Raw genomic sequence first — 461373 nt, 5'->3', positions numbered from 1 at the left:
GCTGCTGATAGAGCTTGCGGCAATCGACTTCAAAATGTACTGAATCTTCGATTACCGGCAGTTTGCCGTTTTCCTGAACATAATCATCAATCGCTCCCTGCACCTGATCCAGATGGTATGGAATATGGCGTTCTTCTTCTTCGAAGATCTCGAAAGTCTCCCGTGACAGATAAAATTTCTGATCACTTCGACCTCCCAGGTAACGGGTCAGTCTTGACAAATCCAGACTTCTATCCTCCTGCATCAATGCAGTGCGGTTGATCCCGCTCATTTCTCTCTCATATTGTAAGACGGCTGTACGAAGTTCGTTCATTGTTACATGAACCGAAGGCATGTTCGATGTCTTGCTTTTTGTCTTGAACCTTTCCAGAATAGACATAATCGTCTCTCCTTCCCTACAAATGGGATATCAGGGACAGTGTCAGAAACCGTTTACAATGAAGCTCCGAAGAAAGCTGCTAACTTTTTTCCTCTTACTATAACTATACCGCATTTTACAAAAAATGATTCACTTTTTTACAAAATAATGATATTTCACGATAAATTAGTTCTGCTCACCCACAGCAAGCTAGAATTTAGATGCAGTTTGCAGTAGGATGGTATATGGTCCTATTTTATCGGTTGAATGCTGACAGTACAGCATCTTTGATTTCCCCATATTGTGCATTCATTGCACAAACATGTATTGCTCTAATCCTATACAGAGCAGGATATGTATTCAGAAAGGAGTCTGATCGTAATATGCAAGATGTCATTATTGTAGGTGCCGGACCTTGCGGACTATCCGCTGCTATTGAGTGCGAACGCCTCGGTCTGAACACGCTTATTATCGAAAAATATAATGTGGTTCATTCGATCTATCTGTATCCGACCAATATGCAGTTTTTTAGTACAGCCGAGCTGCTGGAAATTGGTAACCTGCCTTTCCCTTCTCCTAATGAAAAGCCGTTTCGCCATGAGGCACTAGCCTATTATCGCCGGGCAGCAGAGCATTACAATATCAAAGTACAGCCGTATACAGAAGCTACCGGCATTCAGAGACATGAAGATGGTACCTTTACTCTGCAAACCGTGAATCGTCAGGGCGAAGAGCATACCCCTCAGGCTCGTCGTGTCATTATTGCTACCGGTTATTTTGATCATCCGAACTATCTGGGGATTCCCGGAGAAGATCTGGACAAAGTCACCCATTATTTCCGTGAAGCTCATCCGTACACCGGCATGCAGGTAGCTATTATCGGCGGCAGCAATTCGGCTGTGGATGCTGCCCTGGAAATTGTACGTGTTGGTGCCAAGGTCGATATGGTATATCGCGGCAGTGATCTGTCGGCCAATATCAAATCATGGGTTCGTCCAATCTTCGAAAGTCTCGTGACCAAAGGGAAAATCAATCTGCATCTGAATTCCTGCGTCACTCATATCACCGAGACCGAAGTTCAGATCACCAATACCGAAGATGGCCATACCGAGATGCTGGATAATGACTTTGTTCTCGCAATGACCGGATTCCGCCCGGACCGTAAGCTTATTACCTCTATGGGTGTGACCATGAGTGAAGATATGGACAAGCCACGCTTTGATCCCGAGACAATGGAGACCAATATCCCGGGATTGTATGTAGCCGGAGTGATTGCTTCCGGGCGTAATGCCAACGAAGTCTTTATCGAGACCGGGCGCCGTCATGGTGCCATGATTGCCAGACATATCGCTGATGCTTTCACGCATATATCCGGATAATTTTTTACGTATATGGCATCTGTTAAATTGCATTTGCGCTGTATATCTCGGTTTTGCATATGTCCGCTGGATTCCGGCGGACATTTTTGCTTCATTGAGAAATATTTCTAAAGAGGAGTGATTATTATGGGCGCTATCGATATGCCTTCCCTGATTCTGCTCGTGATGGCAGGACTCGGAATTGTCGGGAAAAACACCACCGTCACGATCGCTATGCTCGTGCTGCTGCTGATTCGTGTACTTGGATGGAATCAGGCTTTTCCGTGGCTGGAAAAATACGGATTGACGATTGGTATTATTATTCTGACTATCGGGGTGATGACTCCGCTTGCCAGCGGTAAAATTTCGATGGAGACGATTCTGGCTTCCTTTGTAAGCTGGAAATCGCTTGTGGCTATTGGTATCGGGCTATTTGTTGCCTATCTCGGTGGACGCGGCACGATCCTTATGACCAACCAGCCGACTATCGTAGCCGGTCTTTTGATCGGAACGCTGATTGGGGTTGCCTTTTTCAAAGGAGTGCCGGTTGGACCGTTAATTGCTGCTGGTCTGCTCTCCTTATTAATCGGAAAATCCTAAACTCTCCTCGTGAGGTGTATCCATGAAACAACTGACTGCTGCAGCCAAAAAAAGATCCAGCTCGATTGGCAGACTGTACTTTCTACCTATAAGCTGTACCGCTCGCTGCATTTTATTAAACGCCACGGCCCTATTTTGTCAGGGATATATCTGAAGGCTGTATATGGAGGAGAAGGGTATGTCCCGGTATTTCATACGCATTCCCTGATGACTCCCTTCCCGGTCGTGTCGCTGACTGCTCCGGTAGCTCTGACCAATTCCAAAGGCGCTGAGGATTCGATCCGTTTTGTACGGCATACCAATGAGCTGAATACGATTATCTCCAATTTTCGTATACAGTGTCCGGCTGCTTTTACGCAGCCACTGACTTGCACTATTGTTGAACAGCTGTATAACAGCACAATTGCCAATGCTATCGATTATCCGGTTCAGACAATGACCGATGCTGTTCTATTATCCTTGTGGTGTAACAAAAAGGAACAGGCTGAAGCGCAAATACAATCCTATCGATCCATTATTGCCAGCTGGCCTGCGGCTGCCCAAAAACGCTGTGGTGGCGCAGATAGATGGGAAGCCGATATACGATCGCAGTGGAATCGGGAACAAATAACTAATACGATTCAGACAGAATTGACCCGATTCAAGCTGGATCATCTGCAGGATATGCTGCTCGCTTGTGAGTGATCGCTGTTGTTGTATTGCTTATCCGGAATTCTGTCTATTGACCATCAGGGTCTGCGTAATTGTATTTGATGATCAAGATCAGCTGGCAGTGTTGCGAGATTTTTGTAAGTTCGCATTTATTGTACCGGGCAGGATATGGTATACTGCCAATACAGCTTTGACATTCAAGGCTGACAACCATGTGTACACGTATGCATCGCCAGGAGGATTATATCTATGCCCCAAGCTTTTGTCATAGAAGCGATTATGATCGCAATCTACGGTCAATTACTTCATCCGGATAAGCCGGTCAACTATATTGTTCCCTACACATCCATTATGGAACTGTATGAATTTGCAGAGAGTCAGGAACCGCTGATGAATGATTCGGTGGAAGAACGAGAAGTCCGCGAGCGCATCAAAGCGCTAATTGATTATTTGGAAGAACCACTGAACAAGAAAAAGATCCAGCGCTGTCTGCAGATGCCATGGGCGGTCAGCTCTTCTATTCTGTTTACAGATCATGTACAGCTATCGGTGGTCAATGCCATGGATAATGCCTATTACGGCGAATCCTTTGATCCGATTGAGACTGAGCTGATCCTGTCTGCACTTCGCAAGGAAGTTCCTCTTTTAACCGATCAATTTGAGATGATTCACCGGATGATCGAAGCCAAAGTACCTGTTCAGGTATATGATATCGAAGATTTCTCTTATGCACTGGAAGGTACCTCTACGGTATAACTGGCAAAAAGCCCATGTTATCTCTACGATAACATGGGCTTTTTATCATATGCTTTTTTGTGATATGAAGGATATTCAGGATTCCGGAACATAGGCATATCGGATATCATCTTCATTATCCATATATTCCACATTCAGCTTATATCCGTTCAAGTACCATAGATCCTGGGCTTCCATGTAAAACTGGATTCCTTCAGCTTCTTGCTCTAGTCCCGGACTGATCGGAGGCTCCACCGAAATGCCGAGCGAGAATCCGGGATGGATATCGCTGTTACTGCTATAGCGGGCATAAAAACGCAGCGCGTCTCCCTCTTTTAAATCCAATTCTTTTTTATACCAGCGTGCGGCTTCATCCGATACGGCGATACTCATTATTTATTCCACCTTTCGTTCAAGTTAGCGTAAATAAATCTTTTATCCTGTAAACCCTATTCAAAGTAATCGATATTCCAGCCCGACTGCTGCCTCATTATTATTACCCTGACTCTTTCCGTATTATAACATGTTACACGTATTGCGGTTATCGGCTGAATAGAAATCATTGCGAACTTGAGTCTCTTTACTGGCTTTTGTTTTCTTTTTATATACTTATGTAAACTTTGTTGACTTTATTCAACAAGAAAACATTCATATTCAGCAGATTTTTAAGCAAATTGCAAGTTTTACGTTGACATGCTCAAAAATGCAGTGATACAATCGTACACAGGCGAAGGATAATTAGAATTTATTACCATCTGCTATTACATTATGAAGAAAGGGTGAATTCCATGCGTCAACTCATGATTGTACATAACCAGGGCTATGCAAGCGATCTGACTACACAACTGAAAACGTGGAACAACCCGGCAGGTGGGCACCTTTTAAGGTAATGAATGTCTATCCATTACACTTGAGAAGTATCCATAACAATTATCATTACTGCACCGGTTGTTCACAGCCGTGCGTCATATGACATTTACAAGGAGACATGTTATGTGCATTTGCACATACGTGTCTCTTTTTTGTGGCTTCTTCTCTGATTCAGACAACATGAGCGTTATATTTCGCTGTAGATTTTTATTTATACAGGCTTGACCCTATTATGCATACAAGTTATGCATCGGAAAGGTAGTGATTGCATGTTCGCTGTTTTAAAAAATCTGGGCTGGTTTTTCCACCGGGAGCGTAAGCGTTATATTATCGGTATTCTGATGCTTGCTGGCGTCGGAGTATTGGAACTGGTCCCTCCCAAACTGCTGGGAGATGCTATTGATCGGATTTCCAGTGGCTCGATTACCTATCAGTCATTGATTTACTATTCATCGGCTATTGTAGCTACATTGATTGTCATTTATGGAGTCACTTATGTATGGATGCATAGTTTGTTCGGCGGCTCGAATCTGGTCGAGCGACTGCTGCGTACCCGTTTTATGGCCCATCTGCTGCGCATGACTCCGCCTTTTTTTGAAAGGAGCCGTACGGGTGACCTGATGGCTCGGGCGACCAATGATCTACGATCGGTCGCGATGACGGTCGGTTTTGGTATGCTGACATTGACCGACTCTACCGTTTATCTGCTGACTGTACTGCTGGCGATGGGATTTTTGATTAGCTGGAAGCTGACCCTTGCTGCTATTTTACCACTTCCATTTATTGCGATTGCCATGGCTATTTACGGTAAAGTCGTACATGCCCGCTATACACTGGCGCAGGATGCTTTTGGCGATATGAATGATCAGGTGCTGGAATCGATTGCCGGTGTGCGTGTTATCCGTGCTTATGTGCAGGAACGCCAGGATGAGAAGCGATTTGAGCATATTACCAATGATGTGTATCGCAAGAATCTTGCTGTCGCGATGGTGGATGGATTATTCGAGCCGACGATTCGTCTGTTTGTCGGGCTGAGTTATATTATCGGTCTTGGCTTCGGTATCTATCTGGTGTTCCACAATGAGCTGACACTGGGTGATCTGGTTTCCTTTAATATTTACCTGGGAATGATGATCTGGCCGATGTTTGCCATCGGTGAATTGATTAATATTATGCAGCGTGGTAATGCTTCTCTCGACCGGGTGAACGAGACGCTGGCTGTCCAGCCGGATGTTCAGGATATTCCTTCCCCCGTAGTCGTCGATTATCCGCAGATGATTGAATTCAATGATATTACATTCCGCTACCCTACCTCCACTGTCGATAATCTTCAGCATGTATCGCTCAAGATTCGTGCCGGAGAGACACTTGGCGTAGTTGGACGTACCGGCAGCGGCAAATCTACCCTGCTCAAGCAGCTGCTACATGAATATCCTGCTGGCAGCGGCGAGCTGACAATCAGTGGTGTACCGATTCAAAATATTGCCAAGGATCAGCTGCACAGCTGGCTTGGTTATGTGCCGCAGGAGCAGATTCTGTTTTCCCGAAGTGTGCGCAATAATATTCGCTTTGGTAAATCGGATGCAAATGACGAAGAAATTATGAATGCTATTCACACTGCAGCTTTTGATACGGATCTGCATACGTTCCCTGACGGCTTGGAGACTATTGTCGGCGAACGTGGTGTAGCCCTGTCCGGTGGTCAGAAGCAGCGTGTATCACTTGCTCGTGCCTTTATTGCCGAACCAGAGATTCTGATTCTGGATGATGCACTTTCTGCTGTCGATGCACGTACCGAAGCACGTATTATAGAAAATATCCGTACCAAACGTTCAGGCAAAACGACTCTGATCGCGACACATCGCCTGTCTGCTATCGAGCATGCAGATCATATTGTCGTCCTGGATCGGGGCAAAATTATTGAAGAGGGAACCCATGCCGAGCTTCTCGAAGCCGGTGGCTGGTACCGTGAACAGTACGAACGGCAGCAGGTGGCGAATTCCCTCGATGGGGAGGTGTCTTAATTGGAGACACAGGATTACGAACAGCCCATGACGAGGCTGGATAACAAGACGATTACCAAACGACTGTATCGCTATGCACTGCGAGCCAAAAAGACGTTTGTTATCGCACTGATCATGCTGGTAATCGGCGTTGGCGCAGAACTGGCCGGGCCGTTTATCGCCAAAAATATTATTGATAACCATATGTTCGCAATTGAACAGCCTTTTTATGAGACGACTGCCGGTGAACATACCGCCGAATATAATGGAAAATACTACAAACGCGAAGGTTTCTGGAATGTCGGAGAATCCCGTGGTACTGAAGCTCATGTCGTACAAAGTGGACCTACCTTTTACTTTATTCAAGGTCCGATGGACAATACTGCTGGCGAAAAGAGTTATGCCGACGGTACACTAACCGTACGTAATGCGCAGGGCCAGGAAGCCTTTTATCCGGCGGTTCCGCTGTCACCCACAGAGCTCTTCGGGTTCTATCAGCCGGAGCTGCCGAGTATTTACAAATTGATCGGCCTGTACTTTATTTTCCTGCTGATTACCATCATTACAGAATTCGGCAAGACGTACTGGCTGCAATCATCCGCCAATAAGGTCATTCAGGAGCTGCGTCTGGATCTGTATGCACATATTCAGCGACTGCCTGTACCTTTTTTTGATAATCTGCCTGCGGGTAAAGTGGTTTCTCGTGTAACCAATGATACGGAAGCAGTCAAAGATCTGTTTGTAGCTGTACTATCCAACTTCAGCTCAGGTGCAGTGTATATGTTAGGGGTCTATGTAGCCATGTTCATTCTGGACTTCCGTCTCGGTCTGATCTGTCTGTTCCTGGTGCCGCTACTGATCGGCTGGATCTATCTGTATCGCCGGGTAGCGACCAAATATAATACTGTAATTCGCTCCAGACTGAGCGAGATCAACGCGATTATTAATGAATCAATTCAGGGAATGTCGATTATTCGTATTTTCCGCAAGCAAAAGCAGACCCAGGAAGAGTTTGAGCAGCTGAATAATGATTATCTATCGTATCAGAACAAAATGCTGCGTCTCAACTCGCTCACTTCGCACAATCTGGTTAATGTACTCCGTAACCTGACATTTGCTCTGGTACTTTGGTATTTTGGCTCGGCAGCACTTGGCGGCTTTGACAGTGCTATCTCGCTGGGCGTACTGTATGCCTTTGTCGATGTACTGGGTCGCCTGTTCCAACCGATGACCGGTATCGTTAATCAGCTGGCCTCTCTGGATCTGTCCATGGTATCTGCCGGACGCGTGTTCGAACTGATGGATGAGGAAGGCGAACAGGTAACCGATGGTTCCATGCCGCGTTACAAAGGAAATGTACAATTCAAAAATGTAACCTTTGCCTATAAGGTGAATCCGGTTCTGAAAGATATTAATTTTGAAGCCAAACAGGGTCAGACGATTGCTCTTGTCGGTCATACCGGTTCGGGTAAAAGTTCGATTATCAATCTGCTGTTCCGATTCTATGATCCCCAGCAAGGGACGATTACGATTGATGGACAAAATGTCCGTGAGCTGCCCAAGCAGTGGATACGCCAGCATATGGGTATCGTTCTGCAGGACCCTTATCTGTTCACCGGTACGATCGCTTCCAACGTCAGTCTGGATAATGAGAAGATCAGTCGTGAACGTGTAGAACGTGCACTGCGGGAAGTCGGTGCCGACAAGATTCTGTCTGATCTGCCCAAAGGATTCGATGAGCCTGTCGTAGAAAAAGGAAGCACATTGTCTGCCGGACAGCGTCAGTTGATTTCCTTTGCCCGTGCCTTGGCATATGATCCGGCGATTCTGATTCTCGATGAAGCTACCGCCAATATTGATACCGAGACCGAAGCGCTGATTCAGTCCGCGCTGGAAGTTCTCAAAAAAGGACGTACCACCTTTATCGTCGCCCATCGCCTGTCTACGATTCGCAGTGCCGACCAGATTCTGGTACTGCACCGCGGAGAAATTGTGGAACGTGGTTCGCATGATGAACTAATGGAGATTGATGGACGATACCGCCAGATGTATCGTATGCAGACTGGCAACAGCTCAAGCGCTCTTCCGGAGAATGGATTAAATCCTGATACTGCTGACCAAGCTCCTGTTCCTGCCGGATTGATCGGTCGTACGATCTAATCTCACACACTATAGGACAACGATAGAAAGCAATTAAAGCCCCGATATACAAGTTCTATTGTACGCAACAGACGGGCAATACTTTACTTGATTTAAACGAAAAGATATATCAAAAAGACCTGAGTCCCTTTGAGGGATTTCAGGTCTTTTTGCTGCATACCAACACCAACACCAACACCAACACCAACACCAACACCAACCAAATGTTACTATAGATCCATCTATCATAAAAATTGGATTGTATACATTAGCAGGCTGACTTGATTGGGAGCATCAGGCTGTAAATACTTTGGTCTTTTGCAGTAAGCGATTTGTCATTGTACTGAGTTCTTCCGAGGAAGAAGAGATTTCCTCCATAATGGCTGTTTCTTCATGAGTAGCTGTAGAGATCTGCTTGGCTCTTTCATAGAAACGATCCGCCATTTCCCGGATCATATTGACGTTTTGGTAGGTTAATTCAACCCGATCGGTCTGTTTGGAAATGGAACCTTCCATCTGCTGAACCTCGGACATCAACTCATCGACCACTCCTGCAAATTGCTGAAGCGTTTCTTCTACCTGCATCGTATGCGTAGATTCGCGGCGTACAAGCTCATTTTGACTATGAATGAGCTGCACGGTTTCATGGATCTGTGTCTGTACAGCACCGATCAGAGAGTGAATACGCTGAGCGGAATCATTACTTTGTTCGGCGAGTTTGCGAATTTCGGTAGCTACAACGGCAAAACCTGCTCCATGTTCTCCGGCATGTGCAGCTTCAATTGAAGCATTAAGCGCCAGCAGATGCGTCTGTTCTGCCAATCCTTTGACCGTGCCAGTAACCGCTCCGATATCGGAAGCCTGGTTATCGAGCAAGCGGATTGTATTTTCTGCTTTGGCCTGGGATTCGGACAATGTGCTCATGCCTTCTTTAAGCGAGGCAAAAATATGCTGGGTGGAATGCACCGACTTTTCCATTGTTCCCGACAGATTCATCATATGAGAAGACTTATCGCGCATCTCCTGAAAAGAACCGAGCATCTGCTCTGCGGTCTGCATGGAAGTCTCGGTCGATTTGCGCTGTTGCTGAACGCCTTTGTAAATTTCGTCTGCGATTGTCGATAACGATTCGATTTGCTGGGTGGCTTCATTGATCGAGCCTGTCAGATAATCGGCATTTTGTGAAGTAGTATTGGTGCTATGAGCAATATCGTTAATAATATCCTTGATATTCGTTACCATGATACGGAAAGCATCGTTGAGCACTTTGATCTCGTCTTCTTCGCGGCGTTCTGGAATATCGACGGTTAGATCACCTGCAGACACACGCTCTGCAGCACGCGACAGATTGACGATCGGACGGGTCAGCAGACGAGAAATTACATAACCAAGTATGCCGCTCCAGGTAATCCCGAGCAGCAGAACAATCGATACATAGAGCCAGTCGCTCATACTTGCTGCCAAAAATGATTTCAGATAAAAAATAAAGAAAGCGCTTGTACCATAGGTAATAATCGATACTGCAATAAAGCTTGCGACCAGTTTGGAACCCAGTGATAATTTCATGCTGCACCTCATAGCTTCAGAATTTGAGTAATTATAGGTTGGAATACATGCTGAAGGAACGGAAATGTATCCTTTTTGTAATTATTTCCATATTCATTAAATACTTATTAATTCAAATTTTAGCAAAAAGATAAATTAGTTGTTATGATAAAAGTTATAGACTTATACATTTATAAAGGTCTAAAGAACTACTTTCTTTATGCATCTACTTCTTTATTGCTCCGTATATACCCTAATCGGATCTATCCATCATATGCCTGCTTGCTCTCTTCCTTCACGGAAGCTATGCTAAGTATTGTACCAATCCAGATCATCTATACAGGAATTCAAGTTAAAGGGGATGAAATTGTACATGGAACGCACCAGAGTCTGGAGCGAGCGATTCAAATTATTTTTTCTGAATAATCGCTTTGTTATCTTTTTATTTGTACTACTGCTTATTTCACTGAATATTTTTGTACTGTCCAAAATCCCTTATGTGTTTACACCGCTTATTGTACTGGTGAAGACAGTCATTCTGCCTATTATTCTCAGCGGCATCTTGTTTTATTTACTGAATCCTATTGTGAATCTGCTAGAAAAATACAAAGTAAAACGCATTTATTCCATTATTATGCTTTACATTCTTATTATCGGCATTCTGGTGCTGATTGTTAGTCTTGTAATCCCTGTGATCCAGAAGCAGATCCAGGAACTTATTATCAATATTCCAATGCTCTACGACAAAACAGTATATCAAATTCAGTATTGGCTGGGTGGAGATGTATTCCAGCAGCTGCAGCAGTCCACCAATATTAATCCGGCTGAACTGGCGCAGTCCCTGTCGGAACGCTGGACGGCTATTGCTGGCAGTGGCGTAAGCGGATTTATCCACACGTTCTCGGGCATTGGCGGCTTCTTGGGTACACTGACAGAAGTCATTGTTTCTATCGTAACAGTGCCGTTTATCCTGTTCTACCTGCTCAAAGACGGGCATAATCTGCCTCATTATATTTTAAAGTTTATCCCGGTAAGACTGCGTGATCAGACTTCCAAAGTCATGTCGGAAATGAATCATCAGATCAGCTCCTATATTCGGGGACAGATTATTGTCAGTTTCTGTATCGGTATTCTGCTGTATATCGGCTACAATATTATCGGTCTGGATTACGCATTGATCCTTGCAGTGATTGCTTCCTTTACCAGTATTGTTCCTTATCTTGGTCCAGCGATCGCGATTACACCGGCATTGATTGTTGCTCTGGTCACTTCACCGGTTATGCTGCTCAAAATGGTCGCTGTGTGGACGATTGTACAGTTAGTTGAAGGCAAACTGATTTCTCCGCAAATTATGGGCAAATCACTTAAAATCCATCCAATTACGATCATTTTTGTTATTCTGACATCCGGTAATCTGTTTGGCGTAATTGGTATCCTGCTGGCTGTACCGGGCTATGCAATACTTAAAGTTCTGATTACGCATCTGTTCGATTGGCTCAAAGTAAGTTCCAACCTGTACGAGACGGACAAAGTGACCGAGCCATCTGTAGAAGTTGATGTGAAAAAGTAATATTCGTTCGTCAGCAGCCTTTTATTGCTTTATATCGTTGTGACTTTCACTACGTCTGTCACTACATTTGTCACAACACCATCAATAGCCGAAATAACAATATTTAAGAACTACTCTTTCAATTGGCAAAGTAAACAGACCAAAAAAACCTTGAAGAGCTATTGCGCTCCTCAAGGTTTTTTGGTTGTACTTCTAATGATTACACGGTGTATTTCCTGTAATGTGCTTTGTAATCGATATTATTTCAGGATACAGGTAAAAGGATATATACCGTGCTCATCATTTCTTGTATCTGTCGACTGCTTAATTATTTAACCAGCTCTGGTGTATAGCCTGCCGGAATAATCGTTGCAGCCGTACCTTCGGTAATCACCTGCGGATACATCATACCCGGCTCTGGCTGCTGCAGGGAATAGCTGATAATCGCCCGCTTGTCGTCAGTCAATTTCACATTATCAATCTTTAGATTGTAACCGGGATTTGGCAGTTCTACATGCAGCGTAACTTTTTGCTTGCCGTCTGCTGTGCTGCTGATGCTCATTTCAGGAGTATTGGCCATTTGCTCACCTTCCGATGGTTGTGGTGAAGTGCTGGTATCGTCACCTGCTTGCGGCTGGTTATGGCGTTCTACCATTTCAACTGCACTGTAGACCCATTTAGCAGCATCCAAGCGTGTAATAGCCTCTTTAGGCTTAAATTCCTGACCGACCGAGCTGCGCGGGATTACATTCATATTGGCCAGATCCTGGATCGCATTGGAAGCTTCTTTGCTGATGCTGCTCTGATCTTTGAAAATGATCATCATTTTGGTAGTTGGGTACTGTCCGGTTGTATTAATCGCCTGATGCAGCCAGATCGCGAATTGCTCGCGTGTAACCGGCGCGGAAGCCTTCAAATTGGCCGGAATAGACAGCTCATTGGCACGAGCAGCTGCTACGGCTTCTGTATACCATGCTTGTCCGGAAGCTGTCTCGGGACCTTTCATATCAAATGCGTTAACCAGCATCTGGATCGCCTGTGGCTGGGTCAACTGCTGATTCGGTTTGAACTGAGTAGCGGTCACCCCGTTAATAATTCCTTTTTCCTGCAAAGAACTGACAATTGACTGGTTATTGGAACCTTGCACATCAGAGAATGCTGCTGCGGCAGCTACTCCGCCGCCTGCAAGTGCACAGGATAATGCTAACAGCGCTGCTGTTTTCTTTTTCGAATTCCACATATTATTCCCTCCATCATATAGATAATCAGGTTAGTTTTCTGTACACCGGCAAATCACACTTCCCGGTGAACCTTCACTATCACAGACGCAAGGCAACGCCAAATGGTTGCGGATATCCTGTAGAGTTACATTTGCTGTGGTGCTTTCATACCCAGCAGTTCCATTAAACGAGCCAGATATTCACCCGTCTGACGGCTTAGTTCCAGACGTTGTTCACGCCAGACAGGCGAACTGTCCAGAATACGATTATGACTGTAAAATTGATTGAACAATCTGGCCGTCTGCAGTGCATATCTCGCCATAATCGAAGGCTCATGCAGCCGAACCGCCCGTTCCAGTTCGCTGTCATAGCCGGCCAGATGGCAGAGCAGCTCCCAGGCACTATCCGTCCAACCTGAGGGTTCTTCTACTGTAGCTGCAGGATCAGACTGATCCTGCGTGGAATGCTGTTCAATACCCGCCGGCAATTCATTAGCTGCCGTATGCTGCGCAGCACGCCGCAGAATACTTTGAATCCGGGCATAAGCGTACTGTACATAAGGGCCGGTCTCTCCTTCAAAGCTTACCGCTTCCTCCAGCGAGAAATCGATCTCATTTTGACGATTATTTTTGAGATCATTAAAAATGATGGCGCCTACGCCGACCTGCCGAGCCACCTCTTCTTTGTTTGGCAATTCCGGATTTTTTTCTTCGATAATGCGGGCTGCCTGCTGCACTGCCTCATCCAGTACTTCTTCCAGAAATACAACTTTCCCTTTGCGTGTAGACATTTTTTTGCCATTTACTTTCATCAGACCAAAAGGCACATGTATGCAATCTTCTGCCCAATCCAAACCCATTTTGCGCAGTACGGCAAATACCTGACGGAAATGTAGCGTCTGTTCACCACCCACTACATAGACGAGACGGTCGCCCTCCATCACTTCCTTGCGATAAATAGCTGTTGCTAGATCGCGGGTCGGATAGATGGTGGTACCATCAGATTTGATAATCAGACATGGAGGCATATCCTGTTCATCCAGGCGAACGACCAGAGCTCCATCGCTTTCCTCCAGCAGATTCAGCTCACGCAGACGATCTACAACCGCAGGCATTTTATCATTATAAAAGCTCTCACCCAGTACCGCATCGAATTCCACACCCAGGCGCTCATACATCCGATCCAGTGACGCCATGCTCACATCTACAAAGTAACGCCACAATTCCAGTGCCTGGGCATCTCCATTTTCCAGCTTGCGAAACCAGTCACGTGCTTCATCCTCCAGCTCTGGATGCTCTGCTGCTTCATCATGAAATTTGATATATACACGAAGGGCTTCTCCGATCGGATTCTGCTCCATTTGTACAGGATCACTCCACCGCAGATGTGCAGTGATCTGCTTGCCAAACTGGGTACCCCAATCACCGATATGATTGACACGTACAGGGTCATATCCAGCAGCACGATATAAACGATACAATGCTGCGCCAATTACAGTAGAGCGCAGATGTCCGACTCCAAACGGCTTGGCAATATTAGGCGAAGACATATCGATAATAATACGTTGTCCTTGACCTGTGTGCAGTTGATAATGCTGCTCTTGGCTAATCTGTTCCAGTAGAGACTTACTGCATGCTGTCCGATCCCAGTGCATATTTACGTATGCGCCGGCAGCAGATACCTGAATATGTGCATAGTCCGGCTGCTCGCTGATCCGGCTGCACAGCTCGGCAGCAATCTGCTGCGGAGCACGGCGCCAGGATTTGGCCAGCGTAAAGCATGGAAAAGCCAGATCCCCCATCGCTACTGATGGCGGTGTCTCCAGCAGCCGGGTCAGCTCAGCCGTATCGATATCGGTCACTTTTTGCAGCATTTCTGCTGCTTCTTTAACAAATAATCCTACTGTACTCATCATGTATACGCTCCTTTTATTTTTACATATCAAAAAACTCCCGTCCCTCAAGCCAAAGCTTAAGAGACGAGAGCATCGATTACTGTTCCCGCGGTACCACTCTTGGTACAACCAGCATCTTACGGATAAAGTTCCTTGAGCTGCCGGATTGTCACTCGAATACGATAACGGTGTCGGACCGGATTCGCCTATGCACATTAGCTGCTCTACGGCATACTGCTGCTTTGGACGAATCATCTCACAGGTGCGCTTCGGCGAAGGCATTCTACCGGCTCCCACCATCCCGGCTCGCTTGAAGAATGGAGACTGTACCTACTCTCCTGTTCATAGATTTTTTATGTAATTGGATAAAATAACAATCTGGAAGAGTCATATGCAAGTTAGCAGTATTATATCGGGCAACCTGCAGACAGGCAACCTTTTTTTGAAATTCGCTTTTCCCTTTTTATTCACATTGATTTTCTTGTCATATAAAAAAGCTGCCATCAATAAAGATAGCAGCTTTCAATAATCAATGCGCTGTCCCGCAGGAAAGGCACACTCCTATGTAGACAGCCCTGCTTTTTTATACAGGAACTTTCATTTCCATCAGTTCTCTGCACATTTGGGCGCAGCGGCGGCATGCCTCTACACATTCCTGGCAATGCGTTTGCGGATGCTTCTGGCATTCATCAATACAAGCTTCGCAGGCTTTGGCGCACACTTCGGCGATTTCGGCAGCGAAGATGCTTCCCTGGCTCAATGCCTGTGCTGTAAAGGAGCAAATCTCTGCACAATCCCGGTTGATACGAATGCAATCGCACAACTTCTCCAGATCATATTCCTTGAGGTTGGAAATATAAGAAATATTGCAGGCATTCATTGCTTCTACACATGCCTCGATATACGAATGATATTGTTGTGGTGTTGACATGATAACAGCCTCCCGAGTCGTTCAATTTTGGTCAATCTGGTGTCAGCCAGTTTGTTTCTGCGCCGTTGTCCGGCCTCAGCGTTTGGTTATTGAACTATTACCCCGGGACAGGCAAAATTGAAACGAAGACGTGATCAGGATTCTGTCGCTTGACGCTCCAGTGTCAGCAATTGTTCCTGGATCTGTCGTTTATCAAAATATTCTCCAATAAATACAGCGACATCCGGAACCGGTTTTTGAGGTATCGTTTTCATAAAATCCATCTGCCGGTAGGCATACTGGAACAGGAAGCGGCTTGACGTATCACTGAACGTCAGGATACCTTTGGCACGGTACACTTCTGCAGGCAGCTTGGCAATGATTTTTTCGAATTCTTCGCTGTTAACCGGCTGCTGAAAATAATGCGTATACACCATCACGTGTTCATGCGAATGGTGCATATGCCGGTGTCCAGCATGTTCTGCTATCGTCTCATCATGTACCGGTTCTGCCGAGTCTGAAGTACTGCATATTGCGCAGCTTTGTACATCATGTTCTGCCGTGGTGCTCGAATTTTGTTCGCTACTGAGCGAAGCGCCCTCCTGCTCGTATTGCGAACGATCCACATTACATCGCACTGCAATATGAACCGGAGCATAGGCATTCCAGCCACGCACAATACTCTGCACCTGCTCCAGCTGCTCGGGACTGACCAGATCACTTTTGTTAAGAACAAGCAGGGATGCCGATCGAATCTGCTCCTGCATGAGCCGATAGGTCTTGCCCTGCTGTTCTTTATACAGCTGCCATAGATGCGCAGTATCCACTACCGTAATCAAATTGCGCAGCTCGAGGGGATTATACAGAGCAATCTCGGTGACCGCATCGAGAATTTCGATGGGATTGGCAACGCCAGATGCTTCGATTACGATCATGTCGGGTTGTTCATTTTGCATCAGATTGTACAGTTCAAGCCCCAGATCGACCCGATTCGAACAGCAAATGCACCCACTTAGCAGCTCAGCCATCGCTACATCCTGATCCAGCATCATACCATCCAGATTGACATCACCGATCTCATTCATAATAACGGCTGGTGTTTTGCCTTCATCGCGCCAGCTTTGCAGCATTTGCTGCAGTAGTGTTGTTTTCCCGCTTCCCAGAAATCCGGATAAAATATATACAGGCGTTGTCATTGTCAACCTCCATTAATTTTGTAATAGGCCTATCATCATTATCTGTCGTATGCCTTGTTCAGCAAGTATACGGCAGTTGATACTTTCTTTATCGCGTACTGCGTACTGTATAACAGTATCTTTTAAATTATCCTGTACTACAGACTTATTTATAAACAGCTGATAAATAGTATAAAGCAAACAGACAGTAATTGAATACATCTCCCTATTTTATATCCAGAATAGGATGACTGGAAAACTCTATTCATTATGGATATTGGCCAAAACTGTACAAGTCTATCTCCGTCCGGTGAATTTTACAACCATGCAGTCAACAGGCTGGATGTGCTAAAATAAAAGAACTGTTTTGCAGATTGTGTTCCGTACCTATCTATCCGCATATCCATTTCTCATAAATATGTTATATGATCCAATAAAGGAGCTGATTCACTTATGCGATCTGTAGATGAACACCGGGCAGAAGCCCCTGATACTGTGAAATGTATGGTTATTACCGTCTCCGATACACGCACTCCCGAGACAGATACAGGCGGTCAGCTGCTCCAGACTTTGCTGACCGAACATGGTTACCAGGTTGTCGATTACCGGATCGTCCAGGACGATTACCAGGAGATTCGCGAACTGCTGCACAATAATGCCGAGCGTGAAGACGTGGAAGCCATTCTACTGACCGGAGGTACCGGTATCGCGCCACGCGATGTTACCTACGAAGCGGTACAGAGTCTGCTAACCAAAGAGCTGCCGGGATTCGGCGAGATTTTCCGCTATTTGAGTTTTGCCGAAGATATTGGCTCCGCTGCTATTCTGAGTCGGGCGATTGCCGGAACGCTGGGCCGTACGGCTGTCTTTTCCATGCCAGGTTCACGCGGTGCAGTCAAGCTCGCTATGGAGCGAATCATTTTGCCGGAACTGGGTCATGTGATGCGGGAAATTTACAAAAAGTAGATTGGGTATTGCCAGCAACCAACAAGACTCCATCATAAAAACAGATAGGAAAGCATGTACTCGCTACTCTGTTGTCGGAATATTAATCACTTTATACCGATGACAGGGCAGCTGCACAGCTACCTATCTGTTTTGTTATGCTTATTCACCGTATCAATAGGATAGGAATTATCCAATCATGAATGCTCATGCATCTTCAAAACCCGATTTCCCTTCATACAGCTATTTATCAGCAATAAATACGATTTGCTCTCATCATTATTCTGTATTTTCTGTAGCCTGCGCGATCAAGCTTCCGGCTGACTATGGATACGGATCAACTGTCTGCCTACTGCCTGGCCTGCCAATACGGTTGCCAGTGCCTGGGGAATCTCTTCCATGTCGTATACCGTGATTCCCTGCTGCAGCGCTGTTTCGGGCTTCCAGTCCGCTGCCAGCTGATTCCAGATACGCTGACGGATATCTACCGGACAAAATACCGAATCAATTCCAATTAATTGTACGCCGCGCAGGATAAAAGGAAATACACTGCTCTCAAACTTTACTCCTGCTGTATTGCCGGATACCGCAACAACACCGCGATACTTGACTGTCTTGAGCCGTTCACCAAGCGCAGCTCCACCAGTAGGATCAATAATGCCTGCCCACGCTGTTTTGCCGAGTGCTCCCTTAACAGGTTGTTCAGTCTCCTGTCTGGCTACTACTTGACTGGCACCCAGCTCTTGCAGCCATTCGCTCTGCTCCGCCTTGCCGCTGGAAGCATGTACCTCATAGCCTAACCGGCTCAAGATAGATACAGCCATTGTACCCACGCCACCGGTTGCGCCGGTTACGAGTACCGGACCATCATGCGGCTGTACGCCTCCTTGTACGAGTGCATCTACAGATAAAGCAGCTGTAAAGCCTGCTGTACCGATCATCATGGCTTCTTGTGCACTCAGACCGGATGGCAGCTTCACCAGCCATTCTGCAGGGACCCTGGCGTATTCACTGTAACCGCCATAGTGGCTTACTCCCAGCTTGTAGCCGGTACAGAGTACTTGGTCTCCGGGTTGAAATGCACTGTCTTCAGATTTTACTACTTCACCGGATAGATCAATGCCCGGTACAAATGGATATTCATTCACCACTTTGCCATCTGTCCGGCTGGCAAGTCCATCTTTATAATTAACATCCGAGTAGGATACTTTTACAGTTACTGTACCTTCAGGCAGTTGATCAGCGCTTAACTGCTGGATCGAGCCTGTGACTTCTTCACCTTGTTTCTCCAATACATATGCACGAAATGTCTGTTCCATCCTGATCCACCCTCTCTGTTGTCTTTGAGTCTATCAAGCAGTGTAGTCTATTTGCTACTATACGCCTATAATCTTTCTCATACACCGTAGTAAATTATCTGCTGTACTGCACCTATCCAATCAGCTCATCGGCAAACCCTTTTATTACATTAACCAAAAATAGTATGCCAGCAGAACATACACTTTGATTCATTTCTATTCCCTTTGATTAAGGCAGTGATTCAATCAGAAAAACCTGCTCCTCTTTCGAGAAACAGGTTTTGTAAATAGCTATGATACCTGATTGGAACGCTGGCAAGAATTGGCTATAAGCAAGAACTGGCTTATAGCCTGGACAATGATGACCATCCTGCATTCTTTTTCGATACCATTCATGCAAATATCTAGACTTTATCATCTATGCTGCCAAAGAAACGAGGCGAGTTCTGCTCAGGCTTCTTCCGGCGGCAGATGTTCGGCGATCAGTTTTTGCTTCATTTCCCAGGCTTTGGGACTGATATTCACACGATAAATTTCCGGGTTCAGCTTGCGCAGATACTCTGGCCAGAACTGCTCCAGCTGGGAGCGATGATACGCTCTGATTTCATCCAGGGATGGCAGTTCATAGACTTGCTTACCCTCGACAAACACAGGCTCCAGCATAGCGATTGCCTGATAATCCGACACATATTTGCGGATATACGGATGCAGCGGGTTAAACAGCTTGAGTCGTTTGCCTTCACGCGGCTCGTCCTCATTCGGGAAGCAGATATAATCGGCAATTGCCTTGCCGCTGCCGGTACTGATAATCCGGTATACATCTTTGCTGCCTGGAGTCGTTACTTTCTCCGGATTGGCAGAGATTTTGATAACTGGCTGCATGGTACCGTCAATATCGCATTCTACCAGCTTGTACACGCCGCCAAGAGACGGCTGATCCGAAGCGGTAATCAGCTGGGTACCTACGCCCCATGTATCAATCTGGGCACCCTGAGCCTTGAGATCGAGAATGGTATTCTCGTCGAGATCATTGGAAGCGACGATTTTCACATAGGACAGTCCTGCATCATCCAGCATTTTACGCGCCTGGATCGACAGATAGGACAGGTCACCACTGTCCAGACGAATCGCACTCATTTTTTTGCCGCGCGCTTCCAGCTCTTTGGCTGTTTTGATGGCATGAGGTACTCCGCTGCCCAGTGTATCAAATGTATCCACCAATAGCGTTACGCCATCCGGCAGCGCTGCCGCATAACGGTCAAACGCTTCCTGCTCATTACCAAAGCTCTGTACCCAGGAGTGTGCATGTGTGCCTTTGGCAGGAATACCGAACTTGGCACCGGCCAGCACATTGGATGTACCATGGAACCCGGCGATATATGCTGCTCTCGCGCCCCAGATTGCCGCGTCTGCTTCCTGCGCGCGTCGTGTACCAAACTCCAGCAGGATATCATCTCCGGCCACCTGCTTGATGCGGGAAGCCTTGGTCGCGATTAACGTCTGATAATTCATAAAGTTCAACAGTGCCGTCTCGACAAGCTGGGCTTCCAGAATAGTGCCTTCCACCCGGATAAGCGGCTCATCCGCAAACACAATAGCGCCTTCCTTCATTGCAGATATGCTGCCGTAAAAACGGAACTGACGCAATTCATCCAGAAAACGGGAATCATATTCTTCTTCCTGTTCCGCCAGAAAAGCAATTTCGTCTTCGTGGAAAGTCAGATTGTTGATATAGTTAACGATCCGCTCCAGACCGGCAAATACGGCATAGCCGTTGCCAAACGGAAGCTTGCGGAAATAGGCTTCGAATACCGCCTTTTTCTGATGCGTTCCATTAATCCAGTGCGCATACATCATATTGATCTGATATTTATCCGTATGTAAAGCAAGTCCCAGCTGTTTCATCAGTTCATTCACCTCGTTTTTGTTATACCTGCCTTATCGCCTAATGTGTGAATAGTTGCACATAATAGGCGATAATCAGCATGATTAACTTTTAACCACATTTGCACCAAGCGTACCTTTAAAATGTTTAAGTGCCCATTCATGACCCGCAGCATTGAAGCTCGCAACCGCATCTTCATGCACGGTAACGGTGAATCCCTTATTGTAAGCATCTACTGCCGTATGCAGTACGCAAATATCCGTGCATACCCCAATCAGATGCAAATCGGTAATATTCCGCTGACGCAGCTGCATCTCCAGATCGGTACCTGCAAATGCACTATAACGCGTTTTATCCATCCAATAAATCTGCTGCTGATGCTGCTCATAGACCTGCTTGAGACGGCCATACAGTTCACGCCCTGTTGTCCCGCGTATATTATGTGGTGGAAACAGGGACGATTCAGGATGGTATTGATCATTCTTGTCATGCAGATCCACTGCCATGACTACCCATTCTCCAGCCTGGACAAACTGCTCGGTGAGCTCTACGATCCTTGGTTCAATCTCAATACCCGGCTGCCCTACAGGCAGCTTGCCATCCACAAAATCATTGGTGTAATCAATTACAATCAAGGCTTTCATCCGATAGGCCTCCTCTGGAATTCAAATGGCTTATTGACAGACCTGCGCTCAGGAATAAATGGATAGACGCGGCATCAGACCGGTGAATCGGTACAACTGGGCTGGTCGCTGGGAATACTGGTTGGAACTGAGCGGATTGCCCTGCTCATCACGCACTTCTTCAATGATGCCTTTACGGCTTCGTGTAGAGGTGATTTTGCGAATAAAGTTGGGTTCTTCAAAATCAGGCACGACTGCTTTGATCACCTGATACAGTTCGCTAAGCGTGAATTCAGGCGGCAGAAACTTTTTGGCTATTACCGTACTGAGCATCTGCTCCTGAATCCGGTGATAGGCATCCTGAATAATATCGCGATGGTCAAAGCCCAGCTCCAGCTGCTCCAGTGCTTCTTCAATCGTAAACAGTCCTACTTCTTCCGCATCATCGGCAGCCTGACGCTTTTCGAGGATCTCCTCTTCGACCAGTGCAAAAAAGGCATGGGAAATGATCCAGCCACGAGGATCTCGTCCGGGCTTGCTGTATACGCCCAGATATTCCAGATGACGTGCATCGGCATCAACACCTGTCTCTTCCTTCAGCTCGCGCTGTGCTGTCTCAAATAGGGATTCGGTATCCCGCGAGAATCCACCAGGCAGTGCCCACTTTCCGGCAAACGGCCAGGAACGGCGGCGGATCAGCATGACCTTCAATTCACGCAGTGGAAGCGTCTTAGTAAATGTTTTCCGTTCTTTTTTGGTCAGTGTAAACATAACAATATCGGCAGGCGCTCCATCGGGCGTACGGTACTTTTTGACATCGTACATATGCTGCTTGCTGTTATCGGTCATTTTCATCACCACTGTTCATTTTATCTTTTTGATAATATCATTATGACTCATTACGGAAAGCAGGTCAACGTTTATTTGCTGCCCTGTTTTATTTCTGACGGGTTGCAATAAAAGTAGCTGTAGAAATAGCGCCGGTCACCCCATTGCCATCCTTCACTTCAGCCTGCAGCGTAACCGTGCGTCCGGCATGGTGAATAACGCGGGCTTCCGCCAGCAGTTCACCTTCGGTCATAGCCTGTACAAAATGCGTATTCATATTGGTGGTTACACAGGGCTGTCCATCCTGCAGTGCCATGGACATCATCCCCATTGCCTGATCCATCATAGACATCAATACGCCGCCATGCACAATATGCATATGGTTCAGGTGGCGCGAAGTAGCTGTCAATCCAATTGTAATATGATCCAGTTCACTTTTGATCAGGCGGCAGCCTAGCAGCCCCCAGTACATCTGTTCACTTGCTTTTAATACTTCGTCCCACTGTGTCATCGGGCGTTCCTCCTGTTGGTTCCATTATGATTTTATCAACGCCCCATTTATTGAAGCTGATATTGATTTGTTCTGTTACCTTGCAGCAATTTCTTATTATTCCATACGCAAATAAGATGTTTTACAGCAACAATCCCATTTGAATAAGATCTACATAGTTATTGTCTACCAACAATGCATTTTTTTGAATCCCTTCCATGCGAAAACCGAGAGAGCGGTAAAGATGAATTCCACGCTCATTGGCAGATTGTACGGTTAGTTCAATCCGATGCAGCTCGCGATCCTTTGCCCACTGCAGCATCGTCTGGAATAATCGTCTTCCGATTCCACGGTTGGCATAGTCCTGCAGTACGCCTATGACAATATAAGCACTATGACGATTGCGGGATACCTTGCCTCCCATAGCTTCCATATAGCCAATGATCTGTCCATCCAGCTCAGCGAGAAAAATATTGGAGTTGGCGCTTCGCAAAGCATAGCGGATCATGTCTCTCTGTTCCGCTTCATTCATCATCCGTTCGCCCGGCTCCAGCAGCATATAAGTCGTTTGTTCATCCAGGCGCTTCTTCATACGCAACAGCGGGCCGGCATCACGAATCTGGGCGATGCGTATCGATACACTCGCATGAAATTGAGACATTGCCACAGGACGGCGCCGCTGTACGGCATCCGGCCATATATGCTCCATCACTAATCGATCACGACTACAAATACCATTCTCTACCTGCTGCTGATCGAACTTTGCAAAATAATCATGTTCCACTGCCATTATGCGAAATCCGTGTTTCTGATAAAAAGCCAATACATCCACTCTAGAGCCGCGAAAGCCTGCAGTCACTTTGCCAGCATTCATCGCTCTCAAGCTGTCCAGTACTTCTGTAAGCAACTGGCTGCCTATTCCCTGACGTGCATAAGATGGCGAGATTGCTATATTCATAATCTCCCATTCCTCTGTACTTCGCTGCAGGATGCCGCATATGCCAGCCGTCCGGTTTTCGTACTCTGCCAGCCACCAGCGGCAGTAATCGATATACCTTTCTACAGATGCATGATCCGGGTCACCTGTCAAAAGAAGAGCCAGCGGCAAAGCCTCATCTGTCTGTCTGAGACGAATCAATAATGCACCACTACAATAATTAGAGGATTCCATAACCAGGTCACTTCTTTCCATATAATGGATATACAACTTATCAATATAGATGTACAGGCTGTTCGCTATTGGCTATGATGAACGAATAAAAAAGACGCGGCATAAGCTCCGCGTCTCAGGTAGTGTATTAATCGCCGCATGACGAAGGAGGTGAATCTTTGCCGCTCTCGACATTGATTTTCTCGGATACCGTGTCATAGATCGCGGAGACTACCATTTGTAGCAGATCGTTAATTTCCACCTGACTCTCCTGAAAATCGGATACCAGTGGAATATCATCCATCTCCTGCTGCAGAGCAGCTATTTCCGCATCGATCTTGGCAACCATCTTTTCGTTGCGGAGCGATTCAAAAGCTACAATCTCTTTTTGCTTTTTCTTGATCGTCTTGATCAGATTCTGCACCCGTTCATGGGACTGAATCATTTGTTCTGCTTTCCGAAAATGAACAACCTCTTCACTTCCGCCAATCAGATCTGACAATTCACGGGTTTTGGCGATAATATCTTCACGAATATAGAGCCCGGAGGTATCCATACCCGGTATATTTGAGACCGCTGAATCCTGTTCATGATGATGTTCGTGTTCCATCGGTTCAAGTCTCCTTTCCTGCCTGTGAATCAGCCGATAGCTGCAGGCTCGGCGACTAGCTCGCCTTTGATATAAAACGATTTGGAATCGGTAATCTGCACATGGACAAACTCGCCAATCAGGTTCTCGGAACCTTCAAAGTGAACAAGTTTGTTCGTACGGGTGCGTCCTGCCAGCACCTGATCATTATTTTTGCTGGCGCCCTCGACAAGCACTTCCACAACCTGGCCAAGAAACTTTTCACTGCCGATACGGCTGTATTCCTTGATCGTGCTGTTAAGACGCTGCAAACGTTGCTTTTTGACTTCCATTGGTACATTGTCTTCCATTCCGGCAGCTGGCGTACCTTCACGAGGAGAATAGATAAATGTGTAAGCCGAATCAAAGCCTACTTCGCGTACCAGAGACAATGTTTCTTCAAACTGTTCATCGGTCTCTCCCGGGAATCCAACAATAATATCGGTTGTCAACACCGCATTCGGAATAGAGGTATAGATTTTATGAGCCAATTCCAGATAACGCTCACGCGTATATTTGCGGCTCATTCGTTTGAGCACTTCCGTACTGCCCGATTGGACCGGCAGGTGAATATGCTCTACCAGATTACCGCCCTGGGCCAGCACTTCGATCAGACGATCATCAAAATCACGCGGGTGTGACGTAGTGAATCTCACGCGCGGGATATCGATTTTGGAGATATCGTCCATCAGATCGCCAAACGTATAATTCATGCCTTCCAGATCTTTGCCATAGGCATTGACGTTCTGGCCAAGCAGTGTGATTTCCTTGAATCCCTGACGAGCGAGCTCACGCACTTCCGCAATAACATCCTGCGGCAGACGGCTGCGCTCTTTGCCCCGGGTGTAGGGAACAATACAGTACGTACAGAATTTGTCACAGCCGTACATAATATTTACCCAGCCGCGCATCCCCTGACGTTTTTTCGGCAGATTCTCGACGATGTCGCCTTCTTTGGACCAGACTTCGACGACCATTTCCTTGCTGAACAATGCACCTTGTACCAGCTGCGGTAGACGATGGATATTATGGGTACCGAAAATCATATCCACAAAATTATGCTTTTGCATAATCCGGTTTACTACGCCTTCTTCCTGCGCCATGCATCCGCATACTCCCAGCAGCAAGCCCGGACGCTCCAGCTTGAGCGTTTTCAGATGACCCAGTTCGCCAAATACACGATCTTCCGCATTTTCACGAATTGCGCAGGTATTCAGCAGGATAATATCCGCTTCTTCACGACTTTCGGTCGCCTGATAGCCCATTTGCTCCAGCATGCCTTTGATCGTCTCCGAATCATGCTCGTTCATCTGGCAGCCGAATGTATAGACGAGATAATGCTTACCCAGACCAATCTGGCGCAGTTCCTCAGGGACTGCATTTTCATACATCACCTGGGTTTCCTGCTTGCCGCGCTTTTTCTCTTCGCGCTGATTAGGCTCGGAAATGATATGAATCTCGCGTCCACGAATACGGATTTTTTTGCCATGTTCATCTTCGGAGATGACTTTGGCATCCGAGAAGTCGAAATATTTGGAATAGTCTTTTGTTTGCTTTGACATGCTATGCTGTCACTCCCCCACCATGAACATTTCCTGAGTATACAAGCTGTCGCCAAATGTAATATTATCATTTGGCACTGCCTGATTAATATCAAGGATGTTAATTGATTGTTGCAGACATAAACAAAACCTAAACAAAAAAGCACTAACTGTAATTATAACATGGCCGTATCATTATAAAAAGCAAGGAATCGTCTGTGAAAGTTGAGCATACGGCCACGTGATAATGAATCTGCGACAGATTGGCAGCAGGGATCTCAGTAGATTTGGTTGCCTGGTGCTATACGGATCTTCGGCGATTTATCGGGATCAATAGCTGTAAGTACCTGAAGCAAATTGGATTCCGACATGGCGATGCAGCCATCTGTCGGTTTGTCTGCTGCACGCCAGATATGCATAAAAATGGCACTGCCTTTACCCGGTATCACAGGATCAATATTGTAATTGATTACCATGGCAGATTTATATAATGGATTATTTAACCGTTCAAAAGAAGACCAGCGATCAGCAGGATCACCTTCATAAGCCACCCAGCTATTGTAATCCGGCGACTGCGATGCATCTATCCAGTAGTCATCTGCACCTGCTGTCCGGTAATCGGTTTTCAGCCCGACAGGCGGCGTAGAGCTGCTGCCAAAAGCAGTACCCAGTGTATAGGTACCGATAGGTGTTTTGCCATCCCCTTCTTTTGTTTTGCCCAGTCCTTTTTGACCCAACACAACCGGAATCGGCCCTAATCGATGCTGCCAGCCATCAGACTGCTTGTTATATAGATACAATCTGCCGGTCGTAGATTTCTTGCCGTTCGCAGTAACGATGATCATCTGTTCGCTGTGCAATTGATCCATTTTTTGAAATAATCTGTTTTCATTCAGAGATGCCGCTGCTTCTGCCTGTCCCTGAACCGGTATATAACTCATCAGAATAGACAGCAGCAAGATAACTTTGATACGATAATTCATTTATTCAACCTCCTAACTACTAGGCAGCATGTCACGATAATGTATATGTATTATAACAGCTTCATCTATAGTGATGTATCCACTTCTCTACCAAGATATCAACTTCGCCAGTATTTCTCCAACAGATATCGTTCAAGTATCCTCGCTTCAGGTTTGATTATCTTTGCTTTATTTTTTATATTTCTTGGCGGTGAAATGGTGTTTTATGTACTTCACCTGATAGCAGGCAAGGTGATACGGCTGTTTGTAAAATAATGAAATCGTACTTATCTGGCCAGAACAGTTCAGAACCGGCTACTTGAACTAACTTGATCCAGCCTATGCAGTGTAAATTCCATAAAAAACAGCAGTCGATAAATCGAACTGCTGTTTTGAGGAATCTGCTATTTTGCAACTAGACACTAAAGCGAATAGCTCGTTAAAAAATGCTTAGTCGATGATTTCAGCTGTATCGCCGGTGCGTGCACCTGCAGCATTAGCTTCATCCGTATCAATATGCATATCCAGAGCAAAAGAATCGGATACACGTGCAATTACGTTTTCCAGTACCATGCCGCGCTCACCGGACAGACGAACATTCAGTTTTTGCTGGTCTTTGATGCCCCATTTCTCAGCATCGGAAGTGTGGAAGTGAATATGGCGCGCTGCCACAATTACACCTTCCTGAATTTCCACTTCACCAGCTGGTCCTTTGATCAGGATACCTGGAGTACCTTCGATATTACCGGACTCGCGTACAGGCGCTTTAACACCAATCGCAAAAGAATCTGTCAGGGAAATCTCCAGCTGTGTTGCCGAACGTGCAGGACCCAGAATACGTACTTTAGGGAAAGAACCTTTGGAACCCACTACTTCAACCGTTTCATTGGAAGCAAACTGGCCTGGCTGGGACAGAGGTTTGAATTCAGTCAGCTGATAACCAGCACCGAACAGAATTTCTACATGCTCTTGGGACAGGTGAATATGACGCGCAGATACACCAACATTTACGATTTTACTCATTTACAATTCACTCCTTATATTGATTTGCATTTGTGCTTTGTAACAAATTACACGTACATTGGCATTTGTAAAATGCACACGAATCCATTATACATCTTTGATATGAAAATGAAAACCAATCCAGCAAAAAGACCTGGTGCTTTCATGAAAAGCAACCAGGTCTACAGCATGCCGAACATTGGAATCACATCATAGTATTCCTATTCAGTAAATATAACTTTTTCCGATTATCTAGGCTCTACAATCAATTTCATGGCTGTTCTGTCTTCTCCATCAATCACAATATCGGTAAAGGCTGGAATACAAATCAGATCCACTCCGCTTGGTGCTACAAATCCCCGGGCAATAGCTACAGCTTTGATCGCTTGATTCAGTGCACCCGCTCCGATCGCTTGAAGCTCTGCGGCGCCGCGTTCACGCAACACTCCTGCCAGGGCTCCTGCGACTGAGTTGGGGTTGGATTTTGCTGACACTTTTAATACTTCCATGATAAGTACCTCCCCTAGGAATGAATGATGGCTTAGCTTCAAAATGATCGAGATTGCGTCTAGTTAGTATTCGAGGATATGTTTCAAATTCCTTCTTTTCCAAACTCTCATTTCCGAAAAGAAAGGAAGTTTTCAACAGCTCAAGCGGTTAATCCATATGCCATTCATCTTCATACATACGGATCTTTTCAATCTTTTTGGCACGACCTGTTTGATCGTCAATTTCGACGAACACGGCATGGAAATGCCATTTTCCTTCACACACCTGGAAGCGTGCCGGCAGCTGTGTCTGGAATTTGTACAGAACAGCTTCCTTCTCCATACCGAGTACCCCCTGATATGAACCTACCATGCCCACATCGGTCTGATAGGCAGTGCCGCCGGGCAGAATCGTGTCGTCATTACTCTGCACATGCGTATGGGTTCCTACCACCATAGAGGCTCTGCCTTCCAGATGCCAGCCCATGGCAATTTTCTCGGAAGTCGCTTCCGCATGAAAATCAACCAGAATCGCATTGGTTTTCCCTTTTAATTCATCCATGATCTCATCAGCCTTGCGAAAAGGACAATCGATGGCCGGAAGAAAGGTACGTCCCTGCAGATTCACAATCGCCAGTTGCTTGCCGCCGGCTTTGATAATGGTATATCCACGGCCAGGTGTATCCGGCGGAAAGTTAGCCGGACGAACCATACGCGCTTCATCATCGATGAATTCGAAGATTTCCCTATTATCCCATGTATGATTTCCCATCGTAATACCATGAATTCCCAGTGCAAATAATTCATTTGCAATTTTGCGGGTCAGACCGCGTCCTGAAGCAGAGTTCTCTGCGTTCGCGATAATGATATCCGGGGTATACTTTGATTTTAACCGTGGAAGACTCTCTTTAATCGCTTTACGTCCTGTACTGCCAACAATATCTCCAATAAAAATAACTTTAATGATAATTCCTCCGTCCATTAAAGCAAAAAGTGACCTGCAGACAGGTCACTTTTCGCATCACTCTTTATTTTGCGTAGTCAACCGCCCGTGTCTCACGGATTACAGTGACTTTGATATGCCCTGGATAGTCCAGTTCATTTTCAATCGTTTTGGTGATATCGCGCGCCAAGCGGAAACTTTCTGCATCGTCAATCTTATCCGGTTGTACCATGACGCGAATTTCGCGTCCGGCCTGAATCGCATAGGATTTTTCGACGCCGTCGAAGGACTCGGAGATTTCTTCGAGTTTTTCCAGACGACGGATATACGTTTCCAGTGTCTCACGGCGTGCTCCAGGTCTTGCGGCAGACAATGCATCTGCTGCACCAACGAGCATTGCGATGATGGAAGTAGCTTCCGTATCACCATGGTGAGAAGCAATACTGTTGATAACAACAGGATGCTCTTTGTATTTTTTGGCTAGTTCCACACCAATTTCTACGTGAGAACCTTCTACTTCATGATCCAGTGCTTTACCGATATCATGCAGCAGACCCGCACGCTTGGCCAGTGTAATATCCTGTCCAAGCTCGGCAGCCATAAGGCCGGTGAGATAAGCAACTTCCATAGAGTGTTTGAGTACATTCTGACCATAACTTGTACGGAACTTGAGACGTCCCAGAATTTTGATCAGATCCGGATGCAATCCGTGTACACCTACTTCAAAGGTTGACTGCTCTCCGTATTCACGAATGCGCTCGTCTACCTCACGGCGTGCTTTATCTACCATTTCCTCGATACGCGCCGGGTGAATACGTCCGTCAGCCACCAATTTCTCCAGTGCAGTACGAGCGATTTCACGGCGAATCGGGTCAAAACCGGACAGAATAACCGCTTCCGGCGTGTCGTCGATAATCAGGTCGATACCTGTTAACGTCTCCAGCGCACGAATATTACGTCCTTCACGTCCGATGATTCTACCCTTCATTTCTTCATTAGGCAAGGTGACTACAGAAACGGTAGTCTCCGCTACATGATCAGCTGCACAACGCTGAATAGCGAGTGTGATGATTTCACGAGAGCGTTTATCCGCTTCATTTTTTGCCTGTTGTTCGATATCTTTGATCATTTGCGCGGTTTCATGGCGCACTTCCTGTTCTACATTGCTCAGGATGATGCTGCGTGCATCCTCCATAGTCAGATTGGAGATACGTTCCAGTTCCGATACCTGACTGGTGTAGAGTTGTTCGATTTGCTGCTGTGTCTCTTCGATACGTTTCTCTTTGTTGGCCACTTGTTCTTCTTTGCGTTCCAGTGATTCCAGCTTTTTATCCAGCGACTCTTCTTTTTGCAACAATCGTCGTTCCAGGCGTTGATTTTCATTCCGACGCTCACGAATGTCTTTTTCAGCTTCAGCTCTGAATTTGTGTATTTCGTCTTTTGCTTCCAGAACTGTTTCTTTTTTCAGTGCTTCTGCTTCTTTCTTCGCATTCTCTACGATCTGCGCAGCAGCAGTCTCAGCACTGGAAATTTTAGCTTCTGCAAGAGATTTGCGAATAAAATATCCGATCCCGAACCCAAAGAATAATGCGGCAACAACGAGAATTATGACCCAGAGATAACCCATTCTGTTCACCTCCTCGCTGATTCCTCCAAGGTATTCCTTGGGAATTACCATCTTGATGGGTAATGCAATGCTTCATCCCTTTAAATACGTCCATTGCCCATGCGGGTACATGTGCCAATTCCCTCTTCAAGGGAGATAAAACATCTTAATTATTCATACAATCATGATCACAGTAAGCATGCTTTACTTCATTCATCGTCTAACGATTCCAAAAATGACGTAAAAATGACAAACTGCATATATCCATTTTATTATTTGCCAAAAGACATTGTCAAGCAATTGACAGCTCTCTCTTTGGCAGCCGGATGCAGAAGCAATCCAATACGCACATATCCAGGCTTGGAAAAGTAACAATCCGATAACAGCAGGATGCTTTTATCCCTTTCAGTGCTTGGCTTTTGCGCATTTATGATTGCTTATGGTTTTGGCCACCATTTTATTATACATCTTCTTCTTCCTGATCTTTATTTTGTACAGCTGCCAGCGCTTTACGCACCAGATCTGACGAATATCCGCGACGCATCAGAAAAGCCATCGTTTTTCTTTTTTTATCCAGCATCCCACCGGGCGTACTTCTCCATTTTTTCTCCGCTAATTGTACAGCACTGGATAGTTCTTCATCTTCATCGATATTGCCCAGCGCTTCTTCAATATGCTGAGGCTCTACGCCTTTCTGACGAAGCTCCTGACGAATCCATACTTTACCTTTCTTCTGACTGCGTACACGCTGATTGGCCCACTGCTGCGCGTAGACACCATCATCGATCAGCTTTTCTTGCTCCAATCGTTCCAATGTTACTTCAATAACATGCGGATGAAACTCTTTTTCGCGAAGCTTTCGCATAATTTCGGTACGCGTACGTGAGCGGAAGCTCAGCAGATTGATAGAAGAAGCATAAGCCGATTGTCGCTCGTTGGCTTCCATGATTTCTTCCAGTTCTTCTCTCGTAAATGAAGAACCTTTTAGCATTCGGTATTTAATCATTACATCTTCATGAACTCTCAGTTTGAGATCACCAAAAAATAGCCGGTAATGATAACGCGGACGAGTTAACTGCTCTACCTCGCTAATTTCCAATGCTTCCCCAGAAGGGAAATCATCCAGTTGCCCGGACTTTTCTTTCAATTCTTCTTCCATATCAAAATCTTCTTCCCGTGACGATGCGTTTTTGTTATTGGGCTTGCGATAAGAGCGAAATCGATTCATAAGTTCTCCTTTGGGTGTGGTATAGGTCTGGTATACATATCTATTTTCAAGACGATTATCGACTGCTTAATCATAGAGAAAAGCGCCTGCACGTATTCTCACGTTCCAGGCGCTTTTTGAAGGTCTATATAAAACCGGATTATTCAGTTGCTTCTGTGAACAACTCTTGTTCTTCCAGCTCTTCTTTCTTTTTATCTTCCGCAGTCGGCTCTTCAACAACTGTAGTCAGGTTGCTCAGTTCACGGATTTTATTTTCAATCACCAAAGCGATTTGAGTATTTTCTTTGAGAAATTGTTTTGCATTCTCTCTACCTTGACCCATACGTTCGCCTTCGTAAGAATACCACGCACCGCTTTTGTTAATGATATCTTTTTCAGTAGCAATATCAATCAAGCTACCTTCTCTGGAGATACCTTCACCGTACATGATATCAATCTCGGCTTGTTTGAAAGGAGGTGCTACTTTATTTTTTACTACTTTGATACGTGTACGGTTACCGACTACATCGTTACCGTTTTTGATAGCTTCAATACGACGCACATCAAGACGTACTGTAGAATAGAATTTAAGTGCGCGTCCACCAGGAGTTGTCTCCGGGTTACCGAACATAACGCCTACTTTTTCACGAAGCTGGTTAATGAAGATTGTGATGGTTTTGGATTTGCTGATTGCACCGGACAGTTTGCGCAATGCCTGAGACATCAGACGAGCTTGCAAACCTACGTGGGAATCACCCATCTCGCCTTCGATCTCTGCTTTTGGTACCAGTGCCGCTACGGAGTCGATAACGATAATATCAACAGCACCACTACGTACCAGGGCTTCAGCGATCTCCAGACCTTGTTCACCTGTGTCCGGTTGGGACAGCAGCAGTTCATCAATATTAACGCCCAGATTTTTCGCATATTGAGGATCCAAAGCATGCTCGGCATCAATAAATGCTGCTTGTCCGCCTGCTTTTTGAACTTCCGCAATCGCGTGTAATGCTACAGTAGTTTTACCTGAAGATTCAGGTCCATATATTTCAACGATACGACCTCTTGGCATACCGCCTGTTCCCAGAGCAATATCAAGAGCAATCGATCCACTTGGTATAACTTCAACTTGCATATGCGTGGATTCTCCAAGTTTCATAACAGAACCCTTACCGAATTGTTTCTCTATTTGACGAAGCGCCATATCCAGCGCAGCACGACGATCTGACAATCAGCTCACATCCTTCTAATGTTTATAGTCTAATTATACTCCATTTTTTATCATTTGCCAAGCTTTTTTCGAACATATATTCGTCTTTTTATACGCCTCCTATCGAACATTACCAATTTTTGTAAATTAAATCCACACTACAAATTTACCTATTTTGGCGGTTCTTCCTGCTACAAAATGAAAAAAACCGCAGCAATCAGATTGCTGCGGTTCTTCCGTCTGACCTGATCATAACACATTCGATTATAGGTCTGCAACTGCCGTATCCGCTCCATTACGGATGCGTGGCAGAAGATATATGATTACTTCGATTCATTCTGATTCTGGACAATTTGTTCCTGCTGGAGCTCTTTCAGACGCAGCCACAGGCGATACATGATGCTCTTGGCGGAACGAATACGGATCGCTTCGCGATTCCCCTTCAGATTCAGCTTGAATACCTGTGTTGGCTGGTTGCGTTCGGCCAACCCTATATAAACAAGGCCTACCGGCTTGCGCTCTGAGGAACCTGGTCCGGCTACACCGGTTACCGATACGGCAAAATCCGTATCCAGTAATTTACGGGCTTCTGCAGCCATGACTTCCGCCACTTCCTCACTCACTGCTCCCGGCGCGTTCTCGCCTTCCAATAGATCATGAGGGACGTTCAGCAGCTTTTCCTTCATCTCATTGGAATAGCTGACTACACCGCCCATAAACACCAGTGCACTACCCGGAATACGAGTCAGATTCTCCATAATCAGACCACCTGTACAGCTCTCTGCAGCAGCCAGGCTCAATCCCATTCCGGTCATCATTAAAAGGATCTGTTCTTCGATCGTAATATCCTGGTCTGCATACATGTGATCGGGCAGCCGCTTGCGGATTTCCGCTTCCATATTTTTGAGTTTTACGTTCGCTTCTTTTTCCGAATCAGCCTTGGTCGTGAGGCGGATAGTAACTTCGCCTTCTTTAGCATACGGAGCAATCGTTGGATCGGTCTGGGCACTGATCAGATCCAGCAATCCATCTTCCAGTGCTGATTCTCCAATGCCTGCGAATTTGAGCATTTTGGAGTAGATCGGCTGCTCATCGGACAGCACGTTTTTGGCAAGCCATGGTTTGGCCTGGTTCTCAAACATCGGCTGTAATTCTTTTGGCGGTCCTGGCAGTACGATATAATGCTTATCGTCCTGGGATACGGCAATACCGACAGCAAGTCCTACTTCATTATCAAGCGGCTCACTGCCCTCCAGAATAATCGCCTGACGACGATTGTTTTCTGTCATCGGCTTGTCGCGTCCTTCAAAAAATGATTCTACCTTTTTCATGGCTTCCGGATAAATATGCTGGGAGCGACCAAGTACTTCTCCCAAAGCGTCTTTGGTAAGATCGTCCTGCGTCGGACCAATTCCTCCCGAAAACAAAATCACATCAGCCCGACTGCTCGCCAGCTCGATAGCCTGTTTCAGACGGTTGAGATTGTCGCCTACAACGGTCTGATAATATACATCAATGCCGAGGTAAGACAATTGCTGTGACAAGTAGCGTGCATTGGTATTGGTGATCTGTCCAAGCAGCAGTTCTGTACCTACTGCTATAATTTCCGCTTTTACTGATTTCATTGTTTTGTCTCCCCCTTGTTTATCATATGCAGCGTAATCATGTATCTATACTGCGAAATATAGTTTGCCAAGTTGCTGTATCCATAGAAAACGGCAATAGAGAATCCCCTATTGCCGCTCTTTATATATCACCCATTTTTTACATAAAGAAACATTCTTTATGAGTTGGATAGGTGAATAAGATGTTTATTTTTGAGGAAGTAATCTATACCTGAATACAAGGTAATCAGGGTGGCTGCCCAGATCGCAATCTGGTCAAAAGGAATGCCCAGCAGCGCAAACGGGAAGTTGTTGATCATCAGAGCTACAATAGCGATAATCTGTGTAATTGTCTTGGCTTTGCCCCAATTGCTGGCTGCTACAACTGCTCCTTCAAGCAGGGCAATCTGACGCAGGCCGGTAATCGCAAATTCACGAAAAATAATAATAATCGCCATCCAGGCTGCACATTTATCCAGAGAGACCAGCGATATAAGCGCAGCAGATACAAGAAGTTTATCTGCCAGAGGATCGAGCAGTTTGCCGAGATTGGTTACCAGATTACGGCTTCGCGCAATATGCCCGTCAATGCCGTCTGTACTCGCAGCGATAATAAAGATCAGTGCGGCAATCAGATCATTATAGCTCAGCTGGAATGTGCTTCCAATCCGGAGAACTTTTTCACCGAACGGAAAATCAATAAGCAGAAAAAGCATCATGACCGGTACCAGACAGATTCGGGCAAGCGTTATGCGATTCGGCAGATTCACAGAGCACCTCCTATACTGATTACAGCCTGAATACTCAGCGGCTGATATGTAACTGCACCTGATCCCGTCTTGTTTTTCATATAACTTGCAGCCTCCATCAGCTCTGTAACCCTAAGTTACATGCCACTTTATTTCATATTGGTAAATTGCAGATCGAGTGACAGGTCCGCTTTGCGCAGCAGTTGGATAATAGCTTGCAAATCATCTCTGCTCTTGCCGGTTACACGCAGCTGTTCTCCCTGAATCTGGCTTTTGACTTTCAGCTTGGAATCACGAATCAGGACATTGATTTTTTTCGCATTTTCTTGATCGATTCCCTGCTTTAGCTTCAAGCGCTGACGTACAGTTCCCAGTGATGCGGATTCAATCGATCCGTATTCAATATTTTTAACAGGTAATCCCCGCTTTATCATTTTGGCCTGCAAAATCTCGATCAGTGCTCCGAGTTTGTACTCGTCATCGGAGATTAATACCAATGTATCCTTTTCCAGCGTCAATTTGCTTTTGCTGCCCTTGAAATCATAACGGCTTGCCAATTCCTTTTCCGTCTGATTAATGGCATTGGTCATCTCCTGCATATCCAGTTTGGATACAATATCAAATGAAGCTTCTGAAGCCATGCTATCTCCCCCTCTTTATCCATTAAATTATAGGTGATATTCTGCAGCAAGTCTAATTCTTGTCATGGCAATCATTTTTAAATGATTACCTGATTCATATTAAACCAATTTTGTAGTTTTCGTATCGTGTAGAACAATTTCATGGGAAAAGGATATCCGCTGTCCATGTAACAGAACAGCGGATATCCTTTGTTGACAAAGTCAGTTGCCGTCTGTTGAAGAATCCGTAGTATCGGTGGTATTTGTGGAAGCTGCACCTGTACTATCTGTTCCTTCGGTAGTTCCTGTTGTACCTGTGCTGTCAGTTCCTTCGGTCGATGTGCCTGAAGTATCTGAAGCTGCATCTTCTTTGACCCATTTCAACACCAGGCGGGAAGTCGCTTTACCATCGGTAATCGTCTGTCCATTGATTGTAATATTCGTCGCCCGTGAATTACCAGATTTGATAAACAGACCGCTGTCTGTCAGATCATACGACAGACTCTGTCCACTTTCCGTATTGTTGAAGAAAAGACGCTCTCCACTGGTATCGGCCGATTTGTAGACCTCCAGCCAGCTTTGACCCGTTGCTTCGATATTTACTTTTAAAGGTGTAGTACCTGTATAGTTGACATTGAAAATGGTATTACGGCCTTCTTTGCCCGCTTCGGTAATTACTGGATTGGCAGAAGTATCTGTACTGGTACCTTCCGGAGTCTCTGTTCCGTTTTCCGTTGTACCTTCAGTCGACTCGGTACCTCCAGGCGTCTGCTCGGTTCCTGTACCGGATGGCTGCTGTTCAGTACCTGTAGTGTCACCAGGCTGCTGCTGACCTGTATTTTGCGAAGGCGGTGTAGTGGTACTAGGTGTTGTTGTGCTTGGTTGCTGCTGTTTCGGTGGAGTCGTATTATCGGCAATATCGGGTGCTCCATTTTGCTTGATAACAAAGATCCATACAAGCACGATAATCAGGATTGGAAATGCCCACATCAATACGGTCGACAGCCATTTACCGCTGCGGCCTGTTGAAGCAGTACGTCTCGCCGATCGGCGCTGCTGCACCACAGGCTCCATAACCGGTTCCGGTTCTGCTTCCGGCACTGCATCCTGATGCTCCTGTAATAATTCATCCGCATTTAACCCTACAGCCTCTGCATAAGTCTTGATAAAAGCCCGTACATAGAAACTGCCCGGGAGCACCTTGAAATCACCCGCTTCGATGGCTTCCAAATAGCGCTTGCGTATTTTTGTCATTTCCTGTACATCATCGAGCGATAAACCTCTAGCAAGGCGGGCGTCTCTTAATTGGCGACCCAGATCTGACATACTATTACCTCCTGATTAGATTGTTTTGTAGCTATTAAATATCGTCCGTATAACTTTCGGTGAATTTATCATAGACGATCTCTTCATCCGGATTGTTACGCAGTTCAATAATAATATCAAAATCACTGTAGTCGTAATCCGACTCTCTGACAAAAATATCCGGATGCTCAATAACCTTGGTGCTCTGCATCTGCATAATATTTTGCAGCAGTTCATGATGACGCTCATTGGAACGGATGGTACTTACAATACCATCAATAATAAATACATTGGCATCATTCATTTCTTCCTCGGACAGCTGGCTGCGCACTGTCTGTCTCAGCAGCGTCGAGGAGACGAATGTCCAGCGTTTCATGGCGCATACACTACCTGCAATAATAGACTCCGTTTTGCCTACACGCGGCATTCCGCGCAGACCGATAATCTGATTACCTTCACGCTTGAATATTTCACCCAAAAAATCCACAAGTAAACCAAGTTCTTCTCTTGTGAATCGGAATGTCTTTTTGTCATCGGAGTCACGTTCGATATAACGGCCATGACGAACCGCCAGAATATCGACCAGTTTGGGCTGACGCAATGCAGTTATTGTAATATTGGTTACTTTGGCCAGCATATCACCAAGCAGTACAATCTTTTCATCGTCATCCGATTCCAGCAGCATTCCCCTGGTTTTGCCTTCTACCCCGTTAATCGTGCGAATATTCACATTGAGCATACCCAGCAAAGACGCCACATCCCCAAGCAATCCAGGACGGTTTTTATGTATCCTGTACTCCAAATACCATTGTTTTAATTCCACGTTCACCTCGAACCTTTCTTCCCGCTGCTGTAATGAATCTATTCATTACAGCAGCGGGCAATGTATATCAGATTGATAAATCCATGCATGTAAGATGATATTGTTTATTTATTCATGAAAAGCAGCTGATTCTTTCGAATCACATACTGCTGTCAGCTTCAAGTCCTTAACACGTTAATGATATATAAAATGATATAGAAAGGCAAGCCGCGAAAGGTAACAACTTTGGAATGCGAATGCCTGTTCCCAGGCGCTTTACTGCGGTTGATAACACATAGAAGCCTCTATGCAATAGATAGAAGCTTCCCTGGTATGAATAAGTTAATAACAACAAGACCCGTCAGGTCAACCAACCTCCATTGGGACTAACGACCTGGCCAGTCATATAACCGGATTCAGGCAATGACAGGAAGTACACCATCGAAGCAATCTCGTCCGGCTCTGCAATACGTCCAGCCGGAATGTCTTCTTCCAGCATTTGCAATTCATCCTGCTGCAGATGGGCAATCATTTCTGTGCGCACTGCTCCAGGCGCGATAGCATTCACAGTCACACCCGACGGAGCCAGCTCTTTGGCAAGGGCTTTGGTAAATGCGTTCACGCCACCTTTGCTCGCGGAGTACAGCACTTCACAAGATGCTCCGGTCATCCCCCATATACTGGATACATTGATAATTCGTCCATACTGCTGGCGGATCATATAAGGCATGAAGACCTGGGAGCACAGGAACACCGCCTTGAGATTAGTGGAAATTACTTCATCAAATTCATCTTCACTCATATCAGCCAGCATACCGTAATGGGATATACCTGCGTTATTAACGAGAATATCCGGCTGCATATTATGTTGCTCCAGCTTTTCCTGCATACGGTGAATATGGTCCCGGCTGCGCAAATCTGCTGACAGGGTAAGCACCCGTACACCATATTCCAGACAGCTCCGGGCCACTTCGTTAGCCTGCTCATGCGAATGGCGATAATGAACGACCACATTCATGCCGGCCATAGCGAATCTTTTGGCAATTGCCGCACCGATTCCCCGACTGGCCCCAGTTACGAGTACCGTCATTTCGGAAAAGAGCTTGCGATCTCCTGCGCGCTCTTCACTCATGGACTGACAACCACCGATACTGCCAGCTGCTCCCAATTCATATGATCACGCAGGCGCTGGTTGACATCTTCCAGCGTAAGAGATTCATAAATGGGCAGAATAGCAAAGAAATCACTGTCTTTGAACCGGTTGCGTGTAAATTCATGAGCAATACTTTCCGGCGAGTTCAGGAGGCGCAGATAATTACCAATACGTTTGCGCAACGAACGATCAAATGCTTCCTGGCTGAAGCCGGTTTCGACTGCTTTGCCGATCTCTTCCTGGAGGCGTTGAACGAGCAATTTGGGATCGCGTGTATCGCCGCCAATCATGGAGTAGGCGTATTCCGATGTCCCGGTATAATCATAACCAAAATCGTCCGAAATCAAATCTTCATCATACAACTGCTGATAAAGCGCCGTACTGTTGCCAAGCAGCAAATCCAGCATCAGCTTGGTTACCAGATTTTTGCGCTGCAGGGCTTCTCCGGTAAGTCCGGTAGCCGTCTCTTTGAATCCCATGAGGAATTTGGGCTGGGATACCGGCAGTTTGATCTCTTTCCATTTCTCGCCGACTGCAGTCGGCTCCTCTTCAAAATAACGGTGAATCTGGCCTTGAGGTGCATAATTTTTGGACGCCTGATTACGACGAACCTGATCAATCACCTGTTCCGGATTTACACCTCCGACTACAAACAGCATCATATTGGACGGATGATAAAACGTATTGTAACAGCTATACAGCGTATCTTTGGTGATCTCGCTAATAGATTCGATGGTACCGGCAATATCGATCCGAACCGGGTGTTTCTGGTACATCGCTTCAATCAATCCATAATACACACGCCAGTCCGGGTTATCGTTATACATCTGGATTTCCTGACCGATAATCCCTTTTTCTTTATCCACATTTTCTTTGGTAAAATACGGATTCTGCACATAATTCAGCAGGGTATCCAGGTTGTCTTCAATTTGTTCGGTAGCGGAAAACAGATATACCGTCTGGTCGAAGCTGGTAAATGCATTGGCCGATGCGCCCTTAGCGGAGAACTTGGAGAATACATCGACTCCATCCGGCTCCTCAAACATTTTGTGTTCCAAAAAGTGAGCAATTCCATCCGGTACCTTGACTTCTTCCTGCCCTTCTACCTGGAAATGGTTATCTACTGAACCATAGCGGGTTGCAAAAGTAGCATAGGTTTTTTGAAAACCTTCTTTGGGAAGCACATATATTTCAAGTCCATTATCCAATTTCTCATGGTACAGTGTTTCCTGTAAACGATCATAGCGAATACTTTCCATCTTGATCACGCCTCCTTCTGCCCTGTCAAAAAGTAAATGGTATCCAGCTGGAGTACGCTGGAAGCCGCCTGAATCTCGTCTGCAGTAATATGCTCAATCGCTGTCAGCAATTCATCTACGCTGCGTTCTTTATCGGAAAACAGTCCATTAAAGTCATAGGCGATCATCTGGTATGCCGAGTCTCTGGATTCCAGCAGATCATTGCGGATCAGTGCCTTGGTCTGCGAAATCTCGGATTCGCTAATTTCCCCGGCTTGCAGATTGGCAAGCTGCTGACGAATAATTTCCAGCGCTTTATCAAAATTCTGTAATTCGATGCCTGATTGAATAGTCGTAATGCCTTTGTACGGATCAAATCGTGAACCGACATAATAAGCCAGACTTTCCTTTTCACGTACATTCATAAACAGCTTGGAATGAGGAAATCCTCCGAGTACTCCATTTGCTACGAGCGCAGCTGCATAACGCTCATCACTATACGTAATCGGTGTACGCAGACCCATATTCAGTTTGCCCTGACTTACTGCCATTTCCTCTACGACCTGCCGTACTTCAGAAGCAGCGGGACGTGGTACTGCCGGTGTGTACATAACCGGAGCAGAACGGTTCACCTGGAAGTGACGACTAACCAGCTGCATCACTTCTTCCAGTGTAGTATCCCCTACAATATACAAATCCATGCTGCTGTTGGAGAGCCATTGCTGGTATTGTTCATAAATGCTCGCACCATCCAGCTGAGCCAGTATGTCCATTTTGCCGAGCGCGCTTAGACGATACGGTTCGTCCTTGCACATCTCCTGAATACAGCGCTCTGCTGCATAACGGATTTTGTCATCAATGACCGCTTCCATACGCTTGCGTACATTTTCGCGTTCAGCCTGTACATACTTGTCGCGGAAACGATTATTTTCCAGTACGGGACGTGTAACTGTCTCTCCCAGGAAAGCAAGTGAACGCGCCAGCAGCGGTTCGTCCGACGCAACAAACGAATCATTGATTGTATCCATCCGCAGCTGTACCATCTGGTAATCGCCTTTTTTATATACATCAAATCCAAAGCCGGCTCCATACATATTCTCCAGCGCTTCACGGAAGCTGGTTGTCTCTGGATAGGTCTCTGTCCCTCTGCGCAAAATGAACGGAATCAGCGCTGTAGGTGTTACAGTATCTTCTGCAAGCGGTACGCCCATATAGAGGGAAACCGCAAATGTTTTAAAGCGTGTTGTCGGCATGACATGCACACGGATTCCATTCACTTCACCGCGTTCAAATCCTGTAGTATTCAACGTCAAAACCCCTTTATCGAGCGAAATTGGTAAAACTGTCGTACTTACTATTTTATACTACCCTTATTACAAGAAGCAAACCGTATCCCTTCTCCTGCTGCTATCGCTCCTGAGTCTTACGTACCGGAAAAAGCCTTTTCTATCTATGACTACGGTTCGAATTTGACAGCATATCTGCTAGCCGATTTTGTTACATACGGTTTTATATGTTAAAATCGAATCTTCAATGTACATAGGCCTTCGTTATTACAAAATTAGTGCTCCGGGGAAATTGCACGAAACTATTTATGAAATTGCCGCGTCTATATACATAGGATAACCAGACGAGGGAAGGCCTATCCAAATTCACAAAAAAAGGAGTTAGATGAACAAACATGAAACTTAACAAAAAGCCCGTTATTATTGCCACCGTGTCTGCTCTTGCTATTTCCGGAAGCATTTTTGCCAATAGCACTTATGCTTCGCAGGCTACACAACAGCTGAAGGCTGCCTATAACAATATCAAGGTTATGTACAACAGCAAGGAAGTAGCGATTGATCCAGCTTACGAACCATTTATGGTCAATGGAACTACATACATCCCGCTGCGGATGATGGGAGACGCCTTTGACAAAAAAGTAACCTGGGACAATACCAACAAAATTGTAGGCGTCACAGATAATACTCCGGCTATTCCTCAGACGACTGTAGATGCCCTGAATACACAAATTCAGAGCCTGCAAACCCAGCTGACGACTGCCAATTCCCAAATCACTGCCAAAGATGCATCCATTACCGATTTGAACAACCAGATCGCTACGCTCAAAAAAGAAAACGAAAAATTGAATGACGAAATCGATGATAAGGGTGGTTCCAGCAGCACAACGATGACCCGCCTGGAAAAAGACCTAAATAGCGAATATGGCGATTACAAAGGTACAGGCGCTGATATCGACCTGAGCGGTAGTTCCAGCAAAGTTAAAGTTACGATTACAGTGAATGAAAATTCCTGGAACGATACGTCCACTTCTAATCGCAATAAGCTTCTACAGGGTATTGCTGATGATATTAGAGACAACAGATCTTATGATAGAGCAGATATTACAGGAAGTGTAATAAACAAAAACTCCAAAACACTGATTACGTTCAAAACGAACAGCAGCGGTACAGTAGTACTCGGATCTACTGTCAATATCACCGATCTGCAAAAGCAGCTGAATGACAACTTTGGCACTTATCAAGGTATCAAGCTAAGCATTGAGATCTCCAATGACGATGACGAGTCCGTTGTTTTCCGTGTTTATGTAAATAAATCGGATTGGAACTCTCTTTCTTCCTATCAGACACGCAATCTACTGAATAGCATTGCCAGCGATATCGACAAAGCTTATGGTAATCTGGGTTTTGATATCTACGGCTTTGTATATGACAGCTCCAACCGCAGTTCTGTTATTCAAAGATACGAGTAAGATTCATAATAATAACAGGCTGTAGAGTTATTAAATGAACCGATCCACTGCAATCCCCTCTTCTATCATTGAGAAGAGGGGATTTTTATGTTGTACAGCTCTTATAAGTAGGCTGCTCTAACTGTATTAAATCAGTTTGATGCATTATCTATTTAATCCAATATATGAGACACTCAATAATAAAAAGCCGCCTGCCCATGAATAATTGTGGACAGGCGGCTTTTTATTAGTCTTCATTACTTCTGCTATATTTCATTGGTGTAATTAGCTTCCGGTATTAATCTGATGGTACTGTTCTGGTGAAATCAGCACTTCGCGTGGTTTGCTTCCTTCATACGGGCCGACTACACCATGTGCTTCCAGCGAATCGATTAGACGGGCCGCACGAGTATAACCAACACGCATCCGGCGCTGCAGCAGCGATACAGAAGCCTGCTTGGCCTCAATTACAATCTGCATCGCCTGGTCATAAAGTTCATCCTTCTGTTCATCCATTGCAGCAGCAGTATCGTCAATTTCCGGAACGATATCATCATTATACTGGGCTTCACCCTGACTGCGGCAGTATTCCACGATCGTCTCGACTTCCTGATCCGACATGAACGCTCCCTGTACACGTACCGGCTTGGAAGAACCTACCGGCATAAAGAGCATATCTCCGCGACCAAGCAGTTTCTCCGCTCCGCCCATATCCAGAATCGTCCGGGAGTCAATCTGTGAAGAAACTCCAAAAGCAATCCGGGACGGAATATTGGCCTTGATTACCCCTGTAATAACATCTACCGAAGGACGCTGGGTAGCGATGATCAGATGAATACCTGCTGCTCGGGCCATCTGAGCCAGACGGGCAATCGCATCTTCTACATCGCCTGCCGCTACCATCATCAAATCCGCAAGCTCATCGACAATAACAACGATATACGGAAGAATGGCATCCGGATTATCTTTCATCAGATTGTTATAGCCTTCCATATTACGCGTGCCCGATTTGGAAAATAGATCGTACCGTTTTTCCATTTCCACTACGATTTTTTTCAAAGCCAGTGAGGCACGGCGTGGATCGGTAACTACCGGCGCCAGCAGATGTGGAATACCGTTGTAGATATTCAGCTCGACCATTTTGGGATCGACCATCAGGAACTTCACTTCATCCGGCTTGGCTTTGTAAAGAATGCTCGTGATAATACCGTTAATACATACCGATTTACCTGATCCTGTCGCTCCAGCTACCAGTAGATGGGGCATTTTAGCCAGATTACCGACAATCGTCTGTCCAGCGATATCCCGTCCAAAAGCAATCGACAGTTTGGCTTCGGATTCCTTGAAAATCTGGGTCTCCATGACTTCACGCATGGTGACCATGGAGACTTCGCTATTCGGCACTTCAATACCAATAGCGGATTTGCCCGGAATTGGCGCTTCCATACGGATATCCTTGGCTGCCAGAGCCAGTGCAATATCATCTGTCAGACCTACAATCCGGCTTACCTTGACGCCTACATCCGGTTGAATCTCATAACGTGTAACCGCAGGTCCACGGACAACTTCCAGCACTTTTGCCCTTACGCCAAAGCTCTCCAGTGTAGTCTCCAACTTGCGAGCGATCACCATATAATCATTCTGATCACTGGCACTGGCAATATTTTTGGGCATAGCAAGCAGCTGGAATGGCGGCAATTTATAAGGTTTCGGTGGTGGCGGTGCAGGAACAGGTATTACTTCTTGTGCTTCCGAATCCCTATTTTCCACGGTACCATTTTCTGTTTGTTCCTTAGCTTCAGCCATGAGTCCTTCAGCGGTACCCTGATCATTCAAATCTGTCCCGGAAGCTACCCTGCTGTTCGGAAAACTGGCTGCTCCCATATCTGCTGACAGTGCAGCCGAATCCGGCAAGGCTGCAGAATGATCAAGACTATAATCTGGATTGAATTCGCTTGATGAAGACAGAGATTCTGTCCCATGATCTTCCGGCTGATCTCCAGAACGCTCGGAACGAATTTGCTCAAAGAAGTCCCTGATAATCAGCGGCTTCTCCAGCTCGGGAGAAGCGGATTCCAATTCGGGCTCTGTCTGCACATTATCCCACAAATCCTCTTCATCCTGTACAGAAGTAGCCTGTCGTGCTTCTTTTATTGGGGAGGCTGTTGCTGTCTTATCCCTGCGTTCAGCCGTAGTATATGCCTTAATGGTTTCTTTTAGATGATCAGGTACATTTCCATAGACCGATTCATCGGTTTCGACAGGTTCGGATTCAGGAGTTGGTTTGCGTCCCCAGGTGAATAATCCTTTTCTTTTCGCAGAATGACCTTCATCCTCTTCATATTCTTCTTCCGTTTCATCATATACATCCAGCTCTGCTTCTTCTGCAGCCAGCTCGCGTTCACGTCGCTGTTCGGCAAGGGCTTCACGAGAAGCGTTCCATTGCGATTGTACAGCTGTTCCTGCTTTGGCTCCGTACATACGGATTCGTTCCAGCAAATCGACCACAGACAGCTGTGTAATCAACATGAGGCTGATTACCAGCATAACCCCTGCGATTAATTTGGTACCAATCACGCCAAACAGCATCATGAACAGCCACATTTGCACTGCACCAATATATCCTCCAGCCGCCTGTCTGGCAGGCAGCGAGATCAGCTGATCGGCCGGAACATAAATAAGTACACTCCACAGTGTCAATGTACATACCAGCATAACCAGACCACTCCAGCGACTGTTCCATCCTTGTGCCCAGCGCTGTCGCAGCATGGTCATTAATCCAATATAGGCTCCTGCGAGAGGAAGTACAAAGTACATTTTGCCCAGAATAAATGACGTTATGTAATAAAGAAAATGTCCAACAGCAGCCTGCCGGGATAAAGCGATAACCGATATGGTAATCAGAATAATTCCGTAAATTTCATATTTTAACAGGCTCAATGCTGGAGCCTTGGATTTACGTTTACGGCTGGTTGTTTTGCGCCTTGTCGTCTGCGTAGCTTTTGTTGTTTTGCGCGCAGTGGATGGCGGCGATTTGCGAGTTGATTTTTGTGTTGTTTTGGGTTTGTCGGCCGTTTTGGTCTTAGCCACCTGTCACCACCTCCAATGCATTATTATATCATACTCTGTCCGGTATAGGTCTTCTTCGTACCGGTATATTTACTGCCTGATTTATGTGAAATGGTACTCTGATTTTATTCACTGCGATCCTGTCGAAGCTATAAAAGGTACTTTTGGACATGACAAAACCCCTGTCCTCGCATGGGACCGTCCAATATACCATGCGAGGAGCAGGGGCGACTGGTTGCCTCTTACTCGTTATGCTTATTTAACATGCGATTAAACTTCCATGATGATTGGCAGAATCATAGGTCTACGGCGCGTTTGCTCATACAGGAAGCGGCCCAGTGCGTCTTTAACGCTAGTTTTCAGGGAAGCCCACTCATTTACATTCTCACTCATCAGACGCTGTAAGGTGCTGGTTACGATGCGGTTGGCTTCATCCAGCAATCCTTCGGATTCACGTACATATACAAATCCGCGGGAGATGATATCCGGACCGGATACGATCTGGCCGTTCTGCTTGCTCAGTGTAACTACAACGACCAGGATACCATCCTGGGACAGCAGTTTACGGTCACGCAGTACGATGTTACCTACATCACCTACGCCCAGACCATCGATCAGTACGTTACCGGAAGTGACTTTACCGGCTTTGCGTGCAGAGCCGCCGTGGATTTCCACTACATCACCAATATCTACGATAAAGATGTTGTTAGGATCTACGCCAACGGATTCTCCGAGCAGAGCATGTCTGCGCTGCATACGGTATTCACCGTGGATCGGCAGGAAGAATTTTGGTTTCATCAGGTTAAGCATCAATTTGAGCTCTTCCTGGGAACCGTGACCGGATACGTGAACACCCGGGTTAGCGCCACTGTAGAATACATTGGCTCCCAGACGGAACAGTTCATCGATCGTACGGCCGATATATTTTTCATTACCCGGTACTGGTGTAGCCGCGATAATAACGGTGTCTCCAGGCAGGATATCTACTTTGCGATGTGTGGAGCGGGCCATACGTGTCAGCGCTGACATCGGCTCGCCCTGACTGCCAGTGGACAGGATAACTACACGGTCCGCTGCCATTTTATTTACTTCTTCTGGCTCAATCAGCATTCCGTCCGGAATCTCCAGATAACCCAGATCTTCGGCGATGCCTACCACGTTAACCATACTGCGTCCGATAACGGTAACTTTACGGCCTGTAGCTGCTGCTGCATTGATAACCTGCTGAATCCGGTGTACGTTGGATGCAAATGTTGCTACAACGACACGCTGTGAAGCTTTGCGGAAGATATCTTCCATGACAATACCTACGTTTTTCTCGGAAGGAGTATATCCTGGTCTGTCAGCATTGGTACTGTCTGACAGAAGAGCCAGAACGCCTTTGCTTCCGATTTCAGCCATACGCTGCAGATTAGCGAACTCATCATTAACCGGAGTATGGTCAAATTTGAAGTCACCTGTGTGTACAACGTTCCCTTCCGGGGTAGCCAGGCAGATACCTACCGAATCCGGGATACTGTGATTGGTACGGAAGAACGTCGCGGTCAGGGTGCTGCCCAGCTTCACTTCCGAATCTTCGTTAATCAGAATCCGTTTGGTTTCGCCAAGAAGGTTAGCTTCTTTCAGCTTGTTTTCTACCAGACCGATTGTCAATTTGGTACCGTATACAGGTACGTTCAGATGTTTCAGTACATATGGCAGTCCGCCAATATGATCTTCGTGACCGTGTGTTAAAAGGATTCCGCGAACTTTGTCACGGTTCTCTGTCAGATACGAGATATCCGGAATAACGATATCAATACCCAGCATATCTTCTTCAGGGAATTTGAGTCCGGAGTCTATGACAACAATATCATTTCCATACTGGACGACATACATGTTTTTACCAATTTCACCGACGCCGCCCAGCGCAAAGATCGTCAGTTTTTCGTTGTTTGTTTTTTTGGACAATGTAATCTATACCTCCTATGAATGTTGGACGTCGTTTTAATATTTATAAACAAAAAATACTACACTTATACATATGTTAATTGGCAAAACTAACCGAAAATGTTGGTTATGACAATATAAACTGGCTATTCAGCCAATTGAATATGCAAGAAACCAGCATCCGAAAGTTTCATTTTCTTGCATGGTTTGCCGATTTTACCGAACGCTCTGCCTGACAAAGAATTCTATCAGCAAACTCTATTACTTTATACCGCACCCAGTCACTTGAGAATATTATACATGATTAAAAAACAAAAACACAAGTCATGTTTATTGGATGTGATTACAGCGTATGTAAAACCCTTTTACAGCAAGGAATTTTCATGTTCTTGAGCGCACGCTTCCTGATGTCTCAGAAGAGTCTATACAAATTCTATCCGTTTATAAGTATAAAAATAGCCGCCTGTTTCCAGACGGCCATAGCAGGTACATCGATCCTCCGGCAGACAGTGCCAACCATGGATTCGTACCTTTTTATTATTGTAAATTGGTTACTGCGAATTATAGCAATGCATCAATAAATGCACGTTCGGCAGCGGACGGCGCCAGCAAAGGCAGACGTACATTGCCATTCCCGTATCCTCTGCGGGACATCGCATATTTCACCGCAGCAGGATTCGGCAGCGGATCCGGACAAGCGAACAGACCCTGGAAAAGAGGCAGCAGCTTTTGATTCATGCGCGCAGCGTGTTGATAGTCTCCCTGCAGATGTGCCTGGATCATTCCAGCCATCTCGTCACCGGCCACATGGCTGGCTACGCTGATTACACCGTAAGCACCGACCGCAATTGCAGCAAAGCATGTCGCATCATCACCGGAATATACTCTGAAACCTTCTGGAGCATGCCCGGCAATATGAGTAACCTGCTCAATCGAAGCACATTCCTTGGTTCCTACAATATTATCGATTTCTGCCAGCTTCAGCGTGGTAGCTGCCGATAGACTAACTACACTTCGCCCTGGCACATTATAAAGGATAATCGGCAATTCTGTCGCTTCCGCGATTGCTTTGAAATGGGCATACATCCCTGCCTGACTCGGCTTGTTGTAATAAGGTACGACAAGCAGTGCACCATCCACACCAAGCTTGGCTGCCTGCTGTGTCAACTGAATCGAGTGTTTGGTATTGTTGCTACCGGTGCCCGCGATGATCTTGCAGCGACCTGCTGCATGCTTGACCGCAAAATCAAACATTTGCAGCTTTTCTTCCTCGCTGAGTGTTGGTGATTCACCAGTTGTTCCACATACGATGAGCGATTCCGACTTTTGTTCATCAATCAAATAATCGATCAAACGGCCTGTTGCTTCCCAGTCGATCTCATCCTGATCATTAAATGGAGTGATCATTGCCGTCATTAATCTTCCAAAGTCTACCACTGTACTTCCTCCTTCAATAGAGCGCCGGAGCCCATCAGACATGCAGCTGGAACTGATTATGCAGGGCTCTTACTGCCTGCACCATATCTTCCTTTTTCACCAAAACCCAGATGGTGGTATTGGAGTCTGCTGATTGCAGGATCGATATGTTTTGTTCGCTTAATGCTGCTACAATCCGGGCCATAATACCGGGTACTCCGTTAATCCCGCCTCCGACAACAGATACTTTGGCACAGCCGGACAGAATAGACGGACGAAGATTCATCTCTTCCAGTACAGCCTCCGCACGCTGTGCTTCATTGTCAAATACGGTATATACTGCCCCATAAGGGGTCACATTGATAAAGTCTACGCTGATTTTGTTCTCGGCCATTGCCTGAAATACTTTGAGCTGCAGTTGATCAATACCCTCCTGCTGGCCTACAGTAATCTGCGTCACATTATTTACATAGGTGATTCCGGTTACGAAACGATCCACTACACCACCCGGTGAATCAACAAACTGTTCCGGCTGGGTAACCAGCGTACCTTCTCCTTCTGCAAAGGTAGAACGTACACGTACAGGCACCTGTGCCTGCATCGCGATTTCCACAGCACGCGGGTGAATGACTTTGGCTCCTTGATGAGCCATATTGCAGATCTCCGTATAACTTACATAGGTAAGCGGCTTGGCATCTTCTACAATACGCGGATCAGCGGTCAAAATACCGTTTACGTCTGTATAAATATCTACCATATCGGCATGCAGGGCTGCACCAAGCGCTGTCGCAGAAGTATCACTGCCGCCGCGTCCGAGGGTAGTCATATCGCCCAGTTCACTCTGTCCCTGAAAACCGGTTACAATAACCACTTTACCGGCTTCCAGTTCACGCAGCACTCGTTCCGGACGTACAGCCAGAATACGGGCATTGCCAAAATTATCATCTGTAATAAAGCCTGCCTGGGCTCCTGTAAGAGCGACAGCAGGTATACCTTCGCTGGACAGCATTCCGCTCAGGGTAACCGCAGATATGATTTCCCCGCAGCCCATCAGCAGATCGCGTTCTCTGGCTGACGGAATACTGCCGTTCAGCACCGTACTCTCCAGCAGAGTGTCTGTTGCATAGGGATCACCACTTCGTCCCATAGCAGATACCACGACGACAAGCTTGACCTGGCGGGCAAGCTCGCGTCTGATATGCCGCAGCACATGCTCTCTCGCCTCAGGTGTAGAGAGCGATGTGCCGCCAAATTTTTGTACCAGTATATTTTGTTTTTGCATTAAAGTTGCCATAATGACAATATGCCTCCGTTAGCTGCTGACTGCCGCTGTTTTTGCTGCAATGATCTCGGCGATTTGTACAGCATTCCATGCTGCGCCTTTGAGAAGGTTATCGGATACAATCCACATGTTCAGACCGCGTGAATCTCCCAGATCGCGGCGCAGGCGACCGACAAACACATCGTTTTTGCCCGCGGCATCGGTAGCCAGCGGATAAGCCTGACTGGATGGATCGTCCACTAAAGTAACGCCTGGCGCATTCTGGAGCAGCTGCTTCACTTCGTCCAGATCAAAGTCTTGTTTAAGCTCTACGTAAACGGATTCGGAATGACCATATACCACAGGAATACGCACACAGGTGGTTGTTACTTTGATCGATTCGTCTTCCATGATTTTTTTGGTTTCACGTACCATCTTCATTTCTTCCAATGTATAGCCGTTGTCCTGAAATTTATCAATTTGCGGGATAGCGTTAAAAGCAATCTGGTGTTTAACCGGCAATGAGCCAACCGGCAGAATATCCGGCTCTACTGTCTCATTATCCAGTACGGATTTGCTTTGACGCTTCAATTCTTCAATAGCCTGGCTACCTGCTCCAGATACGGCCTGGTAAGTCGACGCGATAATGCGTTCAATGCCATAGCGATCATAAAGCGGCTTCAGTGCAGCTACCATTTGAATAGTAGAACAGTTCGGATTGGCGATAATTCCCTTGTGGTCGGCGATACGATCCGCATTGACTTCCGGTACGATCAGAGGCGTATCCGGGTCCATGCGATAGGCATTGGTATTATCGATACATACTGCACCATGACGTACAGCATGCGGAGCCAGTGCCTTGCTGATGTCTCCGCCTGCACTGAACAGGGCGATATCCACACCTGCAAAGCTGTCAGGGGTAGCTTCTTCCACTGTCACTTCCTGGCCTTTAAAAGTAACCTTTTTACCGGCAGAACGTGCGGAAGACAACAGCTTCAGTGTCTTCACCGGGAAATCCCGCTCTTCAAGCAATCTTACGATTTGTTGTCCTACTGCTCCTGTCGCACCAACGACAGCCACATTAAAGAATTGATTAGACATCTAGCATCTCTCTCCCCTTTGGTATTCCAGGGTCTATGTACAACAAGACTTGATCAAAGACACAAGCGGCGGCCTTTGACAGACCACCGCAGACCCTGGCCGGCTTGCACCGGAATATAATTTCAGTATCCTGCAATAATTGTAGAAATGATATCATTCCCTGTTATATCTTTCAACTGTTTCGCAAAAATGAATTTAATACAATAAAGTACTACTTCGTTCCTGTATGTCCGAAACCGCCTGCTCCGCGCACTGTCTCCGACAATTCTTCTACCTGGATCAGATCCGTATCAGGCACCGTCTGGAATACCATCTGGGCAATTCGCTCTCCACGATTGATCACAAATGGATCCTGCCCCAGATTGATCAGCAGCACCTTGATCTCTCCGCGATAGTCCGCATCGATCGTGCCGGGTGTATTCAGGCAGGTAATGCCATGTTTGAACGCCAGTCCGCTGCGCGGGCGAATCTGCGCTTCCAGTCCTGCCGGCATTGCCAGTGCGATTCCGGTAGGTACCAGAGCACGGCTACCCGGTTCCAGAGTCATCGGTTCTGTAACCGAGGCATACAGATCATAACCGGAAGCAAGTTCCGACATTCTCCGTGGAAGTTCCAGCCCTTCGCTTCCAGGAAGGGTTTTGATTTCTACTTTAATGGACAAGTTCATCTCTCCTTACATGTGCAATGCTTTTATCCGATCCGCCAACCATGGCCAGAGCATAAGGTTCGGCGAACATATCGTCAATGACTGAACGGATATCTTCCATCGTCACTTCTTCGATATAGCGGATTGTCTCATCTACCGTATTATGCTGACGCAGCATAATTTCGTTTTTGCCGAGACGGTTCATAATACTGCTCGTACTTTCCAGACTTAGAATCAGGCTGCCTTTGAGCTGCTGTTTGCCCTGCTCCAGTTCTTCAGCCGTAAGACCATTTTGCTTGAGATCGTGCAGAAGCGCGTGCGTGAGTTCAAATACATCTCCGGTCTGCTTCGGTGCTGTACCCGCATAAATAGTAAACAGTCCGCTATCTGCATGAGCTGTATAATAGGAATATACCGAGTAAGCCAGTCCGCGCTTTTCGCGAATTTCCTGGAACAGTCTGGAACTCATTCCTCCACCCAGTGCATTATTGAGCAGCACCATGGCGTAATATCTTGGATCATCTATTTTACCACCCGGAAAGTTCATACAGATATGATTTTGCTCCGTTTTTTTCTTCCGGAAAATAACCTCTCCTTTAAATACAGGAGCTGTCACAATCTGTTCTGGTCCATGTACATCGAAATGACCAAAATACTGTTCCAGCAGCGAAACGACACTGTCGTCGATATTGCCGGCAATACTGATAACTGTATTCTCGATGGTATAGCGATCTTTCATAAACAGACGAAGTTGTTCCGGACCCATCGGCTTGAGACGTTCCTCTGTACCGAGAATCGGGTAAGCCAGAGGATGTTTGCCATAGGAAGCCATAGTCACCAGATCGTGTACCAGATCATCCGGGTCATCCTCATACATGGAGATTTCCTCCAGAATAACGTTTTTTTCTTTGGCCAGTTCATCGGGGTCCAGCAGAGAATGGAAAAACATATCGGATAAAATATCCAGTGCAATCTCCAGATGCTCATCCAATACCTTGGCATAAAAACAAGTATATTCCTTGCTGGTAAAGGCATTTACATTACCGCCAATACCATCGAAAATTTCGGCAATCCGTTTGGCGTCATAACGCTTGGTGCCTTTGAACAACATATGTTCAATAAAATGCGAAATTCCGTTTGTCACCAGACTCTCATTGCGTGATCCGGTTTTGATCCAGATCCCGAATGTGACAGAACGGAAAGTAGGCATTTTTTCCATAACTATTCGAAGACCATTATTCAGTTGTACCCGTTCCATAGGCGGACCTCCCGTTTCATAAATGCATTCCTATCCTAACAGAATATGAGTATTGACTCAACACGAAGGAATGAAAAAAAGAGACAGAAAAATTTCTGACTCTTTTGGTTGATGCTATGAAGATGCGATGTGTATAAAAATGGATCAGGAATTCGCTTTTTCGGATGTTTCTGCTGTCAGCAATACTTTGCGGGACAGATTCACACGGCCCTGGTTATCGATTTCCGTAACTTTAACGGTAATCATATCTCCAATAGCAATAACGTCTTCCACTTTGGCTACACGCTCTGTAGAGAGCTGTGAAATGTGTACCAGACCATCTTTACCCGGCAGGATTTCGACGAATGCGCCAAACTTCTCGATCCGTTTTACTTTACCCAGGTACGTCTCGCCTACTTTCACTTCACGAACCAGATTTTCGATCATCGTTTGTGCTTTCTGGATCATTTCTTCGTCGGACGAACCGATAAAGACGCGACCATCCTGCTCGATATCAATTTTTACGCCAGTTTCATCGATGATTTTGTTGATAATTTTACCACCGGGTCCAATAACGTCACGGATTTTATCCGGATTGATATTGATAATAACGATTTTCGGAGCATATGCAGACAGGCTTGTTCTTGGCTTGTCCATGATTTCGTTCATTTTGCCGAGGATATGCAGTCGTCCTTCACGTGCCTGGGACAATGCTTCGGACAAAATCGCACGGTCGATACCGTTGATTTTGATATCCATCTGAATAGCAGTAACGCCTTCAGCTGTACCGGCTACTTTGAAGTCCATATCGCCGAGGTGATCTTCCATACCTTGAATATCGCTCAGAATAGATACATGATCCTGATCTTTGATCAGACCCATTGCAATACCCGCTACTGGAGCTTTAATCGGTACACCCGCATCCATCATCGCCAGCGTGCTGGCACAGATACTTGCCTGGGAAGTGGAACCGTTGGATTCCAGAACTTCGGATACGACACGAATCGTATACGGGAATTCTTTTTCGGAAGGAATAACTTTGGACAATGCGCGTTCACCCAGTGCACCGTGACCGATTTCGCGGCGGCCTGGCGGACGCAGTGGACGTGCTTCCCCTACGCTGAATGGCGGGAAATTGTAATGATGCATAAAGCGTTTGGATTCTTCCGGTGTAATACCATCCAGAATCTGTACATCACCCAGAGCGCCGAGCGTACAAATGCTCAGTACCTGTGTTTGTCCACGTGTAAACAGACCAGAACCGTGTGTTCTAGGCAGCATTTTTACATCACATTCGATCGGACGGATCTCTTCCAGACGACGTCCATCAGGACGCACTTTGTCATGAGTGATCAGACGACGTACTTCTTCCTTGACGATATCATGAAGAACTTCCTTCACATCATCCATCAGATCCGGAGTCTCGGCATACAGCTCTTCAAAATGAGCTACCGCTTCGTCGTTCACTACATCAATTGCTTCCTGACGTGCCTGTTTTTCGGCAATTTTCAGCGCATCAACCAGACGTGCAGATGCATATTCACGAACAGCTGTATTGACATTGCTGTCTACAGTGTGGAGTTTTACAGCCATTTTCGGTTTACCGGCAACTTTCACCAGTTCTTCGATTGTAGCAATGATATTCTGGATTTCACTGTGACCAAACATGATCGCTTCCAGCATGATATCTTCCGGCAGCTCGTTCGCTTCCGCTTCTACCATCATGATTGCGTCTTTGGTACCGGCTACGACCAGATACATTTCGCTAACTTCCTGCTGCGCCAGTGTAGGGTTAACGACGAATTCGCCATCTACACGACCTACAGCTACGCCACCAATCGGTCCGTCAAACGGAACATCCGAAATGCTGAGTGCTGCGGAAGTACCGATCATTGCAGCGATCTGAGGCTCGCAATCCTGCTCTACGCTCATTACGTAGTTGGCTACCTGTACATCATTACGGAAGCCTTCCGGGAACAATGGACGAATCGGACGGTCCGTCAGACGGCTTGCCAGAATAGCTTTCTCGCTCGGTCTGCCTTCACGCTTGATAAATCCGCCTGGAATTTTACCTACAGCGTACAATTTTTCCTCGTAGTTGACTGTTAACGGGAAAAAGTCCAGATCTTTGGGTTCAGAGGAGGCTGTTACTGTACAAAGTACCGCTGTGTCACCATAGCGTACCATTACGGCTGCGTTAGCCTGTTTAGCCAAACGGCCGGTTTCCAGTATCAGAGTTCTGCCTCCGAGCTGCATTTCAACTCGCTGTTCCATGAAATTCCTCCTTTTTAGGTCATCATCACTATTCTATAATCAAATCCCAATTCCCTGCCGGAAATGATAATCCATAACTTCAAAAATATGTGTACTTACAAAAAGCAACCCGGCCGTTGCCGTTGGCTCCGAAAAGACCATACGGCTGAACAACCAGGCTGCTTTGGAATTGCTTTAATTTTAGCGACGCAGGCCGAGTCTTTCGATCAGCGCACTGTAACGTCTAACATCGGTTTTCTTGAGGTAAGCCAGAAGCTTACGACGTTGACCTACCATTTTCAGAAGACCACGACGGGAATGATGATCCTTTTTGTGGCTGCGGAAATGATCCTGCAGGTTTACGATGTTTTCAGTCAGGATAGCGACTTGTACCTCTGGAGATCCTGTATCGGACTCGTGAGTTCTGTACTCCTCGATCAGCTGTTGTTTACGTTCTTGAGTTAATGCCATCCTATTCACCTCCTTAGAATTTTCATAATAATCGCCATTAGCCTCGTTATCGGCGGTGAGACTCGAGTAACCAAGCTAAGGTTATATTGACTGTTTACTTGAAACAGCAACGTTAATCAGTATAGCACAACCTGATCGGGAATATCAATGTCGTACGCTAAATTTATTAGAGACAGCTGCAATGAGATCAGACCAGTCGTCTTCTCGCTTCTTCGGCATCCAATCGGATCTGTGTGACAAGCTCGTCAATCGAACCGAATTTCTGCTCCGGACGAATATAATCGATCAGTTCTGCAGCCAGCTGCTGGCCGTACAGGTCTCCCTGGTAATCAAAAATATGTGCTTCAAAGCTCGGGCGTGTCTCTCCGCTCTGGAATGTAGGCTTATAGCCAATATTCATGACACCGGCGCGCCATGCGCCTTCTGCCATAACACGGACAGCATATACACCCGATTTGGGTACGACATACTTTTCATTCAAGTCCAGGTTGGCTGTCGGAAATCCGATTGTCCGGCCGCGCTTGTCGCCATCAATAACGGTTCCACGAATCTGATAAGGACGGCCCAGCAGACGGGCTGCCAAGGCGGCATCCCCTTCACGAAGAGCACGACGAATGGCTGTACTGCTAACTTTGGTTCCTTCCAGCTGAAAAGCAGGCACCGTATCTACCTGCAGGGATTCCTGTCCCAGCTCCCGCAGAAGCTCCGGTGTGCCTGCGCCTTTGTGGCCGAAATGGAAATCAAAGCCCACTACTGCTGTATGCACTTTGAGAGGACGCAGCATTTCATAGTAGAATTGCTCCGGCGTTACCGTCGAGAAAGCATGATTGAATTGAGCAACATACAGTGTATCTACACCCATGCTACGTAAAATCTCTTCCTTGATGGACAGAGGCGTCAGGTAGCCCTCGTAATCTCCCTTGCCCAATATTTCTTTGGGATTAGGATTAAACGTCATAACCGAGGCTGCGATGCCCAGACTTTTGGCCAAGCGAATTCCGTGTTCGATTACACTCGTATGTCCGAGATGCAGTCCATCGAACTGACCGATAGCCATGATCTGGCTGTGGTCTGCATGAGGTCTGCTGCCCTCTGCCCAGGGATAGGATAACCTTACGATATTCACTATGATATCACCTGCATTTCCGCAATTAGTTCATTTCAGCTCTGCTGTCTGTATTGTAACTCATGAAGATCATGGCAGACTAGGCAGGCAAAAATACCTTCACTGGAACAATTTGTCCTGTTTGCTCATCTTCACGGAAAATCCCGATAAAAATCTGCTCTGGACCATACAGCTTGAACAAGCCCATATGATTTTGCTGCAGCTCTTCAGATAGAGAAGTTCCGGATACCGAAGAATCCTCTACAGGATGAATATACTGCTTATCGATTTTTTTGCCCTGCAGCGTTGATTTGTATACTCCATGATCGACTGCAAAAGAAGGCAGCCCGGACATCGCCTGATCGGCTGGAATCAGGTGCTGCTCCAACTCGCCGCTCTGCACCAGTTCCTCGATTTGCTCAAAGGTCAGACATTGATCCAATTGGATGCCTGCCGACTGCGTACGTACCAGCTGTACCATTGTCGAAGGAACATGAAGTGCACGTCCCACATCCACACAGAGTGTGCGGATATACGTTCCTTTGGAACAAAGTACGCGGAAAGATACCTCCGGATGAGCGCCTGGCTTCCAGCCTGTCATTTCCAGACTGTAAATCGTTACTTCACGTGCTTTGCGTTCCACGGTTTTGCCTTCGCGTGCCAGCTCATACAGACGCTTGCCGTCTACTTTGACAGCCGAATACATCGGCGGCACCTGGGAAATGGTACCGATCATACTCTGTAGCGCTTCATGTACTTGCTGCTCCGTCAATTGCACTTCATCTACCTGTTCGGTAATCTCACCGGTGAGATCCTCGGTATCGGTAGCAATACCAAAGCGCAAAGTTGCTTCATACTCCTTGGGCATTTCCTGCAAATATTCCACTATACGTGTAGAACGTCCCAGACATAGCGGAAGTACGCCGGTAACAGCCGGATCGAGTGTACCGGTATGACCGATACGCTTCATGCTCACCAGCCGGCGGACTTTGGCAACTACATCATGGGAAGTAAACCCTGCCGGTTTGTGTACCGCCAGTACTCCGTCAAACTGATTCATAAGAACTCCTTCACCCGCTGCACTACTTTTTCTATAACTTCACCAAGACTGCCTTCAAGTCTGCAGCCTGCTGCCTTGATATGTCCACCACCATCAAAATGCTGGGCTATTGCTGCCACATCCACTTTGCCGGCAGAACGCATACTTGCTTTTACTGCATTATCGTTGATCACTTTGAAAAAGATCCCGACCTCTACGCCCTGTATATTACGGGTGAAGTTGACGATACCTTCCAGATCTTCGTTTTCTGCTCCTGAAATAACCATATGCTCCGGCGTCACATGCACATAGGCAATTTTGCCGTCAGCAGTTAGCTCCAGGGTAGATAAAGCTAGTGCCAGTACTTTGACCTGGGCCAACGTGACTTCTTCTAGCAGCGTCTCTGCCAGTTCCGGACCATTAACTCCCAGTTCCAGCAATCGGGAAGAGATCTCCATGACTTTGGGAGAGGTACTGGAATAGCGGAATCCGCCTGTATCGGTCAGCAATCCTGTATAGATAGCTTCTGCTGCTGCAGTCGTCCATTCTATATCAAAGCAGTTAATCCAGTCGTAGAGTACTTCGGCTGTAGCTGCAGCATCCGCTTTGATTACATTGACTGTACCAAATCCGTCATTAGTCGGATGATGATCTATGTTCAGAATATTAGCAGATTCTGCCATCCATTCCTTAACCATGCCTACCCGCTTAAAGTCTGCACAGTCGACGCAAATTATGTTCTGATATTCACGTTGTCCGCCATCAGACAGCTGATTGATGATCTGATCCGACAATGTAAGATAATTCATACGTTTCGGAATCGGACCTTCGTTAACCAGTGTGAATTTTTTGCCCAGACAAGACAGAAGCCAGCCCACTGCTACAGTGGAACTGACTGCGTCTCCGTCCGGCTGAACATGCGAAACCACCAGAAAATCATCGTGCTTCTCAACGAATGCTTTCGCATCCAGAAGCGCTTGTTCATAGGTCTGCATTGCCGTCTCCTTTGAAGTTACTCTTTGGAAGAATCTTCATCACGATGGATCTGATTGATCAGCTGGTCAATCCGGTTGCCATAGGCAATGGACTCATCAAACTTGAAAATCAGTTCCGGTGTATGACGCAACCGAATGCGCTTGCCGATTTCGGAGCGCAGGAACCCGGATGCTTTTTCGATTCCTTTCAGAGAACCTTGTTTTTGTTCATCATCACCCAGTACGCTGAGGTATACCTCAGCCTGGGAGAGATCATTGGTAACATCTACACCGGTAATGGTCACAAAACCGATACGCGGATCTTTGAGTTCATTTTGGATCAGCAGGCTCAGCTCTTTTTTGATCTGCTCGCCTACACGTCCTGTTCTAATCTTAGCCATTCTTTTTCACCTCGCGATTAGCGCTCTACAGCTTCCATGATAAAGGCTTCAATTACGTCGCCTTCTTTGAGATCATTGTAGCCGTCCAGCGTAATACCACATTCGTAACCCTGTGCCACTTCTTTGGCGTCATCTTTGAAACGTTTGAGGGAATCGATCTTGCCCTCGAAGACAACGATGCCAGCGCGGATCAGGCGAGTCTCTGCAGAACGGGTGATTTTGCCGGAAGTAACCATACAACCTGCAATCGTGCCGACTCTGCTGATTTTGAATGTGCTGCGGACTTCTGCATGTCCGATAACGACTTCTTTATACTCCGGATCGAGCATACCTTTCATAGCTTGCTCAATCTCTTCGATTGCATTGTAGATAACGCGATGCAGACGGATATCTACCTGTTCCTGATCAGCCGTTTGTTTGGCCTGTACATCAGGACGTACGTTAAAGCCGATAACGATAGCATTGGAAGCTGCTGCCAGAATAATATCGGATTCGTTAATTGCACCTACACCGCGGTGGATAATCTTGACGCGAACGCCTTCCACCTCGATTTTTTCGAGAGAGCCTTTGAGAGCCTCTACAGAACCTTGTACGTCACCTTTGATGATAACGTTCAGGTCTTTGATTTCACCGTCTTTGATATGTTGGAACAGATCATCCAGTGTAACACGTGTATTCGCGCCCAGCTCGGATTGACGGTGTGTAATTGCACGTTTGTCGGCAATCGAACGTGCTTTGCGCTCGTCTTCGAATACCATGAACGGATCGCCTGCTTGTGGCACCTCTGTCAGACCAGTAATTTCGACCGGTGTGGAAGGACCAGCTTCTTTGAGACGGCGTCCTTTATCATTTACCATCGCACGGATACGTCCGAAACAGTTACCTGCAACAAAAGCGTCTCCGACTTTGAGAGTACCATTCTGTACCAGAATACGAGCTACCGGACCGCGTCCTTTATCCAGCTCGGCTTCGATAACTGCACCACGGGCACGTTTGTCCGGGTTCGCTTTGTAGTCGTTCACTTCAGCGATCAGCAGGATCATTTCTAGCAGTTCTTCGAGACCTGTGCGCTGTTTCGCAGACAAGTTAACGAAGATGGTGTCTCCACCCCACTCTTCCGGTACGAGTTCATACTCGGTGAGCTCCTGTTTTACTTTATCCGGATTCGCACCCGGCTTATCGATTTTGTTGACAGCAACGATAATTGGCAGACCTGCCGCTTTGGCATGGTTGATTGCTTCTACCGTCTGTGGCATAACGCCATCATCTGCTGCAACCACGATAATTGTAATATCGGTTACCTGTGCACCACGAGCACGCATAGCGGTAAACGCTTCGTGACCCGGTGTATCCAGGAACGTAATTTTTTTCTTGTTAATTTCTACCTGGTATGCGCCGATATGTTGAGTAATACCACCTGCTTCGCCGCCTGTTACGTTCGTTGAACGAATGGCATCCAGCAATGTAGTTTTACCGTGATCGACGTGACCCATGATAGTTACGACCGGTGGACGTGCTTTCAGATCTGCTTCATCATCGACTTCTTCTACTGTCTCGAAGCGATCATCTTCCACTGCGATCTTCACTTCTACTTCTACGCCATAATCATCAGCAAGCAACTGGATCGTATCCAGATCAAGCTCCTGGTTGATTGTAGCCATAACGCCGCTGCTAATCAGCTTTTTGATAACTTCGGAAGCGTCTTTGTGCAGCAGTTTGGCTGTCTCGCCAACTGTCATCTCACCGCGAACGATGATTTTCTTAGGCGTGTTGTCGATTTTCTCGCGTGGAGGTTGGTTATAGTTCTGGTTACGTCCGCCACGGCCTTTGCCGCCGCGACCATTACGGTTACCGCCGCCACCACGATTGTTATCGAAACGGCCACCACCGCCGCCGCTTCCACCGCGGTTATTGTTGTTACGGTTACCGCCGCTATTGCCGCCGCGGTTACCACCGGAATTCGAACCTGTGCCACCGCTGTTACGGTTGCCGGAAGTATCGCCGCTCTGTGCGGTTCTTACCTGGCCGGAAGGCTGACGGTTTTGTGAACTGGATTGAGGGCGTGAAGCTGCACTGCTTGGCTGGCGATTGCCACCTTGCGAATTGCTGCGGTTACCTTGCTGTCCTGTGGAAGATCCACCCTGGGAGCTGCGGTTGCCCTGTTGGCCGGATGAAGATCCGCCCTGTGCACTGCGATTACCTTGTTGACTGGACGACGAGTTAGAGCGGTTACTGCTTGTACCGCTTTGGGATCTGGTAGTCCCGTTGGTTGAGTTGTTCTGATTTTTTATATCCATACCTACCTGCTTTTCCTGTCTATTTTTTTCGCGTGACGTCGAAGAAGCGTCCGCTATGGTTGACTGTCCATTGCCTTGTTGCTCTGCAGCAGTGGACTTGATATTTTTAAAAAAACCTTCGACTTTGGTAACAGCGTCATTTTCCATAACGCTCATATGATTGTTGACCGGTACATTCAGCTTTTTCAAGATCGTAATGATTTCTTTGCTGCTCATATTGAGAGATTTCGCATATTCATAAACTCTCAGTTTATTCTTCTGCTCCTGTGTGCTCAATATATTCCACCTCCGACGAATCCCCTATTCGTTTGCGGAGAAGCTTGGCGAATCCGTTGTCGGTTAATGCCAGCACGACACGGCCATCCTTTCCGATGCTTGTTCCCAACAGATCACGGTTGTAGCCGATCAGCAGTGGGATATGGTAACTGCTGCACTTATCACGGAATTTCTTTTGCGTGTTAGCTGAGGCATCACCCGCCAGTACAACAAGTGAAGCGTCGCCGGAACGAATCGCTTTGAGAACGAGTTCGTCCCCGGATAATACTTTACCAGCCCGCATAGCAAGACCGAGTAGGGATAATTCGTTATTCATTAGCGTCTCTCTCCTGCACTGAACTAAAATTGCTTTCTACGCTGCTAAATTCGCTGGCAAGCCGTTCATATATTTCCGGACTTACCGGCACTTTGAGTGCGCGATCAAACGCACGACTCTTCTGTGCCAGCTGAAAGCAGGCCATATTGCCACATACATAAGCGCCACGGCCTGATTTTTTACCGGTCAAATCAATCTCTACCGTTTCTTCCGGTGTACGAACAATGCGCACCAGTGTTTTCTTGGGCATCATTTGCTGGCAAGCCACACATTTGCGCAGCGGTATCTTTTTGGTTTTCAATTATACCATCCCCCTTCAAACTTATGAACTCTCCCGATTGCTATCATGCACACACATCAGAACGGCCCTGGCAAACAGCGGCCTGTAAAAGAGTCCAATCCTGCAAGTAAATGGGAAAGGTTAGTCCACCGATACGGAATCCTGATGCATTTCTTCGCCCATTTCTTTTGGACGGCCGAATTCCTCTTCTGCCTGAGTCTCGCTCTTGATGTCGATTTTCCAGCCAGTCAGTTTGGCAGCAAGACGCGCATTCTGACCTTTGATACCGATTGCCAGGGACAGCTGGTAATCCGGCACAATCACGCGAGCCATCTTCTCTTCCTCGAACACTTGAACTTCGAGTACTTTGGAAGGACTCAGTGCATTGGCCACATATTCTTCCACGCTCTCCGAATAACGAACGATATCGATTTTCTCGCCGCGCAGTTCACCGACGATAGTCTGTACACGTATTCCGCGAGGTCCTACGCATGAACCGACCGGATCAACTTCTGCGTTACGGGAGTAAACCGCGATTTTGGAACGGAAGCCGGCTTCGCGAGCCACCGAGCGGATCTCTACTACGCCATCAAAAATTTCAGGCACTTCCAGCTCAAATAAACGTTTGAGCAGACCAGGATGCGTACGTGAAAGTATGATCTGAGGTCCTTTGGTCGTGTTTTCCACTTTGGTGATGTAGGCTTTGATGCGCTCGTTCATGTTGAACTTCTCGTTCGGCATCAATTCGGTTAATGGCAGTACAGCTTCTACTTTACCCAGATCCACATAGATGTTGCGTGCATCCTGGCGCTGTACGATACCGGTAACAATATCTTCTTCTTTATCAATAAAAGCATTATAAATGAGCCCACGTTCAGCTTCACGGATACGCTGTGTAACAACCTGCTTCGCTGTTTGCGCAGCAATACGTCCGAAATCACGTGGAGTGACTTCGATCTCGGCTACGTCTTCCAGTTGGAAGTGCGGGTTAATCTCACGAGCGGAAGCGACCGAAATTTCTGTACGCTCATCCAGTACTTCTTCTACAACCATTTTACGGGCAAAGACTTTGATCGCCCCGGTGTTGCGGTTCATATCGACCCGCACGTTTTGCGCAGTGTTGAAATTGCGCTTGTAACTGGAAATAAGCGCTGCTTCGATCGCTTCGAATAAAATATCCTTGCTGATCCCCTTTTCGCGTTCCAGCTCATTCATTGCTTCAATAAAATCCATACTCATGGCTTTCAAGATCCCCCTTTCAAAAAACTACCGTTTTAAAAAATGATTGCCAGTCTGGCGCTGGCTACTTTTTCATATGGAATAGTGTAACGTTTCTTGCCCGCTTCAATGAGCATGTCATCATTCTCGAATGAGAGCAACCGTCCTTCAAATTCCTTAGACCCATCTACTGGTTCATATGTTGTTACAAATACGTCTTTTCCGACTGCTTTAAGAACATCCGACTCTTTTTTGAGAGGACGTTCAGCTCCCGGTGAGGAAACTTCCAGAAAGTAAGGATCTTTGATCGGATCATTGGCATCCAGCTTCTCACTCAAATACTCACTAACCCGGCCGCAATCATCGATATCGATGCCGCCTTCCTTGTCCACAAATACGCGCAGAAACCAGTTCTTACCTTCTTTTACATATTCCACATCGACCAGCTCAAACCCATGTTCCTCCAAAAATGGCTGTACCATTTCCTCGACGGTCGTTTTAATCTTTGGTGTACTCAAACAATCCAACCCTCCATCGCCTCAGAATCCTTTATTCAAATGAGCGCTGCCGAATGGCGTATAACTGCTGCATCTTAAAGAAAATCGAACCAAATAAAAATCTTTCGGTTCGATCTTTTCCATAGGCTATACCGTATACCTGTATTCAACAACCTCATACCAAACAGTAAAGAGTGGGTTTCCCCACTCTTTACAGGACGGTTATTTCTTTCTTAGCTCCCCAAAATTATATCATAATCCTGCATTAGTGACAAGTGAAACGCCTTGACCACATTTGGCACACATACAGCTCTTAGAAAAGCGACAGCTGGTTGCTTTCAGGCAGACCGCGGAAGCAGCCCATCTGTGTCATCAGCTCGACAATCGTTTTGGTCGCTTTGGATTTCTGCTGGAAATCCTCAATCGACAGGAACTCGCCATGTTCACGGGATGCCGCAATATTGCGCGCTGCGTTCTCACCGATACCCTGAACAGCCGAGAACGGAGGCAGCAGACTTTTATCATCTACAATAAAGGAAGTTGCGTCTGAACGGTACAGATCGATTGGCTTGAAAGAGAAACCGCGAGCGGTCATCTCCAGCGCCATTTCCAGTGCCGGCAGCATATTTTTTTCTTTTGGCGGTGCCTGGAAGCCCATCTGCTCAATCTCTTCGATCTTGCGATAGATCGCTTCGTATCCTTTACAGCAGAGATCAACATCAAAATCTTCTACACGTACCGTAAAGTAGGTCGCATAGTATTCAATCGGATAATACAGTTTAAAGTAAGCCGTACGCACTGCGGAGATAACATACGCAGAGGCATGGGCTTTCGGGAACATGTACTGGATTTTGAGACAGGAATCAATATACCACTGAGGCACTTTGCATTTCTTCATCTCTTCGATCCATTCCGGTGACAGACCTTTACCTTTACGCACACTCTCTGTAATTTTAAAGGCCAGGCCGGCATCCATGCCTGCTTTGTAAATCAGGAACAGCATAATATCATCACGACAACCAATAACGGTCTTAATCGTACACGTATTATTTTTGATCAGCTCCTGCGCATTACCCAGCCATACACCGGTTCCGTGAGACAGACCGGAAATCTGCAGTAAATCGGCAAACGAAGACGGCTGTGATTCCACGAGCATCTGACGTACAAATTTGGTACCCATTTCCGGCACACCGTAGGTAGCTACCGGACTGCGCAGCTGCTGCGGCGAGATACCCAGTGCTTCTGTAGAGTTGAACATACTCATTACCTTGGGATCATTCATCGGGATCGTCGTCGGGTCTACGCCGGTCAGATCCTGCAGCATCCGCATCATCGTCGGATCATCATGTCCCAGAATATCGAGTTTGAGCAGATTCGCTTCAAACGCATGATAGTCAAAGTGAGTAGTCTTCCACTCGGCATTCACATCGTCCGCAGGGTACTGTACTGGTGTTACATCTTCTACATCAATATAATCCGGAACAACCACGATACCGCCGGGATGCTGACCGGTACTGCGCTTGACGCCCGTACAGCCTGAGGCCAGTCGGCTCAGCTCTGCGCCGCGCCATTTTTTCTGATGCAGTTCTTCATATTTTTTGGCAAATCCGTAGGCTGTTTTCTCGGCGACCGTACCGATCGTTCCGGCACGGAATACATTTTCTTCTCCAAACAGGATTTTGGTGTAATTATGCGCTTTGGGCTGATAATCACCGGAGAAGTTCAAGTCAATATCGGGAACCTTGTCCCCTTTAAAGCCCAGGAATGTCTCGAACGGAATATCCTGACCTTCCCCTTTGAGCTTGCCGCCGCATTGCGGACAATCTTTCTCGGGAAGATCGAATCCACTCGGTACGCTGCCGTCAAGGAACCATTCACTATGCCGGCATTCCGAATTGACACAAATATAATGCGCAGGCAGCGGATTAACCTCGGAAATTCCGAGGAACGTAGCAACTACCGACGAACCTACCGATCCCCGCGAACCTACCAGATAACCGTCTTGGTTAGACTTTTTAACCAGCTTCTCGGAGATCAGATAGTTGGCAGAGAAACCATATTTAATAATCGGTTCCAGTTCTTTTTCCAGACGGGCGATTACGACTTCCGGCAAATCCTCACCGTATATGGACTTTGCAGTATCGTAACAGGTATTGCGTATCTCTTCATCCGCACCATCAAGCAGCGGAGTAAACAGCTTATCCGGGAACAACGGGAAATCTTCGAAGCGTTCGGCCAGCGCTTGCGTATTCGTTACCACCACTTCGTACGCTTTGTCTTCACCGAGGAAAGTAAACTCTTCCAGCATCTCGCCGGTTGTGCGCAAATGAGCATCCGGCTTGCGCTGATCCTTGAGCGGGCTGAAGCCGGTAATACCGTTAATAGTAATATCGCGGAACAGCTTCTGGCGCGGTTCCAGATAATGTACATTCCCTGTTGCTACCACCGGCTTGTTAAGACGCTCGCCAATTTCGCATACGGTGGTTAATGCAGTTTGAATAGCGGCTGGACTACCAACCAGTCCCTTATCTACCAGATGCATATACATGGTCATTGGCTGAATTTCCAGCACATCATAGAATTGGGCAACTTCCTCTGCTTCTTCTACGGTTTTATTCAGTACCGCTTCAAAAAACTCGCCTTTCTCGCAGCCGGACATAACCAGAATACCTTCCCGATACTCGGTTAGTACAGACTTCGGAATACGGGGAACACGTTTGAAATATTCGGTATGGGACAGCGAGATTAGCTTGAACAGATTTTTTTTGCCTTTTTCATTAAGGGCATAGATGGTGCAGTGGAATGGACGAGCATTGGACAGATCCTGACCGACAAATTCATTCAGACGATCCAGCCGTGTCAGACGGCGTTCCTGTTCTGCATCCTTAAGTAGCCCGAACAAAACGCCACCCAGGGCAATCGTATCATCGATCGCGCGGTGATGACTTTCCAGGGACACTTTATATTTATCCGCCAGTGTATTCAGACGGTGGTTTTTCATTTTTGGATGTATCAATCTTGCCAGTTCGAGGGTATCCAGTACCGGATTTTTCATTTCGGGCAGACCATGATTTTTCAGTGTTGCCTGGATAAATCCTATATCAAATCGGGCGTTGTGCGCGACCAGAATATCATCACCCGCAAAAGTGACGAATTCACGGATAACCTGATCAATCTCCGGAGCTCCCCGGACCATTTCATCGGTAATATTGGTCAGCTGCTGGATATTGTAAGGAATACGCTCATGCGGGTCAACAAATGTCGCATAGCGATCCAGTTCCTTGCCATCCTGCATTTTGACAGCAGCAATCTCGATAATTTTGTTCTGTGTAATCGACAAACCGGTAGTCTCGATATCGAATACGATATAAGTCGCATCTTTGAGTTCTATCGGCTGCGGCTCCAGCACAATAGCGACCGAGTCGTTGATCACATTCGCTTCCAGTCCATACAATACTTTAATACCATGCTTTTTGGCGGCTTTGGCTGCTTCGGGATAACACTGTACACCGCCGTGATCGGTAACAGCAATCGCCGCGTGTCCCCAGGCAGCAGCTGTTTTTACATACTGATCAATCGGTGTTACGGCATCCATCGTACTCATCGTGGTATGCAAATGAAACTCTACCCGCTTCTCTTCTGCATCATCTTTGCGTCCCGGAGGCGCCTTGATCTCATTCAAGTCAGATGGAATCATTGCCAGCTCGGGAATCTGCATAAACCGGTCATATTCAACCCGGCCGCGTGCTTTCACCCATTTACCATTTGCCAGCAGGCTCATGATTTTCAGATCTTCTTTGTTTTTGGCAAACATCTTCATCTGCAGAGAATCGGTAAAGTCGGTCAGGAAGAACGTAAAGAGGGTACTTCCATTACGCAGCTCTTTGCTTTCCAATCCAAAAATAGTTCCCTGTACAGTGATTTTTTTCTCTTCGTCCTGCAGATCCTGTAATGGAACCGCCGGGTCCTTGATCTCATAACCGACTTGTAAACGTACCGGCTCTCCATCTTCGTCGACTTCTTCTTCCAGCTCGGATTCCATGCTGGTCATCAAACGCTCAATCTCCTGCAGTTCTTCCTGCCGGCGCTGTTCATGGAAAGCTTGTACAGCTTCGGTTGTGTTCTCGCCTACTTCTATCTTGATACGCAGCTGCAGACCGAAATAATCCTCGTAGAATCGTGCAATCGCCTGGTCGATTTGTTTTTTCTTGGCCAGTTCGAGTGACATCTGATCACTCATCGTCAGTGTCAGTACGTCTTCATTCAAGGCAAATTTGGCACGGGTCATCCAGCCATTCACCGATGGAATCTGTCGCTGTACCCACTCCAGGAACAAGCTCCAATATTCTTCCACAATCTGTACATGATCAATATGATCACTGTATCGGAACAGGAAGCGAATTTTGGCAATATGGCTCATCTTGTCCTGAATATGCTTGCAAAAGGTACGATAGGTTGGTGAAGGAATAAGCGTCTCCTTGGTAATAGTCAGCTTCCACTCCTTATTGCTGCGGCTGATCTCTACCTGCTCAATTGCTCCATCTGCAAAATAGGGCTCCATCAATCCGGCAGGCACCTGCGCCTGCTTCATCAACAGCTCGAAACGTTGTCTTTTCTCTCCGCTAGCGCTCACGCTCATGAGGTCCCCCTTCAAAAAAGTGGCAAGCTCCCGTTAAAGTCGGTGCCAGACTGACGTCTACTCCGCTCTCCGGAAGCTTGCCTGCTTGATTTAATGCTTCTGTATAACTGGTTTGCATAACCACCAGGCATACGATATATTTCGGATTTGATATTACAATCGTTTACTGTATTGATCTCATATACTGCTCTTACCGAACAAACGATACTATGAGGTAGCTATGCAGTAATAAATATAATGATCCGTATTCTACATGAAACTAATCTGATCTGGAATCAATCGAAATTAGTAGGCACGTGCAAATACAACAGTGTGTTTGGCCGGCTGTCCGGTTACCAGACACTTGTCTTTTTGCACATCGAGTTGGAATGGAATATTACGGATCGTTGCGCCTGTTTCTTCTTTGACTTTACGTTCCGTTTCTTCTGTGCCATCCCAGCCCGCGATAAAGAATCCGCGTTTTTCTTCCATGATTGCTTTCATATCATCCAGTGTATCGATCACATGCATGTTCTCTTCACGGAATGCCAATGCACGAGTGTACATTTCCTGCTGCACCTGCTCCAGCATCGCTTGTACTTCAGCAACGATATTTTCCAGCGGCACCTGTTTCTTCTCGCCTGTAATACGGGATACGAGTACACATACGCCGTTCTCGATATCGCGAGGACCGACTTCCAGACGTACCGGAATACCACGCATTTCGTATTCGTTGAATTTCCAGCCTGGACGTACATCGGCACGATCGTCGATACCTACGCGCACGCCTGCTTTTTTCAATTCGGCAAACAGTTCATCGGCACGGCCAACTACCATGTCACGGGTTTTAGGAGGTCCGATTGGAATGATCATTACCTGTTTTGGTGCTACTTTTGGTGGCAATGCCAGACCGCGGTCGTCTCCATGCACCATGATCAATGCGCCGATTAGACGAGTACTTACGCCCCATGAAGTAGTATGCGCATATTCTTGTGTATTTTCGCGGCTCAGGAATTGAATATCAAAAGCCTCCGCAAAATTGGTACCCATATAGTGGGAAGTTCCTGCCTGTACTGCACGTCCATCTTTCATCATGGCTTCGATGGAGTATGTAGCTTTGGCACCTGCAAACTTCTCGGAAGGACTCTTTTGTCCTTTGATAACCGGAATCGCCAGGAAATCCTGAACAAACTCGGTGTATACATCCAGCATACGCATTGTTTCTTCCATGGCTTCTTCGTGGGTTTCGTGAGCGGTATGACCTTCCTGCCACAGGAATTCACTTGTACGCAGGAACGGCAGCGTACGTTTTTCCCAACGTACTACGTTTGCCCACTGGTTGATGAGTACTGGCAAATCGCGGTAGGACTGAATCCATTTGGAATACATATGACCGAACATCGTTTCCGAAGTTGGACGAATCGCCAAACGTTCTTCCAGCGGATCGCCACCTGCTTCGGTTACCCATGGAAGCTCCGGGTTAAATCCTTCTACGTGTTCTTTTTCTTTTTCAAAAAAGCTCTCTGGAATAAAGAGCGGGAAGTAAGCATTGCGGTGACCGGTTTCTTTGAAACGACGATCCAGATCCTGCTGAATATGCTCCCAGATCTCGTAACCGTCCGGACGGAATACGATACATCCACGAACCGGGGAATAATCCATCAGATCCGCTTTTTTGATCACGTCGATATACCAACGCGAGAAATCTTCACTCTGTGGAGTAATTTCTGTTACAAATTGTTTATCCTGCTTTTCGTTCGACATAAAAATGGATATCCTCCTGTAAGTAACCAATATTTAAATGAGCAGGCTGTTCGGCTGCCAAATAACAGTCCAAAGAGACTGTATGGGCAGTGTTCACCAACGTATTTTTATCTATTGTAGCACGATTGGCAGAACTTGTTGAACCCTTTCAGACAAAGAAGCAAAAGAGTGATGAAATGCAATCCGCCTGAAGGGCTTCAAAGCGTACAGCTGCATTTCTGTTCGACTCTTCTGCTTCTCTCTGCTGCTTGTATGGATGCTGCATTTGCCTGATTCATAAACCATCAAACAAATAGTATCCTGAACCTGTTAAATTAACAAGTCATTTCACAAATTGTTCGGCTTACTGCTTCTTTGCCGTTAACCGCGGATTAGTCTCAGAATATCATTGTACGTCACTGCAATCATGAGCAGGAACAGCATCGCGAATCCAATAACATGTACAAGACCTTCCTTGCCCGGATCCAGCGGTTTACGGCGAATCCATTCTACAAAGATAAAGATCAGGCGACTACCATCCAGTGCCGGAATAGGAAGCAGATTGAAAATCCCTAGGTTGATACTAATAATGGCTGTCCAGCGGATCATCTGTTCAATTCCCATTTTAGCCACATCATTAGTCGCTTGAATAGTGCCTACTGGTCCAGCCAGCTGATCCAATTCAAATTGCCCAAAAATCAATCTCTTGAGACCTTCCAGAATGAGTCCACTCATATCTACAAAAGATTGACCGGCATATTTAAATGTCTCTCCGATCGTTGCACTACGTGTTTCTACGTTGGGTATAACTCCGATTTTACCAATATTGCTGGCATCCGGTTTTGGCGTAACCGTAACCGTCTGTTCCTGACCGTCACGTTCAACTACCCACTGCATTGGCTTGTTTGGTGATTCCTGAACAAGTTTGACCAAAGTCTGTGGATCGCTTCCAACCGGTGATCCGTTGATTTTCTCTACCAGATCGCCTTTTTGCAGACCGGCTTCTGCCGCTGCTCCGTCGCCCATCACCTGCGTAAGTTCGATACCTCTGGGATTTTCCATCGGTACGCCAACCATACGTACATAAACCAGACAGAGCACAATAGCCAGAATAAAGTTCATGGCAGGGCCTGCAAAAATAGACAATGCACGCTGTCCAACCGAAGCACTATTAAAGTGGCGATTGCGCGGTGCGATCTGAATTTCCTGTCCTCTTGCCATCATCATGGCCTGTGGATGAACAGCAAAAGTCTGAACTTCGCCATCCACATCCATCACAATTTTTAGATCGTCAACCAGATCAATCGACTGTACCTCACCACGGATTACATTTTTACGGTTATCCAGTTGGTCTACAAAAATAGTCTTAACGACATTGTCCGATGTACGTACCGCTATCGTCTGACCCGGCTGAATCTCTGCCAGTTCCGGATCTTCACCGGCCATACGGGCATATCCACCAAATGGCAGCAGACGAAGTGTAAATACCGTCTCGTTTCTTTTATATGAAAAAAGCTTGGGGCCAAATCCTATCGCAAATTCCCGTACCAGTACACCGGCACGTTTGGCAAAGAAATAGTGTCCCCACTCATGCACAGTCACGATCGTAAAAAACATGAGTACAATCATAATAATTCGTTGAAGTGTCTCCAAATTGCCAAATCCTCCTTTTATGCTTGCGACCGAAGGTCTTACTATTAGATTATCATTTCTGTAAGGCTATATACAAGCATAGCTGGCGAAGACAACATGACAAATTACTTTAATTGGAAATTATACCTTTTCGGAAAAAGCCATTGCTTGTGCACGCGTCTCCTGATCGACACTCTGGATAACTTCCAGTTCTGGATTGGCTGTTGTCTGGTGACGTTCCAGTGCATCTGCAATAATATCCTCTATTGTCAGGAACGCAATCTCTCCTTTGAGGAATCGTGCGACAGCCACTTCATTGGCTGCATTAAATACGGTAGGAGCTGTTCCGCCCAGCCGTCCTGCTTCAAAGGCCATTCGCAGACAAGGGAAACGCTCGTAATCCATCTCCTTGAAATTCAACTGGCCTACCTGTGCAAGCGATAATCGCGAAGAAGGGGAAGACTGACGATCCGGATAAGTCAATGCATACTGGATAGGTACTCTCATATCCGGATTGCCCAGCTGTGCAATAATGCTCGTATCCACAAATTCCACAAACGAGTGAATAATACTCTCTGGATGCAGCAACACCGAAATCTGATCGTAAGGCATATCAAACAACCAGTGAGCCTCGATCACTTCAAGCCCTTTGTTGGCCATACTGGCGGAATCGATAGTGATTTTGGCTCCCATCGACCAGTTGGGATGCTTGAGCGCATCAGCGACCGTTACGCCATGTAACTCTGCACGGGTACGATCACGAAACGAACCGCCTGACGCTGTTAATGTCAGCTGGGCAATCCGTTCACGCGGTTCTCCATTTAGTGACTGGAAAAGAGCCGAATGCTCACTGTCAATCGGCAGCAGTTGCACTCCTTTTTGACGGGCACGTTCGGTAACCAGATGGCCTGCTGTAACGAGGGTTTCTTTGTTAGCCAGACCAATCGTCTTGCCTGCCTCGATCGCTGCCAGCGTCGATGGCAGACCCATGCTGCCCATTACCGCTGTAACCACAGTATGTGCTTCGGTGCCTGCAGCAACTTCGATCAGTCCCTGTTCACCGTAATATACCTGTGTTCCTGCAGGCAGCTGATGCCGAATCTGTTCTGCCAGTTCTTTTGTGCCTACAGAGACGATTCGAGGATGGAATTCATTCGCCTGCTGTATAACCAGCTCTACATTGGTACCTGCCGCTATTCCTTCCACCTGAAAGGCTTCCGGATGGGCACGTACTACATCCAGCGTCTGGGTACCGATCGAACCGGTTGAACCAAGAATTGCTATCTTTTTCATTCTGTCCTCCATCTGCTTTTCATTTGCTTGAGTACTGGCATATTTCACGCAGACCCAACCATCTTGTTTAGCATAAACCATATCATTTTATAAAATTGTCCGCGAATCTGGCAGTATCTACGCCTGGTAATGTTTATTTTCCAGCGAAAAGAAGGAGAACTGCGTAAACCGTTCTCCTTCTGTATCAATAAGGCATTAACATCAAAATATGCACAAACGGAAATACCATCAGCCAGCTATCACAGCGATCCAGGATGCCTCCATGTCCAGGCAGTATTTTGCCCGAATCCTTGATTCCGTAGATACGCTTGTATGCGGACTGAATTAGATCACCCATCTGTCCTACAATAGATGCTGCTACACCGATCAGGACGGCAATCCAGAGCGGGAATAATGTTGGCGACATCAATGAGAACACAATTGCGACTACAATCGCCCAACATATTCCTCCAATCGCACCTTCAATCGTTTTGTTCGGGCTGATCGAAGGCCAGAGCTTGCGTTTGCCCAGCGCTTTCCCTGTAAAATATGCGCCAATATCACTCGCCCAGATAGATGCCAGCAGAACAAATGTCCAATATAAGCCATGGCCATCCGGTGCCTGACGTGTGTATGCAATATAAGCAAAACCTGTACCTATATAAAAGGCTCCAATGAACAGAAGTGCCATTTGTTTAATATCCAGATTATTCTTGGATATCACAGTAATGGACAGCAATAAAAGCATCAAAATCCAAATACTGTGATCAACGGACAATGGCGGTGTCAGATTCATTAGTGTCCAGGGAAAGAGCATATACGCGACACTAATGTAGCCGATCACCGCCGGTGCTCCGAATGGAGCCGCCTTTGTCATGGTTACAAATTCATAATATCCAATTAGAGCCATTGCCAGTATCAAGCCCTGGTAAGCGTAGCCTCCAAGCAGGCAAAAGCTGACATATACGGCTGCAGCTATAATACCAGTGATTATCCGCTCTTTCACAATCCATCCTCCATCCGAACAACATACAGAACGTTCGCCGGTACTACTAGAGACCGCCATACCTCCGTATTCTGCGCTGATATTCTGCTACTGCTTCAATCATATGTTCTTTGCCAAATTCCGGCCAGTAAATCGGTGTAAACCATAATTCACTGTAAGCCAGCTGCCAGAGCATAAAATTGCTCAGCCGAAGTTCTCCACTGGTACGGATCAACAGATCAGGATCGGGCAGACTTGACGATTGCAGTACGGTACCAAATGTATCGGGGTTGATATCTTCTATAGACATCGTACCGTTTTGAACAGCCTCTACCATCTTTTTTACACCTTCTGTAATTTCAATCCGACTGCCATAGTTCATGGCAAAGGTTAATACGAGTCCCGTGTTGTGTGCGGTATCGCGAATTGCTTTTTCCAGAGGCTCCAGCGTAAAGGAAGGTAGTACACTTTTATCGCCCATTAATCGGACCTGTACATTTTTCTCAACCAGTTCTTCAAGCTCTGTAGCTACAAATTCCCCGGGAAGTTTCATCAGAAAATCCACTTCTTCTCTGGGTCTTTTCCAGTTTTCTGTTGAGAAAGCATACATGGTCAAGTATTTGACTCCAAGTTCATCTGCAGCAATGGTGGCACGCTTTACAGCTTTCATTCCGTTTTGATGCCCGATTACGCGCGGCATACCCAAACTTTTCGCCCAGCGTCCATTTCCATCCATAATAATGGCAATATGCTGTGGAATATTCTCCTGCGAAAGTTCGCCGGAACTTTGTTGCTCTTCTTTTTCCCACCATGAGCGAACACGCTTGAACATCACTTTTCCTCCATGCAGTAGTGAAAAGAGACAAACCCCACCAGTTCGGAGGGGTCGCCAGTCTCTTACACTTCCATAATCTCTTTTTCTTTCGCAGCCAATACGTTGTCAACTTCTTTGATGAAGCGGTCTGTCAGCTTTTGTACATCTTCCTGATGACCACGGGATTCATCTTCCGAAATATCCGTTTTTTCCAGCTTTTTGATATCATCATTCGCATCGCGGCGAATATTACGGATAGCTACTTTGGACTCTTCACCGAATTTTTTCGTCAGTTTGACCAGCTCGGCACGACGCTCTTCAGTCAGCGCCGGAATCGACAGACGAATGATGTTACCATCATTGGCTGGAGTCAGTCCGAGATCCGATTTCATGATAGCACGTTCAATATCGGACAAAGAGGATTTGTCCCACGGCTGAATCAGCAGTGTACGGGAATCCGGTGTACTGATATTGGCCAATTGATTCAGAGGCGTCATGGAGCCATAATATTCTACCTGTACACGATCCAGAATGGATGGTGCTGCGCGTCCGGCGCGCAGTGTAGCCAGGTCACGGCTCAGAGCTTGAATCGCTTTTTGCATACGATCTTCTGCACTTTTTTTAACCGATTGAGGCATTAATCTACACTCCCTTTAACAACCGTACCGATCTTCTCACCGAGTACGACTCGTTTAATATTTCCCTGTTCCGTAATGGCGAATACAATTAGCGGGATATTATTATCCATACACAGAGAAGACGCTGTCGAATCCATAACGCCCAGATTCTGATTAAGCACTTCCATGTATGTAAGCTGTTCAAATTTGACGGCGGTCGGGTCCTTGAATGGATCTGCCGAATACACACCATCGACTTTGTTTTTAGCCATCAAAATAACTTCTGCTTCGATCTCAGCTGCACGCAGTGCTGCTGTTGTATCTGTGGAGAAGAATGGATTACCTGTTCCGGCTGCGAAGATAACAACACGTCCCTTTTCCAGATGACGGATAGCTCTTCTACGGATATATGGCTCGGCGATCTGCTGCATTGCGATCGATGTCTGTACACGTGTTGGAACATCAATTTGCTCCAAAGCATCCTGCAGAGCCAGCGAGTTCATTACAGTAGCCAGCATGCCCATGTAATCCGCCGTTGCACGGTCGATTCCATTCGCACTGCCTGCAATACCGCGCCAGATGTTACCGCCGCCGCATACTACTGCTACCTCTACTCCTAGCGCAACAACTTCCTTGATCTGATTAGCGATCGAAGAAATCATATCTGCTTCAATGCCGTACCCCGTCATACCTGACAGCGACTCACCACTGACCTTTAAGACCACTCTTTTAAATACAGGCTTATTCAAATTCATACCCTCCACTTTGCGAATTTAGTTCTGATAGCGGTATAACCGGCTATAGGATGTCTTTTGATCTGTTCCGGTTCCACTTCCAGGCTGCCGTAATTAAACGATCTTACAAAAGAAGGAACACAGTCTGTGTCCCCTCCTTGTTTGTTATTACTGAATCGTTTTCCGGTGATGCAACCCGAGATGAATTCGGATTAGCGGTTAACCTGTGCCATAACTTCTTCAACAAAGTTGTCTTCTTTTTTCTCCAGGCCTTCACCCAGTTCGAAACGGGCAAAACGACGGATAGAGATATTTTCACCGATAGTGCTGATTTTTTCGTTCAGCAGCTGGCTAATTGTTTTGTCTGGATCTTTAACGAAAGATTGCTCCAGCAGGCAGTACTCTTCATAGTACTTGTTGATGCGGCCTTCAACCATTTTTTCAACGATTTTCTCAGGCTTGCCTTCGTTCAGAGCTTGTGCTTTCAGGATTTCTTTTTCTTTTTCGATCGCTTCAGCAGGTACTTCTTCACGACGAACATACAGCGGGTTAGCTGCTGCGATTTGCATAGCGATGTCGCGAGCGAAAGATTTGAATTGATCTGTTTTACCTACGAAGTCAGTTTCGCAGTTGATTTCTACCAGTACGCCGATACGTCCGCCAGCGTGGATGTAGGATTCTACAGTACCTTCAGTTGCTGCACGGCCAGCTTTGTTTGCTGCTGCAGACAGACCTTTTTCACGCAGTACGTCTACCGCTTTTGCGATGTCGCCGCCTGTTTCTTCCAGTGCTTTCTTACAATCCAGCATACCTGCGCCTGTTTTTTCACGAAGCTCTTTTACTGCGCTTGCACTAACTGCCATTATTGTGACCTCCATATAATTGAGTATTTAAGTAACATCCATTCGATCTGCATCATGATATGCTGCCGACCGTTTTTCACCCTGGTATCCTTTAACGGGATACACCCAGTAGAAGCTTACCATATTTCATCAGGAAATTGAATTTGCAATTCCTCTGATATCTTAAAAAAAGGGCAGTGAAAGGCTATACACCTACCAACCACCCTTTTATTTTTACGCAATCTTCATTGCCATGTTAATGCGTGATCAGCTAATTATGCAGTAGTTTGCTCGCCTTGGTTAGCTTCGATAACCGCATCAGCCATTTTTCCAGTCAGCAATTTAACCGCGCGAATCGCGTCATCGTTACCTGGAATTACATAGTCGATTTCGTCCGGATCACAGTTAGTATCAACGATACCTACGATTGGGATACCCAGTTTGCGAGCTTCTGCTACAGCAATACGCTCTTTACGAGGATCGATGATGAACAGGGCGCTAGGCAGGCCTCTCATGTTTTTGATACCGCCCAGGAATTTCTCCAGACGATCTTTCTCTTTGCGAAGCAGGATTACTTCTTTTTTAGGCAGTACTTCGAAAGTACCGTCTTCTTCCCATTTTTCCAGTTCTTTCAGACGGTTGATACGTTTTTGGATCGTTTCGAAGTTAGTCAGTGTACCACCCAACCAACGTTGGTTGATGTAGAATTGACCTGCGCGCTCAGCTTCTTCCTTAACGGAATCTTGAGCTTGTTTTTTAGTACCAACGAACAGTACAGTACCGCCGTCAGCTGCTACGGATTTTACGAAGTTGTAAGCTTCATCAACTTTTTTAACTGTTTTTTGCAGGTCGATGATGTAAATTCCGTTTCTTTCTGTAAAGATGTAACGATCCATTTTTGGGTTCCAGCGACGAGTCTGGTGTCCGAAATGTACGCCAGCTTCCAAAAGCTGTTTCATGGAAATAACTGCCATTTGTGTTTCCTCCTAAGATTTGGTTTTTTTGTGTGCCTCCGCTCTCGTCCACTTTCGGCAAGACTTTTCGTTGAAAAGCACCTTTGCCTGAAATCAGAAAGCGTGTGTTTTAACACCACCAATTAATATATCATAAGGCTCTTACAATGCGCAATACCCAATATCGATTCATTGTATTCCAAGCAGAAAAACAGCCACCTTCATGCTGCTTTTCGCAACGTCTCATGAAGATGGCTGTCCTGTAATAATACTGATAATATCATCGTAATCCTGTTTGTTTCCGATCTCGAACGTACCTACCTGCAGCTTGGTATTTGCCTTGCGTTCTGTAGCCTTATTAATAAATTCACTCTGACTACCGATCAGTCCTTCTTTTTTGAGTGAAAAGGCTACATCATCCAGATTCTCGCCGGGATTAATCGTAAAACTCACATTGGGAGATTGAGGAGAAGCAGGTGTTTTGGATTGCTGCGTCTTGGTAGTACTGGTACTCGAAGGCTGCTTGGGCTGAGTAGTAGACTCATTAGTCGATGCCTTTGGCTGCTCCGGGCTTGTTGGTGCTGTAGGTTCCTTGGTTGAAGAAGATTTGCTTCCTTTTTGAGCTTCCGCTTTTTTGGCCGCCTCTTCCGCCTCAAGCTGCTTCCACTGCTCGCTTGTATATACTTTTTGATTTGCAGCAAACACCTGCATATTTTGAGCCTGTGCGGCTTCCTGAATCTGCTCGGGTGTAAGCTGGCTTCCGTTCATCATCGTCTGACCCTTGCCGATATTCATGATTTGCAGCAGGATTGCTCCTACAATCATACCTATACCTATTCCAATAATAAAAGAGCGGTTTTTGATCACGATTGTTCCTCCTGTTTGGCCAGCTGCAGAATCAGCAGTACTTCGCCGCGCTGCAACCCGACCGCTTTGGCAATAGTGTCAACAGACTTGCCGCTCTCATGCAGCTTGAATAATTCGGGATAACGATTCTGAATTTTTTCGGCCGATGTTTCTTCCACTTCTTTCTGTACAGGAGATGCAGCAGCTTGCTCTTCCATCATGCGTGCGGCCGATTGGCGCAGCGCTTCTCCCTGCTGGTTAAACCCTTTCATTTCCGCTGGTGCGGCCGCTATCTCTATTCCGGCTGGCACTACAGGGATCGGCTGGTAAACCGGCTGTACGGGAGCGACAGCCGCCTTCTGTTCCAGTTCCATCAGACGTTGCCTCATCTCGCTTACCTGTTCCTGAAGGGCAAGCTGCTTGGCTGTCGACTCCTGTTTGATCTGGGAGACCAGATCGATGATTTCTTCGTTTTCTTTTTCGATTTCGGTCATATAATGTTCCAGCGTATCTTCGACTTTTTCCACGGTGGCGGATACAGCTGTATCTGCTGTTTTGGCATTACTTCTTTTGGGAATCATAATACCGTATACTACGGCAATGGCTCCAATAATTACAATGTATACCCACGGCGGAAACTCGCCCATATTTACTCACCCTAATAATTATGTCTTGGAATGGCAAACAAAACCTGTCTTTAAAAGGACAGGTCGATATGTTTACCCTTGTATGGATGTTCCGCAGCAACAGGCTCATGAACAGCGCCCTCTTCCTGCTCGTGCTGCCTACCGGAAGCATGCTGCTCACCGGGATGGCCGTCGTGAATAGAGGCGGAGGAAGACTCCTTTACTCCATCGCTTCGTGTACGCATACGGTCTGCCTGCTCGTTCAGCTGATCCGAAAGCATCGACTGTTCCAGCGCCGGACGCATAAGATGCTCCTGTTGAATCTTTCCTGCTTCACTTGTACGAGGTACAGCAATCTGCAATTCTACAGCTCTCATTCCCATAACGTACACCTGCCCTCACAATTTAATTAGTGATTGGACAGCATTGCGATGTCTCCATTTTCGAAAATGAAGTGAACGCGCTGTGCCGTATCTTTAATATACTTGGTATAACGGCCAATGACCAGCTTGGATCCTCCATAAATCGTATGAACAACCTCAATTTTTGCATGAATGGACTGCTCCAGCGTTCTCTCGATATTGAGTATGCTGTCCTTGATATCGTCGCGCTCGCGAAGCTGACTTTTTTTGGTCGCCGATAGTTTGATACGCAGCGCCATTTTATCAGCTCCAAGCTGTCCGACTGCAGCCAATTGATCCAGCAAATTCAGTGCTTTTTCGGTTTTATCGAGATTTTCCATATGCGTTTTGAGCTCGTTTCTCAGAGTGACGAGCTGGTTGCGCAGTTCTGGTAGTACGCCTACTTCCAATTCTGTTACGGTATAGGCCGTATTTCCAATCGTGCGTGCGACAATAATCTCGCCTGCCTGTAGATGCCCGCCTACTACGAGACCTTTGGGGCCATTACAGAATATGCTGTTACCCGCCTGTACCTGGGAATGCATAATACTCTGGGAGACAATAACCGATTCGCCTGCCTGTACATAACCATCCTGAATAAAGCCGGTTTTTACATCTACTGCAGCTTTGATAAGACCTTTATGGTAGCCAATGATGCCACCTGTAATTTCGATGGAACCACCGGCTTCCAGTTCGGCCCCTTCCACTCCGCCCACGACCCGGATATCTCCGGATGCTTTTACCCGGAAATTGGAAAGTACATTACCGCGAATAACAACGGTTCCCACAAAATCGATATTGCCTGTATGGTAATCAATATCCCCATTTACTTCATAAACGGGAAATACGTTGATTTTGCCGTTATCTGTACGTGAAATCATTCCGTCAATCGCTGCATACATAGCCGTCTGTTCCGGATTCAGCACAATATTTTTGCCGATCTTGAATCGTGCTTCCTTGCCAGGTTTGTACGGAATGGGCTCGCCACTCACATCTACGCCAGGCTCGCCGGGCTGCGGATCGACTTTCTCGGCAATCAGCTGCCCTTTCATTGCATTGTTAAGACGTATAATTTCTTTGTAGTCCACTTTTCCGTCTTCTGTCTCAAGTGGTCTTCTTGGATTGGAGTCCAGTGATACCTTGTATTGAATTTTGCCGTCGATCCCATTAACCGGTTTGATTCCATAGGCTACTGCGATAGCTTCTGAAGCATATTGTTCCGGCTGAAGGGCAATCTTTTGCAGTTCATCCATACGTATACCGTAGGTTACTCCCTGTGTACGCAAAAATCCCTCCAGTTGTTCAGCAGTACATTCAAACTGTTCATTGTGTTTCGTAAGTTCCAGATACGCTACGGACTTATCATTCGAAAAGCTAAGCTTTAGATATTCGTCCAGCAATAGTTGAGAGGTCACGCCATATTCCCCTTTCCTGCTTATAGCGGCGTTCACATATCCTGCATTAACAGACCTCTTTGTTTGTCAAGCGCTCCACGGAGACGAAGAATTGCCTTGGAATGCAATTGCGAAATCCGGGATGGAGATAATGACATAACTTCTGCGATTTCACTAAGTGATAGGTCTTCATAATAAAGTAGTGAGACAACCGTTCTTTCTTTTTCTGTAAGCTTTTCGATCCCTTTCATCAGCAGATCTTTCAGTACGAAATCATTGACGGAACGATCCGGATTTTTGGCTTTTTCATCCACGATCAGAGACATCCGTGTTTCGGATTCCTCTTCACGAATCGGATCTTCCAGCGAGGTGATAGACATTACTGCGACATCCTGCAGCATCGTCTGGAATTCACGTTCACTGACATCAAGGAAGTTGCTGATTTCTGCATCCGAAACGGAGCGCATATACTTTTGTTCCAGCTGTTGATAAGCATCTTCGATTTTGCGGGCTTTTTCACGTACCGAACGAGGAACCCAGTCCCCTTGTCTTAATCCGTCCAGAATCGCGCCTCTTACGCGCCAAGACGCATACGTTTCAAATTGCAGACCGCGTTTATAATCAAATTTTTCGATAGCATCGATTAATCCCATGACCCCATTACTCATCAGGTCATCTTTGGATACATTTTTGGGGAGACCGATAGCAAGGCGGCTTGAGACATATTCAACGGTACCGAGATGGTTTTCAATCAGTCTTTTTTTGGCTTCTACATCGCCGTGTTCTTTCCATTGGATCCATAATTCGATGTGGTTAAGATGACTTCCTTTTTGCTCGCTCAATTGCTTTCACCCTCCTTACTTTTGTGTCAGATGGCGTACAGCCTTCGCCAATTCCTCTGGATCTTGTTGCTTGGTTGAAACCAGTTTGGGAGGGTTGAGAGGAGCAAATTCGTCCTTTGGCCCTGAATCTGCTGGCTTCGGTGTCAGCAAATCATGTAACTCGTTGTCCTGATCAGGTGTCACAACATCAAAACGGCTTCCTCTGTCCTGATCGTCCTGAGAAAGCTCCTGTTGAGTTGGTACATCGTCCCCGGTCGGCATTTTCGGTACTGCGCCTGCGGGATTCGCAAGAATCCCCAGAATAAAGCGCAGTACAAATGCCAGCAGGAACCACACTACAAATCCTAATATTCCTCTAAAGAGACTTGTGGTCCATAAATTATTTCCAAAAGAGACAAGGAAGGTAATTACAAACCCCACTATCCCAAACCAGAGGTTAAGTTTAGTATTCCCTGCCATCCCCTATATTTCCTTCTTACCCATTTGTACACTTCGAATCGACAACATACCAGTAATACAATTCATTTCAATGGTACGTCCGTAATTCGCGCCCGTATCTTCGGCAAGTAAGGGGATATTATACTCTTTTAAAAATAATTTACAGGCTTCCACATTGCGAGGACCAATCCGCATGTGATCACCGCCACTCGAAAAAGTAAACATCTGTGCGCCGCCAGCCATTTTGGCGACCAGGCGTGAGCGTATGGCACCCATATCCGTCATTCTTTTCAGCAGTTCCGGTAGAGCCGTATCTGCATACTTTGCAATATTGAGCTGTCCTTCGCGCGCGATCTCCGAAGAAGGCAACATGACATGGGCCATACCGGCAAGTTGAACATTTTTGTCATACAGCGTAAGGCCAACACACGACCCCAATCCCGTCGTTCGAATAATTCCGGATGTCTTCACGACGTTCAAATCGGCCATACCTACTTTGACGACATTTTGTTCTTCAATCATCTTGGAGCGGAACTCCTAACGATTTAAATATTTTATCAAATGATTCGGGATCCGGAATCAGGAAAAACTGTCCCTCTACTTCTTCATTCCCTTCCAGGAATGTGGTATCGATCAGCAGGGCATCATCACCCATTTGACCGAACTGGAGAAGTCCGTAATTCAGAATAGCACCTGCCATGTCCATTGACAGTCCCGGAACGGTAGGGCTCATGGACAAACCGGTAAAGTCGGCGAGGGACGATAAATAGGACCCTGCTAATATATTACCAATTTCTGCGAGTGCTGACTGCTCCATTTCCGTAAAAAATTCTTCATCGCTGGCTTCAATACCTGCCATACGATGCAGTAAGCCTTTGCCTGCCTCCGGGGTCAGTACGAAAAACAGATTACCCGGCGCTTCCCCTTCCACCCGGAAAAAGATAGCCAGAACGATTTGTTCCGGACCGCCCACTTTATCGGCGATCTGCTCGAAAGGAAGAATCTGCACTTTGGGTACTGCCATATCGATGGGCTTGTCCAGAAGCTGGGAGAGGGCAGTGGCTGCATTGCCTGCCCCGATATTCCCCACTTCTTTGAGCACATCCATTTTGAACCCTTCAAGTCTTTTGAACAGGTCCATATATTAGTCCTCGATGCTTTCCAGCTGGACGACTTCGGTCTTGTCCAGCACTTCCGGAAGATTGAGCATAACCAGCAGCCGTTCTTCATCAAGCTTTGCTACACCATCCAGATATCTGGCTTTGACGCCGCCTACCACTTCAGGCGGTTTTTCAATGCTGCTGCGTTTGATATCTACCACATCGTTTGCGGAATCCACGATAAAGCCGACCTGCATTTTCTCGACTTCCACGATAATGATACGTGTCTGGTCATTATATTCCTGAGCTGGCAGGTTGAAACGGCCGCGCAGGTCGATGACCGGAATAACCACACCGCGCAGATTGATTACACCTTTTACAAAACCAAGTGTTTTCGGAACGCGGGTGATCGGCATCATACGTTCGATCGTCTGTACTTTATCTACTTCGATACCGTATTCTTCTGTTGCTAGTTTGAAAACAATAACTTTTAATTCATCCATGGGTAAATCCTCCTCAATAATGGGCTGCATTATTTGATAAATGCATTCGGATCAATAATCAAAGCAACCTGGCCGTCTCCCAAAATAGTTGCACCGGAGATGCCGCGTGTTTCCGGCAGGTAACTTCCCAGGCTTTTTAGAACGATTTCGTTCTGGCCGATGAAGTTTTCTACTGCAATGGCTGCCAGTTTGTCACCTTTGCGGATAACAACAATCTCGGTTTCTTCCTCTTCGCGCTCATCGAAGTCAGGAACTTCAAATACGCGGCTAAGGGACAGAAGCGGGATATGCGTATCACGATAAGGAATCAGCTGACTGCCATGCAGATCACGTACCTGCTTCGCTTTGATGATGCCGGTTTCCACAATTGAAGTCAGTGGAATCGCATATTTCTCCGATCCAACGCGGATCAGCATTGCGGAAATAATGGACAGTGTCAGTGGCAGCTGTACGGAGAACTTCGTTCCTTTTCCAAGTTCGGAAGTGACCATTACATGGCCGCCTAGGGAAGTGATTTTGGATTTAACGACATCCAGACCAACACCGCGTCCGGATACGTCAGAGATCACCTCAGCCGTACTGAATCCCGGAGCAAACAGAAGCTGGTACACTTCCTCGTCCTTCATCGTGTTGGCTACATCCTGCGACACGATACCATTTTTGATTGCTTTGTTGAGAACATTCTCACGGTTAATTCCGCGGCCATCATCCTCAATTTCGATAAATACGTGGTTACCGCTGTGGAAAGCACTCAGCTTGACGGTACCTGTCTCTTCTTTGCCGGCTGCAATACGATCAGCGACCGGTTCTACACCATGGTCTACCGAGTTGCGAAGCAAATGGACAAGCGGATCGCCAATCTCGTCGATAACCGTACGATCCAGCTCAGTTTCAGAGCCGATAATAATCAGATCCAGCTTTTTATCAAGCGATTTAGCAAGGTCGCGTACCATACGAGGGAAGCGGTTGAATACTGTATCTACTGGTACCATCCGCAGCTTGAGGACGATATTTTGCAAATCTGTACTTACACGTCCCATATGCTCTACGGTATCTGTCAGAGCCGGAACTTTAACTTCGCTAGCCAGCTGCTCCAGACGAACACGGTCGATCAGGAGTTCGCTGAACAGGTTCATCAGTACATCGAGACGATCGATATCGACACGAATCGTACGTGATGGTGCCGGTGCCGGTGCTTTGGCTGCTTTTGGAGCTGCAGCGGCTGCCGGTTTCGGCGCAGCTGGTGCTGCTGCAGGTACCGGTGCAGGCGTTGATGCCACAGGAGCAGGTGCTTCTGTCGCTTCCGGCTCTGCTGCCGGTGCAGCGGACATTTCCTTGAGGGATTGTGCATCCAGACGCGTTACATTAACACTCTCGATTTCGGAAATGCTCGTTACCATCGGCTCCAGCTCGGCTGGATCTTTTTGTGTAACATAGTACAGCGAGAAGCTGCGCTCGAACTTGTCCTGCTCGATATCCTGAGTAGAAGGTTCGGACTTGATAACATCACCGTAACGCTCCAGCAGGTCGAATACCATATAGGCACGAACTGCTTTGAGCTGACAATCTTCACGGATAGCAACTTCCATGTACAGCGCCTGATGGCCTTCTGCCATGGATTGTTCGATGACGGATTGCTGGAATTCGTCCAGTTGAATGCCTTTACTGTCTTTAACTGCGATCGTTGATGCCGCCGCCGGGGCAGCTGTCGGAGCCGCTGCGGCTGCCGGAGCACCTGCTGCAGGAATGTCACCGCGTACGATGGCCTGCAGGGATTCTACAATTGCAGTCACATCGGCTTTACCTTCGCCGCCCTGTGTAATATCCTGTACCATCGATTCAAGGGCATCCAATCCTTTGAACAGGGTATCAAAAATAAATTCCTGCATAGCGAGCTTTTCATTACGTACCAGATCCAGTACGTTTTCCATCTGGTGCGTCAATGCCGCCAGATCCTCGAATCCCATTGTAGCGGCCATCCCTTTCAGCGTATGCGCTGAGCGGAAGATAACCTGTACAATACCCAGGTCAGTGGGATTGCTTTCTAATTCCAGCATTTTTTCATTTAATGACTGCAGATGATCGTTCGACTCATCAATAAACATGGATAAATATTGATTCATGTCCATCGTGAGACACCTCCTCCATAAAGTAACATGATGCTTGTTATAAGCTATTTAACGATTTGTACAAGTTTAGGCGCAATTTCAGGTAATGGCAGGAGGTGGTTTACACATCCAAGCTCTACAGCCGATCGCGGCATTCCGTACACAACACAGGTATCTTCGTTTTCTGCGAAGGTAGGGATTACCCCACTGTCATATAAATTTTTCATTTCCTTTGCGCCATCGCTTCCCATTCCCGTCATGATGACAGCGTATCGCTGCAGATCGGAGAATGGACGGATTGAGGCAAAAAGCGTATCCACAGAAGGACGATGCCCGTTGCGTGGAGGCTCCTGTGTGAGCTGGATACGATAGCCGCCCTGACTGCGAACGACTGTCATATGATAACCTCCGGGTGCAATATAAGCGGTCCCTGGCTGAAGCGGCATTCCCTGTTCGGCTTCCACTACCGTAATCTGACTCAGGCTGTTCAGCCGCTGAGCAAGAGATCGGGTAAAGTTCGGCGGCATATGCTGTACGATCACGATAGGCGCCGGGAAATTCGCTGGGATCTTTTCAAGAAAGCTTTTCAGTGCTCTAGGGCCGCCTGTTGAGCAGCCTACAGCTACCAGTTTGCCAATAGACGCTGCAGTAACGTCTGTATGGGACGTTTTACCCACAATAGGGCCAGAAGACGCAGAAGAGGACGAAGATGGCACAGAAGGCTTCTCAGGCTCTTTACGCGTTAATGGGTTTGCTGGTGCAGACGGTGGTTTTGGCACTTTAGGCTCAGCTGGTTTGAGAGGACTCGCTGCAGCTGACCGCGGCTCTACAGTTTTTGGAGGTACAGCCGGTCTGGATGGGTTTGGATCTTCACTGCGTCCAGGCCGGGCCAAACGGTTGTTAAGCGGTGGTGCAGGTCTGCCGGCAGGCGGCGGATTCAGAGTGCCCGGCTGAGGACGCCGGGAAGAATCTTCGATAGATGGTTTGCTCTTTTGAGGCGCTGCCTGAGAAGGCGGAGGAGCAATGCTTGCTTCGCGTTTCTTCTCAACTTCCGGCAGGGATGGCGACGGAGCAGCGTCAGCCGCCATGGTTTTCTGTTCCGCCCGCTTGCGGCGTCTTTCCAATACGTGTACAGCCGTATTAAGCTGTCTCAGCAGCTGCTGTCCCACTTCTTCGATATCCTGCGAATTACTGACAGACGGCTTGCGGATAAAGTCAAAGGCACCATTCTCCAGCGCCATAATCGTCTCTCGCATCCCCTGCTCGTTAATACCGGATAACATAATTACCGGAACGGGACGCTGGGCCATAATAACTTTCAGCGCTTCCAGGCCGTTCATCTCCGGCATCTCAACATCCATTGTAACTACATCGGGTTTAAGCTCCATAACTTTCTGGGTCGCTTCGAGCCCGTTATTTGCTGTGTCAATTACCTGGAAAGTAGCGTCAGCCTCAATCAAGTCAGAAACAATTTTTCGCATGAACGGGGAGTCGTCTACAACCAGTACTTTATAAGTTGCCATAGTGATAGCACCTCTGTCCCTACAGAATCATTTAGTACGCCGCATCCATTTCTGTATAAATCCTTTGATTCCTGTTAAGCTTCCTTCCTGATGTGCATCCGGTGAAACCACATATTGCATCGCCAGGTTTTGAATGTCCCTTGAAGCGTGACATCCAGGAGCATGGATTGAAAAAGGGACCTGCTTTTTTACCGACTGACTGACATGGGAATCATCGCTTACAAATCCCAGCATCGGAATTTCGAGATTCAGAAAGCGGCTGGTGACCAGCCTGATTTTATCGGAGGTTTGCACCGCTTCCTTTTGACTCTCTGCCCGATTGACTACCAGTTTGAAGTTTGTGCTCTCTTCCATTCCGTAGACCACTTTGATCAAAGCATAAGCATCGGTGATCGCTGTTGGCTCCGGAGTTGTGACCACAATACATTCATCAGCCGACATGATAAACTGCAAAGTTTCCTTCGAAAGTCCCGCTCCTGTATCAAACAGGATATAATCCATATCGGCAGCAATTTTTTGAATTTGAGTAGTAAAGTAAACTAAATCTTTCTCAGAGAGAGAAAATAATGAATTTAAGCCCGATCCACCGGCAATATATGGCAATGAACCTGCGCCTTTTTCAATAATTTCATCAATCTGTTTTTCCCCGCTCAACAAATGCGAGAGATTGTATTTTGAACGTACACCCATCAAAACATCGATATTTGCCATTCCTATATCCGCATCGAATACAAGAACCTTGCGTCCAAGACGCTGCAGAGCAAGTGCAAAATTCAATGTGAAATTTGACTTGCCTACACCACCTTTCCCACTTGTTACGGCAACAAATTTGGCGTTTCCCGCACCGCGTTCAGGAGCTTCAAGAGCTTTGGCTTTGGCAGACATCAGGTTTCTTAACGATTGGGCCTGGTCCATCATGGCAGGATTTCTCCCAATAACAGATTTGCTAGAAAATCAGGACTTGGCATAAGCAGATCATCCGGCACATTCTGTCCATTGGTCATGTAGGACAGACGCAGCGGATGATCCTGCAGCAAGTTAAACAGCGCACCATAGCTTCCTGTCTCATCAGCTTTGGTAAAAATAACTTTATCCAGTGGATATTTGCTGAAATGGTCAGTGATTGTGCGCATATCTTCGGTTTTGGAAGTTAATGCCAGTACCAGATACGTTTCACTTTGTTCCAGCGGAGCCAGCAAGCTCTGCAATTCAGAGACAAGCAGCTCATTTCTGTAATTGCGCCCTGCTGTATCCATCAGGATCAGATCACACTCGGCTAGACGCTGCAGAGCTCGCTGCAAATCTCCCGGTGACTGCGCCACTTCCAGCGGCACACCAAGGATCGAAGCGTAGGTTCTCAGCTGTTCTACTGCCGATATGCGATACGTATCCGACGTAATAAATCCTACTTTGCGTTTGTATTTAAACAGCTGCTCGGCAGCAAGTTTGGCGATGGTGGTGGTTTTGCCTACTCCTGTTGGGCCGGCAATATATACGATACGGGTCTCCGCAGCGATACCTCCACCAATTCGTGATTCGGTAAACTGCTCAATCTGTGCTTTGGCTGCCGATTTGGCCTCCATTGCAGTCATAGACTCCAGATCTGCAGATTGCTCTACAATACGATCCATCCACAAATCGAGCAGTGTCTGTTCAATTCCCTGCGATTTAAGCTGATTCATCAGTTGATGCAGCGGTTCCGGGAGTTCGGCTCGTTCCTTGTCCCGTGTAAGATCAGCCATCATCTGCTTCATCTGGCGCAGCTCCTCAAACAGACGCTGTTCGGACATCTGCTCGGTCAGATCTGCTGCTGGACTGGCCACGGTAGCTGCTGCAGCCTGAATATGCTGTAATCTCGTACTGGCTACCTCGGGTACAAAAGGCTGCTCTTCCGGCAATGGAGATACCGCTGCCGGTGCCGCTGATACAGGCTCAGGCTGATCTGCTGCAAGTGCCTGTCGCATGGATTCTGCAAAAGCCTGACTGGATTTGCGATAAGCATCCGGAACGGCTTTTTTGGGAACAGGAGTTGCCGCTGCTGCAGCTACAGGCTCAGGCTTCGCTTTGGGTGCTTCCTGGACCTGTTCTTTTTCCACTGCAGCGATAACTTCGATTTTTTTCTTTTGGAACATGCCCAGAAATCCGCCGGTTTTCAATTCCTTGGTGCTCAATATGACGGCATCACTGCCCAGATCCGTGCGGATCTTTAACATGGCATCCGGCATCGTATCCACGATATAGCGTTTTACTCTCATAAGTTCACCACCCCGACACTTTGAATTTCAACATTCGGTTCCAGTTCGCTATAGGATAAAACGGGTATATCCTGCATGGTACGTTCAATCAACTGACGCAGATACATACGAATTGCCGGTGAAGTCAATACAACAGGCTGTTGTCCCATTTGGAGCAGACGATTCACCTGCTCGTTGATCTTCTGATACATCGACTGTGTCGAAACAGGATCCAGCGCAAGATAGGTACCCTGCTCGGACTGCTGTACACTTTCTGCAATTTTCTTTTCCAGGTTAGGACCGACCGTAATAACGCGCAGCGTCTCGCCCTGGCTGGTAAACTGCTGTGTAATCTGGCGTGACAGGGATTGACGCACATATTCGGTCAGCACATCCGGATCTTTGGTGTAAGCTCCATAATCTGCCAGTGTTTCGAAAATGGTTACCATGTCGCGAATGGATATTTTCTCTTTTAATAATTTAACCAATACTTTCTGGATATCACCTACGGTCAATACAGAAGGAATCAGTTCATCTACCAGTACAGGGTAGTTTTCACGCAGATTGTCGACCAGAGAGCGCGTCTCCTGACGTCCCAGCAGTTCGTGGGAATGCTTTTTGATCAGCTCGGTCAGATGCGTAGCTACCACCGAAGGTGGATCGACTACCGTATAGCCGGACAATTCAGCACGATCTTTGGTTAATTCGTCAATCCACAGCGCAGGCAGACCAAATGCTGGTTCCAAAGTCTCTATGCCTGTAATAGAATCATCATCAAAACCAGGACTCATGGCCAGGTAGTGATTCAGTAATAATTCACCACCGCCTACAATATTTCCTTTAATTTTGATTACATATTCATTTGGTTTCAACTGAATATTGTCGCGAATACGAATAACAGGGACCACAAGACCCAGTTCCAGTGCGCATTGACGACGAATCATAATAATACGATCAAGCAAATCTCCGCCCTGCTGTGTATCTGCGAGTGGGATCAATCCATAACCAAATTCGAATTCGATTGGATCGATCTGTAGCAAATTGATTACACTTTCCGGACTGCGAACTTCTTCGATCTGTTGTTCTTCTTCATGTTGTTCTGCTTCCACCATTTTTTTGGTCAGATTTGCCTGCATCCGGCGAGCCGCAATAAACAGCAGAATCGCCAGCGGGAAAGTCGTGATAAAGTGAATCGGTGTAAACAGACCCAGCATCGTAATTACACCTGCTACAATGTACAGCAGGGTTGGATATGAAAACAGCTGCTTGGTAATATCATCAGCCAAATTGCCTTCGGAAGATGCACGGGTAACAATCAGACCTGCCGCTGTAGAAATAAGCAGCGCCGGAATCTGACTCACCAGACCATCACCGATTGTCAAAATGGAATACGTCGAAAGAGCATCAGCGAATGCCATTCCATGAATCGCTATCCCAATAATAAATCCACCAATCAAGTTGATCAGGAGGATAATAATACCTGCAATAGCATCCCCTTTAACGAACTTACTCGCACCATCCATTGCACCATAAAAATCGGCTTCACGTTCGATTTTGCTGCGTCGTTCTCTGGCTTGTTGTTCGTTGATCAGACCTGCATTCAAATCCGCATCGATACTCATTTGCTTCCCGGGCATAGCGTCGAGTGTAAAGCGAGCGCCTACCTCTGCAACCCGTTCCGAACCTTTGGTAATAACGATAAACTGAACAATAACCAGAATCAGGAAAACGATAAAGCCTACTGCGATCTGTCCACCGGCTACCCAGCTACCGAACGTAGCAACAACCGATCCCGCTTCACCTTCTCCAAGAATCAGTTTGGTTGTCGATATGTTAAGCGCCAGGCGGAATAAGGTTGTAATCAACAGCATTGCCGGGAATATGGAAAATTCCAGCGCTTCCTTGGTATTCATCGCAATCAGCAAAATAATCATTGCCAGTGAGATATTGATGATGAGCAATACGTCGAGCAGCCATGCCGGGATCGGAAGAATCATCATCATAATAATTCCAATAACGCCTACAAGGACAACCAGGTCTTTTTTCTTCAATGTTATTCAGCCCTCCGATCCCTTACTTTGTTTTACCTCTGACTTTGTATACATAAGCGAGTACTTCCGCTACAGCCTGGAACAAATCTGCGGGTATGGACTCCCCAATTTCGGTTCTGGCAAACAGTGCCCGTGCCAAGGGTTTATTTTCCATAATGACTACACGGTTCTGTTTGGCTACTTCTCTGATTCGTAATGCCATGTGATCCTGCCCTTTTGCGATTACCTGCGGTGCAGCCATTTGCGAATTGTCATATTTCAAAGCAACTGCAAAGTGAGTCGGATTGGTAATAATAACATCGGCATTAGGAACTTCCTGCATCATGCGCTGCATCGCCATTCGGCGCTGCCGCTCACGAATTTTACCTTTTATCAACGGATCCCCTTCCGATTTTTTGTATTCGTCCTTGATATCCTGCTTGGACATCCGGATTCCTTTGTTATGCTCATAACGCTGATACATATAGTCAAAAATAGCGAGTATGAATAAAGCAACGCCTACTTTGATTCCAAGATTAACTGTCAGTCCGCCAGCAAAATGAAGAATAGCTTCCACTGACATATACGCTGTTTTGGAAATTTCGTGCAGTGCTCCATTTAGGGTTGTATACACCAGATATCCAATAACACTCATTTTCAGTACCGATTTAACAAACTCTACCGCTGATCGTATGGATACAATATTTTTAAATCCTTTGATAGGGTCCAGCTTGCTGAATTTGGGCATAATCGGCTCTCCTGTAAGCAGGAAGCCTACCTGCGCATAGCTGGCTGCCAGAGCCAGTACAACCACAATACCGAAAACGGGAGCAAGCAGCAGTAAAATCTGTATCGCATATTGTCCCAGCATTTGCATAATGTTGGCAATCGTTACGTCTGTAGACATGCGATGAATGAAGGCATCCGTGAATAGCCAGGTAATACGTTTCATATAAAAATCATTAAACATAAGCAAGCAGAATATCCCACCCAGCATGATTGCTGCTCCTGGTATATCCATACTTTTGGCAACCTGCCCTTTTTTACGGGTCTCCCTGCGCTTCTGGGGTGTTGCCTCCTCGGTCTTCTCACCGGAGAACAACTGCAGATTCATACGTAACCTGAATGCCAATGGACTGCCTCCTTTCTTCGAAGTCTACTTGGATTGTGGTGTCGTACCCATTACTTTGAGCAAAGACTGCATGGCCTGAAACAGCTGTCCAAACAAATGTTCAAATATAAAAGCAAAACTCGGTGTCAGCAGCATCAGCATGAACAGTCCTATAATGATTTTGACCGGTACCCCGATTACGAAAATATTAAACTGGGGAGCACTCCGTGCCAGAAATCCCAGTCCCACATCCGTCAGGAACATGGCGACTACGATCGGTGCAGCCATCTGAAAAGCAATCATAAAGGAGTTGCTGAATGTCCGTATCAAGAATTCGCTGATCGAACCATTCATCATTTTACTCATGATCTCGGCATCAAGCGGTATCCAATCATAACTGTATAATACCGATTGGATTAGATAATGGTGACCATTCATACTCAGGAACAGCAGGATTGCGAACATATATTTGAAGTTACCGATCATCGGTGCCGAAGCTCCGGTCAAAGGATCAAATACACTCGCGATACCAAAACCTGTCTGAATATCGATAAACGAGCCTGCCATCTGAATAACTGTGAACATCAGATAAGCGACATACCCAAGTAAAAGGCCTATCATTACTTCACGAAGCACCAGCAGCACATACAGCCCGATTTCTTCCGGTATAGTGACTGATGTTCCCTTGATCAGGTAAATCAAAAGAGAGATAAAAAAAGCGATGCCTATTTTAAAGGTGTTAGGTACGCTTCTCGATGAAAAAATAGGTGATATTACAAAAAAAGCGGTCATTCGACAAAAAACAAGCAAAAAAACAGGAAAACTTTGTAGCAGTGTCTCCATAAGCAATCAGCCTAACCAATGTATTTGTACAGATTGCCCAGGATATCGCCAGTGTAATCAACCATTACTGTCAATATCCATGGACCAAATAACAGCAGTGCGAGCATTACAGCTACGATTTTAGGTACAAAGGCAAGAGTTTGCTCCTGGATCTGGGTAGTTGCCTGGAAAATACTCACAACCAGACCGACTACAAGTCCCAGAATAAGCATCGGTGCACTGATTTTTAAGACGGTGTATACCGCTTGTCCTGCCATACCGATGATAAACTCCGAACTCATGATTTACCTCCCTTAATCAGGTGTTTGGGTGCTGCACTAATTAAAACTAATCAATAGCGACTTGACGATAAGATACCAGCCATCGACCAGTACGAATAGTAAAATTTTGAAAGGAAGTGAAATCATTACAGGTGGTAGCATCATCATACCCATGGCCATCAAAACGCTCGCAACTACGATGTCGATGACAAGAAAGGGGATAAAGACCATAAAGCCCATCTGAAAAGCAGTTTTCAGTTCACTGATTGCATAAGAAGGGACCATAACCGTCAGCGGAATATCCTGTACATTCTTGGGTTTGGCTGTACCGGTGTATTCCAGAAAAAGTAGTAAATCCTTTTCTCTCGTATGCTTGAACATGAATTCCTTGATTGGCTTTTCCGCTGCCTTCAAAGCCTGCGTCTGATTAATATCGCCCTGCAGATAAGGCTGCAAAGCCGTCTGGTTCATCTGGGATAAAGTCGGCGACATAATAAAGATGGTTAAAAATAAAGCCAGCCCTACCAGTACCTGATTGGGAGGCATCTGGTTAGTCCCTAGTGAAGTCCGGACAAAGCTGAGCACAATCACAATACGTGTAAAACTGGTCATTAATACCAGAAAAGATGGCGCAATGCTGATGAGTGTAATCAAAAGCAAAATAGACAGCGAGCTGGTCGCCGGGCCATCTGCTGCACTATCATTATTTCCGATCTGAATATCAATATTCGGTATCGGATCAGCTGTTGCAGCAAATATAGGGTGAACCGATAAGAAGCTAACTAGAAAAAGCATCATAAAGGTGAATATCAGCTTTTTTTTCATGAATCCCTCGACCGATCTGTAGAATCTTCCTCTTTCAGCAGCTTTTCCATCTTCTGCCGGCGATTCGGAATCTGGCGCAGTTTGCTTTCAAACACTTCCTGGAAAGCATCCGTATCACCAATTTCTTCTTCCTGCACGGAAGACTTAGGACGGAAACGGTTGCTGAGTTTGGAGATTAGCGGAGTCAGAATATTGTTCTGGTCCACCGATTCGGATTGAAAAGAGCTTATAATCAGTTCTGCCTCTTCAGGATCAGAGATTTTATCCACAAGATTGATATCCTCTCCTACACCGATCAGATAGACGCTGTTGCCAATTTCAATCACCTGTAACGACTTGTTTGGGCCCATAGCTACCCCGCCTATAGTGCGGATGGCACGGCGGGACAACCAGGTTTGATTTTTCCTGCCCAGGAACCGGAGCAGTAAAATAATTAGGCCTATTATTACAGCCAAGACGATTATAACCCAAACTAGGTTTAGGATATAATCGCCTGTTCCTCCCATTGTGGCTGCTGAACCTGACATGGGAATATTCTCCTATACTCCGAGCGTTTTGCTAATCGCTTCAATAACACGATCAGCCTGGAAAGGTTTTACGATGAAATCTTTGGCTCCTGCTTGAATAGCGTCGATAACCATAGCCTGCTGACCCATCGCTGAGCACATGATTACTTTAGCTCCGCCATCCATTTTTTTGATTTCTTTCAGTGCAGCAATGCCATCCATCTCGGGCATCGTGATATCCATGGTAACGAGGTCTGGACGAAGTTCTTTGAATTTCTCTACTGCCTGTGCTCCGTCTTGAGCTTCTCCTACAACTTCATATCCATTTTTAGTTAAAATATCCCGGATCATCATTCTCATAAAAGCTGCATCATCCACGATAAGAATTCGGTTTGCCATTGATTTAAAATCCTCCCTGAGTGATCATTATTGTATTTTTTGAATTCGGTCCCACTGGCTTACGATATCTGTGACACGGACACCAAAGTTTTCATCAATAACGACAACTTCGCCTTTGGCGATCAGTTTGTTGTTAACCAGGATGTCTACCGGTTCCCCTGCCAATTTGTCCAGTTCGATAATGGCTCCCTGGGACAATTCGAGTATATCTTTAATTTGCCGTTGGGTCCTTCCTAATTCTACGGTGACTTTGAGTGGTATGTCCATTAATAAGTTCAAATTATTTTCATCCAGGTTAGGAGCAGCTCCTGCGCCGAAGTTAGCAAATTGAACCGGTTGAACATTAACCTCTCTGCCTGCCGGTGCGCCGTAATGCTGTGGCGCCTGCGGATATGGCTGCGGCGGCATACCGTAACCCGGAGGATACGGATATGGAGGATACTGCGGATAAGGCTGATCAGGCATGCCATATGGCGGTTGTTGTCCATAAGGAGGCATACCCTGCGGCGGCATCATAGGAGGCGCTGCAGGCTGCTCAGGAGCTTGCTGTGGAGGCATTGCTGCCTGCGGTGCTGCTGCCTGTGGAGGAGCTGCTGGTGCCGGCGTACTGGCAGCAGGTTGTTCTGCAACTGCCTCTTCGCCGCCATTGATCAGAATATCTACCATGTATTTGGCAAATTCAACAGTGATCAGCTGCATGATGGTGGAATCAATCAGATCACCGATCAGCAGGCGGAAAGAGATTTTGATAAGTGTCTCTTCAGCCGGCAGCATGCTTACACCCTGATCATTGCTTACATCCAGAATATCAATTCCTGGTGGTGAGATATTAACGAAACGGTTGAAAATGGTCGACATCGAAGTGGCAGATGAACCCATCATCTGGTTCATCGCTTCCTGTACGGCGCTGACATGAATCTCATTCAACTCTTCGTCCTTGGGATGGCCTTCACCTCCGAGCATCAAGTCTGCGATCACCTGAGCATCACGTGTCTGGATAACGAGGGAATTGATTCCCTGGAATCCATCCACATACTCTACGTGAACCGCTACATGCGGCTTGGGAAATTCATTTTCAAATTCGGTACGGGTAATGATTCCTACCTGTGGAGTCGTAATATCGACTTTTTGTCCCAGCAGGGTAGATAATGCAGTCGCTGCACTACCAAATGTAATATTTCCGATTTCTCCGAGGGCATCCTGTTCCAGCGGAGTCAGAAAATCATCTACGCTCTTACCCGAAGTTCCTGATGCTGCGCTGTCATCATCACCGGATGACTGCTTGAGCAAAGCGTCAATCTCTTCCTGTGACAAATAATCTTTACTCGTCAACTTCTTCCACTCCTTCACTGACGATCTCGTCAATCTGAACGGCTACCCGGTCTTTGATCATACCCGGGCTTCCTATAAATTTAAGCTGGTTGCCTACTTTTATGGATAATGAATCATGTACCGGTTTATTAAGTGAAATCACATCGCCCACCGATAAGCTCAAAAACTCCTGAATAGATAAACGGGAATCCCCAAGCTCTGCAATAATCGGCAGCTGGGCACGGTTTACACGATATTGAAGTGCTTCCACTTCTTCTGCTGCTGGCTCTTTCTTCTGGGAAACAAACCAGTGGTGTGCAGAAAGTTTGGTCATGATCGGTTCAATAACAACATGCGGAATACAAAGGTTGATCATCCCTGTCGTATCGCCGATTTTGGTACTCAGCGAGATCAGGGCAATCGTCTCGTTGGGAGACACCAGTGACATAAACTGCGGGTTCGTCTCCAGTGCTTCCATTCGTGGAGACAGATCGATAACTGTTTTCCACGCTTCCTGCAGGCTTTCGAATGTTCGGCTGAATACACGCTCAATGATCGTTGTCTCGATTTCAGTCAACGCATTAATTTTGGAAGGTGCGGTCCCTGTACCGCCAAGCAGGCGATCCAGCATGGCAAACGCAATATTCGGATGAACTTCCAGTACCATCCGCCCTTCAAGCGGTTCTGCTTCAAAAATGTTCAAGATCGTCATTTTCGGAATAGAACGTATAAATTCGTCATAAGGAAGCTGTTCAACCTGAACTACACTGATCTGTACAAAAGTACGAAGCTGTGCCGAGAAATAAGTAGTCAGATAACGCGCAAAGTTCTCATGAATCCGTGTCAAGCTACGGATATGATCTTTGGAAAAACGGACTGCCCGTTTAAAATCGTATACTCTGACCTTTTTCTGGGTTTCTTCCTTTTTAAGTTCCTCCGCATCCATTTCCCCGGAAGAAAGTGCCGCTAAAAGGGCATCAATCTCTCCTTGGGATAATACATCTACCATAATCTCACCCCCTTACGATTGTAAATTGATTTGTTGCTAAGATTAGGTTGATTCCAGCTTTCTCTATTAAATGGAACTTACGATGCGGTCGGATACTTGTACGTCTATCAGCTTGCCACCTTCAGCAGGTAATGCACTGTTGATCAATTTGAGCAATTTGGCATCCAGTTGGTCAATGCCTTTGGCACTATTGAGCTCATCCGGATTGGTATCTGCCAGGGTTCTTACGATAATCGGCTTGATTTTCAGATCTTTGATCAGATCAAAGTTTGCTTTGGCATCTTCATCAGCCAGTTGAAACGAAAAGCTGATTTTCACCACGTAGGAAGGGTCTGCCAGATTGGTTGTCATGTCTGTGATGTCTGATGATACAGCGGCAATCTCGGTTGCTGTCATACTCTCCAATTTGGCTTTCTCGGCCGCCGCGGCTTCGGCAGCAGTTGTTGGTGTCTTGTCTCCAAATACATTACCCATTAGGAAATAAGCGACAACACCAATCAAACCCAGTGCCAATACCCCGCTGATTATCCAGGGTAGTAACTTTTTCATTCCAATTCCTCCATATGCTGCACCTTAATTGTTCCAGTAAGTGTGCCTATACTTTTATTGTATTCTTGAACCAGACTCGTCACTTGTGCCGCCTTTTCCAATACAATCATACGCTTGCCTGTAATTAGAGTGATGTAGGTATCAGGCGTTTCTTCTACCATTTCAATCAGCAGGGCATTAACCCACATGGGAGAACCATTAAGCCGCGTGACAGGGATCATACTACCCCTCCTTGAAGGTTACTTGCTATTTAAGAAGAGGGAGAAGATGTTATCCTCCCTCTAGCTGTCTAGATTATCGTTTCAGGTTAACAACTTCCTGCAGAATTTCATCAGAAGTCGTAATGATACGGGAGTTCGCCTGGAAACCACGTTGTGCAACGATCATCTCGGTAAATTCACCTGTCAGATCGACGTTGGACATTTCCAGTTGGCCGGCTACGATAGCACCTGTGCCACTCGCTGCATCTCCACCGTTCAGCAGTTCAACGGTACCATCTGGATTAGCATTCGGAGTTACACGATAAAGGCTTCCACCCAGTTTCTCCAGACCGCCCGGGTTTACTACTTTTGCAATACCCAGCTGAGGACCGGCTGCAGTCGTACCGTCAGCCATGGTATACAGCAGCGTACCATTGTTTTGAATACTGAATGAAACAGCATCCGCATCAATCTGAATTGGCGCTCCACCATTATCGACTACAAATGCACCGTCGGAAGTAACCAGCTGGCGGGAAGCATCGACATGGAAATCACCGGCACGTGTCAGATAAGGAACTTCCTGATCCGCAGAGAGCTTGATTGCAAAGAATCCATCGCCATCAATACGCAGGTCTGTCGGGTTGTTGGTTGTTTGTGCGCTACCTGCCAGGTGAAGAGTATCAATAGAAGAAGTTTTTACGCCCAGACCTACCTGCTGAGCATTCACACCGCCGCTCTCGCCTTCGGTTGGAGCTGTTACCCCTTTGGTTGTTTGACTCAGGATATCCTGGAACATAACACGGGAGCTTTTGAAACCAGTTGTATTTACGTTTGCGATGTTGTTACCGATGACGTCCAGTTTAGTTTGAAAACCTTTCATACCTGATACGCCGGAATACATGGATCTTAACATTAATATTTCCTCCTAATGAATACATAATGTGGTGGTTGAGACTGCGTCAGTCGGTCGGCAGTCTCCTGGCTCTCCATTGCTGGTCCTGCCAGTGAATTAGATAATTACAGCACTATCAATTTGAGTAAATACATTATCTTTCATTGAGTTGCCATCCATGGCGGTAACAACGGTCCTATTGGGCACATTGACGATCAGAGCGACATTGTTTTGCATCAAGATCAAAGAATCTTTGGAACCTTTGGCAGCAGCTTTATCAATAGCCTGATTCAAGCTGTTCATTTGTTCCTTGCTGAATTGTATTCCTCTTTGCTCCAAACGTTTGGAAGCATGATTGCTGAACTTGAGCAGGTTCTGATCCAGAATATTTTGAAACTCATTCGGTTTGGAACCTGATGTTGCATTTTTACTGCGTCCCAGCAATCCGGAATTAACATTGGACGGATATAGCTGGCCTACCTGGATCGGGCCGCTCATGACACCGCAGCCTCTGGAGCTGCTGTAGTACTTTCTTCAGCGTTCTGATCGTTCTCCTCAGTAGCTGTAGATGAAGCAGGTGTCTGGGTTGATTCAGCCGCCGGTGCAGCGGGAGTAGTTATTTCTTCCACAGTCGCTGTCGGTTGAGCAGTTGTACTACTTGAAGCTGGTGTATCTGTCTGTGTCTCGGTAGCCGGTACGGTTGCTGTGCTCTCGGCTGGTGAAGATGCTGGTGTACTTGCCGCCGGAGCAGTCGCAGCCGTGTCGGTTGCACTTGCTGCAGGCTTGGTTTCAGTACCCTTCGCTGTTGCCGGCTCTACTTTGGCAATCAAGGTCAGTGGAACTGCATCTTCGCCTACCTGTGCGTACTGTACTCCACCCTTCATTACGATGCCTTCTACAGTGCCTGTTTCGTAAGTGGATGTCTTCTCGCCTGTCTTGCTGTCTGTCTTTTCATTCAACCAGGTGACCTTCTTGCCAATCAGTTCTGAAGAAGCCCCTAATGATGTATCGACAGATCCTTTCAAATTATCAAGCTTTTCTCCGATTTTTGTTAATTGTGTTAGTGAGGAGAATTGAGCCATCTGAGCAATAAACTGTGAATTGTCCATTGGTGACATCGGATCCTGGTTTTTCAATTGAGCGACCAACAGAGCCATAAATTGATCTTGTCCCAATTCGGACTTTTCTTTCGATGCAGCTGTTTTTACGTTATTCGCAGAATAGTTGGGCCATGTATTCGATGTGGAAATCAAATTCGGCAAAGCATTCACCTCTATTTCTTTTTTATGCTTTTGCTACATAGGTGCTGCCATAAGGAGTTCTGTTGGCACCTCGCAAGTTCACTCGCTCTTCACGCCATTCATTCAATTCATTACCCAGCTCTGCTGCAATAACAGCATCACCGTTTTGTTCTTCCTTGGACTTGGAACGACGACCGGACTGTTGTTGATCCGCACCGGACTGGAATCCTTGCCCTCCATTATATATATCGGATTGTAGCGAAGAACTTTGAGTAACTTCGAGTTTTTCTACCTGAAGTCCCTGTGCCTGAAGCGCTGAACGAAGCTGTGCCATTTGCTGCTCCAGTATATCTTTGGCTCCATGCTTTTCGGTAATAAACTGAGCCATCAACTGACCATCCTGAATCGTGATTTTGACGTCAACCTGTCCCAGATGTTCGGGATTCAGTATGATTTTGGCTTCAGATACACCGTTCAGCTGCTGAACATCAAACTTGCTAACGATAAATTTACCCATATCCTGAGCAAAGTTCTGAGCATTAACCATAGGCGGTGGTGCAGTTGTCGTCAGCGGTGCGGCATCTGCTTTCATAGCCAGCTGACCGGCTGTTACGATGACAGGTTCCTGATGCTGCGTTTGACCGGTAACCGGCTCTACATTCTCAGCTGCATTTTCGGTTGGTGTTACGGCTGTTGTGCTTGCTGCTGTCGTATCCGGTACAGCAATCGCCTGAAATGGTGTGTTGGACTGTTGTTGCTGATTACTGTTTTGTCCACCCGATTGACCCATTGTGGATTCACCGGATTTTTGCAATACATTTTGAAGATTATTCAGCAGTTGTTCCAGCTTCGGATCAGCTTGCTGAGTTCCGCTTTGAACAGCCTGCAGTTTATCAACTACCTGTGATACGGCATCCGCTACTGCAAACCGAAGTGTCTCCGGCTGTTGTGCGATTGCTGGCAGTGTAGCTGTGAGTGGCTGCTGCGCCGCTTGTGGTCCAGCCGCTGCCTGGGCAGTGTCTGTTCCTTGCTGTTGCGCTTCACCATCTCCTGATAACACCTGCTGTACCTGAACCAACCAGGCTTGCAATGACTGCATTAGTGCAGGATCATTTACAATGGAAGCATCCATATCTTCCAGCTTTCCGAGCAGATCTTCCATTAACTTGTCGACTTTCTCTACTTGCTCTCCCTGCGTCCCTTCTGTATTGTCTTGCTCTCCGGAAATAGCTTGTTGAAGCATCTCCAGCAGCGAAGCGGCAGAACCAATAATTCCTGCAGAAACCTGACCGGCAGTTGTGACATTTGCAGCTGTGCCTGCTGTACCCGCGGAACCCATTACATACGTTAGTGCTTGATTGAATCCTGCACCTGCCGCACTGGTCGTTCCGGCAGCCGAAGCTGCTCCTGGTGTTTTGGCTGTTGCTGCTGTTGTTGTGGTTGTCATGTTTTGAAGTATCATACTCATATATTATCACCTCCAGGAGCATAAATTTTAATAAGAAGGACTTCCTGCTTATGACTGTTTTCGCTAGAATAGGAAATGATTCCGATACCTCCTAGTGAGGTTAATTGGCCATTAACCGATTGAGAATCTGGGCTGTTCCTGCCGGATCTTCGGTAGACATAGCCGATAATACGCTGGCTCTGGTCGAATCATCCATTGTATTCAGAACCTGCAGTACTTTACTCTGACTGACTTTTGCCGTTTGCAGGAGCAATGAAGCTGCACTGTTGGGAGGCATAGTGGTAAATGTCTGAGCCAATGCTTCATTATCCAGCTTGGAACCGGCTGCTGGTGTTGCCTTCTGCGTACTGCCCGTTGTCGTCTGTAAGGCCGCCAGGCTTGCCGAGGTTGCATTTTTCAAAGCAAGTGACGTATCCGCTGCAACTTTGGGGTCCATCTTTTGCAAAATGCTTGCCTGATCCTGGGAATTCATTTTACTGAAGATCAATACCTGTTCATCTGTGGTCATATTCTGCATAATGGCCGCTGCTTTGGAAGCACTCATATCAGAATAGACATTAGCCAGATTTTTCAGCTGCTTATCCTGCTCGGTGGGTGTAGTCACCGTATTGGTCGTACCCGTTGGTGCTGTCCCGGCTGCAGGGTTAGTCGTTGTACCCGTCCCTGTAGTCGCTCCAGTGCCTGTTGCTCCTGCACCGGTTGTCGCCCCTGCTGTTCCTGGCGTCTGGCTTTTCAGCTGATCCTGAAGCTTTTTAAGCTCTGCTGCCTGTGTAGCCTGTGCTTTTTTGGATTCGTCCAGCTGCTGCTTCAATTGATCGACAGTAGCTGCATTACTCTCACTCTGATTGGATGCTACATCTGTGCTATTACCTTTATCGGCAGATGGGACCCAATTTTTCACTATAGGAATTTTGTCCAGTGTCTGAAACATGCTGGCCCGCAAATTGGTATTGAACAACATTACGATTGCGCCTACTAATACAAGGGTAAACAGAATTGGAGTAGCGATAAAAAGTAATCTTCCGAGTCCGCCGGACTCCTTTTCCATATCGGCATCCAAATCCAGATTTTTCTTCGCCACGGTAATCCTCCTTGAGCAAAAACATCCTTCATTATTCCCTGCTACTGATAGAGTAAGTTATTTACGTTCTCAGTATTCGGGTGCTGCATGGATGGCTTAGATTGCGTGCTATCTCGATTGCATTGCAAATCGTACAGTCGCCATCTCATCCAGTGCATTTTGCTCACGCAGCATATGTTCCTGCATGAATTTTGCTTTTGCTTTATCTTTGGCTTGAAGCCATACCTTTTCATCGACCATTTTCTCGGTTAAATGAAGCTTTTTGTGTTCTACATCGACTTGTGCACGATGAACATCCGATATTTTCTTGGCAATACACTGATCCAGGTACGCAATATAACGCTGCATATCCTGTAATTCCGATATAGGAGCACACTGTTCGATCGCTTGATTGATCGCTTCCAGTGTGCGGTTCTGATCTTCCAGTAATTGATCCAGTGATTGTTCCTGTGCCTGCAACTCACCCAATGCTGTCGACAAAATCCACTCTGCCTGGTTTTTAGCACTTGATTTAATATCTACAACCTTTTGAAAGTTATACTGGAAATTCATTACTCATCAGCTCCTCACAAATTCGGAAATCATCTGCTCTTGCGCTTCATTCAATGTCGTTTTCTCATGCACCTTTTGTTTTGTAAAATTCCAGACATCCTTGATCCGTTCGATAGCTTCATCGATATCCGGACTGGAGCCCCTCTGGTAGGCACCAATATTAATTAAATCTTCGGATTCTTTATATACAGACATTAGACGCTTCATATTATTGGCTGCATCTGTCTGGTCTTCGGTTACAATATCCTTCATGACCCGGCTGATACTGGCAAGTACATCAATCGCTGGAAACTGTCCTTTGTTGGCGATTGCACGGTTCAATACGATGTGACCATCGAGGATACCACGTACCGCATCCGCTATAGGCTCGTTCATATCATCCCCGTCTACCAATACAGTATAAAAGGCAGTAATGGAACCATTAGGACCTGTACCAGCCCGTTCCAGCAATTTGGGTAACCCTGCAAATACGGAAGGAGTATAACCACGCATCGCAGGCGGCTCTCCAACAGCAAGACCAATCTCACGCTGAGCCATGGCATACCGGGTAACCGAGTCCATCATAAACATGACATTCATGCCACGGTCACGGAAATATTCCGCTATAGTAGTAGCAATCAGAGCCCCTTTGAGACGGATAAGCGCCGGTTGATCCGAGGTAGCTACAATAACGACGGAGCGTTGTAATCCCTCAGGCCCCAGATCCCGCTCGATAAAGTCACGTACTTCGCGTCCACGCTCTCCGATCAGTGCGATAACGTTAACATCGGCTTCGGTGTTACGGGCAATCATGCCCATCAGGGTACTTTTACCAACACCGGAACCGGCGAAGATACCTACGCGCTGTCCCTTGCCGATTGTCAGCAATCCATCGATGGCACGTACACCCACACTCATTGGATCCTGTACTCTCGGACGAGTCATCGGGTTAGGCGGAGTATTAAAGGTAGAATAGTGAGTCATACGTGCCGGAAGCAGTGAACCATCTAGAGGCTGTCCCAGGCCGTCCAACACTTTACCCAGCAATTCAGAGCCGACCTGTACGGTCAAAGGCTTGCCTGTACCGACTACATCACATCCTGGCCCAATAGATTGAAGCTCTCCTAAAGGCATTAACAGAACTTTGTTATCCCGGAAACCGACGACTTCGGCCCGCAGGGGCTCCGCTCCCTTGGTAGGATAGATGTAACACAATTCTCCGATGCTGGTATCAGGTCCTTCGGATTCTACCATCAGACCGATAACCTGTGTTACTTTACCATTGATCCGAACCGGATCAAGCTGTTTTATATATTCCAGATAACGACCAGCATTGAGATCAGACATTTGCATTACCTCTCTCTTCATCGTGAAGTGCCAAACGAAGAAGTTCCTTTTTCAGTTCTGCCAGCTGGGTATCCACACGAGCATCCACACTACCGAATGCAGAGCGGATTACACAGCCGCGATCACGAACTGTAGCATCAGGGAGAATCTGGAGTTCTGCTTGAGAATCAATAGCCAATACCAATTCTTCTCTTGCCGCATGGATAAAATCAAATTGGGAAGGATTCACACATAATGTGATCAGTCCCTGTTCCCGTTTGCGGGCAAGTGTCTTTTTGATAAGGGAAAGGACCAGCTCTTGTTGATCAGCCAGTTCCCGATCGATTACTTTTTCTGCAATTCCACAGCTGAGATTCACAAGGAATGGTTCCGCTTCCTGAATAATCTGTTCCTTGGCTTCATAAGCTTGGGACAGTACCGTCTGAGCTTCTTGCATCATCTCATTAATGCGCTGCTGCATCTCAGTCTCTGCACGTTGCTGTCCTTCCTCATAGCCTTCCTGGAATGCTTGAGCTTTTACTGCTTCGATCAGATGCTCGTCTTGTTCACGTCGTTCATCCCACCAGGAAGCAATCATTTCCTGTGCATTTTGAAGGATACGCTCTGCCTCTTCGGCAGCTTCACGTACCTGACGTTCTGCGAATTCACGAGCATCCGCAAGCATTTGTTCTTTTAGTAAAACGGTTTGTTCATCAATCCGCGGCTGGTCATATACAATATGCGGAATCTGCTGATTCGCACCCGCCGCCAGATCTGTAGGTCTAAAATGATCTTTGCTGAGATCCAGTTTTTTGAGGATTTCAACCGGAATATATTGGGATGATTTTATCAAATTAGACAATGATATCATCTCCTCCGCCACGAGCTATGATGATTTCTCCGGATTCTTCGAGTCTACGGATAATGCCTACAATACGACTTTGCGCTTCCTCTACATCTTTAAGACGTACAGGACCCATAAATTCCATTTCTTCTTTGAAAGTATCGGCCATACGTTTGGACATATTGCCGAATACTGCTTCCCGTACATCTTCGCTGGCCACTTTGAGTGCCAGCTGCAAATCTGCGTTTTCCAAATCGCGAATAATACGTTGAATCGAACGGTTGTCGACATTGACAATATCTTCGAAAACAAACATCCGTTTTTTGATTTCTTCTGCCAATTCCGGATCCTGAATTTCCAGGGAATCGAGAATGGTTCTTTCTGTACCGCGATCGACGCCATTCAGAATCTGTACGATCGATTCGATACCGCCTGCATTTGTATAATCCTGTGTCACTGTAGAAGAAAGCTTTTGTTCCAGTACACGTTCGATCTGGGCTATGATCTCTGGTGAAGTACTGTCCATAACAGCGACTCTGCGTGCAACTTCAGCCTGTTTCTCCTGGGGGAGCGAGGACAGAATAGAAGCTGCCTGCTCAAACTGCAGATAAGATAGTACCAATGCAATCGTCTGTGGATTCTCGTTCTGGATAAAGTTCAGAATTTGACTTGGATCTGCTTTGCGAGCAAAGTCGAAAGGTCGAACCTGAAGAGTTGCTGTCAGACGATTGATTACTTCAAGTGCTTTATTTTCACCGAGTGCTTTTTCCAGGATTTCCTTGGCGTAATTGATACCGCCCTGGGAAATGTATTCCTGTGCCAGACAAATCTGATGGAACTCGGAAATAATGGTGTCTTTGTCGCCGCTGTCTACTTTGCGTACGTTGGCGATTTCCAGTGTAAGCTGTTCAATTTCTTCATCACGTAGGTGTTTAAATATTTGAGCAGATACTTCGGGACCCAAGGCAACCAGTAAAATGGCTGCCTTTTGCCGTCCGCTCAGTGGAGCTGTCCCCTTTGCCAATCCCGTTCACCTCTTATTCGTCAGCGAGCCATGTACGCAGCAGATTTACGAATTCGTCCGGTTTCTTTTTCGCCAGTGATTCGAGCTGTTTGCGTACCTGACTATCGTTGGTCAAGTTATCCAAACTAATAGAAGGAAGTTCTGTAACTGGAGGAAGCATAATATCTTCTCCCATTTCTTCAGCCAGCTGCTGCTGTTTACGACGACGATAAATGATAAATCCGATAATACCCAGTACCAGAGCTGCTGCAGCACCGATAATCCAGTTCATGTTGGAAGCGAAGAATCCTTCATCCGTTGTTTCATTAGTAGCAAATGCTTGTGAAATAACATTGACTTTGCCCTGAAGTGCCTGTGCATTAGTTGTATAATCAATTCCATTTTCTGCAAGTGAAGCTCTTACAATGCTTTGCAGCATACCTTGGATTTGTTGATTTAAAGCAGTTTGTGCATCAGCAGTCAAATTTGGATTCGGTTCAATGGCTACAGTAACAGCCAGATCCTGTACATGATATGGGCTGTCTGCAATTTCATTATGAATCCGGTTGACTTCGTAGTTGATCGTGCTTTGCGATTTTTCGGATTCGTTATTACCGGAGGATGATCCACCCGGATATGTTGGAGTGTCTGTGCTTCCTGTTCCGGCTACGCCGCTGTCAGGAGTGCTTGTACCTGTGTAGGATTCCTGAATTTCCTGGGCGCTGATCTCGATGCCCTTCATGTTTTCTTCATCTACAGGCTCTACGAGGTCTTCTTTGGATGTTTTCTGATCGAAGTTCAATGTGGAATTTACAAGAACATTGACCCGTTCAGGTCCTACCAGTCTGGCCAAGAATTGTCTTATGTTATTCTCTACGTCAGACTCGTATTTCTTTTGTAAAGCCATATTGTCCTGTACTGCACCGATCAGATTTCCTGCTCTGCCACCTTTGACCGTGGAGACCAGTTCACTTCCATCTGTACCATTGGTAATTGTAATATTTTCAATCGGAAGGCGAGGTACTGCTGTACTTACAAGGTTAAAATAACCGTCAATCGCTTCCTGTGTAAGGCGGACTCCCGGTTTAAACTGCATCACTACAGAGGCTGTAGCTGTATCCTGATCTTCTGTAGCAGCAAAGAGGCTTTCTTCAGGAAGGTTAATCAATACTTTTGCATTTTCAACACCATTCATGTTGCGAAGCAGTTGAGATACCTCGCCGTTCAGGGCGTTGTTGTATTTTACGTTGAATTCATTATCGGTCATACCGATAGCGGAAGAACTTGTGTTAAATTCGCTAAAACCGATCGAACCGTTCTCGATCAGTCCCTGAGATCCTACTGCAACTTTTGCCTGGGCTGCACTTTCTGTCGGCACTGAAATACTTTTACCATCCTGGCTTAACTGGTAAGGGATCCCTTGTCCGGTCAAGTATTCCATAACTGCCGCGGAATCTGCAGCATCAAGGTCCTGGAAAGCAACCTCGTATTCTGTTTTGGAAAATTGTATGGTCAGTACTACAATTGCAATGATGATGAAGGCCAGTGTTGATATCAGTAGTATTTTCTGATTTTTGTTGAATTTTCTCCAGTATTGGACAATTTTATCTCTATACTGGGCAACTCTCTCATTCACAACGTCACCCCATTCGAAACTTTGCTATGAAACATATCAACCATCTTATAACTGTGTGCGCATAATTTCTTGGTAAGCTTCAATCGCTTTGTTTCGAACCTGAGCCGTAAGCTGCAGACCGAGCATAGATTTCTCCGAAGCGATCATCAGTTGATCCACATCGACTTTACCTACCAGAAACTGGTCATTCATTTTGTGTACCTGTTGTTCCTGAGCGCCTACCTGGCTAATTGCGTCCTGCAGGTAAGAACCAAACTGTTCCATAGCCTGTCCTGGTGTTTCCTGTACCTGTGCAGCTCCTGAATTCATTTGCAGCGGCGATGCAGCGGACATTCCATTAAACATCATGTTTTCTATCATTAATTACCCCACCTTCCATTTTTTCACTCATTATTTACCAATTTGTAAAGCCTTGGTAATCATTGCCTTCGAGGCATTCAATGCAGTTACGTTAGCTTCATATGAACGCGAAGCTGATATCATGTCCACCATTTCTTTTAGAGTATCGACATTTGGCATTTTTACATATCCGTTTTTGTCAGCATCCGGATGTGTAGGATTAAATACGAGTTTAAATGGTTCCTTGTCTTCCTGAATCGCTACCGCTTTTACACCGTTAACTCCGTTATTACCATTCATTGCAGAATTCAGTGCATCAGCAAACGCCGGTTTGTTGGTTGAAAGTACAACTTCTTTGCGACGATAAGGAACCGCTTCTCCGTTTTCGATCTTGGCTCTTGTTGTCTCCGCATTCGCAATGTTAGAAGATACGACGTCCATCCGCAGCCGTTGGGCTGTTAGTGCCGAAGCACTGATATCAAAGCTGTTGCTAATTTTCATGATTACGCTCCTCCGCCCTGAATTGCAGTACGCATCATTTTGATTTGGTGGTTCACTTGCTCGATGTAAGCATTATAGCGAAGCTGGTTCTCAGCCAGGCTGGTCATTTCGGAATCCATGTCTACGTTGTTAAGGTTGTTATTCATCACTGTGCTGTTATCCGAGGTGATCATGGCTTGTGGTACATCACCGGTAGAGCCGATCTGGAAATGACGAGGATTGGTAGTGGTACCATGGATAGATCCGTCTGTACCATCCATTTGGGTTTGAAGCATGTTTTCAAAAGAAACGTCGGAACGTTTGAAGTAAGGTGTATCTGCGTTGGCAATGTTGTTGGTGATTACTTGTTGTCTCAGGTTGGAAGCATTGATAGCACCTTCCAATCTGCGAAATCCCACATCATTCAGCAAATTCACTCACGTCACCTCTTTCAGTCTGTAATTATATTCTAAAATATGGGATATAATCTCATATTTTTTCATTTCACGCCTTCATTCGACAAACATTGCGATTTATTGTTTGGTTTACTAAGTTTCTGCGTCATATTTCCTAATGATTTAATACCATAAGTTTCCTAGAGAACAGGTTATAACACAATGAGAATAAAGGACTATCTTTTAGCGTATACGCTCGCTTTTTGTCATTTTTTAAATAATTTATTCCATTTAATATAACTTTTATGACAAATATAGCAGATATTAGTATCAATTCGTTGGTTTTAATGCATTTAATTGGTAATTGTAATCAGTAGTTTTGAGTGCATTGGTGGAGGAAGGAATATAACCAGGACAGTAGTTTCGTCCTGAAAAAATGGCTTAAAACCTTGGTTTTTCCATTATCAGTAATAATTCATGTACCCTATAGCCTAGTGCGGATTACTTACTGGCGGTTAATTTATTGCGATCAAAGTAGCGAACACTTCTATTTTCTGGAAAAAGTTCGACTTTTATCAATCTTGAGACAATCATTTATGGTTTTCATGAGCTCATTTGCGCATTTACGCAAATGCAATTATCATAACGTAAACCTTGGAAAAATGCTATCCCTATTTCTGTATTACCAGTTGATACGCACTCATTGTTATATCGGATTACCTTTTGTAATCGTGTAGCTCTTTTTGTTATATTCATCATACAATTTTCGCACTTATGAAAACATAGGAAAAAGGCGGGGAACTTGTAAAACAAGCACCCCACCTTTTTCCTAAAAAACGGTATTTCGATTATATCCTATTCCTAGACTTCCTTTTCTCGGCTTATTGTGAGAAAGGTTTTAATTATTTAGAGAATATACTGGCTTAAATCACGATCCTGGGCAATATCTTTGAGTTTCTCCTGAACATATTGCGGTGTAATCACAAACCGTTCCAGCGTCAATTCAGGAGCCTCAAATGAAAGATCCTCCAGGAGCTTCTCCATAATCGTATGCAGACGGCGTGCTCCGATATTCTCGGTATTCTGATTAACGCTAGCAGCGATGCCTGCAATCTCTTCGATCGTGCCTTCAGCGAATTCCAATTCGATATTCTCGGAGCGCAGCAGATGAGTATACTGCTGCGTCAGCGCATTTTTGGGCTCTTTTAGAATACTAACAAAGTCCTCCAATGTCAGACTTTCCAGCTCTACCCGAATCGGGAAACGTCCCTGCAATTCAGGAATTAGATCAGATGGCTTGGCTGTATGAAAAGCACCGGCAGCCATAAACAAGATATAATCGGTTTTTACGGCTCCATACTTGGTCATTACCGTAGAGCCTTCCACGATCGGCAGAATATCACGCTGTACGCCTTCTCTGGATACATCAGGACCCGAGCCACGGCCGGCACTGGCTACTTTATCAATCTCGTCAATAAAGATAATCCCGGTCTGTTCGGCACGACGCAGTGATTCCTGGGTTACATCATCCATATCGAGCAACTTGTTGGCTTCCTGCTGGGTGAGTACCTTGCGTGCTTCCTTGATCGTCAGCTTGCGCTTTTTCATCCGCTTCGGCAAAAAGCTTCCCAGCATTTCCTGCATATTCATGCCCATCTGGTCATTCCCTTGACCCATGAACATATCCATCATATTCGGCGTGCTGTCTTCCACTTCTACTTCGATAATCTGATCTTCCAGCTTGCCGGACAAAAGTTCAAACCGCACTTGACGGCGCTTTTCCTGTATAGAAGAATCGTCTGTGGTATGTTCTACCGGCTCTTCAGGCTGATTATTATTGCCTCCAAACAGCATTTCAAAAGGATTGCGCTGCATTTTGGATTTGCTGGACGATGGTACCAGAATACGTACGATACGTTCATTGGCAGCTTCTTCAGCTTTATCCTTCACCTGCTCGGTACGTTCCAGCTTGACCATACGGATCGCAGTCTCTACCAGATCACGAACCATAGATTCCACGTCACGGCCTACATAACCGACTTCTGTAAACTTGGTAGCCTCCACTTTGATAAATGGCGCATGCACGAGTTTGGCGAGTCTGCGGGCAATTTCTGTTTTACCTACACCTGTAGGACCAATCATCAGAATATTTTTGGGTACAATCTCATCCTGTACGTCTTCCTCCAACAGGCTGCGGCGATAACGATTACGAAGTGCAACAGCTACCGACTTTTTAGCCTTTTTCTGTCCAACAATATATTTATCCAATTCAGCCACAATCTGTCTCGGTGTCAATGCATTATGATCATTATTCATCTTGTTCCCTCCGTATCCATAAATTCATAAACAAAAACCGGCGCGTCCCGCCCCTGCAAGTAGAGTACGGACCGCACCGGCCAGGCTCACAATTCTTCTACGATGATATTGTGGTTGGTATATACACAGATCTCGGCAGCAATATTCAGGGATGCTTCGACGATATCCTTGGCTTCGAGATCTTTGCCATGACGCTTTAGGGCACGCGCTGCCGACAGGGCGAAATTACCACCGGAACCAATAGCAATAACATCATCGTCCGGCTCAATAATTTCACCGCCGCCCGAAATAAGCAGAATTCCGCTTTTATCCATAACGATCAGCAGAGCTTCCAGTTTGCGGAGCACCCTGTCAGAACGCCATTCCTTGGCCAGCTCGACAGCTGCCCGCTGAAGATTGCCGTGATGCTCCTCCAGCTTGGCTTCGAACTTTTCAAACAGGGTGATTGCGTCTGCAACCGAGCCTGCGAAACCGGCAAGTACCTGTCCGCGATAAAGACGACGAATTTTTTTGGCATGCTGCTTCATAATTACATTTTGTCCAAAAGTCACCTGTCCGTCACCGGCAATTGCAGCTTTTCCATTGTGACGTACAGCACATATGGTCGTTGCGTGAAATGAGAGATCCATTGTTTTCCCTCCTGTTCATTGTTTGTCCATATAGTTGGGTTATCCAGCGGACTGCGCCTATAGGATACGAATCCAGTAGCCGGATACAGTGTTGGCTACTACCTATAGAGCCTTATTTAGATCCCGCAATAATAAATACGTTTACTCTGCAGGAGCAGGCTCTTGTACCGACTCTTCCAGCTCGAAAAATTGTCTAATGCTATCCAGCGCTTGCTGTGCAAGCATCTCATTTTTCTCTTTTTTGTTACGGATTTTCTTTTCCGGTTTTGGCAAAAGACCAAAGTTGGCATTCATCGGCTGGAAATGATCTGGATCAGCATGGGTAATATAATAAGCCATACTGCCCAATGTGCTCTCTTGCGGCAGTTGAATTAATTCTTCGCCTTTAGCCAGACGAGCAGCATTCATCCCTGCGATCATACCGGATGCTGCAGATTCTACGTAACCTTCTACACCTGTCATCTGACCGGCAAAGAAAATACGCGGCTGACTCTTCAGCTGATATGTTGGCTCCAGCAGACGCGGAGAGTTGATAAAGGTATTACGATGCATAACACCATAACGAACAAATTCTGCATTTTCCAGACCAGGAATCATGGAGAATACACGGCGCTGCTCTCCCCATTTTAGGTGAGTCTGGAAGCCAACCATGTTGTAAAGCGTACCTGCTGCATTATCCTGACGCAGCTGTACAACTGCATAAGGCAGCTCTCCGGTATGCGGGTTAACCAGGCCTACCGGCTTCATAGGACCAAATAGAGCAGTCTGTTTGCCACGTTTCATCATGATTTCGATCGGCATGCAGCCTTCAAAATAAATCTCTTTTTCAAACTCTTTTAGCTGCGCCGTCTCTGCACCTACAAGAGCTTCATAAAACGCATTGAATTCCTCTTCGTTCATTGGGCAGTTCAGGTAAGCAGCTTCGCCTTTATCATAGCGGGAAGCCAGATAAACTTTATTCATATCAATCGAATCTTTTTCGATAATTGGTGCTGCTGCATCATAGAAATAGAAATATTCTTCACCCAGAAGGGATTGAATCTGCTGGGAAAGTGCTGGAGAAGTCAATGGACCTGTTGCAATCACAACAATACCGTCAGTTGGAATCTCCTGTACTTCTTCATTTAATACCGTTACCAGTGGATGATTATGCAGCGTTGATGTGATTTCTCCGGAGAATCCATCACGGTCTACTGCCAATGCGCCACCAGCGGGTACAGCATTACGGTCTGCCGATCCAATAACCAGTGAATTCAGCATACGCATTTCTTCCTTCATAACGCCAACCGCATTCGCAAGGGTATTGGAACGCAGCGAGTTACTGCATACCAATTCTGCAAACTGGTTTGTATGGTGCGCCGGTGTTTTTACAACCGGACGCATTTCGTATAATGTTACCGGTATCCCCTGACTGGCAATTTGCCAGGCCGCCTCGCTACCTGCTAATCCTGCACCAATCACGGTTACCTTTTGAAATTCTGACACAATTCAAAACCTCCTGCATATTACTGCTGTAAACAAACGAAAAACAGTACCGCTTCATTCGGAAAATTACGAAAAGAAGACTACTATTCCCAATCATTTATTCAAAGCTTACTATCTATTAGTATACGCTAAACTGCTGCCAAATTCTAATGCCTGCAGAGCAGACAGCATAATTAGCAGCAGCATACGATATTCCTATCAAGCAGCAACCGGACTCATTAATCGAGTTCGACCGCTTCGTTCTCATTTTCTTCAACCATTTCGGTATGGTCACATTTTGTACATTGCAATTTGACGCCCTGCTTGTTTCGTTTCTCCACCATCATCGATGTACATACCGGACATGGTTTGAGAGAAGGACGATCCCAGGATACAAAGTCACATTCCGGATAACGATCACATCCATAGAACACGCGGCCTTTTTTACTGCGACGCTCTACGACATGACCTTCATGACAGGTTGGACACGGTACGCCGATATCCTTGATAATCGGTTTGGTATTCCGGCAATCCGGGAATCCCGAACAAGCCAAAAACTTGCCGAAACGACCCAGTTTATATACCATGTGACGACCGCATTTGTCACAAATCTCATCCGATACTTCGTCTTCGATCTCAATTTCTTTCATTTCCTCTTCGGCTACTTCCAGACGTTTCTCAAAGGACTTATAAAAATCATGAAGTACATGTACCCAATCTTCCTGTCCTTCTCCTACATGGTCAAGATCCTGTTCCATATGTGCTGTGAACTCGGGATCGAGAATCTCGGGGAAAAACTCTTCCATTTGTTCAATGATCAGCTCACCCAGCTCGGTCGGCATAAATTTCTTTTCTTCGATAGCTACATATCCGCGTTTTTGAATTGTCTCCAATGTAGGCGCATACGTACTTGGACGTCCGATTCCGAGTTCTTCCAGCGTTTTTACAAGACGTGCTTCTGTATAACGTGGCGGTGGCTGGGTAAAATGCTGCTTGGGTTCAACATTATTTTTTTGCAGCTTGTCGCCTTTGGCAAGCGGTGGCAGGAATTTCTCGCCTTCTTCTTTGCCATCGTCATTGCCTTCCACATAGACTTTCATAAATCCAGGGAAGCGCACTTTGGAACCGGCTGCACGGAAATTGGCTGGACCCGCCGCAATATCAACAGATAATGTATCCAGTACAGCTGAAGCCATCTGGCTCGCTGCAAAACGTTCCCAGACCAGCTTGTACAGACGGAATTGATCACGACTCATATATTCTTTCACCGATTCGGGATCACGTACTGCCGAGGTAGGACGGATCGCTTCGTGAGCATCCTGTGCATTCGCGTTCTTTTTGGTATATTGACGAGGTTCTTCTGGAATAAAGTCGGCACCGTAGCGGCCGGTAATATACTCGCGAATCTCTTCCTGGGCGGAAACAGCGATACGCGTGGAGTCTGTACGCATATAGGTAATCAGACCAACTGTACCTTCTTTGCCGAGGTCAATTCCTTCATATAATTGCTGGGCTACAGACATCGTCTTGGCTGCGCGGAAGTTCAATTTGCGTGCAGCTTCCTGCTGCAGGGATGAGGTTGTAAATGGAGCGGCCGGATGGCGCAAACGTTCGCGTTCTTTGATATCGGTTACTTCAAATGCTGCATCGGCGATCGCCGTTAGCACTTCATTCACATCATCTTCACTGTGAAGCTCTTTTTTCTCACCGTTTAACTGGTTGAATTTGGCTTCAAAAGTAGTACCGTTAATTGTAAGCTGAGCGGTAATGCTCCAGTACTCTTCCGGTATAAACTCCGAAATTTCATTCTCACGGTCAATAATAATCTTTACAGCTACGGATTGTACACGTCCTGCAGACAGTCCCTTTTTAACTTTCTTCCATAATAGTGGACTGATTTTGTAACCTACCAGACGATCCAGTATGCGTCTTGCCTGCTGGGCATTAACAAGATCCATGTTAATCTGACGCGGTGTTTTAAAAGCATCCTTGACTGCCTGTTTGGTAATTTCATTAAATACTACGCGGCACATTTCGCCTTCTTGAACATCCAAGGCATGAGCCAGATGCCAGGCAATTGCTTCTCCTTCGCGATCCGGGTCAGCCGCCAGATAAACTTTTTTCACTTTTTTTCGTGCATCTTTTAATTCTTTTAGAACGGAACCTTTACCACGAATCGTAATATACTTGGGATCAAAATCGTTCTCCACATCTACACCGATCTGACTTTTCGGCAGGTCGCGGACGTGACCCATTGACGCTTTGACAATAAATTTGCTGCCCAGGTATTTACCGATTGTCTTCGCTTTTGCTGGTGATTCTACAATCACGAGTGAATCTGCCATCAGGTTCGTCCCCCTTTCTGTTATTCTATCTATAGTTTGCTTATATTAAGGTGTATATCGCACCAGAGCGTTGACTGATCTGTTTTTTTATGATTAAAGATAACAGAACCGTATGCAAAAGTCCAAAATCAAACTTCGATTGTAATTGAAGTTCATCGATATTTGCATCTCCCTGCTCCAATATAAGGTATATCGTTTTTTCATCTTCTGTCAAATAAGAAATATCTGACATTATGGCTGATGAGAGCTCTACAACTGCATCAGGATGTCCATTTTCTTCCTTTTTGTATGGATTATCACACCAATTCAAAAGAATTGAATCATATTCCTTTGTAATATCAGCAGCTTCGGTAACCAGAATAGCTCCTTGCTTTAGCAGCGCCAGCGTACCCTGACTTTTGGGAGAAGTTATAGGCCCTGGTACCGCAAAAACGTCCCGGTTGCTGTCCATTGCATAATCTGCTGTAATCAGCGAACCACTCCGTACATCTGCTTCGACCACTATAGAGCCATGGGACAGCCCGGCAATAATGCGATTGCGCTGTGGAAACAGTCCAGGAGAAGAACGTGTACCTATCGGATATTCGGATACAATCAGTCCACGTTCGGCAATTGTGTGATACAGGGAACGATTCTCCGGCGGATAAATGACATTGATACCTGTACCCAGTACTGCAATCGTATTCCCGTTTTTTTGGAGCACTGCTTCGTGACAGACACTATCGATGCCTCTCGCCATACCGCTGACTACTGTTACTCCACGCTCTGCCATATCGCCCGCCAGCAGCTCCGCTACCTTACGTCCATAGGCAGTTGGCACTCTTGTACCTACCATTCCGATACAAAATGATGAAAGTAATTCTTGTCTGCCTTTTGTATACAACACCCAGGGAGGTTGGGCGATTTCCTTCATTAATATGGGATACGCTTCATCCATGATAGTCATGATCTCTATGCCCTTATCATAATAAAGCGATAATCGTTCGCGTATACACTCTTCCTGCAGCTGGGCAGGCAATGACTGAGCAACTTTATCCGGCATGCCCAATCTCCGCCAGCGTCCGGCATCCCACTCCGGCAGTTCGCGCAGATCCGCATGTTGTTGTAGTATATCATAGATTCTTTTCCAGCCAATACCGGCTGCCTGGTGTAATCCTATCAGTACAGAACGTTCATCCAACACTATTGTTCATTCTCCTCTGTCAGGAGACAGACGTGACCATCTACTCCATTTAATCGTATGTCATTTAATATTGCAAGCGTTTACCCTGATATTTGCCGGATAACGCAAAGAAGCAACCCCTGTCTCTCTAAAGAGAATCAGAGGTTGCTTACCCTGTCACGAACGATATCCATTTACAGCTATTATAATGAAAAGAAAGACAGAAGTCTATCCCTGTTCAATAGCCGTTGTAATAGACAGTATTCATTGGATTAGTGAGTTGTGCACTCGCTCAACAAACCACGCTCTTCCAGTACTTCTACCAGTGTAGAGCCCATTTCGGATGGCGTTGGAGCAACTTTGACACCGCAGGATTCCAGCTTGGCAATCTTCTCGGCCGCTGTACCTTTACCGCCGGAAATAATAGCACCTGCATGACCCATACGTTTTCCTGGAGGCGCTGTTGCACCACCAATAAAGCCAACGACAGGCTTGGTCATATTTGCCTGAATCCACTCTGCCGCTTCTTCTTCTGCCGTACCGCCAATTTCTCCGATCATGATAACTGCACGGGTATCCGGATCTTCATTGAACATTTTGAGGATATCAATAAATTCGGAGCCTTTGACAGGATCGCCACCGATACCTACCGCGGAAGACTGTCCAATACCGCGTGTAGACAGTTGATGCACGGCTTCGTATGTGAGAGTACCACTGCGTGATACAACACCTACATAACCCGGCTTATGGATATAGCCTGGCATAATACCGATTTTGCACTCGCCCGGCGTAATCACACCCGGACAGTTTGGCCCGATCAATACAGTCTTTTTGCCTTCCATATAACGGGCAACTTTAACCATATCGAGCACAGGAATGCCCTCTGTAATACAGATAACGAGATCCAGGTCTGCATCGACGGCTTCCATAATGGAATCCGCTGCAAATGCCGGTGGAACGTAGATAACACTCGCTGTAGCGCCTGTTTTTTCCTTGGCTTCAACAACGGTATTAAATACCGGCAGACTCACTGTGGAACCATCTTCCAGTGTAATATCCACATTGGTTCCGCCTTTACCGGGTGTTACTCCGCCAACCATTTGAGTACCATAATCCAGGGCACCTTTGGTGTGAAATAATCCCGTTGAACCGGTGATACCTTGAGTGATCACTTTTGTGTGCTTATCTACAAGAATACTCATTGTCCAGTCACAGCTCCTATCACTTAATTTAGGTACTGGTGTTGTTTTATACCAGCGCTACGATCTTTTGCGCTCCATCTGCCATGGAGTCAGCAGCTACGATGTTCAGTCCCGATTCAGCCAGAATCTGCTTACCGAGATCAACGTTCGTACCTTCCAGTCTCACTACGAGTGGACGGTCCAGCCCGATTTGCTTGGCGGCTTCAACCACACCATTGGCAATAACGTCACAGCGCATAATTCCGCCGAATATATTAATGAAGATTCCTTTTACGTTTGGATCGGACAGGATGATTTTGAAGGCTTCAGTAACCTTCTCTGTCGTTGCACCGCCCCCTACGTCCAGGAAGTTGGCGGGTTCGCCGCCGTAGTATTTAATAATATCCATTGTTGCCATCGCCAGACCGGCACCGTTAACCATACAGCCGATATTGCCATCCAGAGCGATGTAACTCAGGTCGAATTTGGAAGCTTCAATCTCTTTTTCATCTTCTTCTTCCAGATCGCGCAGTTCCAGAATTTCCGGATGACGGAACAATGCGTTGGAATCAAAGTTCAGCTTGGCATCCAAAGCCATAACCTGACCGTCACCTGTTACAACCAATGGGTTGATTTCGGCAATCGAGCAGTCTTTCTCAACAAATGCTTTGTACAAGGACAACATAAATTGAGCTGCTTTGTTCACCAGCTTGGTAGGAATGTTAATAGCATAAGCAAGTTTGCGGGCCTGGAAAGCCTGCAGACCGACCGCAGGATCGACAGCTTCGCGGAAGATTTTTTCCGGCGTTTTCTCTGCTACTTCTTCGATCTCTGTGCCGCCTTCTTCAGAAGCCATTATGACCACTTTGCCAGTAGCACGGTCGATAACTACCCCTATGTAATATTCTTTTTGAATATCACAGCCTTCTTCGATCAACAGACGTTTGATTTCTTTGCCTTCCGGACCTGTCTGGTGGGTAACGAGTACCTTGCCCAGCAATTCCTGCGCATACGCACGAACTTCGTCTACGCTTTTGGCTACTTTGACGCCTCCGGCTTTACCTCTACCGCCAGCGTGGATTTGTGCTTTAACTACACATACCGCACTGCCCAGAGATTGTGCTGCTTCTACAGCTTCTTCCACCGTAAAGGCTACTTTGCCCTCGGGCACTGCCACTCCATACTGTTTAAGTACTTGTTTTCCCTGATATTCATGGATATTCATCTGGTAAATCCTCCTATCGACATGAATGCATTCCGGTCATATTGCCCGGCAAATCAATAACCTTTGCTATTGTAACATGTTTTTAAAACGCTTTCCTTAAAAATTTTACCATTTTAATCCACGATATGGAGAAAATCATAAGGAAGTAATTGCCTATGCTTAATATATCATGTATGCGTTAACAAAGTAAAAAAATAAAAATCCCTTTTAACAATTTCTGCTAAAAGGGATTCTGTATTTGCACAATCCTAGACTTGGTTTCCTTCAATAAATAAAAGATTATTTTTTGTTGGCTGCGCTATTCACGTTCGCTTGATGGATATTTTGCAGCAGCTGTTTGAACTCGGACAACAGCTCATCCAGCTTGTCTGTATTAATGCATGTTCTTTCTTTGATATCGTCCGGAATCGAGACTGCTTGTTGCTGCAAGCTCCAACCGGCTTCTGTCAATGTAATATGCACTTTGCGCTCATCTTCTGTAGAGCGTTTGCGGATAATAAGACCTGCTGCTTCCAGACGCTTGAGTAGTGGTGTCAGTGTACCGGAATCGAGATAGAGCGCATTACCCAATTCTTTCACTGTACATTCCTGCTGCTCCCACAGAACGAGCATAACAAGATACTGTGAATACGTAAGACCGAGATGATCCAGCAGCGGCTGGTACATTTTGGTCATCTCACGGGAAGATGCATAAATGGCAAAGCAAAGCTGATTGTCCAGCTTCAACTGGGGGTGCGGATATTCCTGAGATTGAGTGTCCATTCTATAATCACCTGCTTTTATATAATGAGTATTCTTAAATATGTTCCGAATTTTTATATACTAATAACCCGTCAGACACACTATGAATACTTGATTTTATTTAATGCTTAAACTCTATTCTATCACAAATTTAATTGCCTGACATTATTATTACGAAAAACATTTTACTTTTTATATTAATTGTGATAAATTTAATTTTGTAAAATAAAATAACGTAAAAGGTGGTAATTGATATGCTAAATATCCAACAAAAAATGTACGAGACTTCTGTAACAGCAATCGGTGGAAGACAAGGTTATGTTGAGTCCTCCAGTCCTGACCTGCGTCTTGACATTGCCACTCCAAAAGAAATGGGCGGCGCTGGTGGTGCCGGTACCAATCCCGAGCAGCTGTTTGCAGCCGGTTACTCCGCTTGCTTTGATAGTGCACTGAATATGGTAGCGCGTATGCAAAAAGTAAAACATGAAGGAACTCAAGTTACAGGAACCGTAAGCTTTGGTAAAGCTGAAGATGGCGGCTTTGCACTGGCAGTACGTCTGGATGTTCTTGTTAAAGGTATCGATCGCGATACAGCTTCCAAACTGGCTGAAGAAGCACATAATGTATGTCCTTATTCCCGTGCGACACGCGGTAATATTGCTGTCGAAATTAACGTTCTGTAATTCAACTTGTCCCCTTTTGATTCTTTCCTTCCCCCAAGGAAAAAATTCTGATTTGAACGGCTTATATAAATATAATGATGCAAGAAGCAGCTTCCCCCGGCTGCTTCTTTTTTTGGATTATACACCGCGTGATTAGCCTCTCTGCATAAAATGATCTCTGTAATACATTAATTTTGGATGTTTATGATATCGTATACATTACTGTTATATCAGCTTTTTCAATCTTGAAAGGACAATCAAACAAGTCCATGCTTAATGTAAGCTACGTGTCAAAAGTTGTCTGACGGTGTATGTATGGTTATAATGAAAATTGCTTTGCACCTTTCATTGCTTGCGGTTATTCCATTTTCATTTGCAGAGAATGAATACCCCTGCCCATTATTACAACAACAGGAGGTCAATTATGAAACTGAAAGTGACTACACTCTTACTCGCAATTACTGTCGTTGCAGCGACCGGCTGTTCCAAGGCAAATGAATCTACGCCTGCACCTGCTACCGGGTCGACGACTACGACCGAACAGGGCACCACAGACACGACCGCTACGGATAACAAGGCAGCTGACGAGCAAGGAACTGCTACCAACAATGCGACCGACACTACAGCAACAGATAACAAATCGTCTGAATCTGATAGCTCGACTGATTCCGCGAACAAAGCTGCTGCTACCGATATGACTACCAAAGAAGTAGCTGCTGTTATCAAAAAACAGGGTATCGATCTGGTAGCTGAGCCGGATGCGGCTGGCAAATGGGTATTGAATGGTGTGAAACCGGATCGCTATGTAACTACCAAAGATCCGAAAAAAACCGAGCCTGTATCCATCTATGTTTTCAAATCTGAAGATGACCTGAAAAAAGGTCTGGAAGATCTGAAAACCCAGCAAAACGGTATTCCTTTTAAAAAGACGGAATATACCAAAGGTAATGTACTGGTAATCTATTGGTTTAATCCGGATCTGAATGATGGTAACGTAGACAAAGGGACTTTGGATGCCAAACTGTCCAAAGCTGTGGAGAGCTTGTAATAGCTGCTCTATTCTGCTTATATAATGGTAAAAAGACTGGCGCGATTGGCGCCAGTCTTTTCGATGTATGGATATAGAACAAATGATGCTAATCATATACCCTATCATTTCACGTGTATTGCTATTTTTTGTATACGGCTAGAGTGTAATAACATTATGATTTTCGGCTGCCTGTGAACGGATTTATCTCATAAGTCAAATCGCGTCCGGCTTCTTTTTCTTCTGCATGAATACGTTTACCGATAGCCATAATATACAGCGCATTCGCTGCTTTGGCCAGGCCGGACAGAATATGAACAACTATCTCCATTATGCTCTCCTCCTCATGCTGCATTTCTAAATAAACTTGTCGCTTTTATTATCCGGTATAATCCCCTTTACCGCTAATCTCGTCCGCCTGTAAAAGGGTTAATCTCATGGGTGAGGTCACGACCTGCTTTTTGTTCTTCATGATGAATCCGTTTGCCAATAGCAATTTTGTTCCAGATCAGAGGACCACCAATCGCTATCATAAAAACAATAAGCCAAAATAATTCCATATCTATCATTCCTTTCCTGATAATCACCAAAATGATAAAAGAAAGAGTTATGACCCTATACGGAACAAACACAGGTTAGTTTCATAAAAATGGAAATTCAATCTGCTTCACAGTATTTCCATTCATCTTCCGGCATCTCGTATTCATCCGAAGAGAAACGTTCTTCCTTGAAAGGATCAGCTATATTATGGAATCCGTGATTTTCCCAGAACCCTCTTCGATCCTCTTTCATAAATTCAATCCCGCGAATCCATTTTGCACTTTTCCAGAAATAAAACTGTGGAACAATCAGACGTAGTGGCCAACCATGTTTGGCAGTTAGAGGCTTGCCATCATAATTCCAGGCCAGCAATACATCGTCTTTCATCAGTTCTTCAAGTGCTACATTGGTCTCATAATCAGGATCGGCATGAATCATGACATAACGAGCTTCCGATTTGATCTTCATCTGCTGAACCAGATCAGAGAATCGGACTCCTTCCCAGGGGGTATCAAATTTAGACCAGCGTGTCACACAGTGAATATCGCTCACTGTACGGGTAATCGGCATATCCTGAAGCTGCTCAAAAGTAAAAGTACGCTCCTCTTCGACTTCACCAAAAATCCGCAGATTCCATTGACTCAGATCATATTCAGGGACCATGCCTTCATGCAATATCGGAAAACTGTCGGTCAGTGTCTGTCCTGGTGGCAGACGGCGCTGAAGCTCCTCGTCCAATAAGGGTTTATTGGGAACACGTGCATTTTTTAGACGTTCTGCTTTATTAGACTGCATTGAACTGTCTCCTTTCTTCTAGTATGTTTTATATTAAACATTCGATAACCAAATAGAAAGGGTTTTGATGATGCTTTTTATTACCAAAAAAATGGTGACCAGATCCGCCGAAGCATATCTGCAACCGGATATGCGTATATGCTATGCCAAGTCCCAAAGTCTTGCTTCTGTAACCAATCAGGCTGTTTTGCTTCTCAACCAGGATAAATTTGTTATTATTTTTCTTACATTATTCACTTCAAAAGTTGCTGCTGTCTTTGAATTTGCTACAACGGATCTGCTAAATCAGAAATACCGTTCCGGGCCCTCACTTGCTTCGGTATGGTCATTTGACGCGGGTGGACAGCACTGGAGATTTTTAATTACTAAGGTTATTCTTCCGCTTGGTTCGATGCAGGGAGATTTCCTGGAATTTTTGGAACAGCATATACTGGAATAACAACAATACGCAGCAAAGATTCTACTTTTTGCGATCCAGCTGGCGGTACTGTATTGCTTCGGCAATATGTACGGCTTCGATCTGTTCTTTCTCCTCCAGATCAGCAATCGTGCGAGCCAGCTTGAGTACACGATCTCTCGCACGCATACTCATTCCCAGCTGTTCAAAAGCTGCTTCCAGCAGCAGGTTCGCATCTGCTGCCAGATGCGTATGCTCTCGCAACCAGCGACCGGACAGCTGGCTATTCCACCGAATACCAAGACCGGAATACCGTTTGAGCTGACGTTCGTGGGTGCGATGTACAATCTCTCTCATGCTAGCCGAATCATATCCATCCGGCTGAAATCCTTCGGACTGCTGCCAATCACGCTCGCTTGGACGCGGAACTTCAATCTGCAGATCGATCCGGTCCAGCAACGGCCCGGATATTTTGGCGCGATAGCGGGCAATCTGGGCATCGCTGCATGTACATTGATGTACTGGATGATGACTCCCCAGATATCCGCATGGACATGGATTCATCGAACCAGCGAGTAGGAAATTCGCCGGGAAAGTAAACACGGCTCTGGCGCGGCTGATTTGTACTTCGTGGTCTTCCAGCGGCTGTCGCAGTACTTCAAGCACCGCTCTTGGAAATTCAGGCAGTTCATCAAGAAACAATATGCCCTGATGAGCCAGACTCACTTCACCAGGTTTGGGAATACTGCTGCCGCCTATCAAGCCAGCAACAGTAATACTATGATGCGGTGACCGAAAAGGACGGCTAGTAATCAGACCAGCTGTACTATCTTTAAATTTGCCAGCCACGCTTAATATTTTGGTGACTTCAAGAGCTTCCTCTTCGGTTAGTGTAGGCAAAATAGTAGGCAGACGCTTGATCAGCATCGTCTTGCCTGTACCGGGAGGACCAAGCAGCAGAATATTATGCATCCCCGAAGCAGCAATCATAAGCGCCCGTTTGACATGCTGCTGACCAAATACATCGGCATAGTCTTCATATGTCGGTGTTACCGATTGGCGATGCTGCTGAATATGAGAGCGACTCCGTAATAGAGGCTCCAGATCAACCAGCTTGCGCGGATCGGATTTTTTGATTGTAAAAGATTGCTCTGGAGAACATGGATCTGAATTGGTCTTTGATTGCGTAACTTCGGTAGTTTGGTGTTGTACCTTTTTGACCAGTATAGGGGGCTGTCCCGGTACGCCCATTTTAAAAGTTTCTATACCTGTCTGTGTATCCGGCTTGTCTGCAGGCTGATGATTCAGCTCACTAAACAGCTCATTCATATGTCTGACCCCATATACACGTATCCCCTCTACAAGCGAGGCTTCCATAGCGTTATCTGCGGGCAGAATCACCGAGGTCAACCCATGCTGCTTGGCAGCGTCCACCATGGACAGGACGCCAGGTACAGGACGAAGCGCACCATCCAGAGCGAGCTCGCCGATAAGCAGCATATTCTCCTGATCCGGGAAAATAATCTGATCACTGGTAGCCAGTATTCCCATCGCAATTGCCAGGTCAAAAGCCGATCCTTCCTTTCTCAGATCAGCAGGAGCCAGATTGATAGTAACCCGCTGGGAAGGAAAAATAAACCCGCAATTCTTGATCGCTGACCTCACCCGCTCGACCGATTCCCTAATCGCTGAATCCGGCAGACCAATAATGGATACCATAGGCAGACCATTGGAGAGGTCTGTCTCCACTTCTACTCTTACACCATGAATACCTTGAAGACAGGCACTGAACAATTTGCCATACATAACAAAAACACCCTTTCTGTATACGTTTCTCTGTCAATGTGCAGAAATGTATTACAAACGGGTGCTTCCACATTTTGTATTCAAAATTTATAATTTTTAATTTATGATGATTCCAGCCCGATCACTGTATGATCTAATAGGCTGTTCTATCTGTATCTCTCTTTTTGTCTCTATTTCATTGTCTATCTGTATCTGCATGCCAAATTTGGTGAGTACAATATTCACCTGGCTTTATTAAAAAGCTTCTATAATATGTTCCAGTTCGGTTACCTGATAAGCCGAATTCATCTGGATACTGATCACGTCATAGCGAAATCGTTGATGGTGTTGATTCATACAATGTGCATATACTTCGGCTGTCTCGCGTACCTGACGCTGCTTGCGCCAGTCGACCGATTCCGCTGCAGTACCATGTGTTATGCCACTTCGGCTACGTACCTCCACAATAACAATCACACCATTTACAGCAGCAATAATATCCAATTCACCACTGCGACAGCGCCAATTTCTGGTCAGAATCTCGTATCCCTGCTGATCCAGATAATAAGCAGCCGTATCTTCTGCAATCCTACCTTTGAGCTTCCTATTATCCTGTCGTTCTTCCTGCTGCTCATCACGAGCCGTACAAGCTGCAGCTATGTTTGGAGCCGTATCCGATACATCCCATTTATTCATAGCTCTCACCAAATATCCAGACCCGAAGTAAAATTCTTGTCGGCCCGATAAATAAAAGTCAGAATCTCGGCGACCAGATCATACAGCTCCCCAGGAATCTGCTGATCCAGATCCAGCTTGGATAATACTTCAACCAGTGCTGCATCTTCCTGAATGTCTACACCGGCTTCCTGAGCTTTTTCTAGAATGGTCTCAGCGACTCGTCCGCGTCCTTTGGCCACAACGATAGGCGCTTCACTCTGGGAAGGATCATACTTTAGGGCAACAGCACGCTTGCCTATAAACGAATTGTCTTTGGGCTTATTCATATTTTCATATCCACCCCTTTATATTCGGGAGGCGCATACTGATCCAGCAGTCCTGAACTGTTCATACCCGTATCGTCTCCAGCCGAACGAACAGGAAGCCCTGCAAACTGCAGAGACAGCAGCTGATATCCAAGTGAACCAATCGCATCAGCGACTTCCTGTTTTTTGCTTTCTATTAATGGAGCCAACTGCTCCAGATCATTATGCACTTTGAGCGTGACGATCTTGTCCACTACATGGACATCCAGCAGTGTAGGTCCCAGCATTTTCATATCCAGATCAAACCATAGACGACAATTGGAAGCATCCAGCTCACCCTTGGCTCCTCTGCGAGATTGAATCTGCACCGAAGCCGTTTCCTGTCCGTCGGGTCCGTTAAAAGGCACAAACATGGTCACCTGGGCAAAAGGAGCGGTGCGGTCTGTGTTAAGCAGCAGCTGCTGACCGGTAAGTTGCTGAACCATCTGCTGAGCGGCATCTTTGAGAGCAGGAGGTACATCATCTGCCGCTGTGAGTTGAAGCAGCAGACCTTTAAGTGTGTCCTGTGCCTTGGCAAGTGTATCTTCAGCAGACTGGATAGCAGGCTGCGCAATCTGCGAAGCATCCGGTTGAGTAATATCACCAGTCAATAGTGTACGATCCTGTACATGCAGAGGACCAGGATGCTGTGTAGAAGTTGGAATGGATGCTGCAGAAGGACTATTTATAGCTGGTGGTTGTGGTGCCGTTGGAGCATCGGGCAAGTCCGGAACTGCTGGAATCGGCGATTGATTATTAACAGGCGTATTGCCGGACGACAGTGAAGCTGCTGCACTGCTCGCAGTCCCTGATGGAATAGGTGCTCCTGTACTAACAGGCATGGATTGGCGAGGGTCGACACCTGGTTGCGGTGCAGTAGTATTAGCAGGCATACCGGAAGATGCTGCTGTCCCTCCCTGAGCTTCTGTAGCTGCGCCAGCAGATGCCGCTGTTAAAGTAAGTGCTGCCCGTACTGTCTGCTGTTCATATTCTGCTCCGAGTAGTTTCAGAACTTGTCCTACCCATGGAGCAGAGGTCGGCTTAGGCTGTGCTGCAGTTGATTGCGAAGGTACAGAACTGCCTGCGCCAGGCGCTGCTGGCTCTGATTTGTTCTGATTAGACATAGCTGGTTGAGCGACTGTATCCGCTTCTTGCGCTACTGGAGCAGTCTGCGCAGTGGCAACGTTATTTTGCAAAGGAATATCCTGCTCTACGTTCTGCGGAACCAGACTATTGATCTGCTGCAGTACATTTTGAATCTTATTCAGCAGTACGGTAGTTGTATTCCCTGCATTGGCTGGTGTATTCAAAGTCTGGCCCGCCGTCGCAGCAGATGTTGATACATTGGCATTGGCAGAAACTGGAGTATCAGACATGGCAGACGAAGGAGCAGACGCAGAAGTGGCAGTGTTCGGGTTGGCTGCCGGATGGGCCGTTGCTCCACTTCCTGGGGAAGTCTGCGGAGAAACACCTGCCTTGAGCTGGCTTTCTATAGATTGCAGCATATTACCGAGTGTTTCATGCAAGGGAGGACCAAAAAGGGCCTGATGCAGTCCTGCAACGCTCTGACCGGTAACCGGCAATCCTTTTTGGACAGCTACTGCTGCGGCTTTTACCCATTCTCCTACCGGCACCGAATCCGGTTTTTGCGCGAGTGAAGTCTGTATATTTTTTACGTTATCGGCTGTCAAAGGTATGCCGGAAGCACGCATCTGAGTAATCATCGCCCGATTATCCTTGGTATCCGGAAGACTGAACGATTCCAGCAATTCGCCCATAGAAGCGGCAGGCAGTGGCGTATTCTGGTTGCCGGCTACCGGCTTGAGAACAGGCATGCCATCTTTGCCCGGAGGCTGAACCTGCAGCATGGTCGTTTCTCCCTGTTGAAGCGGTGTCTCCAGTTTGGCACGTACTTTGACACCCTGAATCTGGATAACAGCTTCCTGACCATCATCCGACACACTGCTGACTACTCCGCGGACCACCTGACCTTCTTTTAATTCCATTTGTTTGGCTTCCCCGGGCTTGACATCACCCATCATCCCACGGAATAGTGATCCGATATTCATTATCTGGCCTCCTGTCTGTATTTTTAAATTTAAGAACGAAGATTATCCGCTGGTGCTATGTATATTCGCTCCGGATCTATCTTCTTTTTATATTTATCGGTTCAATTCCTTATTCTGATAAGCCATTATGCCATATAAAGATATATACAAAAAGAACCCGATCTCTGTAAAAGATTCGGGTTCTTCCCTAACCGTGTCTGCGATAGTATATGCAAATCGTAACCGATTTAGTACGGTAAATCAACTATTTCCTGCTGCAGCTTTGGGATAATCAAAAAAGAGTTGGTTGTTCCAGCAGCAAATTGCCCAAAAAGCTGCGGCGATGCAGCGGTGTTACTCCAAGCTCCAGAATGCGTTCCCGATGCAGTTTGGTCGCATAGCCTTTGTGACCTGCAATTCCATAGCCTGGATACTGTTCTTCCCATTCTCCGGCACACAGTCGATCGCGTGTCACCTTGGCAATGATGGAAGCAGCTGCAATACTATGGCTATTCGCATCCCCTTTAATAATACTCCGCTGGGGAATCGGCATATCTACCGTTTCGGCATCCACCAGAATATAATCGGGTGTTACCGTCAGTTGCTCCAAAGCTATCTTCATCGCCAGACGTGCAGCCTGCCGGATATTGATCTCGTCAATAACAGCAGCACTCACATGACCTACACCTACAGCAAGCGCCTGCTCCATAATCTGCGTATAGAGCTGCTCTCTCTTTTTGTCAGTGAGTTTTTTGGAGTCATTTACCCCTTCGATGATCAGCTCCTGCGGCATAATAACAGCAGCAGCTACAACATCACCGAACAGGCAGCCTCGGCCTACTTCATCGACACCGGCAATATGTCCATAGCCTGCTGACCAGCATTCACGTTCATAGTTCAACAGTTCAGACATGATAGGATCCTCCAGTCATTTATGGAGTCTCCATAGAGATACGGCCCATTTTGCCGGCACGGAATTCACGCAGGATGACTTTGGATGCTTTCTCCAGATCGACACGTCCGCCGCTCATCAGACAACCGCGTTTACGGCCGATTTCTTCCATAATTTCGACGATATCATTTGGATTATCCAGATCCTGTGGTGCTTCCGACAGTTCAAAGCGCTCCGCGATATTTTTCCAGTAATATTCGCAAATATACTTCATCCCGTAATAGGCTACATCTTCCACATTGAGGATTTCTTCACGGATAGCTCCGGTTACGGCAAGACGATATCCAACAGTCTGGTCTTCGAACTTGGGCCACAAAATCCCCGGTGTATCGAGAAGTTCCATCTCCGTACCGATTTTGATCCATTGCTGGCCTTTGGTTACACCTGGACGGTCACCGGTAGCAGCAATACTTTTACCGGCAAGCCGGTTGATCAGCGTCGATTTACCTACGTTTGGAATACCTACGATCAATCCGCGCATAGGGCGTTGATTCATCCCTTTGGCTGCACGTTTATCCCGCTTTTCTTTGAGCAGCAGCTTGGAGCGTTCAGGAATTTCTTTAATTCCATAACCGCTGGCTGCATCAAGAGGCAGTACCTCATGACCTTGTTTTTTGAAATATTCTACCCATAACGAGGTGATTGCCGGATCAGCCAGATCTGCTTTATTCAAAATAATCATTCTTGGCTTGCCCTGCAAAATCTCGTCAATCATCGGGTTGCGGCTGGATAACGGCAGACGCGCATCCACCAGCTCAATAACCATATCGATCAGCTTTAGCTTGTCCTCGATCTGGCGTCTTGCTCTTGTCATATGTCCGGGAAACCATTGAATGGTCACAGGTTTTCCCCCTAACTTCGTAAATTAATTTTGTGCAGTTGGTGCATCCTGATCGATCCATTCCGCATTGCTAAGCGGCCAGAAGATCACGTCAGCCCGTCCAATAATGTCTCCCAGCGGTACATAACCGATCATGCGGCTGTCCTGGCTGTTAGAGCGGTTGTCTCCCATTACAAATACATAGCCCTGTGGCACTTTGCCGTCCGGCAGCTGCTCTGTCGGGAAGTTGTTGATATTATAATCGCTTCCCTGGGCATGTGCATTATCGATGGCAGCCTGAATATACGGCTCACTCATCACTTTCCCGTTTACTGTCAATGTATCTCCTTCGACCTTGACAGTATCTCCACCAACAGCGATTACCCGTTTGATAAAGTCGCGGTGCTGGGACGGAACTTTGAGTACGACGACTTCACCCGGCTTGGGATCACGAACGTCATACAAAATCTTGTTTACAATAACCCGTTCGCCAGTATGGAAATTAGGCTGCATCGAAGGCCCATCCACAATAAAAGGCTCAAACAGGAACCAGCGGATCACGATCACGAGCAGCAAAGCTACAACAATCGCTTTGATCCATTCTTTGGCTTCGCTCTTCTTTTTGGGAGGAACGGCTGTGGTCTCGGAGATATTGCCTCCGTTAGTTGGTTCCTGAACTTCCGCAGACGACGCTGCTTCCGCTTGATTGTTGGCTTGTTTTGAGTCTTGCTCCATAGATATGCCTTCTTTCCTGGTTGAATTGGCGCTTTGTATATGTACCATCCGGTAACAAGCAGGAAAATTCCCGGATGTTGTTACCAAGTACCTATACGATATCCTCTATCTATTTTACACACAATTTTGCAAAAACCAAATTTTGAAATAAGCTATTTGTCAAGCATTACTCCTGTTTTTGCATTTTAGCCAGGCAGCCTTTGAAAATGATACAAAAAATCCCGTCTGCCGTCTTCCTGCAATCTGCAAAATAAAAACAGTACAACTACCAATGCAGTAACGAATATCCTAATACGCAAGCAATATCGTTGAAACATGGAAGAGGTCTGCATTTCTGCAAATCGCTTGTTCAAGACGGTCTGGCGGAATGGTAACTTCCTTATAATCAAGCTGTAAATATGCTGTAAAAACAACGAAAAGGGCTTGTATGACCAAGCCCTTCTCTTCCGTATTCTCTGTAAGGATTAACGGCGCAATTCTTTAATTCTCGCTGCTTTACCGCGCAGTTCACGAAGATAGTACAGCTTCGCACGACGCACTTTACCACGGCGAGCCACTTCGAGTTTATCAATTTTAGGAGAGTTTACTGGGAAAGTTCTTTCCACACCTACACCGTAAGAAATTTTACGAACTGTAAAAGTCTCACTGATGCCTCCACCTTGACGTTTAATTACTACACCTTCGAACAACTGAACGCGTTCGCGGGTTCCCTCAATTACCTTAACGTGTACTTTCAAAGTATCACCAGCACGGAAATTAGGAATATCCTTGCGCAGTTGATCTTGAGTAATCGCCTGAATGATATTCATCTATGACTCCCTCCTTCCACACAGATGTTCTTGCGACTCAGGAAGACCTTTTGTCTTCTCATCATTGTCTGCAGAGGACCACCAGATTCACACAACATTCGAATCATACCATACATTGATAGCTGCTGACAATACTTTTTTGAAGGATCATCAGCTTTATTTTATACTTAGCCAAAACGTTCCTGCAGCAGCATTTTTTTCAGTTCACTCAGCCGCTGAATCTCATCGCTATAGCGGTTATAACCGACTCGATCAGACTCTTGTATATTCAGGCGGGCACTTTTTTTGTTATCTACCATTCGCTCCAGCAGCTTGATCACTGTATTGCGGCCTGCATAATCGGCAATAAAATACTTTCTGCGTTCATCGGCATGAATATACAATAAATATTTAAACTCGGGCAGCAGTTGACCGATAATTTTATCTGCATCCTGATCGTTAAAATCCTGGTGCAATACAGACGCGTAACCCTGGCTGCGCAGATCACTGCCCAGCTGTTGTACCCATCCTGTTGGATGACCGGTTACTTCATTCGAATTCGACATTTTCCAGACTCCTATCTTATCACCTTGCCAGTAGGGTTACCGCGTTAATTCCGGTATGAACTGCTCTAGAAAAAAACATGTTATACAAGCATTTTATTTATTGTAAAAAATGGATATCGATACAGTATGCCTGGGCTTTAACCGACAAAAACAGGTCATGTCCTACAAAGACATAGCCCAGCGTATTATTCTCTTTATTCACTTCCCGGTAGACAGCGGGCGGATCACTGGCGACATCCATATAAGCAGCAAGCCCTGATTCCCTGTCGGTGCAATACATAGAATGAAAACCCGAAAAACTGAAATTCGCTATGCGATAACCCGAATGATTATATTCTTTATCAGGAATTTGCAGTTCATCCTCTACGTTATATAAAGAAAGCCATTTACTGATATCCGACTGCCTGATTTCTTTTCCCATAAAGATCATAAACGATACTTTCAATCCATATTCATCGTAACAAAAAAGCGGATCACTGCAGCTTTCAATTTTCCATGAAAAATCAATCTTTTGCAGTTCGTTCATGATTACACCTGCCCTGCTACCAATCATATAATTACATAAAGTCCGTTATTCCGCTGTTTCGGACTGATTATTCTGGAGGGCAAGCCAGCGGCGCTCCGCTGCTGTCAGCTCTGCCTGCTCCAATAGATCGGGACGACGCTGCAGAGTACGCAGCAGTGACTGCTCGCGCCGCCATTTCTCTACATTGGCATGATGCCCAGACAGTAATACATCCGGCACCTTCATACCACGGAACTCGGCTGGGCGCGTATAATGAGGATATTCGAGCAGACCGGTACTGAACGAATCGGTTACCGCGCTGCTCTCATTGCCCAGTACACCAGGCAGCAAGCGTACAACGCTGTCTACAACCGTCATAGCCGGGATTTCGCCGCCAGTTAGCACATAATCACCAATCGATAGCTCATCCGTAACAAGATGCTCACGGATCCGCTCATCATAGCCTTCATAATGTCCGCAAATAAAGATCAGATGCTGTTCACGTGACAGCTCTTCTGCCTTTTGCTGTGTAAATGTCTCACCCTGTGGACACATCAGGATAATGCGCGGCTTCGCATCCGATGACACGCTGCTATCAACCGGAGAAGATACAGATGCTTGTTCCCCGGATACGTCAGACGACAGCTGCTTTTGCGCCAGCAAATCTTCTACCGCAGCAAAAATCGGGTCCGGCTTCAATACCATCCCTCCGCCTCCACCATACGGTGTATCATCGACCGTACCGTGCTTGCTGGTGGAATAAGTACGGAAGTTGACCGCATTCAGCTCTACTATCCCTTTATCCGCCGCTTTACCCAGAATGCTGGAACCAAACACACCAGCAAACATTTCCGGAAATAAAGTCAGTACATCAATCTTCATCATTCCAGCAGGCCTTCCATCACATGAATAGTGATCTTCTTGTCCTCTACATTGATGTCCAGCACCACATCATGAATATAAGGAATTAAAATATCTTTGCCTTTTGCCGGTTTTACTACCCATACATCGTTCGCACCGGGAGTCAGGATCTCGGTAATTACACCCAACGACTGTCCCTCGTCGGTAACCACTTCACATCCGATGATCTCATGGAAATAATATTCATCTTCTTCCAGATCGACCGTATCGTTTTTGGATACTTTCAGCACCCAGCCTTTATATTGTTCCACTTCATTGATATTTCCGAATCCTTTGAAGCGGATTACATACATATTTTTTTGCAGACGGGAGGTTTGCACTTCAACCTGCTGGCTGGCACCTGTTTCTTCATTGATCATTTGCAGTTTGTTGCCTGGTGCAAAGCGTACTTCGGGAAAATCCGTATTCGGATATATTTTGAGTTCTCCACGAATTCCGTGAGTATTAACAATTTTGCCTACCATTAACCATTGTTCTGACATTTCGTTCTCCTTTGCTTTCTCCAAGATATGATTGTTATTATAACCTGCCTGACGCAGATGGGACTATAACCTGTTGTCTTCTAATGTCTTTATTGTTGCAAAAAATGTACGAAAAAAGGCTAGGATTCCTCCTAACCCTTTTTCGTATATTTTTAAGACATTATATCAACGGTAACCCGTTTATGTGTCTTAACTGCTGCAGAGGTAACAACGGTGCGAAGGGCCTTGGCGATACGTCCCTGCTTGCCGATAACTTTACCGGCATCGTCCGGATGGACGCTAAGTTCATATACGATCAAGTTATCCTTCTCCACCACGTTTACCGACACATCTTCCGGATGATCTACCAGAGCCTTAGCAATAACCATTACTAATTGTTCCATCGTTGACCCTCCATGTGCCCCGCTGGTTAACCCAGCCGCTGTCAGCTATTATTTTTGGTGTTTAAGCTCGTGAAATTTTTTCATCACGCCCGCTTTGCTAAGCAAGTTGCGAACAGTGTCAGAAGCTTGCGCTCCGTTTTGAAGCCATTTCAAAGCTTTTTCTTCATCAATTTTAGTTACAGATGGTTCTGCAACTGGGTTGTAAGTACCGATTTCTTCGATAAAACGTCCATCACGAGGAGAACGGGAATCGGAAACAACGATACGGTAGAAAGGCGCTTTGTGAGCACCGATACGTTTCAGACGAATGCGTACTGCCAAGAGAATTCACCTCCTTCAAATAATTCACACTTCTATTTTACAGCTAAGCTGTTAAAATCCATTGTGCACAGAGCTTTGTAATCGGCGCTGCCGTTCCATTTCCTTAACGGAATGGGAACTTCATGCCTCCGCCGCCTTTGCTCAGCTTCTGCATTTGTTTCATCATTTTGTTTTTGCCGCCTTTGGCGCTTTTCGGATCCATCATATCCGAGAATTGCTTCATCATGCGACGCATCTCATCAAATTGCTTGATCAGACGGTTTACTTCGGCTACGGAGGTTCCGCTGCCTGCTGCAATCCGTTTGCGTCGACTGTGATTAATCACTTCCGGATGCTGTTTCTCCTGCACCGTCATCGAATGAACAATTGCTTCGATCCGGCCCACCTGCTTGTCATCGACTTGCAGATTTTGTGTTTGTTTCATTTTGCCCATACCGGGCAGCATATCCATAATCTGATCCAGCGGACCGAGCTTTTTGACTTGATCCATCTGCTCCAGGAAATCCTCGAACGTGAACTCGGCGTTGCGCATTTTGCGCTCCATTTCCTTGGCCTTGTCCTCGTCGATATTCAGCTGGGCTTTCTCGATCAGGGAGAGCATATCACCCATACCGAGGATACGGGATGCCATACGTTCCGGATGAAACACTTCCAGTGCATCTAGCTTTTCACCCAATGTAGCGAACTTGATTGGGCAGCCGGTTACTGCTTTGACAGACAATGCGGCACCACCACGGGTATCGCCGTCCAGCTTAGTCAGTACTACACCAGTCAGCTGCAACTGATTGTTAAAGTTCTCAGCTACATTTACAGCATCCTGACCTGTCATTGCATCAACAACGAGCAGTACTTCGTCGGGATTGGTTAATTCATGAATCTGGCGAAGTTCATCCATCAGCGCTTCATCGATATGAAGACGACCAGCGGTATCAATAATCACATAATCATTGTTGTTAGTCTTCGCTTCCTGAAGAGCCTGACGTGCGATCTCTACTGGACTGGTCTGATCACCCATCGAGAAGACGGGAACTTTGATCTGTTCACCGAGTACCTGCAGCTGCTTGATCGCAGCCGGGCGATAAATATCGCCTGCTACCAGAAGTGGACGATGGTTCTGCTTTTGCAGCATTCGTGCCAGCTTGCCGGAAGTGGTTGTTTTACCCGCGCCCTGCAGACCAACCATCATGATCACGGTTGGTGGCTTGGTTGCCTTGGCCAGCTTGGACTGCGTACCGCCCATCAGTTCAGTCAATTCTCTGTTTACGATATCGATGATGACCATGCCCGGCGTGAAGCTTTCCATGACTTCTTTGCCGACTGCTTTTTCTTTGACTTTGGAAATGAATTCCTTAACGACTTTGAAGTTAACGTCTGCTTCCAAAAGAGCCAGTCGTACTTCACGCATTGCTTCAGCTACATCTTCATCGGATACTTTACCTTTACCACGAAGTTTACTGAATACATTTTGCAGCCGTGTCGTCAATCCTTCAAATGCCATGTGTCCTCACCTCGCTTTCATTTCATTCTTCGATAAGCTGTATCGACAGCAGAATCAGTGTCGTCTGCCGTATTTTGTTGCAGTTGTACATTTATATAGTATACCGCATCCGGTTATGTAGTACTAATCCGGTCCTGCGAGTGTATCATTGTCGATCGGATTACAGTCGGTCAATGCTTTCCAGATGATCCATAATCTCTAGCGCTTCTGCCTGATGATGTTCATCCAGTCCGCTCTGATGAAGCGTTGCTTTGAGCTTCTCCAGTTCTTTGGCCCGCTGATAATGCTTGTCCATCAGTCCAAGCTTTTGTTCGTACATTTCCAGAACCTGTTCCGCACGCTTAATGTGCTCATATACTGCCTGACGGCTGATATTGAACTCGGCTGCAATCTCGCCAAGGGAATAGTCATCATGGAAATAATATTTAAGGAACATTTGCTGCTTTTCGGTCAGCAGCAGTTCATAAAAATCAAAAAGTAAATTAATCCGGTTCGTTTTTTCGAGCCGATTCTCCTGACTCATCCGGGACACTCCCTCCGTCAAGGAAAAACACTTTACAGCACATCAACGTTTTATATCATATCGAAAATAAAATAAGATGTCAAGCATTTTACCTTAACATTTATTCATAAAAAAATCCCGCTTGTTTTAGCGGGATTTTGTGTCATATAAATCAAGGGATACAAGCTCCTAAGATAAGGTGAAAATACCTAGGAAACCGGCTTGTTACCATTATTAAAACTGTTTTTTAACGAAGCGGCAACAGGTAAAAAAGTACGGCAAAGAAATGAAGAATGCTGCCAGCCAATACAAACAGATGCCATACCGCATGATGAAAAGGAAATCCGCGCCATACATAAAACACGGTACCCAGCGTATACATCAGGCCACCAGCAATCAGCAGTGCCATGCCTCCTGGCGCAAGTGACGCCGTAAGAGGTCCCCATGCGATTACAATAAGCCATCCCATCAACAGATAAAAAATAGTCGACATAAACAAGAATCGCTTAACAAAATAGGCTTTGAATGCACATCCAAACAATGCAATCGCCCACACAACTCCGAAAATGCTCCAACCGAGCGTACCTTTAACAGCAAGCAGCATAAATGGTGTATAGGTTCCTGCTATAAACAGATAAATGGCTGAATGGTCGAAGATTTCGAATAAATCCTTGGCTTTTCCGTCTTTGAAACCGTGCACGAGTGTTGAACTGATATACAGCAGCAGCATGGTAATTCCATAGATCGTGAAGCTCACGATATGCCATGGCGTTCCCTTCAGACTGGCAAATGTAATCAGTATGGCGAGCGCAGCGATGCTGAGAACTGCACCGATTCCATGAGTGACCGCATTGACCACTTCTTCCTTGCGCGTATAAGTGTACGTATCCGCCATAGTTCACTTCCTCTCTTCGTTTCCGTATCCAATCCTCTTTATCTGTCTCTATACAAGTCCTGTATCATCTGGTGTTCAGTCCTTTAACGGCTTCCCCCAGAAATGTTGTGATGCTGATCCGAATTGTAGATACTCTATTCATTGTAAACCTATTTGCCCTGACATTCCACCCGGGCTACATCCCCGTGCAGTTCATCTTCATCCATACAGGGTGATTACTCGGCAGCATCTGCCTGTTCGGCTTCTTCTTCTGCCTGGATCAGTCCGGCAAACAGAGCATGAACAAACTGCTCGCTGTCAAATGGCTGCAGATCGTCAATTTTCTCGCCCAAACCAATAAATTTAACCGGCAGATTCAGCTCCTGACGGATTGCAATAACGATACCGCCTTTGGCTGTACCATCCAGCTTGGTCAGTACCAGACCTGTTACTCCGCTCTTCTCACCGAACAATTTCGCCTGACTCAGCGCATTCTGACCTGTAGTTGCATCCAGTACCATCAACACTTCATGAGGAGCATCCGGAATTTCACGCTGAATAACACGGAAAATTTTGTTCAACTCTTCCATCAGATTGGTTTTGTTCTGCAAACGTCCGGCTGTATCACACAGCAATACATCCACTCCGCGCTGTTTAGCTGCGCGAACCGCATCATACATAACAGCTGCCGGATCCGAACCGGACTGTTGCTTGATCACTTCAACGCCTGCGCGCTGACCCCATACCTCCAGCTGCTCAATAGCACCGGCACGGAACGTATCCCCGGCAGCAAGCATAACTTTTTTGCCTTCCTGCTTGAAGCGGTGTGCCATTTTACCAATGGTAGTCGTTTTACCCACACCGTTTACGCCGACAAACAGGATAACTGTAATGCCATCAGTACTCATCTGAAGTCCCGGATTCTCATCACCGCGCAGCAGCTCGGTCAGTTTCTCGGACAATACCGGCTGCAGATCCGCCGCATCTTCGATCTTTCTTTTCTTGACTTCGACGCGAAGATCATCGATCAGTGCCATAACCGTATTGACACCTACATCTGCACCGATCAGAATTTCTTCCAGTTCTTCGTAGAACTCTTCATCGATTTTTTTGCGGCGAATAACCAGATCGGATACTTTTTCGACGAATCCTTTGCGTGTTTTTTCCAGACCGTCACGGAACTGCTTAGTGACGGTTTCTGTTTTTTGGGAAATGCTTTCTTTTAGTTTTTTGAAAAAGCTCATAGAATGCCTCCATTGGTATATGCTTTGTTCGAATTATGATTGATTAAATAGGAGTGAATATGATGAAAAGACTGGATTCCATGTAATGCTGCCACTTTCATTATATCTGTCCCTGTATCGCTTGATTTTACTTTTGCCTTACCTATGCCTGTATCGCAGGCTGAATACTGGCAAGCCGGTTGTCAGGCAATATCCGCCTCGTCTACATCATCAAGACGAACGGAGACGAGCTTGGACACTCCGCCTTCTTCCATGGTAACACCATATAATACATCTGCTTCTTCCATGGTACCTTTGCGGTGGGTAACAACGATAAACTGGGTTTGCCCCGAAAATTCGCGTAAATACTGCGCAAAACGTACCACATTGGCTTCATCGAGTGCCGCTTCCACCTCATCGAGTACACAGAATGGAACCGGCTTAACCTGCAAAATAGCAAACAACAGCGCCATAGCAGTCAATGCACGTTCTCCGCCGGAGAGCAACTGCAGATTTTGCAGCTTTTTGCCTGGTGGCTGAGCGACGATATCAATACCCGTCTCCAGCATACGCTCCGGATCGGCCAGCACCAGATCTGCACGGCCTCCGCCAAACAGCTTGGCAAATACAGTTCCGAATTGTCCGCGAATCGCTTCAAACGTATGCTTGAAACGCTTGGACATTTCATCATCCATTTCCTTAATCACCTGATAAAGAGCTGTTTTGGCTTCTATCAGATCATTTTGCTGTTCAGACAGGAATTCATAGCGTTCATTAACGCGTTGATATTCTTCGATCGCTCCCAGATTCACATCACCCAGCGCGGTAATCCGTGATTTCAAATCGCGTACTTCCTGCTCGGTGTTCTGCACATCTTCCGGCAGTTCGTAGCGCTGCTTGGCCATTTCATAGGTGAGTTCATAATCTGTTTGCAGCTTGGACAAAATATTCTCCAGTTCCACGTCAAGACGATTGACCTGGATTTCTGTTTTGCGCAGCTCATCTTCTATAGTCTTGAGTTCATTACGCTGCTCACGGGTTTTGTTTTCTTCTTCATCTAGCTTTTGCTGCAGTCGTGTTCGTTCTGCACGTTTGAGTTCCAGTTCTTCGCTCGTCTCGGTACGCTTGCGTCGCAGACGAATCAGTTCTTCCTGCTGACGCTGCTGCTCACGACTGTTTTTTTCCAGATCTTTATCAATTGCTAACAACTGTTCGCGGTTGCTTTCCAGCTCACGTCCATAATCCTGGGACTCTTCCTGGGTACGTGACATTTGCTCTTCCAGCGAGAAAATTTCCTGACTGAACTTGCCTTCACGAATTTTGAGATCGGTGACTTTCTCCTGAAGCTCTTCTTTCACCGACTCATTCGATTTGCGTGCCTGCTCGGCCGCCTGAATATCCGCCTGGATTTTCTGCTCCTGCTTCTGTAGTTCAGCCAATTTCTGCTCGGATTCCTTGCGCGATTTGGCAATAGCAGCAAGCTCTTCGTTATAGGTAGTCTTCTCCTGACCATACAGTTCATACTGCTCGTTCACATGACGGAACTCATGCTCCAGCTGCTTGAGCTCACCGGCTGCCTGCTGTTCTTCTGTACGTTTGCGGTCACCTGCAGAACGCAGCTGATCCAGTCGGCTCTCGGTATCCTGCAGTTGCTGACGCATCTGCTGAATCTCCTGCTGCAGACGTTTGATCTGTGCTTCGCTCTCGATAATCTGTTCACCCAGCTGATCCAGCTGACGCTTGCGTCCCAGCAGATTGTTGTTTTTCTTGTGCTGACTTCCGCCTGTCATGGAACCGCCGGCATTGACTACATCACCTTCGAGTGTAACTACACGGTAACGATAGCTGAGCTTGGCTGCTATACGGTTCGCCTGTTCCAGCGTCTCAGCAATGACGACACTGCCGATCAGACTGCCAACGATTGATGCATACTGATCATCATAGCCAACCAGCTCCGCTCCAATACCGACAAAGCCCTCGGCGCTTTCCGCTAATCGCTTGTCACTGTCCTGAATACGACGAGGACGAATAACATTCAGCGGCAGGAATGTCGCACGTCCTAGCTGACGCTGCTTCAGGAAAGCAATCGCGCGGCGGGACGTTTCTTCATTTTCCATAACCACATGCTGAACAGAGGCACCGAGTGCCGTCTCCATCGCCTGCTCCAGATGCTCCGGCACCCGAATCAGCTCTGCTACTGCACCATGTACACCGGGCAGCTGATTATTTCGGGATGCTTTGAGCACTTCTTTGACACCCAGCATAAACCCTTCAAAATCTTCCTGCATCTCCTGCATCGTATCCCGGCGGGAAATAAGTGCTTCCCGGCGCTGCTCCCATTTGCGGATCGAGGTCTGCATCTCTTCGCCGGATTTCTGCAGTGCATGCAGCTGCTCACTCTGCTGGATATAATCTGTTCTGACTTTGGCAATTTCTTTGGCCAGCTTTTCCATAACCGAAGTTAATGAAGTCTTGCTGTCTTCCAGACGCTTTTTCTCGTCACGCCATTTGCCGGATTCACTCTCGGCTCGTACCATACGACGCTGGGTCGCTTCAGTCTGCTGATCGGCATAACGGATTTCGTTGCGCGTCTGCGCCATCGTATTCATGAGCTCCAACAGATCGCCTTTCAGACTTTCTTCCTGGTTCTGCTGAATGCCTCCATTAATCCCGGTCAGCCGCTCTTCTTCGTGTATGAGCGTCTGCTGCAGAGTAGACAGCTGTTCATTCAATTCAGCCAATCGGGCTTGCAGCTGCTCGGTCTCACCCGTACGCTGACTGGTACGCTCTTCACTGCGCTCCAGTGCCGTTCCCAATTGTTTGCGATTGTTCTCCAGATTCTGACGGCGCTCCTTGAGCAGCTCGCCCATTCCTTCTGCTTTTTCGGCCTGCTCGCTGTATTGCAGCAGCAGCTCCTGCAGCCGCTCGACAGCCTGCTCCGCTTCACGCAGGGCACCGCGTTCATTTTCCAGCTTGGCATCATGACCGGCTACTACTGCTGCCAGTGCTTCCTGAACCTTTTCCAGTTCCTTGAGCTTGTCTCCGGCCAGACTCCATGCGGTATGAATACGTTCAATTTCGTGTACATAGAGCGAGATTTCTTTATGTTTCAATTCTTCTTTGAGTTCTTTGTAATGGAGCGCTTTGGCCGATTGCTCTTTGAGCGGACCGATCTGATCTTCCAGCTCGTGCACCAGATCATAAATGCGCAGCAAATTCTGTTCGGTATCGTCCAGCTTGCGAACAGCATCCTTTTTGCGGGACTTGTATTTGACAATACCGGAAGCTTCCTCAAAAATCCCCCGCCGGTCTTCCGAACGGGTACTGAGTATTTCCTCGATCCGTCCTTGGCCAATAATGGAATAGGCTTCTTTACCAATACCGGTATCCATAAACAGCTCGGTAATATCCTTGAGACGGCAGGTTTGCTTGTTAATCAAGTATTCGCTGTCTCCACTGCGATGGACGCGGCGAGTCACTGTTACTTCGTTGAAATCAAGCGGTAGTGCCTGATCTTCATTATCAAGTGTGAGTGATACTTCGGAATAGCTGACTGCCTTGCGCGAGTCGCTACCTGCAAAAATAATATCTTCCATTTTGCCACCCCGAAGGGATTTGGCACTCTGTTCACCAAGTACCCAGCGAATCCCGTCAGAGATATTGCTTTTACCGCTGCCATTAGGTCCAACGACGGCTGTAATGCCTTTGACAAACTCCATTTCCGTCTTGTCGGCAAATGATTTAAAACCGGATAATTCAATTCTTTTCAGGAACATAGTTCGTGTTCACCTCTACTGCTATTGTAGCATAATTACCTGCTGTTCCATCAATGGAAAAAGAGCAAAAAGCGGTCGTGCCTCTTGTACTCCTCAAGGGGGCTATGACTGCTCTTTGCTCTTTGTTTGTCCTGTAATTGTCAGAAAAGAGAATGTTATTTCAGCTTCAACCGGTTCAGTGCAGCAGATGCCGCGCGTTGTTCCGCTTCTTTTTTGGAGCGGCCTGATCCCTGGCCAAGGCTCTCTTCTCCCATATATACTTCCGAGACAAACTCCCGCTCATGGGCAGGACCTTTTTCCTCGACGATACGGTACTCCAAAACGCCCATATTATGATGCTGGGTAAGTTCCTGCAGTTCCGTTTTGAAGTCCATCATCTGGAACTGGCCGCCGGGCGATATGCTTGAGAATACATACTTATCCAGGAAAGCTTTTACGGCATCCAGGCCCTGATCCAGGTACAACGCTCCGATAAAAGATTCAAATACATCTGCGAGCAATGCCGGACGCTGACGTCCGCCTGTTAGTTCTTCTCCTTTGCCGAGCAGAACATAACGTCCAAAATCAAGCGATTCCGCAAACTTCACGAGTGAAGGCTCGCAGACAATAGCTGCACGCAGCTTGGTCAGCTCACCTTCCGGACGTTCGGGATATTCATTATAGAGATACTCCGACACTGTCAACTCCAAAACCGCGTCACCCAAAAACTCCAGACGTTCATTATCCTGATGCTGACTGAAGCGATGTTCGTTCACATAAGACGCATGTGTGAACGCCTGTTTGAGCAGCTGGCGGTTATGAAACTGAATTTGAATTTGTTGCTGTAGCTGTTTCACATCTCCGTTCAAGAAACTGACTCCTTACGCTTCAAATTTCTTCAGGATGATCGAGGCATTATGTCCCCCGAATCCAAAAGAGTTGGACATTACTACATTCAAATTGGCCTGACGCGGTTCATTCGGTACATAATCCAGATCACATTCCGGATCTTGATCATGCAGATTGATCGTTGGCGCAATAATCTGGTTCTGCAGAGACAATGCACAGATCAGCGCTTCCACGCCGCCCGCCGCTCCAAGCAGATGACCGGTCATGGATTTGGTAGAGCTGACAGCAATCTTCGCTGCATGCTCGCCCAGTGCCATTTTGATCGCACGAGTCTCTGATTTGTCGCCTACCGGTGTAGATGTGCCGTGAGCATTGATATAATCAATATCTTCCGGCTGGATACCTGCAGTACGGATCGCCATCTTCATGCAGCGTGCCGGTCCATCCGGATCGGGTTCTGTCATGTGGAAAGCATCTGCACTCAGGCCGTAACCAATAACCTCTGCATAAATGTGAGCACCGCGTTTTTGCGCATGTTCCAGAGATTCCAGAATCAGTATGCCCGAACCTTCGCCCATTACAAATCCGTCACGTCCGGTATCGAACGGTCGGCTGGCTGAGGCCGGATCATCATTGCGTGTAGACATGGCGCGCATCGAACAGAATCCCGCGAGTCCGGTAGGACGAATCGTCGCTTCCGCTCCGCCGGTAATCATTACGTCTGCTTCGCCACTTTGAATAAATTTGAACGCATCCCCGATCGCGTGACTGCCGCTCGCACAAGCGGTGACAGGCGCTACGTTAGGACCTTTTGCTCCATGAACGATCGATACATGACCGGAAGCCATATTCGCAATCATCATTGGAATGAAAAATGGACTGATCCGTTTTGGACCTTTTTCCAACAAAATGCTGTGCTGGTCTTCGAACGTTCCCAGACCACCAATACCGGAACCAATAATAACGCCGACACGTTCAGGATCTGCATCTTCACGTACATTCAGCTTGCTGTCTTTGAGCGCTTCGGCTGTAGCAGCTACCGCAAATTGTACGAAACGATCGAGCTTGCGCGCCTCTTTGCGTTCCATATATTCTTCCGGGTTGAAATCATGAACCTGTGCGGCGATTTTCGTAGGATAATCGCTCACATCAAATCCTTCAATCGGTGTAATACCGGACTTGCCGGCCATCAGATTATTCCAAAATGTATCTTTGTCTTTGCCCAGAGCTGTCATCACTCCGAGACCTGTAATTACCACTCTATGCTTCAAACACATTCACCTCATATCGACTGCATGTGTATATTTTGTATTCACTCCGATAGACGCCAAAAATGTGGAGAAGTCCCGACCTGCAGTATATCGCAGGTAACGGGACTTATGATCCTTAGGTATGAGATTGTATGTAGTTCACAACTTCACCTACGGTCGTAATTTTCTCCGCGTCTTCATCAGAAATTTCCAGGTCGAATTCATCTTCCAATTCCATAACGAGTTCCACCACATCGAGGGAATCTGCGCCAAGGTCATCTTTAAAAGAAGATTCAAGCTTGATATCAGCTTCGTCAGCGCCTAAACGGTCGATAACGATGCGTTTTACACGCTCCATAACATCAGACATCCGGTTCACCTCCTCTTCCAAGTATTATACGGAAATTGCAGTTAAAAATCTATATAAGCATCTGTAAGAATGCCCTATATATTACATGTACATTCCGCCGTCTACATGAAGGGTCTGACCCGTCATATAGGTGGCTGCTGGTGACACCAGGAAGGAGACTACCTGAGCAATCTCTTCCGGCTGACCGAGCCGTCCCAGAGGAATGGTATTCAGAATGCCGGCACGCTGATCTTCGTTCAGTTCATCTGTCATGTCGGTAGCGATAAAGCCAGGTGCTACACAGTTGACAGTGATTCCGCGCGAAGCGAGCTCACGAGCCGAAGATTTGGTCAGGCCAATTACACCTGCTTTGGCTGCCACATAGTTGGCTTGTCCAGGATTACCCTGTACACCAACAACAGAAGAAATATTGACGATTCGGCCATAACGCTGCTTCATCATCGGGCGTGTTACTGCTTTGAGGCAGTTGAATACGCCTTTGAGATTCGTCTCGATGACCTGATCAAATTCTTCTTCTTTCATACGCATAATTAGATTATCACGCGTAATCCCTGCGTTGTTGATCAGAATATCCAGTCGGCCAAATGTGTCATTGACCTGTTTGACCATGGCTTCTGCCTCATCGGTCTTGCCGACATTGGCCTGAATAGCAATAGCCTTTACACCCATGGCTTCGATCTGACTTACAGTTTCCTGGGCAGCAGACTCACTGCCTGCATAATTGACGGCTACATCGGCACCAGCAGCAGCCAGCGCAAGCGCAATGCTGCGTCCGATACCACGGGATGCTCCTGTAACCAGTGCAACCTGCCCTTGAAGCGGTTTACTCATTTCCAACCATTCCTCCCTCTCCAGGTACCATTCATAATCGATGCTGATTGGTTATCAAGTCAAGCCTGTATCAGGCGTCAACTTCAATAGCTTCCAGACTTTCCAGGCTGTTGATATTGATGAGTCGTACATTTTTATCGGTCTTCTTGATCAGGCCGGTCAGTACATTGCCTGGTCCAATCTCGATAAATGTATCTACACCTTCGTTAATCAGGTAACGCACGCTATCTTCCCATAATACAGGAGAGTATACCTGTTCTACCAGCAGGGAGCGGATATCATCTCCCGCAGTCACCTGACTGGCCGTTACATTAGCTACAACCGGAATAGCTGCATCCTGAATCTGTACCTCCTGCAATCGCTCGCCGAGACGTTCGGCTGCAGGCTTCATCATGGAAGAATGGAAAGGTCCACTCACTTCCAGTGCAATCGCACGCTTGCCGCCAATTTCTTTGACCCGGCTGGCTACAGCATCGACGCCTTCCTGGGAACCCGATACGACGATCTGTCCCGGGCAGTTGACGTTGGCCAGCTCTACTGCATGGCCGTCAGCTGTAATCTCTGCACAGAGCGCTGTCAGTGCTTCACGCTCTGCACCCAGTACAGCTGCCATCGCACCCTGACCAGCAGGAACAGCCTGTTCCATAAATTGTCCGCGGGCACGTACAATCGCCACGGCATCTTCAAAGGAAAGTGCACCAGCTGCTACGAGAGCGCTGTATTCGCCAAGACTGTGCCCTGCCACATAATCCGGCTGGATATTGCGAGTCTTGAGTGCTTCAAGCAGGGTAATGCTGGCTGTCAGCAAAGCAGGCTGTGTGTTGGCTGTCTGCTTGAGCTCTTCTTCCGGACCTTCAAAAGCGAGTGTACTGATAGGAAAACCAAGCACTTCATCAGCCTTGTTGAAATACACTGCCGCTTCCGGCATTGCATCGTATACATCTTTGGCCATGCCTGCTTTTTGTGCTCCCTGTCCGGGAAACACAAATGCGATTTTACCCATTCGGAATAACCTCCTGAAATCCGTTAATTATATTTGGTCGTTCATTTGCTGTCATGCTCATGCAGTTCTAATACTACCATGATCACCCGTTACCATACCAGTACGGATGCACCCCAGGTTAATCCGCCGCCAAAACCGACCATAACAACGCGGTCGCCTTCTTTGATGCGACCCTGTTCTACGGCTTCTACCAGTGCCAGCGGAATAGAGGCTGCAGAGGTATTGGCGTAATTCTGTACGTTGACCATAACACGGTCTTCGCTCAGATTCAGGCGCTCCATAGCAGACTGGATAATGCGCACATTCGCCTGATGAGGAATAAACAGATCAATATCATCTTTGGACAGTTCTGCTTTACGTAGTACTTCCTCGGTTGCTGTACCCATAACACGTACGGCAAATTTGAATACTTCGCGTCCGCTCATCTGGATAAAGTGCTGTTTGGCTTCCAGCGTATCTACAGATGCCGGTGTTCTGGAACCGCCAGCTGGCAGTTTGAGCAATTCGCCGCCTGCACCTTCTGCGCCCAGGTCAAACGATTTGAAACCGCGTCCTTCGCCAACTTCACCGATCACTACTGCACCTGCTCCATCACCGAACAGTACGCATGTGTTGCGGTCAGTATAATCCGTGATACGGGACAATGTATCTGCACCGATAATCAGTGCATTTTTGTACATGCCCATCTGCAGCATGCTAGTCGCAGCTGCGAGAGAATAGACAAATCCGGAACAGGCCGCAGACAGGTCAAAAGCTGCTGCTTTCTTGGCGCCCAGCTTTTCCTGCAAAATGCAGGCTGTAGAAGGGAAAGACATATCCGGTGTAATCGTCGCGATAACGATCAGATCCAGTTCTTCAGCGGTAATGCCGGCAGAAGCAATCGCTTTGACAGCTGCTTCATAGGCCAGATCCGAAGTCGCCTGATCCGGCGCAGCGATATGGCGTTCACGGATACCTGTACGGCTGACGATCCATTCGTCGTTGGTTTCTACCATTTTCTCCAGATCTGCATTTGTTAATATTTTTTCAGGAACATATTTTCCTGTTCCGATAATTCCGATAGGCAAAACGCTCATATATGTCACTCTTTTCTCGCTAATTTCCATGATGGATAGAATCTGCAAAACCGTGCAAATGACAATTCAACAAAAACCTATTGTATAACTTCTTTGGAAATGTTGGCAACCAGCCCGCTGCTGACAGCCACTCTCGCCTGACGTACAGCGTTTTTGATCGCTCCTGCATCCGAAGATCCATGGCTTTTGACAACCAGTCCGTTAAGTCCGAGCAGCGGTGCACCGCCATGTTCCTTGTAATCCAGTGTATCCTTGAGGCCGCGCAGCTCGGGCATCAGCACGGCTGCTGCAAGCTTGTTTTTGAGCGACCGGGTAAAGCTGTCCTTGAGCAAGGAGAAAATCGCCGAAGCTGTTCCCTCCATGGATTTGAGCAAAATATTGCCTGCAAATCCGTCACATACAAGAACATCACATACCCCATTCAGAATATCCCGCGCCTCCACATTGCCTACAAAGTTGATCGGCAGTGCTTCAAGTAGCGGAAAAGCCTCTTTGGTCAATTCATTGCCTTTTTGAGCTTCGGTACCGACATTCAGCAGTCCGATCCGCGGATTGGCTACTCCCTGAACCTTTTCCCGGTAGATGCTGCCCATCAATGCATACTGTGCCAGATGCTCGGGCTTGGCATCCATATTCGCTCCTAGATCCAGAGCCAGTACACCATGACCATCGATTGTCGGGATCATCGGTGCAAGTGCCGGACGTTCGATACCCGGCATCCGTCCGACCACGAGAAGTCCTGTCGTCATGAGTGCTCCGGTATTCCCCGCAGAAATCATCGCATCGGCTTCGTTGTTCTTGACCATGCGGCCCGCAACTACCATCGAAGCATCCTTTTTACGCCGAACCGATTTGACCGGCTCGTCATCCGGTTCTATTACTTCGGATGCATGTACAATCCGTAAGTTGGAAGGAATCTCGGACAGCAGTGGTCGTATCCGCTGTTCATCACCCACCAGGATGATCTCTGCATCCGTCCATTCTTTTGCTGCCTGTAATCCGCCTAAGACATTGCTGTCTGGAGCATGATCTCCCCCCATCGCATCAATCGCGATTCGCATGATCAAGTCCTCCTTCATCGTGTTCTTCCCCGTCTGACCGGTAAATCACAAAGTTCCCCTGAAATACCATTTCCTCACCTACATAAGTCAGCACTTCCACTCTGGCTTTACCTTTGCGAGCTGCGCCGGACTGTACATAGGCTTTGGCTATACATTTCTCTCCCAGATTCACCGGACGTACAAAACGCAAATCCGCCGAAGCTGTCAGAGCTATCGCATCGTTGATGACAGCGACAGCCAGCGAGTTGGCCTGGGCAAAAATGTGGTGGCCCCGGGCAATATGGTTACGCGAGAATACATGCTCCTCACGAATCTCAAAAATCGAAATACCACTTTTGTCCAGCTGCAAATCAACAACTTCCCCAATGACTTCATCCAGCGGCAGTGACTTGACCTGATCGTAGGAACGCTCAGCCATCAGCTTCATCCGCTCGCGAAGTTCGGGAATCCCCAGCTCCATCCGATCCAGACGAATCGTCTGAATACTGACTTTGAGCTGCCGGGTCAGTTCCTGATCCGTAACAAATGGGTTATCATCAATAATTTTGACAAGCCGCTGCTGCCGCTGCCTTTTGGGCAAACGTTCGATGGCCACACACCTCCCTTGTTCGCTGTAACTTGAATGCTGTGACATCCGAATAATGTCGCACTTCTTTTATAAAGCAATTTGTAAAGCTATATGTAAACCTGTTGGTTTCGTTTTAGAACCTGGTACTAAGAATGTAGTATAAAGCATATTTCTGCAAAAAGAAAGAGGCAGTGCAATCTTCTTCTCCAAATCTATATCTGGCAAGGGTTGGAGGCTTAGCCTTGCTCCTTCATCGGCTGACTCAGCTATTCAAAATATCCGCTATGTACGCCAAGACTAGCCTTTGGCAAACAAAAGATCTGTACAGCTCAAAAAAAGCCTACACAAACAAAAAAGTAGCGCTCCATCAAGTGATGAAGCACTACTTTTGTGAAAGACTATTGTTGTACAATCTCTCTTTGTTTGTAAGTTCCGCACACTTTGCACACGCGGTGAGATAATTTCATTTCTCCGCAGTTTTCGCATTTTACCATACCTGGTACTGCCAATTTAAAGTGTGTACGACGTTTGTCACGACGTGTTTTGGAAGTTCTCCGTTGAGGTACTGCCATCGTTCCCACCTCCTTAATCTAGTTGAATGCCATTTAACACTCTGAAAACAGAGTTATCAAATCATTTGAAAAAATCCTTAAGTCCTGCCAGCCTAGGATCAATCGGCCGGTTATCGCAATCACAATCCTGTTCGTTCAGGTTGACTCCACATGTCGGGCACAGTCCTTTGCAATCATCCTTGCATAGAACTGACGCCGGCAAATCCATTAAAGCAGCTTCTTCCAGATAAGGTTGAAGGTCAACAGTATCGCTATTCACATATACTGCATCGTCTTCCTCGGCTACGTTCTCCGGTTCTGCGCCGTGTCTGATCTCTTCCTGTATCGCTACATCAAGATGCAGATCTACAGGTCTCAGGCAGCGGGCACACGCCATCTGTAAGTCAAGCTTCAACGTTCCGTTCACATCAACAGCCTGATCTACTCTGTACTTCGCTTTTACATCTGCATGTAAAGGTGAAGCTGACAGGATATCATTACGTCCGCTTTTTACAAAGCCGGAATCAAGTGTCTGATGAAACTCTATAGGCTGATCGCTCTGCGCCATTTTTCTAAATTGGAATTGCATCATTATCACTCCAAACAAACAAAAATTATTATACCGATTAATGACTCTTTTTGTCAACGTATGATTTATTAATTCAGTATAATGATATCGTAAACATATCGTTTATACTTACAATTATAAATTGCACATACCGTTTATTTTACCATAATTTTACCGAAATGAGGAGAGTATTTATGAAAGTTGCAGGCATTATTGTAGAATATAATCCGCTGCATAACGGACATCTGCTTCATATACATAAAACACGCGAGCAAACAGGCTGTAATGCGGTTATTGCTGTTATGAGCGGCGGATTTACCCAGCGCGGCGAACCGGCTGCTTTTAGCAAATGGGCAAGGGCCGAAATGGCGCTGCGTTCCGGCTGCGATCTGGTTGTGGAGCTGCCGTCGGTCTATGTAGTGCAGCCGGCAGAGTGGTTCGCCTATGGAGCCGTCTCACTGCTGAACGCAACCGGAATCGTCGACCAGCTAGTTTTTGGCAGCGAAGCCGGTTCGCTGTCTGATCTGAGTGCGCTGGCTGACCTTCTGACTGACGAGACGCCTCAGTTCAGGCTGCAGCTGCAGGCATATCTCCAGCAAGGTCTGAGCTACCCTGCAGCGCTTAGCCAGGCGGCGGGCAGCGCAGGATATACCGCACCTGAAACTGCTGCTTTGCTGCAAGAGCCCAACAATACGCTGGGACTTCAGTATCTGATTGCCCTGCGGCGTCTGAACAGCTCCATTATACCCGGGACTATCCAGCGGGAGCAGTCCCATTACCATGATCTTCAGCCTGTTCATGAACAGATTGCCAGTGCGACAGCCATACGCAAACTGCTGATGGAGGACCCCAAGCAGGCTGCCGCCTATATGCCGGAAGAAGTCATGCTTATTATTGCCAGAGAGATCGAATCCGGACGTGGTCCGGTCCATGTCAATGCACTCTGGCAGCCACTGCTGCAGATTCTCTCCACCTCTAGACCTGACCAGCTGGCAGGATACTATGATATGAATGAAGGACTGGAATATCGGCTGCTGTCCAAATTGACTTCTCTGGACGACTGCTCGGTAACCGGGCTGCTCGCCAGTCTGAAAACGAAACGCTATACCTATGCGCGACTACAGCGGCTGATTGCCCATCTGCTGCTCGGTCACAGACGCGCGGAGCTTACAGAGGAGTCACTCCAGCAGGGTCCTGGTTATTTGCGTGTACTGGGATTTACCGAGAATGGCAGGCAGCTGCTTAAATTAATGAAGAAAACATCCACACTTCCCGTCATTACACGTCCTGCCGATACGGATCATCCCCATATGGAAGCTGATATCCGCGCAACCGTAATGCAGGCTTCCGCCTTTGCTTCACAAGATATCAAGCAGCTTTATTCCGATTATTATCGCGCACCGGTGAGAGTGTGATATATCTATACGCATTCCATTGTGTAATAGATAATAGAGGTACAGACTGATGGACACAAAAATAGGGCAAGAAATGCGCGGTATAGTAAAAGGAATACAAAAGTATAGCAAAAAGCATGCAGAAGTATAGCAAAAAGCACCGTCCTTTTGTGACGGTGCTTTTATTTTGATCATAAACTCTTATTGGTATAAATCAGTTGACTGCCGTCTTGTGTCCAATTGCTGCGATGATGTATCAATTTATTATAAGTGTGAATAGCGGCAATAGCATTTCTTCCAACCGATTCAGGCTTTGGCAGGCAGCTTGTTCAGTTCCTGCAGTGCATCATCCAGTGTGCTAACCGGAATCAGCTTCATGGTGGAATGCATCTTTTGCAGCTGCTTTTTCGCTTCTGCATAATTACCCTGAGGAACAAAAAACATCTCGGCGCCTTTGGCCTGGGCAGCGACTACTTTATGCTGGACTCCTCCGATCACGCCTACATTTCCTTTGATATCAATAGCACCTGTTCCAGCTATCCGGTATCCCTTGGTCAAATCACCCTTGGTCAGCTGGTTATAGATCTCCAGTGTAAACATGAGCCCTGCCGAAGGTCCACCGATACTCGTACTGGCGAAATGTACTTCATGTGCGGGATTGGTAGGAGCGACCTTTTGCACTTCACCGATCGATACGCCAAAGCCGACACGCGGCTTGCCGCCTGCACCCTGAAAGCTTCGCAGGGTAATCTGCTGCTCTACTGTTGCTCCAGCACGATCAAACACAACATTGACTATATCGCCGGCTTTTTTACTGTTCAGCAATTTCTCCAGTTGTTCAAATGAATCGACCGGTTGACCATCCAGTTTGACAAAACGATCTCCGCCATGGATCTGCGTGATGTCTTCCGGTACATTAATTACAAATACATACTGCGGTTCGATAGAATAGGCGATGCCCGCCCGATGATAAGCAGCGGCGACAGCACTGGATTGGGAACTGTTCATATAATAGAGCTGTTCGGCTTCGTATTCCTTGCGGTCGGATTGAGCTGGCTTGGGACCAATCTCCTCGTTATCATCAAATACGCTGCCAATCAGCATAGCCATATTGGCATAGCTGACAGCTACGGTCGTCATCATAAACGTCCCTTTTTCTGTTGGGTCTCCGCCGCTTACCGTTACCATCGGCTTGAGCTCGTCTGCACTGCCAGGCGCGTTAATCACATAGGGCGTTGGCATATAGACAAGCACGTATACGAAAAGGATAAAGCATAATAAATAAAGCCATGACCGCTTTGAAGACAGCGGCTGGCGAAGTTTGGAGCCGGACATGGGTTTCTCTCCTTTGATATCTGATACACTGACGATCAGCAGCTATATGCGTATGCTATCTGCTTGTATTTATTATCCCATGTCCAACCATGCAATTCCACTCAGGTGACTGCCTCAGTGAAGATCAGCCGACAGGAATTTGCGCTGAAGCTGCTGTTCAATTACCGGAGGTACAAAGTCGGATACATTGCCGTTGAAACGGGCAATCTCCTTGACCATACTCGAACTCAGGTAGGAATAGCGCGGATTAGTCATCATAAAGATGGTCTCTGCATCCGGATTAAGCTCGCGATTAATAGAAGCCATTTGCAGTTCATATTCAAAATCCGTTACCGAACGAATCCCGCGTACTACTACCTGGGCTTCGCGTTCACGAATATAATTAGCCAGCAGGTCACGGAAGCTGTCAATCTCCACATTGGGCAAATCAGCAGTAACTTCCTTTAGCTGGGCTACACGTTCCTCTACAGTAAACAGAGGCTTTTTGCTCAGATTATTCAATACAGATACGATCAATGTATCAAACTGCCGGGCAGCACGCTGAATAATGTCCAGATGTCCCATGGTCACCGGGTCAAAACTTCCGGGATACACGGCTACACGTTTTTTGTACGTTTCATTACTCATGCTTTGGGCCTCCCTGTTCTTGTTCCGGCTCGTACCGGTATACCTGTATGGTCGTCTCGCCATATACAGCCTGGCGCAGCCCCTGGAAATGCTCGAATTCCTGCGGATAACGATGCTTGGATTCAAATTCCAGTACAATCGTTGCTCCGCTGTTCAGCAGATGACGTTCATGCATTTCGGTCATCAGCTCTGTACCATTTTTCATCCGGTACGGTGGATCAAGGAAGACCAGATCAAAAGCAGATTCTTTTTTGGCCAGTACTTTGAGTGCACGCCCGGCATCATTGCGGTAGACCTCTGCCTGATCGCTGAGTCCGGCCGCTTGCAGATTGTTTTTGATCACTTCGATACTTTTGTACTCCATATCAATAAATATGCCATGCTCCATGCCGCGACTCAGCGCTTCGATACCAAGTCCGCCTGTACCGGCGAACAGATCCAGTACCATCCCTCCGTCAAAATAAGGACCGATAATACTGAACATGGATTCCTTGACCTTATCGGTTGTAGGGCGGGTCCCGTTGCCGGGAACTGCTTTGAGCGGTCTGCCTTTGGCACTGCCTGATATTACTCTCATCTATTCATTCACCCGTTCTCTGATTTAGCATCGGACATGATAACCAGCAAGAATACCCTGTCTGCAAGCTATTTGTCCTGTAAATTACGACGCTATCGTATCATATCATAACCCTTTTTCAAAATCATCGATCAATCCTCTTGCTTTGTTATAGCGAGATTTGCTACAATACTGAACAAACGTTCAGTGTAGAGGTGATATGATGAATAAAAAGCAGGCCCAGAGTGAATTGACCCGCAAAAAAATAAGTGAAGCAGCACGTGGCCTGTTCGTGCAAAAGGGATACAAGGCAACTTCTATCGAAGATATTGTTGCCGCTACCGGCAGCAGCAAAGGCAATATTTATTATCATTTCAAAAGCAAGGAAGGGCTCTTCCTCTACCTATTAAATGAATGGGATCGTGACTGGCTGGATAAATGGCAGGAAAAACAGTCTTCCTATGCTACCGTTACCGACAAATTATTCGGTCTGGCGGAGCAGATCATTCAGGAGGAGCTGAATCATCCACTTACCCGCGCAGCTGATGAGTTCTTCAGTAATGACGAGCAAAAAAGCGAAGTGGAAGAAAAAATGACCAGCATGATGACAGAACATCTGCAGTTCAACGAGCGGCTGATTCAGGAAGGCATTGATGCCGGCGAATTCGCTGCAGGCGATGTGAAAGAAAAAGCGATGGTGCTCGAAAGTATTCTGGTAGGACTCAGTCAGATGTCCCGCAACGCTTCAATCGAGACGATGCTAACCAGCTATCAATTTGCTATTCAGACATTTTTGCATGGCATTGCCAAAAAGAAATGACAGGTTGAACCGCCTGTCTTTGCATAAGATATGGTCAGGCATTAATACAAACCGAATGTTCAGTATATGAAAATTAATACATGATATTATGGAGGATACAATGGCACTTTTATTTCGTAATCGGGCAGCTTTGCTGCTGCTCATGTTCAATATTTTCCTCGTCTTTACCGGGATTGGTCTGGTTATTCCGATCATGCCCACCTATATGAATGAACTGCATATCGGAGGCAGTATACTCGGCCTGATGGTCGCGGCTTTCTCGATCAGCCAGCTGGTCTTCTCTCCTTTTACAGGTCGTCTCTCTGACCGGGTAGGACGGAAAAAGCTGATTATTGCCGGGATGGTCATATTTGCTGTCTCGGAATGGCTATTTGCGATCGCTAATGCACCGGGTCTGCTATTCGTCTCACGCATGATCGGCGGACTCGGCGCAGCACTCATTATGCCGTCGGTTATGGCGTATGCAGCCGATATTACTTCCAATGAAGAACGTGGTGCCGGGATGGGATTTATCAATGCGGCGATTACGACCGGCTTTATCATCGGACCGGGAATTGGTGGACTGCTGGCTGAATATGGTATCCGGGTACCGTTTTATGCGGCGGCTATAGCGGGTCTGATCGCTGCAGTAGCGACCCTTATTCTGCTGCCCGAGTCACTGAGTCCGGAACGCCGGGCGCAGCTGGCTACAGTGCAGGATGCAGGACCTCGAAGCAGTCTGGTTCGCCAGCTGATGGAATCGTACCGCAAGCCTTATTTTCTGAGTCTGGTCATTGTGTTCGTCGCTTCATTCGGACTGGCAAATTACGAGACGGTGTTCTCGCTGTTCGTGGATCACAAATTCGGCTTTACTGCGCGTGATATCGCCATTATTATTACATTTGGTTCTATCGCTGGCGCCGTTGTGCAGGCGACGATCTTCGGCTGGATGATTAACCGGTTCGGTGGACAGCGACTTATCGTGATCTGTCTGATTGCCTCGGCTGTATTTATCATGCTGACATTAATGGTACACACGTACTTCCTGATCTTTGTCGTTACGTTTGCCGTCTTTCTGGCCATGGACATTTTGCGTCCAGCGATCGGGACACAGCTGTCGCAGAATGCCGGAGATGAACAGGGTTATATTGCGGGTCTGAACTCGGCCTATACGAGTCTCGGCAATATTGCCGGTCCGGTGATCGCAGGTGCGTTGTTCGATCTGGATATTAACTATCCTTATGTACTGGCAGCTGTCGTACTATGCGTATGCTTTATGCTGGCTATGCGGGTCAAACCGCCAAGATGGAATGATACCCAAGCATAATATGAGATAACCCTAACCATCCGGTCTGATATTCCAAACGTAAAGTCCGATTGGTTCGATTGCAATTTTCGCTATAAAACAAGATTCTATACACCTCCCGTCGTCCATAACCATGTCTCAAGATATGGAAATGGCACTGGAGGTGTTTTATTTATATCAATAACACTGCTTAGTCTCTATATCTATTTATAAGAATAAGATGCTATATTAGTTTTAGTAATACATTTATACCAATTAAAGGGGGGATTTTATGAAAAAAGGTTTACTTTGGGGATTGGTGATCTGTCTAATCTTGACAGGGGTGGTGAACAGCCGGACTTTTGCGGCAAACTCTATTCCTGAGGAAGCGGTTACCGGGATGGTGCAGGAAAACGCCATAGCTGATAATCCTAGCAAATCCACCGTACATAATGAGGTATACACTCTTCCGGAACAGCCAGCTGTCTCCACTTTGCAAAACGAGCAGTCTTCCGTACAGCAAGATGTATATGATCAATTGCAGAACTTCGCAATCGCGACTCCTAATGGCATGAGTTACTACAACGGATACATTTATGTTGCTCAAGGTCAGAACGGATTATCGCGAATCTCTCTTACAACAGGCAAAATTCATGTTGTGGTAGGCAAAAGCTCCCAAATTGCCTTTCGGTCCGTGACGGTGGATACATACGGCAGCCTGTACTACTCCCTGCGCTCCAAGCCGTATGTTTACAAGTTTACATTTAACAAATCTGTAGCCCTTCCCCTAACTGCCGACAAATTCGTAAGTCAGAGTACCATCTATACTGAAGTTCCTCTTCCCTCCGATAAATCAGAACGTACAGAAATCAGCGGCCTGGCTATGGGACCGGATAATCAACTGTATATATCTCTTTTTCACAAGTACTATAACAACTTCGGCCCCGAACTGACAGGATTGCTCAAATGGGATAATCCCAAGCAAAAATTCTATAGGGTTATTGAAAACCAGTCCATGAGTATCAAAGCTATTGCTTTTGACCCTCAAGGCAATCTGCATGTTCAGCTGGCTGGCTACTATGAGTACGAGTCTCCATATGTAATGGATGAATTAAACCGAATTCCGGGCAGTGCGCTCAAGAATCTACCCATTTCGAAAAAAACGCCCAAACCGTACTTTCATGAGGCCCTGCATATTTATGGATTGGTTATCCTTCCCAATGGGAGGGTATACGTGGCAGACAGCCAATCTATTTTTGCACCTTTTCCAGGTTCCAAGCCGCGCATCATTTTGAAGAATGCTGCGCCCATCCAACTGTTCCAGAACGAACCTTATGTTGAAAGAGGGGCTATCGTAGAAGATGAAAAATACAGCGACCTCCCTCTGCAGCTCACCTATACGCTGGACGGACAACCTGTATCCCGTCTGGATACTTCTCTGGCGGGAGAGTACAAGGTTTATTACAATGCCATAAATGCCGATGGTCTTGTGGCAGAGACCCAAACACAAACAGTTACGGTCAAGCCGCTGCCCAACGATCTGTCCGAGATTGATCTGAGAAATCCGAAAACGATGGATGCTGCCAATGGAAATCTCTATGTAGCCAATGGTCCCATTTATGATCAGTCCCAACCACCAGGCATTTATAAATTCTCCTTATCCGATTACAAACGTTCCGTGCTGGTGGATACAAATCAGCTGTTCAATGCGCTGGCAGTGGATACAGCAGGTAATCTGTACTTTGTTCTCCCCGATAGCAAACAGATCGGAAAAGTGGATGCTCGCTATCTCAGCACATCCGTCCCTTTGACATTGGAACAATTCTTATCTCATGCTGAGTATTTTATGCCCTTTACAGAAAAACAGGTATGGGAGGATGGCAGAATAACAGGTCTTGATTTTGACAAATATGGTAAATTATATATTGCACTATCAAGAGGAGAAAATTATGGTCGTGATTCCATACTAGCACGAACAGATGCCAAAGATCTGAAAGTTACCGAACCGGTTGTATCCATCCCTTATACAATAAAGGATATATCATTCGGTCCTTCCGGTAATTTGCTTTTTATGGAGTCCTATATTCACCGGATTACAGCCTCACAATTGCTGGATTTCCAACCAAACCTCAGAAGCGAAAAACTAAGTGACAATTATCCCACCTTCTTTGGTGACGGTATTGCCATTTTGCCAAATGGTGAAGTGTATACCAGCAATAGAAGCATTGATAGTACGTATGTATTTACAAATATACAAAAAACACCTTTCATCGAGCCTGCTCTTCCTGATGGAATTGAAGAGGATAATGACCGACTGGAAAATCTAAATATTACCAATCCATGGGGTGTAGAGTATCATGATGGATATGTGTATTTTGCACAGGGGATGAAAGGATTATCCAAAGTTTCTCTTGCCACACGCCAGATCACACCAATTGTAACCGGACCCAATACGTCCTTTCATTCGGTCGCTCTGGATTCCTCGGGCAACCTCTATTACACTACTGACTTTTATAATCAGGATAAAGCATCCGTCAAAAAGATAGCGGCGGCAGATATACCAACCCGTCCTATAACGGCAGCGGAACTGAGCCGGATCAGTACAGATTATGCTATATTCTCTTCTGAAGGGTTCTACAACGTTCCCTCTTTGAATATTGCCATCAGTCCGAAGGATGAGCTGTACATCTCTACTGATGTCCCGATAAAGGCAGGCAGGACGATTTTCAAATGGAATGAGAGTTCCAAACAGTGGATTCCCCTTCTCGCTGATAATGAACCTACGTCACGAATTGCTTTTGATACCAAAGGTAATCTTTATTTTATGACTTACAATAGGAACGATTGGAATCCAATGTTTACAAAAGGAATCAATAAAGTTACTGCAGACAGCCTGAATGGCACATGGCCCATAACTGCGGATAAAGTAAATATTTATAAACACAGTGATTCACAGACTAATGGTGCACAAGACTTTTTGTTCCTGCCCGACGGCAAATCCTATACTATCGATGGTACATCGATCCAACGTATTTTCCCGGCATCAAGACCTGTGATTGTCATTGACAAGGAAGAAGTCTCCCAGTTCCAGGATGATCTGTATTATGAACGGGGATTCATAGTAGACCATGATACGTATTCCGATTTCAAGAAAACCATTACGTATTCTTTCCAGGGTAAAATCATTCCAAAGATTGATGTGCATACACCAGGAATATATACGGTGCACTATAATGCCGTTACTCCTGGCGGTATAAGTGCGCTGGAAAAAGTACGCTTTGTCCGCGTCAAGCCGCTTCCGAGCTTTTTGTCCGACTGGGATGTAGACGCAATCAAAGGAATGGGAAGCAATGATAAAGATCTGTATCTGACCAGTGAAGCCAGTGAGCAGAATCCGAATTACGGATTACTCAGAATCTCTACCTCTACCCTGCTCAAAACCAAAATTGCCGATCTTCCGAATGGTAAAGCGGTAACCGTCAATGATCATGGAGACATTTTCTTCTCGCGCTCCGGTTATGAGAATATGTTCTACAAGCTCGATGCCCGCTATGTCAAAGAAGAAACGGTATTGTCCCATAATGAGCTGATGGGTTATAGTCAGACATTCAAACCATTTACCGATGCAGAAGTCAAAGGATATTCTGTGCAGATTACCGGTCTGGACTGGGATAAACGAGGCAATCTGTATGTAGCCGCTTCCTTTACCAATAAAAAGACGCATGTGACTACAGGTAAAGTCGTACGTCTGAAAGGAACCTACTTCCAGAGTTCCATACTGGTTGCCGAGTTCCCTGCAGCTACCTATGACATCGAGTTTAGCAGAAACGGGAATCTATACGTTATTGCAGACGAATTTAAGATATACAAAGCAGCTGCTGCACAGCTGAACACGCTTCCTCTGACACCACAAAAATTTACAACTATCGACAATAGTAATGGAGATGAGGCAATTTCATTCCTTGCGGATGGCTATGGTTATGTAAGCAGCATGAATTTCAAAGAATCTTATGACAGTAGTCTTATCCGGCTTCCGGTTAAAGATTAAGACTACTGCCATTGCAGCTTGCCAATAGAAAAAACACCTTCAGCAATAGGTCCCCTGCCATTATAAAGGCTTTTGCTGGAGGTGTTTTCATTTCAGCCGTTAATTTTATCTGTTATTTATTAGTTCACGATAAATTTTACTTTTGTACCGTCCGGGTAATTCTCAAGTCGGTTGCCTACCCAAGAGCCGGCACCGCGATTATCTGAAGGGATCACATAGCGGATATCTGCACCGGTACCACCTTCCAGGCACATCGCCATCGGCCACTCGTCACGGTCATAGCCGGATTTGGTCGGTACGCCTCGCAGGGAATCTTCACGACGCTCGTCTGCGCCTGTCCGGTCGATTGTGCATACATCTGAATGGCCGTCTGCAATCGCATCACGAATATGATCAGCAGTCTCGGGATAACGATCGGACGGAAAATTCAGTGTATAATCGTATGCTGCCGCCGCATACACCTTATGTATTTGTGCTTCGCCTTGAAGCACTACCGGCAATGTCATCATCATCACCAGCATTGTTACCGTCATCCATACTTTTTTCATTCCATCATCTCGCTTCCATTTTATTGGTAAAAACAAAACCGAGTTTAGTTTAAATTATTCTATTTAAAACTTAAATCTTTTTATGTAAATTTATACCATTAAATATGTAAATTTTGGTATGGTTATGTCCAAAAAAAAATAACCCTGCCTTCCAGAGACAGGGTCTACGTCAAATCTATATTTCAAAAGGGGTATATCTATAATTTAACCCGTACACCTGAAAGTAACCTTATATTCACCTAAAAGATCGATTAAAAATGGACAATCCTCCAAAAACGAGAGCGTATTCGAATGATCGTATTAATTATTATACAGGCATCTGCCGATAAACAACCTATGCCCTGTCCTAGGCAGGAAAGGAGGAAGCATCCATGGATATCCCTGCTTTGTCAATGGCAATGAGTCAGGCTTCTGTCGCTCAGGCTGCCGGAATCCAGGTTATGGCTTTATCAAAAGATATGGTGGAACAGCAAGGTCAACAAATGGCTCAAATGCTCCAGCAAGCTCCGCATCCGAATCTGGGTAAAAGTCTGGACATTCGTGCCTGAGTAACAGCCTTTTGGTAGACGGTTACTTTGGCTGTGATTCCGACTGTATGACATGCTTACATCCGAATTTGGGAACGTCACAAAAAGCCTCAATCATAATGGATTAAGGCTTTTTGTGCTGATTGTCTACTGGCAATAGGTACGGCATGCCCACATTCTATATACACAGGACTACTATGCAGGTGTTCCCTGATTGACCGCCCATTGCCAGAAATTCAGCGTCTCTGCTTCTGTCTCCTGTGCCAGCTGTTTAGGTGATACGGATTCCAGATAGGCGGTGCCCAGTCCCCGGATGAATAGGGAAAAATGACTTGCGACGCGCTGCCATTCTCCATCTTGTGTCTCACTGGTCATCGCATACACTTCGTTCGTCTGCAGATTCAACAACAGCGTATAGGGATCAGACAGTGCAATGCAGATTAATGCTGCCGGACGTTCCGACCCACTCCACCAGCGATCAAATCCGCTAGTCGTATTAATATCCAGAACCCATTTTACATAATCATTCTCTGTACCAAAAGTAACATTACATAAGCCGAAGTTATCCAGATCATACGCATGAACAAAGTCCGCAAAATCGGCAGGCAGACTCATGCCAAGCTGCTGTTCCAGCTGCCGTACTTGCGCAGTAACATTTTGCTTGCGTTCCATTAGCCGTAGACCGTTAACAATATCCTGCAGAGGAATAAATTTGTCGTCCAGTTTTTGCTTGATTTCAGATAGAGTCAGCATGGGACCTCCATTAACAAAATGTACTTATAAAAGTTGCCGATATTACGATAACTCCTCCAGCGCTGTACGAGCCAGCGTCTGCAGTACGGCATCTTCCATCGGCGGATTATGCAGACCGGCGCGCACATCACGATACAAGCGTTCCAGCGGCAGATTTTTGGACAAGGCTGCTCCTCCTACAATCTTCATCGCTTTGTCGACAACCTGATTAGCCAGATGCACAGCATTGTACTTGACCAATCCAAAGTCGGGGCGCATATGCTTGCGCTGCTCCGGTTCACGATCCCAGCGGTCTGCCACATCGTACATTAGTGTTCGTGCCAGTCTCAGTTCGCTCTCGATCTGTCCGATCCACTGGCGGATATGCGGCAGTGTGGCGATCGGTTCATTCAGACTGTTGGGCGTATAATGGGCGGCAAATTCCAATGCAAAATCACGAGCCGCATAAGCAATACCCAGATAACAGGCCGGAATATGCAGTAGCCAGCCATCACCATCATCGCGTTCCGATTTGGAAGTCCCCGGCAGATGGATGGACAGCACCTGACGATCCGGCACAAATACTTGCTCCAGAATTACATCGTGACTGCCGGTTGCTCTCATGCCGAGCGTATTCCATGTCTCCTCGATGCTCACTCCATCCCGTGAACGCACCAGAAAATCACCGATTTCCGGCTGGTTCTCAATACCTGCACTAACAATAAAATCAGTCAACAACGGGCTAAGAGTACTGTAAGTTTTCCGTCCGCTCAGCAGCCAGCCTCCCTCCGTACGTACAGCGGTTGTCTGCGGACGACCGCCCCGTGTCGGACTGCCCGTGCCGCGTTCACTGGCAAATTTGTTAATCATATTGCCATGGGCAACCGCATCCCGGCAAAATTCCGAGAATGTGGGCTCCGGCCAGCCGTCGGCTTCACGGAAATGAAGCATCATACCGCCATGCCAGCCCGCACTAAGTGCTGTAGAGCCATCTCCTCTGGCTATACGCTCCTGCACAAGCAGCCACTCATACAGCCCCAGTTCTTCTCCACCGTATTTCTTGGCTACTGTCAATTTGGCGTAACCAGCTTCTTTTAACTCCTGAAAGTTTTCAAAAGGAAACGAGCCTTCCTCGTCATGCTTGGCTGAACGCTCAGCAAACTTTACAGCCAGACGATCAGCCCATGCCGCCAGTTCTGCTTCTTTTTCATTGCGAATAAACAGATCGATTCGCTTCCTTGTCATATGTAGCTCATCCTCTCTACAGCTCTATTCCAGATACTATAAATATTATCCAATGACATACTATATAAAATCAATCTTTTTAGTCGGATAAACATTGGGCTCTGTCTGCTCATCCGTATTCCAGTCTATAGCAGGTAAAATAAATAGTCCCTGCCTCCTGTTATTCCTCCAGCAGAAATACCAGAAAGTCTTCAAAAGAATCGGTTATAAATCGCAACTCCTTTAGATCCATTAACCAGACATAGATATTGTTGTAATCAGGCTCACTTCGCAAAGATATAAGAAAACTATTCCCACCCTGATCATAAGCAAAAGGAAACAACCCTTCGAGCTGTTCAAAATTTTCCAACAAATCGGCATACAGCTTTTCTGCTGGAAGCTTACCATAACGAATAGAATTAAATCCGCCTACGATAACAGCATTTCCTTCCCGATCTTCCGGCAAATACCCTCCGTTGTAATGCAGATAATACTGCTTGAACGCTGGAGGGAACGGACGCCCCATTTGTTTTTCCAGCTCCTGAAAATCCTTTTCCGTAAGCGGCTGTTCACAGCATTCCAGTACAGGTCTCATGTCTTGTTCCTCCATATTCCTTTTAATATGCAATAGCCAATCATCGATAAAATAATGACTGGATAAACAGAAACCGCAGTATCCCGATCAACGGAATCTGCGGTGCTGTTATACAGTTATTCCTTGTAACTGCAGTCTCTGCTGCAGCTATATGCTTCGATCAAATGATATCATGCCGTCTGCCAATTCGCAGCTTTCCCCTGATTGAATGTGTAAGCAGCTATACCCTTTACTCCCGGACGAACAACGAATACGCCTCCGGCAGGAGAATCGGCTGCTTCATCGTCTTCGCGGGCTGTAGTGATATATAATTCATCCAGATCTGCTCCGCCAAATGTACAGGCTGTCACACATTTGGCAGGTACATGCACCTCGCCAATTACTTGACCTGTTGACGGATCAATGCGTGTTACACGGCTGCCACCCCAGCGGGCGACCCAGAGCATTCCTTCTTCATCAATCGTCATGCCATCCGGATAACCATCACTATCATCCAGCTCCGCTACAGCACGTCCATTTGCTATCGATCCGTCTTCTAGGTCATAGTCAAAAGCGGTAATCTGGCAGGTTGGCGTATCGATATAATACAGTGTACGATGATCACTGCTCCAAGCCAATCCGTTGGAGGTAGATACTTCACCGAGCAGCAGACGCACATGACCTGTGGTATCCATGCTGTATAGTGCTCCCTGCTTTTCCTCACCGTTCAGGCTCATCGTTCCAGCGAGAAAACGGCCGACCGGATCACACTTACCATCATTAAAACGGTTGCCGGGACGCCCTTCTTCCGGATCATGGATCAATGTCTTGCTCCCGTCAGATAACTGTATACGGTAGAGACCGCTGAATAACGCGCCAATCACTTCGGTATCGGTATAAGGAACAACCGCTCCAATATGCTCGCCCACATTTACTGTACGATCTTCTTTGGTAACCGGATTATAGATATGCAGCTGGTAGCCTTCAATATCTACCCATAACAAACGCTGCTGCTCTGCATTCCAGCTTGGTCCTTCGCCCAGCTTGGCTCTGGCATCAATAATTAATTCGGCCGTGTACTGCTTCATGATAGATCCTCCAATAGTGTAGTTTCAGGACTGTATCGGGGAGCGGCTCCAATCATACCCGATTTCCTGCAGGAATGTGCGCGCCAGCACCATATGCCCTTTGGTATTCGGATGCACATGATCCCAGCCATAAGACAGACTAGCCGGATATATGTACTGACTGATATGATCAAACGCCGCCTGTGTATCTACGAATGTTGTCCCGTATTCTTCAGCAATGCGTTTTACGACTGCACCGTATATATCCATTGTTGCTCTCATCGGATCTTCCGGTGTGGTGCTCATATAATAAGGCGTCATCAGAACGATTCCTTTTACTCGTGGCAGCGTCTGTTCTACCAATTTACGCAGCGTCTGCTCATACTCTTCCAGATAGACATGAATATGAGGTTCTGTTGGATTGTCAAACTGACGCCATACATCATTGATTCCGATCATAATAGATACCCAGTCAGGTTTGTGGGCAAACACATCCTGCTCCCAGCGCGCTTCCAGATCGCGAACGGTATTGCCGCTAATACCGGTATTGAGTACGCGGAAAGCATAATCCGGGTAAACCGTTTGCAAAAGTGCATCTACCAGCAATACATAACCGTCTCCCAGCGTACCATTCTGACCTACAGGACGTCCCCGGCCGCAATCGGTTACCGAATCACCAATCATTAGCAAGGTACTGTTTTTATCCATTTTCATCTCTGCCATCTCCTCTTTATCCATAATTCCATCTGTGAAGCGGATGATTACCAGCCCTGACGTTTGAGCCAGGATATACAATCTCTGGTCCAGTTTCCCATAACAGGATGGTCCAGTGCAAGTCCCTGCCCATGGCCTCCGCTCTCATATACACGCAGTTCAAAAGGCACCCTGTGTTCTTCCAGTGCCAGTGCCATGCGCAGGCTGTTCTGTACCGGAACGACATCATCATCAGTGGTATGCCAGATAAAGGCTGGTGGTGTCATGGCTGTCACCTGCTTCTCCGCGCTGCTGCCGGTTACCAGCTCGATCGCTGCCTGATCGCCAAGCAGGGATAGGCGGGAACCTTCATGTCCAAAACTGTCCATCGTAATAACCGGATAACAAAGCACCATCACATCAGGTCGTGAACTGACATCGCGCTTGAGACCATTTAATAGTTCTGTCTCCTGCTCTGTAAATACCGTTCCTGTCATAGCAGCCAGGTGTCCGCCGGCAGAAAAGCCCAGAATCCCGATTCGCGAAGGATCTATACCGTATTCCGCTGCATTGGCTCTCACATGACGAATCGCAGTCTGTCCATCTTCGAGCGGCGTCCGGCGCTGCCGCGGCGAAAGGCGGTAATGAAGTACAAATGCCGAGATTCCATTCTCATTCAGCCATTCTGCTACAGGAGCTCCTTCATGATCTGCGCGAAATTCATAGCCTCCGCCCGGCAGTACGATGACTGCACTGCGTGTATCCGGCAACAGATAAGGCACCAGGTAAGGTCGCTCCCCCTGATCATCTATTACCGCAGGATCAGCAATCCATATTTTATCCATTTCCCTTTCCTCCACTTCTGTATATGTATGCTTGGGTATCATGAATGCAGTATAGGGATAATGAGCAGTATAGGCATCGTTCATTATCCCGTTTTCCTTTTCAAGCGTTAATATTGTAAGCGCTTAACAAAATACTTTCAATCAAAATGTGCATGACTGATGATCAGCAAACGCACATTTTAATATAAATTGCGAAATTGTTCAGGAGTTACCCCTTCCAGGCGACGGAATGTAGCCACAAAATGACTGGAATCGCGGAAACCGACCTGACCGGATACTTCCTTGATCGTCATACGCGGATACAGTGTCATCAGTTCTTTGGCTTTGCGCAGACGCAGCAGAATAAAATAGGCATAGGCAGTCATTCCGAATGTCTGACGGAACAGTGTATTCAGATGACGTGCGCTTACGCCTACCTGAATCGCCATATCTTCCAGACCGATATTCGGATCATCATAATGAGCTTCCATAAAGCTCATCAATGGCGCCAGTCTCTCTACCGTATGGGATAAGGATGGCAGATTATTGATACGTCCATGCTTTTTGAGCAGGGTTAGAAAACGGTACAGATCGGCACTCGTATCCAGTCCAGACAAATCACGGTTGCTGCGGATACTACCCAGCATATTGCCGGAGAACGTATCCAGATCACAATCCCGATCCCATTCATAATAAGCGGAATGCGACAATCCAAAAGTGGACAACAGCCCCAATGATTGCGGTCCGCCAAAAGTAAGATAAATCGTCTCCCAGACGCTGCTTACCGGGCGATAGCTGTGGGCATCCCGTGGAGCCAGCAGTACACCCGATCCGGGCTTGAGCAAATAACGGGCACCGCCAAATGTAAATTCGCCTTCCCCATGCACCGTCTGAAGCCAGTGATAACATGGATAACCATCCGGACGTTCAATATATTCCTGATCCGGATTCTCGCCGATACTCTCCATATGAATAGGAAGCTGAAGGTCTTTGAGCTCTGTAAAAAAGCGGCGGTGCGGGTTGGTTACGTACATGATACGTTCACATCCTATATCCATATTTTTATACTATACATGTTTTATCTTATATTTTACAAGGTGTTATTATCATTTAGTATAGAGTTATTCTTATATAAGGAGTGACAGCATTGATCAGCAGCAAACTTCCAAAAATCTTCTACGGTGGAGATTATAACCCTGAGCAATGGGATAAGCAGACACATCAGGAAGACCTCGGTATGTTCAAGCAGGCCGGCATTGATATCACTACTCTCAACGTCTTCTCCTGGGCACGCAATCAGCCGGACGAAGTTACATATCATTTCGAATGGCTCGATGAATTGATCGACAGCCTTTATGAAAGCGGTATCTATACCTGTCTGGCAACCAGTACGGCTGCCCATCCGGCCTGGATGGCGACGCGTTATCCCGATATTCTGCGCACCGACAAGGACGGACGCAAGCGCAAATTCGGCGGACGTCATAACTCCTGTCCGAACAGCCCGACGTACCGCAAATATTCGGTTGAGATTGCCCGACGACTGGCCGAACGCTACAAGGACCATCCTGCGATTCTGGTCTGGCATATCTCCAACGAATACGGCGGTGACTGTTACTGCGAGAACTGCGAAAAGGCATTCCGGGTCTGGCTGAAACAGCGCTACGGTACACTGGATGCTGTCAATACAGCCTGGAATACCGGATTCTGGGGCCATACTTTCTACGACTGGGATGAAATTGTACTCCCGGACAACCGCAGTGAAGAATGGGGAGAAAACAGCTCCAGCTTCCAGGGAATCTCGCTTGATTACTCCCGTTTCAATTCAGACAGTATGCTGGAATGCTATCGTCTGGAGTACGATGCGGTACGCTCCGTTATTCCGGACGCTCTGATCACCACCAACCTGATGGGCTTCTACAAGCCGCTGGATTATTTTAAATGGGCCAAATATATGGATATCGTCTCCTGGGACAATTATCCGGGGCTGGATACGCCGGTGAGCTTCACAGCGCTCGCTCATGATCTGATGCGCGGCATCAAAAACGGCGAACCCTTCATGCTGATGGAACAGACACCGAGCCAGCAAAACTGGCAGGCGTATAATTCACTGAAGCGTCCGGGCGTGATGCGCCTCTGGAGTTACCAGGCAGTCGCTCATGGTGCAGATACAGTTATGTTTTTCCAGCTGCGTCGTTCAGCCGGCGCCTGTGAGAAATTCCATGGCGCAGTCATTGAACATGTCGGTCATACAGATACCCGCGTGTTCCGTGAAGTCAGCGAACTGGGCCATGAGCTGCAGCAGCTCGGTGACCAGCTACTGGATTCACGCATCGAAGCACGGGTAGCCATTTTGTTCGACTGGGAGAACTGGTGGGCCGTCGAGAAATCCAGCGGACCGACAATTGCCCTCAAATATGTCGAACAGATCCATAAGTATTACAAAGCGTTTTACGATCGCAATGTGCAGGTCGATATTATCAGTGTCGACTCGGAATTCAGTCATTACGATATGATCCTCGCCCCTGTTCTGTATATGGTCAAACCGGGGTTAGCCGAGAAGTTGGAACAATTCACCAGCAGCGGTGGCACTTTCGTTACCACTTTTTTCAGTGGAATCGTCGGCGAGTCCGATCTGGTCACGCTCGGTGGATATCCGGGAGAACTGCGCAAGCTGCTTGGCATCTGGGTCGAAGAAATCGATGCCCTGCTGCCTTCGATGGGTAACCGGATCGTGATGAATAACACCCTTGGTGATCTGAGCGGTGACTACAAATGCGGCATGCTATGCGATCTGCTGCATACCGAGGGTGCCGAAGTGCTGGCCCGGTACGGTGAAGACTTTTACCAGGGAATGCCAGTGCTTACTCGCAATACATTTGGTCAGGGCGAGGCATGGTATATCGCTTCGGATGGTGAAGAGACATTTATTGCCGGACTCATGAAGCATCTCTGCGACCAAAAAAGGATTCAGCCGGTTCTCGATACACCTGTAGGTGTAGAAGCAGGATGTCGTGTCAAAGACGGACGCAAGTTCCTGTTCCTGCTTAATCATAATGCCGAAGCTGCTTCTGTAGACCTCGGAAACCTTAACGCAGAGGATATGTTAAGTAATAATCAGGTTGCTTCCTCTATTGAGGTTCCAGCGCGCAGCTCCATTCTTTTATCTGTAAAATAATTACATCGGATACCTAATTTATTGTAACATGAAAATAGCGATACGTAAAATGTTTATTACAACATTTGCGTATCGCTATTTTTGTCGAATCTGCTCCATTTATTTACATTCATGACGTATTTCATCTTTTGTCATGGGCAACATTCTTTTTGGGAAAGTTCGTTATTTTCCGTCATTATACTATGTTTTATCATAGTCATCTAACTATAACCGATCAATTCGTATCCTGGCTATAGCCTATAGATTGATATTAGAAAGGGCTCCCTTGCCACTTCAATTCTCTGCTTCCTTCCAATATTTCACGGGTCCAATGTCCACTTGGCCATGTCTGTCCCTGCACAGGTGCCAGAATGTTCAATACCTGCTGCAGTACATCCAAATCGATCGGCTCACCTGCCCAACGAATATTATCGGTAATCTCTGCAGTGCTCGCTGTTCCTACAATCGTAGTCGTTAGACGTTCGTTAGAGACAGCATACTGGATCGCCAGCTGTGTCAGGCTGCTCCCCTGCTGTCGGCAGAATTCTGCCGCTTCGCGGCAGCGCTGCTTGATCTCGGGAGAAGCAGGATGCCAGTCAGCAGGCCCTTTGTCGGACAGCAGCCCCATCGCAACCGGTGCAGCATTGATAACCCCAATCCCTCTGGCTTCCAGCAAAGGCAGCAGATCAGTAAGAGTGGAATCATTCAGCGTATAATGACAATAAGACAAAATCACATCCAGATCGGTATGCTCCAGAACGCGCCGGTATCCTTCCAGAGGCAGACAGGATACTCCATAAAAACGTATTTTGCCTTCCTGCTTCAACTGCTGCAGCGCCGGTATCGCTTCATCCAGAACGATATTCAGGTCACCGAATTCGATATCGTGCAGCAGCAGAATGTCTGCATAATCCGTCCCCAGACGCTGCAGGCTCTCGTCTACACTATCCAGAATCCGTTGACGGGAGAAATCAAACTCCCTGTCATTATAACGTCCCGCTTTGGTCGACAGGATATAGCGCTCTCTTGGCAGCTGACGCAGCGCCCGGCCCAGCACCTGTTCCGAACGAGTGACTCCATAATACGGCGAAGTATCCACCAGATTAACTCCCTGTTCAAAAGCTTCCAGAACAGCTCGTACACCCTGATCCTCATCAATATGACCAAATACATGTCCCAGCGGAGCTGCTCCCAGACTGAGCGGGGATACTTCCAAGCCTGTATTTCCGAGCTTGCGTCTATTTATCATCGCGTTCACTGGCATCGCACTTCTCCTTCCCGTACCGGCTATCCGGATACTCACAGGCTATACCCAGTTTACAGGATGACACCATCTTTGAAAATTGCTATTTCGCGGAATCCCCGCTGTTCATTATTGGTCTGACAGCGTCCGGAAGCAATATCCACAATACGGGCTAGCAGATCCAGAGATACCTGCTCCATGGATTGCCCTTCCAGCAGTTGACCGGCATTGTAGTCGATCCAGTGTTTTTTGCGATTCGCCAGTTCGGATTGGGTAGCAATCTTTACTGTCGGTACCGGACCGCCAAATGGAGTGCCCCGTCCAGTTGTAAATAACACGATATGAGCACCGGCTGCCGACAGGGCGGTGACGGATACCAGATCATTTCCTGGTGCTTCCACAATATTAAGGCCGGGTTGATGTACCCGCTGTCCATAACGCAGCACATCCACGACCTGGGAATGTCCGCCTTTTTGGGTACAGCCGAGCGACTTTTCCTCCAGGGTGGTAATTCCTCCCGCCTTATTTCCAGGTGAGGGATTCTCGTAAATATTTTGGCCATGATTGACAAAATACTGCTTGAATCCGTTGATCAGATCCACCAGCTGACCGAATACCTGCGGACTGGCGGAGCGGTTCATCAGAATCGTCTCCGCACCGAACATTTCCGGTACTTCCGTCAGAATCGCCGTGCCGCCTGCAGAGACGATCCAGTCTGCGATTTCACCGACCAGCGGATTGGCGGTAATACCCGACAGACCGTCAGAACCGCCGCATTTAAGACCTATTTTGAGTCTGGATAGCGGCAGCGGCTGACGCTGTTCCTGCTCGGCCAGCGACACCAGCTCTTCCAGATATGCCATGCCTGCTTCCAGTTCATCTTCTTCTTCCTGGGCTTTGAGATAACGGATTTTATAGGCATATTCTGCTGGTATACTTGCAGAGAACTGTTCAATCTGGTTATTTTCACATCCTAGACCGATAACCAGTACACCAGCCGCATTGGGATGCAGCACGAGCGAACTCAGCAGCTGGCGTGTGTATTCCAGATCATCTCCAAGCTGGGAACAACCGAACGGATGAGGGAAATGATACACACCGTCTACACGTCCTGCCATCTCTGAATGAGCGGTACGAGCGAGCAATTCACAGGTTTTGTTAATACAACCCACGGTATTTATAATCCATATCTCGTTACGAATTCCTACTTCTCCTCCAGGTCGTACATAGCCATCAAATGTCTGCAAATGTGCCGGAATAACACGCGGCTGCCAGTTCAGCTCTGGCTGATATTCATAATCCAGTGTACCGGACAGCCCGGTATGCAGATTATGGCTGTGAATCCACTCACCGGGTGTAATCGGCACCGTCGCTTTACCAATAGAAAAGCCGTATTTGATTACATCCTGTCCGGGTTGAATCGGATGAACGGCGATTTTGTGACCGCGAGGAATATCATTTACAATCGTCAATATCTCTCCGTTATCGAGTACCAGTGTATCGCCTGGCGCCATATCATGCAGGGCAATCACCACATCGTCCTGCTGCCGGATAGCAATATGATCTCTCATCATTGTATTCATGCCCCATCCGCCTCCATCTTTATTATTTGGGATGCTACTGCTTCTGCCAGTCCCTTTATTGCGGTTAGATCTTCATTCCAGATTACTGTATCGGCCAGTATCGCATGGATGATCTGGTGATACGACTGTTCATTCTGCTGCAAATGGGTCCAGTGTTCTGCCAGTCGGCCCAGCTGCTCGGTGTTATCGCGAATATCCATACTGCTTCCATTTGGCAGATTTGTTGTAAAGGTGATCGTCCTATCCGATTGTTCGACTGCTGTTACCCGGTACAGTCGCAGCAGCGCAGCCAGACCATATACCAGCTGCGTAGGCAGTTGATTCTCTTTTTCTGTATACGCTTTCAATACAGGTAGCAGACGGGACTGGAATTTGCTGATACTATTCATGGCAATATCCTGCAGACGATGCTCCAGATACGGATTATTAAAGCGCTCGAATGTCTCGGCAGCATAACGATTCAATTCCTCGGGCAGCATGGGCAGTGCCGGAATAATCTCCTGCTCCACTGTCCCTCTCACCCATTCGCCAAGCTCCTCATCCTCCATCACTTCACGAACGGTTGTCTTGCCCTGCAGCAGTCCGGCCGGCATCATCAGCGTGTGTGCTCCGTTCAGAATATGCACTTTGCGCTGACGAAATGGCTTAAGATCCGGTACCCATTGTACATTAAGTCCGGCACGCACGAGCGGCAGACGACGATCCAGTGACGGATCTCCCTGGATCGCCCAGAGGTGATACGGCTCTGCTGTCGTCAGAAATGAATCTTCATACCCCCAGCTGCCTGTCAATCTCGCATATTCTTCATCCCCCGGCATGCCGGTTACGATGCGGTCTACCAGATTATTCAAAAACAGCTGTGATTGCTCTACCCAGCTGCAGAACGCCTCACCAAAACCAAACTCGCGTCCATATCGCAGTACATACTCACGGAGACGATCTCCATTATTCTCGATCAACTCACACGGCAGAATCATCAGACCACGCTGCGGATCGCCATTAAAATGTACAAACCGCCGCTGCAGCAGCACAGTCAGCCGGGCCGGATAATTCACAATCGGCTCTCCGGGAATGTAGTCTATTGGTGTATAGGTAAGTCCTGCTTCCGTCGTATTGGAAATGACTACATCCAGCGACTCCAATTCCCCCAGCTGCAAAAAGCGCTCCCACTCGCTATACGGATCGACATAATCCCTGAATACTGAAATAAGCTGCCGTTTTTCTACTTTTTGTCCATCCTGAAGTCCACGTACCACCAGGGTATACAGCCCATCCTGCTGCGCTATTCGCTCCAGCTTGGACGCTCCTCTCGGTGTAGGGGGAGTCAGCACCACACTGCCGTGGTACTTGCCGGAAGCAATACTTTCCTGCAGCATCCAGTCAGCGAATCCACGCAAAAAGTTGCCTTCTCCAATCTGCAGTACCTTGATAGGCAGCTGTTGAATCTGTACATGTCTGCGGCGTTCATCCTCGCCGGTTAATCCCAGTCGTAACAAGGGCTGTAGTCTGCTGATTGTCATCATATTCCTCCATATCGATAAATGTTCACGTTAACATTTTGTGATAAAAAGCGTTTCTTGAACATCATTGTATCATCATTTAGACTGAAATAGTGAATATTTGGAAGGAATTATATCATTTTTTTAATAAAAATTTCTGTATTCTATCTCTGGATTATCGGGTACTGGCTTGCCAGCAGCCTGATATTAATCCCTACAGGAGGCCCTCCGGTTATGAGCAAAATTTTTCTATTCTCTATTTTATGGTGGCTGCTGGGTAATCCATTTCTGGCTCTGCTCGTTATTCTTGTTATTGTCTATATGCTGGATCGCCGGTTTGTCGGTATCTCACCCAGCCTGATACGTCCCTTACGGCGAATAAGCCGTATACGTTATCTGCGTAGACAGATTGCCGGCAGTCCGAGTGATATGTCTTCCCGGTATGAGCTCGCCCGGCTGCTGATTGAACGCAAGCGTTACCGTGAAGCTCTCGAATGGCTGGAACAGATCGGTCATGCCTACGAAGACTCTGTGGAATACTGGGATGATCTCGGAACCTGTCAACTGCATACAGGACAGAAACCAGCTGGCGAAAAGCATATTTTGCAGGCGCTGCACATGAATCCTCGTGTCAAATACGGGGAGCCCTATCTGCGTCTGGCTTCCGAATATATCGGTACCGATCAGGCAAAGGCACTGCATTATCTGGAGCAGTTCCGCAACATTCAGTCTTCCTCCTGCCGGGCTTATTATATGCTGGGAATGCTGGATCGTTCTCTCGGCCGCACCGAAGCTGCCCGCAATGCTTTTGACGAAGGGATTGTCGTCTATCGCTCCCTGCCCAAATACAAAAAACGCAGCGAGCGCGGATGGGCATTCCGTAGCTGGCTGCGTCGAATATTCTCAACTTGATGAATTCACTTGTGTTCTACAATACCTCAGGGGTGGATCAGACAAACTTGAGATTGGCTCAGACATCATATCCAAAAATACGGCGGCTGACTGCTTTGAGCAGGGGGCCGCTTTTTTTGTACCAGTTCAGTCCTTCATCCAGACGCTTTGCCTGCATAATGACTACATCCGCTTGATCGATACCTTCGAAATAACGACTCAAAAAATGCATAAATACATCAATGCGACGCAGTAAAATAAGTAGCGGCAGTCTAACAGACTCCGCTTCTGTCAATGTAATTACCGAAGCATATCCTTGGAGAAAGGCGGTACAGCGAAGTTCGTCCTGTTCGGTCCATTCCATGCTGCTCAGCATATCAGACAGACATACAGCCGGCTCCATCGCCCGCAGGTCACGGGTCACAAATTCAAAATCCAGAATAGCAGTAATCTCTCCATCCTCCGATTGCAGCATATTCGAAGCATTGAGATCCCCATGAATCAGCTGGTGCGGCAGTGAAGCCAGTCGGGTGATACGAACCAGCTGCTCGCCCAGACCTTCACCGATCCGGTACAGCGTATCAGCGATTTCGGCAAAGTCTTCCGGTGGATTGGCACAAAAAGCTTCCATCCGTCCTGGACTGCAGAGCGGATAGGATTGTCCAAGCCGGTAATAAGGCGGATAGACCGGGTGAAGATCAATCTGCACCTGTGCCAGAGCAGCCGACAGCTTGCCTGCTGCCTGTCCAAAACGATAAATCTGCTCCTCAGTTGCCAGAACGGGGTTGCTGCCGTCTACATAGTGAAATAAAGCCGCGAGTCTTCCGCTGCTCTGCTCGCCTGTCGGCATTTCACTGCCGGACATGCATATGGTCTTGCCTTCCGGGTCTTTGACCGGCTGAGGAATCTCAAGCCCTGTCAGTACTTCGGGAAGTACTGACAGTACTTCATGTTCATAGCGTACCTTGTCCGGTTCGCGGTGTGTCTCGTAACGGCGCAATACATAACGCCGGGAAGCATGGTCAATGAACATGGTTGTATTGTTCATTCCACCCTTGCCTTCTACCATATGCCAATTCCCTGACGGGAAATAATGATCTGCCAGTTGTTCCATGGAATCTATATATTCACGTTCCAATGATTCCCCTCCTTGTTGCCTTTTATCCTGTGCGGGTAAGGGAGAACGCCGATTACGGCCTTCGACTGCCAGTTCCCATGCAGGCAACGCTGATGTGGCAGACTGATGATTATCCGTTGATGTAATCCTGCTGTACCCTTGATAATTTGTTTTGCAGACCGGCCCGTCGATCAGCAGATTGTCCAACTATAATGAGGTTGGACACTGATCACGACGCCCGTTTTTATAAACTGCAGTTATTCTATTTAAGCAGACCGCCATCTTCCAGTCCGATCTATTCCCTATTGAAGCCTTCCATTCTCTTATCTGAAAATGGTGGCAGTGATCCATTTTATTGAACAGGCTGAGCTCATTCTGTACTATTCGACAGCAGCAGCTCTGCTTCCTGCCTTTTACGGCAAATCTCATCCCGGCATTATTCGCCAAAGCTATATGATAACACGAACCGGAGCCAGTGAACACTATTTCGTCCGGAGCCCGGTTGGAGAAAGGGATTTTATGTTCTGCTGCTGTTCTTTTACGGGTAAAGGCCGCTCATCGCAAACTGGTTTATTTATCGCCTGGGAGATCTGTCTACAAACCCATGTTCTCTTTTATATCATCGGTGATTTTTGCTACACGTTTTATATGTTTTATTTCATTTTGTGCAAATGTACTATAGAAATCGGCAACCTTGATATCGACTTGTGATTTTGCAGAACTCTGTCAGTATAAAAGAACTGCCGGTCTTTCCACAAGTCTGCTCCCCCGGCTCTACCGATCCAGACGGATTATGCGGGTTTGGCAATAGTAATATGGTGCAAGCCAAACAGCAGCCATCCGGGATATCAGATTGGCTGCTGTTTGGCTTGCATTTTTCCGCTGTGATATTTCTGTTATGATGCAAAGGTCAGCATTCGTTCAGGGACCGACCACCGGAGACGGTAAACTGCGATACGCACACTTGTCTGCCGCGCTCTCGACAGCACGCATAATACCGCCATAACCGGTACATCGGCACAAATTGCCGCATAGCCCTTCTTTGATCTCCTGTTCCCCGGGCTGGGGAATACGATCGAGCAGCGCTTTGGTGGAGATGATCATCCCCGGCGTACAATAACCGCACTGAAACCCGCCTTCTTCGAGAAAAGCTTCCTGAATCGGATGAAGCTCTTCTGCCGTCTCACCATGCAATCCTTCGATAGTCGTAATTTCGCTACCAGCACACTGATAAGCCATCATTAGACAGGAATTCATCGGTTCCCCGTCAATCAGTACCATACAGGCACCGCATCTTCCGATCTCGCAGGAAATTTTGGTCCCGGTCAGATCCAGATCCTCCCGCAAAATATCCAGTAGCCGCCGGGATGGAGGTACTTCTATCTCCCGGGCCTTGCCATTGACTACCGCCTGCCACTGTATACCTGTCGTCTTCGTCATGGACGCACTCCTTCCTGCTGCCATACGCCTGCTGGCCGAATAAGCTGATCTCGAGCTACCGGAAGCTGCGTAACCCATGTTCCTGTTGCCTGGCGAATAGCTGCGGTAATCGCCGGTGCCAACGCTACCGAACCGATTTCTCCAATCCCCCGCGGCCCAAAAGGATCATTTTCCGGCAAATCCTCGATCGCCTCAACTTCCAGAGAGGTATGCATATCCTGAATACCCGGAATCATATAGGTGTCCATATTACGGGTCATATAGTGCCCTTCTTCCATTACAGCATCTTCGGTCAATGTAAATCCAAGTGCCATCACACTGCCACCTTCGATCTGTCCAATAAATCCCATCGGGTTAATCGCCGGTCCTGCTGCTACAGTATGATATGTGTCAAGCAGTCTGACATGACCACTCAGCGTATTGACCTCTACTTCGGCAGCCACCGCTGCATAGGTATACAGGAAATGTCCACCAACTACCTCATCCGGGGTCGTTGGATACGAGAATTTGGTATCAAATGTAAATTCATTTCCTTGCGCTTCTGCAGCGATTTCCCGGTAGGATATCACCCACTCGCGACTTACTTCTGTGTCATCTTCCAAAGTGACCTGCCAGATCCCTTGCTCGCCGGTTGTCAGCTGTTCAAGCGGAATACCGGTCATGTCATGCGCCTTTTGCAAAATCGCCTGCAGAAAAGGATTTTTCAGCCGCTGCAAGCCCATCCATGCCATTGTCGTTGAACGTGAAGCGGTACTTGAACCGCTATGAGGTACACGATCCGTATCGCCAATTACGATACTGATATCTTCACTCGTACAATGAAACAGATCCATCAGCATAATCTCCAGCGTCGTAATCAATCCTTGGCCGAATTCCTCATAACTGAAAGCGGCTTCTATCTGTCCGGCTGCATTTAGCGATAATCGCCCTCCTGCCGGATCGTCGATGCCATAACCAAGTCCTGCTCCATGCATCGCCAGCGCTGCACCAATTCCCCGCTTGATCCATGGAGGTGAAGAAGCGTCTGATAAAAAATCATAAGCAGATGGATCAGACATTGCTCTCCTGCGCTGCCAGAGCGAGGACTGAGCCAGCGCCTGCATAACCTGTTCCAATCCGTTCGTTCTCCAGATTTCCTGCTGCAATGGTCCGGGGTCGTCCGGGTAACGGCGGTTGAGCATCCGGAATTCCCATGGGTCCATGCCGATAAGCTCTGCCAGCCTGTCCATCTGGCCTTCCATGGCAAAGATCGCCTGATTGCCGCCAAAGCCGCGGAATTCTCCGGATACGCCATTATTCGTATACACCGATATCCCTTCTACATCCATATGCTCCCATCGATAAGGCCCCATACAATGCTCTGTGGCAAAATTCAGCACCGGCGCACCCAGCGTTGCATAGGCACCGGTATCTGCGACGATGCGCACCCGATGGGCTTTTAGCCGACCGTGTTCATCCATACCGGTCTCCATCTCGATTTTCATCGGATGACGCTTGAGTCCTGCACGTACCGATTCCATCCGTGAGTTGTGCATTTTGACCGGACGACCGCTTTTTAGCGCCAGCAGCGATCCATAAGGCTGTACATTCAGTTCATCCTTGCCGCCAAAGGAACCCCCGATAGGACTGGAAATAACGCGAATCCGCTCTTCTTCCCAATCCAGAATCCGGGCAATCTGCATCCGGTCCTTGTAACCATGCTGGGTAGGTGCATATACCGTTAGACGTCCATCCGGTTCGGGAATAAACAGTCCGCCTTCAGTTTCCATATAGGCATGCATCTGACGTGGCGTACTGTAGATTTCTTTGACGACATAGGCACAATTCTGGAGCGCACGTGCTGCGTCACCATGCTTGACCTGGGTACGGTGCAGTACGTTGCCCTGGGGATGCAAACGAGGCGCAGTATCCTCTAGTGCCCGCATCGGATCGGTAATCGTCTCCATCACCTCATACTCCACCCGGATCAGGGATAATGCGTAAGCGGCAATTTCCGGAGTGATAGCCGCTACGGCTGCTATAGCATCGCCGATATAACGAACCGTATCTTCACACAGGGCAGGTTGATCCGGCACAGCAATCCCAAAACGATTCAGTCCCGGCACATCCCGGTGCGTAATTACAGCTACTACGCCTTCATGATTCTCCGCGGCCGACGTATCCAGCGACAGAATACGAGCATGGGGATGACTGCTGCGTAGAACACGTCCATACAGCATGCCTTCAGCTGTCATATCTGTCAGATAACGCAGTTCGCCGGTTACCTTTTCTTTGCCGTCCCGACGCTTGCGCCAACGTTCTCCACTATTTTGCCGATTCAGCAGCATCTACAGTCATCCCCTCTCCCATTCCTGATATATTGTCTCCCATAACCCAGCGGCAAGCAGATTGCCTGCTGTTTGGCGACGATAGGATTCCGAAGCAAAAGGATCGCTGTAGCTTATCCATTCTTCTGTCACCAGTGCTGCTAGCGTGGCTGTATACTGCGGGTCGTAGACTTTGCCTTCCAGCAGATGTTCACATCCATTCAGTCGCATAGCCAGACCAGCACCTCCGCCTGCTGCTATTTTCACATCTGCCAGTACTCCTTCCCGATTCATCAGCGCACGGAATGCTACCGTAACGAGCGAAGGAGTAAAGGCTTCCCGGCGTCCCACTTTGCGGTAGAAACCAACTTCACGCCATGACGATGATCCAGAAAAAGAAGCAGGAGGACGATTATATTCCTCCTCGTTATGATCAAGAAAACCGGTGTTTGCTTTACTTTTGTCAATCGTAATACCCAGCAGGACCGCACCCAGACTGCGTCTGCCCAACCGAACCTGTTCCAGCCAATCTACCAGCTCCTGCTCGTATTCGAATGCAGGATGCTCCCGATCCATCCAGACGAGCCGGGCATCATGTACGAGCAGTGCCGGAATCATGTCTCCTACGGCTGATGAGATATTGCCACCTATCGTACCTTGATTACGGACAGCTGGAGCCGCGATATGACGACACGCTGTATAACAGATGCCAGCATAACTGCGTATCAATCGATTTGTTCCGCATTCGTGCAGTGAAGTTAATGCTCCAATATGAATATGCTGCTCACTGTCTGTGATGCCTTTTAATCCCGGTATCGTATCCAAACGGATCATATGCCCCGGAATATTCAGCAGACCGCCTTCCCATTGAGTGCGCAGCAATGTACTGCCTGCTATATAAGCTGCATCGGCTCCATATTGATACTTCAGAAGAACAGCTTCTTCGGCACTGGACGGCTCCCATACCGTAGGAGCCAACGGAGTAGAAAAGGAAGATTCTTTTTGATGCATATTCATGAGGTCACCTCCGCATTAACAGTATAATTTCAATTATAGTACTGAATCCGCTTATTAACGTCAACTAATCTAACTTAATTTTGTGTATATATTAAACGAAATACTCTTTTTTAGTATTTAAAACCTATAACCTAGTCTTTCTGCCTTCTATTATGTAATATAAATTAACATATATAATAACAATCTATCTTTAGAGTTTATAATATGTAATATAATTGGCTGGCTTGTCTCTATATGGCCTATAACTTGCGTTGTATCTGTTGTATACCATATCCCCGATAAACCTGACTGAAGACTTCTGGCATAAAACAAAAAACACCCTGGCTTATCCTGTATCCAAGGTGCATCTAATATGATCACGTATACGCTGCAAAGCATCCGGCGTATCCGCATCCCAGAAATAATGTTCGGCATACGGTATAATCCGTCCCCGTAGATCAGGCTGTCGAAACAGCTGCCTTGCTCCCTGATCACCGGTTAATTGATCCAGTCTGTCCCATATGTGCCGTGCCATAATAACCGGCGGCTGGGCATTGCGTCCATCCGAAGCGGCTATATAATCCAGTGCCGAATCGCTCTGCTGCCAGTTGTCTATTATATCTCCCAGCAGAAGCGAATCTACCAGCGGCTGATCCGCCAGCAAAATCATGACAGCTTCGGCTGCAGAAGACTTGATCCTTTCCATTCCGCAGCGAATAGAATAGGACATTCCACGATCCGCATCGGCACATTCTGTTTCCTGCCAGTTTTTTCTTTCACACCATGCCAGCACTTCCTGCCGCCAGACTGGCGAAGAATAGGGAGCATGAACAATCACAACCGGAGATAACCTTTTCTCAGCAAGTATGGCCTTCAGTACATGGCCGCCCACACTTGTTACCGGTTTAGATACGACGGGTATGCTTTTTTCATGGCTGATCTGCGTATTGGGGTCAACAACAGCACAGGTGTATAGATGCTGCTCTATTCCTGTCCTATCTGGAGTTGCTGGTTGGCCTGCAGCTGGAACTGTATACGTTCCGGATATAGTTGGAAGCGGCAGTGAGAGCTTGTCTTTCCCCATCCGGCTACTTTTACCGGCTGCCAATACCAGTGCGGCGATAGACATGAGCCGATTCCTCCTTTGTCGATAGCTTGCGATCTCTTTTGACAGCGATCAATTCTGCAGCGATACTGATCGCAATCTCGTCCGGTCCATCCGCTCCAATCGATAACCCTACTGGTGAATGCACATGGGGATAGGAAGGCAGCCCCTCGAACAATCGGCGGGTTCGTTCGGAAGAGCCCATAATGCCCAGATAGGTATAGGGACAATGCTGTATATACTCGATCCATTCTCGTTCCCTGGGAAAATTATGACTCATCAATAGTATATAATCGCCGATCTGTGGAGATATCGCATCATACAGTTCTGCCGGAAATCCGGTTATACAGGTCGCACCCGGAAAACGATCTGCTGTGCAGAGTGATTCGCGCCAATCCCCCACAATTACGCGAAATCCGGCTGCCTGGGCAAGCGAACTGACCAGCTGACTATCGTCGCCTGCACCGATAAGAATCAGACGCGGTTTGGCACGATAGGTACGGATAAAAGTATACGACTGGATATTAGTATCAGCATTTGCATATTCGGTCGTGTGATCATGAGCGAGGATCAGCGGCTGAGCTACCGCAGTTGTAGTCGTCTTTTCCTCAAGTGAAAAAGTCGGCTGACTGTCTGTACCTGTACCACCCAGCACAGACAGCATATATTCTACCCGTGGTCCATTGGCACAAAAAAAGCGTGTCAGCCTGACAGCTTCTCCCTGTTCAAGCCGCTCATCCAGTAGATCCAGAATTTTTTCCAGCTCTCCACGTACCGGTTCCAGCAAAATCTGTAGCCGGCCGCCGCAGCCGATATTTTCTCCCCAGGACAGATCATCCGCTGGTCGCATATCATAATCTACTATCTGAACCGTACTGCTGTTCCACGCCGATTCTACCCGTCCGCATAGATCCTCTTCCAGACAACCGGGGCTGATCGTACCATAATGACGTCCATCTTCTGTCAGGATCATGGAGACCCCTTCCTTGCGATAAGCATGACCTTCCACATGCACCACGGTAGCAAGAACGGTTCGAATATGTTGTTGACGTTCACGACGGGCAATTGTACACAGGTCCTTCATATCCATCGTCTCCAACTCTCCTTTTCCCAGCAAAATCTAGAATCTGTTACCATACCTGCAAATCAGCCGATACGACTAAGCAGACGTTTGATGGAACGATCGGATTCACGCAGCACAATACTGCGGTCGATTGTTTTGACCTGGCGGTTCTCGAACACAATCTGTCCATCAATAATTACCGTATCCACATTGCTGCGTGTAGAAGAGTACACGACTCGTGAATAGACATCGACATCGTGCGACGGGAATGTATGATAATCTTCGAGGTCCAGCAGTACAAGATCGGCTTTTTTGCCTACTTCCAGACTGCCGATTTCCCTGGACAATCCCAGCACTTCCGCGCCCCCCATCGTTGCCATGCGCAAAACGGTGCGCGCGTCCATTACTGTCGGCCCATGCGGTACTTTTTGTATCAGTGCAGTCATCCGCATTTCCTGGAACATATCCAGATTATTATTGCAGGGAGCACCATCTGCCCCTATACCGACATGAATATGCCGATTCATCAGGTCGGGAATTTCCGCAATCCCGGAAGACAGCTTCATATTGGAACCCGGACAATGAGTCACCTTGACTCCGCGCTTGTGCAGGATCTGCTTTTCCTCTTCGCTCAGCCAGACACAATGTGCCAGGATCAAGCGCGGATTCGCCAGACCGATATGATCCAGATAGACAATATTACGCATGCCCCGTTCCTGCTCGACCAGTGCAATCTCTCCGCGGTTCTCCGAAGCATGGGTATGCACTCGTACATGATACTGGGCAGACAGGTCACGCACTTCGGTCAGCAGCTTCTCGGTACACGAGACAACAAAACGCGGACAGAAGGCATACTGGATACGTCCGCCGCCAAATCCATTCCATTTTTCCAGCAAATCTACACTTTTCTGCAGAGATTCCTCTGTTTTCTCCTGCAATGGAACGGGTACATCATCGCCATGATCCATCATGACCTTGCCGGAAATGACACGCAGACCACTTTGTGCCATCGCTTGAAAAGCCGAATCCGTATGATTCACTGTCTCCATATCGCAGATTGTCGTTGTCCCGCTGGAAATAAGTTCGCCTATACCGAGAAGCGCCGAGTAGAAAATGGATTCTTCGTCATGGGCAGCTTCCAGCGGCCAGATCCGTTTACGCAGCCAGTCCATCAGTTCCATATCATCGGCACGTCCGCGGAAAATGGTCTGACACAAATGAATATGGGTCTGGATAAAGCCGGGCAGCAATGTTTTGCCGCGTGCATCTATCTCACAATCGGCATGATCGTCGAGATGGGTGCCTATTTTGACAATCATATTGTTCTCAATCAGCAAATCCCCGATGAACACTTCTTCTTTGTCATTCATGGTTACAATCTGTGCCTGCCTGATCAGTATGCTTCCCATTCTGCTTCCCCCTCTGATGTGTAGCTGCTGCGACGTTATTTACGAATAGAGTCTGCGGCAGTATGGTTATCTGCTCTGTCTAGAGTGTTTATCTACTGTTGAAGCTGTACCGGAACCAAGCCCGTCCATAGCCTCCGATTATATCCCGATCGCCATGCCATCACTGCGTGGATCGGCAGCCCCGCTGAATACGCCCTGCTCGCTGATATGAATCCCCTGTGCTTCGCCCATGAGTGCATCGTAGTCGCTTACAGGCTCGACGGTATGTCCGTAAGCTTCCAGTCTGGAATAGATATCCTCATACGAGCGATTCTCAATCTTCAACGTATCGCTAAGCGTTCCCCAGGTCCGGCCGTACAGCCAGCGCGGAAGAGCAATAGCCTGCTGGATATTCAGCTTGTAATCGATCATGCCGGTCAGGATAGACAGCTGGGTCTGCGGTTGTCCTTCGCCGCCCTGGGTACCGAGCAGCAGATAAGGTCTGCCATTTTTGGTGACCATGCCGGGCATGAGCGTATGAAATGTGCGTTTGCGGGGCTCCAATACATTGGGCAGCCGATCATCCAATGAGAAAAAGGACCCCCGATTTTGCAAAATCACACCCTGACCGCCCGGCACATAAGCTGATCCAAAATCGAAATACAGGCTCTGGATAAACGAGACGGCATTGCCTTCGTCGTCTGCTACAGCGGCATAGGCTGTATCCTGTCCCATTGCTGCAGACAGATGTTCGGCCGCCTGCGGCTGATACTGCATTTCATACCAGAGCTTGTGCGCATACGGCTTGGACAGCAGTCGCTCCAGCGGAATATGCCGGAATCCCGGATCGGTAAGATAACGATCCCGATCGCGAAAAGCCTTTTTGACCGTCTCGGTCATCAGATGATAGAATTCCGGTGAAAAGCGGGCGACTGACGACAACTCTGTCTGCTCCAGCATATTGAGCATCATCAGCAGTGAAAATCCCTGTGTATTCGGCGGCAGCTGGTATACCTGATGATCCCGATAGCTGGTAGAAATAGGTTCTACCCATTCTCCTCGATGCGCTGCAAAATCTTCGGCGGTCAGCAGACTGCCATCATGCGCTGCTGCTTGCCCTATCTGTTGTCCCAATAGACCGGTATACATATAATCGCGTCCATGCTCCGCAATTCCCTGCATAGCTTCAGCAAGCTTGGGCTGTATAACCAGATCCCCTTCCTCCAGCGGTTGTCCGGCTTTAAGAAAAGTCTGGTATAGATACGGGTCCGCTTGCAGCCACTCCAGATCACGCACCGTCCAGCGGGCCAGACTCGGTGAAGCTGGAAATCCTTCTTTGGCATAACGGATAGCCGGCGCCATTACCTCTGCCCAGGGCAGACGCCCATATCGGTTCCAGACCGCTGCCCAGGCGTCTACCATTCCCGGTACTGTTACTGCAGCGAGTGGCCCTCGCTGTGGAATCGACGTGTATCCTTTATTTAGATACCACTCTGGCACAGCACCTGCGGCTGAACGTCCACTGCCATTATAGGCGGTGATTTCTCCTGTTTTTCCATCATGAATCAGGAAAAAGGCATCTCCGCCAGGCCCGGTCATATGCGGATAGACCACACCCAATACCGCACTGACTGCGACAGCTGCATCGACTGCATTGCCGCCGGATTGCAAAATAAATGCGCCGGTCTGACTGGCCAGGTAATGAGGCGCAGCGACCATTCCTTTACGCGAGCGCGGCATCAGATTCATCAGCACGTCACTTCCTCCTTGCGTGCATAGACATCCAGTGCAGCCTGTACTCCCTCCCCTGCCGGCAGCTTGAATCCATGCCGCAGCAGCGTTGCTTCCAGCGCTCCCAGTACATGCAGTACATTTTTGCGGCTGCTGCTGTAGCCCATGCTGCCGATTCGCCAGATTCTGCCCTTCAATGGACCGAATGAACTGGCGATTTCAATACCAAAATCCTCCAGCAACATGGAGCGTACACTCTCGCCGTCAATACCTGGCGGAATCTCAATACAGGTCACAACCGGCAAACGGGCCTGATCATTGCCGAACAGCTGGAGTCCCATCCCGCGCACACCGGCTACAATCGCTGCTCCGTTTTCCGCATGGCGGGCAAAGCGTGCCTCCAGACCTTCTTCCAGCAGAATACGAAGCCCTTCCCGCAGGGCATAGAGCATAGAGGTCGCCTCGGTATGATGATTCAGCCGGGCCGGACTCCAGTAATCCTGCAGCTGGGCCAGATCCAGATAATTGCTGGCGATACGACTGTGCCCCGATATAGCGGCTGGCTGGAATTCAGAAGCTGTACGCAGTCCTCGCTCGATACTTTTGCGAGCCAGCAACTTGCGCTCGACCCGGTCATTGTAGGTGAGCGGTGCCATGCCTGCAGGTACCGAAAGGCACTTCTGGGTTCCTCCCATCACAGCATCGATCTGCCATTTATCCGCATATACCGGGACGCCTCCAATCGTAGCGACCGCATCCACAACAAACAGCACATCCATTTCCCGGCAATAATGACCGATTTCGCGCAGCGGCTGCATGCATCCTGTCGATGTCTCCCCATGTACCATGGCTACCAATGCAGGGCGATACTGGCGAATAGCGTCAATAACCTGCTGTGGATCGAATACGGTTCCCCATTCGGCTTCAATGGTGATAACCTCTGCACCACAGCGCTCGGCAATCTCGGTGAGCAAATGTCCGAATCGACCATAGATCGGTACGAGTACACGATCACCCGGTTCGATCAGGCTGACCAGAACAGCCTCCAGTCCCGATCGGGAAGTGCCGTCAACCGGATAACACCACTGATTACCGGTAACGAATAGTTCACGCAGCATTTCCATCGTCTCATTCATCAGATCGGTAAAAGCTGGATCGAACTGTCCCAGAATCGGATAGGACATCGCTCGCAGCACACGTGGATCGACTTCTACAGGACCCGGTGTCATAATCGTACGCGGTGGTGGTGCAAGATCTTTATAACGTTTCATGGCATTCACCTCGATAAGCATATTGGTATAACCATTCTGTGAGTACACGGAAACCCTGCATCAGATCTTCGTCAGCAGTATATTCCAGTGGATTATGACTGATCCCTTGCCGACTCGGTACAAAAATCATAGCTGCCGGACGCTGACTGCCCAGTACCTGTGCATCATGTCCGGCACCGCTTGGCATAGTGCGGCAGGCGATCCCTGACGACTCGCATATGTGCTGCAAATCCGTAATAATATCCGGATGCATCAGTACCGGATCAATATTCAGATTCTCCTCCCAGTACATATCCATTCCTTCCTGGCTGGCGATCTTGCGCAGCTTCTGCTGAAGCTTATCTGTATATTCATCCAGTACTTTCCGGTCCAGATGGCGAATATCCAGAGTAAATATCGTTTCTCCGGCGATTACATTGGATACTCCAGGCGAAGGCTGGATTGATCCTACGGTAGCTACCAGCGGATCGCCCATTTCCAGAGCCGAATGGCGGATACAGGTAATCATTTCAGCAGCACAGGCCAGCGAATCACGACGCCAGCCCATTGGCGTTGTGCCGGCATGATTGCTTTCTCCGCCAACACTTACACGGATACGTCGCTGACCGACAATACCATTCACGATGCCAATCTGCTGCTGACTGCGCTCCAGTACAAAGCCCTGTTCAATATGCAGTTCGATATATGCATCCCAGCTCCGCAAACATGATCTGTAGGGTGAATCTGGACCAAATCCGGCTGCTGACATGGCCTCTTCCAACGTAATCCCTTCCCGATCCGACACTGCCGGAATCCGTTCCATACTATAATTTCCGGCTATATTGCCCGAACCCCAGTAGGTTAGCGGAAACCGGCTGCCCTCTTCTTCACAGAGCGAGATTACATCAATCGTTCGTACCGGCGGTCCATATACCTGCTGCAAATAGGCAAGCGCCAGAATACCAGCGACTACACCATAGGTCCCATCATATTTACCGCCGCAGATCACTGTATCGATATGTGACCCGGTGACTACCGGCAACAGATCAGGATTGCTCCCTACGAGCCGGCCAGTCAGATTACCCGCCTGATCATAGAAAGTCTCCAGACCCTGTTCTTTCATATAAGAAGACAAGGCTTCCTGCGCAGCTATCCATTCTCTACTGTACAACAGCCGGGTTACCCCTCCCTGCTCATCCGCCCCGTAACCGGACAGCCATTCCAGCATATCATTCATTCGGATACTGTATTGATCCAGCACTGCTGCTGTCTGCTCAACCATGAACTACACCTCCTGGCTGCCGGGCGATGAATCGGCCTACAGGTTGGGAGACAAGCCCCTGTTCAGATTGATACACCGTATTTCCCCTTACCAGTGTGCGTACAATAGTAGAAGAAAAAGTAAAGCCAGTGTACGGATTCTGTTTATGTCGGTCATACAATTCTTCATAAGTCAGTTCGTAAGGCTCCGTCAGATTGACCAATACCAGATCTGCATCCATGCCTTCAGCGATTTTGCCTTTGATATGGCTTAATCCCAGCCGTTCGGCCGGCTGGTCAGCCAGCATCTGCATCAGCTGTGGCAGCGGAATACCCCGCTGATGGTAGCCCTGTTCCAGCATAAGCAGCAGTGTACTCTGTCCACCCGATATACCTCCCCAGACTGCAAAAAAGTCATCTGATTGCTTCATAGCCGGAGGACACGGCGAATGATCCGAGGCGATAATATCGATTAATCCTTCACGGACTGCTTCCCACAGCTGTTCCTGCTGCTGTCGGCTTCGCAGAGGCGGAGCACATTTGACAATGCTTCCCTGCGTCAGCATCGATTCTTCTGTCAGCACCAGATAATGCGGACAGGTTTCTACAGTTACATCCAGCCCTTCCTTTTTGGCTGCTATGATTATATCGACGGCTTCCCGGCTGCTAATATGTACAAAGTGCAGTGCACAGCCGCTCTCGCGAGCATAGGACAGTGCCTGCTGTACAGCCAGCATTTCTGCTTCCACCGGACGGGAATGGATATAATCTATCGCGTCCATTCTCCCCTGCTGCCGGGCCTCCGCCGCCAGAACCGAGACGAGCTGTTCATCTTCTGCGTGCACTGCCAGCACCCCACCGAGCCGGGCAATCTCCTTCATGCCTTCCAGCAGCGTCTGATCATCTGCCCGGGTGAAGATCTCTTCTCCTTCTCCTCCCGGTTCTGACATAAACGCTTTGAATCCTGCTGCTCCGCCGGCTGCAAGTCCCTCCAGCTGGTCGATATTCCCTTCTACCAGACCACCCCATAATGCATAATCCACATAGGAACGTCCTTCGGCCGCCTGTTTTTTCAATATCAGGTATTCCGGTTTGACGGTTGGCGGTACTCCATTGAGCGGCATATCAACATAAGTAGTAATGCCTCCTGCCGCCAGTGCTGCCGAACCTGTCTCGAACCCTTCCCAGGCACCCAGACCCGGCTCGTTAAAATGAACATGAATATCTATCGCACCAGGAAGTACATGCAGTCCGGCTGCATCGATTACCGGCAGTGGCAGTTCTTCTGATGCAGTCTGATACGGCATTAGCGATTGTATCCTGCCTTCTTGGATAACAATATCCAGCTGCTCGATTCGATCCGGCAGCACAACCAGTCCTCCTTTGATAATACAATTCCAGGTATTTGGCTGCATAACCCTTCCCCCTTTGTGCAAATATAGGATTACTGCATCTGGCCGATCTAACGCTGCATGGCTCCCATACTATTCGTTTCCGGCAAACAAACCAGTTGCTGCTAACTGCCTCTATAAGTGCTGTAACCACCGGGTGACAGCAGCAGTGGAATATGATAATTGCCCTGTTCATCAGTTATCGTGAACCGAATCGGAATCTGATCCCACAGTGATAAGGTCTGTGTCACCTGATTGTGTTCCGCCTGGTAACGAAGATAATCCCCCGCATAAAAGATCAATTGATAGATTCCCGGCTGCATGGCTTCTACGGATAGCAGCGGCTCATCCAGTCGGCCATCCTCATTGGTCACGCCGCTAGCCAGCGCTACAAGAGAATCTTCGGCATATAGCGCCACCTTCATTCCTACTGCCGGGCCTCCTTTGCCCAGATCAAGTACATGTGTAGTTACTTTGCCTTTCATACCGTCATACCATGGCGGCTCGCCCATTCTCTCAGCCGCAATCCAACAATAATCTGCACCTGCTGCAGGGCAGTAACAAATTCCTCCTCCTCCGGTTGACCAAGACGCGCTTCCAGTGCTGCCAGAATCTGATCTGCCGTTTTACCTTTGACAGCCAGGATAAAAGGAAAAGAGTACGTCGCCGTGTATTCACTGTTCCCGCGTGATAAGCGTTCATACTGATCGGCGGATAAATCAGTCAGCCCGGCGCCTGCCTGCTCGGATTGTGAATGTTCACTCATCTGAATTCGGCTGCCCAGATCCGGATGCTGTCTCAGCAGCTCCAGCTGTTTGTCCCTGCCGGAAGATAGAACCACTTCATTCATACGATCCAGCATTTCCTGTAAGCTGGCAAATGGCTTGTACTCCCATACCTGCTCGGCTACCCAGGCGGAATGTTCATACAATCCGCCAAAATGCTGTATAAATTCTTCTTTTGTCCAAGCATTCCATGGCTGCTCTACAGATATCATCAATATCAACCTCATTTTGTTTGGTATAGTCGGTAAAATCAGATATTTTTATCATTTTACGTAAGGTAATCGAACATATCAACTTATTTATTTTTATTTTGTCATATAACATAACACAATAGTAGCGTTTTGTGATCTATGCCTTATCCTTTTCGGTTGCTGCACAGCAAAAACCCTTATCCGGGAGATACTCCATACAGATAAGGGTACAAGCAGCAACATCTATTGATCACAGGACCAGGCATTGCCTTTACTATGAGATTATCGATTCAGGACGGTTTGTGCTTTAGAAATTTACGAAAAGTAAAGACCATCTTCAGCTTTAACAGATCATTTGTTTTCTTGAAATCCATCTGCAGCATACTGCCAATTTTGTCCATCCGATAAGTAACGGTATTCCGATGCACATACAGCTGCCGAGCAGCTTCGTTGATCAGACCATCATTTTCTACGAAAGCTTCCAGCGTATTCATCAGCACCTGATTAGGATCGCCGTCCCGGATCGTCAGCGGCTCCAATACTTTATGACAGTAAGTTTCCATAATCTGTTCCGGCACATGCTGGAATACATAGGCAAACTCCACCGTATGAAACTGTAGCGCCATATGTCCCATGCCAAACCGTTTGGCCAGCTTGCGCGTCTCTGCCGCTTCCTGATAGGCTTCCCGAAAAGAATCCGGCTTGAGCTTGATATTGCTGATCCAAAAGCGCGGACTGCCTCCACTGCTGGCCAGCCCTGCCATATCTTCAAACCGGTTCATCAGGAAAGCAGACAATTCTTCCCCATAATCCCGCTCTGACGGACAGGCATAGATCGACAGAATACCTTCTTCCACCCGAAAGTGCTGCGACGGAAACAACTGCATCAGCGGATTGTACTGCAATTCCTGATGAATCTGTGCCAGCCGTTTCTCGGAGGAAAAAGCCTGCGGCTCCAGCGTCGTCAGCACACACTGATACGGTCCCGGAAACAGATTGATCCCCAAATGCTCAGCACCCTGAACCAGATCGGTCAGCGTAATACGACGGCCAAGATGCTCGGATACGAGTGTACGCATTTTGTCCTGAATACCCGGATTGATATGTTCGCGGTATGTAGTGTCCATGTGGAATGCCAGTACCTCAGCCGCCTGCTGGAACAACTCTTCTTCTTCCTTTAACTGAATCGCAGTATCGGTAAATACAAGCAGAAACCCATAATGCTCATCGCGCTGCATAATCGGTACCCGGTAGCAGCTGCCCTGATTCCATTTCACCCGTGTCAGTGCTATTTTCCAGGGCCAGCCCTGCAGCAGACCATCTTCCCGACCTTCGCCACTGTTATATAGTACGTGTCCGCGTGAACCGATAATAGCGACAGGATATTTCAGAATAGTCTCCAGCACGGCAAATACATTGACATGCGAATCCTGATGAAGCGCAAACTGCATTAGCTGCTTTTGCTTGGACAGTACAGATTGCAATAGCTTGGTGCTGCGCTCATGCTCTACCTGGAACAGGGCATTCATCTGATCCGAAAACGTAAATTCAAACGGCAGTTCCAGCAGCGGAAATTGCAGTCGATCTGCTTCCTCGATAATGACCTGCGGGATCACATCCCAGAAGCGTCCCAATTTGACCCCCATGCCTGCACATCCGCGTTCATTCAGCTTGCGCATGAGCTTGATCGCTTCCTCCTGATTGTCTTTCATCAGAAAAGCCGTGGTAAAGAGCATTTCACCACTTTTCACCCAGTCGGCAATATCCGGTGCATCCATTACGTTCACCGACTTCATCAGCCGTGACGTTCCGCCGGCACCCGCAACCAGTCGCGCTTCTGATAGCGGGTACACCGCCAACGCTTCCTGAACAGTCAATTGCATACGAGTACCTCCCATTTACTTGACATTACTTGTTGATGAATAGGTAAATCCTGCTGCTTTTTTCCATTTTGTCGCTTTCCGAACCTGTTTTCCGGTTATATATTTGAATATTGTCAAGTATTATAACATAGAAGTCAGCAAGCGTACTATATGGATAAGTTATAAGTGAAGTAGTTTCTGCCTATAAGCTAGAAGAATATTCTTATATACAAAAAGCCTTTTGCATATGACAGTCTGTTCTCCCGAAAGAGCACAGATTATCATTACAAAAGGCTTTTTATCCATTACAGGCATTTTGGTCGCTGCCCGCTTATTCAGCAGAAATAAATCATCTTTTCCCCGATTATGCGAGGCAGAACAAATCTTGGATTACTCTTCTGTTTCTTCTTCCTCAGCATGGAAAATACACACGAATTGCTCGGAAGTTCCTTCTGCACCAAAAGCATTGGCTCCTGTACTTACTACCGAGAAACCGATATTCCGGTAAAATTCGGCGCCTTCGGCATCGGCATCTGCCATCAGCATAGTCGGCTTTTCCATAGCCAGCAGCTTGAGTATAATACCGCGTCCATAGCCCAGTCCACGTTCATCGGGAGCGATAGCCATATGACGTACACGGAGCGCATCCGGCATTTCCTGATCCTGTGCACAGCCAATGACGCCAATCCACACGCCTTCTTCCAGATATCCATACAGCCGCAGCTCCGGTTCGGTACGATATTGTTCAATAACAGCGTTTAGTACATCCTCATCCGGGAAGACAGCATAGGATAACAGTTCACGCAGTTCGGGTTCTTCCAGACGATCATTAATTAATTCCAGCACAATAGTTCCTCCTGTTTGCTCATATCCACATCCTCACTATTTTACTCCTCCGGCTTGATCTGCTGCAACCTATCTGGACGAGATTCTTCCGGTTCCCTGCAGACCGCATAGGTGACCCAGTTCCCGCGAAGCTCAATATCCTTGTCATCCTTGTTTTCTTCTATGGCTTGTGCTACTGCTTTGCGTGCCAGTACATTCCAGCCTGCATAGCTCTCATCCAGAATCTCCAGCAGACGCTCCGTACTCAGATTCAGCTCAATATTGCCTTCTTCGACCTTGTCCGTATCCTGCTCAACCTGCTGTACCGAAGACGTCATCGAAATAAAGTGAATTCCACCCATTCGTGTTCCTGCCTGCATCTGTTTCAATACCTGACGGAAGGATTCTTCGGAAGACAAATGCTCCAGACAGCCTGTTGCAATAATATAATCGCAGCTGTCCGGCTCAATCTGGTAATTCTCCACATCATGCGTTATTGCCTGAATCCGGTCTTCCACTTCATACTTGGCAGCATACTTCTGCAGCTGATCAATCGCATCTTCCAGCAGATCTACTCCGGTCACATGGCCGCCCTGTGTAAGCTGCTGGGCTACCGGTATCGCATGACGTCCTACTCCGCAGGCCAGATCCAGCACATGAGGTGCAGGCGTGTATTTGAGCAGCCGCTGCAGCAGTTCCATAACGAGCGGAGTAGGCTGGGATATCCAGCTGCCTGATTCAAACAATTCATTTTCCTTGTAAAATTGCTCATGGTATTTAGCTTCAGATTCTCTTGCTGTATCAAATGATGCACACATTATATATCACTCCTGTTTCCTTATATTTGATCCTGCAGGTATACGGGCCGCCAACTATTTCCTTCTGTCATTAAGCAGCCGCTCCATTTACTTAAGTACCATTACCCATAACGGCGGGGTTGCCTACATAGTGATAGTAATATGCGCTATCGCGGATTCCAGGCTAACCTTCTCCTATATCCGCTGATTCATATCCAACTTATATTTTCACGACCTATAGCTATTTTTCACTTTCTCTATTGCTGTATTCCTTGTCTGTCCGATTTTTTTTATACAAAAAGATATCCTTCTACCTGTATGACTGTCCTTGTACCTTATGTATTTCTATAGCCTGTAATCCCTCCTGCACACCTGTATAGCAAAAAGAGCCTGTATGCATTACGCATAACAGGCTCTAACCGATCTTTTAATTTACCAGCTGTTCCAGTTCTTTCTTGGCTTTTTCGTAAGCAGGGAACAAGGCTTCGACCATTTGTGATATGTCCTGCATATCCTGCTGGCGCGATTTTTTCTCAATCTCGGATAGCAGCTGGGATAAGTGATTGATCCCAATACTGAGACTGCCCGATTTCAATTCATGGGCTGCGTCTGCGAGTGCTTCCGCGTCACCTGCAGCAGCCAGTCTGCGCAATCGTTCCAGCTTCTTTGGTGTCTCGCTCTGATACATGCCAATCAGCGTGCGCAGTACTTCCGGATCTCCGGCTTCATTTAATTCTATAATCTCCTGAATCACACTCATATCCAGAATTTTTTCAGTAATCGTAACTGGTAGCCATTTATGCATAATGCGAGTCAGACTATCCAAATTCACCGGCTTGGTCAGAATATCGTCCATACCTACATCCAGACAACGCTGCCGATCTTCCTGACTGGTATTCGCGGTAAGTGCAATAATCGGAACAGCTACACGCATCTCGGTGGCTTCCAGTTCGCGAATTTTGCGTGTAGCCTGAAAACCGTCCATTACCGGCATTCGATTATCCATCAGTACCATCAGATAATTATGACTGAGATAGATAGAGACCGCTTCTTGTCCATTAATCGCTGTATGCACATTGGTAATGCCCATTTTCTTTAATTGGAGCTGAATAACCTGACTGTTGATCGGATTATCTTCTACGATCAGAATCGGATTTTCCATCTGGTTGACAGCTAGAGGCGGTACTGAAGATTCGTTCTGACTGCCTGATTGCTCGTTGCTGCTTGCTCTTGTCTGAACGAGCAGCTCCGATTCTTTCGGGCTTTTCTTGAGTGGAATATCGAACCAGAACGTAGAACCTTTGCCTTTATCGCTTTTCAAATCAATTGTTCCTTCCATTAACTCTACCAATGACTTACAGATGGAGAGTCCCAGCCCGGTTCCTTCCACATCCTGCTGCTCCGGCCGGTCTGCCTGTGCATAGGGCTGGAATAGATTCTTTTGATGATCCGGCGCAATGCCGATGCCTGTATCAGACACCTCAATGTGGAGGGATTGTAAATTTGCACTATTTTCTTTCAGCTGTATACTGATCTCGATTTTACCATTCTGGGTAAACTTATTCGCATTACTGAGCAAATTCAGCAAGATCTGGCGAATTCGTCCACCGTCGCCGATCAGGTTACTTTCTACACGATAATCAATAAATGCAGAAATGGTATTTTCATTTTCGCGTACCTTTGGTTCGATTAGACGAATGATATGATCCAGCAGCAGGCGCATATTGACCGTACTTTCCTGCAGCTGCATTTTGCCTGCTTCCATTTTGGACAGATCCAGCATATTGTTGATCATCCCGAGCAGCAGCTCGGCCGATTCCTGAATCAGCAGTACCGAGCGCTTCTGTTCATCCGAGAGGTCCGAGGATAGCAGAATCTCCGCCATGCCGATCACACCATTCATCGGTGTACGTATCTCGTGGGTCATAATCGCCAGAAAGCGGGCCCGTGCCTGATTAGCATTGACCGCTTCTTCCCGTGCTGCCTTGAGCTCTGCATTGCTTTTGGCAAGCAGACGCTGCAGATTGACCAGTTCGCTGTTCATCGAAGAGAATTCGGACAAAATTCGTTCTTCCTGGTGTTTGCTATTGATAATCTGGTGGGAAAGATCTTCAATCGTTTTGCGCAAAACCATGATTTCATGCTCTGCATTTGACATTGTATTCATCTTCCCTTCCCTATAATCCGGCTGATCCGGTTTATCCGAGTTCTGCCACAGGTACCAGAGTATCAGCCAATTGAATGGCTTCATTCGCATCCGGAGCATAACCATCTGCTCCCACCAGTTTCCAGAGACTCCGATCTATATTAAAAGGCAACCCTCCGACGATAATTTTGATCTGTGCGGTCTTCTCGGATGCCCTGATCTTCTCAATCAATTCATGAACAAGATGAACATGAAAGGTCATAGTTACCGAAATGGCTACAATATCCGCCTCGTAATCTGTAATAGACTGAATCAGACTGTGGTCGGGAACATTGGCTCCCAGATAATACGTATCCCAGCCATCCATTTCAAAAAAGTCGGTCAGCATCCGAATACCAATCTCATGCTGCTCTGTACCGACACAGGCGGATACCAGTCGGCGCGGTCTGCCAGAACTGCTTGCTTGCAGCCAGTATGGATATAATCGAGAGATAATACTCTGTGTCGCAGCTGTACAATAATGCTCCTGTGCGACATTTATCCGGCTAATCTGCCATAACCTACCGATTTCGTACTGTGATTTCTGAAAAATATGAATATAAATATCTTTTATGGCGATTCCCTGATCGAGTAGAGTAACAATAAGAGTGTAGGCTTGCTTGCGATCTGCCTGCAGCAGATACTCCAGATATTCTCGGGCCTCTGCTCCCAGTACGGAATCTTCCGTAATATAGGTTTGCTGAAGCTCTACTGTGCGAACATGGTCAATGCCCATATCCAGATAATCCACTACACTGGATTTGTCATTATGTTCGAAATGATCAAGCAGTACCCGTTTGATCGCTACTAGATTCACAATCAGATCTTCTTCGGTTACACGATAACCGCTTAAAAGCAATTTGAGCCAAGAGATATAGTTCATGAACAAAGCAGGACTTTTCATAAGTACGCTCTCAGCTAAATAACTCAAGCTGTACAAAGAATCCTGTTTCGTTCGCTCTCTACCCTTGGCTCCAAAACGCTGGTACAGATCTGGCTGTTTCAGGTACTGCATATGGGTAACCTGTTCTGCAAGCCGGTCTGCTTCTATAATTAATTGTTGTCCTGCTGTTTCTTTTTCCTGTAAGGCCATCTGCGGACACCTCCTGACTTGTCAGTAAAGAGGACTACTCCGCACGTACCAGATAACGTCTGACAGCAGGCTTGATATCTGTTAGTTCCTGATCTGGATATGCTTTTTCCAGTTCATGTATACGTTTGAAATCGGAGCTCTGTACCCAGGCCATATAACTTTCTTTGGTATCCCAGGACATGTGAACGATCAATTCACCCGGTGTAGTCTCACTCTGAAGAAGTTGAAAAGATACAAATCCCGGCTGCCGATCCACTGACCTGCTGCGGTTACGGTAAACTTCCACCAGCTCTTCGGCTTTGTGTTCCGGCACCTGGACAATGGATTGTACAATATACACGAAATTATTTCCCCCTAAATGAATTACGAGCTTATATCATATCCATGAGCCCGTCAAGTTAAACGCCTACAACAACGTTGTCCGCTATTGAATAGTCATTAGTGAAATTTTCCCATACATTGCGTAATTAAGCAAGTTCCGATACAACCAATTTAGCTGCTTCCGCTAACTGTCTGTCCTATATAAACAGGTCAAAACACCCTGTATACAGGGGATTTATAAGTGGCTGCCGACCGGAAATAAAAAAACACAGAGATCAGCCGCTCGTGTGTTAAAAACCATTCTTTTTATGTTCTATTCTTTTTATGTTCTATTATATATTGCACTTATTTCAACAAAAAAAGTCCAACCGGTAGGAGTTCTACCGATCAGACTATTTTACCGGCGGCTGCAAAGCCCAGTTTTTTTAATAACGGGATAACCTGCAATTTCTCGTCATGATCCAGTCCAGCCATTGCATGTTGAATTACTTTTTTGTGTCCTGCAAAAATGCTTTCAAAAAAGTCTTTGCCTTGCTGGGTCAGCTCTGCAAAAATAACGCGGCGATCTTCTTCACAGGCTCTGCGGCACAGCATATTTTTCTTTTCCAGTTTGTCGACGACATACGTAATATTTCCGCTGGAAATCAATACTTTTTCGCCGATCTTTTGCAGCGGCTGGGATGTCTCGCTGTGATAAAGGAAATCCAGCACCCCAAATTCGGTAGGATTCAGTCCATAACTCTGAATATCACGATGAATATGCGTCATGATTGATTGATACGTACGGGATAATACTATTAATAAATGAAGAGATTCTTTCTCTTCCATCTCATCACTGTTTGGATTATTGATGTTCATTTCGGCTTCCATCATACTTCCTCCTCTCTGCTAAAAACGGTTGGATGCATCCTGCGTCCTCCCTACGAGTATATAAGAGCGCCTGCACGTGTTCTTCTTTATTAATGAAATAAAGAGTACGAACCAACTGTACAGACGCTACCTATTTTAACATATCACTTGCTTATTGACTAAAATTTATTCTATTGCAGCTTAGAAGCCTTTTGCAGTCTCAGCAGCTTGTTCCAGACCTTCAGCAACGATCTGTTGGGAACGGTCAGGGAATGCATTGTGACCTTCAATAATGAATTTCTCTACATCTGTAATGCCCCAGAATCCGAGCAGTGTGCGTACATATCTTACAGCCAGTTCGATGTCTGCTCCAGGACCTTCGGAATATACACCGCCGCTAGCATGCAGCAGCATTACTTTTTTACCGCCAGCCAGTCCTACAGGACCTTCCGGAGTGTATTTGAATGTTTTGCCTGCTTGGGACAGGTAGTCAAAGTACGTGTGCAGTACAGCAGGAACTGTGAAGTTCCACAGTGGGAAAGCAATAACAACTTTCTCAGCAGCCAGGAATTGGTTCATGTAGCGGTTGATGCGATCTACAGCAGCCTGCTCTTCGGAAGTTACTTCCATACCCTGGGAAGCCTTGAAGTTTGCACCCAGTACAAATGCATCGTAGTAAGGAGGGTTTTCTGCGAACAGATCCAGTTCTTCTACTTCATCCTGTGGATGAGCTGCTTTGTAGCTGTTCAGGAATGCTTCATACAGTTGAACGCTGACTGCCTGATCGGCAGGACGGTTATTTGCTTTGACGAATAATACTTTGGACATATTGATATCTCTCCTTCAATTTCACGGGAAATTATTAATTAGTAAATCTTAATTTAAAGATAGTGCAAAAAAGCAGTTTTGTCAATACTTAATTTTCACATTAAGATATTTTTCTGTTTATGTATTATTGGGAAAATAATTGGGAAAGAAACGAGCTGTCTCGCTATGTTTATTTCGATATCGACCAGTATGCTAAAAATAAATTAAAAAATACCTTGTGGGTACGCTGCCATACAGCTGCAGTACCCAAAGGTATTTTTAATTTTGAAATATTGTTTGTACCATTAGGTTACTTTTCATTACAAAAAATGAAGCAGAGTCCGATATACAATGTGTATATTCGGCATCTTGCTTATTTGCCTGCACGCAAAATTTCTATTGTTCCACTATTGTAGGCAATGACCGCCGTACTGGCCATGCCGATAAACAGCCCATTATCGACAACGCCGGGAATATCATTCAGCTGTCGGTGCATACGCGCCGGATTCAGTATTTCCTTGAAATGACAGTCTACCGTGTAGTTGCCGTTATCCGTCACAAACACTTCACCGGATTCCGTTTTGCGCAGTACCGGCGTGCAGCCCATACTTGCCAGTTTTTCGATGGTCCACTCATGGGCAAAGGTGACGACCTCCACCGGCAACGGGAAAGCACCCAGACGTTTTACCACTTTATTGTCTCCGGCTACGATCATTACCTGGCGACTGCGAGCTGCAACGATTTTCTCGCGCAGCAGCGCTCCGCCGCCACCCTTGATCAGATTCAAGTCCGGATCTACTTCGTCGGCACCGTCAATAGTCAGATCAATCTGTCCTACTTCAGCGAAAGGAATAATAGGAATTGACATCTCTTTTGCCAATTTCTCGGATTCGACCGATGTGGCAACCGCTTTGATATGTAAACCCTGTTGCACGCGTTCCCCGAGCTTGCGAATAGCGTACACTGCTGTTGAACCGGTACCCAGCCCAACCATCATGCCATCTTCTACCCAATCGACTGCTTTCTCTGCAGCCAGCTGCTTGATATTCATGTTAACGTTTCACTCCATCACTCAAATTTGTATAATCGCCTATTTTGTAGCTATTCTGCATTTATCTGCAAATGTAGTCAGCTCATCCATGGATTTCATGGATCATTTGAACTATACTAGGGACTGGTGAATACACACAGTCCAATCCTGCCGATTCACAACTCAAAGGAGCCACTCATATGCGAACCGAAGATCAGATTAAATCCAAGCTAGGCGAATTGAACACGCAAAAAAGAAATCTGCAAGCCCGACTCTCCACACTTACGCCGGAAGCTGCGGCGTACACTTCCCTGAATGAACAATTGGCCAGAATTGATGATATGACCATGATGCTTGAATGGGTGCTGGATCAGCCCCAGGGTAAATATCACGCCTGATTTGTTCTATGCTACATTTTATCCCAAGTAAATCAGAATTACAAAATCAATTTAATGCTGATTCCGTCATCTATTTTTATATTTTGGTTTCAAATCAACAAAACGGGTTATATAAACGTAGGCTAAAAAGACCATGCTATTAGAACTATATTTTATCCAAAAATAAATTTACCTTGTGCTATAACATATTAGACAACAATTTCCGACATATTATTTTGTGCACGTTAGCTACACGTCCGGTCTATTCTTGCAATAGAAGGCAATCTTGTAAAAATTTACTTGATTATCAATGGTTCAAAATACCTAAACAACTTAGCTGGTATTGGATCTGTATCGTCGCACACCATGTTTACGGAGTCTTTGTCCACAAAGACCTTGTTATATTGATTTTATTACCTCAAACAGGAGTGAGAGAATTGAAGAAGATAAGCAGTTTATCCTTTTTCACGAAAAACCTATTAATCTCGGCAATTAACATTTTACTGATCGGTGTTATCTTGCTGGTGAGCAGTTACTTTACCCAGAAGACGATTCTGATTGATCAGCTGCATGGACAGATTCAGGCCGTAACCGACACATTTGCACAGGGCATTACCGCTCAACAAGTTCAACAGGCCATGACCGAAAAAAGTTACGAAGGCGCCACTCAAAGCGAACTTCGCTCCTATCTGGATAATGTTAATAAATACAATCCGAATATTGCTCAAGCCTATGTATTCGGTACTGAACTGGCTAACGGTAACCAGACTTCTCTCGTAGCCGTTCCAACCAAGCTGATGGAAGCCCTCAAAGAAGGCAAAATGAATATCGGCGATCTGTATGAGCAACCAGAAACGATTGTAAATGGTGTAAAAGAAATGATGGCAACCGGCCAGACCACTTTTACAAGCTTCTACTCCGATGATTTCGGACTCTGGACAACGATTCTGTATCCAATCAAAAACTCCAACGGTGAAATCTTCGCTTACTTTGGCGTTGATGCCGATGCAAGTGCAGTACCGGATGGCCTTCATCAGCTGCTGGTACGTGGTATTACTATCATGGTAATCTTCCTGATCCTGATCTTCCTGGTACAATTCTTTATCGTACGCAAAACGCTGTCTCCAATCCGTGAACTGATTCGTGGTATTGAAGAAGTGAGCAAAGGAAATCTCGATATTCATATCAAGACTGGTACCGATGACCTCGGTATTATCAATCATAAGTTCAATGAAATGGTAGCCAAAATGAACGGCGTTATCGTCAATGTACAGTCCGCTTCCAAGCAGGTAACCGAATCTGCGAAAATGCTGATGGACAGTGCTTCCGATCACAGCAGCCGTTCCCTGACTCTGATTTCCAATATTCAGGAAATTGCAGATGGCATGAAATATCAGGAATCCGCTACCGAAGATACAGCTAAGTCTATGACTGAAGTATCCACTGTTATTCATACAATCGCACGCAACTCTTCCAATGTATCGGATGAAGCTTATGCGATGGAACAGAAGTCTGCCAAAGGTAATGAAGTCGTTAATGAAGTAACCAACCAGATGTCCCTGATCTCCGAGTCGGTACACGAGACTGCCAAAGCTGTTGAACTGCTGGAAAGCCGCTCTCAGGAGATTGGCAATATTCTCGGTATCATTACCGGAATCTCCGGTCAGACCAACCTGCTCGCACTGAATGCATCGATCGAAGCGGCACGTGTCGGTGAACACGGTAAAGGATTTGCAGTCGTTGCCGGTGAAGTTCGTAAGCTGGCTGAACAGTCTTCCGAGTCTGCCAACCAGATCAGCTCCCTGATCGCCGAGATTCAGACCGAGATCCAAAATGCCGTAACTTCCATGAAAAAAGGAACACTTGAAGTGGAACACGGTATGTCTATTGCTAACCAAACTGTTTGCCGATATCCATGATGCAACCAAAAAAGTAACCGAACAGATTCAGGACATTTCCAGTGCTACACAAGAAATCTCTGCAGGTACCGAAGAAATGACCGCTACAACAGAGAACCTGAAGTCTACAGCTGCAGCCGCAGCAGCCAACAGTGCCAAAGTATCCGAGCACGTAGAAAGCCAAAAAGCGACGGTTGTATCTACTTCCGACGCAGCCAACCAGTTGTCTACAATGGCAGAACAGCTGCAAGAACTGATCTCGCACTTCCATGTACGCAAAGTCGATTAATTACTGTTGATTCCGCCATAGCCTGAAAAGAATGCCCTCCATATTTTGTGGAAGGCATTTCTTTTCAAGCCCTATTGGCTATATAAATTATATAAGCTATATATAGCTCACCCTTTGTCCATCTTGCATTCATATTGCTGTAATACAATAACTGTGCTTTATCACTGCACATATTTGTCAAACCAAGGAGAGATTATCATGTCCCAACCGGAAATTGTGAATCTACTAACTACTTCGACCCAACTGCCAGCCCTACAGATTCCGCTGGACAACTCCAGACAATGGCAAAAGGATACATTTGCCATCCATCGCTTTGATCTGGGTCAGTCTATTGCTGACTATATCCACCAGCTGAATGATCCTATGGAAAAAGAAGCCGTATTGCTAACTGGCTATCTTGGCTGGATTCATCGCATGTCTGCCGAACAGGAGACTTCCGCTTTATTTGCATCTGCCAGCGGTACCCTCCCTGTCACATTGTCTTTTGAAGAATCACCAGGCTTCCAGCACATGGTCAAGCAGGTATATGATCAACTGGCAGGCGAGAAATCACCTGCTCCGGTACAGAGCGAGACCGTATTCAGTTTCGGTCTGACCATTCCGGCTCAACCGGGACAGCTTATCAACTGGGCGATCGAAGAACGTCCTTCTTCCCTGACCGTGGTTATCGAATATAATGATTCCCTGTTCAAACCTGCGACAATCGCCCGCTTCTCTGCTTATTATGTACGTCTGCTGGAAGGGCTGATTGCCGATTCTTCACTGCCTGTCGGGGCGGTCGATATACTCAGCGCCGAAGATCAGGTACTTTATAACGCATTGAACAGCACAAACGCACCTTATGATGAATCCCAGACATATCATGGCTCCTTTGAACAGGCGGCTCATCTTTATCCTGATCATTCAGCTGTGAGCTTCAGAGATACCACTTATACCTATCGCCAGTTAAATGAACGGGCTAACCAGGTAGCGAATCTTCTGCTTAATCAGGGACTGCAAAAAGGGGAATTTGTTACCATGTTCCTCGATCGCAGCATCTACAGTGTAATCAGTCTGCTCGGCATCATGAAAGCAGGCGGTGTCTATGTACCGGTCGATCCGTCCCATCCGGATGATCGTAACCACTATATTATGCAGGATACACGCTCTGCATTTGTAGTAACCCAGCATAGCCACTATAACAAAGTCCATGAACTGACTGCCGGTATTGCTGCTATGCGCGGAATTATCAGCATTGAATATGTGAATTCTTCAACAGGTCCTACGACAGTGAACAATCCGAATGTAGATGTGCAGCCGGATGATCTGGCTTATGTGATCTATACTTCAGGATCGACAGGCAAACCCAAAGGCACACTGATCGCACATCGCGGTGTAGTAAACCTTGGACAGATTCTCAAAGAACAATTTGCTATCACGCCGGAAGATATAATGGCGCAGTTTGCCAGCTATAGCTTTGACGGCTCGGTATGGGATACGATTGCTCCACTGTTCCACGGGGCGCATATGTATATGTTGGATGCAGATGAGCGGGTATCTATCGAAGAATTCGCTGCTGCTATCCATCGTACCCAATCGACTATTGTGACCGCATTGCCGACTGTATTTTTCAATCAACTCTCTGCCTATCTTACGGAAGAAGGATACCGTAATCTGGCTAGCCTTCGACTGCTTGCTGTAGCCGGAGAAGCATTGTATGGCGAACGTGTTCGTGCTTTCCAGCAGAACTTCGGCAGTCCGGTCCATGTTGTCAATGCCTATGGTCCTACCGAATGTACGGTATGTGCCACTATGCACAAAGTCAGCGAACTGCTGCCCGAGGATGTAGTGAATGTGCCGATCGGACGTCCTATTCACAATTACCAGATCTATATCATGAATGAACATCAGCAGCTCGCTCCAGTAGGCGTACCGGGCGAAATGTATATTTCCACTATCGGTATCGCCAGAGGGTACCTGAACCAGCCGGACAAAACTGCAGCTGCTTTCCTGCCTCATCCCGAGCGTGAGAATGAACTGTTATATCGTTCCGGTGATCTGGCGAAGCTTCTGCCAGATGGTACTATCGAATATGTGGGCCGCAGTGATTCCCAGATCAAAATCCGTGGACACCGTATTGAAATCGGAGAAATCGAAGATAATCTGAATAAATATGAAAATATCCAGGATGCTGTAGTTGTCGCCAAAAAAGACAGCTCCAATCAGAATATGCTGGTCGCCTACTTTACTACTCAGGATGGCAGCCTGCTATCTCCAGCAGCAATCAAGCAATTCCTGTCCGACCGTCTGCCTTCGTATTTTGTACCGCGGTTTATCTGCCAGCTGGATGTTATGCCTATTTCTCCTACCGGCAAGGCTGAACGCAAAAAGCTGATCGCCTATCCGAATACCGAAGTGCAGGAACAACCTGCCGGCTATGTAGCACCGCAAAATGAAACCCAGCAGCGAATTGCCGATGCATGGGCACAGGTACTGAACAAGCAGGAGATTGGCATCCATGACGACTTCTTCTCGATCGGTGGCGATTCCCTGCATGTTATTCATGTACTCGTTCTGCTGAAGCCGCATTATCCGGGACTGAAAATTGCCGACTTTTTTGAACACAAGACGATTGCCGGTCTGGCTGTCTGTGCTGTAGAGCAGGAAGCCAATGAATCCGCAAATGTAGAATTGCTGCCGATCCGTGAATTGACCGATCTGGTGGAATATCCAGAGATGATCAAAGGCGAGACTCTTCCGGCTCTTCGCACAGCTTCTCATGTACTCATTACCGGTGCAACCGGCTACCTTGGCTCTTACCTGCTGTATGAACTGCTGCAGCAAAGTGAAGCACATGTATATGCCCTGGTACGCAAATCCGGCAATGCCAGCAGCATGGATCGCCTCAAATCCACGATGGAACTGTATTTTGGACGCAGTATCCTGAATGGGTTTGAAGAGCGTGTCACTGTCGTAGAAGGCGACCTTGAAGCAGCACGTCTCGGTCTCAGCGATGCCGATTATCTGATGCTGACCGAGAACACGGATGCTATTATCCACAGTGCAGCCGATGTACGACATTTTGGTGATGCCGAGCAATTCAAAAAATCCAATATTCTGTCGACAGCCGAACTGCTGGAGATTGCCAGCAAACGTCCGGGTGTTCGCTTCCATCATATTTCGACGATGGGTATTCCGGAAGATCTGTCACTGGAAGGCAAATGGGATAAAGTAATTGAGCAGGGCTACCTTTCCGAGGATCTGCAGGCTACTAATCTGTATACCAACAGCAAGCTGGAAGCCGAGAAATTGGTTATTGCAGCTGGTGAGCGCGGGATTCCGGTTAATATTTATCGTGCAGGTAATCTGTCCAGCCATTCGATCAGCGGCAGCTTCCAGCGCAATATTGACAGCAATGCGATGTACCGGATGATCAAAGCCATGCTGCTGCTGGGCAAAACACCAGCTGTCAATCAATGGATGGACTTTACTCCAATTGATTATGCAGGCAAATCGGTTATTCATCTGGCACTGCAAGAGGATACTGCTGGCCGTATCTTCCATATCTGTAATCCACAGCAGATTCCGTATGCGGAGTTGATTGCCCTGATTAATGAATCCGGCTATATTGTAGATACTGTACGTCCAGAAGAATATGAAGCATGGCTGCTGGACCCAACAACGATCAAACCGGCTGAAGCTATGCAGCTTGCCATGGCACAGCTCGAAGGCGATGGCGCCAAAGACTCTCCGTATCGTCTTGCCAATCCAGCAACAGCAGCTATCCTGGAGCAAGCCGGCATTTACTGTGCAGCACCGGATCGTCAATTTATTGCGGCGATGCTGAGCTATGCAGCCAATATTGGTTACTTCCCTGCTCCGGTTATGATAGAGACCAAGGTAGCTCACATTAACGAAGTTGTATAAATATTTTCTTTTGTTTAATATAAATTAAATACAAAAACCCTGACTGCTTGATTGTCAGGGTTTTTGTATACTATACGTTTGGATCAAATTGCAGATTAATAATTTAAAATAGCTGCTTTATGTACATTTTGCATTATTACCTACCGATATATTACATAATACGACAAAATAATACATTCATAATAATAAGTTGTAAATATTGTCGAAAAATGTTATTATTATGTTAGTCACTTAGCAAAAATATGGGTAATATATGAAAAATAAAGACTTTATACCTAATTTAATTGAGGAGATAGACTCACATGAAACTGATTCAAAAGATGCGCCAATTTAAAAAATCGACGATTACTGCAGCAGCAGTTCTTCCACTGCTTTCAGCTTTGCTGCTGCCTTCCCTTATTTCCAATTCTACAACAACTCCGGCTTCAGCATCTACACAACGCTACCTGGTCGCCTATTCCGGCGAAACTGGCAAACAGGCGATTAACCAAATTGTCCCTGCAGATGTAACAATGATGGATCAGCTTCAAATGGCTGCTGTCGATCTGACTGCTGCACAAAAGGAACAATTATCCCGCCAACGCGGAATTACCAGGATCCAGCCGAATGAAGTATATGCCTCTGCAGCTCAGGCATTTGCTCCAACGGTCAAAGCAGTAACTGTCAAACCCAATGAGCAGGCTTCCTGGGGATACGGCATGATCGACGCACAGATTCCTCTTCAGGCAGGCTATACCGGTAAAGGGGTCAAGGTAGCTATCCTCGATACAGGCATCTCCGCTCATCCCGAGCTAAAAATTGCCGGTGGTGCTTCTGTAGTGAACTATACTTCTTCTTATGCTGATGATAATGGTCATGGTACATTTATTGCCGGTGTGATCGGTGCACAGGATAACGGCAGCGGCCTGATCGGCGAAGCGCCGGATGCCCAAATCTATGGCGTCAAGATTCTGGACAGCAAAGGCAATGGCTCTACCGAAGATCTTGCCAAAGGTATTAACTGGGCGATTCAGAATCGTATGGATATCGTGAATATGTCGATCGCTTTCCCTCAAAACTCTCCAGCTGTAGAACAGATGATTAATGCAGCTGAAGCCAAAGGCATTCTGCTGATTGCTGCTGCAGGCAATAAAGGCACCGCTGATGCATCTACGGATACGATTGAATACCCTGCCAAAGCTGCTGATCAGGTTATCGCAGTTACTGCTGTAGATGATACACTGCAGCGTGCCAGCTTCTCTGCCAGCGGTCCGGAAGCAGATGTGGCAGCACCTGGGGTGAGCATCGTAAGTACAGCCAGCAACGGCAAGTACGAGCTTCGCAACGGTACATCAGTGGCAGCTCCTTTTGTAACCGGAATGGCTGCTGTGCTCAAGCAGGCTCATCCCGAACTGACCAATGCGCAGCTGCGTGCAGCTATTGAGAAAAGCAGTATCGATCTTGGTCAGCCAGGCAAGGATAATCTGTACGGCTATGGAATGATCAGCTTCAACCATCTATTCGATCAATCGATTATTCCTGCTTCCAAATAATAGCTTCATATCCTATAAGAAGAGCTGCTTTCCACCAAAGGAAAGCAGCTCTTTTATATTCACCGTTATTATGCAGCAGCATATTGATCAGGATGGGCTCTATGTTACCTTTCTTTTTCTCTTAGCGATCTCTCCAGTTGCCGTGATCATCCAAGAAATTTCGTCCTGATCCAGAGTCATTTTAGATTTCTCCGACCGATACATTTCTGCCCATCCACTGTAATTCATTGTCCATAATCACATAATCGGTCCAATTCAGGTCTTCACATACCCAATCATGATATTCCATGACCTGCCGATATAACAGCTCCAGCGAGCTTCTGGACGGCTCTGTCATTAGCTCACCTATTGTCTTCAGCAGTCCATCCGGCTTTTTGCGAGCATATTCCAGTGTATGTATAAGCCATTTGTGACCGGGATACAACATTTCATTATGAGCCAGAATAAGCCTGCCTCCAAACAGAACCAGATTCATAACTGACTGACGGAGCAGATAAGCCTCCTCCGTTATAAGGGCTTTACAGCATTCCTGGTACCAGGCTTCAAACTGGGCATAAAAACGATTAATATTATCCTGCTTTTGCTGCACGGGATATTCGGTAATATCATTGATGCGGCTTCGCAAATCGGACAGGCGTGAGAATACAATGACGACTTCCATAAAAGCTGCCCGAGCCGGTTCACTGCCAAAACGCGCTACTTTATCCATATAGCCGGGCGAAATATACCGGCCGTTTATCCCCTGTACAATAACACCTTCCTGCTCGTTTTCCCGGTAATGCAGAGAGCCTTTTTGCAGACGCTGTTCGAACTCTTCATCCGTGATTATAATCATGACTTCAGATCCTGCTGTACTATTGATACTGTATATTTCAGTGCCTCTCAGCAGAACTCCCAGTACGGAAGGATGCTGCTGCAGATGTTCACTCCATTGCGATAGATTATCTGAAAAGATACTCATTATGAACCTCCTTCTATCCATCTTCTAATTGATAATGATTATCATTATTAATTATTAAAATCATTGTATATGAACAGTACGTGTTTTGGCAAGGGATTGTGAGCAGAATGTGTCTGATTCCAGCCTGGATCTGTTGATATTTTGTGACAGCGTCCTGTCTATCCCACAACAAACAGGCCTTATCGCAGTGGATAAGACCTGTTGTACCTACCTTTAAATGCAAATGGATTATACCTGTCTTGACCGGCAAATCGTCTCTGCCTGCCAGAAGTATATTTACGCTTTGGGATGGATCATTTTGGATGGATCGACATACTCATTGAACTGCTCTTCGGTCAGCAAACCACTTTGCAGCGTTGCTTCCTTGAGTGACAGTCCTTCCTTATGTGCATGCTTGGCAATTTTCGCTGCATTTTCATAACCGATATGCGGATTCAGTGCTGTAACCAGCATCAGGGAGTTATCCAGATTGTGCTGGATTTGCTCTGTATTCGCTTCGATACCGACAGCACAGTGGTCATTGAACGATACAATGGAATCAGCCAACAGTTGCACTGATTGCAGGAAATTGTAAATGATTACCGGCTTGAATACATTCAGCTCAAAGTTACCCTGGCTGGCTGCAAAACCAATCGTCGCATCATTACCCATTACCTGGGTTACCACCATCGTCATCGCCTCGGATTGGGTCGGATTGACTTTACCCGGCATGATCGAACTGCCCGGCTCATTGGCAGGAATCGTCAGTTCGCCCAGACCGCTGCGTGGACCACTTGCCAACCAGCGCACATCATTGGCAATTTTCATCAGATCGGCTGCCAGTGCTTTCAGTGCACCATGAGCATATACTACTTCGTCATGACTGGTCAGTGCATGGAACTTGTTTGGCGCCGAGACAAACAGCTTACCGGTTAGTTCAGAGATGTTGGCTGCGACCAGACGGCCAAAATCCGGATGGGCATTGATGCCTGTACCTACCGCTGTACCACCAATCGCCAATTCTTTCATTTCTGCTGTGCTGGTATTGATCATACGGCTGCTTTTGTGCAGCATGGTCTCCCAGCCGCTGATTTCCTGGCCCAATGTCAATGGAGTAGCATCCTGCAGATGGGTACGTCCGATTTTGATCAGATCCATAAATTCGGTCGCTTTTTGCTGCAATGTCTCCTGCAGACGGGCAATCGCCGGCAGCAGCACATCCTCGACAGCCAGTACACCGGCTACATGCAGAGCTGTCGGGAATGTATCATTGGAGCTCTGGGACATGTTTACATCATCATTAGGATGAAGGCGATCGGTTTTGCCCGCTTCCTCCAGCAGCTGATTGCCCCGGTGAGCGATCACTTCATTTACGTTCATATTGGACTGGGTACCGCTACCTGTCTGCCATACTACGAGCGGGAAATGCTCGTCCCATTGTCCGGTCAGAATCTCATCGGCCGCTTTCACGATAGCATCTGCTTTGTCGGCAGACAGCTTGCCCAGCTTTTCATTCGCCAGAGCAGCACTTTTCTTGAGAATAGCAAAAGCATAAATGACCTGAATCGGCATACGTTCGCCACCGATTTTGAAATTTTCTTTGCTGCGCTGTGTCTGTGCTCCCCACAATTTATCGGCAGGGACATTAATTTCACCAATTGTATCCTTCTCCACACGGTATTCCACTTGAGTGAATCCTCCTTTGGATCGAATCATCTGTAATTGTTGTAATCGCTGTGCTTATAAGCCTTTATAATTGTAACGCTTACATGCTCTAAAAATCCACCAATTTTACATAAATGGTACTATCCATTCTTGTCCGGCACACTGCAAAATCACTGCATCTTGTTTGCCAGTGTTTTGGATAGCAGTTTGAGCTTGTTTTTCTTTAATCGGGAATACACCAGTCGATCGGCTGCATTCCATGCGACTCCAGAAAATGATTGGCTTTGGAAAAAGGATGACTACCAAAAAATCCCCGATGCGCAGATAACGGACTCGGATGCGGTGAAGTAATCACCAAATGTTTATTGCGATCAATATTAGCGCCTTTACGCTGCGCATGGCTGCCCCAGAGAATAAATACCGCCGGTTCCTCCCGCATATTCACCGCCTCCACTACGCGATCGGTAAAAGGCTCCCAGCCTTTGTTCTGGTGCGATGCGGCCTGCCCCCTGCGTACGGTAAGCACCGCATTCAGCAGCAGTACGCCCTGCTCCGCCCAGTGAATCAACGAGCCGTGTGCAGGTACCGGACAACCCAGATCCTCATGCAGCTCCTGGTAGATATTATGTAGAGAAGGCGGTACAGCTACACCCGGCTTGACCGAGAAGCTGAGTCCATGCGCCTGCCCCGGCCCATGATACGGGTCCTGTCCAAGAATAACGACCCGTGTCGAAGCCAGAGACGTATAATGGAGCGCATTATAGATATCATACATATCCGGATAGATCGTCTGAGTACGGTACTCCTGAGCCAGAAATTGTCGCAGTTCCAGATAGTACGGCTGATTCAGTTCCGACTCCAGCACTTCTGCCCAATCGTTACGAAAAATCGTTTTGCTCATTTTCAGCCTCCTTTGCTGTACAGATTGCCAGTGGTCATATTCAATATGGCAAAGTCCTTTTTGGCAAGATTCTTCTATGTATTATTAAAACATATCCAGCCAATTTCCAAAAGCAGACACACAAACAGCCCTTTCTACCAAAGAAAGGGCTGTTCGGCATACTGACATATTACGGTATTGCGATCCGATTACAGACGGGATTTGAGGAAGGTATCCATGAACTTTTTGAAATCGCGGCTGACGCTGTTCAGGTTGCTGACCACTTCGCTGAATTCATTCACTAGCTGTGCCTGCTCATTGGAGGAAACGGCAATAGCCGAGATTTCTTTTTCCATTTGCAAAATAGACTGCTGTACGCCGCCCAGCGAACTTTCGATATTCTGGGTAGCATTTTTGGTATCAACAGACAACTTGCGCACTTCGGAAGCAACAACGCCGAATCCGGCGCCAGCTTCGCCGACACGCGCAGCCTCGATAGCAGCGTTCAGTCCAAGCAGGTTGGTCTGTTCCGAGATTTCGCGAATAAAACCGGCTACCTGATTGACTTCCTTGGAGTTCTCTACCGCTTTGCTTGTATTGCTCTGAATCTCGGCAGTGGTAGCAGACAATTGCTGGGATTGTGCGGCGATCAGCTGGACCATATCACTCAGCTGGTTGCTGATTTTCTCGATTTCTACGGTTACATTGGACATAAATTCATTGTGCTGCAGGGTATAGGCAGAAGCGATCGCTCCTACGATGTTGCCTTGTTTGTCTTTCAGTGGAACAGAAGTCGCATCCAGTGCAAATCCGTAGGCGGATGCCGGGACACGACTAACGGAGATTTTACCATTGCGCAGTGCATTATTGAGGTTGGGATCGTCTGAGGAAATTGGCGTTCCTTTTAGCTTCAGATCCAGTTCCTTGGCAGGTTTGTAATACTTGAATTCTTTGAGATCCGTTACACCGAGCATCAGGTCATCGCCTACGACATGCTCAAAATATTTCATGCATTCTACAACCATATCCACAATATTCATTTCATTTCCTGAAGCAAATTCCTGGGATTCGTTCTTATAATTCATAGCCATCTGTTATTCATTCCTCCATCATATATGCTTATATCCTGTTCAGCTGCTGCCAGTAAATAGGGAATCAGGCAATATGGCTGCTGTTTGGATTCGATAAAATAGCCCTTAATTTAATTTCGTCCAGACAGGATCATAAATGAATAGCTAAGATATTAAAGTTTAGGGTTGAAGTCATTACCCCACCTGTACATTCTAGGCAAAAGTAACTATAGATAGCGTTTTCAAAGATCAATGTTGCTTGGGAAGGCTGAGGCCGTCTAAAAGTGTATAGGACTTTGTATGTAATCTTTCCTTTACCTGTCATCCTGTTGATAAATAGCGTCACTATATTTCGATCTGTCTCTGCAAAATGATATTTAGGCTCGTCAAAAAAGAATATGAACTTTTTATCATATCCCATTTAGAAGACAATAAAGTCATTTACATATCGATAAACTAAAAAATTTAAAAATATTTTTTACCTCTTTTGAAAGTCTCATTTTGACATTAATAATCGATTTTTGCTACTATATGTTGATTATTTAAACATCATAAATCAACATATCGATTTGGGTTTATCTTTGAATGGTTGTAAAGCGAAGGTCAAAACCTGTTGGACCCATTGTGTGAAGTTTGGAATTGTGGTAAAAACTAAATATAGTAATAATTTTTAAGCGATTTGTACGGACAAATAAACATCTGGTATTGGGTGTACATATGTATGGTAATGGGTAATGTACACATATGCATCTCCCGATAGCGCAGTTGATGATGTCGCTGGCAAGTTGCAATTATGCTTAGGCGCTATACACTATATATATCCACTGAGGAGGAAAAGAGAAATGAAATTTTTCTTGGACACAGGTAACATTGAGGAAATCAAACGTATTGCCCGCTTGGGAATCGTAGACGGTGTAACCACTAACCCTTCCCTGATCGCCAAAGAAGGTCGCGTATTTAAAGATGTAATCGACGAGATCTGTGCAATCATCGACGGACCGGTAAGTGCTGAGGTTGTTAGCCTTGACGCTGAAGGTATGTTGAAAGAAGCTCACGAGATTGCAAAATGGGCACCAAACATCGTTATCAAACTGCCTATGACTGAAGAAGGTCTGTACGCTTGTAACCAGCTTTCCAAAGAAGGCATCAAAACAAACGTAACTCTGATCTTCACACCGGCTCAAGGTCTGATGGCTGCCAAAGCTGGCGCTACATTCATCAGCCCATTCGTAGGCCGGCTGGATGATATCGGTATCGATGGCATGCAGCTCATCCGTGACCTGCGTCAAATCCTGGACACTTATGGTCTGGAATCCGAAATCATCGCAGCAAGTATCCGTAACCTGGAGCACGTAAGAGAAGCAGCACTGGCTGGTGCACACATCTCTACTATCCCTGGTACACTGGTACCTACACTGTGGAAACACCCACTGACAGACAGCGGTATCGAGCGCTTCCTGAAAGACTGGGAAACTGTTCCACAAGCAAAAGAAGCAGTAAAAGAAGAAGCAGGCTCCAAATAAGTAAATTTTTATTTAAAAATGTAACTTATTGGATCTTATCTTCCGATATAGTATATATGAAACCACACACCAAAAGCGGGAATCGTAATGATTCTCGCTTTTTCTATTGAAAAATTTAGTTGCTTTAATTATAATTGCATTAACATCTATTTTATTTAAGCTGCTTACTATTTAAAATATGAAATTTAATCTTGAAAGGAGCTGCAGTATGAAAGAATTGGATTCGATCGGATTTCTGCTTGGCAGCACATACCGTAAAGTAAGCAATATGTTTGCAAGTCGTCTAAAAGAATACGATATTACACCGGAGCAATGGAGCATCCTCTATTATATCTGTGCACGTGAAGGAATGAACCAGAAAGAACTGGCTTCCCATGCGTATAAGGATCAGCCGACGACTGCGCGTATTCTGGACGTGCTTCACCGCAAAAATCTGATCCGCAAAGAAATTGATCCGCAGGATCGCCGGGCTTTTCTCGTATATCCCAATGCAGAAGGCCGCCAGCTAATGGAAAAAGCCCATGAACTGGAGAAAGAACATAATGACAAGATCGCTTCCCTGGTCACTGCGGAGCAAATGGACCAGCTGCATGAGCTGCTGCGTGAACTGCGCTCCCGCCTGGAAGAACATTCGAGTCATCTGGAATAGAGAAATGGAGAGAAATGAATACTATGGAACAAATGGAACGTACCAACCTGGCTTCATCTACCAACGAGCAGCAGGATTCTCCTGTTGCTCGTTTATGGACCAAAGAATTTTTGATACTGACAGCTTGTAATTTGCTTGTTTTTCTGAATCTGCATATGATTCTGTCTTCTCTTCCGCTGTATATGCGCGAGCATTTTCATGCGGGAGATTTTTATGTAAGTCTCTGTACCAGTCTGATGGCACTGGCTGCGATTATTTCCCGCCTCTTCTCTGCCAAAGCGCTGGAGCTGGGCAAGCGCAATATTATTCTATTTGGCGGTCTGGCTATCGCGCTGTTCGGAACAGTCGGTTATTATTTTAGTGCGACTATTATTGCCCTGCTTGTGATGCGTGTTATTTTCGGCTTTGGCTTCGGTATGTACAGTACCACCTTCCCGACGATGGTATCGGATATTATTCCGCGCAACCGGATGGGTGAAGGTATGGGCTACTTTGGACTATCCACTACAATCTCCATGTCGATGGGACCGCTGATTGGGATGTGGATTGAGAAGCAATACGGATTCACCCCGCTGGTGGCGATTGGCTCACTGTTTATCGTCATTCTTTTCCCACTGGCCTACAAGCTGATTGCCGGTCAGAAAAAGCAGGCCCGGATCAATGAAGCGAGCGCAGCAAATTCACGAGTGGTGAGTGACACTGTCTCCTCACCGGTGGAATCCAAACCAACAATATCCAAGTTCGAGAAAAAGCTGCTGCTGCCAAGTCTACTGAATTTCCTGATGTCACTTACGTATGGTGGACTGGTCAGCTTTATCGCCCTGTTCGGCGGAGAAGCGGGTATCGCCAATCCGGGATACTTTTTCCTGTTTAATGCGCTGGCGGTTATTCTTGTTCGTCCCTTCTCCGGTAAAATCTATGATAGCAAAGGACCGAAAGCACTGGTCGTTCCGGGCGCGATTATGCTGATTCTGGGACTGGTGTTATTATCCTTTGCCCACTCTACCCTTGGACTATTCGGCGCAGCACTCTGCTATGGTATAGGCTGGGGCGCCCTGCAGCCAACGATGCAGACCTGGATGATTCAGGTCGTTAGTCCGCATCAGCGCGGAATGGCTAACGGCATGTTCCTGAATTCCCTGGATCTCGGGGTAGCACTAGGAGCCATGATTCTGGGTACGGTAGCCAGTATGACCAGCTACACCTCCATGTACCGATTCTCCGCTTTGTTTATCGTGCTTTATATCGTTGTGGGTATTCTGTATATGGTAAAAGCAAAAGGTACGCCTGCCCAGAGTCAGAGTGTGCATATCAAGATTAAGTAATGTATTTTGTATCCTTTATAAAAGATATATCCGGCAATACTGGATACAACATAAAATAGGCAAATAGTGAATTTCAAAAAACACTCCTACCATACGGTTAGGAGTGTTTTTTATACATAATAGGAATAGAACAGCTCGTTATTTTAAGGCAATATGAATAGCTTTGGTACCATCGGTATCGTATTTCTCATAATCCAGCGTATACGCGCGCTGCAGACTGCCTTCTTCCTCCAGCTGCCAGATCTTTTTCCACGCTTTGATCACGCCCTGTTCATCCGCTGCATCTACCGGAAATACCTGATACACTGCTGAGGCGGATATTTCCAGATTATTAGTATCTTCATGAGCAGTCTCTATGGCGATCGTCAAAGAGTAATCCCCTTTATAATCGCTCTCATATTCATGGTAGACACCATATACCGCTCCCTGCTGTGTCAGATGCGGCTGTGACTCCTGCCATACTCCCTGAATTTTCTCCAGCATTTGTTCGTCTTTGAAGTTATTTGTACGTGTACTTTGGATTTTTTGCAGTCTCATTATACTCTCCTTTGTGTATAAACTGGCATTATGACCGATGAAAATTATGTAAATAACGTAGTATGTCTATATTTCATAATGCTGTCATCATTATAGAACGAATGTTCTTTCATTTCAAATATTACCAAATAAGATGTTGAGTCTACTGCGTTGGAATATATGGATATCAAAAAACGGCTGTAGAGGTTACATACTCCACAGCCGTCGGTTCACTACTTATTAGGGATCTATCGTATTATTGCTATCCTGCAGTATGTACTACTGCATTCATTATGCGATTATTATCTTTATTTACAGTGTGATCGTGATTTTGTCGCTTTCTGCTTTGAAGACTGGGCCTTGTTCGCCTGCAGCTTGGGATGCACCCTGTACAGAAGCAGCATTCTCGATGCCGTGCAGTACGACAGACCAGTTGGTCAATGTACCTGAAGCCGATACTTCGATAGTGCCATTCTGGCGAACTGCTGTAACGTCGGCAGCATGCTCTCCATTGATCCGTACCAGACGAATCGCAGAGCTCTGTCCTTCTTCCAGTCCATAGACATGCAGTTCCACACCATCGGTATAATCATAGTCCGGCTTGCTGTCTTCCAGGCCCATAGCAATAATGCTGCCCGGCTTCACCAGTACCGGCATATTCATATAATCGTAGGTCTCATTGTACCAGCGTCCGCCCTGCACAACAGCGCCAGTCAGCAGATTGGTCCATTGCCCTTCCGGTACATAGTAGGATGCAGCACCTTCAGCGTTGAAGATCGGAGCGACCAGCAGGGAATCACCGAACATGTACTGACGATCTAGCATGTGAGTCGCAGGGTCCTGATAATAATCCAGTACCATCGGACGCATCATTGGTGTCCCCTGTTCCGAAGCAGTAACCGCTGCATCGAACAGATACGGCATCAGACGGCATTTTAGCTTGGTAAATTTGCGCAGCACATCGACCGATTCCTCATCGAACAGCCATGGCACACGATAGGATTCATTACCATGCAGACGACTGTGGGAAGACAGCATACCGAATTGTACCCAGCGTTTGTAGACAGCAGGTGCTGCGGTCATTTCGAATCCGGAGATATCATGACTCCAGAATCCAAATCCCGACACGCCGAGGGACAGACCACCACGCAGCGATTCTGCCATCGATTCGAATGTGGACGAACAGTCTCCACCCCAGTGAACAGGGAATTGTTGTCCGCCTACTGTTGCCGAGCGAGCGAACAGTGCAGCTTCATTTTTACCCAGGCTTTCTTCGAGCAGTTCGAATACCACCTTGTTATACAAGAATGTATAGTAGTTATGCATTTTCACCGGATCAGACCCATCGTAATAGACAACATCGGTCGGAATCCGCTCGCCAAAGTCGGTTTTAAAAGAATCCACGCCTTGATCAACCAGCACTTTCAGCTTGCTTTTGTACCAGTCCACTGCTGCCGGGTTGGTAAAGTCCACCAGCCCCATGCCTGCCTGCCACAGATCCCACTGCCATACGCTGCCATCTTTGCGTTTGACCAGATAGCCATTCTCCATACCTTCATCGAACAGATAGGATTTCTCGGCAATATACGGATTGATCCAGGCGCAGATTTTGAGACCTTTGTCTTTGAGGCGTTTTAGCATGCCTTCCGGATCGGGGAACATGCGCTCATCCCATTTGAAATCACACCACTGGTACTCACGCATCCAGAAGCAGTCAAAATGAAAAACAGATAATGGAAGATCCCGCTCGGCCATACCATCTACAAAATGATTCACAGTCGCTTCATCATAATCGGTCGTAAAGGAAGTCGTCAGCCACAGACCGAATGTCCATGCCGGAGGCAGTGCCGGTTTGCCGGTCAGCGTCGTATAGTTATCCAGTACTTCCTTAGGATTGCTGCCGCCGATAATAAAATACTCCAGCGTCTCGCCTTCTACACTGAACTGTACTTTGGATACATTCTCGGAAGCGATCTCGTAGGATACTTTTTCCGGATGATTTACGAATACACCGTAACCTTTACTCGACAGATAGAACGGAATATTTTTGTACGCTTGCTCACTGCTCGTACCGCCATCCTCGTTCCAGATATCCACGGTCTGTCCATTTTTCACAAAGGGAGTAAAGCGCTCACCAAGTCCGTAAATATACTCGCCTACACCCAGCTCCAACTGCTCACGGAAAAAGATACTGTCTTCCGGTCCATTGATATAACCCGGTCCTTTATGTACACTGCCGGTCAGATGACGCTCATTATAATCAAAGCTGATATTCCAGCCTGTATTTTTGGTAACGGTAGCTTTCAGTTCTCCGCTCTTCAAAGTCAGTGCCTGCTCGTCGTCCTGAATGACCAGATTATGATCCTGCTGGGCCAGTTCGAACTGTGGTGCCAGATTCAGACCGCCTTTATGGTGATTGAACGTTACTTTGATTACATTGGGGATAGGCGAGCTCAGCGTAGCTTTGATCAGTGCGCCATTCAGGGTATCCCCCTTGCGTTCGATGCGTTTGGTTGCTGCATACAGAGTAACTTCGTTATCCTTGCGTACAATATCACGGATATCGACAGGATGCTGCATATGGTAGCCTTTACGGATTTGCCAGTAACCATCTGTGAATTTCATGAATAATTCCCTCCATCAAAACCTGTATTTAGTCATCCCTATCTGATGAACACTTGTGTAATCTTGATCTATGTATAATAATATTGATTAAGAAAGCGCTTTTCTTCTTTTATTTTGATGAATAGTAGCAGGATTTTGATATCCCATCTGTATACCACTTGAAATCCTGTTTCGCCTATTCAGGTTCACAACAGACAGATATGGATAAGATGCCAAAACTGATGTAATTACAAAAACAGAACTTCACCTAACTATAGACACACACCTGGACATAAATATAAATACAGAAACAGACGAAGTCAGGAGGCAGATCAATTGAACAGCTTTGAACCGATCCGGGATAAGTTAAAAGAAAACCGGATTCATGGCAGCCGCATGTATCCGGTAAGTGTGTATTTTATGGATGATCTGCAAGAAGAGACGATTCTGGAATGTCACTGGCATGAGGAGCCAGAGTTTATACTCGTCACTGGCGGCAGAGCCATGTTCCAGATTGGCACACAGGCTTATGAAGTCCAAGCAGGCGAGGCTGTATTCGTCAACAGCGGCGAGATTCATACCGCTTATCAGATTGGTGAGGAATCCTGCAGCTTCGCGGCAACAGTATTTGGCATGTCGCTGCTTAACAGCCCATCCTATGATACGGTACAGGCCAGCTATTTGGACCCGCTGCTCGGCCGGAAAATCCAGCCGCCTGTTCATCTAACCCACGATCAGGAATGGCAGACAGAGCTTCTGACACTGCTGCAGCAGATTATTCGTATGAATGAAACACGGACTACTGCTTTTGAATTAAAAACCAAAGCGTATCTGTATCTGATGATCTCGCTAATGATGGAGCATATGGATCATCAGCCGGTTCCTTTTACAGCAGCCAGCGACAAAATGGAGCGCCTCAAGCTGGTATTAGGACATATTCACCAGCAATATCAGCAGCCGCTGCGGCTTCGCGATCTGGCAGAGCTGATTAATATGAGCGAAGGGCATTTCTGCCGCTTTTTCAAAAGTCTGACCCAGAAAAGTCCGGTCGACTATATTAATCGCTATCGTACCCAGCAGGCATGCCGATTGCTAGAGACTACCGATCGCAAGATTGTAGATATCTCGCTTGAAGTAGGTTTCGACAGCCTTAGCTATTTCATATCGGTATTCAAACAACATCGCGGATGCACCCCTTCCCGCTATCGCAAGCAGGTGACTGCAGCTACTCCTGCACTGATTACAGAGCTGATGGATGTGAACAGCTAAATCATGCTATTGATCAACAGCTATTCGCTCGGGCTCTTGGGCAGAACCTTATTCAAATGCTGCAAAAAAGCTTGCCAGCGGTTACGTGACAGAGGTTGATAAAATAGCTGTTCCAGCTGTTCGTACTGTTCTTCATCGAGAGCCAGCCAGATGGCTTTGCTGGCGATTTTGGCGCAAGGTTGATAATGGATGCGGGTCCCTCCTGTTTTGCAGCGGACAGGAATTCTGAATTGCAGCATTTCTTCTTGGCTGCGCCAGCAGGACCAGCTGTATCTCCCTTGACGCTGAAAATCTATTGCGTATAGTGTATACCGTTCTTCGTCCATCTCTATACGTTCGACAATAATCCACTGCTGCAGGATAATTTTCTTACGCTGTCTTTGGTTCATATGAATAGGTTCCTTTCTTTTTCTATCCCTGCTTTTTTACGAATTTCTTTTTGTCTATTGCATTTAGCTGTTAACGAATCTGCAGATCTATTATGCTTGCTATACATACTTTGGGATCGTTGCTATCGATATAAGCAGGGATTATCCTGTACAATATCATAATATTATGCAAAAGGGAGAACGATGAATAATCATCCTTCTCCCTTTTATAATCGTGTATCATTAGTAGCTATCGATCTGCATTATAAATACAATGCTGCTTATACAGCGCATAGATCTGCACGCTCCAGGTCAGTCGCGATAATCCTGCAATACATAGCTTTCTGGATTTACATCTTGAATCAGCGGTGTAGGCTCCTCGATCGCATACAGATACAGCAGATGCATGGCCCGTGTGCAGGCCGTATAGAACAGCTTGCGCTCGGCTTCACGGTTATAACGATCACGGGAAGCATCGTACAGGATAACGGCATCGAATTCTACGCCTTTGGCCAGATAGGCAGGAATAATGATCGTACCTTTTTCGAATATCGGCGTGTTTTTGGTCATTTTACGCATTGTAATCTGATCCTTGAGTGCTTCATAGGCTTCTGTACATTCGCTCTCGGTTTTGCAGATAATCGCAGTATACTGATAACCCTGCTGCTGCAAATGATGAATATTGCGCACAATTTCCTGATGCATTTCTTCGCGATCATTATACAGCGATACAACAGGCTTGTCCCCACGGCGATTGAAAGGAACAATATGTTCGCCGCCCGGAATCATTTGGCGCGTAAAATCAACAATCTCGTAAGTGGAACGGTAGCTGCGAGTGAGACGGATTAGCTCGGTGTTCTCTTTGCCATACAGCTCCAGCAGTGGTTCTTCTTCATCGAAGACCGAGTTATGACTGTAGATCGCCTGATTCAGATCGCCCAGTGCAGTCATACGTGCTCTCGGGAACAGACGCTTCATAAATTCCAGTTGGAACGGGGAATAATCCTGCACTTCATCCACAATCATATGCTTGATCGATGTATTCGAGCGGAACCCCTGCAGATGCTCTTTGAGATACAGATACGGTGTAGCATCTTCGTAGGCCAATTCACCCTTTTGCATACGGCTGACAGTCTGCGGACCGAATTCATGCCAGCCTGCTGGCAGCGTATCGCCATTAACCCGGGTAAACAGCTGTTCATCGGTAAACAAACGGCGATACAGACCACTCAGATCGATAAAGCGCAGCCGTTTGACCCATTTGCGCAGCGGCTTGAGCCAGTTATTCACAACCATGCGTGCAGCCATTTCCGCTTCCAGCTGGAAATCATCAAAGGAAACGGATTTGTTCTTCTGCTTGCGGCGCATCATCGTGTAGGCCCGGTGATAATCATCGGTACTCAGCGTCTGAATCTGCTCCTCCACCCATGGTTCCTTGCGCTCGCGGCGGCCAAAATCATTCACTTCCTTGAGCAGCCATTCGCGCAGCAGTTCAATACGATTGCCCAGCTTTACAGCCGGATCGTAGCTGTAGAACTGATCCAGCATCTGCTGCCTGGATACAATCTCGCGTCCCTGGAAACGAACCGCGCGGAAGCTCATGCCTTCATGCAGCAGCAAATCAGCATAGCGACGGATCGCCTTAAAATATTCGGCGGATGATTTGTAGCGGATTCCCTGCACACGGACTGGATGTCCGTCATCCTCCGACCAGGCCAGCAAATATTCCATCTGCGAGAAAATATCTTCCAGATCAAATTCATGTCCGATCCGAACTTCCAGATACGCCTGAAACGTAGTCTGCAGCATATTTTCTTCACCCAACTCCGGCAGAACGGTCGAGACATAGCTGTTAAACATCGAGTTCGGGGAAAACAGAACCATCTGATCGGCGCGCAGACTTTCGCGATAGCGATACAGCAGATAGGCGACACGCTGCAGGGCTGCCGAAGTTTTACCACTGCCTGCTGCTCCCTGTACAATCAGCATACGGCTGCGGTCATTGCGAATAACGCTATTTTGTTCTTTTTGGATAGTCGCTACGATATTTTTCATCTGGTTATCGGCGGTATGACTGAGTACCTGCTGCAGCAGTTCATCCCCAATCGTTACCCCGGTATCAAACAGAACCTTGATATTCGCATCACGGATAACAAATTGGCGCTTCAGTTCCATATCGCCTTCAATAGACCCTACCGGCGTACGATACGAAGCCGGTCCCGGTGCACCATCATAATACAGACTGGATACCGGTGCACGCCAGTCATAAATCAGAAAATCCTCTTCATTCTCATCCAGAAAGGAGCCGATACCCAGATAAATGCGATCTGTAGGTCCTCCATCTTTTTCCTTAAAATCGATCCGGCCGAAATACGGCGAACTGGACAGACGACGCAGCTTGTCCAGGGTCAGACTGGAACGACGGTGGCTCAGCTCCAGCTCGGACAGTACCTGAGACTGCTGACGCAAACTCGTCGATGTCTCACCCACATCATCCTGTTCACTGAAATTAATGGATACTTCGTCCCAGAAATCTTTACGCATTCCGACTACATCGCCCCGGCTTTCGCCGACCTGCTGCTCCAGCACACGGATTTTACTGTTAATCTTGGCAGTTACATCATTGACGCGATCCTGCTCTGCTTGCCAATCTTGATCTTCTATTGCCATGCCGCCATCCCCTTGTCTATGTCTATTTATGAATCAGGTGTAAATCAGGCGTTCAAATTTATATTTGACATTTATATGAATGTGTGATAATATCATATTAAAATATGCTCATTTACAACACTCTGCCATTTTGCAGAGCATTTTTTATTTTACGACTTTCTTTTATAAATTGCAAATAGCAAAGCCGCACGACTGAATATATTCGGTCATGCGGCTTTTTTAGTTATCATGGCGCGGTTATTTGGTCAAAATAATCGGTTCGCCCTTGGTAATAATCAGGGTGTGTTCATACTGGGCAACAAAGCTGCCATCATCCGTTTTGAGTGTCCAGCCATCGCTTCCTTCGAATACTTCTTCTGCCTTGGTAGAAACGAACGGTTCAAAAGCGATAACAGATCCTTCTTTCCACAGATCATTATCGGTAGGATCATAATAGCTCAGAATGTACTCAGGCTCATCATGCAGTGATTTGCCAATGCCGTGTCCGGTCAGATTTGTGATAACAGTAAAGCCCAATTTGCGGGCTGTGTTATGGCTGGCTTTGCCTGCATTGCTGCGTTTGGAACCTGCTTTGATCTTTTTGGCGGCCGCGTCAAATGCTTGAATCGATGCTTCGCACAGGGCAGTCAGTCGCGGATCGCCTTTCCCTACGACAAAAGACACACCCGTATCGGCAAAATACCCATCCAGTGAACCCGAGACGTCTACATTCACCAGATCGCCTTCCTGGATTACACGTTCTCCCGGGATACCGTGAGCTACCTCTTCATTAATACTAATACAGGTATAACCAGGGAAATCATACGTTACTTTTGGTGCGGATACTGCACCGTACTGTTCGAATAATTCGGCAGCGCGCAGATCCAGATCAATCGTGCGTACTCCCGGCTTCGCCATATTTTTCAATTCGTCACGAATAATCGCCACGACTTTACCTACTTTTTTCAAACCTTCAATATCTTGCTCTGTTTTTGCAATCATGTTTAATCTCCTTTGTACTCAACATCAAGCAGCATAACAGCTGCTATATTCATTCTGTTCAAGCTCACACTATCTTCTACTATACCTTATTATTCAAAAATTTGCACAGTGAACCACCCGTTTGCCCAGCGTCTGTACAGAACAATACGCTGGGCAATAGAAATCCATTTTTCGCCCATTCAAAATAAATTCCCGGATCACAGACTACCCACTCTCGTTCAAAGTGATGGTCTATGATCCGGGAATCCAGGATACTCGCTCTACGTTCTATCCTTTTTATCACTACCCGAACTGCAGGTATCTGGTGACTATAACCATTTTAGGATAAAAGAAGTGTTTTTCAGTTGTTATATGCTTTAATAGAAGTCAAAGCAACCTTTTTCTCTATTTCATGTGACAGATAAAAATAACAGTATCCTGTAAGTCATATACCTGTAATTTCATATCTAGACTAATCCATATTTTTGATAATACGATCTACAAGACGCAGTGTAATCTCGCGTTCTTCACGACTGAATCCACTAAATACTTCCTCGATCGTCTGGGTCGCCTTAGCAGCGAGATCATCCAGAATACTGCGGCAGTAATCGGTCAGATAAATCAGATTGGTACGGCGGTCATCGGGATGGGGCACACGCGTAACCATACCACGACGGATCATGTTATCGATCAGTCTGGATACACTGGGCTGATCTTTGCGGGATAACCGGGCGAGGCGGTTCTGTGTCTGTCCGTCTCTTTTCCATAGATAGGAAATCAGGATCCATTGCTCATGGGTTACCGGATAACCAGCATCCCTGAACCGCTGATTTAACCGATTGTTTGTCAGTCGTGAAGCAATTGCCAATTTGTAGCCGATTGAATTTTCTAAAGCGTAAGGAACATTTGTTGTCATTCCCGTCTATCTCCTTTGAACCGAATCCGTATTATTGCTGGTCCCGGAAGATCACTTCCAGGGCCAGGTTGGGAAAGTACGTCGCGCAGTTTTGGATTTGGCGCCGTCCTGATCATCATCTGTGTCACGATGGCTCGTGGACTCCAGATGATCAACGAGACGGTTCAGCCGTTCCAGTTGGTAACCATAATCATACATCACTGCAGCTACGATCGACAATCTTAGCACACCGCCAAAATTCTCCTGGTAACGTTCGATCATCGTATCGAGGAATTTATCGTTGGCTTCTTCGACTTCTTCCGCTTCGCTGTTGTTATTTTTGATTTTGTTGTTCAGTTTGAGCAGAATATGCTCATGGAATTTGATCAGCTGCTCCAGATGGGCATCAAAGTATTCATCAATTTCCGGTGTTCGTTCCGCCTGGAAATAATGCTGCTCAATCGCTGTTAATACATCATTTCCCTTACGCAGTGAAGTGACCATCTGCTTGTTGACGACCAGATGCCGCTGACGGCTGAGCGAAGCTTTTTTGAGCTTTTTGGACTCTTCTTCCATCAGGTTGTACTTGTCGGACAGAGATTGAATAGCCCCCTCGAGTGCACGTTTTTCCTCGCGGAAGACGGTTTCTTTGATTTCATCCGATACGGCTGTACGCAGCAGCAGGGATAAACGGCTGAATGTTGTCTCAATCTGGGCCTTGAACTGTCCGAGCGGCTTGGGCGGAGCAACGAGTATATTAATCAGGAAAGCCGAGACGATCCCGATAATACTGAGGGTAAAGCGATTGACAGCGAACTGCCATTGTCCCTGACCGGATACCTCCATAACCGAGATAACCGTAACCAGGGTAAGACCGATCGTATCGCCCATATTCAGCCGCAGACAGATCATTATAACTACAATACACATCAGTCCGACGGCTATCGGTTCATTCGAGAATACCATCCCGCCGAGCAGGGCAAGTATCGCTCCCAGTGTATTCGTCTGAATCTGATCCAGAAAATAGCGAAATGAACGATAAATCGAGGGCTGCATCGCAAAGATAGCAGCAATAGCCGCGATAACAGGCGGCGTCAGATTAAGCCAGGAGCTAGCGTATAAAGCAAGCGTAACCGCAATTCCGGTTTTCAGCATGCGGGCTCCAAAATTCACGGATGTTCCTCCTTTGTTATTACAGTTAGTAGGATTGGGTTCTGGGATAGCAAATGCAGAATATAGTATATTACCCGTATATGTGCCTGTATAATGCAGGAGGATTTATTTTTTGCCGCGCAGCATCCGCAGCAGATGTTCACGGTAGCGAAGCATAACCCATTTGATCACGACATAAATAATAATGCCAAAAACCAGACTGTTTACCGCAGCGCCTACACTAAAATCAATACCCGCATCCCGCCAGCGATGAGCATGATGAATCGGCTGCATATAATCTTCAGGCCAGTCCGGAATCCGCACATTGGGCATTCGGGAAGGCAGACTGGCAGAGCGCCAGAGTGTCACAAGAAAGTGTCCGGTATGATAATTCATAAAAAAGGTAAGCGGCCAGACAAAGGAATCGAGTGATGCCGCAAAGATAGCTGCTGGCAAAGCACCTTTAAACAACCTGTTCAATCCGAGTGATAGCAGCGGACCGATACCAAGCAGCGGGTACCAGCTGGGAACAAGTCCTACTGCAAAGCCTACCGCTACCTGATGCGCTCCTTTTCGAAGACGGAGGAGCCGGATCGTGTTTAACTTAAGATAGCGTCCAATACGTATTTTTCTCATTGCTGGTCTCCATGGTGTGACCTTTAATTCCAGTACAGTTTATTGTAACTTGTTCTATTACGCTTGAAAAGCTTGGTGTCTATATTGTCACCAAAACACAAAAAAACGCTTATACGTTATCAACGGTATACAGCGCTTTTTTGTGAAGAGTATAAGTTACTTGATAATCATTTATTTGTTTCAAATTATCCAGTTGTCCATTAGATTATGATTCTTTACTTTCAATTAGCGTCCTGCAGCAGAGCCCTGCAGCAATTCATGCAGACGATCCGGATAATCCGTTATAATGCCACTCACTCCCATTCGGATCAATTCACGCATCTCGGCAGGATCATTTATAGTAAACGGATTATAAATGATCCCCTGGTCAGCCGCCTGCTGCACCATGCTATGATTCATAAACTTGTAATACGGATGCAGGGCCGAGGCTCCGATACTGCGCGCATATTTCCACGGTTCAAACAGATTCTCTCCATACAGAATCGCTGTCCGAATCTCCGGCGCGATACGTTTGCAGATCACGAGCGAATAATGGTTAAAGCTGGAGATCAGCACTCGCTGGGACAGTCCGCGTTTGCGGATAGCAGCGATGACTTTTTCCTCCATACCTTCATAGGGTTCCATATTATTTTTCAATTCTACATTAAGCATCATTCCGGTAGGCTCTATCCAGTCCAGCAGCTGCCCAAGTGTAGGAATACGCTCACCGGCAAATTCACTGCTGTACCATGACCCTGCATCAAGTTCGGTGATCTGGCGATAGGTCAAATCCTTGATCTCTCCGGGCTGTCCGGTCGTACGCTGTACGCTCTCGTCGTGAATCAGTACAAGGCGTCCATCCTTGGTCATCTGTACATCCGTCTCAATACCTGTAGCTCCAAGCTCCAGGCTTTTTTTGAAAGCAGCCATCGTATTCTCCGGACAATATCTCGAAGCTCCACGATGCGCATAGTTTACAATCGTATTCATTGTATAGGCTCCTTTCGGCCAGACGCTATAAGTAGTAGAACTCATGTATACATACTAAGTACTTTGACCATTATAATGTTCCAATATTCGGGGAATGTCAAATATGACAGAACAGCTGTGTTTTGACGTTTGTGCTTCTGACTTGCCGGATAGATACCTGTATTTATATAACAAAAAAGATCGCCCTCCTATAAAGGAGAACGATCTTGAAGGAGCAGCTGCAGAGCAGCCGAATACACTCCAAAAGCTGTGCAATTTATTTGACAAGTGCTTTGTTGGCCAGTGTCTGAGTATCTGTCAGCATCGTAGCAATATCCATACCATAATGATTACCAAGCAGAATAACAAGCACATCATCGTCCAGGTTATAAGTGAATCCGGTCGCATAACCTGTACCGCTGCCGTTGTGGTAAATGGTATGTTTGCCGGCTACATCCTTGATCAGGAACGCATAACCGTATGGCTTGAGTGCAGAATACGGTGTGAACATCCGGTCAATCGTCTGCTCACTCAGAATCGTATGATTGGCAAAGGAACGATACCATTTCATCATATCATCCAGACTGGAGTAGAACGTACCTGTACCGGACTGGGACGCGTAATAACCCGCTTCGGACCACTCATCGGTAGCTTTGTCTTTGACATAACCTTTGATCGTTTTGGACTCCGGTGTAGCTTCGCCGGTATCTTTCATATTCAGCGGATCGAGGAACGTATGCTGGATATATTGTCCATACGTCTCGCCGGATACCTGCTCTACAATATAGGCAAGCAGCACATACCCCTGATTGCTGTAGTTGAACGTTGTACCTGGTTCAAAACGCAGCGGCTTGGTCTTGATCTCGTTGACGGTATCCTGCAACGTTACTCCTTCACCACGGGTAAAGTTAGAGTTGAAACCAGCCGTATGCGAAAGCAGCATATGGATCGTCATCTCGTCACCGCGTGGGAAATCCGGGATATACTTGGTCAGCTTATCATCGAGACTGATTTTGCCTTCTTCCACCAGCTTCATGATTGAAGATGCGGTAAAAGATTTGCTCAGTGAAGCGATCCGGGAGACGCCGTCCGGATCAGTTGTGCTTTGTCCGCCGGACAGACCGTAGCCTTTTTTCAGTACTACTTTGCCTTTGTAGGCTACCAGTGCCAGACCGGAATAGCCCTGCTTTTGCAAATAGTCATCTACCGTCTTCGCCGAACTGTTCATAACCGTTTCCTGATCCGGCGTCAAATTGATTGTGGCCAGCTCCGGTGTAGAATTCAGGGTCAGCTTCGCTTTAAAAGCATCTGCCAGAAAACGTGCCGGTACCATCATCGTTCCGCTCACATTCCGCGATGGTTCCGGCATTTGGATGGTATATCCATCCAGTGTGATTACCGATGTATTCGGTGTATGTACAATGGTATCTCCATTGCTGTACATAACCACCGAACGGGTAGGTGCATCCCATGTTGCTTTTGCTCCCAGTGCACTGGCTGCTTCACGCAGCGGTACCATGGTTGTACCGTTCATTACGAATGGTGCCGTTGACCAGTTGATTTCCTGGCCGGCAATAGTGATAACAGCAGGCTTTTCACTCGTTGCTGCCTGTACCTGTGGTATGGAATATGAAGCTGATCCGATCGATACGGTTAATGCGCTGACAACAGCCAGCTTGGTGATCATCGCAAGCTTGTTGCCTTTTGATTTGAATAACATGATGATAAAATCCTCCCGAGTCCAAAGTAGCATTATTCTTATGCTCATGCAGCCGATAAATGCAGCACTATCTATTATAGAGGTCGAAGCTTGGCAGAAGCAAGGCAATGCTGCAATCTGCGGATTGTTTTCAAGCTGAATTTTGATAGGGTTCAATCAGCCGCTTCTATTTGTTTCCCTGTAATTATGTACTCCTTTTTGCCTACAAAGTTGTGCTTGTGGATTGAAATTTTACAGAAAGCAGTGATCTAGGACTGCTATATATATGAAAAAAGGCATACCGGGGAATGCACGGTTATGCCTTTTTTGCTGATATTTTATGATAGACAAATTCACTTGAACAGCTCAGGCTAATCCCCGCCGGATCAGATTCGCGGATACCGGTTTTTTGTCCAGCTCGCGCGACCATACCGACATCTGTCCCATATGGTGAATCTCGTGCGCGATTACATGACGCATGACTTCACCGTAGGTATACTGCTCGGAGCTGCCGTCTTCGCGAACAGCTTGCAGTATTTGCTGCTCCATCTCGGGCTTCCATGCACTTACATACTCGCTAATTTCCGGGCGAAAGTGTTCGGATAAAGCAGCGATCTGTTCGAGCGAATCTGCGGATTGGAACAGCTCGCTTTGATCGGGCTTGCCCTGCAAATCACAAATCCAGCTGTATTCCACGTCGACAATATGATTCAGCGTCTTCAGAATACTGCCTACTCCGCCTGTACGCTCTCGCTCAAGTTCTACGGTCGGCAGCTCCTTACACCAGTCCAGCCATTCTTGCCGAACCTGCCAGTTGTAGCGAAATAACATTTCCATAAGTGTGCCTCCTTTTATCCTGTTATACGCACTTTTTTATACATTATAAAGGGAATAATAAAATAGCAGCTGTAAATATTGTCGGCTATGCTGCTCACAGGAAATGATACAGATAGGTTTTGCCATCCATACTGCGTTGATCCGGATCATAAATAATTGCGTTAATCAGCTGTTCGACGGTCAGCGTCATAATGAACTTTTGCAGCTCTCTCTGTGTATCAAACTGCAATCGTAGTGCCTGATGCTGTCCGTCCTGCAATGCTATATCCCAGGTAGGTAATTGTGACATGATCGTCTCTCCTTTTTGACAAATGGTAAGTAGCAATGAGCAGAATCTGTTTTACTTTAATACCCTTATTGCCCTACCCTGCTTATCATTACCCGGGAAATGGAGAAAAGATCTGGATACCTTCCCCGTCCACTACACCTAGTCTATAGCTGCAGACTGACTACGAATTCAATCGAATTCCATATCGTGTGAATCCACCGGCTTCAGGCGATATGACAGATAATTGCGGGTATGTATCTACCCATACCGCTGCAGCCGCCGAAGAAGAAAATACAGCCGTAATAGATGAATCGTTCGCAGTCTGTTGATCCTGATCTTCTGATAGCAAAGATACGCGATCTGCTGCAAGATGTTCCCGCGTTCCGAGTGTGATCGACCAGTTGTAGTCTGCCTGTGGAGCGACCATTCCCTGCTGTCTAACATATGCAGATACTACATCACGATTTTCTATCTGGGCATCTAATACGATGCGTTGTCCATCGGGATTGGCCAACACCGTTGTATAGGCGCGATACTGATTGGTAATAATAATAAATTCCATATCTTCGGTAACCGGAGTACCCTGATATCGTAAATGCCGGATTCGACGACCATCCGGCTGCACAAGCTGACCGGAAGCATCGTAACGCGCCGGAGAGGAAACATCGATCAGATAGCTGATTCCGTCTATAACATCAAAGTTAAATGGCGAGAAAGCCGGATTAATCAATTCCTGTTCTGCCTGTCCCAGCGGGTCTATTTTATTGAATAATCCGGCGGACCATTCCAGCCATTCCCGCAGTTCATCTCCATTCAGCCGTACAGCACACAGTGTATTGGCATAGCTGTAAATATCCGAGATATGCTGCAATGTCAGCTCACCCGAAGGAATATCCGTATAGTGTCCGGCTCCATAGCGCCCGCCTGTTTTGAAAGCAGACGCTGCCGATAGCAGCGGCATGTCGGCATATTCCGTTCCTTTCAACATTTTATGGGCATACCAGAGCTGGGCATCATTAATAATCTGTACAACCGGATTATCCATCACCAGTGCAAAGTAGCTGTATAATGGCTCCGATGTACGTCCTACCGGTGTACGGATATAAGCCAGTGTACGCTTATGTGCTGTCCTTGCGGCCTCCTGCAGTTGCTGGTCGGCATCAGTATCCGTCAGATCATCCGACACAGAACGCAGCATGGCATGTCCATCCACTACCTTCCACTGCCCGGCAATATACTGCAGATCCAGATCGATAATACCCAGATGACTGCCCCATACTCCCGGTTCTACTGCAGGCACACCATTGATCGTTCCTTTTTCCAGATCGACACCGGGACGTCCGGCAAATTCCTCTCCCGGATACCGCTTGTGCGCATGTCCAAAAATAAGAGCATCCACGCCGCTAATCCGACTGAGCGGCAGTGCTGCATTTTCCGAAATGGATGGGTCACTGTCTTCCATATATCCGGTATGAGCGAGCAGTACAATAATATCGGCTCCTGCAGCCTGCAAATGAGGAACCATCGCTTCTGCTGTCTCCACCATATCCTGTACACTGACATTCCCTTCCAGATGCCCTTTATCCCAGTTCAGAATCTGCGGCGGGACCAGGCCGATAATGCCAATATTCAGTAGAGCCGACTCACCATGTTCTCCCTGCATTTCCCGTGAAAGGATCAAATATGGCTGCAGCAACGGTGTAGGCGGCTGTCCGGCTGGAGTTCGATATACATTGGCATTGGTATATGGGAATTCTGCTCCAGCCAGGCATTGCTCCAGATAATCCAATCCATAATTGAATTCATGATTGCCTACAGTAGCAGCATCGTACTGCAATAAATTCATCAAATGGATCATCGGATGTACGCCTATAGCATCGTTAGCCATAGTATTTGGATCGGTAGATAATACTGAATCGTTTGAACGATGACTGTCTTCTCTACTTATCGGCTGCTGCCAGAACAGGCTGGAAGCTGCATAATCACCAACCGGATTTCCCTGGATAATATCACCGTTATCCAGCAGCAGGTGATTGTACACCTCTTCACGTGCCTGATGGATCAGCAACGCGGTACGCGATAATCCCATGTCTCCAGTATCTATATTCCGGTAATAATCGTAACCGGTTAATGCTACATGCAGATCGGTCGTTGCCATTAACCGAAGTTGATAATTTGCTACAGCATCGGTTGTTTTGGGTTGATTGTATCCGGCTATGGTAGTAGCGCCGGGCAGTCTGGATTCTGTCATAAATGAAATAATTCCCTTCTGTCGGTTGTTCATTGGAGCAGCCGGAATATCACTACTGCATTAGCCGTAAGCTCCCGGCTGCATATCCGGTTCACTCTATCACACTACCATTAGCACAGTGTAAATTCTCCATTTAACACTCTAGATTCATTTTACTTTACAGTAACATAACTCGATATTGATTTTGATCCTTGGCTGTTAATATTTCGTTTGTGACCTTATTACCCAACTGACAGCAGTCATCGGGAAAGACACAAATGAAGTACATAATTACATCCTAGGGGGAAATCAAGTTGTTTAAAAAAGTATTCGCGCTGGGCATGACCATTGCCCTGGCTGCCGGTCTGACGGCCTGTGGCACCAATAGTTCGTCATCTGCCAGTTCCGGTAATGCTGCAGGCAGCACCAGCTTTGTACCCAAAGAACTGAGAGTCCAATTCGTTCCATCCCAGAATGCAGAGACACTCGAAGCAAAAGCCAAACCGCTGGAGAAATTGCTTGGTGACAAACTGGGCATCCCTGTAAAAGTAACAGTCTCGCCGGATTACAATACCATTGTCGAAGCTATGGCTTCCAAGCAGATCGATGTAGGATTCCTGCCTCCAAATGCCTATGTACTGGCGCATGATAATCGCAAAGCCGCAGATCTGCTGCTGCAGGCACAGCGCTATGGTGTTAATGACGAGACCGGCCAACCTACAACAGACAAAGTCAACTTTTATAAATCCATGATTATTGTTAAAAAAGACTCACCTATCAAATCCCTCGCGGATCTAAAAGGTAAAAAAATAGGCTGGCAGGATGTAACCTCATCTGCAGGCTATGTCTTCCCGGCCGCCGAGCTTAAGGCAGCAGGTGTTGATCCCGATACGGATGTACAGGGGGTAACGATCAAAGGTCATGATGCTGCTGTTATGGCACTGCTGAACGGTCAGGTAGATGCTGTCGCTGTGTTCCAGGATGCGCGCAATAATGTAAAAAAAGATGTACCGGACGTTTTCGAACAGACACGTGTCCTGCATTTCACTGCTCCGATTCCGAACGATACGATCAGCGTACGCTCCGACATGGATCAGGCGTGGCGCGACAAGATCAGTCAGGCATTTATCGATATCGGTAACGATCCTGAAGGTCAGAAAGTCATCGAAGAAATCTATACTCATGTTGGTTACGAAAAAGGCGATGACAAAAACTTCGAACCTGTACGCAAGTATGCCGAAGCGGTAGGTCAGGCGACCAAATAACCCACTTAGATGATTCCTGCTAAAATCCTGTTATTTACTTATAAGTTCAAGTCATTTTACTGATCCGTACATTCACACTTTAAGGCAGCACCGTCCTTATTTTGCGGGCGGTGCTGTCTATTGTAATTTCCTAATAGAAAGTGGGTTTTTCATGATTGAATTCCATAATGTCTCCAAAGTCTACCCTAACGGTACCCGTGGTCTGAACAATATCAATCTGACGATCCATCAAGGCGAAATGGTCGTCATCGTCGGTCTGTCCGGCGCCGGGAAGTCTACGCTGCTACGTTCGATCAATCGACTGCACGATATTACCGAAGGCGATATCCAGATTAATGGTCAATCGATCACCAATGCATCCGGCAGTGGACTGCGGCGGATTCGCCGGGGGATCGGTATGATCTTCCAGAGCTTTAACCTGGTTAAACGGTCTACTGTACTGCGCAATGTATTGTCCGGGCGTGTCGGTCACCATTCTACACTTCGTACGGTACTCGGCATGTTCCCGGCCGAAGATACCGAACTGGCGATGGATGCACTGGAGCGCGTCAATATTCGCGACAAAGCCTACAGCCGCGCAGATCAGCTGTCCGGCGGTCAGCAGCAGCGTGTCTCTATCGCCCGTGCGCTGGCACAGCAGCCGCAGATTATTCTGGCGGATGAACCAGTCGCTTCACTGGATCCTTTGACGACCCGTCAGGTTATGGATGATCTGCAGCGTATTAACCGGGAGCTGAATATTACAACGATCATCAATCTTCATTTTATTGATCTGGCACGTCAGTATGCGACCCGGATTATCGGTCTGCGGGCAGGCGAAGTGGTTTTTGACGGTACACCGGAAGAAGCGACCGACGAAGTGTTCTCCCATATTTATGGACGGTCTATTCACCGCGATGAGGTACTGGGTGATCATCCGCCAGGTGAAGATATTGTTACCGTTATTCCGGATGCTGCTCCGGTTCGTACCGGTGGAGCTCAATCATGAAGGCCGCTGCTATTGAAGCTCCGCAGCGCTACAAACGTTATCTGACCTGGATCTTTTTTGTGGTATTGATTGTCGTATGTGCGATCCAGACAGAGGTTACTCCCTATCAGCTAATCGTCGGTCTGCCGCAAATGGGTACACTGCTGGCCGAGATGGTACCGCCGGACTGGAGCTATTTGCCGACGATCTGGAAACCTATGGTCGAGACAATCCAGATTGCACTGGTCGGTACGATGCTGGGCGGTATCCTGGCGATTCCGTTTGCCCTGCTCTGCGCGTATAATGTAATGCCCAACCGGGCGGTATCCGTCCCGGTTCGTCTAATTTTGAATCTGGTTCGTACTGTGCCGGATTTGTTGTTTGCAGCTATTTTTGTTGCGATCTTTGGTATTGGGCCTTTTGCGGGGATGCTGGCTATTATGTTCTTTTCCTTCGGACTTATTGCCAAGCTGACCTTTGAAGCTATTGAATCGATTGATCCTGGTCCATTGGAAGCGATGACCGCTGTAGGCGCGAACAAAATCCAGCTGATCATGTTTGGTGTTCTTCCTCAGGCGATGCCTCATTATATGTCCTATCTGCTGTATGCTTTTGAAGTAAATGTCCGTGCCGCTTCGGTACTCGGTCTGGTCGGCGCAGGTGGAATCGGTCTGCTGCTGGACCGGTCGCTCGGATTGTTCCGGTATGACCGGGCAGCGATTATTATTTTACTGACTCTGGTCATCGTACTTGTGATTGACTATGGCAGTACGATATTACGGAGGAAATTGCTATGAATACATTAACCACCAAACCGCTCTGGTATCGTCTACGTCCCTGGGTGTGGATTATACTGCTGATTGCCGTTTATCTGTGGGCATTTAATGGGCTGAATTTTGAAGGCGTCCAGTCTACCGCCAAAAGTGTATCGCTTTCTATTATCGATGGCTTTGCCCATCCGGACTGGGATTATGTCTATGATCCTGAAGGCGAGGATCTGCTGCGCGGTCTGCTGGATACGCTGATTATTTCGATTCTTGGTACGTTTGTTTCTGCTTTTCTGTGTATTCCGTTTGCCTTTTGGGCTGCTGCTAATATCAGTCGCCTGCGTGCCATTTCAGGCACAGGTAAAGTAGTATTGAGCGTTATTCGTGTATTTCCCGAGATGATCGTAGCCATTCTGTTTATCAAGGCAGTCGGTCCCGGTTCATTTGCCGGTGTACTGGCTCTTGGAGTCCATTCGGTCGGGATGCTCGCCAAACTGTATTCTGAATCGATCGAGACGATTGATCCGGGTCCATCCGAAGCACTGACTGCTGCCGGAGCGAGCAAGCTGCAGGTACTCTGGTTCGCTGTACTGCCGCAGGTTATCCCGCAATTTCTCTCCTATTCGCTGTATCGGTTCGAAATTAATATGCGCTCGGCTACTACACTCGGTCTGGTCGGTGCAGGCGGAATCGGTACACCGCTGCTGTTTGCGCTGCAGATGCGCAACTGGAATCGTGTAGGTGTGATTCTGCTGGGAATTATTATTCTGGTAGTACTGACAGATTTGATTTCCGGCTGGATTCGTAAACGCATTGTGTAGGCGGATCATTTTTCGCCTCGACAGATTTATCAAAGATTGCATACAGTAAAAAGGCTGCTTCCCTTCCCTGATGGGTTTGGAGAAGCAGCCTTTTTACTTTTTCTATTTCTATCATGTTCATTTAAATTACTCATGCTGAATTATTATTTATTCTATACGCTCCTGCAATGGGTCGTCGGGGTAATGATGCTACATAGTAATTAGGCTTAGCCAATCCAGTCATCCTCCCCGCTTGACTGCTTTGAAAATAATAAAAGACGGCTTACGCCACTCATTCACAAGCGTAGGCATCTTTTCGATCGCACCCGGTATCGGTTCAGGCTCGTTTACCTGCTCAATCTGCAATCCATAGCGTATCATACCATTGAGCAGAGTAGACAAAGTACGATGATATTTAATCACATTGTCCACTACCCAGTGGGTATGACGAATGCCTTCTTCTGCATAGTTATCCAGTGCATAATACAGCCGTTTGCCTTCATGATCCTCAATCCAGCCATCCATATCCAGCTTGGCAGTCGTTACCGGATGCTCTGTAGAAAATACCAGATGCCCTCCTGGACGCAACCAGCCTGCAATCTGGTTCATTAGTGCATCATAATTTTCCACATAGTGAAAAGCGAGCGAGCTGACAATCAGATCAAAGGATGCCGGAGCAAAATCCAGCTCTTCCATCGGCCCATGAATATACCGTACCTGTGGATGTTCCGGTGCCTGGTTAAGCATTTTGGCCGAGATATCTGCACCCGTAACATGTGCTGCTCCCTGACTAACCATATAAGCAGCCAGCTGACCGGCACCACAGCCCAGATCCAGTACATTTTTGCCCTGAAGCTCGGGCAGCATTGCCATTAGGGCAGGCTGCTCCACAAAATCATTATATGTAATTCCTGTACTGCGTAATCGCTGATAATATTCGAAAAACTCCGGGTTATCGTAAATATTCTGACGCATGTTTAACGCCTCCTTTACCCGTGATCCAACCGGGAAATGTTGGAATTTGTAGCTCAGGTCTGTTATTTTAAATGTACCTGTAAGCAAGCGCAAGTGTCCGTTTACACTAACTCCAATTGGATAACAAAAGAGGTGGATAATCATGAAATCCAAATTACTGCGAATCACTGTTTTGGGCATTGTAGCCGTAATTGCTTTGACCTTTATTTATTATAGCGGTATTCAGAGAATCGAAGGCATCTATCAGGTCGTGGGTGTCACCAACAAAGGTATTATTATTCAGAGTGGCAGCGAAGAACATACTATACGGACAACACCTGATATCATGGCACTGATTCAGATGGATCATTTTTATGATATACAATATGAGAAAAAGCCGCTTCAGGAGCCGACACTCAATTATATCCGTCCTCGTTCATAATATGCCGAAGCTTGGTTGCGATCTGGGTAAAGTAAATACTCTCTTCCTGATTCCCCTTTTATTTTCAAATACCAAAAGCAGCCATAGATCATCCTCTGCGGATAGCGCTCCATGGCTGTTCGATTCTGACCTTGTTATAGACTATAGACTGCCCTAGCAACCCGTACATTGCATACAGCATAGGTTAAGACTGGCTTTATTTCATTTGCTGAAAAGACTTATAATGATTCGTCGTCTTGTAGATCAGCCCGTCGGTCGAATACAGTATCCGGTCAGCACCGCGAAATCCGGAAGTGTAATTAATATCTGCTTCATGCCATTTGCGACCCGAAGCCCGGGGCAACAATCCCTCACGGTTGCTGAATGTATCGCCGCCAATACTTTTGCCTGGTGCCACTTTATTCAGATTGCCTTTACCGGCATCCCAGCCCAGCTGTTCAGCTTCTTTTTTGGTTATATAATTGCAGGGCAATTCACCATGCTCCCGCAAATAATCAGCGACTCCATCAAAGGTATTGATAATCTGGCAGCCTGCCTGATCGGATGAAGCAGCAGGTGTAGAAGCAGATTCCGAACGATCACCGGACTTCTGGGCGGTAGGAGCGCTCTGCTGACTGTTCTCACCTGTCAAATGCAACCCAAGCCGGTCACCTGCTCCAAACAGCAGCAGAACAGCTGCGATTACTAATACAATAATACTGGATAATTTCTTGGACATAATTCCTCCTGTGTAGACATGCTGTAATAAAAGCAGCTGTTATCGTGCACTTTGACAGCTGCCCATCCCATTATCATAGCGTAATCTGCTGTCTGTCTACAACATTTTACAGCCTGCAGATCCAGTTTTTATCGCTCTGTATCCTTTACTAAGCATACAGGACAGTTGATAGCATGAATTTTTCACTTTATGATATACACGGTAGATATTATACATAATCAGATTAGTATGACCAGCTTACCGTGAATATAACCCATCATTTATAATGGTAACGCATTGTTCTAGTGAAAGGAGACTAATTCTCTATGAAATGGAAACTTTTAATGAAGAAATCCACTATAGCCATGTGGCTAATTGTCTATTCATTGGTTATTTCTGCGTTTACTTCCTTACTGCCTACAGTAGCGGCCAGCGGTATCGATCAACCAACAAAGGAACGAATCGAGCAGCAGTACGGACTGGATCTCTCCCGGCAAAACAATCTGGAAAAAGACTCTTTGTCCTTTGGTAATCCTGCAGGCGATTGGGGCTACAGTTCTATAGGCAACGATGAACCTATCAACTGGCTGCGTCTGGGCTGGGTATTATGGACGTTTATTCAATAATTGGAATCAGCCTACCAGAAAAGCCGATCATAAGGGCAAAGCAGCTCCCGCTTCATGTTTACTTGTTGCATCTCTATATCCTTCCTGCCTTGGATTTCCAGATGCTGAATGGGTATACGCCGAAATAAAAGCAGCGTACAGACCCACGCTATATTGCGTGTATATCTGTACGCTGCTTGTTTTATCCATAGTTGTCTCTCGTTCTCGTTCTCGTTCTCGTTCTCGTTCTCGTTCTCGTTCTCGTTCTCGTTCTCGTTCTCGTTCTCGTTCTCGTTCTCGTTCTCGTTCTCGTTCTCGTTCTCGTTCTCAACGATTATAACGATAGAGGATCAATTATACAGCGTTTTTTTGTGTTGGTGTCTGTGCTTTTGCAGCAGTAGCATTTGCCTGTTTTTGACGACGAACCGGCGAAATGAACCAGTATGCCATTCCCACAAATACAGCACCACCCACAATATTACCCAGCGTTACCGGAATCATATTGTGTATCCAGCCCGCTACCGTAATTGTATCCGGATGACCAGGTAGCAGCAGTGCAGTCGTAAGCAGCGTCATATTCGCTACACTATGTTCATAACCGCTGGCGATAAAGGCATACAAACACCACCAGATCAGCACCAGTTTGGAAATATCATCTTTGGCACGCGAAGCCATCCAGATCGCCAAACAGACCAGCCAGTTACAGAGAATACCGCGGAAAAACAACATCGAGACCGGTAAAGACATTTTGGCGGCAGCCGCTTTGAAAATCAGATGATCTGCGCCAATCTGCTGGAACAATCCGGTACCATAGACAAGCAGGCTCAGGACGATCGCACCGACCAGATTACCGATAAATACGAGCACCCAGTTTTTGCCCAGATCCCCCATCGTGGTGCGGCGAGCCAGTGTACTCATCGTGAAAAACATATTATTGCCTGTAAACAGCTCGGAACCTGCGAAAATAACGAGCGTCAGGGCAATACCAAATGACATTCCCATAACAATAGATTGAAGCGGCGAATGAATCGCTGCCAGCGGTGCGCCGATCGAGAATATCAGGATAATCCCGATCCCTACATAAGCACCCGCCAGCATAGCAGATGCAAAATACCGTACAATACTTTCATTCATTTTTTCTTTTTTCTTCACGGCAGCTTCTATGATATTCTGTACGCCTTCAGTAAACATATCCATTCCCCCTGAAATTGCTTGTTCTCGTTGAAATATTTCACTTTTTAAATTAAAAATGAACTGTTTCTTTTTTGATTATACAAATTCCTTAGGTATATGGATGTGATGTTTATCACCATTTGTGAATTTTTTCACTTAATTATGATGAAAAAGAGCTTTTCTGCTATTATCGCTATTACCGCTCTTTTTCACCTGTATATTCCTAGCTAGATTTATTTAAAAACAAGCTCTAATATCACACTATCTCGCTGCCCTCTGAGGAAATTGATGTAACATATGATCTAGACTTGAGACTATAGGATGTAAATCTGCATATGTAAGTTTAAAAGCAAATGTTGCCTCCCCATATGCTTCAGAATTATTCATAATAGAAACAGGATAGGCAGCATGGCTTAATCTCAATTCGAGAACCTGCTGCTCGGTATAGTTCCATTCCATCTCGGGTTCTATAAAATACAAAGTAGTATATGAACTTCCTTCTATTAATAAAGAAGCAAACCACCTACGCATGGTCTGCAATTCTGTTGTCATTAAATAGGGAGCTTCCTGCGACCATACTTTTCCATTGTTAGTCTGAATATGCAGTGAAACCATCAGCCAATCATCATAAAAACCTTCCGCTTCCTCATATTGATAGCCGGTAATTTGCAATTGAATCTGTATTTGACTATTCTTCAAAATCATTCGCTACTATAGGCTCCTTTGTAACTCATAAAGTATAGTCAAAGTTTAACTATTATTGTGTCCACGAATACATCGATAGGATTTATCAATCTTGCATATCATCCTCTACTACAACTTTGAACCCAATCCCTTCCTCTTGCGCCTCTTCCAGCAGACTTCGTACCCGCTCTGCCTGGTCACCCATCCGGTCATGGCTGATTCCATAATTCACCCAGCGCAGTTCCAGCGGCAGCTCAATCATTCCGGTCAGGCAGTCCCACAGCGCATCAAGATTGCCTCCATAAAATTCGGGCAATTCCAGTTTGCTCTTCAGCTGTTCATGCAGATCCTGAATGGTAGAAAAATCTTCTCCGTTAATCCATACTGTTCTCATATTGTATGCCTCCCTTTTATCTATTATGTAATCGATATCCTTCTTTTATGTATATGATTATAACATTACTGTACCGTCATTCTGCATCCTGGCAGCAACGCCGGATCGCAGGATGACGGTACAGTGTTGAGAATTCCTTATTTCATGCGGGTGAAGCTGGCGTAGTGATCTGTCGTTTTGTAGATCAGACCATCGCTAGAATACAGGATACGATCCGAATTGCGGAACCCGGAAGTGTAATTGATATCCGCTTCGCGCCATGTGCGTCCGCTTGCGGTAGGCAGCAGACCTTCACGGTTGCTAAATACATCGCCACCGATGCTTTTGCCTGGAGCTACTTCAGCGAGGTTGCCTTTGGAAGATACCCAGCCCAGAGCGCCTGCCTGGGATTTGGTAATGAAGTTGCACGGCAGTTTGCCGTTAGCAGACAGATAGTTGGCTACTCCGGTAAAGGTATTGATGATCGTACAGCTGGCAGCTGAAGCCTTTTGTGCCTGCAGAGCAGGTGCTGCCTGAGAGCCGGTGAAGAAGATCACCGTTAGCATCATTGCGAGTAGTGCCGTGGACCAGAACTTTTTCATACGTACATCCTCCTATGTAACTCATAATGGTTAGGAACATTCGTTACCTTAAACGCCTTGTACAGATTATAGGTACCAAAATATCCACTTACCAGTTATAACATACCTTTTTGTAGAAATCTTCAATTTTAATCACTATATTTGTAAATTTTTATAGATATAACCTCCTGCATAAGAAAGCGCTATATTTATCTCTTGATATATGTCTTATTAATTTCCATACATATCCATTCAGAAATATACAATAAATGATAAAACGTTTTCAATTATGCTGCTTCTGTAGCCGACTAGAGGGTAAACATGAGGAGAGTGCTATCTATTTTATTCATTCAGGAGGTTATCCTTATATGACAAAATCGTTTGGCAAAAAGCATCTGTTGTTCTCCTTTCTTGGTGGCGCCGTATTTTTCTCAGGTATCACTTATGCTGCGGACATGCAAGTTACACCTAACACCGAACCACTGAATTTCTACATGAACGGTGAAGCACGTCAGACTTCCGCTACGTTTAATAATCAGGGAACTATGGTACCACAGTCATTTGTATACAGCGGCACGACGTATGTTCCGATCCGGCATATGAGTGAGCTGATGGGACAGAATATGTACTGGGACGGTCCTACATCAACCATATCGGTAGGCCATCCTGTTGTACAGATGATGGACGTGAAAGGAAATTCGATTGGTACGATTACGTTGACCCAGCAGGAAGACGGCGTACTGGCGCAGGTTAATGTCTCCAAGCTGCCAGCAGGCAAACACGGATTCCATGTCCATCAGTCTCCGATCAAAAATAACGACTTTGCTACCGCTGGTTCCCATCTTAATCCGACCGGCAAAGAGCATGGTCATCTTAATCCCAATGGTCTTCATCTGGGTGATTTCCAGAATCTGGAGGTTGCAGCCGACGGTACCGCCCAAGTAGAAATGAAGCTTGCCGGTGCCAGCCTGAGCAAAGGGGATGAGCATTCTATTCTGGGGACATCGCTTATTATTCATGGCGATGAAGATGACCAGAAAAGCGATCCTTCCGGCAATTCCGGAGATCGTATAGCCGGCGGCAATATTCCTCAATAGTAATACTACCTGCACCTGCATAATAAAACAAAAAGCTGCACCCGGCCTATCGCCAGTGTGCAGCTTATTTATACGGGTTACCGGTTAATCTCTCCCGGTCACCAGGAATAATCATTCGCTCTCTGTTCTTACAGCATGACCGCATCACTCTGGAGCCATACCCGGAAGCCATTGCCTTCTCCCTGCACTTCTTCCATCAGATCCAATACCTGTTCGGCATATGGACCAAGCAGTTCACGGCTGCGTTCATAGTTGAGCCATTCGATCTGAAGCGGCAGCTCTACAGCGCCGGTCAGACTGTCCCACAGTGCATCCAGATTGCCACCATAATGCTCCGGCAAATCCAGTACCTGTTGAAGCGTCTGATGCAATTCTTCAATCGTCGAGAAATCTTCACCGTTCAAAATTACTGTTTTCATATACACTCTCATTATCCACACCTTACCTTGTTCAACATTTACAATACCATTGCTGATGTTCCTGTCGGCATCCTAACGTGAACCTATACTTTCGGAAGCCTCCTGGTATCCGGCTTCTTGATCTGGGTCTGAGCGACTGTGGAGATCTGAAGCGGCTTGATGGTCTGCTACGCTGGCCCGGTCTGGATTATTATCCGGACAACCGCTGTGCATCCTATCAGCTATTCAGTTATCTCATTAACTTTATACCATATTCCTTTTGTAAAAGAACCTTATTTATAGCGGATTTTTGTAAAAATTCGTAATAAGGTCTTTACAGGAAGCTTTACAGATCGTCTCTCACCAGATTCTGTATACCTAGAGTCCGCAGTAAAAGAGTCCTTCTGATTCTTTTACGGTCTCTTTTCGAGTATGTACAGAGTCACTTCCAAGGTACAAGCCTACCAGAAAGCAAGCCAGTTGGGAAGCAGAATCTAGAGCAGCATGAGAATATTTCTACTGAAGTATAACGATCCGACCAAGCAGCTGTAATCTATTCGTTGTTAGGGTAAAAGAACCTGCCGGCTAACGATCACCGGCAGGTTCCTGGAGCAGCCTGACTGTATTAGAATATCTATGAGTATTTGTTATTTGTGACCTTTTTTGGTTTTGTATGCGTGGGAATATTGATCGGCTGCGATAATGGCATCCTTAACATCATCGGCGGTTACTTTGAACGGCAGATTATGCGATGTCTCATCTGGCTTGGTCGCTGCCTGTGCTACACGGTACAGATCCTCATCGGATACATTGGCAATTTTGAGATCTTCCAACGTTACCGGCAGATCCAGACTGATATAAAATTCAATATAACGCTCGATTTCCTGAATAGGCCGCTTCTCCAATGCCAGCTGGGTCAATGTACCAAAAGCAACTTTTTCTCCATGTGTCATATGGTGAATATCGCCTTCGAGTACAGTGAAGCCGTTATGGATCGCATGTGCTCCTGCCAGACCGCCACTTTCAAAGCCCAGACCGCTGAGCAGCGTATTGGCTTCAACGACTGCTTCTACGGCAGATGTTACCACTTTGCGCTGTACCGACTCGTATGCCAGCAGACCAAAGTCAAACAGCGTCTCTTCACATTTGCGCGCAATCGCTTCAGCAGCCAGTGTAGGCAGTCCGCCAGCCATCGTCGTGGCACGTGCCTCGATTACAGCGCGTGCCTCTACCCAGGTTGCCAAGGCATCCGCTATACCAGAAGACAGGAAGCGTGGCGGTGCACTCGCGATAATCTTGGTATCTACCAGAATCAGATCCGGATTTTTATTATAAAATTTGTAGCTCTCGAATATACCTTCATCCGAATAAATAACGGATAATGCACTGGTTGGTGCATCTGTAGAGGCTGTAGTCGGGATAATCACCGTGTAGCCGCCAAGTGTATCACTGACCGCTTTGGCTGTATCTAGCGTTTTGCCGCCGCCTACTCCGATCACAATCGTAGCGTTGTTCTCTCGGCCAATCTCTACCAGACGGTTAATTTCATTAGTCGATGCTTCTCCGTTGAAGACTGCTTTGATGTAGCTCACAGATGACTGATCCAGACTTTCCAGTACCTGGTTGCCTGCGATATCCCACACAATATCATCGGCGATAACGAGCGATTTGTCTCCCTTGATCCCTTTTACATACTCACCTGTTTTCTGGATGACGTCTCTGCCCTGTACATATTTGCCGGGACTGATAAATACGCGTTCTGTCATAATCTGTTGCTCCTCTCCAACCTGTAATGGATCATGCGCCTGATACAGAAAACGCATGAATGAAGTCCATTTCTCCGCTATGTACCTGATCGTGCTGCCAATTTGCTGAGCCGGGAAAGGAATGATCGATCCTGCTTTCCGCTGTCTGTTGTTTCTTAGGTGTTCTGAGCCTGTATACTCAGCTTGCTGGCCCATATTGACATGGCTGGCTTTCGCGAATAAATAGGCTTCTTAATCTATTCACCAGAAGTACCTGCGGTATAACAGCATTTCCTTGTCAGAAATAAGAACGATCCCGTTTACGAGTAAGCAGGAACGAAGTTGTACCCTAACAAAAAAAGCCCCACTCCGTTAGGAATGAGACCTTTTCGATAAAAATAATGCGGTCGAGAGGACTCGAACCTCCACGGGGGTAAGCCCACACGGACCTGAACCGTGCGCGTCTGCCAATTCCGCCACGACCGCATAATGTAATGTTACCGTTCCATATCTCTATTTCCTGGCCACAAAAAATAGAATACCATATTAGTTAGCAAGCGTCAAATTTTATTTTTCCTTCTATATAATATAATACTTCTAGAGAATAGTAGTAGAGCATACTAGGACCATAATGTGTTCTGACATACGGTACATGGCAGAAGCCCGGCAGAAAAAGAGAAGTTGATAATGACGACTATAGCTGTCATCTAGGCCAATATAGAATATAACAAAATATCGAAAATGTTCACTGTACGATCAACCTATTCTTACATAGCCTACCTATGCTCACCTATGCTCACCTATGCTCAAAACAGCCTTTTGGATAACAGAGACGGTAGAGAATAAAAAAGGCAATCTGCCAAATCAGGAAGTGTCGGATCTTCCGTAATCGGCAGACTGCTATTTGTTTACTATAGGATTTGGATCATTAGCGAATACTGAAGGATCGTTTATTGGGCAGCAGTAACCGTCAGCTGGTTACGCAGATCCCATAACTCCGCATAACTGTGAATAACCACATCCGCTTCGCCCAGATTCTGATTACCCGAGCCCGGATTCTGATGTCCGATACAGCGCATACCGGCAGACTTGGCTGCCCGTACACCATTACGGGAATCTTCGATAACCATGCAGCGTTCCGGCGCTACACCCAGAATCTCGGCTGCTCGCAGGAAAATATCCGGTGCCGGCTTGCCATGTGCGACTTCTTCCCCACTGATCATGCCACCAAAAAAGCGGCGGATATCCAGCCTTTCCAGAATCAGCTCAATCAGTGCACGCGGAGACGATGAAGCAACCACCATCGGTATACCGGATTGCTGCAGCCAACCCAGCCAATCGGTCAGACCGTTAAAAGGCTGCAGCTCCGGATGTTCACGGATCACATCCATAACATGCTTCACATGAAACTCCAGCATCTGCTCTACCGTGCAATCCAGCAGATGCTTCTGCTGTACCTGTTCAAACATGGATGCCAGTGTCACACCTACATACGTATGATGCTCCTCTTCTTCTACATTGGCACCAAAGTGAACAAATGTACTTTTTTCGATTTCAAAATAAATCGGTTCGCTGTCAATCAGCACCCCGTCCATGTCGAAAATAAAACCTTCGATTGGCTCGCTTCTCCAGTCTGCCGGCTCTAGGCCCGTCACAGAAGACACAGCATTCGCTGCAGTTCCGCTTGGATTGGTTGTCATCGTCAATTCCTCCATTGCATGTAAAATAGTCTTCTCTACAAGCCTTTAACCATTATCCGGCAGCGATTAGCAGGATTGCAATACGACTTTGATCGCACTGGAGGATGAAGTCAACGTACCATCGTTAAGGTCACAGCCCAGCGTCTGGAAAGCTTCCTTGTACGATTGCAGCGGATACGTATGCGTAATCAGCTTGCGCGCTGGTACCAATCCCTGTTCGATCATATAATGAGCTGTCGCAAACGTACCGAGCGAGTCGATCGAACCGATAATTTTGAGACTACGGTCCACGACTTCTTTGGGATTGAAGCTGCTCACCCCGTCACGCAGTCCGACCAGCATCAGATAACCGCCATGCGCCAGATTGGACAATATCTGCGTACCTATCACACCGGTTGTATCCACCACCAGATCGACCTGGTGATCCTCCGGCGAAATCGCAGCAAGCGCTCCTTCAAAGGAAGAATATGTAGTCCAGCGTTCCGGAGCAATCGAAGCGGCCAGACGCATCCGTTCTTCCGAAATATCAACGATACTGCCGGTAATTCCTTTGGAAGCCAGTGCATAGCTGTACAGCATTCCGATCGGACCGGCACCCAGGATAATCGTACGGAAGTTGGGCAGCAGATTGATCTGGTTGATCCCGGTCAGCATGCAGCTCAGCGGTTCGGTCATAGTTGCTTCTTCGTAGCTGACATGATCAGCGAGCTTGTAAAGGAAGCGATCTTCCGTTACGTAATAATCGGTAAACGTACCATCACTGCTCACGCCGGTCTCGGTCGTGCTTTTGTGAAGACAGTGATTTTGACGGCCTGTACGGCACATTGAACATTGGCCACAGTAATACGTCGGATCAATAACGACACGGTCGCCAGGCTGCAGCGTACTTACACGTGCTCCCACCTCTATAACTTCTCCGGCAGATTCATGTCCGAGGATAATCGAAGATTTGGCATGGTATTTACCGCTGATAATACCCAGATCGGTACCACAGACGCCAGTCGCGTGAATACGTACCAGTACATCATGGTCGCCGGTAATTAATGGACGAGGTCTTTCTTCCAGTGCAACATCCCACGCAGAGCGATAGACAAGTGATAACATGATTTATCCTCCTTGATCAACCCATTTTTTGTAATACACGTTCCAAACGACCGACAATTTCCACCAGTTCATCTTCGGTTACGGTGAGTGACGGACGAACTTTGACTACATTACCGAATCCGTAACGGGAACCGCGCAGAATCAGGTTCTCTTCCTTGAAGGCCATATCAATAATGGCATTGGCTTTGCGCGAATCCGGTGCATTGTCCGCATCTACGATTTCCAGTCCCCACATCAGACCGACACCACGAGCTTCTCCGATCGTATCCGGATACAGCTCTGCCAGCGGAGACAGCAGATTGCCCAGCAGTTCACCTTTGCTGCGTACACTTTCCAGGAATCCTGGAGCCGATACGACCTCCATTGTTGATTTGGCAGCGGTCAGCGAGATCATATTGCTGCCCGAGGTAAAGGAATGCTCATGCTTTTCCAGCACATTGAGACGGGATTGCATCAGAACAGCAGCGACCGGTACACCGATTCCGCCAAGTCCTTTGGCCAGTGTAATAATATCCGGTTTGATATCAAACAGCGTACTCGCATACATCTCGCCGGTACGGCCGACACCTGTCTGCACTTCATCAGCGATCAGAATCATCTCATGCTCATCACACAGTTTGCGCAGCTGCTTGAAATATTCCATCGGAGGAATAATATTGCCGCCATTGCCCAGAATCGGCTCGATAATCATGCAAGCTGTAGAGCCGGAGCCGCCAAATTCCAGTTGATCGGACAATGCTTCGATACACTGCATCGCGCAATGATCCGGATCTGTCTGAAAAGGACATCTGTAGCAATAAGGAACAGGCACATGCAGCGAATTGGGCACAGAGGAATTCGGGAATCCTTTACGACGGAACGCATTTCCCGAGATACCGGTCGCAAACTGGGTTTGTCCATGGTGGGAATAGAACAGGCTGACGATATCGGTATCGCCGGTATACTTCTGTGCAATTTTGGTTGCACATTCATTGGCGGTTGAACCGGTAATATCACGCATCCAGCCTGCATCTATTCCATTAGGCGCTTCCTGCAGCAGCAGAGACAGTACTTCATCTACATACGGTTCGGTAAATGACGAAGACATATGCGTCAGATTCCCTACCTGCTCCTGGATTTTCTCAACAACATACGGGTGATTGTAACCCAGTGACAGGTTAAACGTACCGGACACACCGTCCAGATATTCATTTCCTGCATCATCAATCAAACGAATTCCTTTTCCAATCGAAAATCGGCTTTCAGTAGTTGTTGACATGTATAATCCCTCCGGATGAATGTAATTACGATCGGATCAAGACAACGGTAGCGATGCGATTCTTTGATCAAGGAAATTGTTAACTGGTTGTTAAAAGAATATTATTCTGATGGATGGATCTTGGGATAGCTATACTATCCGGTAGACCGATCCGTCAGGACAACGACGCCATCTATTCCAGTAATATGGACTGTATACCATTATGCCGGAAAAGCAGGCATCACCTCCTTTGCAGAAATAGATGCAGAATCATGTGATACACCAACCAATCGAGAGGATCACATATAGACAGATGTATGTAATCCCATCAAAAAAATCGTACATACAGATATATGTAATCCTCTAAAAAGAACCTCACATAAGAGTGTATGCAGTCCTGCTCGATCGGTACGACTACCCAATATCAATATTTGGATTCCACGCCTGCCCTGAGGGAGGAATCTGCCGACTTGAGCTGCTGCACAAGAATAATACTGATCAGCAGAATCAGCGCGAACAAAGCGAAGATCCACAAGGTTGGACCAAATGACCAGCGATCCATACTCCAGCCGATCACATATTGCAGAACCGAACCTCCAATTCCTCCAGCGGCAATCAGTGTACTGGTCGTTCGTTCGACCATACCGGGCATCAGTGTATTGGCAAAAACCAGTCCGATCGAGAATAGTCCTGATATAAATAGTCCGACGCCAAAGATTAGCAGATACATCATGATTGGGCTGGAAAACAGTGCCAGAGCGCTAATCAGTATCATCGAGCCAAGCGCACTTCCAATCAGGAAAGGAACATAGCTCATAGTCTCTGCCATACGTCCGACAAATAATCGACCGATCGTAATCGCTCCCCAGAAAAAGGTTACGCTGAGTGAAGCTGCCGAGTCGCTGATCGAGATACTTTCAATCAGAATAGATGGAAGGAAGTTCATCATTCCCAGCTCGATCCCCATGTAGACAAAGAAGAATAGTACAAAGATAGAAAGCAGTCTCAGCTGGGCACCTGTATAACGAGGCTTGGCTGCAGATGCGGTCGCTGCATCCTTTTGCTGATCCTGGTGCAGATGTGCCGAACTGTCCGCCGGCATACGCAGCCAGAACAGCAGCAGAACAAAGGTCGACAGCGCCACGGTGTAAAAGGACAGGTTCCAGACATTCAGGTAAATATACAGACTGGCCAGTGCAGGCAGCAGCATGGAACCGACGCCAAAATACACATCCAGCTTGGTCATGGCGACAGCTTTTTGCTCTTCTGCGAATTCAATCGTAAATGCGCCAATCGAGGATTCGATAATACCCGAGCCAAAGCCCACGAATATGGTCATTACCACCATCAATGCCCAAGATGGCATTGTTCCCATGACTGCATAAGCGATGGTGATCGCGGCGAGTGCTACCAGCAGTAGCCTTTTGCGTCCGATTCCGGCAGACAGGGATGGCGAGATCAGTACCCCCGCCAGAAACCCGATGAATTGCAGAAACAGCAGTGTACCTCCATCGCTGTAATCCCGCCCATAATGGGGCAGTATAACCGGCAGCAGCGCCCCCAGCATAACGCTGGTAATACCTATCAAAAAGTAAAAGGCACAGCTCAGTCTGAAAATCCGTTTCATAATCTCATCACCCTTCCAAAAATATCTTGATGAACTTGATATTTCCATTTTATTTACACATAATGAATTAGCGAACAGCGGATAGGCAGCTGTTCCCCATTTTATCCAGTAAAGGAGCAGGTATGATAATGAAAAACGTTATAGAAAATTTCACAGGACAGACGATGGATGAACGATTACAGTGGCATTGCCCTCCCCAGGAATGGGAAGTAGCTTCGGACAAGCAAGTGCTCTCTCTCAAGCCTCTTGCCGAAACAGACTTCTGGCAGAAAACCCATTATGGTTTTCGAGTCGATAATGGACACTTTTTATTTGCCGAAGTATCCGGTGATATGACAGTCACTACCCGGGTTCGTACATATCCGGTGCACCAGTATGATCAGGCTGGATTGATGATTCGCTTCTCCGAACACTGCTGGCTCAAAACGTCTGTCGAATTCGAGACCGAAGGTCATGCCAAACTCGGCGTCGTTGTTACCAATAACGGATACTCCGACTGGTCCACCCAGAATTTCCAGGCCGGATTCACCGAGCTGCTGTTCAGAATCACACGTGTTGCCGGTGATTACACCGTCGAATATGCAGAACAACAAGGCGATACTCCCGAATCCACCGAATGGAATCAGATCCGAATCGCGCATCTATTCGATGATATAAGTGATCAGACTCCTTTCCAATGCGGGGTATATGCTTGCAGTCCTCAGGGACATGGCTGTCAGGTCGAGTTCGAATTTCTCCATATCGAGCGAACAGACAAAGCGTCCAACTGAGAAGGATGTTCAAAATATATGTATAGGAATTGAACTGTTTACAATAATTAACTATAGTTACTTTTATTATGACGGTCAATGTAAAATTTGCGTGACATTTTCAACATATGATACTGGCGCTACACTCGATATATTGCAATTTATTGAATAATACGGAAATCACATTTCCCCATTTCACATTTTAGACAAAACCTTATTATTATGTGATCTCCCTGTTTTACTTAACGATCAAGTGAAAATATGTATTCCATTCCAAAAGATTGGTTTTTATTAGCTAATTCATATATTCATTTACGTAGTCATACTTCTAATAAGCTGCTTATACAAACAAATAACCCGTAGTCATTCCGGAAATGAATCTAATCCGTATGATTACGGGTTTTTTATACAGTGACTGGTTTCGAATTTTGTTATGTAAAAATATGGAATTAAAAATAAAATATGAAATCTAGCTGGTTTTGCGCATACGTTTGCACAATAAAATTTGGCAATTTACTGTCCGATTCTACAAGAAATGCAAATGCTTATCCTCTCTATTTTTAGCAATAATAACAGAATCTTGATAACGTAATTCAAATACCTATTTATCCAAAACCAAATACGCTTTTTGCAGGAATAGAAAAGCGGTATAAGTTCCACTTTGGCATGCAAGCATAACATTATGGAAATGCTGCAAGGGCAATTATAACGATTGAGGATTCAGTTAATTCCCTTTATTTCGCCAGCTATCTTTTCCGAATCTGCTTGATCTCCAGCAACCGTATATTTAACGATTGATAATTTTCCATATATTTGATGTGTTTGCCCGTCAAAATGATTTTTCGGTGTATTTCCTGAAGAAAATGCCGTTTTATCGCAATTTTCACTTGCCAAATATCCCCATGTTCGCTACAATAAGAACATAAGTTCCTATTAAGGTGGTGACATGAATGGCTGTCTTTTTATCTGAAGAAGAACGTTCCCTGGTAAAAAGCTATCTGCTGCTTGTTTATATCCAAAAGAAATTTGATCATGATACACGTGCTCTGGAAGAAAGTGATCAACTGAGCGCTCCCGGTCTGTACCGGGAAGTCATCCGTAGTGCGGCTGACCGCGCTAACCTGCTGCTGTCCGAAGTACGACGCGATCTGCGCAAACAGAATCTGCGACTGTATGAAATTAATCAATCCGAGAGCATGGTAGAAGCTCAGATCCTTTGCAAGGGCCATCATGGCACTTTCCAGATCCCTGCGACCGAGTTCCGCCAGGAAGCTGCAGAGCGGATGCGTGCTTATCTGGGACTGATTCCGGCTGCTGATTCATCCTCAGCACCAGCGGATGACAGACCCGCTGCACCCTATAATCCCGCTCGTGTACGCGAGCCTGCCCGTTACTCGGGGTATACGCCATATCGTACAGGGACCTGAGTATAGAAGATACACATTGATCTCCACATATCGGGTTTATCCTTTATTTTATATATCATTCCCCTTTTACTGTATCGGGTATCAGGAGCTGCGGCACCTATTTTCCTCGCTTCAGTTCTTCCCCTAAATGCACAAAAGCCATCTGCCGGACTTTATGTCCGATCCAGATGGCTTTATTGATATATTGCTGTTATTCCTGATCGCTTTCTAGCGGTTGCGACGACTCCAATGGATCGATACGCGGATCTTTGGATGGCTGGATAATATAGCTGCGGCTCAGCTTGGCGACATTGCGATTTGGCCGGCGAATCAATACATGCTCGTCATCCCAGGCGATGACGATTCCACGTACATCATTCTCCCGAATACCATCGCGTACCACCCGGACCTTCTCTCCTGATTGACGGTAACCATCCAGTTCTTCTTCTGACATCATTATTTTCACCTTCTTTGCTGCAATAGCACTGTACTATCTGAACTTCTACAAAAAAAGACCTAAATGATATCATTTAGGTCTGAATGCTTGTTGAATGACTTCCTGCTATGATTAGCGCTGTGCGTGTTCTTTGGAATCGTTTTTCTCGAACCAATAATCAAGCACTTTCGCGGACATCACACGCTCGTTCACGTACTCTACCTGGTGACCGGAGAATTGCGATTCCCAGTTAAAGTCCAGCTCCTGACACAGATTCACAATGGTCAGCAATTCAGACCATGCTACATAACGTTTGTACCAGAAAAACTGCGGATGTTCAATCATATAGGGATACAGGTCATCAAATTCAGTGTGCTTACAATCCAAAGCACGCTCGAAGTGTACTTTTGCGGCGGCCAGTTTATTGATAAAAAACTCTTCAGTGATCGGCTCTTTGCTCATTAGTCTGCCTCCCCTCCCTAACATATCTTTATTATAAGACATTAATACCCCATTTGAAAAGAGAATATCAAGTTTTCAGTCAAAGGATATCCCAAATTGTCAAGTTCATGTTATACCATGGGGCCATATTTACAATATCGGTTATCAATGTCCATAAAATAAGATAAACCAAAATAAAAGGTTTAAACATAAGTTCCCTATATTAGGCGAAAGTGATTTTCCCTTCATCCAGCGAAGCAATCTTGACCAGTGAATCCAGGCGAATGCCCTGTTCACGGATCGATTGTGCTCCATTTTGGAAACTTTTCTCGATGACGATACCTACACCGACCAACGTCGCTCCGGATCGCTGAATAATTTTGACCAGTCCGCGGGCGGCATCTCCATTGGCGATAATATCATCGATAAACAAAATACGGTCTTCGGCAGTAATAAACTGCTGAGATAATACAATATCCGTTACAATACCTTTGGTGAACGAAGGAACACGCTCGACCAATGCATCCGGATCGGCAAGCAGTGTTTTTTTGCGACGGGCAAATACAAGCGGAACGCCCAACTCATAAGCCGTCGCAAAAGCAACCGGGATACCTGATGATTCTACGGTCACTACACGGGTAATCTGCTCGGAGCGGTATAATTCTGCAAATTCCTGCCCCATGCGCATCGTAAGCTGCGGATCGACCTGCTGATTCAGCAATGCATCCAGCTTTAGTACATCATGGGATAGTACAGTAGCTTCTGCCAAAATTCGTTGTTTGAGTTCTTCCATTAGTTGTCCTCCATCACTGGTATTCTGATGGCTTGTGCTGCCTCAGTATTCCGTTATCATTATTGACTATTTATAGACTGGACAGCCGGTTTGGTGCGATGTTCCTGTTGTCGCCCTGGGCTGCCCTCGCCTTGCGCATACAGCCGATTATATCATGCGCATTGACAATCTGTAGTATGGATTTGATCCTACCCTATCCTGTGAGAAGCAGAATTTGCAAAATGGTCAAAATTATCATTTTGTTCCCGATACTCTTACTCTTACTCTTACTCTTACTCTTACTCTTACCTCTACGCTCAATCGCTATCCGACGGCTGCATGGTCAGATCCGATACCGAATGAAACGGATTCTCTGTCAGATACTCCAGATACAGCCTTTTGAGTTCATTGACCACATGGGTAAGGGAATACTGGTTTTTGGCTTTTTCCCAGCCCGTACGGGCCAGCTCGTAACGATACGAAGGATCATTGATCACTTTCTCCAGCGCATCAGCCAACAGCTGTTCTTGATCAGGTGGTACCAGCAGGCCATTAACCCCATCTTCGATCTGTTCGGCAATGCCGCCTACATCCGTTCCGACCAGTGCCAGCCAGCAGAGCGCAGCTTCGGCAAATACGGAACCAAACGCTTCCGCGCGGGAAGGTAGTACGAAAATATCGAAAAACGGCATAAATTCCTCAGGATGCAGGGTATATCCGTAGAAAATGGTATCTTCGTAAATACCCAGCTGCTGGGCCATCTGCTCCAGCTCGGTACGACTTGGTCCGTCTCCGATAATATGAAGTACATAATTATGACCACGCTGCTTGAGAATCGCACAGGCTTTGAGCAGGGTATCCAGTCCTTTGGCAGGCACGAGACGACAGACGGTCATCAACTGCGGCACTTCATTTTCGTGCGGCACAGGCTTAAAGCGTTTTTCATCGAATCCGTTCGGCAGCACCTCAATCCGCTCGGGTTGGTCTACATAGGCAGACATGTAGGTACGAAACGAATGTGATACGGTCATCAGACGATCTGTCCGGTGCTCCAGCTCCCGATACAATGAAGTCAGAAATTGCTGCTCCATACTGCCTTCGGCAATCTTGCCGTTTAACAACAGCTCGCGTTCATAACTGGAGTGTACCGTCTGTACAATCGGTGTCTCCGGGAATACTTCCCGCATAACCAGTCCAACCAGCGGATGATGGGAATGAATCAGATCATAGGGCTTGGTCAGTCGCAGACGCGCCCACCAGCGATAATCACGGTAAGTCTGGATATATTTCTGGACTACAGGGCTTGCACCGTACAGTGTCCAGTCAAACGTCTCAAAAACGACGTCATCCTTGCCTTTGTTGCGTATCCGCTTGGGTAAAGAGAAAATCTCCATCTCCCAGCGCGCAGAGCTAAAACGCTCCTGCAGATAGGGGATCATGGATGAGACGCCTCCCGGTTGTTCAGGAGGAAAAAACAGGGCCTGCAGCAATCTCAAAAATATTCCTCCTTTCCCTTATTCGTCATTTCATTATATCAACATATACATGCTGATCATCAAGTCTGACTCTATACTACAAGATTGTATCATGTATCGGAACAGACCAACATCATAAAACCGCTCAAATTCATGAGCGGTTTGCTGTCTTATCACTATAAGATTATGCTTCTAGCGCTAGAAGGTTATGATTCTACGCCAGTAGACGATGGGCTGGCCAAAGTATATCATCCGCCTTTTTGATCCTGTCCGTTAGATCAGCAGGTTACTCCGGCATACTTTTTAAGCATATGATAGACGCCATCGTCATCATTGGAACGTGTAATTTCATCGGCAGCCGCTTTGACTTCCAGCGGTGAATTATCTACTGCAATACCCAGACCGGCATATTGCATCATTGACAGATCATTATAGTAGTTGCCTATAGCCATAATCTCTGTCGGTGCTATGCCGCGACTCTCGGCCAGCGCCTTTAGTGCGCCTCCTTTGGAAGCATCCGGATGCATCAGATCTATAAAAAATTCCCCGCTCCGCAAAATATTGAATTCGGGCGTCCAGAGATTCCACTGTGCATAAGCTTTATCCAGCTGCTCTGCTGCCGCAAATGCGCTTAGTTTCAGCACAGGTGCCGAAAGTTCGGTCCATGCCGGCAACAGCTGCGGTTGTAGCTCGAAGCTCTGGAATTTGGCATACATCTCCTGGGCCGCCGCCTGCATATTCTGTGGTGAATCCACATAGATCTCAAAGGCGGTATTGATATCAAAATGAATATGATACTGGCGACAGTAATTCATATAATTATCCAGTGCTGCCGTATCTAGCGGGAATTGGTGAATGACTTCCCGGGTACCCGTATGCACCGTGGCTGCACCATTATGCACAATTACATAACCTTCTTCATGCAGTCCCAGCTGCTCCATATAAGGAATAGAGTTAACCGGAGTACGCCCGGTGCAAAATACAATTTCGGTTCCCTGCGCAGCTACTTCCTGGAGCGCTGCAGCAGTCCGAGGAGAAATCTCGTGGTTGCTGTCCAGCAGCGTACCATCCATATCCAGAGCAATTAATCGATAATTCATTGATCCACCTGCCTATCTATTAAATGTCAAAAAAGAATAACAGCTTGCTTATTGCGCGGTATCCGCTGTCCGGCCGATCGATTCCAGCTCGGCGGCGGTCAATTCACGATATTCGCCAAGCGGCAGTGCAGGATCAAGCTGCAATGCTCCCATAGAGAGGCGCTTGAGATAAATAACCTTTTTCCCTACCGATTCGAACATCCGCTTGACTTGATGAAACTTGCCTTCGGAAATAGTCAGCTGAATCAGGGATACGGTACCTTCCGGTGAAGGCGTATGCTCCAGAATGCGCAGTTCTGCCGGAAGCGTCTCGTATCCATCGTCCAGTGTGACTCCCTGCCGGAAAGCTTCGATATCGGTGTCTGTCACTTCTCCCAGTACATGGGCTTCATAGGTTTTGGGTACATGCTTGCGTGGAGACAGCAGATCATGAGCGAGCTGCCCATCATTGGTAATGAGTAGCAGTCCTTCGGTGTCCTTGTCCAGACGCCCCACCGGGAAAGGCTGGAATACCTGATACTCCACATCCAGCAGATCCACTACGGTCCGATCACGCCGATCTTCGGTAGCCGAGATTACGCCCTGCGGCTTGTTCATCATCAGATATACGTATTCGCGGTACATGATTGGTTCGCCGTCAAACTCGATGCGGTCCTGATACGGATCAACCTGCAAACCGCTGTCTTTGATTACCTTGTCATTAACGGTCATACGACCCTGTTTGGCTGCACGCTTCAATTCGCTGCGTGTACCATAGCCGAGATTGCCAAGTATTTTATCGAGACGCTGCTTTTTTACGGGGGTACTCATTGTTTAGATCCATCTCCATCCTGCCGGGTATTCGTTTTTGAGTGTGTCTCCCTGCTGCCATTTGCCCCAGCCTGCCGAACAACCGTCAATACATACGAGCACATAGCCGCGCGACGATACATCCTCGTCACACTGAATACGTTCGGCCGGCACCGATAATGTCTCGCCTTTTAGATATGATATGGCTTCGGGGGAATCAGCACTCAGATTCAATCTTCGTTTTGCTTCTGCAGGGATCAATGCAGCGGCCAATGCATGTCCGGGAGTAAATCGTCCATTTTTGCAGGAGCCGAGATACCAGCCAGGGCGAATCACTTTGAGTCCCTGCAGACGGCTCTCGCCAATTGGCGAACGATACAGATTATGACCAAAGGTAATGATGCCTTGCGTTCCCCATTCTCCATTGAGTTCTTTGGCACTGAACTCCTGCCATAATTGCAGCGGTGATAGCTCTTCTGTAGCAGGTATCCGACTGACGGAGTGCTGACGTCCCGACTTGTCTCTGCCTTCTGTCCGTCCTTTGCGGGCATCACGTTCTGCACGTCGTTCTGCTTTTTTGTCTATCCGCTGGTCGGGTCTGGAAGCCGTGTGACGCTGGGGACGCTCCTTGTGTGAGTGAGCTATGACCGGCGGCTCGGCAGGCACATAATTCCGATCACGCACTGCCTGATGATCCAGCACAGCGATATAATGCCCTTCGCCTTCCAGTAGATGCGGCCACAGCCGTACCGTTTGTGCGGTCTGTGCAATAGACTTTTCGGATACTGGTGTATATCCTTCTGTAGGAATAGCGGACAATACGGTAGCTCCCTGCTGAATCTCCTGCTCTACCTGGGAAGCCCATTCGCTGCGTCCGGGACGGAAATGTTCTGCATAGGCAGGCAGAGTCACACTGAATTCCGGATGCTGATCCAGAAAAACAGCGATACTGCGTTCATTTTCCTCAGGTGCAAAAGTACAGGTCGAATAGACAATTCGTCCACCAGGTGCCAGCATCGTCGCTACCGTCTGCAGAATATCGCGCTGCATAATGGAACAGCGCTCGACAGAATGATTCAGCCACTGACGTGCAGCATCATCGTCTTTGCGGAACATCCCCTCGCCGGAGCAGGGAGCATCCACCAGAATTTTATCAAAGAAACCTGCAAATCTAGTAGCGATTACATCCGGCGATTCATTCAGAATCACTGCATTGCGAACACCGTACAATTCCATATTTTTGGCCAGTGCGCGTGTACGTTCCGCACTCAGATCATTGGTAACCAGCAGACCCTGGCCCTGCAGCGCGGCAGCGATCTGTGTCGACTTGCCACCGGGTGCAGCGCACAGATCCAGAACCCGGTCACCAGGCTGCACCTCCAGCGCTTCGACCGGACTCATCGCACTCGGCTCCTGTATATAATAGAGACCTGCATAATAATACGGATGCTTGCCTGGACGCGCAGCAGCATCTACATAGTAACCGGTAGGGCACCAAGGAATAGATCGCAGCTCGAACGGAGACTGCTTCTGAAACTGCTCATTGGAGATTTTTAATGTATTTACACGCAGTCCCGCACGTGGAGACTGCTCATAACTATCCATAAAGGATTGGAATTCATCACCAAGCAAATCCTGCATCCGCTGCACAAATTGCGGCGGTAATTGTACTGACATAAGATTATAGGCTCCTTCGAGGTAGATAACGTACTTATTTGGAACAAGCTATATTTTAGCATATTTCCTTGAGCCTGAGGCGACAAAACAAAAAGCCTGCCCTGTACGGGCAAGCTTGATTGTATGAGTAGGCAATATCTATCATTTTTCTTATTTCTCTGTATCATTAGCGATTACATCAAAGCTGTTGCTGGGAATACTGACAACGGCAGCTCAGGGCTTACTTGGCTTTGGGTCCGCGCTCATATCCGGTACGCTGGGGAGTATTAACCGGAATCACAAGTGACGCCTCCTCGACTGCCTGACGCAGCAGCGGATCGACAATCTCGATATCCAGATCATAAAAAGCAAACGGCTCCTCATCGTAACGCTGCAGCTTCTGAATATATAGTTCCACATCATTCAGCAGCTTTTGCATATTAATACCAAGCATCTGCAGAGGATACGAAGCCAGCTTGCGGTAGCTGCTTTGCAGCATTTTCAAGGCCCCGCTGAGCTTGTTGTAAGTAGAATGGATCGTACCATTGCGGAAATGGTACAGTCCGACTGCCACCTGCAGCAGCCCTTGATACACAGGCTCTCTGCCTTTATTCAACCACAGCTCTTCCAGTACCTCGTGACACTCAAAATAATCACGATCCCGGTTAAAATATACCAGATACGCCACATACAGAGGTTCAAATTCAGCGCTCATGATTTTCCTCTTCTATCGTTCGTGAAGCCGCCTTGCGCATACGCTTGACATCATCCGCCAGCTGGCGCAGTCCATCAAAATCCTTATTTTGCCATAGCGCATTGAACTTGTCCTGGCTCTCGATCGCCTCTGTAATCATATGGTGGAAATAGAGACGATGGATATCGGTCAGTACCCTCTGCACGATGCTGGCATCGTCCTCAAAGCTCTTCTGGGCATCCAGAATATCTTCGCGGATACTGGACATTTCATTATCCAGGATCATCGCTGCTTCGGCTGCCGTTTTCAGGCGGTTGCGAATCGGTGTCGGCAGACTCTGCCGGTATTTATAATTCAGGGAATGCTCAATCGTCGCCCAGAAATTCATCGCCAGTGTACGAATCTGGATCTCGGCCAGTACAATTTTCTGGCCAAAGGCTGTCTGTACCGGATACTCGGCGATCATATGGAAGCTGCGATAGCCGCTATCCTTGAAGTTGGTAATATAGTCTTTTTCATAAAGAACAGTCAGATCCTTGCGGGCACGAATATACTGTGCGACCCAGCGGATATCCTCCACAAACTGGCACATAATCCGGATGCCTGCGATATCCTCAATTCCTGTCTCAAGCTCCGTCATCGGAACGTCCAGACGTTTGGCTTTATCCAGAATGCTGGATATTTTTTTGACCCGTCCGGTGACAAACTCGATCGGCGCGTATTCTTCCCTTTTTTTGAGTTCGGCGCGCATCGTTTTGAATTTCACCTTTAATTCTTCAACCGCTTGTTCATAGGGAAGCAAGAATAATTCCCAGTCTCTGTCATCCATCTTCATGCCTCCTCAGTCTATGACCTCATTCTTTCGAATATACATGTATTAGGGGTTGGATTAGCGGTGGTCTGCCCCGACCGCTTCCGAGATATGTGCGAAGCCGTCACGCTTCATAAGCTCACGGATACCGTTATGCAGCTCACGGGTCACCTGAGGACCTTCATAAATAAACGAAGTGTAAATTTCCACCAGACTGGAACCTGCCTTGATCTTGTCATAGGCATCCTGACTGGAGAATATGCCTCCGCAGCCGATAATCGGCAGTTTGCCACCGGTCTGGCGATATACGCTGGCGATAATCTCGGTGGAACGTTCGGTTAAAGGACGTCCGCTGAGGCCGCCTGCCTGCCCGGCATCCGGGTGGGTTAGTCCTTCTCTGGACAGCGTCGTATTCGTGGCAATCAGACCTGCTGCTCCGCTGGACTGAATGGTATCGACCATATATTCCAGCTCGGCAGTGCTTACATCCGGTGCAATCTTTACCAGCACGGACTTTGCCGAACCATGCTGCTGTTCCTGACGCTTCATCTCTGCCATAACGGCAGCAAGCAGTTCCTTCAGCTCGTTGCCATGCTGGAGGTTGCGCAGATCCGGTGTATTCGGGGAGCTGATGTTAACTACAAAGAAGTCAGCATATGGATACAGCGTACGGATACAGGATTCATAATCGGATGCTGCCTGCTCATTCGGCGTCACTTTATTTTTGCCGATATTCACGGCAATCGGGATTGGACGGGCATTCCATTCCTTGAGCCTCGCCGCCATCGCGTCTGCGCCTTCATTGTTGAATCCCATTCGATTCACCAACGCGCGATCCGATGGCAGACGGAATAGCCGTGGCTGTTCATTACCCGGCTGGGGCTGCGGTGTAACCGTACCTACCTCCATAAATCCAAACCCGGAGGCCGATAGCCCGGGCACCGCCTGGGCATTTTTGTCCAGACCAGCTGCCAGACCAACAGGGCCCGGGAATGTAATCCCGAACAGCTCCGTCGTCATATCGGGTGTACTGGTAATGCCGTACATCGAATTCATAGCTGCCAGCGTACCGGGAATACGTACGCCTGCGCCCAGTCCGCCGATTACAAGATGATGCGCTTTTTCCGGGTCCATCCGGAACAATACAGGTTTGAAAATGTTACGATACAACAAGTTGCATTCACTCCGTTCCTGGCATTGGCAAACCGCCTTGATGCGTATCCTGCAAGGCCTTGTCCGGCCAGCCTGCAGATTTGATCTCTATAACAGTTTATCCTGTTCCGGGTCAAAAGAAAAGCGATCTTCTCGTTTTAAGAAGACCGCTTCCGGATTGCCGTTTATGTTTATTCGCTGCACCCGTTTGATAGCGTTTTATTTAATCCAGCCAGTGGTAGACAGTATTCGGATCTGTCTGATTCTGACTTTTGCTGGTCTCAAAACGCTTCTCCGGTACCCATACCTTACCGGGCAGTACATTGTTCGCAATCGTTACTTTGGTTCCGAGCGGTATCATATCAAACAATTCTTCCACATCCGCCTGATCCATTCGTACACAGCCGAGCGATTCGTCTGTTCCGATACTATCCGGTTCATTCGTGCCGTGAATCGCATAGTGGCTATCCGACAGCTGCATGCCACGGCTGCCAAAATCACCATCCGACTTGCCGTTCGGATTCATTACCTTGATCGAGATATTAAATGTACCTTCTGGTGTTTTTGCCCCGCCGAGTCCTACTTCATAATTACGCAGCAATACCGATCCGCTGGCTACAGCGAGACGGTGCTTTTTCTTGTCCACAATAATCTCAAGCGGCTGTTTGAAATAGGGATGTCCTCCCAGCGTGGAAGCCATAATTTGCGCGGCCTCCCCATCCATGCCCGCTGCTGCTTCGGCAGGCAGCTTTCCGCTGCTTTGCAGTGCTCTCAAAGCGGTAAAGGTTTGATTCATCGTCTCGGTGCTGCCAGACAACCAGTTGCTTGGAAAAGGTGCTTCCAACTGATTGGGCTGAGCAGGCAAAGTCCCTTTGGCCATCTGGTAGTGAGAGATCGCGGTCTGCATCGCGGCTAGCTGTTCCTGCTGCCGCATCCATTCTCCAGCTTCTTTTTGATAATGCTGCAGCTGTCCAGGCTTGCAGTGGCAGTTCTTGGCATCATATGACTGGACAAGTGTCTGCCCGGGGTTGTCACCCTCTGCCAGAGTGTACATCACCGGCAGCTCAGGCTCCCATAGCAGCCATTTATCCGCTTTTTGCATACCCAGTACTACTGCTTTGTCAGGAGCTGTCCCCTGTGTCTGTTGCTGCATATAACGGGTAACCGCATCGCCTGTCTCGTCACTTCCATATGACAATTCGATAGCTGTAAAAGCAAGAGGCATACGGAAAGGCGGCTTTTTCTGCGGCGAGTTATCCGCATCTGTACTATTAGTCGTTGCAGCAGGTTCGCTGCGATCGTTCTGTGCCATGAGCCGATCCTGGTCACTCGGTGCAGTTACCGAACGCATCATAATCAGGAACAGCAGCGCTACTCCCAATAAACTATAACGCCATCGACGTATTTTCTGCTCCCGTTTATGAGCCATTTCCATGACCTTGGCTTCGTAATCTTTGAGTACATCTGCCGGTACTTTGCTGTGTTCAAAGGCCTCATAAATATCACCAGCCCGGTTATAACAGTAGTTGGCTTTGCCTACCTGTCCATCCGCTTCGTATTCTTTGCCCAGCAGGTACCAGCCCATGCGGTTATTCGGATGCATTTTCACATAGCGTTTTAGATACAGTAAGTTTTTCATTCATCCATCCCCGGAATGGCTTCCGAATCTCCCTTCTTTGGAATATCAGGTTATGTATTTGGCTCTGCACAGAGTATGCCTATTATCTTCTATATCGGCTAATTTCGTTGATCCCGCATAGGGCTGGCGAATCAATTTGCACAGCATATTTTGCACAAAAAACGCTCTGCCCACCAGGACGGTGAACAGAGCGTTTGGCAAAAGCTTTTTTCCAAAGGAAATTAAGCTTCTTTGTTGAATGGAGCATCTTCGATATGAATCGAATCGGTAGGGCAACCGTCGCATGCATCCTGCATATCTTCGAACATATCGTCAGGGATAGCCATTACGCCGCGATTGTTGTCTCCATCAAAGATAACTTCAGCCAGACCTTCATCATCGTAATCATAAATGTCAGGTGCTGTAGCTCCACAAGCACCGCAAGCAATGCATGTATCCTTATCAACCCAGGTATATTTACTCATCTGTATTCCTCCTATCCATGCTTTCCAGTAGTCGTTGTATCGGACCCCGGTCTGTACATATAAACAAAATATAATATAAACCTTCAAGAATTTCAAATGTATTGCCAGCCCTTTTCCAATTACGAGTGTGCAATCACTCTGAAACCGGGAATCCGTTATGTTAAATTTTACCCTTTAAGCCGCTCACCCAAACGATTGCTTTATAAAGGTTCCTCTTCCTGTGTAAAACGCTGTCCATCCCGCTGCAGCGAAGTTCCCCGGATCTTGTGGTTACGAATCAGCACGGAAGGATCATTGCCAAGCATCCCGGCTGTCAGCAGGGCACTTTCACCAAATTTATCACGCAGCCGGTCAATCACTTCATTGAGCTGTTCTTTTTGCGGCTGGCGTTCATAATCGAATAGATCGAGTTGGACCGCAGCTTCATCACGGGGTAGCAGATTTTGCAAAGTGACCCCGAGCAGACGAACCGGTCCTTTACCTGCCCAGTGCCTGTCATACAGCGCACAAGCTTCATGATACACTTCTTCGGCGGTCTCTGTCGGGGCTGACAATGCCTTGGAACGGGTGATCGTCTTCATATCCGGCGTACGGATCGTAATCTGCACGGTGCGTGACATGAGCTTCTGCCTTCTCATCCGCCGGCATACCTGATCGCTCAGATTCAGCATGACCCGGCGTATATCCTCCTGGTCCTGAATATCCGCCGGCAGCGTCGTCGTATGGCCAATCGACTTGTTGGGTTCATGATCCGGCTCGACAAGAGAATGATCGGTTCCATTCGCAGCCTGTTTGAGCCAGCTGCCCTGAATGCCAAATCTGGCTTTGAGTCTGGCTTCATCTGCAGCAGCCAGCTGTCCAATCGTACGAATGCCCATTTCCCGCAATTTGGCTGCTGTTTTGCTACCAATACCGAATAACTGTCCACACGGCTGATCCCATAATAGATGAGGCACATCCCGAATACGGAGAATAGAGATGCCATTAGGCTTTTTCATATCCGAAGCCATTTTGGCCAGCAATTTGTTCGGTGCGATTCCCACCGAGCAGGGAAGCCCCAGTTCGTCCTGGATACGCCGCTGCAGATCCGCTGCTATCTCCATTGGAGTACCAAACTGGCTGGAGCCTGTAATATCCAGATAACATTCATCAATAGAAGTTGCCTGCAGCAGCGGTGTGTAGCTATAGGCAATATTCATGAAAGCAGACGAATATTTACGATAAAGATGAAAATCCGGCCGAATCACAATAATATTCGGACACTTTTGCTGTGCCTGACCGACCAGCATACCGGTTTTCACTCCGCGTCTGCGGGCTTCGTAGGAAGCGGTGACGACGATGCCCTTACGCTGCTCCACACTGCCGGCTACCGCTGTCGGTTTTCCTTTGTACTTGTCCGGCTCCTCGGCGGCATGAACCGAGCAGTAAAAAGCATTCATATCCACATGCAGAATAACCCGGCCACGTGCCGGATAATAGGCTTTGTTGCCGCTCATCGCTTCCCTCCTCCTGCTGACTGACATCCTGCTGATGAATAGACAATTTCATGCGTACAAATGTTCTCTTTTATTATAAAAAAAGAATAGCCATCTGACAATCAATGATAGGACAATTCCAGATAAATAAGGTACATGCTACAGACAAAACATCATCATATGTATATGACACAAAATGTCTTAACTCCAGCTTTGTAAAACACAATCCGCATAATCGTACATACGATCATACAGAAAAGAATGCTCATCCGACTGTATAATCTGTTCGGCGATTTGTAATTTGGCGGCAAATACTCTCGTCAGGTTGCCTGCTGCATCTATGTCTTCTTCAGTGCTGCGGAGCTGCTGCAGATCTTGAACCAAAATAGCCTCATGTACGAGTCCCGCATCCTGCAGCGCAGTGATCAGCTGATCGAGCTGATGACGAGCATCAAAATTATGCAGTGCTGTCAGCAATCCATTCATTTGCAGTTCGGTATCATAGTCGATCAACAATAGCAGATTGCGTATCCCGAGTGACAATCTGTCCCAGCTGCTCCGAATCTGTTCTGCATGCGGCTCTTTATACATGATTCCAGCCAATTGCTCTGTCCACTGCTCACCTGTCTGCACCTCATCTTCTGGCAGCAGCGGCGGGTACGACTCCCTTTGCATCAATTGTTCATCATAAGCATACGGGTATACCATCGCTTCCATAATGAGACGATTCAACTCGGGACTGCGCCGGGCAGACGAAGTCCGCTCTATCAGATCGGCACGTTCCAGCTGATCCATTACAATACCGGCGATACGCGGATTCGGCTTCATCAGAAAGTCCTGCTGGCTCTCGCGATAAGGATACACTTCCAGCACCTTGCCGAGCAGGCTGTTCAGCGAAGTACTGCCTGCATACAGACCGGCTTCCGGATCGCTGCATTCAAATTTGAGAAACATGATCATCTTGTTGAGTGCCATGATTTCCGCATGGTTAATCTCGATCGTTCGAGGTGTCTCCCCCTTTTGAGGCTCCAGCCGGTATTTATTAAAATATTCTCCCATCTATTTGTTCTCCTTTACCATGTCATGAAGTAATCAGCCATCGCAGCAGATGAACCTGCTTGGGTTCCAGAAGTATCGTGCAGGCGTCCAGTTTGTCTAGTAGTGCCTGTGCCTGTTCATCGGTAAGCTGGCTACGATACGAACGACCCGAGGCATGAATCCAGTTATGGAGCTGATGAATACTGGTCCGCTGTATCCAGCCTGATCTGGTCCGAGCTACAATATCCAGTAGCCCCTCCAGCTGCTGCCATCCTCCTACAGCCGGCAGTAGACGCAGCATATTACGCTGTACATGTACACAGTGACTTTCTATAATACCCTGCACCAATCTCTCCTTGTTCAGTAGATAGGTATGCCTGTTCAGTGCTTGTACCGCTTCTCTGGATATTCCAGGCTGACTATCCAGCAGCGACTGCCAGAGCAGCTCCCGGTATGCATCTGCATTCAGACGTGCCAGGCTATGAACGACCGCTTTTCTGACATGAATCTCTGGATGATGCACATATTCCGCTATAACCTCGGCATCTTCCTTCTGTCCTGTTTCGCCCAGACCATATAGTGCTGCTGCCAGGTATCGTTCATTGTTCGACCAGATGGTATCCAGATAGAGTTCTGCATAAGATACCGATTCCGTTTGTGACAAGTGCCTGCGAGCAATCTCGCGGATCACCGCATTGCGATCCAGCAGTCCTTCTTTGAGAAAAGGAATCGCCTGTTCAGGAGAATGATGTGCCATCAATTCCAATGCTTCCCGTCGCACTGATGGAAAGGAATCATTTATCATTAATAAAAGGATATGTTGCAGACCTGCACCAGATAATGTTTTACCACTTTGTCTCGCTGCCCATAGTCGTATAGAAGCATCACGGTCATACAGTGCTTTTTCGAGTACTTCTGCCGGTACTGCTGCACGCGATTCCAGAGCCATTTGAAGGCAAAAACGCCGGGTATCCCGGTCTGTCGATAACGTTCCCTTTTCCAGCTCCGGCAGACATTCCGGCTGACGCAGCAGATCATAAACGGACTCTGTCAATGTCTCATAGCGATCTCTTCCGCAGCTTTCCAGTCTTTTCACCAGCGTAATATTACGGATAAAAGCACCTGCATTATGCGTATGTATACGCTGCTTTAATGCTTTGTACGTATGAAAACGGATTGGAGATACCCAATCATTCATTCGTATTAACAGAAAAGGAATCTCGGATCCGTCATGAAACTGGATAATCCGTTTTAATGCTTCTTCCCGTACATAGCCGTTCCAATGGAAACTTGCCATAATGATTTTGATCGGATGAACGCTGGCCGGCCATTTTTTTACGTTTTCTGCTGTCAAATGAACCCATTGACTGGCATTTTCCGTAAAGCCATAGGGAAGGTATTCACGCATCTTCTCACTCAGCCATACCAGATCCGATGGAGGACAATGCTGCAGCAGATCGCTAATCGTATTCTCCGCTGCTGTCTGCAATTCCAGATCCGGTGATTCCAGAAAAGGCGTCAAATACGGAATAGCAGCAATTTCTCCGGAACGCCGGATAAGTCTGATCCAATTGCTGCTTTGCTGTTTGTATAGTTTGTTGATACATACTTGAACTTGCTGGGATAACTCTCTTTTCGGTCTGGGCACTATGCCGACCTCCTCACTTCGGGTATATCTTTTGTACTTTCAATTTGAATTGTTAATTTTCACTCAAAAGAACCATAGAGTGATACAGCAGACACTGCCTGCCGGACAGTTCCGCATCCTGATGAAAATGGCCAAACCACCACTGACGACAATGAAGCTTGTCTTGTATCATTTGCAAATAATGATGCATCTCGTCTTCTTCTACATCCGTCCCATAATGCTGCCGAATCCATTCCAGGCTGCTATAATAACGTAATCCTGTTTGTTCATTTGTCTCTGCTGTGGGAAATTACGAGTATTCAATCTGGAAGCGATGCCGTGTGTACCATGCGCATCCCCGGTAATATAGATTATTCTTATCCCTCCATACCACAACACGATATTTAATGCCCCATCCGGATAAAACCGGTATCCGCCGCTGTTATCCACCATTATTCTATGGATTATTACTTTTGGCAGCAGCGGCCTGTACCCGGATCATTTAGTTTTCGTTCTGAACCAGCTCCGCCTGAATACCGCCACAGAAAAAGCTGCCGGACAATCCCTGCGCGGCTTCAATATCCACGACCATATCGGTACCATCGTAACGGAAGTCTACTTCGGCGATCACATTAAGACGTGCATCCGGCGGAGAGAACTCAATATCAAAAGCTTCCAGGAAAGTCAGCTTTACTTCACGATCGGATAAGGGTTCCGGCAGTTGAATCGTCAGTTCCACCTGATCCTTGCCTATTTCGTATCCGGTAATAATACCCTCTTCAAAATCCGGGAAATGTCCCAGCTCCGCAATAATTTCTTTGCTGCCGCGAATCGATACAGTTGGTGAGAACGCGAGCTGGATAATCGTTTTGTCTCCCCAGTTTAATTCATCTTTACTGATATACAGCGTAATCTGCTCCGCATCCAGCTGACGTACACTGCCTACTACATAATCGCCTGCCTGCAGCATGACAATATCGTGCAGATCAAATGGCAGCGGCTTTTCCAGCTGATACCTTATCGTATATTCTTTTCCGTTCTGTTCTACCTTCTCTATTCTTACTTCCATGATTTGTTCCTCCATTCTTTTGGATCGCCGTGTATAAGCTGTATTTTCAGCAAAATTATCGTATACCTGACATATATCCAATGCTATAATAACGAATTATACTAAAAAATAAGGCATCTCTGACACCCGCAATAAAATGTTTTTGAATCTTGGTCCAATACAAGGGGGATTCCATATCATGTCCACATCCATATCGATTTTCGATACGACGCTTCGCGACGGCACCCAGGGCGAAGGCATCAGCCTCTCTGCCGACGACAAGCTGAAGATCGCCAAAAAACTTGATGAACTCGGTGTACACTACATCGAAGGTGGTATTCCGGGCAGCAACGGTAAAGATATTGAATTTTTCAAACGTGTACAGACACTGGGACTGAACGCCAAGATCACTGCTTTTGGCAGCACACGCCGCAAAGGAAGTTCGGCACATGAAGATGCCAACCTGCAGCGTATGGTGGAATCCGGCGCACAGGCTGCTACACTGGTCGGCAAGTCCTGGGACTTTCATGTTCATACAGCACTTCAGACGACACTGGAAGAAAATCTGGCGATGATCTCCGATTCAATCGCCTATCTCAAGCAGCAGCACATGGAACTGATTTTTGATGCCGAACATTTTTTTGACGGGTATAAAAATAATCCCGAATATGCCGTATCCGTACTGCGCGCGGCTCATGCGGCAGGTGCAGACTGGCTAACTCTCTGCGACACCAATGGAGGTACATTACCGCATGAAGTGTACGAGATCGTCTCCAGATTGACCGCCGAGCTGGATGGGGCTTCACTCGGTATTCACACGCATAATGACTGTGAACTTGCAGTTGCCAATACACTCAGCGCCATACAGGCAGGTGCACGTCAGGTACAGGGCACGATGAACGGTTATGGCGAACGCTGCGGCAATGCCAACCTCTGCTCTATCATCCCCAATCTGCAGCTCAAAATGGATTATGCCTGTATTACTTCCGAACAGATCGGTCAGCTGACCAATACGGCACGGTATATCAGCGAGATCGCCAACGTGCATATGCCAGTAAATCAGCCATACGTCGGCAACGCCGCTTTTGCCCATAAAGGTGGTATTCACGTATCTGCTATTTTGCGTGATTCCCGTACGTATGAGCATATCGAACCCGAGCAGGTCGGTAACAAGCAGCGGATTCTCGTTTCCGAGCTGGCAGGTCAGAGCAATATCCTGTCCAAAGCCAAAGAAATGAATCTTGAGCTGAACCCCGAGAACGAAGAAACCCGTCAGATCATTGGCAAAATTAAGGATCTGGAACATCAGGGCTATCAATTCGAAGGCGCTGATGCTTCTCTCGAACTGCTGCTACGCGAAGCGAATGGCGAGTTCAAGGAACTGTTTGTATTTGAATCCTTCAAAATGCTGGTCGAGAAAAATGCTGGCTCCGCCGTTGTATCCGAAGCTTTTGTCAAAGTCCGAATCGGTGGAGAAAGTATCTATACCGCGGCCGAAGGCAATGGACCGGTCAATGCACTCGATAATGCACTCCGCAAAGCACTGGTCGAATATTACCCGAGTCTGCGTGAAATGCATCTGTCCGACTACAAGGTTCGTGTGCTGGATGAAGCCGACGCTACTGCTTCCAAGGTTCGCGTATTGATCGAATCCCAGAATCTGCAGACTACGTGGAGTACGGTAGGCGTCTCCGCCAACGTTATCGAAGCCAGCTGGGAAGCGCTTGTCGACAGTATCCGTTATGCCCTGCTTGGTCAGCAGCTGCCGGATCAGAGCGATCATCAGGAATCGACTGCACAGGGTATTGTTAATCACTGACCAGACTATTTTGTCAGCAATATACTGTAACGCTTCATAGTGGTGTAGTGATACATCATGGTCCTTCACTATTTTATTGAACAACTTTGATTAACCAAAGCTTGATTGACCAAAGAACCCTTTTGCCTGTTTGTTTGCATGATAATTATAGATAGCGGACAATAGTGTATACACCGCTGCTATAGAATCATGCAAGACAGCATCAGGGTCTTTGGCTTGTTGGCATGCTTGTCGGCATGCTTCCTGGGATCGACAATTGGAAGAATACATTCACAAAAAAAGAGACCCTCTGTTATACAGAGAGTCCAAGTAGAGAGGGTAATACGCATGGCACACTTGCCCAACAGGGAAGAGCATAATACCATTCGTCTCGCTTCCTCTGCCCTGGAGCAGATTGCAGCGCATATGGCCTCTTCACCCGCTGCCGAAGTGTGCGGAGTACTGCTCGGTAAAAAAGCAGCGGGCGGTATGCATATCCACTCTTATCGTGGACTACGCAACGTTGCACCTGACCCGCTGCATCATTTTTCTTTTGCACCTGAGGATTGGATACCGTACTGCTTCGAGAGCAGCGAGCTGATCGGCATCTTTCACTCCCACCCGGTCACAGCACCGGTACCTTCTATTACCGATAAAGAGCAGCTTCCGGAATTTGCATCCATGATCTCGGTGTATTTGATTGGTTCAACAGCACCTTTATCAGAGATAGATTCAATATCTGAGAAGAAGAAAGGAATGGTAAATGAGTATCTGCCAGATTCCAGTTTCCCTCCTGGCGCAATTCCAATCGCTGCGGCAGCAAGTCCTGCTATCTATTCTATATGTCATATAAGCTCACCTACACCACTGTATATCGGTTCTTATAAAGTAGCGCAACAATCGTGTTTATCCTCAAGTATGACGAATGCTCAACAAAGGCCCTACATACTTGCACCTGCTGTTCTGCATATCTACTAATATGCCAAGCTGGCCGCTATTCAAAACTACATCTTATTCAGAACTATTCTGCATTCCAGTCTTGTAGATCCGCCCGTAACGCTATCAGAAATTACAAAGATAAGCGTACAAATCCTCTAGCGTCTCCACCTGCTTGTGACGCATTAGACGAAGATACTCTTTCCACAGGGAAGCTGTCATTTTTGCATCCTCCAGCGCATGATGGCGCATCGTTACAGGGATATTAGCCTCCTCCAGAACTTCATCTAATCCGTAACTACCAAGTGAAGGCTTGAGCCATCTGGCGATCATCATCGTATCCAGAATACGGTGGGTCAATTGAATTTTGGAGGTTTTCCATAAAGCAGCATTCAGGAATGCTTTGTCATGTCCGGTACCATGCGCAATCAATACCGATCTGCCGGCAAAAGCCATAAAATCATGCAGCCCATCGATGAGTGCAGGCGCCTGATCGGTCATTGCCTGCGTAATGCCCGTCAATTCCGTAATATTATTGGGTACCGGTATTTTGGGATTTACCAGGGTATAAAATTCATCCACCTGCTCATCCCCGACCAGCTTCACTGCGCCAAACGATAAAATCTCATCGCCATGCTGCGCATGAAATCCCGTCGTCTCCAGATCGAACACGACGGTCTCCAGGCGATTAAGCGGCAAATGCAGCACTTCCGTGCGACGCTGCTCACGTGACAGAGAACGTATAAAAGCCATCTGCTGGGCAGAAGGTGCACCAAAGACCGAAGCAATCGCAGACGGCACTCCGCCGCTGCGCAGACTCCGCCAAAAGCCACTTCCGGTTTTCGCAGGTTCTTTCATAAGCCTCTCCTCTCCAGAAAGCGTAATTGTCGCTGTAGTACACGATGAGCTTTCTTGACTGTTCCCAGACCTTCTCTTAATTCATGGAAAAACGGCCGCTGCTTCCAATCCTTTTGCAGCATGAATCCACTACTTACATATAATCCATCCCATTCGCGGACCGGTGTCGAGTTGCGCATACGCAGTGATGTCAAAAAGGCTTCCTGCATCATCTCCAGCAGCGCCAGCGATGCCGCTTCCAGCTGAATTAGCCGTTCCAGTCTTTTCAGGGTAGAGGATTCGTATATGCCATGCTGGATCGATAAACAGCGGGATGCATTAACAAGCGGAATATAAATTCCATACTTTACATCAAAATCACCTGCATGTTCTCCAAACCGCTCCGGTACAATCTGACCGAGCACATTCAGCGTAGCCTTGTGCCTGACCGTATTGCGCAGTACAGCTGCAGACAGCGACGGTGTCTCCTTGATTCCTTCATAAAAATATTCTTTCCAGCTCTGTGCCAGCTGCTTGTCTCCATACATATGACGCATATCCGAAGCAATGATCCATTTGCGGACCGGCTCCCAGCTCAGATCTATCCGCCAGTCGTCCAGTTGGATACGCCATTCCTGCAATGTCTTGCGCCACATCGGTTCGGAGCACATGACCTTACCACGACATTTCTCATAGCCGACCTGCTCCAGAATATCTGCGAGCCGACTGCCGAACTCCGCAAAATAGCACTCTTTATTTTCATGCTCTTCATCGCTGATAATCAGTCCGTTATCCTGATCGCTCCAAAGCGTCTGCTCGCATCTCCCTGCACTGCCAAAAACGATAAAAGAATAAGCAACAGGAGGCGGACCGTAGCCCGCCTCGATGAGTTGCTGTTCACACAGGATGACTGCCTGCTGCATCACACAATCATGCATCTCGTTTACCGTCTTGACCCAGCTGCGGATATCCACCTGTGGTAAAGACTGATAAAGCTGGCGCTGCACCGCAATGCGCTTATTCCTTAACGTTTCTGTCGAATCACTGTTCATCAGATCCGGCAGGGGAAGATCGAGAAATGATTCCTTCATCGGCTCCATCTCCCAGCACCTGTATTCTATGATGTTCCATTCTTCTATTATGAAGTCACATTAGTTATGAAGCGGACAGGATCAATTGCCTGCTTTTCTGCGATCCACTTCACCCAGTGCTTTCATTTGCTCAGGATAACCATAAGAACCATGCTCACTGATATCCAGACCCATCATTTCTTCTTCTTCTGTTACACGAATACCACCGAGTGCTTTCATAATACCTAGAATAACCAGTGACAGTACCAGTACGAATACAAATGTGCCGACCATACCAAGCAGCTGTACACCCAGCTGATGGAAACCACCGCCGTAGAACAGACCCGGTGCTCCTACGCCTGTTTGTTCAACCAGCTCGGGAGTAGCGAACAGACCTGTCGAGATTGCTCCCCACATACCGGCAATACCGTGTACAGAGAAAGCATAGATCGGATCATCCACACCTGCTTTTTCAAACCATTGTGCGGTGAAGAAAGTAACTACGCCAGCGACCAGACCAATAACGACCGAAGCCCATACATCCACGAACGCACAGGAACCGGTGATTGCTACCAACGCTGCCAGTACACCGTTCAGCATACTCGGGATATCTGCTTTGCCCAGTACGACCCATGAGATGAGCAGTGCTGCTATACCGCCTGCTGCTGCCGCCAGATTCGTGGTTAGCGCTACATAAGTGAAGAATCCACCATTTGGTGACAGCGCGCTACCCGGGTTGAAGCCCATCCAGCCGAACCAGAGAATAAATACGCCGACCACCGACAATACCTGGTTATGACCCGGAATAATATTCGGTTTGCCTTCTTTATTGTATTTACCAAGACGTGGCTTGAGGAGAATGGTTGCTGCCAGACCTGCTGTCGCACCAGTTAAATGAACGACTGTCGAGCCTGCATAATCCTGCATACCCATTGTAGCCAACCAGCCGCCGCCCCATACCCAGTGAGCAATAATAGGGTAGATAACAATAGTAAATAAAAATCCGAAAACGATATATACACTCAGCTTGGCACGTTCAGCAAATCCGCCAAAAGCGATGGACAGCGACACCGCTGCAAAAGCCAAATGGAACAAAAACATCATGGAAATGGGAATATCCAGCCCGGATAGAGAGCTATAGAGGCTTTTCATCTCTTCGCCACTCAGGAAAAATCCCTGATACCCGAAAAACCCGTTACCGTCTCCAAAGCCCAGTCCGAATCCAAAAGCCCAGAAACCGATTAGAGCAATTCCAAGCGTCAGGATCGTCTTGCCAGCTACATGCCCCGCATTTTTCATACGAACCGATCCGGCCTCAAGTAAGGCGAATCCGGCCTGCATAAACATTACCAAAGCAAAAGCGACAAAGACGAAAAATGTGTCCAGATTCATGGATACCTGCTCTGCTGTAACTTCCTCCGCTGCAAAAGCACTAAACGGAAATGCAAGAAGGGCTGATGCCGCTAACCCCATAACGGCCCATTTTTTTCTCATTTAACCCACTCCCTTATGTAATGTTACTTCACATATCGTGAAATCCTTAATGTCATTATAATCAGATTAAAACATTAATGACAAGAGGTAATTTTCAAAATCATGAAAATACTTTTGTAAATCTTCCATTATTATTTATGCCCTAGGCAAACAACATCTTCAATTATATTCTTCATAATATCCATCAGATACCATATAAACCTTATTCAAGAAATTATTGCTATGATTTTCACCTTTTATTTATTCAAGTTTCAGATAGTTTTAAGCCATCTCTGTTATCTTATATATAAGTTATTGAATATCTCTTTATATCATTAGTTTTATATGTCGCTTGAGACGAGCAAATTGCTGTTTCCAGCCTATAGCTACAGGGTATGTTTCACTAAGTATTACGTTTGACTGTATGGTTTAATTTCCTGTAATATAGGCATTAGGATTCAGCAGTGTTGAATCCTCGTTTACATGACCACAAACGGGGGTGGATACGTTGGGAATATGAAATTGTACCGCATTGGAGAACTGGCGAAGATCGCCGGCTTGAGTGAACGAACCGTAGATTATTATACAAAGCTCGGCTTAATCGAACCGGAAAGCCGTTCCTTAAAAAACTATAGGCTCTATGGTTTTGAAACCTTATCGCGTTTGGAACGTATTACAAAATTGAAGAAGGACAAGTACACCCTTGAGGAAATCAGGGAGAAACTAAACGCCTGGGACCGGGTGACAGATGAAGAACAGGTTACCCAGCGCCTAACCGAGCTTGAGCTGCATATGCTGCAGCTGCAACGTGAGGTGCGTGAGCTGGAGCCATTGCTTCAACAGATGAAACCCAATCAGGCCAAACGTGCTTTCGTTAATTTGATTCCTCAGAGTGCTGCTTGCATCGAGGCACTGAAGTTCCTGCTTGGACAGGGCTCAGGCTTGATGTAATCCGTTCTACATTAATATGGAGGAATGAGATATGTCTGTATTATTTTTGGTATTAACACTTGCCGCCTTCGGCTTGACCATCTGGGCACAGTTTAGAGTCAAAGGAACATTTAATAAATACTCTGAAGTTCCCAGCATGCGCGGAATGACCGGTTATGACGCTGCTCGGCATATGCTGGATAGCAACGGTCTCTACGATATCCCGATCGAACCTGTACAGGGCGCGCTCACAGACCACTATGATCCGGTTAACCGTGTTGTACGTCTGTCCGAACCTGTCTACTACGGTAACAGCATCTCTTCTGTAGCTGTTGCCTGTCACGAGATCGGTCATGCGATTCAGCACAAAGAACATTATCCAATGCTGGCGCTACGCCACCGGATGTTCCCGGTCGTTAACTTTGCTTCAGGCATTGCGCCATTTATGTTGATGGCTGGTTTGATTTTCAGTTCAATGAATCTGCTTGGACTGGGTATTATCTTCTTCTCTGCCGCTGTAGCATTCCAACTCGTGACACTGCCGGTCGAGTTTAACGCCAGTAACCGGGCTCGTGATATTATGGTAAGCGAAGGATATGTCACCCATGAAGAAGAACGCAATGTAGGTAAAGTGTTGAACGCCGCTGCACTGACTTATGTCGCTGCTGCTCTACTATCCGTATTGGAGCTTGTGCGTTTCCTGTTTCTGTTCTTCGGTAACCGTGATTAATGGATAACCTGCAGCATTCTGTAATACTTGTATCTTGCTAAATAAGACTGTTAGTGCAATCATTCGCAGCATATTGGATGATTGTTTATACACAGCTATACGAAAAGCCTTCCTGACATAGTCGCAGGAAGGCTTTTTTGTATGCTTTGATTGATGTTGTGGGTAGTTGATAAAGCCATGAAGCTTAATCGACACAGCTGTGAGTTTTTTTCTTGTTGTTTTTATTTGATAATAGTTGTTTGTTATTTAGCATTTGTAATTTGTGCTTTATTATCGGTAGTTCCTGCTTTACATTAGTGGTTTTGTCTTGTCATTGGTAGTTTGTGCTTTTTCATGGTTTTGCTTTATCCGCTCCAGAAAGGAATAAGGGAATGTCCTCCGGTTAAGCCTGGAGATCTTTGTTTTGAAAGTGGGAATGAAGATCTCCAGGCTTAAAGGTCGTTCATTTCCCTTATTTCCTTTCTTGCGCTCCGTACTTGTACATCATGGGCGGTATTGAGAATTTCTTTATTTCGTTCGTTCAATAGATGGATTGTTATTAATCGTTTGAGACCGTTCGGGATCGTCATAGATTGCACGTGATTTTCTAGACGTCTAGATCTTTGTTCTGAGGTTCTTCCTGTGTAGGACGAGCGAAAATTCGATCCCATCTTCGGCGTAATCCGCTGAGTCTGAGCAGCAGGCCATAGACGAAAAATCCGGCAATCAGGCCGCCGAGATGGGCCCATATTCCAATACCTGGCATAATAAACGTATATACGAGCCCAAGACCAAGAATGGTATATATAGTTTGGCGAGAAACCCGATCAATCATGTTACGCTGGAATATAGCAATATAAAGGAATGCTCCATAAATACCATAAATCGCTCCGGAAGCTCCTGCAGCCAGATGATTATCCATCGATTGACGGTAAAGTTCGAGACTAATCACATTACCAATAATCCCACTGGCAAAGTATAGTATTCCATACCGCCAGGTACCTAATAGACGCTCCATGGGAGGAGCAAACACGATAAGTGCAAAGCTATTGAACAATAAATGGTCAAAGCCGATATGCACAAACATCGCTGTTATCGTTCTCCACCATTGATCATAACCATCAATATTGGTTAGTGCACCGTATTCTACCAGAGTAACGGTGTTGCGTGAACCGCCGTTGATGGTCATCAGAATGAATACGACCACGTTGGCAATTAGCAGCAGCGTAGTTAGCGGATAGAACCGCAAAAAGCTTTTCCAGTTTTCGTAACGTACGAATAACATAAGTTCTCCTTTATGCCGGTTGGCAGGCTATTATTTTGATTTATACGATATACTCAATTATAATAAATTCTGACTGTGATTGCGAAAATAGACAGCATATTTATGCTGATCTATATTTTATGAGGAGGTATACAATTATGACTCAAGAACGTACAGGTATTGCCACCTTCAAAGGCAACCCGATTACATTGATAGGTCCCGAGCTAAAAGTCGGCGACTCTGCTCCTTCCTTTACTCTTAGCAAAAATCTGTTGGAACAAGCAAGTCTGTCGGACTTTGCCGGCAAAATCAAATTGATCAGCGTAGTGCCTTCCCTGGATACAGGCGTATGTGATGCACAGACACGCCGCTTCAATGAAGCAGCTTCCGAACTGGGCGAAGAAGTCGTAGTACTTACAATAAGTGCCGATCTGCCTTTTGCACAGGCACGCTGGTGTGGTGCTGCCGGTGTAGACCGCGTAGTGACACTGTCCGACTATCGTGACAATTCGTTTGGCACAGCTTATGGCGTACTGATCAAAGAATTTGTTATTGATATGCGCGCCATTTTTGTAGTGGATCAAAATGATATTATTCAATATGTGGAATATCTGCCGGAAATGAGTCATCATCCGGATTATGATCAGGCTATCGACGCTGTCAAAAAACTGATTGGCTAATTCCCAAGCTTTTGTTTTTCTGTTTGATACGATATCGAAATCAACTCTTATCCATCTATATACTAAAAAGCAGCCTCTCACCGAGAAGCTGCTCTTTAGTGTTCAGATATGTGTGTATACAGGGTAGGATCACCTACACGTAGTCCATTTTACACCAGCTATTCGCTTGATACAGTTTACTATCCTGGCGTAATAATGCCTATCTGTATGCTGCTAGCTTTATATCATCTGTTAGAAAACTCCTACAAGTGAACCTTTCCCTATCATACACCAGCCTATCGTCAAAGATTATGTATCCGCATTCAGACTGCTTTGATACATGTATCTGCCAAGATTGTCTATGTGTAATTATTCTACTACCCGGTACTGGGATAGCTTTTTCTCCAATGAATTAAACAGTGTGATAATATTCCGGTAATTGGCTCCCAGATCTCCGAGTGATCCGCGAGATGCCGAGTGAATATCAATAGCGGTACGTACCGGGCTAACAGAAATAATGGACACCGTAATATCCATCACCCGTCCCAGACCGGACCGACGCTCCAATGTAATCTCGCCTACGCTGGCTACTTCATGCAGCACTTTATAGCCGGGAATTTTTTTGAGTGTTGAAGAGACTTCTTCCCATGCACGTTCGCGGGATAAATTATAATATCTTGTTTTCATTTCAGGGTCTTTGGCACGATCACCGGTGCCTTCCTGACTGCGTATAATGCCCACTAACGTTCTCTTTAATGACAAGACTTTTCCTCCTTTGCATATACAGGCCTATCTTTATCTAAGTGTATCATTAGTACGGAAATAATAAAACTAATATTATGTAAGCGCAAACGAAAAACGCTCTGATTAATAGATTCGAATGAATCATTATTCAGAGCGTTCTCTGTAAAGATCTGTCGACATCACGTCGGCACCTGCCTCTTGCAAAAAAATAAAGATAAGTCCCGCATATGCCGTCCGATAACATTGTCTTCGAACCTGCTAAGCAGGTGGGTGATCGCACAATTGTATTTGAAGTCCCCACATCCAATGGATAGGGCCGGTCAGCAACAATTAGATATGAATCTCCCGAGACATCATCATTGGTTCAAAACAACGAGAAATCGAGGCGTACATTGCAGGATGTAAATTTATTATAAACTTCGTGCCGACGTTTGTAAAGTCGATTTCTATATTCTTCCTTTTTTCGTTTTGTCTTCGGTTACCTCTGCTTCATCAACCAGTTTTTTCTTCACATCTTCATCCATGGAAGTCTGTGACACCTCATCAATATTCAAGCGTTCTGCCTGTACGGATGGAGCTTCATCTCCGATAGCCAGCTGCTCATCTGCCTGCAGTTCTTTTTCTTTTTCGGCGGCTGCCTGCTTTTCGGATTGCTCCTGCATTTTGAGGAATACGCCATAAAAGTTAAAGAAAGCAAACCAGGCAATTGCTGAAGACAGGAAGAAAATGAATAATACCGGATATTTGGTTCCGATAAACAGCAAGGCCACTGTACCGATCAGTGTGGAGAATAACCGGAATGGACGAACAATCGATAACAGTACAGCATTTTTGATAATATCCTTGAGACCCATATGATAATGAGCAATCATGGAAAAGAAGTTAAACAGGGATACAAACAGTACCAGCAGGAAAATCAGCATGATGATCCCCAGCAGCTGCAGCTTCGGGAACTGATTCATATATACGGTATAATCTACATACATAATCACGAACAGCAAGGTATACAGAATACCACCGATCATGCTTTGCTTGTAGTTATCCTTGTATCCTCTAAAAAAGGTTTTGAATACAGATACATCCCCTTCACCCATCACCCATTTCCGTACGACAGTGAACAAGGCTGCTGTAGCCGGAAACAATGTAAACGGTGTCACTATTCCCAAAAGCCAATTCGTCTGAAGGATGTCATTCTGACTGGCTCCCATTTGCATAAACTGAAATCTAAAAAATAAAAAGAACAAAAACGGTGAAGAACAAATTACCCATAACAGGTTGCTCCCTGCCAGACGCATTACCCATTCTGACAACCTGTAAAGACCACCCATTACCCCTCTAAATTCCACGTCATCTTCCCCCTCTTATGCGTACCGGCATTGTAAAAGCCGCTATCTCTGGTCGTAACTATATTAAATATAACCCAAGACTCCATAAAAATACCAGTATAGATATCACTCTCGTTCTGCTGGTCGGTTCCCTATCCTGCGTACGCAACTGGACTATGTATAGCATTTATACCCTTATCATATACAAAAAGGAGCCCACTGTAAAAGTCGGCTCCTTTTCATATTTATGATTCCGGTAAATCGATAATTAATTATTCAAAAGAATCAGGGCGTTTGGTTGTAGAAGGACGACGTCCTTCGCTGCTTCCGCCATTGTTGCTGCGTGGCTTGCGGTCACGAGAGTAATCGCGTCCACCTTCACGACTGCTGCTGCCAGCGCCGTCACGGCTTCCGCCTTTGTAACCACCGCCGCCGCTGCCATATCCACCACGGCTTCCGCCGCTGTTGTTACCTTTGTAACCACCACCGCTACGGTTGTAGCTGCCGGATGGCTTGCGTCCGCCGGAGCGAACATCTGGTTTACGACGTTTTGCACGAATTGGATCTTCTGGTGTCAGATCGATTTGCGCATCTTTTTTGTCGCCTGTCAGAAGCTTGATAGCTGCTGCCAGCAGGTTAACGGAATCATAGCTTTCCAGCAATTGGATCGCGATGCCTTTGTACTCGTTCAGAGGAGCAGTGTCGTCCTGAACCAGTTCCAGCAGACGCTCAGCTGTGATGCGTTGTTTACCCTCAATCGCTTCTGCCAGAGAAGGCAGTGGTTTGCGAGTGATTTTGTGGCGCGTTACACGCTCGATAAAGTGCAGGTGATCCAGCTCACGAGGAGTGACGAAGGAATATGCTGCGCCTTCTTTACCTGCACGACCGGTACGGCCGATACGGTGAACATAGCTCTCTGGATCCTGTGGCAGGTCAAAGTTAACAACGTGAGTAACGCCGGATACATCCAGACCACGTGCTGCTACGTCTGTAGCTACCAGTACATCAATGCTGCCGTCACGGAATTTGCGCATAACGTTATCGCGCTGGTTCTGGGATAGGTCACCATGCAGACCATCTGCAGAATATCCGCGTTTTTGCAAAGCTTCGGACAGTTCGTCTACACGACGCTTGGTACGTCCGAATACGATAGCCAGCTCAGGAGATTCCATATCCAGCAAGCGGGACAGGGCATCAAATTTCTGGCGCTCATTGACTTCGATATACGATTGATCGATCAATGGTGCACTTACCTGTTTTGGAATAACGGATACGTGTTTTGGATCTTTCAGGAACTGGCTTGCCAGACGCTGAATGTTAGGAGGCATTGTCGCAGAGAAAAGCATTGTTTGACGTACTTCCGGAACCTGCTTCAGGATAGACTGGATATCTTCCATGAAGCCCATATCCAGCATTTCATCCGCTTCATCCAGTACAACGTGCTGTACATCTTCCAGCTTGATTGTTTTACGGTTGATGTGGTCAAGCAAACGACCTGGTGTACCGATAATGATTTGTGGTTTCTTTTTCAGTGCACGGATCTGACGGCCAATTTCCTGTCCGCCGTAGATTGGCAGGGAACGAATACCTTTGAAACGTGCCAGTTTTTCGATTTCTTCGGCTACCTGGATAGCAAGCTCACGTGTAGGAGCCATTACCAGTGCTACGATTTTTTCTTCCGAACGTTCGATCTTGTTAATAATAGGAATACTGAATGCTGCTGTTTTACCCGTACCTGTTTGAGCCTGACCGATCAGGTCGCTGCCTTCCATTGCAATCGGAATTGCTTGGGATTGAATTGGAGTTGCTTCTTCAAAACCCAGTTCCATGATTGCTTTTAATACATTTTCGCCTAACCCAAAGTCTACAAATTTAGTCAAAATATTCAAACTCCTTCTATGATGGTGGACAATCCACTAACTTGTTTGTATTCTTAAGTAGCAATTGAGTAGCATATTAGCTGCTTATCAGGAGGTCTCACAGACCACCATATCCCGTTATCTGGTGTTGATATTGAATAATCCGTTCACTGCCAGAGCATCTGGAGTAATGATTTTTTAGATAAAGAGTTATTCAATACTCTCTATGATGAAATAAACCCGTCTTGCATTTATAAAATATTCTGAACTTCATTCAGCAAAACATCCCTACTCAAGAATATCTAATTCATTATATCACAAAATACAGGGTTATGCCTAGCTGAATCATAATATAATTACTTTTATGAAAGAAACTTCCCATAAATGGTTACGCACACTTTCCATAACTAACTAACACTAGGAGTGAACTTCAATGTCGAAAAAAATAATGCCGCTGCTGGTAGTCATCCTTGGCTCCGTTTTCACAGCTGCTGCGTTCAACCTGTTCCTGATTCCTCACCAACTGCTAAGCGGAGGGGTATCAGGACTTGCTATGTTAACCGGTTATTTTACACCTTTTAATATCAGCATGCTCTACTTTGTCTATAATATACCGCTGTTGGTAGCTGGCTGGTTCCTGCTTGGAAAAAGATATATTTTTCTCAGTATTGTGTCTGTAGCCGCAACAACGTGGTTAATGACTATTATCCCTATACGGGCTGCTGCGACCGATCTGTTGATATCGTCGGTATTTGGCGGCGTATTGATCGGTATAGGGGTAGGTATTTCTTTCCGGGTAGGCGGTTCGTCCGGCGGATTCGATATCCTGGGCTCCATTATTACCCGCTATCGTGATTTCCCGGTAGGTAATGTTATCGTCGGCTTGAACGGTCTCGTTATTCTGGCGATGGGTTATCTGGCCAACGACTGGAATATCGCGCTGGCTTCCATGGTATCCATTTATATCGGAGGCAAGGTACTGGATCTTATTTATGTCCACCATATCAAGATTACTTTATTCATCGTATCCAACCATACCGAGCTGCTGCTGGAGAAGCTAATGCCTCTGCAGCGCGGCGTAACCATGATCAAAGCGGAAGGAGCCTTCTCGCATACCCCCAAGGATATGCTGATGACGGTTACTACACGCTATGAGCTGGCCGAGCTGCGCCGTATTATCAAAGAGACCGACCCGGATGCATTTGTAAATATGGTCGAGACTGTGGGCATTATGGGTTCATTCCGGAAAAGTTAATATTTTCAGCAGAGTTGCCGTTTGCTATTCACTGAAAGTCGCTTTTTGTCGTTATATATAGTAAAATCAGTACACGCCGCCGCATCATACCTTATTTCGAAGTTTGTGTCCTGTCCCTGATCCTTGATGAACAACCATGCTTTTCCTAAGTTTCCGTTCGAATAATTCGTACATGAGTATGAAGCGAAATGATTCCAGGATAGGAAAGGATGATTATTGTGGAAGTGGAAACAGTTAAATTGTCACAAATTGTCATGAAGTGTTTTCCAGACATGATGCCTTCCCTGAAACAGCAGGAACTCAATTCACTGATTGTTCTGCGTGACGGGCTGCGTATTCTGGAACCCAATGATGCCATGGAGATTATTCAATACAGTATTTGCGAGAACCAGGATCAACAGTTTTTACAATAAAGTGCCGCTTTTGTCCATGCTGCTATATGCGCCGGGCAAAGGCGGTTTTTCTGTTTGCAGGAAAAATACATTTATTCATGGTGCAGCTGTTTAACTCTTTGCTGTGCTGTTTAAATAGGTTGAATGGAATACTTTAAGCAAAACGCATCAACGGAGAAGGAATCGGTTTGTTTGCCTGCTTGCAGGTTACCCGGAAGTCATTTCCAAAGTTGTCTTTATCATGGTGTTTTGATGCGTTATACTTAAAGTGTTTTTGGATACTGTCACGATTATACATAAGAGATGAGGGTTAATTACATGAACATTTTCTGGGCGCTTATGCTGGCTGCCTCCTCCACTTTTGGTGGCGACCAGGCGGCTCAAACACAAGGTACCAATCAACATGCTTCACTGGAATCTATTATGAACCGGGTGGCTATTCAGGGCCAAATGCACAGCACACAGGTGGATGCGGATAATCCTCCTGCCAAAATCGACCCGCAGACCAACGCTCCAAAAGTCAAAGGCGTCTATGTTACCGCCTATAGCGCTGGTGGTTCCCGTATGACTACCCTGCTGGATCTGCTAGACAAAACAGAGCTGAATGCGATGGTCATTGACCTCAAGGATGATGCCGGATACATAACGTACAAAACCGAAAATCCCGAGCTTAAAAAGATGGGCAGTCCGCAAAAGTTTATCGGTGATATCGACAAACTGATGACCCGTCTCAAAAAACATGATGTCTATCCGATTGCACGCATTGTCGTGTTCAAGGATTCTGTACTTGCCAAAAAGCATCCGGAGCTGTCCTTTGTGAAAAGCAATGGCCAGGTATGGAGTAACGGCAAGGGAGACAATTTTGTGAATCCATACAAAAAAGAAGTATGGGATTACAATATCGCTCTTGCCAAAGAAGCTGCTGCCAAAGGATTTAAGGAAATCCAGTTTGACTATGTGCGCTTCCCCGAGGGCTTCGAAAATCATGAAAATGAATTGAAGTTTGAAAAAGATGACAAGTCCCGTGTAGATGTGATCGCTGAATTCGTTCAGTACGCACGCAAGGAACTCGCTCCTCTGGGCGTTCGAGTATCGGTAGATATTTTTGGTTATGCGGCTTCCGTGCCTGCTGCTGAAGGTATCGGACAGGATTTTGCCAAAATCTCGGAAAATGTAGATGTTATCAGTCCGATGGTGTATCCAAGTCACTATACTACCGGCTGGTACGGTGTCAAAGATCCGGATAAAAATCCATATGTCACGATCAAAGGCTCCATGAAAGATACACTGAAAAAACTGGACCCTCTCGGTGAACAAAAGCCGATCATTCGTCCATGGATTCAGGACTTCACCGCCAGCTGGCTAGGCGGTGGCCACTATATCCAGTATGGCAAAAAAGAAGTGGATGAACAGATCCGCGCCATGAAAGATATGGGTGTCGAGGAGTATCTGCTCTGGAACGCCACCAACCGTTATACTTCCAACGCCAATTTCTAATCGTACAACATATACTTCTCCCCCTGCTGCAGAGCATTCCTGAACAGGATGACCCGCAGCAGGGGGATTTCTTATGCTTTAATTTATCTTTTTCACTGAATGAGGTTGATAACAATGATACCTACTGCTACATGGTCACAAAAATATGGCCAGTTTCTCAAAATTCTGTTTCCGGTACTGGTCACACAGATTGCACTTTCCTTGATAACGTTTTTTGATACCAATATGTCCGGTCATGCCAGTGCGCAGGATCTGGCAGGTGTAGCGATTGGATCCAGTCTATGGGTTCCGATTCAGGCAGGACTCAGCGGTATACTCGTTGCTGTTACTCCTATCGTCTCGCAGCTGGTCGGCTCCAATCAGCGAGAGAAAATCAGCTTCAGTGTGTATCAGGCGCTGTTGTTATCGGTGCTGGTCTCTCTGGTTATACTGATTGTCGGTGTGATGACAGTACAGCCCATACTGAATGCGATGAATCTGGAAGCTCGTGTTCATGATGTAGCGCTGCACTTCCTGATTGCCTTATCGGCCGGGATCGTACCGCTATTTGGTTATACTGTGCTGCGTAGTTATATTGATGCGCTGGGTCAGACCCGCTTCTCCATGATGATTACTCTTTGTTCGTTGCCGATTAATGTGGGGCTGAATTATTTGCTGATTTTTGGTAAATTCGGCTTCCCACAATTGGGTGGAGTTGGCGCGGGGGTCGCATCGGCTATTACGTACTGGTGTGTATTTCTGATTGCTGTGCTGGTGGTATGGTTGGCCAGTCCTTTTCGCGATGATCGTATATTTAGCCGGTATCATCGTCCATCGGGACAAAAATGGCTGGAAATCCTGCGACTGGGTGTTCCCATGGGATTTGCCATCTTTTTTGAAACTGCCATCTTCGCCGGCGTTACCCTGCTTATGAGTCGGTATGATACTCTGACGATTGCCGCCCACCAGGCAGCGCAAAATTTTGCGTCTACTTTGTATATGCTTCCGCTGAGCATATGTACGGCTCTGACCATTCTGGTCGGTTACGAAGTGGGAGCAGGTCGTCTAAAAGACGCTCGTCAGTACAGCCTGCTGGGAATCGGTACAGCGGTGCTGCTGTCGGTATGCACGGCAGTAATTTTGCTCGCTTTTCGCTATCCGATCTCGGCATTATATTCTTCTGATCCCGTGCTGATTGAGTTGATCGCCCACTTTATGATTTATGCCAGCTTTTATCAGCTATCCGATGCTATTGCCACACCAGTACAGGGTGCGCTGCGGGGATACAAAGATGTGAACCCTGCCTTTTTCCTGACGTTTCTGTCGTACTGGATAATCGGTCTGCCGGTTGGTTACTGGATCGCCAATTATACAGACCTGGCTGCTTATGGTTACTGGGTCGGTCTGAGTATTGGACTGGCTGTGGGAGCTGTAACTCTGCTGTCCCGGTTATTATGGGTACAGCGGCAATTTTACCGTCTTGCCAAGCATTAAAAAAGAAGCCGTTCTTCTGGAGTGAAGAACGGCTTCTTTTTGCTGAACAGCTCTATTACGAGCGCTTATTGCTTGTTGCTTGTTGCTTGTTGCTTGTTGCAGCATTATATATTATCACTTTGTATATAGCTACATTATACAGAGCACCTGACAATTTGCGATATGGCAATCTGTTATCATAAATGAATAATTAATCATATATACGAATATTTATTCGAAATAATCAGACTGCTACATATCAAACAAATCCAATTGCTCTGCTTCCGGCTGCTTTTCCTGAGGAATCTCGGGCAAATGTTGTCCCAACATGTGCATGAGCTGTCTCGCATTATCCGCAGCATCTCCAGCCGAATTGTTATTAAAAATAATACACACTTCGTCAGAGGACTGCTCCAGACGCTGCAGCCGTGCTGCCCATTCTGCAAGTTCATCCTCATTGTAGCGGTACAGATAACGGACTTCGCGCCAGTTAGGCTGACCCGCTGAATTCCAGCCGGCTGTATTGCGGCCATGCATACGTACTACCGTCAGACGACGATCCGTTGCTTCTTCGACAATCGGCACAGAGCCTGTACCCGCCTGCGGTTCATCACATACACTATGGATCCATTTCTCCTGACGCATAAAATTCAGGGTCCGGTCACGCATTTGGGAAGTGAACCAGCTCTGGTGGCGAAATTCAAGAGCACACGGATATTCTCCCATGCGCTCACGGATACGGCGCAATGTGTTGACATTTTCCTTTGTGCAATCGAACCAGGGTGGAAACTGAAATAATGCGGCCATCAGTTTATTTGCCTTGGCCATGGTACTGATCGACAAGCGAAAAGCCTCAAACATCTCTTCTTCGGAATTAAAAGGAATTTTGCCACGGGTATGGCCTGTCATTCCCTGATACGCTTTGACAAGAAAACGAAAGTTATCCGGAGTCTCGTCTGTCCACTTTTCCATATTACGCCGGGATTGAATGGCATAAAAAGAGCTATCCACTTCTACGGCCGGGAAGAGGCTGCTGTATGTGGGCAGTTTGTTCTTGGAAGCCTCTTTCGTCAAATAGAGCGAATCATGGTCTCCCCAGCCTGTCAAACCGACTGTAATCATGAAAATAATTCCTCCTGCAGATTATACTTTACTCTGATTCCGGGCCAGACCGGATACATACAGACGTACGATATTGACAGCAAGCTCTTCCGGCGTAATGCGACCCGGCAGCAGCTGTGTAAATACAATACGCTCAATCGTACCCACCAGACATTCGGAGACCAGATTCATGGGGATATCACTTGCGAAATTGGAATTCTGCTGTTCATGCCGCAGCATTTTCTCGATTCCCTGTACCAGCTCCAGCTTGATCTCGTTCGCATCCGGAGACAGGTAGAATCCGATACGGGTCAGATCGGGATGGCTGTAAAAATACTCAAACATCGATTGCAGGGTATGACACAGTTGATCGAGTGCACTATGCTTGGCTCCATTCTGCTCCGGAAGCTGACTGTCGTTGATCACAGCCTGCAGTCTGGAACGGAACATCTCTACCAATTCTTCAAATACGGCATCTTTGCTTTCGAAATACAGGTAAAACGCAGGCTGAGATAACTTAGCCTCTGCTACAATTGAGCTGACCTTTGTCGTGTAAAATCCATGGGTTGCAAATTGTTTGGCCGCTGCATGTAAAAGACGTAAACGGCTCTCCTTTCCTTTCGCTCCTTTTTCTCTCGCCAATGTGTGGTATCCCCCTTTACGGTTTCTCTTCATCCTGAGTAAGTAAGTTAAGATGTAATACATCCTTCTATCTTATAGTACAATAATTTGCTGCTATCTTCTAACTTTTAAGCAAAATAATTACCGTTAAATTACAATTTCTTGCAGAAACGATACTTAAAATGAACTTCTATGTAATGATAATCATTGTTAGGCGAAGAAATATATACAGCCTGCTTCCGAAAAACGGTGCAGGCTGTATTAATCTTCTATAATCGATCCCTGTCTATTCTATAATCAATAAAGCCAAATACCGGCTATCTTGATTACTGGGACAGACGCAGAGCAAGCTCATACGTAGCATGATCGAATTCTTTTTTGCTGTTGACTACTTTATCGATATCGGTCAGTACAAGTTCGCCTTTGATAACGCCGCAGGCTTTGTCGGACTCGCCTTCAATCAGTTTGCGCACCGCAAAGTCACCCAGCAGACTCGCCAGATTGCGGTCACGTGGTGTTGGTGTTCCGCCGCGCTGAATATGGCCCAGTACCGTTACACGTGGCTCCAGGTTCGGATATTGAAGATGCAGCTGCTCTGCTACGTCTTCGCCGCGTCCGGCACCTTCGGCTACGATAATGATACTGTGACGCTTACCGCAAGCAAAGTTGTGATGCATACGATCCGCGATTTCTTTGAGGTCAAACGGAACTTCCGGTACCAGAATAGATTCCGCTCCAGAAGCCAGTCCGGCATGCAAAGCGATATCGCCGCAATGACGTCCCATAACTTCAACGATAGATACGCGCTCGTGAGAAGACATCGTGTCACGAAGTTTGTTGATAGCATCGACAACAACGCCAACCGATGTATCAAAACCGATAGTATAGTCGGTAAACGAAATATCGTTATCGATCGTACCCGGCAGTCCCATCGTATTGATGCCCTGCTTGCTCAGCTTGTTGGCACCCTGGTAGGAACCGTCGCCACCGATAACGATCAGCCCGTCAATACCGTGCTTGCGCAGGATATCTGCACCTTTTTGCTGACCTTCGAGTGTCATAAACTCTTTACATCGTGCCGACTGCAGAATAGTACCTCCGCGCTGGATGATGTCACCTACGCTGCGCAGATCCATCGGGAAAATATCTTCATTCAGCAGACCCTGATAGCCGCGCTGAATACCGCATACTTCAAGACCATAATACAGACCGCTACGCACAACGGCGCGTACGGCTGCGTTCATACCCTGGGAGTCTCCTCCACTTGTTAATACTGCGATTTTTTTAACTGCTGATTCTACTGCTGACATTGTGATGTCCCCCTTGTTAATGTTCATACATATACTTACGAATCCAGCGGCTGTTCACCATGAAAAAGACACGTGTTAACGGGCCTTTACGCATGAGACGCCTGGAGACGGTTCGCACTTCCTGCTGCTCACTCACTTTGGGATCCGATAAATACAGGGCTACCAATCCTTCGATAATCATGCGATGAAAAGAAGTTCCCGGAATAGTGTTCACATCCCGGCGTGCCCAATCCACAATCTGTTCGATCCGTTCATACATCGTATCCGGCGAATCATAATAATTGCAGAAGTTCAGGTCACCACCACGGCGATCCTCTTCCTGGTCAATCACATAATCGAGCATAATATGCAGACAGCATACATGCGGGAAGTAAGCGGAATAAACCTGCTTGGCACCTGTATCATCCAGACCGAAGCCGCTTGCGGCAAGAAACAGCATAAACACACCCAGAGTCGATCCTGTCGCAGCAGCAAATTCATTCCATTGCAAATGAGGAGTACGGTACTTGTTCTCTGACCACCAGTTAAGCAGTGCAGATTCTCTTAGCTCAGGAGCAATATGTTTGTGCACCTGCAAGTCACAATATAATCCTACCAAATCACGTACGTAAGGAAATACAGCATCATAATCAGGAAGCTTGCTTACATTCTGCTGGCAGGTTGTCACCAGCGCTTCCAGATAGCCTCCATCCTCCTGTTCCGTTCGCAGCCTGTAATAATTCACCGGCTGCGCATCCGGAGTAACCGCGTCCAGCATCGATTGATGCAGCAGACGAAAATCATCCGGGTCCATTGATGTACTGCGATCACACAGATTATCTAAATAATCACTAATCGTCTGAAACGCGACAATCAACGGAAGCAGAATATGACGCTGGGATATGTTAGCCACCGCATAGATGGCTCCCCCTTCACAGTGAAACTGTTTGGTAGCGATACTTGCAAGCGCCTGTTTCCTGAGTTCCTCGTCCGGCATGCGTTCTGCCATACTTCGCCAGACATCAAGCTCCTGGCGTACCTCCGGCAAACCATACTTATACACCCGCTGCATCAGCGAGATGGCATTGCGGGGAAACGGGTAACGACTTTGCATCATATCATTCAATGGGCTGCCTCCACATGGTTGTCTGTTGAACCTATCTCCATTATCATACATCATATTATTTACTCCCACAACGTGGCAACCCGTTTCGTCACACTGCATCAGACCAGTCTTTTCGGTCATTTTCCTCCTTTTTACAGGGGTTGTGGGGAACGATAATCAAACCCACATTTTTCACAGGAAAAGATAACAATATTGAATCGGATTACTTGCTTTTCCGAAGCGTATTCAGTCAAATATCGAATTAAGCAACAATATAGTCCAAATGTGAAATTGACGTTAAATACTGTTTATTACCCTTTATTTTGCCGGGATCTCTCTATATTCACAAAAATAACATAAGCACTAAGTCTTTCCTCGTGCTCATGTTATTTCATAATGGGCATAAAACAGGATATCTCGTGTAATGCTCCTTTCACGTTATTATCCGTTTAATACCGTCCTTTGCAAAAATTCCCGTGTACGTTCTTCCTGCGGAGCAGTGAAAAACTGTTCGGCCTCCGCTTTTTCAATAATATTGCCGTCATGCAGCAGCACTACCGTATCCGCCACTTCGCGTGCAAAATGCATCTCATGTGTCACGACTACCATAGTCATGCCTTCTTCCGCGAGTTCCCGCATGGTTTTGAGCACTTCGCCGACCAGCTCCGGGTCAAGGGCGGAAGTCGCTTCATCAAACAGCATGATATCCGGCTTCATTGCCAAAGCACGAGCGATAGCAACCCGCTGCTTTTGTCCGCCGGACAGCTTGTTCGGATATACATCTGCCTTGTCTTCCAGATCAACTTTGCGCAGCAGCTCACGCGCTTCCTGTATCGCTTGCTGCTTGGGGATTTTTTTGACCATTACAGGTGCTTCAATAATATTTTCCAGCACTGTTTTGTGGGGAAACAGGTTGAAATGCTGAAATACCATACCGACTTTTTCACGTACTTTGTTCAGATCATCCTTTTTGGGATCAATCTCTTTGCCTTCAAAGCGGATAATGCCTCCGTCTTTTTTCTCCAGAAAGTTCAGGCAGCGCAGCAGCGTACTTTTGCCCGAGCCACTCGCTCCGACCAGACAGACAACCTCGCTTTCGGCAATGGTAAGATCGACTCCTTTGAGTACCTGAAGTTCTCCGAATGATTTGGTTAACCCCTCGATAGAGATCATTTCTTTTACCGGCATGATCTATCCATTCCCTTCTTTGCTGAATCTGCAAGTGATCTAAAATCTGCGTATAATTATCGTTCGCTGACAGCCATTTTCCGTTCAAACATGCGTACGAGTAGTGTAAGAATACCGACCAGAATCAGATAATAAAGAGCTGCGATCAACAGATAGGTCATCTCGTCAAAATTATTCGAACCGAGTGTAGTCGCTACATTGAACAGTTCATTCATGGAAATAAACGCAGCCAGCGAAGAATCCTTGAGTCCGATAATAAACTGGTTGCCGAGCGGCGGCAGCGCGCGCCGTAATGCCTGGGGCAAAATAATACGACGCATTGCCAGGGAAGGCTTCATCCCCAGTGAGCGTGCTCCTTCCATTTGTCCTTTGTCAATCGACTGGATCGAGCCGCGGAACGTCTCGGCAATATACGCGCCATTATGAAAAGCAAGAGCCAGAGAGGCAGCCCAGAAGTCCGGGATCAGGAATAATCCACTCAGACCAAAGTAAAGAATAAAAATCTGCACGATCAGCGGCGTCCCTCGAATCAGATAAATATATACATCCGAGATCAGGGATAGAATACGAAACCGTGAAAGTTTTAGCAGGGCAAAAAACAGCCCGATCACCATCCCGATCAGAATCGATACAACCGTAAGCTCCAGTGTAAGTACCATGGCTTTGACAAGCAGATTGCTGCTGTTACCAAATGCTTCAAAAAAGTGGGCGATTTCATTCATCCCTTCACTTCCTTTCCTTCGCTCAATTTATTCAGGCTTGACGGTAATATCCTGTCCAAAGTATTTGATGCTGATCTGCTTGAGAGTGCCGTCTTCACGCATATGCTCGAGCGCTTCATTAATTCGTTTGAGCAATACCGGATTATCCATGGGGACCACTACCGCCTGTTCGCTGCGTTCAATCAGCTGCTGTTCCTTGATTTTGAAACCTTCCTTGATCGCGCTTTTTCCGATTACAAAATCGGTAATGACCGCATCGTGGCGACCGTCGCTAAGCGCCTGCAGAGCTGTGATATCGCTGTCGTATGTATTTACGTTATGAGTATAACGCTGAGCGATATCCATATAAGTCGAACCTTTGGCTACAGCAACTTCCTTGCCGTCCAAATCATCGGTAGTCTTGATATCACTATCCGGACGGGTAAAAATCTGTGGGCCGGAGTAGTAATAAGGCGTAGAGAAAAGAACTTCTTTTTTCCTCAGATCATTGATCGTATGGCTGGCAACAGCAGCATCTGCACGGCCTGTTTTGATACCCTGCACCAGACCAAGAAACTTCATGCGCTTGGGTACAGGCTGCAGTCCCAGCTCCTTGGCAATAGCGTTGCCCACTTCAATATCAAAGCCCGACATGGTCAGATCATTATTTAAATAGCTGAAAGGACGAAATTCGCCTGACGCCGTAAAGATAAATTTGTCCTTCTCAATCAATTGGGTATTATCCGGTAATTTTTCTTTTTCCGCGCAGCCGGTTACAAGCATAAGGACAGCCAGCGGCATGAGAACAATCCGCCGCAGACTGTAAACTACCTTCCTGTTCATTATCTGTCTCCTTTCATTTTCTGATAAAATCATGCTTCGATTTGTATCAACCAAATCGTTCAGAACAGGACAGGCAGCTGTTGTACGCCGTATACCATCGGACTCGGAAGCAGCTTCAGCTCCTGTCCTTGCCGGGCATGGAGATCGGGAAAACGATCCAGCAGTACATTCAAAGCTGTTCGCGCTTCAAGACGTGCGAGCGGAGCACCCAGACAGAAATGAACCCCCATTCCAAATGCCATATGCGGATTAGGATGACGATCGATCCTGAACTGCTCTGCTGTTTCAAACTTGTGTTCATCCCGGTTGGCAGAACCTATCCAGGCTGTAATGAGCTGGTCTTTGCGAATAAGTTGACCGCCCAGTTCTACGTCGGCGATAGCTTTGCGCACCATGCCCTGTACAGGCGAGCGATAGCGCAGCGACTCTTCGATCGCTGTATCGAGCAGTTCACGATGATCGGCGAGCTGGCGCCAGCGTCCCGGTTCCTCCGTTAGACAAATGACCGCATTGCCGATCAGATTAGTCGTCGTCTCATTACCGGCGACAAGCAGCAGCAGGCAAAAACTGAGCAGATGAGGCAGATCCAGCTTTTCTCCCTCGACCTCGGCTGCCAACAGGGCGGATACCAGATCCTGCTGCGGCTCTTGGCGCCGCCGTTCAATAACTTGCATAAAATAACTGTACAGCTCGCGGGAAGCCTGATTTTTGCGGGCAGCGAGCTGCTGCGGAGTCTCTTCTGTACCGCTGAACCCTTCTACCAGCGTATCCGACCAGCCCTTGAACAGGGCACGATCTTCTTCTGCTACACCGAGCAGCTCGGCGATGACTATGACAGGCAGCGGAAAAGACAAATCGCCGATTATATCCATTTCTCGCTTTGCCTCTACCTTGCTGAGAAGCTCATTGGTAATCTCGACGATTCGAGGTCCCATAGCTTCTACTGCTTTGGGGGTAAATGCTTTATTGACGATAGAACGATATTTTTTGTGCTTGGGTGGGTCCATCATAAGTAGCATATCGGACTGCTGGCCATCCACGCCGCGACGAGTCTGTGAGCTAAACGATTTGTAATCGGACATAACGCGGTGTACATCATCGTACAGAAATACATCCCAACTGCCTCGCTGTTCATCATAGTGAACCGGAGACTCCTGACGCATCCGGGCATACCATGCAAATGTAGAACCGGCCTGTTTAACTCCTTCTGGAACAATCATGTTTGGTGATAGCATTGCAGAAGCTTCCGAATTGGAATCCATCATGTATTCCTCCCTGCTTGCAAATGAAGATATGGATGCGATGATAGGTGATGTCACATCTTATCTTTACTTGTACTGACCCGCAAGCCTTCTTTTTGCATCATTTATTTGGAAGTTTTGTGAATTAATAAGTAAGGAAAAATCAAATAAAAAACAGATATGTTGCTGATAAGTTGTTTGAAGCAGTATTTGGATAATAAAAGTAGATTATAAATGCAAATTACATTTCAGGTTACTTGTTGGTAATATAATATGTATACAAGATTTTAACTACAAAAAAAGCACAAGCTCCTTGCGAACAAGGAGTCTTGTGCTGTAACTAACATATGGATGACTAATCTAAGATGTTCAATGTATAAGTGATCCGCTAACGGATATCAGTCTTATAATTTTACAACGTTAGCTGCTTGAGGACCACGGTTACCTTCAGTAATATCGAACTCTACTGCTTGGCCTTCGTCCAAAGTTTTGAAACCGTCGCCTTGAATTGCAGAGAAGTGTACGAATACATCTTCGCTACCTTCAACTTCGATGAAACCGAAACCTTTTTCTGCGTTGAACCATTTAACTGTACCTTTCACGTAAACAACCTCCTAGAAATAGCGCCATCTATGACGCATGTCTGTATTATATCGCAAACGATTTCAAAATGCAACGAAGTTAAAGCGTTTTGATTTGCAATTCCCGGGGGCAGAGGGTATGATTTTAGCAAAAGAACAGGGAGCTAATGAAATGATCAAAAAACATCAGATTTACAAAAAAGACAACTGGAACATGATGACTGTAGAGGTAAACGGACGTGAACTGATCCTCCGTGAAATTTCCGATGAGTGGGGCGAGGAAACACATAAATTTATCAGCCGCCCGGAAATGATGCAGTGGGCAAGCGATCGTTTTCCCAAAGAAAAATTCGATAATGAAGCGGAATGGGAAGAACTGATGAACGCCTTCCGGGAGGTCTGATTCGCCGGATGAATTATACTGCTATCGTTATTTTTATTATCCTTGCCTTTGTGCAGGGATTTGTATTGATTGCCTATAAGAACAGTATTCCGCCGCAGTTCAAGCGCTGGCTGGCGATCTTCGCCATCGTAATGCTGCTGCTGGCTTTTTTCCTGATGATCTGGGGCTTATTGATGGCTGCCAATCCGGGTAAATAAGGATATGGGTATTTTATTATTGGCAGGCATAAATGTAATAATAAAGTTATGACACAATAATCAATTCCATAATTACACCAACGATCTGAGGAGGAATTACGTATGCAGGAAGTACTCAAACGCTCTGAAGTCTCACCGGAAAATTGCTGGAATCTAAGCGATATGTTCGCAGATCAGCAGGCCTGGGATCAGACTTATGATGAAGTAAAATCCATGCTGCCCGAAGCCGAGCAGCTGCAGGGTAAGCTGAACACGGCCGAAGCGGTCAAGTCCGCTTTTGAACTGGAAGACCGGGTCTCTCTTCAGGTCGAACGGTTATATGTCTATGCCCATATGCATCAGGATGAAGATACAGCCAATCCTACATATCAGGCGCTTACTCAAAAAGCGAAAAAGCTGAGCGTAGATGCCAGTCAGGCGCTGTCCTTTGTAACGCCGGAGATTCTGGGGCTGTCTGATGACAAGCTGGATGAGCTGCTGAATGCTCCCGAACTGGAGCCTTACCGCTTTACCCTGCAGGAGATGAAGCGTGAGAAAGCGCACGTACTGACGCAGGCCGAAGAAGCCCTGCTTGCCCAGGTGGGCAATCTGTCCCAGGCGCCGCAGACTATTTTTGGCATGCTGAACAATGCGGATCTGAAATTCCCGAATATCATTGACGAAAATGGTAACGAAGTAGAACTGACACATGGCCGGTATATCCAGTTTCTCGAAAGTCCGCATCGCGAAGTGCGCGAACGTGCTTTCAAGGCTGTCTATTCCACATACGCCAGTCAGAAAAATACAATTGCAGCTACACTGAGTGCCAATGTAAACAAAAACATCTTCTACTCTACGGTACGCAAATATCCTTCCGTGCTGGAAATGTCGCTGTATGGTGACAATATTCCCAAGGATGTATACACCAACCTGATTGATACCATTCATGAAGGACTGCCGATCATGCACCGCTATATGGAGCTGCGCAAAAAGCTGCTCGGCGTAGATGAACTGCATATGTATGATCTGTTCGCTCCCCTGGTTGAAGAGTTCAAAATGGATATTACCTATGATGAAGCGAAAACTATTGTAGCCGAAGGTCTCAAGCCACTCGGTGAAGACTATCTCTCCTCCCTGAACAAAGGCTATAACGAAGGCTGGATTGATGTCTACGAAAATGAAGGCAAACGTACCGGTGCCTACAGCTGGGGAGCTTATGGTACGCATCCGTATGTACTGCTCAACCATAAGGATAATCTGAACAGCATGTTCACACTGGCTCACGAAATGGGTCATGCGCTGCACTCGTATTACTCGGACAATGCGCTCTCCTATCGTGATGCGCAGTATACGATTTTCCTCGCGGAAGTGGCTTCGACGACCAATGAAGCGCTGCTGATGGATTATCTGCTGAAGAAATCCACAGATCCAAAAGAAAAAATGTATCTGCTGACCTATTATGCCGATCAGTTCCGGACTACCGTATTCCGCCAGACCATGTTTGCGGAATTCGAGATGCTGGTTCATGCTCGTGCCGAAGCTGGAGATGCACTCACTCCACAGGAATTGTCCAAAATCTACTACGACCTGAACGTGAAATATCATGGTGACGGTATGACAGTGGATCAGGATATTGAAATGGAATGGGCTCGTATCCCCCATTTCTACAACAGTTTCTATGTATACAAATATGCTACAGGATTCTCGGCTGCCACCAGCTTCTCCAAGCAAATCCTGGAAGAAGGACAGCCAGCTGTCGATCGCTATCTGGGCTTCCTGAAAAGCGGCGGCAGTGACTATTCTATCAATATCCTGACCAAAGCAGGCGTGGATATGTCCACTCCGGAGCCGATTCGCGAAGCAATGAGCGTCTTTGAGAAACTCGTCAGCGAAATGGAACAGCTGGCGAAGTAATTTTCTTGCCATTCCCCCTTGGGAACAATCCATTTTCAGCTTTTTATTCGTATCCCTTTTAGTGATGCAAAATAAAACAAGCAGGAAATGTTTATGTCAGGTTCGAATACTTTATATAAGTGAATAAGGTGTTTGCTGACCTTAGAACGATTTCAAGGGGGTTATTACAATGAAATTTCAATGGCTGTTAATTCTGGGACTGATTTTTGCGCTGATTATTGCGGTATTTGCCGTAATTAACGTAGATCCGGTACAGGTGAATCTGCTGTTCGACATGGTGCAGGTTCCGCTGATTCTGTTGATTCTCGGCTGTGCGCTGGTAGGAGGTCTGATCGTAGGATTTTACGGTATCTATCGTCAGTACCGCCTGCAGCGTCAGATCAAGTCGCTTCAGGCTCAAGTAGCCGAGCTGAGCAGCACTTCTTCAATGAATGATCGTGCACTGGCAAGCGATGTAAACTTTGACGCGATGCATGACAAGACGGCCACTGCTCCATCGTCCGATTTCTCGCAGCGCAAATTGTAATCCAGCTGTATGCGCGGTACGGAAAAATCCACTTGTTCCCCGGCAGTTTGTATCTTTGCCGGGAAGCAAGTGGATTTTTCATGAATATGACTTTATCCATTTTTTCACATATATTGATAGAATAATGAATTCGACCAAAGGAGATTTCTCATGCCTATAACGATTAACCGCGAATATGTACTCTCTCTGCTGCAGGAACTGCTGTCTACGCCAAGTCCTACAGGCTATACCCATCATCTGATTGAACGTCTGCGTCAAGAAGCGGACAAGCTCGGAGCCTCTACTTCCCTTAATCACAAGGGCGGTCTGATCATAACCATGGAAGGCCAGAGCAGTGCCCGGACGATCGCTCTCAGCGGTCATGTCGATACACTGGGTGCCATGGTACGCGCGATTAAATCCAATGGCACCATTCGTCTGAGTATTGTGGGCGGCTTCACCATGAACAGCATCGAGAATGAATACTGTACGATCCATACCCGCAGTGGCAAGACGTATACAGGCACTATTTTGACTACCCAACCTTCGGTTCATGTGTATGACAATGCCGATCAGCATAAACGTACAGAAGAGAATATGGAAGTTCGTATCGATGAACGGGTATCTTCCAAGGAAGACGTAGAGAAACTGGGCATTATGGTAGGAGATTATATCTCTTTTGATGCGCGTCCTGTGATTACATCAAGCGGATATGTAAAGTCCCGTCATCTGGATGACAAAGCCAGTGTAGCTGCACTGTTTGGACTGCTGGAATCGGCACATACCCATAACTGGAAGCCGGTTCACCGCGTCCAAATCCTTATTTCCAATTATGAGGAAGTCGGGCATGGAGCCGCTTATATTCCAGGTGACATTGATGAAATGATCGCTGTAGATATGGGCTGTATCGGTGATGATCTCAGCTGCAAGGAAACCGATGTCTCGATCTGTGTCAAAGACTCCACGGGTCCTTACGATTACCATATGACCGGCAAATTGACCGAACTGGCGCGTGCGGAACAGATTCCATTTGCCCTGGATGTGTATCCTCATTACGGATCGGATGCGTCGGCGGCACTACGTGCAGGCAATAATATTCGTGCAGCATTGATCGGTCCGGGTGTACATGCTTCGCATTCCATGGAGCGTACACACAGTGATGCGGTTATCAACACGGCGCGTCTGCTGGGAGCTTATATTACAGCTGAGTAGTACTGCTGCTTATCCAGCGCTAATGAATCATGCGAGGAATATAGTGATCCTTATTGAATAATACAATAAATAACCCTCTGATTTGACACTTCTCCATACAGGAATCATGTGCAGATCAGAGGGTTATTGTTTATCGGGGATCTAATCTAGCCATATGCGGACTAATTATCCCTGCTGTTCGATTTTCTCGGCAAGTTCATTTAGATAGGTCCAGCGCTCCATCAGGCGCTCCATTTCCTGCTCGGCAGCGGTCTGTTCACTCATCAATTCCTGCAGACGTACCGAATCGCTAAAGGAAGCTTCCATTTCTGTTGTGATCCGGCTCAGATTTTGCTCGGCCGCTTCGATCATGCTATCGATCTGTTCATATTCACGCTGTTCGTTGTAGCTGAATTTGATTTTGTCACGCGAAGAAGTGCGTTTGCTGGTTTCGGCACTATTCTCTGCTGGAGCAGACACGTTGTTTTTACCCGGAGACGCTGCCACTGGACTGGCTTGATCATTCCAGCCGTCTGTTTTGGCCAGATGGGCTGTACGTTCTTCATACTCGCTATAGTTGCCCGCATGAATACTGACGACACCCTGTCCTTCAAAAGCAAAGATTTTGTCGCAGGTACGATCCAGGAAATAGCGATCATGGGATACAACCAGCACGACACCTGGGAAATCATCCAGATAATCTTCCAATACCGTCAATGTTGTAATATCCAGATCATTGGTCGGCTCATCCAGCAGCAGCACATTCGGTGCTCCCATCAATACACGCAGCAGATACAGTCTGCGCTTCTCGCCACCGGACAGCTTGGCAATGGGAGTCCACTGCGCGGAAGGGGTAAACAGGAAGCGTTCCAGCATCTGGGAAGCCGTCACTGAACTGCCATCCGACGTACTCACTACCTCTGCCACTTCCTTGATATATTCGATCACGCGCATCGATTCATCCATTTCCTGATGTTCCTGGGTAAAGTAACCGAACTTGACGGTCTGACCGGCAATTACACTACCGCTGCTCGGTGTCAGACGGCCGGAAATCAGATTCAGCAATGTCGATTTGCCGCGTCCGTTCGGACCGACAATACCAATTCGGTCACCCGGCACTGCATGATAGGTCAGATCATGAATCAGTTCGCGTCCTCCCAGAGTCAGGGACACATGATCCAGCTCGACGATCTGCTTGCCCAGGCGGGAGGAGACGGTCGATACCTGCATATTGTCATCCCGGCGGCCGGGTGCATCATTTTTGATCTGTTCAAAGCGGTCAATCCGCGCTTTTTGCTTGGTTGTACGTGCTTTGGCACCGCGCCGAATCCAGGCCAGCTCGCGTCGGAATAGATTCTGCCGCTTGTCCTCGGCAGCTGCTTCGCGCTCTTCCCGATCTGCTTTGAGCTCCAGATAACGGGAATAGTTGGCTTCATAGCGGTACAGCTGTCCGTGATCCAGCTCCAGCATGACAGTTGCTACACGATCAAGGAAGTACCGATCATGCGTGATCATTAGCAGCGCGCCACGCCGCTTTTGGAGATATTGCTCTAACCAGGTCACCGAATCATGATCGATATGGTTGGTCGGCTCATCGAGAATGAGCAGCTCGGCTGGCTGGATCAGTGCGGAAGCGAGAGCGACCCGCTTGCGCTGACCACCTGACAATGTACCCATCAGGGCATCATAGCGACTGATTCCCAGCTTGGACAGAACGTTTTTGGCTTCGCTTTCCAGAGACCAGGCATCCAGACGATCCATATCCTGACTGATGCGAACCAGACGATTCTGCACTTCTGTATCTTCGGGATGCAGCTCCAGCTGCTCCATTACATTCATATAGGCGCTGACCGTCTGCAGCTCTTCTCCGCCGCCTTCGAATACCTGGCGCAGTACTGTTGCATTCGGATCATATGGTGGATTCTGGGCGAGATAGCGGATACGTACGCTGTTATTAACTACTACCTTGCCGCTGTCCGGCTCTTCCAGTCCGGCAATAATTTTGAGGAATGTTGATTTCCCTGTACCATTTACACCGATAATACCAATCTTGTCCCGATCTTCCATCCCGAAAGATGCTTGATCAAATAATATTTTATCGCCAAAGCTTTTGCTTAGCGCTTCTACAGTCAATATATTCATTCGGACTCACCTTCTTGGGAACGTTGTCCCGCTAATTGATCTTCCCTGTTAATCTGCTGCGTACACCCTTCCAGAAACAGGCTGGCTACAAATGAAGTACGTTCATGGAGCTCCTGCTCTGTAAATTCGGGATTAAACATAATATCCATTTTGACCCGGTCCAGCATTCCGATATACGATTCCGCACACCAGCGTGGTTGCTGCACATTCGCTTCGATCAATACCTGCTGCACGATATCCATATAACGGAAAATAAAATTACGCATATATTCCATCAGCTCCGGATCATTGTTGGGAGCGCGGAATACCAGCTTGGTATATTTGCGCCGTTCAAAATGATACGTCGTATGATGGGCTGCAATCACATGCAGTTTGTCGGCCAGCTGCTGGCAGTGCTGCAGCGCTTCCTCCAATTTCTCCAGAAACTGCTCGCAATCACGCCGGGTTACCGCCAGACACAACTCTTCTTTGCTTTTAAAATATAAATATACCGTTCCCTTGGCAATTCCGGCCCGATGCGCGATGTCTGAAATTTTCGTCTCATAAAAACCGTCCAGTCCGAAAAGTTCATAGGCAGCGTCCAATATCAATTCAAGTTTGTCTCCTGTTGTGCCGCTCATCCGCCCACCTCCTCTATCTACAGCTTACCCCTATCCGGTGCACGCTTAAGCTAAATTAAAAATAACAGCGCAGCAGCTCCACCGATTACGGAGCTGACCGCGTTGACCATATCATTGTTCATCCAGCGCCAGCCGCGCGCATGTACAGTCGGCTGACCGCAATGAACGGTAGTCTCTACCTGCTTGCCGCATACGGTGCAGCGATACATCAGCTGTACGGTCGCTCCCAAATAAGAATCCGCAAAACAGCCTACCAGACCGCCCACCAGACCGGCGGCCAGCATCAACCACCCGCTCGCAAGCCACGATGTGTCTGCATTCAGGCTGCTGGCAGCAGGCAGCGGCGATACCAGTGTGAACAGCCATGCAGCCAGACCGATCATAAGCCCTGCCAGCGCAGCGGCTGTCGTTCCGCGAAGCGATACTCCTCCGGAAGCTCCCGGCTCCAGCACACGTCCATTCAGCACCGAACGCGGTGGCTTGCGGCTGAGACTGCCGATCTCGGTCGCCCACGTATCCGCCGTTACTGTAGCCATAATACCGATAAAAGCAAGCGTCCAGCCCGGATGCGGCCAGAGGGCATTGCCGAGACAGAGCAGCATACCCAGACCCCCATTAGCAAATACCTGTCCCGCATCCCGGCGCGAACCTTTGGCATAATCCTGCTCCATGCTGCGTTTGCGCTCCCGCTTCATCCGGGATAACACACTACCGCTGATAAAAAATAAAATCAGCAATCCGAACCAAAACAAATTGCCAGCTCCGTAATAGATGGTTCCCATAACAGTCGCAGCTATTGTACCGGAAGCGGACAGCCAGTGTTTATTATAACCGAGCGCAGCAAGCAGCCCGGCGCATACAAGACCAATCAGCCAATCCATCATTACTCCGTGATCCGGCAGGTTCCCATGGAATCACCTGCATAGATCAGTTCAAATGTGTCGCCAGCTGCGGTAGGACCCACGCCTTCCGGCGTACCGGTAAAAATAATATCGCCGGCGGCCAGACCATACGTATCACCGATATGGGCAATGATAGTATCCAGCGAAAATATCATATTCCGCGTTGACCCCAGCTGTACCTGCTGGCCATTTTTTAACAATGCAAACTCCTGACCAAGCCATGCCTCCTGATCGGGAAACGGGATAAACGATGTTACCGGCGCAGAGTTTTTGAATCCTTTGGCTGCTGTCCAGGGGTGACCCTTTTGCTTGAGTACTGTCTGTACATCGCGCAGGGTAAAGTCGATACCCATTGCCAGGCCATCCACGAGCTGATCGGCTGTCATTCCCGGCTCGTAATCCCGTCCGATTCGCACAACCAGCTCTGCTTCATAATGAATACCGCCCTGATTAAAAGGAAGCTTCAGTTCTGCGTCCTCCAGCTTCACGGCAGCATGGGAAGGCTTCAAAAAGATCATGGGTGATGTTGGAACCTCATTGCCCAGTTCCTCTGCATGAAGACGATAATTGCGGCCTACACAGTATACGTTTTGAATAGCGGTCATTTGGACATTCTCCTCTGTATATGAATTGGTTCGATCACGCAGATTATGAAATGGCATTGCCTTTGATATCAAACTGAATTGTGCCGGACAGCGTCTGCAGTCGTCTCAGCAGCGCCTGCCCCTGTTCTTCTGCCATCGGCACCGGCTGTCCCAGATTCGCGGTATAAGGAATAACCTGCATACTGCAATCTCCCCGGACTGTGCATTTGGCCTGGAATACAGCGGTGTCCCAGGTCTTCTCTGTCAGGGAGTGTGTGAAAATAAAATTGCCAGTACTGTAGGCAATCCATTTGCCCTTGTACTGCTCCAACCCCTGCAGCACATGCGGATGACCACCGATAACCAGATCGGCACCTGCATCAACAAAGCGGTGAGCCAGATCGTTCTGATGCGCTATCGTTGTATCCGAGCGTTCAATACCCCAGTGGGCAATGACTACAACGATATCTGCCTGGCTGTGTGCTTCCCGAATAGCTGCTTCGGCTGCCGTCGCATCATAAGCGGTAGCCACGCCAGGCTGATTGGTTCCGGCATTCCAGCCGGCCTCCGGAATCACGCGGCTAAAGCCGAGCAGTGCAATCCGGATCCCTTTGCGCTGGAAATATACCGGTTCATAGGCACGCTTGCTGTCATTACCGGCTCCTACATAGGCGATGCCGCTGCTGTCCAGCTGTCTGATTGTATCCTGCAGGCCCGTAATTCCCTGATCCAAAATATGATTATTGGCCAGATTTACGGCATCAATGCCTGCTGCTGCCATATGCGAAAGTGCCTCTGGAGACGATTTGAACGCATACGTTTTGTCGGCAGCTGTCGTCGCCGAATCCGTCACCGGCGTCTCCAGATTCACTACGGACAAATCATCGGAGGCGAACAGCTTGCGTACATATTCATAAGGATAATCATACCCTTTTTGAGCCAGCAGTTCACCGACTTTGCCGGAAAACATGACGTCTCCTCCAAAATTCATCGTTACCGTCTGTCCAGATGATCCAGCAGGCGTTGCAGGCTGCAGGTCAGCAGAAGGATCGGCGGACAGCTGATCCGGCTGTGCTTTGGCTGCATCGTTCTGCACCGGGTCTGTTTCTGTGGTAGGGACTTTCTTCGTTCCGGTAGCATGTTCTCCTGATGATCCGGACTGCTCCTTGGATTGTATCGGAGATTCCTCTGTGGAATCTTGTGACGCCTCTGGTACTTCTTGCTTGTTCACAGAATCCGATCCGCTTTGACTATTCTCATCTTCGGTAGCAGATGGTTCATCTTTCGCTGCCGGACTGTCTGAAGGCTCCGGTGATTCCGGTAAATGGGCAGACTGCTCGGCTGCCGAAGCAATCGCAGCCGTTTGTTGTTCCTGTGGTTGTACAACATGCAAGTAATACGCTCCGACCAGGACAATCGCAAGTGCGATTCCGGTATTCAGCATAATCCATAGCCGAATCCGGCGTCTGCGCCGCCTTTTGGCATCCAGTCTGTGTTGACGGGATTGTTCTGATCTTGTGGTATACATAAAATACTCCTTTAATTATACGTCCTGTCTATTATAGCAGGTTACACTTACAGGCGAAAAGAATAGCGCATACAGCTATCATGCACACTTGATAGCTGATTCAAACCTACATGAACACATACAAAAGCCCTTCACCATATGCGAAGGGCTTTTGCTTGATCATATATGCAGGTCGTCTATCGATAACAATAGATTCGGCATACCTTTCATACATCATCTATCCAATTCGATACCGCTTATCTATTTGGCAAAATAGAATTCGGTTTAACGCACGCTATTGGGCTGCTGTGCTACACGCTGCGCTTCTGCAGACGCTGCATCACGAGCAGTACGGATACAGTCAGGTAGTCCAACTCCATCGTATCCAGCACCCAGCAGAATCAATCCCGGGCGCTGCTCTGCCAGCTCTGCACGTAGCTGTGCAATATGATTCATATGTCCAACAGGATACTGCGGCATAGAGCGATGCAGACGGGTAATCTCGGTAAATATCGGCGTCGCTTCGATACCCATCAGTTCCTTCATATCATGCAGTACACGACGCGTAATTTCTTCGTCACTTTCGTCGACGATCTCTTCATCACCTGCACGACCTACATAGAAGCGCATCAGCACACGATCATCCGGGCTGGTATGCAGCCATTTGGTCGATGTCCAGGTACATGCTGTAATCGTGCGTCCTTCCTTGCGCGGTACGAGGAAGCCAGAACCGTCATACTCGGTCTCGATATCCTTGCGGTCAAAAGCCATAACCACATTGGCTACCGATACATAATTGATCCGGTCCAGTGCAGCTGTATCCATATGGGATTTCAGCAGCGGCGAGGCTGCAAAGGTCGGTACCGTGATAACTACATGTTCCGCTTCCAGTACACTGCCATCGCTTAGAGTGATTGTATACAGTCCATCCTGATAATCTATGGATTCTGCACCTGTATTCAGCTTCAGCTGGACCGAATCGCGGAGCGACTGCTCCAGACGTTCGGTCAGACTCTGCAGACCACCGCGAAACGTATAAAACGCACTTTTCTTGGTACCTGTATGCGTTTCTACCGGTTTGCGTCCGGTATTCATCCCTTTGATCAGACTGCCATATTCACGTTCTACTGCGCCAAATTGCGGGAATGTTGCCTGCAGACTCAGCTTACGCGTATCCCCTGCATAAATGCCTGCCAGCAGCGGCTCGGTTATATTTTCCAGTACTTCCTTGCCAAGACGACGTTCGATAAAGTCACCCAGTGACTCATCTTCGCCATCCATTTTGGGCGGCAGCAGAAAATCTTCCAGTGCGCGAATTTTGCCATCCATCGAGATCAGATCACTTTCCATAAAGGGACGAAGTTCGGTCGGAATCCCAAGTACCAGACCCGATGGCATCGGATGCAGCTTGCCATCATGCAGGATATAGGTTTTTTTGGCGTTCGGATTGGTCGTTACCAGTTCGTCTCCCAAGCCTACCTCTTCAGCCAGTTCGGTCATGGCAGTCTTACGAGCCAGATAGGAATCCGGCCCTTTTTCAATCACAAATCCGTCACGATGCAGCGTGTGTACCTTGCCGCCGAGCGAGCCGGATTTCTCTATAATTGTAATTTGCGGCGTCAAACCTTGCTCGGCAAAGAATTTGCGCATGTAAAAAGCGGCACTCAGACCCGTAATCCCGCCGCCTATAACTGCAATACGACGTTTGGATGAAGTCATTAGACATGCACCTCTTTGTATTTACGCAGTACTTCGTCAGCCAGCAGCTCCATATATAACGGGTCTGTATTCAGGGAATCAATACGCATCAGGCGCATATCAATCTCTTGCGCCAACTCCTGGGCTTCGATATCGAGATCATACAGAACCTCCAGATGGTCGGAAACGAATCCGATTGGAGCGACGAGTACGTACTCGACCTGCTGTTCGCGCAGTTCCTGCATCGTATCCAGCACATCCGGTCCCAGCCACGGCTCGGCTGTACGACCGGCACTTTGCCAGGTGAACTGCCAGGATGGCACATTGGCACGTTCCGCAATCGCTGCAGAAGTCTCCAGCAGCTGGTCGCGATACGGATCACCCATGCTCAGGATACGCTCGGGCAGACTGTGGGCACTGAACAGCACACGTACCTGCTCACGTGTAGCTCCCGCTTCTTCAAACAGTTCCAACTTGGCATTGACGCGATTGGCCAGCGTCTCGATCAGCTTCGGATGCATATGATAGCTCTCGATAAACGAAATATTCAGATGATGCTCCTCGGCTGTCTGTTTGGCACGCTTGATATACGTTCCTACGCTCATCGTGGAATAATGCGGTGCCAGTACGATACCGATAGCTTCTGTAATACCATCCTGTACCATCTGCTCTACACCGTCTTCGATAAATGGAGACGCATGCTTGAGTCCTTGATAGCATACAAACTCCACATCGGAACCGGAGGCCAGTTCATTCAGTGCACGCTGCATACCGGCGACCTGGTTATCCGTATTTTCACGCAGCGGGAATACCCCGCCGACAATTGCTTCATAACGATCTTTCAATTCTTTTAACTGCTCCGGGCTAGGCGGATTGCCGCGACGGATATGCGTATAATAAGCTTCTACGTCTTCCAGACTTGCCGGAGTACCATAGGACATTACGAGAACACCAATTTTCTTGTTTGCCATTACAAATCACCTCAGTCAAAGTAATAAACGATTATTTGGATGTTGTACGCTGCTGCAGAACCTGTGCAGAATATTCATGCACATAATCTGTCAATTCTTTTAATTTATCAATAGAAGCTTCAGGGAACAGTCCATGACCCAGGTTAAAGATATACCCGGGCTGCTGCAATCCTTCATCAATAATACGCTTGGCATGCTGATGAATCAGTTCGGATGGACCTGTCAGCACATAAGGGTCCATGTTGCCCTGTACGGCATAATTGCCACCCAGTCTGCGGCGCCCTTCATTAATCGATACCCGCCAGTCCAGTCCGATGACATCAACCGGCAGACCGTTTAGCTCAGGCAGCAGTTCGCCTGAACTCACACCCGGGAAATAGATCTTCGGTACGTCCAGATCACGCAGTTCATCAAAAATATAGCGGATCGTCGGCAGCACATAAGTACGGAAGTCAGCCGGAGAAAGCGCACCAACCCAGCTATCGAACAGCTGAAATGCCTTGCCGCCGTTCTCTATATGCTTGCGCAGATAGGTCGCGACCATATCGCCCAGCTTGCGCATCAGGCTATGCCACAGTTCCGGTTCGCTGTACATCATCGTTTTGGTACGAATATAGCTTTTGGAAGGACGTCCTTCAATCAGATAGCTGGCAATTGTAAATGGTGCACCGGCAAAAGTGATCAGCGGTACATCCAGCTCACGATCCAGAATGCGAATCGTCTCCAATACATGGGACAGATCGCCTTCTACATCAATCGGACGAAGACGTTCTACATCGGCTGCTGTACGAATCGGGTTATCGATCACGGGTCCGATATTTTTGACGATATCAAAATCGATACCAATAGAAGCAACCGGATTCATAATATCCGAATATAAAATGGCTGCATCCACACCCAGCTTGCGAACAGGCATGAGGGTGACTTCAGCCGCCAGTTCAGGCTGCCGGCAAATTTCCAGCAGGCTGTAATTTTCTTTGATTTTCTGATAATCCGGATCATAGCGCCCTGCCTGCCTCATATACCAGACCGGCAGACGGTCGATATCCTGCTTGCGACAGGCGCGTATGAAGGAGTCGTTATAAGTCATGAATGAGTCCTCCGCGTCAGTAGTTAATCCGTTTGGCGTTCGATCTCCCAAACGATGAATTCTTCAAAATTATTTTCCGCAATAAAAATATTCACAAGTTAATTATGCGCTTTTTCGAGAGAGGTAACAACCTCCCTACTATGAATATCCAATGACAATCCTATGAACGGGGATAGACAGACGGAGAATAAGCAAAGAGGAAATAAAAAAGCGATCTTTGTTTCACTAGATGAAAACGGGTTTTATTTTCATCATTTATCTGCTACAATAACAGTCTAGTGGGTATAACATAAGGTATACTAATAGAATGGACTTTTTTAAGGAAGTGAAACAGGATGCGCTTTTCAAAATCAAAATTGGAGTCCTGGCAGATCAATTTGATGGTGCTATGGTTCGGCCAATTTCTTGTTAACGCAGGGACGACAATGATCGTTCCTTTTATTGCTCTCTACCTGTCACAGGACATCGGTGTACAAGGAGAGCATCAAATTGCGATCTGGTCCGGAGTAATTTTCGCGGCCAACTTTGTTACTTCGTTTATTTTCCAGCCGCTCTGGGGCAAGCTGTCCGACCAGTATGGACGTAAAGTCATGCTGCTGCGCTCGGGGTTCGGGATGGCGATTGTATTTACCGCTATGGGATTTGCTACGCAGGCATGGCATCTGCTGGTACTGCGTCTGATCAACGGAACGATCTCGGGCTTTAATCCGGCTTCCACCTCCCTGATCTCCAGCAATACGCCCAAGGAAAAAATGGGCTTTGCGATGGGAATCAGCCAATCCGGCACTGTAGCCGGTAGTATTCTGGGCCCACTGATCGGCGGTATTATGGCAGACACAGTCGGTTTCCGTTATATTTTCTATATTACAGGAGCCTGTATTTTTATGGCGAGTCTGCTGGCTCTGTTCCTCGTGCGGGAGAAGTTCGACCGTTCTGCTGCCGCACAGATGCCCAAAGTATCCGTATTATCCGGACTGCGTGAGCTGAGCCTTACACCGCAGTTGCCGGCACTATTCACCGTTACCCTGCTGCTGCAGTTCGCCATGATTAGCCCGATGACCTTGCTCCCCCTTTATGTGCAAAAGCTGCAGGGGAGTATAGAGAATCTCGCTTTCTGGTCAGGCCTCGTCAGCGCGGTTACGGGTCTGTCCAATATGCTGATGGCACCTATACTCGGAAAGGTCAGCGACAAGTACGGAGCGCACAGGGTACTCACCTTTTCCCTGATTGGTGCCGGGTTGATGCTGATCCCGCAGGCCTTTGTGCAGAATGTCGGCCAGCTCATTGCCGTGCGTTTCCTGATGGGATTATGTATGGGCGGTCTGCTGCCAAGCGTCAATTCGCTGATCCGCTATTACACGCCGGATGGGATGGAGAGCCGTGCTTTTGGCTTTAATAGCAGTACGACTGCCCTCGGCAATATGACCGGCTCTGTCATGGGTGGTGTACTGGCAGGATTTATCGGTATCGAGGGATTGTTCATCATGTCGGGGATTATGCTGCTGCTCAATATGTTATGGGTACGAACCAAGCTGTATACCCGCCCAACTGCAGACAAGCATCATCGCTCTGCTTAAAATTGTGGATATACCAGAATTTTATTTTTGGCATATTCCTGATCTCCATAACGCAAAAAGAGGCTGTACGATCCTATAATCAGGATGGTACAGCCTCTTTTAGTAAACACTACATTTTGCTCAAAAACCAATGTCAGCCTTTAACACGTGCCAAAGCCAACCCGTCAAAAGCTGGCAACAACGTACCCGTCAGACGCGGATCGGACACGATACGACGATTGAACTCGCGTACTGCCTGTATAGCCGGACCATTTCTGTCCAGATTAAGCGTTCTGCCCCGCAGCAGCAAGTTATCTCCCGCAATAATCGCACCGGGATTGGCAAGCTCAATCGCATACTCCAGATAATTCAGGTAATTCAGTTTATCCGCATCGATAAAGAAAAAGTCAAAGCGCTGCCCTTCTTCTTTCAGTTGGTGCAGACTGTTCATCGCTTCACCTACCCGGTACTCTACCTGATCCCCATATCCGGCCAGACGCAGATGCTCGTGAGCCAGCTCGGCATAGGAAGGCTGCAGCTCAAGAGAAATAATCTTTCCATCTTCACCGAGTCCGCGAGCCATGCAGACCCCGCTATATCCGCCAAGCGCACCAATCTCCAGCACCCGCTTGGCTCCGGATAACTGGATCAGCATCGTCAGCAGTCTGCCATAACCGGGTACAACCGATACCTCGGGCATGCCTTTCTCGCGGATCGTCTGCTTGATCTGGAGCAGCAGTTCGTCTTCCTCGATCAGCTGCTCCATATATTCTTCTGCACCTATTACGTTTTTGTCTGTCATCTCTTATCTAGCTCCTTCAATCCTAATCTTTCGCCCGTGTCTGCCGATACTGTATTCAGAGTCTGCAGACCGTCAAAATTCATTTTGCCGATGAATAAATAAATTCCCCAAAATTTTGGAGAAACGTTTGTAAGTATACCGGCATTCACCTATACTAGATTGTATGGTTTTGAGACCGAACTCACAAGTTGAATTGTGAAAGCTATAGGAGTTGAACATATATAATGAAACAGCTTGAACTGATTGCGACCTGCCCGATGGGTATTGAGGCTGTCGTGGCACGTGAATTAAAATTGCTTGGTTATGATGATACGCGCACCGAGAACGGACGTGTCCGGTTTACCGGTGATTTTATCGATATTTGCCGATGCAACTACTGGCTGCGTACCGCAGACCGGATCGTTATCAAAATGGGAGAATTCCCGGCGACGACTTTTGACGAACTGTTTGAAGGGGTCAAAGCGATTCCATGGGCAGATTTTATCCCCGAAGACGGTGAATTCCCGGTATCCGGACGTTCCCAGAAATCCCAGCTGAGCAGTGTTCCTGCTTCCCAGGGGATTGTGAAAAAGGCTGTCGTGGACAAGCTGACACAGACCTATGGTACAGAGTGGTTCCAGGAAGACGGCGCATTGTATTCGATTGATGTATCCCTGTATGAAGACACAGCGCTGATTACACTTGATACAACCGGTCCTTCGCTGCACAAGCGCGGCTACCGCAAGCATGCAACCGAAGCCCCGCTCAAGGAAACAATGGCTGCCGCACTGATTCTGCTAAGCCGCTGGGGCCCGCATCGTCCGCTGTACGATCCGTTCTGCGGTTCCGGTACTCTGCTGATCGAAGCTGCTATGATCGGCTGGAATATTGCTCCCGGACTCCGCCGTACCTTCCCTTCCGAAGGCTGGAGCATTATTCCGGACGAACTGTGGGAACAAGCGCGTGATGAAGCCTTTGATGCAGTTAAAGATGATATTCCACTGCAGCTTACCGGCAGTGATATTGATCCAGAAGCTATCGAAATTGCCAAAGCCTGTGCCAAAAGTGCCGGACTGGGCAATGAGATTGAATTCAAGGTTATGCCGGTATCCCGTATTCAGCCGCAGGGCAAATTCGGCTGTATCGTTACCAACCCGCCGTATGGCGAGCGCCTGAGCGAGAGCAAAGAAGTCGAAACCATGATTCGCGCTCTTGGCAAATCTTCGATCTATCTGCCAGACTGGTCGGTATTCGTTATTACGCCAACACGTCATTTTGAACAGTTCTTTGGACGCAAAGCGGACAAGCGCCGTAAGCTGTACAACGGCCGGATCGAATGTCAATTCCTCCAGTATCTCGGCCCATTACCGCCTCGTACTGACCGGGGAGAAGCGACTTCACACTAATAGACTGTTTATCAGTGGATCCAACACCGTCTGTTATTTGCATCGTATTATAGCAGTTTATCTACCTGAGCCGGATACAGACCGTATTATTGCCGTCTGTATCCAGCTATCGTCTATTATTTGTAAACGACAGATTAATTTGGAAAAACAGGGGTTAACTCCGGGTTACCGGTCATCCTCCCTATACATGATAGCACAGCGGCGAATTCTGCATTCAGCAGCCCGGTTCGCCGCTGTGCTATGTGTTTACTTATCTTATTATGTAAACGCCAGGTTAAGAAGAATATGCAGAATATCTGGCTTTTCAGCAAGGGGGCTATATTTTTGGAATATCTATCTTCCCGTCCGCAGCGAAAAAGCTGGATTCAGCGTATCCTGTGGCCCTTTGCCCTGATCAGAATAGACTATCTACTCTTTTTGATCCTTATTATGGGCAAACTGATTTACCTGCACAGCAATCTACATGTACAAAATATTGATATGAATACACTTGATAAAGTCACTGCGCTGGGCTCTGTACTGCTTGCTTCCTTCTGGACGCTCTGGCTGCCAAGACGCGGACGCATCGCCGCTTTGATTATATTGGACGTATTACTGAGCTTCCTGATGTTCGCAGATCTTGTTTATTTCCGCTATTTCCAGGATTTCATTACGATTCCGGTACTGATGCAAGCAGGTCAGGTGGAGTCGCTGGGCGGCAGCATCCGTGAGCTTATTCACACTTCGGATATTTGGTTGTTCGCAGACTGGATCGTTCTGCTCGGTGCCGCTATCTATCTGCTCGTGCGCCGTATCCAACGTCGCAACAGCTATCGTTCTCAGGCATATACAGCCGGGGGGACTAACTACTCTTCAAGCCGCGGTCGTCGTGTAATCACGCGCTTGATTCAGGGAGCTGTTATTTTCGCACTGGGCTGGGTACTGACCTTTGCTCCGATCAAGTATGCAACCTCCACATGGGCAGTTGGCTTATTCGTCGGCAACTGGTGGAATATGTCGCTGTACAATGTGACCGGACTACTCGGTTTCCATGGATACGATGTATACCGTTATGCACAGGATCACTGGGGAAATGGCAATCAGCTGTCAGCCCAGGCAACCGATGAAGTCAAAGACTGGTTTGACGAAAAACAGAAAAACCGTGCCCAAAAAGGCGATGATGCTTTGTTCGGTGCCTACAAAGGCAGCAATGTTATCGCTATTCAGGGCGAAGCATTTATGAACTTTGTGATCGGCAAAAAATTTAACGGTCAGGAGATTACGCCCAATATCAATCGTCTGATGAAAAGCAGTATGTATTACAGCCAGTACTATCATCAGACCGGGCAGGGCCGCACATCCGATGCCGATATGGCTTCCAATGCGTCCCTGCATCCGCTGCCTACTGGTTCTGTTTTTACGCGGTATGCGGATCATGAATATGATACACTGCCGCAGATCCTCAAAAAGCAGGGCTATGGCTCCTACGTTTTCCATGCCTATGAGCCAAGCTTCTGGAATCGCTCGGTCATGTATCAGAATATGGGGTATGATCATTTCTATAGCAAAGACGACTTTACGATTGATGAGCCGCTCGGTTGGTCACTTGGTGACAAGTCCTTTTTCCGTCAATCGGTCGAGAAAATGTCTGCCGAAAAGCAGCCTTTCTACTCTTTCCTGATCACACTGTCCAGTCATCATCCGTTTACACTGCCTGCTTCTGTGCAGGAGCTGGATATGGGTGATCTGACAGGCACGACTTTCGGCGACTATATCCAGTCTCTGCACTATGTCGATGCTGCACTTGGCGAGATGGAACAGGATATGAAAAAAGCCGGACTATGGGATAATACGATCCTGTTGTTCTACGGCGATCACGACGATTCGCTCAAGGATAAAGCTCCAATGGAAGAATTCCTCGGCAAACCGCTGACAGATCTGGATATGGAGCAGCTCATGAACCAGGTACCCATGCTGATTCATCTACCGGATGGCAAACATGCCGGTACGTATGATATTCCTGCCGGACAACTGGATATGACTCCATCCATCCTTCACCTGCTTGGCGTAGAAGCAAGCCCGTATTACCTGATGGGTAACGATATGTTCGATACCAAGGAAAAGAAACTGGTAGTACTGCGTACCGGTGCTTTTACGGATGGCAAAGTATTCTATATTCCTTCGGCAGACGGGATCTTCGAACATGGTACTGCCTATGATATGAAGACCCGCGAAGAGACTGATGTAGAACGCGCTCGTGACAGCTATGACGAAGCCCAGAAGCGGCTGAATATCTCGGACGAATTAATCACGCATGATCTGATCCGCCAGTTCCATAAGGAAAAAGCGGCACAGTAAGCAGGCGGATACGCAGCTAATGCATAGTTCCGGTTGTGTCACGACGAATCTTATTTTTCACCAACAGTTTTGCCAAAAGAATTCTATTCAAAAAGCCTCCATTTCGTTACTCCCGCAGGAGTAAGAAATGGAGGCTTTTGTTATATCCTTTTGTTGTATCTATCCTTAACCTATAAAATTCGGCAGTACCGGATTCATCGCATTTCGTCAGGCTTGAGCCGAAGGCTTTTTCACAAACTTGGCGACTTTCTCGAGTACTTCATCTTCGGTCGGAGCGCTGACATAGCGGCCATTAATAAAAACAAAAGCACGCTTGGCGCAAGGCCCGCAGTAGGATTTGCAGCCGATTTTGATCTCGGCATCCGGTGCCAGCTTTTCGAGTTTGGGTAGTATCGTTTTCAGACGGATATGATTGCATTCATCACATACGCGTATATCGTTAGCCATGAAAATTTCCCTTCTTGATCATCTTAGTGATGATGATGACCGTGGTCGCCTTTGGAAGGATTCGTAATCACAAAGCCTTCTTCTCCGGTGTACAGATAGTCGATTTTGACGCCATCCAGCCAGGATTCGTTAGGATCAACAGCCACATCAATCTCTTTATCGGTCGTTACGATTTCTTCGTTAGCCTGGGGCTCGCCCAGATCAAGACCGTAATGTACATGGTCTCCGTGAGAATGCGTAACAAACACGCGCAGTTTCAGGCCTTCATTTTCAGGCTTGTCTATTTCTTTTTTCAGAACTTTGGCAGCATTACGGGTGATTTTGACTTTCATGAGATCAGCTCCTTGGGATCAACTTGCCTGCAGCAGGCACGAAACAATACTACTATTGTATAACTGGCATCTGCATTACGCAAGGACAAACCGGACCTTAGCGCTGTGGATTATAGTCGACCAGAGACAGCTTGCCTTCCGCTCTGGACACAAACCAGTTCATCATTAGCAGCGTCACACCAATATCATCGATCGGCATAAAAGGCATCACATCAGGCATAACCCAGTATACCAGTACCGGGATGGCAAACAGCAGCTTTTCCCGCAGCGGCAGCTGTCTGGAGGTCAGTAAGCCAGGCAGTTTTTTGAATACATTTATCCATTGTTTAGCTGAGAATAATCGGGTCCATTTAGACAAAGTAAATCTCTCCCTTATATATAAATAGAAAACAGATTGTGTAGTTACAAAAAAGACGTCCATCTTATCTTGTACACCAAATAGCGCAGCCGATACAGGGACATCCTCCATATAATACGTTTGAATACCAAAAAGTTTCATTAATTTATAAATTCAAATACATTTAATTTGAATCAAACAATTGTCTCCACAAGCGTATTGGATAATAAAGCGGCCCATCCCTCTCCACAGAAGAAGTCTTGCTGTACGAAGAACTGGCCGCTGCCTGCTTATATACATACGAATGATGAGTATTACCGGCATCATTGATACGAACGAACGCATAGAGGAACAAAGCCATCAGCAACGCGATAATCCTGTATTTCATCCAGCATTGCACCTCCTTCGATCGTATAGTCCGCTACTTTTAATTACTTACATAATTAACCATAGCCATTGATAGTATAAACGCTGTTGAGCTTTTTAAGCTTCGAAATATCCAGTATTCTGCTATTAACTATGTAATGATGCCATTGTTATGAGCAAATAGCTGTTGCATTCGGCTTTCGATATTATGATGACGGTCTTCGACATCGGATAATTAGACAATTCCAGATACTGGTTATTCCTGTGTCCGATAAAAAAAGCGCCTTATCGAATCGATAGGCGCTCGGATATTGCATGTATATTTCGTCTATTCCCGACGATGGCCGGCTTAGACGCTGTAATTGCTGCTTTTGTTGCTGCCAGCTGGAGGCGTAGTACCTGTTTTGGCACCACCTGTTGATGTGGAAGAACCTGTCGTTGTGCTGCTGGATGAAGAAGAACCCGCAGCTGCCGTAGAACCGGAGTTAGAAGATTTGTCAGAGCTACTGTCTTCGTCCTGACTTTCCTTGAATTCAGCCAGTTCAGTTTTCACTTCTTCTGTAGCTGTCTGGATTTGCTCTTTCCACTCTTTGGCTACGCCGATCGATTCTTTGACTACTTCGACCACTTCGCGGCCTTTTTCGGTAACTTCATGACCTTTTTCGTTCATTACCGGACCTTTTTCCTTCACCAGTTCAGCCAGTTCGACCAGACTTGCACGCATTTCTCTGCCTGTTTTTGGAGACAGCAGTGCTGCTACCCCTGCGCCAATCAGTGCTCCTGCGATCATGCCGTATACCAATTTCGATGTTTGCTGTTCCATTATTATCTCTCCCATTCTCGTATAGTGTACTCTGCTTTCTATTACCCACAGAGACAGCAATTATCCCACTTTTGTGAAAACGTACACATATTTGTATCTTTCGGAGCAGAAAAACAGTCCATACAGGGATTACAGACGCAGATTCTCCACGACTACGCCTATAGCAAACCATACATATCCGATTCTTTTATAACGAATAGCCCTTTTCCGAAAAACGGAGAAAGGGCTATTGTTATTTCTGTATACGATAGACGCAGCATTGACCACCTTTGGCAATACATTCGGTACGTGTTACTTTGGCACCGAGCAAGGTCTCGAATAGCTCCTGCTCGCAGTGACAGGCGACATTATATTGATCTGCTACCCGGTTGATCGGGCAGTTAAATTCATATATCGTAAATTCATCCGGACGGTTCTGCTCATAGCTCGCCATATACCCGCTATTTTGCTGGATATCTGTCAGTGTCGCTACCCGTTCACCAAGTGTCTGCTGTTCCATTAGTGGCTGATAACGGTTCAGCAGCTTGCGTTTACGGCCTTCGAATACTCTGGCAATATCCTCTTCATCCAGTTCATCCAGCAAATCAAGCGCCAGCTGATGATAGTTATGAGGAAAATGTTCTTCCGCCCGCTCACTAAGGCGAAAGCGCAGATAAGGCCGGCCTGTCGGAATCTTCACTGTCTCTGCCAGTAGCAATCCTTCCTGCTCCAACCCCTGAATATGACGTCTGACCGCCATTTCGGTAATATTCAATTCCCCTGCCAGATCCGATACGCTCGCCGGGCCCCGGGTTTTTAAAATCATCATGATTGTACGCCGGGTCGACGGCTCCTGGTTGGATTTCATTCCCTGACCCCCTTGCATCAAAATAAAAAATGACCCTGTTCGCTATTGTCAGCGACAAGGGTCACATTATCCCTTTAATAATACCGTTATTGTAGCTTATCCGGCTGGGGATGTAAATTTAAAACTGTATGCAAGCGGCAGATTTCGCTATTTTGTACATGGATCAGGAAGATGTGGAAGTACCCAGCTCTTGATCGAGATAGCTGCTGATCTGCTCAATAAAAGTATGCAGAACCTCCGGCATCACCGGTGTCAGCGCATGCAGTTCTCCACGCGGCCAGTCATAATAATCTTGAACCAGCGGACGACGCAATCGCACCAGTTCCATCAGCTGTGCTGCTGTATCCGGATCGACGACTTTCTCATCAAGCATAATATCCACAATATCCTCATAGCTGCTGGCATCGCGCATAATAAATCCATCGATCAGATAACTGCCGATATCGGTTACACACTCTACCGCCAGATGAAGCGCACGTTCCTGTACCATGCCGGAGGTGAGACTACCGTCCCAGGCAGAGGCGACCTGCATCAGCGCTGTACGCACCTCATCCAGCGCGTGAATGCGGCGTTCGATCTGTTCACGATTTACATAATACATGGTGAAGCACCACCTTAATATTCGTAGTCGACAGCGATCGTTGATTCTTTGACCGTACCGATATAATCACTTACTTTAACGTGCTCGGGGTGAACCTGGTATGCCTGCAGTCCATCCATATTATCAAATGTAGTAATCAGGGCGACATCATAGGAACGTTCACTGCGAATCAGATCGACCCCTACTTCGATCGAACGAAGGGATTCTACCTTGCCTTCCAGATTGCGCAATTGAGATACGACAGTATCGATAACGTCCTGGGAAGCTTCTTTGAATTTGAACAGTACAATATGCTTGATCATAACAAGAATGTCTCCTTTGGCTGATGGGATTCCATTCCAGCATGCGGTTCACCGGAATATGTACTTTATTATGGTATCACATTCTACTGCGATTTATTATATGAAATCTTTTATATCCTTCTGCAGATCAAACCATACTGAACAGCCAGCGGAAAAACCGGAGAATCATATTGATTTATATCCAGATCAATGCTACGAAAAAACAAAAGGAACCTCTAAAAAGAGGTTCCTCGGTTGGTTTATGATGAAAAAATATAAAGTTCCGGTAAATCGTATCCGAATACAGATTGTTCTGTAGTCAATACCGATTACTCGGCGTTTTCGCTACCTTCGGTTGCTGGTGCGTCTTCCTCGGAGGAAGCTTCCACATCTTCATCAGCTACACGCGGTACCGCTACGGAAGCGATAATCTCTTCCGGACTGGAATCCAGTGTAACACCAGATGGCAATTCAACATCACCTGCTGTGATGCTATCACCGATTTCCAGTTTAGAGATGTCTACAGTCAAAAGACTTGGCAGATCTTTGGCCAGACCGGATAATGCCAGTTCTGTTGTCTGATGCTGGAATACACCGCCTGCTTTGGTGCCGGCAGCTGTACCATGGAAATCCAGTGGTACATTAATGCTGATCGCTTTGCTGGAAGATACCTGCATAAAGTCTACGTGCAGGATACGTCCTTCCTGACGCTGAATATCTTTCAGCAGTACCTGTACATCTTTACCGCCTTCCAGAGTCAGCGAGAAGATGTCCGCTCCGCCGCGGCGCGCTTGTGCTTGCAGCTGTTTGCTGTCTACATGTACTGGCACGCTACCCAGATCGGGTCCATATACTACGCCAGGTGTGCGTCCTTGTTGACGAAGCTCACGGATGGCGGAATGTTTTGTTGCTTCACGTTTTTCGGCTTGAATTTTCGTATTCGTACTCATAAGTATTGACCTCCCTAAATTATGAACGATATTTGCTACATACATAGTGCAATCGATCCAGCGATAGAGCTACTGGTCATTATTCTTATGTACCCGCATAGACAAGATTTGCAACACCTTGCCGAATTTTTTTGGCTATCATTACATAGAAAATCATATAAAACATAATGTTATATAGGACGGAGAACGTGTTGTTATATACGATGTAGAATGTGATATGTTATCGCTCTGATTTTGCCCATTTTTGCTTGGCGTGGGATGAATGAATTTGCCGGGAACTGAATAAATAAACATATCCTATCCACTGTTGCCCTTTGTAGTACGAATCCAATCAACGCCTGTGTTTGATTAGTGATTTTCTGGTCTTATCTGGCGTACTTTTTTGAATTCTTCAAAATACTGTACATCATTATTTAATATTTATTAGAATAACCTTTTACAATCTAATCACTGGCAATTAATAGATCCATTTTCCTCCTTCCCTGCCAATAAAAATTTATTGTCGGACATTAATACTCAGGTTTATGTCATTTTGTATCCAAGACAAAATTAAGTGTTAAATTTCCTTTAAGAATAGTAATTATTTTAGTAAAAGTCTGCTTGAAACAAGTGTCCGGGTGTTGTAGGATGTTGAAAGGACCATAAAACCACCTGCACAAATATGAATAATTATTTATCGGAGGAAATATGCCTAATCAACCAGAACGACATTTTATAGAGGCGTGGTCTCTGATCAACCGTAAATACCTCGGCAAGGGTGTCCGCGTCAAGAGATTCCGCAGACCTACACGCTGCCAGGTCCGCAATCGCGTTTTACTGGCTGTACTGATGGTGAAGGATATTAAATTATCCGAGCTTGCGGAACGGTTATCGGTCTCATCACGCAGTGTTAGCGCCTGGGTCTACGAAGGCCGTTTACCGGGCAAAGCCAATCTTGAAAAAGTGTGCCGGGAACTTGGATATCCACATCATATCCTATTCAATCAACAGGTGATCAATAACAGCCCGGTGATTTGCCAGCAAGCCCCTTCCCGTTTTATGAAACGGACTATTACCCGCTCGCCAGTGCGTAATCATATTCTTACCGGCTTATGTATGGTCCATGATTTGTCCGTTACGGACGTGAGCCACTGGATCGGTGTTCATCCCGGAACCTTCCGCAAATGGCTGCATCAAGCTACTCTGCCATCACCTGCTTTTCAGGAGAAAACGGAACAGTTTTTCCGTATTCCCAAATCCGTTTTGTTTGCTGATTGCGTCCTAGGAGAAGAAGCGGAACCGGAATTTGCAGAAATACAGTAATACGCAGAGACGTCTATAGAGTCTGCTGTTAGGATAAAAAAGAAAGCCCCGTCCTTTACACCATTTTGGGTGCAGACGGGGCTTTACTTGTCTGGACATTTAATAGTTAACTAAGAATGAAGCAACTGTCCAGTATTTTGGGGCATTCAAAGTGACTATCTCATCGCAAATCCAATTCAGCCGGATATAACAGCTGGCGACGAGGTAGAGTCACGTTGAATCAGCTGAGGCGTATGAATTTTTTCTTCCCAGCTGCTGTTTCCGTTCATCATTTGCAGGATCATATCAGCTGCAGCGGTACCAAGCGCCTGCTTGGGATGGCTTAATGTAGTAAGCTTGACTTCGGTTGCTGTCGCCAAGAAGGAATCGTCAAATCCAACCAGTGACAGATCATCCGGTACCGACAATCCGGCTTCTCGGATAATCTGCAGCAGATTAATCGCCAATTCATCGTTATACAGTACCCAGCCGGTTGCCCGTTTGGGAGCAGACTGGCGAATGAGCTGACGGGTCTGTTCCATCGGTGCGATATGCTTGTCCTCTGTCGTATACGTAAAAATCAGCGATGGCTGCAGCGGAATACCATATTTGCGATGAGCAGCTACAAATCCGCGCATCCGCCGCACTCCCTGCATATCATCAGTTTTGAAAAAGCCGGCAATTTTGCGATGACCCAGCTCGATCAGATGCTCGGCTGCCAGAAATCCGCCCTGCTCATCATCCATACGCAGACAGGGAGAATCCATCTCCTCGTAACTGGCATTAATCATCAGATAAGGAATCTCGCGATTTTCCATCGTCAGAAAATAATTAAGATTGGCACTGCGCTCACCACTGCGTGTCGGCTCTACAATCAATGCAGCCGGACAATGGTTGAGCATCATTTCCAGGCATTCCCGTTCCTTGACCGGATCGTTCTCTGTACTTGCCAGCAGCAGTCGATACCCTTCCGACCGCAGTCTGGTCTCAATCCCCTGCACAATCTGCGGAAAAATATAATCGGAAATGTATGTCGTAATCACACCTACGATTCGGTTATCTTCCTGGGGCTTAACCGCTGGATCAGCTACAAAAGTTCCTTTGCCCTGCATCCGGTTCAACCAGCCTTCACGTACCAGCTCTCCCAGTGCTTGACGCACAGTCTGCCTGCTGACATTGAATTGATCAGCAATCTCGTGCTCCGATGGCAGACGGCTGCCGGGCAGCAATCGGGAAGAGTGAATCCAGGATAATATTTCATCTCTTACTTGTCTGTATTTTGCAGCCATGGTTCCTCCGAACTTATCAATTTGGATTTTTATCAGTGTAACATAGACATGATTTTTTATAGAGAGTTCCCTGAACCAAGCAGACAAGATATCGCTTACATTTCCAAACAGCGTCTACTTGTATGTATGACTTTTTGGATATCTTGCATTTAAAAATAGTTGTACATACATTTTAAGAAACTTTTGATTGGATGTCCATGCCTAACTTTGCTGCTAGATCCGCTAATGAGGCAGGCTGTTTCCTGATACACTTGCATACAAAAAGGCGCACCCTGCTTGAAGCAGAGATGCGCTCATTCGTGTTCAATTCATTTAATAAATCGTTTGTCCGTATTCTTACTCTGCAGTCTAGTCAAATACAGCAGATCATCAGATATTGAGCCAACGACTGATCAGCTGCAGCAAAATCAGCAGTCCGCCAAATTGCAGGGATGTTCGCAGAGACAGCCACAATAACCGCTGGTGATTCTGCAGATTGCGCTTTTCCCCTTTCATCTCGCTGTACATCCGGCACAACGGCCATGCTACGATCAGTGCCAATATGCCATAGATCGGAATCACGCCGAAAACGACACACATCACGATACTCAGCAAAGCGAGCGACAGCAGCACAATAGAGAAATAAAAAGACTTGGTTACTCCCCATCTTACGACCAGTGTACGCTTGCCCACCTGCTTATCCGTTTTCCAGTGTAAAAAGTGGTGATTAAAAAAGGTCAGCGTTGTAAGAATGCCCATCGGCAGCGACAAGATCCATAATCTAGGATCAAAATAACCGGTCTGCACATAATAGGAACCCATCACCGGGAAAATACCGAATGACAGCAAATGCGCCATCTCGCTCATTCCTTTGCCGACGTATCCATAACGCACGGGCGGCACTACATAAAACAGAGCCATAAAACAGCCCAGACCTCCCAGCAGCAATACTCCCCATCCGCTGAGGAAATAAAGGACGACAGCACAGATCAGTGCAACTCCCAGTACACACCAGGAGACAATCTCATAATTGCGCTCACTCCATTTGCCGGAAGTAAGATAGCCTGAATCGGTCGAAATCGCCTCATCCGATTCAAAAGCAGCTTTGTCTGCTCCACTGCGGTAATCCCACAAATCATTGATCATCATGGAAAAAATGTGGGCTGCACAGGCACCGATCATTGTAATCAGCGCAATCCAGATATTGAATTCTCCGTTCCAGACCCAGGCCGCGAGCGTCCCCTGTACGATACAGATCGCCATCAACGGGACAAAGTGCATTCTTGAAGCCTGCCGAAATTCCTGCCATTTATTCATTATATTCCACCTTTCTGTTCTGATTATGCTTGGCCTACTACCTGACAGAATAGACTGTCGCAGTGGCTGCATATCCTGTAGTCATCCTTTGCAAACGGGCTGTTTCCTGGATATGTATAACACGAATCGGTATACAGCTACATGCATCATTAAACAGCTTGTTAAATGAATAAACGCTAGACAATCTTCCAAGAAAAAAACAGCAAAAGACAGCATCATTAGATGCTGCCTTTTAAAAGAAAGAAAAGCAATAATTTTAGCCGATATGACGACTCAAAATATCGATTACTTCCTGCTTGCTGCCTGCGTTCAGCAGTTCTGCACGAAATTCATCATGGATCAGTTTGCGTGATAGAGCAACCAGAATCTGCAAATGTTCATTGCCGGCATTGGCTTCCGGAACACCGATCATAAAAGCCATCGCTGCTGGCTGATCATCCAGCGATTCCCATTCAAGCGGCTGTTCAAAACGGGAGAATGCCAGTGCAGCCCGCTTTACTCCGGCCGATTTACCGTGAGGAATCGCTACGCCAAAGCCGATACCGGTCGAACTCTGCTGCTCGCGTGCCGTAACAGCCTGTACAAAAACAGCCGTGTCGGTAACGGCTCCGGCCGAATGCATCCCTTCAGCCATTTGCTGAATCGCTTCTTCACGAGTCGCCACGTTCGAAGGAAGAAAAATACTATCCAGACTTAACAGTTCACGAATATTCATTGGGTTAGACTCCTTTGCGATAACCGTTATACGGCTTGACTGACATGATCGATCATACGAATAGATGAATCGGTGTATAGTTAGCGGCCGGCTGTTAGGCCGACCGCCGGTGTTACACTTTTATACAATTTAGGCTGTTGCTTTGCGTTTGAGCAGCAGTACCATCAGCGCAGTTACGATTGTGCCAATAGCGATAGACAGTACATAGTAGCCCAGGTTATCAATCGCATTGGGGATAAACAGGACGAACACGCCGCCATGCGGTGCATGCAGTCCGCAGCCGAACAGCATGGACAGACCGCCTGCTACTGCCGAACCTACCATAAAAGAAGGAATAATGCGGATCGGATCGGCCGCTCCAAATGGAATCGCACCTTCGGTAATAAAAGATAGACCAAGTACAGAAGCAACCTTGCCGGCTTCACGCTCTTCTTTGGTAAAGCGGTTTCTGGCAATCAGTGTAGCCAGCCAGATTCCCAGCGGCGGTGTCATACCTGCCGCCATTACAGCTGCCATTGGTGTAAAGATCGAAGCACCCAGCAGACCTACTGCAAACGTATACGCTGTTTTGTTGAAAGGGCCACCCATATCAAGCGCCATCATGGCTCCGAGAATTGCGCCCAACAGTACAGCATTACCTGCGCCCATGTTAGTCAGCCATGCTGTCAGTTGCGCCAGAATCCACTGGATCGGTTCACCGATGACATATACCATCAGCAGGCCGATAATCAGAACAGACAATACCGGAACAATCAGAATCGGTTTGAGACCTTCAAAGTTTTTGGGCATTTTGATGTGTTTGATCAGCCAGTGTGCTACATAACCGGCAATGAAACCGGCGATAATACCACCGATAAAGCCTGCACCCATGTCTTTGGCAAGCACCCCGCCGACCAGACCCGGAGCGAGACCCGGCTTACCGGCGATTGAGAAGGAAATAAAACCGGACAGGATAACAACCATAAGTCCCATCGAAGCGCCGCCAATCGTAGACAATGCTGCTCCAAATGAACCTTCTACCTGGTCCACGCCGCCTTTGGTAAAAGCGAACAGGAAAGAAAATGCGATAATCAATCCACCCGCGATAACGAGTGGCAGCATATTGGATACGCCATTCATCAGGTGCTTATAGAACATGTTCTGCTGCTTGCCGCCGCCAATCGCCTCTTCTGCACGGGCAGGAGCCGCGTTACCACTTGCAGCTTCCATATTCAGTGCACGTGTGATCAATTCGCCCGGAATCTTGATCCCCTGCGCGACCGGTACACGTACTACTGGCTTGCCTGCGAAGCGTTCTTCATCTACATCGGTGTCTGCGGCCACGATGATCGCATGAGCTTCGGCAATCTCCTGGGCAGTCAGTCCATTTTCTACCCCTACGGCACCGCGAGTTTCTACTTTGATTTCGATATCCCGTTCTCTAGCCGCTTTGGCCAGTGATTCGGCGGCCATATACGTGTGGGCAATACCTGTCGGACAAGCGGTAACAGCCAGTAATTTTTTCATGTTCATATCCCCTTCTGTTCATATCAATCCTGGACACGTGGAACTTATTAATTAAACGCTTACAAAGCAGTTGTTACCCGATCACTTAGACAACAATCATATTGATCCCCAGCTTGCGAAGTTCAGTCACGACAGGTGCCGGTGCGCCTTCATCGGTAATGCAGTAATCAATATCCGTCAAATCTGCAAATTTGGCATAGGCGATACCGCCCAGTTTGCTGTGATCAGCCAGCAGAATGACCTGCTTGGCAATATGGATCATTTTACGCTTGATGGCCGCTTCTATCAGATTCGGCGTCGTAATGCCTTCCCGAAGATTCAGACCGTTGGTTGCCATAAAAGCTTTGTCCACCCTGACCATATCCAGCGCACGTTCTGCCATGGGTCCTACAAAAGCCTGTGTATCCGGCCTCAGCAACCCGCCGATAATCGACAATTCGATATTGCGGCAGTCTTTGAGTTCCCCCAGTACGATGACTGAATTGGTAATTACTCGAATCCCGGATCGGTGCCGCAATTCTCTTGCCAGCGGTAGCGTAGTTGTACCGGAATCCAGCAAAATGGTGTCTCCCTGGTTCACCATTTCGGCTGCTCTGCGAGCAATACGTTCTTTTTCTTCACGATAGGAATCTTCCTTGTCCATCATGTTCGGTTCAAAGTTTACACTTTGCAAGGAAACGGCTCCACCATGTGTTCTTTTCAGCAGTCTGGCATCTTCCAGTTCCTTGAGATCGCGCCGGACTGTTGAATCGGATACTTCAAAAGCTTCCCCCAGCTCCTGCACGGATGCACGATGATTTTGACGCAAGTATTCAACTATTTTATGCTTTCGTTCTTCTTCAAAAAGCACCGGGACATCACCGCCTGTCTGCTCGCTCCATCTATAATCATAACCCGTTGTATCGAGGGTGATCGTGATATGAATACTTGATGACTACTTTTGATTATTTGTGATCATCCTTGATTGATTATGATTATAATAGCGCTCTCATTACCTGTCAATAACATTATTTTTGTTTTTCAAATCGTGTGTTCAGACTGTTATTCGTATAGTCTATATCGTCCGGAGAAGCCTTTATATTTATAGGATTTGCGGCTGTCGAAAAGATTATTTTTAGCTGTTTGAATCATCAAACGGAAGCATTCAATCATAAACGGTCATGATTATATAACTTTTATAGAATTGAGCTCATTTTCATCAAAAATTTTTATAAAAAAGTTGAGATTGAGATGCTGATCTGCGTCAACTTCTTCAATTGAGTTGTTTATAGACTGTGCAGAAATAAAGCTGCTGGAACTTTTAGGAGTAAGTAGCGTCTAAATAAGTGTATACGCTATCATGTTCAAGGAGGTCTTTTGATGAAACGTACTTCAAAGCAACCAGCTACCTATTCGAATAAACATCGATTTTCGCGCACCTTGACTATAATCGGGTTAACCTCCGCTTTGCTCGGCACCAGTATCATTACTTCTCCTTCTTCCCTGCTGCCTGCATCCTATGCCGAAGCAGCAAGCAGTTCGCAAGCCGAACATGCGCAAAAATCCTATAATTTATTTATACAACGTCTGCAAAAACCGGCTACTCTGGGATGGGCACGGGCAACACTTGTGAACCGGATCGATGAGTTCACACCCACACAGGCGACACTCGCTGTTCTCCAATTGGAGAACGCATACAATAACTATTGGACAACCGCCATGGATCAGATGATCAAGCCGAATCTTCAGCAGGCAATTGGCCAAATTTACAAACCGGGCATGACCATGCTCACTGCTTCTGGTCAGGTCAAAAAGCCGAAATATCAAATGGTTCTTCAGGATCTTGCTCATATGGGCTACAAGCTTGAGGCTACCGAGGGTACCTATTATCCAGTTGTTGATTACAAAAGCTTCCAGGTATTTAATCACTATATCCAACCAGACATTCGGGATTATATAAATATCATGGCTGCCGAAACCGAACAGCCGACCAGCGAGGATGCCGGAATTGTGATTGGCTGGGATGAACTGCTGAAACGGACGCTGGCGATGGAGACATTTCTAAATACGTATTCTTCCTCTAACCGCAGAACGCCTGTGCAGGAATTGTATGACCGCGAGAAAATGTATGTATTTCATGGAACAGACAATACTCCGCTGTTCGAATATGGTACGCTCACGATTGATCCCGAAGCAAAAAAAGCCTATCAAATAGTCCTCGACAGCAAAACCAATACCCAGATTCAAAACAGCCAAGTGCTGACTTATTTACAGAAATATCTGCAATTGATTGAACAGTCCAGCGGCAAAAAATCAACTGAAATCGTACAATTTTTGAAGCAATATTCTCTTTAATCTGCTTCATCATTTATTCATATCAAAGCAGACCGTGTCCCCGAATACCGGTGGAAACGGTCTGCTGTTTGATGATTGCAGGAATAGTCATGCTTTGGCGCAGTGCCTATGAATTATCGCTTACCTGTACATTCATAGCCTCATACTCGGTGAATGGATCTTCAATATCTATGCAGTGAGCCTCAACATCTCCAACATCTGCATACCGTATTGCCCGCGGATGGTTGAAGTCTCTTAATTGGCTCAATTCGCTTATCATAATTATGCGACAATATTGCTAACCCGTATTCTCTCAGAAGGCTTATAACCAGCAAACCTGCATTCAATTTATCATGGTGCTTTTCATTATTAATTCTTTATCTGACCGAATGGTATATGGTATTACATCTTATAGGCTAATTTAATAACTAATACAAAATAAAAAGAGCAGTAAAGTAAACTTTATTTCCTTTAAAAGATAAGTAGCATGAAATTAATATAAGATATATCAGGGATATAGCAACAAAATTAACGTATATTATTCTAGACTGTAACATTTATTTCTTTAAAATCTATTTCCACCTTGCTATATAAACATATTAAGATGCTTAAATTAACCTATTATGTAATAAAAATTGACAATAATGAAACCTGTGTTAAGCTTAAAATAGTCATACACGTACAAACATATTTATTCATATATTAGATACGGCGGATTGGAACGATGATGTACATCTCTGAATCCGTCTTTTTTTATGGGCATTTTATTAACCGACTACCATTTTGCAACATATGCCAGGAGGCAACCTATTGAGTAATCTAATCGAACTAAGCACACGCACACATGAACAGAAATCCCAGAACAAAAACCTGAGAAAAGAAGGAAAAATCCCGGCGATCGTATACGGTAAAGAATTTGGCAGTCGTTCTGTGAGTGTTGGCGAAAAAGCTCTGCTGCTTGCGATCAAGGAAAATGGACATGCTATTCTGAACGCCAGTATTCCTGAGATTGGCAACAAACCAGTTGTCATTCAGAATATCCAGCGGGATGCTTTGACTAATAAAATTATCCATATTGACTTCCATCAGTTGAATATGAATGCTGCCATGGATTCTATGGTTACTATTCATTTCGTCGGCGAACCAGCAGGCGTCAAAGCCGGCGGAAGTCTGCAAACGGAATTGTATGAAATCGAAACGCGTTGCATGCCCGACAAACTTCTTAGCGCCTTTGAAGTGGACATCAGTGGTATGGAGATTGGTGATAGCTTGCTCGTATCCGATCTGCAGCTTCATGAAGGCGTGGAGGTTCTATCTGAGCCTACAGCCGTTATGATTCGTGTAGCTCCACAGGTACAGGCAACTGAAGAAACGACCGAAGAGCCTACGGCATAATGCGATTATCTATCTGCTAATCAGCTTTGCATAAACAAGCACCTCCCATTATTCTCTATCGTGTCTGACAAGAGAATTCGGGAAGTGCTTGTTTTTTTGTCGTACATCGGTATGTTCAGCAGCATATAAGGCATACATTATGGCAGAATCGAAAGGTATACACTATAACAGAATCGAGACGATTTATTTTATATTCTATTCAAGATCTGCTACTGGTGTCTGCACATCTTCATTAACAATCCCAATCATAAATCCGTCATAACCCTTGCTGCCTAGCGTCTGTATAGCTGTAGCGGTAATACGCGGTTCGTCTGCCAGCATATCATAAAATGTCCGTACCCCTTTGATACGCGGATCACTGCTGTGACGGTTGATAATTTCTCCTTCACGAATCACATTGTCGCTAAAAATAACTGTACCCCGCCGGGAAAAGTGCAGTGCCCATTTCAGATAATGGGGATTATTCGGTTTGTCCGCATCGATGAAAATAAAATCAAACGGCTCTACCTGTTCCTCCTCCAGCCAGGCCAGCTGCTCCAGCGCATCTCCCTGTCTCAGCTCGATCTGCGGGGTAACACCGGCAAGCTCAAAATTGGCCCGCGCTGTATCGGCATGATGCTGATCCAGTTCCAGGGTGACAATTCTACCGTCTGTCGGCAGTGCACGCGCCATCCAGATCGTGCTGTACCCACCCAGTGTGCCAATCTCCAGTATACGACGTGCGCCGGACATGCGAATCAGTAGCTGCAAAAACTGACCCTGAACCGGAGACACATCAAATGGCGGCAAATCTGCCTGATGATTATTGTCCAGTACCTCCTGCATCACCGGATCGGTGGGAATCAATTTCTGCTCTACATAATGGTCTACTTCGCTCCACTGTTGTTCATGATCTGTCGAATATCCAATACTCATAATAATCGCTCCCTTATACTGTTATGATCGAGATCAGTAGTCCGGACAGTCTTCCGATCATTTTTCCTGCCATGCTTCTGATCTCTACTATCAGCATAACGCTTGTAAAATGATAAATATAATATATCTTTATCGACTATTCATACATATAGGTTATGATTAATAGATCACCGACTGTAGTTGTACTCAATAATTGTCTTCCAATGAAAGGAGTATCTCCAATGAATCTGCATGCACTTCGTTTATTCCATACTATCGCAGCTACCGGTAATGTGACCCGCGCTGCTGAGCAGCTCAATATTAGTCAGCCTGCAATTACCGTTCAGATTAAAAAGCTGGAAAAAGAACTCCGCCTTCAGCTGCTGCAGCCGATGGGTCGCGGAATTACTCTAACAGCTGCCGGAAAAGATATTGCCAGTATGGCGGCGCGGCTGTTTGCAGTGGAGCAGCAGATCGAGCAGTTTTGCGAGCAGTACGAACAGGGGACCACCGGACAGATTACTCTGGCAGCGACTTATCTGCCCTCGCACTTTCTGCTGCCGGGCTGGCTGTCCCGTTTCAAACGGCAGTATGAAGATGTAGAATTGACCATTCATACGACCAACTCGGCCGATGCCCTGCATATGCTGACCCATGTGCAGGTTGATCTGGCGATCTACGGCGGTGTACCGGAACGTGTCAATGAATGGATTGATATGGAGGAGCTTTTTCGGGATGAGCTGTGGTTTGTCGTGGCACCGGATCATCCGTTTGCCGATCGGCATATTTCACTGGCCGAGATGATGCAGCAGTCTTTTGTGATGCGGGAGCAGGGCAGCTCTACACGTGAGCGTCTGCTGTCCCTGTGCCGCACCTATAATCTTCCAGCACCACGTATTACACTGCAGTTCAATGGACTACATGAAGCGATTGAAGCGGTTATTGCCGGGTATGGAGCCAATTTTGTCTCTTCCGTGATTGTGCGGGAGAGAGTCAAACGCGGCGAACTATGCCGTGTATATGTAGATGACGTTCAACTATATAATACGATTGCTGTCTGCACACGCAGTCAGGAGCCGCTTTCTGCGGCAGCCCGCCATTTTATCGAACTGGTTCGGGAACATCCTTTTTAAAAATGAATTAAAAAAATCTCCCGTACACCGATATCCAGTTGGATAAAAGGTGTCGGGAGATTTTCATTTTTGATTATTATGCAGCTGTTTTTTTGGTTTCAGCTACTTTTTGCTGTACTGATTTTTTCCAGATACCCAGCACCAGTGCAGAGATCACAGCACCGATAATAACTGCCAGCAGGAATAGCATTGCAGCTACGAGGTTGCTGCCGCTTCCGTTGTTCGCGAGAGCAGCTACAAAAATACCGCCGTGTGGAGCTGGCAGATTGATGTGCCAGAACTGCGTCAGACCACCTGCTACAGCAGAACCAATAATACATGAAGTCAGTACACGCAGCGGATCAGCTGCTGCGAATGGAATCGCACCTTCGGTGATGAAGGACAGACCGAGTACATAGTTGGTTACACCGGACTTGCGTTCTTGTTCAGTAAATTTGTTTTTGAAGAAAGTAGTCGACAATGCGATTGCCAGTGGAGGTACCATACCACCTGCCATAACAGCAGCCATCATCAGACCATTTGTATTGCCACTGGAAGTAAATACACCGATCGCAAACGCATAGGCTGCCTTATTGAAAGGACCACCCATATCGATCGACATCATGCCGCCCAGGATCAGACCGAGAATAATTGCATTACCGGTTCCCAGGTTGTTCAGTACATCTACGAGCCATGTGTTAATCCCGCCGAAGATCGGATCGAATAGATAGAACATAATTGTACCGGTAATCAACAGACCGAGTACAGGATATAGAAGAATCGGTTTTAATCCGTCAATCGCTTTGGGTAGACCGGCCAGCAGCTTGCGCAGACCAATAACTACATAACCAGCCAGGAAACCGGCTGCCAGACCACCAAGGAAACCGGCGTTGGAGTGAACAGCCATCAGACCGCCAACCATACCAGGCATCAGTGCCGGACGATCACCAATACTCATTGCAATAAAACCGGCCAGGATCGGAATCAGGAAGAAGAATGCACCTTCTCCACCACCGATTGTCTGCAGCAGTTGGAAGAGAGGATTGTTCTCACCGGCTGTCTGCTCGATCAGGAACGAGATCGCCAGCAGAATACCGCCACCGACAACGAACGGCAGCATGTGGGAGATACCATTCATCAGATCTTTGTAGATTTTGCTGCCTACACTTGTTTTCTCCTGGGATGCTCCTGCTTCACCCGACGACTTGCCACCCGAGCTACGATATGTTGGAGCATCTCCTTTCATCGCTTTGGTAATCAGTTCTTCGGTTTTACGAATACCGTCGCTTACTGGTCTTTGCAGTACCGGTTTACCGTCAAAGCGGTCCATCTCGACCTTCTTGTCGGCTGCCACGATAACACCACTCGCGCGGCGAATTTCGTCTTCGGTCAGTACATTTTGTGCACCTTCGGAACCGTTGGTTTCGACGCGTATTTCCACGCCCATTTCCTGGGCTTTTTTGATTAGTGCATCTTCTGCCATAAAGGTATGCGCAATACCGGTAGGACATGCCGTAACCGCTACGACGAACGGCTGGCTTGCTGCATTGCCTGTCAGCATCTCATTAGCCTGCTGTTCGCGTGTGTTTTCTTTTTGCTGTTCATTGGCCTTGGCTGCTTCTGCTTCCCTGGCTGCTTTGGCTGCCTTTTTCGCTTCTTCCTTGGCATCGGCTTCTGCCTGCTTTTGATCAAACAGGGCAGCGACTTCATCCGGTGTCTGGGTGTTCATCAACAATGCTATGAAATCGCTATCAATGAGCAGCTTGGACAATGCTGCGAGTGTACGCAGATGGGTATTCGCTGCACCTTCCGGAGCTGCAATCATAAAGAACAGATGAGCCGGTTCGCCATCCAGTGATTCGTAATCAACACCTCGTGGACTTTTGGCAAAAACAACTGTTGGTTCGTTTACTGCTTTGGTCTTTGCATGCGGCATTGCGATTCCGCCGCCGATACCGGTGCTGGACTCGCCTTCACGTTTCAGGATCATTTCTTTGAACAGGATCGGATCGTTAATGCGACCGCTGGAAGTCAGGCTGGCGATCAGCTCGTCAATTGCCGCTTCCTTCGTTACCGCCTGAAGGTCCATGATCATGACCTCTTTGATCATCAGGTCTGTAATTCTCATTGTGTGCACTCCCTTAATGTCAATCATCCTCTGCCGCTGTACAGGCGGCGGAAGATGTTAATTTGGATATACTTTTAGACGTTGTTAATGCTTACCTGTGGCAGCAGTTCATCAATCTTGGCACGATCGGCCAGATCATCGGAGAATGCTGTTGCACTGCCCGACGCTACTCCCGTACGGAAAGCTTCCAGCGGATCACCGTTCAGCACGAGTGTACCAACAAATCCGCCGATCATGGAATCTCCTGCACCGACCGAGTTTTTCACCTGTCCTTTTGGAACATTGGCATGGTAGACTTCCTCAGCTGTGATAAACAGAGCACCCTCGCCTGCCATAGAAATCAGGACGTTTTTGGCGCCTGCTTCGAGCAGCTTGCGTCCGTAAGTCACGATCTCTTCGCGTGTGCTGATGGTTACGCCAAACAGCTCGGCCAGCTCATGATGATTCGGTTTTACGAGCAAAGGACCATGTGGCAGAGCTTCCAGCAGCGCTTTGCCTGTCGTATCAATAACAAATTCCGCGCCAGCCTGGTGACACACTTCGATCAGTCGATCATAGAAATCGCTACCAAGTGAAGGCGGCACGCTGCCGGACAGTACGAGTACATCGCCTTTGGTCAGACTGGATAATTTGCTGACCAGCTGATCAGCTTCTGCTGCTGTAATAGCGGGACCCAGACCGTTGATCTCGGTTTCATCGCCGTGCTTGAGCTTCACATTGATCCGTGTATCATCGGCAATCGTCACGAAGTCCGTTTTGATAGAATCCTGCTGCAGCTTGTCTTCAATATAACGGCCGGTGAATCCGCCCAGGAATCCGATTGCCGTATTGTCCGCACCTAATTGGTTCAGGATACGGGATACATTGATTCCTTTGCCGCCGGGAAGCTTCAGATCGCGCTTCATCCGGTTCAAATCGCCGAGCTTGAGTTCATCCACTTCCACGATGTAATCGATAGAAGGGTTAAGTGTCACTGTGTATATCATAGTCATCCCTCGATTATTTTAGTTTTATTCATAATGGTCGGACGCGAATGTTCCGGCACCGATTCGGTTATCAGTACGGCATCGTCCAGATCCAGCAGCTTGGCAAATGTAACTTCGCCAATCTTGCTGGAGTCGGCCAGCACATAGGTGTGAGCGGCCAGTTCATGAGCACGTCGCTTGATCATCGCTTCCTCCGGATCAGGCGTTGTGTAGCCCATATCCGCGTCTACTCCGTTCGCTCCCAGAAAACATTTGTCGAACCGGAAGTTATCTATATTTTGCAAAGCCATACTGCCGATGACTGCCTTGGTATGAATCTTCATCATACCGCCGAGCAGATAACTGCGAATCCGCTTGCTGACAAGCGCTTCGACGTGAGACAGACCGTTAGTTACCACTGTCACATCCTTGGCTTCAATATAAGGGATCATCGCCAGGGTCGTAGTTCCTGCATCCAGATAGACACATTCGCCATCCTCAATCTCGCGAGCAGCCAACCGGGCAATTATACTCTTTTCGTGAACGTTTGTGAATGTTTTTTCTTCCATGCCGGGTTCCTGCGTTTTTTGGTTCAGCAGTGTGGCGCCCCCATGGATACGCTTGAGCAGCTGGCGTCCTTCCAGGTCAATCAAATCGCGTCGTATCGTTGATTCCGAAGCTCCAAGTACATCAACAAGCTCCTGCAATTTGACGATACCACGTTCCTGTAAGCGCTCTATAATCAGATTGTAGCGTTCCTCTGTAAGCATATTCATTCCTCCAACTGCTTTTAATACTACCATAAACCTGACAAAAAACAATCACTCTCCTTCAAAATAGTTCAAAAAGTTTCATACTTCGACGTTTTTCGTTCACAATTTTGAACACGAGGAAAAAACTTACACATTACGATCTATTTATCGGCATTTTCTGCCGCAATATATAGCTTTATATCCCCAAAAAAGCCAACGGCAGCAGCCGTCAGCTTTTGGATTCTATAACGTAAAATGATCCGGTTAGACTATTTCTCATGCACACTGGCAAGAGAATCATACACGAGTGGACCGAATAATCCACCTATCGTTTGCTCCCCACTTGGATCAAGCGGCTGATGCATACGGAAAATAAAGCCCTGCTCTCCTTTTGGCTCCCATACGACAAAGTTTTGCAGCAACTTCTCGTTTCCTGCTTGCAGGAACAGACGTGCATCGGTTAACGGCTCCCCTATGGTATCGCCGCTGTATTCCTTCACTTCACTTGTTGCAGCCAGCTCTTTTTTGCCTTGTTGGCGCAGTTCATCCAGATTAAAGTCCGCTGGTAGCGGCTCAATTTCGGCATAGTACTCGGGATTCGATTTCATAAATAGTCGATTGTTTTTCAGCTGCAATTCCTCATAGACATACAGCGAGTACCCTTCACCTTCTGTCAATACCGCGCGATGCTTGCTCAATTCGCCATTGATCAACATTTCATTGGTCTGGGTAGGTGGACGATCGGCAGAGGCGGCTTCACTGTTGTCCTGCTGGACAGCGATGCCGGCCTCCCCGGATTTTTCTCCGCTGCTGTTACCAGCTTCTTCTCCCGAAGCTGCAGGATTGGCTGTTCCGGAATTGGCTGCCGGAGATACAGGAGTTGGCACGGGCTCCTGGTTACTGCATCCAGTGAGTACTGTACCCAGCAGAATCGTAGATAGTCCTATCGTATACAAATGATTCATGTTCATATTCATTTCCTCCTTGGTATGGTATTCCTGAATATAGATGGATCCATATGCAGACAGGTGCTTATAAAGAAAGACAGTCTATGGCAGTAAAATGTTGCTTCTTTTACAATTTTTGAACTATTTTGATAATAAGCAGACAAGAGAAATAATATTCACACCAAAAAGGCATACCCGAAGATATGCCTTGATGTTCGATAGATAGGGTTACTCCCAGTCTCATGATTCAATTTGTAAACAGGTTGATTTTAACCGAATAATGTCCAGATTATCGATCCTGTCCCTGATAACGGAAGTGGCTGAAATCTGCATAGCTTCCCCGGTATTGATACATATCATGAGCAGCAATACCTACAAAATTGCCTGTAAATCCGCCGGACAGAAAACTTATATTTTCTGGTTCATACAGGGTCTGCCAGTCCGTATGGTCGCTCGCCGTACCGGTATAATAGTAGAATTGCGCCTGTGTCTCATGGACTTCTACGGCCAAATGAACCAGACCCTGATCAGGGATATCAATATATCCGGGAATCAGGCTAAATTGATCGGCGGCGCACTTCATCAGACGAATTACCCTGCGGTTGTCTTCACGGCTGATATAAGCATAGAGATAATTATCTTCATTCAGATACAATAGCAGTCCGGCCATTTGCAAATACTGCTGTGGATTATAATCAAGCGCTGTTTCTGCACGGAAATGCTTGTCCTGCTGGCGCAGTGCAAGCAGATGATGATGGAACAGAGTCTGCACCGATTCCCCGGCTGTCAACCGCAGATAGCCAGGTCTTGCCTTTAGGGAGCACCAGCTCTCATCTGCCAAAATACGAAGGGTGTTCCATTCGGGCCGCAGCTGTCCGGCAGCAAAGGAATCTTCAAACGTCCAATACGATGGCTCTGCAGCATCGTCACCAGAGCCAAAAGATGATACCAAGCCGCTATCTGGTTGGAGCGGAGCGGTGGCATCTGCTGATTGCTTCGTCTGGTAACTGCGCGGAGCCGCAACTTGTAGATGTGGCAAATGACCACCACCGGCTAATCGCAGCCAGCCCTGTTCATCCCAGTACACCTGCTGGAGTGCAGTCTCCCTGCCCAGAATCGCATATTGCCCTTCCAGCGGCCGGGTACACAGATGAGCCATATACCACTCCCCATCCGGCGTTTCGACCAGACTGCCATGGCCGGCACACTGCAGCGGCCAGTCAGGATGACTGCTGGAAGTCATCATCGGATTATGCGGGTCTACTTCGTACGTACCGAGTAGTTCCCGTGAACGCGCCACCGTCACCGAATGTCCGCTGCCGGTCCCGCCTTCGGCAGTGATCAGATAGTAGTAGCCGTCTTTTTTATAGATATGTGGAGCTTCTGTTTTCTTGAGCGCAGTACAATCGAACAGCTTGAACGACTCGCCGATCAGCATGCCCTGCTGATGATCGTATTCCTGAATAACGATACCGCTGGATTTATTACCCTCGGTAATCCGGTAATCCCACAACGCATTGAGCAGCCATTTCCGTCCATCCTCATCATGGAACAGGGAAGGGTCAAAGCCGCTGCTGTTGAGATATATCGGCTCGGACCAGGGACCACGAATATCGGATGCTGTAATCAGATAGTTATGATCATCTTTAAAAGGACGCTTGGTGCTTTTCACATCGGTGTACAGCAGGTAAAACAGATCGTCATGATAACTGAGCTGGGGCGCCCAGATGCTGCAGTTTTTAGGATTGCCTCTCAGATCCACCTGGTCAGTCAGCACATCCGTACAGTATGCCCATTCCACCAGGTCACTTGATTCATATACTCTCACCCCGGGCATCCATTCAAAGGAAGAAACTACAATATAATATATCTCCCCTACCCGCAAAATACATGGATCGGGATTGAATCCGCGCAGAATCGGGTTGGTAATCATCTGCTGAGCGGTTTCCGTAATCATCGTGTCTGCTGCTTTCATAACGCACTTCCTTTCTGATTCCAGAGATTTCAGAAATTCTAGAAATTCCAGAAATGATCTCCGGCGAATATCTTTTCCCTCGTCCACTCGGCTGATCCTCTCGCCAGACAATCTGACCATGGTACCCGATGCTTACGCAGCTCCTCTGCATGCAGTCGATCATATTCCTGATAGGTTACTGTCTTTTCATTGGCTGGCTGGTCCCAGTTATGCCAGCCAGCCGGATGAATATGATCGTCCAGACGACACTCTACCAGCATCGTACGTGCATATTCACGCCATGGACGCCCCAGATAGACAGAAGCAATATCAGGATCACCTGTTAGATAACAGCGGTACAGAACATATCCATAAGACTGACCCTGCGGTGTAGAAGCTGCCGTAATATAGGTAGATCGATTGCGATAATGACGCAGACTGTGAATCTGGCACTGATCAAAATAGGCTGTCGCTCCGCCGAATATAAAATCGACCGTACCTTCGATATAACAATGCTCGTACAATTGTCGATACTGGCTGTGATGCTCCCGGATCGGAATGCCACCGAATACCGCACGCTCCCGAGGCCGGGGTGGCAGCGGCCCGGTGAATAATGTATCCTGATGCCCGCGCAGCGTACATCCACGAAATACCGCGCGATCGCAATGTGCATAAACGGCTACCGCCTGTCCAATACCTTCGCCCTGTCCGGCAGAATTGATGATCGTCAGATTCTCCAGCAGCAGATTGCTTCCACCCAAAAAGACGGTCGGCGTCGCAAAAGTACCGATCGGCGCTCCCTGTTCATCTTTTTCCATAGCATGGCGGGCTGCTGTAATCTCCACCGTGCCGAGTCCGACAATGCGCAGATTGGAGCGATAGATCCGTACCGACTCCTCATAGATTCCTTCCAGAATACGGATCGTATCCATCGGTGGTATCATTGTTGGGTCTTGCTGAGATACAGGCTTTCTGCTTTTTCCATTTTTTGCTGCAAGGTTTTCCATATCAGCTGCACCAGGTACCCCCGGTATAGCAGCAGAACGACCGGTTTCCTGTAAAAGATACTCTGCTGCCTGGTGCTGTACATCCTTTTCCGGATTATCACCGGTCTCCAGTGCATCTACCGCCGCTTGGATCGTAGAATAATCGCAAAATGGATATCGGCCGACCAGAATTTCCATGGCTGTTCCTTTCTGTACCGGTGTGAATAGTGATACTGTACATGTATTTAATAGCTGTTTGCTTTGGCATTATTAGATGGGTAGCAAGGGGGGATCATGCTTGACTGTATGGCTGTAATTGGTAATCCATATTGTGTAGTTGGTAGTTAGCAGTTAGCGATCCTGCTATATGCACTTTGAAATGGATACTGTTTTATAAATACTTTTGCAGAAATGTCATCCAGACAGCCCGCATCTCGGCTGTCTCCATATGACCGCCGCTGCCAATAAAAGGTACCCAGTGTTCGGAGTGTCCAGCCTGTTCATATACCTGCTGCAGTCCGCTCGCCAGATGCTTCACTCCATCAATTGGACACAGGCGATCATTGCGGCCGACCAGACTGATGCGTGGACGCGGTGCAATCCATTCCTGTATATCAAGCGTACTATAGTGCTTTAGCAGACCGGGTACATAGGAGTAAAAGCCATGATGGTCGAGTCCGCGCCGATCTATCAATGTATGGGCATCCACCTGACCGCAAATATCGACTGTGACCGTGATACGTTCATCCAGCGCAGCCAGCCACCAGGCCATTAATCCGCCCATCGACATACCTATCGTGCCAATACGTGAAGCATCGATATCGGGTCGACTGCACATATAATCCAGCAGTCTACGGTTGTCATGGAGCATCATGCCCCATAGCACCTGCCCGTTCCAGAGCATTTCCTTGACCGTCTCGCTCTCGGTTCGGCCGCCGCGTTCGTTAAAGCACCACATATCAATACAACAGGCAGCATAGCCCATCCCGGTCAGAACTTCGGCAAAAGAAGGCTGCTGCAAATACGGACTGCTGCGCAGAAATTCGCGTTTGCCATTGGTATAATCGCCGCCATGCGAATGATTGAACACGACCAATGGAAAAGGCCCCTCCCCTGAGGAAGGAACCGCCACGTACGCTGGTACCTTTTCCATTCCGTTGAGATCCAGCAGCAGGGTCTCCAGATGGTAGCCATCCCGTTCTTCCTGCCATAGCAGCTCGCTGTCCAGCGTATACTGCTCTGGCAGATCGCCCAGCAGGGCTAACAGCTGATCCTTGCTTTTCATGCTACAGCCCTCCCGCCGTCACTTCGGTCGTCACCTGCTGCACCAGCTGCTCCGGCTTGGCCGTATTGCGGGAACAACAGTCTTTGATCTCTACCTTTTCGCCATTTTCGATATAAAAGGCAGGCCCTTCGTGATTCTCGATCGTTACCTGCTGAAAACGGATATCGCGGACATTATCCAGATAAAAGCCCCGGTTGTTCATTTCTTCGATGCCTGCCATCATGGCCGGACGACCCGGTGTAGCATTCTCGGCCATTGAGATATCTATATGGGAAAAAGTAATCTCCGATATGTACTGCTCTGCGAGTCCGTATAAAAATCCAGCCGCTGCATGTACGCGGCGAGCAGTAATATCGGCAAAATGAATACGGCGGAAGCTCGGGGTCTCTTCGGTGACAGGATAGGGATTTTTGTCCCATACATATTTGTCCTTGCCGCGCGGACCGCAGAAATAATACAGATTCATAATAAATGGACAGATTACATCTTCCATCACGATATTGCTAATCCGGATATCTTCGACCGTGCCACCGCGTCCGCGTCTTGATTTGAGACGAATACCGCGGTCGGTCTGCTTGAAAATACAGTTGCTGATGACCACATTGCGGATATCACCGCTCATCTCGCTGCCAATTACGACACCGCCATGGCCGTGCATCATTGTACAATTGGTAACCGTAATATTCTCGCAGGGAATACGCTCTGCCGCATCCTCTGTGCCCGACTTGATCGTTACACAATCATCGCCTACATCGATATGGCAGTTGCTGATCCGTACATTGGAACAGGATTCGGGGTTAATGCCGTCCGTATTGGGTGAATCCGCCGGATTATGGATAGACAGATTATCAATCGTTACATTGGAACAGCAGATCGGATTGACTGTCCAGCTGGGCGAATCCTGCAGCCGTATATCCCGGATCGTCAGCCGCTGGCAATGATCGAAGCTGATCAGCTTGGGACGCGGATAGTACAGTTGCTCGGGAGACTGACGGAATAGATCCCACCAGACCTGACCGTTACCAAGCAGCAGTCCGCTGCCGGTAATCGATACATTTTCCAGATGTTCGCCATAGATGCAGGAGCTATAGACTTCCCTGCTGGCTCCCTCCCACCGGGAGTGTACCACCGGATAATCAGCCGGGTCAGTGCTAAAGGATAGCACCGCTCCCGGACTAATATGCAGTTCAATATGGCTTTTCATCCGGATCGCTCCGGTCCGATAAACACCTGCAGGTACATGCACGGTTCCGCCGCCATCCCGGCTGGCTGCTTCGATTGCAGCCGCAATAGCGCCTGTCGACATTTCCACGGAATCCCGGGAAGCTCCATAGTCTGCTATATTATAGACGGACATCGGCTGTACCTCCGCTAATACGTGCTGCAGGATTCTCCTTTTGCCCGAGCAGCTCATATTCAGTGCAGGCTTGCAGGAACGCGCCCAAGCCTTTTTGATCATTGGTCACAATCGGTTCACTAATATAGTAGGCAAAGCTGCCATCCCGCTGATCGGCACCACCGAGACCGGCTACCTGACAGTTTTTGTTCAGATTGACCCAGCCTTCCTTGGTCGTCAGTACAAATTCGTCGATCATGCCGCTATAGGCCGTATCCAGTGTAGACTGCCATTCAGCGGCTAGTACACCGAGCCGGATTCCTTTAGCCATGGCATACGCGATCATTGCGGTAGCCGAGGCTTCCCGGTAATTGCCTTTGCGCTCCGGCTTATCGACGATCTGATACCAGACCCCACTATCCGGGTCCTGATGATGTCGCAGCGCGGTCAGCGTATCGTTCAAAATACGGCTCAATTCTAAGTAGTCTGCATGGGAAGAAGGCAGAAGCTCCAGCACATCCACCAGCGCCATACAGAACCAGCCCAGTGAACGCCCCCAGAAGTGCGGCGATAATCCGGTCTCCGGATCACACCATGGCTGTACCTTTTGCTCATCCCAGGCATGATAGAGTAGTCCTGTCTTCGCATCACGAGTATGACGTTCGCACAGGATAAACTGGCGGGTCACATCGTCGATTCCCTGGCTGTTTTCGAAGTTCTGTAGGTATTCCAGATAGAACGGCGAGCCCATATACAATCCATCCAGCCAGATCTGGTACGGATAAATCTGCTTGTGCCAGAACACCCCTTCCGATGTACGCGGATGATTGTTCAGCTGTTCGCGCAGCAGATCGGCTGCCAGACGATACTTTTCCTCTCCGGTTTCCCGGTACAGCAGGAACAGAAGCTTGCCGTTATTGATATGATCGATATTGTATTCATCCTGACGGTAGCCCATAATGCTGCCATCCTCCTGAATAAAATGATCCATATTGTCGCGGATAAATTGCAGATAGACTGAATCGCCGGTCTGCTGCCAGAGCAGCTGGAACCCTTTGAGAATAACGCCATAATCATAAGACCACTTTTCACGATGCCCCCGGTCTTCATACAGCCGGGGAGTTCTCTCCATAATCGAGCTGGCAGTGCGTATCGCCCATTGAGTAGTATTCATCCTGACCTCCATCAATTTGTGTGTCGTTTAGGATTGAGTGGCTTTGTACGATGCTTCGTATTCGGAAATAATGCTGCTGCCGCCGGCGCTTTTCCAGCTCTCGATCGCCTGATTGAATCCGTTGGCATCGATTTCACCGAGAATATATTTGTAAGTCGCATCGGTAATCATTTTTTGCAGCTCGGAGCCCTGGGTATTGTACGTCTCGGATTCCAGTGCATAGGCTGGATTCAATACGGCATAGTTGGCATTGTCAGCAATCATTTTGTCGGCCATTTGCTTGAGCGGGTCGGCATCATGAATTTTGAACCCGCTTTCTTTTGGACGGCTGGCTGCAAAAGGCTGCACTTCCTGCTGCCACAGATCGGTATTCGTAATTGTCGCTGCATCTTTGTCATCTACTGTATAATGCGTGCCTTTGATACCGTAGGTCATCAGTGCATAGGAGTCTTCATCTAGCAGATCATTCACAAATTTCAGGATACGCTTCAGCTCGGCTTCATCCTTCACTTCGGAGCGTGGGAAGGATAACAGACCGCCAATACCGTTATTCGCTGCCCAGATCGCACGGTCGCTTTCGTTGCCCGTAGAGGTAATATCGTTAGCCATCACCAGTTCCATTTTGTCCTGTACGCCTTTGGACATGTTGAGCAGGTTTTTGCTGTCAAACAGTGCGCCTACATAGATACCTGCCTTGCCCTGGGCGAACTTTTGCTGTTGATCCGTTTTGGCAGTAACAGCAAAATCTTTGTTGATATAGCCTTTGTCATACAGATCCTTCATATAATTCATGGTTTTCATGTAACCTTCGGTCATGAATTCCGGTGTCATCTTGCCGTCTTCACTCACCTGCCAGTTATTCGGTGTGCCAAAGTAGGAACTGAGTGTTTTGAACGCACCGTATACCAGATCATTCCGGTCTACAAATCCGGTTGTATCATCCACACCATTGCCATCCGGGTCTTTTTCGGTAAATGCTTTCGCAACTTCCATCAGCTCATCTGTGGTTTTGGGTACTTCTAGACCGAGCTTGTCCAGCCAGTCTTTGCGCAGGGTAACACCGTTACGTGCCAGATCTTTTTGGAAAGGAACCCCGTACAGCTTGCCGCCAATCGAAGCCGATTTGATCGTTTCCGGCGGAATTTTGGCCAGATTCGGATAATCCTTGAGATAAGGCTCTACTTCCCAGAACATGCCGGATTTGAGCGCATTACGTACGGAGGAATTGTCCAGCAAGGTCAACGTTACGATATCGGCCAATGAATCGGATGCCAGCGCGGTATTGATCCGCTCTTCCTTGGAGGCATCGGGAATCCAGGAGAACGTAATATCGCTGTTCGTTTTCTCCTCCAGCTTGTTTAGTACCGTATCGGTTGGCGGTGAAGCGGTATGCAGAATATTGAGCCAGCTGATTTCGGCTTTGGAATTGGCATCATATACGCCGGACGAAGCATTCTCCCCGCCGCAGGCAGTCAGTATAATCGCACTGCTCACCACGACTGCGGCTACTTTTTTGATCGCGATCATTTGGCTTTTTCTCATTCCATTATTCCCCTCTCTTATGGTCCCACGTTAATGTGATACATCATTGCAAGTCGTAACCGACATCAATAGACGCCATCTTCCCCGAATTTCTTGGCGAGCTTGTTGGCCATCATAATCAGAACGAGTCCTACCAATCCTTTGAACAACCCGACAGCGGTACTAAAGCTCAGCTGCCCATTTTTCAGACCTGCTGTATAAATATAAGTATCAAAAATCTCGGCTACTTCACGGTTAAGTGAATTCAGCAGCAGATACATATGTTCAAATCCCAGATCCAGTGTCGTACCGATCTTGAGGATCAGCAGGGTAATAATGACCGGACGAATCGCCGGCAGGGTGACATGCCATGTTTTGCGCAGGCGGCCTGCACCATCCATCTCTGCCGCTTCATACAGCTGGGTATCCACAACGGTTATCGCTGCCAGATAGATAATGGTAGACCAGCCCAACTCTTTCCAGATGATCTGCGCCATGTACATCGTACGCAGCCATTCCGGCGAGGTCAGAAAGCTGATTTTTTGGAAACCGAGGGCAGCGAGCATTTCATTGATCACTCCGCCATCCACGGTCAGGAATACATAGGTAATGGATACGATAATAACCCAGGACATAAAGTGAGGAATATAGATAATCGTCTGAATCGCATTTTTGAAATAACGGTGCCGGACTTCATTGAGCATCAGCGCCAGAATAATCGGCATCGGAAAAAAGATAACAATATTCAGCGCGAACAAAATCAGTGTATTACTCAGCAGCATAAAAAAGGTCGGCTCTGTAAACAGGCGGATAAAATGCTTGAATCCTACCCACGGACTGTCTGCTATTCCGAGATACGGCTGGTAATCCTGAAAAGAAATAATCAGACCGCCCATCGGTAGATACTTGAAAATAACAAAATAAAGAAATCCCGGCAGAATCATTAAATAGAGAAATTTGTTACGAAGTATGCCATGCTGACCTTTGCGTTTGACGGCTTTTTGGGTGCCTTCAATCTTTAGTGCGGCAGCATCGGATACTTTCATTGGATTAGACATCTTCACCGGATCACCAGCCTCCTTAATGGACATTCACGTTACGCCCTTTACACTAAAGCAAGTCAGGCATTCCGTATATAATCATCAGTTGATAGCGTTTGCAATTACCTATTGTATAAGGGATTATCTATTCCTCACCTCAGCTGATGATTATGTTGTGAGCTAATGATCATCAGGCATTTTGGCAGGTAATACGCCATGATCTCATCCCCGGATTATATACGGAACAAGCTGTCATTGGTACAGTTAGGGAGTACACGATTACTAAGGAGGTTATTATGCATGGAACAGTCCCTACGGAAAGATACTACAATAGGAAACAAAATTTTTACGATTGTAAATAACACTTTGTTGATCCTGATTGCACTTGCGTGTCTGCTGCCCTTTGTTAATGTTATTGCCAGCTCGTTCGCCTCTACCCAGGAAGTCGTCTCCAAGAAATTCATCCTGTTCCCTACTACATTCTCCCTGGATGCTTACCGGTATATATTGTCCACCCCTACCATATTCAAAGGACTGGGCGTATCGGTCGGTACGACGATTGTAGGTACGCTCGTCAGTATGGCACTGACCGCCTTTATGGCTTATGGATTATCACGTACCTATTTGTATGGAAGAAATGCAATCAACTTTATTATCGTATTCTCCATGCTGTTCAGTGGCGGAATGATTCCGACCTTCCTGATTGTCAAAGGGGTCGGTCTGATTGATTCCTACTGGTCCTTGATCCTGCCAGTTGCGATCAATGCATTCAACCTGATCATTATGCGCAACTTTTTCCAGGCACTGCCGGATAGTCTGGAAGAATCCGCCAAGATTGATGGCTGCAATGACTTTGGTGTCTTTTTCAAAATCATGCTGCCGCTGGCGCTGCCTTCTATTGCGACGATCTCCCTGTTCTATGGCGTGACCTACTGGAATACGTACATGAATGCGATTCTGTATCTCAACGATTCCAATAAATGGCCGATTCAGGTACTGCTGCGCCAGATCGTTATCGTCTCCAGCGGTATGCAGGCGGAAGGCAGTTCGGTCGATGTCATCCCACCGGCACAGACGATCAAAATGGCCGTTATCGTAGTCGCTACCGTACCGATGCTGATTGCTTATCCATTTGTACAAAAACATTTCACCAAAGGGGCACTGCTCGGTGCTGTCAAAGGCTAATGCAAACCGGAAGCGACGGAAATGTCGGCTTGCTTGTTGCCCTGTTCGTGAGGCGCTTATTTATATCCCTATCTTTTGGTAGATGTTGGTATAAAAAAGTGGTTCGTTAGCTTCGCAGCAAGCTCTGGCTTTATTTCATCATTTTCTTTTAGATCTCTTTTACCTCTCCAAACTTCTTATTCTAAAGACAGGCTCATAGAAAAAGTCTTATCTTCTGCAATGCAGAGCATAAGACTTTTGCTGGTCTGTACGATGTACTTATTTCCATAATGCAGGCAGTACTTTCAGGTGGCAGACTGTCCCTTTACCGGGAATCCATCAGATACTTTGTCTCATTTTGCGGTAGGTTCCGGGTGTTACCTGTTCCTTTTTACGGAACGAACGGATAAAGTTCTGTGGATTATGATACTGCAGACGCTCGGCGATTTCCTTGATCGTCTGATCCGTCTCGGTGAGCCAGCGTTTGGCCATCTCCAGTCGGTAGCTCATCAGGTAATCGCTGAACGTAATACCGTATTCCTTTTTGAAAATACTGCTCAGGTAATTGGGATTGTAATGCAGACGATCACCGATAATCTCCAGCGACAGTTCCTGATCGTATTCGGAGCGTACAATCTCGGCGATCGTCTCGGATAGACAGCGGAACTGCTCATTGGTCTTGTTCTTCATGCTGCGCACCATCGGGAAAATAACCTGTTCGATCAGAATACGTTCTATTTCCTCCGGATTACGGATACTAAGCAGGCGATGGTACAAAGCACGGTTATCGTGCGTTAACAGCACTTCCAGTCCAAGCAGCTGCTCCAGCTGGATCAGATTGTTTACCAGACGCACCAGCATAACTTCCAGATCCATAGAATTCCGGCTTTTTTTCATAAATTCGGCCATCAGCGGATACAGCGTCCGGGAGACTTGCTCTTCATCCCCAAGGCGAATCGCATCGAACAGCCTGGATTCCAGTTCTGTCGGATAATGTAGCAGCACCGGACCGGAGATCACATTGGAGATATCTTCGTAGAAAATGATCGATTCCTTGCCCAGATTCAGACGCTGGTGCAGCGCCTGCTTGCTCATCTCACAAGCTTCCTTGCTGCGCAACAGTGTGGAATAAGACTGGCTGATCCCGATGCTGATTGACAGCTTGAGGTATTCGCGCACGGTGCGAATCATCGCTTTGGCATAAGCCAGCATCTGCTTGCGCATCTCCTGTTCATTCACACCCGAGAAGATCAGAATCGTCGCCTGGGTATCGTCATTGAGAATAATCGGCAGCAGCCGCTGCTGCGGGGGAATCAGCTCCTCGGCGATTTTATTGATTGCCAGCAGCAGTACATCCTTGTCAGCCGCATCGCGCTTGCCCACATTGTCCAGCTGCGCCAGCATCGTAACATACTGTTGATCCTCCAGACTGGAATGACCAAGACGGTTCAGCTGGTGCTCCAGTTCATCGGCAGATACACGGTTGCGGAACAGATTCAGTACCAGCTGGGTCTCCAGCTGCGGCTGCTCCGCTTCGATCAGGCTCTCCAGACTCTGCTTCTCGGTCAGAATATGGTCTATAGATGACAATATCCATTCAATCTCGTTTTTGGCTGTCAGCTGGGCATCTCTTGGCAGGCTGCGTGTAATCTGCTGGATCGGCTTGGTAAAGTACACCGAAATGCCGTAAGCGACTACAATAATCAGCAGAATCAGCACCAGCTCGATCAGAATCAATCCATACTTGGTCGTCTGCAAGGCACTGGCAATTTCCTTTTGATCCAGGGTCGTCACATAAATCCAGTTGTTATATGGCGATTTGGCGTAGATCAGCTGCAGCTCGGATCCTTTATCCCGATCAAGAGTAAGCATTCCGGCGCTCTGATCCTGTCCGATCATGGATGGAATTTGGGCCAGCTGGTTGGTGCTGAGCAGCCCGGATGTTTTGCCGGTATTATACATGACACTGCCCTGCTTGTTCAGGATAAAGACAGGTGCATTATCTTCCGCACTCAGACTGCGATTTAGGGTCTCCAGAGAAATATCAGATAGCGCAATCGCCTGCTTTTGCTTGGAGAAGACAGGCAATGTGTTGACAAAGCGCAGCCCGGAGTCCGTTTTCACCCAGAATAGTCCCTGATCCTGATCGGCAATATATTCATCGTACAGCTTCTGCCGCTCCTCGGATGTGAGATGTGACAGGGTACCATTGGAAATCTGCCAGCTCTGATTGATGCTGATCAGGGAATACTCTGCTCCTTCCATTCCCATCGTGGCAATATAGTTCAGCTGGGTATTGACATCCCGATAGGCGATAAAGTCTTTTTCCGTAATCGGATGATTGACGACCTCGCTAAACGAGCTGGTTGTACTGTATGTATTGAAAGCGTATTCAATAGTGCGTATTTTTTGTTCCAGATTATTTCTCATTTGTGTAATATAGCTCTGCTTGCTGTTGGCTACACTATCAATCACCGATTGCACGGTATTGAAGTAGATATATATGCCAAAGCTAATAGACAGACCGATCCCCAATACCAGAATAGGAATAAAAATTTTGTAAAACATAATTCCCTTTTTCATCATGCCCCTCCATCGGTTCAGTCATCAGCTTCTATTATAACGCTATCATAATCTGGATGTTAAGGATTTCTTTAGCAAATATGATTCAACTTTCTGCCTTTGCCGTCTTAACAGCGAATTTGATCCTATTTCACATCCTACCCAGCTGACTGGATGTACAGAAAGGAACCAATCCATATGCTTCACATTATAAATCATTCCCGCGACAATACTATGCGCAATCCTGATGAACCTTCTTCTATTCCTACGCTTCATTTGTATCTGCTGGATTCGGATAATCCGCGACCCTGTATACTGATTCTGCCCGGCGGCGGTTATCATCATCTCGCAGATCATGAAGGAGAACCGGTTGCCCGCTGGCTGAATACACTTGGTATTCATGCTGCTGTGCTGGAATACAGTACATACCTCTCCCTGACTGCTGCGGACCGTATAGATGGGATTGCCCCTACTTCATCCGGGCATACTCCTGCTATGCCATCATCCGCAGCTGCCTTTTCCGAGAAAGATAGTATCACTACTCCTTCTCGCTCACCTGTTGATCTGTCTGTAAATAAAGATCAGACCTCTACAGATGCCAGACAGGCAACGGCGTCTTCTGCATCTCTACTCATTGATCCTTCTGAACGGTTGCAGGAAACCGAAGAAGCATTACGACTGCTGAGACAGTATGCAGATGAATGGACTATTTTGCCGCAGCAGATTGGGTTAATCGGCTTTTCCGCCGGTGGTCATCTGGCAGCACTCACAGCGACTATCGGTCATATTCGTCCTGATCTGCTGCTGCTCGCCTACCCGGTGATTACCTTCCATGAGCCTTATACGCATTCAGGCAGTCGGCTTCATTTTCTCGGTGCATCGCCTGAACCGCAGGCTATTGAACAGTACTCTGCCGAGCAGCAGGTCAGTGAATCTACACCGCCCACATTTATCTGGACTACCGCCGATGATGCCAGCGTACCGGCAGTCAACAGCCTTTTGTTCAGTCAGGCGCTCGTGGCTCATCATATTCCTCATGAACTGCACCTGATGGAGAGCGGACGCCATGGGCTGGGTCTGGCACTGGAGCATCCTTACTGTCGGCAGTGGACCGAATTGGCAGCGAGCTGGCTGGGTCGGCATGGCTATGGGCAGCAAGCTCGCACATTGTCCGATATGCCGTCTGATGTACCAGCTGATTCCCCGCAGCCGAATGTTGCTGCGTCTTCACAGGCAGACAATGTACCGGTTCGCCCAAATCAGGTCTTATCCGGCAAAATCGCTACTACCTCTACCTCCCGGCCCACCTTATTTATCGCTGGGGACTCTACTGCCGCGATCAAAGGTGCTTCCGAGAAGCCTATGAGCGGCTGGGGCGAATATCTGCAACCCTATTTTGGCGAAGCCGTAACTGTAGCAAATCACGCAATCAATGGACGCAGCACACGCTCTTTCCTCGCAGAAGGACGATTGCAGCATCTATCCAGCAAGCTGCAGCCTGGCGATTATGTATTGATTCAATTTGGACATAATGATCAAAAAGCGGATGATCCGGCACGTTATACCGACCCGGATACCGATTATCGCAGTTATCTGCAGCAGTTTATCGATATGATCAAGCAGCGCGGTGCTGCTCCGGTATTGCTTACCCCAGTCAGCCGGCGCCGCTTCCTGCCCAATGGTATACCCGATCCACAAGCAGTCGGTCGTTATCCGCAAGCGATGAGGCAGACTGCTGCTGCACTGGATATACCACTGCTCGATATATTCGCCGCTTCCCAGCAGCTGTACGCTACGCTCGGAGAAGTCGATTCACGAGAGCTGTTCATGCATATACTGTCTGGACAGCATCCAAATTATCCTGACGGCATTGCCGATGACACTCATTTCTCGGTCCAAGGTGCACAGGCAATCGCCGAGCTGGTTATCTCCGCGATTCTCCAGCATCCCGGACTGACTGCGCTGCATAGCTGCATACGCCACAGCCCTGTGCATACAGTATGATCATGCTCTGTTTCGAATATTTTGCCTGGCTGTGCTATGCTAAATAAACAGAAAAGACAGTCTGTACTGGATTATCCTTTATCCGGCACAGACTGTCATAATAATTGGCATAGCTCACAAGGAGGCTGAATACCTATGGAATGGATTGCTGTGATTGCTCTGCTTCTGGCTCTGCTGCTCTGGTTCAGAGTGATCAGCCTGCAGCGGCAGATGAATGAACTACGGATGGATATGAATCGTATTCCTTCTCCGCCTTCTGCACCTGTCAGGCAGACTTCTTTTCCCGCGAATTCTGTTCTGCCGCCGGGCTCCGATTCCGCAGAGCTGGAAAATCGTCTACGGCAGCTGATTGCTGCTGGTCAAAAAATCCAGGCGATCAAGGAACTTCGCGAAGCCCGTGGATTAGGACTGAAGGAAGCCAAAGACTATGTGGATCTGCTGGAAGCGCAGAGCTGAAGGTGAATGTATCCTTTTGCTTCAACCAGCTCTACTTTTCTGCATCTGTCTGTATGGGCTAGTAGTGTTTCTTTTTTATCAAGATCATCTCATAGCAAAAAAGCAGACCTGTTCTTTGCAGACCTGCTTTTTTGCTATGGGATAAAATAGGTAACGGAATTATCCAGATGTCTCGTGCATTATGATCCGGTGACCACTTTTGGCCAGCGGCCTACAAACTCTGCCTGATCATAAGCCAGGAACTGATTCAGGATATGCTGCTTGTCATCGAGGAACAGCTGATCCGCTACTGCGGTTACCAGCCGGGGTACGGCATTTTTGGTACCGGAAATAGCCGACGCGGACAGCCCGCAGCTCGCCAGTGCCGAATAATTAAATACGAATAATCCATGCAGACCGCTTGCTCCCGACGGCTGTCTGCTCTGCAGGGCAAATCCCGAACTCAGATAGGGATGGGCATCCAGCAGCGCATTTCTGATCTCCGGTGCAGCCTGATAACGATCTCCCCAGCGGGCAATATGATCCGCAACCAATCGCAGCTCCGGACGCAGGGCCGGATCACTGAGCAGTCCTGTACTGATCACCAGAAAGTCAAAATCGTAATGTCCATGCGGCGTAGTCACCCTCGCTCCATCGCCCCATGGCTGTACATCCAGCCACGGCGAACCCAGATGCAGCTGGAATCCCGGCCATGCTGCCGCACGCTCGAATGTATCATTGGTCGGAGGCTGATTGAATTTGAAAAAGTGGGCGATCACTGCATACTTCTCGGCATCACTCAGCGTATGGAAACGTTCGATCATGCCCGACACTTCCATTTGCCGGATCGGGTTGACACTCGGCAGGACCTCACGCCGCACAAATACATGAGCTTCAGCTGCGCCTTCGGTCAGTGCATGATTGGCATTGTCAAAAGCCGAAGCTCCTCCGCCCAGTACAGCTACTTTTTTGCCTCGGAGACGCTGGAAATCGATTGGCGCCGAGGTATGTGCATACAGATGATCCGGCAGCCGCTCGGCAATCATCGGTGGTACATGCCATTCGCCGCCACCCTGAATACCTGTCGCGAGAATAACTTTACGGGCCAGTACCGTATCCCTCGGCGCTCCGGGTCCACGAATATGCAGTCGATGCAGCCCTTCTGTTAACGGCTCGATCAGATCGAGCTGCACTTCATTCGCTACCGGCAGACGAAGCAGCTGACGATACCAGCGCAGATAGTTCATCCATTCTCCCCGTGGAATCTTGTCTACCTGTTCCCAGCCCTCTGCTCCATGCTGGGCCTCCCACCAGGAACGAAATGTCAAAGACGGAATACCCAGATCGATAGACGTCAGATGCTTGGGCGTACGCAGGGTAACCATACGTGCATAAGTCTGCCAGGGTCCTTCGAATCCCGCCGGATTCTCGTCTAGAACCAGAATATTCGATATCCGTTCACGCAGCAGTCCAAATGCCGCTCCAAGTCCACTCTGTCCTCCGCCGATAATGATTACATCATATACATGCCCTTCCGGATGATGAACCGGACGCACCCAATCTGCACCGCCATATGCCAGATAAGCCAGATCCTGTTGTACCCGCTCATTCAATGCTTCCAGACTCATAAGCCCCCGCCTTTCATCCTGTTCATTTGGCTCATTATAGCGGGTATTATTGTATATGTGATATATCGTGTCATTTATTTTGTCATATGAAATAATATATCCATATCAATTTGTATAAATAAACTAACATTACACGTAGCGTGTAAGCTTATAGATTCAAAAATAATTATCGTATTACAGGTTTATCATTGCACATTCATCAAAAACTATTTTAATAATGCTTTATTTAAAAGCTATTTCTTTAATAAACAGTCAACAAAAAGAGTATAACAACGGATATAAGTTACTACAGGTTACTACAGATTACATGTTACATATTCTGTATCTATAAATTTTAACGTTAAATAACCTAACTCGTACTTGCTATATGCTTCTGCATCCTCTAAACTAAATTCTAATTTCATTCTTAATGGAGTTTGTAACCATTCTCTTTCGTATAACCCCGGTAATACGGTCCGGGGGTCTCTACCAGGAGCCGTAAAATCCTGATTACGAAAAATGCTGCCATATCCTTGTCATGCATTTTTTGTGATCGGGATTTTTGTATCTAATTTTATATAGAGGAGTGAACAAGCTTATGAAATGGACAGCAGAAGCGCTAAAACGGAGAATCGATGTCGCCAGTCACAGAGTTCCGGCAGATACCGTCATCCAGGGCGGGCAAGTGGTTAATGTATTTACCGGTGAACTGATGCAGCAGGATATCGCTATTGTCGATGGGGTTATTGCAGGTATCGGTTCGTATCAGGGCAGGGAGACTATCAATGCTGCAGGCAAATGGATTATTCCCGGCTTGATCGATGGACATGTACATATCGAGAGCTCTATGCTGTCACCGCAGGAATTTGCCAAAGTAGTTATTCAGCATGGAGTAACCAGCGTAATCACCGATCCGCACGAGATCGGCAGTGTCGCCGGAGTCGACGGCATACGCTATATGCTGGAGCAGTCAGAGAATCTGCCGGTTGACCAGTTTATTATGCTGCCTTCCTGTGTTCCGGCAACGTCTTTTGAGAGCAGCGCCGCCTGTCTGGAAGCAGAAGATCTGGAGCCTTTTTACGATCACCCCCGGGTGCTGGGTCTGGCGGAGGTGATGGACTTTGGCGCGCTCTCCAGCGCAGCTCCTGGTATGCTCGGTAAAATCGCTTCCGCTCATACCCGAAATAAATATGTCGATGGTCATGCAGCCGGTATTGCCGGGGAACAATTGAGCATCTACGCCACTGCAGGCATTCGTACCGACCATGAATGTATTCATGCCGAGGAAGCACGGCAGCGTCTGGAACTGGGCATGTATGTACTGATCCGCGAAGGCACAGCTGCTAAGGATCTGGAAGCTATTTTGCCGGTTATTACCCCCTATAATTCACGCCGCTGTCTATTTGTCACCGATGACAAACTAATCGATGATCTGCTCGATGAAGGCAGTGTCGACCATAATATCCGGCTGGCGATCCGTCATGGTCTGCCCGCTGTGACAGCGATCCAGATGGCTACGCTCAATACAGCCGAATGCTTTGGACTCCGGGATCGGGGCGCTGTTGCTCCGTGCTATATAGCGGATCTGGTGATTCTGGATGATCTGGAGCAGCTCACGATTCATGAAGTATACAAAAACGGCAAATGCGTAGTACAGGGTGGCCGATTGTTGGAACAGGAACAGAGCAGTGCAACTAAAAACAACGTGCATTCTATCCAGACAGGCTCTTTCGGCAGCAGTGGGGCTGCACTATCCCGCTGTCAGACGGCTTCTGTTACACTGGATCATCTGGCACTGCCGCTGACTCACGATCACTGCAACGTAATTGAGATTATTCCCAATTCGCTCGTGACCACTCATGCACAATACAAGGTAGATCGTAAAGATGGTTATTTTACACCTTCTACCGATCAGGATCTGCTCAAGCTGGCTGTCGTAGAACGTCATCAGGCTACAGGCAATATAGGGCTTGGCATCGTCAAAGGCTTCCATCTGCAAAAAGGTGCTATCGTCTCTACTGTCGCCCACGACTCGCATAATCTGATTGCAGCAGGCACCTCGGATGAAGAGATCCTGCTGGCTATCGAGCATATTGTCAGTGTAAATGGCGGTCTGGCGGTCGTCTCGGGCAGTGAAGTACTTGCTTCTCTGCCGCTGTCGATCGCAGGCTTGTTATCCGAGCTTCCTTACGAAGAAGTATATCGTCAGATGAAAAAGCTCAATCAGGCGCTGCTGCATATTGGTGCGGCCCAGCATTTCAATCCGTTTCTGATGTTGTCCTTTCTCGCGCTGCCTGTGATTCCGACGCTCAAACTGACTGATCTGGGACTGTTTGATTTTGCCTCCAACTCGCATATCCCTGTAGAAGTGCAGCCGCAGATGAAGCCCGCTTCGCTGTAATGGGCCAAATGCTGATCCTGCAAAAATAATTAATCTATTCTCCCGAACTATTTCGTATTCACTGTATAAAATGGAAATCTTTTGCCGATATATATCATAACGGAATACCATCTTATACACGCAAAGGGGAATATATTATATATGATTTGGCTTAAAGGATTGTTTTTGATTGTTTATGGATTGATGGTAGGAACAGCGGCTGTGCTGTTGGCTGTATTTATCCATACCGGTCCCATGCAATACTTTCTGCATCCGAGCAAGATCGAGCAAGCGTACACATATCCTGCACATGAAGTCATTCACAAAACGCACGACGAACAACGTCTGTAACAGCCGATTCATGGTCAGATCATACTGTCCCTGCTGATACATAGGGGCAGAACAGCCTTTACCGGAATAACAGGATACTCCGCTCATCTGAATACTTATTTACAAACTCCCTGGCATGCTTTTCTCCGGCCTGTCAGGGAGTTTTTGCTTTTCCTTTTCGCTGATATCGATAAAACAATGGACTTGACTGTCTGTAAGATATTACTATATCTATAAGCGCTGTTAAGTAGCCGCGTAATGGATCGGCTCCGGTCCATTTGACTGGTACCGAAAAATAGTATGGGGACGTGATCTGCCGCAGCCTGTGGCCCAAGAATATTACATAGAAAAGAGTGGTTATTATCCTGAAGCGTTTTTTTGCCTACTATCGTCCTTACAAAGGGCTTTTCTTTCTCGACTTTACCTGTGCGGTACTAGCGGGTCTGCTGGAATTGTCTTTTCCGCTGGCGGTTAATACATTTATCGACAAGCTGCTGCCCGGACAGAACTGGAATTTGATTCTGCTCGCCAGTCTGGCATTGCTTGGCATTTATGTACTGAATACATTTATGCAGTATATCGTGACCTACTGGGGACATATGCTCGGGGTAAATATCGAGACCGATATGCGTCGAAAGTTGTTTGGACAATTACAAAAATTATCTTTCCGTTTTTTTGATAATCACAAGACCGGTCATCTAATCGGCCGGATTACAAACGATCTCAACAATATTGGCGAAGTTGCCCACCATGGTCCGGAGGATGTATTCATCGCCATTATGACACTGATCGGTTCGTTTATCCTGATGTACAATATCAATCCGCAGCTGGCGATCATCACGTTCGTGATTATTCCGATTATGGCCTGGGTGATTATTTACTTTGGCGGCCGGATGACGACGGCGTACCGCAGACTGTTCGGAGATGTGGGTAATTTCAATTCCCGGATCGAGGATAACGTAGGCGGCATTCGGGTCGTGCAGTCTTTTGCCAATGAAGAGCATGAGAAAAAGCTGTTCGAGGTCGACAATCAGAGCTATCGCAGCACCATGCTGCTCGCCTACAAGACGATGGCTCGCAGTCTGGCAGTCAACTATATGATGATGCGCATGATTACGATTCTTGTGCTGATCTTTGGCGCATGGTTCTTTATTAGCGGTCAGATCAGGATCGGAGAATTTGTCGCTTTCCAGCTGCTGGCCAATATTTTCTTCCGTCCGATCGAGAAAATCAATGCCGTGATCGAGAGCTATCCCAAAGGAATCGCCGGTTTCAAGCGTTATCTGGAAATTATGGACACCGAGCCGGATATCGCGGATCGTCCCAATGCTGTAGAAGTGACTCATCTGGAAGGCAATATCCGGTTTAACCAGGTGTCGTTCGGTTACGAATCCAATCGCCCGATACTTCAGGATATCAGTCTGGAGATTCATCCCGGTGAGACTGTAGCCTTTGTCGGTCCATCCGGTGCCGGCAAGACGACGATCTGCAGTCTGCTGCCGCGCTTTTACGAAGTGGATCAGGGCAGCATTACGATCGATGGTATCGATATACGGGACATGAAGCTGGAGTCGCTGCGTCGTCAGATCGGTATTGTACAGCAGGATGTATTCCTGTTCTCCGGTACCATCCGCGAAAATATCGCCTATGGCAAGCTGGATGCCAGTCTCGATGAAATCTGGCTCGCAGCCGAGCGTGCTCATCTGGCAGACGTCATTCGCAAAATGCCTGACGGTATCGAGACAGTGATCGGCGAACGCGGCGTCAAGCTGTCCGGCGGACAGAAGCAGCGTCTATCTATCGCCCGCATGTTCCTCAAAAATCCACCAATCCTTATTCTCGATGAAGCGACATCCGCACTCGATACCGAGACCGAAGCGGCCATCCAGCAATCACTCTCCGAACTGGCTATCGGACGGACGACCCTGGTTATCGCCCACCGACTGGCAACGATCAAAAATGCCGACCGGATTATCGTGGTCAATCAGGATGGTATCGCTGAACAAGGGCATCATCAGGAACTGATTGCTGCTGGTGGTATTTACAGCCGTCTCCACCATGCACAATTCGGCAGTTAATCCGTATCTGCCGAATTATATCTCGATATCATCTATGTATGTGATTGGGTACTGCATACTTTTACATTTTTATATTTAAAGTTAACGATTCTGCCCGTATTGCAGACTATTATTCTATCTACTCCATATCCTGTTTCATCATGCCCGGCGATTATTGCTGCTATAGCGATGGCGCCGGGCATTTTGCTGCAAATATTTTTGTCTGTTGATCTAGCTGTTTATCTAACTACTCTATTTAAGTATTCTATCTAAGTACTTTTATTTCTGTTCATTTCTATGCTTGACCTTGGGTCAGACCCAGGCTTTATAGTAAGGATACAGGCAAGCACGTTCAGACGTTCTGCTGCAGCTGGCTGAATATATTTCGCTAAAATCAATCTGTTTTTGAGTATTTGCATCTTATTTATTTAGGGAAAGGAGCCTTCGCCCTATGAATCCTTATCTTACGATCAGCGAATTGGCCCGGCTGATGAATGTATCTACCCATCAGATTCGTTATTTTGAAGAGCAGGGAGTTCTGCTGCCTGCCTGTGTCGCCGACAATCAGTACCGGCTGTATGGAACAGATGAAGTCTACCGCCTCTCCCATATTTTGCTGCTGCGTAAGCTGGGGATTCCAGTACGGCAGATTCGTAAAAGTATGGATTCCTTTACAGCCGATCAATACAGTCAGCTGCTGCAGGATTCTATGAACCAGCTTGATCAGCAGATCCGACAGCTCACCCGATTGAAGCACCTGACAGCGAGCGTGATCGATGAATATGAGCAGCATTATACGTCTGTCCCGGATAAAAGCCCATATCAAATTGTCAGCTGTCCGCTCAGGAAGCTACAGATCTGGACGGTACTTCAGACTGGAGAAGTACTTACTGCCCGTAAAATGCTGCAGCTGAATCCTTATCCCGAGGATCTGTTCGAGACAGATCTGTACTATATCGAGCAGGACAATCAGCTGCTGCTCTGTTATGAACAGCAGGAAAATCAGGTTGGTGGTAACATCAGTGATTCCGGCATAATGACCAACACGATAAGCTGCGAAATATATGCGAATAATCAGCATGATGCTGTATCAGACTTATCGCTGGCAGCCGGATCGTATTTATCCGCCTATGTGCGGATTACCGAAGAAGACGAACTTCATTTACAGATTCAGCAGCTGGAGCAGTACATGGATCAGCAGCAATTACTGCCTGCCGGCCCATTGATCCTGATCGAAAAATCGTATCTCTCCCTATTCGATAACGCCAGCCTTCACTATGAATTGCAGATGCCTTTGAGTACTGACACCCCCCTCGGGAGGAGCAGCCATGACAAATACCAATCCTTCCAGCCCGCTGGAAATAACGATCCGTCCCTGCTTTCCCGAAGATCTGCCTGCTGTCTGTACACTGCTGGCTCATTCATTTGCCGATATATTCGGCTCTATCGTTCGATTGGACGAGCAGCAGCTGATCACCCTGCTGATGCAGATCTGGGCACCGAATGCTCTAGCTGCCGATCGCATACAGGTCGCTGCATGGATCAATCAACAAATGATTGGAGTCATTGGTCTGCAGTGGTCTATAGGCAGTTCGCCTGCTGGCTCATCACTGCCTCACTTTGGCTCGTTAAGCAGACAGTACGGCTTCTGGAATATGTGCAGATTCGTAGCGGGTATGTCTGCACTAGAACATAAACCGCTTCCGGGGGAAGGCTATATTGAGCATATTGCTACAGCTTCCGTATATCGTGGACGCGGTATTGCCGGATCTTTACTTCAATGGGCACAGCAGTACACTGCCGAACAGAGCTGGAACCGATTGACTCTTCATGTATCGCATAACAACGAACAAGCAATTTCATTATATAAAAAGGTGGGCTTTCGGCATCTCTCTTCCTACTCCAGCTGGGCGCAGCAGCTGCTTCTGCATGAACCCGGCTGGCATTATATGAGCTGGACACCCGATAGTCTGTCATCTTATAGCTAATTTCCTGTTCAAGATTTAATTTGATCCAAGGAGTGAATAGCATTGCGTAAGCGCCGTCTGAAATGGATTTTACCTGTCAGTATTACCGCTTCTGTTCTAATTGTCCTACTAACTATTTTTCTATATCAAAATTCGTACGATATGACCGAACAGCCTGTGTCCGTGCCTACTCCCCATGGTGTGCTAACAGGCATTCTGACGATGCCCCGGGATGTGGAGCATCCGGTGGGACTGATTGTATTTGTCCATGGCGATGGTCCAATCAATGCTAGCTACGATGGATTCTACCGTCCGGTATGGGAGCGGTTTGCCAGAGCCGGTTATGCTTCTCTCTCGCTGGACAAACGCGGAATCGGCGGCCCTTCAGGCAGCTGGCTGCAGCAGAGTATGCAGGAACGGGCTGATGATACTGTCACCGCGATTCGCTGGGCGCGTACATTGCCCGCTATCGATCCGAAGCGCATCGGACTATGGGGATCCAGTCAGGCAGGTTGGGTTATTCCCAAAGTAGTCGAGAAAGAACCCTCTCTTGCTTTTAGCATTCTCGTCTCACCAGCGATAAACTGGATTCGCCAGGGACGCTATAATACCCGTCAGGAAATGCTCCAGTCCGGGGCCAGCGAAGAGGAGATTCGGAAGGTAGAACAGCAGGATCGACTGGAGCTGCAACTGCTCCAACGCCATGCCTCTTACGCCGACTATCTGAAAATAGCGCATCCGGATGATCCTGTTTCGTCTGAACGCTGGGTATTCATTATGCGTAATTACGAGTCCGATGCCAGCCAGGAGCTTCGAAATTTTTATCATCCGGTACATCTGGTGCTGGGAACAGAAGACATTAACGTAGATATCCAGGAAACGGAACAGATCTACCGCCGCTCTATCCCTGCTTCATTGTTATCGGTGACAGTGCTGCCGGGTGTCGATCATTCCATGGTGCCTTCCCGGCTGGTTCATTCCTCGTGGCAGATGATGCTGACAGCGATATTTTTCCCACGCCAGATTAACAGTCCAGCGTATCTGGATGATCTGGAGCATTTCCTGTCTACTTTCCAGCGATAAAGTAGGTTCATGGAGTTGCGCCCTTTCGTGCTATATTGCTGTATTGCTGTACAATTAGAAATCGTTGTAACTAGTATAGATTGAATACTATAGCTTATCCAGACACAAAAAATCCCCTCCTGCCCAGTTACGATAAGAGGGGATTGATCTATTTGGAGATCTATTTGGTGATCTATTTGGTGATCTATTTGGTGATCTATTTGGAGATACATCTGATAGGATAGTACAGCGTGCTGTCTTTATTTAATTCTTAGACTCTTGCTACGTGAATCGCTTCTTCCTGTACATCCACCTGGATATTTTCTACATTCTCGTCATCCAGCACCAGATCAGTGATACTGTCTTCGATATGTTGCTGAATCACACGGCGCAGTGGACGAGCACCAAAGGCTGGATTGTAACCAAGCTCAGCCAGTTTTTTCTTCGCTTCATCGGAGACATTCAGCGTAATACCCTGTTCGCCCAGTGTAGACTGGATATCCTCCAGCATATTGTCGACGATCTGCACCAAATCTTCTTCCTTGAGAGAAGCAAATGGAATAATCGCATCAAACCGGTTCAGGAATTCCGGACGGAAGTAAGAACCCAGCGATTCCAGAAACGAGCTGGTCTGCGCCGACTTGGCAGCAGAGAAGCCGACAGTAATTTTTTTCTCGGTAATACCGGCATTGGAAGTCATAATGATAACGGTATCTTTGAAGCTGACAGTACGTCCCTGGCTGTCTGTCAGACGGCCATCGTCCATCACCTGCAGGAACATATTTTGTACATCGGGATGTGCTTTCTCGATCTCGTCGAGCAGGATGATGCTGTACGGATTACGACGTACACGTTCGGTCAGCTGACCAGCTTCATCATGACCCACATATCCTGGCGGCGAACCGATCAGTTTGGATACGGAATGTTTCTCCATGTACTCACTCATATCCAGGCGGATCATCGCATCGGATTGACCGAACAACTCTTCAGCCAGGGATCGGGACAGCTCGGTTTTACCTACACCAGTCGGTCCGACGAACAAGAAGGACGCAATCGGTTTGTTTTTCGGTTTCAGTCCGGCACGGCTGCGGCGGATTGCTTTGGCGACTTTCTCTACCGCTTCATGCTGACCGATAACCTTGGTCTCCAGACGGGCAGACAGATTTTTCATTTTGTTCTGCTCATCCTGCTGCAGCTTGCCGACAGGAATACCGGTTTTGCGTTCGATAATATTCTGGATATCCTCGATGCGTACTTCGACCGGCTCTGTGCTGCTCGCTCCACTGTTCAACTGGTTCAGCAGTTGGGTCTCTTCATCACGCAGCTGGGCTGCACGTTCGTAATGTTCTTCACGAGTCGCCTGTTCTTTCGCAGCTTTGATCTTCTCGATACGAGCCATCAGTTCTCCCTGATCACCTGCAGAAGCACGCAGATTCAGTTTGGCACCGGATTCGTCGAGCAGGTCAATCGCTTTATCAGGCAGGAAACGATCCTGGATATAACGGTTGGATAATTGAACGCAAGCAGCAATCGTCTCATCGGAATAACGTACACCATGGTATTCCTCATATTTCGGACGCAGACCTTGCAGAATTTCGATTGCTTCTTCGACAGTTGGTTCATCGACCATAACCGGCTGGAAGCGGCGTTCCAGAGCAGCATCTTTCTCGATCTGGCGGTATTCTTTCAGTGTAGTTGCACCGATAACCTGCAATTCCCCACGAGCCAGAACCGGCTTCAGAATATTGCCTGCATCCATCGAGCCTTCCGCAGAACCTGCACCGACGAGCAAGTGAATCTCATCGATAAACAGCAGGATATTTTCGCGCTGCTGCAGCTCGGCAATCAGCTGTTTGACTTTTTCTTCAAATTGACCGCGGATACCGGTGCCCGCTACGAGTGAAGCCACATCGAGAGAATAGACTTCCTTGTTCAGCAGTTTGGCCGGTACTTTGCCTTCGGTAATGCGCAGTGCCAGACCTTCAGCGATCGCTGTTTTACCGACACCTGGTTCACCGATCAGAACCGGGTTGTTTTTGTTGCGACGGTTCAGGATTTCGATAACACGTTCGATCTCGTCATCGCGGCCAATCACTGTATCGATCTTGCCGTCTTTGGCAGCATCATTCAGATTGCGTCCGAGCTGATCCAGCAGTCCATTGCCGCGCTGCGGTTCTACTGTGCGGGTCGCTGCACGCTGATTATTGGAGCCGCCTGTCTGACCACCTTGCTGCATAAAGCCTTTGAATAGTTGATCCAGTGGCGACATACCGGATGCTCCGAACCCACCGGAGAGCGGATTGCCGCTGTTCATTTTGGCATAACATTCCTGACACAGATACATTTTTTCGGATTTATGATTTACAGTGAAGCTCAGTCCTACAGTAGCTTCGTGTTGATTACAATTTTGACAACGCATATACAAATGCCCCTTTCTTAAATCATACTCATGTTAGAATTGGTCAAAAGAATGGGATTATACATAAGGATTGGCTGAATAAAGCTTACAATTTAAGTGTCAATTCGTTTGATGTTTGATCAATTGATTTGACTTTGACTTTCTTTGACTATTATACCGCATCCATGTTTAATGTCAACAACTTACAGCTACTTTTTATATTATTTCCATAAATAATTTTGTGCACAATTTAAATAATGCTAGATATAACGATATCTCTTTCAAATTCTGCCCCAGAATAATAAGCAACAATATTATAAAAAGGCTATTCCTTTATCAGAAATAGCCCTTTTTATAATACGTTATAAACGCCTTGAGCAGATCGGATTGTTCTATGCTTGTCCTGCCATGACCATACATACGCCCTTCTCTCATCATTTGATCGAAAGCTGTACTTTATGTACGGGCTCATCCGTACACACTTCTATCAGAATAACCCTGCCTGTCCCTGTCTCCACATGCAGACGGATCGCTCCTGCCGTACCTGCCAAAAAGCGCAAAGCCACCGAGTGCATCAGCGCTTCATCCAGCACCCAGCCCAGCGGCATCACCAGATAAGGCTGTCCATGCGCCAGATAGCTGTCCTTTATCCATTCACGCAACTGCTCCAGATCAGGATCGATATAGCTCTCCAAATGCTCGGTATGTATGAGGTATTCCTCGGTATTCTGCACTCCGGGATGAAACCATTGTTCGGTATCATGATGACGATACAGATCCTGAATGATAGCCAGTGCGCCGGTACGTGTTTGTTCGAACAGCTCACGCGACTTTGCACGCAGCCGGTACATATAGAATATCTGCATGTTGCCTATAGCCGATTGCTTTTTATTTTCAAAATGAGGAAGCACTTCCGCTTCCAGCAGCTGCTGCGCGCGCGGGCTGCCTGCCTGGATCTGCAGACGCGATAAGGCTCCAAGCCACATGCCATGAGCGGTAAAATACTGACCCAGCGCGGTCATCTCTGATGGCAGCTCTCCGATGGGCAAAGGAACTGCCTCTTCTGTATCTGCTTTCGCCACGGCCGGAGACAGGCCGGTAACATAGGTGATCCGCGTATAGTTCTTCACCAGCGTATTCACCAGATGATCGCGAGGATGGGTGAGCGCAGCAGCTGTATGTACCTGCTGAAGCAGGCTATTGATCTGTTCCAGCAGACGATCCTGGTATCCGTAAGCAATAACATAATGACCATCCGGATCCTGCTGACCGCTATGATCATCTGCCGGATCAAAAGATGGCAGCTTCTCTGGTGTAATGCCTGCAAATACTTCTGTATGCTGGCCCAGTGCATCATAGGAATCATACCCCACAGATTGGTTCTTCACCATCAGCAGGCTGTCCTGGTAATACACTAGCAAATGAGTATCTGTATGCCGATGAAGCAAGCAGAGTACCTCCTTTAAAAGGGATGGGATTTGTATAAGGCAGGTCTCTGCCTGCAAAGAGGTATGCCCTCTGTTTCTCCATTACAAAATACAAACAGAGGGCGTAGCCGGATCAAAATTCGCCGGTAATGTCCTGCCAGCCGCTCAAATCGGGCAGCTGCTGCTGTCCCCAGTAGGCGAGGAATACCTGTATAATTTCGGTCCGGTCGCCGGTGATACGGCTGTAATGACTGAACCTTCCTTCCTCATGCTGTAGGCGGATTTCCATTACCAGATCCTGATCTCCACCGATCTGGGCAGCCTGCAAATAAATGCTGCTTTCCAGCGGCACAGACGGATTCAGTACAATATAATCATTCAATTCGGTAATCAAGTCCACAATAACCGAAGCATTGATCGCTTCGTTCGTATAGGTCGTTTCTCCACTTTGTAGAGTATATGTAAGTTGATGAAGACTCATCGTTTTCTTCCTTTCGGTATCGGCATTCGATTATAAACACTGTTATTGTATCATATCCATATCGGCATAGATCACTTTTTCCGGTATACTGGTCGCTTTACTTTCTGCTTAGAACTGCCTTTTTCACGTAAAAGCACCGCTGCTTGGTTTATTGCCATTAGCGGTGCTTCTGTCTTTTTGGGTGTGCGGTGGTCGAAAGGAAGGAGGTTATTTTCCCTCTCGAATACATCTCCTTTTTCTTTTACAACTCCCATAATTTCAGCTCCAACCAACATAAAAAACGTCCGAAGGCATTTTAAAAAGGTTACCTTCGAAAACTTGGTTTCCTGCCGTCTGTTAAAAGAAATCCAGACAGTGGAGCATCGTCAGCTTGGTGGGATCAGGGATCACGATAAAATACCTGCTCCAATCCTGTGGCATACCGAAGCCTGGTATTTTGGTATTACTCGGGGGGAACGTATTGTACGTGACCACTTGCACGGGATGCAGGAGCGCAAGTGAAGATTCATTCTCGCAGCCTGTCTACCTAATCAGGGGCAGATCTCCCGGCAAAAACGGCATGCGCCCCGAAGGTTTTAGATATATGGGAATCTTGAATATCTGGAATTCAATCAGAAATAAGCCCCGGGTGCCCGTCTTCCCGCAAAGAATACCATCAATATTCAATTACTACTTTATCTTTGCTTGTCGCTAAGAAATCGAAGAAGGAAAATACTTATCCTCTACACTTTTTTTGACAATATGGGCATCATTATTTGATCAACGATTCGCTCCAAATAATGAACAGTAACAGATTGACTCCTATAGTTGCTTCTATACATAACCAAAGCAGGGCCAATATCTGTAATTATCTCTAAATCGTCATCAGTAATATGATTTTTCTCTATATACGGTTTGAGAATTGACTCGATACTGTTTCTGTAACGCCTGTAGAAAGCATCACGCATACCTTCCTCCAATTGCTTATTAACAGCATTACAAATTGCATTCATCGCTTTCTGATACTGTTCATTTTCTTTCATAAAGAGTAGAGAAAGCAGGTCAATCAGCTGTCCTCGCACATCTTGGTCTTTATTCAACTTCTCTAACGATGTCTCGAAAGGACTCATCATCGTGGAAGCATCAATAACCAATTCCATTTTAGAAGACCAACGTCTATATATTGTACCTTTCCCCACCTTTGCTTTTATAGCAACTGCATCCATTGTTAAGGCGTCATAACCATTTTCCGCTAATAATTCCAGAGTTGTTTGAAGAATTATCTGGTTACGTGACAAATCCAGAGGCCGGCCTCTTTTTTCTTCTGTTTGGTACTGTTTATCATAGGACATTGAACCTTGGCCACCTTTCTAAATAGGTAAACTTCTTATCTCCTATCTAAATGATACCATTTCATCGAGATAAATTCGATACTGTTGCGTTCTATAATTTTATCTGCTATGATCCATTTATGGAACTACAAAGTTCTATAAATGGATCATCAAACACGTATAAGGAGTTGTTCTCATGAATAACAACACATATCCCGCACATCAGCCCGGTTCCGCCAGCACCACGCACCGGAGTACTCAAAAGGGAACCATGACCACTGCTGTCATCGGAACTGGAAACATTGGAAGCGAGCTAGCACGCGTGCTCGCACGTGGAGGCGAGGACCTTATTCTGGCCAACTCGCGAGGCCCGGAGACCATTACGGACCTGGCCAGCGAGCTTGGTGCACGAGCAATGAGTACTGCTGATGCTATCGCCGCCGCGGACGTCGTCGTGCTTTCGATCCCATTCGTCGCGATTCCCTCGCTAGTCGAAACCCTGGGTCAGGCACCGGCCTCGACCATCATCGTAGACATGTCCAACTACTATCCAGAGGCTACCGGCGTCATTAAGGGAATCGAGGGTACAGCCTCCGATAGCTCCTGGCTCAGCGAGCAGATCGGACGTCCGATCGTCAAGGCATGGAATACCATCTTCTCCCGCAGTCTGGCACTGAAGGGCACTACCGCCGGCGCGCCTGACCGGATTGCCCTGCCAGTAGCTGGCGATGACCCAGCAGCGAAAAAGATTGTTATGCAGCTCGTCAGCGTCACCGGCTTCGAACCCGTCGACGCTGGCGACCTTGCCGAGTCGTGGCGGATGGAGCCAGGCTCACCGGTCTATTGCACGGATCTCGACGCTGACGCCCTGCGATCAGCACTCGCCCGGGCTGATCGATCCCGTCATGCCCATGATCGGATGGCAGGGGCTCAGGCGATATACGATCCCGAGACAGGAATGGATATGGTCCGTGGCGTTCAGGTCTACCGAGATATCACCAGCTGATCTGCGATTCAGTCCTTTCATTCTCGGCAGGACTGAGCTGCCTCCGTGCTCACTGCCGCAGAAAGCTGACCGGCGGGTGTATTTCACTTGCCGGCCTCGGGCCTCAATCGTCGTAGGTCGTTGATCGCTGCCATGTCGGTGTCCGGTACGCATCCAACGGCTGATTATACGGTCAGTTAGACATGCGTTCGATTTATAGTGCGTATGATTTTGGATAGTTACGTTTATTTAAAAAAAGGAATTTCTATGATGACATCCTCATCGATCCACTCCTTCCTTTTTATTTTTCCCTTGTATGCTTCAAATACAAAATAATGCGAATAAAAGCCGCTCTTTATGTGTTTACACAAAGAGCGGCTTTTGATTCATACTTACAGATCCATTAAAATTGCCGTTACACAGAAATGATGATATTATGCACGATCTTATTTCTTTTTCACTTGCAGCTTCACGCTGTCATTGGTATATACAGCTTTCACTGTATAGCCTGCTGGCAAACCTGTCGCTTGAACAGAAGTAAATTTACCGTGTTTTGGAGATTTGTCGCTGACGATGATCGTACTGTTATTTTTCGGTACATAGTTATCCACAAAATTCAGCTCCAGCTTGCCTCTATATACTGCTGTTCCACCGATATCCAGTACATCTTTTTTGCTGCCAATGGTCAGCGTCAGTGTACCTTTGGAAGACTGCTTGTAGTCGCCGCCGATCTTCACTTTGCCGACCGTATTCTCTGCCAGCGTACCGCCTTCATTGGATACATCACCACGGCCAAATGCTGTTGTGCTGCCACCTTCCAGCGTTCCCTGTACGAGACGGGTATTGCCGGTATACGTATTTTTGCCGTCCAGATTCAGGGTACCCGTTCCTTTTTTGGTCAGGCCACCTTTACCGGCGATATCATTACGCCAGGTATCTTCTTTGTTGAATCCACCTTTGGCAGCATCCATATTTACCGTTACATTGTTGACGAATGCCCCATAACCGTCAGCAGCTGCAAACAGATTCAGACGACCCCAGCCTTCGGCATCATCCAGTACCGGATACCCGGACGGAATGCCTGTTGTTGCCAGCACCCAGCGGCGCTGATCGGCATCCAGATACGGCTGGCGTGTCTCCAGCAGTACTTCGGCTCCCTTTGGTACGACAACCGGCTTGTCTTTGGCATAGGCTTGCGGAAATCCGTAAGTCAGACGCTCTGTATACTCTTTTTTGTTGGCTTTGTAATCGCTGAAGCGGTCTTTGGCTGTACCTGTCTGGGTCAGCAGCTTGGACTGAGCCTGCGCATAAGCAGCCTGCTTGATCTCTTTGTTCGCCGGATCATTCAGGATCGATGCAGCCAGTGCTGTCGCCATTACCCGTCCACCCATTACGTCAAAGTAGGAGTGCATGCCGGATACTGCACGGTTGTTACCCAACTCAGACGCGCGTGTCAGCAGTTCCTGATAACGTTCTGGTACAGCATAAGCCATGGCAAAAGCAGTGAGATACGCCGCATTGGTGTGACCGCTCGGATAACCGCCATCTGTGCTCGGATCAGCTTTGATCGCCGGTACCAGAGTAGGTAGTACAGTCGCTTCCGGACTCCAGCGGAACGGACGCTTGTAGTTATAAAAACTTTTCGCGGGATTGGTCGAGGAATAGCTGCCGCGCAGCGTATTGACCAGTGTCACGATGCTGCCGAGACTAGACTTCGGATCACCGGAGTTGGTGCCTTCGTCGTCATACTTTTTGGTAGTGGCATCGGCCTGAACTTCTGTAATGGTCGTCGTCGCTCCCGCTTCCTTGCGGTAAATGTCTGTCAGCGAACCGAGTCCTTCGATCACACTGTAGCTCTGGTTGCGACGGTCGTCCAGATAGGCAGCTTCTACCTGTGCAGCCGTACGCTTCTTGGCCGTATTAATCACTTTCTGAATATTCATATCCAGCAGTTTGCTGTTCAGCTTGGTACCGGAATCCCAGGTTGTACCCGGTTTCCACATTTTGTTGAATTCGGACAGCACACCAATCGCCGGATTGGACGCGACCGACATATTATCACTTGTATTGTTTTTGTAATTATCGACAAAATAGCCCCATTCCGGCTTTGGCGGTGTTACATTCGAAGGCAGTTCAGCCGCATGGGCATACACACCGCCCAATGAACCTGCCAGTATAGACAAAGATAGAGATAACCCAATCATTTTCTTTTGCGGACCCTTCATATTCCCGATAATCCTCCTCGTATTTCCTATAGCGTTACATGCCAAATCATATGCAGACCTGCCATCGGCCAGCACATCATCTGTAATGGGCGCTTGTGCATGACAGCAGCAAGACCAACCCGTATGTACTACTACATGGTAAAGATCATTTGTTAACGGGATCACAATGGTTTGTTTAACAGATGTTAATTGTTCGGAAAATTGACGAATCTCATAACGAATTGTCGAAAAGAATCATTATAGATAAATGGAATTTTCTGGCGAAATATTTTATGGTTAATACCTGATAAATGTAGATTCAAGGAGGTGAACACATGAGTCATTCCGATCTAACCCACCTGCAGGAGAAATTGCAGCAGGAGCTGCATAAACGCGATCCTGAAGAGCAAAAAAGCATCCTGATTCATCTTATAGACGATCTACAAAAACAAGAACAATGCCCTTTAGAACGTGAGGATTACACCATAAGCGACTGGCAACGTCTCCAAGAATATTTGAGTATACCGCTCATACGCTAGTTGTATATACTGGCTATTATCATTCCGGTCTTTTCGATTATTGGATTTGTGTATATTGCCTTATGGGTGGAATAATCGATTTTTAATCAGATCATTGGATAATAGCGAGTCATTCGTAGGTACATAATAGATTCTATCCCTTGCAACAAACAGCTGGTTATTGTGTCTGCATCTTTTTCTGCAATCTGTCTCTATCCACTCTATACAAACAAAAAAAGCTTCTACTGCTACCCCCCGGTGTCCGCTGTAGAAGCTTTTTGCTAGTTGTTATTTTAGGGCCAGCTGTTATTCCAGTCTTTATTTTAAATCACGATATCAGATCACAACGGTCAGCAGGTCTTCCTGATAGCTGATCTTTTTCTTATCCGTCTCAATGACATCCAGATAGTTGCCCGAGTTGGAAATGATAACTGGAGTAGTCAGCACATAGCCGGCTTCCTTGATCGCGGCTACATCAAATTCCATTAGCAGATCGCCTTTTTTGACGGTATCACCCTGTTTGACTTTGGGTGTGAAATATTTGCCTTTCAGCTTGACGGTATCCTGTCCGACGTGGATCAGAATATCCACACCGTGATTGCTCGTAATCCCGATCGCATGGCCGGAAGAGAACAGTGAAGTCAGTACACCATCTACCGGCGAGTACACTTTGCCTTCGATCGGTTCGATCGCAATCCCTTTGCCCAGTGCACCAGTAGAGAAAGCTTCGTCTTTTACCTGTGTCAGAGAGATTACCTCGCCTTTCAGCGGGCTGAATACGGTCTCCTGCTTCACTGGCGCATTGGCATTGGTTGTTTCTTTGGTACCTGTACCTGGTGCTTCATCTTCCTGCAGACGAGTGAAGAACATCAGGACAAAACCAACGATAAAGCTGACGATCATACCGATAATCGCACCGTAGAATCCGCTATCGATTCCATTTGGACCGATATAGGACGGAATACCGAATACACCCAGTCCACCGATAATATATGCTTTGGTTCCCATCGCTCCGATAATGGCACCGCCGACAGCACCACCGATACAGCTGAGAATAAATGGTTTTTTACGCGGAAGAGTAATCCCGTAAATAGCCGGTTCGGTAACGCCGAAGATCCCGGAGATAAAAGCTGGAATAGACAGTGATTTGAGCTTGGTGCTTTTCGCTTTGATCAGGATAGCCAGCACGACCCCTGTCTGTGCAAAAGAAGCGCCGAACATACCTGCCAGAATCGGATCGGAACCCAGGTTGCTCAGGTTGTTCATCGCGATTGGTACAAAGCCCCAGTGAAGACCAAAGATAACGAATACCTGCCAGAATGCACCCAGCAGCAGGCCTGCAATAATCGGGCTCAGGTTAAATACGCCCAGAATCGCTGCACCAACAAGCTGACCTGCCCATGTCGCTACCGGACCGATGATCAGAAACGCCAGTGGAATCGTGATTAACAGCGTACAGAATGGCACCATGAATGTACGTACTACACTTGGAATGACTCGTTTAAAGAAATTCTCGAACTTGGAACCTACATACGCCGATACGATAATCGGAATAACACTCGATGAATACGTCATCAGAATAACCGGAATACCGAGGAAGGTAATATGCACCGGTGATTCAAACGGTGTGCCACCGAACAATGTATACAGCGGTGTACCTTTTCCTACCTCTGACAGCGTCGGATATACCAGCGCTGCACCAATCGCCATCCCGATAAATATATTGGCGTTGAACTTTTTGGCAGCCGTATAGCCGAGGAAGATCGGGAAGAAGTAGAACAGACAGTCACCAATTGCATTCAGTATAATATAGGTGCCTGACTCTTTGACCAGCCAGCCCAGCGACACGAATAATGCTGTCAGACCCTTGATCATACCCGTAGCTGCCAGTACGCCGAGAGTAGGCGCGAATACCCCGGAGATCATATCGATAAAACGATTGAACAGACTTACTTTTTGCCCTGAATCGTCGCTGACCGTCGCCGAATCTCCACCCAGTCCGGCGACTGTATTTACATCCGCATAGACTTCGGATACATGGTTGCCGATGACGACCTGATACTGTCCACCGCTCTGGATAACCGTAACTACACCATCCATATTTTTCAGTACATCGGTATTGGCTTTACTCTCGTCTTTTAATTTGAAACGAAGGCGTGTTACACAGTGCGCCAGACTGTTTACATTTTCCCTGCCACCAACGTTTTGAATAATATCCTTTGCCAGCTGTTCGTATTTCATCGTGCTTCCTCCTTTGTGGGGTATCCGAATAGAGCCTCATATCTATCAAAAAAAGGCGAAACCAGCCAGACCGCCTGCAGCAGTATAACTCCTGCACGATCTGATCTTGGTTTCGCCTGCATTACCAGTAACAATCCAATATTTTTATGAAGTTGTATCGCTTGTGACCCGATGGACATGGATCGTAAGGTATAACTTTTCTTCATCCGACAGTTCCGTGTTCAGATACTTCTCGATTTTTAGCATACAGTTATAGGCTTTTTTGTACTTGGTCCTGACCTGCCGGAGCAGGAAATCATCTTCCAGCACCTGCCTGTGCGGCTGGACCAATCGTTGAAAGAAAAATTTGAGATGGGTGATAAAGCGTTCGTAGCTGATCGACTGTTCATCCAGCTCCAGGCGGTACGTGTATTTGATAATATTCAGAATATCCTGAATCTTCTCCGCCTGTGCCGAGACATCCGCCATCCGATGACTGGAGCCGTTCAGCTCGGCATTAACGAGATGAAGTGCAATATTCGCCGCTTCATCCTCCGGTAATTTGCGCTTCAGTGTGGATTCAATAAATTCCAGCGCTTTGACACCAATACCGTATTCCTTGGGATAAAACTTGCGAATCTCCCAGCTGAGCGGGTTCGGATTGCGAATCCCTTCATCATGCAGCTTGAACGCATTGTTCAGATGGTCGGTGAGCGTGACATAGATATAATCGCTCAAGGTGACATTCAGGTTATTCTTGCCATACTCGATAATATCGTAGCAGACCGATACGTACTCGGGTGGGATATCTTCGAGCAGCACCTTGAATCTCTCCGACGCTTCCGTCTGCTGCAATACAAAGATCTTCTCGATCAGACTTCGATCTACCGGTTCGCCGGCACTTTTTTTGAAAGCGATTCCACGACCCATTACGACAAACTCCTGTTTCCCGGGATCGCTGGCTATAATGGCATTATTGTTAAAAATTTTCCGGATAATCATCCAGTCTGCCCTCCTTTGATCCCACAGGTGTGTACAGGATGAATCTGTCACCACTCCGCCTGTTCAGCTGGCGAATACTTCGCTGTCAATGTAGAGTGAATACAAGTGATAGACCATCAACAGGATACAGAAAAAGGCAAAACCCAACACATGTGGACAGCTCATAACAAGCTGTACATGCACTGGGTTTTGCCTTTTCAGTAACAATCCCAAAGTTAGAATAACACCTACCTCGCAATTTGGCAAGCGCTTTCTTTTTATCTTTTTTAAAAAGTGATTTTGATGCTAAATTCATTATTGTTATATCTTGAATTCGTTTTAATTCTATCCAGCTTTATCTTTTCCAGCAAAGTCCTACAACGAGAATAGACCTTCCCATACAGCCGTTGGGAAAGGTCTATTCTCACAAGTACATTCAGACTCTAATTATTACCGGCGCAGCACCTCTAAAAAGAACTATTCCGATTGTTATACCTATGCCTATACTTTTCTTACAAAATGAACAGATTCCGTGAACAGCACTACTCCACCCAGTTCAATTCAAGCTCTGCAAAGCGCTGACCCGAAGCTATTCCCTGTGGAGAGATGCGCTCGATCTCTGCCAGATCGTCTGCAGACAGCTGTACATCCAGTGCGCCCAGATTCTGGCGAACCCGATCGAGATGCTTGGTTCCCGGAATCGGTACAATCTGTTCTCCCCGAGACAGCAGCCAGGCGAGAGCCAGTTGGGACGGAGTACATTCCTTGCGTGCAGCCATTTCTTCTATCAATGCAACTACTTCCAGGTTTTTATTAAAGTTCTCTCCTTGGAAGCGTGGATACATCCGGCGGTAGTCATCCGCTGGCAGATCGTCAAAGCTTTTGATCTGTCCGGTCAGGAATCCGCGTCCGAGCGGACTGAACGCCACATAACCAATACCCAGCTCCTGGGTCAGCGGCAGTACTTCATCTTCGGTCTCGCGGCTCCAGAGGGAATATTCCGATTCGATTGCAGACAGCGGATGAACCGCATGCGCACGGCGAATTCGTTCCGGTGAAGCTTCGGACAGGCCGATATAGCGAATTTTGCCTTCTTTGACCAGATCCGCCATAGTGCCTACCGTTTCTTCAATCGGTACCTCCACATCTGGACGATGCTGGTAATACAGATCAATATAATCAAGTCCCAAACTATAGAGACTGGCATCGACCGATTTGCGTACATAGGCAGCATCGCCTTTTGGCTTTTCACTGCTGTATGTAATGCCAAATTTAGTCGCGACGATAACCTGATCGCGTCGTCCACGCAGTGCGCGTCCTACCAGCTTTTCATTTTCTCCGTAACGACCGTGCTCAAATCCACCGTAAATATCTGCGGTATCCAGCATGGTCACTCCCAGGTCGATCGCTCCCTGGAGTGTGTGTATGGATTCCTCGTTATCCGGCATCATCATCGTTCCCAGTCCCAGTGCCGATACTTCCAATCCCTGATTACCCAATTTACGTGTTTTCATCTATTCGCTCCTTTTCCGCCAGGCGGATGAATTGTTGTACATCGTGAACAATTCTTATTGTAGGAGTTCTGCCAAGGAGCAACCACAGTGTGTTTATACTGGTAACGGGACTAACAGGATGGAGATGAACTGTGGCAGCCAGACGTTATCTGAATATAAAAAGATTATTATTCGATGCTGCATTCTTTGGTACAACCCGATCTTGTTCAATTGTATGATTATAACTCTTTTATAATACTGCCTTAAAATTATTCAAGATACTGTCTCAAAATTCTTCAAGCACTGCAGATTTGTCACCGTATACTTTGTCCAGATGCTCTTCACCCCAGTAGCATAGCAGATCCAGTGCGGGCTTGAGTCCCCAGCCGTACGGAGTTAGCTCATACTCTACCCGCAGCGGGATCTCTGTGTACGCCTGCCGTGTGATGATCTCATCCTTTTCCAGGCTGCGCAGCTGTGTGGTCAGCATTTTCTGGGTAATATCGGGTATTAATCGCCGAAACTCCGAAGGCCGTTTGCGTCCGGTCATTAGATGATAGATGATTAGAGGCTTCCATTTGCCTCCCATTACTTCCAGAGCGGCTTCTACACCTACCCTGTACTTTTTGTCGGTGCTGTTGTTATTTTCTTCTTCCATTGGTTATCCCTCCATAAACAGGCTATGATACTGGAAACTTCTTGCTTGGCAGGCTTCCATTCATTATTCAGACAAGTTTGGAGCAATCGTTATTCCGGGAACTTTGATGTTCCCAGGGCACCTGAACGATCCTATGGGACATCAAAGTGCGTACTTCCAGGTTTTTGGGTTCCTGTTTATAATAGCATCAGTCATCCATTAGGAAAAAGATCAAACAGGAGAAAGGTAGTGAAGAATCACATGAAAGTATTGACTGTCGTCTCACATCCAAGACAGGATTCCCTGACCTTTGCGGTTGCCGATCGTTTTGTACAGGGTCTGGTTGCTGCCGGGCATGAATATGAGATACTGGACCTGCATCGAATCGGTTTTGATCCTGTACTCCAGGGAATAGATGAACCAAATCCATCCCTCGAGGAACAATCTTTTAGCCCAGAGGTTGAAAAGGAAATGGCACGCATGAAGGAACATGATGCATTGGCATTCATTTTCCCGGTCTGGTGGTGGAGTCTGCCAGCCATGCTTAAAGGTTATATTGATCGCGTATGGAACAACGGCTTCGCCTATGGCGCAAATCATCTTCATCACCAACAGGTATTGTGGATCGGGTTATCAGGCATCACGGAACAACAGATGAAAAAGCGGAATTATGATCAAATGATTTCGCATTTACTTAATGTTGGCATTGCCGATTATTGCGGAGTGAACAACTCCAGAGTGGAGCTTTTGTACGAGACACTGGGTTCCCAGCCCGAACATTATGATCAGCTGCTTGAGCATGCTTATCAGTTGGGTCTGAATTACGGCAAGGAGCAGTAATCTTAATGTGTACGATGTAAAGTATCGTAGAAATAAGTATTTGCAGAATAAAACAATTACAGTGCAACACTTATTTAGATTTACATTTTTCACTTAAATAACAAAAGAATAAAAAATTATAAAAAGCATATGAATAGAAAAAGTCCGCCAAACACTTGGGAATTCCTGTGTTTGACGGACTTTTTGGTAATGGAGCCTAGGGGGATCGAACCCCTGACCTCATCGCTGCCAGCGATGCGCTCTCCCAGCTGAGCTAAGGCCCCATAATATGTAATTGTTCAACAACTTTTTTAATGTATCATGAATCAGCAAAATAGTCAACACTTTTATCCGAATTTTGTCATTTGTATTGAACTTCGTATATCTATGAGCTTCCCTGCTTACTCCCATATAAATAGAGAATTGCTAGGCTCCTGCTTTGAATTTCAAGTCATTCAACCGATATTTTCACATCGGTAACTATACTCTGTGACAAGCCGGTGACAGTTGTGTCAATGCGTTGACTTTCGTTCCTCTGCTATTGGTATAATAAAGTTATTGGGTATTTTATAATAACAGGTACGATTACCGGCCTGCTACCATAACGATTTCAATATCCAAGCACACTCGGAAAAGAGGCGGATGATTTTGAAATATTCAACAGCTTATATCAGAGCAGGACTGGTGCTTTCCCTGATCCTCGTTTTGTTGACAGCCTGCGGACAGCCCAAAGAAACGCGGGCGGATATTTTTAACCCGAACGGTATTAAGGAAATGCCAGTCAGAGACTCCTATGGTACGGTCAATGTACCAATCTCTGCCAAGCGCATCGCAGTTACCAGCCAGTACGCGATGGACTACATGAATGCGATTGGCGCAGACGTCTCGCTGGCACCCAAGCCTGCGACAGGCAACTATGTATTTCCTCCTTACACCAGCGAGGAGCAGCGCGACAAACTGACTGTAATTGAAGGGCAGAACGGCGAGCTGGATCTTAATGCGCTCGCTGCCGAGAAACCGGATCTGATCATTACCAATAATGGCGACCGTGCCACTTACGATGCGCTCACCAAAATTGCTCCTACTGCCTATATCGATCCGGCACTGGACTGGCGTAACGAGCTGTACATGTATAGCACTTTCCTGGATCATGATACAGCGGCCAAGCAGTTTATGAATGCCTACCAACAAAAATTCAACGGAGCCAAAAGCAAACTGTCGCCTATTATTGGAACGTCTACCGTGGCTGCGCTGAGTATGCAGGATAATAAGCTGACTCTGCACAATAATGTCAAAGACGGTGTAGGCGAAGTGCTGTATCAGGATCTGGCACTCAAAGCACCGGAAGGCATGACGACTGGCAGCGAGTCTTCGCCGGTAACCCTGCAGCAGCTGCAAACGATGAATCCGGGCTATCTGTTTATCTCTACCGGTATAAAGGATGATACGACAGCCGCACTGAACAAACGCATGGCGGCTTCTCCAGATGGCGCGATCTGGAATCAACTGGCTGCTGTACAGGCAGGACATGTCTATATTATAGACAGCAGTTTTTTCAATGATACCCCACTCGCCAAATCGTATGCGATTGACACAATGGTCAAACAATTATCGGCCAAGTAACCCAAACGAAAAAAAATAAGAGACGCAAAGATGGAGATTGGCTATGTAGCGGCTTGTATGCCGGCTCTCCATACTTGCGTCTTTATTTTGAGAGACGATTACAGCCTAATACTATTTTGTGTAGCATCTGAATTCACATTAAACAACCTCTGGAATGTCATTGCATAGGATTTGGAGTGCTATTAGATAGTATATGGAGCATGATTGGGTAGACTTTAGAGCACTATTAGACAACTTTTGGAGCATTATGGATTAGCATTTGAAGTACTCTTAGACAGTCTATAGAACACTGCTGGATAGCCTTAGGAGTGTTAGCAGAGGATATACATTAGCCTGCTTATTTTTATTTTCAAAATTCGCTTGCATTCCTCCTCCAAAAAGCGTATACTCTTAATTACGGTGATTCGTTCACCACTTCCTGTCTGACATCTTAGAACGCACAACATGAGGATCAGGAAGTTACATATTTTTTTGCGGTCGTGGCGGAATTGGCAGACGCGCACGGTTCAGGTCCGTGTGGGCTTACCCCCGTGGAGGTTCGAGTCCTCTCGACCGCATACCTTATCTATCAAGTCTGTTTCACTTCGGTGAAGCAGGCTTTTTTTGATGGATTTTTCCAGTTTTATGATTAACGCTTGGCTTCTATAAGTGATACATAAAAAATGAGTATACAATCTAATTGCTGACTAATCGCTGAAATCCGCCTTTGATACAGCCCTGCTATTCAGGGATCGAATTTTGCTGTTCGGCAATATCGACAGGATTCGGCTCTTTTCCCATGCTACACTGGAGCCGGAGCATTTTTATAGGAACGGAGGTATCCATCATGTATAGAGTGGCGATTTGTGATGATTCCAGTCAACAGCGTGCACAGGTTCGTCAGCTGCTGACTGCGTTGTCGGTTCGTACAGGCGTTGAATTTGTAATGGAGGAATTTGCATCCGGGGAGCTGCTGCTGCAGCATTACGAACAGGCACAACCTTCTTTTCATGCCTGGATTCTGGATGTGGAAATGCCCGGTCGCAGTGGTATCGAGACGGCGCGCAAGCTGCGGGAATGGCAACATATGGATGAACAGATTATTTTCCTTACCAGTTATCCGGAATATATGGTCGACAGCTTTGATGTGATGACATTTCAATATCTGATCAAGCCTGTGCAGCCGGAGCGATTTGATGAAGTAATCCTGTCCCTTTATCGCTACTGGGAGTCTCAGGAGCATAAGCTGCTCGTGATCAAGTCCGGCTATGATGAGCTCGTGATCAAGCATGATGATCTAATTGCGATCGAAGCGGTCAAAAGTCTGACTTTCAAAAACAAGCTGCATTTTATTACTGCTCAGGATACCTATGAAAGTAAAGGTGTGCTGGCAACCTATGCGTCTGCTCTAAAAGAACAGAACTTCCTGCAAATTCACCGCTCCGTCATTATCAATATGCGCCATGCCAAAAAGTTCGCCGGCAATCAGGTGCTGATGTCCAACGGATTGGAGCTGCCGATTGGACGCTCCCGGGTAAAGGAAGTCAAGGATGCCTGTACACGCTTTATGATCAAGGAGCTGAACTGAGATGCCGCCGAATATGGGCTATATGCTGCTTGTGCTGCTGTTTATAGTGCCGACGCTGCTATTGGGTCAATTTTACTTTGATGCTGTACTGGGCAAAGTAAACCGCAGACCGAATCGTTTGGGGTACATTATCGGATTTGTGATTTTGCATCTGATCTATTATCTGGTGGATATGCCTGCGACCCTCTCTTCACTGCTGGCTATAGTGATGATTCTTTGTCTGGCGCTGTCCTACAGGGCGCAGCTGGGTACGATAATCGTGTTTACTTTTATCTATGTAGTCTTGCAGACCATTATCAATTCAATGGGCGTTTATTTGTTTTTTGGTGGTGTCGATTATTCGGTGGATACACCCTATCGGCTGATGCAGAGCCATTACAATCGCTCAATCAAGCTGCTGTTGTTCAGTTTTCTCGTTATGCTGATGATCTCCCAGTTGATTCGTCTGATCAGCCGGAGGCACAGTATCGTACTGCAGCCGCGCTATTATTTGCTGTTTCTGATTGTACCACTCATCTCGATCTGGCAAATTAATGTGCTGTTCGCCTACAGTCAGAGAAACAGCTATTATGTGATCTCGGTACTCGGGTTGCTGTTTTTGAATGTGTTTGTTATTTATATGTTTGATATGCTGATGGAACGGTTCCGGCTGCTCAATCAAAATGTGTATTTGCAGCAGCAAATGGATTATCAGGATGCCAATTACGAGAAAACAGTGCATACGTTCAAGGATATCAAGCGTGTGATCCACGACACGAACCAGCATCTGCTTTATATAGAAGAATGTATACGCCGCCAGGAGCCGGAGGCGGCGATCGAGCATATTCAGACGACGCTGAACCGGGTTGATCAGGCGTACCATCGCGTCAATACCGGTAATCTGGTAATTGATGCTCTGGTCAGCAATACGCTTAGTATTGGACAATCCAATGGCATACGGATCGATACCCGGCTGCGACTGCACTCGCCGACTGTACACATCGAGCGTTATGATCTGTGCGTAGTACTCGGCAATCTGCTGGATAATGCAATCGAAGCGAGCAAGCATATCCGGGTGGCAGATGATCGGTATATCTCTATCAATATCCATTCCAACGAATCGACGCTGTATATCCATATTACCAATCATTCCAGTACGCCCCAGACAGACTGGAGCAGCAGCAAACCAGGTGATGGTTACCATGGATTGGGACTGACCAATATCTCCCGTCTGTGCGAGAAATACGGCGGTCATATGACGATCGAGAACCATAATCACCGGGTCGAAAGCATGGTTGTGCTTCCTTTTTATGAAGAGTAGCAAGAATGATAGGACATGCTCCCAGGTAATAGATACGGTATCTCCTGCAAAAAATATAATACATCCTGCGATGAACCGGTGCTTATGCCGGTTCTTTTTTTGCCATTCAGGGACAAAGATATTCGTTTCAGCCCATTTTCGCTTTATCGATTCGGATCTGCGGTATGCTTCGGTTATGCACAGATGAGAATACATCTGACTAACTACCGAAAGGAATGAATACAATGAAAACAATCAATACAGTCAGCAAATGTCTGCTAAGTATCGTTATCGTTACTTCGGCATTACTGCCATCCGGCAGTATCTCTGCTGCTGAACAAACCAAAGCCCACGCAGCATCTGCTTCCCAGCCGCAGACTGTTACAGCTAACACCTCATCCCGGGCGCAGCAGCTGGCCCAGATCCTGCTGGATAAATACGGCGTGACCGGTGTGCAATACGCCGTAATGGATCATGGCAAAATCGTTCTCTCCGGCAGCGCCGGTACCTCCGGGCGCAAGGGTAACAGCAAGATTGGCAAAGAGGATATGTTCGGTATCGGTTCGACAAGCAAAATGTATGTGACAGCAGCAACGATGATGCTGGCTGAAGAGGGCAAAATCGATATCGATCGTCCACTGACCGATTACTTGCCGGAATTCAAAATGAAGGATGAACGGTACAAACAGATTACACCACGTATTCTGATGAATCACTCTTCCGGACTGTACGGCAGTCATTACGGCAACTCTATTCTGTTCAATGACAATAATACAATTAATCGCGACAATCTGCTGCCCGCGCTGCAAAACGAGACGTTGAAAGCTGATCCGGGTGCCTTCTCCGTTTATTCCAATGACAGCTTCCAGCTGCTTGAACTTATGGTTGCCAAAGTCAGCGGCCAAAGTTATCCGCAGTTTATCCAGGAGCGCATCAGCAAGCCTCTACAGCTGAAGTCGACACTGACACCACTGGATCAATTTGACCGGAGTCGCCTGGTAAAGACGTACTTTCCTACCTTGACTGACAAGGCTTTGCCGGTCGAAAATACCAATATTATTGGTACCGGCGGCGTATATTCCACGGCAGAAGATGTCGTTAAATTTGCCGAAGTACTCACTGGACAGCGTCCTGATCTCCTCTCCACGGCTTCGACCCAGGCGATGACCCGTCCAGAGTATCGCAGCGGCATGTGGGTATCCGAGACAAGCAATATTTTCAACTATGGGCTGGGCTGGGATGCGGTACAGCTGTCCCCCTTTGACCGTTATGGATTAAAAGCCGTATCCAAAGGCGGCGATACCCTCATGTATCATGCGAGCCTGATCAGCGTACCGGAGCAGCGACTCAGTATGGCGGTATTAACATCCGGCGGTTCCTCTATGTACAATGAAGCGGTAGCCAGCGAAGTAATGCTGCATGTACTGAAGGACAAAGGCACCATTAAACGTATTCTGCCAGACCAGCAGTTCCCGGCAGCCAGCAAGATCGCTATGCCAGCCGATATGAAAAAGTATAACGGCACTTATGGTACAGTCGGCGAGACTTTTGATGTTCAGATCCGCAATGGAAAATTCAAACTGGCTACGCAAATGTCCGGCATGATTCCGGAACAGCAGTATATCTATGCAGGCAAAGGTAAGTTCCGCAGTGAAGACGGTTCTGCTCTCGCCAGCTTTGAACGCCAGAAAAACGGCCATACCTATCTGAAGCTAAACGCTTATCTCAATATACCTGAACTGGAGCAATCCCAGATGGCTCTGTATGTCGGTCAAAAACTGGACAAGCAGACTCTGCCTGCTGCAGTCAAAAAAACATGGCAGCAGCGTAACGGCAAAACCTATTACAATACCGACGAAAAAATCAATTCGGGCTTTTATCTGATCCCGACCGAAATCAGCAAAACGATCCAGGCAGACACCAGCCTCGGTTATGCGCTGGGTACCAAAATCGTTAATGCGAACAAAAGTGTTAATATCATGCAGATTCCGGTTATGTCCGGACGCGATACGTTTGATCTGAATTTCTCCCGTCAGGGCAAAACTGAATATATGGAGATCAATGGACAATCCTTTATTAGCAAAGACGCAGTGTCTACGCTGCCTGCTTCTTCTTCGTCCGTAAAAGTTCCGGCCGATCACCGTGCCAAATGGATGAAGCTGGACAAAAAGACTGCCAGTCAGAAAATCAATGTAACGCTTCCAAAAGGAGCAGGATTTGTCGTGTATGATAACAAAGGACAAACTGTCTACTCCTCCGTCGTGAATGGCGGTCACAGTACCAAGCTGCCGGAAAGCGGCATGATCGTATTCGGCGGTAAAGCTGGTGACTCATTCAAGATCTCTCTGAGCCACTAAATATTCGAAGATAGATACCGAAATATCGGAATTTCCATACCACCTGCGACTGGAATCATAGTCATCCTTTCCTTTTAGAATCTATCGAATCCAGCCGCAAATTAATAAACCGCATTCCTGTCTACTCTCTTTCGCCAGAGAAGTAAAGCAGGAATGCGGTCTTTTTTTGCCTGTATGCTTTGGTCTTTATTTTGACAATAGGCAAAAGGTTATCTAATCTGATTCTTCTGTTGTTATGGCACCAATCATGCTGTCTACGCAAAAAGCATCACTGCTATCTGCTTCCTTATTCGGAAACTCCAAGCGGTGATGCTTCTTTGTTGCTTTTTCTTATACAGAAAGCAGCAGGTTCGAATTATTGGTCTTCACGTTCCCGATTATGCTGGGGCAGAATCGCATCCTGCTTGATGGAAGGCTTTTTGTCCTGCTTGGAATCATCATTCAGCAGCCCTTCCAGTTCTTTCATAAACATGCTAATATCCTTGAACTGACGATAAACCGAGGCAAAGCGTACATAAGCCACTTCATCTACCGGATATAGCTGTTCCATCACCAGCTCGCCTACAGCCCGGCTCTCTACCTCAGCCAGTGCTGTCGCATACAGACTTTTCTCAACCTCCGAGACAATTGCATCCAGCTGGTCGACCGATACCGGACGTTTCTCGCACGCACGAATCAATCCGCGCAGTAGCTTGTCCCTGCTGAATTCCTCGCGGCTACCGTCTTTTTTGATTACGATCAGCGGCGCAACCTCGACCATCTCGAATGTAGTAAAGCGTCGGCTGCAGCTCTCGCATTCCCGCCTGCGGCGGATCGACTTGTTGTCATTGGCTGGACGGGAATCCAGCACTTTTGTTCCGTTGTGACCACAATAGGGGCATTTCACTTCCAGTGTCACCTTCCTTTCCCTTTATGCCGTTTGTTCCATCTATTCAGAAGGCGTCATATAATTTGGTATATTGCTTATAATAATATAATACACGTTGCACATAATGTCTCGTCTCGCCATAGGGAATATCTTTGGCATGCTCTAGCGTACCATCCCACTGACCACTGCTGATCCAGCTTTTGACCTTGCTCGGGCCGGCATTATAGGCTGCGATCACCGCGATCTCATTGCCGCCGAACTGCTGCATCAGGTTGCCCAGATACCACGTACCGATCTCGATATTGGGATCAGCATCGTGCTTGACGGTCTCCATCGATACATTGTTCAGATGAGCCTTGTCCATTACCCACTGGGCGGTATCCGGCATTAACTGCATGACGCCAAGCGCACCCTTTTTCGATTCCATACTGGGCTGGAAATTGGTCTCCACCCGGATAATGGAAGCAATCAGGAACGGATCGACCTGATATGCCGAAGCATGGGCACGAATTTCATTTTTGAATTCGATGGGATAGATCCAGGCCAGCCAGCGCGTATTAAACAGGACCAGCACCAGCACAACCAGAAACAGCGGCAGCAAAATCCGTTTGCGGATCAGTTTCCGTTTGAGCTGATTCATACTAACCTCTTGCTCTCCCAGAACTGCTGCAGCTGCTGCTGTGTCTGTTCCGGTGTGCCGCTGTTATCAATCACAATATCCGCTATCCGCTTTTTCTCCTCGATATCCATCTGCGCAGCCAGCCGCTTCTCTGCTTGCTCCGCTGTCAATCCATCTCTTTGCATCAGTCGCTGCAACTGAATCTCGCGCGGTACATATACGACCATAATTTCATCAAAGCGATAAGCATCCCTCGCTTCAAGCAGCAGGGGAATATCCGCTATAACCAGTCGCTGTGGATCGGCTGCTTCCAGCTCGGCTACGCGGCTGTGAATCAGGGCGCGAATCGCCGGATGGGTAATGCCTTCGAGCGCCTGGCGTTCTTCGGGATGTGTGAAAATATGCTCGCCCAACTGCTTGCGGTTCAGTGTACCGTCTTCATTCAGCATATGGGCTCCAAAACGCTCCCTGACCTGCTGCAGTACCGGGTGACCAGGCATCATGATTTCCCGTGCGATCAGATCCGCATCGACCAGTGCAGCTCCATGCTGCACCAGCCAGGCGGAGACTGTACTTTTCCCCGTAGCGATTCCTCCGGTTAATCCTATATTCATGCTGTCACCTCAATGTTTCTGTCGTATCGGAAGAGGCTGGCAGACCGGACAGAAATGGGTACCCCTGCCGCCTACTACCGTTTTCTCGATCAACGTGCCGCATTCATAGCAGGGCTGTGCTTTGCGTCCATAGATGCGCAGACTGTGCTGGAACATTCCCATTTCGCCCTGACCATTCACATAGGATTTGATGGAAGATCCACCGGCTGCCACCGCATCGGTCAGTGTCGAGACGATCGCTTCATGCAGACGAATCAGCTGTTCTTCGCTGAGGTCGCCGGCGATACGCTCCGGGTGAATACCGGCACGGAACAGTGCCTCATCCACATAGATATTCCCGATTCCTACCACGTACGCCTGATTGAGCAGTACCGGTTTGATCATCGTTTTGCGCTTGCCAATCACGCGGATAAATTGCTCGGTTGTAAATTCCGGATCGAGCGGCTCCTGACCGAGCTGCATCAGCGGTTTGGATTCCAGATCTTCACCGGTTTTGAACAGATGCATCGTGCCGAACTGACGTACATCCTTGTATCTTAATTCCGTGCCATCGGTAAAATGGAAAATGACATGGGTATGTTTTTCTACCGGTTCATTTTGTTCATATACACCATAGCGTCCTTCCATCCGCAGATGGGAGACCATAACCAGTCCGTCCATTACAATTCGCAAAAATTTGCCGCGCCGTTCAACGGTTTCTATAGTATGTCCCTGCAGTTCCAGTGCAAATTGCTGCGGGTCATCCGGCCGCTGGATAATACGTGGCAGCGATACGGTAACCCGTTCAATTTGCTTGCCGGTGACCAGGCTGTTAAGAGTGCGTCTGACTGTTTCTACTTCCGGCAATTCCGGCATATGATTCACCTATCCTTTATTTATGCTATTTCGCTTCGTACCAGTTGGAGCCATAGCTCACGTCCGCTTTGAGCGGAACAGCCAGCTGCAGTGCTTCCTTCATGACCTGTGGTACCAGTGTTTTCATTTCTTCCATCTCATCGGCAGGTACTTCAAATACCAATTCATCATGTACCTGCAGCAGCATACGGCTGTTAAGCTTGCGATCTTTGAGCGCCTTGTCCATATGCACCATCGCCAGCTTGATAATATCGGCGGCGGTTCCCTGAATTGGCGTATTCATCGCTGTACGCTCGGCAAAAGAACGCAAATTGAAGTTGGAGGAACGAATCTCCGGCAAATAACGGCGGCGTTCCAGCATCGTCTTCACATAGCCGTTCTTTTTGGCTTCGGTAACGATATCATCCATATAACGGCGTACGCCCTGGAATACGTCAAAATACTGGGCGATAAATTCGGCTGCTTCCTTGCGGGTAATGTCCAGATTCTGGGACAGTCCATAATCGCTGATCCCATACACGATACCAAAGTTGACCGCTTTGGCAGAGCGGCGCATATTGCTGTCCACCTGCTCACGGTCGACACCAAATACATCCATCGCCGTCTTGGTATGAATATCCATATCGTGCAGGAACGCATCCTTCAGTCTCGGATCATCGGAAATATGGGCCAGTACACGCAGCTCGATCTGCGAATAATCCGCGGCCAGCATCGACCAGCCTTGCTCGGAAGGCACAAATACTTTGCGCAGCTTGCGCCCTTCTTCGAGACGAATCGGAATATTTTGCAGGTTCGGGAACTGGCTGGACAATCGTCCGGTTGCCGTAATCGTCTGGCGGAAGTACGTATGCACTTTGCCCGATTTCGGATGAATCTCCTTGAGCAGTCCTTCTACATAAGTGGATTGCAGCTTGGCGAGCTGGCGATAATTCAAAATCAGCTGCACAACCTCATGATAGGGTGCCAGTTTTTCCAGTACATCGGCACTGGTGGAATAACCTGTTTTTGTTTTCTTGTCTACCGGTAATCCAAGCCGTTCAAACAGAATTTCGCCGAGCTGCTTGGGTGAATTCAGATTGAATGCGGTGCCCGCCAGCTCATAGATTTGTGTAACCAGCTTATTAATTTGACCTTCGAACTCCTTACCAAGAGCACGCAGTTCATCCGCATTTACGGCAACGCCCTGCTTTTCCATATCCGCCAGAATTCGGGATAGTGGCATCTCCAGGTCTACGAACAGGCTGGTCATCTCGTTTTGCTCCAATTGTTCACGCTGCAGAGGCACCAGCTGACGAATCGTCGCTGTTTTGCGAGCCAGGTGCAGGCTCAGTACATCTGCTTCCGGCACTTTGTAACGCGCACCTTTACCAAATACAGTCTCATCTTCCGGCAGCTGCGGCAGACCGCTGCGGCCAGCGAGTACGCTCAGGCTCTGACCGGAATCGGTAGGGTCCAGCAGGTATGCGGCAATCTGGATATCAAACCGCGCCCCGGCAAAAGGAATATCGTCCCAGAACAGCACCAGATCAGCGCGATGCAGATCATGACCATCTTTGGGGATCGATTCATCGGCCAGCCAGCTGCGAATTGGAGCAGCGGCTTCACTTTTGAGTGTCTCGGGAGTCAGGAAGAAATATTGATCCGGTGCAGACAGTACGATACCGACCAGACTGGCATGATGCGGATTATCTCCGCGGCTCTCGATATGCACCACATCAATCTGCGGCAGCGCCGCTTCCAACTGGGCTATTTCTTCCTCGCCGATTACTGTAACAGCCAGTTCTTCAGCCTGTTGTCCGGCGGCTTCATCCAGATCGAGATGATCCAGTACACCATCTGGTGCTGCTGACGACAGATCCAGCCGCTGCAGAATCGATTTGAATTCAAGCTTTTGCAATGCGGATACAGCAGTAGCTGCCTGTATCCCTTCGTATTTCATGCTGTCCCATGTCGCCTCGAATGGCACCTCGCGGAAAATAGTCGCCAGTTCCTTGCTCATGCGTGCATCGTCGGCATGGGTTTCGATTTTCTCTTTCATTTTGCCCTTGAGTTCACTTGTATGCTCCAGTACTTCTTCGACAGTTCCATACTGATGCAGCAGCTTCAGTGCTGTTTTCTCGCCAACACCCGGAATACCGGGAATATTATCAGACGCATCGCCCATCAGTCCTTTGAGATCGATAATCTGCGCCGGCGTGAGACCATAGCGTTCCTGTACTTCGGCCGGTCCGTAGGCTTCAATATCGCTCACACCTTTGCGGGTCAGACCGATTTTGACATGCTCGGAAGCCAGCTGCAGCATATCCTTGTCGCCACTGATGACGATCACTTCGCAGCCTTTTTGCTCGGCATGCAGGGAAAGGGTACCGATAATGTCATCCGCTTCATAGCCTTCCAGCTGATAATGCGAAATGCCGAAGGCTGTCAGCAAATCCTTGAGCAGCGGGAATTGCTCGGACAGCTCAGGTGGTGTCTTTTGACGACCTCCCTTGTAGTCCTGATAATTGCTGTGACGGAATGTGATTTTCCCGGCATCAAAAGCGACCATGACATGAGTCGGCTTCTCTTCTTCCAGCAAACGCAGCAGCATATTGGTAAATCCGTACACCGCATTGGTATGCATACCGCTTGATGTAGTCATCGGCTGCTGCATAGCAAAAAAGGCGCGGTAAATAATACTATTTCCATCTATTAACATAAATTTTTCCATAGATCCTCCTATAGTCAAAGCGTGCATGTACAAGTCCGTATTTTGAGGTTCTTCAGTGATAACATCGCTTATTCTATGATACCACAAGGCCCCCTTTTCCAAAACAAAAGCACCGGATAAGTTCCGGTGCTTGGGTGGTATTGCGATGAAATTGGTCAGTTGTTCAGATCCGGGCGTCTACCGGTAACCAGATAGACAACACTTTCGCCGATATTGGTCGCATGATCGGCGATTCGCTCGATATAGCGTCCTGTCAGATTGAGCAGCATCACCTGCGGGCCGTCTGCCGCATTCTCCAGCATATGCTGGTGCAGTTCACGAATCATGCCGCTGTACATATGATCCACTTGATCATCATCGTTGCCCACTTTGTGAGCCAGATCCGTATTTTCGTCCAGATAGGACTGAATGGAATCCCGGGTCATCTGAATAACGATATCGGACATGCGCGGGATATCTACCAGGAGCTTGTTTAGGCTGGAGCCCTGCATACGCAAAGTAACTTTGGCGACGTCACGTGCCAGATCTCCCATACGTTCCAGATCGCTGGAAATCTTGAATGCGACAATGATGCGGCGCAGATCCTTGGCAACCGGCTGCTGGGTCACAATCAGGCGGGAACCGATATCCATGATCTTCTCTTCCATTTCATTCAGGCGATAGTCATTGTCCACGACGGCTTTGGCTTTGGCCGTGTCCATGGTCTGCAGTGACTTTACCGCATCTTCCAGTGCCTCGATCACATGATCTCCCATGGCGGTAAGTAGATGCCGGAGTTCATCGAGACTTTCATCAAATCCTTTGCGGTTAGGCATTCATAATCCTCCTCTGGGCTGGTTGAATAATGCAGATTACACCACTTATGACAGTTGGTCGGTTTCTGCGCCCGGACGACAGTGTATCCTTTCCGGTGCTGGCTTGAAGCGGTCAGCTATTCAACAAGCAAAGACCTGCTGCCCTCAGCCGAATCGGCCGGAGATATAATCTTCCGTGCGGGAATCGGTCGGATTCGAGAACATCTCTGTCGTATCCGTGGACTCTACCACTTCTCCATTCAGGAAAAAGGCCGTCTGGTCGGAGATCCGTGCTGCCTGGTGCATGTTATGGGTAACCATAACGATGGTGTAATCCTTTTTGAGATCCTGCGTCAACTCTTCAATTTTGAGAGTAGAGATAGGATCAAGGGCAGAAGTCGCCTCATCCATCAGCAGAATATCCGGCTGACTCGCAATCGCGCGTGCGATACACAGACGCTGCTGCTGACCGCCGGACAGGCTCAGTGCCGACTTTTTGAGGTAGTCCTTGACTTCTTCCCACAGCGCAGACTGCCGCAGACTGCGTTCCACAATCTCGTTCAGCTGCGCTTTGGACGTAATTCCCTGCAGACGAGGTCCATAGGCTACATTTTCATAAATGGATTTGGGAAATGGATTGGGCTGCTGGAAGACCATGCCCACCTGCTGGCGCAGATCCTCTACTTCCACATTATCTCCGTAAATGTCGGAACCGGCGATCTCTACTTTACCCTCGATCCGTGTACCGGGGATCATGTCGTTCATGCGGTTCAATGTACGCAGCAATGTGGATTTACCGCAGCCGGACGGTCCGATAAAAGCGGTCACTGCCTTTTCCTGAATAGTAAGTCCGATATTTTTAAGAGCATGATGCTTCTCATAATATAAATTCAATTCTTCAATGCGAATAATGTCTGACACAGAGTCACACTCCCTTGATTCTCTTGTACGGCAATCACAACCGGGTTATGATTCCGACTGGCATCTATACATCATAAGTGATATTTGTAAACCGAGAGCTCCCGTATTGTAAAGGGAATGTAAAACTTCCTGCTGCCTGTCAGCCCTGCAGTCCGGCAGATACCAGAGCAGTCAGGCGCGCCGCTTCGGCTGCACGATCCAGCAGCTGATTCGCATGGGCAGAAGCCTCATCCGCACCTGCAGCCATTTCGGTAAACAGACGGTCCGCCTGGACAATCGACGTCAGACTTCGCTCCATCGTCCGCTCGGCTGTCTGACTGTATTCCGCTGATTGTCCGATCATCTCATTCAGGCTACTGAGCAGCCGGGTCACATTGGCAGACAATCCAGTAATCCGGCTCGACAAATGCCGCATCTCCCCTGCTACCACTGCAAATCCGCTGCCTGCCTGCGCTGCCCGTGCCGCTTCGATAGAAGCATTAAGCGCCAGCATAGTACTCTGTCCGGCCAGCTGAGATACATCGTCCAATACTTTGCGCGCCTGAACCGTATGCTGCTGCATCTCTTCAGCCTGCAGACGCTGGCGGTTGACCAGCTGCTGTGCCTGCCGGAAGCTCTCCTCTGCTTCGTGCAGTTCAGTATGACCGGACACTGTGCGAACCTTGATCGCTTCCAGCTGACTGGATGTGTGTACAGCTGCACCAGTCACGGTCTGCACAGCCTGTTCGATCTGCATGACGAATGCACAGGTCTCACGAAGAGACTGCAATCGCTGCTGCTCGGCCAAAGACTGCAGGTGGCGGGATAGTTCCATCATATCCCGGATCGTAATGGCACCAACCAGCTGTCCCTGATCTGTGAGCAGCATACATTCATAAAAGGCTTCGCCCTCCCGTGCCAGAGCCGCATCTACAGCAGCAGCTGCATCGGTATGAATATCCATCACCAGTATATCCGGCCGGGTAAATTGACTGGTCGGCCGCCCCTCGTACAGCTCAGTAGCGAATCGACTCGCCATACGGCGGTAGAACTGCTCCCGCATAATCAGGCCAATCGGTTCGCCAGATTCACTGCATACCGCGATACAGGGCAGCTGCTCCTCCCTGCGAAAGCGCTGCAAGGTAACGCCGCATGTCTCGTCTGTTGTTATAGCCGGTATCATAATCCGGTAATGCAGCAGTGTTCGCTGCGGATCATGTGTGGTTATCTCTTGGCTCGGATTGTCATCAGGACTTTGGTCCCTCTGTATCCTATGCGTTTCCGCTGTATCCGGCATTTGGCTTGTTGCCTTCACTTCTTCCCGCAGCTCGGTTATTTCTGTATGTGTATCTGCTGTATTTGCTTGTTTTAGTAAGACTTTATGATCTTCGCTCTTTACCTGGCCTTCTGGTTTTTCCAGCAATAGATTAGACAAACCTATCGTCTCCCTTAGTTCTTTAGTATTACTTCTACTCTCAGACTAATTCATGATTGTAAATTTAATTTGCGGATTAATGAATGATTATGTAATCGCCAAAGTAAAACTTGCTGCTGACATTTTGGGTTCTTTTCCCATAAAAAAAAGATGCCCGTCATTCCGTTAACCGGAATGAGGAGCACCTGCTTTTTTGCGTACAACGAGTTTGTAGCCTACACCACGAATCGAATCGATATGTACCGATTCCGGATCCAGTTCGAGCTTTTTGCGAAGGGAACTGACATGCACATCAACAGTACGCTGACCGCCGATATAATCAAATCCCCATACGGCATTCATCAGATCATCCCGCGTCATAACTACACCCGGCTTGCGTGCCAGATACAGCAGCACTTCAAACTCTTTGGGACGCAGTGTAATCTGCTGTGTGCCCAGTGCAACCTCGTACTTGTCCGGATAGATCATCAGATCGCCCAGCTCGATACGGCTCTCATGCGAGTTCTCTTCCACCGGCTGATCTTCACGACCGGTTGCCCGGCGCAGTACTGCGGCTACACGTGCCAGCAGCTCGGAGACGCCAAATGGCTTGGTAATATAATCATCGGCACCGGCTTTGAGACCTTCGACGACTTCTTCCTCTGCGTTCTTGGCTGTCAAAATAACGACAGGTGTGCGTATGCCGGAGCTGCGCAGTTTGCGTAAAATATCTAATCCCGACATTCCCGGTAACATCAAATCCAGCAGAATCAGCTCAAACGATTCGTTCTGAGCGCGTTCCAGACCGGCACTGCCATGGTCTTCTACCGTAACTTCATACCCTTCCTGTGTCAGGTTGTAAGACAACAGTCGGGACAGCGTTGATTCATCTTCAATGACCAGCAATCGTTTAGTCATGATAACCTCCATATGGGTTCACATTTCATCCACCTTGAACAGCATATCACGATTTTGTTAACACAGTGTAAAAATATAGAATTTGATTAGCCGGCAGTTAGCGGTAAATTAAATCCGCTGCTGCCAGCATGTAATCTATCGGTTCGGCATACCAATCGGTGGCACTGAAATAACATCTTTTTGGTCGATAGTATTCTTTTTATTTTTTGTCTTTGTCATCATTGTATACGATTCACCGGTTTCCTGTGCTCAGAAGTCGCCTTCATCCTCCTGCAGCAGCGGCAGATTCACCGTAAAGGTCGTACCGATATTCACTTCGCTCTCTACCGTTACGATCCCATGATGCAGCTCCACCAGATGTTTTACAATCGACAATCCCAGTCCGGTACCGCCTGAACTGCGTGAACGTGCCTTGTCCACCCGATAAAATCGTTCAAAGATACGCGGCAGATCCTTGCGCGGAATGCCCATACCGGTATCACTTACATCAAACTGGATACGCTCCTCGCCCTCTGGCGACATGGTCTCTTTGACATCGAGCGTGACTTTGCCACCATCCTGCGTATAGTTGATCGCATTGGAAATCAAATTCACAAAAATCTGCCGCAGCCGATCCTCATCCGCTTCCATAAACAATTCTTCCGGCACATTCAAGTTCATCGTAATATTTTTCTTGGCTGCCGAAGAATTCAGCATTTCCCGAATCGTATCAAAAAACGGATGCAGATGAATCGGTGAGAAATTCAGCGGCGAACGCTTGGATTCGATTTTGGACAATTCCAGAATATCACCGATCAGTCGATTGAGCCGCTCACTCTCATCATAAATGATTTGCAGGAAAGACCGTGCAGTCTGCTCATCCTGTACCCCTCCGCTTAACAGCGTCTCGGCGAAGCCTTTGACTGCAGCAATCGGTGTCTTCAATTCGTGAGAGACATTGGCAACAAATTCGCTGCGCATCCGTTCCAGACGGCGGATATTGGAGACATCCTGAATCAGGAACAGCATGCCCCGGTACGTATCATCATCTTCAAACATCGGTACACCGTCTATCTCGATCAATCTCGGTTCGGGATTGTATAGTGTCTGTTCATCATGGATGCGTTCCTTGCGGCGAAGCCCTTCGCCGAGCAGCTTGCTCAGCTCATAGTGCTGCTTGAACTCCTGATAGGATTTGCCGATAATGCGCTTGGAGCTGATTCCCAGCATCTCTTCTGCAAATCGGTTCACCAGTGCCACATTACCATTGAATTCCACCATGACCATACCGCCGGTCATATTGGCGAGTACACTTTGCAGCAAATCTTCATTGTCACGGATGACTTTGAGCTGCATCTCCAGGCTGTCGGCCATATTATCGATCGCTTTGCCCAGCTCGCCAATCTCATCCTGCCGTTCCAGCTTCACTCTCGCTCCATAATCCAGCCGCGAAATCCGGTTGGCTACACGGGTAATATGCTCCAGTGGACGGGTTAGACTGGACGCGACCCGGTAGCTGACGAGCGCAGCGACGAGGAATAATACTGCCAGACTGATTCCCATTACGGTCCATGCGCTGCGGACCCCATTTTCTACCGCTTGCAGACTCATGGACAGACGGATATAACCGTCAAATTGTCCCTGCTTATGTACAGGTGCAGCCACATACAGCATATTTTCCTGCAGGGTGTTGCTGTACCGGATTGCACTCCCCAGCCCGTTCGCCTGGGCAGCTATAATTTCTTCACGGTCCTTATGGTTATTCATACTGCGCGGATCACTTTGCGAATCCCCGATAACGGTTCCATCCTGTTCGATAAAGGTCACTCTTGAATCGGTAAGCTTGCCGATCTGTACCGACTGACTGGTGTAATAATCCAGCACAGCTTCGGTAGGCGAGCCTGTTGTACCTTCCTTTTGAAAGGCAAACGTAGTTTCCAGCAGACGGATCTCCCGCAGCATATTATCCTCCAGGGTTTGCACATGGGAATCCTTGTAGATTTTCCCCATGGTAAAGGCTGCTGCCAGACCAAGCACTCCCAGCAGCAGCATAATAATCAGGGTCAGGCGGATACGGAACGGTTTCATGCTTCTCTCCTTTTACGATGTTTTGCTTTCCTGCAGCTTGTGCTTGCTCCGGTAGCTGGCTATGCGCATAAATATCGAGTACTGCAGCGTCGCCATAGGCTGCTGGAGCATAATACCCAGCACTACCGGTACAGCGGTCTGCGGACTAAAATAGGACATAGCTATGACCATACCGACAGAAATATTGCGCATTCCCGACGTATAGGCCAGCGTCACCGGCAGTTCTCTGCCTTTTGCGCGAAGTATACCAGAACATACGTAACCGAGTCCATAGCAGAGTGCCACAATAATAAACACCGCCGGAACGACCAGCAGCAGATCGCCGCGCAGTGCACTAAGCTGTGGAGCGATAGCAGCCGCATTGAGCAGGACGACACCTGCAAAACAGAGTTTGGAAATAGGTAATGTCACCGGAGCAGACCATTCCTTGAACCGTCCCCTGGATGCTTCGTAAACAATCATGCCCAGCAGCGTCGGTAGCACAATAATCAGCATCAGATCCTGAATCATGCCCAGCGTATCAAATTGGATATTGGCACCAAATAACCATTCGACAATTCCCGGTACCACAAACGGACTGATCGCCGAATCCACGATCACCATCGCCAGCGCAAGCGCCACATTGCCTGTGGACATGCTCACCCACAACACCGAGGATACGCCCAGCGGAATAGCCGTGAACAATACCAGACCAATCGTATACGGCGAGCCATGTCCAAACATCAGCTCACCCAGCCCATAAGCGAGCAGCGGAGCAGCCACATGAGCAAACAGCAGTGTCACGAATACAGGCGCCGGCTTTTGCAGCACACCCTGCAAATGCTTGCGCCCGCAACCAATACCCATCACGAACGTTACATAGGCAAATAAATAAGGAATCCATCCGGTAAAAGCAATCAGGTAATCGGATAACACAAATCCGAGCAGCAAAGTGCAGGGAATAATCGCGAACATGTACTTTTCAAAATTGCGGGTAAATGCTGCCGACCATTGTCTCATCTCTCTTCATCTCCAGCCTTTTCACATTGTCGTATGTACCATGATAACATACGTATCCTCGGTGTACGGGTGAAAATGGTAACTGACAGCGAAAAAAGTTTAACGTGTGCATTTTAGTTGCCTAACGGTTATTGTTTTACGTTTTGCAGATATCAGATTGCTTTGGGTTTGATGGTAAAGCACTCCAGAAAGGAATAAGAGTACGTCCTCCGATTAAGCGTGGAGATCCTCTGCTTCTCATTCCATTCAGGATCTCCAGGCTTAACCGGAGGAGATGCCCTTATGCCTTTCCGGAGTGAATGATGCCACCATATCAGCTGCAAAAAAAAGACGAGAACCGTCCACATCACACATGGACAATTCTCGTCTTCTATTACTTATATACGCTAACACACAATGTAATCTGCACTCATTACAAAATGCATTTCACTAAGCGCTCGTTGTAAATCAAAGTATCAACCGTTGATAATTTCGCCACCATTGACGTGAATCACCTGGCCACTGACGTAAGAGGAATCGCTGCTTGCCAGATAGACGTAGGCTGGAGCAAGTTCTTCCGGTTGACCTGGGCGCTTCATTGGCTGGGTCTGACCGAACTCTTTGACTTTTTCTTCATCAAAGGAAGCTGGGATTAGTGGTGTCCAGATTGGACCTGGTGCTACCCCATTCACACGGATACCTTTCTCTGCCAGGTTCATGGACAGTGCACGGGTAAAGGACAGGATTGCTCCTTTGGTGGATGAATAATCGAGCAGTACCGGTTCACCGCGATAGGCAGTGATCGAGGTTGTATTGATAATGGACGCGCCTGCATGCAGATGCGGCATGGCTGCTTTGGTGATAAAGAACATACCGAAGATATTGGTACGGAATGTACGCTCCAGCTGTTCTGCGGAGATATCTTCGATCGTCTTCTGTACATGCTGTTCAGCAGCATTATTTACGAGGATATCGAGTTTACCGAGTTCTGCGACGGCTTTTTCGACAGCACTTTTCGCAAAGGATTCGTCACCGATATCACCAGCGATTGTCACGCATTTACGTCCTTCTTTTTCGACAAGTGTTTTAGTTTCTTCAGCATCGTCGTGCTCATCTTTATACAAGATGGCTACGTCTGCACCTTCTTTGGCAAAATAAATAGCAACCGCGCGACCGATACCACTATCGCCGCCGGTGATAATTGCTGCTTTGCCCTCCAGTTTGCCTGCTGCCTTGTATTCTGGTGCATCAAACTGTGGACGTGGAGTCATTTCGGATTCAATACCAGGTTGTTTCTCCTGATGTTGTGGAGGTAAACTTTCGGGTCTGTTGGACATTATTCATTCTCCTCTCATCATTTGATCGTCTAGTTGTTCATTATGAACCGTCTGCGTTAGATGAAGAATAGGTCTAAAATGACGTTTATGTGTAATAGTTACTCATATTCGCTTAACCTGCTTTTGTTCTTCATTGCGCTACGCTGCATTATTACCACACACTCTAAATGTCTAAACAATCAATTTTGCATTTTCTGCCTTTTTAACCAGCAAACAACCCCCGCAGGTTTATCGACGGGGGTTGTTTGCTGGTTAAACTTATACGGATATCATGATTAATCTACTGCTCACCATACGGCTGCTGGAGAGTATTGTATACATGTGCTCTGTAGCAGCTTGCTTTACCGCAGCTCTGCAGACCTTTTCTGTGTTACTCATAAAATGATTTGCAGATATCGGATTAAATGATATCGCGGTATACCATAAAGAAGCTGATGATCGCCACACATACAGCCAATCCGATACTGAGTGAACGGATTTTGGCAGCGTGAGCGGAGATATCTCTTTTTTGCTGAATATCTGCCAGTGCGAGTCGCAGCGGCTTGCCCATAATACCACCAAAAGCGGCAATTGCCAGCAGCAGTACTACCACAACAGTCATCCATGCAATACTGTATGTACCCTGAGTCATCAGATAGCCACCGGTCAGCAGCTGTACGATCAGACCGAATTGGGCGACGCGATTAAGCGTGCGTACGATCGAGATGGCACCGGACTGTGCCTGGGCATCCCAGCTGCCCAGCTTGCCTGCCACAATTGGCAGTACCAGATAGAAGCCTGTTGAGAGAGCTCCCAAAATGTGCAAAAATACGAGAATTTGAATCACTGCATATCCTCCCCATCTGTGTTGATATAATTTCATTTCCTTGTTGCTGCATTATTATTTTAACGAATGATCTGTGAAAAATATACTGTTTTGGATTCAGGTTGTGTCCAAACGATGAACATGTCATTTTATTCCACCAGCAAAAAGGCTGCTTCTCGTCGTTATGACGAAGAAACAGCCTTTTATAAAAGGATTACACTAACAGGAACCTAGCAAAATAATTCTGGCAGTGTGATAACCAGTCAATATGGAGCTCTCGCCGTTCCTCTCTATCTGCATAGAGCGGACAATAACCGCTGCAGCTCTCCATTCTCCGGGTTATCAGCCTGTTATTACTTTGATCACACTACGTACGGATTCGGCAGATTTGTCCAGTGCCGCTTTTTCGTCCGAAGTAAGCTCCAGTTCGAAAATCTTTTCAATACCATCGCCGCCCAGAATAGCCGGTATGCCCATGAACAGATTCTCATAACCGTACTCGCCTTCGAGATAGGCAATCACTGGCAAAATACGCTTTTTGTCCTTGAGTACCGCTTCAGTCATCTGTACAAGAGAAGCTGCAGGCGCATAATATGCGCTGCCGTTACCGAGCAAGTTGACGATCTCGCCGCCGCCTACACGGGTACGCTGTACAATCGCTTCGATCCGCTCGCTGGAAATAAGGGTGTCGATCGGAATACCGCCTACGCTGGAATAGCGCACCAGCGGCACCATATCGTCCCCATGACCCCCAAGCACAAAGCCGCGTACATCCTCTACCGATACATTCAGTTCCTCCGCGATAAACGTACAATAACGTGCTGTATCCAGTACACCCGATTGACCGATAACCCGGGTTTTCGGGAAGCCCAGTGCCTGATAGGCCACATGGGTCATCGCATCCACCGGATTGCTCAAAATAATCACAATCGACTCGGGAGCCTGCTGCTTGACCTGCTCGCAGACGGAACGGACAATACCAGCGTTGGTATTGACCAGATCGTCGCGGCTCATGCCCGGCTTGCGTGCTACCCCTGCCGTGATAATCACCACATCGGAGTCTTTGGTATCGTTATAATCAGAAGTCCCTTTGATCTGGCTGTCAAACCCTTGAACAGGGCTGGCCTCCATCATGTCAAGCGCTTTTCCCTTAGTCGGATTTTCCAGCTGTGGAATATCTACCAGTACAACGTCTCCCAGCTCTTTTTGGGCGAGCATGAGAGCCGTTGTGGCGCCGGTAAATCCGGCACCTACCACGGTAATTTTTTTGCGCTTAATCGCTGTCATCGGTTCATCTCCCTACATGTTTTCAAATTACATGTTTTCGATAACTTTGTCGGCAAACTCGGAGCATTTCACTTCGGTCGCTTGATCCATCAGACGTGCGAAATCGTAAGTAACGGTTTTGTTGTTGATCGACGTTTCCAGACCTTTGTAGATCAGGTCAGCCGCTTCTTGCCAGCCCAGATGCTCCAGCATCATAACGCCGGACAGAATAACAGAACCCGGGTTTACTACGTCTTTGTCTGCATATTTCGGAGCTGTACCGTGCGTTGCTTCGAAGATTGCATGACCTGTTACATAGTTGATGTTAGCGCCTGGAGCGATACCGATACCACCAACCTGTGCAGCCAGTGCATCGGACAGATAGTCACCGTTCAGGTTCAGTGTAGCGATCACATCAAATTCAGCCGGACGTGTCAGTACTTGCTGCAGCGCGATATCGGCGATGGCATCTTTTACGATGATTTTGCCAGCATCTTCTGCTGCTTTTTGTGCAGCATTGGCAGCGTCTGTACCTTGCTCGTCTTTGATTTTATCGTATTGTGCCCATGTGAATACTTTGTCGCCGAATTCAGCTTCAGCCACTTCGTAACCCCAGTTTTTGAAAGCACCCTCGGTAAATTTCATGATGTTACCTTTGTGTACCAGCGTTACGCTCTTACGGCCATGATCGACTGCGTATTGTACCGCGGCACGAACGAGACGCTTGGAACCTTCTTCGGATACCGGTTTGATACCGATACCGGAAGTTTCCGGGAAGCGGATTTTGTTAACGCCCATTTCGTTTTTCAGGAATTCCAGTACTTTTTTCACTTCTTCTGTACCTTCTTGATACTCGATACCTGCGTAGATATCCTCGGTGTTCTCACGGAAGATAACCATATCTACCAGCTCAGGACGTTTTACCGGAGAAGGTACACCGTCAAAGTAACGTACAGGACGCAGACATACATACAGATCCAGTTCCTGACGCAGAGCAACGTTCAGGGAACGGATACCGCCGCCGATTGGCGTAGTCAGTGGTCCTTTGATCGCTACTGTATATTCACGGATTGCTTCCAGCGTATCGGCTGGCAGCCATTCTCCGTATGTATTGAATGCTTTTTCACCGGCAAATACTTCATACCAGGCGATTTTTTTGGAGCCGCCATATGCTTTTTCTACGGCTGCATCCAGCACACGTACAGAAGCTTTCCAGATGTCGCGTCCTGTACCGTCACCCTCGATAAAAGGAATGATCGGGTTGTTAGGCACCTGCAATTTTCCATCTTCAATCTTGATCTGCTCACCGGCAGTTGGCAGTTCGTATTTTTCAAAGTTCGGCATGATTAAGCTCCTCCTCAGTATTATGGTTGATTCACATCGTTCAATCGGTACTACATACGGGCGTCAGCCCTTTGTCGTCATCCGTTTATGTACTGCACAGTATACGGTTTCACAGCGCATTCCGGTAAGGCTGTTGGCAGCTATCGCTCAACAACCTGGACCTACCCATAAGCGGTCATCTGTATATACAGACGTCCCGATACGTTATGGTATGGACCCTCATCCTGCTTCTGTGATTGTTTTCCTTGACGTGCAGTTATGAACGGTTGTCTTTATTTTAGCAGACGCCACAAGAATTTGGAAACCCGGTTTCAACAGACAGAATTCGGCGGGTTGATTAACGCTCTGTAACCGGACGATATTCCTGGTTGTTCGGTCCAACATACTCGGCGCGAGGACGAATAATGCGGTTGTTTTCGTACTGCTCCAGAATATGGGCAGCCCATCCGGATACACGGCTGATTGCAAAAATCGGCGTGAACAGATTGCGCGGAATACCCAGCATGGTATATACCGAAGCGGAATAGAAATCTACATTGGGCTTCAGTCCTTTGCTACCGGTAACAATCTCTTCGATCTGTACAGACATATTGTACAGGCTCAGATCATTGTTCATTTCGCCCAGTTCACGGGACATTTTTTGGAGATGCTTGGCGCGTGGATCGCCGTTTTTGTATACACGGTGACCAAAGCCCATAATTTTGACTTTGTTGCTCAGTTGTTCCTGAATGTAACTTTCTACGCGATCTTCCGAACCGATCTCTTCCAGCATTTTCATAACTGCTTCATTGGCTCCACCGTGCAGTGGACCTTTGAGCGCTCCAATTGCGGAAGTGATACCGGAATACATATCGGACAGTGTGGCTACCGTAACACGGGCAGCAAATGTCGAAGCATTCAGTTCGTGGTCGGCATGCAGTACAAGTGCCTGATCCAGCGCTTTGATCGCTGTATCTTCTGGCTGCTCGCCTGTAAGCATGTACAGGAAATTATGTGCAATCGATACACCTTGCAGCGGAGCTACAGGTTCCTGGCCTTCGGCAATACGGCCCAGAGCAGCTACGATAGACGGCAGCTGTGCCTGCAGTTTGATCACTTTCAATTCATTGGCCTCACGGCTCATATCATCAGCCTGCTCATCATACAGAGCCAGAGCGGATATCGCGCTGCGCAGAGCAGCCATACGATTCATATCTTTAGGATAAAGTTTCATTTGCTCAATCAAGGCATCCGGCAATACTGCATATTTATCCAGATCCTTTTGCAACTGGTCAAGCTCGTTCTGATTTGGCAGCTTACCAAACCAGAGCAAATAAGCGACTTCCTCAAAGCTGGCGTTAACGGCCAGATCATCAATGTCATAACCGCGATAAGTTAAAACACCATCAACGATCGAGCTGATCGATGAACTTGCTGCTACAACGCCTTCCAAACCTTTGGTAGCTGTCATATTACTCTCTCCTTTGCAGAACGATTCTTGAAGTTTTTTTGTTCATTCGATAAAATGAAAACATTTACATTTTAAAAAATGTAAAAAATATGAAAACAATAAGATGCAGGGATACAGGGTCACCTGGCCGACAAGTTATAGAAACATCTGCCATTAACCTTCCAAGAACCTTATATCATCATACTTTATTTTGACGGAGTTGTGAACAAAAGGAGTCTTCTGACAGGGTATCAAATTGTTTTATCGCAAAGATAACATTTTTTTGTAAGCATTTACAATGATTGATTATACGTTTGTGTGTATTTTTCTTTTTTGTTCACAGATTGCCAAAGCCGACAGTAAGATTCCTGCCGGCTCGCTTGGGATATATCAAATTCAGTAATGATTAGCAATCAGCATAGAGGATCTATTTCGGTATTCTACTCACCTCTATACACTCTCTGCTGTATAAAATAGTGATTACGAACTGTTACCTATAATTTGCTGATTGTTTGTTATTGTCCATTTCGTGATTTATTCACTTATCATTTACTGCTTGTTGTCTCCGGTTCGCTACTTGCTGCCTCATCTGTACTGTCGGCATTGTTCCAGATATCCTCCAATGTCCAGCAGTTCCATTCCTGCACATGGGTCTCCTTACCAATTGCACACAGCTCCAGTCCAGTTGTACCTCCAGTCGGATAAATACGGCTGGTCAATGTCGCCAGTCCGTCGTTGGCAAACACTTCTATGGATGAACGATCAAGGAATATGCGCAAAGCAAGTGTTCCGTTATGCTGCAGCGGAGCGATACGGATTCCATCCTGCGGCTTGCCTGATTTGGATGCGTCCAGGATAAGTTGGCCGGCAGCTATATCGTACATAATTACCGTCTCATCATGAGTACCGCTGTGCACGGTCAAGCCTACTTTGTCCGACTGACTGTTGGTCAGATCAAATACAACATGGATTTCCAGCAGCGATTCGGTTATCGCCTCATGGCGGCGTCCAGTCAAAGTAAACCCTTCTCCCAATAAATAATGATCCCGGCGCAGCAGCTTCATTTCTTCGACCGGATTCATCAGCAGGCGTCCTTCGTTATCCAGATTCAGTACACGCGGCAGTGTCAGTGCACCTGCCCAGCCATGTGCTTTGGTCGGCATATCCGATTCCCACATATCCATCCAACCGATCGCAATCCGGCGGCCGTGTTCATCAAGCAGAGTTTGCACCGCATAAAAATCATGTCCATGATCCATTTCCCGGAATTCGCCATGGCTGAAATTATTGGTTGCATAATCGTAGTCTCCTACCAGATAACCTGTCTGGAACAAATTCAGATAACGATCCTGCTCACGCTCCATCCCCTGGGGTGAGAACAGCAGCACATGTCGGCCATCCAGCTCGAAAAAGTCGGGACATTCCCACATAAAGCCAAGCGTCCCATCGCTTGCGGCCAATACACCGTCATAGGTCCATTCCCGCAAATCCGGCGAATGATACAAAATAACGCGTCCATGACCATCCGGTGTAGCATTGCCCAGCACCATATACCATGTATCGTTATGCTTCCATACCTTGGGATCACGGAAATGATGAGCGCTATCTGCAGGCGGCTCTGCAATCACAGGATTGGCACCGTATTTGTCAAAAGTGATACCATCGCGGCTGACTGCAATATTCTGGTTCTGGGTAAACAGATCCTTTTCCCGATCCGTATAATGATGCCCGGTATAAATAAGCGTCAGCACACCGTTATCATCAACGGCACTGCCGGAGAAACAGCCGTCCCTGTCGCATACATCCCCTGGTGCCAGCGCAATCGGACAATGCTCCCAGTGAACCAGATCCTTGCTTTTTACATGGCCCCAGTGCATCGGTCCCCAATGCTCATCATACGGATGATGCTGGTAAAAGACATGATATTCTCCATTAAACTGAACCATGCCGTTCGGATCATTGATCCAGTTGGCAGGAGCAGCAATATGATAGCCGGGACGATACTGTGGATTGACTTTCTGGCCGGCGAGCTGAAGAGCTTCGGCAGCTTGTTGAATAGTAGACATGGATGTTCCTCCTTGGATGTACTCTGTATTACCTGAATATCGCGAGCATGGATAGCTGCACAACACAGGCATAGTAGTGATTGGATAATATGTTAGGTGAGCTGCTGGGTTTCCAGCTTTCCTTTGAGTTGCGGTTTGGAATGTTTGTCATTGAACAGCGTGAAGATCGAGATCACAGTAAATAATAGAACGAGCGCTCCCATCACCAGATAAGTGGAACGGAATCCTATATCATCGTACAGCGAACCGGCAATCGGAGACAGTACAGCCTGTCCAACCTGGGACGCGAACTGAAATCCGACAAGATACAGAATCGACGATAGCCGGGTATCAAAATGGGCGGCCAGATACTTGAAGATAGCAATCAGCATAATCGGCAGCTCCAGCGCATGAATCAGTTTGACCGCTGAAATACCGATCGGTTCGAATACGAGTCCGGAGCCGACAATACGTACAGCCATCAGCAGACCGGCGAGGATAAGCGATTTTTTGGCGCCCAGTTTGTTGACGACAAAGGGTGCCATAAACATCATGCCTGCTTCCAGAAAGACCTGGAATGAATTCAAATAGCCGTATACCTGGTTGCCTACCTCACGCGATGGGAACAAGGAAGAATAATAAATCGGGAATTGCTGATCATACACACCGTATACACATGCCACTCCGATAACATACAGCATAAAATACCAGAAAGAACGGAGTGTAAACAGGGTACCGATATCCTTCAACGTAACCGAAGCAGCCTTTTCCAGTTCGCTTTCCGATACATTAATCCGTACCGACAAAATAATGCCGACCAGAATAACCGCTGACACCGATGAAATCCAGAAATTGATATTCGGGTTCAGGTTAAACAATTGTCCTGCAAAAAAGGTCGCTGCCGCCCAACCCAGCGAGCCCCACATCCGGGAGCGTCCGTATTCAAATCCGTACTTGCGACTGACCTTTTCGACATAGGTCTCAATGGCGCCGACCCCTGCCAAAAAGCCGACACTCAGAAACAAACCGCCTACAATTGCTCCCAACCATACGTTTACCTGCAGCAAAGGTCCATATACATAAACGAAAAAAGGTCCTGTAAATACAAGCAGCAGACTAATAAACAGCAGGATATTCCGTCTTAATCCAATCTTGTCGGAAATATAGCCATACAGCGGCTGGGCACAAAGAGCAAAGATAGCGTTTACAGAGAAGATAAGACCATTTTGCGCTCCTGTCAGCTTCATCTCCTGTCCAAGCCAGATCGAAAATAAGGAATAGCTGGAAGACCAGCAAACGAAAAAGAAGAAAAAGTAAAGGCTCAGCTTCCAATACAGGCTTTTTGATACAGACATATCGCTCGCTCCTTTATTCATGTAAGTGCTTTCTTGCAAGAATTGTATGTCAACCGGTTTCATATGTCAACCGGATGACATAAAAATAAATCAAGCATTTGAAAATTAAGCAGAAGATATCACTGCACCAAAAAAGCGCCTCGGTCAAAAGGCGCTTTGATTCTGTCCGGTATTTATAATTCTCTGCCTGTTCTGCTGTTACACGCTATATTGGCGTATGGTCATAGCAATCTTCCAGTATTACCACGTTATTGTCCATCCATTACAGGATCTATTTCTTAGGCTGTAGTGCCTTCATATAGTTCGACAGGCAGTACAATCTGGCGTGCTGTATCATCGAATTCCCCTTCGATTTCTCGCAATAGCATAGTGATCGCTGTATTGGCAATAGCTTCAATCGGCTGGCGTATTGTAGTCAGCTGCGGCATAAGCGAGGAAGTCACAGCCGTTCCATCATAGCCAACTACTTTCAGATCATCCGGAATAGACATACCGCGATTGCCTGCTTCGTAGATCACAGAGGCCGCAATCATATCATTACTCGCAAATATGCCGTCTACCTCGGGATGCTCATCCAGGGCACGCCGGATCACAGCCAGCTGATCTTCCCGATCAAGCGGAAGCTCCATCTCGTATGTATCATGCGGCAAGCCCTGCTGCTGCATAATATCCTCGAATGCTTGCCGGCGCAGCTGAGCAGGCGTCTCTAGTTCAGCCGGTCCATTGAAATGAAGAATATACCGGCAGCCCCGGTCAATCAGTCGCTGCGTTGCCAATCGGCCGCCTTCATAGTTGTCGGAGCTAACAACCGGTATGGTCTCGGACAGATAACGGTCAATAGCCACTACAGCCAGATTAGCGCGTTTATAATTGAGAATACCGCGATTGTGCGTACCGACGATTATACCGTCTACCTGATTGCGCATCAGCATCTCAGCATACTGCTCTTCCTTGTCGATCCGGTTCAAGCTGTTGCACAGCAGCACTTTGAGTCCATGTGCCGCACACAGATTTTCAATATGAAAAGTCAGCTCTCCAAAAAACGGATTAGCGGTTGTCGGCAGAATAAGCCCGATCAGGTTGGTACGTTTGTTGAACAATGAACGTGCGATATCATTGGGAAAGTAATTCAGTTCCTCCATCGCACTGCGTACTTTTGTTTTGGTCGCTTCGCTGACATATCCCCGGTTGTTCATCATGCGCGACACTGTAGTCGGCGAGACGCCGGCTAATTTTGCAACATCTTCCAGTTTGGCTTTCATGCGGCAGCCTCCATTTTTCCTTTTAGTATATCATTTGCCAAAGGGCAAACAAAGAATGTTCCTTATATCTGCTGTTTATCCGGATACACTCGTTTCAAACCTTTGGTACACCGTTTACATCATGGTATAAACCTGATTACATATGCAGTGAGGAGATTGACCATCTTGAATATTACTATCCGCAACCGGATTCTTCGAGGCTTATGGGTACTGGTAGCCATTATTATTACGGCTATCGCGGTACGCTATTTGTTTCCCCTGCTCTATCCACTGCTGTTGGCCTGGCTGTTCGCGTATGCGATGAATCCATTGATTCGTATACTGCAGCGCCGGCTGCGTTTTCCACGCTGGCTCGCGGTATCGGTCTCGCTGCTACTGTACTTTGGCGGATTGATTACATTATTGTCGCTGCTCGTGACCCGGCTCGTGCAGGAGACGATTAATCTGACAGAGACATTCAACGAGCACGTAGACAGCTGGCGCCAGATGCTGATCGGCTGGACGCAAAATGACCAGATTCAATCTATTACCGATGAAATCAGTACCTTTTTGCAGCAGAATCCTTATCAGGATACGATCAACAACAATCTGAATCAGACGACCCAGAGCGTATCGGGTATGGTGAGTGGCATTGTGACCAGCATACTCAATATGGTACTTGATTTCCTGACGGCACTGCCGAATTTTGCCTGGATTATTGTCGTGGTGGTGCTATCGGCTTTCTTTATCAGTAATAGTTGGGAGCGGCATACGCGTATTGTCGCTGGCTGGTTTCCTTCGAGTATCCGCCAGCCGGCAACCGCGATCTGGAGCGATTTGCAAAAAGCCCTGTTCGGCTATGTCAAAGCCCAATTTATCCTGATTTCCATTACCGGCATTATTGTGATTATCGGGCTGTTTATTCTCAACGTGGAATCCGCTTTGCTGATCGGACTGTTGATCGGCATGGTCGACCTGCTGCCGTATCTGGGGGTAGGTATCGTCATGATCCCATGGGCACTGTATAACTTTATGAGCGGAGATCTGAAGCTGGGAATCGGTCTCAGTGTACTGTATGTTATTGTACTGATTGTACGGCAGATGATGGAGCCCAAAATACTCGCCAGCAATGTAGGTCTGGACCCGCTGGCTACCCTGATCAGCATGTTCGTCGGTCTGAAGTTATTCGGTGCTCTCGGACTGCTGATCGGTCCGGTCACTTTGGTATTCGTATCGGCACTGAACCGGGCCAATGTATTTCGCGATCTGCGCAATTATATTGTCAACGGAAGAGTCCGGTAGGCAGGAATCGAGCCTTACGGCTTCCGGTTGCTGCTCCGTAATACACCGCGCTTCACTACGCTATAAGCAGAAATACACTTATTAGTCTTCTATCCTTCTGCCCGCAACATCTACTATTATCTTATAAATCAAATAAAAAAGACTTCCTTTATGCCAAGGGAAGTCTTTTTCAGTGCTGACCGATTAGGGACGGTATATCGTAATGGAACCTTTTTTCATCCGCTTCTCAATCCATTTGAGCAGCAGATTGCGATACAGCGGACGAGTCAGCGGAAATACGATAGTAAAGCCGATCACATCCAGTACAAAGCCCGGCAAAACGAGCATGATGCCGCCGATAAACACACATAATCCATCCAGCATTTTGCGGCCGGGCGGCTGATTGGCATTGATCAGGGCTTTGGTATCTTCGAGTACTTTTCGTCCTTCGAACCTCATCATGACAATGCCGATCAGCGAGGTCAATATGAGCAGAATCAGCGTATTCCAACCACCGATCCATTCAATCATTTGTAAAAAAATGTACCATTCCAGGAGCGGCACAATAATAATTAATGCAGCGATCCATTTTTTCAACCGGTACCTCTCCTCTCCTATTGCAAAGACCGTACAAGTGAATCATACAGCTGCGGCAGAACTTTATCAAGCCGCACCGGAGTAAACTCCCTGCTCACCCATACATGCTTGGTGAAACCGCCTGTCAGCGGCTCTCCAGGCAGCTCAGCGCCATCGGGAAAAGTCATACGCGGTCCTACAGCCGAAGCATCACCTACGAGATGATCATCCTCATCCGCAAGCAGGTGAATTTTGTATTCGTAATCAATCCGCAATCTGGAGAAATTGACGATCCGTGTATAGACAGCCACCCGATCATCATATCGTGCCGGACGACCATAACTCAGCGAAGCATCTACCAGAGGGAGCAGCACTCCTGCCGCTTCCATATCCCGGTAACGAAATCCCAGATCACGGATCATCTCGGTCCGCCCCAGTTCGAACCAGTTCAAGTAATTGGTATGATACACAACACCCATCGGATCATTTTCCTGGTAACGCACCCGAAATGAAATTCCATGCCATTCGCTTGGCAGCTGCAGTTTTTCTCTAGCCATTGCTTTCTTCCTCCACTCTTCTCTTTTTGTTTTTTGAGTTCTTTATATTGGATTTTTCTATATGCTGCTACCTGTACAAGTACGCAGCAAATCAGCAAAAAAAGCAATGGAAGATTCCACTGCTTTTTTTGCATCGTACTATATAAGCACTATGCCGGATTATTTCGCGGACATTTGTGCTACTTTGATCAGGTTTGTAGAACCGGATTTACCCAGTGGGATACCAGCTGTGATAACAACCAGATCGCCTTCTTTGAGCAGACCGGAATCTTTACCACCCTGCAGGGCGATATCGAACAGTTCATCTGTAGAATGAGCTTCTGTGCCTTTAACTGGCAGTACGCCCCAAGTCAGAGCCAGACGACGCATCGTTTGTTCCTTAGTCGTTACCGCAATGATTGGTGCTTGCGGACGATATTTGGATACCACGCGTGCAGTATGACCGGATTCTGTAGAAGAAATGATCGCTGTTGCATTCAGATCCATGGCGCAGCTCGCTACAGATTGGCTGATTGCTTCAGTTACTGTAGTTTGTTGTGCATGGCTTTGCTTCAGGAAGATTTCACGATAGTTCAGTGCGGATTCCGCTTTTTCTGCAATGCGGGACATTGTCAGTACGGATTCTACCGGATATTTACCAGCAGCTGTTTCGCCGGACAGCATGATTGCATCTGTACCATCGAAGATCGCGTTGGCTACGTCACTTGCTTCCGCACGGGTCGGACGCGGGTTACGCTGCATGGAATCCAGCATTTGAGTTGCTGTGATAACCGGTTTGCCTGCACGATTACATTTTTCGATCATGCGTTTTTGTACCAGTGGTACTTCTTCGGCAGGGATTTCCACACCAAGGTCGCCACGGGCTACCATCAGGCCATCGGATACTTCCAGGATTTCATCCAGGTTGTCCACGCCTTGTTGGTTCTCGATTTTGGAGATGATTTGAATGTGCGGAGCACCTTTTTCTTCAAGCAATTTACGGATTTCCAGTACGTCACTTGCTTTACGTACGAAGGAAGCAGCGATGAAATCTACACCCTGCTCAATACCGAAGATAATATCGTTCGCATCTTTTTCAGTAATACCTGGCAGGGAAATATTCACGCCCGGTACGTTAACGCCTTTGCGGCCTTTGATTTGTCCGCCGTTAACGATACGGCACTTGATTTCAGTACCCAGAACCTGTACTACGCTCAGACCGATCAGACCATCGTCGATCAGAATTGTGGAACCTACTTCCACGTCTCCCGGCAGATCTTGGTAAGATACAGTCAGACGATGCTGGTCACCGAGGATTTCTTCGGTAGTCAGCGTGATGTACTCATCCTGAACCAGATCAATCGGCTCTTCTTTTAGTTTGCCGATACGGATCTCCGGACCTTTGGTATCCAGCAGGATTGCTACGGTTTTACCCAGTTCTTTGCTGGCTTGTTTGATGTTTTTGATACGGTTGCCATGTTCTTCAAAATCACCATGGGAGAAGTTCAGGCGGGATACGTTCATACCTGCCATGATCAGTTTTTTCGTGTTTTCCAAGGACTCACTTGCCGGTCCAATCGTACATACAATTTTCGTTTTGCGCATAATCGATTTCCTCCGTTTTCAAGGTCTCTCTATTTTTCTTTTTCCAACATAGCTTATCGTTTGGTAACAACAAGCCCCAACAAACAAATTTACTACAAATTCTCGCTTTTGTATACAGCTTGTTGAAGAAGCCGGTCGGCGGACGCTCCGGAATCCTCATAAGCCATCTTCGAGACTCTGTAGTAAATTATACGATACCCGTGTAAATTGCATATAAATTCCGCCGTGAACCTTACGAATTAATGAGGCGGAGTGCGCGGAGCTTCCTCATCTGCCGACGGTTCGGTCAATGAAGAAAAGTGCTTGATGGTATGATCTATCGGCTGCATAGATTCATCCTCTGCCTTCTCGACGTTCGTCTGCTCGCTCTCGCTTGAGCTTCCAAAGAAATTGCTGCTTACCCGTCGTTCCGCAAATTCACCGATCTTGCGGAATTTCTGATAACGCTGCTCAACCAGTGCATCGCCGTCCATACCGGACAATTCCTGCAAATGCATCAGCAGATGTTCTTTCAGAGCGGCTCCAGTTGCTTCGTAATCTTTATGGGCGCCACCGCGAGGTTCGGGAACAATCCCTTCGATAATCTCCATTTGCAACAGATCATCTGCCGTGATTTTCATCGCTTCGGCAGCCTGATCGGCTTTGGAAGCATCTTTCCACAGGATAGAAGCTGCACCATTCGGTGAAATCGCCGAATAAATAGCATTTTCCATCATGAGTACACGGTTGCCTACACCTATCGCCAGCGCACCACCGCTTCCGCCTTCGCCAATGACTACACAGATGACAGGCACACGCAATCTGGCCATCTCCCACAGGCTGCGGGCGATTGCTTCAGACTGACCGCGCTCTTCTGCTGTATTACCCGGATACGCACCCTTGGTATCAATAAATGTCACGATTGGGCGGCCAAATTTCTCCGCCTGCTTCATGAGACGGATCGATTTGCGGTAGCCCTCGGGATGGGGACTGCCAAAGAAACGTGCGATATTATCCTTGGTATCCTTGCCGCGCTGATGACCGATAACCGTTACCGGCTGACCTTCCAGACGTGCAAGTCCACCAACGATCGCCAGATCGTCACCGAACATGCGATCACCATGCAGTTCGATAAAATCCGTAAAAATAAGCGGAATCAGATCCAGCGTCGTAGGACGCTGCTGATTCCGGGCCAGATGCATTTTCTGCGCCGGGCTGATATGTGTATAGATTTCGCTTTCCATCTGGCGATAACGCTCTTCCAGACGATTGATTTCATCAGCGAAATCAATTCCTTTTTCCTGACCGAACTGCTTTAGCTCGTCGATCTTTTTACGCAATTCAACGAGAGGCATTTCAAAAGGCATCTCTCCTGCCACTTAAAATCCCCCTTTCCCGCTATGATAGCCCAACAGATCGGACAACATAGTCTTCATGTCTTTGCGGTGAACAACCATATCCAGCTGTCCGTGCTCCAGGTTGAACTCGGCTGTCTGGAAATTATCAGGCAGCTTCTGACGGATCGTCTGCTCGATAACGATTCGTCCGGCGAAGCCAAACAGCGCACCCGGTTCAGCGATAATCACATCGCCAAGTGTCGCAAAGCTCGCAGATACTCCGCCCATCGTCGGATCCGTGATGACGGATATGTACAGACCGCCGTTATCCTGGAAGCGCGACAATGCCGCACTCGTTTTGGCCATCTGCATCAGACTGATAATACTCTCCTGCATACGGGCACCGCCGGATGTGGAGAACATGATCAGCGGCAGATTGCGCTCATCTGCTGCTTCGATCGCACGGGTAATTTTCTCCCCGACCACCGAGCCCATGCTTCCGCTGAAAAAGTCAAAGCTCATCACCGCGAGCATCGCACGATGCCCCTCGATCATGCCTTCACCTGTAATCACAGCATCACGCAGGCCGGAGTTCATTTTTTGCTGCTCCAGCTTTTTGGCGTAACCCGGGAAGTTCAGCGGATCAATAGATTCCATACCGGCATCCATTTCCGTAAACTGGCCTTCATCCACCAGCATGACGATCCGTTCGATCGCATTCAGGCGCATATGGTAGCCGCAGTTGCTGCACACTTTCAGGTTCTTTTCCAGTTCCTTGCTGTAATGAATCGTACCGCACTTGCTGCACTTGTTCATTAGTCCTTCCGGAATTTCCCGTTTTGGGCGTTCCTGCGACGGCTCATCTGATGCGGACTCATTGCTCCAGCGCTGTGAAGGAATGGTCGCATATTTTTTCTTCTTCTGGAATAAATCTCTAAACACAACTACACCTCTTCAGACGTATACTTATTCCCCTGCTTATTGAATAAATCATCATTATTTATAACGAACACAAGCTGGACTTAGTGATTACAAAAAATAGGCATACTTAAGCCCACATCATGGGATAATGATACCATACCACATTTTTTTGCCGTAACAAAGAGCACAGACAATAAATCAATCCACCGGTCGATCATAACCGGTGGACCGCAGGGTGCTTTTTCACTTGACTTTTACAGTGCCTTCGCCGAGCATTTGTTCCATTTCCTGGAACAGCGCAGGCGATGGCTTGATCCGGTAGCTGTCGCTCAGATCCAACAGCTTCTGGCTTTCCTCGTAAAAAAGGACGGTACCGAGCTGACCGGGATGACTGGAAAGCAGCTGTTTGAGCTGCTCCAGCCGTCCTGCCTGCTGGGCTTCGCGGGTAATTTTGATATACACGGTCTGGCTTGGTTTGCTTGTACTATTCTGTTCGACAGCAGCTTTGCTGCCGGAGGAAGACGACGCAGGAGAAGCCGAAGCGCCACCAGCGGAAGAAGCTCTGCCTGTACCTGCTGCTGCAGGCTGTGTATTGCTTTTAGCTGCCGGGCGCCGGGATGCCGATGAAGCACCGGCTGGTGCTTTGCTGCGCCGCTGGCGTGCTTTTTCGGCCATTTCGCCAGCGGATGCCGGGGTGAGCGGCACCGCTTCCTCGGCAAGCAGCTTGAAGCCTTCTTCTTCCTGTTTTTGAAGTCTTCCCCGAATTACGAGCAGTACCCCTTTATCCACAAGCTCATTATATTTACGCCATACCTCGGGGAACATGACAACCTCGCATTTTTCGATCTGGTCTTCCATTTCCATAAAGGCCATCGATTTGCCCTGCTTGGTCGTGATCGCTTTGAGCGAAACGACCATCCCTGCTACGGCTACCATACTGTCATCCTCGGCTTCATGCAGGTTCATCAGCCTGGACAAACCAGACTCTTCAATCGCCCGTTCATAATCATCCAGCGGATGACCCGATAAATATAGCCCCAGCAGCTCGCGCTCGAATTCCAGCTGTTCGCCAGATGTAAATGGCGGAATATCCGGATACGAGACTTCCCAGTTGGGCTTCTCGCCAAGATCAAAATCGAACATCTCGATCTGCAGCTCCTCGCGTTCCTTGCGCCATTTGGCTGCTTCCTTGATCGTCTCATCCAGCATCTGCAGCAGCTGGGCGCGATGTCCTGGCAACGTGTCAAATGCTCCGGCCTGGATCAGGGATTCGATAACACGTTTGTTGCAGGCTTTGGGGTCTACGCGGCGACAGAAATCAACCAGACTATCAAATGGACGCTCTGCGCGTTCCTTGATAATGCTGTTGATCGCCTGGGTACCGACATTTTTGACCGCACCGAGTCCAAAACGGATATGCCCGGTGATTTGTGCTGATTCCACTGTCTGGTCACCAATAGAATTAGCTTCCAGTCTATCCCGATTGCTATCCGAATTTTCCCGGGATAGCTGCGCATGTTCCGTTACATCTTCAGCAGGATTCTCTCCTAGCTGATGTGGTAGAGCCAAATCTTCCAGAACCGGGGTAAAGGTAATTCCGCTCGTATTCACATCCGGCGGCAGTACCTCGACACCGACACGCTGGCATTCCAGCACATACTCCGCCACTTTGCGATGCGTTCCCATTACCGCAGTCAGCATAGAGGCGATAAATTGTACCGGATAATGAGCTTTGAGATAGGCGGTCTGGAAAGCCAGCACACCGTAAGCCGTCGCATGAGCACGCGGGAATCCATAATCGGCAAAACGCACAATCATATCGTACACGACATTGGCATCCTGCTCGGTATACCCTTGCTGAAGACTGCCCTGCACAAAGTGTTCGCGTTCCTGATCGAGCACTTCCCGCTTTTTCTTGGATACGGCTCGCCGCAGTAGATCCGCTTCTCCTAGTGAAAATCCTGCCATAGTAGAAGCAATCTGCATAATCTGTTCCTGGTAGACGATAATGCCATACGTATCTTCCAGAATCGGCTTCAGGTCATTATGCGGATATTCCGGTACAGCGCGGCCATGCTTGGCTTCGATGTAGCGTGGAATAAAGTCCATCGGACCCGGACGATACAGCGCATTGACCGAGACGATATCTTCAAATTCGCTCGGCTTCAGATCACGCAGCACTCTGCGAATACCCGGAGACTCCAGCTGGAACACGCCCATGGTATCACCCTGGCTGAGCATTCGATAAGTTTCCGGATCATCGACCGGAATGCGGTCAAAATCAATGTTCTCTCCAGTCTGTTCCTTCACCCATTCCAGACAGCGCTCGATAATGGACAATGTACGCAGACCCAGGAAATCCATTTTAAGTATACCGATCGCTTCCAGATTCTCCATCGTATACTGTGTCAGCACCGCATGCTCACTGCCTTCCTGCAGAGGAACGACATCAGTCAATGGACCACTGGAAATAACAACGCCTGCCGCATGGGTAGACGCATGACGCGGCATGCCTTCGACCTTGAGTGCCGTATCGATCATTTCGCGTACCGGCGCGGATTTGGCGTATCTTTCTTTTAATTCCGGTACCTGGTCAAGTGAACGCTGAATCGTTACACCAATTTGTGCCGGAATCAGCTTGGCTGCTTTGTCGGTATCGGTATAAGGTACATTCAGCGCACGTCCCACATCCCGTACCGCGGCGCGCGCAGCCAGCGTACCAAAAGTAATAATCTGCGCAACCCGGTCACGTCCGTATTTTTCCACCACATAATCGATCATTTCATCCCGGCGCAGGTCGCTGAAGTCGATATCGATATCGGGCATAGATACCCGCGCCGGATTCAGGAAACGCTCAAACAGCAGCTTGTAGCGGATCGGATCCACATTGGTAATCTGCAATACATAAGCGACCAGACTACCGGCAGACGATCCCCGCCCCGGTCCGGTAGCGATTCCCTGGCGATGGGCATAATTCATAAAATCCCATACGATCAGAAAGTAATCGTCAAATCCCATATTACCGATTACCGATAGTTCGTAAGCCAGTCGCTCTTCCAGTCCCTGACGCTCTTCGGGATCATTCCATAAAGGAGTCTTTTCGTAGCGCCGGATTAGACCCTCCTGACACAGCTGCGCCAGGTAGGCACCTGCATTCATGCCTTCCGGCAGCGGATGGTAAGCAGGCAGCAGCGAAGTGCCAAAAGTAAGCTCCAAATGGCATTTATCTGCAATAGTAGCCGTATTTTCGATCGCTTCCGGTACATAGCGGAACAGTGCTGCCATTTGCTCGCCATTTTTGAGATACAGTTGATTGGTCGGGATACGCAGACGGCTCTCATCCTCTACCGTTTTGCCGGTACCGATACAGATCAGTACATCCTGCGTTTTGGCATCCTCTTCGGTCAGATAATGCACATCATTGGTTGCTACAAGCGGTATATTCAGTTCACGTGCCAATTCGATCAGCAGTGGTGTGACCTTTTTCTGTTCAGCCAGACCGTGATCCTGCAGCTCGATATAAAAGTCTTCTCCAAAAATCTGCTGGTAACGCAGCGCTGCCTTTCTCGCTTCGTCCAGTTGTCCATGCAGCAAATGCTGCGGAATTTCTCCGCCAAGACAGGCGCTGAGACAAATAATTCCTTCATGATACTGCTGCAGTGCTTCCGCATCGATACGCGGTTTATAATGAAAACCTTCCAGATGACCGACAGAGCAGAGCTTCATCAGGTTCCGGTAGCCTGTTTCATTTTTGGCCAGTAATAACAAGTGGTGAATAGGCTGGTCTTTGCGTGCTGCCTTTTCCTTGCGTGATCCGGCCGTATAATACGCCTCACAGCCAATAATCGGCTTGATGCCATGCTGTAGGCAGGCTTTGTAAAACGGGATGGCACCATACATTACGCCATGATCCGTCAGTGCCAGCGAAGTCATCCCTGCCGCCGCCGCGCTCGCGACCAGATCCTGGATACGCGCAGCCCCGTCCAGCAGACTGTATTCACTATGCACATGCAAATGTACAAATGGGGTCATACGCTTCCCTGCTTTCCTTGTGTAATATCAAATGACTGATGAATCAGTACTCTCATCTATACTATTTTATCATATTCAGCCTATAGACCGGCAGTATTTGCAAAAAAATGACTACGACCAATAAGGTCTCTTATTCTGTTCTAAACTTCCCCGATCAGAGCACCGATAAATCAATCATTCAGAATAATGATTCATATTCATTAAACGAGACAGGGGATATGCGTGATGAAAAAACAGTTAATCCTGATGATGTGTCTGATTACAATCATTCCCATGGTTGTATTCGGTGCATTCAGCCTGATCAGCACCACCCACAAAATTCAAAAAGACGCTTATAACATGAACGAGCAGAATGTTGAACTGGTACTACAGAAAGCGCAAACATTGGTAAATACAGAGCTCGCTATGCTGCAGCAGCTCGCCACCAATCCCGAACTCAAGCAATTTACTCCCGCTCAATTACCGCAGGTCAAAAATCTGCTCGTCCAGACTTCCAAGCTACACCCGGAACTGCAAACGATCGTATTCAGCAGCAAAGACGGCCAGCAGCTCGCCAAAAACACCGATGCCGATCTCGATAATGTCAGCGACCGCGATTATTTCAAACAGCTGATCTCCACCCAGAAGCAGGTTGTATCCGACGTACTCGTCAGCAAATCCTCCGGCAAAAAAATCATCAATATCGTTTATCCCGTTTTTGATAATACCAATACATTGACTGGTCTGATCCAGTGTTCACTGCCGCTCGATAGCATGAGCGCCTATGCCAAGGAGTTCTCCATTAACGGTCAGACCGCCTATATCGCTGACCGTACAGGGGTTATTCTCGCTCATCCTGTTGCTGCTTCCCTGGACACGGATATCAAGTCCACTCCATCCTTCCAGCAAGGTTCTGCCGGTCAATCGGGCACTGTGACCTATGGGGAAGGGGCTAACAAAAAGCTGGTTTCTTTTGTACCTGATCCGGTAACAGGCTGGACCGTATTCAGCGAGAAATCCTACAACCTCATTATGGAAGATTATTACACACTGCTGTACAACAGTATGATTATTCTTGCAGTTTCCCTGCTGGCTGCTATTGCTGCCGGATATATTTTCTCTACCCGTCTGACACGCCCGATTATGCAGCTGGTTCAGGTGACCCGTGCGGTAGCAGAAGGTGATCTGACCTCCACCTGGACTATCCGATCCAAAAATGAAGTAGGCGCCCTGTCCGATGCACTGGCAGAAATGACCGGGAATCTGCGGAATATCGTCTCCCATCTCAAAGACACTTCTCTTCATCTGGCATCCTCTTCCGAAGAGCTGACAGCGAGCGCAGGCGAGACTTCCTATGCCTCCCAGCATATTGCCGAGTCTATACAGGAAATGGCTGCCGGTTCCGATCGCCAGGCAGAGCATGTACATCATACATCCTCCACTGTTCACCAGATGGCCGATGGTATCCAGAATATCGCCGGCAGTGCCCAGGAAGTCGCTTCTACCGCGGTGCTGACTTCGACCAAAGTCACCGAAGGAGACGAAGCTCTCCGCGCTGCCGGCAATGAAATCACCAAACTAAAATCCATTTTTGGCGATTTATCCGGTTCTGTGAACAATTTGGATAATCACTCGCAGACGATTAATCAGATTGTCAGTGTTATCGCCCAGATTGCCAAACAGACCAATCTGTTATCCCTGAATGCCGGTATTGAAGCGGCACGCGCAGGTGAACATGGCAAAGGATTCAGCGTAGTCGCCAAAGAAATCAGCAATCTGGCAGATGAAGCTTCTTCTTCGGCCAATCAGATCAGCAGTCTGATCGACAGTATCCAAAAAGAAATTCATACCGTAGTCAACAAGACGGAAGCAGGTTCTCAGGAAGTGGAACAAAGTATCCATGCCGTCCATACCGCCGGACAGTCTTTTGGATTGATTCGCCAGTACGTCCAGGAAGTCGCACAGAGTATTCAGAGCGTCTCCTCCGCTTCTTCCAATCTATCCAGCGGTACACAGCAGGTGATCCAGTCGGTCAATCAGATGTCTGATATTACCAGCACGTCTGTAGGTGAGATTGAATCGGTGTCAGCCGCTACCGAACAGCAGCTGGCGACAATGGAAGAAATCGCTGCTTCCTCCGCGGTATTATCGAATGTTGCTCAGGAACTTAAAGTCATGGTCGAGAAGTTCAAAGTATAACAACTGCTATAGCTGTGGATTTCTTGTAAAAATTTTCATTCCGCTTTTTATTTCACTTCGGTCATATGGTTGTCCTTATGCAAATGTATATACCCATGTAACTTCCATATTCCATATCGATATAACTGCTATATTCAGTTCAAAAAAGGCTGTGCGGATGAATGTTCCGCACAGCCTTTTTTATCCGTGGTCGATCGATTGCAGAGTCAGTACCGACTTGGAGACCGGCATATTTTCGTAAATGATCTCGATCTCCAGCTTGTACGTACGACGGCTGGATTCCAGCACAATAGGACGAATCACAATCGCATCCTCGATCTGCACCGGACGCAAAAAGTACGTTGAAATATTATCGAGTACGTAATCATGTCCACTCAGCAGGCGCGCTGTACGAATCGCTGCCTGGATCATGACCGAGATCAGAATACCTTCGGAAATATTCCCGAGGTCTGTCGCCATCTGCGGCGTTATAAAGCCATGGTAGACGATACCTCCGTCCTCATCCCGCTCCTCGGCAAATCCGTTCCAGATCAGATGGTCAAACGTCTCTACGTTGCCTGCCTGCGGCTCCTGCTGGGCATCTCGCATCGCCTGCAGCACTTCACGCCGGGTCACCGTGCCGATCAGCTTGCGGTTGCGATCGACGATAGGCAGGAAATCAATACCCTCCCACATCATCGTCTGGGCTGCCGAAGCCAGGGATGTCTGCAAGGTAGCCGTTATCGGTCTGCGAATCAGCACTTTCTCGATCGGCTGATCTTCCTGTAGCTCTTCGATTTCCTTGCGACCGACAATCCCGATCACCCGGTTCCATTCATCTACGACAGCCAGACGCAGATAACCGGTCTTTTCCGCCACTTCATAAAAATCCGCCGCCATACTGGAAGCTTTGAGCACACCAGGTTTGGGCTTGCCTGCGATAATATCCTCGACCAGCATAATCTTCTTTTTGATCATCCGATCAAATAGCGCCCGGTTGATCATCGAGGCAACTGTAAAGGTATCATGACGGGAAGAAATGATCGGCAGTCCACGCTCATCCGCGAGTGCCTTGACCTCCAGACTCGTACCGAAGCCGCCTGTAATCAGCACGGCTGCTCCGTGTTCCAGTGCAAGAGAATGAGCATCCTCACGGTTACCTACGATCAACAGACTGCCCGCTTCCACATAACGCATCATCGCGTCCATCTTCATTGCACCAATCGCATATTTAACAAGCGTTTTGTCCAGACCACTGCCACCGCCGAGTACTTTGCCCTCTACAATCTCCGCCACATCGGCAAAGGTCAGCTGATCAGAGATTCCGCGCGGGCGTTTCTCGATCCGTACGGTACCAATCCGTTCGCGGGTAACCACAATACCCATGTTTTCCGCTTCTTTGACCGCACGATAGGCTGTTCCTTCACTCACGCCCATCTGCCGGGCCAGCTTGCGCACAGAGATTTTGGAGCCGATTTTGAGCTTTTCGATATGCTGCAAAAGCTGTTCATGCTTTGTAATCGATTCCTCATGTTCCTGCAACTGTAACACCACCTTCCAGCATCTGTATCAATGTGCATTTATTATAGCACAAAAAACGAGCGTATCTCACCATGCACTTGTGGGAGATAACGCTCGCTGCTTTTGTTTTACAGATTATCCGTCTGTTGAATGTCTATGGTCAGCAGATATTCACTGTAGCTACGGAAGCATTCACCAGACTTCTGTTATACCTTTATGTGTCGACAGATTACAACAGATTATTCAGCAGCTCCGCCATACAGATGGCTCAGGCTGTCCGTGATAATTTTGTTGATATCTTCGATGATGGTGCTCAGACGCTGCTCGGCATCGAACAAACGGCGGATATTCAGGTTCAGGTTCAGCACCTCGAACAGTTTTTCCATTTGCTCCATCTCTTCCGGGTTCGGCATATCGCCGGACATCATGCGCTGCTGTACTTCCATCTGACGCGTACGGAAGTCGTCCAGCATACGCTGGCTTTCCGGGTCGCTCTCGATCAATTTCAGAGCGGCTGTAATATCGGTTACTTCTTTGCTGTCGCGAATAGCTGCAGATAATTCATGTGCCTTATCGTAAATATTCATGGTCAGATTCCCACTTTCCAAATCAGTATGGTCTTGCCTGTCTGCTTATCAGGAGATATCCTGCAGGGCAGCACTATTTTTAACACGTCCTATACAGGGTAACTGATTTGAGCTCCGATGTAAAATATATCGCTTTGCTGATTCTACTGCGCCTCATCATATAGACGGCGCAGCTGGTCAAATGAAGTAATAATAACATCCGATCCATCCAGCTCACTCGTATCACCGAAGTCTGCATAGTTGCATCCGATCACCGTCTGGCTGTTTTTGACGCCAGCCTCTACATCCGATGAACGATCACCGACCATCCAGGCAGAAGTGATATCGTGATTGTCCAGCAGCAGCCGGACCAGATCGACTTTGGATGCAGTCTGATATTCGCCTGCACTGTATACCCCTTCCAGCAGCGAGCTCATCTGATGTATTTCCACTACACCTTTGACATAACCCTCTAGGCCATTACTAGCAATAAACAGACGGACGCCCTGATCATGCAAATAGGTCAGTGTCTCCATCACGTGCGGGTACAGACGGGAAGTGCCGGCTTTCATGCCATCTACCTGCAGATCCAGCAGCAGCTGGTTCGCTCTTGCGACAGTACGCGGCTCGGCCCCCGGAATAACACGGGTCCAGATATCTTCCAGCAGCATGCCCAGACAGCTTAGAATAATCTCGTCCGGCGGCGTATCTCCATGATACAATCCTTCTTCACGCAGAATCTCGAATGTATTGTGATAGGCAGGAAGCAGCACCGTCTCGGTCTCAAACAGCGTTCCATCCATATCAAACATCATCGCTTGCGGCTTTTTCAGTGCAGATCCATCCTTCATGATTCCATACTCCTCATCTTTATGTAAATTTAACGGCAGCCGCAAAATGGGATTATGCTGATTGAATCGTGCACGTTTACCCTGCGGCTGCCGTTATGGTACTGCTTATGTGTGTTATTCAAGATCAGGAATGGGAATCCTTATCCTCGCGATTATCCTCGGAATCGGTTTCTTCTGCTTGGGGAAGAGGATGTACATGCACTCGCATAATCCGCAGGCGCTCCGATTCTGCCACTTCGAATACGACTCCATCCACTTCAACGGTTTTCCCGACTTCCGGTACGCCTTCGAGTTCTTTGAACATCCAGCCACCAATCGAATCGACTTCATCGTCATCGATCTCTACACCGGCCAATTCGTTGACATCCTCGATCAACATCCGGCCATCGACGGAAATAATATCACCCAGCATCTCCATCTCTGGTCGCTCATCCTCGAATTCATCGTATAGATCACCGACGATCTCTTCCAGAATCTCTTCTGCAGTCAGCAGTCCGGCGGTTCCTCCGTATTCATCCACAACCAGTGTAAGCTGGGCATGGTTTTTTTGCATCAGCTGCAGTACATGACTGATCTCCATCGATTCCGGTACATTCAGAATCGGACGGGCAAGCGATGCCAGATCATAGGGCTGATTGACCGGAGACAGCAGAACATCCGTAATATGTACGAATCCGATAATTCTGTCCTTGTCTTCTACCGCGACCGGATAGCGTGAATGCTTGGTATCATTAATGATCGCCAGATTTTCTTCCCGGGACAGATTGGTGTAGAGACAGGTCATATCCGTACGAGGCAGCATAACTTCACGAGCCAATCGGTCGGAAAACTCGAAAATATTGTTAACCAACTCAATCTCGCCTTCGTCCATCACACCGCTTTTGGCACTCTGATTCATCAGAATACGGATCTCTTCCTCCGAATGCGCTCCATCTGCTTCACTGGCCGGTTCGATACCCACCAGGCGCAGTACGGCATTGGCCGCCATATTGAGCAGCCAGATAAACGGGAAAAATACCCGATAAAAGAACAGCAGCGGTCCGGAAAGCGCCAGTGACACACCATCTGTGCGCTGAATCGCCAGTGATTTGGGTGCCAGCTCGCCCAGTACGATATGCAGGAACGTAATTACAGCAAATCCGATTACAACCGATACGGTTGTAATGATCGTGGGATCGCCAAAGCCAAGCTTGTACATAATCGGTTCAACCAGCAGCTCCGAAATCGCCGGTTCCCCGATCCAGCCGAGACCCAGAGAAGCCAGGGTAATCCCGAACTGGGTCGCCGACAGGTAGGCATCCAGCTTGCTGTTTACCTTGAGTGCATATCCTGCCAGACGATTTCCTTCGCTTTGCAGCTGGGTAAGACGCGAATGTCTCACTTTGACCAGTGAGAACTCCGCCGCCACAAAAAATCCATTCAAAAATACAAGCACAAATACCAGTGCCAAATTAAGCAATAAAGTGCCTAAGTCAAACTCATGCCCCAACCGGAACGCCCCTTTTCTCGGATATATGGTACCTTCGCCGGGTCGTCTAACCTAAGAGAGCAGTTTCACATCACCGGCATATGGCAGTTTTACAGCAGTGCCTTGCGTGATTTGAAATCCGTGTCTTTGTAATACATATCCGCTACCAGCAGATTCGGTCCACAGCAAGCTGCCGCATCACAGTGGCAGTTTACCTGCTGATTCAGTGGATGATTATTGCTCCACTCGCCGAACACATCATCCAGCTTACGATTGTGAATATTGCCAAAAGCCGGAATCGCGGCAAAATCCGTTACAAACACATCACCGGTAAACATATTCACGTTAACCCGGTTGCGTCCGTCCGGATCATTACGTACCGTTACATTCTTTTCACGATACAGACGAGATACCAGTTCACGATCGGCCGTATCCGGATTGCAGCTGAAGAATGGAAGTGTACCGAACAACATCCACATCTCCTGATCACGGTGATCCAGCAGATCATGAATCGCTGCGCGGAAGTCGCCGAGCGATAATACTGGCAGGCTTGCTGCAAAATCAGCCGCATACATCGGATGCACTTCATGGCGCTTGCAGCCCATTTCACCAATAATACGATGAATCTCGGGCAGCTTGCGGTGTGTACGGTAGTTAATCATAGATTCGGCAGAAATAAACATGCCTGCTTCACTCAGCCGACGGGTATTCTCCATCATTTTGTCATACATGCGCACAGCTGCCTCGCGCGGAACAGGATGTCCGCTGTTAGCAAATCCCACCTCATGGAAGTCATCGGGCGATGTGTAGTTAAACGAAATATGCATTACATCCAGATATGGCAGCAATTTCTCATACCGGCCAATATCCAGCGTCAGATTGGAGTTGATCTGTGAACGGATTCCACGCTCACGCGCATATCGAAGTAAAGGCACAATGACTTCATCCACAGTTTGCTTGCGGAATGTAGGCTCTCCTCCGGTAATACTGATCGTCTGGAGGTTCTCTACTTCATCCAGCCGCTTCAGCATCAGCGGCAGCGGAATCATATCCGGCTCACGCATCACCAGCGAATCACCTACCGCGCAATGCTCACAGCGCATATTGCACAAATTGGTGACGGTCATCTCTACGCTGGTAAGCGTATGTTTGCCATACTGGCGAAGCGACAGCAGCGGGTCCCACGGGTCATAACTCGGGGATAATTCTTTCAGCGGCCATTCACTTCTGTGTATTACTGTCATTTGTATCTTCACCTTATCTCATGTATTAACCCTGAATTCGCATAATCCTAACGCTGCCGTACAGGCAAGCTGTGATTATGGATACAAGGTCCTGTTTATCATACCATAAACCAGCGCGCTCCGGCACAGGACTGCACCGCTCCCGGTGTCTGCAGCTCGCTGCGCAGCAGATCGCGGATAAATTCCGACAGCATATAGGTTACGCCTGCACTCTCGCTGAGTGAATCATAACCGATCCGGAAAGTGAACATATCGAGTGATCCCACGCTGTATTCCTGATCATCCTGCAGCGGCTGGCCGTTAATTTCCAGGCCGGTAATACGCTGATACGCCGGTCTGGACAGATCACAGGTAATCTTCAGTCCGTCTACACACAGACAGCCAAGAATTTTGCCGCGGAAGCCATAGCCCATAATGGCCTTATTCGTAAATTCGGACAATAAGGACTGCTCCAGTGCACGCCGAATACTGCTACCGCGCAGCAGGGTAATGCACGGATTAATTGGAGACGGGCACAGTCGGTGCAGAAGCGACTCTGTGATCTCGCCGGCAGGCAGTTCATCCAGCAGCTGTCCTGCATTTACGATCGACAACTCGGCACCTGTATAGCGGCGTACCGCCTGTGCCAGCAGATTGCCAAGCGAGGATTCCCGTTCGTAATCAATCTTCAGCGGAGCTTCCAGTATCGCCACTGTACGGCTCATCCGCTCTTCTGCCCGCTGCCTGTGGAGTACGATAGCCGCTTCTACCGCTTCTTCGCGCGGCATATTTTCCGTGATAGCAATCAGACCTCCGTCCAGCAGATGCGCACGTCCGCCAAGCGTATCCTTTTGCCAGGTCATCTGTCCCATATACTGGCCAAACTTGCCGGCTGCACCGAGCACTGTAGATCCTACCCAGAGCGGACGATCCAGTACATGGTGACTATGTCCACCTAGAATCACATCGATTTCCGGCAGCTGCTCTGCCAGCCGCTGATCCGCCGACAGCCCCAGATGCGAAAGCATCACGAGCAGATCCACTTCCCCGCGCAACTGATCGACCAGTGGACGCAGACTGCTGACCGGATCACTGACATCCCATCCTAGCAAGTCATAGAAATCTCCATAAGGAGCTGTGGCACCGATCAAGCCGATTTTCCAGCTGCCCTTTTCGATAATCTGATGGGTTCTCATCCATACAGGCGGTATGCCACTCTCATGTTCAATCACATTGCTGCATATGACCGGACAAATAATACCTGCATACGCCTGATTCAATATAGGCGATGTGTAGGTAAGTCCTTCATTGTTACCAATTGTCACAGCATCATATCCGGTCATATTGATAATATCGATATTGGCGCCGCCTTCCGACCCTTCGGTCTCGGGAGACATCCGGTCCATATGATCTCCAATATCAACGAGCAGTACATGATCGCGTCCCAGTCTGTCCGTGTAATCTCCGGCGATAGCGGCGAGAATGCCCATGTTTTCAAAATGACTGTGAATATCATTGGTATGCAGTATCGTAAGCACATCGTGCGCTGCTTCTGTATTCATGATTCTGTTCCTCCTTCTGTTCTACCTATATGCTGTCTGATGTGCTAATTGAATAAAGCGTTTGGATTTTACTCAAATACTGGTATATTAAAAGGATAAAAATAGCAGGTCTTGCCGTGATACCAGCAGCTGGTTCCAGCGACCTGTATTGTCCATAATAATCAGACTATTTGTGATTACCTGCCTGTATCGGGCTTTAATAATATCTATATGGAGGGCTTATTTTATGCAGTATACCATTAAATTATTTGCCGGGCTTGCCGAAAAAATCGGTGAATCCCAGATTACCGTAGAGGTACCACCCGTCGTGGATGCCTCCCTGGCACAGGATAGCAGCCCTGTTACCGTACAGCAGCTCAAGGATATTTTATCTACATTATACCCGGATGCCGAAATTTCTATCCGTCATTCGTTCGCAGCTGTTAATCAGGAGTACGCAACTGTCGATACTATTATTAAGGAAAGCGATGAACTGGCTCTGATCCCTCCCGTGTCCGGAGGCTCCGGACCGATTACATCCGAACAGACCCCTGATGGGCTCTATGTTATTACGAGCGCTCCTCTCACGGCAGAAGAAATCATTGCCAAGGTTACCGATAATAATCATGGGGCAACGATCGCCTTTATTGGTACGACTCGCGAAATGACCGGCGATATGCAAACGGTATATCTGGAATACGAAGCCTATGTTCCCATGGCGTTATCCCAGCTGCAAAAAATAGGCAATCATATCGCAGACACCTGGTCTGGTGCGCGCTGCGCGATTAGCCATCGCATCGGCAGCGTAGGTATTGCAGAGACAAGCGTAATTATCGCTGTCTCCTCTGCCCATCGCGATGATGCTTATGCAGCGAGCCGCTTTGCTATTGAGCGGCTCAAAGAAACGGTACCGATCTGGAAAAAGGAAGTCTGGGCAGACGGATCCGAATGGAAAGGTACACAAACAGGTCCCTGGAACCCCACAGAACCCAAATCATGAGCAAAATTACCCAGTATCAGGATTGTTGTACGGTTTTTTTCCTGTTATGATAAATTTAAATTTTTAGATTATGGAGGTGCCCATATTGAGAGTGCATGTTACAGATTTGAAGCCGGGAGATACGCTTTCCAGTGATACGTTCAATACATTCGGTATTCATATGATGCAAAAGGGCCACATTCTCCAACCCGATGATATTAGCAAGCTGCTTAAACATGGTCTGGATTATGTTGATATTGAAGAAACCGTAATTAACGATGATAATGAACCCCATCATTCACTTATAGAAGCAAAGGTTCAATTTGATACGGCTTTGGTCGGATTTCAGAATTTGTTCCTCAATGCAGCTTCTCGTGGCGAATTTGACGGAAGTCAGGTCGATGCCGTACTGGAACCTTTGATGGATGAGCTTCATACCCAAAAAGACGTTGTCTCTGTTCTTTTTGTACTCAATGATACCAATAACTACACGTACACACACTCCCTTCAAGTCGGCATGCTGTCTTATTATCTGGCCATCTGGATGGGATATACAGAGCAGGAAGCCTATGCTGCCGGCCGCGCTGGATATCTGCATGATGTAGGCAAAGCCAAAGTGCCTCCCGAGATTCTCAACAAACCGGGCAAATTGACACCTGAAGAATATGAAATCATGAAAAAGCATGCCCAGTATGGTCATGACATTATTATGGAGTCAACCGGAGATGAACTGAGTGCCATTGTCGCCCTTCAGCACCATGAACGGGCAGACGGCAAAGGCTATCCGAACGGTATTACACTCGATGATATTCATCCGTACGCGCGTATTACCGCTGTTGCGGATATATACAGTGCCATGACGACGCACCGGGTCTATCAATCCAAGCAGGAGCTGCTGCGTGTACTCAAGGAAATCCACCGGATGAGCTTTGGGCAATTGTATGCCGAGGCTGCACAGACTTTTATCCGTAATATGCTGCCCAATATGATTGGCAAAAAGGTTCGCCTCAACTCTGGCGAGACCGGACGGATTATCATGACGAATCCAACCGATTATTTCCGCCCGCTGATCGAGACGGAGCAAGGGTTCAAGGATCTGTCTATCCAGTCTGCACTGGAGATCGAAGAAATCTTTATCTGATTGAAAAAGAAGTAGCACAAAAAACGGGTCCTCTTCGGCAGAGAACCCGTTTTTGCGCTGCAGTTATTGGTGTATACCTTATTTCGCTAGCTAGGCTGCATGTCTATTCATGCTGTATTGCTGTGATGAGGCTGTTTGGCAGCCAAAAAACTGCGTACCCATATGCCCCAGCAGAGTAGTCTCGTTTAATTTAGTGTTAGTTTAATGCAATATGATAATCTTTTTTCAGATATTCATGAATCGTATGGAAATCATCTTCGGTCAGTTCCTGCAGACGTTTTCCGTCTTTTTCATGGCCCAGGATAATACCCATAACTTCTGCTGCCAGAGCGGTAGTCGGAGTGATTCTGGCACTGCCATAGGCTTTGATGGAGGCTCCGATATTTTTGCCCGCGACAAGCACATTGTCATAATTTTTGAGTTCAAAAGATCGCAGTGGAATACCGTAGGCATCCGGCTTGCCGTAGCCTTTGCCAGTCGGTACTTCCCGTGTTCCCTGAATATCCAGCGGATAGCCGCCGATGCTGACATTATCCCAGAACATCTTGCTGTTAATCACATCTTCATACTGTAGTACATAATCGGTCTCATATCGGTTATAGTCACGGATGTACAGATATTCCGGATAACCATTCAACTCGGCGTTTTTATAGCCGGGAATATTTTCGCGCAGAAATTCCAGCACATGTGGTGCCTCGGCTTTGCCTTTGGCGATAGCGGTTCGGACTGACTCGGGATCGGATGGATCCACATCGTAAATCAACAGCGCATTGATAATCACTTCGCCGTCTTTTTGATACGTGGAGTTGATACCGCGCAGCTTGAGCTGGGAATCGGCGATTTTGAGTTTGTCGGTTACTTTGCTGTAGCCCGTGCCAAAATCATAATCCACGTACGTATTGGTACCGTATTTGGCTTCCAGATTGGACAGTGGATAATCCCTCAGGGTAGCACTGTGCAAAGCAAGCCAGTCTACATTTTTGAATTTCAGCATATAGGTGGCTGCCATATATTCAGGCTTGTCGCCACCGCCAAAAATGGATTCCACTCCTGGAATACGGGTAGTATGGAGGCGGGAAGACAACGCTGCATAATCGGTATTTTCTACAAAATAACGTGCGTCCACTGTATGCTCGGTACCACTCTTTTCCGTATACGTAAGACTGGCGACCGAATATTTTCCGTTCTCTTCCTTTTGCTGAATCTGTTTGATACCAATACCGCTTTTGAGCGGGATACCTTCGATCAGACCATTATAGTATTTGATAAAGTCGGCTTCCTTGCGAATCTCGCCGCCATTATAGGCATTGTACAGCTTTTTCATCTCGCCTTGGACGAGGCTGATCTTTTTATTATTGTTCGGTTCATCCAGTACAAGCATCTGTCCCTGAATCAGCTGTCCGCCCGGTTTTTCCCTCGGATCAAGAATCAGCACATTCAGCCCTTCGTCATGAGCGGCCTTGGCCATCAGAACCCCTTCTACTTCACTACCGATCAGTACCAGATCGTAATGCTCGTCTGCAGACGGCGCAGGAATGTTCGCTTGATCCGCGCTGCCTGTCTGTCCGTTCGCAGCAGATGTGCCTGGATTGCCATTCTGTTCGTTGTTGGCCTTATTGCCCTGATTAGAGGCTGGCGAGCCTGAACCAGCTGTCTGAGCCGTCTGATGCTGCATGTACCATATTGTTCCTGCCGCGATAATAATCAATGCTACAACTACCCCAAGGATCGGACGCCCGATCGATTTGCGTTTTCTTCTGCCATGTGTCTCACTTCGTCTGCTCTTCAATTGCTGTTAACCACCTTGCATTTAATTTGTCTGTAACTGACTGGTATATGGAATACTTATGTACTAAAATAGATAGTTCATGGAACGACTGTACCTGTCTGTATGCCACTATGTTTGTATACCAGTACATGAAGCCGGCCAGGATATACCGGATTGTGCCAGAAATATCATTAAAATAATACTGCATCTCTGCGCAAATCCATTACCCACCCTAACAAAGGGTACAGGTGCTTACACCTTCCCGTCAACAACGGTTTTGTAATGATTGTATAGATATCGGGTGACCGACTCCGAAAGGATGAATAAAAGAATGGATTTTGTAACGATCGATTTTGAGACAGCCAACTCCAGCCGTGCCAGTGCCTGCTCGGTTGGTGTAGTGGAGATTCGCGGCGGCGAGATTACAGCGGAACGTTCCTGGCTGATCAACCCGGAGCAGCATTTTGATCCGATGAATATCAGTATTCACCGGATTACGCCATCCATGGTACAGGATGCGCCAACCTTTGGCGAACTGTGGCCGGAGCTGCTGCCTTATCTGGATAACAAGCATGTAGTCGCCCATAATGCGGCTTTTGATATGAGTGTATTGCGTCACAGTCTGGATGCTGCCAGCGCAGGCTATCCGGCATTTCAATATTACTGCACCTACCTGCTCAGCAAAAAGATTCTGAACGAGCTGCCCTCCCATCGGCTGAATAATCTGGCAGCCTATTATGGCATCGAGCTGAATCACCATGATGCCCTGGAAGACGCCCGTGCTGCTGCACTACTGCTCGTCAAGCTGCTGGAGCACAAGCAGCAACCTACTCCGGCTGAACTCGCATCAGCGCTTGGATACAAGCCCGGTACGCTGTATACAGGCGGCTACACGCCGTTCTCTGCATCCAAGGCCACAAAGTCCGGTGGCAGCTGGAAAAAGAAAACTTACAGCCGCAGCATACAATCCTGATTTCTGACCTGGGACTGAATAAGATAGTATCAAGCGGAGCATGCAATGTAGGTTTGTAGTATCGAACGATTTGAACAAAAAGATTAGACACTCGGAATTTTCCGCCTCTGCCTTACTCACACTTGATTGTTTATTATGAAATAAAAAGCCGTGCTTTGCTGTCGTTCTCGCAAAGCACGGCTTTTTGGTATTCTTTTCCCTCGTCTATTACGCCTTTTTGCTCTTTGTTTCTCTGGTTGATTACGTTTGGAGATCAGCTGCAGACAGATCTTTAACCATTAAAAAGTCGATCTGCTCCTCATCTCCCATATAAAAAGAATGCGCTCCTGTCTGCACAAAACCCAGCTTGCGGTAGAAGACAATCGCATTTTCATTTTTCTCCCATACCCCCAGCCATACTTGCTGCTTCCCACTTTGCACTGCTATAGCCAGCGTTTGGTCAAACAAATATTGTCCAATCCCCTGCTTCTGAAAAGATCGGCGTACATAGATTCGCTCGATCTCCAGCGCTTCGTCGCCCATCTGCTCGGACTGCGCATCTCCGGTATTCACTTTGAGATAGCCGGCAAGATTATTGTCCGCATACACAAAAAAGAACTGTGACTGTGTATGGGATAACTCCTGCCGAACCCGATTCAGGTCAAATGCTTGCTCCAGATAGGCGTTCATATTCTCGGATGAGTTCTGATCCCGGAATGTCTCGTCAAATGTCTCATAACCAATCTGCTGCAGCTCTGATGCATCTTCTATTGTACATTTCCTGATACTGATATTCATATTGCTTTTTCCACTCCTCTAACTAATACTATATTAACTTATTGGTTTATGGGCTCACGGGCTAACCTGCTTCTTAATAGCTCCGTTTATGGCCTTTTTTCACGGTTTCCCAATCTTTCTCCACGTTTTTTCTGACTTTGCGAAGCAGGTCGTGGATTAGCTCAGTTTCCTGCTCGGATAGCCCTTCCAGAGCGACAGAATTGGAATAATCATTTTCTCGTTTGATAAAAGGATAGACCTGCTCGCCTTTGGTGGTGGCGAACAGCTTTTTGACCTTTTTATTATGCAGATCTTCTCTTTTCTCGATAAATCCGTTTGTCTCCAGCTTCTGGATGGCGCGCGAGGCAGTCGTCCGATCCACCTTGATCATCTCTGCCAGTTTTTCCTGAATAATGCCAGGCTGCTCACAGATGCGTACAAGGTACAGGTATTGTCCCTTGGTCAGATCGTATTCCTTGAATTCGATATTACTGATCGAATCCAGCGCTCTCGCGATCATGCCGATTTCTCGTAGAATCTCTTTCATTGTGGACTCCTTTTGAGTTTTCAGTATTATTTTATTGCAAATACAACAAAAATAAGATAGCTTAAATTTAACTCATTTATATTGCATTTGCAACAAAATCCATAGCCTATCAAAGGAAACATATTTATCAACAAGCAAAGGAATAGTAGATATTAAGATTTATTACGTATGTATTGAAAATACCAGTACTGGTGTATAAGAAAATTGACAGATTTTTTTTCTTACATAGACTCTACAGTTTACCGATATAAGAATTAGAAATCTTATACATAAAGAAAAGAGGATCATAAAAATGATTACATTTATCAGTATCACCGCCACAATCGCATGTATAGTGTTTTTGATTTTGGCAATCCAGTCCAAAAAGAAAAAATCACCTAAAGCTCGGAAACAGTTTAATGCTGCAACAATTTTCCTTTTTTTAGTTATCCTCATGGTCATTATCAATCCTGATAAAAGTAGTGCAGTTCAGCCTTCTCAATCCGCCATTACAGGAGAAACAGCCAAATTAACACCTAAAGAAAAGCAATCGATAATTACTGAATCGGTTGAATCAAAAGAATTAAAGCAGACTGGCAATATCGGAATGACTCCAAATGAATTCAAAAAATTATTCAATAAACAATCCGCTCAAATAGAATCTGATCTTAGCATACGGACAGTGAACATCGAGAAGGGGCCTGCCCGTGATGTATTCAAATATGATTTTTCTGATGATTTATCACTTATTGGTTTTGTAAATAAAAAGGATGGGTCTCTAAGCGAAATCAAGATTATGACACAGGCCAAAACAAAAGCTTCGGCTATAGACTTTTTATTGGCATTTGGAACTACAGTTCTGGCAACAAACCCTAAATCAGATCCTGACGCAGCGAAAAAGGTAGGAAAAGAACTGGGCGTATTCGATAAAGATGTTGACTTTACAACGATTGATTCCTCCACAATTTACGATGGAGTCAACTATAGAATAAAAAATTATGACAACCTGGGATTGATTTTTAGTGTCGGCAGTTCTAATGATTAATTAAGTAGTTAACTTTTAAATAAATCGAAAGTTGATGAAACAAAATAGTTTTAACTGTATTGATTAAAAAGATTTTTCTCAGTGTGTAGTGGAGGATTAAAACATTAATAAAATTACACAGACAGCATTTGTGATTTTTATAAAGTGGCTGTCTTGAACAGATTTACATCTTATAGTATAAAAATTAAAAAGACGTATCTGCAGATAAAACTACAGATACGTCTTTTATATTCAGACAGCGATATTAACCAATGCTGCCTTCCATTTCGAACTTGATCAATCTATTCATCTCAACCGCATACTCCATCGGCAGTTCTTTCGTAAATGGCTCGATAAAGCCCATTACGATCATTTGAGTCGCTTCGTCTTCGGTCAGACCGCGGCTCATCAGGTAGAACAGTTGATCTTCGGATACTTTGGATACCGTAGCTTCGTGCTCAAGTGTGATGTTATCGTTCTTGATCTCGTTGTACGGAATGGTATCGGAAGTGGACTGGTTGTCCAGGATCAGCGTATCGCACTTGATGTTGGACTTGGAACCTTCGGAGTTGCGTCCGAACGATGCCAGACCACGGTACGTTACTTTACCGCCGTGTTTACTGATCGATTTGGATACGATTGTAGATGTTGTATCCGGAGCCAGGTGAATCATTTTCGCGCCTGCATCCTGCAGCTGGCCTTTACCGGCTACAGCGATAGACAGTACGGAACCTTTGGCACCGCGACCTTTCAGTACAACCGCTGGGTATTTCATAGTCAGCTTGGAACCGATGTTGCCATCGACCCATTCCATAGTGGCATTTTCTTCTGCAACTGCACGTTTGGTAACGAGGTTGTAGATGTTTGGTGCCCAGTTCTGGATCGTTGTATAACGCACACGAGCATCTTTTTTACAGATAATCTCAACGACTGCACTGTGCAGGGAGTTAGTGCTGTAGATCGGCGCTGTACAGCCTTCTACATAGTGTACGAAGCTGCCTTCGTCCGCAATGATCAGTGTACGCTCGAACTGACCCATGTTCTCGGAGTTAATACGGAAGTACGCCTGCAGAGGTACATCACATTGTACGCCTGGTGGCACATAGATAAAGCTTCCGCCGGACCATACGGCACTGTTCAGTGCTGCGAATTTGTTGTCTGCTGGAGGAATAACGGTAGAGAAATATTCTCTCAGGATCTCCGGATGCTCACGCAGTGCAGTATCCGTATCCATGAAGATTACACCCTGGTCTTCCAGTTCTTTTTGCATGCTGTGGTATACAACCTCAGATTCGTACTGAGCGGATACACCAGCCAGGAATTTTTGTTCTGCTTCCGGGATACCGAGTTTATCAAAGGTTTCTTTGATCTCTGTCGGTACTTCTTCCCATGTTTTACCTTGTCCTTCGGAGGGCTTCACGTAGTACTGGATATCGTTGAAATCCAGTTCGCTCAGATCGCCGCCCCATTCAGGCATAGGCATTTTCTCGAATTGTTCCAGTGATTTGAGACGGAAATCCAGCATCCATTGCGGCTCGTTCTTCATGCGGGAAATCTCCATTACGATTTCCTTGTTCAGACCTTTACCGGATTGGAAAATGGATTTGTGCTCATCGCGGAAACCATATTTATATTCTTCCATTTCTGGTGCTTTTTTAGCCATTGTTGTAGCCTCCCTATCTTAATTGTCCAAGCTATCTTCTCCGATTCCTTTGCGCAGGGCATTCCAGGCCAGAGTGGCACACTTAATGCGAGCAGGGAATTTATTTACTCCGGATAGGGCTTCGATCTCTTCGTATTCTGCAAATTCCACTTCTTCCCCCTTCATCAGGGAGGAGAAACGGTCTGCCAGCTCAAGTGCTTCTGCATACGTCTTGCCTTTAATCGCTTCCGTCATCATGGAGGCGGATGACATGCTGATAGAGCAGCCATCTCCCGAGAACTTGGCATCCACTACCTTGTTGTCTTCTACCTGAAGCTGCAGGGATATGCGGTCACCACAGGTTGGGTTGTTCAGTTCAACCGTCATCGCTCCGTCTTCAAATGTACCGCGATTGCGTTGATTTTTGTAGTGATCCATAATCACGCGGCGGTAAAGATCATCAAGTTGCATCGCCAAAATACTCCTTTGTCAGAACCAACGCTTCAATGAGTCTATCCACGTCTTGTTCATTATTATACAGGTAAAAGCTTGCGCGTGCCGTAGAACTTGCTTCAAGCCATCTCATTAATGGCTGACAGCAGTGATGTCCGGCACGAATAGCCACCCCATAAGTGTCCAGTACCGTCGCCAGATCATGAGGATGCACACCTTCGAGGTTGAAAGTAACAATACCCACTTTGCGCTTGGCTGGACCATATATTTTAATACCCTCAATCTGGGACATGCGCTCCATGGCATAGTTGGCCAGGTGAGCTTCATGCGCTTCGATCTTGTCCATGCCAATCTCGGACAGGAAATCGATCGCTGCACCCAGACCGACTGCACCGGAAATGATCGGCGTACCGCCTTCAAATCTCCATGGAGCGTCTTTCCAGTCGGATTCGTACAATCCTACATCATTGATCATCTCGCCACCGAACTCAATCGGTTCCATCTGTGCCAGCAGTTTGCGCTTGCCGTACAGGGCACCAAATCCGGTCGGTCCACACATTTTGTGACTGGATAATGCATAGAAATCACAATCCAGATCTTGCACATCCACTTTCATATGCGGAGTGCTCTGTGCGCCGTCGACGACCATAATCGCACCGTGACGATGGGCAATCTCGGCAATTTCCTTGACCGGATTCACGACACCGAGCACGTTGGATACATAGACAACCGAGACGATTTTGGTATTATCGTTAATCACTTTTTCCACATCGGCCAGATCGATATTACCATCAGGCTGAAGCGGAATATATTTCAGCGTCGCTCCTGTCCGCAGCGCGAGTTGCTGCCACGGAATCAGGTTGCTGTGATGCTCCATCGGTGTAACGACGATCTCGTCTCCGGGTTGAAGACGAGGGCCGCCGTAAGAGGAAGCAACCAGGTTAAGCGCCGTTGTAGTACCACGGGTAAAGACAATCTCTTCACTGCGTGACGCATTAATAAAACGAGCAATTTTCTCGCGTGCGCCTTCGTAAGCGTCGGTCGCGCGTGTTCCCAGTGTATGCACACCACGGTGCACATTGGAATTGTCGTATTCATAATAGTGACGCAGCGCATCCAGAACGACACGCGGTTTCTGGGAAGTCGCCGCATTATCCAGATACACAAGCGGATGTCCGTTTACTTCCTGGTGTAAAATCGGAAACTGCTCGCGGATGAGCTCGTTCACTGTCCGACTTTCCTTTCCACCAGTTCCTGCAGGCGAACCCGCAGCTGTTCCAGTGGAATATCAGACACGACCGGAGCCAGGAAGCCATAAATAATCAGTCGTTCTGCCTGTGCACGGGAGATACCGCGAGACATCAGGTAATGAACCTGTTCAGGGTTAACCTGACCTACCGATGCTGCGTGACCTGCCATAACATCATCTTCATCAATCAGCAGAATCGGGTTGGCATCACCGCGTGCTTTCGGGCTGAGCATCAGCACTTTCTCTGCCTGCTCACCGTTGGAACGGGTTGCACCATGTTCGATTTTGGTAATACCGTTGATGATTGCATTCGCTTCTTCACGCATAACAGCACGTGTTGTCATTTGGCTGGTGGAATCTTTACCAAAGTGAATCGCACGGGTTGTATAGTTCAGACGCTGTACGCCGGAACCTACTGCGATAATTTTCGCATCGGAAGTAGAACCATTGCCTCGCAATACAGTCGAAGTATCGGTTACCGTATTACCATCGTTCATTTCACCGATGATCCATTCGATCGATGCATCATTGCCGGTTACAGCGCGGCGATAGCTCATATCCGTTACATGGGTACCCAGCTGGTGAACCGTTGCATAACGTACTTTGGCACCGTCTTTGGCTACGATCTCGACGATACCGTTATGCACACGGCTGGCATCGCCAGTCGATACATAGTTGTCTACATACGTTACAGAGCTGTTGGTATCTGCTACAACGAGCACACGCGGTGCGAATGTCGCATCTGCATTTTCCGTTACAAATACAGCCTGCAGCGGGATAGATACTTCTACGTTTTTAGGAACATAGAGGAATGCTCCACCGTTCCACAGTGCTGCACTCAGTGCAGTCAGCTGATTTTCATCGTTTTTGACAACTGTGGACAGATGCGCCTGTACCAGGTCACCATGCTCACGAGCCGCTGTCTCCAGATCGGTGAAAATAACGCCCTGTGCTTTGAGTTCATCCGATAGACCTGCATAAATCACACCGGAATCTTTTTGCACAAGCAGGTTCGCCGATTCTTCTTCTTTGACCAGTTGGCTTACTACCGGAGGCAGTTCCTGCAGAGAAGCAACCGGACTTACAGGCTGGTACGTACCATAGTCTGCAAGATTCCATTTATCGATTTTCGTTTTTTCCGGTTTGGGCAGTTCAAGTCGGGAAGCGAGTTCCAGAGCGCCCAGGCGGCTGTCAGTCAGCCAGGCCGGTTCGTTTTTTTGCTGGGATAGTGATTTGAGAGCTTCCGTATTGAGCGGAAGTATCGTCTGCAATGTCATTGTGTAGCTCCTCCTTCCGTACAGTAATTTACGCTTCTTGACCTACAGTTTCGTCAGTGATGCCGAGTTCTTCTTTCACCCAGTCATAACCTTCTGCTTCCAGACGGGCTGCCAGTTCCGGACCGCCGGATTTCACGATACGGCCTTGCATCATAACGTGTACATGGTCAGGCGTGATGTAGTTCAGGAGACGCTGATAGTGAGTGATGATCAGGAAACCGCGATCTTCACTGCGCATTTTATTTACACCGTCTGCTACGATACGCAGGGCATCGATATCCAGACCGGAGTCAATTTCATCAAGAATAACGATTTTTGGATCCAGCATCATCATTTGCAAGATTTCATTACGTTTTTTCTCACCACCGGAGAAACCTTCGTTCAGGTAACGGTGAGCGAATTCAGGGTTCATTTCCAGTTCTTTCATTGTGCCTTCCATCTGGCGAATGAACTTGATCAGGGAGATTTCTTTACCTTCTTCGCGGCGTGCATTGATTGCACTGCGCAGGAAGTCGGAGTTGGTTACCCCTGTGATTTCACTTGGATATTGCATAGCCAGGAACAGACCTGCACGTGCGCGCTCATCCACTTCCATATCCAGTACATCTTCACCGTCAAGTGTTACAGTACCTTCGGTTACTTCATATTTGGGATGTCCCATCAATGCGGATGCCAGCGTACTTTTACCGGTACCGTTAGGTCCCATGATTGCGTGGATTTCTCCGCCTTTCATCGACAGGTTAACACCTTTGAGGATTTCCTTGTTCTCGATTGTTGCTTTCAGACCTTCAATGACGAAATTTGTTGCCATAATAGTCGTCCCTCCAAATAAGTAAGTAAGCAGCCAAATAGATCAATTTTAATATATCGTCTATCAGCTTGCTTCATAAGAATGATCGTAATACCATTTCACTTGTTAAATCATACCAGTAAAACCGTGCTGTCCGCAAAAAAAGATAAGCAGCATAATTCCAGGCTGCCTTTTACTTTCTAGCATTCATTCTTTTCCGGTATCAGGGTCAACAAGCTGCATGTGATTGACTTTTCCTGTGGACACCCGGCCGAGTCGCGGCCTTGATCTGTACCCATTTATCTCAACAGGGAAAAATCCCTCATTGTCCAAATAGCGGATCTTTTGCAAAGCAAATATCCTGTTCCAGAAACCATGCCTATTCATTACCAGGCATGGTTTCATTTTAGATAAAGTCTAAGAATAAATCTTCCTTAGAACTATTCTAAACTGATTCTCAACGATTCTCAAGTATTTTATAATAATTTCAATATAGCCGCAATGAACTACGGATATCTTTCACCTTATCTTAACGTGAATATCAGGAACATGCCAGAGCAAGCGGCGTTACAGTTTCAAATCATTTGTCGGGCGGTTGGTGTGCACAGGATGTCTTTAGTATGAATTCCGGAGAAATACGGAGAATGCGGAGAACCTATGATGCTTGGGGTTGCTTTTGTGTGGTTATTGATTTTGTGATTATCTATGCTTAATCATTCATTGTTGATTGATCTCTTACAAGATTATTTATATTAGGAGATATAGAAATTAAACAGGGGTTGCCTAAGGAGTTGCCTAGGGAATCCACTGCACAATTGGATTGGTCTTCTGCCCTCCGTTAAGAATCGGATATCCTGAATTTCCGCTTCCGCGGAAGATATCCATTCTTAAATGAGGCCGCTCCGCTGCTGAAGTCCAATTCCAATTGCTCCGCTAAGAGCATAGTGATCATTTGTATGTCTGCTAGGAACTTAATGATCCATTCTCTTTTTGCAATTTCATTCTCTTTTTGCAATTTCATTTTATTTTTTCATATTTCTATATAAAAGAAAACCAAACGAATGGAGAAAGGTTTAGCCACTCCCATTACCCACTCCCTTTGTTGGGGGAGGCGACGTTTGAGGGTAGCAGCACGGAGCGGAGGGAAGGGAATTGTCCGGCAGGACGACATTTAAGAATGGATATTCCCGCTGTACCCTTTTCAGAATATCCATTCTTAACCAGAGGACAGCCGGACAATCCCTTGCCGCAGCGGCCCCTGCTCCACCTCAACCCCTCGCCTCCACCAACCCCAAACTAAAAATAAAAAGCCTGACCGATCGACTCAGTCAAGCTTTATGTCCGGAATGTTCTGTTCCTGCAGCGATTGCAATACAACAGACCTCATTCTCTCAAACTCCGCAGCGTCCAGCACCGGCGTCAATTCGCTCGTCACCGAACCACTTGGTATGGATATCCACGATTTGCAGCCGATATACTGCTCCTCTATTGGGATATCCACCGGTCGTTCAATTATATATACCCGCAGGATAAGTACATGAAGCGGGTTTTTCTTTTTCCAGCGCAGACGTTCCTCAGCAAACGTATCCGTCCAGATGTGAGTATCACGGAGCCGATCCAGCTGCTGCTGATCGTAGATTTCCAGGTCGTCCGTCACCTCGGCATAGAGACGGATCGTGGCTGTATTTTGCTCAGGGGACCAGTCCTGCATAGATTCGTCCACCAGATGCCGATACTCCGGTTTGAGTAACTCGCGGCGCTGATGCTCGTAAGTCGGATACAGATAAAAAGCATTCACTTTCAGTTCAAAATCACGTGTTTCTTCGACGATTCCGCCTTTGCGCATTAACAGAATCTGCTGTCCCTGCTCCAGTGCACGAATAGCAGATGCCCATTCTTTGAGCGCGATAACCTGTTTGTTCATTAGATGCTCTCCTCCTCTGCAAATCCGATATTTTGATAAATGGCGGCCCGAATCGTATCCTCGATACCTTTATCCGCAGAAAAAGCCAATTCGGCAGGCAGTTCGACAGTATGTATACTGCCTGGATAGATGACAATATCCTGCAGCTGCATTTCAAATCGAAATCCATCTTCAAAATGAATGCCATCCCGATCCCGGTAACACCAGATTGCAGAAATGTCTTTGTCTTCTACGACAAAACGTCCATGATCCATATACATCTTCTGCAAACCTCCCGATCATCATGATTTGCCATTACCCTATTTTTCTTTATTATAAAAGAAAGCTAAGCAAATGGGTGCATCTAATTTACGAATAGAAGCCATGATTTGCACTCGCTGCAAACCATGGCTTGAATAAAATAGACATAAGCGGCGATCCGCAGAATAGTACACTACATTATATTCTATCCAAAAATGTCCTGTTCCCTATCAGAATCCGAGCAGCATCTTTGATGGATGCAAGGACACTCCAAATAGACGATATGAATTACCAGCCACCACCTGTTGGAATCCAGCGGTCATAATAATCAATCGTCACATCACCAAATACACTAAATGGTCCGTTTGTTTCTTTTAAATAGTAGGCAACACGATATCGGTAGAAATCATCCGGGAACGTAGGATAGTAGCCCATTTTGTAATCATAGTTACCGGATTCCGTAAAGGTTACAGAGTGCATAGGAGTCCATCCACTATAATAACCATATACTTCATAAGAAACCGTTAGTTCGCCCTCTCCTTCCATACTAAAAGAAACCGATACATCTGTTTTGTTATTTGTTGTCCATTCAGCAGAAGAATCCCGTGCATTGCCTCCAAGATAAATCGGTTCAAACCAATTATGATGGAAATATTCCGGTGGTGGCTCGGTTTGAGGTGAAACAGACGGCTTGGCGTTTGCCGAACCAGCAGGCAATACCCAACTGAAAATCAGCGGTAACAAAAGTATAAATGAAATGCCCTTCAACCATGAAGCTACTCTCATTTTCATTTCTCCTTTACGTTGTGAATAAATACCAACCAAGCAGATCCATAAATGATTGCGCTTACAATTTCTTTGAGCTTTTTCTTTTCTTTTGGCTTATTGCTCTTCTTTTGTTTTCTTCCTTTTTCTGATGATTTTCTCGTGTTGCCGTTTCAGGAATTCCAATTTAATAAATGGTGCCTACTATCAGAACCGGATTTTGATCCTTATTTACCTCCTTCTATTTTTTGGTAAATAGATATTGCTCATTAATATTACCATATTTTTACTATTATGTATTCGATATTATTATATTTCTACTATGAAGTTGGGTTATAAGGAATTCCGTATAAAAAACCGCAACCTGTCCATAAGACAGATTGCGGTTCATAGTTATTATTTATGATGCAATAATCAGGTGCAGAGAGCTTAGCCCAGGAAAGAGCGCAGCATCCACATGTGTTTTTCCAGATCCGCTTTGAACGCGATCAGCATATCTGCTGTCGGTTGGTCACCGGACTCGTCAGCCAGTTCGATTGTTTCCTGGAACTGCTCACATACTGTGGCAAAGTCTTCGATAATGGTTTGTACCATTGTACGAGCATCTTCGCTGCCGTTGGCTTCTTGAATACTGGACATTTCCAGGTATTCTTTCATTGTCGCTGCTGGAGAACCTTTGAGTGTCAGCAGACGCTCAGCGATTTCGTCCATTTTCAGCGTTACTTCATTGTATAGTTCTTCGAATTTGATATGCAGTGTGTAGAAGTTCTCACCTTTTACATACCAGTGGAAGTTGTGAATTTTTACATATAGTACATTCAGGTTTGCCACCTGCAGATTCAATAGTTCTTCAACGCGTTTGGTTTGAGTAGAGTTTTCGTTTGTAATGTTAGACATAGTCCTTATCCCTCACTTCTATAAATTTTGGTGAAATTGATAAACATGTCAGGCTCATCTGCATACATCTTACCCGTGTGAGCAATTGACGAAACAATCACCGCATGAAATAAGCAGTTGATAAGAGACGCTCAACTCCCGAAAAAACCAGTACTGTTGCAGGAAATAAAACAGAAAAAAGACTGGGCAAAAACATAGTTTTCCGATATCCTATATTCTAATGTTTATAATTATCCAAGGGAGTGATTCTCTATTATGAATAATCAGATTCCATCCAACGAGGTTCCGGTCAAAGCACCTTTTGAACCGCTTCTTTCTCTTCGCTGGGCTGAAGATAAACTATTGATGCTGGATCAGCGTCTTTTACCGGATGAAATTGTTATGCTGGAGCTGTTCACGGCAGAGCAGGTATTCGAAGGCATCCGCTCCATGAAAGTACGTGGGGCTCCGGCTATCGGTATCTCCGCAGCGTATGGTGTGGTCCTGGGCGCATGGGAATACAAAGGCGAAGACGCAGTAGCCTGGCTCAAGCATGTACTCAAAACAGCTGCCTATCTCGCAGAATCACGTCCCACTGCCGTTAATCTGTTCTGGGCACTCGATCGCATGAACAAGCGCGCTCATGAGCTTGCAGAGCAGGAAGGTACTACCGAATCCCGCAATGCTGGACTGCTCGCCGAAGCCGTAGCTATTCATGAGGAAGATGAAGAGGTATGCCGTCTGATCGGAGAACATGCCCTGCCACTGTTCAAAGATGGCATGGGTGTCCTCACCCACTGTAATGCCGGCGGACTTGCTACAGCGAAGTACGGTACTGCGCTGGCACCGATGTACCTGGCTCACGAGCAGGGTATCCAATTAAAAGTATATGCCGATGAGACGCGTCCTGTACTGCAGGGAGCACGCCTGACCGCATTTGAACTTCAACAGGCTGGTATTGATGTAACTCTGCTTTGTGACAATATGGCAGGTATGGTAATGTCCAAAGGCTGGATTCAAGCTGTTATTGTCGGTGCTGACCGTGTAGCCGCCAATGGCGATGTAGCCAACAAAATTGGTACCTATAGCGTAGCCGTGCTTGCCAAAGCGCATAATATCCCTTTTTATGTAGCCTGCCCGCTGTCAACGATTGACCTATCTACTGCTACAGGAGCAGAGATTCCGATTGAAGAACGTTCAGCAGAAGAAGTCACCCAAGGCTTTGGCAAACGTACAGCGCCCGAAGATATCAAAGTATTCAATCCCGCTTTTGATGTAACACCAAATGAATACGTAACTGCTATCATTACTGAAAAAGGTCTGGTCTATCCATCCTACAACGAAAACCTTGCAAAGCTTTTTCAGGACTAAAAACCGTTGTTAGAAGCAGTCGATTAAGTCGAATTTTATGTAAATGCTATGCGCATTCCATAATCTTTTTTACAAGTACCGGGGTCGGATCTGACCCTGGTATTTTTGCCTTTTCGCCTGTTATTTATCTAACATTTTTCGACATCTGACCGATAAATATATTGAGTAGTTGGCAGGACAATCTAACATACATCCAGGCAGATCACCCAATTCATCCAGTCCTAAGAACTATCTCTAAAGACCTATGAATATTTTACTTAAAATGATATAGTTTATTTTGGAATGGGATTGCCAATCTGATAAAGTAAGCGAGATGGGAGAAATATGACGAAACAGCAGACTAATGATGACACCGAATTTTTATTCAATGTCGACCTCATGATTACCGGACCAAGCAACGCGGTTGCTCTTCAAAAGCTGCTGGAAATCCTTAATAATCAGGAGGAACTGGCAGACTTCCGAATTGTCTCGGGTATCAAATGGGGACAAAAAATCAAGGCGGCGGAGCAATCCCCGGACAAGCAGAGTACTTCTGTTAATGTAGCAATAGCGCAAAAAGTACGCGCAAAAGCAGCATTGCGTCAGCAGGAACCACCTGCTCCTGTACAGGAACGTACAGATGCCGAATCGGCCGCTGCGCTTCAGCAAAAAATCGAGAATGACATGTCCAGCTGGCTGTCTCTCTATATTCAGGGAAATCAGCTGATTCGATTGACAATCAACCGCCGCGGAGAACGCTTTTCGATTCCCTGCCGTATTTTGAAATTCGATAATGAAGATCAGACGATCAGCGTATATCATGTAGACGAGAAGCAGGTATATACGTTCAAGCTTAACGAGATCGATGATTTCCAGCATGTATAAACCGGTATAACAAGCGGAACCTAGCAAAAAGCGCCTGCGGCACACAGCCTTCAGGCGCTTTTTGATATTAATTGCATGATCCTGCTGCATACTTGCGTAAACATATTGCATATTTGCGTAAACATAAAAAGAACAAGGAATATGCATCGATACATGGTGCGAATGCGCATAAAAGAATAATGCCTTTGACCATCCGGTCTGGTATCTGTTCCTTTTATTCATACCCATGCCTGGTCAGGCTGTTTTTTTGCCATATTTGGCACCGGCGACAGCCAGCAGAATCCAGCCTGCAATAAAGCATAACCCGCCCAATGGTGTAATGGCTCCCAGTACTTTGACACCGGTAATGCACAATACATAGAGACTGCCTGAAAATAGAACCACTCCAGCGGTAAACAACCGAGCTGCCCAGCGGAGCAGCGCTGATTCACCGAATAAACCGGCGAGTATAGCGGCAATCAATACTGCAATCGCATGGACAAAATGATATTCAACCCCGGTACGAAAAGTTTCGATTCTTGCTCCGATAATAGGTTCCAGAATATGCGAACCAAATGCTCCAATCCCTACACCGATCATGCCCAGAATCGAGCCAATCATAATATACGTACGCTGCATGTTAAGCCTCCTGTTAGATCATTGCGAGTGCATCCGTAGATACACATAATCTGTTCTATTATAGCGTATCTGCAGCTATTATTTTGTGAGGAAATCATGAAAGCTCATCCAAATCACGATCTGTTCGAATACCGCCTTGTATTTTGGCAGACTGCAAGTCATGGTATAATAACCCCAACTGTGTGATGTCACAGTATAAATGTCGTATGATAATGAACCAGAAAGACAGGAGAATATTATGAATTCTATTCGTATTTTTGCAGACAGTACCTGCGATCTGCCAGCTTCCTGGCTGGATGAACATCAGGTGGGTATCGTACCACTCTATGTTACTTTCGGAGAGCAGGTCTATCGGGACGGTGTCGATATCAAGCCTGCCGACTTGTATCAACGTGTTCAGCAGCAAGGACAGCTGCCCAAAACATCAGCACCTTCCCCCGCTGATTTTATACAAGCTTTTGCGCCTGTAATCGAAGCCGGACAGGACATTATCTATATCAGTCTTTCTTCTGCCCTATCCTCTACGTATGCCAATGCACGTATCGCTGCCGAGGAATGGGAAGAAGGACGTGTCCATATACTGGATTCACTCAACCTGTCCAGCTCTATCGGTCTGCTCGTTATGAAAGCCGTGCATGCTGCTGCATCCGGTGCATCCGCATCCGAGATTATTCGTCTGCTGACAGATGTACGCGGACGGATCGAGACCGAATTTGCTATCGATTCACTGGAATATCTCTATAAAGGCGGACGCTGCTCCGGTATGCAAAATCTGATCGGCAGCCTGCTCAAAATCCGGCCGGTTATCGAAGTTACTCCGCAGGGTACCTTGGTGCCGGCTTACAAAGTGCGCGGCAAACGGGAAAAAGCAGTCGAGCAGCTGCTGCGTAATGCGATTGCCAATGCAGACCGTCTGGACGAAGAAGTTATCTTTGTCGTTCATTCCTTTGCCGAGGAAGAAGCGAAGACTATGCAGGCTGTACTGCGTGAACAGACCAACGCACGTCAGGTTATGATCACCGAAGCCGGCTGCGTTATCTCCAGTCACTGCGGTCCGCAGACGATCGCGATTATGTATGCGACCCGGTCATAAACGACCGCTACAGCTGCTTTGAAGGCTTGAGCAGAGCTGTTATAGCTGTATCGTATCGGTTCTGTCTTTCGTCTTTACGTCTGCAGCATCGTTTCTGCTCTCCGCAGCCAGACTGCACATTATACAAAAAGCGCTGATACCGTTCATTACAGAACTTGTATCAGCGCTTTTTGTTTATTGCTCATTGTCTACCAGTTTGAGCGGAATCGTAAAATAGAATGTCGAACCGACATGCTCCCTGCTCTCGACCCCAATCGTACCGTTCATCAGCTCGATCAGATTTTTACTGATAAATAGCCCCAGTCCTGTACCGCCGTACTGACGGTTCATTACCTGATGCACCTGGGAAAAGGACTGGAACAGCTCGCCCAGACGATCTGCCGGAATACCGATTCCCGTATCGATAATCCGGAAATGAATAAGCATGCCATGCTCTCTGGAAATATGGGAAACTCCCACTATAATCTCCACAGTCCCCCGGTCGGTGAATTTGAGCGCATTGCCAATAATATTGACCAGCACCTGCTTGATACGCATCATATCGCCCCGGGCCTGACGCGGCACTTCCTGGTCCACCCGCTTCTCCAGCGCCAGCTGTTTCTCCTGTGCGACCGGCAAAAACAGTTCATATACCGATTCTACCAGTTCATGTAGATCGAATGTACGCTCTTCCAGCTTGATATTTCCATTTTCCAGACGATGTACATCGGTCACATCATCCATCATTCTCATTAGCTCTTCACTGTTCTGGCGAATAATCTCCATATAAAATTGTTGATCTTCATTTAGCGGAGAATCCTGCACCAGCTCGGACATACCGATAATTGCATTCATCGGTGTACGCAGCTCATGACTGATCAGCGAGATAAACTGTGATTTGGCATAAGCTGCTCGTTCAGCAGACTCCTTGGCTTCGAGAATGGCCTTTTCATTCGTACGGTCGCTAAACACGACCACTACTCCGATAATCTGCTCACGGTCATACAGCGCATTCGTCTGATACGAGACAAAGAAGCTGGAGCCATCCCGCCGGAAAAACACATCTTCGGTTACTCTTCTGGAGATTCCGTCACTCATTGTAAGAGCTACCGGATTCTGACCGGCAGCATAGGCTTCTCCATCTGCCCGTGCCTGCACCAGCGATTGCTGCACCGGTACACCGATAAACTGCTCTCTCGGAAGCTGCAGCATTCTCGCAGCCGCTGCATTGATAAAGATTCCTCTTCCATGGGTATCCATGCCAAAGATCCCTTCCGATACCGAGCTGAGAATCAGATTATATTCCTCGCTGATCGCCTGAATCTGTTCCAGATATCGCTTATTCTCCGTTACATCGGTAGCAATACCGAATACTCCGGTCACCTGACCACCGACAATAATCGGTACATTGGTAAAGTTCACTTCCATCCGGTTACCAGACGAATGCACCAGTACCGTATCATAATTTTGCGGCATACCCATACGGGCTTTGTTAAAATGCTCCTGGGCTGCAGTCTGGTAATCTTCGTCAATCAGATTGGTAAAATGAGTCTGCTGCAATCGATCGGTCGTGTAGCCACTCTGAATCTCGGCTACCGGATTCAGATTGAACAAACGGCCTTCCAGATCAAAAGAATAAACACCCGATGGATTGTATTCGACCAGCGATTTGTAGCGCTGCTCGCTCTCCAGCAGCTGTTGCTCCGCAAATTTGCGATCCGATACATCCCTGGATACAGCTACTACCGTACCGCTGATTCCTTCCATTTTGCTGGGCGTATAGGTACCGCTCGTCTCCAGCCATACATAATGCCCCTGCTTATGCCGGAAGCGAAAAGATACGGTATGCTGTTCCTGCGAATACAGGATAGACTGCAGATAGATCTGTACCACTTCATAATCCTCGGGGTGGTAATAGCTGCTGGCACTCGTACCCAGTATCTCTTCCACTTCATAGCCCAGCAGCTTTTTGAGGGAAGGAGAAGCAAACAGAAAATTGAGCGCAGCATCTGCCGTATGCGTCGAGATCAGATCCATTGTAGTATCCGAGAGCATCCGGTATTGCCGCTCGCTTTCGCGAATCAGATTCTCCATCAGCCGCTGCTCGGTCACATCCTGAATAGTACCAAGTACGCGCTGGGATTCACCTGGTACTACTTCTACCATACGCCCGCGAATAGAAACATTACGCACTTCGTGGTGCTGCCCGGTCAATCGGCATTCCACATGAATATGCCCTTCATCCAGTGCTTTTCGAAAAGATTCACTGACGAGAGTGCGATCTTCCGGATGCACCTGTGACAGAAAGCGCCGGTACATAATCTGCGGAGAATCATGGCCAAGACGCAAAATCTCAAAAAACTTGTCTGTACAGGTAAGCTCCTGCGTATCCAGATTCCATTCCCAGCAGCCAAAGCCGGCAATATCCTGAGCCAGAGCAAGGCGTTCTTCACTCGCCATAAGCTGCTCGTTCGCCTGCTTGCGGGAAGTGATATCTTTGGCTGCACCAAAAATGCCGATAACCTGCTCTTCTTTCATGACGGGCGCATAGGTGACATCAAGATAGATGGCATGTCCGTCCTTATGGTAAATTTCCGTCTCATACTGAACCGATCCACCTTGCAGCACCTGCTGAAAATAAGGGGAACGAAAATGAAGACGCGCTTCTCCGAAAATCAGTCTTTTATCGATATAACGCAGCTCTTCCAGCGAATATCCACTCATTCGCAGCACTGCAGGATTTGTATAAATATAATTACCGTCCAGATCCATTACATAGATAGCATCGGGATGATGTTCAAACAGAGGACGGTAGACTCCATTTTCTGCAATTAAATTCTGGAGAACGTCATATTCGTGATTATCCAATTAATGATCCCTCTCAATCTGTCATATGCCATGGTCTTATATCGTCATTTATCACACTTTTGCGTAATTTCATTTATGATCCTTTGAGATGGACTGCAAAAAAGCGGCTGACTGCCTCCATGACATCCTGACGGGTCATCAGACCGGTCGAGGAGTGCTTGGCGCCTTCCAGAATATACATATCTGCTTCGGCACCGGCTTCCAGCAGGGCATCATACAGAAAACGGCTTTGCCGCAGCGGTACCATCTCGTCCTGATCGCCGTGCATAATCAGAAATGGCGGTATACCCGCAGCTTCTCCTGCCTGAATATGACTAACCGGATTGGACTGTGCCGCATTGTCAGCCATATGCCGAATCGGTCCGCCCATCAACAGAGAAATCACCGGCAATTCATACTCGGTCTGAAAATCGGCCTGTACATCGATTGGCCCGCAGAAGTCCACGACAGCCGTCACCTGGCTGGATACTCCCTGCCAGTCTCCACGCGCATCCCATTCCGGCTGACTGCCTGTAACACCAGCCAGTGCAGCCAGATGACCTCCTGCCGAATGACCCCATACGCCGACATGCTCTGCATCTATGCCATACTCTCCGGCATGGGTGCGCAGGAAACGGATAGCGGTTTTCACATCTTCCAGCTGAGCCGGGAAAGGGGCTTTGTTGACAGTCCGGTATTCGATACAGGCAATGACATAGCCCTGTGCAGCCAGCTCGGACAATACAGGTACATGCTTGTAGTTATCCACGTCGACCCATGAACCTCCAACGATCCATACGATTAGCGGCAACGGAATATGGGATACCGGACGCAAAATATTCATTTTGAGGGACGATCCGTTCGGGAAACGGGTAAACTGCACATCGGGAATCAATTGCACAAAATAATTGTCTTCACTCTGATAAGGTAAATGTTTGATCTCTGACACGGTATTTCCTCCTCGTTGCGGATTGCATCTATACTATTTTAACTGTCTCTATCATAATCGCTTCAGCTTCTTTTTACGAAATGGGCAGATGACGGTATAGTCATCCTTTTCATATTAATACATTTAAATTTTAATTAAAACAGATGTATGTAGATTGCTTCCCCACATTGCGGATTCGGTGTATATTGACGTTCACTGGATTATTCGTCAATATATGGTTATGCGTATTCTGCAGCAGCGTGTCTGCTTATAATCATTTCCCTGATTTGCAGACCAGAACAAGCAGCTGCTTGCCCGAAAGTGAGGATCTCCTATTGATTACTGTTACCGGTGTATATGTGCCCGATCTGATTCCGGAAGATGGCATGGAACGTCTGCGCGAAGCGGTATCCGAGGAAAGAAAGCAAGCTTCCTTGAAGTTCTACAGACAGCAGGATGCCCAGCGCAGTCTGATCGGCGAAGCCCTGCTGCTGCAGATTTTGCGCCAGCGTTATCATCTATCTGCCGATTCGGTGTCTTTTGCCAAAAATGCTTATGGAAAGCCTTATCTGGATGAGTATCCGGATATTTATTTTAATATTTCACATGCTGGAGACTGGATTGTATGCGCGGATGGTACGGTTCCTGTCGGAATCGATATTGAGCAGGTACGTCCGATTGATTTTGCGATTGCCGAGCGTTTTTTTACGGCTTCCGAATATCAGCTGTTAACAAAAGCTCCTCCACAGCAACAGCTTCAATTATTTTACACGTTGTGGACATTGAAAGAAAGCTACATCAAATATATAGGCAAAGGACTTTCTGTTCCACTGGATTCTTTTGCAATAGATATTGCCGATAATGGAACTGCGCAGTTATGTCCGCCGCGTCCGGATGAAGACTCTTCTGGCAGCTGGGAAGATCACGCAGGGCAGATCTGTTATTTCCGCAAAATCATGGTAGATGCCAATTATCAGCTGGCGATCTGTGCTGCCGAAGCGCTCGGTCCCAAGCCGCTGGTGATGCTGGACTGGCAGGAACTGCTGCCGGATGCCTGATTAACAATGTATATGCCAAAAACCGCCTGTCCGTTTTCCAGTTGGAAAGTCGGCAGGCGGTTTTTGGACTGCGGGAACTCGATCTTTTACAGCTCGGGCATCATGATACGATGGCGGGCTGCTGTATGGATACCGGACAATAAGCGAATACGCTCTGCAGATTCGGCAAACGGCAAATTAGACTGATGGCCGCGAACCACATCACTGAAAAAGCGCAGCTGATTGACATAATAATTGACCGGATCGAATACATGCTGGTGCACCTCTCCTGTCTCTTTTCCCTTTTGCAGCAGAGCAACCTTGAATTTGATTCTATAAAATCCCAGATTACAGCGAAAAAAATCGTTGATCGTCAGCGTCGCATGTTCAAAATGGAGAATATGCCTGGACGCATAAGGCTGCTCAAAGGAAAATAGAGCCTCTGCAACAACGCCGCTTTGCAGTCTTGCCTGTGCTTCGAAGGTCCAATCACAGCCATTGGGCCCGTCAAATTCGGATTGTCCGTCAAATTGTGCCTGCTCCATCCCTGTCACAGCCTGCAAAAATTGCAGCCAGTAACAGCCCAGATCCCAGAAGCAGCCTCCTCCCTGTTCGGGCTGACTGCGATAATTGCCGGCATGGTCATCGCGGGCCGGAATCGTAATACGGGTCTGGATACGCTGCAGCGCTCCATACTGACTGGATTGTATGCAGCTGCGCAGCGCCTGCTGCCATGGATGATGGGCAATCATAATGCCTTCGGTCAGATGAACACCGTATCGCCGGGCGGCTTCTTCCAGACTATCCAGCTCTGCCGGGTCCAGGCAAAGCGGCTTCTCGACCAGCACATGCTTACCGGCAGCGAGTGCCCTTCGAATCCATGGAGCATGCAGACGATTGCTAAGACCGATATAGACCGCATCCAGCTGCTCATCGGCCAGCAGTTCATCGAGACTATCATATACAGTTGGAATCCCGTACTGGTCTGCCATTTGCCTGGCTTTGTCATAGGTTCGATTGGCTGCTGCGGCGATCTCGATAGCAGATACATGGGCAGCTGGCTCCAGTACAGCACGAGGTACTATTCCCGAACATCCCAGAATGCCCAGTCGAACAGGAGCTTCGGGCTGAACGCCGGATTGAAGCGACATCAGATATTCATCGGTACGTACCGGCAGCTGGATTACATTGTGGTGGTTGTTCATAATGTTCCCCTTATTGCATCCGGCTTGGCAGCATAACGTTCCATGTATTGATCCATATAACCGGTCAGCTCGCTGCGACCCTGCAGCAGGTTCTGGTGCAGCTGTTCCAGAATACCGGGATCTCCGCCATACTCACTCATCCAGCGCTGATAAGTAATCCCATATCCATATTGTTCCCACTGCTCGGCATTATGACGCTCGTGTTCGCCGAACGGGTCGAGGAAAATAACAGGTGTACCGGAAGCAAAAGAATCTGCCAGTGTGCCTCCGCCGGGCTTGCTTACGATAGCCAGTACACGCCGCTCTACTTCGCACAGCAGATGGTAATCTTCATGTATCCGGTACGCTGCGTCTTCACCAGGCCGATATTCGGCAAAAGGCGGGAAAGTATGTTTTCCCTGTTCATTGCGATTCCATGTACGCCATGCCGGATCCATCCGGTAATACCTCTGCCCTCTGTCTATGCTCCCTGCTTCATCGTCTTCATACAACACGATATCCAGTCCATAGCCCGCCTGCTCCAGATGATGCAGATGCTCACGGTAAGTCCCCATTCCCCAGCCGCCGCCATGCACGAGTAGCCTGCGTTCACGCTGCTCGTAAGGTAGTACAGGATCGGAGCCGGCAATATCAATATAGGTCTGCATCGGCTGCTGCGGTTCGCCAAACAGCCAGACTTCCCGGTAACGGTCATGAAGCTGGCCGAGGCGCTTTTTGACATTGCGCCAGGATGGCGAATCAGATACATCCAGATAAAGCAGATCTACCTGCAAACGGTCTGTCCCGACGCGCTCCCGGTACATATCCAGCAGATAAATCCAGTGCCCGGACAGAACGATAAAATGCTGTCTTCCTTCGGCTTCCCAGCTGTGCAGCAGCTGCTCCATTTGCTCTTCATTCATGCTTTTGCGGATATCCTGCGGAATACGCTGGGACATCAGAGCGACCGAGAAGTCCTGATGATAGGCTCTGCGGCTGTTATCGACCTTGTGCCGCTGGTCATCATGCATAACATTCTCAAAAACAAGCACTTCCGCCGGAATCCCCCGGCGCCGGAATCCGGCTTCTACCAGTAATCCCGGCGTATAGAATCCCAGTCCAAAACCTGAACACAAAATAGTGACGGTCATAGGAATCATCCTTTTTATTCATATTGGAAACAACTCGCGCTTATTATGCCAACTGCTGATTAATTCAGAATGTGCAGGCCTTTGTCGGTGAGCAGTTGTTCCAGCTGGTTCAGCAGATGTTTTTTGGTCTCTTCCTGATCGGTGACGACGGACAGATACAGACGACCTTTATGCTTTTTGCCATCGGGTTCAGTTGGGTGGTTAACAGACAGAGCAGCTGAGGTCAGAGGCAGAATACCCTGTCCGGTATCCGGCAGGAAAAGCAGCTGGTTACGCTGGAGCTCGCTCAGCAGCTGTTCATGGGACAGTGAGCCGTCATGGGTTACAGTGTAGTTGGTCATATTGCCCTGAAGTCCATGCTGACGCAAATACTGGTCGATATTGTTTTTGATCAGGCTCATCGATTGGCGGGCATTGATCTCCACCATTGGTTCCAGCGAGCCATCCTGCAGCACCATGGAGTCGATACATACATGTCCGTAATAGCCATCCCGGTAGAGTTCCCGGCTGATCTGCTCCATGATCTCAAAATAGCGATGTCTTTCCAGCAGGTCCATAAAATCCGCATCCGGCGACAGCGATTCCCGGTAGGCAAACTGCGAATTAGCCAGCCATTGCACGGATATAATCTCGATATCTCCCTGCTTCGTAATATAGAACTGGCAGGAAAAGTCCTGTTCCTTATCCAGATAACGCTCCAGCACAAACTCTACATTGCGTCCTTTGTCTTCCTGTTTGCGAATACTGCTGGCGATACGCGTCAGCATAGCCGGCGATTCGATATGGA

At 47.1% G+C, this 461373-nt stretch carries 418 protein-coding genes, 3 tRNA genes, 1 other RNA gene, 1 pseudogene, 1 riboswitch and 1 other annotated feature (2 of these 425 cut by a window edge); of the genes and pseudogenes, 87 read left to right on the top strand and 336 right to left on the bottom strand.

Annotated elements, in window-relative coordinates:
• On the bottom strand, positions 1–379 hold the 5' portion of the coding sequence (locus AR543_RS11795; protein ID WP_060534604.1) for a DUF3939 domain-containing protein. The gene continues 128 nt to the left of window position 1, outside the view; the window shows 379 of its 507 coding nt (coding positions 1–379); the start codon lies at positions 377–379; its stop codon lies off the left edge, out of view.
• Positions 380–741: 362 nt separating this feature from the next.
• Between AR543_RS11795 and AR543_RS11790 the strand changes: the two genes are divergently transcribed.
• The 4 genes from AR543_RS11790 (at position 742) to AR543_RS11775 (ending at position 3723) form a co-directional block, all read left to right on the top strand.
• The gene (locus AR543_RS11790; RefSeq protein ID WP_060534601.1) at positions 742–1737 is read left to right on the top strand and encodes a YpdA family putative bacillithiol disulfide reductase; all 996 of its coding nucleotides are present in this window, start codon (positions 742–744) and stop codon (positions 1735–1737) included.
• Between the two features lie 135 nt (positions 1738–1872).
• On the top strand, positions 1873–2316 hold the full coding sequence (locus tag AR543_RS11785; RefSeq protein WP_060536755.1) for a DUF441 domain-containing protein: 444 nt from the start codon (positions 1873–1875) through the stop codon (positions 2314–2316).
• A gap of 135 nt (positions 2317–2451) precedes the next feature.
• Positions 2452–3000 carry a BAR domain-containing protein gene (locus tag AR543_RS11780; RefSeq protein ID WP_145953914.1) on the top strand — a complete coding sequence of 183 codons (549 nt, stop codon included), beginning with the start codon at positions 2452–2454 and terminating at the stop codon, positions 2998–3000.
• A gap of 216 nt (positions 3001–3216) precedes the next feature.
• Complete coding sequence (locus AR543_RS11775; RefSeq protein ID WP_060534597.1) at positions 3217–3723, top strand: hypothetical protein; 507 nt, start codon at positions 3217–3219, stop codon at positions 3721–3723.
• A gap of 75 nt (positions 3724–3798) precedes the next feature.
• On the opposite strand, the gene AR543_RS11770 is transcribed toward AR543_RS11775, so the two are convergent.
• Positions 3799–4095 carry a HesB/YadR/YfhF family protein gene (locus AR543_RS11770; protein ID WP_060534594.1) on the bottom strand — a complete coding sequence of 99 codons (297 nt, stop codon included), beginning with the start codon at positions 4093–4095 and terminating at the stop codon, positions 3799–3801.
• A 746-nt stretch (positions 4096–4841) separates the two neighbouring features.
• Between AR543_RS11770 and AR543_RS11765 the strand changes: the two genes are divergently transcribed.
• Both AR543_RS11765 and AR543_RS11760 read left to right on the top strand, forming a co-directional pair.
• Positions 4842–6596 carry an ABC transporter ATP-binding protein gene (locus AR543_RS11765; protein ID WP_060534592.1) on the top strand — a complete coding sequence of 585 codons (1755 nt, stop codon included), beginning with the start codon at positions 4842–4844 and terminating at the stop codon, positions 6594–6596.
• A 27-nt stretch (positions 6597–6623) separates the two neighbouring features.
• Positions 6624–8735, top strand: coding sequence for an ABC transporter ATP-binding protein (locus AR543_RS11760; protein WP_060536754.1), 2112 nt, complete (start codon positions 6624–6626; stop codon positions 8733–8735).
• A gap of 273 nt (positions 8736–9008) precedes the next feature.
• Here the strand turns inward: AR543_RS11760 and AR543_RS11755 are convergent, their stop codons facing one another.
• Positions 9009–10280 (bottom strand): methyl-accepting chemotaxis protein, encoded by a 1272-nt coding sequence (locus AR543_RS11755; protein WP_060534590.1) that lies wholly within the window; start codon positions 10278–10280, stop codon positions 9009–9011.
• A gap of 352 nt (positions 10281–10632) precedes the next feature.
• On the opposite strand from AR543_RS11755, the gene AR543_RS11750 reads away from it, so the two are divergent.
• Positions 10633–11829: an AI-2E family transporter gene (locus AR543_RS11750; RefSeq protein ID WP_060534588.1), complete on the top strand. Its 1197-nt coding sequence runs from the start codon at positions 10633–10635 to the stop codon at positions 11827–11829.
• 307 nt (positions 11830–12136) lie between these two features.
• Here AR543_RS11750 and AR543_RS11745 read toward each other — a convergent pair whose 3' ends face one another.
• The 4 genes from AR543_RS11745 to AR543_RS11730 all read right to left on the bottom strand — a co-directional run bounded on the left by AR543_RS11745 (position 12137) and on the right by AR543_RS11730 (position 17028).
• Positions 12137–13048, bottom strand: a complete 912-nt coding sequence (locus AR543_RS11745) for an S-layer homology domain-containing protein (protein ID WP_060534586.1) — start codon at positions 13046–13048, stop codon at positions 12137–12139.
• 125 nt (positions 13049–13173) lie between these two features.
• Entirely contained in the window at positions 13174–14940 is a 1767-nt protein-coding gene (gene argS / locus AR543_RS11740; RefSeq protein ID WP_060536753.1) for an arginine--tRNA ligase, read from the bottom strand.
• Between the two features lie 59 nt (positions 14941–14999).
• Positions 15000–15277, bottom strand: a binding site (T-box leader).
• A gap of 228 nt (positions 15278–15505) precedes the next feature.
• A complete protein-coding gene (locus tag AR543_RS11735; RefSeq protein ID WP_060534584.1) occupies positions 15506–15853 on the bottom strand; it encodes a four-helix bundle copper-binding protein in 348 nt (115 codons plus the stop codon).
• A 134-nt stretch (positions 15854–15987) separates the two neighbouring features.
• On the bottom strand, positions 15988–17028 hold the full coding sequence (locus AR543_RS11730) for a CobW family GTP-binding protein (protein ID WP_060534582.1): 1041 nt from the start codon (positions 17026–17028) through the stop codon (positions 15988–15990).
• A 432-nt stretch (positions 17029–17460) separates the two neighbouring features.
• On the opposite strand from AR543_RS11730, the gene AR543_RS11725 reads away from it, so the two are divergent.
• The gene (locus tag AR543_RS11725) at positions 17461–17973 is read left to right on the top strand and encodes a MogA/MoaB family molybdenum cofactor biosynthesis protein (RefSeq protein ID WP_060534578.1); all 513 of its coding nucleotides are present in this window, start codon (positions 17461–17463) and stop codon (positions 17971–17973) included.
• 287 nt (positions 17974–18260) lie between these two features.
• Here the strand turns inward: AR543_RS11725 and AR543_RS11720 are convergent, their stop codons facing one another.
• The 23 genes from AR543_RS11720 to yfmF form a co-directional block, all read right to left on the bottom strand.
• Positions 18261–19271 carry an acrylyl-CoA reductase family protein gene (locus tag AR543_RS11720; protein WP_060534576.1) on the bottom strand — a complete coding sequence of 337 codons (1011 nt, stop codon included), beginning with the start codon at positions 19269–19271 and terminating at the stop codon, positions 18261–18263.
• 429 nt (positions 19272–19700) lie between these two features.
• Positions 19701–21155 carry a nicotinate phosphoribosyltransferase gene (locus AR543_RS11715; RefSeq protein WP_060534574.1) on the bottom strand — a complete coding sequence of 485 codons (1455 nt, stop codon included), beginning with the start codon at positions 21153–21155 and terminating at the stop codon, positions 19701–19703.
• A gap of 84 nt (positions 21156–21239) precedes the next feature.
• Positions 21240–21779: a cysteine hydrolase family protein gene (locus tag AR543_RS11710; protein WP_060534572.1), complete on the bottom strand. Its 540-nt coding sequence runs from the start codon at positions 21777–21779 to the stop codon at positions 21240–21242.
• A 48-nt stretch (positions 21780–21827) separates the two neighbouring features.
• Positions 21828–22607 carry an NUDIX domain-containing protein gene (locus AR543_RS11705; RefSeq protein ID WP_017814948.1) on the bottom strand — a complete coding sequence of 260 codons (780 nt, stop codon included), beginning with the start codon at positions 22605–22607 and terminating at the stop codon, positions 21828–21830.
• Between the two features lie 88 nt (positions 22608–22695).
• The gene (locus AR543_RS11700) at positions 22696–23097 is read right to left on the bottom strand and encodes a PaaI family thioesterase (protein WP_046228013.1); all 402 of its coding nucleotides are present in this window, start codon (positions 23095–23097) and stop codon (positions 22696–22698) included.
• Between the two features lie 121 nt (positions 23098–23218).
• The gene (locus tag AR543_RS11695) at positions 23219–24268 is read right to left on the bottom strand and encodes a GNAT family N-acetyltransferase (RefSeq protein ID WP_082472209.1); all 1050 of its coding nucleotides are present in this window, start codon (positions 24266–24268) and stop codon (positions 23219–23221) included.
• Between the two features lie 106 nt (positions 24269–24374).
• Positions 24375–24782, bottom strand: coding sequence for a YlbF/YmcA family competence regulator (locus AR543_RS11690; RefSeq protein WP_169725612.1), 408 nt, complete (start codon positions 24780–24782; stop codon positions 24375–24377).
• A gap of 83 nt (positions 24783–24865) precedes the next feature.
• The gene (gene miaB / locus AR543_RS11685) at positions 24866–26416 is read right to left on the bottom strand and encodes a tRNA (N6-isopentenyl adenosine(37)-C2)-methylthiotransferase MiaB (protein WP_060534568.1); all 1551 of its coding nucleotides are present in this window, start codon (positions 26414–26416) and stop codon (positions 24866–24868) included.
• A 257-nt stretch (positions 26417–26673) separates the two neighbouring features.
• On the bottom strand, positions 26674–27378 hold the full coding sequence (locus AR543_RS11680) for a L,D-transpeptidase family protein (RefSeq protein ID WP_227871739.1): 705 nt from the start codon (positions 27376–27378) through the stop codon (positions 26674–26676).
• Between the two features lie 429 nt (positions 27379–27807).
• Positions 27808–28380: a phosphate propanoyltransferase gene (gene pduL / locus AR543_RS11675; protein WP_060534566.1), complete on the bottom strand. Its 573-nt coding sequence runs from the start codon at positions 28378–28380 to the stop codon at positions 27808–27810.
• 227 nt (positions 28381–28607) lie between these two features.
• On the bottom strand, positions 28608–28868 hold the full coding sequence (locus tag AR543_RS11670) for a stage V sporulation protein S (RefSeq protein WP_017813748.1): 261 nt from the start codon (positions 28866–28868) through the stop codon (positions 28608–28610).
• Between the two features lie 148 nt (positions 28869–29016).
• Complete coding sequence (locus tag AR543_RS11665) at positions 29017–29829, bottom strand: TIGR00282 family metallophosphoesterase (RefSeq protein ID WP_060534564.1); 813 nt, start codon at positions 29827–29829, stop codon at positions 29017–29019.
• Positions 29830–29875: 46 nt separating this feature from the next.
• Complete coding sequence (gene rny / locus AR543_RS11660) at positions 29876–31417, bottom strand: ribonuclease Y (RefSeq protein WP_017813746.1); 1542 nt, start codon at positions 31415–31417, stop codon at positions 29876–29878.
• Between the two features lie 439 nt (positions 31418–31856).
• Positions 31857–32624, bottom strand: coding sequence for a regulatory protein RecX (locus tag AR543_RS11655; protein WP_060534562.1), 768 nt, complete (start codon positions 32622–32624; stop codon positions 31857–31859).
• 139 nt (positions 32625–32763) lie between these two features.
• Positions 32764–33831, bottom strand: coding sequence for a recombinase RecA (gene recA / locus AR543_RS11650; RefSeq protein ID WP_060534560.1), 1068 nt, complete (start codon positions 33829–33831; stop codon positions 32764–32766).
• 302 nt (positions 33832–34133) lie between these two features.
• On the bottom strand, positions 34134–35435 hold the full coding sequence (locus AR543_RS11645) for a competence/damage-inducible protein A (protein WP_060534558.1): 1302 nt from the start codon (positions 35433–35435) through the stop codon (positions 34134–34136).
• Positions 35436–35593: 158 nt separating this feature from the next.
• Positions 35594–36184, bottom strand: a complete 591-nt coding sequence (pgsA, locus tag AR543_RS11640; protein WP_060534556.1) for a CDP-diacylglycerol--glycerol-3-phosphate 3-phosphatidyltransferase — start codon at positions 36182–36184, stop codon at positions 35594–35596.
• A gap of 128 nt (positions 36185–36312) precedes the next feature.
• Entirely contained in the window at positions 36313–36804 is a 492-nt protein-coding gene (locus AR543_RS11635; RefSeq protein ID WP_060534554.1) for a YajQ family cyclic di-GMP-binding protein, read from the bottom strand.
• Positions 36805–37005: 201 nt separating this feature from the next.
• The gene (locus tag AR543_RS11630) at positions 37006–38109 is read right to left on the bottom strand and encodes a helix-turn-helix domain-containing protein (protein ID WP_060534552.1); all 1104 of its coding nucleotides are present in this window, start codon (positions 38107–38109) and stop codon (positions 37006–37008) included.
• 34 nt (positions 38110–38143) lie between these two features.
• On the bottom strand, positions 38144–38911 hold the full coding sequence (locus AR543_RS11625; protein WP_026136233.1) for a DUF3388 domain-containing protein: 768 nt from the start codon (positions 38909–38911) through the stop codon (positions 38144–38146).
• Positions 38912–39251: 340 nt separating this feature from the next.
• Positions 39252–40022, bottom strand: coding sequence for an elongation factor P 5-aminopentanone reductase (gene ymfI / locus AR543_RS11620; protein WP_060534550.1), 771 nt, complete (start codon positions 40020–40022; stop codon positions 39252–39254).
• Positions 40019–41302 carry an EF-P 5-aminopentanol modification-associated protein YfmH gene (gene yfmH, locus AR543_RS11615; RefSeq protein WP_060534548.1) on the bottom strand — a complete coding sequence of 428 codons (1284 nt, stop codon included), beginning with the start codon at positions 41300–41302 and terminating at the stop codon, positions 40019–40021. Before yfmH ends, ymfI begins: the two co-directional genes overlap by 4 nt.
• 5 nt (positions 41303–41307) lie before the next feature.
• Positions 41308–42588, bottom strand: a complete 1281-nt coding sequence (gene yfmF / locus AR543_RS11610) for an EF-P 5-aminopentanol modification-associated protein YfmF (RefSeq protein WP_174703740.1) — start codon at positions 42586–42588, stop codon at positions 41308–41310.
• 374 nt (positions 42589–42962) lie between these two features.
• Here yfmF and AR543_RS11605 point away from each other — a divergent pair, with 374 nt between their 5' ends.
• Positions 42963–44036 carry a stalk domain-containing protein gene (locus AR543_RS11605; protein WP_060534545.1) on the top strand — a complete coding sequence of 358 codons (1074 nt, stop codon included), beginning with the start codon at positions 42963–42965 and terminating at the stop codon, positions 44034–44036.
• 264 nt (positions 44037–44300) lie between these two features.
• On the opposite strand, the gene AR543_RS11600 is transcribed toward AR543_RS11605, so the two are convergent.
• The 74 genes from AR543_RS11600 to AR543_RS11240 form a co-directional block, all read right to left on the bottom strand.
• Positions 44301–47105 carry an FtsK/SpoIIIE family DNA translocase gene (locus tag AR543_RS11600; protein ID WP_418304195.1) on the bottom strand — a complete coding sequence of 935 codons (2805 nt, stop codon included), beginning with the start codon at positions 47103–47105 and terminating at the stop codon, positions 44301–44303.
• Positions 47106–47354: 249 nt separating this feature from the next.
• The gene (locus AR543_RS11595; RefSeq protein WP_017813733.1) at positions 47355–49034 is read right to left on the bottom strand and encodes a ribonuclease J; all 1680 of its coding nucleotides are present in this window, start codon (positions 49032–49034) and stop codon (positions 47355–47357) included.
• A 540-nt stretch (positions 49035–49574) separates the two neighbouring features.
• Positions 49575–50450 (bottom strand): 4-hydroxy-tetrahydrodipicolinate synthase, encoded by an 876-nt coding sequence (gene dapA / locus AR543_RS11590; RefSeq protein WP_174703739.1) that lies wholly within the window; start codon positions 50448–50450, stop codon positions 49575–49577.
• Positions 50451–50484: 34 nt separating this feature from the next.
• Complete coding sequence (gene dapG / locus AR543_RS11585) at positions 50485–51723, bottom strand: aspartate kinase (protein WP_082472208.1); 1239 nt, start codon at positions 51721–51723, stop codon at positions 50485–50487.
• Positions 51724–51741: 18 nt separating this feature from the next.
• Positions 51742–52791, bottom strand: a complete 1050-nt coding sequence (locus tag AR543_RS11580; RefSeq protein WP_060534542.1) for an aspartate-semialdehyde dehydrogenase — start codon at positions 52789–52791, stop codon at positions 51742–51744.
• A gap of 211 nt (positions 52792–53002) precedes the next feature.
• Complete coding sequence (gene dut, locus AR543_RS11575; RefSeq protein ID WP_060534539.1) at positions 53003–53458, bottom strand: dUTP diphosphatase; 456 nt, start codon at positions 53456–53458, stop codon at positions 53003–53005.
• Positions 53442–54695: a M16 family metallopeptidase gene (locus AR543_RS11570; protein ID WP_060534537.1), complete on the bottom strand. Its 1254-nt coding sequence runs from the start codon at positions 54693–54695 to the stop codon at positions 53442–53444. Before AR543_RS11570 ends, dut begins: the two co-directional genes overlap by 17 nt.
• A 144-nt stretch (positions 54696–54839) precedes the next feature.
• A complete protein-coding gene (pnp, locus tag AR543_RS11565) occupies positions 54840–56948 on the bottom strand; it encodes a polyribonucleotide nucleotidyltransferase (protein WP_060534535.1) in 2109 nt (702 codons plus the stop codon).
• A 180-nt stretch (positions 56949–57128) separates the two neighbouring features.
• Positions 57129–57398, bottom strand: coding sequence for a 30S ribosomal protein S15 (gene rpsO, locus AR543_RS11560; RefSeq protein ID WP_017813726.1), 270 nt, complete (start codon positions 57396–57398; stop codon positions 57129–57131).
• 187 nt (positions 57399–57585) lie between these two features.
• The gene (locus AR543_RS11555) at positions 57586–58524 is read right to left on the bottom strand and encodes a bifunctional riboflavin kinase/FAD synthetase (RefSeq protein ID WP_060534533.1); all 939 of its coding nucleotides are present in this window, start codon (positions 58522–58524) and stop codon (positions 57586–57588) included.
• Between the two features lie 79 nt (positions 58525–58603).
• Positions 58604–59563, bottom strand: a complete 960-nt coding sequence (gene truB, locus AR543_RS11550) for a tRNA pseudouridine(55) synthase TruB (protein ID WP_060534531.1) — start codon at positions 59561–59563, stop codon at positions 58604–58606.
• Positions 59560–60537, bottom strand: a complete 978-nt coding sequence (locus AR543_RS11545; protein ID WP_060534528.1) for a DHH family phosphoesterase — start codon at positions 60535–60537, stop codon at positions 59560–59562. The genes truB and AR543_RS11545 overlap by 4 nt, the downstream gene beginning before the upstream one ends.
• Positions 60538–60554: 17 nt before the next feature.
• The gene (rbfA, locus tag AR543_RS11540) at positions 60555–60917 is read right to left on the bottom strand and encodes a 30S ribosome-binding factor RbfA (protein WP_060534526.1); all 363 of its coding nucleotides are present in this window, start codon (positions 60915–60917) and stop codon (positions 60555–60557) included.
• Positions 60918–60934: 17 nt separating this feature from the next.
• On the bottom strand, positions 60935–63490 hold the full coding sequence (gene infB / locus AR543_RS11535; RefSeq protein WP_060534524.1) for a translation initiation factor IF-2: 2556 nt from the start codon (positions 63488–63490) through the stop codon (positions 60935–60937).
• Positions 63465–63806 (bottom strand): YlxQ family RNA-binding protein, encoded by a 342-nt coding sequence (locus tag AR543_RS11530; RefSeq protein WP_060534522.1) that lies wholly within the window; start codon positions 63804–63806, stop codon positions 63465–63467. The genes infB and AR543_RS11530 overlap by 26 nt, the downstream gene beginning before the upstream one ends.
• On the bottom strand, positions 63799–64107 hold the full coding sequence (gene rnpM / locus AR543_RS11525) for an RNase P modulator RnpM (protein WP_017813719.1): 309 nt from the start codon (positions 64105–64107) through the stop codon (positions 63799–63801). Before rnpM ends, AR543_RS11530 begins: the two co-directional genes overlap by 8 nt.
• A gap of 120 nt (positions 64108–64227) precedes the next feature.
• The gene (gene nusA / locus AR543_RS11520; protein ID WP_060534520.1) at positions 64228–65325 is read right to left on the bottom strand and encodes a transcription termination factor NusA; all 1098 of its coding nucleotides are present in this window, start codon (positions 65323–65325) and stop codon (positions 64228–64230) included.
• 35 nt (positions 65326–65360) lie between these two features.
• Positions 65361–65822, bottom strand: coding sequence for a ribosome maturation factor RimP (gene rimP / locus AR543_RS11515; RefSeq protein ID WP_060534518.1), 462 nt, complete (start codon positions 65820–65822; stop codon positions 65361–65363).
• Between the two features lie 292 nt (positions 65823–66114).
• Positions 66115–70440, bottom strand: coding sequence for a PolC-type DNA polymerase III (locus tag AR543_RS11510; RefSeq protein WP_060534516.1), 4326 nt, complete (start codon positions 70438–70440; stop codon positions 66115–66117).
• Positions 70424–70558 (bottom strand): hypothetical protein, encoded by a 135-nt coding sequence (locus AR543_RS24885; RefSeq protein WP_257790513.1) that lies wholly within the window; start codon positions 70556–70558, stop codon positions 70424–70426. The genes AR543_RS11510 and AR543_RS24885 overlap by 17 nt, the downstream gene beginning before the upstream one ends.
• Positions 70559–70725: 167 nt before the next feature.
• Positions 70726–72183: a proline--tRNA ligase gene (proS, locus tag AR543_RS11505; protein ID WP_060534514.1), complete on the bottom strand. Its 1458-nt coding sequence runs from the start codon at positions 72181–72183 to the stop codon at positions 70726–70728.
• A gap of 360 nt (positions 72184–72543) precedes the next feature.
• The gene (rseP, locus tag AR543_RS11500; protein WP_060534512.1) at positions 72544–73815 is read right to left on the bottom strand and encodes an RIP metalloprotease RseP; all 1272 of its coding nucleotides are present in this window, start codon (positions 73813–73815) and stop codon (positions 72544–72546) included.
• A 120-nt stretch (positions 73816–73935) separates the two neighbouring features.
• Positions 73936–75087 carry a 1-deoxy-D-xylulose-5-phosphate reductoisomerase gene (locus tag AR543_RS11495; RefSeq protein ID WP_060534510.1) on the bottom strand — a complete coding sequence of 384 codons (1152 nt, stop codon included), beginning with the start codon at positions 75085–75087 and terminating at the stop codon, positions 73936–73938.
• Positions 75088–75271: 184 nt separating this feature from the next.
• Positions 75272–76072, bottom strand: a complete 801-nt coding sequence (locus tag AR543_RS11490) for a phosphatidate cytidylyltransferase (RefSeq protein ID WP_060534508.1) — start codon at positions 76070–76072, stop codon at positions 75272–75274.
• Between the two features lie 46 nt (positions 76073–76118).
• On the bottom strand, positions 76119–76883 hold the full coding sequence (locus tag AR543_RS11485) for an undecaprenyl pyrophosphate synthase (protein WP_060534506.1): 765 nt from the start codon (positions 76881–76883) through the stop codon (positions 76119–76121).
• A 65-nt stretch (positions 76884–76948) separates the two neighbouring features.
• Positions 76949–77503, bottom strand: a complete 555-nt coding sequence (gene frr, locus AR543_RS11480; RefSeq protein ID WP_060534504.1) for a ribosome recycling factor — start codon at positions 77501–77503, stop codon at positions 76949–76951.
• On the bottom strand, positions 77503–78231 hold the full coding sequence (gene pyrH / locus AR543_RS11475) for a UMP kinase (RefSeq protein ID WP_060534502.1): 729 nt from the start codon (positions 78229–78231) through the stop codon (positions 77503–77505). The genes frr and pyrH overlap by 1 nt, the downstream gene beginning before the upstream one ends.
• 197 nt (positions 78232–78428) lie before the next feature.
• Positions 78429–79079: a translation elongation factor Ts gene (tsf, locus tag AR543_RS11470; protein WP_046215389.1), complete on the bottom strand. Its 651-nt coding sequence runs from the start codon at positions 79077–79079 to the stop codon at positions 78429–78431.
• Positions 79080–79333: 254 nt separating this feature from the next.
• The gene (gene rpsB, locus AR543_RS11465) at positions 79334–80032 is read right to left on the bottom strand and encodes a 30S ribosomal protein S2 (protein ID WP_017813707.1); all 699 of its coding nucleotides are present in this window, start codon (positions 80030–80032) and stop codon (positions 79334–79336) included.
• A gap of 222 nt (positions 80033–80254) precedes the next feature.
• Positions 80255–80878 carry a hypothetical protein gene (locus AR543_RS11460; RefSeq protein WP_060534500.1) on the bottom strand — a complete coding sequence of 208 codons (624 nt, stop codon included), beginning with the start codon at positions 80876–80878 and terminating at the stop codon, positions 80255–80257.
• Positions 80875–81504: a hypothetical protein gene (locus AR543_RS11455; protein WP_060534498.1), complete on the bottom strand. Its 630-nt coding sequence runs from the start codon at positions 81502–81504 to the stop codon at positions 80875–80877. The genes AR543_RS11460 and AR543_RS11455 overlap by 4 nt, the downstream gene beginning before the upstream one ends.
• 50 nt (positions 81505–81554) lie before the next feature.
• Positions 81555–81866: a hypothetical protein gene (locus tag AR543_RS11450; protein WP_060534495.1), complete on the bottom strand. Its 312-nt coding sequence runs from the start codon at positions 81864–81866 to the stop codon at positions 81555–81557.
• Between the two features lie 26 nt (positions 81867–81892).
• Entirely contained in the window at positions 81893–83299 is a 1407-nt protein-coding gene (locus AR543_RS11445; protein ID WP_060534492.1) for a flagellar assembly protein A, read from the bottom strand.
• 32 nt (positions 83300–83331) lie between these two features.
• Positions 83332–84120, bottom strand: a complete 789-nt coding sequence (locus tag AR543_RS11440) for a FliA/WhiG family RNA polymerase sigma factor (RefSeq protein WP_060534488.1) — start codon at positions 84118–84120, stop codon at positions 83332–83334.
• Positions 84121–84135: 15 nt separating this feature from the next.
• Complete coding sequence (locus AR543_RS11435; RefSeq protein WP_060534486.1) at positions 84136–84579, bottom strand: hypothetical protein; 444 nt, start codon at positions 84577–84579, stop codon at positions 84136–84138.
• Between the two features lie 3 nt (positions 84580–84582).
• On the bottom strand, positions 84583–85080 hold the full coding sequence (locus tag AR543_RS11430) for a chemotaxis protein CheD (RefSeq protein ID WP_060534484.1): 498 nt from the start codon (positions 85078–85080) through the stop codon (positions 84583–84585).
• The gene (locus AR543_RS11425) at positions 85073–85699 is read right to left on the bottom strand and encodes a chemotaxis protein CheC (RefSeq protein WP_060534482.1); all 627 of its coding nucleotides are present in this window, start codon (positions 85697–85699) and stop codon (positions 85073–85075) included. The genes AR543_RS11430 and AR543_RS11425 overlap by 8 nt, the downstream gene beginning before the upstream one ends.
• Before the next feature lie 3 nt (positions 85700–85702).
• Entirely contained in the window at positions 85703–86161 is a 459-nt protein-coding gene (locus tag AR543_RS11420; RefSeq protein WP_060534471.1) for a chemotaxis protein CheW, read from the bottom strand.
• Positions 86162–86190: 29 nt separating this feature from the next.
• Positions 86191–88290, bottom strand: a complete 2100-nt coding sequence (locus AR543_RS11415) for a chemotaxis protein CheA (protein WP_060534469.1) — start codon at positions 88288–88290, stop codon at positions 86191–86193.
• 44 nt (positions 88291–88334) lie between these two features.
• Positions 88335–89792 carry a protein-glutamate methylesterase/protein-glutamine glutaminase gene (locus tag AR543_RS11410; RefSeq protein WP_060534467.1) on the bottom strand — a complete coding sequence of 486 codons (1458 nt, stop codon included), beginning with the start codon at positions 89790–89792 and terminating at the stop codon, positions 88335–88337.
• A gap of 27 nt (positions 89793–89819) precedes the next feature.
• Positions 89820–90710: a MinD/ParA family protein gene (locus AR543_RS11405; protein ID WP_060534465.1), complete on the bottom strand. Its 891-nt coding sequence runs from the start codon at positions 90708–90710 to the stop codon at positions 89820–89822.
• The gene (gene flhF / locus AR543_RS11400) at positions 90707–92047 is read right to left on the bottom strand and encodes a flagellar biosynthesis GTPase FlhF (protein WP_060534463.1); all 1341 of its coding nucleotides are present in this window, start codon (positions 92045–92047) and stop codon (positions 90707–90709) included. Before flhF ends, AR543_RS11405 begins: the two co-directional genes overlap by 4 nt.
• Complete coding sequence (flhA, locus tag AR543_RS11395; RefSeq protein WP_060534461.1) at positions 92044–94077, bottom strand: flagellar biosynthesis protein FlhA; 2034 nt, start codon at positions 94075–94077, stop codon at positions 92044–92046. Before flhA ends, flhF begins: the two co-directional genes overlap by 4 nt.
• Before the next feature lie 22 nt (positions 94078–94099).
• Positions 94100–95188 (bottom strand): flagellar biosynthesis protein FlhB, encoded by a 1089-nt coding sequence (gene flhB / locus AR543_RS11390; RefSeq protein WP_174703737.1) that lies wholly within the window; start codon positions 95186–95188, stop codon positions 94100–94102.
• Positions 95189–95212: 24 nt separating this feature from the next.
• Positions 95213–96010 carry a flagellar biosynthetic protein FliR gene (fliR, locus tag AR543_RS11385; protein ID WP_060534457.1) on the bottom strand — a complete coding sequence of 266 codons (798 nt, stop codon included), beginning with the start codon at positions 96008–96010 and terminating at the stop codon, positions 95213–95215.
• Positions 96011–96021: 11 nt separating this feature from the next.
• Positions 96022–96291, bottom strand: a complete 270-nt coding sequence (gene fliQ / locus AR543_RS11380) for a flagellar biosynthesis protein FliQ (RefSeq protein ID WP_046215372.1) — start codon at positions 96289–96291, stop codon at positions 96022–96024.
• A 36-nt stretch (positions 96292–96327) separates the two neighbouring features.
• Complete coding sequence (gene fliP / locus AR543_RS11375; protein ID WP_060534456.1) at positions 96328–97095, bottom strand: flagellar type III secretion system pore protein FliP; 768 nt, start codon at positions 97093–97095, stop codon at positions 96328–96330.
• Positions 97092–97601 carry a flagellar biosynthetic protein FliO gene (locus AR543_RS11370; RefSeq protein ID WP_227871896.1) on the bottom strand — a complete coding sequence of 170 codons (510 nt, stop codon included), beginning with the start codon at positions 97599–97601 and terminating at the stop codon, positions 97092–97094. The genes fliP and AR543_RS11370 overlap by 4 nt, the downstream gene beginning before the upstream one ends.
• Positions 97602–97634: 33 nt before the next feature.
• Entirely contained in the window at positions 97635–98000 is a 366-nt protein-coding gene (locus AR543_RS11365; RefSeq protein ID WP_017813687.1) for a response regulator, read from the bottom strand.
• 27 nt (positions 98001–98027) lie between these two features.
• On the bottom strand, positions 98028–99332 hold the full coding sequence (gene fliY / locus AR543_RS11360; protein WP_060534454.1) for a flagellar motor switch phosphatase FliY: 1305 nt from the start codon (positions 99330–99332) through the stop codon (positions 98028–98030).
• Positions 99322–100320 (bottom strand): flagellar motor switch protein FliM, encoded by a 999-nt coding sequence (gene fliM / locus AR543_RS11355; protein ID WP_060534453.1) that lies wholly within the window; start codon positions 100318–100320, stop codon positions 99322–99324. The genes fliY and fliM overlap by 11 nt, the downstream gene beginning before the upstream one ends.
• A gap of 66 nt (positions 100321–100386) precedes the next feature.
• Complete coding sequence (locus tag AR543_RS11350) at positions 100387–100869, bottom strand: flagellar basal body-associated FliL family protein (RefSeq protein ID WP_060534452.1); 483 nt, start codon at positions 100867–100869, stop codon at positions 100387–100389.
• Positions 100866–101090 (bottom strand): flagellar FlbD family protein, encoded by a 225-nt coding sequence (locus tag AR543_RS11345; protein ID WP_060534450.1) that lies wholly within the window; start codon positions 101088–101090, stop codon positions 100866–100868. The genes AR543_RS11350 and AR543_RS11345 overlap by 4 nt, the downstream gene beginning before the upstream one ends.
• 73 nt (positions 101091–101163) lie before the next feature.
• Complete coding sequence (gene flgG, locus AR543_RS11340) at positions 101164–101982, bottom strand: flagellar basal body rod protein FlgG (protein ID WP_060534448.1); 819 nt, start codon at positions 101980–101982, stop codon at positions 101164–101166.
• Positions 101983–102078: 96 nt separating this feature from the next.
• Positions 102079–102459, bottom strand: coding sequence for a TIGR02530 family flagellar biosynthesis protein (locus AR543_RS11335; RefSeq protein WP_060534446.1), 381 nt, complete (start codon positions 102457–102459; stop codon positions 102079–102081).
• Positions 102456–103223 carry a flagellar hook capping FlgD N-terminal domain-containing protein gene (locus AR543_RS11330; RefSeq protein WP_060534444.1) on the bottom strand — a complete coding sequence of 256 codons (768 nt, stop codon included), beginning with the start codon at positions 103221–103223 and terminating at the stop codon, positions 102456–102458. Before AR543_RS11330 ends, AR543_RS11335 begins: the two co-directional genes overlap by 4 nt.
• Positions 103224–103245: 22 nt before the next feature.
• Positions 103246–104670 carry a flagellar hook-length control protein FliK gene (locus AR543_RS11325; protein ID WP_060534442.1) on the bottom strand — a complete coding sequence of 475 codons (1425 nt, stop codon included), beginning with the start codon at positions 104668–104670 and terminating at the stop codon, positions 103246–103248.
• Positions 104671–104770: 100 nt separating this feature from the next.
• Positions 104771–105751 (bottom strand): magnesium transporter MgtE N-terminal domain-containing protein, encoded by a 981-nt coding sequence (locus tag AR543_RS11320; RefSeq protein ID WP_060534440.1) that lies wholly within the window; start codon positions 105749–105751, stop codon positions 104771–104773.
• Between the two features lie 108 nt (positions 105752–105859).
• On the bottom strand, positions 105860–106303 hold the full coding sequence (gene fliJ / locus AR543_RS11315) for a flagellar export protein FliJ (protein WP_060534438.1): 444 nt from the start codon (positions 106301–106303) through the stop codon (positions 105860–105862).
• A gap of 6 nt (positions 106304–106309) precedes the next feature.
• Positions 106310–107629, bottom strand: a complete 1320-nt coding sequence (fliI, locus tag AR543_RS11310) for a flagellar protein export ATPase FliI (RefSeq protein WP_060534437.1) — start codon at positions 107627–107629, stop codon at positions 106310–106312.
• Positions 107622–108470 (bottom strand): FliH/SctL family protein, encoded by an 849-nt coding sequence (locus tag AR543_RS11305; RefSeq protein WP_060534435.1) that lies wholly within the window; start codon positions 108468–108470, stop codon positions 107622–107624. The genes fliI and AR543_RS11305 overlap by 8 nt, the downstream gene beginning before the upstream one ends.
• Positions 108463–109476, bottom strand: a complete 1014-nt coding sequence (gene fliG / locus AR543_RS11300) for a flagellar motor switch protein FliG (RefSeq protein WP_060534433.1) — start codon at positions 109474–109476, stop codon at positions 108463–108465. The genes AR543_RS11305 and fliG overlap by 8 nt, the downstream gene beginning before the upstream one ends.
• A 13-nt stretch (positions 109477–109489) precedes the next feature.
• The gene (gene fliF, locus AR543_RS11295; protein ID WP_060534431.1) at positions 109490–111091 is read right to left on the bottom strand and encodes a flagellar basal-body MS-ring/collar protein FliF; all 1602 of its coding nucleotides are present in this window, start codon (positions 111089–111091) and stop codon (positions 109490–109492) included.
• A 45-nt stretch (positions 111092–111136) separates the two neighbouring features.
• Positions 111137–111451 (bottom strand): flagellar hook-basal body complex protein FliE, encoded by a 315-nt coding sequence (gene fliE, locus AR543_RS11290; protein ID WP_060534429.1) that lies wholly within the window; start codon positions 111449–111451, stop codon positions 111137–111139.
• 30 nt (positions 111452–111481) lie between these two features.
• Positions 111482–111931, bottom strand: a complete 450-nt coding sequence (gene flgC, locus AR543_RS11285) for a flagellar basal body rod protein FlgC (RefSeq protein ID WP_017813671.1) — start codon at positions 111929–111931, stop codon at positions 111482–111484.
• Positions 111932–111933: 2 nt separating this feature from the next.
• Positions 111934–112347 carry a flagellar basal body rod protein FlgB gene (flgB, locus tag AR543_RS11280; RefSeq protein WP_060534427.1) on the bottom strand — a complete coding sequence of 138 codons (414 nt, stop codon included), beginning with the start codon at positions 112345–112347 and terminating at the stop codon, positions 111934–111936.
• Positions 112348–113211: 864 nt separating this feature from the next.
• Positions 113212–114621 carry an ATP-dependent protease ATPase subunit HslU gene (gene hslU / locus AR543_RS11275; RefSeq protein WP_060534425.1) on the bottom strand — a complete coding sequence of 470 codons (1410 nt, stop codon included), beginning with the start codon at positions 114619–114621 and terminating at the stop codon, positions 113212–113214.
• Positions 114622–114707: 86 nt separating this feature from the next.
• Positions 114708–115250: an ATP-dependent protease subunit HslV gene (gene hslV, locus AR543_RS11270; RefSeq protein WP_060534423.1), complete on the bottom strand. Its 543-nt coding sequence runs from the start codon at positions 115248–115250 to the stop codon at positions 114708–114710.
• A gap of 141 nt (positions 115251–115391) precedes the next feature.
• Positions 115392–116735 carry an FADH(2)-oxidizing methylenetetrahydrofolate--tRNA-(uracil(54)-C(5))-methyltransferase TrmFO gene (gene trmFO / locus AR543_RS11265; RefSeq protein ID WP_060534421.1) on the bottom strand — a complete coding sequence of 448 codons (1344 nt, stop codon included), beginning with the start codon at positions 116733–116735 and terminating at the stop codon, positions 115392–115394.
• A 218-nt stretch (positions 116736–116953) separates the two neighbouring features.
• Positions 116954–119059 (bottom strand): type I DNA topoisomerase, encoded by a 2106-nt coding sequence (topA, locus tag AR543_RS11260; RefSeq protein WP_060534419.1) that lies wholly within the window; start codon positions 119057–119059, stop codon positions 116954–116956.
• A 40-nt stretch (positions 119060–119099) separates the two neighbouring features.
• Positions 119100–120239, bottom strand: a complete 1140-nt coding sequence (gene dprA / locus AR543_RS11255) for a DNA-processing protein DprA (RefSeq protein WP_060536747.1) — start codon at positions 120237–120239, stop codon at positions 119100–119102.
• A 254-nt stretch (positions 120240–120493) separates the two neighbouring features.
• Positions 120494–121423 (bottom strand): succinate--CoA ligase subunit alpha, encoded by a 930-nt coding sequence (gene sucD / locus AR543_RS11250; protein ID WP_017813664.1) that lies wholly within the window; start codon positions 121421–121423, stop codon positions 120494–120496.
• A 46-nt stretch (positions 121424–121469) separates the two neighbouring features.
• Positions 121470–122627, bottom strand: coding sequence for an ADP-forming succinate--CoA ligase subunit beta (sucC, locus tag AR543_RS11245; RefSeq protein WP_060534417.1), 1158 nt, complete (start codon positions 122625–122627; stop codon positions 121470–121472).
• Between the two features lie 279 nt (positions 122628–122906).
• A complete protein-coding gene (locus AR543_RS11240) occupies positions 122907–123389 on the bottom strand; it encodes a MarR family winged helix-turn-helix transcriptional regulator (protein WP_060534415.1) in 483 nt (160 codons plus the stop codon).
• 233 nt (positions 123390–123622) lie between these two features.
• On the opposite strand from AR543_RS11240, the gene AR543_RS11235 reads away from it, so the two are divergent.
• Together AR543_RS11235 and AR543_RS11230 are read left to right on the top strand one after the other, a co-directional pair.
• Complete coding sequence (locus AR543_RS11235) at positions 123623–124051, top strand: organic hydroperoxide resistance protein (RefSeq protein WP_060534413.1); 429 nt, start codon at positions 123623–123625, stop codon at positions 124049–124051.
• 403 nt (positions 124052–124454) lie between these two features.
• Positions 124455–125078, top strand: a complete 624-nt coding sequence (locus AR543_RS11230; RefSeq protein ID WP_060534411.1) for a hypothetical protein — start codon at positions 124455–124457, stop codon at positions 125076–125078.
• Positions 125079–125232: 154 nt separating this feature from the next.
• Here the strand turns inward: AR543_RS11230 and AR543_RS24530 are convergent, their stop codons facing one another.
• From AR543_RS24530 to AR543_RS11225, 3 genes are all read right to left on the bottom strand, one after another.
• The gene (locus tag AR543_RS24530) at positions 125233–125388 is read right to left on the bottom strand and encodes a hypothetical protein (protein ID WP_169725596.1); all 156 of its coding nucleotides are present in this window, start codon (positions 125386–125388) and stop codon (positions 125233–125235) included.
• Positions 125389–125461: 73 nt separating this feature from the next.
• The gene (locus AR543_RS24435; protein ID WP_162495391.1) at positions 125462–125617 is read right to left on the bottom strand and encodes a hypothetical protein; all 156 of its coding nucleotides are present in this window, start codon (positions 125615–125617) and stop codon (positions 125462–125464) included.
• Between the two features lie 97 nt (positions 125618–125714).
• On the bottom strand, positions 125715–126392 hold the full coding sequence (locus tag AR543_RS11225) for a sulfite oxidase-like oxidoreductase (protein ID WP_060534409.1): 678 nt from the start codon (positions 126390–126392) through the stop codon (positions 125715–125717).
• A gap of 91 nt (positions 126393–126483) precedes the next feature.
• On the opposite strand from AR543_RS11225, the gene AR543_RS11220 reads away from it, so the two are divergent.
• Complete coding sequence (locus AR543_RS11220; RefSeq protein ID WP_227871876.1) at positions 126484–126831, top strand: hypothetical protein; 348 nt, start codon at positions 126484–126486, stop codon at positions 126829–126831.
• 21 nt (positions 126832–126852) lie between these two features.
• On the opposite strand, the gene AR543_RS11215 is transcribed toward AR543_RS11220, so the two are convergent.
• The 29 genes from AR543_RS11215 to AR543_RS11075 form a co-directional block, all read right to left on the bottom strand.
• Positions 126853–128595 carry a YifB family Mg chelatase-like AAA ATPase gene (locus tag AR543_RS11215; RefSeq protein WP_060534407.1) on the bottom strand — a complete coding sequence of 581 codons (1743 nt, stop codon included), beginning with the start codon at positions 128593–128595 and terminating at the stop codon, positions 126853–126855.
• Between the two features lie 234 nt (positions 128596–128829).
• A complete protein-coding gene (locus AR543_RS11210; protein WP_082472205.1) occupies positions 128830–129270 on the bottom strand; it encodes a YraN family protein in 441 nt (146 codons plus the stop codon).
• Positions 129271–129275: 5 nt separating this feature from the next.
• Positions 129276–129578 (bottom strand): EscU/YscU/HrcU family type III secretion system export apparatus switch protein, encoded by a 303-nt coding sequence (locus AR543_RS11205; RefSeq protein ID WP_060534405.1) that lies wholly within the window; start codon positions 129576–129578, stop codon positions 129276–129278.
• The gene (locus AR543_RS11200) at positions 129575–131665 is read right to left on the bottom strand and encodes a hypothetical protein (RefSeq protein WP_060534404.1); all 2091 of its coding nucleotides are present in this window, start codon (positions 131663–131665) and stop codon (positions 129575–129577) included. The genes AR543_RS11205 and AR543_RS11200 overlap by 4 nt, the downstream gene beginning before the upstream one ends.
• A 271-nt stretch (positions 131666–131936) precedes the next feature.
• Complete coding sequence (locus tag AR543_RS11195) at positions 131937–132557, bottom strand: ribonuclease HII (RefSeq protein ID WP_060534403.1); 621 nt, start codon at positions 132555–132557, stop codon at positions 131937–131939.
• 19 nt (positions 132558–132576) lie between these two features.
• Positions 132577–133437, bottom strand: a complete 861-nt coding sequence (gene ylqF / locus AR543_RS11190; RefSeq protein WP_060534402.1) for a ribosome biogenesis GTPase YlqF — start codon at positions 133435–133437, stop codon at positions 132577–132579.
• 24 nt (positions 133438–133461) lie between these two features.
• On the bottom strand, positions 133462–134151 hold the full coding sequence (lepB, locus tag AR543_RS11185; RefSeq protein WP_087071264.1) for a signal peptidase I: 690 nt from the start codon (positions 134149–134151) through the stop codon (positions 133462–133464).
• A gap of 464 nt (positions 134152–134615) precedes the next feature.
• Entirely contained in the window at positions 134616–134960 is a 345-nt protein-coding gene (gene rplS, locus AR543_RS11180) for a 50S ribosomal protein L19 (RefSeq protein ID WP_017813648.1), read from the bottom strand.
• A gap of 167 nt (positions 134961–135127) precedes the next feature.
• Complete coding sequence (locus tag AR543_RS11175; protein ID WP_060534401.1) at positions 135128–135505, bottom strand: hypothetical protein; 378 nt, start codon at positions 135503–135505, stop codon at positions 135128–135130.
• Positions 135506–135602: 97 nt separating this feature from the next.
• Positions 135603–136031, bottom strand: coding sequence for a hypothetical protein (locus AR543_RS11170; RefSeq protein ID WP_060534400.1), 429 nt, complete (start codon positions 136029–136031; stop codon positions 135603–135605).
• Between the two features lie 45 nt (positions 136032–136076).
• Positions 136077–136892, bottom strand: a complete 816-nt coding sequence (gene trmD, locus AR543_RS11165) for a tRNA (guanosine(37)-N1)-methyltransferase TrmD (protein ID WP_060536743.1) — start codon at positions 136890–136892, stop codon at positions 136077–136079.
• Positions 136892–137413, bottom strand: coding sequence for a ribosome maturation factor RimM (gene rimM, locus AR543_RS11160; RefSeq protein WP_060534398.1), 522 nt, complete (start codon positions 137411–137413; stop codon positions 136892–136894). The genes trmD and rimM overlap by 1 nt, the downstream gene beginning before the upstream one ends.
• A gap of 152 nt (positions 137414–137565) precedes the next feature.
• Positions 137566–137796, bottom strand: coding sequence for a KH domain-containing protein (locus tag AR543_RS11155; protein WP_017813643.1), 231 nt, complete (start codon positions 137794–137796; stop codon positions 137566–137568).
• Positions 137797–137844: 48 nt separating this feature from the next.
• Complete coding sequence (rpsP, locus tag AR543_RS11150; protein ID WP_017813642.1) at positions 137845–138117, bottom strand: 30S ribosomal protein S16; 273 nt, start codon at positions 138115–138117, stop codon at positions 137845–137847.
• Positions 138118–138220: 103 nt separating this feature from the next.
• The gene (gene ffh, locus AR543_RS11145) at positions 138221–139615 is read right to left on the bottom strand and encodes a signal recognition particle protein (RefSeq protein ID WP_060534396.1); all 1395 of its coding nucleotides are present in this window, start codon (positions 139613–139615) and stop codon (positions 138221–138223) included.
• A gap of 160 nt (positions 139616–139775) precedes the next feature.
• Positions 139776–140138, bottom strand: a complete 363-nt coding sequence (gene ylxM, locus AR543_RS11140; RefSeq protein WP_060534394.1) for a YlxM family DNA-binding protein — start codon at positions 140136–140138, stop codon at positions 139776–139778.
• A 226-nt stretch (positions 140139–140364) separates the two neighbouring features.
• Positions 140365–141012, bottom strand: a complete 648-nt coding sequence (gene trhA / locus AR543_RS11135; RefSeq protein ID WP_060534392.1) for a PAQR family membrane homeostasis protein TrhA — start codon at positions 141010–141012, stop codon at positions 140365–140367.
• Positions 141013–141227: 215 nt separating this feature from the next.
• Positions 141228–142235 (bottom strand): signal recognition particle-docking protein FtsY, encoded by a 1008-nt coding sequence (gene ftsY, locus AR543_RS11130; RefSeq protein WP_060534391.1) that lies wholly within the window; start codon positions 142233–142235, stop codon positions 141228–141230.
• Positions 142236–142417: 182 nt separating this feature from the next.
• Positions 142418–145990 (bottom strand): chromosome segregation protein SMC, encoded by a 3573-nt coding sequence (gene smc / locus AR543_RS11125; RefSeq protein ID WP_060534389.1) that lies wholly within the window; start codon positions 145988–145990, stop codon positions 142418–142420.
• A 155-nt stretch (positions 145991–146145) separates the two neighbouring features.
• A complete protein-coding gene (gene rnc / locus AR543_RS11120) occupies positions 146146–146838 on the bottom strand; it encodes a ribonuclease III (RefSeq protein WP_060534387.1) in 693 nt (230 codons plus the stop codon).
• 12 nt (positions 146839–146850) lie between these two features.
• Positions 146851–148089 carry a beta-ketoacyl-ACP synthase II gene (fabF, locus tag AR543_RS11115; protein ID WP_158523956.1) on the bottom strand — a complete coding sequence of 413 codons (1239 nt, stop codon included), beginning with the start codon at positions 148087–148089 and terminating at the stop codon, positions 146851–146853.
• 115 nt (positions 148090–148204) lie between these two features.
• On the bottom strand, positions 148205–148438 hold the full coding sequence (gene acpP / locus AR543_RS11110) for an acyl carrier protein (RefSeq protein ID WP_046215328.1): 234 nt from the start codon (positions 148436–148438) through the stop codon (positions 148205–148207).
• An 81-nt stretch (positions 148439–148519) separates the two neighbouring features.
• Entirely contained in the window at positions 148520–149269 is a 750-nt protein-coding gene (gene fabG / locus AR543_RS11105) for a 3-oxoacyl-[acyl-carrier-protein] reductase (RefSeq protein WP_060534383.1), read from the bottom strand.
• A gap of 70 nt (positions 149270–149339) precedes the next feature.
• On the bottom strand, positions 149340–150272 hold the full coding sequence (gene fabD, locus AR543_RS11100; protein ID WP_060534381.1) for an ACP S-malonyltransferase: 933 nt from the start codon (positions 150270–150272) through the stop codon (positions 149340–149342).
• Between the two features lie 89 nt (positions 150273–150361).
• A complete protein-coding gene (locus AR543_RS11095; RefSeq protein WP_060534379.1) occupies positions 150362–151348 on the bottom strand; it encodes a beta-ketoacyl-ACP synthase III in 987 nt (328 codons plus the stop codon).
• Positions 151349–151425: 77 nt separating this feature from the next.
• Positions 151426–152409: a phosphate acyltransferase PlsX gene (gene plsX / locus AR543_RS11090; RefSeq protein WP_060534377.1), complete on the bottom strand. Its 984-nt coding sequence runs from the start codon at positions 152407–152409 to the stop codon at positions 151426–151428.
• Positions 152393–152989, bottom strand: coding sequence for a transcription factor FapR (gene fapR, locus AR543_RS11085; protein WP_174703766.1), 597 nt, complete (start codon positions 152987–152989; stop codon positions 152393–152395). Before fapR ends, plsX begins: the two co-directional genes overlap by 17 nt.
• A gap of 386 nt (positions 152990–153375) precedes the next feature.
• Complete coding sequence (gene rpmF, locus AR543_RS11080) at positions 153376–153549, bottom strand: 50S ribosomal protein L32 (protein WP_081604133.1); 174 nt, start codon at positions 153547–153549, stop codon at positions 153376–153378.
• Positions 153550–153610: 61 nt separating this feature from the next.
• Positions 153611–154120 (bottom strand): YceD family protein, encoded by a 510-nt coding sequence (locus AR543_RS11075; protein ID WP_227871875.1) that lies wholly within the window; start codon positions 154118–154120, stop codon positions 153611–153613.
• Between the two features lie 170 nt (positions 154121–154290).
• Here AR543_RS11075 and AR543_RS11070 point away from each other — a divergent pair, with 170 nt between their 5' ends.
• A complete protein-coding gene (locus AR543_RS11070; RefSeq protein WP_060534368.1) occupies positions 154291–155511 on the top strand; it encodes a nucleotidyltransferase in 1221 nt (406 codons plus the stop codon).
• Between the two features lie 285 nt (positions 155512–155796).
• Here AR543_RS11070 and AR543_RS11065 read toward each other — a convergent pair whose 3' ends face one another.
• The 3 genes from AR543_RS11065 to rsmD form a co-directional block, all read right to left on the bottom strand.
• Entirely contained in the window at positions 155797–156825 is a 1029-nt protein-coding gene (locus AR543_RS11065; RefSeq protein ID WP_060534366.1) for a YlbL family protein, read from the bottom strand.
• Between the two features lie 114 nt (positions 156826–156939).
• A complete protein-coding gene (coaD, locus tag AR543_RS11060) occupies positions 156940–157452 on the bottom strand; it encodes a pantetheine-phosphate adenylyltransferase (RefSeq protein ID WP_060534364.1) in 513 nt (170 codons plus the stop codon).
• Positions 157445–158029 (bottom strand): 16S rRNA (guanine(966)-N(2))-methyltransferase RsmD, encoded by a 585-nt coding sequence (gene rsmD / locus AR543_RS11055; protein ID WP_060534362.1) that lies wholly within the window; start codon positions 158027–158029, stop codon positions 157445–157447. Before rsmD ends, coaD begins: the two co-directional genes overlap by 8 nt.
• A gap of 202 nt (positions 158030–158231) precedes the next feature.
• Between rsmD and AR543_RS11050 the strand changes: the two genes are divergently transcribed.
• From AR543_RS11050 to AR543_RS11040, 3 genes are all read left to right on the top strand, one after another.
• Entirely contained in the window at positions 158232–158828 is a 597-nt protein-coding gene (locus AR543_RS11050) for a TetR/AcrR family transcriptional regulator (RefSeq protein ID WP_060534359.1), read from the top strand.
• Between the two features lie 100 nt (positions 158829–158928).
• A complete protein-coding gene (locus AR543_RS11045) occupies positions 158929–160134 on the top strand; it encodes an MFS transporter (protein ID WP_060534357.1) in 1206 nt (401 codons plus the stop codon).
• A 250-nt stretch (positions 160135–160384) separates the two neighbouring features.
• Positions 160385–164140, top strand: a complete 3756-nt coding sequence (locus AR543_RS11040; protein ID WP_060534355.1) for a hypothetical protein — start codon at positions 160385–160387, stop codon at positions 164138–164140.
• A gap of 119 nt (positions 164141–164259) precedes the next feature.
• Here the strand turns inward: AR543_RS11040 and AR543_RS11035 are convergent, their stop codons facing one another.
• On the bottom strand, positions 164260–164688 hold the full coding sequence (locus AR543_RS11035) for a NucA/NucB deoxyribonuclease domain-containing protein (RefSeq protein ID WP_060534353.1): 429 nt from the start codon (positions 164686–164688) through the stop codon (positions 164260–164262).
• 371 nt (positions 164689–165059) lie between these two features.
• Here AR543_RS11035 and AR543_RS11030 point away from each other — a divergent pair, with 371 nt between their 5' ends.
• Positions 165060–165236, top strand: a complete 177-nt coding sequence (locus tag AR543_RS11030; RefSeq protein WP_064505577.1) for a YjfB family protein — start codon at positions 165060–165062, stop codon at positions 165234–165236.
• A gap of 174 nt (positions 165237–165410) precedes the next feature.
• Here the strand turns inward: AR543_RS11030 and AR543_RS11025 are convergent, their stop codons facing one another.
• The 7 genes from AR543_RS11025 to AR543_RS10995 all read right to left on the bottom strand — a co-directional run bounded on the left by AR543_RS11025 (position 165411) and on the right by AR543_RS10995 (position 171363).
• Positions 165411–165968 (bottom strand): SMI1/KNR4 family protein, encoded by a 558-nt coding sequence (locus AR543_RS11025; protein ID WP_060534350.1) that lies wholly within the window; start codon positions 165966–165968, stop codon positions 165411–165413.
• 42 nt (positions 165969–166010) lie between these two features.
• Positions 166011–167192, bottom strand: a complete 1182-nt coding sequence (locus AR543_RS11020) for an acyl-CoA dehydrogenase family protein (protein ID WP_060534349.1) — start codon at positions 167190–167192, stop codon at positions 166011–166013.
• A gap of 160 nt (positions 167193–167352) precedes the next feature.
• Positions 167353–167766, bottom strand: a complete 414-nt coding sequence (locus AR543_RS11015; protein ID WP_060534347.1) for an SMI1/KNR4 family protein — start codon at positions 167764–167766, stop codon at positions 167353–167355.
• Positions 167767–167936: 170 nt separating this feature from the next.
• Complete coding sequence (locus tag AR543_RS11010) at positions 167937–168833, bottom strand: SMP-30/gluconolactonase/LRE family protein (RefSeq protein ID WP_060534345.1); 897 nt, start codon at positions 168831–168833, stop codon at positions 167937–167939.
• Between the two features lie 24 nt (positions 168834–168857).
• Entirely contained in the window at positions 168858–169526 is a 669-nt protein-coding gene (locus AR543_RS11005; protein WP_060534343.1) for an SGNH/GDSL hydrolase family protein, read from the bottom strand.
• A gap of 47 nt (positions 169527–169573) precedes the next feature.
• Complete coding sequence (locus tag AR543_RS11000) at positions 169574–170350, bottom strand: alpha/beta hydrolase (RefSeq protein WP_060536742.1); 777 nt, start codon at positions 170348–170350, stop codon at positions 169574–169576.
• A gap of 179 nt (positions 170351–170529) precedes the next feature.
• Positions 170530–171363, bottom strand: a complete 834-nt coding sequence (locus AR543_RS10995; RefSeq protein WP_060534341.1) for an AraC family transcriptional regulator — start codon at positions 171361–171363, stop codon at positions 170530–170532.
• Positions 171364–171476: 113 nt separating this feature from the next.
• On the opposite strand from AR543_RS10995, the gene AR543_RS10990 reads away from it, so the two are divergent.
• Complete coding sequence (locus AR543_RS10990) at positions 171477–173504, top strand: beta-galactosidase (RefSeq protein WP_060534331.1); 2028 nt, start codon at positions 171477–171479, stop codon at positions 173502–173504.
• A 250-nt stretch (positions 173505–173754) separates the two neighbouring features.
• Here AR543_RS10990 and AR543_RS10985 read toward each other — a convergent pair whose 3' ends face one another.
• From AR543_RS10985 to AR543_RS10975, 3 genes are read right to left on the bottom strand one after another with little or no spacing between them, the layout of a single operon-like run.
• On the bottom strand, positions 173755–174747 hold the full coding sequence (locus AR543_RS10985; protein ID WP_064505576.1) for an aldo/keto reductase: 993 nt from the start codon (positions 174745–174747) through the stop codon (positions 173755–173757).
• A gap of 53 nt (positions 174748–174800) precedes the next feature.
• Positions 174801–176309: a UxaA family hydrolase gene (locus AR543_RS10980; RefSeq protein ID WP_227871874.1), complete on the bottom strand. Its 1509-nt coding sequence runs from the start codon at positions 176307–176309 to the stop codon at positions 174801–174803.
• The gene (locus AR543_RS10975; RefSeq protein WP_227871873.1) at positions 176306–177832 is read right to left on the bottom strand and encodes a tagaturonate reductase; all 1527 of its coding nucleotides are present in this window, start codon (positions 177830–177832) and stop codon (positions 176306–176308) included. The genes AR543_RS10980 and AR543_RS10975 overlap by 4 nt, the downstream gene beginning before the upstream one ends.
• A 210-nt stretch (positions 177833–178042) precedes the next feature.
• Here AR543_RS10975 and AR543_RS10970 point away from each other — a divergent pair, with 210 nt between their 5' ends.
• Positions 178043–178720 (top strand): tetratricopeptide repeat protein, encoded by a 678-nt coding sequence (locus tag AR543_RS10970; protein ID WP_060534327.1) that lies wholly within the window; start codon positions 178043–178045, stop codon positions 178718–178720.
• 58 nt (positions 178721–178778) lie between these two features.
• On the opposite strand, the gene AR543_RS10965 is transcribed toward AR543_RS10970, so the two are convergent.
• Entirely contained in the window at positions 178779–179837 is a 1059-nt protein-coding gene (locus AR543_RS10965) for a phosphotransferase (protein WP_060534325.1), read from the bottom strand.
• Between the two features lie 312 nt (positions 179838–180149).
• On the opposite strand from AR543_RS10965, the gene AR543_RS24270 reads away from it, so the two are divergent.
• Positions 180150–180527, top strand: coding sequence for a hypothetical protein (locus AR543_RS24270; RefSeq protein WP_158523955.1), 378 nt, complete (start codon positions 180150–180152; stop codon positions 180525–180527).
• A 210-nt stretch (positions 180528–180737) separates the two neighbouring features.
• On the opposite strand, the gene AR543_RS10960 is transcribed toward AR543_RS24270, so the two are convergent.
• The 21 genes from AR543_RS10960 to rpiA all read right to left on the bottom strand — a co-directional run bounded on the left by AR543_RS10960 (position 180738) and on the right by rpiA (position 204512).
• Entirely contained in the window at positions 180738–181256 is a 519-nt protein-coding gene (locus AR543_RS10960; RefSeq protein ID WP_060534323.1) for a (2Fe-2S)-binding protein, read from the bottom strand.
• Positions 181253–183583: a xanthine dehydrogenase subunit D gene (gene pucD, locus AR543_RS10955; RefSeq protein ID WP_060534321.1), complete on the bottom strand. Its 2331-nt coding sequence runs from the start codon at positions 183581–183583 to the stop codon at positions 181253–181255. The genes AR543_RS10960 and pucD overlap by 4 nt, the downstream gene beginning before the upstream one ends.
• A gap of 6 nt (positions 183584–183589) precedes the next feature.
• Complete coding sequence (locus AR543_RS10950) at positions 183590–184579, bottom strand: FAD binding domain-containing protein (RefSeq protein WP_060534319.1); 990 nt, start codon at positions 184577–184579, stop codon at positions 183590–183592.
• A 325-nt stretch (positions 184580–184904) separates the two neighbouring features.
• Positions 184905–185687: a nucleotidyltransferase family protein gene (locus tag AR543_RS10945; RefSeq protein ID WP_060534316.1), complete on the bottom strand. Its 783-nt coding sequence runs from the start codon at positions 185685–185687 to the stop codon at positions 184905–184907.
• Positions 185653–186753, bottom strand: a complete 1101-nt coding sequence (locus AR543_RS10940; RefSeq protein ID WP_060534314.1) for an XdhC family protein — start codon at positions 186751–186753, stop codon at positions 185653–185655. Before AR543_RS10940 ends, AR543_RS10945 begins: the two co-directional genes overlap by 35 nt.
• Before the next feature lie 56 nt (positions 186754–186809).
• Positions 186810–188135, bottom strand: coding sequence for a 5'-deoxyadenosine deaminase (locus AR543_RS10935; protein ID WP_060534312.1), 1326 nt, complete (start codon positions 188133–188135; stop codon positions 186810–186812).
• Positions 188136–188273: 138 nt separating this feature from the next.
• A complete protein-coding gene (gene ggt, locus AR543_RS10930; RefSeq protein ID WP_169725610.1) occupies positions 188274–189863 on the bottom strand; it encodes a gamma-glutamyltransferase in 1590 nt (529 codons plus the stop codon).
• The gene (locus tag AR543_RS10925) at positions 189863–191116 is read right to left on the bottom strand and encodes a pyridoxal-phosphate-dependent aminotransferase family protein (protein WP_060534310.1); all 1254 of its coding nucleotides are present in this window, start codon (positions 191114–191116) and stop codon (positions 189863–189865) included. The genes ggt and AR543_RS10925 overlap by 1 nt, the downstream gene beginning before the upstream one ends.
• On the bottom strand, positions 191103–192377 hold the full coding sequence (locus AR543_RS10920; RefSeq protein ID WP_060534308.1) for a M20 family metallo-hydrolase: 1275 nt from the start codon (positions 192375–192377) through the stop codon (positions 191103–191105). The genes AR543_RS10925 and AR543_RS10920 overlap by 14 nt, the downstream gene beginning before the upstream one ends.
• Positions 192370–193770 (bottom strand): allantoinase AllB, encoded by a 1401-nt coding sequence (allB, locus tag AR543_RS10915; protein WP_060534306.1) that lies wholly within the window; start codon positions 193768–193770, stop codon positions 192370–192372. Before allB ends, AR543_RS10920 begins: the two co-directional genes overlap by 8 nt.
• A gap of 101 nt (positions 193771–193871) precedes the next feature.
• Positions 193872–194258, bottom strand: a complete 387-nt coding sequence (uraH, locus tag AR543_RS10910; protein ID WP_227871872.1) for a hydroxyisourate hydrolase — start codon at positions 194256–194258, stop codon at positions 193872–193874.
• Positions 194228–194743: a 2-oxo-4-hydroxy-4-carboxy-5-ureidoimidazoline decarboxylase gene (gene uraD / locus AR543_RS10905; protein ID WP_060534303.1), complete on the bottom strand. Its 516-nt coding sequence runs from the start codon at positions 194741–194743 to the stop codon at positions 194228–194230. Before uraD ends, uraH begins: the two co-directional genes overlap by 31 nt.
• A 269-nt stretch (positions 194744–195012) precedes the next feature.
• Positions 195013–196605, bottom strand: coding sequence for a PucR family transcriptional regulator (locus tag AR543_RS10900; RefSeq protein ID WP_060534300.1), 1593 nt, complete (start codon positions 196603–196605; stop codon positions 195013–195015).
• 369 nt (positions 196606–196974) lie between these two features.
• Entirely contained in the window at positions 196975–197430 is a 456-nt protein-coding gene (locus AR543_RS10895; RefSeq protein WP_060534298.1) for a GNAT family N-acetyltransferase, read from the bottom strand.
• Positions 197431–197471: 41 nt separating this feature from the next.
• The gene (locus AR543_RS10890; protein WP_064505575.1) at positions 197472–198227 is read right to left on the bottom strand and encodes a class I SAM-dependent methyltransferase; all 756 of its coding nucleotides are present in this window, start codon (positions 198225–198227) and stop codon (positions 197472–197474) included.
• A gap of 406 nt (positions 198228–198633) precedes the next feature.
• Positions 198634–200373: an ATP-binding protein gene (locus AR543_RS10885; protein ID WP_158523953.1), complete on the bottom strand. Its 1740-nt coding sequence runs from the start codon at positions 200371–200373 to the stop codon at positions 198634–198636.
• A gap of 31 nt (positions 200374–200404) precedes the next feature.
• The gene (locus AR543_RS10880; RefSeq protein WP_060534294.1) at positions 200405–201484 is read right to left on the bottom strand and encodes a cobalamin B12-binding domain-containing protein; all 1080 of its coding nucleotides are present in this window, start codon (positions 201482–201484) and stop codon (positions 200405–200407) included.
• A 34-nt stretch (positions 201485–201518) separates the two neighbouring features.
• On the bottom strand, positions 201519–201824 hold the full coding sequence (locus AR543_RS10875) for an antibiotic biosynthesis monooxygenase family protein (protein ID WP_060534292.1): 306 nt from the start codon (positions 201822–201824) through the stop codon (positions 201519–201521).
• Positions 201825–202192: 368 nt separating this feature from the next.
• Positions 202193–202675, bottom strand: coding sequence for a MarR family winged helix-turn-helix transcriptional regulator (locus tag AR543_RS10870; RefSeq protein WP_227871894.1), 483 nt, complete (start codon positions 202673–202675; stop codon positions 202193–202195).
• Positions 202676–202855: 180 nt separating this feature from the next.
• Entirely contained in the window at positions 202856–203482 is a 627-nt protein-coding gene (locus AR543_RS10865; RefSeq protein ID WP_060534290.1) for an FMN-dependent NADH-azoreductase, read from the bottom strand.
• A gap of 352 nt (positions 203483–203834) precedes the next feature.
• On the bottom strand, positions 203835–204512 hold the full coding sequence (rpiA, locus tag AR543_RS10860) for a ribose-5-phosphate isomerase RpiA (protein WP_060534288.1): 678 nt from the start codon (positions 204510–204512) through the stop codon (positions 203835–203837).
• Between the two features lie 179 nt (positions 204513–204691).
• Here rpiA and AR543_RS10855 point away from each other — a divergent pair, with 179 nt between their 5' ends.
• The 5 genes from AR543_RS10855 to AR543_RS10840 all read left to right on the top strand — a co-directional run bounded on the left by AR543_RS10855 (position 204692) and on the right by AR543_RS10840 (position 212493).
• On the top strand, positions 204692–204889 hold the full coding sequence (locus AR543_RS10855; RefSeq protein WP_060534287.1) for a hypothetical protein: 198 nt from the start codon (positions 204692–204694) through the stop codon (positions 204887–204889).
• Positions 204890–205305: 416 nt separating this feature from the next.
• The gene (locus AR543_RS10850) at positions 205306–206787 is read left to right on the top strand and encodes a methyl-accepting chemotaxis protein (RefSeq protein ID WP_335582714.1); all 1482 of its coding nucleotides are present in this window, start codon (positions 205306–205308) and stop codon (positions 206785–206787) included.
• On the top strand, positions 206756–207055 hold the full coding sequence (locus AR543_RS24975; protein WP_335582713.1) for a hypothetical protein: 300 nt from the start codon (positions 206756–206758) through the stop codon (positions 207053–207055). The genes AR543_RS10850 and AR543_RS24975 overlap by 32 nt, the downstream gene beginning before the upstream one ends.
• A gap of 198 nt (positions 207056–207253) precedes the next feature.
• A complete protein-coding gene (locus tag AR543_RS10845) occupies positions 207254–210961 on the top strand; it encodes a non-ribosomal peptide synthetase family protein (RefSeq protein ID WP_082472201.1) in 3708 nt (1235 codons plus the stop codon).
• Positions 210962–211263: 302 nt separating this feature from the next.
• Positions 211264–212493 (top strand): S8 family peptidase, encoded by a 1230-nt coding sequence (locus AR543_RS10840; protein ID WP_060534285.1) that lies wholly within the window; start codon positions 211264–211266, stop codon positions 212491–212493.
• 181 nt (positions 212494–212674) lie between these two features.
• Here AR543_RS10840 and AR543_RS10835 read toward each other — a convergent pair whose 3' ends face one another.
• The 4 genes from AR543_RS10835 to AR543_RS10820 all read right to left on the bottom strand — a co-directional run bounded on the left by AR543_RS10835 (position 212675) and on the right by AR543_RS10820 (position 217069).
• A complete protein-coding gene (locus AR543_RS10835) occupies positions 212675–213454 on the bottom strand; it encodes a hypothetical protein (protein ID WP_060534282.1) in 780 nt (259 codons plus the stop codon).
• 276 nt (positions 213455–213730) lie between these two features.
• Positions 213731–215119 carry a class II fumarate hydratase gene (fumC, locus tag AR543_RS10830; RefSeq protein ID WP_060534280.1) on the bottom strand — a complete coding sequence of 463 codons (1389 nt, stop codon included), beginning with the start codon at positions 215117–215119 and terminating at the stop codon, positions 213731–213733.
• A gap of 202 nt (positions 215120–215321) precedes the next feature.
• Complete coding sequence (locus tag AR543_RS10825; RefSeq protein ID WP_060534278.1) at positions 215322–215999, bottom strand: uracil-DNA glycosylase; 678 nt, start codon at positions 215997–215999, stop codon at positions 215322–215324.
• 188 nt (positions 216000–216187) lie between these two features.
• Positions 216188–217069: a methyl-accepting chemotaxis protein gene (locus AR543_RS10820; protein WP_082472200.1), complete on the bottom strand. Its 882-nt coding sequence runs from the start codon at positions 217067–217069 to the stop codon at positions 216188–216190.
• 821 nt (positions 217070–217890) lie between these two features.
• On the opposite strand from AR543_RS10820, the gene fsa reads away from it, so the two are divergent.
• The 3 genes from fsa (at position 217891) to AR543_RS10805 (ending at position 220545) form a co-directional block, all read left to right on the top strand.
• Positions 217891–218571, top strand: coding sequence for a fructose-6-phosphate aldolase (fsa, locus tag AR543_RS10815; RefSeq protein WP_060534277.1), 681 nt, complete (start codon positions 217891–217893; stop codon positions 218569–218571).
• A 208-nt stretch (positions 218572–218779) separates the two neighbouring features.
• The gene (locus AR543_RS10810; protein WP_060534275.1) at positions 218780–219220 is read left to right on the top strand and encodes a MarR family winged helix-turn-helix transcriptional regulator; all 441 of its coding nucleotides are present in this window, start codon (positions 218780–218782) and stop codon (positions 219218–219220) included.
• 32 nt (positions 219221–219252) lie between these two features.
• The gene (locus tag AR543_RS10805) at positions 219253–220545 is read left to right on the top strand and encodes an MFS transporter (RefSeq protein ID WP_060536735.1); all 1293 of its coding nucleotides are present in this window, start codon (positions 219253–219255) and stop codon (positions 220543–220545) included.
• A 138-nt stretch (positions 220546–220683) separates the two neighbouring features.
• Here the strand turns inward: AR543_RS10805 and AR543_RS10800 are convergent, their stop codons facing one another.
• Both AR543_RS10800 and yicI read right to left on the bottom strand, forming a co-directional pair.
• Positions 220684–221082: a GyrI-like domain-containing protein gene (locus tag AR543_RS10800; protein WP_060534273.1), complete on the bottom strand. Its 399-nt coding sequence runs from the start codon at positions 221080–221082 to the stop codon at positions 220684–220686.
• A gap of 291 nt (positions 221083–221373) precedes the next feature.
• On the bottom strand, positions 221374–223686 hold the full coding sequence (gene yicI, locus AR543_RS10795; protein ID WP_060534272.1) for an alpha-xylosidase: 2313 nt from the start codon (positions 223684–223686) through the stop codon (positions 221374–221376).
• 315 nt (positions 223687–224001) lie between these two features.
• Between yicI and AR543_RS10790 the strand changes: the two genes are divergently transcribed.
• Positions 224002–224934 carry a helix-turn-helix transcriptional regulator gene (locus tag AR543_RS10790; RefSeq protein ID WP_082472199.1) on the top strand — a complete coding sequence of 311 codons (933 nt, stop codon included), beginning with the start codon at positions 224002–224004 and terminating at the stop codon, positions 224932–224934.
• 20 nt (positions 224935–224954) lie between these two features.
• Here the strand turns inward: AR543_RS10790 and AR543_RS10785 are convergent, their stop codons facing one another.
• From AR543_RS10785 to AR543_RS10735, 11 genes are all read right to left on the bottom strand, one after another.
• Complete coding sequence (locus tag AR543_RS10785; protein WP_060534270.1) at positions 224955–225323, bottom strand: hypothetical protein; 369 nt, start codon at positions 225321–225323, stop codon at positions 224955–224957.
• Between the two features lie 291 nt (positions 225324–225614).
• Positions 225615–227972, bottom strand: a complete 2358-nt coding sequence (gene helD, locus AR543_RS10780; protein ID WP_060534268.1) for an RNA polymerase recycling motor HelD — start codon at positions 227970–227972, stop codon at positions 225615–225617.
• A 237-nt stretch (positions 227973–228209) separates the two neighbouring features.
• Entirely contained in the window at positions 228210–228953 is a 744-nt protein-coding gene (gene map, locus AR543_RS10775) for a type I methionyl aminopeptidase (protein WP_060534266.1), read from the bottom strand.
• Positions 228954–229404: 451 nt separating this feature from the next.
• Positions 229405–229848, bottom strand: coding sequence for a MarR family winged helix-turn-helix transcriptional regulator (locus tag AR543_RS10770; protein ID WP_060534264.1), 444 nt, complete (start codon positions 229846–229848; stop codon positions 229405–229407).
• 51 nt (positions 229849–229899) lie between these two features.
• Positions 229900–231000, bottom strand: coding sequence for an FUSC family protein (locus tag AR543_RS10765; RefSeq protein ID WP_060534262.1), 1101 nt, complete (start codon positions 230998–231000; stop codon positions 229900–229902).
• A gap of 105 nt (positions 231001–231105) precedes the next feature.
• A complete protein-coding gene (locus AR543_RS10760; RefSeq protein ID WP_060534261.1) occupies positions 231106–231615 on the bottom strand; it encodes a DUF2062 domain-containing protein in 510 nt (169 codons plus the stop codon).
• 225 nt (positions 231616–231840) lie between these two features.
• A complete protein-coding gene (locus tag AR543_RS10755; RefSeq protein ID WP_060534259.1) occupies positions 231841–232584 on the bottom strand; it encodes a glycerophosphodiester phosphodiesterase in 744 nt (247 codons plus the stop codon).
• Positions 232585–232840: 256 nt separating this feature from the next.
• Entirely contained in the window at positions 232841–234283 is a 1443-nt protein-coding gene (locus tag AR543_RS10750; protein ID WP_060534257.1) for a serine hydrolase domain-containing protein, read from the bottom strand.
• 345 nt (positions 234284–234628) lie between these two features.
• Positions 234629–235099: a DinB family protein gene (locus tag AR543_RS10745; protein WP_060534255.1), complete on the bottom strand. Its 471-nt coding sequence runs from the start codon at positions 235097–235099 to the stop codon at positions 234629–234631.
• Positions 235100–235193: 94 nt separating this feature from the next.
• Positions 235194–235388 carry a hypothetical protein gene (locus AR543_RS10740; protein WP_060534253.1) on the bottom strand — a complete coding sequence of 65 codons (195 nt, stop codon included), beginning with the start codon at positions 235386–235388 and terminating at the stop codon, positions 235194–235196.
• Between the two features lie 160 nt (positions 235389–235548).
• Positions 235549–237618: a bifunctional 2',3'-cyclic-nucleotide 2'-phosphodiesterase/3'-nucleotidase gene (locus AR543_RS10735; protein ID WP_082472197.1), complete on the bottom strand. Its 2070-nt coding sequence runs from the start codon at positions 237616–237618 to the stop codon at positions 235549–235551.
• Positions 237619–237911: 293 nt separating this feature from the next.
• On the opposite strand from AR543_RS10735, the gene AR543_RS10730 reads away from it, so the two are divergent.
• From AR543_RS10730 to phnE (AR543_RS10715), 4 genes are all read left to right on the top strand, one after another.
• Entirely contained in the window at positions 237912–238862 is a 951-nt protein-coding gene (locus AR543_RS10730; RefSeq protein WP_060534251.1) for a phosphate/phosphite/phosphonate ABC transporter substrate-binding protein, read from the top strand.
• Between the two features lie 151 nt (positions 238863–239013).
• The gene (phnC, locus tag AR543_RS10725) at positions 239014–239850 is read left to right on the top strand and encodes a phosphonate ABC transporter ATP-binding protein (RefSeq protein ID WP_060534249.1); all 837 of its coding nucleotides are present in this window, start codon (positions 239014–239016) and stop codon (positions 239848–239850) included.
• Positions 239847–240626: a phosphonate ABC transporter, permease protein PhnE gene (gene phnE, locus AR543_RS10720; protein WP_060534247.1), complete on the top strand. Its 780-nt coding sequence runs from the start codon at positions 239847–239849 to the stop codon at positions 240624–240626. Before phnC ends, phnE (AR543_RS10720) begins: the two co-directional genes overlap by 4 nt.
• Positions 240623–241417, top strand: a complete 795-nt coding sequence (gene phnE, locus AR543_RS10715; RefSeq protein ID WP_060534245.1) for a phosphonate ABC transporter, permease protein PhnE — start codon at positions 240623–240625, stop codon at positions 241415–241417. The genes phnE (AR543_RS10720) and phnE (AR543_RS10715) overlap by 4 nt, the downstream gene beginning before the upstream one ends.
• Before the next feature lie 219 nt (positions 241418–241636).
• Here phnE (AR543_RS10715) and AR543_RS10710 read toward each other — a convergent pair whose 3' ends face one another.
• Positions 241637–242371 (bottom strand): class I SAM-dependent methyltransferase, encoded by a 735-nt coding sequence (locus AR543_RS10710; protein ID WP_060534243.1) that lies wholly within the window; start codon positions 242369–242371, stop codon positions 241637–241639.
• A 142-nt stretch (positions 242372–242513) separates the two neighbouring features.
• Between AR543_RS10710 and AR543_RS10705 the strand changes: the two genes are divergently transcribed.
• On the top strand, positions 242514–242792 hold the full coding sequence (locus AR543_RS10705) for a hypothetical protein (protein WP_060534241.1): 279 nt from the start codon (positions 242514–242516) through the stop codon (positions 242790–242792).
• 196 nt (positions 242793–242988) lie between these two features.
• On the opposite strand, the gene AR543_RS24970 is transcribed toward AR543_RS10705, so the two are convergent.
• Positions 242989–243510, bottom strand: coding sequence for a ribonuclease (locus AR543_RS24970; protein WP_060534239.1), 522 nt, complete (start codon positions 243508–243510; stop codon positions 242989–242991).
• A gap of 305 nt (positions 243511–243815) precedes the next feature.
• Between AR543_RS24970 and AR543_RS10695 the strand changes: the two genes are divergently transcribed.
• Complete coding sequence (locus AR543_RS10695) at positions 243816–244115, top strand: hypothetical protein (RefSeq protein ID WP_060534238.1); 300 nt, start codon at positions 243816–243818, stop codon at positions 244113–244115.
• Positions 244116–244142: 27 nt separating this feature from the next.
• On the opposite strand, the pseudogene AR543_RS25045 reads toward AR543_RS10695, so the two are convergent.
• The 5 genes and pseudogenes from AR543_RS25045 to AR543_RS10670 all read right to left on the bottom strand — a co-directional run.
• A pseudogene (locus AR543_RS25045) lies at positions 244143–244355 on the bottom strand (hypothetical protein); the annotation flags it as partial.
• A gap of 93 nt (positions 244356–244448) precedes the next feature.
• Positions 244449–245285: a formate/nitrite transporter family protein gene (locus tag AR543_RS10685; RefSeq protein WP_060534237.1), complete on the bottom strand. Its 837-nt coding sequence runs from the start codon at positions 245283–245285 to the stop codon at positions 244449–244451.
• 243 nt (positions 245286–245528) lie between these two features.
• Positions 245529–245972 carry a WapI family immunity protein gene (locus AR543_RS10680; RefSeq protein WP_060534235.1) on the bottom strand — a complete coding sequence of 148 codons (444 nt, stop codon included), beginning with the start codon at positions 245970–245972 and terminating at the stop codon, positions 245529–245531.
• Between the two features lie 85 nt (positions 245973–246057).
• Entirely contained in the window at positions 246058–246345 is a 288-nt protein-coding gene (locus AR543_RS10675) for a barstar family protein (protein ID WP_060534233.1), read from the bottom strand.
• A 137-nt stretch (positions 246346–246482) separates the two neighbouring features.
• A complete protein-coding gene (locus AR543_RS10670) occupies positions 246483–246926 on the bottom strand; it encodes a ribonuclease (RefSeq protein ID WP_060534231.1) in 444 nt (147 codons plus the stop codon).
• A gap of 347 nt (positions 246927–247273) precedes the next feature.
• Here AR543_RS10670 and AR543_RS10665 point away from each other — a divergent pair, with 347 nt between their 5' ends.
• Positions 247274–248002: a superoxide dismutase family protein gene (locus AR543_RS10665; RefSeq protein ID WP_060534228.1), complete on the top strand. Its 729-nt coding sequence runs from the start codon at positions 247274–247276 to the stop codon at positions 248000–248002.
• A 128-nt stretch (positions 248003–248130) separates the two neighbouring features.
• Here AR543_RS10665 and AR543_RS10660 read toward each other — a convergent pair whose 3' ends face one another.
• From AR543_RS10660 to AR543_RS10630, 7 genes are all read right to left on the bottom strand, one after another.
• Positions 248131–248421 carry a barstar family protein gene (locus AR543_RS10660; protein WP_060534226.1) on the bottom strand — a complete coding sequence of 97 codons (291 nt, stop codon included), beginning with the start codon at positions 248419–248421 and terminating at the stop codon, positions 248131–248133.
• A gap of 626 nt (positions 248422–249047) precedes the next feature.
• Entirely contained in the window at positions 249048–250166 is a 1119-nt protein-coding gene (locus AR543_RS10655) for a glycerol dehydrogenase (protein ID WP_060536732.1), read from the bottom strand.
• A 381-nt stretch (positions 250167–250547) separates the two neighbouring features.
• Positions 250548–250631: transfer RNA gene (locus tag AR543_RS10650), tRNA-Leu, on the bottom strand.
• A gap of 464 nt (positions 250632–251095) precedes the next feature.
• Positions 251096–251845, bottom strand: a complete 750-nt coding sequence (locus AR543_RS10645) for an HAD family hydrolase (RefSeq protein ID WP_087071262.1) — start codon at positions 251843–251845, stop codon at positions 251096–251098.
• 66 nt (positions 251846–251911) lie between these two features.
• The gene (locus tag AR543_RS10640; RefSeq protein WP_060534224.1) at positions 251912–252949 is read right to left on the bottom strand and encodes a zinc-dependent alcohol dehydrogenase; all 1038 of its coding nucleotides are present in this window, start codon (positions 252947–252949) and stop codon (positions 251912–251914) included.
• 16 nt (positions 252950–252965) lie between these two features.
• Entirely contained in the window at positions 252966–254207 is a 1242-nt protein-coding gene (locus AR543_RS10635) for an aspartate aminotransferase family protein (RefSeq protein ID WP_060534223.1), read from the bottom strand.
• Positions 254208–254610: 403 nt separating this feature from the next.
• A complete protein-coding gene (locus AR543_RS10630) occupies positions 254611–255813 on the bottom strand; it encodes an MFS transporter (protein ID WP_060534221.1) in 1203 nt (400 codons plus the stop codon).
• Between the two features lie 122 nt (positions 255814–255935).
• Between AR543_RS10630 and AR543_RS10625 the strand changes: the two genes are divergently transcribed.
• On the top strand, positions 255936–256583 hold the full coding sequence (locus AR543_RS10625; protein WP_169725595.1) for a DUF1349 domain-containing protein: 648 nt from the start codon (positions 255936–255938) through the stop codon (positions 256581–256583).
• A 699-nt stretch (positions 256584–257282) separates the two neighbouring features.
• Here AR543_RS10625 and AR543_RS24265 read toward each other — a convergent pair.
• A complete protein-coding gene (locus AR543_RS24265; protein ID WP_158523952.1) occupies positions 257283–257456 on the bottom strand; it encodes a hypothetical protein in 174 nt (57 codons plus the stop codon).
• Between the two features lie 56 nt (positions 257457–257512).
• On the opposite strand from AR543_RS24265, the gene AR543_RS10620 reads away from it, so the two are divergent.
• Positions 257513–257989 carry a YhjD family protein gene (locus AR543_RS10620; protein WP_060534216.1) on the top strand — a complete coding sequence of 159 codons (477 nt, stop codon included), beginning with the start codon at positions 257513–257515 and terminating at the stop codon, positions 257987–257989.
• Between the two features lie 190 nt (positions 257990–258179).
• Here the strand turns inward: AR543_RS10620 and AR543_RS10615 are convergent, their stop codons facing one another.
• From AR543_RS10615 to AR543_RS10535, 18 genes are all read right to left on the bottom strand, one after another.
• Positions 258180–258425 carry a hypothetical protein gene (locus AR543_RS10615; RefSeq protein ID WP_060534214.1) on the bottom strand — a complete coding sequence of 82 codons (246 nt, stop codon included), beginning with the start codon at positions 258423–258425 and terminating at the stop codon, positions 258180–258182.
• A gap of 111 nt (positions 258426–258536) precedes the next feature.
• The gene (locus AR543_RS10610) at positions 258537–258866 is read right to left on the bottom strand and encodes a hypothetical protein (protein WP_017813874.1); all 330 of its coding nucleotides are present in this window, start codon (positions 258864–258866) and stop codon (positions 258537–258539) included.
• A gap of 202 nt (positions 258867–259068) precedes the next feature.
• Positions 259069–259638: a xanthine phosphoribosyltransferase gene (locus AR543_RS10605; RefSeq protein ID WP_060534212.1), complete on the bottom strand. Its 570-nt coding sequence runs from the start codon at positions 259636–259638 to the stop codon at positions 259069–259071.
• Between the two features lie 296 nt (positions 259639–259934).
• The gene (locus AR543_RS10600; RefSeq protein WP_060534210.1) at positions 259935–261113 is read right to left on the bottom strand and encodes a glycosyltransferase family 4 protein; all 1179 of its coding nucleotides are present in this window, start codon (positions 261111–261113) and stop codon (positions 259935–259937) included.
• Positions 261114–261370: 257 nt separating this feature from the next.
• Entirely contained in the window at positions 261371–262192 is an 822-nt protein-coding gene (locus tag AR543_RS10595; protein WP_060534208.1) for a Cof-type HAD-IIB family hydrolase, read from the bottom strand.
• Positions 262193–262240: 48 nt separating this feature from the next.
• The gene (locus AR543_RS10590; RefSeq protein WP_060534206.1) at positions 262241–263002 is read right to left on the bottom strand and encodes a pseudouridine synthase; all 762 of its coding nucleotides are present in this window, start codon (positions 263000–263002) and stop codon (positions 262241–262243) included.
• Positions 263003–263005: 3 nt separating this feature from the next.
• Positions 263006–264658, bottom strand: coding sequence for an RsmB/NOP family class I SAM-dependent RNA methyltransferase (locus tag AR543_RS10585; protein WP_060534204.1), 1653 nt, complete (start codon positions 264656–264658; stop codon positions 263006–263008).
• Between the two features lie 220 nt (positions 264659–264878).
• Positions 264879–265352, bottom strand: a complete 474-nt coding sequence (locus tag AR543_RS10580; RefSeq protein WP_060534202.1) for a DUF309 domain-containing protein — start codon at positions 265350–265352, stop codon at positions 264879–264881.
• On the bottom strand, positions 265342–266160 hold the full coding sequence (gene yjbM / locus AR543_RS10575) for a GTP diphosphokinase (RefSeq protein WP_060534200.1): 819 nt from the start codon (positions 266158–266160) through the stop codon (positions 265342–265344). The genes AR543_RS10580 and yjbM overlap by 11 nt, the downstream gene beginning before the upstream one ends.
• A 60-nt stretch (positions 266161–266220) precedes the next feature.
• On the bottom strand, positions 266221–267315 hold the full coding sequence (locus AR543_RS10570) for a quinone-dependent dihydroorotate dehydrogenase (RefSeq protein ID WP_060534198.1): 1095 nt from the start codon (positions 267313–267315) through the stop codon (positions 266221–266223).
• A gap of 202 nt (positions 267316–267517) precedes the next feature.
• Positions 267518–268933 carry a L,D-transpeptidase gene (locus AR543_RS10565; protein ID WP_060534196.1) on the bottom strand — a complete coding sequence of 472 codons (1416 nt, stop codon included), beginning with the start codon at positions 268931–268933 and terminating at the stop codon, positions 267518–267520.
• A gap of 221 nt (positions 268934–269154) precedes the next feature.
• Positions 269155–269397 carry a ferredoxin gene (locus AR543_RS10560; protein WP_017813864.1) on the bottom strand — a complete coding sequence of 81 codons (243 nt, stop codon included), beginning with the start codon at positions 269395–269397 and terminating at the stop codon, positions 269155–269157.
• 200 nt (positions 269398–269597) lie between these two features.
• Positions 269598–270893 (bottom strand): DNA polymerase IV, encoded by a 1296-nt coding sequence (locus AR543_RS10555; RefSeq protein WP_060534194.1) that lies wholly within the window; start codon positions 270891–270893, stop codon positions 269598–269600.
• A 180-nt stretch (positions 270894–271073) separates the two neighbouring features.
• A complete protein-coding gene (locus AR543_RS10550) occupies positions 271074–271931 on the bottom strand; it encodes a hypothetical protein (RefSeq protein ID WP_060534192.1) in 858 nt (285 codons plus the stop codon).
• 22 nt (positions 271932–271953) lie between these two features.
• The gene (locus AR543_RS10545) at positions 271954–273558 is read right to left on the bottom strand and encodes a HEAT repeat domain-containing protein (RefSeq protein ID WP_060534191.1); all 1605 of its coding nucleotides are present in this window, start codon (positions 273556–273558) and stop codon (positions 271954–271956) included.
• Positions 273559–273610: 52 nt separating this feature from the next.
• Positions 273611–273736, bottom strand: a complete 126-nt coding sequence (locus AR543_RS24880) for a hypothetical protein (RefSeq protein WP_257790512.1) — start codon at positions 273734–273736, stop codon at positions 273611–273613.
• A 23-nt stretch (positions 273737–273759) separates the two neighbouring features.
• Positions 273760–273990, bottom strand: coding sequence for a hypothetical protein (locus AR543_RS24700; protein WP_227871871.1), 231 nt, complete (start codon positions 273988–273990; stop codon positions 273760–273762).
• 49 nt (positions 273991–274039) lie between these two features.
• Positions 274040–274606: an Imm50 family immunity protein gene (locus AR543_RS10535; protein WP_060534188.1), complete on the bottom strand. Its 567-nt coding sequence runs from the start codon at positions 274604–274606 to the stop codon at positions 274040–274042.
• A gap of 178 nt (positions 274607–274784) precedes the next feature.
• Between AR543_RS10535 and cimA the strand changes: the two genes are divergently transcribed.
• Entirely contained in the window at positions 274785–276404 is a 1620-nt protein-coding gene (gene cimA / locus AR543_RS10530) for a citramalate synthase (protein WP_060534185.1), read from the top strand.
• A 189-nt stretch (positions 276405–276593) separates the two neighbouring features.
• Positions 276594–277361: a M67 family metallopeptidase gene (locus AR543_RS10525; protein ID WP_082472194.1), complete on the top strand. Its 768-nt coding sequence runs from the start codon at positions 276594–276596 to the stop codon at positions 277359–277361.
• Between the two features lie 84 nt (positions 277362–277445).
• Here AR543_RS10525 and AR543_RS10520 read toward each other — a convergent pair whose 3' ends face one another.
• The 3 genes from AR543_RS10520 to AR543_RS10510 form a co-directional block, all read right to left on the bottom strand.
• On the bottom strand, positions 277446–278177 hold the full coding sequence (locus AR543_RS10520) for an exonuclease domain-containing protein (protein ID WP_060534181.1): 732 nt from the start codon (positions 278175–278177) through the stop codon (positions 277446–277448).
• Positions 278174–279247: a DUF294 nucleotidyltransferase-like domain-containing protein gene (locus AR543_RS10515; RefSeq protein WP_174703735.1), complete on the bottom strand. Its 1074-nt coding sequence runs from the start codon at positions 279245–279247 to the stop codon at positions 278174–278176. The genes AR543_RS10520 and AR543_RS10515 overlap by 4 nt, the downstream gene beginning before the upstream one ends.
• Positions 279248–279328: 81 nt before the next feature.
• Positions 279329–280720 (bottom strand): ammonium transporter, encoded by a 1392-nt coding sequence (locus AR543_RS10510; RefSeq protein ID WP_060534177.1) that lies wholly within the window; start codon positions 280718–280720, stop codon positions 279329–279331.
• Between the two features lie 495 nt (positions 280721–281215).
• On the opposite strand from AR543_RS10510, the gene AR543_RS10505 reads away from it, so the two are divergent.
• Together AR543_RS10505 and AR543_RS10500 are read left to right on the top strand one after the other, a co-directional pair.
• Positions 281216–281650 carry a MerR family transcriptional regulator gene (locus tag AR543_RS10505; protein WP_017813854.1) on the top strand — a complete coding sequence of 145 codons (435 nt, stop codon included), beginning with the start codon at positions 281216–281218 and terminating at the stop codon, positions 281648–281650.
• Positions 281651–281681: 31 nt separating this feature from the next.
• Positions 281682–282359, top strand: coding sequence for a zinc metallopeptidase (locus AR543_RS10500; RefSeq protein ID WP_060534175.1), 678 nt, complete (start codon positions 281682–281684; stop codon positions 282357–282359).
• A gap of 586 nt (positions 282360–282945) precedes the next feature.
• On the opposite strand, the gene AR543_RS10495 is transcribed toward AR543_RS10500, so the two are convergent.
• On the bottom strand, positions 282946–283623 hold the full coding sequence (locus AR543_RS10495; protein ID WP_060534173.1) for a rhomboid family intramembrane serine protease: 678 nt from the start codon (positions 283621–283623) through the stop codon (positions 282946–282948).
• A 137-nt stretch (positions 283624–283760) separates the two neighbouring features.
• Between AR543_RS10495 and tpx the strand changes: the two genes are divergently transcribed.
• Positions 283761–284282 carry a thiol peroxidase gene (tpx, locus tag AR543_RS10490; protein ID WP_060534171.1) on the top strand — a complete coding sequence of 174 codons (522 nt, stop codon included), beginning with the start codon at positions 283761–283763 and terminating at the stop codon, positions 284280–284282.
• Between the two features lie 348 nt (positions 284283–284630).
• Here the strand turns inward: tpx and AR543_RS10485 are convergent, their stop codons facing one another.
• The 4 genes from AR543_RS10485 to cshA form a co-directional block, all read right to left on the bottom strand.
• Positions 284631–285023 (bottom strand): DUF1499 domain-containing protein, encoded by a 393-nt coding sequence (locus AR543_RS10485; protein WP_060534170.1) that lies wholly within the window; start codon positions 285021–285023, stop codon positions 284631–284633.
• Between the two features lie 196 nt (positions 285024–285219).
• Positions 285220–285409: non-coding RNA, 6S RNA (gene ssrS, locus AR543_RS10480), on the bottom strand.
• A 42-nt stretch (positions 285410–285451) separates the two neighbouring features.
• Positions 285452–286351 (bottom strand): YesL family protein, encoded by a 900-nt coding sequence (locus AR543_RS10475; protein ID WP_082472193.1) that lies wholly within the window; start codon positions 286349–286351, stop codon positions 285452–285454.
• A 251-nt stretch (positions 286352–286602) separates the two neighbouring features.
• Positions 286603–288210 (bottom strand): degradosome RNA helicase CshA, encoded by a 1608-nt coding sequence (gene cshA, locus AR543_RS10470; protein ID WP_060534168.1) that lies wholly within the window; start codon positions 288208–288210, stop codon positions 286603–286605.
• A 412-nt stretch (positions 288211–288622) separates the two neighbouring features.
• Here cshA and AR543_RS10465 point away from each other — a divergent pair, with 412 nt between their 5' ends.
• The 4 genes from AR543_RS10465 (at position 288623) to AR543_RS10450 (ending at position 292806) form a co-directional block, all read left to right on the top strand.
• Positions 288623–289444, top strand: coding sequence for a YitT family protein (locus AR543_RS10465; protein WP_060534165.1), 822 nt, complete (start codon positions 288623–288625; stop codon positions 289442–289444).
• Positions 289445–289653: 209 nt separating this feature from the next.
• A complete protein-coding gene (locus tag AR543_RS10460; protein WP_017813846.1) occupies positions 289654–289857 on the top strand; it encodes a hypothetical protein in 204 nt (67 codons plus the stop codon).
• 297 nt (positions 289858–290154) lie between these two features.
• Entirely contained in the window at positions 290155–291333 is a 1179-nt protein-coding gene (locus AR543_RS10455; protein WP_060534163.1) for a putative glycoside hydrolase, read from the top strand.
• Positions 291334–291447: 114 nt separating this feature from the next.
• Positions 291448–292806: an MATE family efflux transporter gene (locus AR543_RS10450; RefSeq protein ID WP_060534161.1), complete on the top strand. Its 1359-nt coding sequence runs from the start codon at positions 291448–291450 to the stop codon at positions 292804–292806.
• Positions 292807–293037: 231 nt separating this feature from the next.
• Here AR543_RS10450 and AR543_RS10445 read toward each other — a convergent pair whose 3' ends face one another.
• The 9 genes from AR543_RS10445 to AR543_RS10405 all read right to left on the bottom strand — a co-directional run bounded on the left by AR543_RS10445 (position 293038) and on the right by AR543_RS10405 (position 301476).
• Positions 293038–293907: a DUF72 domain-containing protein gene (locus AR543_RS10445; RefSeq protein WP_060534158.1), complete on the bottom strand. Its 870-nt coding sequence runs from the start codon at positions 293905–293907 to the stop codon at positions 293038–293040.
• Between the two features lie 21 nt (positions 293908–293928).
• Positions 293929–294528, bottom strand: coding sequence for a TetR/AcrR family transcriptional regulator (locus AR543_RS10440; RefSeq protein WP_060534156.1), 600 nt, complete (start codon positions 294526–294528; stop codon positions 293929–293931).
• A gap of 305 nt (positions 294529–294833) precedes the next feature.
• Complete coding sequence (gene pfkA / locus AR543_RS10435) at positions 294834–295817, bottom strand: 6-phosphofructokinase (RefSeq protein WP_060534155.1); 984 nt, start codon at positions 295815–295817, stop codon at positions 294834–294836.
• Between the two features lie 16 nt (positions 295818–295833).
• On the bottom strand, positions 295834–296922 hold the full coding sequence (locus AR543_RS10430) for a tetraprenyl-beta-curcumene synthase family protein (RefSeq protein WP_060534153.1): 1089 nt from the start codon (positions 296920–296922) through the stop codon (positions 295834–295836).
• Positions 296923–297342: 420 nt separating this feature from the next.
• The gene (locus tag AR543_RS10425; RefSeq protein ID WP_060534151.1) at positions 297343–298089 is read right to left on the bottom strand and encodes an amino acid ABC transporter ATP-binding protein; all 747 of its coding nucleotides are present in this window, start codon (positions 298087–298089) and stop codon (positions 297343–297345) included.
• 56 nt (positions 298090–298145) lie between these two features.
• On the bottom strand, positions 298146–298811 hold the full coding sequence (locus AR543_RS10420; protein ID WP_060534149.1) for an amino acid ABC transporter permease: 666 nt from the start codon (positions 298809–298811) through the stop codon (positions 298146–298148).
• Positions 298812–298838: 27 nt separating this feature from the next.
• Positions 298839–299591, bottom strand: coding sequence for a transporter substrate-binding domain-containing protein (locus AR543_RS10415; protein WP_060536729.1), 753 nt, complete (start codon positions 299589–299591; stop codon positions 298839–298841).
• Positions 299592–299692: 101 nt separating this feature from the next.
• Entirely contained in the window at positions 299693–300898 is a 1206-nt protein-coding gene (locus AR543_RS10410; RefSeq protein WP_227871870.1) for a cytochrome P450, read from the bottom strand.
• 380 nt (positions 300899–301278) lie between these two features.
• A complete protein-coding gene (locus AR543_RS10405) occupies positions 301279–301476 on the bottom strand; it encodes a cold shock domain-containing protein (protein WP_017813838.1) in 198 nt (65 codons plus the stop codon).
• 151 nt (positions 301477–301627) lie between these two features.
• On the opposite strand from AR543_RS10405, the gene AR543_RS10400 reads away from it, so the two are divergent.
• From AR543_RS10400 to AR543_RS10380, 5 genes are all read left to right on the top strand, one after another.
• Entirely contained in the window at positions 301628–301858 is a 231-nt protein-coding gene (locus tag AR543_RS10400; RefSeq protein WP_026136247.1) for a hypothetical protein, read from the top strand.
• Between the two features lie 8 nt (positions 301859–301866).
• Entirely contained in the window at positions 301867–302055 is a 189-nt protein-coding gene (locus tag AR543_RS10395) for a hypothetical protein (RefSeq protein ID WP_017813836.1), read from the top strand.
• Between the two features lie 102 nt (positions 302056–302157).
• Positions 302158–303948, top strand: coding sequence for an oligoendopeptidase F (pepF, locus tag AR543_RS10390; RefSeq protein WP_060534145.1), 1791 nt, complete (start codon positions 302158–302160; stop codon positions 303946–303948).
• Between the two features lie 169 nt (positions 303949–304117).
• Positions 304118–304474: a LapA family protein gene (locus tag AR543_RS10385; protein ID WP_060534143.1), complete on the top strand. Its 357-nt coding sequence runs from the start codon at positions 304118–304120 to the stop codon at positions 304472–304474.
• 150 nt (positions 304475–304624) lie between these two features.
• The gene (locus AR543_RS10380; protein WP_060534141.1) at positions 304625–305665 is read left to right on the top strand and encodes a M42 family metallopeptidase; all 1041 of its coding nucleotides are present in this window, start codon (positions 304625–304627) and stop codon (positions 305663–305665) included.
• 165 nt (positions 305666–305830) lie between these two features.
• Here the strand turns inward: AR543_RS10380 and AR543_RS10375 are convergent, their stop codons facing one another.
• The 8 genes from AR543_RS10375 to hemE form a co-directional block, all read right to left on the bottom strand.
• Positions 305831–307786 (bottom strand): ABC-F family ATP-binding cassette domain-containing protein, encoded by a 1956-nt coding sequence (locus AR543_RS10375; RefSeq protein ID WP_060534140.1) that lies wholly within the window; start codon positions 307784–307786, stop codon positions 305831–305833.
• Complete coding sequence (locus AR543_RS10370; RefSeq protein WP_060534139.1) at positions 307783–308406, bottom strand: TetR/AcrR family transcriptional regulator; 624 nt, start codon at positions 308404–308406, stop codon at positions 307783–307785. Before AR543_RS10370 ends, AR543_RS10375 begins: the two co-directional genes overlap by 4 nt.
• A 50-nt stretch (positions 308407–308456) precedes the next feature.
• Positions 308457–309287 carry a DUF92 domain-containing protein gene (locus tag AR543_RS10365; RefSeq protein ID WP_060534138.1) on the bottom strand — a complete coding sequence of 277 codons (831 nt, stop codon included), beginning with the start codon at positions 309285–309287 and terminating at the stop codon, positions 308457–308459.
• A gap of 2 nt (positions 309288–309289) precedes the next feature.
• Positions 309290–309913 carry a fumarylacetoacetate hydrolase family protein gene (locus AR543_RS10360; protein WP_060534137.1) on the bottom strand — a complete coding sequence of 208 codons (624 nt, stop codon included), beginning with the start codon at positions 309911–309913 and terminating at the stop codon, positions 309290–309292.
• A 43-nt stretch (positions 309914–309956) separates the two neighbouring features.
• Positions 309957–311420 (bottom strand): CapA family protein, encoded by a 1464-nt coding sequence (locus AR543_RS10355; RefSeq protein ID WP_060534136.1) that lies wholly within the window; start codon positions 311418–311420, stop codon positions 309957–309959.
• A 264-nt stretch (positions 311421–311684) separates the two neighbouring features.
• On the bottom strand, positions 311685–313118 hold the full coding sequence (gene hemY / locus AR543_RS10350; protein WP_060534134.1) for a protoporphyrinogen oxidase: 1434 nt from the start codon (positions 313116–313118) through the stop codon (positions 311685–311687).
• Positions 313118–314068, bottom strand: coding sequence for a ferrochelatase (gene hemH / locus AR543_RS10345; protein WP_060534131.1), 951 nt, complete (start codon positions 314066–314068; stop codon positions 313118–313120). Before hemH ends, hemY begins: the two co-directional genes overlap by 1 nt.
• A 31-nt stretch (positions 314069–314099) precedes the next feature.
• Positions 314100–315158, bottom strand: coding sequence for a uroporphyrinogen decarboxylase (gene hemE, locus AR543_RS10340; RefSeq protein ID WP_060534129.1), 1059 nt, complete (start codon positions 315156–315158; stop codon positions 314100–314102).
• Between the two features lie 335 nt (positions 315159–315493).
• Between hemE and AR543_RS10335 the strand changes: the two genes are divergently transcribed.
• Positions 315494–316735, top strand: a complete 1242-nt coding sequence (locus tag AR543_RS10335; RefSeq protein WP_017813823.1) for an MFS transporter — start codon at positions 315494–315496, stop codon at positions 316733–316735.
• Between the two features lie 133 nt (positions 316736–316868).
• Here the strand turns inward: AR543_RS10335 and AR543_RS10330 are convergent, their stop codons facing one another.
• Positions 316869–317516 (bottom strand): O-methyltransferase, encoded by a 648-nt coding sequence (locus AR543_RS10330; protein WP_060534127.1) that lies wholly within the window; start codon positions 317514–317516, stop codon positions 316869–316871.
• Between the two features lie 224 nt (positions 317517–317740).
• Between AR543_RS10330 and AR543_RS10325 the strand changes: the two genes are divergently transcribed.
• A complete protein-coding gene (locus AR543_RS10325) occupies positions 317741–318901 on the top strand; it encodes a THUMP domain-containing class I SAM-dependent RNA methyltransferase (protein ID WP_060534125.1) in 1161 nt (386 codons plus the stop codon).
• A 324-nt stretch (positions 318902–319225) separates the two neighbouring features.
• Entirely contained in the window at positions 319226–321238 is a 2013-nt protein-coding gene (locus tag AR543_RS10320; RefSeq protein WP_060534123.1) for an LTA synthase family protein, read from the top strand.
• A 207-nt stretch (positions 321239–321445) separates the two neighbouring features.
• On the opposite strand, the gene AR543_RS10315 is transcribed toward AR543_RS10320, so the two are convergent.
• From AR543_RS10315 to AR543_RS10275, 9 genes are all read right to left on the bottom strand, one after another.
• Entirely contained in the window at positions 321446–321685 is a 240-nt protein-coding gene (locus AR543_RS10315) for a YuzB family protein (RefSeq protein WP_046215629.1), read from the bottom strand.
• Positions 321686–321708: 23 nt separating this feature from the next.
• A complete protein-coding gene (locus AR543_RS10310; RefSeq protein WP_017813818.1) occupies positions 321709–322017 on the bottom strand; it encodes a HesB/IscA family protein in 309 nt (102 codons plus the stop codon).
• Between the two features lie 97 nt (positions 322018–322114).
• The gene (locus AR543_RS10305; RefSeq protein WP_060534121.1) at positions 322115–322375 is read right to left on the bottom strand and encodes a hypothetical protein; all 261 of its coding nucleotides are present in this window, start codon (positions 322373–322375) and stop codon (positions 322115–322117) included.
• 163 nt (positions 322376–322538) lie between these two features.
• Positions 322539–322742: a hypothetical protein gene (locus tag AR543_RS10300; protein ID WP_060534119.1), complete on the bottom strand. Its 204-nt coding sequence runs from the start codon at positions 322740–322742 to the stop codon at positions 322539–322541.
• A gap of 327 nt (positions 322743–323069) precedes the next feature.
• A complete protein-coding gene (locus tag AR543_RS10295) occupies positions 323070–323543 on the bottom strand; it encodes a YtxH domain-containing protein (RefSeq protein WP_064505573.1) in 474 nt (157 codons plus the stop codon).
• A 232-nt stretch (positions 323544–323775) separates the two neighbouring features.
• Complete coding sequence (locus AR543_RS10290) at positions 323776–324390, bottom strand: helix-turn-helix transcriptional regulator (RefSeq protein WP_060534117.1); 615 nt, start codon at positions 324388–324390, stop codon at positions 323776–323778.
• A 163-nt stretch (positions 324391–324553) separates the two neighbouring features.
• Positions 324554–324991, bottom strand: a complete 438-nt coding sequence (locus AR543_RS10285; protein WP_060534115.1) for a DUF86 domain-containing protein — start codon at positions 324989–324991, stop codon at positions 324554–324556.
• Between the two features lie 14 nt (positions 324992–325005).
• A complete protein-coding gene (locus tag AR543_RS10280) occupies positions 325006–325293 on the bottom strand; it encodes a Dabb family protein (RefSeq protein WP_060534112.1) in 288 nt (95 codons plus the stop codon).
• Between the two features lie 308 nt (positions 325294–325601).
• Positions 325602–326222 (bottom strand): 50S ribosomal protein L25, encoded by a 621-nt coding sequence (locus AR543_RS10275; RefSeq protein WP_060534111.1) that lies wholly within the window; start codon positions 326220–326222, stop codon positions 325602–325604.
• A gap of 687 nt (positions 326223–326909) precedes the next feature.
• Here AR543_RS10275 and AR543_RS10270 point away from each other — a divergent pair.
• Positions 326910–327524: a hypothetical protein gene (locus AR543_RS10270; protein ID WP_060534109.1), complete on the top strand. Its 615-nt coding sequence runs from the start codon at positions 326910–326912 to the stop codon at positions 327522–327524.
• 176 nt (positions 327525–327700) lie between these two features.
• On the opposite strand, the gene AR543_RS10265 is transcribed toward AR543_RS10270, so the two are convergent.
• The 5 genes from AR543_RS10265 to AR543_RS10245 form a co-directional block, all read right to left on the bottom strand.
• Complete coding sequence (locus tag AR543_RS10265) at positions 327701–328792, bottom strand: GntR family transcriptional regulator (RefSeq protein WP_060534107.1); 1092 nt, start codon at positions 328790–328792, stop codon at positions 327701–327703.
• 369 nt (positions 328793–329161) lie between these two features.
• The gene (locus tag AR543_RS10260) at positions 329162–330088 is read right to left on the bottom strand and encodes a prenyltransferase (RefSeq protein ID WP_060534105.1); all 927 of its coding nucleotides are present in this window, start codon (positions 330086–330088) and stop codon (positions 329162–329164) included.
• A gap of 256 nt (positions 330089–330344) precedes the next feature.
• Positions 330345–330803 carry a PTS sugar transporter subunit IIA gene (locus AR543_RS10255; protein WP_060534104.1) on the bottom strand — a complete coding sequence of 153 codons (459 nt, stop codon included), beginning with the start codon at positions 330801–330803 and terminating at the stop codon, positions 330345–330347.
• Between the two features lie 129 nt (positions 330804–330932).
• Complete coding sequence (locus tag AR543_RS10250; RefSeq protein ID WP_060534102.1) at positions 330933–332309, bottom strand: PTS fructose transporter subunit IIC; 1377 nt, start codon at positions 332307–332309, stop codon at positions 330933–330935.
• An 85-nt stretch (positions 332310–332394) separates the two neighbouring features.
• Positions 332395–333159, bottom strand: a complete 765-nt coding sequence (locus tag AR543_RS10245) for a DeoR/GlpR family DNA-binding transcription regulator (protein ID WP_060534099.1) — start codon at positions 333157–333159, stop codon at positions 332395–332397.
• 509 nt (positions 333160–333668) lie between these two features.
• On the opposite strand from AR543_RS10245, the gene AR543_RS10240 reads away from it, so the two are divergent.
• Positions 333669–334643: a hypothetical protein gene (locus AR543_RS10240; protein ID WP_060534098.1), complete on the top strand. Its 975-nt coding sequence runs from the start codon at positions 333669–333671 to the stop codon at positions 334641–334643.
• Between the two features lie 789 nt (positions 334644–335432).
• Positions 335433–336017, top strand: coding sequence for a 50S ribosomal protein L25 (locus AR543_RS10235; protein ID WP_060534096.1), 585 nt, complete (start codon positions 335433–335435; stop codon positions 336015–336017).
• Positions 336018–336212: 195 nt separating this feature from the next.
• Here the strand turns inward: AR543_RS10235 and AR543_RS10230 are convergent, their stop codons facing one another.
• Complete coding sequence (locus AR543_RS10230; protein ID WP_060534094.1) at positions 336213–336932, bottom strand: O-methyltransferase; 720 nt, start codon at positions 336930–336932, stop codon at positions 336213–336215.
• Between the two features lie 221 nt (positions 336933–337153).
• Here AR543_RS10230 and AR543_RS10225 point away from each other — a divergent pair, with 221 nt between their 5' ends.
• Complete coding sequence (locus AR543_RS10225) at positions 337154–338044, top strand: LysR family transcriptional regulator (RefSeq protein ID WP_060534091.1); 891 nt, start codon at positions 337154–337156, stop codon at positions 338042–338044.
• 76 nt (positions 338045–338120) lie between these two features.
• On the opposite strand, the gene AR543_RS10220 is transcribed toward AR543_RS10225, so the two are convergent.
• The 11 genes from AR543_RS10220 to AR543_RS10170 all read right to left on the bottom strand — a co-directional run bounded on the left by AR543_RS10220 (position 338121) and on the right by AR543_RS10170 (position 352015).
• Entirely contained in the window at positions 338121–340151 is a 2031-nt protein-coding gene (locus tag AR543_RS10220) for a PTS fructose transporter subunit IIABC (RefSeq protein WP_060534089.1), read from the bottom strand.
• 74 nt (positions 340152–340225) lie between these two features.
• Positions 340226–341137, bottom strand: a complete 912-nt coding sequence (pfkB, locus tag AR543_RS10215; protein ID WP_060534088.1) for a 1-phosphofructokinase — start codon at positions 341135–341137, stop codon at positions 340226–340228.
• Positions 341138–341139: 2 nt separating this feature from the next.
• Positions 341140–341886, bottom strand: coding sequence for a DeoR/GlpR family DNA-binding transcription regulator (locus tag AR543_RS10210; RefSeq protein ID WP_060534086.1), 747 nt, complete (start codon positions 341884–341886; stop codon positions 341140–341142).
• A gap of 251 nt (positions 341887–342137) precedes the next feature.
• Positions 342138–342839 (bottom strand): hypothetical protein, encoded by a 702-nt coding sequence (locus AR543_RS10205; RefSeq protein WP_060534084.1) that lies wholly within the window; start codon positions 342837–342839, stop codon positions 342138–342140.
• Positions 342840–343104: 265 nt separating this feature from the next.
• Positions 343105–344790: a glycoside hydrolase family 43 protein gene (locus AR543_RS10200; protein WP_082472191.1), complete on the bottom strand. Its 1686-nt coding sequence runs from the start codon at positions 344788–344790 to the stop codon at positions 343105–343107.
• Between the two features lie 38 nt (positions 344791–344828).
• Positions 344829–345776 (bottom strand): pectinesterase family protein, encoded by a 948-nt coding sequence (locus tag AR543_RS10195; RefSeq protein WP_060536727.1) that lies wholly within the window; start codon positions 345774–345776, stop codon positions 344829–344831.
• 370 nt (positions 345777–346146) lie between these two features.
• Positions 346147–347040, bottom strand: a complete 894-nt coding sequence (locus tag AR543_RS10190; protein ID WP_060534082.1) for a dienelactone hydrolase family protein — start codon at positions 347038–347040, stop codon at positions 346147–346149.
• A 1-nt stretch (position 347041) separates the two neighbouring features.
• Positions 347042–348397, bottom strand: a complete 1356-nt coding sequence (locus AR543_RS10185) for a glycoside hydrolase family 28 protein (protein ID WP_060534079.1) — start codon at positions 348395–348397, stop codon at positions 347042–347044.
• Complete coding sequence (locus AR543_RS10180; protein ID WP_060534077.1) at positions 348384–349550, bottom strand: glycoside hydrolase family 88/105 protein; 1167 nt, start codon at positions 349548–349550, stop codon at positions 348384–348386. Before AR543_RS10180 ends, AR543_RS10185 begins: the two co-directional genes overlap by 14 nt.
• A gap of 27 nt (positions 349551–349577) precedes the next feature.
• Entirely contained in the window at positions 349578–351092 is a 1515-nt protein-coding gene (locus AR543_RS10175) for an extracellular solute-binding protein (protein WP_060534075.1), read from the bottom strand.
• Between the two features lie 65 nt (positions 351093–351157).
• A complete protein-coding gene (locus AR543_RS10170; protein ID WP_418304223.1) occupies positions 351158–352015 on the bottom strand; it encodes an ABC transporter permease in 858 nt (285 codons plus the stop codon).
• A gap of 396 nt (positions 352016–352411) precedes the next feature.
• Between AR543_RS10170 and AR543_RS10165 the strand changes: the two genes are divergently transcribed.
• Complete coding sequence (locus AR543_RS10165; protein WP_060534071.1) at positions 352412–353296, top strand: carbohydrate ABC transporter permease; 885 nt, start codon at positions 352412–352414, stop codon at positions 353294–353296.
• A gap of 318 nt (positions 353297–353614) precedes the next feature.
• Here the strand turns inward: AR543_RS10165 and AR543_RS10160 are convergent, their stop codons facing one another.
• A complete protein-coding gene (locus tag AR543_RS10160; RefSeq protein ID WP_060534069.1) occupies positions 353615–355858 on the bottom strand; it encodes a helix-turn-helix domain-containing protein in 2244 nt (747 codons plus the stop codon).
• 177 nt (positions 355859–356035) lie between these two features.
• Between AR543_RS10160 and AR543_RS10155 the strand changes: the two genes are divergently transcribed.
• Complete coding sequence (locus AR543_RS10155) at positions 356036–357841, top strand: GDSL-type esterase/lipase family protein (RefSeq protein WP_060534067.1); 1806 nt, start codon at positions 356036–356038, stop codon at positions 357839–357841.
• A gap of 135 nt (positions 357842–357976) precedes the next feature.
• Complete coding sequence (locus AR543_RS10150; protein WP_060534065.1) at positions 357977–358297, top strand: ribosomal protein L7/L12; 321 nt, start codon at positions 357977–357979, stop codon at positions 358295–358297.
• 179 nt (positions 358298–358476) lie between these two features.
• On the opposite strand, the gene AR543_RS10145 is transcribed toward AR543_RS10150, so the two are convergent.
• Entirely contained in the window at positions 358477–359904 is a 1428-nt protein-coding gene (locus AR543_RS10145; protein ID WP_060534062.1) for an FAD/NAD(P)-binding protein, read from the bottom strand.
• A 412-nt stretch (positions 359905–360316) separates the two neighbouring features.
• Positions 360317–360416, top strand: a riboswitch (purine riboswitch).
• 65 nt (positions 360417–360481) lie between these two features.
• On the opposite strand from AR543_RS10145, the gene ade reads away from it, so the two are divergent.
• The 6 genes from ade to AR543_RS10115 all read left to right on the top strand — a co-directional run bounded on the left by ade (position 360482) and on the right by AR543_RS10115 (position 367700).
• Positions 360482–362284, top strand: coding sequence for an adenine deaminase (ade, locus tag AR543_RS10140; RefSeq protein WP_060534060.1), 1803 nt, complete (start codon positions 360482–360484; stop codon positions 362282–362284).
• Positions 362285–362425: 141 nt separating this feature from the next.
• Entirely contained in the window at positions 362426–362614 is a 189-nt protein-coding gene (locus AR543_RS10135) for a hypothetical protein (RefSeq protein WP_060534058.1), read from the top strand.
• Between the two features lie 341 nt (positions 362615–362955).
• Positions 362956–364671, top strand: a complete 1716-nt coding sequence (locus tag AR543_RS10130; protein ID WP_060536726.1) for an ABC transporter ATP-binding protein — start codon at positions 362956–362958, stop codon at positions 364669–364671.
• Positions 364672–365101: 430 nt separating this feature from the next.
• The gene (locus tag AR543_RS24965) at positions 365102–366346 is read left to right on the top strand and encodes a helix-turn-helix domain-containing protein (protein WP_060534056.1); all 1245 of its coding nucleotides are present in this window, start codon (positions 365102–365104) and stop codon (positions 366344–366346) included.
• Positions 366327–366638, top strand: a complete 312-nt coding sequence (locus tag AR543_RS24960; protein WP_060534054.1) for a GNAT family N-acetyltransferase — start codon at positions 366327–366329, stop codon at positions 366636–366638. The genes AR543_RS24965 and AR543_RS24960 overlap by 20 nt, the downstream gene beginning before the upstream one ends.
• Positions 366639–366680: 42 nt before the next feature.
• On the top strand, positions 366681–367700 hold the full coding sequence (locus tag AR543_RS10115; protein ID WP_060534052.1) for an alpha/beta hydrolase family protein: 1020 nt from the start codon (positions 366681–366683) through the stop codon (positions 367698–367700).
• A gap of 250 nt (positions 367701–367950) precedes the next feature.
• Here the strand turns inward: AR543_RS10115 and AR543_RS10110 are convergent, their stop codons facing one another.
• From AR543_RS10110 to AR543_RS10095, 4 genes are all read right to left on the bottom strand, one after another.
• Positions 367951–370098: an ATP-dependent Clp protease ATP-binding subunit gene (locus AR543_RS10110; RefSeq protein ID WP_060534050.1), complete on the bottom strand. Its 2148-nt coding sequence runs from the start codon at positions 370096–370098 to the stop codon at positions 367951–367953.
• A gap of 413 nt (positions 370099–370511) precedes the next feature.
• Complete coding sequence (locus tag AR543_RS10105) at positions 370512–371525, bottom strand: hypothetical protein (protein ID WP_060534049.1); 1014 nt, start codon at positions 371523–371525, stop codon at positions 370512–370514.
• Positions 371526–371637: 112 nt separating this feature from the next.
• The gene (locus AR543_RS10100) at positions 371638–371985 is read right to left on the bottom strand and encodes a hypothetical protein (RefSeq protein WP_060534047.1); all 348 of its coding nucleotides are present in this window, start codon (positions 371983–371985) and stop codon (positions 371638–371640) included.
• A 71-nt stretch (positions 371986–372056) separates the two neighbouring features.
• Positions 372057–372239, bottom strand: coding sequence for a hypothetical protein (locus tag AR543_RS10095; RefSeq protein ID WP_060534045.1), 183 nt, complete (start codon positions 372237–372239; stop codon positions 372057–372059).
• Between the two features lie 64 nt (positions 372240–372303).
• Between AR543_RS10095 and AR543_RS24260 the strand changes: the two genes are divergently transcribed.
• Positions 372304–372486 carry a hypothetical protein gene (locus AR543_RS24260; RefSeq protein WP_158523950.1) on the top strand — a complete coding sequence of 61 codons (183 nt, stop codon included), beginning with the start codon at positions 372304–372306 and terminating at the stop codon, positions 372484–372486.
• Positions 372487–372707: 221 nt separating this feature from the next.
• On the opposite strand, the gene AR543_RS10090 is transcribed toward AR543_RS24260, so the two are convergent.
• Complete coding sequence (locus AR543_RS10090) at positions 372708–373316, bottom strand: TetR/AcrR family transcriptional regulator (RefSeq protein WP_060534043.1); 609 nt, start codon at positions 373314–373316, stop codon at positions 372708–372710.
• Positions 373317–373491: 175 nt separating this feature from the next.
• Between AR543_RS10090 and AR543_RS10085 the strand changes: the two genes are divergently transcribed.
• Positions 373492–374301, top strand: a complete 810-nt coding sequence (locus AR543_RS10085; protein ID WP_082472190.1) for an NADPH-dependent F420 reductase — start codon at positions 373492–373494, stop codon at positions 374299–374301.
• A 425-nt stretch (positions 374302–374726) separates the two neighbouring features.
• Here AR543_RS10085 and AR543_RS10080 read toward each other — a convergent pair whose 3' ends face one another.
• Positions 374727–376505, bottom strand: a complete 1779-nt coding sequence (locus AR543_RS10080) for an acid phosphatase (RefSeq protein WP_060534041.1) — start codon at positions 376503–376505, stop codon at positions 374727–374729.
• Positions 376506–376819: 314 nt separating this feature from the next.
• Here AR543_RS10080 and AR543_RS10075 point away from each other — a divergent pair, with 314 nt between their 5' ends.
• On the top strand, positions 376820–377023 hold the full coding sequence (locus tag AR543_RS10075) for a hypothetical protein (RefSeq protein ID WP_060534039.1): 204 nt from the start codon (positions 376820–376822) through the stop codon (positions 377021–377023).
• 315 nt (positions 377024–377338) lie between these two features.
• Here AR543_RS10075 and AR543_RS10070 read toward each other — a convergent pair whose 3' ends face one another.
• The 4 genes from AR543_RS10070 to AR543_RS10055 form a co-directional block, all read right to left on the bottom strand.
• Positions 377339–379243: a beta-glucoside-specific PTS transporter subunit IIABC gene (locus tag AR543_RS10070; protein WP_060534037.1), complete on the bottom strand. Its 1905-nt coding sequence runs from the start codon at positions 379241–379243 to the stop codon at positions 377339–377341.
• A gap of 144 nt (positions 379244–379387) precedes the next feature.
• Complete coding sequence (gene licT, locus AR543_RS10065; RefSeq protein WP_060534035.1) at positions 379388–380224, bottom strand: BglG family transcription antiterminator LicT; 837 nt, start codon at positions 380222–380224, stop codon at positions 379388–379390.
• Between the two features lie 521 nt (positions 380225–380745).
• Positions 380746–381717 (bottom strand): aldo/keto reductase, encoded by a 972-nt coding sequence (locus AR543_RS10060; RefSeq protein WP_060534034.1) that lies wholly within the window; start codon positions 381715–381717, stop codon positions 380746–380748.
• Between the two features lie 265 nt (positions 381718–381982).
• Positions 381983–382354, bottom strand: a complete 372-nt coding sequence (locus tag AR543_RS10055) for a winged helix-turn-helix transcriptional regulator (protein WP_060534032.1) — start codon at positions 382352–382354, stop codon at positions 381983–381985.
• Between the two features lie 240 nt (positions 382355–382594).
• On the opposite strand from AR543_RS10055, the gene AR543_RS10050 reads away from it, so the two are divergent.
• A complete protein-coding gene (locus tag AR543_RS10050) occupies positions 382595–383173 on the top strand; it encodes an NAD(P)H oxidoreductase (protein ID WP_060534029.1) in 579 nt (192 codons plus the stop codon).
• A gap of 190 nt (positions 383174–383363) precedes the next feature.
• Here AR543_RS10050 and AR543_RS10045 read toward each other — a convergent pair.
• A tRNA-Ala gene (locus tag AR543_RS10045) sits at positions 383364–383436 on the bottom strand.
• Between the two features lie 364 nt (positions 383437–383800).
• On the opposite strand from AR543_RS10045, the gene AR543_RS10040 reads away from it, so the two are divergent.
• The 5 genes from AR543_RS10040 to AR543_RS10020 all read left to right on the top strand — a co-directional run bounded on the left by AR543_RS10040 (position 383801) and on the right by AR543_RS10020 (position 389978).
• On the top strand, positions 383801–384775 hold the full coding sequence (locus tag AR543_RS10040) for an ABC transporter substrate-binding protein (RefSeq protein ID WP_060534026.1): 975 nt from the start codon (positions 383801–383803) through the stop codon (positions 384773–384775).
• 473 nt (positions 384776–385248) lie between these two features.
• Positions 385249–385332: transfer RNA gene (locus AR543_RS10035), tRNA-Leu, on the top strand.
• Positions 385333–385601: 269 nt separating this feature from the next.
• A complete protein-coding gene (locus AR543_RS10030; RefSeq protein ID WP_060534024.1) occupies positions 385602–386342 on the top strand; it encodes a LytR/AlgR family response regulator transcription factor in 741 nt (246 codons plus the stop codon).
• A 1-nt stretch (position 386343) separates the two neighbouring features.
• Positions 386344–387642 carry a sensor histidine kinase gene (locus AR543_RS10025; protein WP_082472188.1) on the top strand — a complete coding sequence of 433 codons (1299 nt, stop codon included), beginning with the start codon at positions 386344–386346 and terminating at the stop codon, positions 387640–387642.
• A 224-nt stretch (positions 387643–387866) separates the two neighbouring features.
• Positions 387867–389978 carry a serine hydrolase domain-containing protein gene (locus AR543_RS10020; protein ID WP_060534022.1) on the top strand — a complete coding sequence of 704 codons (2112 nt, stop codon included), beginning with the start codon at positions 387867–387869 and terminating at the stop codon, positions 389976–389978.
• A 355-nt stretch (positions 389979–390333) separates the two neighbouring features.
• On the opposite strand, the gene nrdR is transcribed toward AR543_RS10020, so the two are convergent.
• From nrdR to AR543_RS09925, 19 genes are all read right to left on the bottom strand, one after another.
• Positions 390334–390864 carry a transcriptional regulator NrdR gene (nrdR, locus tag AR543_RS10015; protein ID WP_060536723.1) on the bottom strand — a complete coding sequence of 177 codons (531 nt, stop codon included), beginning with the start codon at positions 390862–390864 and terminating at the stop codon, positions 390334–390336.
• Between the two features lie 46 nt (positions 390865–390910).
• Positions 390911–391486, bottom strand: a complete 576-nt coding sequence (locus AR543_RS10010) for a lytic transglycosylase domain-containing protein (RefSeq protein WP_060534020.1) — start codon at positions 391484–391486, stop codon at positions 390911–390913.
• Positions 391483–392079 carry a dephospho-CoA kinase gene (coaE, locus tag AR543_RS10005; protein ID WP_060534018.1) on the bottom strand — a complete coding sequence of 199 codons (597 nt, stop codon included), beginning with the start codon at positions 392077–392079 and terminating at the stop codon, positions 391483–391485. The genes AR543_RS10010 and coaE overlap by 4 nt, the downstream gene beginning before the upstream one ends.
• Before the next feature lie 9 nt (positions 392080–392088).
• Positions 392089–392934, bottom strand: coding sequence for a DNA-formamidopyrimidine glycosylase (gene mutM / locus AR543_RS10000; protein WP_060534016.1), 846 nt, complete (start codon positions 392932–392934; stop codon positions 392089–392091).
• Positions 392935–392959: 25 nt separating this feature from the next.
• On the bottom strand, positions 392960–395644 hold the full coding sequence (gene polA, locus AR543_RS09995) for a DNA polymerase I (protein WP_060534014.1): 2685 nt from the start codon (positions 395642–395644) through the stop codon (positions 392960–392962).
• 155 nt (positions 395645–395799) lie between these two features.
• Positions 395800–396459, bottom strand: coding sequence for a phosphate signaling complex protein PhoU (phoU, locus tag AR543_RS09990; RefSeq protein ID WP_060534012.1), 660 nt, complete (start codon positions 396457–396459; stop codon positions 395800–395802).
• A 144-nt stretch (positions 396460–396603) separates the two neighbouring features.
• Positions 396604–397359, bottom strand: a complete 756-nt coding sequence (gene pstB / locus AR543_RS09985; protein ID WP_060534010.1) for a phosphate ABC transporter ATP-binding protein PstB — start codon at positions 397357–397359, stop codon at positions 396604–396606.
• Positions 397360–397498: 139 nt separating this feature from the next.
• On the bottom strand, positions 397499–398773 hold the full coding sequence (locus AR543_RS09980) for a methyl-accepting chemotaxis protein (RefSeq protein WP_060534008.1): 1275 nt from the start codon (positions 398771–398773) through the stop codon (positions 397499–397501).
• 165 nt (positions 398774–398938) lie between these two features.
• Positions 398939–399670: a response regulator transcription factor gene (locus AR543_RS09975; RefSeq protein ID WP_060534006.1), complete on the bottom strand. Its 732-nt coding sequence runs from the start codon at positions 399668–399670 to the stop codon at positions 398939–398941.
• Between the two features lie 249 nt (positions 399671–399919).
• Positions 399920–401737, bottom strand: a complete 1818-nt coding sequence (gene pnpS / locus AR543_RS09970; protein ID WP_060534004.1) for a two-component system histidine kinase PnpS — start codon at positions 401735–401737, stop codon at positions 399920–399922.
• Between the two features lie 12 nt (positions 401738–401749).
• Positions 401750–402736, bottom strand: a complete 987-nt coding sequence (locus tag AR543_RS09965; protein WP_060534002.1) for a bile acid:sodium symporter family protein — start codon at positions 402734–402736, stop codon at positions 401750–401752.
• A gap of 455 nt (positions 402737–403191) precedes the next feature.
• Positions 403192–404052, bottom strand: a complete 861-nt coding sequence (locus AR543_RS09960; RefSeq protein WP_060534000.1) for an SDR family oxidoreductase — start codon at positions 404050–404052, stop codon at positions 403192–403194.
• A 400-nt stretch (positions 404053–404452) separates the two neighbouring features.
• On the bottom strand, positions 404453–404878 hold the full coding sequence (locus AR543_RS09955; RefSeq protein ID WP_060533998.1) for a hypothetical protein: 426 nt from the start codon (positions 404876–404878) through the stop codon (positions 404453–404455).
• 321 nt (positions 404879–405199) lie between these two features.
• Complete coding sequence (gene mdh, locus AR543_RS09950; protein ID WP_060533996.1) at positions 405200–406144, bottom strand: malate dehydrogenase; 945 nt, start codon at positions 406142–406144, stop codon at positions 405200–405202.
• A gap of 27 nt (positions 406145–406171) precedes the next feature.
• Complete coding sequence (icd, locus tag AR543_RS09945) at positions 406172–407467, bottom strand: NADP-dependent isocitrate dehydrogenase (RefSeq protein WP_060533994.1); 1296 nt, start codon at positions 407465–407467, stop codon at positions 406172–406174.
• Between the two features lie 337 nt (positions 407468–407804).
• Positions 407805–408917: a citrate synthase gene (citZ, locus tag AR543_RS09940; protein ID WP_060533992.1), complete on the bottom strand. Its 1113-nt coding sequence runs from the start codon at positions 408915–408917 to the stop codon at positions 407805–407807.
• A 524-nt stretch (positions 408918–409441) separates the two neighbouring features.
• Positions 409442–410962, bottom strand: a complete 1521-nt coding sequence (locus AR543_RS09935) for a glycoside hydrolase family 32 protein (protein ID WP_060533990.1) — start codon at positions 410960–410962, stop codon at positions 409442–409444.
• A 92-nt stretch (positions 410963–411054) separates the two neighbouring features.
• On the bottom strand, positions 411055–412296 hold the full coding sequence (locus AR543_RS09930) for an MFS transporter (protein WP_060533988.1): 1242 nt from the start codon (positions 412294–412296) through the stop codon (positions 411055–411057).
• Positions 412297–412574: 278 nt separating this feature from the next.
• Positions 412575–413558: a LacI family DNA-binding transcriptional regulator gene (locus AR543_RS09925; protein ID WP_060533986.1), complete on the bottom strand. Its 984-nt coding sequence runs from the start codon at positions 413556–413558 to the stop codon at positions 412575–412577.
• Positions 413559–413723: 165 nt separating this feature from the next.
• On the opposite strand from AR543_RS09925, the gene ytvI reads away from it, so the two are divergent.
• Entirely contained in the window at positions 413724–414839 is a 1116-nt protein-coding gene (gene ytvI / locus AR543_RS09920) for a sporulation integral membrane protein YtvI (protein ID WP_060533984.1), read from the top strand.
• A 183-nt stretch (positions 414840–415022) separates the two neighbouring features.
• Here ytvI and AR543_RS09915 read toward each other — a convergent pair whose 3' ends face one another.
• From AR543_RS09915 to AR543_RS09890, 6 genes are all read right to left on the bottom strand, one after another.
• A complete protein-coding gene (locus AR543_RS09915; protein ID WP_017811237.1) occupies positions 415023–415415 on the bottom strand; it encodes an FxsA family protein in 393 nt (130 codons plus the stop codon).
• Positions 415416–415432: 17 nt separating this feature from the next.
• Complete coding sequence (locus tag AR543_RS09910; protein ID WP_060533981.1) at positions 415433–415951, bottom strand: acyl-CoA thioesterase; 519 nt, start codon at positions 415949–415951, stop codon at positions 415433–415435.
• 159 nt (positions 415952–416110) lie between these two features.
• Entirely contained in the window at positions 416111–417535 is a 1425-nt protein-coding gene (pyk, locus tag AR543_RS09905) for a pyruvate kinase (RefSeq protein ID WP_060533979.1), read from the bottom strand.
• Between the two features lie 239 nt (positions 417536–417774).
• Complete coding sequence (locus AR543_RS09900) at positions 417775–418893, bottom strand: acetyl-CoA carboxylase carboxyltransferase subunit alpha (RefSeq protein ID WP_060533977.1); 1119 nt, start codon at positions 418891–418893, stop codon at positions 417775–417777.
• Positions 418894–419793, bottom strand: a complete 900-nt coding sequence (gene accD / locus AR543_RS09895) for an acetyl-CoA carboxylase, carboxyltransferase subunit beta (protein WP_060533975.1) — start codon at positions 419791–419793, stop codon at positions 418894–418896. It lies immediately after the preceding gene.
• 222 nt (positions 419794–420015) lie between these two features.
• Positions 420016–423804 carry a DNA polymerase III subunit alpha gene (locus AR543_RS09890; protein ID WP_060533974.1) on the bottom strand — a complete coding sequence of 1263 codons (3789 nt, stop codon included), beginning with the start codon at positions 423802–423804 and terminating at the stop codon, positions 420016–420018.
• A gap of 225 nt (positions 423805–424029) precedes the next feature.
• Between AR543_RS09890 and AR543_RS09885 the strand changes: the two genes are divergently transcribed.
• Positions 424030–425982 (top strand): methyl-accepting chemotaxis protein, encoded by a 1953-nt coding sequence (locus tag AR543_RS09885; RefSeq protein WP_060533972.1) that lies wholly within the window; start codon positions 424030–424032, stop codon positions 425980–425982.
• Between the two features lie 180 nt (positions 425983–426162).
• Here the strand turns inward: AR543_RS09885 and AR543_RS09880 are convergent, their stop codons facing one another.
• From AR543_RS09880 to AR543_RS09855, 6 genes are all read right to left on the bottom strand, one after another.
• Positions 426163–427503 (bottom strand): DRTGG domain-containing protein, encoded by a 1341-nt coding sequence (locus AR543_RS09880; RefSeq protein ID WP_060533970.1) that lies wholly within the window; start codon positions 427501–427503, stop codon positions 426163–426165.
• Positions 427504–427721: 218 nt separating this feature from the next.
• A complete protein-coding gene (locus tag AR543_RS09875) occupies positions 427722–428069 on the bottom strand; it encodes a YlbF/YmcA family competence regulator (protein ID WP_060533968.1) in 348 nt (115 codons plus the stop codon).
• A gap of 143 nt (positions 428070–428212) precedes the next feature.
• Positions 428213–428899 carry an HAD hydrolase-like protein gene (locus tag AR543_RS09870; RefSeq protein ID WP_060533966.1) on the bottom strand — a complete coding sequence of 229 codons (687 nt, stop codon included), beginning with the start codon at positions 428897–428899 and terminating at the stop codon, positions 428213–428215.
• Between the two features lie 124 nt (positions 428900–429023).
• A complete protein-coding gene (locus AR543_RS09865) occupies positions 429024–430388 on the bottom strand; it encodes a hemolysin family protein (RefSeq protein WP_060533964.1) in 1365 nt (454 codons plus the stop codon).
• 89 nt (positions 430389–430477) lie between these two features.
• Positions 430478–431611 carry a radical SAM/CxCxxxxC motif protein YfkAB gene (gene yfkAB, locus AR543_RS09860; RefSeq protein ID WP_060533962.1) on the bottom strand — a complete coding sequence of 378 codons (1134 nt, stop codon included), beginning with the start codon at positions 431609–431611 and terminating at the stop codon, positions 430478–430480.
• Positions 431612–431709: 98 nt separating this feature from the next.
• The gene (locus AR543_RS09855; protein WP_060533960.1) at positions 431710–433152 is read right to left on the bottom strand and encodes a bifunctional metallophosphatase/5'-nucleotidase; all 1443 of its coding nucleotides are present in this window, start codon (positions 433150–433152) and stop codon (positions 431710–431712) included.
• Between the two features lie 226 nt (positions 433153–433378).
• On the opposite strand from AR543_RS09855, the gene AR543_RS09850 reads away from it, so the two are divergent.
• A complete protein-coding gene (locus AR543_RS09850) occupies positions 433379–434131 on the top strand; it encodes a molybdenum cofactor biosynthesis protein (protein WP_060533958.1) in 753 nt (250 codons plus the stop codon).
• Positions 434132–434216: 85 nt separating this feature from the next.
• Positions 434217–435251: an HD-GYP domain-containing protein gene (locus AR543_RS09845; RefSeq protein ID WP_060533956.1), complete on the top strand. Its 1035-nt coding sequence runs from the start codon at positions 434217–434219 to the stop codon at positions 435249–435251.
• A 196-nt stretch (positions 435252–435447) separates the two neighbouring features.
• Here the strand turns inward: AR543_RS09845 and AR543_RS09840 are convergent, their stop codons facing one another.
• Positions 435448–437040, bottom strand: coding sequence for an FAD-dependent oxidoreductase (locus AR543_RS09840; RefSeq protein WP_335582712.1), 1593 nt, complete (start codon positions 437038–437040; stop codon positions 435448–435450).
• A 298-nt stretch (positions 437041–437338) separates the two neighbouring features.
• On the opposite strand from AR543_RS09840, the gene AR543_RS09835 reads away from it, so the two are divergent.
• Positions 437339–437992, top strand: a complete 654-nt coding sequence (locus AR543_RS09835) for a 3'-5' exonuclease (protein WP_227871869.1) — start codon at positions 437339–437341, stop codon at positions 437990–437992.
• A 240-nt stretch (positions 437993–438232) separates the two neighbouring features.
• On the opposite strand, the gene paiA is transcribed toward AR543_RS09835, so the two are convergent.
• Positions 438233–438769, bottom strand: a complete 537-nt coding sequence (gene paiA, locus AR543_RS09830; RefSeq protein WP_060533951.1) for a spermidine/spermine N(1)-acetyltransferase — start codon at positions 438767–438769, stop codon at positions 438233–438235.
• A 73-nt stretch (positions 438770–438842) separates the two neighbouring features.
• Positions 438843–439295 carry a MarR family winged helix-turn-helix transcriptional regulator gene (locus tag AR543_RS09825; protein ID WP_060533949.1) on the bottom strand — a complete coding sequence of 151 codons (453 nt, stop codon included), beginning with the start codon at positions 439293–439295 and terminating at the stop codon, positions 438843–438845.
• A 292-nt stretch (positions 439296–439587) separates the two neighbouring features.
• On the opposite strand from AR543_RS09825, the gene AR543_RS09820 reads away from it, so the two are divergent.
• Positions 439588–440319, top strand: coding sequence for a hypothetical protein (locus AR543_RS09820; protein ID WP_060533946.1), 732 nt, complete (start codon positions 439588–439590; stop codon positions 440317–440319).
• Between the two features lie 244 nt (positions 440320–440563).
• Here AR543_RS09820 and sufB read toward each other — a convergent pair whose 3' ends face one another.
• From sufB to AR543_RS09770, 9 genes are all read right to left on the bottom strand, one after another.
• Positions 440564–441961, bottom strand: coding sequence for a Fe-S cluster assembly protein SufB (gene sufB, locus AR543_RS09815; RefSeq protein ID WP_060533944.1), 1398 nt, complete (start codon positions 441959–441961; stop codon positions 440564–440566).
• Positions 441962–441979: 18 nt separating this feature from the next.
• Positions 441980–442411 carry a Fe-S cluster assembly sulfur transfer protein SufU gene (gene sufU / locus AR543_RS09810; protein WP_060533942.1) on the bottom strand — a complete coding sequence of 144 codons (432 nt, stop codon included), beginning with the start codon at positions 442409–442411 and terminating at the stop codon, positions 441980–441982.
• Positions 442401–443621, bottom strand: coding sequence for a cysteine desulfurase (locus AR543_RS09805; RefSeq protein WP_060533940.1), 1221 nt, complete (start codon positions 443619–443621; stop codon positions 442401–442403). The genes sufU and AR543_RS09805 overlap by 11 nt, the downstream gene beginning before the upstream one ends.
• The gene (sufD, locus tag AR543_RS09800) at positions 443618–444919 is read right to left on the bottom strand and encodes a Fe-S cluster assembly protein SufD (protein ID WP_060533938.1); all 1302 of its coding nucleotides are present in this window, start codon (positions 444917–444919) and stop codon (positions 443618–443620) included. The genes AR543_RS09805 and sufD overlap by 4 nt, the downstream gene beginning before the upstream one ends.
• A gap of 28 nt (positions 444920–444947) precedes the next feature.
• A complete protein-coding gene (sufC, locus tag AR543_RS09795; RefSeq protein WP_060533936.1) occupies positions 444948–445730 on the bottom strand; it encodes a Fe-S cluster assembly ATPase SufC in 783 nt (260 codons plus the stop codon).
• Positions 445731–447033: 1303 nt separating this feature from the next.
• Positions 447034–447633, bottom strand: coding sequence for a DUF1802 family protein (locus tag AR543_RS09785; protein WP_060533933.1), 600 nt, complete (start codon positions 447631–447633; stop codon positions 447034–447036).
• Complete coding sequence (locus AR543_RS09780; RefSeq protein WP_060533931.1) at positions 447633–447893, bottom strand: hypothetical protein; 261 nt, start codon at positions 447891–447893, stop codon at positions 447633–447635. The genes AR543_RS09785 and AR543_RS09780 overlap by 1 nt, the downstream gene beginning before the upstream one ends.
• A gap of 268 nt (positions 447894–448161) precedes the next feature.
• A complete protein-coding gene (locus AR543_RS09775; protein ID WP_158523949.1) occupies positions 448162–448665 on the bottom strand; it encodes a hypothetical protein in 504 nt (167 codons plus the stop codon).
• Positions 448666–449067: 402 nt separating this feature from the next.
• Positions 449068–449535: a Dps family protein gene (locus AR543_RS09770; RefSeq protein WP_017811266.1), complete on the bottom strand. Its 468-nt coding sequence runs from the start codon at positions 449533–449535 to the stop codon at positions 449068–449070.
• A gap of 255 nt (positions 449536–449790) precedes the next feature.
• On the opposite strand from AR543_RS09770, the gene mtnA reads away from it, so the two are divergent.
• Both mtnA and AR543_RS09760 read left to right on the top strand, forming a co-directional pair.
• On the top strand, positions 449791–450885 hold the full coding sequence (mtnA, locus tag AR543_RS09765) for an S-methyl-5-thioribose-1-phosphate isomerase (protein WP_060533927.1): 1095 nt from the start codon (positions 449791–449793) through the stop codon (positions 450883–450885).
• 324 nt (positions 450886–451209) lie between these two features.
• The gene (locus AR543_RS09760; RefSeq protein WP_060533925.1) at positions 451210–451749 is read left to right on the top strand and encodes a hypothetical protein; all 540 of its coding nucleotides are present in this window, start codon (positions 451210–451212) and stop codon (positions 451747–451749) included.
• Between the two features lie 234 nt (positions 451750–451983).
• On the opposite strand, the gene AR543_RS09755 is transcribed toward AR543_RS09760, so the two are convergent.
• Entirely contained in the window at positions 451984–452367 is a 384-nt protein-coding gene (locus tag AR543_RS09755) for a DUF423 domain-containing protein (protein WP_060533923.1), read from the bottom strand.
• Between the two features lie 238 nt (positions 452368–452605).
• Here AR543_RS09755 and AR543_RS09750 point away from each other — a divergent pair, with 238 nt between their 5' ends.
• Entirely contained in the window at positions 452606–453460 is an 855-nt protein-coding gene (locus AR543_RS09750; protein WP_060533921.1) for a DegV family protein, read from the top strand.
• A 174-nt stretch (positions 453461–453634) separates the two neighbouring features.
• Here the strand turns inward: AR543_RS09750 and AR543_RS09745 are convergent, their stop codons facing one another.
• Both AR543_RS09745 and AR543_RS09740 read right to left on the bottom strand, forming a co-directional pair.
• Positions 453635–456307, bottom strand: a complete 2673-nt coding sequence (locus AR543_RS09745) for a PAS domain S-box protein (RefSeq protein ID WP_060533919.1) — start codon at positions 456305–456307, stop codon at positions 453635–453637.
• A 73-nt stretch (positions 456308–456380) separates the two neighbouring features.
• A complete protein-coding gene (locus AR543_RS09740) occupies positions 456381–457235 on the bottom strand; it encodes an alpha/beta hydrolase (RefSeq protein ID WP_060533918.1) in 855 nt (284 codons plus the stop codon).
• A gap of 314 nt (positions 457236–457549) precedes the next feature.
• Here AR543_RS09740 and AR543_RS09735 point away from each other — a divergent pair, with 314 nt between their 5' ends.
• Positions 457550–458272: a 4'-phosphopantetheinyl transferase family protein gene (locus AR543_RS09735; protein ID WP_060533916.1), complete on the top strand. Its 723-nt coding sequence runs from the start codon at positions 457550–457552 to the stop codon at positions 458270–458272.
• Between the two features lie 86 nt (positions 458273–458358).
• On the opposite strand, the gene AR543_RS09730 is transcribed toward AR543_RS09735, so the two are convergent.
• The 3 genes in view from AR543_RS09730 to AR543_RS09720 are tightly spaced (at most 59 nt apart) and all read right to left on the bottom strand, a layout consistent with a single transcriptional unit that may run on beyond the window.
• On the bottom strand, positions 458359–459456 hold the full coding sequence (locus AR543_RS09730; RefSeq protein WP_082472186.1) for a Gfo/Idh/MocA family protein: 1098 nt from the start codon (positions 459454–459456) through the stop codon (positions 458359–458361).
• On the bottom strand, positions 459453–460586 hold the full coding sequence (locus tag AR543_RS09725) for a hypothetical protein (RefSeq protein ID WP_060533914.1): 1134 nt from the start codon (positions 460584–460586) through the stop codon (positions 459453–459455). The genes AR543_RS09730 and AR543_RS09725 overlap by 4 nt, the downstream gene beginning before the upstream one ends.
• A gap of 59 nt (positions 460587–460645) precedes the next feature.
• Positions 460646–461373: the 3' portion of an ATP-grasp domain-containing protein gene (locus AR543_RS09720; RefSeq protein ID WP_060533912.1), read on the bottom strand. It continues 700 nt past the right edge of the window; 728 of the gene's 1428 nt are visible here — the last part of the coding sequence; its start codon lies off the right edge, out of view; the stop codon is at positions 460646–460648.

Source organism: Paenibacillus bovis (genome assembly GCF_001421015.2).
GTDB lineage: Bacteria > Bacillota > Bacilli > Paenibacillales > Paenibacillaceae > Saccharibacillus > Saccharibacillus bovis.
The sequence above is the reverse complement of the archived record's forward strand: the minus strand, read 5'-3'. Positions and strand labels throughout refer to the sequence as shown.

Bases quoted from the DNA above. Each gene is read 5' to 3' on its own strand.
- pnpS (WP_060534004.1), bottom strand. From the start codon at position 401,737: ATGAAACCGTTCCGTATCCGCCTGACCCTGATTATTATGCTGCTGCTG.
- AR543_RS10325 (WP_060534125.1), top strand. From the start codon at position 317,741: ATGAAACAGCTTGAACTGATTGCGACCTGCCCGATGGGTATTGAGGCT.
- sufD (WP_060533938.1), bottom strand. From the start codon at position 444,919: ATGACATTGCAGACGATACTTCCGCTCAATACGGAAGCTCTCAAATCA.
- AR543_RS10615 (WP_060534214.1), bottom strand. From the start codon at position 258,425: ATGATGTCAGAAGAAGAACTGGATGGTTACCGTCAATCAGGAGAGAAG.
- AR543_RS24270 (WP_158523955.1), top strand. From the start codon at position 180,150: ATGGTGGCAGTGATCCATTTTATTGAACAGGCTGAGCTCATTCTGTAC.
- AR543_RS10890 (WP_064505575.1), bottom strand. From the start codon at position 198,227: ATGTGTGCATCATTTGATACAGCAAGAGAATCTGAAGCTAAATACCAT.
- AR543_RS10145 (WP_060534062.1), bottom strand. From the start codon at position 359,904: ATGAGTCTGGAAGCATTGAATGAGCGGGTACAACAGGATCTGGCTTAT.
- AR543_RS10520 (WP_060534181.1), bottom strand. From the start codon at position 278,177: ATGAAAGAACCTGCGAAAACCGGAAGTGGCTTTTGGCGGAGTCTGCGC.
- AR543_RS10410 (WP_227871870.1), bottom strand. From the start codon at position 300,898: ATGATGGATTCCAATTCGGAAGCTTCTGCAATGCTATCACCAAACATG.
- mtnA (WP_060533927.1), top strand. From the start codon at position 449,791: ATGAATAATCAGATTCCATCCAACGAGGTTCCGGTCAAAGCACCTTTT.
- sufU (WP_060533942.1), bottom strand. From the start codon at position 442,411: ATGCAACTTGATGATCTTTACCGCCGCGTGATTATGGATCACTACAAA.
- AR543_RS11350 (WP_060534452.1), bottom strand. From the start codon at position 100,869: ATGAAAAAGTTACTACCCTGGATAATCAGCGGGGTATTGGCACTGGGT.
- AR543_RS10655 (WP_060536732.1), bottom strand. From the start codon at position 250,166: ATGACAGAACGCGTATTTATCAGTCCCGGCAAATATGTACAGGGCAGA.
- AR543_RS11035 (WP_060534353.1), bottom strand. From the start codon at position 164,688: ATGAAAAAAGTATGGATGACGGTAACAATGCTGGTGATGATGATGACA.
- AR543_RS10365 (WP_060534138.1), bottom strand. From the start codon at position 309,287: ATGGATTGGCTGATTGGTCTTGTATGCGCCGGGCTGCTTGCTGCGCTC.
- topA (WP_060534419.1), bottom strand. From the start codon at position 119,059: ATGGCAGATTCACTCGTGATTGTAGAATCACCAGCAAAAGCGAAGACA.
- yfmH (WP_060534548.1), bottom strand. From the start codon at position 41,302: ATGGAAAGTATTCGCTATGATCGTTTACAGGAAACACTGTACCATGAG.
- AR543_RS09935 (WP_060533990.1), bottom strand. From the start codon at position 410,962: ATGTCTACTATTCAACAAGCTGCCGAAGCTCTTCAGCTCGCCGGCCAG.
- AR543_RS10210 (WP_060534086.1), bottom strand. From the start codon at position 341,886: ATGCTTACAGAGGAACGCTACAATCTGATTATAGAGCGCTTACAGGAA.
- AR543_RS10985 (WP_064505576.1), bottom strand. From the start codon at position 174,747: ATGCCAGTGAACGCGATGATAAATAGACGCAAGCTCGGAAATACAGGC.
- AR543_RS11015 (WP_060534347.1), bottom strand. From the start codon at position 167,766: ATGAGACCTGTACTGGAATGCTGTGAACAGCCGCTTACGGAAAAGGAT.
- AR543_RS11410 (WP_060534467.1), bottom strand. From the start codon at position 89,792: ATGGCAACTTATAAAGTACTGGTTGTAGACGACTCCCCGTTCATGCGA.
- rpmF (WP_081604133.1), bottom strand. From the start codon at position 153,549: ATGGCAGTACCTCAACGGAGAACTTCCAAAACACGTCGTGACAAACGT.
- AR543_RS10395 (WP_017813836.1), top strand. From the start codon at position 301,867: ATGAATTATACTGCTATCGTTATTTTTATTATCCTTGCCTTTGTGCAG.
- sucC (WP_060534417.1), bottom strand. From the start codon at position 122,627: ATGAATATCCATGAATATCAGGGAAAACAAGTACTTAAACAGTATGGA.
- AR543_RS11695 (WP_082472209.1), bottom strand. From the start codon at position 24,268: ATGGAAAGAAGTGACCTGGTTATGGAATCCTCTAATTATTGTAGTGGT.
- yicI (WP_060534272.1), bottom strand. From the start codon at position 223,686: ATGAAATTCACAGATGGTTACTGGCAAATCCGTAAAGGCTACCATATG.
- fabD (WP_060534381.1), bottom strand. From the start codon at position 150,272: ATGGGTAAAATCGCATTTGTGTTTCCCGGACAGGGAGCACAAAAAGCA.
- fliR (WP_060534457.1), bottom strand. From the start codon at position 96,010: ATGGAGACACTGCTACAAAGTTTTCCTGTTTTTTTGCTTGTTTTTTGT.
- AR543_RS09780 (WP_060533931.1), bottom strand. From the start codon at position 447,893: ATGTATATGGATCATGGACGTTTTGTCGTAGAAGACAAAGACATTTCT.
- AR543_RS10685 (WP_060534237.1), bottom strand. From the start codon at position 245,285: ATGTTTACTGAAGGCGTACAGAATATCATAGAAGCTGCCGTGAAGAAA.
- AR543_RS10280 (WP_060534112.1), bottom strand. From the start codon at position 325,293: ATGATCAAGCATATTGTACTGTTCAAATTCAAAGAAGCTTCCCAGGAC.
- AR543_RS11325 (WP_060534442.1), bottom strand. From the start codon at position 104,670: ATGAGTATGATACTTCAAAACATGACAACCACAACAACAGCAGCAACA.
- AR543_RS10455 (WP_060534163.1), top strand. From the start codon at position 290,155: ATGAACATTTTCTGGGCGCTTATGCTGGCTGCCTCCTCCACTTTTGGT.
- pnp (WP_060534535.1), bottom strand. From the start codon at position 56,948: ATGGAACAGCGAGTTGAAATGCAGCTCGGAGGCAGAACTCTGATACTG.
- pfkB (WP_060534088.1), bottom strand. From the start codon at position 341,137: ATGATATACACAGTGACACTTAACCCTTCTATCGATTACATCGTGGAA.
- AR543_RS11205 (WP_060534405.1), bottom strand. From the start codon at position 129,578: ATGAATAAGCCCAAAGACAATTCGTTTATAGGCAAGCGTGCTGTTGCC.
- AR543_RS10660 (WP_060534226.1), bottom strand. From the start codon at position 248,421: ATGAAAACAGTAATTTTGAACGGTGAAGATTTCTCGACGATTGAAGAA.
- AR543_RS10090 (WP_060534043.1), bottom strand. From the start codon at position 373,316: ATGTCCTATGATAAACAGTACCAAACAGAAGAAAAAAGAGGCCGGCCT.
- AR543_RS09730 (WP_082472186.1), bottom strand. From the start codon at position 459,456: ATGAACAACCACCACAATGTAATCCAGCTGCCGGTACGTACCGATGAA.
- AR543_RS10075 (WP_060534039.1), top strand. From the start codon at position 376,820: ATGAGTCATTCCGATCTAACCCACCTGCAGGAGAAATTGCAGCAGGAG.
- AR543_RS09820 (WP_060533946.1), top strand. From the start codon at position 439,588: ATGATTACATTTATCAGTATCACCGCCACAATCGCATGTATAGTGTTT.
- tpx (WP_060534171.1), top strand. From the start codon at position 283,761: ATGACTCAAGAACGTACAGGTATTGCCACCTTCAAAGGCAACCCGATT.
- lepB (WP_087071264.1), bottom strand. From the start codon at position 134,151: ATGGAGCAAGACTCAAAACAAGCCAACAATCAAGCGGAAGCAGCGTCG.
- flgC (WP_017813671.1), bottom strand. From the start codon at position 111,931: ATGAAAATTAGCAACAGCTTTGATATCAGTGCTTCGGCACTAACAGCC.
- AR543_RS10135 (WP_060534058.1), top strand. From the start codon at position 362,426: ATGATTTGGCTTAAAGGATTGTTTTTGATTGTTTATGGATTGATGGTA.
- rpiA (WP_060534288.1), bottom strand. From the start codon at position 204,512: ATGAATATCAAGCAGCTGGCTGCAGAGAAAGCAGTCGATTGGGTAGAA.
- AR543_RS10820 (WP_082472200.1), bottom strand. From the start codon at position 217,069: ATGGCTATGAATTATAAGAACGAATCCCAGGAATTTGCTTCAGGAAAT.
- AR543_RS10310 (WP_017813818.1), bottom strand. From the start codon at position 322,017: ATGAAAGTCAAAATCACCCGTAATGCTGCCAAAGTTCTGAAAAAAGAA.
- AR543_RS10945 (WP_060534316.1), bottom strand. From the start codon at position 185,687: ATGTCTATCGCCGCACTGGTATTGGCAGCCGGTAAAAGTAGCCGGATG.
- pfkA (WP_060534155.1), bottom strand. From the start codon at position 295,817: ATGTCAGCAGTAGAATCAGCAGTTAAAAAAATCGCAGTATTAACAAGT.
- phnE (WP_060534245.1), top strand. From the start codon at position 240,623: ATGAATACATTAACCACCAAACCGCTCTGGTATCGTCTACGTCCCTGG.
- AR543_RS24435 (WP_162495391.1), bottom strand. From the start codon at position 125,617: ATGGAATTATTTTGGCTTATTGTTTTTATGATAGCGATTGGTGGTCCT.
- AR543_RS09855 (WP_060533960.1), bottom strand. From the start codon at position 433,152: ATGAATACAGAAGCAGCGCACGATGTGCTTACGATACTGCATACCAAT.
- AR543_RS10605 (WP_060534212.1), bottom strand. From the start codon at position 259,638: ATGGAAGAACTCAAACAACGAATTTTGGCAGAAGCTACTGTACTATCC.
- AR543_RS11755 (WP_060534590.1), bottom strand. From the start codon at position 10,280: ATGAAATTATCACTGGGTTCCAAACTGGTCGCAAGCTTTATTGCAGTA.
- AR543_RS11710 (WP_060534572.1), bottom strand. From the start codon at position 21,779: ATGAAAGCCTTGATTGTAATTGATTACACCAATGATTTTGTGGATGGC.
- AR543_RS10380 (WP_060534141.1), top strand. From the start codon at position 304,625: ATGCCTATAACGATTAACCGCGAATATGTACTCTCTCTGCTGCAGGAA.
- AR543_RS11235 (WP_060534413.1), top strand. From the start codon at position 123,623: ATGCTAAATATCCAACAAAAAATGTACGAGACTTCTGTAACAGCAATC.
- AR543_RS09850 (WP_060533958.1), top strand. From the start codon at position 433,379: ATGCAGTATACCATTAAATTATTTGCCGGGCTTGCCGAAAAAATCGGT.
- AR543_RS11455 (WP_060534498.1), bottom strand. From the start codon at position 81,504: ATGGGCGAGTTTCCGCCGTGGGTATACATTGTAATTATTGGAGCCATT.
- AR543_RS11545 (WP_060534528.1), bottom strand. From the start codon at position 60,537: ATGCAGACCTATGAACAAGCGCTTCTGGATGCGAAAGCATTCGTTGAG.
- sufB (WP_060533944.1), bottom strand. From the start codon at position 441,961: ATGGCTAAAAAAGCACCAGAAATGGAAGAATATAAATATGGTTTCCGC.
- phnC (WP_060534249.1), top strand. From the start codon at position 239,014: ATGATTGAATTCCATAATGTCTCCAAAGTCTACCCTAACGGTACCCGT.
- AR543_RS10705 (WP_060534241.1), top strand. From the start codon at position 242,514: ATGAAATCCAAATTACTGCGAATCACTGTTTTGGGCATTGTAGCCGTA.
- AR543_RS11655 (WP_060534562.1), bottom strand. From the start codon at position 32,624: ATGAATCGATTTCGCTCTTATCGCAAGCCCAATAACAAAAACGCATCG.
- AR543_RS11770 (WP_060534594.1), bottom strand. From the start codon at position 4,095: ATGAGTATCGCCGTATCGGATGAAGCCGCACGCTGGTATAAAAAAGAA.
- AR543_RS10845 (WP_082472201.1), top strand. From the start codon at position 207,254: ATGTCCCAACCGGAAATTGTGAATCTACTAACTACTTCGACCCAACTG.
- AR543_RS11200 (WP_060534404.1), bottom strand. From the start codon at position 131,665: ATGAATATCGGATCACTATTCCGTGGGATGATGGGTGATGTCAAGCCC.
- AR543_RS10585 (WP_060534204.1), bottom strand. From the start codon at position 264,658: ATGTCAGTACAATTACCGCCGCAATTTGTGCAGCGGATGCAGGATTTG.
- paiA (WP_060533951.1), bottom strand. From the start codon at position 438,769: ATGAATATCAGTATCAGGAAATGTACAATAGAAGATGCATCAGAGCTG.
- AR543_RS10670 (WP_060534231.1), bottom strand. From the start codon at position 246,926: ATGAAAAAGTTCTGGTCCACGGCACTACTCGCAATGATGCTAACGGTG.
- AR543_RS11215 (WP_060534407.1), bottom strand. From the start codon at position 128,595: ATGTATGGCAAATTGTTCAGTGCCTGTCTTCAAGGTATTCATGGTGTA.
- AR543_RS10950 (WP_060534319.1), bottom strand. From the start codon at position 184,579: ATGAATATGCATCAAAAAGAATCTTCCTTTTCTACTCCGTTGGCTCCT.
- rimM (WP_060534398.1), bottom strand. From the start codon at position 137,413: ATGTCAGAACAATGGTTAATGGTAGGCAAAATTGTTAATACTCACGGA.
- AR543_RS11005 (WP_060534343.1), bottom strand. From the start codon at position 169,526: ATGAAAATGGATAAAAACAGTACCTTGCTAATGATTGGTGATTCGGTA.
- fabG (WP_060534383.1), bottom strand. From the start codon at position 149,269: ATGAGTAAACCGCTTCAAGGGCAGGTTGCACTGGTTACAGGAGCATCC.
- trmD (WP_060536743.1), bottom strand. From the start codon at position 136,892: ATGAAGATTGATGTACTGACTTTATTTCCGGAAATGTTTGCTGGTGTG.
- AR543_RS11630 (WP_060534552.1), bottom strand. From the start codon at position 38,109: ATGTCAGATCTGGGTCGCCAATTAAGAGACGCCCGCCTTGCTAGAGGT.
- AR543_RS10260 (WP_060534105.1), bottom strand. From the start codon at position 330,088: ATGAATAAATGGCAGGAATTTCGGCAGGCTTCAAGAATGCACTTTGTC.
- AR543_RS10510 (WP_060534177.1), bottom strand. From the start codon at position 280,720: ATGAGAAAAAAATGGGCCGTTATGGGGTTAGCGGCATCAGCCCTTCTT.
- AR543_RS11365 (WP_017813687.1), bottom strand. From the start codon at position 98,000: ATGGCAAACCGAATTCTTATCGTGGATGATGCAGCTTTTATGAGAATG.
- AR543_RS10370 (WP_060534139.1), bottom strand. From the start codon at position 308,406: ATGAGCGGCACAACAGGAGACAAACTTGAATTGATATTGGACGCTGCC.
- AR543_RS10500 (WP_060534175.1), top strand. From the start codon at position 281,682: ATGTCTGTATTATTTTTGGTATTAACACTTGCCGCCTTCGGCTTGACC.
- AR543_RS11345 (WP_060534450.1), bottom strand. From the start codon at position 101,090: ATGATCCCTGTCACGCGGCTTAATGGTTCTCCCATGTGGGTTAATGCC.
- AR543_RS10900 (WP_060534300.1), bottom strand. From the start codon at position 196,605: ATGCAATTGACTGTTCAGGAAGCGTTGGCGGTGTACCCGCTATCAGAA.
- AR543_RS11680 (WP_227871739.1), bottom strand. From the start codon at position 27,378: ATGAATTATCGTATCAAAGTTATCTTGCTGCTGTCTATTCTGATGAGT.
- AR543_RS10760 (WP_060534261.1), bottom strand. From the start codon at position 231,615: ATGAGAAAAATACGTATTGGACGCTATCTTAAGTTAAACACGATCCGG.
- icd (WP_060533994.1), bottom strand. From the start codon at position 407,467: ATGCCGAACTTTGAAAAATACGAACTGCCAACTGCCGGTGAGCAGATC.
- AR543_RS09890 (WP_060533974.1), bottom strand. From the start codon at position 423,804: ATGACCCCATTTGTACATTTGCATGTGCATAGTGAATACAGTCTGCTG.
- AR543_RS10055 (WP_060534032.1), bottom strand. From the start codon at position 382,354: ATGGAAGAAGAAAATAACAACAGCACCGACAAAAAGTACAGGGTAGGT.
- pepF (WP_060534145.1), top strand. From the start codon at position 302,158: ATGCAGGAAGTACTCAAACGCTCTGAAGTCTCACCGGAAAATTGCTGG.
- AR543_RS11065 (WP_060534366.1), bottom strand. From the start codon at position 156,825: ATGTCCGGCTCCAAACTTCGCCAGCCGCTGTCTTCAAAGCGGTCATGG.
- AR543_RS09930 (WP_060533988.1), bottom strand. From the start codon at position 412,296: ATGTCTGTATCAAAAAGCCTGTATTGGAAGCTGAGCCTTTACTTTTTC.
- AR543_RS10050 (WP_060534029.1), top strand. From the start codon at position 382,595: ATGAAAGTATTGACTGTCGTCTCACATCCAAGACAGGATTCCCTGACC.
- hslV (WP_060534423.1), bottom strand. From the start codon at position 115,250: ATGGATCTCTCATTTCACGCAACGACCATATGTGCTGTACGTCACAAT.
- rsmD (WP_060534362.1), bottom strand. From the start codon at position 158,029: ATGAGAGTAATATCAGGCAGTGCCAAAGGCAGACCGCTCAAAGCAGTT.
- AR543_RS10185 (WP_060534079.1), bottom strand. From the start codon at position 348,397: ATGTCCGTCTATAATATAGCAGACTATGGAGCTTCCCGGGATTCCGTG.
- AR543_RS11730 (WP_060534582.1), bottom strand. From the start codon at position 17,028: ATGACAACGCCTGTATATATTTTATCCGGATTTCTGGGAAGCGGGAAA.
- AR543_RS10645 (WP_087071262.1), bottom strand. From the start codon at position 251,845: ATGACAACCAATCCAAGCGGAACTGCAGCGAATGCTGTGTCTTCTGTG.
- ftsY (WP_060534391.1), bottom strand. From the start codon at position 142,235: ATGAGCTTTTTCAAAAAACTAAAAGAAAGCATTTCCCAAAAAACAGAA.
- plsX (WP_060534377.1), bottom strand. From the start codon at position 152,409: ATGCGAATCGCGATTGATGCGATGGGGGGAGATCATGCTCCAGACAGC.
- ymfI (WP_060534550.1), bottom strand. From the start codon at position 40,022: ATGAGTGAAGAGCGCGCAGGAGATCGCAAGCTCTTTTCCGAAATGACG.
- pyk (WP_060533979.1), bottom strand. From the start codon at position 417,535: ATGCGCAAAACGAAAATTGTATGTACGATTGGACCGGCAAGTGAGTCC.
- sufC (WP_060533936.1), bottom strand. From the start codon at position 445,730: ATGGCAACAAATTTCGTCATTGAAGGTCTGAAAGCAACAATCGAGAAC.
- cimA (WP_060534185.1), top strand. From the start codon at position 274,785: ATGTCCACATCCATATCGATTTTCGATACGACGCTTCGCGACGGCACC.
- AR543_RS09835 (WP_227871869.1), top strand. From the start codon at position 437,339: ATGAATAAAAGAATGGATTTTGTAACGATCGATTTTGAGACAGCCAAC.
- AR543_RS10535 (WP_060534188.1), bottom strand. From the start codon at position 274,606: ATGGAAGTAAGAATAGAGAAGGTAGAACAGAACGGAAAAGAATATACG.
- yfkAB (WP_060533962.1), bottom strand. From the start codon at position 431,611: ATGACAGTAATACACAGAAGTGAATGGCCGCTGAAAGAATTATCCCCG.
- AR543_RS10995 (WP_060534341.1), bottom strand. From the start codon at position 171,363: ATGTACGTAACCAACCCGCACCGCCGCTTTTTTACAGAGCTCAAAGAC.
- AR543_RS24530 (WP_169725596.1), bottom strand. From the start codon at position 125,388: ATGGAGATAGTTGTTCATATTCTGTCCGGCCTGGCCAAAGCAGCGAAT.
- AR543_RS10590 (WP_060534206.1), bottom strand. From the start codon at position 263,002: ATGAGTACCCCCGTAAAAAAGCAGCGTCTCGATAAAATACTTGGCAAT.
- dapG (WP_082472208.1), bottom strand. From the start codon at position 51,723: ATGGCAACTTTAATGCAAAAACAAAATATACTGGTACAAAAATTTGGC.
- AR543_RS24960 (WP_060534054.1), top strand. From the start codon at position 366,327: ATGTCTGCACTAGAACATAAACCGCTTCCGGGGGAAGGCTATATTGAG.
- AR543_RS10495 (WP_060534173.1), bottom strand. From the start codon at position 283,623: ATGTTATTCGTACGTTACGAAAACTGGAAAAGCTTTTTGCGGTTCTAT.
- AR543_RS11510 (WP_060534516.1), bottom strand. From the start codon at position 70,440: ATGAGCGTGAGCGCTAGCGGAGAGAAAAGACAACGTTTCGAGCTGTTG.
- AR543_RS09770 (WP_017811266.1), bottom strand. From the start codon at position 449,535: ATGTCTAACATTACAAACGAAAACTCTACTCAAACCAAACGCGTTGAA.
- AR543_RS10750 (WP_060534257.1), bottom strand. From the start codon at position 234,283: ATGTTATTCAAATCAAAAGGCAACAAGCTTGCGATGATCACCAAGCTG.
- AR543_RS09825 (WP_060533949.1), bottom strand. From the start codon at position 439,295: ATGAAAGAGATTCTACGAGAAATCGGCATGATCGCGAGAGCGCTGGAT.
- AR543_RS09725 (WP_060533914.1), bottom strand. From the start codon at position 460,586: ATGACCGTCACTATTTTGTGTTCAGGTTTTGGACTGGGATTCTATACG.
- AR543_RS10205 (WP_060534084.1), bottom strand. From the start codon at position 342,839: ATGAACATGAATCATTTGTATACGATAGGACTATCTACGATTCTGCTG.
- AR543_RS11025 (WP_060534350.1), bottom strand. From the start codon at position 165,968: ATGCTGACTCTATCTGAAATCAAGCAAAAACTGGACGACAAATTTATT.
- AR543_RS09910 (WP_060533981.1), bottom strand. From the start codon at position 415,951: ATGGCTAGAGAAAAACTGCAGCTGCCAAGCGAATGGCATGGAATTTCA.
- AR543_RS09925 (WP_060533986.1), bottom strand. From the start codon at position 413,558: ATGAAAGCCAAACTGGAAGATGTTGCAAAATTAGCCGGCGTCTCGCCG.
- AR543_RS11195 (WP_060534403.1), bottom strand. From the start codon at position 132,557: ATGTCTGAACTGTTGAACTATGAACGTGAATGCTGGTCAGCAGGCTAT.
- AR543_RS10295 (WP_064505573.1), bottom strand. From the start codon at position 323,543: ATGGAACAGCAAACATCGAAATTGGTATACGGCATGATCGCAGGAGCA.
- AR543_RS10555 (WP_060534194.1), bottom strand. From the start codon at position 270,893: ATGAGCGGCAACAAAGCCTATTATCCGGCACGTGGCCGGGTTATTCTG.
- AR543_RS11240 (WP_060534415.1), bottom strand. From the start codon at position 123,389: ATGGACACTCAATCTCAGGAATATCCGCACCCCCAGTTGAAGCTGGAC.
- rny (WP_017813746.1), bottom strand. From the start codon at position 31,417: ATGGGTTATCTCTGGGTCATAATTCTCGTTGTTGCCGCATTATTCTTT.
- AR543_RS10595 (WP_060534208.1), bottom strand. From the start codon at position 262,192: ATGAATTATCGATTAATTGCTCTGGATATGGATGGTACGCTGCTGGAC.
- AR543_RS10515 (WP_174703735.1), bottom strand. From the start codon at position 279,247: ATGAAGGAATCATTTCTCGATCTTCCCCTGCCGGATCTGATGAACAGT.
- AR543_RS11450 (WP_060534495.1), bottom strand. From the start codon at position 81,866: ATGGGAATGAGAGCTGTAGAATTGCAGATTGCTGTACCTCGTACAAGT.
- hemE (WP_060534129.1), bottom strand. From the start codon at position 315,158: ATGACTTATAACGACTCCTTCATACGCGCCTGTCGCAAGCAGGATATC.
- AR543_RS10285 (WP_060534115.1), bottom strand. From the start codon at position 324,991: ATGTATTATGTAAATCGTGAACAGATCGAACGCCGCATTCACGCGCTG.
- AR543_RS10960 (WP_060534323.1), bottom strand. From the start codon at position 181,256: ATGACGAAGACGACAGGTATACAGTGGCAGGCGGTAGTCAATGGCAAG.
- AR543_RS10505 (WP_017813854.1), top strand. From the start codon at position 281,216: ATGAAATTGTACCGCATTGGAGAACTGGCGAAGATCGCCGGCTTGAGT.
- AR543_RS10335 (WP_017813823.1), top strand. From the start codon at position 315,494: ATGCGCTTTTCAAAATCAAAATTGGAGTCCTGGCAGATCAATTTGATG.
- fliQ (WP_046215372.1), bottom strand. From the start codon at position 96,291: ATGAGTTCGGAGTTTATCATCGGTATGGCAGGACAAGCGGTATACACC.
- AR543_RS11690 (WP_169725612.1), bottom strand. From the start codon at position 24,782: ATGGATACCTCCGGGCTCTATATTCGTGAAGATATTATCGCCAAAACC.
- AR543_RS10230 (WP_060534094.1), bottom strand. From the start codon at position 336,932: ATGAGTATTGGATATTCGACAGATCATGAACAACAGTGGAGCGAAGTA.
- AR543_RS09875 (WP_060533968.1), bottom strand. From the start codon at position 428,069: ATGAATATTTACGATAAGGCACATGAATTATCTGCAGCTATTCGCGAC.
- AR543_RS11155 (WP_017813643.1), bottom strand. From the start codon at position 137,796: ATGGAACAATTAGTAATGGTTATTGCTAAGGCTCTGGTAGATCATCCG.
- AR543_RS10330 (WP_060534127.1), bottom strand. From the start codon at position 317,516: ATGACAGACAAAAACGTAATAGGTGCAGAAGAATATATGGAGCAGCTG.
- argS (WP_060536753.1), bottom strand. From the start codon at position 14,940: ATGAGTACAGTAGGATTATTTGTTAAAGAAGCAGCAGAAATGCTGCAA.
- helD (WP_060534268.1), bottom strand. From the start codon at position 227,972: ATGGCAATAGAAGATCAAGATTGGCAAGCAGAGCAGGATCGCGTCAAT.
- AR543_RS10525 (WP_082472194.1), top strand. From the start codon at position 276,594: ATGCAAGACAGCATCAGGGTCTTTGGCTTGTTGGCATGCTTGTCGGCA.
- AR543_RS10785 (WP_060534270.1), bottom strand. From the start codon at position 225,323: ATGAACCAAAGACAGCGTAAGAAAATTATCCTGCAGCAGTGGATTATT.
- AR543_RS10665 (WP_060534228.1), top strand. From the start codon at position 247,274: ATGACAAAATCGTTTGGCAAAAAGCATCTGTTGTTCTCCTTTCTTGGT.
- AR543_RS10420 (WP_060534149.1), bottom strand. From the start codon at position 298,811: ATGAATGAAATCGCCCACTTTTTTGAAGCATTTGGTAACAGCAGCAAT.
- AR543_RS10560 (WP_017813864.1), bottom strand. From the start codon at position 269,397: ATGAGTAAATATACCTGGGTTGATAAGGATACATGCATTGCTTGCGGT.
- AR543_RS09785 (WP_060533933.1), bottom strand. From the start codon at position 447,633: ATGAACAAACAGGTTATCGCGCTCAAAGAATGGGCATCTGCTATTCGT.
- AR543_RS11405 (WP_060534465.1), bottom strand. From the start codon at position 90,710: ATGATGGACCAGGCCCAATCGTTAAGAAACCTGATGTCTGCCAAAGCC.
- AR543_RS11775 (WP_060534597.1), top strand. From the start codon at position 3,217: ATGCCCCAAGCTTTTGTCATAGAAGCGATTATGATCGCAATCTACGGT.
- hslU (WP_060534425.1), bottom strand. From the start codon at position 114,621: ATGAATAATGATCATAATGCATTGACACCGAGACAGATTGTGGCTGAA.
- AR543_RS11095 (WP_060534379.1), bottom strand. From the start codon at position 151,348: ATGAGCGTTTTGCCTATCGGAATTATCGGAACAGGAAAATATGTTCCT.
- AR543_RS11220 (WP_227871876.1), top strand. From the start codon at position 126,484: ATGGTGACCAGATCCGCCGAAGCATATCTGCAACCGGATATGCGTATA.
- AR543_RS11020 (WP_060534349.1), bottom strand. From the start codon at position 167,192: ATGACAAGGAAGCGAATCGATCTGTTTATTCGCAATGAAAAAGAAGCA.
- AR543_RS10315 (WP_046215629.1), bottom strand. From the start codon at position 321,685: ATGGCTAACGATATACGCGTATGTGATGAATGCAATCATATCCGTCTG.
- AR543_RS11335 (WP_060534446.1), bottom strand. From the start codon at position 102,459: ATGAGCGGCCCGATCCAGGTAGGCCAGCTATATCCGTCCAATGTTAAT.
- AR543_RS11175 (WP_060534401.1), bottom strand. From the start codon at position 135,505: ATGTCGAATTCGAATGAAGTAACCGGTCATCCAACAGGATGGGTACAA.
- AR543_RS10355 (WP_060534136.1), bottom strand. From the start codon at position 311,420: ATGTATACCACAAGATCAGAACAATCCCGTCAACACAGACTGGATGCC.
- AR543_RS09775 (WP_158523949.1), bottom strand. From the start codon at position 448,665: ATGAAAATGAGAGTAGCTTCATGGTTGAAGGGCATTTCATTTATACTT.
- AR543_RS10190 (WP_060534082.1), bottom strand. From the start codon at position 347,040: ATGAAAAGCAAGGATCAGCTGTTAGCCCTGCTGGGCGATCTGCCAGAG.
- AR543_RS10180 (WP_060534077.1), bottom strand. From the start codon at position 349,550: ATGAATACTACTCAATGGGCGATACGCACTGCCAGCTCGATTATGGAG.
- AR543_RS10020 (WP_060534022.1), top strand. From the start codon at position 387,867: ATGAAAACAATCAATACAGTCAGCAAATGTCTGCTAAGTATCGTTATC.
- AR543_RS11010 (WP_060534345.1), bottom strand. From the start codon at position 168,833: ATGAAGCAGTACACGGCCGAATTAATTATTGATGCCAGAGCCAAGCTG.
- AR543_RS10445 (WP_060534158.1), bottom strand. From the start codon at position 293,907: ATGATTACAGTCGGTTTGACAGGCTGGGGAGACCATGATTCGCTCTAT.
- AR543_RS10610 (WP_017813874.1), bottom strand. From the start codon at position 258,866: ATGAGCAAAGAGCCGATCACTGAAGAGTTTTTTATCAATAAACTGGCC.
- hemY (WP_060534134.1), bottom strand. From the start codon at position 313,118: ATGACTTCATCCAAACGTCGTATTGCAGTTATAGGCGGCGGGATTACG.
- AR543_RS11670 (WP_017813748.1), bottom strand. From the start codon at position 28,868: ATGGAAGTATTAAAAGTGTCAGCAAAATCCAACCCCAACTCAGTCGCA.
- pduL (WP_060534566.1), bottom strand. From the start codon at position 28,380: ATGAGTAAAATCGTAAATGTTGGTGTATCTGCGCGTCATATTCACCTG.
- AR543_RS11720 (WP_060534576.1), bottom strand. From the start codon at position 19,271: ATGGAACAGACATTTCGTGCATATGTATTGGAGAAACAAGGTGAAGAA.
- AR543_RS11000 (WP_060536742.1), bottom strand. From the start codon at position 170,350: ATGGATAAAATATGGATTGCTGATCCTGCGGTAATAGATGATCAGGGG.
- sucD (WP_017813664.1), bottom strand. From the start codon at position 121,423: ATGAGTATTCTTGTAGATAAGCACACAAAAGTGATCACTCAAGGTATC.
- AR543_RS11225 (WP_060534409.1), bottom strand. From the start codon at position 126,392: ATGCAGTCTAATAAAGCAGAACGTCTAAAAAATGCACGTGTTCCCAAT.
- AR543_RS11210 (WP_082472205.1), bottom strand. From the start codon at position 129,270: ATGAATAAATGGGATGTATCGGATACGGCTCCAAACATAGCTGCAGCT.
- fliE (WP_060534429.1), bottom strand. From the start codon at position 111,451: ATGATAGAAAACATGATGTTTAATGGAATGTCCGCTGCATCGCCGCTG.
- AR543_RS11430 (WP_060534484.1), bottom strand. From the start codon at position 85,080: ATGATTGAAGAACAAAATGTCGTCAAAGTAGGTATGGCCGATTTGAAC.
- AR543_RS10080 (WP_060534041.1), bottom strand. From the start codon at position 376,505: ATGAAGGGTCCGCAAAAGAAAATGATTGGGTTATCTCTATCTTTGTCT.
- rpsO (WP_017813726.1), bottom strand. From the start codon at position 57,398: ATGGCATTAACTCAAGAACGTAAACAACAGCTGATCGAGGAGTACAGA.
- coaE (WP_060534018.1), bottom strand. From the start codon at position 392,079: ATGAATATAGGATTAACCGGAGGAATCGCTACGGGGAAAAGTACAGTC.
- AR543_RS24970 (WP_060534239.1), bottom strand. From the start codon at position 243,510: ATGTCCAAGAAATTATCCAGTATTATTGTATTAGTAATCGCAGCTGTT.
- AR543_RS11665 (WP_060534564.1), bottom strand. From the start codon at position 29,829: ATGGACGGAGGAATTATCATTAAAGTTATTTTTATTGGAGATATTGTT.
- AR543_RS09870 (WP_060533966.1), bottom strand. From the start codon at position 428,899: ATGAAGGATGGATCTGCACTGAAAAAGCCGCAAGCGATGATGTTTGAT.
- AR543_RS11435 (WP_060534486.1), bottom strand. From the start codon at position 84,579: ATGGCAGGGAATACTAAACTTAACCTCTGGTTTGGGATAGTGGGGTTT.
- AR543_RS11745 (WP_060534586.1), bottom strand. From the start codon at position 13,048: ATGTGGAATTCGAAAAAGAAAACAGCAGCGCTGTTAGCATTATCCTGT.
- flgG (WP_060534448.1), bottom strand. From the start codon at position 101,982: ATGTTAAGATCCATGTATTCCGGCGTATCAGGTATGAAAGGTTTTCAA.
- AR543_RS09975 (WP_060534006.1), bottom strand. From the start codon at position 399,670: ATGACTAAACGATTGCTGGTCATTGAAGATGAATCAACGCTGTCCCGA.
- yjbM (WP_060534200.1), bottom strand. From the start codon at position 266,160: ATGGATGACAGAGACTGGGAATTATTCTTGCTTCCCTATGAACAAGCG.
- fliJ (WP_060534438.1), bottom strand. From the start codon at position 106,303: ATGAATTTCCAGTATAACTTTCAAAAGGTTGTAGATATTAAATCAAGT.
- AR543_RS10155 (WP_060534067.1), top strand. From the start codon at position 356,036: ATGCTTCACATTATAAATCATTCCCGCGACAATACTATGCGCAATCCT.
- AR543_RS11485 (WP_060534506.1), bottom strand. From the start codon at position 76,883: ATGTTCAAGCGTGTTCGCTCATGGTGGGAAAAAGAAGAGCAACAAAGT.
- AR543_RS09965 (WP_060534002.1), bottom strand. From the start codon at position 402,736: ATGAGACAATGGTCGGCAGCATTTACCCGCAATTTTGAAAAGTACATG.
- AR543_RS09750 (WP_060533921.1), top strand. From the start codon at position 452,606: ATGAATTCTATTCGTATTTTTGCAGACAGTACCTGCGATCTGCCAGCT.
- AR543_RS11415 (WP_060534469.1), bottom strand. From the start codon at position 88,290: ATGGACATGAATCAATATTTATCCATGTTTATTGATGAGTCGAACGAT.
- acpP (WP_046215328.1), bottom strand. From the start codon at position 148,438: ATGTCTGATGTTATGGAGCGTGTAAAACGCATCGTTATCGACCGTTTA.
- ffh (WP_060534396.1), bottom strand. From the start codon at position 139,615: ATGGCATTTGAAGGATTGACGACACGGCTGCAAAATGTATTCAGTAAA.
- AR543_RS11075 (WP_227871875.1), bottom strand. From the start codon at position 154,120: ATGATGCAATTCCAATTTAGAAAAATGGCGCAGAGCGATCAGCCTATA.
- AR543_RS10940 (WP_060534314.1), bottom strand. From the start codon at position 186,753: ATGGATATGAAGGACCTGTGTACAATTGCCCGTCGTGAACGTCAACAA.
- AR543_RS10810 (WP_060534275.1), top strand. From the start codon at position 218,780: ATGAAAGAATTGGATTCGATCGGATTTCTGCTTGGCAGCACATACCGT.
- trhA (WP_060534392.1), bottom strand. From the start codon at position 141,012: ATGGCGGATACGTACACTTATACGCGCAAGGAAGAAGTGGTCAATGCG.
- AR543_RS10755 (WP_060534259.1), bottom strand. From the start codon at position 232,584: ATGAATACGATTGTAAACTATGCGCATCGTGGAGCTTCGAGATATTGT.
- AR543_RS10880 (WP_060534294.1), bottom strand. From the start codon at position 201,484: ATGGCCTTACAGGAAAAAGAAACAGCAGGACAACAATTAATTATAGAA.
- licT (WP_060534035.1), bottom strand. From the start codon at position 380,224: ATGATTATCCGGAAAATTTTTAACAATAATGCCATTATAGCCAGCGAT.
- AR543_RS10170 (WP_418304223.1), bottom strand. From the start codon at position 352,015: ATGATTCTGCCGGGATTTCTTTATTTTGTTATTTTCAAGTATCTACCG.
- AR543_RS10710 (WP_060534243.1), bottom strand. From the start codon at position 242,371: ATGCGTCAGAATATTTACGATAACCCGGAGTTTTTCGAATATTATCAG.
- AR543_RS11605 (WP_060534545.1), top strand. From the start codon at position 42,963: ATGAAACTTAACAAAAAGCCCGTTATTATTGCCACCGTGTCTGCTCTT.
- AR543_RS10250 (WP_060534102.1), bottom strand. From the start codon at position 332,309: ATGAAAAAATTACTGGCTGTTACCGCTTGTCCGACAGGTATTGCCCAC.
- ade (WP_060534060.1), top strand. From the start codon at position 360,482: ATGAAATGGACAGCAGAAGCGCTAAAACGGAGAATCGATGTCGCCAGT.
- AR543_RS10580 (WP_060534202.1), bottom strand. From the start codon at position 265,352: ATGAGCGCTGAATTTGAACCTCTGTATGTGGCGTATCTGGTATATTTT.
- AR543_RS11570 (WP_060534537.1), bottom strand. From the start codon at position 54,695: ATGGAACGGGTACAACTGAATAATGGTCTTCGAATAGTTATGGAAAAA.
- frr (WP_060534504.1), bottom strand. From the start codon at position 77,503: ATGCCTCAATCGGTTAAAAAAAGTGCAGAAGATCGTATGCAAAAAGCG.
- AR543_RS10640 (WP_060534224.1), bottom strand. From the start codon at position 252,949: ATGTTATCACTTGTCTATCGCTCTGCGTGGGATGTTGCACTGGAAGAA.
- AR543_RS10375 (WP_060534140.1), bottom strand. From the start codon at position 307,786: ATGAATATATTGACTGTAGAAGCGCTAAGCAAAAGCTTTGGCGATAAA.
- AR543_RS10925 (WP_060534310.1), bottom strand. From the start codon at position 191,116: ATGAAACGTTATAAAGATCTTGCACCACCACCGCGTACGATTATGACA.
- AR543_RS10675 (WP_060534233.1), bottom strand. From the start codon at position 246,345: ATGAGAACAGTATGGATTAACGGAGAAGATTTTTCTACCATTCAGGAT.
- truB (WP_060534531.1), bottom strand. From the start codon at position 59,563: ATGAATCAGTTTGACGGAGTACTGGCGGTACACAAACCGGCAGGGTTT.
- AR543_RS10840 (WP_060534285.1), top strand. From the start codon at position 211,264: ATGAAACTGATTCAAAAGATGCGCCAATTTAAAAAATCGACGATTACT.
- dut (WP_060534539.1), bottom strand. From the start codon at position 53,458: ATGAACTTGTCCATTAAAGTAGAAATCAAAACCCTTCCTGGAAGCGAA.
- AR543_RS10225 (WP_060534091.1), top strand. From the start codon at position 337,154: ATGAATCTGCATGCACTTCGTTTATTCCATACTATCGCAGCTACCGGT.
- fsa (WP_060534277.1), top strand. From the start codon at position 217,891: ATGAAATTTTTCTTGGACACAGGTAACATTGAGGAAATCAAACGTATT.
- AR543_RS11765 (WP_060534592.1), top strand. From the start codon at position 4,842: ATGTTCGCTGTTTTAAAAAATCTGGGCTGGTTTTTCCACCGGGAGCGT.
- AR543_RS11715 (WP_060534574.1), bottom strand. From the start codon at position 21,155: ATGAAACAGCTGGGACTTGCTTTACATACGGATAAATATCAGATCAAT.
- AR543_RS10550 (WP_060534192.1), bottom strand. From the start codon at position 271,931: ATGGGAGAATATTTTAATAAATACCGGCTGGAGCCTCAAAAGGGGGAG.
- AR543_RS10425 (WP_060534151.1), bottom strand. From the start codon at position 298,089: ATGCCGGTAAAAGAAATGATCTCTATCGAGGGGTTAACCAAATCATTC.
- AR543_RS10870 (WP_227871894.1), bottom strand. From the start codon at position 202,675: ATGGAAGCCGAAATGAACATCAATAATCCAAACAGTGATGAGATGGAA.
- AR543_RS10735 (WP_082472197.1), bottom strand. From the start codon at position 237,618: ATGACAGAATCCAGACTGCCCGGCGCTACTACCATAGCCGGATACAAT.
- AR543_RS09755 (WP_060533923.1), bottom strand. From the start codon at position 452,367: ATGCAGCGTACGTATATTATGATTGGCTCGATTCTGGGCATGATCGGT.
- phoU (WP_060534012.1), bottom strand. From the start codon at position 396,459: ATGCCTAACCGCAAAGGATTTGATGAAAGTCTCGATGAACTCCGGCAT.
- AR543_RS10695 (WP_060534238.1), top strand. From the start codon at position 243,816: ATGAAATGGAAACTTTTAATGAAGAAATCCACTATAGCCATGTGGCTA.
- AR543_RS11070 (WP_060534368.1), top strand. From the start codon at position 154,291: ATGAAAGTTGCAGGCATTATTGTAGAATATAATCCGCTGCATAACGGA.
- AR543_RS11735 (WP_060534584.1), bottom strand. From the start codon at position 15,853: ATGTCAACACCACAACAATATCATTCGTATATCGAGGCATGTGTAGAA.
- AR543_RS11760 (WP_060536754.1), top strand. From the start codon at position 6,624: ATGACGAGGCTGGATAACAAGACGATTACCAAACGACTGTATCGCTAT.
- AR543_RS10565 (WP_060534196.1), bottom strand. From the start codon at position 268,933: ATGAAAAACTTACTGTATCTAAAACGCTATGTGAAAATGCATCCGAAT.
- rbfA (WP_060534526.1), bottom strand. From the start codon at position 60,917: ATGGCTAAGATTAGAACAGGACGTGTAGGCGAGCAGATCAAAAAAGAG.
- AR543_RS10460 (WP_017813846.1), top strand. From the start codon at position 289,654: ATGATTATTGTGGAAGTGGAAACAGTTAAATTGTCACAAATTGTCATG.
- map (WP_060534266.1), bottom strand. From the start codon at position 228,953: ATGATTGCAAAAACAGAGCAAGATATTGAAGGTTTGAAAAAAGTAGGT.
- AR543_RS10465 (WP_060534165.1), top strand. From the start codon at position 288,623: ATGTCGAAAAAAATAATGCCGCTGCTGGTAGTCATCCTTGGCTCCGTT.
- AR543_RS10920 (WP_060534308.1), bottom strand. From the start codon at position 192,377: ATGGTTGAGCAGACAGCAGCAGTGCTGGATCAATACAGTATCCGAATG.
- fliI (WP_060534437.1), bottom strand. From the start codon at position 107,629: ATGTCTGATCTCAATGCTGGTCGTTATCTGGAATATATAAAACAGCTT.
- AR543_RS11530 (WP_060534522.1), bottom strand. From the start codon at position 63,806: ATGAATAACGAATTATCCCTACTCGGTCTTGCTATGCGGGCTGGTAAA.
- AR543_RS11030 (WP_064505577.1), top strand. From the start codon at position 165,060: ATGGATATCCCTGCTTTGTCAATGGCAATGAGTCAGGCTTCTGTCGCT.
- AR543_RS10835 (WP_060534282.1), bottom strand. From the start codon at position 213,454: ATGAGTATCTTTTCAGATAATCTATCGCAATGGAGTGAACATCTGCAG.
- AR543_RS10800 (WP_060534273.1), bottom strand. From the start codon at position 221,082: ATGAGACTGCAAAAAATCCAAAGTACACGTACAAATAACTTCAAAGAC.
- AR543_RS10450 (WP_060534161.1), top strand. From the start codon at position 291,448: ATGATACCTACTGCTACATGGTCACAAAAATATGGCCAGTTTCTCAAA.
- AR543_RS10770 (WP_060534264.1), bottom strand. From the start codon at position 229,848: ATGACAACAAATGTTCCTTACGCTTTAGAAAATTCAATCGGCTACAAA.
- AR543_RS10620 (WP_060534216.1), top strand. From the start codon at position 257,513: ATGGCTGTCTTTTTATCTGAAGAAGAACGTTCCCTGGTAAAAAGCTAT.
- AR543_RS09885 (WP_060533972.1), top strand. From the start codon at position 424,030: ATGAAAAAACAGTTAATCCTGATGATGTGTCTGATTACAATCATTCCC.
- AR543_RS11370 (WP_227871896.1), bottom strand. From the start codon at position 97,601: ATGGGAGGAACAGGCGATTATATCCTAAACCTAGTTTGGGTTATAATC.
- AR543_RS24965 (WP_060534056.1), top strand. From the start codon at position 365,102: ATGAATCCTTATCTTACGATCAGCGAATTGGCCCGGCTGATGAATGTA.
- mutM (WP_060534016.1), bottom strand. From the start codon at position 392,934: ATGCCGGAATTGCCGGAAGTAGAAACAGTCAGACGCACTCTTAACAGC.
- AR543_RS10060 (WP_060534034.1), bottom strand. From the start codon at position 381,717: ATGAAAACACGTAAATTGGGTAATCAGGGATTGGAAGTATCGGCACTG.
- AR543_RS10290 (WP_060534117.1), bottom strand. From the start codon at position 324,390: ATGAAATCCAACCAGGAGCCGTCGACCCGGCGTACAATCATGATGATT.
- AR543_RS10200 (WP_082472191.1), bottom strand. From the start codon at position 344,790: ATGAAAGCAGCAGACACGATGATTACGGAAACCGCTCAGCAGATGATT.
- AR543_RS10360 (WP_060534137.1), bottom strand. From the start codon at position 309,913: ATGACCGCTATTCAAAACGTATACTGTGTAGGCCGCAATTATCGTCTT.
- AR543_RS10255 (WP_060534104.1), bottom strand. From the start codon at position 330,803: ATGAATATTCGTGAACTGTTAAGTCTGGATAGTATTTTTCTTCCTTCG.
- AR543_RS24700 (WP_227871871.1), bottom strand. From the start codon at position 273,990: ATGGTGGATAACAGCGGCGGATACCGGTTTTATCCGGATGGGGCATTA.
- AR543_RS11495 (WP_060534510.1), bottom strand. From the start codon at position 75,087: ATGAAAAAGATAGCAATTCTTGGTTCAACCGGTTCGATCGGTACCCAG.
- smc (WP_060534389.1), bottom strand. From the start codon at position 145,990: ATGTTCCTGAAAAGAATTGAATTATCCGGTTTTAAATCATTTGCCGAC.
- AR543_RS10085 (WP_082472190.1), top strand. From the start codon at position 373,492: ATGAATAACAACACATATCCCGCACATCAGCCCGGTTCCGCCAGCACC.
- AR543_RS10275 (WP_060534111.1), bottom strand. From the start codon at position 326,222: ATGAGTACGAATACGAAAATTCAAGCCGAAAAACGTGAAGCAACAAAA.
- mdh (WP_060533996.1), bottom strand. From the start codon at position 406,144: ATGACAGCGATTAAGCGCAAAAAAATTACCGTGGTAGGTGCCGGATTT.
- AR543_RS11580 (WP_060534542.1), bottom strand. From the start codon at position 52,791: ATGTCTAATCAATTCTTTAATGTGGCTGTCGTTGGTGCGACAGGAGCA.
- AR543_RS11170 (WP_060534400.1), bottom strand. From the start codon at position 136,031: ATGAACGAACTGCAAAAGATTGATTTTTCATGGAAAATTGAAAGCTGC.
- AR543_RS10300 (WP_060534119.1), bottom strand. From the start codon at position 322,742: ATGAAATACAGGATTATCGCGTTGCTGATGGCTTTGTTCCTCTATGCG.
- AR543_RS09760 (WP_060533925.1), top strand. From the start codon at position 451,210: ATGACGAAACAGCAGACTAATGATGACACCGAATTTTTATTCAATGTC.
- rpsB (WP_017813707.1), bottom strand. From the start codon at position 80,032: ATGGCAGTTATTTCCATGAAACAGCTTTTGGAAGCTGGCGTACATTTC.
- AR543_RS10400 (WP_026136247.1), top strand. From the start codon at position 301,628: ATGATCAAAAAACATCAGATTTACAAAAAAGACAACTGGAACATGATG.
- uraD (WP_060534303.1), bottom strand. From the start codon at position 194,743: ATGATATCTGTAGAGCAGCCATGGAATGCTTGGACAAAAGAAGAATTT.
- AR543_RS10975 (WP_227871873.1), bottom strand. From the start codon at position 177,832: ATGATGACAATCAGCAGACTACAGCCCTTGTTACGACTGGGATTAACC.
- AR543_RS10630 (WP_060534221.1), bottom strand. From the start codon at position 255,813: ATGAAACGGATTTTCAGACTGAGCTGTGCCTTTTACTTTTTGATAGGT.
- fliM (WP_060534453.1), bottom strand. From the start codon at position 100,320: ATGGTAGATGTATTATCCCAAGGAGAGATTGATGCCCTTTTAGCGGCA.
- miaB (WP_060534568.1), bottom strand. From the start codon at position 26,416: ATGTCAAAGCAAACAAAAGACTATTCCAAATATTTCGACTTCTCGGAT.
- AR543_RS10625 (WP_169725595.1), top strand. From the start codon at position 255,936: ATGATAATGAAAAACGTTATAGAAAATTTCACAGGACAGACGATGGAT.
- AR543_RS11725 (WP_060534578.1), top strand. From the start codon at position 17,461: ATGCGATCTGTAGATGAACACCGGGCAGAAGCCCCTGATACTGTGAAA.
- AR543_RS10030 (WP_060534024.1), top strand. From the start codon at position 385,602: ATGTATAGAGTGGCGATTTGTGATGATTCCAGTCAACAGCGTGCACAG.
- AR543_RS11750 (WP_060534588.1), top strand. From the start codon at position 10,633: ATGGAACGCACCAGAGTCTGGAGCGAGCGATTCAAATTATTTTTTCTG.
- ylxM (WP_060534394.1), bottom strand. From the start codon at position 140,138: ATGAGTCAGGAGAATCGGCTCGAAAAAACGAACCGGATTAATTTACTT.
- tsf (WP_046215389.1), bottom strand. From the start codon at position 79,079: ATGGCAGTTAGTGCAAGCGCAGTAAAAGAGCTTCGTGAAAAAACAGGC.
- AR543_RS11705 (WP_017814948.1), bottom strand. From the start codon at position 22,607: ATGACCGATAACAGCAAGCAGCATATGTACGATGTCAAAAAGTACCGT.
- AR543_RS10095 (WP_060534045.1), bottom strand. From the start codon at position 372,239: ATGGGAGTTGTAAAAGAAAAAGGAGATGTATTCGAGAGGGAAAATAAC.
- AR543_RS10885 (WP_158523953.1), bottom strand. From the start codon at position 200,373: ATGAATACAATGTCAAATGCAGAGCATGAAATCATGGTTTTGCGCAAA.
- AR543_RS10165 (WP_060534071.1), top strand. From the start codon at position 352,412: ATGGAACAGTCCCTACGGAAAGATACTACAATAGGAAACAAAATTTTT.
- AR543_RS10385 (WP_060534143.1), top strand. From the start codon at position 304,118: ATGAAATTTCAATGGCTGTTAATTCTGGGACTGATTTTTGCGCTGATT.
- AR543_RS10025 (WP_082472188.1), top strand. From the start codon at position 386,344: ATGCCGCCGAATATGGGCTATATGCTGCTTGTGCTGCTGTTTATAGTG.
- AR543_RS10635 (WP_060534223.1), bottom strand. From the start codon at position 254,207: ATGTCAACAACTACTGAAAGCCGATTTTCGATTGGAAAAGGAATTCGT.
- AR543_RS11635 (WP_060534554.1), bottom strand. From the start codon at position 36,804: ATGGCTTCAGAAGCTTCATTTGATATTGTATCCAAACTGGATATGCAG.
- AR543_RS09960 (WP_060534000.1), bottom strand. From the start codon at position 404,052: ATGTCCAACAGACCCGAAAGTTTACCTCCACAACATCAGGAGAAACAA.
- AR543_RS10220 (WP_060534089.1), bottom strand. From the start codon at position 340,151: ATGAGAATTACAGACCTGATGATCAAAGAGGTCATGATCATGGACCTT.
- coaD (WP_060534364.1), bottom strand. From the start codon at position 157,452: ATGAGTAATGAAACGTACAAAAAACGTGTAGCCGTGTATCCCGGAAGT.
- AR543_RS10865 (WP_060534290.1), bottom strand. From the start codon at position 203,482: ATGTCCAAAGTATTATTCGTCAAAGCAAATAACCGTCCTGCCGATCAG.
- polA (WP_060534014.1), bottom strand. From the start codon at position 395,644: ATGGAAAAATTTATGTTAATAGATGGAAATAGTATTATTTACCGCGCC.
- AR543_RS11420 (WP_060534471.1), bottom strand. From the start codon at position 86,161: ATGGATGAATTAAAAGTTATTGTTTTCAAACTAGCAACAGAAGAATAC.
- AR543_RS10150 (WP_060534065.1), top strand. From the start codon at position 357,977: ATGGAATGGATTGCTGTGATTGCTCTGCTTCTGGCTCTGCTGCTCTGG.
- AR543_RS10415 (WP_060536729.1), bottom strand. From the start codon at position 299,591: ATGCCGCTGGCTGTCCTTATGCTTGTAACCGGCTGCGCGGAAAAAGAA.
- AR543_RS10805 (WP_060536735.1), top strand. From the start codon at position 219,253: ATGGAACGTACCAACCTGGCTTCATCTACCAACGAGCAGCAGGATTCT.
- ggt (WP_169725610.1), bottom strand. From the start codon at position 189,863: ATGAATCTGATGCCGCGCTCGCGTAAAGGAATGGTCGCTGCGCCTCAT.
- fliP (WP_060534456.1), bottom strand. From the start codon at position 97,095: ATGAAAAAAAAGCTGATATTCACCTTTATGATGCTTTTTCTAGTTAGC.
- AR543_RS10010 (WP_060534020.1), bottom strand. From the start codon at position 391,486: ATGAATCAGCTCAAACGGAAACTGATCCGCAAACGGATTTTGCTGCCG.
- phnE (WP_060534247.1), top strand. From the start codon at position 239,847: ATGAAGGCCGCTGCTATTGAAGCTCCGCAGCGCTACAAACGTTATCTG.
- proS (WP_060534514.1), bottom strand. From the start codon at position 72,183: ATGTCGAACGAAAAGCAGGATAAACAATTTGTAACAGAAATTACTCCA.
- AR543_RS10970 (WP_060534327.1), top strand. From the start codon at position 178,043: ATGAGCAAAATTTTTCTATTCTCTATTTTATGGTGGCTGCTGGGTAAT.
- hemH (WP_060534131.1), bottom strand. From the start codon at position 314,068: ATGGCAAACAAGAAAATTGGTGTTCTCGTAATGTCCTATGGTACTCCG.
- AR543_RS24885 (WP_257790513.1), bottom strand. From the start codon at position 70,558: ATGCAAACCAGTTATACAGAAGCATTAAATCAAGCAGGCAAGCTTCCG.
- AR543_RS10980 (WP_227871874.1), bottom strand. From the start codon at position 176,309: ATGAATACAATGATGAGAGATCATATTGCTATCCGGCAGCAGGACGAT.
- AR543_RS10745 (WP_060534255.1), bottom strand. From the start codon at position 235,099: ATGGAAATGTTATTTCGCTACAACTGGCAGGTTCGGCAAGAATGGCTG.
- AR543_RS11040 (WP_060534355.1), top strand. From the start codon at position 160,385: ATGAAAAAAGGTTTACTTTGGGGATTGGTGATCTGTCTAATCTTGACA.
- AR543_RS11700 (WP_046228013.1), bottom strand. From the start codon at position 23,097: ATGACACAGTGGGACGAAGTATTAAAAGCAAGTGAACAGATGTACTGG.
- citZ (WP_060533992.1), bottom strand. From the start codon at position 408,917: ATGACAGCTACCAAAGGTTTGGAAGGCGTTGTAGCAGCAAGTTCATCG.
- AR543_RS11230 (WP_060534411.1), top strand. From the start codon at position 124,455: ATGAAACTGAAAGTGACTACACTCTTACTCGCAATTACTGTCGTTGCA.
- AR543_RS11425 (WP_060534482.1), bottom strand. From the start codon at position 85,699: ATGGACCTGTTCAAAAGACTTGAAGGGTTCAAAATGGATGTGCTCAAA.
- pucD (WP_060534321.1), bottom strand. From the start codon at position 183,583: ATGCTGCTGAATCGGCAAAATAGTGGAGAACGTTGGCGCAAGCGTCGG.
- AR543_RS10740 (WP_060534253.1), bottom strand. From the start codon at position 235,388: ATGTCACAATTACCTACCTGGGATATAGCATTGCAGGACGGACAGCAT.
- AR543_RS10160 (WP_060534069.1), bottom strand. From the start codon at position 355,858: ATGAAAAAGGGAATTATGTTTTACAAAATTTTTATTCCTATTCTGGTA.
- AR543_RS10195 (WP_060536727.1), bottom strand. From the start codon at position 345,776: ATGGAAAACCTTGCAGCAAAAAATGGAAAAAGCAGAAAGCCTGTATCT.
- AR543_RS10825 (WP_060534278.1), bottom strand. From the start codon at position 215,999: ATGAGCAAAACGATTTTTCGTAACGATTGGGCAGAAGTGCTGGAGTCG.
- AR543_RS10935 (WP_060534312.1), bottom strand. From the start codon at position 188,135: ATGGGAAGCATACTGATCAGGCAGGCACAGATTGTAACCATGAATGAC.
- AR543_RS10110 (WP_060534050.1), bottom strand. From the start codon at position 370,098: ATGCGTTGTCAAAATTGTAATCAACACGAAGCTACTGTAGGACTGAGC.
- AR543_RS10270 (WP_060534109.1), top strand. From the start codon at position 326,910: ATGCCTAATCAACCAGAACGACATTTTATAGAGGCGTGGTCTCTGATC.
- uraH (WP_227871872.1), bottom strand. From the start codon at position 194,258: ATGGGCGAGCCGCCATGGTATGACGGTATGAAAGGCAAAGTAACTACA.
- rplS (WP_017813648.1), bottom strand. From the start codon at position 134,960: ATGAATATCATTCAGGCGATTACTCAAGATCAACTGCGCAAGGATATT.
- AR543_RS10680 (WP_060534235.1), bottom strand. From the start codon at position 245,972: ATGATTTTGAAGAATAGTCAAATACAGATTCAATTGCAAATTACCGGC.
- AR543_RS11050 (WP_060534359.1), top strand. From the start codon at position 158,232: ATGAATAAAAAGCAGGCCCAGAGTGAATTGACCCGCAAAAAAATAAGT.
- AR543_RS10175 (WP_060534075.1), bottom strand. From the start codon at position 351,092: ATGAGAAAAAGCCAAATGATCGCGATCAAAAAAGTAGCCGCAGTCGTG.
- AR543_RS10855 (WP_060534287.1), top strand. From the start codon at position 204,692: ATGCGAACCGAAGATCAGATTAAATCCAAGCTAGGCGAATTGAACACG.
- AR543_RS10070 (WP_060534037.1), bottom strand. From the start codon at position 379,243: ATGAAATACGAACAGCTGGCAAAGGATATTATTCAAAACGTTGGTGGC.
- flhF (WP_060534463.1), bottom strand. From the start codon at position 92,047: ATGAGAGTAAAACGCTATATCGTGGATACGATGCCGGATGCCATGTTA.
- AR543_RS11045 (WP_060534357.1), top strand. From the start codon at position 158,929: ATGGCACTTTTATTTCGTAATCGGGCAGCTTTGCTGCTGCTCATGTTC.
- nusA (WP_060534520.1), bottom strand. From the start codon at position 65,325: ATGAGTATGGATTTTATTGAAGCAATGAATGAGCTGGAACGCGAAAAG.
- AR543_RS11790 (WP_060534601.1), top strand. From the start codon at position 742: ATGCAAGATGTCATTATTGTAGGTGCCGGACCTTGCGGACTATCCGCT.
- AR543_RS10265 (WP_060534107.1), bottom strand. From the start codon at position 328,792: ATGGCTGCAAAATACAGACAAGTAAGAGATGAAATATTATCCTGGATT.
- allB (WP_060534306.1), bottom strand. From the start codon at position 193,770: ATGCAGCCAAATACCTGGAATTGTATTATCAAAGGAGGACTGGTTGTG.
- AR543_RS10240 (WP_060534098.1), top strand. From the start codon at position 333,669: ATGAAACGTACTTCAAAGCAACCAGCTACCTATTCGAATAAACATCGA.
- AR543_RS10100 (WP_060534047.1), bottom strand. From the start codon at position 371,985: ATGAGTCTTCATCAACTTACATATACTCTACAAAGTGGAGAAACGACC.
- AR543_RS11645 (WP_060534558.1), bottom strand. From the start codon at position 35,435: ATGAAATCAGTAAAAGCGGAAATTATAGCAGTAGGTACAGAACTGCTG.